Annotated in this window: 301 protein-coding genes, 3 tRNA genes and 23 pseudogenes (2 of these 327 running past the window's edge); 154 read left to right on the forward strand and 173 right to left on the reverse strand. The window is 34.2% G+C overall.

What is annotated here, in order from left to right; genetic code table 11:
* From TERY_RS15160 to TERY_RS15175, 4 genes are all read left to right on the forward strand, one after another.
* Positions 1-757 carry the 3' portion of an NAD(+) kinase gene (locus tag TERY_RS15160; RefSeq protein ID WP_011612638.1) on the forward strand. Its footprint begins 161 nt before the window's first position, so only the last 757 of its 918 coding nucleotides appear in the window; its start codon lies beyond the left edge, outside the window; the stop codon is at positions 755-757.
* A gap of 234 nt (positions 758-991) precedes the next feature.
* A complete protein-coding gene (gene nblR / locus TERY_RS15165; RefSeq protein WP_081432549.1) occupies positions 992-1,687 on the forward strand; it encodes a response regulator transcription factor NblR in 696 nt (231 codons plus the stop codon).
* 277 nt (positions 1,688-1,964) lie between these two features.
* On the forward strand, positions 1,965-2,492 hold the full coding sequence (locus TERY_RS15170) for a DUF192 domain-containing protein (protein WP_011612640.1): 528 nt from the start codon (positions 1,965-1,967) through the stop codon (positions 2,490-2,492).
* Between the two features lie 1,210 nt (positions 2,493-3,702).
* A complete protein-coding gene (locus TERY_RS15175) occupies positions 3,703-3,930 on the forward strand; it encodes a DUF2949 domain-containing protein (RefSeq protein WP_011612641.1) in 228 nt (75 codons plus the stop codon).
* Positions 3,931-4,456: 526 nt separating this feature from the next.
* Here TERY_RS15175 and TERY_RS15180 read toward each other — a convergent pair.
* From TERY_RS15180 to lpdA, 5 genes are all read right to left on the reverse strand, one after another.
* The gene (locus TERY_RS15180; RefSeq protein WP_011612642.1) at positions 4,457-5,614 is read right to left on the reverse strand and encodes an aminotransferase class V-fold PLP-dependent enzyme; all 1,158 of its coding nucleotides are present in this window, start codon (positions 5,612-5,614) and stop codon (positions 4,457-4,459) included.
* A gap of 420 nt (positions 5,615-6,034) precedes the next feature.
* Positions 6,035-6,268, reverse strand: a complete 234-nt coding sequence (locus TERY_RS15185; protein WP_044137601.1) for a DUF5340 domain-containing protein — start codon at positions 6,266-6,268, stop codon at positions 6,035-6,037.
* A gap of 199 nt (positions 6,269-6,467) precedes the next feature.
* Entirely contained in the window at positions 6,468-7,361 is an 894-nt protein-coding gene (gene trpC / locus TERY_RS15190) for an indole-3-glycerol phosphate synthase TrpC (RefSeq protein WP_011612644.1), read from the reverse strand.
* A gap of 270 nt (positions 7,362-7,631) precedes the next feature.
* Entirely contained in the window at positions 7,632-8,669 is a 1,038-nt protein-coding gene (locus TERY_RS15195) for an IS630 family transposase (RefSeq protein ID WP_011610086.1), read from the reverse strand.
* Between the two features lie 426 nt (positions 8,670-9,095).
* Positions 9,096-10,526, reverse strand: coding sequence for a dihydrolipoyl dehydrogenase (gene lpdA, locus TERY_RS15200; protein WP_011612645.1), 1,431 nt, complete (start codon positions 10,524-10,526; stop codon positions 9,096-9,098).
* A gap of 2,025 nt (positions 10,527-12,551) precedes the next feature.
* On the opposite strand from lpdA, the gene TERY_RS15205 reads away from it, so the two are divergent.
* Both TERY_RS15205 and TERY_RS28225 read left to right on the forward strand, forming a co-directional pair.
* On the forward strand, positions 12,552-12,755 hold the full coding sequence (locus TERY_RS15205) for a hypothetical protein (RefSeq protein ID WP_044136852.1): 204 nt from the start codon (positions 12,552-12,554) through the stop codon (positions 12,753-12,755).
* Between the two features lie 871 nt (positions 12,756-13,626).
* On the forward strand, positions 13,627-13,761 hold the full coding sequence (locus TERY_RS28225) for a transposase (protein WP_370497229.1): 135 nt from the start codon (positions 13,627-13,629) through the stop codon (positions 13,759-13,761).
* 1,360 nt (positions 13,762-15,121) lie between these two features.
* Here TERY_RS28225 and TERY_RS15210 read toward each other — a convergent pair.
* The 3 genes from TERY_RS15210 to ald form a co-directional block, all read right to left on the reverse strand.
* Positions 15,122-15,907, reverse strand: a complete 786-nt coding sequence (locus tag TERY_RS15210) for a TrmH family RNA methyltransferase (protein WP_011612646.1) — start codon at positions 15,905-15,907, stop codon at positions 15,122-15,124.
* Between the two features lie 278 nt (positions 15,908-16,185).
* Positions 16,186-16,269 (reverse strand) — tRNA-Leu (locus tag TERY_RS15215).
* An 811-nt stretch (positions 16,270-17,080) separates the two neighbouring features.
* Positions 17,081-18,166, reverse strand: coding sequence for an alanine dehydrogenase (ald, locus tag TERY_RS15220; RefSeq protein WP_011612647.1), 1,086 nt, complete (start codon positions 18,164-18,166; stop codon positions 17,081-17,083).
* 460 nt (positions 18,167-18,626) lie between these two features.
* On the opposite strand from ald, the pseudogene TERY_RS37070 reads away from it, so the two are divergent.
* Both TERY_RS37070 and murA read left to right on the forward strand, forming a co-directional pair.
* Positions 18,627-19,454, forward strand: a pseudogene (locus TERY_RS37070) (IS630 transposase-related protein); the annotation flags it as partial.
* Positions 19,455-19,812: 358 nt separating this feature from the next.
* Positions 19,813-21,204: a UDP-N-acetylglucosamine 1-carboxyvinyltransferase gene (gene murA, locus TERY_RS15230; RefSeq protein WP_011612649.1), complete on the forward strand. Its 1,392-nt coding sequence runs from the start codon at positions 19,813-19,815 to the stop codon at positions 21,202-21,204.
* A 2,432-nt stretch (positions 21,205-23,636) separates the two neighbouring features.
* Here murA and TERY_RS15235 read toward each other — a convergent pair.
* Together TERY_RS15235 and TERY_RS15240 are read right to left on the reverse strand one after the other, a co-directional pair.
* Complete coding sequence (locus TERY_RS15235; protein WP_011612650.1) at positions 23,637-24,974, reverse strand: MFS transporter; 1,338 nt, start codon at positions 24,972-24,974, stop codon at positions 23,637-23,639.
* Positions 24,975-26,426: 1,452 nt separating this feature from the next.
* The gene (locus tag TERY_RS15240; protein WP_011612651.1) at positions 26,427-27,656 is read right to left on the reverse strand and encodes a glycosyltransferase; all 1,230 of its coding nucleotides are present in this window, start codon (positions 27,654-27,656) and stop codon (positions 26,427-26,429) included.
* Positions 27,657-29,632: 1,976 nt separating this feature from the next.
* Between TERY_RS15240 and TERY_RS15250 the strand changes: the two genes are divergently transcribed.
* Together TERY_RS15250 and TERY_RS15255 are read left to right on the forward strand one after the other, a co-directional pair.
* Positions 29,633-31,423: an AMP-binding protein gene (locus TERY_RS15250; RefSeq protein WP_011612652.1), complete on the forward strand. Its 1,791-nt coding sequence runs from the start codon at positions 29,633-29,635 to the stop codon at positions 31,421-31,423.
* Positions 31,424-32,856: 1,433 nt separating this feature from the next.
* Positions 32,857-33,321, forward strand: a complete 465-nt coding sequence (locus TERY_RS15255) for a redoxin domain-containing protein (RefSeq protein WP_011612653.1) — start codon at positions 32,857-32,859, stop codon at positions 33,319-33,321.
* Positions 33,322-33,531: 210 nt separating this feature from the next.
* Here the strand turns inward: TERY_RS15255 and hpf are convergent, their stop codons facing one another.
* Positions 33,532-34,179 carry a ribosome hibernation-promoting factor, HPF/YfiA family gene (gene hpf / locus TERY_RS15260; protein WP_011612654.1) on the reverse strand — a complete coding sequence of 216 codons (648 nt, stop codon included), beginning with the start codon at positions 34,177-34,179 and terminating at the stop codon, positions 33,532-33,534.
* 903 nt (positions 34,180-35,082) lie between these two features.
* Here hpf and lipB point away from each other — a divergent pair.
* On the forward strand, positions 35,083-35,748 hold the full coding sequence (lipB, locus tag TERY_RS15265) for a lipoyl(octanoyl) transferase LipB (RefSeq protein WP_011612655.1): 666 nt from the start codon (positions 35,083-35,085) through the stop codon (positions 35,746-35,748).
* Positions 35,749-35,845: 97 nt separating this feature from the next.
* Here the strand turns inward: lipB and TERY_RS15270 are convergent, their stop codons facing one another.
* Positions 35,846-36,352, reverse strand: a complete 507-nt coding sequence (locus TERY_RS15270) for a single-stranded DNA-binding protein (RefSeq protein ID WP_011612656.1) — start codon at positions 36,350-36,352, stop codon at positions 35,846-35,848.
* A gap of 1,008 nt (positions 36,353-37,360) precedes the next feature.
* Here TERY_RS15270 and TERY_RS15275 point away from each other — a divergent pair.
* Positions 37,361-38,630, forward strand: a pseudogene (locus TERY_RS15275) (IS701 family transposase).
* 241 nt (positions 38,631-38,871) lie between these two features.
* Here the strand turns inward: TERY_RS15275 and TERY_RS15280 are convergent.
* Positions 38,872-41,403, reverse strand: a complete 2,532-nt coding sequence (locus TERY_RS15280; RefSeq protein ID WP_011612657.1) for a sugar phosphate nucleotidyltransferase — start codon at positions 41,401-41,403, stop codon at positions 38,872-38,874.
* 1,034 nt (positions 41,404-42,437) lie between these two features.
* Here TERY_RS15280 and TERY_RS15285 point away from each other — a divergent pair.
* Together TERY_RS15285 and TERY_RS15290 are read left to right on the forward strand one after the other, a co-directional pair.
* Entirely contained in the window at positions 42,438-42,677 is a 240-nt protein-coding gene (locus TERY_RS15285; protein ID WP_011612658.1) for a hypothetical protein, read from the forward strand.
* Positions 42,678-42,685: 8 nt separating this feature from the next.
* Positions 42,686-43,423 (forward strand): methyltransferase domain-containing protein, encoded by a 738-nt coding sequence (locus TERY_RS15290; protein WP_011612659.1) that lies wholly within the window; start codon positions 42,686-42,688, stop codon positions 43,421-43,423.
* A gap of 724 nt (positions 43,424-44,147) precedes the next feature.
* Here TERY_RS15290 and TERY_RS15295 read toward each other — a convergent pair.
* Together TERY_RS15295 and TERY_RS15300 are read right to left on the reverse strand one after the other, a co-directional pair.
* A complete protein-coding gene (locus TERY_RS15295) occupies positions 44,148-45,275 on the reverse strand; it encodes a M50 family metallopeptidase (RefSeq protein ID WP_011612660.1) in 1,128 nt (375 codons plus the stop codon).
* Positions 45,276-46,294: 1,019 nt separating this feature from the next.
* On the reverse strand, positions 46,295-49,582 hold the full coding sequence (locus tag TERY_RS15300) for a glycoside hydrolase family 38 C-terminal domain-containing protein (protein WP_011612661.1): 3,288 nt from the start codon (positions 49,580-49,582) through the stop codon (positions 46,295-46,297).
* Positions 49,583-51,610: 2,028 nt separating this feature from the next.
* Between TERY_RS15300 and TERY_RS15305 the strand changes: the two genes are divergently transcribed.
* From TERY_RS15305 to TERY_RS15310, 3 genes are all read left to right on the forward strand, one after another.
* Positions 51,611-52,945, forward strand: coding sequence for a hypothetical protein (locus TERY_RS15305; RefSeq protein ID WP_011612662.1), 1,335 nt, complete (start codon positions 51,611-51,613; stop codon positions 52,943-52,945).
* 108 nt (positions 52,946-53,053) lie between these two features.
* Entirely contained in the window at positions 53,054-53,170 is a 117-nt protein-coding gene (locus tag TERY_RS28240; RefSeq protein WP_011612663.1) for a photosystem II reaction center protein I, read from the forward strand.
* Positions 53,171-53,960: 790 nt separating this feature from the next.
* Positions 53,961-56,576 carry a DUF3769 domain-containing protein gene (locus tag TERY_RS15310; protein ID WP_011612664.1) on the forward strand — a complete coding sequence of 872 codons (2,616 nt, stop codon included), beginning with the start codon at positions 53,961-53,963 and terminating at the stop codon, positions 56,574-56,576.
* A gap of 702 nt (positions 56,577-57,278) precedes the next feature.
* Here TERY_RS15310 and TERY_RS15315 read toward each other — a convergent pair.
* Positions 57,279-57,461, reverse strand: coding sequence for a hypothetical protein (locus TERY_RS15315; RefSeq protein ID WP_044136854.1), 183 nt, complete (start codon positions 57,459-57,461; stop codon positions 57,279-57,281).
* 276 nt (positions 57,462-57,737) lie between these two features.
* On the opposite strand from TERY_RS15315, the gene TERY_RS25485 reads away from it, so the two are divergent.
* Positions 57,738-58,301, forward strand: a complete 564-nt coding sequence (locus tag TERY_RS25485; protein WP_011612665.1) for a hypothetical protein — start codon at positions 57,738-57,740, stop codon at positions 58,299-58,301.
* Positions 58,302-58,993: 692 nt separating this feature from the next.
* On the opposite strand, the gene TERY_RS28245 is transcribed toward TERY_RS25485, so the two are convergent.
* Positions 58,994-59,254 (reverse strand): transposase, encoded by a 261-nt coding sequence (locus tag TERY_RS28245; RefSeq protein ID WP_081432469.1) that lies wholly within the window; start codon positions 59,252-59,254, stop codon positions 58,994-58,996.
* 675 nt (positions 59,255-59,929) lie between these two features.
* On the opposite strand from TERY_RS28245, the gene TERY_RS15325 reads away from it, so the two are divergent.
* Positions 59,930-60,454: a phycobiliprotein lyase gene (locus tag TERY_RS15325; RefSeq protein WP_011612666.1), complete on the forward strand. Its 525-nt coding sequence runs from the start codon at positions 59,930-59,932 to the stop codon at positions 60,452-60,454.
* Between the two features lie 854 nt (positions 60,455-61,308).
* Entirely contained in the window at positions 61,309-61,443 is a 135-nt protein-coding gene (locus tag TERY_RS28250; RefSeq protein WP_011612667.1) for a transposase family protein, read from the forward strand.
* Between the two features lie 961 nt (positions 61,444-62,404).
* Here the strand turns inward: TERY_RS28250 and TERY_RS28255 are convergent.
* The 5 genes and pseudogenes from TERY_RS28255 to TERY_RS15340 form a co-directional block, all read right to left on the reverse strand.
* Positions 62,405-62,533, reverse strand: a pseudogene (locus TERY_RS28255) (transposase family protein); the annotation flags it as partial.
* Positions 62,534-63,378: 845 nt separating this feature from the next.
* Positions 63,379-64,070: pseudogene (locus tag TERY_RS15330) on the reverse strand (IS1 family transposase).
* Positions 64,071-64,337: 267 nt separating this feature from the next.
* Positions 64,338-64,760, reverse strand: a complete 423-nt coding sequence (locus TERY_RS25490) for a hypothetical protein (RefSeq protein ID WP_052845813.1) — start codon at positions 64,758-64,760, stop codon at positions 64,338-64,340.
* Between the two features lie 349 nt (positions 64,761-65,109).
* A pseudogene (locus TERY_RS37075) lies at positions 65,110-65,283 on the reverse strand (IS630 transposase-related protein); the annotation flags it as partial.
* Positions 65,284-66,256: 973 nt separating this feature from the next.
* Positions 66,257-66,490, reverse strand: coding sequence for a transposase (locus TERY_RS15340; RefSeq protein WP_370497231.1), 234 nt, complete (start codon positions 66,488-66,490; stop codon positions 66,257-66,259).
* Positions 66,491-68,528: 2,038 nt separating this feature from the next.
* Here TERY_RS15340 and TERY_RS15350 point away from each other — a divergent pair.
* Together TERY_RS15350 and TERY_RS15355 are read left to right on the forward strand one after the other, a co-directional pair.
* Positions 68,529-70,349, forward strand: a complete 1,821-nt coding sequence (locus tag TERY_RS15350) for an ATP-binding protein (RefSeq protein WP_011612670.1) — start codon at positions 68,529-68,531, stop codon at positions 70,347-70,349.
* Between the two features lie 261 nt (positions 70,350-70,610).
* Positions 70,611-72,797: a hypothetical protein gene (locus tag TERY_RS15355; RefSeq protein WP_011612671.1), complete on the forward strand. Its 2,187-nt coding sequence runs from the start codon at positions 70,611-70,613 to the stop codon at positions 72,795-72,797.
* A gap of 1,143 nt (positions 72,798-73,940) precedes the next feature.
* Here the strand turns inward: TERY_RS15355 and TERY_RS37080 are convergent.
* Positions 73,941-74,282: pseudogene (locus TERY_RS37080) on the reverse strand (DUF4277 domain-containing protein).
* 489 nt (positions 74,283-74,771) lie between these two features.
* Between TERY_RS37080 and TERY_RS15365 the strand changes: the two are divergent.
* A complete protein-coding gene (locus TERY_RS15365) occupies positions 74,772-75,464 on the forward strand; it encodes a hypothetical protein (protein ID WP_011612672.1) in 693 nt (230 codons plus the stop codon).
* A 211-nt stretch (positions 75,465-75,675) separates the two neighbouring features.
* Here the strand turns inward: TERY_RS15365 and TERY_RS15370 are convergent, their stop codons facing one another.
* Together TERY_RS15370 and TERY_RS15375 are read right to left on the reverse strand one after the other, a co-directional pair.
* Complete coding sequence (locus TERY_RS15370) at positions 75,676-76,170, reverse strand: hypothetical protein (protein ID WP_155994449.1); 495 nt, start codon at positions 76,168-76,170, stop codon at positions 75,676-75,678.
* 420 nt (positions 76,171-76,590) lie between these two features.
* Positions 76,591-78,138 (reverse strand): ATP-binding protein, encoded by a 1,548-nt coding sequence (locus TERY_RS15375; protein WP_011612674.1) that lies wholly within the window; start codon positions 78,136-78,138, stop codon positions 76,591-76,593.
* 180 nt (positions 78,139-78,318) lie between these two features.
* Here TERY_RS15375 and TERY_RS15380 point away from each other — a divergent pair, with 180 nt between their 5' ends.
* The 9 genes and pseudogenes from TERY_RS15380 (at position 78,319) to TERY_RS37095 (ending at position 92,943) form a co-directional block, all read left to right on the forward strand.
* Positions 78,319-79,695 (forward strand): folate/biopterin family MFS transporter, encoded by a 1,377-nt coding sequence (locus TERY_RS15380; RefSeq protein ID WP_011612675.1) that lies wholly within the window; start codon positions 78,319-78,321, stop codon positions 79,693-79,695.
* A gap of 552 nt (positions 79,696-80,247) precedes the next feature.
* The gene (locus TERY_RS15385; protein ID WP_011612676.1) at positions 80,248-81,717 is read left to right on the forward strand and encodes a carotenoid oxygenase family protein; all 1,470 of its coding nucleotides are present in this window, start codon (positions 80,248-80,250) and stop codon (positions 81,715-81,717) included.
* Between the two features lie 1,249 nt (positions 81,718-82,966).
* Positions 82,967-86,881: a WD-40 repeat-containing protein gene (locus TERY_RS25495; RefSeq protein ID WP_011612677.1), complete on the forward strand. Its 3,915-nt coding sequence runs from the start codon at positions 82,967-82,969 to the stop codon at positions 86,879-86,881.
* A gap of 374 nt (positions 86,882-87,255) precedes the next feature.
* Positions 87,256-88,530, forward strand: a complete 1,275-nt coding sequence (locus tag TERY_RS15400; RefSeq protein ID WP_011612678.1) for a phthiocerol/phthiodiolone dimycocerosyl transferase family protein — start codon at positions 87,256-87,258, stop codon at positions 88,528-88,530.
* A 371-nt stretch (positions 88,531-88,901) separates the two neighbouring features.
* Complete coding sequence (locus TERY_RS15405; RefSeq protein WP_011612679.1) at positions 88,902-89,480, forward strand: thylakoid membrane photosystem I accumulation factor; 579 nt, start codon at positions 88,902-88,904, stop codon at positions 89,478-89,480.
* 123 nt (positions 89,481-89,603) lie between these two features.
* Positions 89,604-89,729, forward strand: a pseudogene (locus TERY_RS37085) (IS630 family transposase); the annotation flags it as partial.
* A 445-nt stretch (positions 89,730-90,174) separates the two neighbouring features.
* A complete protein-coding gene (locus TERY_RS15410; protein WP_011612680.1) occupies positions 90,175-91,962 on the forward strand; it encodes a calcium-binding protein in 1,788 nt (595 codons plus the stop codon).
* Between the two features lie 683 nt (positions 91,963-92,645).
* Positions 92,646-92,780: a transposase family protein gene (locus TERY_RS37090; RefSeq protein ID WP_370495584.1), complete on the forward strand. Its 135-nt coding sequence runs from the start codon at positions 92,646-92,648 to the stop codon at positions 92,778-92,780.
* Complete coding sequence (locus TERY_RS37095) at positions 92,758-92,943, forward strand: hypothetical protein (RefSeq protein ID WP_044136856.1); 186 nt, start codon at positions 92,758-92,760, stop codon at positions 92,941-92,943. The genes TERY_RS37090 and TERY_RS37095 overlap by 23 nt, the downstream gene beginning before the upstream one ends.
* A gap of 558 nt (positions 92,944-93,501) precedes the next feature.
* Here TERY_RS37095 and TERY_RS15420 read toward each other — a convergent pair.
* A complete protein-coding gene (locus TERY_RS15420; protein ID WP_011612681.1) occupies positions 93,502-94,617 on the reverse strand; it encodes a metal ABC transporter solute-binding protein, Zn/Mn family in 1,116 nt (371 codons plus the stop codon).
* A gap of 161 nt (positions 94,618-94,778) precedes the next feature.
* Here TERY_RS15420 and TERY_RS15425 point away from each other — a divergent pair, with 161 nt between their 5' ends.
* A complete protein-coding gene (locus TERY_RS15425) occupies positions 94,779-95,528 on the forward strand; it encodes an ATP-binding cassette domain-containing protein (RefSeq protein ID WP_011612682.1) in 750 nt (249 codons plus the stop codon).
* A gap of 190 nt (positions 95,529-95,718) precedes the next feature.
* Here TERY_RS15425 and TERY_RS15430 read toward each other — a convergent pair whose 3' ends face one another.
* The 3 genes from TERY_RS15430 to TERY_RS15440 form a co-directional block, all read right to left on the reverse strand.
* The gene (locus tag TERY_RS15430) at positions 95,719-96,090 is read right to left on the reverse strand and encodes a hypothetical protein (RefSeq protein WP_011612683.1); all 372 of its coding nucleotides are present in this window, start codon (positions 96,088-96,090) and stop codon (positions 95,719-95,721) included.
* A gap of 536 nt (positions 96,091-96,626) precedes the next feature.
* Positions 96,627-96,872 (reverse strand): hypothetical protein, encoded by a 246-nt coding sequence (locus tag TERY_RS15435; protein ID WP_011612684.1) that lies wholly within the window; start codon positions 96,870-96,872, stop codon positions 96,627-96,629.
* 636 nt (positions 96,873-97,508) lie between these two features.
* Positions 97,509-98,645 (reverse strand): ATP-binding cassette domain-containing protein, encoded by a 1,137-nt coding sequence (locus TERY_RS15440; protein ID WP_011612685.1) that lies wholly within the window; start codon positions 98,643-98,645, stop codon positions 97,509-97,511.
* A gap of 612 nt (positions 98,646-99,257) precedes the next feature.
* On the opposite strand from TERY_RS15440, the gene TERY_RS15445 reads away from it, so the two are divergent.
* Positions 99,258-100,925: an ABC transporter permease subunit gene (locus TERY_RS15445; protein ID WP_011612686.1), complete on the forward strand. Its 1,668-nt coding sequence runs from the start codon at positions 99,258-99,260 to the stop codon at positions 100,923-100,925.
* 161 nt (positions 100,926-101,086) lie between these two features.
* On the opposite strand, the gene TERY_RS35190 is transcribed toward TERY_RS15445, so the two are convergent.
* From TERY_RS35190 to TERY_RS15465, 5 genes are all read right to left on the reverse strand, one after another.
* Positions 101,087-101,287, reverse strand: coding sequence for a hypothetical protein (locus TERY_RS35190; RefSeq protein WP_044136857.1), 201 nt, complete (start codon positions 101,285-101,287; stop codon positions 101,087-101,089).
* A 4-nt stretch (positions 101,288-101,291) separates the two neighbouring features.
* Positions 101,292-101,504, reverse strand: coding sequence for a DUF433 domain-containing protein (locus tag TERY_RS28275; RefSeq protein WP_071820761.1), 213 nt, complete (start codon positions 101,502-101,504; stop codon positions 101,292-101,294).
* 107 nt (positions 101,505-101,611) lie between these two features.
* Positions 101,612-105,601, reverse strand: a complete 3,990-nt coding sequence (locus tag TERY_RS15455; protein ID WP_011612687.1) for a magnesium chelatase subunit H — start codon at positions 105,599-105,601, stop codon at positions 101,612-101,614.
* 1,698 nt (positions 105,602-107,299) lie between these two features.
* On the reverse strand, positions 107,300-108,238 hold the full coding sequence (locus TERY_RS15460) for a glycosyltransferase (RefSeq protein ID WP_011612688.1): 939 nt from the start codon (positions 108,236-108,238) through the stop codon (positions 107,300-107,302).
* 1,638 nt (positions 108,239-109,876) lie between these two features.
* Entirely contained in the window at positions 109,877-110,245 is a 369-nt protein-coding gene (locus tag TERY_RS15465) for an ankyrin repeat domain-containing protein (RefSeq protein WP_370497233.1), read from the reverse strand.
* 269 nt (positions 110,246-110,514) lie between these two features.
* Here TERY_RS15465 and TERY_RS15470 point away from each other — a divergent pair, with 269 nt between their 5' ends.
* On the forward strand, positions 110,515-111,963 hold the full coding sequence (locus TERY_RS15470) for a lipid-A-disaccharide synthase (protein WP_011612690.1): 1,449 nt from the start codon (positions 110,515-110,517) through the stop codon (positions 111,961-111,963).
* Positions 111,964-112,000: 37 nt separating this feature from the next.
* On the opposite strand, the gene TERY_RS15475 is transcribed toward TERY_RS15470, so the two are convergent.
* Positions 112,001-112,180 carry a hypothetical protein gene (locus tag TERY_RS15475; protein WP_044136859.1) on the reverse strand — a complete coding sequence of 60 codons (180 nt, stop codon included), beginning with the start codon at positions 112,178-112,180 and terminating at the stop codon, positions 112,001-112,003.
* Positions 112,181-112,721: 541 nt separating this feature from the next.
* Between TERY_RS15475 and TERY_RS15480 the strand changes: the two genes are divergently transcribed.
* Positions 112,722-113,978 (forward strand): SGNH/GDSL hydrolase family protein, encoded by a 1,257-nt coding sequence (locus tag TERY_RS15480; RefSeq protein ID WP_011612691.1) that lies wholly within the window; start codon positions 112,722-112,724, stop codon positions 113,976-113,978.
* A gap of 911 nt (positions 113,979-114,889) precedes the next feature.
* Here TERY_RS15480 and TERY_RS15485 read toward each other — a convergent pair.
* The 3 genes from TERY_RS15485 to TERY_RS30860 form a co-directional block, all read right to left on the reverse strand.
* Positions 114,890-115,870 carry an Rpn family recombination-promoting nuclease/putative transposase gene (locus tag TERY_RS15485; RefSeq protein ID WP_011612692.1) on the reverse strand — a complete coding sequence of 327 codons (981 nt, stop codon included), beginning with the start codon at positions 115,868-115,870 and terminating at the stop codon, positions 114,890-114,892.
* A gap of 143 nt (positions 115,871-116,013) precedes the next feature.
* Complete coding sequence (locus tag TERY_RS30855) at positions 116,014-117,162, reverse strand: Rpn family recombination-promoting nuclease/putative transposase (RefSeq protein WP_011612693.1); 1,149 nt, start codon at positions 117,160-117,162, stop codon at positions 116,014-116,016.
* Between the two features lie 147 nt (positions 117,163-117,309).
* On the reverse strand, positions 117,310-118,458 hold the full coding sequence (locus TERY_RS30860) for an Rpn family recombination-promoting nuclease/putative transposase (protein WP_011612694.1): 1,149 nt from the start codon (positions 118,456-118,458) through the stop codon (positions 117,310-117,312).
* A 1,366-nt stretch (positions 118,459-119,824) separates the two neighbouring features.
* On the opposite strand from TERY_RS30860, the gene TERY_RS37100 reads away from it, so the two are divergent.
* Positions 119,825-120,025 carry a hypothetical protein gene (locus TERY_RS37100; RefSeq protein ID WP_370495591.1) on the forward strand — a complete coding sequence of 67 codons (201 nt, stop codon included), beginning with the start codon at positions 119,825-119,827 and terminating at the stop codon, positions 120,023-120,025.
* 1,009 nt (positions 120,026-121,034) lie between these two features.
* Positions 121,035-123,239, forward strand: coding sequence for a tetratricopeptide repeat protein (locus TERY_RS35195; protein ID WP_011612695.1), 2,205 nt, complete (start codon positions 121,035-121,037; stop codon positions 123,237-123,239).
* Here TERY_RS35195 and TERY_RS15510 read toward each other — a convergent pair whose 3' ends face one another.
* From TERY_RS15510 to TERY_RS15550, 9 genes are all read right to left on the reverse strand, one after another.
* Complete coding sequence (locus tag TERY_RS15510) at positions 123,240-123,959, reverse strand: methyltransferase domain-containing protein (protein WP_011612696.1); 720 nt, start codon at positions 123,957-123,959, stop codon at positions 123,240-123,242. It lies immediately after the preceding gene.
* A gap of 61 nt (positions 123,960-124,020) precedes the next feature.
* Positions 124,021-125,160 carry a polysaccharide pyruvyl transferase family protein gene (locus tag TERY_RS15515; protein ID WP_011612697.1) on the reverse strand — a complete coding sequence of 380 codons (1,140 nt, stop codon included), beginning with the start codon at positions 125,158-125,160 and terminating at the stop codon, positions 124,021-124,023.
* Between the two features lie 15 nt (positions 125,161-125,175).
* Complete coding sequence (locus tag TERY_RS25500) at positions 125,176-127,287, reverse strand: glycosyltransferase (protein WP_011612698.1); 2,112 nt, start codon at positions 127,285-127,287, stop codon at positions 125,176-125,178.
* A gap of 154 nt (positions 127,288-127,441) precedes the next feature.
* Positions 127,442-130,309, reverse strand: a complete 2,868-nt coding sequence (locus TERY_RS26395) for a glycoside hydrolase family 99-like domain-containing protein (protein WP_011612699.1) — start codon at positions 130,307-130,309, stop codon at positions 127,442-127,444.
* 1,817 nt (positions 130,310-132,126) lie between these two features.
* A complete protein-coding gene (locus TERY_RS15530) occupies positions 132,127-132,705 on the reverse strand; it encodes a phycobilisome protein (RefSeq protein WP_011612700.1) in 579 nt (192 codons plus the stop codon).
* A 624-nt stretch (positions 132,706-133,329) separates the two neighbouring features.
* Positions 133,330-135,015, reverse strand: a complete 1,686-nt coding sequence (locus TERY_RS15535; RefSeq protein WP_011612701.1) for an NAD(P)H-quinone oxidoreductase subunit 4 — start codon at positions 135,013-135,015, stop codon at positions 133,330-133,332.
* Positions 135,016-135,690: 675 nt separating this feature from the next.
* The gene (gene rpmA / locus TERY_RS15540) at positions 135,691-135,978 is read right to left on the reverse strand and encodes a 50S ribosomal protein L27 (RefSeq protein WP_011612702.1); all 288 of its coding nucleotides are present in this window, start codon (positions 135,976-135,978) and stop codon (positions 135,691-135,693) included.
* Positions 135,979-136,154: 176 nt separating this feature from the next.
* Positions 136,155-136,565: a 50S ribosomal protein L21 gene (gene rplU, locus TERY_RS15545; RefSeq protein WP_011612703.1), complete on the reverse strand. Its 411-nt coding sequence runs from the start codon at positions 136,563-136,565 to the stop codon at positions 136,155-136,157.
* A 767-nt stretch (positions 136,566-137,332) separates the two neighbouring features.
* Positions 137,333-140,926 carry a response regulator gene (locus TERY_RS15550; protein WP_011612704.1) on the reverse strand — a complete coding sequence of 1,198 codons (3,594 nt, stop codon included), beginning with the start codon at positions 140,924-140,926 and terminating at the stop codon, positions 137,333-137,335.
* A gap of 2,474 nt (positions 140,927-143,400) precedes the next feature.
* Between TERY_RS15550 and TERY_RS37105 the strand changes: the two are divergent.
* The 7 genes and pseudogenes from TERY_RS37105 to TERY_RS28320 all read left to right on the forward strand — a co-directional run.
* Positions 143,401-144,095, forward strand: a pseudogene (locus tag TERY_RS37105) (IS1634 family transposase); the annotation flags it as partial.
* Positions 144,096-144,268: 173 nt separating this feature from the next.
* Positions 144,269-144,412, forward strand: a complete 144-nt coding sequence (locus tag TERY_RS37110) for a hypothetical protein (protein ID WP_370495596.1) — start codon at positions 144,269-144,271, stop codon at positions 144,410-144,412.
* Positions 144,413-144,706: 294 nt separating this feature from the next.
* Positions 144,707-144,949 carry a hypothetical protein gene (locus TERY_RS35200; RefSeq protein ID WP_196797077.1) on the forward strand — a complete coding sequence of 81 codons (243 nt, stop codon included), beginning with the start codon at positions 144,707-144,709 and terminating at the stop codon, positions 144,947-144,949.
* Positions 144,950-145,108: 159 nt separating this feature from the next.
* Positions 145,109-145,219 (forward strand): reverse transcriptase N-terminal domain-containing protein, encoded by a 111-nt coding sequence (locus TERY_RS37115; RefSeq protein ID WP_370495598.1) that lies wholly within the window; start codon positions 145,109-145,111, stop codon positions 145,217-145,219.
* Positions 145,220-145,279: 60 nt separating this feature from the next.
* Positions 145,280-145,573: a group II intron maturase-specific domain-containing protein gene (locus TERY_RS33280; RefSeq protein ID WP_370497235.1), complete on the forward strand. Its 294-nt coding sequence runs from the start codon at positions 145,280-145,282 to the stop codon at positions 145,571-145,573.
* Between the two features lie 95 nt (positions 145,574-145,668).
* Entirely contained in the window at positions 145,669-145,791 is a 123-nt protein-coding gene (locus TERY_RS37120; RefSeq protein ID WP_370497237.1) for an HNH endonuclease, read from the forward strand.
* Between the two features lie 171 nt (positions 145,792-145,962).
* Positions 145,963-146,275 (forward strand): annotated as a pseudogene (locus TERY_RS28320) (DUF3470 domain-containing protein).
* Between the two features lie 531 nt (positions 146,276-146,806).
* On the opposite strand, the gene TERY_RS15565 reads toward TERY_RS28320, so the two are convergent.
* The 4 genes from TERY_RS15565 to TERY_RS15580 all read right to left on the reverse strand — a co-directional run bounded on the left by TERY_RS15565 (position 146,807) and on the right by TERY_RS15580 (position 153,111).
* Positions 146,807-150,124 carry a methyl-accepting chemotaxis protein gene (locus TERY_RS15565; RefSeq protein ID WP_011612705.1) on the reverse strand — a complete coding sequence of 1,106 codons (3,318 nt, stop codon included), beginning with the start codon at positions 150,122-150,124 and terminating at the stop codon, positions 146,807-146,809.
* A 167-nt stretch (positions 150,125-150,291) separates the two neighbouring features.
* Positions 150,292-150,810, reverse strand: coding sequence for a chemotaxis protein CheW (locus TERY_RS15570; RefSeq protein ID WP_011612706.1), 519 nt, complete (start codon positions 150,808-150,810; stop codon positions 150,292-150,294).
* A 12-nt stretch (positions 150,811-150,822) separates the two neighbouring features.
* Positions 150,823-151,188, reverse strand: coding sequence for a response regulator (locus TERY_RS15575; RefSeq protein ID WP_011612707.1), 366 nt, complete (start codon positions 151,186-151,188; stop codon positions 150,823-150,825).
* A gap of 705 nt (positions 151,189-151,893) precedes the next feature.
* Positions 151,894-153,111: a DUF4388 domain-containing protein gene (locus TERY_RS15580; protein WP_011612708.1), complete on the reverse strand. Its 1,218-nt coding sequence runs from the start codon at positions 153,109-153,111 to the stop codon at positions 151,894-151,896.
* A gap of 524 nt (positions 153,112-153,635) precedes the next feature.
* On the opposite strand from TERY_RS15580, the gene hmpF reads away from it, so the two are divergent.
* Positions 153,636-155,375, forward strand: coding sequence for a pilus motility taxis protein HmpF (gene hmpF, locus TERY_RS15585; RefSeq protein ID WP_011612709.1), 1,740 nt, complete (start codon positions 153,636-153,638; stop codon positions 155,373-155,375).
* A 180-nt stretch (positions 155,376-155,555) separates the two neighbouring features.
* Here the strand turns inward: hmpF and tilS are convergent, their stop codons facing one another.
* Complete coding sequence (tilS, locus tag TERY_RS15590; RefSeq protein WP_011612710.1) at positions 155,556-156,590, reverse strand: tRNA lysidine(34) synthetase TilS; 1,035 nt, start codon at positions 156,588-156,590, stop codon at positions 155,556-155,558.
* Between the two features lie 1,009 nt (positions 156,591-157,599).
* Entirely contained in the window at positions 157,600-158,145 is a 546-nt protein-coding gene (locus TERY_RS15595; protein ID WP_044137626.1) for an NADPH-dependent FMN reductase, read from the reverse strand.
* A gap of 728 nt (positions 158,146-158,873) precedes the next feature.
* On the opposite strand from TERY_RS15595, the gene ftsH reads away from it, so the two are divergent.
* Positions 158,874-160,877, forward strand: coding sequence for an ATP-dependent zinc metalloprotease FtsH (gene ftsH, locus TERY_RS15600; protein WP_011612712.1), 2,004 nt, complete (start codon positions 158,874-158,876; stop codon positions 160,875-160,877).
* Positions 160,878-161,167: 290 nt separating this feature from the next.
* On the opposite strand, the gene TERY_RS15605 is transcribed toward ftsH, so the two are convergent.
* A complete protein-coding gene (locus TERY_RS15605) occupies positions 161,168-161,872 on the reverse strand; it encodes a peptidoglycan DD-metalloendopeptidase family protein (protein ID WP_011612713.1) in 705 nt (234 codons plus the stop codon).
* Between the two features lie 1,561 nt (positions 161,873-163,433).
* Between TERY_RS15605 and TERY_RS15610 the strand changes: the two genes are divergently transcribed.
* The 3 genes from TERY_RS15610 (at position 163,434) to TERY_RS37125 (ending at position 167,044) form a co-directional block, all read left to right on the forward strand.
* Positions 163,434-163,817: a hypothetical protein gene (locus tag TERY_RS15610; RefSeq protein ID WP_044137632.1), complete on the forward strand. Its 384-nt coding sequence runs from the start codon at positions 163,434-163,436 to the stop codon at positions 163,815-163,817.
* Between the two features lie 681 nt (positions 163,818-164,498).
* Complete coding sequence (locus TERY_RS15615) at positions 164,499-165,656, forward strand: glycosyltransferase (protein ID WP_011612715.1); 1,158 nt, start codon at positions 164,499-164,501, stop codon at positions 165,654-165,656.
* Positions 165,657-166,957: 1,301 nt separating this feature from the next.
* The gene (locus TERY_RS37125) at positions 166,958-167,044 is read left to right on the forward strand and encodes a hypothetical protein (protein WP_370497240.1); all 87 of its coding nucleotides are present in this window, start codon (positions 166,958-166,960) and stop codon (positions 167,042-167,044) included.
* A 54-nt stretch (positions 167,045-167,098) separates the two neighbouring features.
* On the opposite strand, the gene TERY_RS15620 is transcribed toward TERY_RS37125, so the two are convergent.
* Together TERY_RS15620 and TERY_RS15625 are read right to left on the reverse strand one after the other, a co-directional pair.
* Positions 167,099-168,205 carry a hypothetical protein gene (locus TERY_RS15620; protein WP_011612717.1) on the reverse strand — a complete coding sequence of 369 codons (1,107 nt, stop codon included), beginning with the start codon at positions 168,203-168,205 and terminating at the stop codon, positions 167,099-167,101.
* Positions 168,178-169,482 (reverse strand): tetratricopeptide repeat protein, encoded by a 1,305-nt coding sequence (locus TERY_RS15625; RefSeq protein ID WP_011612718.1) that lies wholly within the window; start codon positions 169,480-169,482, stop codon positions 168,178-168,180. The genes TERY_RS15620 and TERY_RS15625 overlap by 28 nt, the downstream gene beginning before the upstream one ends.
* A gap of 445 nt (positions 169,483-169,927) precedes the next feature.
* Here TERY_RS15625 and TERY_RS37130 point away from each other — a divergent pair, with 445 nt between their 5' ends.
* From TERY_RS37130 to recQ, 6 genes are all read left to right on the forward strand, one after another.
* Positions 169,928-170,056, forward strand: a complete 129-nt coding sequence (locus TERY_RS37130; protein ID WP_370495603.1) for a PD-(D/E)XK nuclease family transposase — start codon at positions 169,928-169,930, stop codon at positions 170,054-170,056.
* Between the two features lie 236 nt (positions 170,057-170,292).
* Complete coding sequence (locus TERY_RS37135) at positions 170,293-170,880, forward strand: DUF4351 domain-containing protein (protein ID WP_370497242.1); 588 nt, start codon at positions 170,293-170,295, stop codon at positions 170,878-170,880.
* A 278-nt stretch (positions 170,881-171,158) separates the two neighbouring features.
* Entirely contained in the window at positions 171,159-173,828 is a 2,670-nt protein-coding gene (locus tag TERY_RS15635) for a CHAT domain-containing tetratricopeptide repeat protein (RefSeq protein ID WP_370495605.1), read from the forward strand.
* A gap of 281 nt (positions 173,829-174,109) precedes the next feature.
* Complete coding sequence (locus tag TERY_RS15640) at positions 174,110-174,772, forward strand: class I SAM-dependent methyltransferase (RefSeq protein ID WP_011612720.1); 663 nt, start codon at positions 174,110-174,112, stop codon at positions 174,770-174,772.
* 314 nt (positions 174,773-175,086) lie between these two features.
* The gene (locus TERY_RS37140; RefSeq protein ID WP_370497244.1) at positions 175,087-175,149 is read left to right on the forward strand and encodes a hypothetical protein; all 63 of its coding nucleotides are present in this window, start codon (positions 175,087-175,089) and stop codon (positions 175,147-175,149) included.
* Positions 175,150-175,467: 318 nt separating this feature from the next.
* Positions 175,468-177,663 (forward strand): DNA helicase RecQ, encoded by a 2,196-nt coding sequence (gene recQ / locus TERY_RS15645; RefSeq protein ID WP_011612721.1) that lies wholly within the window; start codon positions 175,468-175,470, stop codon positions 177,661-177,663.
* A gap of 58 nt (positions 177,664-177,721) precedes the next feature.
* Here recQ and TERY_RS15650 read toward each other — a convergent pair whose 3' ends face one another.
* The 3 genes from TERY_RS15650 to TERY_RS30890 all read right to left on the reverse strand — a co-directional run bounded on the left by TERY_RS15650 (position 177,722) and on the right by TERY_RS30890 (position 185,597).
* Complete coding sequence (locus tag TERY_RS15650; protein ID WP_011612722.1) at positions 177,722-180,259, reverse strand: CHAT domain-containing protein; 2,538 nt, start codon at positions 180,257-180,259, stop codon at positions 177,722-177,724.
* Between the two features lie 137 nt (positions 180,260-180,396).
* Positions 180,397-184,398, reverse strand: coding sequence for a filamentous hemagglutinin N-terminal domain-containing protein (locus tag TERY_RS25515; RefSeq protein WP_052845818.1), 4,002 nt, complete (start codon positions 184,396-184,398; stop codon positions 180,397-180,399).
* Between the two features lie 986 nt (positions 184,399-185,384).
* The gene (locus tag TERY_RS30890) at positions 185,385-185,597 is read right to left on the reverse strand and encodes a hypothetical protein (RefSeq protein WP_044136861.1); all 213 of its coding nucleotides are present in this window, start codon (positions 185,595-185,597) and stop codon (positions 185,385-185,387) included.
* A gap of 290 nt (positions 185,598-185,887) precedes the next feature.
* Between TERY_RS30890 and rseP the strand changes: the two genes are divergently transcribed.
* The 3 genes from rseP to rpsN all read left to right on the forward strand — a co-directional run bounded on the left by rseP (position 185,888) and on the right by rpsN (position 188,457).
* Positions 185,888-186,982 carry an RIP metalloprotease RseP gene (rseP, locus tag TERY_RS15665; protein ID WP_011612725.1) on the forward strand — a complete coding sequence of 365 codons (1,095 nt, stop codon included), beginning with the start codon at positions 185,888-185,890 and terminating at the stop codon, positions 186,980-186,982.
* A gap of 419 nt (positions 186,983-187,401) precedes the next feature.
* Positions 187,402-188,055, forward strand: a complete 654-nt coding sequence (gene nth / locus TERY_RS15670) for an endonuclease III (RefSeq protein WP_011612726.1) — start codon at positions 187,402-187,404, stop codon at positions 188,053-188,055.
* Positions 188,056-188,154: 99 nt separating this feature from the next.
* Positions 188,155-188,457: a 30S ribosomal protein S14 gene (gene rpsN, locus TERY_RS15675; protein ID WP_011612727.1), complete on the forward strand. Its 303-nt coding sequence runs from the start codon at positions 188,155-188,157 to the stop codon at positions 188,455-188,457.
* Between the two features lie 200 nt (positions 188,458-188,657).
* Here the strand turns inward: rpsN and TERY_RS15680 are convergent, their stop codons facing one another.
* Positions 188,658-188,987, reverse strand: coding sequence for a hypothetical protein (locus TERY_RS15680; RefSeq protein WP_011612728.1), 330 nt, complete (start codon positions 188,985-188,987; stop codon positions 188,658-188,660).
* A 40-nt stretch (positions 188,988-189,027) separates the two neighbouring features.
* Here TERY_RS15680 and aat point away from each other — a divergent pair, with 40 nt between their 5' ends.
* Entirely contained in the window at positions 189,028-189,609 is a 582-nt protein-coding gene (gene aat, locus TERY_RS15685; protein ID WP_011612729.1) for a leucyl/phenylalanyl-tRNA--protein transferase, read from the forward strand.
* A gap of 563 nt (positions 189,610-190,172) precedes the next feature.
* Here the strand turns inward: aat and arsJ are convergent.
* The 6 genes from arsJ to TERY_RS15710 form a co-directional block, all read right to left on the reverse strand.
* Positions 190,173-191,429 (reverse strand): organoarsenical effux MFS transporter ArsJ, encoded by a 1,257-nt coding sequence (gene arsJ / locus TERY_RS15690; protein WP_011612730.1) that lies wholly within the window; start codon positions 191,427-191,429, stop codon positions 190,173-190,175.
* A gap of 73 nt (positions 191,430-191,502) precedes the next feature.
* Positions 191,503-192,525 carry an ArsJ-associated glyceraldehyde-3-phosphate dehydrogenase gene (locus TERY_RS15695; RefSeq protein ID WP_011612731.1) on the reverse strand — a complete coding sequence of 341 codons (1,023 nt, stop codon included), beginning with the start codon at positions 192,523-192,525 and terminating at the stop codon, positions 191,503-191,505.
* Positions 192,526-192,695: 170 nt separating this feature from the next.
* Complete coding sequence (locus TERY_RS35210; RefSeq protein ID WP_196797079.1) at positions 192,696-192,857, reverse strand: hypothetical protein; 162 nt, start codon at positions 192,855-192,857, stop codon at positions 192,696-192,698.
* Between the two features lie 479 nt (positions 192,858-193,336).
* A complete protein-coding gene (gene arsB / locus TERY_RS15700) occupies positions 193,337-194,488 on the reverse strand; it encodes an ACR3 family arsenite efflux transporter (RefSeq protein ID WP_011612732.1) in 1,152 nt (383 codons plus the stop codon).
* Between the two features lie 1,805 nt (positions 194,489-196,293).
* A complete protein-coding gene (locus TERY_RS15705) occupies positions 196,294-197,253 on the reverse strand; it encodes a pentapeptide repeat-containing protein (RefSeq protein ID WP_011612733.1) in 960 nt (319 codons plus the stop codon).
* A 1,010-nt stretch (positions 197,254-198,263) separates the two neighbouring features.
* Positions 198,264-199,937, reverse strand: a complete 1,674-nt coding sequence (locus tag TERY_RS15710) for a hypothetical protein (protein ID WP_011612734.1) — start codon at positions 199,935-199,937, stop codon at positions 198,264-198,266.
* Between the two features lie 374 nt (positions 199,938-200,311).
* On the opposite strand from TERY_RS15710, the gene TERY_RS15715 reads away from it, so the two are divergent.
* The 3 genes from TERY_RS15715 to hpnA all read left to right on the forward strand — a co-directional run bounded on the left by TERY_RS15715 (position 200,312) and on the right by hpnA (position 204,871).
* Positions 200,312-201,820 (forward strand): FAD-dependent oxidoreductase, encoded by a 1,509-nt coding sequence (locus TERY_RS15715; protein WP_011612735.1) that lies wholly within the window; start codon positions 200,312-200,314, stop codon positions 201,818-201,820.
* Between the two features lie 670 nt (positions 201,821-202,490).
* A complete protein-coding gene (locus TERY_RS15720; protein ID WP_196797080.1) occupies positions 202,491-203,453 on the forward strand; it encodes a ribonuclease T2 in 963 nt (320 codons plus the stop codon).
* A 449-nt stretch (positions 203,454-203,902) separates the two neighbouring features.
* Positions 203,903-204,871 carry a hopanoid-associated sugar epimerase gene (gene hpnA / locus TERY_RS15725; RefSeq protein ID WP_011612737.1) on the forward strand — a complete coding sequence of 323 codons (969 nt, stop codon included), beginning with the start codon at positions 203,903-203,905 and terminating at the stop codon, positions 204,869-204,871.
* A gap of 976 nt (positions 204,872-205,847) precedes the next feature.
* Here the strand turns inward: hpnA and TERY_RS15730 are convergent.
* On the reverse strand, positions 205,848-206,894 hold the full coding sequence (locus tag TERY_RS15730; protein ID WP_011612738.1) for an adenosine deaminase: 1,047 nt from the start codon (positions 206,892-206,894) through the stop codon (positions 205,848-205,850).
* An 857-nt stretch (positions 206,895-207,751) separates the two neighbouring features.
* Between TERY_RS15730 and TERY_RS15735 the strand changes: the two genes are divergently transcribed.
* On the forward strand, positions 207,752-209,065 hold the full coding sequence (locus TERY_RS15735; RefSeq protein ID WP_011612739.1) for an adenylosuccinate synthase: 1,314 nt from the start codon (positions 207,752-207,754) through the stop codon (positions 209,063-209,065).
* A gap of 430 nt (positions 209,066-209,495) precedes the next feature.
* On the forward strand, positions 209,496-209,804 hold the full coding sequence (gene rplY, locus TERY_RS15740; protein WP_011612740.1) for a 50S ribosomal protein L25: 309 nt from the start codon (positions 209,496-209,498) through the stop codon (positions 209,802-209,804).
* A gap of 942 nt (positions 209,805-210,746) precedes the next feature.
* On the opposite strand, the gene TERY_RS15745 is transcribed toward rplY, so the two are convergent.
* From TERY_RS15745 to TERY_RS35215, 7 genes and pseudogenes are all read right to left on the reverse strand, one after another.
* Complete coding sequence (locus tag TERY_RS15745; RefSeq protein WP_011612741.1) at positions 210,747-211,757, reverse strand: PfkB family carbohydrate kinase; 1,011 nt, start codon at positions 211,755-211,757, stop codon at positions 210,747-210,749.
* A gap of 41 nt (positions 211,758-211,798) precedes the next feature.
* Entirely contained in the window at positions 211,799-211,960 is a 162-nt protein-coding gene (locus TERY_RS37145) for a hypothetical protein (protein ID WP_370495614.1), read from the reverse strand.
* Between the two features lie 54 nt (positions 211,961-212,014).
* Positions 212,015-212,155: pseudogene (locus tag TERY_RS37150) on the reverse strand (zinc ribbon domain-containing protein); the annotation flags it as partial.
* A 10-nt stretch (positions 212,156-212,165) separates the two neighbouring features.
* Positions 212,166-212,630 carry an RNA-guided endonuclease InsQ/TnpB family protein gene (locus TERY_RS37155; protein ID WP_370497246.1) on the reverse strand — a complete coding sequence of 155 codons (465 nt, stop codon included), beginning with the start codon at positions 212,628-212,630 and terminating at the stop codon, positions 212,166-212,168.
* A gap of 48 nt (positions 212,631-212,678) precedes the next feature.
* Complete coding sequence (locus TERY_RS37160) at positions 212,679-213,032, reverse strand: helix-turn-helix domain-containing protein (RefSeq protein WP_011612743.1); 354 nt, start codon at positions 213,030-213,032, stop codon at positions 212,679-212,681.
* Positions 213,033-213,253: 221 nt separating this feature from the next.
* A pseudogene (locus tag TERY_RS28335) lies at positions 213,254-213,918 on the reverse strand (IS1 family transposase).
* A gap of 577 nt (positions 213,919-214,495) precedes the next feature.
* A complete protein-coding gene (locus tag TERY_RS35215; RefSeq protein WP_196797081.1) occupies positions 214,496-214,639 on the reverse strand; it encodes a hypothetical protein in 144 nt (47 codons plus the stop codon).
* 627 nt (positions 214,640-215,266) lie between these two features.
* On the opposite strand from TERY_RS35215, the gene TERY_RS15755 reads away from it, so the two are divergent.
* Positions 215,267-216,241, forward strand: a complete 975-nt coding sequence (locus tag TERY_RS15755) for a hypothetical protein (RefSeq protein ID WP_011612744.1) — start codon at positions 215,267-215,269, stop codon at positions 216,239-216,241.
* Positions 216,242-219,352: 3,111 nt separating this feature from the next.
* Here TERY_RS15755 and TERY_RS15765 read toward each other — a convergent pair.
* From TERY_RS15765 to TERY_RS15785, 5 genes are all read right to left on the reverse strand, one after another.
* The gene (locus TERY_RS15765) at positions 219,353-219,847 is read right to left on the reverse strand and encodes a hypothetical protein (protein ID WP_011612745.1); all 495 of its coding nucleotides are present in this window, start codon (positions 219,845-219,847) and stop codon (positions 219,353-219,355) included.
* Between the two features lie 304 nt (positions 219,848-220,151).
* Positions 220,152-221,387 (reverse strand): LL-diaminopimelate aminotransferase, encoded by a 1,236-nt coding sequence (locus TERY_RS15770; RefSeq protein WP_011612746.1) that lies wholly within the window; start codon positions 221,385-221,387, stop codon positions 220,152-220,154.
* Positions 221,388-221,440: 53 nt separating this feature from the next.
* Positions 221,441-222,574: a metallophosphoesterase gene (locus TERY_RS15775; protein WP_011612747.1), complete on the reverse strand. Its 1,134-nt coding sequence runs from the start codon at positions 222,572-222,574 to the stop codon at positions 221,441-221,443.
* Between the two features lie 585 nt (positions 222,575-223,159).
* A complete protein-coding gene (locus tag TERY_RS15780) occupies positions 223,160-223,519 on the reverse strand; it encodes a hypothetical protein (RefSeq protein WP_011612748.1) in 360 nt (119 codons plus the stop codon).
* An 817-nt stretch (positions 223,520-224,336) separates the two neighbouring features.
* The gene (locus TERY_RS15785; RefSeq protein WP_011612749.1) at positions 224,337-226,391 is read right to left on the reverse strand and encodes an ABC1 kinase family protein; all 2,055 of its coding nucleotides are present in this window, start codon (positions 226,389-226,391) and stop codon (positions 224,337-224,339) included.
* A 780-nt stretch (positions 226,392-227,171) separates the two neighbouring features.
* On the opposite strand from TERY_RS15785, the gene TERY_RS15790 reads away from it, so the two are divergent.
* The 5 genes and pseudogenes from TERY_RS15790 to TERY_RS15800 all read left to right on the forward strand — a co-directional run bounded on the left by TERY_RS15790 (position 227,172) and on the right by TERY_RS15800 (position 231,217).
* The gene (locus TERY_RS15790) at positions 227,172-227,903 is read left to right on the forward strand and encodes a Stp1/IreP family PP2C-type Ser/Thr phosphatase (protein ID WP_011612750.1); all 732 of its coding nucleotides are present in this window, start codon (positions 227,172-227,174) and stop codon (positions 227,901-227,903) included.
* A complete protein-coding gene (locus tag TERY_RS15795) occupies positions 227,900-229,150 on the forward strand; it encodes an anhydro-N-acetylmuramic acid kinase (protein WP_011612751.1) in 1,251 nt (416 codons plus the stop codon). Before TERY_RS15790 ends, TERY_RS15795 begins: the two co-directional genes overlap by 4 nt.
* A gap of 296 nt (positions 229,151-229,446) precedes the next feature.
* A pseudogene (locus TERY_RS37165) lies at positions 229,447-229,725 on the forward strand (IS630 transposase-related protein).
* Positions 229,726-230,045: 320 nt separating this feature from the next.
* A complete protein-coding gene (locus TERY_RS37170) occupies positions 230,046-230,186 on the forward strand; it encodes a transposase (protein ID WP_370495619.1) in 141 nt (46 codons plus the stop codon).
* 341 nt (positions 230,187-230,527) lie between these two features.
* A pseudogene (locus TERY_RS15800) lies at positions 230,528-231,217 on the forward strand (IS1 family transposase).
* 215 nt (positions 231,218-231,432) lie between these two features.
* On the opposite strand, the gene TERY_RS15805 reads toward TERY_RS15800, so the two are convergent.
* The 3 genes from TERY_RS15805 to TERY_RS15815 form a co-directional block, all read right to left on the reverse strand.
* Positions 231,433-234,006, reverse strand: a complete 2,574-nt coding sequence (locus TERY_RS15805) for an endonuclease MutS2 (protein WP_011612752.1) — start codon at positions 234,004-234,006, stop codon at positions 231,433-231,435.
* 295 nt (positions 234,007-234,301) lie between these two features.
* A complete protein-coding gene (rodA, locus tag TERY_RS15810; protein WP_011612753.1) occupies positions 234,302-235,555 on the reverse strand; it encodes a rod shape-determining protein RodA in 1,254 nt (417 codons plus the stop codon).
* Between the two features lie 202 nt (positions 235,556-235,757).
* Positions 235,758-236,108 carry a VOC family protein gene (locus tag TERY_RS15815; protein ID WP_011612754.1) on the reverse strand — a complete coding sequence of 117 codons (351 nt, stop codon included), beginning with the start codon at positions 236,106-236,108 and terminating at the stop codon, positions 235,758-235,760.
* A gap of 569 nt (positions 236,109-236,677) precedes the next feature.
* Between TERY_RS15815 and TERY_RS15820 the strand changes: the two are divergent.
* The 3 genes and pseudogenes from TERY_RS15820 to TERY_RS15830 form a co-directional block, all read left to right on the forward strand.
* Positions 236,678-237,034: pseudogene (locus TERY_RS15820) on the forward strand (IMP dehydrogenase); the annotation flags it as partial.
* A 586-nt stretch (positions 237,035-237,620) separates the two neighbouring features.
* Positions 237,621-239,528, forward strand: a complete 1,908-nt coding sequence (gene ltrA / locus TERY_RS15825) for a group II intron reverse transcriptase/maturase (protein WP_011612756.1) — start codon at positions 237,621-237,623, stop codon at positions 239,526-239,528.
* A gap of 20 nt (positions 239,529-239,548) precedes the next feature.
* Positions 239,549-240,358: pseudogene (locus TERY_RS15830) on the forward strand (GuaB3 family IMP dehydrogenase-related protein); the annotation flags it as partial.
* A gap of 2,461 nt (positions 240,359-242,819) precedes the next feature.
* Here the strand turns inward: TERY_RS15830 and TERY_RS15835 are convergent.
* Complete coding sequence (locus TERY_RS15835; protein WP_011612758.1) at positions 242,820-244,952, reverse strand: calcium-binding protein; 2,133 nt, start codon at positions 244,950-244,952, stop codon at positions 242,820-242,822.
* A gap of 2,345 nt (positions 244,953-247,297) precedes the next feature.
* Here TERY_RS15835 and TERY_RS37175 point away from each other — a divergent pair.
* The 6 genes from TERY_RS37175 (at position 247,298) to TERY_RS15855 (ending at position 252,388) form a co-directional block, all read left to right on the forward strand.
* Entirely contained in the window at positions 247,298-247,420 is a 123-nt protein-coding gene (locus tag TERY_RS37175; protein ID WP_370495623.1) for a hypothetical protein, read from the forward strand.
* 116 nt (positions 247,421-247,536) lie between these two features.
* Positions 247,537-247,668 carry a hypothetical protein gene (locus TERY_RS37180; RefSeq protein ID WP_370495625.1) on the forward strand — a complete coding sequence of 44 codons (132 nt, stop codon included), beginning with the start codon at positions 247,537-247,539 and terminating at the stop codon, positions 247,666-247,668.
* A 28-nt stretch (positions 247,669-247,696) separates the two neighbouring features.
* On the forward strand, positions 247,697-247,843 hold the full coding sequence (locus TERY_RS33295; protein WP_011612759.1) for a transposase: 147 nt from the start codon (positions 247,697-247,699) through the stop codon (positions 247,841-247,843).
* Positions 247,844-249,895: 2,052 nt separating this feature from the next.
* The gene (gene trxA, locus TERY_RS15845) at positions 249,896-250,273 is read left to right on the forward strand and encodes a thioredoxin (protein ID WP_011612760.1); all 378 of its coding nucleotides are present in this window, start codon (positions 249,896-249,898) and stop codon (positions 250,271-250,273) included.
* Between the two features lie 485 nt (positions 250,274-250,758).
* Entirely contained in the window at positions 250,759-251,088 is a 330-nt protein-coding gene (gene trxA / locus TERY_RS15850; protein ID WP_011612761.1) for a thioredoxin, read from the forward strand.
* 454 nt (positions 251,089-251,542) lie between these two features.
* Positions 251,543-252,388: an SDR family NAD(P)-dependent oxidoreductase gene (locus tag TERY_RS15855; protein WP_011612762.1), complete on the forward strand. Its 846-nt coding sequence runs from the start codon at positions 251,543-251,545 to the stop codon at positions 252,386-252,388.
* A 901-nt stretch (positions 252,389-253,289) separates the two neighbouring features.
* Here TERY_RS15855 and TERY_RS15860 read toward each other — a convergent pair.
* From TERY_RS15860 to TERY_RS15870, 3 genes and pseudogenes are all read right to left on the reverse strand, one after another.
* Positions 253,290-257,012, reverse strand: a complete 3,723-nt coding sequence (locus TERY_RS15860) for a tetratricopeptide repeat protein (protein WP_011612763.1) — start codon at positions 257,010-257,012, stop codon at positions 253,290-253,292.
* A 435-nt stretch (positions 257,013-257,447) separates the two neighbouring features.
* Positions 257,448-258,404, reverse strand: coding sequence for a bestrophin family ion channel (locus TERY_RS15865; RefSeq protein ID WP_011612764.1), 957 nt, complete (start codon positions 258,402-258,404; stop codon positions 257,448-257,450).
* 335 nt (positions 258,405-258,739) lie between these two features.
* Positions 258,740-260,182: pseudogene (locus TERY_RS15870) on the reverse strand (UbiD family decarboxylase).
* Between the two features lie 232 nt (positions 260,183-260,414).
* Between TERY_RS15870 and TERY_RS25520 the strand changes: the two are divergent.
* From TERY_RS25520 to TERY_RS15910, 8 genes are all read left to right on the forward strand, one after another.
* Positions 260,415-261,824, forward strand: coding sequence for an IS1/IS1595 family N-terminal zinc-binding domain-containing protein (locus tag TERY_RS25520; RefSeq protein ID WP_011612765.1), 1,410 nt, complete (start codon positions 260,415-260,417; stop codon positions 261,822-261,824).
* 108 nt (positions 261,825-261,932) lie between these two features.
* On the forward strand, positions 261,933-262,838 hold the full coding sequence (lpxC, locus tag TERY_RS15880; protein WP_011612766.1) for a UDP-3-O-acyl-N-acetylglucosamine deacetylase: 906 nt from the start codon (positions 261,933-261,935) through the stop codon (positions 262,836-262,838).
* A 274-nt stretch (positions 262,839-263,112) separates the two neighbouring features.
* Positions 263,113-263,637 (forward strand): 3-hydroxyacyl-ACP dehydratase FabZ, encoded by a 525-nt coding sequence (fabZ, locus tag TERY_RS15885; protein WP_011612767.1) that lies wholly within the window; start codon positions 263,113-263,115, stop codon positions 263,635-263,637.
* Positions 263,638-263,640: 3 nt separating this feature from the next.
* Positions 263,641-264,468 carry an acyl-ACP--UDP-N-acetylglucosamine O-acyltransferase gene (lpxA, locus tag TERY_RS15890; protein ID WP_011612768.1) on the forward strand — a complete coding sequence of 276 codons (828 nt, stop codon included), beginning with the start codon at positions 263,641-263,643 and terminating at the stop codon, positions 264,466-264,468.
* A 486-nt stretch (positions 264,469-264,954) separates the two neighbouring features.
* A complete protein-coding gene (locus TERY_RS15895; RefSeq protein WP_011612769.1) occupies positions 264,955-266,172 on the forward strand; it encodes a hypothetical protein in 1,218 nt (405 codons plus the stop codon).
* A gap of 95 nt (positions 266,173-266,267) precedes the next feature.
* Positions 266,268-267,509: a lipid-A-disaccharide synthase gene (gene lpxB, locus TERY_RS15900; RefSeq protein ID WP_011612770.1), complete on the forward strand. Its 1,242-nt coding sequence runs from the start codon at positions 266,268-266,270 to the stop codon at positions 267,507-267,509.
* Positions 267,510-267,842: 333 nt separating this feature from the next.
* Positions 267,843-268,355 carry a hypothetical protein gene (locus tag TERY_RS15905; protein WP_155994455.1) on the forward strand — a complete coding sequence of 171 codons (513 nt, stop codon included), beginning with the start codon at positions 267,843-267,845 and terminating at the stop codon, positions 268,353-268,355.
* A gap of 370 nt (positions 268,356-268,725) precedes the next feature.
* The gene (locus TERY_RS15910; protein ID WP_011612772.1) at positions 268,726-269,130 is read left to right on the forward strand and encodes a DUF2809 domain-containing protein; all 405 of its coding nucleotides are present in this window, start codon (positions 268,726-268,728) and stop codon (positions 269,128-269,130) included.
* 218 nt (positions 269,131-269,348) lie between these two features.
* Here TERY_RS15910 and cobA read toward each other — a convergent pair whose 3' ends face one another.
* Positions 269,349-270,887, reverse strand: a complete 1,539-nt coding sequence (gene cobA / locus TERY_RS15915; protein WP_011612773.1) for a uroporphyrinogen-III C-methyltransferase — start codon at positions 270,885-270,887, stop codon at positions 269,349-269,351.
* Between the two features lie 1,362 nt (positions 270,888-272,249).
* Here cobA and TERY_RS15920 point away from each other — a divergent pair.
* The 12 genes from TERY_RS15920 (at position 272,250) to TERY_RS15975 (ending at position 289,763) form a co-directional block, all read left to right on the forward strand.
* A complete protein-coding gene (locus TERY_RS15920; protein WP_011612774.1) occupies positions 272,250-273,020 on the forward strand; it encodes a GTPase domain-containing protein in 771 nt (256 codons plus the stop codon).
* Between the two features lie 16 nt (positions 273,021-273,036).
* Positions 273,037-273,858, forward strand: a complete 822-nt coding sequence (locus TERY_RS15925; RefSeq protein ID WP_011612775.1) for a hypothetical protein — start codon at positions 273,037-273,039, stop codon at positions 273,856-273,858.
* Between the two features lie 57 nt (positions 273,859-273,915).
* Positions 273,916-274,821, forward strand: coding sequence for a hypothetical protein (locus TERY_RS15930; protein ID WP_011612776.1), 906 nt, complete (start codon positions 273,916-273,918; stop codon positions 274,819-274,821).
* A gap of 49 nt (positions 274,822-274,870) precedes the next feature.
* The gene (locus TERY_RS25525; protein ID WP_011612777.1) at positions 274,871-278,185 is read left to right on the forward strand and encodes a hypothetical protein; all 3,315 of its coding nucleotides are present in this window, start codon (positions 274,871-274,873) and stop codon (positions 278,183-278,185) included.
* Complete coding sequence (locus tag TERY_RS15940; protein WP_011612778.1) at positions 278,185-279,309, forward strand: hypothetical protein; 1,125 nt, start codon at positions 278,185-278,187, stop codon at positions 279,307-279,309. The genes TERY_RS25525 and TERY_RS15940 overlap by 1 nt, the downstream gene beginning before the upstream one ends.
* Positions 279,239-280,522 carry a vWA domain-containing protein gene (locus tag TERY_RS15945; protein WP_155994456.1) on the forward strand — a complete coding sequence of 428 codons (1,284 nt, stop codon included), beginning with the start codon at positions 279,239-279,241 and terminating at the stop codon, positions 280,520-280,522. The genes TERY_RS15940 and TERY_RS15945 overlap by 71 nt, the downstream gene beginning before the upstream one ends.
* Before the next feature lie 67 nt (positions 280,523-280,589).
* Positions 280,590-282,023 (forward strand): VWA domain-containing protein, encoded by a 1,434-nt coding sequence (locus TERY_RS15950; RefSeq protein WP_011612780.1) that lies wholly within the window; start codon positions 280,590-280,592, stop codon positions 282,021-282,023.
* A gap of 595 nt (positions 282,024-282,618) precedes the next feature.
* Positions 282,619-283,008 (forward strand): hypothetical protein, encoded by a 390-nt coding sequence (locus TERY_RS15955; protein ID WP_011612781.1) that lies wholly within the window; start codon positions 282,619-282,621, stop codon positions 283,006-283,008.
* 177 nt (positions 283,009-283,185) lie between these two features.
* Positions 283,186-284,511, forward strand: a complete 1,326-nt coding sequence (locus TERY_RS15960) for a VWA domain-containing protein (protein WP_011612782.1) — start codon at positions 283,186-283,188, stop codon at positions 284,509-284,511.
* Positions 284,512-284,643: 132 nt separating this feature from the next.
* The gene (locus TERY_RS15965; protein WP_011612783.1) at positions 284,644-285,363 is read left to right on the forward strand and encodes an FHA domain-containing protein; all 720 of its coding nucleotides are present in this window, start codon (positions 284,644-284,646) and stop codon (positions 285,361-285,363) included.
* 68 nt (positions 285,364-285,431) lie between these two features.
* Positions 285,432-287,333 (forward strand): protein phosphatase 2C domain-containing protein, encoded by a 1,902-nt coding sequence (locus TERY_RS15970; RefSeq protein WP_011612784.1) that lies wholly within the window; start codon positions 285,432-285,434, stop codon positions 287,331-287,333.
* Positions 287,334-287,645: 312 nt separating this feature from the next.
* Positions 287,646-289,763 carry a protein kinase domain-containing protein gene (locus TERY_RS15975; protein WP_044136864.1) on the forward strand — a complete coding sequence of 706 codons (2,118 nt, stop codon included), beginning with the start codon at positions 287,646-287,648 and terminating at the stop codon, positions 289,761-289,763.
* Between the two features lie 337 nt (positions 289,764-290,100).
* Here the strand turns inward: TERY_RS15975 and TERY_RS15980 are convergent, their stop codons facing one another.
* The 3 genes from TERY_RS15980 to TERY_RS33300 form a co-directional block, all read right to left on the reverse strand.
* Complete coding sequence (locus TERY_RS15980) at positions 290,101-290,340, reverse strand: PaO family protein (protein ID WP_011612786.1); 240 nt, start codon at positions 290,338-290,340, stop codon at positions 290,101-290,103.
* Between the two features lie 45 nt (positions 290,341-290,385).
* Positions 290,386-290,826, reverse strand: coding sequence for a hypothetical protein (locus TERY_RS15985; protein ID WP_011612787.1), 441 nt, complete (start codon positions 290,824-290,826; stop codon positions 290,386-290,388).
* A 1,146-nt stretch (positions 290,827-291,972) separates the two neighbouring features.
* A complete protein-coding gene (locus TERY_RS33300) occupies positions 291,973-292,152 on the reverse strand; it encodes a hypothetical protein (protein ID WP_155994457.1) in 180 nt (59 codons plus the stop codon).
* Positions 292,153-292,244: 92 nt separating this feature from the next.
* Between TERY_RS33300 and TERY_RS37185 the strand changes: the two genes are divergently transcribed.
* Complete coding sequence (locus TERY_RS37185) at positions 292,245-292,403, forward strand: hypothetical protein (protein WP_370495638.1); 159 nt, start codon at positions 292,245-292,247, stop codon at positions 292,401-292,403.
* Between the two features lie 38 nt (positions 292,404-292,441).
* Here the strand turns inward: TERY_RS37185 and TERY_RS37190 are convergent, their stop codons facing one another.
* The 11 genes from TERY_RS37190 to TERY_RS28375 form a co-directional block, all read right to left on the reverse strand.
* Positions 292,442-292,678 (reverse strand): hypothetical protein, encoded by a 237-nt coding sequence (locus TERY_RS37190; RefSeq protein WP_011612788.1) that lies wholly within the window; start codon positions 292,676-292,678, stop codon positions 292,442-292,444.
* Between the two features lie 231 nt (positions 292,679-292,909).
* Entirely contained in the window at positions 292,910-293,137 is a 228-nt protein-coding gene (locus TERY_RS15995) for a transposase (protein WP_011612789.1), read from the reverse strand.
* A 345-nt stretch (positions 293,138-293,482) separates the two neighbouring features.
* Positions 293,483-295,351, reverse strand: a complete 1,869-nt coding sequence (gene uvrC / locus TERY_RS16000; RefSeq protein WP_011612790.1) for an excinuclease ABC subunit UvrC — start codon at positions 295,349-295,351, stop codon at positions 293,483-293,485.
* Between the two features lie 171 nt (positions 295,352-295,522).
* Positions 295,523-295,711 carry a hypothetical protein gene (locus TERY_RS16005; RefSeq protein WP_044136866.1) on the reverse strand — a complete coding sequence of 63 codons (189 nt, stop codon included), beginning with the start codon at positions 295,709-295,711 and terminating at the stop codon, positions 295,523-295,525.
* A 578-nt stretch (positions 295,712-296,289) separates the two neighbouring features.
* The gene (locus TERY_RS16010) at positions 296,290-296,658 is read right to left on the reverse strand and encodes a translation initiation factor (protein WP_011612791.1); all 369 of its coding nucleotides are present in this window, start codon (positions 296,656-296,658) and stop codon (positions 296,290-296,292) included.
* A gap of 258 nt (positions 296,659-296,916) precedes the next feature.
* The gene (locus TERY_RS16015; protein WP_044136867.1) at positions 296,917-297,102 is read right to left on the reverse strand and encodes a hypothetical protein; all 186 of its coding nucleotides are present in this window, start codon (positions 297,100-297,102) and stop codon (positions 296,917-296,919) included.
* 230 nt (positions 297,103-297,332) lie between these two features.
* Positions 297,333-297,602, reverse strand: a complete 270-nt coding sequence (locus tag TERY_RS16020; protein ID WP_011612792.1) for a hypothetical protein — start codon at positions 297,600-297,602, stop codon at positions 297,333-297,335.
* Between the two features lie 266 nt (positions 297,603-297,868).
* Positions 297,869-299,758, reverse strand: a complete 1,890-nt coding sequence (locus tag TERY_RS16025) for a protein kinase domain-containing protein (RefSeq protein WP_011612793.1) — start codon at positions 299,756-299,758, stop codon at positions 297,869-297,871.
* 1,517 nt (positions 299,759-301,275) lie between these two features.
* A complete protein-coding gene (locus tag TERY_RS25530) occupies positions 301,276-301,614 on the reverse strand; it encodes a serpin family protein (RefSeq protein ID WP_052845821.1) in 339 nt (112 codons plus the stop codon).
* A gap of 244 nt (positions 301,615-301,858) precedes the next feature.
* On the reverse strand, positions 301,859-301,960 hold the full coding sequence (locus TERY_RS33305) for a serpin family protein (RefSeq protein WP_196797084.1): 102 nt from the start codon (positions 301,958-301,960) through the stop codon (positions 301,859-301,861).
* 155 nt (positions 301,961-302,115) lie between these two features.
* Positions 302,116-302,346: a serpin family protein gene (locus tag TERY_RS28375; RefSeq protein WP_081432474.1), complete on the reverse strand. Its 231-nt coding sequence runs from the start codon at positions 302,344-302,346 to the stop codon at positions 302,116-302,118.
* Positions 302,347-302,625: 279 nt separating this feature from the next.
* Between TERY_RS28375 and TERY_RS16035 the strand changes: the two genes are divergently transcribed.
* From TERY_RS16035 to TERY_RS16050, 4 genes are all read left to right on the forward strand, one after another.
* The gene (locus tag TERY_RS16035; RefSeq protein ID WP_011612794.1) at positions 302,626-303,093 is read left to right on the forward strand and encodes an abscisic acid-deficient protein Aba4 family protein; all 468 of its coding nucleotides are present in this window, start codon (positions 302,626-302,628) and stop codon (positions 303,091-303,093) included.
* 886 nt (positions 303,094-303,979) lie between these two features.
* Positions 303,980-305,401, forward strand: a complete 1,422-nt coding sequence (locus TERY_RS16040; RefSeq protein WP_011612795.1) for an FAD-dependent oxidoreductase — start codon at positions 303,980-303,982, stop codon at positions 305,399-305,401.
* 280 nt (positions 305,402-305,681) lie between these two features.
* Positions 305,682-306,017 carry a hypothetical protein gene (locus tag TERY_RS16045; protein WP_011612796.1) on the forward strand — a complete coding sequence of 112 codons (336 nt, stop codon included), beginning with the start codon at positions 305,682-305,684 and terminating at the stop codon, positions 306,015-306,017.
* Positions 306,018-306,019: 2 nt separating this feature from the next.
* A complete protein-coding gene (locus TERY_RS16050) occupies positions 306,020-308,959 on the forward strand; it encodes a GUN4 domain-containing protein (protein WP_011612797.1) in 2,940 nt (979 codons plus the stop codon).
* Between the two features lie 435 nt (positions 308,960-309,394).
* Here the strand turns inward: TERY_RS16050 and TERY_RS37195 are convergent, their stop codons facing one another.
* Positions 309,395-311,458: a peptidoglycan DD-metalloendopeptidase family protein gene (locus TERY_RS37195; protein ID WP_011612798.1), complete on the reverse strand. Its 2,064-nt coding sequence runs from the start codon at positions 311,456-311,458 to the stop codon at positions 309,395-309,397.
* Between the two features lie 418 nt (positions 311,459-311,876).
* Complete coding sequence (locus tag TERY_RS16060) at positions 311,877-312,743, reverse strand: biotin--[acetyl-CoA-carboxylase] ligase (protein ID WP_011612799.1); 867 nt, start codon at positions 312,741-312,743, stop codon at positions 311,877-311,879.
* 243 nt (positions 312,744-312,986) lie between these two features.
* On the opposite strand from TERY_RS16060, the gene pgeF reads away from it, so the two are divergent.
* Together pgeF and TERY_RS16070 are read left to right on the forward strand one after the other, a co-directional pair.
* Positions 312,987-313,823 carry a peptidoglycan editing factor PgeF gene (gene pgeF, locus TERY_RS16065; protein WP_011612800.1) on the forward strand — a complete coding sequence of 279 codons (837 nt, stop codon included), beginning with the start codon at positions 312,987-312,989 and terminating at the stop codon, positions 313,821-313,823.
* 659 nt (positions 313,824-314,482) lie between these two features.
* Positions 314,483-315,094, forward strand: coding sequence for a CPP1-like family protein (locus TERY_RS16070; protein ID WP_011612801.1), 612 nt, complete (start codon positions 314,483-314,485; stop codon positions 315,092-315,094).
* A 231-nt stretch (positions 315,095-315,325) separates the two neighbouring features.
* Here the strand turns inward: TERY_RS16070 and TERY_RS16075 are convergent, their stop codons facing one another.
* The gene (locus TERY_RS16075; protein WP_011612802.1) at positions 315,326-316,981 is read right to left on the reverse strand and encodes an ABC transporter substrate-binding protein; all 1,656 of its coding nucleotides are present in this window, start codon (positions 316,979-316,981) and stop codon (positions 315,326-315,328) included.
* 1,056 nt (positions 316,982-318,037) lie between these two features.
* On the opposite strand from TERY_RS16075, the gene TERY_RS16085 reads away from it, so the two are divergent.
* Both TERY_RS16085 and TERY_RS25535 read left to right on the forward strand, forming a co-directional pair.
* Positions 318,038-318,523, forward strand: coding sequence for a hypothetical protein (locus tag TERY_RS16085; RefSeq protein ID WP_011612803.1), 486 nt, complete (start codon positions 318,038-318,040; stop codon positions 318,521-318,523).
* Positions 318,524-320,222: 1,699 nt separating this feature from the next.
* Positions 320,223-320,840: a hypothetical protein gene (locus TERY_RS25535; RefSeq protein ID WP_011612804.1), complete on the forward strand. Its 618-nt coding sequence runs from the start codon at positions 320,223-320,225 to the stop codon at positions 320,838-320,840.
* A gap of 95 nt (positions 320,841-320,935) precedes the next feature.
* Here TERY_RS25535 and TERY_RS16095 read toward each other — a convergent pair.
* Positions 320,936-321,007 (reverse strand) — tRNA-Gln (locus tag TERY_RS16095).
* Between the two features lie 738 nt (positions 321,008-321,745).
* Positions 321,746-322,639 carry an iron chelate uptake ABC transporter family permease subunit gene (locus tag TERY_RS16100; protein WP_011612805.1) on the reverse strand — a complete coding sequence of 298 codons (894 nt, stop codon included), beginning with the start codon at positions 322,637-322,639 and terminating at the stop codon, positions 321,746-321,748.
* Between the two features lie 1,442 nt (positions 322,640-324,081).
* On the opposite strand from TERY_RS16100, the gene TERY_RS25540 reads away from it, so the two are divergent.
* Positions 324,082-327,546: a S8 family serine peptidase gene (locus TERY_RS25540; RefSeq protein WP_011612806.1), complete on the forward strand. Its 3,465-nt coding sequence runs from the start codon at positions 324,082-324,084 to the stop codon at positions 327,544-327,546.
* Between the two features lie 127 nt (positions 327,547-327,673).
* Here TERY_RS25540 and TERY_RS16110 read toward each other — a convergent pair whose 3' ends face one another.
* From TERY_RS16110 to TERY_RS16150, 9 genes are all read right to left on the reverse strand, one after another.
* Positions 327,674-328,195, reverse strand: coding sequence for a NifU family protein (locus tag TERY_RS16110; protein WP_011612807.1), 522 nt, complete (start codon positions 328,193-328,195; stop codon positions 327,674-327,676).
* 340 nt (positions 328,196-328,535) lie between these two features.
* Positions 328,536-328,760, reverse strand: a complete 225-nt coding sequence (locus TERY_RS16115; protein ID WP_044136869.1) for a hypothetical protein — start codon at positions 328,758-328,760, stop codon at positions 328,536-328,538.
* 36 nt (positions 328,761-328,796) lie between these two features.
* On the reverse strand, positions 328,797-329,087 hold the full coding sequence (locus TERY_RS16120; protein ID WP_011612810.1) for a hypothetical protein: 291 nt from the start codon (positions 329,085-329,087) through the stop codon (positions 328,797-328,799).
* Between the two features lie 420 nt (positions 329,088-329,507).
* Complete coding sequence (locus TERY_RS16125; RefSeq protein WP_011612811.1) at positions 329,508-330,485, reverse strand: hypothetical protein; 978 nt, start codon at positions 330,483-330,485, stop codon at positions 329,508-329,510.
* 281 nt (positions 330,486-330,766) lie between these two features.
* A complete protein-coding gene (locus TERY_RS16130; protein ID WP_011612812.1) occupies positions 330,767-331,096 on the reverse strand; it encodes a hypothetical protein in 330 nt (109 codons plus the stop codon).
* 16 nt (positions 331,097-331,112) lie between these two features.
* Positions 331,113-331,376, reverse strand: a complete 264-nt coding sequence (locus TERY_RS16135) for a hypothetical protein (protein ID WP_011612813.1) — start codon at positions 331,374-331,376, stop codon at positions 331,113-331,115.
* A 73-nt stretch (positions 331,377-331,449) separates the two neighbouring features.
* Positions 331,450-331,917, reverse strand: coding sequence for a hydrogenase maturation protease (locus TERY_RS16140; protein ID WP_044137665.1), 468 nt, complete (start codon positions 331,915-331,917; stop codon positions 331,450-331,452).
* A 620-nt stretch (positions 331,918-332,537) separates the two neighbouring features.
* A complete protein-coding gene (locus tag TERY_RS16145; RefSeq protein WP_011612815.1) occupies positions 332,538-334,142 on the reverse strand; it encodes a nickel-dependent hydrogenase large subunit in 1,605 nt (534 codons plus the stop codon).
* Positions 334,143-334,831: 689 nt separating this feature from the next.
* A complete protein-coding gene (locus TERY_RS16150) occupies positions 334,832-335,794 on the reverse strand; it encodes a hydrogenase small subunit (RefSeq protein WP_011612816.1) in 963 nt (320 codons plus the stop codon).
* Between the two features lie 455 nt (positions 335,795-336,249).
* On the opposite strand from TERY_RS16150, the gene TERY_RS16155 reads away from it, so the two are divergent.
* The gene (locus tag TERY_RS16155) at positions 336,250-337,041 is read left to right on the forward strand and encodes an MBL fold metallo-hydrolase (RefSeq protein WP_011612817.1); all 792 of its coding nucleotides are present in this window, start codon (positions 336,250-336,252) and stop codon (positions 337,039-337,041) included.
* Positions 337,042-338,144: 1,103 nt separating this feature from the next.
* Here the strand turns inward: TERY_RS16155 and TERY_RS16160 are convergent.
* The 5 genes from TERY_RS16160 to TERY_RS16180 all read right to left on the reverse strand — a co-directional run bounded on the left by TERY_RS16160 (position 338,145) and on the right by TERY_RS16180 (position 344,044).
* Positions 338,145-339,335 carry a glycosyltransferase gene (locus tag TERY_RS16160; protein ID WP_011612818.1) on the reverse strand — a complete coding sequence of 397 codons (1,191 nt, stop codon included), beginning with the start codon at positions 339,333-339,335 and terminating at the stop codon, positions 338,145-338,147.
* A 293-nt stretch (positions 339,336-339,628) separates the two neighbouring features.
* Complete coding sequence (locus TERY_RS16165; protein ID WP_011612819.1) at positions 339,629-340,201, reverse strand: fasciclin domain-containing protein; 573 nt, start codon at positions 340,199-340,201, stop codon at positions 339,629-339,631.
* A 730-nt stretch (positions 340,202-340,931) separates the two neighbouring features.
* Complete coding sequence (locus TERY_RS16170; RefSeq protein ID WP_011612820.1) at positions 340,932-341,516, reverse strand: fasciclin domain-containing protein; 585 nt, start codon at positions 341,514-341,516, stop codon at positions 340,932-340,934.
* Positions 341,517-342,500: 984 nt separating this feature from the next.
* Positions 342,501-343,358, reverse strand: a complete 858-nt coding sequence (ylqF, locus tag TERY_RS16175) for a ribosome biogenesis GTPase YlqF (RefSeq protein WP_011612821.1) — start codon at positions 343,356-343,358, stop codon at positions 342,501-342,503.
* A 275-nt stretch (positions 343,359-343,633) separates the two neighbouring features.
* Positions 343,634-344,044, reverse strand: coding sequence for a universal stress protein (locus TERY_RS16180; protein WP_011612822.1), 411 nt, complete (start codon positions 344,042-344,044; stop codon positions 343,634-343,636).
* Between the two features lie 302 nt (positions 344,045-344,346).
* Between TERY_RS16180 and pgk the strand changes: the two genes are divergently transcribed.
* Both pgk and TERY_RS16190 read left to right on the forward strand, forming a co-directional pair.
* Entirely contained in the window at positions 344,347-345,543 is a 1,197-nt protein-coding gene (pgk, locus tag TERY_RS16185) for a phosphoglycerate kinase (RefSeq protein ID WP_011612823.1), read from the forward strand.
* A gap of 636 nt (positions 345,544-346,179) precedes the next feature.
* Positions 346,180-347,229: an extracellular solute-binding protein gene (locus tag TERY_RS16190; protein WP_011612824.1), complete on the forward strand. Its 1,050-nt coding sequence runs from the start codon at positions 346,180-346,182 to the stop codon at positions 347,227-347,229.
* A gap of 543 nt (positions 347,230-347,772) precedes the next feature.
* Here the strand turns inward: TERY_RS16190 and TERY_RS35225 are convergent.
* From TERY_RS35225 to TERY_RS33320, 4 genes are all read right to left on the reverse strand, one after another.
* Positions 347,773-347,967: a hypothetical protein gene (locus TERY_RS35225; RefSeq protein WP_071820696.1), complete on the reverse strand. Its 195-nt coding sequence runs from the start codon at positions 347,965-347,967 to the stop codon at positions 347,773-347,775.
* A gap of 75 nt (positions 347,968-348,042) precedes the next feature.
* A complete protein-coding gene (locus TERY_RS33315; protein WP_155994458.1) occupies positions 348,043-348,204 on the reverse strand; it encodes a hypothetical protein in 162 nt (53 codons plus the stop codon).
* A 21-nt stretch (positions 348,205-348,225) separates the two neighbouring features.
* Positions 348,226-348,360 (reverse strand): IS1/IS1595 family N-terminal zinc-binding domain-containing protein, encoded by a 135-nt coding sequence (locus tag TERY_RS37200; protein WP_370495653.1) that lies wholly within the window; start codon positions 348,358-348,360, stop codon positions 348,226-348,228.
* 160 nt (positions 348,361-348,520) lie between these two features.
* The gene (locus tag TERY_RS33320; RefSeq protein WP_155994459.1) at positions 348,521-348,664 is read right to left on the reverse strand and encodes a hypothetical protein; all 144 of its coding nucleotides are present in this window, start codon (positions 348,662-348,664) and stop codon (positions 348,521-348,523) included.
* Positions 348,665-349,043: 379 nt separating this feature from the next.
* On the opposite strand from TERY_RS33320, the gene TERY_RS16205 reads away from it, so the two are divergent.
* The 3 genes from TERY_RS16205 (at position 349,044) to TERY_RS16220 (ending at position 352,998) form a co-directional block, all read left to right on the forward strand.
* Positions 349,044-349,238 carry a hypothetical protein gene (locus tag TERY_RS16205; RefSeq protein ID WP_044136870.1) on the forward strand — a complete coding sequence of 65 codons (195 nt, stop codon included), beginning with the start codon at positions 349,044-349,046 and terminating at the stop codon, positions 349,236-349,238.
* Between the two features lie 68 nt (positions 349,239-349,306).
* Positions 349,307-349,498, forward strand: a complete 192-nt coding sequence (locus tag TERY_RS16210; protein WP_155994460.1) for a hypothetical protein — start codon at positions 349,307-349,309, stop codon at positions 349,496-349,498.
* A gap of 1,022 nt (positions 349,499-350,520) precedes the next feature.
* A complete protein-coding gene (locus TERY_RS16220) occupies positions 350,521-352,998 on the forward strand; it encodes an AAA family ATPase (RefSeq protein ID WP_011612826.1) in 2,478 nt (825 codons plus the stop codon).
* A gap of 1,009 nt (positions 352,999-354,007) precedes the next feature.
* Here the strand turns inward: TERY_RS16220 and TERY_RS37205 are convergent.
* A complete protein-coding gene (locus TERY_RS37205; protein ID WP_011612827.1) occupies positions 354,008-354,211 on the reverse strand; it encodes a hypothetical protein in 204 nt (67 codons plus the stop codon).
* Between the two features lie 69 nt (positions 354,212-354,280).
* Positions 354,281-354,484, reverse strand: a pseudogene (locus TERY_RS37210) (hypothetical protein); the annotation flags it as partial.
* Positions 354,485-355,613: 1,129 nt separating this feature from the next.
* Here TERY_RS37210 and minC point away from each other — a divergent pair.
* The 5 genes from minC to atpC all read left to right on the forward strand — a co-directional run bounded on the left by minC (position 355,614) and on the right by atpC (position 361,114).
* Complete coding sequence (minC, locus tag TERY_RS16235) at positions 355,614-356,393, forward strand: septum site-determining protein MinC (RefSeq protein WP_011612828.1); 780 nt, start codon at positions 355,614-355,616, stop codon at positions 356,391-356,393.
* 487 nt (positions 356,394-356,880) lie between these two features.
* Positions 356,881-357,687, forward strand: coding sequence for a septum site-determining protein MinD (gene minD / locus TERY_RS16240; protein ID WP_011612829.1), 807 nt, complete (start codon positions 356,881-356,883; stop codon positions 357,685-357,687).
* Positions 357,688-357,743: 56 nt separating this feature from the next.
* Entirely contained in the window at positions 357,744-358,031 is a 288-nt protein-coding gene (gene minE / locus TERY_RS16245; protein ID WP_011612830.1) for a cell division topological specificity factor MinE, read from the forward strand.
* Between the two features lie 1,093 nt (positions 358,032-359,124).
* Positions 359,125-360,579 (forward strand): F0F1 ATP synthase subunit beta, encoded by a 1,455-nt coding sequence (gene atpD / locus TERY_RS16250; protein WP_011612831.1) that lies wholly within the window; start codon positions 359,125-359,127, stop codon positions 360,577-360,579.
* 121 nt (positions 360,580-360,700) lie between these two features.
* The gene (atpC, locus tag TERY_RS16255) at positions 360,701-361,114 is read left to right on the forward strand and encodes an ATP synthase F1 subunit epsilon (protein WP_011612832.1); all 414 of its coding nucleotides are present in this window, start codon (positions 360,701-360,703) and stop codon (positions 361,112-361,114) included.
* Here atpC and TERY_RS16260 read toward each other — a convergent pair.
* From TERY_RS16260 to TERY_RS16270, 3 genes are all read right to left on the reverse strand, one after another.
* Complete coding sequence (locus TERY_RS16260; protein ID WP_011612833.1) at positions 361,111-361,410, reverse strand: hypothetical protein; 300 nt, start codon at positions 361,408-361,410, stop codon at positions 361,111-361,113. The two genes, atpC and TERY_RS16260, sit on opposite strands and share 4 nt — an antisense overlap.
* Before the next feature lie 107 nt (positions 361,411-361,517).
* Positions 361,518-362,138: a DUF3177 family protein gene (locus TERY_RS16265; protein ID WP_011612834.1), complete on the reverse strand. Its 621-nt coding sequence runs from the start codon at positions 362,136-362,138 to the stop codon at positions 361,518-361,520.
* A gap of 426 nt (positions 362,139-362,564) precedes the next feature.
* A complete protein-coding gene (locus TERY_RS16270) occupies positions 362,565-362,792 on the reverse strand; it encodes a CP12 domain-containing protein (RefSeq protein WP_011612835.1) in 228 nt (75 codons plus the stop codon).
* 425 nt (positions 362,793-363,217) lie between these two features.
* Between TERY_RS16270 and TERY_RS16275 the strand changes: the two genes are divergently transcribed.
* Positions 363,218-364,462 (forward strand): FIST N-terminal domain-containing protein, encoded by a 1,245-nt coding sequence (locus TERY_RS16275; protein ID WP_011612836.1) that lies wholly within the window; start codon positions 363,218-363,220, stop codon positions 364,460-364,462.
* 412 nt (positions 364,463-364,874) lie between these two features.
* Here TERY_RS16275 and TERY_RS16280 read toward each other — a convergent pair whose 3' ends face one another.
* Positions 364,875-365,966: a metallophosphoesterase gene (locus TERY_RS16280; RefSeq protein ID WP_011612837.1), complete on the reverse strand. Its 1,092-nt coding sequence runs from the start codon at positions 365,964-365,966 to the stop codon at positions 364,875-364,877.
* A gap of 244 nt (positions 365,967-366,210) precedes the next feature.
* Between TERY_RS16280 and TERY_RS25545 the strand changes: the two genes are divergently transcribed.
* Positions 366,211-367,896, forward strand: coding sequence for a hypothetical protein (locus TERY_RS25545; RefSeq protein ID WP_011612838.1), 1,686 nt, complete (start codon positions 366,211-366,213; stop codon positions 367,894-367,896).
* Positions 367,897-368,194: 298 nt separating this feature from the next.
* Here TERY_RS25545 and TERY_RS25550 read toward each other — a convergent pair whose 3' ends face one another.
* The 4 genes from TERY_RS25550 to TERY_RS16305 form a co-directional block, all read right to left on the reverse strand.
* Positions 368,195-368,803 carry a hypothetical protein gene (locus tag TERY_RS25550; RefSeq protein WP_011612839.1) on the reverse strand — a complete coding sequence of 203 codons (609 nt, stop codon included), beginning with the start codon at positions 368,801-368,803 and terminating at the stop codon, positions 368,195-368,197.
* 188 nt (positions 368,804-368,991) lie between these two features.
* A complete protein-coding gene (locus TERY_RS16295; RefSeq protein ID WP_011612840.1) occupies positions 368,992-370,719 on the reverse strand; it encodes an ATP-binding cassette domain-containing protein in 1,728 nt (575 codons plus the stop codon).
* A gap of 251 nt (positions 370,720-370,970) precedes the next feature.
* Positions 370,971-371,369 carry a response regulator gene (locus TERY_RS16300; RefSeq protein WP_011612841.1) on the reverse strand — a complete coding sequence of 133 codons (399 nt, stop codon included), beginning with the start codon at positions 371,367-371,369 and terminating at the stop codon, positions 370,971-370,973.
* A 369-nt stretch (positions 371,370-371,738) separates the two neighbouring features.
* Positions 371,739-372,377 (reverse strand): microcompartments protein, encoded by a 639-nt coding sequence (locus TERY_RS16305; RefSeq protein WP_011612842.1) that lies wholly within the window; start codon positions 372,375-372,377, stop codon positions 371,739-371,741.
* Between the two features lie 231 nt (positions 372,378-372,608).
* Here TERY_RS16305 and TERY_RS16310 point away from each other — a divergent pair, with 231 nt between their 5' ends.
* On the forward strand, positions 372,609-373,550 hold the full coding sequence (locus TERY_RS16310) for a GNAT family N-acetyltransferase (protein WP_011612843.1): 942 nt from the start codon (positions 372,609-372,611) through the stop codon (positions 373,548-373,550).
* Between the two features lie 82 nt (positions 373,551-373,632).
* Here TERY_RS16310 and TERY_RS16315 read toward each other — a convergent pair whose 3' ends face one another.
* The 3 genes from TERY_RS16315 to TERY_RS25555 form a co-directional block, all read right to left on the reverse strand.
* Positions 373,633-374,730 carry a TauD/TfdA family dioxygenase gene (locus TERY_RS16315; RefSeq protein WP_011612844.1) on the reverse strand — a complete coding sequence of 366 codons (1,098 nt, stop codon included), beginning with the start codon at positions 374,728-374,730 and terminating at the stop codon, positions 373,633-373,635.
* A gap of 139 nt (positions 374,731-374,869) precedes the next feature.
* The gene (locus TERY_RS16320; RefSeq protein WP_011612845.1) at positions 374,870-375,961 is read right to left on the reverse strand and encodes a TauD/TfdA family dioxygenase; all 1,092 of its coding nucleotides are present in this window, start codon (positions 375,959-375,961) and stop codon (positions 374,870-374,872) included.
* Between the two features lie 166 nt (positions 375,962-376,127).
* Positions 376,128-377,831, reverse strand: coding sequence for a pentapeptide repeat-containing protein (locus tag TERY_RS25555; RefSeq protein ID WP_011612846.1), 1,704 nt, complete (start codon positions 377,829-377,831; stop codon positions 376,128-376,130).
* 621 nt (positions 377,832-378,452) lie between these two features.
* On the opposite strand from TERY_RS25555, the gene TERY_RS16330 reads away from it, so the two are divergent.
* From TERY_RS16330 to TERY_RS16340, 3 genes are all read left to right on the forward strand, one after another.
* Positions 378,453-379,100: a DUF3386 family protein gene (locus tag TERY_RS16330; RefSeq protein WP_011612847.1), complete on the forward strand. Its 648-nt coding sequence runs from the start codon at positions 378,453-378,455 to the stop codon at positions 379,098-379,100.
* A gap of 95 nt (positions 379,101-379,195) precedes the next feature.
* A complete protein-coding gene (locus TERY_RS16335; RefSeq protein ID WP_011612848.1) occupies positions 379,196-379,438 on the forward strand; it encodes a NifU family protein in 243 nt (80 codons plus the stop codon).
* 430 nt (positions 379,439-379,868) lie between these two features.
* Positions 379,869-382,490: a hypothetical protein gene (locus TERY_RS16340; RefSeq protein ID WP_011612849.1), complete on the forward strand. Its 2,622-nt coding sequence runs from the start codon at positions 379,869-379,871 to the stop codon at positions 382,488-382,490.
* Here TERY_RS16340 and TERY_RS16345 read toward each other — a convergent pair.
* Positions 382,481-383,005: a transcriptional repressor gene (locus tag TERY_RS16345; protein ID WP_011612850.1), complete on the reverse strand. Its 525-nt coding sequence runs from the start codon at positions 383,003-383,005 to the stop codon at positions 382,481-382,483. The genes TERY_RS16340 and TERY_RS16345 overlap by 10 nt on opposite strands.
* Positions 383,006-383,339: 334 nt before the next feature.
* Here TERY_RS16345 and TERY_RS16350 point away from each other — a divergent pair, with 334 nt between their 5' ends.
* From TERY_RS16350 to TERY_RS25560, 4 genes are all read left to right on the forward strand, one after another.
* On the forward strand, positions 383,340-383,627 hold the full coding sequence (locus TERY_RS16350; protein WP_011612851.1) for a sodium/substrate symporter small subunit: 288 nt from the start codon (positions 383,340-383,342) through the stop codon (positions 383,625-383,627).
* Positions 383,628-385,310, forward strand: a complete 1,683-nt coding sequence (locus TERY_RS16355; protein ID WP_011612852.1) for a VC_2705 family sodium/solute symporter — start codon at positions 383,628-383,630, stop codon at positions 385,308-385,310.
* A gap of 569 nt (positions 385,311-385,879) precedes the next feature.
* The gene (locus TERY_RS16360; protein ID WP_011612853.1) at positions 385,880-386,890 is read left to right on the forward strand and encodes an ATP-binding cassette domain-containing protein; all 1,011 of its coding nucleotides are present in this window, start codon (positions 385,880-385,882) and stop codon (positions 386,888-386,890) included.
* Between the two features lie 443 nt (positions 386,891-387,333).
* The gene (locus tag TERY_RS25560) at positions 387,334-388,977 is read left to right on the forward strand and encodes a Calx-beta domain-containing protein (RefSeq protein WP_011612854.1); all 1,644 of its coding nucleotides are present in this window, start codon (positions 387,334-387,336) and stop codon (positions 388,975-388,977) included.
* Between the two features lie 440 nt (positions 388,978-389,417).
* Here the strand turns inward: TERY_RS25560 and TERY_RS25565 are convergent.
* A pseudogene (locus TERY_RS25565) lies at positions 389,418-389,978 on the reverse strand (hypothetical protein).
* Positions 389,979-390,848: 870 nt separating this feature from the next.
* On the opposite strand from TERY_RS25565, the gene TERY_RS16375 reads away from it, so the two are divergent.
* Both TERY_RS16375 and TERY_RS16380 read left to right on the forward strand, forming a co-directional pair.
* Positions 390,849-392,225 carry an aminopeptidase P N-terminal domain-containing protein gene (locus tag TERY_RS16375; protein ID WP_011612856.1) on the forward strand — a complete coding sequence of 459 codons (1,377 nt, stop codon included), beginning with the start codon at positions 390,849-390,851 and terminating at the stop codon, positions 392,223-392,225.
* Between the two features lie 326 nt (positions 392,226-392,551).
* Positions 392,552-396,136 carry a response regulator gene (locus TERY_RS16380; RefSeq protein ID WP_044136874.1) on the forward strand — a complete coding sequence of 1,195 codons (3,585 nt, stop codon included), beginning with the start codon at positions 392,552-392,554 and terminating at the stop codon, positions 396,134-396,136.
* Positions 396,137-396,606: 470 nt separating this feature from the next.
* On the opposite strand, the pseudogene TERY_RS37215 reads toward TERY_RS16380, so the two are convergent.
* The 10 genes and pseudogenes from TERY_RS37215 to TERY_RS30925 form a co-directional block, all read right to left on the reverse strand.
* Positions 396,607-397,200, reverse strand: a pseudogene (locus TERY_RS37215) (ISAs1 family transposase); the annotation flags it as partial.
* 134 nt (positions 397,201-397,334) lie between these two features.
* Positions 397,335-397,790, reverse strand: a complete 456-nt coding sequence (locus TERY_RS28390) for an IS630 family transposase (RefSeq protein ID WP_081432519.1) — start codon at positions 397,788-397,790, stop codon at positions 397,335-397,337.
* Positions 397,791-397,798: 8 nt separating this feature from the next.
* The gene (locus tag TERY_RS16390; protein ID WP_011609939.1) at positions 397,799-398,302 is read right to left on the reverse strand and encodes a helix-turn-helix domain-containing protein; all 504 of its coding nucleotides are present in this window, start codon (positions 398,300-398,302) and stop codon (positions 397,799-397,801) included.
* Positions 398,303-398,363: 61 nt separating this feature from the next.
* A pseudogene (locus tag TERY_RS37220) lies at positions 398,364-398,908 on the reverse strand (ISAs1 family transposase); the annotation flags it as partial.
* A gap of 234 nt (positions 398,909-399,142) precedes the next feature.
* Positions 399,143-400,489, reverse strand: coding sequence for a pentapeptide repeat-containing protein (locus TERY_RS16400; protein WP_011612858.1), 1,347 nt, complete (start codon positions 400,487-400,489; stop codon positions 399,143-399,145).
* A 1,238-nt stretch (positions 400,490-401,727) separates the two neighbouring features.
* Positions 401,728-402,498: a pentapeptide repeat-containing protein gene (locus TERY_RS16405; protein ID WP_011612859.1), complete on the reverse strand. Its 771-nt coding sequence runs from the start codon at positions 402,496-402,498 to the stop codon at positions 401,728-401,730.
* Between the two features lie 54 nt (positions 402,499-402,552).
* The gene (locus TERY_RS33340; protein ID WP_155994463.1) at positions 402,553-402,690 is read right to left on the reverse strand and encodes a hypothetical protein; all 138 of its coding nucleotides are present in this window, start codon (positions 402,688-402,690) and stop codon (positions 402,553-402,555) included.
* A 97-nt stretch (positions 402,691-402,787) separates the two neighbouring features.
* Positions 402,788-402,865 (reverse strand): annotated as a pseudogene (locus TERY_RS33345) (hypothetical protein); the annotation flags it as partial.
* 970 nt (positions 402,866-403,835) lie between these two features.
* The gene (locus TERY_RS37225; protein WP_370497249.1) at positions 403,836-403,970 is read right to left on the reverse strand and encodes a reverse transcriptase N-terminal domain-containing protein; all 135 of its coding nucleotides are present in this window, start codon (positions 403,968-403,970) and stop codon (positions 403,836-403,838) included.
* Positions 403,921-404,040, reverse strand: a complete 120-nt coding sequence (locus TERY_RS30925) for a pentapeptide repeat-containing protein (protein ID WP_081432557.1) — start codon at positions 404,038-404,040, stop codon at positions 403,921-403,923. The genes TERY_RS37225 and TERY_RS30925 overlap by 50 nt, the downstream gene beginning before the upstream one ends.
* A gap of 680 nt (positions 404,041-404,720) precedes the next feature.
* Here TERY_RS30925 and TERY_RS33350 point away from each other — a divergent pair.
* Positions 404,721-405,758: pseudogene (locus tag TERY_RS33350) on the forward strand (IS630 family transposase).
* A 115-nt stretch (positions 405,759-405,873) separates the two neighbouring features.
* Here the strand turns inward: TERY_RS33350 and TERY_RS16420 are convergent.
* Positions 405,874-406,629, reverse strand: a complete 756-nt coding sequence (locus TERY_RS16420; RefSeq protein WP_011612861.1) for a WecB/TagA/CpsF family glycosyltransferase — start codon at positions 406,627-406,629, stop codon at positions 405,874-405,876.
* Positions 406,630-407,402: 773 nt separating this feature from the next.
* On the opposite strand from TERY_RS16420, the gene TERY_RS25575 reads away from it, so the two are divergent.
* From TERY_RS25575 to TERY_RS16435, 3 genes are all read left to right on the forward strand, one after another.
* A complete protein-coding gene (locus TERY_RS25575) occupies positions 407,403-408,932 on the forward strand; it encodes a protein kinase domain-containing protein (RefSeq protein WP_011612862.1) in 1,530 nt (509 codons plus the stop codon).
* 1,071 nt (positions 408,933-410,003) lie between these two features.
* Positions 410,004-410,324, forward strand: a complete 321-nt coding sequence (locus TERY_RS16430; RefSeq protein ID WP_011612863.1) for a DUF6825 family protein — start codon at positions 410,004-410,006, stop codon at positions 410,322-410,324.
* Positions 410,325-410,449: 125 nt separating this feature from the next.
* Positions 410,450-412,207: an ABC1 kinase family protein gene (locus TERY_RS16435; protein WP_044136875.1), complete on the forward strand. Its 1,758-nt coding sequence runs from the start codon at positions 410,450-410,452 to the stop codon at positions 412,205-412,207.
* A gap of 1,232 nt (positions 412,208-413,439) precedes the next feature.
* On the opposite strand, the gene TERY_RS37230 is transcribed toward TERY_RS16435, so the two are convergent.
* The 5 genes and pseudogenes from TERY_RS37230 to TERY_RS37240 form a co-directional block, all read right to left on the reverse strand.
* On the reverse strand, positions 413,440-413,847 hold the full coding sequence (locus TERY_RS37230; protein ID WP_052845823.1) for a formylglycine-generating enzyme family protein: 408 nt from the start codon (positions 413,845-413,847) through the stop codon (positions 413,440-413,442).
* Positions 413,848-414,009: 162 nt separating this feature from the next.
* Positions 414,010-414,261, reverse strand: a complete 252-nt coding sequence (locus tag TERY_RS37235; protein ID WP_011612865.1) for a hypothetical protein — start codon at positions 414,259-414,261, stop codon at positions 414,010-414,012.
* 77 nt (positions 414,262-414,338) lie between these two features.
* Entirely contained in the window at positions 414,339-414,470 is a 132-nt protein-coding gene (locus tag TERY_RS35240; protein ID WP_370495671.1) for a hypothetical protein, read from the reverse strand.
* A gap of 148 nt (positions 414,471-414,618) precedes the next feature.
* Positions 414,619-414,828, reverse strand: a complete 210-nt coding sequence (locus TERY_RS25590; protein ID WP_052845824.1) for a hypothetical protein — start codon at positions 414,826-414,828, stop codon at positions 414,619-414,621.
* A 230-nt stretch (positions 414,829-415,058) separates the two neighbouring features.
* Positions 415,059-415,357, reverse strand: a pseudogene (locus TERY_RS37240) (hypothetical protein); the annotation flags it as partial.
* Positions 415,358-416,415: 1,058 nt separating this feature from the next.
* On the opposite strand from TERY_RS37240, the gene glgX reads away from it, so the two are divergent.
* On the forward strand, positions 416,416-418,539 hold the full coding sequence (gene glgX, locus TERY_RS16450) for a glycogen debranching protein GlgX (protein WP_011612866.1): 2,124 nt from the start codon (positions 416,416-416,418) through the stop codon (positions 418,537-418,539).
* Positions 418,540-419,367: 828 nt separating this feature from the next.
* Here the strand turns inward: glgX and TERY_RS16455 are convergent.
* Together TERY_RS16455 and cobU are read right to left on the reverse strand one after the other, a co-directional pair.
* Positions 419,368-419,826 (reverse strand): hypothetical protein, encoded by a 459-nt coding sequence (locus tag TERY_RS16455; protein WP_011612867.1) that lies wholly within the window; start codon positions 419,824-419,826, stop codon positions 419,368-419,370.
* Positions 419,827-420,001: 175 nt separating this feature from the next.
* Positions 420,002-420,565, reverse strand: coding sequence for a bifunctional adenosylcobinamide kinase/adenosylcobinamide-phosphate guanylyltransferase (cobU, locus tag TERY_RS16460; RefSeq protein ID WP_011612868.1), 564 nt, complete (start codon positions 420,563-420,565; stop codon positions 420,002-420,004).
* Between the two features lie 87 nt (positions 420,566-420,652).
* Between cobU and TERY_RS16465 the strand changes: the two genes are divergently transcribed.
* The 3 genes from TERY_RS16465 (at position 420,653) to hpsU (ending at position 423,767) form a co-directional block, all read left to right on the forward strand.
* Complete coding sequence (locus TERY_RS16465) at positions 420,653-421,582, forward strand: glycosyltransferase (RefSeq protein ID WP_011612869.1); 930 nt, start codon at positions 420,653-420,655, stop codon at positions 421,580-421,582.
* A 217-nt stretch (positions 421,583-421,799) separates the two neighbouring features.
* On the forward strand, positions 421,800-422,729 hold the full coding sequence (locus TERY_RS16470) for a glycosyltransferase (protein ID WP_011612870.1): 930 nt from the start codon (positions 421,800-421,802) through the stop codon (positions 422,727-422,729).
* A gap of 432 nt (positions 422,730-423,161) precedes the next feature.
* Positions 423,162-423,767 carry a hormogonium polysaccharide biosynthesis acetyltransferase HpsU gene (gene hpsU / locus TERY_RS16475; protein WP_011612871.1) on the forward strand — a complete coding sequence of 202 codons (606 nt, stop codon included), beginning with the start codon at positions 423,162-423,164 and terminating at the stop codon, positions 423,765-423,767.
* Between the two features lie 118 nt (positions 423,768-423,885).
* Here the strand turns inward: hpsU and TERY_RS16480 are convergent, their stop codons facing one another.
* Together TERY_RS16480 and trxA (TERY_RS16485) are read right to left on the reverse strand one after the other, a co-directional pair.
* Entirely contained in the window at positions 423,886-425,319 is a 1,434-nt protein-coding gene (locus TERY_RS16480; RefSeq protein ID WP_011612872.1) for a proton extrusion protein PcxA, read from the reverse strand.
* A gap of 459 nt (positions 425,320-425,778) precedes the next feature.
* Positions 425,779-426,102, reverse strand: coding sequence for a thioredoxin (gene trxA, locus TERY_RS16485; RefSeq protein ID WP_011612873.1), 324 nt, complete (start codon positions 426,100-426,102; stop codon positions 425,779-425,781).
* A 436-nt stretch (positions 426,103-426,538) separates the two neighbouring features.
* Here trxA (TERY_RS16485) and fabG point away from each other — a divergent pair, with 436 nt between their 5' ends.
* The 3 genes from fabG (at position 426,539) to TERY_RS25595 (ending at position 429,868) form a co-directional block, all read left to right on the forward strand.
* Entirely contained in the window at positions 426,539-427,297 is a 759-nt protein-coding gene (gene fabG / locus TERY_RS16490) for a 3-oxoacyl-[acyl-carrier-protein] reductase (protein WP_011612874.1), read from the forward strand.
* A gap of 1,087 nt (positions 427,298-428,384) precedes the next feature.
* Positions 428,385-429,530, forward strand: coding sequence for a M14 family zinc carboxypeptidase (locus tag TERY_RS16495; protein ID WP_011612875.1), 1,146 nt, complete (start codon positions 428,385-428,387; stop codon positions 429,528-429,530).
* A 134-nt stretch (positions 429,531-429,664) separates the two neighbouring features.
* Positions 429,665-429,868 carry a hypothetical protein gene (locus TERY_RS25595; protein WP_052845825.1) on the forward strand — a complete coding sequence of 68 codons (204 nt, stop codon included), beginning with the start codon at positions 429,665-429,667 and terminating at the stop codon, positions 429,866-429,868.
* Between the two features lie 91 nt (positions 429,869-429,959).
* Here TERY_RS25595 and TERY_RS25600 read toward each other — a convergent pair whose 3' ends face one another.
* The 3 genes from TERY_RS25600 to TERY_RS16510 form a co-directional block, all read right to left on the reverse strand.
* Entirely contained in the window at positions 429,960-430,169 is a 210-nt protein-coding gene (locus TERY_RS25600) for a 6-phosphofructokinase (protein ID WP_370497251.1), read from the reverse strand.
* A gap of 107 nt (positions 430,170-430,276) precedes the next feature.
* Positions 430,277-433,012, reverse strand: a complete 2,736-nt coding sequence (locus tag TERY_RS16505) for a valine--tRNA ligase (protein WP_011612877.1) — start codon at positions 433,010-433,012, stop codon at positions 430,277-430,279.
* A gap of 643 nt (positions 433,013-433,655) precedes the next feature.
* Positions 433,656-434,354, reverse strand: coding sequence for a GDSL-type esterase/lipase family protein (locus TERY_RS16510; protein WP_011612878.1), 699 nt, complete (start codon positions 434,352-434,354; stop codon positions 433,656-433,658).
* Positions 434,355-434,815: 461 nt separating this feature from the next.
* On the opposite strand from TERY_RS16510, the gene TERY_RS16515 reads away from it, so the two are divergent.
* From TERY_RS16515 to TERY_RS28415, 6 genes are all read left to right on the forward strand, one after another.
* Positions 434,816-435,064, forward strand: a complete 249-nt coding sequence (locus TERY_RS16515) for a DNA-directed RNA polymerase subunit omega (protein ID WP_011612879.1) — start codon at positions 434,816-434,818, stop codon at positions 435,062-435,064.
* Positions 435,065-435,097: 33 nt separating this feature from the next.
* On the forward strand, positions 435,098-435,754 hold the full coding sequence (locus TERY_RS35245) for a hypothetical protein (RefSeq protein WP_011612880.1): 657 nt from the start codon (positions 435,098-435,100) through the stop codon (positions 435,752-435,754).
* Between the two features lie 411 nt (positions 435,755-436,165).
* Positions 436,166-436,531, forward strand: a complete 366-nt coding sequence (locus tag TERY_RS16525) for a DUF1818 family protein (protein ID WP_011612881.1) — start codon at positions 436,166-436,168, stop codon at positions 436,529-436,531.
* Positions 436,532-437,079: 548 nt separating this feature from the next.
* Positions 437,080-437,153: transfer RNA gene (locus TERY_RS16530), tRNA-Pro, on the forward strand.
* Between the two features lie 1,320 nt (positions 437,154-438,473).
* A complete protein-coding gene (pruA, locus tag TERY_RS16535) occupies positions 438,474-441,455 on the forward strand; it encodes an L-glutamate gamma-semialdehyde dehydrogenase (RefSeq protein WP_011612882.1) in 2,982 nt (993 codons plus the stop codon).
* Between the two features lie 178 nt (positions 441,456-441,633).
* Entirely contained in the window at positions 441,634-441,798 is a 165-nt protein-coding gene (locus TERY_RS28415) for a DUF4351 domain-containing protein (RefSeq protein ID WP_370495679.1), read from the forward strand.
* A 243-nt stretch (positions 441,799-442,041) separates the two neighbouring features.
* Here the strand turns inward: TERY_RS28415 and TERY_RS37245 are convergent, their stop codons facing one another.
* The 5 genes from TERY_RS37245 to TERY_RS16550 all read right to left on the reverse strand — a co-directional run bounded on the left by TERY_RS37245 (position 442,042) and on the right by TERY_RS16550 (position 445,609).
* The gene (locus tag TERY_RS37245) at positions 442,042-442,122 is read right to left on the reverse strand and encodes a hypothetical protein (RefSeq protein WP_370497253.1); all 81 of its coding nucleotides are present in this window, start codon (positions 442,120-442,122) and stop codon (positions 442,042-442,044) included.
* A 74-nt stretch (positions 442,123-442,196) separates the two neighbouring features.
* Positions 442,197-442,334, reverse strand: a complete 138-nt coding sequence (locus TERY_RS37250; RefSeq protein WP_370495681.1) for a hypothetical protein — start codon at positions 442,332-442,334, stop codon at positions 442,197-442,199.
* A gap of 193 nt (positions 442,335-442,527) precedes the next feature.
* Positions 442,528-443,316, reverse strand: a complete 789-nt coding sequence (locus tag TERY_RS16540; RefSeq protein WP_011612884.1) for an ABC-2 family transporter protein — start codon at positions 443,314-443,316, stop codon at positions 442,528-442,530.
* 678 nt (positions 443,317-443,994) lie between these two features.
* The gene (locus tag TERY_RS16545) at positions 443,995-445,065 is read right to left on the reverse strand and encodes a methyltransferase domain-containing protein (RefSeq protein ID WP_011612885.1); all 1,071 of its coding nucleotides are present in this window, start codon (positions 445,063-445,065) and stop codon (positions 443,995-443,997) included.
* Positions 445,066-445,309: 244 nt separating this feature from the next.
* Positions 445,310-445,609 (reverse strand): 30S ribosomal protein PSRP-3, encoded by a 300-nt coding sequence (locus TERY_RS16550; RefSeq protein WP_011612886.1) that lies wholly within the window; start codon positions 445,607-445,609, stop codon positions 445,310-445,312.
* Positions 445,610-445,681: 72 nt separating this feature from the next.
* On the opposite strand from TERY_RS16550, the gene TERY_RS16555 reads away from it, so the two are divergent.
* A complete protein-coding gene (locus tag TERY_RS16555; RefSeq protein WP_011612887.1) occupies positions 445,682-446,497 on the forward strand; it encodes a TIGR01548 family HAD-type hydrolase in 816 nt (271 codons plus the stop codon).
* Positions 446,498-446,511: 14 nt separating this feature from the next.
* Positions 446,512-446,640: a hypothetical protein gene (locus TERY_RS37255; protein WP_370495684.1), complete on the forward strand. Its 129-nt coding sequence runs from the start codon at positions 446,512-446,514 to the stop codon at positions 446,638-446,640.
* 1,204 nt (positions 446,641-447,844) lie between these two features.
* Here the strand turns inward: TERY_RS37255 and TERY_RS16560 are convergent.
* Both TERY_RS16560 and TERY_RS16565 read right to left on the reverse strand, forming a co-directional pair.
* The gene (locus TERY_RS16560; protein ID WP_011612888.1) at positions 447,845-448,648 is read right to left on the reverse strand and encodes an SDR family NAD(P)-dependent oxidoreductase; all 804 of its coding nucleotides are present in this window, start codon (positions 448,646-448,648) and stop codon (positions 447,845-447,847) included.
* A 404-nt stretch (positions 448,649-449,052) separates the two neighbouring features.
* Positions 449,053-450,081 (reverse strand): CNNM domain-containing protein, encoded by a 1,029-nt coding sequence (locus tag TERY_RS16565; protein WP_011612889.1) that lies wholly within the window; start codon positions 450,079-450,081, stop codon positions 449,053-449,055.
* A gap of 49 nt (positions 450,082-450,130) precedes the next feature.
* Between TERY_RS16565 and TERY_RS16570 the strand changes: the two genes are divergently transcribed.
* Entirely contained in the window at positions 450,131-451,033 is a 903-nt protein-coding gene (locus TERY_RS16570) for an EamA family transporter (protein ID WP_011612890.1), read from the forward strand.
* Between the two features lie 95 nt (positions 451,034-451,128).
* Here TERY_RS16570 and TERY_RS16575 read toward each other — a convergent pair whose 3' ends face one another.
* Both TERY_RS16575 and TERY_RS37260 read right to left on the reverse strand, forming a co-directional pair.
* On the reverse strand, positions 451,129-451,524 hold the full coding sequence (locus tag TERY_RS16575; RefSeq protein WP_011612891.1) for a hypothetical protein: 396 nt from the start codon (positions 451,522-451,524) through the stop codon (positions 451,129-451,131).
* Positions 451,525-451,749: 225 nt separating this feature from the next.
* Positions 451,750-451,881 carry a hypothetical protein gene (locus tag TERY_RS37260; protein WP_370495687.1) on the reverse strand — a complete coding sequence of 44 codons (132 nt, stop codon included), beginning with the start codon at positions 451,879-451,881 and terminating at the stop codon, positions 451,750-451,752.
* 426 nt (positions 451,882-452,307) lie between these two features.
* Here TERY_RS37260 and TERY_RS16580 point away from each other — a divergent pair, with 426 nt between their 5' ends.
* Positions 452,308-453,810: a CIA30 family protein gene (locus TERY_RS16580; RefSeq protein ID WP_011612892.1), complete on the forward strand. Its 1,503-nt coding sequence runs from the start codon at positions 452,308-452,310 to the stop codon at positions 453,808-453,810.
* Positions 453,811-454,132: 322 nt separating this feature from the next.
* Here TERY_RS16580 and TERY_RS16585 read toward each other — a convergent pair whose 3' ends face one another.
* Together TERY_RS16585 and TERY_RS16590 are read right to left on the reverse strand one after the other, a co-directional pair.
* Positions 454,133-454,381, reverse strand: coding sequence for a hypothetical protein (locus TERY_RS16585; protein ID WP_011612893.1), 249 nt, complete (start codon positions 454,379-454,381; stop codon positions 454,133-454,135).
* 87 nt (positions 454,382-454,468) lie between these two features.
* Positions 454,469-461,373: the 3' portion of a DUF4347 domain-containing protein gene (locus tag TERY_RS16590; RefSeq protein ID WP_044136876.1), read on the reverse strand. The gene runs 2,752 nt beyond the window's last position; 6,905 of the gene's 9,657 nt are visible here — the last part of the coding sequence; the start codon falls outside the window, past its right edge — the gene reads right to left on this strand; the stop codon is at positions 454,469-454,471.

The raw sequence follows: 461,373 nt of genomic DNA on the forward strand, positions 1-461,373 counted from the left end.
TACTCCTATAGACCAGCTAGTTCCCTCTGGTTTTACAAAAGATATGAAATTTGCCATTGTTTTAGGAGGAGATGGTACTGTTCTATCCGCATTTCGTCAAGCTGCACCCTCCCAGATTCCACTATTAACTGTCAATACAGGCCACATGGGTTTCTTAACTGAAACTTTTGTCAATCATTTGTACCCAGCTATTGAACAGATTCTAGCAGGAAACTATGAAATAGAAGAGCGGACTATGCTAGAAGTACGTCTGTTCCGAAATGATAAGTTATTCTGGGAAGCTCTCTGCTTAAATGAAATGGTTTTGCATCGGGAACCGATGACTTGTATGTGCCATTTTGAAATTAAAATTGGTAAACACGCTCCCATAGATATTGCTGCTGATGGTATTATTATATCTACTCCCACTGGTTCTACTGCTTATTCTTTATCCGCAGGTGGCCCTGTTATCACTCCAGGAGTTCCAGTTTTAGAGCTCTCACCTATTTGTCCCCATTCTCTTGCATCCCGCGCTTTAGTTTTTGCTGATACTGAACCTATAACTGTTTTGCCAGCAGGTCCAAATCGTCTAATGATGGTTGTAGATGGTAATGGAGGATGTTATGTTCTTCCAGAGGATAGTATACAAGTCAAACAATCTCAGTATAAAGCACGTTTTATTCGACTTAAAACACCGGAGTTTTTTCACATTCTTCGGGAGAAATTGGGGTGGGGACTACCACATATTGCCAAGCCAACTTCTGTGGAACTGCCATGATATTCTCCTGCTATTAGAATAACGAAATGCTAACTGGAGTCTGTGGACTTATACCTTAAAGTGAAGCTTTCAACCCGATTTTTTGGTCAATATAGTATTTGAATCTGCTATTTGCTAGTTTTTATTCTTGTTCTCATTTTTTGTAACAATTCTCAGTGCTAGACTAACTCTGATGTTTTAAAAAAATCAGGATTATATTAAGTGATGTAAATCTAATATTCAATGAGTCTTAGTATGAGTACCCTAACTGTTGACCAAAATCTTTCTGTCTTAATAATAGAGACTGATGAAACTTTAGCCCAATATGTGAGTCTAGACCTACAAGAGTCAGGTTACAATCCAATTGTTGCTAATAACTCTAGTAATGGTTTTCATAGAGCTATGGAGCTTCAACCTGCTTTGATCGTGATTGATCGAATGTTGGCTGGTGAATCTGGACTATCATTATGCAGTAATCTGAGGAAAATGGGTAACAAAAAGCCCCTGCTACTTTTGATGGCTAGTGATCAGGTAGAAGATCGAGTGGCTTGTCTAGAGTCTGGAGCTGACGATTATTTTCTAAAACCTTATCGAAGAGATGACTTTTTACAATTAATTAGATTTTATTTGCAACCTAATACATCAGACAAAGAACAGTTGGTCTTTGCAAATTTAATTTTAGATTTTGCTAGTCGGCGAGTTTTTTGTCATGGTCGTAGTATTGAGTTGACTATGAAAGAGTTTGAACTGTTAAAGTTTCTAATGGAGCATCCTCGTGAAGTATTGAGTCGTGAACAGATTTTGGAAAATGTTTGGGGTTATAGTTTTTTAGGTGAGTCTAATGTCATTGAGGTGTATATTAGATACTTACGTCTTAAAATTGAGAGAGAAGGTGAAAAAAGATTAATTCAGACTATCCGTGGTATTGGGTATGTATTAAGAGAAACTTAAAGCTATATATGATGGTGGGTATATTCTAATGGCTTTCTACTTTATGATTTTCTCAAGGGTTATCGTCAGTAGCAGCATTTTTCTACCTACCTTTTAGGGTTGTTTATCTACATTCACAATTATGCTAGCAAGAAATCATTATTTGTAACGATAAGTAAGTTGTTTAGGACTTACACGGATGGCACTAATTGTAGTGTAAATCTTCAAAATAATCCGCAAAAATAAACTATATGAGGTAATGTGTAAGTCCTGTTGTTCTAAAATTTGAGATATTGTTATGGGTAGTGAGTTTGATTTATTTAAGTATGGGATAATTCTGTTTTTGGTTGGCTTTTCGCTACAAATAACATTTGTTAAAATTTCAGAAGCTATTAATATTCAAGCACAAGCTCAACGCACATCAAATTTTCAGGTATTTCAGAAAGGCCAGGTATTGCCAATTACAGCTCAAGCTCAAATATCTGGTCAAATAATTAATTTGGAGGTGGCGAAAACTCCCAAAGAGCAAGCAATGGGTTTGATGTACAGAACTGAATTAGCTGACGATCGAGGAATGCTATTCTCTTTTGACCCACCTCGGAAGGTTAACTTCTGGATGAAAAATTGTAAAATATCTCTTGATATAATATTTGTTAGGTCTAGTGTCGTTAAGGCGATCGCTCTTGATGTTCCTCCTTGTTTGGCCGATCCTTGCCCTATGTATGGATCTAGTGCTCCAGTCGATCAAGTTATTGAAGTGCGCGGAGGTCGTATCACGGAATTAGGTTTGAAGGTAGGAGATCGGATAATAGTTACTAAAAATTAGATACTTTGAGTAATTTATATTCAATAGGGAATAGGTAATAAATAGGTCGTAGGAAATAGGTCATAGGGAATTGTGAAACTTAAACAATTTAATAATTTAAATTAGACTATAATGCCTGTAAATCAAAGGTTTGACCTCGAAGTTCTCCCTAAACATGAAAGAAAGAAATCTTACTAAAATGCCTACTTGCTTAGACAGGTGACACCAAAATTTTAACGATTGTTTGTTGTAAAAACCTATTGTAGAAAAAAGGACTTATGCACTCAAATAAGAAACCAGATTTATTGTCTTAATTATTGCTTTGTCCTCTTACGAAATTTCGTCTCATAACCCAGTTTCTACATATCGGTTATGTTCCCTTGAATATTTACATTTTAGTGAAAGGAAGGCAGAGTTTAGAATGCAAGAGGCATAAGAGTTTATTCCACTTGTGACTTGATATTATACACAAACGATGCTCAAGGAAATGATATAAGTCTGAGGAAACTTTTGTATGACTGTATCAAGTCCATAAGTGTGTTCCCCATAGAAGTACATATTTTGAGCAACTCTAATTTCACTAATATTTATCTGATATCAACTCCAAGTATAAAATCCGGCTTGTCCCATCGCCTAATATCTTATTTAACAATAGCTGTAACTTTAAAAAATATTTTCTTACACTTGGCAGATTTTGTATGAACTACTACCTAAATTTTGCGGAATAGCAAAGGTAAGTTCTGTAGATCAAAATCGATGGAAGCTACAGCTATCTTGTTATTTTGATAGGTAATTTATAACTTTTGTTTAGTTCATCAAAAAGTTTTTGAATTTGATTATAAAAAATTTAGAGCTATAGAACAGAGCAAAAACTGGCTAATAGTAGCTTTAAACAAAAAAATATTTACTTTATCATAGTCAACAATTGCTTAGTCCAAGTCAAAAAGATTAATTTTATTGACTTGCAAATTATCTCAAATATGTAATACCAAATCTCAAAAGCATTGCTATATTTTATTGCTCGTAGATATTAGGAAGAAAAGAAACGAATAATATATCTTTCCTCTTTCTATGTAATGTTTAAAAAACTTACTTTAACTGGGTTATTCTTAATAACTGAAGTTTTTATCAAAAATAGCATTATTTTGGGAAAGTGGTATAAAATATATACTTTATTAAGAATAAGAATAACGAAAATATTGTATGAAAAACAAGGAGGTGAAAATCAATTATGACATCAAATAACTATACCCGCTTTATTAATTTCTTGCAAAATGAATTATCTATATCTTCAGCTTATATCGCAATTGCTGAACGAGCTAGTATTACTTCAGAATTACCATGCCCTCAACCAGATTCTAATGCTTTATCGATGATTTTGTGGCAATATGGTTTAGTTACTTTAGAACAATTAGACAAAATATTTGATTGGCTACAAAACACTTATGAGTTCAACTAAAGCAAGCACTCAGCTGTCAGCTATTAGCCATCGGCTATTGTGAAATAGAATCATGAATAGCTATTAATAAATTGAGATTGATAGAGATTTAAAATTTACTACCCAAATATGCTATTTTAATCGTCATAAGTATTCATTTAAACCTCGCTTTTTTAGGAGAGAATATGATTACTGAAGAACTGGTTATTAGTAAAAGCTGAATGCTTACCAAGTAAATATAAAAACTACAACTACTTAAAAATAGCAAATTTAAGTCTAATTAAAAACTAAAATTAAGCACGATAAAAATAACTAAATTTGGTTTTTAAATATGTATCTAGTAGTAAAAATTTAATATAACGATCAATATCTTCACAATATATTACTATAGCAATCCTATTAAAGCTATAACACTTTGATGCTAGTTAGGAGTCGGGACTCAGGACTCAGACTTTTAAAGGTTTCAGTTAAAATTAACTGTTATAAACATTATCGCAACAAATTTAGGATTGCTATAACTACTAAACTATTAATTTAATCAATTTAATTATGATTCTACTAAAACTCTAGAAGCAGCAGCTAGAGCTTCTCCTGGGGTAAAAGATTCATATCCCAAATCTCTCAAAGTAACTTCTAAGGCAGCGATCGCGCTTGTGACGTCTCTTTCACAGACAAAACCTAAATGTCCAATGCGAAAAATTTTCCCTTTCAAGTGGTCTTGTCCACCAGCTAAAGCAATATCAAAACGTTTTTTCATAATAGCCCGTACTTTTTCTGCCTCTACTTCTGTTGGTGGAGCAACTGCTGTAACAGCAGGACTAGCTACTTTATCTGAAGCCAGTAAGGGCAAGCCTAAAGCTTTGATAGCTGCGCGAGTTGCACTTTTTAAACGATCATGTCGAGCAAAAATATTTTCTAATCCTTCGGCTTGCATTATTCTAAGTGTGGCCTGCAAAGCAAAGAACAAATTTACTGGTGGGGTAAAGGGTGTAGTGTTTTTAGCTGCATCTTTACGATACTTACCTAAGTCAAGGTAGTAGCGTGGTAACTTAGCAGTTTCATAAGCAGTCCAAGCTTTAGGTCCCACTGCCACAAAAGCTAAACCAGGAGGTATCATGTAACCTTTTTGAGAACCAGAAGCAACAACATCAAGACCCAACTCATCTACTGGTATACTGACTGCCCCAAGACTTGTGACAGCATCTACAATAATCAAAGCTTCACCATGAGCTTTAACATAACCATTAATAGTTTCTAGATCATTTAGAACACCTGTAGAAGTTTCGCTATGGGTAAGAATAACTGCTTTAATTTGTTTGTCTTTATCTGCTTCTAGGTGTTGACGAAATTTCTCTGTCTCTAAAGCTTTACCCCACTCTGCTGTAATTTTCTCAACTTGGAGACCATAAGCTGTCGCGACTTCTGCCCAGCGGTCGCCAAATTTACCATTACATCCACATAGTACGCGATCGCCTGGACTGAGGAAATTAATTATACCTGCCTCCATAGCTCCAGTACCACTAGATGCTAAGATCAACATATCATTTTTAGTTTGATGTAACCATTTAAGGTTTTCTGTCACCTCTGCCATAATTTTAGAAAAGTCACCGCTTCTATGGCCTATTGGATGTTTGGCCATTGCGAGTAATGCTGTTTCTGGCACTGGAGTTGGTCCAGGAATCATTAACATCAATTTATCATCCATTTTTTTTTCCTTTATTATGTTTAATTTGAACGGTGTCTATGTTTATTTATACAGAAGCACATCACAGTAAAAGCTTACTTTTTCTTTAAGCTTCATAAGCTTGAAAATTGTAGGATTTTATCTTTTGATTAATTTTCTAAAAGTTAAGTAACATTACAAAACTATTTACCTGTTTTTATTCTCTACCCTCGTAATTAAAGCAAATAATTTAGCTTTTCTAGAAGAGCTGTAATTAATTTTATATTACTACTTACGACTTAGTTAAGTTCTTAATTTTTTGAGTTTTTTACTCAACTATTTATTGTAGTTATAAATAACCTAGCAAAGAGTAATTTTACCAAACAAAAGTTTATAAGCTATTTTTTTTTCATTAAGAAATTCACTACAAATAATTTAATCTAGCCATAGCCCCTAATATTTTTAATATTTTTTAGTTTCATTAATAGACCAGTAATATTCTATTGGTAAATTTGCTTGTTTACAGCATTCTTCTAACTGTTTTTGCAGTGCTAAAGCTTTCCTCACAGCCACAATAAGTTCTTGAACTTTTTGGGACTCTTTTGTGTTATAATCTACTGCCACAATTGTCTTTTTTTCTAATAATTGAAGTAGTAGTTCATAATGAATACGAGAGGGAACTGGTATTTTTTCCATAGTTTTATCTCTCATTGTATTTAGTAATTTCCCACTTCCCGAATTAAAGTATTGGGGGATTTAATCTTCGCTAAAGGCATAAATCTTATATTACCTCGTCACCTCAATTTTTCCTAACGAAAAACATAAATATTCTTTTATAAGAAGTAAGTAAAAATACTTCTATAACATATTTAAATATTACAAATAGACATAGCTTTTAACTTTTATTTTCATTAAATAGTTGTAGCAATGCTGTACCTGGATTTGTTTTTTTGACTAAAGACTCTCCTACTAAAACAGCATTTACACCAGCGTTTATCATAAAATTGATATCTTCATAACTATGTATTCCAGATTCACTTACAACTAAAATTCCGAGTTTTTCTAATTCTTTCTTTCTAGCTTCCATCAGTTGAAAAGTTGTTTGTAAATCCACTGAAAAATCTTCTAAGTTGCGATTATTTATACCAATTAACTTAACCCCTTCTATTCCTAATACCCGATCTAATTCTTTCAAAGTATGAACTTCAACTAATGCTGTCATTCCTAAAGAATTAACTATTTTGATAAAATATTTTAAGTCTTGGTCTGATAAAATTGCTGCTATTAATAGCACAGCATCAGCTCCATATAAGCGAGCAAAGTATATTTGATATGGATAAATTAGGAAGTCTTTACAAAGTAATGGTAAATCAACATTTTCCCTAATATTTGCCAAATTTTCAAAACTACCTTGAAAGAACTTTCTATCTGTTAAAACTGAGATACAAGTTGCAGCATTTTCCTGATATAACTTAGCAATAGCAACTGGTTCAAAATCTTGTCTAATTACTCCTTTACTAGGAGAAGCTTTTTTCACTTCAGCTATTACAGCAAGTTGAGTTTTTCCTGTTGATAATGTAGTCAAAAAATCCAGAGGAGGAGGCATTAAGTTAATCTTTTTTCTTAACTCAACTAAAGGTTCTTTGTCACGCAAATAATCTACCTCTTTTTCCTTATGCCAAACTATTTCCTCTAGAATATTTTTAGGCTTTGACTCTGGCACGGAAACCTCATAGCGTAAAGTGCCCATTTCTACCGCTGGGTTTGGCGGACGGCGACGAATTTGCATTTATTTTAAATAAATTACTTGATTATATTTACTTGATACTTTTCAGCTTTTTCAATATTTAGCAATGTTGAGATTATTCAAGTCACCAATTTCCTAACAATTAATATTAGTATATAGGAACTTAAATACTTCAGTAGGCATTGCCTATTTTTATGCAAGATATACAGTATAATAAATTCAGCTTGAAAAAATGTGTAATTAATTTTGTTTACCTGCTTAATTTAAATTGATTATCAGGTTTTCTTAACCTAGATAATCTATATAGCAATCCTAAGTAGGTTGCGGCAAAATTTCATACTGAAAAAGTTTTGGGAAATTGAATATTTGACCATCCGCAAAAAACTTAAATAGCCACTTAACTACTTTAAAAGAACTGCAAAGATGATAAAAAGTAATACTGAAATTTTTGGTTTGTAACCAAATATCTTCAACAGGATTTTGCTCCGGAGCATTGGGAGCAAATCTTGTACAATTTATCAACAATTCTTCTTCTGATAAGTATTGATTAATTGTCATTAAATATTCTCGAAATTCTTGAGAGTTATGGTAAGTTGCCCCATCCCAAAATATTGCCAATTTGTTGCCCGGTCTTTGCTTCTGCAAATATTTAATAAATTCAATAGTATTTTTAGTATTTCCACTCTCATATTCTTGCACAAGAAATTCCTTGGTTTTATAGTCTAAAGCTCCATAATAAGTCTGTCTTTCTTTTTCATTTTTAATTGCAATTTCTATTCTTTCATCTGTTTTTCCCCAAGCATAACCTAATATGTCTCCCCATAGAAGATGACATTCATCAATCATAAACACTGTAAGCTTTCCAGTTTCTATTTCTGGTTGCCATTTAGCTAAAAATTCCTCTATTTCTTTTCTTTTAACTTCTACTAATTCATCATTTTTAGCAGGATTCTTTTTTTGAGTTTTTTTCCAACTTATGCCCGCTTCTTTAAACAAGTTATAGTAACTTTGATTAGACTCAAAAACCACATCATATTGCTCCTGTAAGTAGTTTTTTAAATCTGATAACCTAAGATAATCTTGTGCTCTCAACCACTCAATTGTTTTCTCTTTTTCGACCGTTTTTAAGTAACCTTGTCTCCCTTGATACTGAAGCCTTAAACTTTCTACACCATGAAATAATGCTTGGTTTTTCCATTCACTAATAAAACTGTGAGAAACATTTAATAATTCTTTGACTTCATGGTAGGATTTTCCTGACAAGGTCATTTTTACGGCCAAGGCCCTTTTAATTTCTTTAGACTCTTTTGTTTGATTAATAAAATCATTTAGTTTATCTATAATATTCATTTTTTGTCTTTTTCTTAGATCTGTTATTCTTACTATTATATCTGTTGCGACCAATATGGGATTGCTATATCTTTTTCTTGATAACAATCTCTTATAAAATATTGTAAGTCTTTGAGTTTTATACATAAACTTTATGTGTTAAATTACCCATCTCTAAAGTTAACAGAGTTTTTCCTTTGGGTACTCTAAAGTAGACTTCTTTATAAATATCTTGATTCTTGGGAATATGTTCCATCTTTATGAAAAACACTATAATTTTGTAGTATAACTATCTTACTTCCCACAGTTGTAGCTAGCTAATTATGAAACAAGGTTAAAACTTATTTTTAGTAATTTATTATTTTATTTTAACCTTATATTTTTAGGGCTTTAATAGTATTAATTTTAGTGAATCTACCATTCCACTAATCTCCTTAATACTAATAGCTAGTGAACAGTGGCTCGTTTAAATGCTTCATCCAAAACTTCTGATAAAGTAGGATGAGTATGTACATTAAAAGATAACTCATTAACAGATTGTTTTTTAGCTATAGCATTTGCTGCTTCTTGAATTAAGTCAGAGGCATGAAGACCAATAATATGTACTCCTAATAATTCTCCTGTATCTTGACGATAAATTACTTTAGCAATACCATCTGTTTCATCTTCAGCTATCGCCTTAGAATTACCCTTAAAATAAGTTCTGACACTTGCCACTTCAAACCCCTGTTTTTGGCCTAAATCTTTTGCTGCTGGTTCTGTCATACCAACATAGCTAATTTCTGGATGAGTAAAAGCTGCCGCCGGAATACTAAGATAATCTGGTTCTCGATCACGACCACATATATTTTCTACCACTGTTATTCCTTGGGCAGATGCTGCATGAGCCAACATCATTTTTCCTGTTGCATCACCAATTGCCCATAAATTAGGTACTGGTTCACCACTTGACAAAACTGCCATTTTGCTATTTACTGGAATAAATCCATATTTATCAGTTTCTACTGCTACAGAATCTAGTCCTAAATCTTTTGTATAGGGAATGCGACCTGTGGCAACTAGACAAGCATCAACCTCTATAATTTCTTCTACTTCTTTAGTCTTGGCATCGGCAAGTTCAATAATTACCGGAGATCCAGGAACTACCTTTATAGCCAACTTCCCTACTTTTACTTCAATATCTCTTGACTGAATTAGAACTCTTTGTGCAATCTTAGCTATATCTGGATCGAAAGTAGGCATTAACTTATCTAATGCCTCAATCATCGTAATTTCAGATCCAAGGGCAGTGTAAATATCAGAAAATTCTAGTCCTATATAACCACTACCAATAATTGCAACCCAAGGTGGTAACCAGTCTAGTTTAAGAGCATCATCACTGGTAAATACTGTTTTACCATCCAATTCTATTCCAGGAGGAACAAAAGGTACTGAACCAGGAGCAAGTATAATATCTTTGGCAGTAAAGTTTTCTTCTCCCTTTTCCGTCTTAACCGTAACTTTTTGTTTTCCTGCTACCTGAGCCCACCCTGTAATAATATCTACACTCAGACGTTTAAGGCTTTTGCTCATGTCACCTCTAATTTTGGTCACAATGTTACTTGCATGAGTGGCCATTACTTGTCTGTCATAAGAAACATTATCCAACTCAATTCCCAAAGTTTTTAAGTGGTGAGCATTTCGTAACTCTCGAACTTTACCTGATGCTGCGAGAAGTGCCTTAGATGGTATACAACCTCGGTTAACACAAGTACCTCCCATTTCTGCTACTTCTACAATAGCTGTTTTTAGGCCACAACTGGTAGCGTGTAATGCTGCACCATGTCCACCGACACCTGCACCAATAATTATTAAGTCGTAATCAAATTCTTGAGTCATTTCTGTTTTCTAAAACTTCTAGGTATGTTTGCAAAAACTATATTTTTTTGGTTTCTTAGGAATGCAGCTAAATATTATTAGAGTTTTATTTGACTCACAGGACTTACATAGAATATTAGAACACGAACTATCTGTAAGTATTAAAGCTATTACCTTCGACTAGATTAGATAAAGTGCTTCTACGTAAGTCCTAACTAATTTTGCCTACATTCCACAAACCAACTTGGTTTTAAATCACAATCAATCAGAATATAGAACCCATTTAGAAACTCCTTGCATAATCATCATCTAAAAAGTTTCTTGGTTTAATCATTATTGCCATAGTTATATTTCATATTCAGCCATTGGCCACAATTGGCCATTAATTGGTACACTAATTACTTCAGCTTAAATAATATACCAAATAGGTCACATATATCATTTTTATAGATACCTTAGCTTTGTAACTACTTCCAATACTGATAACTTATAATACAATAAAGTAAAAATTAATTTAATCTTAAATTTATATCTTAGAATAAGACTGGCAAAATTGTATTCCCTTGATATTTAGTAGTTAAATAATGTTATCACAGTTATGTAGAAAATTAATTTAACATGATAGTGAATATATGGAATAGAAAAAAACTTTTACTGGAAACCGAAAATTTTATCTATACAAGTATTAATTATCAAAACTTTGTAGTGTAGGCATATTGCTTGATATTGATGTACTGTTATGAAAATTATCTGTCTTCTTGTACAAAGAATAGATGAATTTTTATTTTTGCTACTATAAATATAAACTCTTATTAGTAAATTACCTTAATCTGACTAAAGTTATGGCAAAAATTGATAAAATCGACAAGGATAATCTAGATCTATATTTTAGAAATTAAGTTATATAGAATTTTCAAATGATATATGAAAAAGCATCATACTTTTCTAGATTCATAAAAATGAAAAGCTTAAACTTAACTAAAAGCTTATATAAACCGTTAATAATCTTATTCTTTTTACTTTTTGATGACATCTTATCAATATTTTTTTAGTTGTCAAAAAAATCTGCATCAATCAGATTTTATTCCAGAGAATGAAAAGCAAATAGTTCATATATCACTTGCCACTCTTCCTCTATTAAAATTTGATTCACACAGCTAAATAATTCAAGTATTTCTTTTCTTTTAAGATAGGTTAAAAATACCAAATAATTAGTATTTGTTTTTCTTTAATCTTGTGATTTTTCCCTTCTTTGTCATTGATTATGATTAGCTATTTCACAAAAATAACTGTATTTTCTACATTACTTACTGTATATTTTCACTATTCAATCTAGATCTCATAAATTCAATCTACCAAAATAGTAATCTATTGACAATTTGTTAATTATTAATTGGTATTTTTAGTTGATTTTTACTATCTCCCCATCTGATATCAAAATCAACCTCATTATTTGCATAAACTGCAATCTTTCCATCTTGTATTTATTCTATAATTATTTCTAATTTTGACTAGATTTTCTCAAGCTATGTTGAATTTTACAACAAAAATTTTCAAATTTAACTAACTCTATATAAGTAGATTTTTATCTCAACCATATTATTTTTTAGCAACTAATATACATAAATAATTTCCTAACATATATAGGTTTAAATATAACGAATTTCATCTAATATCATCCCCAATGATTTTGGGGAATTTATATGATTTGTAAAATCAAATAAGCGATTAAAACACTATAGATATGAATGGAAATACTATTCTCATTCTTAGTCATTAATATGTCTGATTTTAAGTAAATTTTTAAATTTTTTACCAGTAATTATATCTGTTATCTTTGTACATAAATCTCGGCTATTTCTTTATTGCTTACTTATTCTTCTCTATCGAAAGGTAAATTAGTAGTTAACCTAAATTTTGTTCTCTTTTATAATACTAATTCTCTATGAAGCTGTGCTTAATATAGGTTAATAAGATATAATAACAAAAAAACTAATTAGTGAGCAAACTACGTGACCTTTCGCGATCGCTGTTAGTCAAGTATTTATGGCCCTTCCCTTCAAAGTCAAAATTAATGAAACACTTTCTGAACTTGAAAAGTGTTTAAGTAAATCAATAACAGCTAAAGGAAAAGAACGAATACAAATGATTTATTGGCTCAAAACCAATCTAGTATCAACTCGCCGAGAACAAGCCTTGCTGCTAAGTCGTTATGAATCAATGATTACACGTTGGCTCATAAATTCTTGAATTGAAGAACTACAAAAGCTTTTAAAACTCAAAAATGCACCAGGAAAAGCTTCAAAAATTTTGGGAGAGGTTTTAACAGGCTTACAATAAAAATTGTCAGAGCCAGTTGGATTAAAAAGTTTAGGATAAATTTATTGCTGGTTACCAGAGAAATATCAAATTAAAATAGCTGATAATAACGTTTATAAAATTGTCAAATATAAGGAGTGGAACTAAACTTGAAACACCTTGTATTTATAGTATTAATAAGGGTATTTTAGCTGTATAGAAAAATTTTAAAAAAACTAAAACAAACCTAATTTATACGAAATAAAATACGCTAAAGGTATTGATTTATAAGAGTTTCACTAATTTACAAAAAATAAATAATTTTCAACAAGTAATATTTATTTATAACGAGTGAGATGTCACAATAAAACAAAGTAAATTTTGCTTAAATAATATTAAATATTTTTAAATTATTTAGCATTATTTATGATTATTTTTTTATAAATTTTTCAAAGTATAAATGTTGTTAATTGTAAAAAATATAATTATGCAATTGAGTCAATTTTTTTGGTAATATCAATTATTTTTATGTTTAATTTTTAAGAAAGTATTAACTGTAATTCAATAAAAAGTTGTCAAGTTAAAAATATCAAAAAAAATCGCTTATACTTCAGTAAGATTATGACAATAATAATTGATTTTATTAGTCTAGTCATCGTAATTTTTAAGCTTATATTATTATCAATCAAAAATTATCAAATATCATCAAAAGTATTTTCATTATTTGTTTATTTATAATCGTTTTATCGAATTAATTATATTAAAATTAATGCTTGTTATAAAGTTACCTTAATATACAAAAACGTGACTGCAAATATTTTTTATTAATAGTATAGGAATTAAAATTTGTCATAATAAAGGATCCAAAAGAAATAAAGTATTTAATGGATTAGGAAAATGGGTTAAAAGTACAGTAGATTGGTATCTTGGATTTAAGTTGGACTTAATCATTAATTAACTTGGAAAAATATTAGCTTTTCAAATAACACTAGATAAGGTAGACGAGGGGAAATCAGTTTACTTTTTATCTCAAAATTTATAGGGAAAGTTATTTTGAAATAAAGGTTATATTTATCAAATAATTTTTGATAAATTATACGTCAATAATCTAAAGTTAGTGACTTTGTATTATCAGAAAAATATAAACAATAAATTAGTAAATTTATGAAATAAATTAATGTGTACGAAAACGTTAATTAATTAAAACTTTCAATGACCAATTAAAAAATATTTCACAGCTTGTTCACTCTCAATATTGAAGTGTGTATAATTTTATTGTGAATATAATTATAGGGTTAATTACTTATAGTTTAAAATATCAAAAAACAGCAATTAAATTAGATAAAAATGAATAAAAAAGTCACTATTTTTATACACTCAAGCGGCATTAAATAACATTTAATAAAGAATTAAAAAGTTTAATTGATGACCAAAGGTTAAATATTTTAGATATTTTTTACTTGTCTAGTTATTATCAATAAGCATAAGTAATTTATTATTTTTGATTCTGTTTACTTTTTGTCCTTTTTATTTATATATAACTTAGGTGTAATTAGGATTAAAAGTCTTATATAAACTATTTAGAAAAAGGAAAAAATTTTGCTACTTTTGTCAAGATGAAAGCTACTATAGGACTCAAAAAAACAAGCAAAATGATAACTTTGCACATGAGTTAAACCATTATGATGTAACCAATGACAACGAAAAAAAAATTACCTTTATAGGGCAATAGAAGTCAAAACTGGACACAGCTATTTTTACAAATTTTTTCCAACATGACGGTAAATGTTTTCAGACATTTATCAACCAATTATCTGAAAAATTTAATGAGAGTATCATTTTCAATTTTCTTGGCAATGAGAGTTTTTAGCAAAATATAGAAATTCCTGAAAACTTCCATACCAATATTCCCACGTCCTCACAGTTGCGGAATTTAAACCTATTGAAAGTTTTTTGCAACAATTGAAGCAAGAACTATAATGGAATGATTACCCAAATCTTCAAAAATTACAATACAAAGTTTCCTAGATTCTCTTTCCTGAAAACAGATGGGTTAAAATTGACATCTTTGATTAGACGAGACTATTTAATAGAAGGACTATTATGTGTAACTTCATAGAGAATTAATATTAGCGATCGCTCTTTGGAAGTTCTTTCTATTGCTAATTGACTTTCTTCACTATTACATCTTGTTAGTTTATATTAAGCACAGCTTCATAGATAATTAGTATAAAAACTTTTTTGACATAGATAAATATATTTAGACAGATAAGAAACACCAAACACTACCTATCTGCAAATTAAACCATAAAAACAGACTACTTTAATTCAAGTTGACGTTGACGTTGAATCTCATACAAAATTATAGCTGCACTTACAGCAACATTCAAAGATTCTACTCCATTACTCAAAGGAATTTTCACAGAATAATCAGCTAAATCAATTAAATCTTTAGAAATACCAGAACCCTCATTTCCCAAAACTATTATTGTAGGTTTTCGTAAGTCTATTTCCCAATAGTTAATATTTGAATTTGGAACAGTCGCTAAAACTTGTAGACCTTGACTTTGTAATTTTAATATTTCATTCTTTAGGTTTTCAGATATTGCCTTATGTAAATTAAACCATTCCCCAGCTGACGCCCGAACTACTTTAGGATGAGACAAGTCTACACTATCTCTACTTACGAATAAACCATCTATATTTGTTGCTACAGCTGTCCTAATTATAGTTCCCAAATTACCAGGGTCTTGAATTTTATCTAAAACAATTCCCAAAGTCGTAATCTTCAAAAAATTTGTCTGACTCTGTGGTGCTATAGCCACTACTCCATCAGGACTAACTGTAGTAGCAAGGGATTGAATAATCTTGGTACTTACTAATTCTATCCTTTGAGCTTTTTGAGATACTAATTCATACAAAAATTTATGTTTTTCTTGCCATTCAAATGTATGGCAGACAGTTATAAGAGGATAATTTCTCTTGCAAGCTTCTTCCAGGAGATGAGTTCCTTCAACTAGAAATAATTGCTGTTCCTGCCTCCCTTTTGATTGGTGAAGTTGGCGAATTTGCTTTACCAAAGAATTCTGTAAACTAGTCAACACTGTTGATCTTTTATCCCTTATTTAGCATTTCTATCTTATAAGTGAAAGAAGCTCGGGATACTTCTTATTAATAAAAAGTTCCGGAGATATTATCCAGTTTTTCTGATGCTTTTTTCTATTTCCCTTTTTTCTAGCTATTAGGTTTTTACAACTCATTTTATTTCCCTTTAAAACACCTAGATTAAACTTTGTTTTAACTAAACTTTAGTTTAGGTATTTTTTGTCTTTTTAGGTGGAGACCTCTCTCAAAATAATAATCAAAGATTGATTAAGAGGTATGCGGAACCCGGGACTTGAACCCGGAAGTCCTTGCGAACACTAGAACCTGAATCTAGCGCGTCTACCAATTCCGCCAGTTCCGCTTGCAGCACGAATTTTAATTATCGCTTATCTATTTAAACTTGTCAATTACTTTGAATTAACTTTTTGATCATAAAATAATTAAGATTTTTTATAATGAAAATTTATACTTTTATAGATTATGTTTGTAATTTTAAATATATAAAATTGTTATATAAGTTAATAAAAAACAGATTATTGAGAATATTCTCATTTATTTCTACCTATTTACGTTATTTGAAAGATTTGGTATAATCCTGAACATTAATGTATAATCTCGCAGAGCGTTTTAACTTAATTTAAATTAAACATCTATAAACTCCTTTATACCGTTAACTTCAACTACATAATAGCTATTTCTAACATTTGAAAGAGTTTTTTTAGTTAATAAAGCTTAACAAATTTATCAACAGTATTTGACAAAATAAATATTTTCTGGTATACAACATGACAAATTGTATATTAATTTCAATTTCAGCACTTTTATTCTTAATACATCCATAATTTTTTCAATTTTATTCAACTAAGAATTTTTTCTAACTATGATGGTCTTATTATCAAAACTCTCAGTAGGAAAATTCATAATTGTCTATGCTACGGTAATGTTAAGGGACTCAAAAAGGACAAAAATATACTTGAATCCAAATTTAGGAAGATATAAACTACCCTGAACCAAAGAGAAAATAATGTCTTTGGATAGATAAATCTATGCTTAGATGGAAAAACTCAAACCTTTGTCAACCGACTAAAAGGCAGAGGAAAGTCTCGCAGTGATGTAGGGCTTTCTATCATTTCGCTTTGCAGAAGATGTCAATTATTGGTTAATTAAACTGGCTAGTTTAAATCAGGAAATACTTCTCGGAGAGCAGGGTGAACCAAAACATGGTTTTTAACATTCAATCCCTTAGCCAACCCTGGATTCATATCTAAAGCTTTACTACCATAGTTAGCTAACTGCAATACATAAGGTAAAGTACTATTATTTAAAGCTTGAGTAGCTGTCCAGGGAACTGCTCCAGGCATATTAGGTACTCCATAATGTACGACACCTAATTCCTGATAGATAGGATTTGTATGAGAAGTAGGACGTAGAGTTTCCACACAACCACCTTGATCCACAGCAACATCGATAATTACAGATCCAGAATGCATCTGCTCCACCAAACTTTTGGGAACTAAAACTGGAGAACGACGGCCAGGAACTAAAACTGCCCCTACAAGTAAATCACAATCTGCGACTGCTGCTTCTATAGCAGAGGAACTACTATATAGTAACTCTAACCTTGAGCCAAATACAGTCTCTAAATAAGCCAACCTTTCCAAATTAATATCCAAAATTTTGACTTTTGCACCCAAGCCAACAGCAATTTTAGCTGCTTCTGTACCAACTATTCCTCCTCCCAGAATTACAACTTTGCCAGGGGTAACACCAGGGACCCCACCCAAGAGAACACCTCTACCACCTTGTTGTCTTTCCAAAAATCTTGCCCCAAACTGCACAGACAAACGACCAGCTATTATACTCATAGGAGTTAATAAAGGTAGCCTTTGGTCAGATAACTCTACCGTTTCATAGGCGATGGCCGTGACGCCACTTTCAATTAATTTTTTAGTTAACTTCCGATCCGCAGCTAAATGTAAATAAGTAAATAGCAGTTGTTCTGATTTGAGAAATTCATACTCTGAGGATAGAGGTTCCTTAACCTTAACTATCATGTCACACTTCCAAACGTCCCTGGTATCTGATAAGATATGCCCGCCTGCATTAAGATAGTCACTATCACTAAAACCTGCGCCCCAACCAGCTTCTGTCTCTATAAATACTTCATTACCTGCTTCAGTACAGACCTTAACACTTGCAGGGGTTAATCCTACACGAAACTCCTGATCCTTAATTTCTTTTGGAATACCTATTTTCATTCCCTATCTCCATTTATGTACCAAGGAACTATGTCTTTGACCAAAAAATCATGTCTGAGTAAATATCTGGTCTAATTAGCTTAAATGATAACAATTTGTTAATTGACCTTCAAAGATAACTGATAAATTTCCCTGAAACCCTGACTATGGGTATTAAAATTTCCCAGTTATCTCGGTGCCTTGATATCCCTGTGGTTTTGTTCGCAATTAATTAGGGAAAAGGTTCACGACTAAAATGGGCAAAAGCTACTCTAACTTTTATCTTTTCTTGACTAACTTTAGAGAATGAAATATCCCTGCTCTTTTAAGAAGGCTAAAAAACATTTGCTGTACACCTACCTATTTAAGGTTATAACTTTAGTCAGACAGAAGTACTTATAACTAATATAGTTGTTTTAATTAAGATTGAGACAAAAATTAAGTAGAATAATTTTAAGTCAATTATAAAATATTTCTAACCATGCTTTACAGTTTAGACTTCAGACAAAAAGTAATAAATTTTGTAGAAAATGGTGGTATGCTTACCAAAGTTACTCATGTATTTGGTATAGCAAGAGCTTCGATATATAGATGGTTATCTCGCCCAAAATTGGAAGCAACTAAGGTAAAATGTCGTCTAATAAAATTAGATTGGAAAGAATTATAAAAAGATGTCAAACTAAATTCAGAGTGTAAATTGGCCGACAGAGCTAAAAAAATTGGAGTTAATCCTACAGCTATATTTTATACTTTGAAAAGAATGAATTTTCCTTGAAAAAAAACTTCGTTATAGGTAAAGAAATAGAGAAGAAAGAATAAAATATTATCAGAAACTACGAATTTTTTTTGATGAAATTTGGAAGTAAAAACCTTGTATTTATTTATAAATCATGATTTGAAGATAATCAAGACTGTATTTATACCTGGTCAAAAAAAGGGAAAAAAGTTTATGTTGAGCAAGAGAGAAAACGAGGTAAAAGAGAAAATTGAGTAGCTGGGAGAAGAAAAAAGGAAAAAGATTTAATAGCACCAATTATATTGAAAGGAACCCTAAATGCCGTGGTATTTTAACAATGGCTAGAGCAACATTTATTACCATCGTTAAAAATTCCCAGTATACTGCTGCACGGAGAATTAACCAATTCATAGAAAAAAGGTTATTAGAGAATTAGTAGAAGCAGGGGATTATCAATTACTATTTTTGCCAAAATACTATCCTGATTTAAATGACTAAGAACATGATTTTAGTGCATTAAAAAGACTTAGAATTTATTCACCTATCAATACATCATTTTTTTATATTTATCGCTGCGTTTACATAAATTTATATTACTATACCGCAGTGTGGAAAATTTGGGAGTTCTTTTGGATAATTCTTTGGGGACTTTTTCACCATAATTTGAGAATCAAAAAAATCCAAAATAATATTCTTAATCAATGGAACTCAATGGGACATTGATTGACCGTCGATTTAGCTCACTCAAAGTCAATTAAACTATAGGTTAATAAGGTAAAAGTCTTTAACCTTAAAATCCCTACAATTTTTCTGGAGCTATCTAAATTTTTTTGGTAACTGATAATTTAGATGAAGAAAAAGAATTTGTCGACCCCTAGACATTTGCTGACTTTCCAGTACAATCAAGAGCAAAAATGAAAATCAATAACTTATGCCATTGAGGGAGGATAGAGCCATCAACCAACAATTACATTCAATAGCAGACACCGATAAGCTAAAGTCATCTCCTGTGAATCAGTCAATACTGAAAATTTGGGGTCCTTCTCGTTTAAAAGGAAATATTAGTATTAGTGGTGCTAAAAATTCAGCGCTCCCTGCAATGGCAGCAACACTACTTTCTTCAGGTGTTTGTCGTTTGCGTCAAGTTCCATGTCTAGCAGATATTAACATAATGGGACAAGTTTTATCTGCATTAGGAGCAAGAATAAAACATAATACTAATACTTTTACTTTAGATATAGATGCAAGTATTATTAATCATCATGAAGCTCCTTATGAGTTAGTTAGACAGTTGCGTGCTAGCTTTTTTGCCATAGGTCCTATTTTGGCTAGACTAGGGGTGGCTCGCGTACCACTACCTGGTGGATGTGCTATTGGTGCAAGACCTGTTGACCTTCATGTTAGAGGTTTACAAGCTCTAGGAGCAGAAGTTCATATTGAACATGGTATGGTTAATGCTAATATCAGTGGTAGTAAAAAGAGGTTACAAGGGGCAAAAATTTATCTTGACTATCCCAGTGTTGGAGCCACTGAAACTTTAATGATGGCAGCTACCTTGGCTGAAGGAGAAACTATCATTGAAAATGCAGCTAAGGAACCAGAAGTAGAAGACTTGGCTAATCTATGTATAGCTATGGGGGCTAATATTTTCGGTGCAGGTACAAAAAGGATAGTAATATCTGGAGTACCAAAACTACACTCAGTAGATTATACTATTATTCCTGATAGGATAGAAGCTGGTACATTCTTAATAGCTGGCGCGATAACTAATTCAGATATAAGTATTTCACCAGTAGTGCCTAAACATTTGAGTGCAGTTATTTCTAAACTTCAGTCGGTAGGTGTAAAAGTTATACAGGAAACATCTGATAGTTTACGTCTTTTACCTAGTGAAATATTGAAATCTACTAATATTAAAACTCAACCATATCCTGGTTTTCCTACAGATATGCAGGCTCCATTTATGGCTTTGCTTAGTGTCTGTTCTGGCACTAGTGATGTTACAGAAACAGTATTTGAGAATCGTATGCGCCATGTTTCAGAATTAAATAGAATGGGTGCTAATATTAGGGTTAAAGGAAATCATGCTATTGTTAAAGGTGTACCTAAGTTATCTGCTGCTCCAATTATTGGTACTGACCTTAGAGCTTCTGCTGCCTTGATATTAGCAGCGCTAGCAGCAGAAGGGGAAACAACTTTTCAGGGTCTACAACACCTTGATCGAGGCTACGAACAACTAGAAATTAAATTGCAAAAGTTAGGAGCAAAATTCGAAAGAGTGGACTTAGTTGAAGAAAATGAGATTTTCCAAGCTTCTATCTAATAAAAATCTGATTACACTCTAGTAAAAGTAGAAGCTATCAGAGATTTTGTTTGTTTATTGGAGAACAGATGTATTCAAAACAATAACTAAAAAGTTGTCTTTTTATGAGTGAGGCTCTAAACCAAATTTTTCGGTAAATGGTTTGAATATATACACTTCCTACGGCCCGTGAGGTAAATATCTAGCGGGCAATATGCTTATACTACAAAAATTTTATCTTTAACGCCTTGTAGATCATTTGGATAATCTGATCCTGTCTTTTCAAAGGTCATAAAAGATGTTAATAGACCTCTGAGAAAAGTCTGAATTTGAAGTATCTTATGGTTGACAAATCAGATATTGTCCTACTTTAAAGAGCTATTTGTAGCTAAATAATAATCAGTACTTATAGAATTTCAAAGAGCTAATGGAGTAGGGTTTGTTTCTTTCACGATTACCAACCAACAGTGATTTTATTATTTTTTGCTGATTTAGTTCTGGGCATAGCTTTTGTAAGTACTTTATGCTTCGATTATATCTTTTCTATACGTTTGCAAGGAGGTAAACTTTTATATAATACAGCAGTTTCTGAAGCTATGAGTTGCACTTATAGTTAAGAATTTGATGATATAAATATGAATTCATATCCAAAAGAACTTATCAGAAAAAATAGTTGCGACACATCTGAAACAGAAAATATTAATTCCCATTTGTAGCCATCATATTTTCTGTTATTAAAGGTTTAGTCCAGAAACTAATAAAATAACACAAAACAGATGTAAATTTAGAACTATTAAAATGTGGTTAATCAAGGTTTAGTCATCTGATATGCTACAGATTTAGATTTCCAACAACTTGTGTCAGAAAATCCAGATGCAACTATCGCAGAATTATATGAAGTATTTTAACCTTTTAATAAGAAATTGGTTAAGTTGTACTGGTATATTTCGAGCTTGACAAAAATTATGATTAAGTCGTAAAAAAAATGCAGCGTAGTAGTTCTAGTCGGAACAGAAAGAGTACAAAAATTAAGAGAAGAATATAAAGAAATTAGTGAAAAATATACACCCAGAAAATTTAGTATTTATAGATGGAATAGGTGTAATATTAGGTTCAACCAAAACTCATCCATGCTTACTCGCTTTGGGGATAATGGGTTAATTAAATGAAGTCATTTTATCTCCCTCAGAAAGTTACAGTAATTAGTGCAATAAGTATTAAATAAGTAGTAGGGTTAATGACAATAAATAATTCAATGGCAAGTATTGCATTTAAAGTATTTATTGAACGTTTTTGACTACCATATTTATAGTTAGGAGCGGTATTTTTGATGGATAATTTACCTGCACATAAACTAGCATTAATTGAACATAGAATAAAATCTGTAGGAGGGAAAATTATAAATTTATCCCCATATTTCTCAAACTTTAATTTTTAAGAAGTTATGATGGTCACAATTGAAATATTTTGTACGAATTTTTTCTCCAACAGTACACAAAAATGGTTGATATAGTCACCTGGGGTAGTACTTTAGTTAATATAATTCTCAACATTTAAAAAACTGCTTTACTAAGTGCTGTTATTGTACCTCATCGGCAACGGAAAGTGCTGTAAATTCTTTTCTTTAAGGGTGGGTTTTAGGGGTCTTGTCTGTGGTAAAAATACTAGAATTATAGTCAAAAGTAAAGGAAATTAGGCTATTTTACACAATAATTTAGATAGTAATTAGACAATAATTTTAGCCAAGGATAACTATTTATCATAAGTTTCTACCCTTTATTTCCTCTGTCTATACCGTGACATTTTTAGCACTAGCTAAATATAAATTTTCCTCTTTAGTTATTAATCTTAATTAAGCTTTTTGTTGGTGATACTTATGCTATTTTTATGCTAGTTTTTTGTTGTTTAAGTACCGCCATTCTGTGCTGTAATTATCTATTTCTACTTCTATTACTACACCTCTATATTAAGCCTATTATCTGTTAATAAGTCACTCATTAAAACATGAAAATAAATCATGTCGTCTGTGTGTACGTTAAAGCAGTCCTCTTTAGCTAGCATATCCAGTTCGGTTTTTTTTTAAGGTTATATTCCTAAATATTTTAATCTGGTTTCTTACTTTATTTATCAAGGTTCTTTGTATGTTATTATTATCAATTTGAGTATTATCACTTAAGATAAGTTTTAAGCTCAGAAATGGTATTGAAGCGATTCATTCTAACTCCTGACTATTGTAATTTGCAAATCTGAAAGTCCCCGAAATGTCTCCTAAAAAATCCCCTAGCTATTTGTAGAAAAAATTTGTAGCAAAAATTTATAAAATTAGTTTTATTTATGTAAAATTGATATTTTGGTATTACATTTTGGTATTAGTTATAAGCATAAAAAAGAAAGTAGGAAGATTCCATGGAATCTTCTTACAGAGGTTTGATAAAAGCTTGATTTACTCTTTTTTACATTAATACAGTTTGTTCAGTATTATCAGTCTCAGTTTTATTGACTTGAAATCTATCAGTATCATTTAATTCTATTTCTACCCTTCGCAACTGTGGAGTACGATAAGCAACTAATACCGCTCCAATATTCAATAAACCCATCAATACAAATAATAAAGCTATTCCTCTACCATCTCCAACCCCAATAATTCTTCCTACACTACTTGCCAAAATTCCATTTTCACTCATCAAAGGTTTAAACATAAACTCTACTAAAGGTGCCGCGCTTAGATGAGTAATTACTAACAAAAACTTTTCCATCATATTCTGCAAAGAAAAAACTCGCCCTTGTAAATATTGAGGTACTTTCTGTTGCCAAATAGTATGATTTAAACTAACAACAATTGCTCTAGAACATAAATAGCCAAATCCTCCAATAGCAGCCAAAATTACAGCGGGTTTTAATCCTCCTAAACATAGACATAGTCCTTGGATAAATACAAAAACTAAAATACCTTCTATCCTACGTTTAGAACATCCCCATAAACTTACTATAACACTTCCTAATAACATTCCAATGCCACTAACAGACATTACTATTCCTAGTTCTTTTTCCGAAGCAAAGCTTAATACCATTGGCAAGAATAAAACTTGCAATATTCCCGCACTTAGATAAATAACTCCAAAGAAAATAGTCAATTGGCGTAAACCAGTACGGACGACTACATAATTCCATCCTGAAATAACTTCCTGCCATAACTTTTCAATACTTACTTTTCGTCTAATCTTTTGCTGCTGACTTATGGGGAATTTGACACTTAACAGAGTAAAAAATGCCAGTAGATAGGTACTAAAATCGATTAATAATATGCCGTGAAGATGAATTTTGATGATCAACACACCAGCTATACTTGGGCCAAGAATTCTTGCTGTTGCTATTGCACCTTGTACCATGCCATTTGCCCGACTCAAATGTTTTGGAGGTACAAGTTGGGGGATTACAGATATATAAGCTGGCCATTGAAAAGCGTTACAGACAGAACTAATACCCACTGCTATATAGATATGCCAAACTTGTAGTTGTTGGGAGAATACTAAGAACATTATTGCTAATGCTGTTACTCCAGTGATTGAGTCGCTGACAATCATTGCTTGACGACGACTCCAGCGGTCTACCATTGCACCAGCAAATGGTGAAATAAAGATACTAGGTAGATGAATGAATAAAGACAACAGAGCATAGTGGGTAATTGAACCTGTTGTTTGATATACCCATACTGCTAGAGCAAATTCACTCAGACTAGAACCTAATAGAGAAAAAACTTGACCCAACCATATAAATACGAATGTTTGCATAACTTTAAGTTCTTAGATGAATCATATATAGAGTCGAATGGCATTTGTTGAGTTTGCTCGATAATACTTAATTATAGTTTGATTATGGTGATTTTAAAACACTCAATATTTATTAACCTAGGTATTTAAGCCCTAATATTTTTTTGTCTCTTGAACTTATTGATAAATGCTCAGGCTATTAGCTATTAAATTAATTTCATTTTTGTCAGATAGTTTGTCAGATATAACTAATATTATTATAGTTATTTAATAAATTTACTCTGTTAAATTAGTCACTTAAAAGTTATAAGGCTGAAAAACTAAAAAGTACTTTTATTTACTCTAACTGTATCTTCATAGAAATAAAGCAAAGATTAAATTATCTTAATATTTTTATAATTTATTTTTATCGAAAATTTTCTCTAATACTATTCCTGAAAGGAACCCAAGAAGTATTGTTGCAAATGAGACAAAAAAAATATATAAAATCAAGTAAGGTTTTGAATCTATAATTGATAGAAAAATAATCTGAATGTTGTTATTATTTAGATAGCTATAATTTTTTTTGACATTTTCTTGAGCACTTAAAATAGAAGTAATCGTATATTTTTAGCTAAAATTGTCAAGCACTTTTTTGATATAATTAAGTAAACTTTTTTCCAACTTTCGAGTATCATCAAATTTAATTCATTCATACTTAATAAATTTCCAGTAGTTTCTACTTCATATTTTCCTTCCTATCAGAAAGAAAAAGGAAGATTAAGATGATAAATTTATTTACTAGTATATTAAGAGAGTATCAAAGATAGCTATTCTTCTACTAGTATTGAATCTTCTATACTATATTTTATAGCAATTCCCAAAAATAATCTTATACTTACTTAAAACTTCAAAAGATTAATAAAGAAGTAAGACCAATATTTTTAACACTTTTTTTTTACAACGCGCAAAGATATCTTAATACCTAGGAACTCTAGATGCTATATCCATTATATGGAAACTCCCAAGCATCTCTTAATAAGATTTAGGAATACTTTTAATTTTGGTATTTATTTATTAGTTAGGAATCAAGATTTTTAGCATAATTAAACCTTAAATATTTTTTTGATAAATAGTTTCTTAAATTACAGATAAATCTTTATATTACTAGCAGAACGAATCCAATAAACCAAACCCTAGCTTATTATTTGTCACATCCAGATGGATAACCCTTAGTCTTATTTAGCCGTCAGGTCTTAACTGATAAGTTTATGCAAGTAAATACCAAGTTTACCTGATAATTACATGACAAACACTCCTAATATTCCTAACATTTTAGTACGGTGCGGTTCAAAGGCAATGGGAAGCAAAGTTTGCTGTACAAACATAACTTTTTCATTCTCTTTGGAGACTAATTACTTCTTTCAATAGAATGAGTTAATAACTGATAACTGATAACTGATAACTGATAGTTAATAGCCGAAAGCTGAATGCTTATGATTGGAGTATAATTTGCTCTTGCCAAATTTTAACTAAGTTAGCTACTGCATTATCCCAACTATATTTTGAAATAGTTTCCCTGCCATTAATACCCATTTCTTTCCGTAAATTACTATCTTCAATTAAGAGCTTCAATTTATCACAAAAACTTTCCTGATTTCCTGGTGTAAATAATAAGCCATTTCTACCATTTTGAATATTTTCTGTAACTCCTCCTGCTTCAGGAGCAACTACTGGAATACCTGCTGCAAATGCTTCTAATACAGTTAAACCTCTAGTTTCTTTTTCTGAAGCTGTGACATGAAAATTACTATTTTTTAAAATATTAGGTATATGTTTGGGAGATATTCTACCTAATAAATAAACATGATTTGTTACTTGAGATAACCTGTTTGATATTTCCTCACGCATCGGACCATCCCCAACAATTATTATGGCAACATTTTCTATATTTACTAATTGTTGAAGTTTTACAAAAGCACCTAAGGTAAATTTCCAGCCCTTATCTTCGGTTAATCTACCTAAAAATACTATTTTTACTTTGTTGTTTAAGTTAGGAATTTGATAATTTAGTTCCCAAAAATTGGTTGTTATTGTAGCTGAATTAAATTTTTCTATATCAAAACCATGAAAGTTGATATACATAGCATTTTTGATACCCATGCCAATAATTTTTTGATGGGTTATAGTACTAGAAACTAAAGTCAAATCGTATTTGTTGTAAATTGAAACAAAACTTTTTTCAAAGATTAACTGTAACATTAGGTTAATGCCTTTTGGTAAAGGCAAAAAATCTTCAAAATATTCTAAAAAGTTAGTTCTGAAAGTACAAATACAGGGAATATTGTTTTCTCTAGCAAATTTGATTCCAGCTAAACGAAAAAAAGCAAAAAATAATCTTTCTGGTTCATCTACATGAATAATATCTGGTTGAAACTTTTCTAGCTCTCGAACAACTATTTTATAAGTATTAAATCCCACATTCCTTTCAAAATCTAGAAATGGTGTACTAGGTAAGTTAATGACTTGAATTCCTGGGAAAATATTACCAGTATAATCCTTCCAATTGGGATATAAGTGAGCAAGGGGACTATAGTCTGGGCAAAATAATAAAACTTGATGTCCGAATTGACTAAGTTTTTGAACTCGGTAATAACCACTGACGGTTACTCCATCTAATACAGGTAAAAATCCAGAGGCAATAATAGCAATTTTCATAAACATAAATAAAGGAAAAATAAATAAAAAAGAAGGCAATAAATCTAAGGTTTCAGTTAATTTAAGTCATTATTAATAAGCCTAATTATGAGTGCTAATTTTTCTAAAAATAAAAACTTAACTTATTTTGTAGGATTTTTATTAATATATATAGAAAATAGTATACTACAATTAGAAAGAATAACAAGCTTTTAACTATAAATTTTTACCTTATAATGATTAGTTAAGGAGGTAATAAAAAAGTCTTTTTGCATTCATTTTTTTTTAATTTATAATTGCGCTTCATAAACTTACAAAATAAAGGTTTAAAATTTGGGAATAAAACGATTTATATGATTAATATTCTGTTAAAATAACTCGTAATCAGTAATAATATTTTAATAATATTTTCTGTAGTTTGAGACTGTAATTGTGATTGTGATGAAAAGAGGCGATCGCTTATTTTAGTTCTTGATATATTTATTATAAACTAACTTAAGTTTTTTGAATTTTCACAATTTATAATAATTTTTATATTTGTTGAATGGGAAGTTGATCAACTATTTTTTGAGCTTTTTCTAGTATCGCTATAATATACAATTGAGTTTAACTACTATTCTTTTATATAAATGATAATTTAGTTTCAAAAAAATGTGGCGATCGCTTTATTGCATCTGATTTAATTTAACTTGAAAAATTGCCTCAGTTTCTTTTCTCTCTATAGCAATCTAAATCATTTATGAAAATTACTAGTATTGTGAAAAATAGCTATAAACACTCTTACTTTTGGTTTCTCTCTTCAGGATAAGTACCTTATAGTCACCCATCTTTTTCAGAAATCAGATAGAATTACTATATAAATTTATGATAGTAGAAGATAATTAATATTTTCCGTATTCTGAATCATTAATAGTTCTAATTCGTGAAACTTTTATGAATTCGTAGGGATTTTATGAAATATATTTGTAAAAGTGATTTGTTCATCTTCTCAAATCTTAATTTCCATTGTCCTTGATTATAATTTATAAAACATCATTTATTGCTGGTAAATATAAATTATAGCAATGGAATAAAAGATTAAAAATCTGAATTATTTCGGTTTTTTTAGAGATTAATCTTGATATATTCAGCCATACTTATATGGCTATATTACTAATATTTTTCATAACAAAAGAAATTGATTTGCTGATAAATATTTAATAGTAAATTTAATAGTAAATTATAAATAATAATAGCAGTTTATTTGTATTTATAAATCAGAAAAATTAACTCTATATCAAAACTTGAAAGCAGTTTGTCTGTCTTTATAAATTAGCAAAAATAAACTATTTATCAAGGCTTTAAAATTGACTCAAATTTTGTTGTATTAAATTTTTATATTACTTTTAAATTTTTACTTTTTACTTTTTACTTCCATGAAACAGTTTCTCGCTTTCGAGTCATTCCTATAATTCCTTCAACTGTAAAATATGAAATATTTTCAATAGTAAAAAGTATGTGATTTCCGGCAAATACCAGTGGTAAACTTAGAAATATTATCTTGCTGTAAAAGTACTTTGAGTTCATAGACTGAGAAAAAATTAACTTGGCTTTCCTGACGCTTTACCCTGGGTAACGGCTTACTTACCATATAACTTGGTAGCCACGATGATTTTGAAGTTGAATAATTTTTCATTACATTGGCAATTATTGACCCAGTAAGTGGCTTAGGATAGGGGCCATTTTACCAGAATGACTTTACTATTAAACAACAGAAAGCGCTGTAAATCTTTTGTTTTTAAAGATGGGGTAATATTTTGACTTGGTTGGGAAAATAAAGGTTCAGAAAAAAGGCCCTTTTTTTGACCAATACCAATCTTTGGTTCTTCTCTTGAGGAAATTTGTTGTCCACCCATATTGGCCCTAATTTCATGCCCATACCCTATTATCTGAAACCCTTATAAAAACACAGTGGATTTTCTAATACAATGCTCCAATAACTAACCTGCTGAAAAAATTCTCAAATGGCTAAATACTCAACAATACTAGATATCCTAAACCATCGCTCCCAAAATCTTCCCGACCAAATAGCTTATACTTTCTTGCCCGATGGAGAAACTGAGTCTGGTCACTTAACCTATCAACAACTAAATGTCCAAGTACGAGCGATCGCTGCCCACCTCCAATCATTCATTACCCTACAAGACCGAATATTAGTCATTTATCCCTATACCGCTGGGCTAGAATTTATCGCCAGCTTCTTTGCTTGTATCTGTGCAGGAGCCATCGCCGTCACCAGTAACCCTCCCCTCAACAACGAAGCTATAGCCAAACTCCAAGAAAGAGTCGACTCCTGCCAACCAAAAGCCATCCTCACCACAGAATCTTTTTTACAGCAAATTAAAAAAAAATTAGCGAAAAATCTAGACTTAGCTCCCAAACTCAACCAGTTACCCTGGATCGCTACAGATAAAATATCATCCTCTGAAGCTCCAAAATGGAAAGAACCAAAAATAGAACCAGACACCCTCGCCTTTTTCCAATATACCTCCGGTTCCACAGGCAAACCAAAAGGAGTAATGGTAACTCACAGCAATATCTTACATAATTCAGAAATTATTTATCAGTCCTTTGAACATTCAGCAGAAAGTCAAGGGGTAATTTGGTTACCCATGTTCCACGACATGGGACTAATAGGCGGAGTAATACAACCTCTATATGGAGGTTTTCCAGTCACTCTCATGTCACCCGTAGCTTTAATTCAAAAACCCATACGTTGGTTAAAAGCAATTTGTAAATACAAAGCAACAACTAGTGGGGGACCCAACTTTGCTTATGACTTAGTTTCTCGTCAAGTCACCCCAGAACAACTACAAAATTTAGACTTAAGTAGTTGGAGTGTCGCATTTTCTGGAGCTGAACCTGTACGAGCTGCAACTTTAGAAAGATTTGCCCATACTTTTGCACCTTGTGGGTTTCAGCGGGAAGCTTTTTATCCTTGTTATGGAATGGCAGAAACCACTCTATTTATTAGTGGTGGAACAAAAACAAAAGCTCCAGTTATTCAATATGTAGATGCTGAAGCTTTGGCAGAAAATCGAGTTGTAGTTGGTCGTGAAAACAGCAAGCCAGTGGTTAGTTGTGGTTGGGGTTGGTTGGGTGATGAAATTGCCATAGTTGATCCAAAATCTTTAGCTAGACGTTCACAGGGGGAAGTAGGAGAAATTTGGGTATCAGGTGCTGGTGTAAGTAAGGGTTATTGGCAGCAACCAGAAGAAACAGAACAAACTTTTAATGGTTTTTTGGCAGATAAAGGACCTTTTTTACGGACAGGAGATTTAGGATTTTTACAGGATGGGGAATTATTTATTACTGGTCGAATTAAAGATGTAATGATCTTGTGGGGTAGGTATCGTTATCCTCAAGATATTGAATTAACTGTGGAAAAATGTCATCCAGCTTTGCGGTCTGGTTGTGGAGCAGCTTTTTCTATAGAGGCAGAAGATGATGAGCGGTTAATAATTATTCAGGAGGTAGAGCGTAGTTATTTACGAAATTTGAATTTTGAGGAAGTAGTGGGAGCTATTCGCCAGGCAGTTGCTGAGGAACATACGGTGGAAGTTTATACTATTAGTTTGTTGAAGACTGGTAGTATTGCCAAAACTACCAGTGGTAAGATTCAACGTCGGTTATGTCGCAGTCAATTTTTGGAGGGTACTCTAAATTCGGTTGGTAACTGGCAACTTCAAGCTGAAAAGGGTAGTGTATCTGAATTAGCCAATAATTCTAATTATATAGATAGTGAAAATTCTTAAGGGACAATTTTATTTGAACAGATGGAATTTCTGAGCAACTATTTATTTAATATAGCACTACAAAAAAGTTGGAGTTGTAATACTATTTATCGTAAATAATGCTACTCATTGAAGGTAGTTAACTAGGGCTGGAAAAACCACAGAAGTTAGTTAATAATAAAATTACATCAATAAATAGTATTTAGAAATAGAAAATCCAGGTAAAGTACAGTTTTTGATAATTTCTATAATTCCATGCCAATAAAAACATTTCAATTCACAAATAAAACAATTTTTTTATCACATTAACTACAAACAAAAATAGCTTTCAGATTACTCTATCAATAAAATCTTTGTTTAGCTCATATCATAAGAGTCAAGAAAACTTTTGAAACCCACATTTCCCAGACGTAACTCAGATTATAGATATTTTGAAAAAATTCTAGCCATAAAATTTTTCTTTACCTAATTTTCCTAGTTATTGTTAACTGTTTATGTCAAAAAATCGGGAGTATTTAAGGTTTACTGAAAAAGTCTTGGTGAGGGTTCTTCTACGGCAGTACGGAGACGCCGAAGCACAGATAAATGGACTGTTCACTAGGTCCGGTATAGTCAGAATTTCCCCCTAATTTTTGGGGCTAGATATGCCATAAATCCTATCCATACATTAAACTTAAGCCATCAAAATTATGGTACTTTTTGAAACTTTTTAGTTTAGCTAAAGTATAATTTCTGTCAATGCTTTGAGAATTAATCAGTAAAATCTATTAGTAACTTAATTGAATGAGTTTTCACAGATAAATTTTCTCGGGATATAAAGGTAGCTATTTCAGTTACAATTAACATCAGAACAGGAGCGAAAAATATTTTCATATCCTCCGAAATTTCTATTTAAAAATATTCTTGATTGCTTTTAACTTTTTTTCATTTCAAATAAACCCAATCAAATTATTAGATAATATTAACTACAACTATTTCATTTATATTTGACTATTTTTTAACGTTACTCTGTTAAATTGCAGCCAAGTTGTTGCCAATTTATGTTTACTAATTTTACAGATTGAAACATCAGAAATACCTAACTCATTGTCAGTTTATTTGTGATTTTCTTGACTTGATTTCTCCCAGGTAAGCTAATTCTTTTCTTAACTTTTCTGTGACAAAATTTTGGAGTTAACAACACTTTCGTCACAGTTGCTACTCAATCCTCGAGTATAGAACAATTATTTTGGCTAATTTCAAGAATTATTATATAAACTTTACAAAACAATATAATAATTTTTTTTAATATTAATAATTGATATTTGTCTTATTATAAGTGTATAATTATAAGGGCTACGTTATTTGTATATGCTTGATGTATAGCTCAACCAGTAAAAAAAATAGAGTCTGTCAAGCTAAAATAATATAAGTTAACATAGCATCCAATAATAGTTTGATTTACAACATTAACTATGAAAATTCAAGTAGGAGATCAAGCACCGGAATTTACCTTACCATCCCAAGAAGGAACCGAAGTTTCTCTATCTGACTTCCGCGGTAAGAAAAATGTTGTTCTTTACTTTTATCCCAAAGACGATACACCTGGGTGTAAGATACAAGCTTGTACATTTCGAGATCAATATACCATATTTAAAAATGTTGATGCTGAAATAATTGGCATTAGTGGAGACTCCAAACAATCTCACAAACAATTTTCTACTAAATATAGTTTACCCTTTACTCTTTTATGTGATACAGACAACAAAGTGAGACAATTGTATGATGTACCTCCTACCCTCTGGATCCTTCCAGGTAGAGCTACTTACGTTATAGATAAAGAAGGAATTATCCGTTATATCTGTGACTCTACGTTTGACTTTGAAGTTCACTCCAAAGAAGCGTTAAAAGCGTTAAGAAAGTTAAGAGTCACTGTATAACATAGCCCAGACGGGAAATCAAATATCAAGGCGCGTGACTGGGACTAATCGCACCTCCAAACTCCTTCTATTATGATGTCCGGACAATTTAATATCAAAAAGTTTTTGTTTGTAGTAGAACTTGAGGAGATGAAATATCTATACTGACTCCTCAAAACCTACTACAAACTTTAATTAGAACTATTAACTGGACATGATATTAAGATAATTCTAGATATGAGTAGATTTAAGGCCTGCTGCCTCACCAATACTATCGGATACTTTTCCATTATTACCATTATCATTACCATTAGGTCGTGGTTGAATTAAACCATAACCACCATGATGGTAACGTTTGTAAATAACATTAATTTCACCTGTTACTCCATTGGAAAACATATAGAAATCATGGTCAATAAGTTGTAGCTGCTCCAAGGCTTCCTCTACTGTCATACTGGGCATAGGAAAATATTTAGTCCGTACTACTTCACTGGGTAGCTCTGCTTGGCGATCGCCAATTAAATTCTCCACAACTGGCTGTGATTCAATCAAATCAACAGTTTTAGTTTTATTAACCTTAGATTGACGCTTTTCTTTGTACTTTCTGAGTTGGCGTGCAATTTTATCTGCTACCAAGTCAATGCTAGCATACAAATTTTCGCTACTTTCCTGGGCACGAATGACTGTACCGTTAGCGTAGATAGTTACTTCTGCTGTCTGCTTAGGATTTATGCGCGGATTTCGAGCGACTGACAGATGTACATCTACTTCGGTGGTTAGTTGTTGAAAATGATTAACTGCTTTTTCAATTTTTTGATTAACATATTCGTGAATGGAATCGGTTATTTCTATATTTTTACCCTGGATAACAAGCTTCATAAGCTCCCTCCGCTAATATTCTGGGCTTACTATTATTATATAAGGATAGCACTTTGTATGATCCCCAGCATCCTATCTTTAGAATCCTTTGCATCCCTTGACAATTCTTGATTTTTTTTGTCCTAGTTTTACCAAAAAATTGAGTTTAAAGCTAGACCCACCCATCAGACGACTTTTTGGTTTTTTTAGATATATACGTTATTATTGTATTAATTAATTGTAGGCAGGTAGTTACCAGACAAAAAAGGGACGCATCACGCAATATCTTTGACTAGGGTCAAGCTAGCAGCAGCCTGTTAAACGTCAAGCAACTGAGGAACTATAGCTCAGTTTTTTATCCTTGCTTTTATGTCGGAAAGGATATTAAGAATATAAGTTTTCTCAAGTTACTGAGATTAACTTATTTTTATTATTTTTTATTTTCCGTTTACCGAAAAATTGATTAAATTGAAAACCTCCTCAAGAAGTGAGGGTTCGCCAAGGTGGCAGCAGCCTTAGATACGTCAAGCTTTATCCTATCTAAGGCTCGTTATGAATACTCGTGCCTAACAGCGGGGAAGGATGTTAACAAATTATCGAAAAATTGGGTTAAAAAGCCTAGTCTATAAGCGACTTTTTAGTTTTTTTTGAATACATAAGTTGTGATTTAATTAATTAATCGCGACTGGGCAGTCCGAGACAAAAAACGGACACGTAAGGCTTAAGTAAGCTATCCTAACCCACCCCCCAAAAGGGGGTAAGTTCATTAGTCTGTGAAGTGCACAGCGGGTATGTCGTGAAAAACCTCAACCTGCCCTTGAACAACCCAAGGGAGAGCTACCCGCGCACCTAACAGCCGGGGAGCATTTTAATCTTCTTTAGGGACGTTCCATAAGAGCGCCTCTACCTATTCTCTACTCTAAAATGACTTCTCAAACTTGCCAGTTAATTTGTCCAGGATTAACAAAGTATTCGGTGGCCTGGGAATGGCAGCGATCGCTTGTTCAACAACGTCATAATTGTCCAGAATTGGCTGATGTTCTAATATTATTGGAACATCCACAGGTTTATACTTTAGGACAAGGGGCAAAATTAGATTTTCTTAAATTCGATCCTACTCAAAATAAATACGAACTCCACCGAGTAGAACGAGGAGGAGAAGTAACATACCATTGCCCTGGCCAACTGGTAGGTTATCCAATCCTCAACTTAAAACATTATCAGCAAGACTTACATTGGTATCTACGACAATTAGAAGAAGTATTGATCAAAGTCTTAGATATCTTTGGTCTCAAGGGTGAACGATATCCAGGTTTAACAGGGGTTTGGTTGGAGGGTCGAAAAGTAGGAGCAATTGGGATTAAAGTTAGCCGTTGGATAACCATGCACGGCTTTGCTCTCAATGTCTCTCCTAATTTAGAAGGTTTTCAAAGGATTGTACCTTGTGGTATTTCTGATAAATCTGTAGGTAGTTTGGCTCAGTTTATTCCTAGTATTACTACAGATGAAGTACTTCCTCTAGTAGCTAATGCTTTTGCTAAAGTATTTGGAGTCAAATTAGTCAAAAGTACAAATGCTATATTATTTTGACTAGTTATCAGCTTTTAGCAGCTCTGGGCTCAAGCCCCCTTGTCCCTGGCTTAAAAAATTATCCTACTGATTATTTGACTAAGTGTTGACTACTTCCTTAAAAAGGAATAGGATCAAAATCGTCAGCTGGTAATTCACTCTCTACTAGATCAGTTTTTGATTCTTCATTAACAGTAGAGCTAAGACGAGATTTTAAATCTACAACATTACTATATTGTTCTTCCTGTGATTGCTGTTTAGTGAAATTTCTCTTACTGGATTTATTTGTTGGCATTTGATTTTCATCTTGAGTCATAGCCTCAGAGCTAATAGGATAGATTTTGGAGGCTGTTAATTCAGCTCGTTTTTCTTTAAATCCTTCTGGTCGTTCAATAGTGTTTATACTTAAGCGGCCTTCAACAATAACATAATCTTCTTGGTGATATTTTTCGTTGACTTGTTCAGCTAAGTCTCCCCACGCTACTACTTTTAGTAAAGCAGGTTTATTATTAACTCCTAAATTAGGAAATTCTACTATCATTTCTGCTACTGGCAATTGAGAATCTGCTGTATAGCGCAGTTCTGGATCTTTGGTGATTTGTACCATTAATATACAACTATTCATTTTAATTTTTGACTAAGAATAACTTGCTTTGAACAAAGGAATATGGATGATATTCTTTGATTTTACCAATATTCATCTCAACTTATTTATACAATTATGATATCTGAAATAAAATAATTTGTAATTAATTCTCAAATTAATAAAAATAATCAAATTTATACTAGTTTTTCGATTCTCTTTTCCCTAATCGTAACGATATTTTTATAGATTACTCAAATCTAGTTATAGGTAACTATACAAAATTATTTGCCCAAGAGATGTTTACACAGTTAGAATTTTAGCTTTGCAAGTGTATAATTTATTTTGTTTAAGCACTTAACTCTCCTCAATAATTGGTGATAAATTGATTACTTGCTTATTTTTGTATTTCCTAAAAACTGGACTTATCGCTTTCACAGTATCGGGATCCTTTTCTGTATCAAAACATCCGGTTTTTGATGGTATGTATTGCTTTTCTTGGGAAAGCTTAATACCCTTTAAATCATTAGCTATTTTTGTGTCGTAGCAATGCCGATTAATAGTTGCTTGTTTCTCAAGCTATCGTCCCATCCCTAAGTTTTTAGTATGACTCTCATGAATGTCTGTATTTTTTGCCACTAAGGAGGTATTTATGAGGGTTGATGTTCCCATTTTCTGCTCCACTAAACCTATGAACATAAACTCTCCATAACAATCTTATGTTGGTATTATCCAAATATATTCTAACTTTTTGGAAATAGGCAATAGGTCATTAGCAATAGTTTTAAATTTTATTAGTTTTGTAATTTTTACAACGGTTTTATCGGATTAATATAGATTAAAGCCAGTTTTTTCAATACCTTTAATTATCCTTAAATCTATCAATACTAATTTATACCCTCAAGGGAAATAATTAGGAATAGCTGAATAAATTAGAACCATAATAATATATTATTTTTAGCGGGACTTTAGTGAAAAAATAGTAAAAAAAAGGGTATAATGTATACCTGATATGTATTTTACGTTAATTACTGGCCTGGGAAAAGTTTGATGAAAGAAACAACTTCAGTGGCCATGCCCTCTTGTTTCCATCGATGGTGCGATCGCTTTAACAATGTCTTTAAAACAAAAGCCCAAAAAACAGGGTTTAGGGAATATATAGGAGGATTACTCTTGAGAAAGCGATCGAAAAAACTTGTCTCAAATTGCCAACAACACTGTAGGTCACACGTACCACAAATTACGGCATTTTCTAGTTCGAGCAAATTGGTCTGTAGATGCTGTGAATGAGCGTCGTCTTCAAGTAATGTGGGAACGTCGCCAAACAAAACCTTCTCGATCCTATTGCTTTAATTATAGACGATTCAGGCCACAGAAAAAGTGGTAATTTTACTGCAGGAGTAGGGCGGCAATATATAGGAGAAATAGGAAAAACAGATAATGGTGTAGTCGTGGTGACAACTCATCTTTATGATGGAGTTAAAAGTCTACCTTTAGACATAGCTTTGTATCAGAAAGCTGATTCTTTTCCAAAAGGAAAAAAAGACCCAGAATTTGTCAAGAAACCAGACGAGTGCAATGTCTCTAGTAGATCAATGTTTGTCCAGAGGACACCAACCAGAAATTGTGTTAATTGAAATTTGGCTATGGTAACAATACATCATTCTTAAATCAACTAGAGAAAAGAAGTTTAACTTATATAGGAGGATTAGCTAAAAATCGAAAAGTCATCATTAAAAAACAAGATGACATTAAAGAGGAAATTAGATTAGACAAGCTGGCAGAAAGTATACCTCAGAAAGCTTTCAACTTAGTTCAACTAAGTACAAAAAATGCTAGAGAAGTTTGGGTAGCTACATTAGAAGTAGAAATATCTAGGATGTCAGGTCAAAAAACTATAGCTATCGTTATGAATGCTAAAAGTTTTTCTGAGGCCACTGATATTAACTATTATATCACTAATAGAGAAGACAAATATGTAACTCCTGAGTGGATATATTCTACTTATTCTCAAAGAAATTGGGTGGAAGTTTTCTACAGGGAAGCCAAAGGATGGTTAGGATTAAGAGAATATCAAGTCAGAGATAAAATCAGCCTTAAAAGGCATTTTATTTTAGTATTTTGTGCTTATACATTTATTATCTGGCATCAGTTAACAGGAGGTATAAGAAGGCGTTGGGCTAACAAACCATTAAATACGTTTACTGATACTTTAGAAGCATTTCGTACCGCAATATCTTATCGTTTTGTTGAGTGGTTAGATGAAAACATCGACGTATTTACCGCTCATAAAGAGAGTTTAGGGTTTGTTTGGGCTTGAAATTTGCTAAAGTCCCGTTAGTTGTGGCTTACCTTGATAAAAGTGTAAAAAAATTACGAAGTTAATATTCAAAACTTGAAAGTTACGAAATTAATATTTACTAACAAGTGATTTTTTCCTGACCTGAGTGAGAAAAATCAAGGTAATGTAACTATTAACAATTCCTTATTCCCTACTCCCTAGCCTTACTAAACAGATTAAAAAAAATCTAATTAATAGCTGATAGCTGATTAATGAATACTTATAAGTTATCTAACTGATTTCTGGTCATAAATAGGTTGACAAAATCATGTATCATGTTGCGATAATCTCTTAAGGTTTTATCTACCCAATCTCGATCGTTACTATCTGCATAAATATGTACTAATGGTTTTCCAGCATCAGGTAAAACTAATACCCAATAGTTATCTTGATGATTAATAATCTTTACTCCATCAGTTAATTCTAACTTTTCTGGTGGGTTAGTTTCTACTAAATACCGCATTAATGCTCCCTTTACTTTCCAAGGACAACGTATGGTATAACAGCGATGAGTAATAGGAGGAATATCTGCAGTTATTTGTCCTAGCGATCGCTCTTGAATAGTTAACATTTCTATGACTTTAGCGATGCAAAACATAGCATCAAAACCAGGATGTAACTTTGGGAAAATAAATCCCATATCACCACTTCCTCCTAGCACCACATTATGATTAATTTGGCAAGCTTTCATTAATGCTGTAGGATTAGCTTTTGTCCGAATCACATGACTATCATGACGATGAGCAATTTGTTCTACTGCAGCAGAAGCATTAATTGGTACTACCACTGTACCCCGTGGATGAGCTGTTAACATTAGATTTACCATTAGTGCAGTTAACGTTTCACCACGAATGGCAGAACCAACTTCATCCACTAATATTAATTGTTCTCCATTTGCTGTTACCTGAACTCCAACATTAGCTTGCAAAGCTTCTACAACCCGACCTAATTGATCTAGTAAATTTTCTCTTTCTTCTATCCCTAAAGAAGTTTCTTTTAAACTAGCATTTAGAACTACTGCATCACAACCAAATTTAGTTAATAATTGTGGTAATACTGCTCCCGAAACACCATAACAATAGTCAATTACCACCTTAGATTTACTATACCGAATTGCCTCAGAATTGAGAAGATTTTCAAAGCCTTTACTATAAGCATTTAATACTTCATGACGATCAATCATATTGCCAATTTCTGATATTTGTACTCGGCGGAAATCTTCTTTAAAATATGCTCCTTCAATGTTTTTTTCTTTCACTTTTGAAATATTAATCCCTTGATAATCAAAGATTTCAATTAATATTTGATCTGAGCGATCAGGAGAAAGACGTACATGAAGGCCACCCACTAAATTCATGGTGGGTAAAATTGTTCTGGCAATAGGAATAGCGGTAGATTGTAAATTGATTACATTAATTCCCACCGACATTAAACCAGCAATTAAAGACCGAGAAACCATCCGAGATATATTACGTTGGTCGCGAGAAACTGATACTGTAGAACCATTTTTTAAGGTAGAACCATAAGCAGCTCCTAACTTAACCGCAAAGTCTGGAGTAATATCAATATTTGCTAATCCCTGCACCCCACGTTGTCCAAATAAGTTTCTCTGGGCAGTTGTACCCCAAATTAAGTTAATATTCAGAATGGCTCCTGATTCAACTGTTTTACTAGGCCATACTCTGACATGAGGACTAATTTGGGCTTCTTCTCCCACAGTAGATAAAGAACCAACTACAGCACCTTCCAAGATTTGGGCACGACGATGTATCCTAGAACCTCTACAAATTACACAACCTCGTAAATTGGTATCCTCTCCCACCAGTGTACCATTCCAAACAATAGGACGCTTGACATTAGCATCTGCGCCAATTGTTACATTATCTCCTATGACACTACCTAGTTCAATATGAACTCTCGGACCAATTCTACAGTTATCTCCAATTAAAGTCGGAGTCTCAATTTTAGCTGTTGGGTCAATATAAGTATTTTCTCCTATCCAGAGATTTGGCGATCGCTCTTTATAAGGCAACTCAAGTTTTACTGTGTGTTGAAGTGCATCATATTGAGCTTTCCGATAAGAATCTAAATGTCCAACATCACACCAATAACCCTCAGCAATATAGCCATATATCGGCTCATTTTTATCTAACAATAAAGGAAATAATTCTTTAGAGAAATCACATTCTTGATTACTTGGTAAATAATCTAAAATTTCTGGTTCTAAAATATAAGTTCCTGTATTAACAGTATCCGAAAATACTTCACTTGTAGAAGGTTTTTCTAGAAATCTTTTAATCCTCTGCTCTTCATCTGTAATTACTACTCCAAATTCAATTGGATTATTAACTCGCGTCAATACTAACGTAGCTTTTGACTTATGTTTTTGATGAAATTCTATAGCTGCACTTAAATCAAAGTCTGTAATTGTATCTCCACTAATTACTAAAAATGTTCCATCTAAAAGTTCTGCAATATTTTTTACACAACCAGCAGTTCCTAGAGGTTGTTCTTCTTCCACAGAATATGTCATCTGAACTCCAAATTTACTGCCATCTTGAAAATATTCACGCATTACATCAGGCAGATAATGTAAAGTAGCAATAATCTCCCTAATTTGATGTTTTTTTAATAGATTAATAATATGTTCAGCTATTGGACGATTTAAAATTGGAACCATTGGTTTAGGAAGATCGCAAGTCAGTGGTCTGAGTCGTGTTCCTGAACCTCCAGCCATCAAAACTCCGCGCATAATTTCTCCTTTGTTAATTTTTTTTCTATATTTATAGCAGTCATATTTAGCTTATGAATAAAACACAATTGTATAAGTAATAACGTTTTACGATCCCCTAAGTTAGGAATTCATACATTAATATTTTATAGGCTCAAAACTTTGACGCGCTTCTATATTTCAGGAAATTCTTTCAAATTTCAGGTATATTTAGGTAGTGTATCCTAAGTTAATCAAATTCCTATAATATTCTGTCTTTTTGAATACCTACTGTGGAAAAAATTTAGGCAATAGGGAAAATCAGTTATCAGTTATTAGTACATTCAGCAATAGGAATTTTTCTCATCATAAATTGATTCTTATACTATTAAAATTGGATGATTGAGATATTATTTATTGTTCTTTAAATCCATTATGCACTTTGATATTTAATTTCTTAACCTTAGTTCAATTACTATGCTTTCCCCTAGAAATGCGATAACTGTAAACTTTTAAATATTAGAGCATTTATAATTCATTTATTTTACTTAATTGCCAATCTTTTATATTGTTTTATTTAAACCTTACATCAATATCCAAATCTTAGATTATATTTAACTTTCACAACCTAACAAAAATTCGCAACAACCAAGGCAAAGTCAGAATTTTACAAAACTAAAAATAAATATTTTTTATGATTTTTTTTCAAGTATTATTGGTTATAAATTTAAGCTTGTTTTTTGCTTGAATATATTCAAAAGCTGAATGGTAACTTATTTCCCATAAAAAGCCGAAATTTATCTTTATTCCTTAGAAAAAACTATAACAAAGTGAATATCATTTAATTAATTAGAAGTGCATTACTTATTAAGCAATCCTATATAAATTGTAATATTTTGCTAGCAATTAGGAATCAAGAGTCAAAAGTTAGAATTTAAAAGATTTGCACTAGAAATTAATTATTATAAAAATAATCACAACTAATGATCGGATTACTATAATAAGGTTATAATAATTATAAAAATATTCAACTTGTAGCCCAGTTTAAGATTGATTCAATAATCTATAATAAGGCTATGTCCAAAAAAAAAGAACCTTTTCCGAGTTTTTGTGCCATGGGTACCATTATTAGTTTATTATTGCTTGTTATATATGGAGGTGGAGCCTGGAAGTTCTGGAATGGATTTAAACAAACCAACTTTTCTCAGAGCTTTCAGAGTCGTTTGGTCTTATCTATATTATGGCCTGTTTTGTTAATTGGTAATAAATCTTATCGTAAGAACTTTACAAAGGCTCTTAAGGGTAATAGACGATAAAAAGAAATATGTCTCAAAAAAAGTCTGCCTTGTCTGCAAATAACGAGCAATCTTTCTGGTTTGCTAAAGAAAATTTAGATAATTGGTATGCTCAAATCATGGCAGTACAAGCTCGTTTTGAGCAAGAGTACCGCGGAGAACCTTTAGAGTTACCCCCCGAAGTAAAGGCAATGCCAATATTTCACGATTTTGCCTCTGGTAATCTCACAGCAAAAATAGTTTCTCCTTTTTGGGAAATAGCTAAACCTAAAAAAAATAAAAAATGTTTGGATATTGGCTGTGGAGTGAGTTTTCTGATTTATCCTTGGCGAGATTGGCAGGCTTTTTTTTATGGTCAAGAAATTAGCACTATTGCTAGGGATAATCTGAATAAACGAGGTTCTTTACTAAATTATAAACTATTTAAGAAAGTAGAACTGGGACCTGCTCATCAATTAATGTATCAAGCAAATGAGTTTGACTTGGCGATCGCTACAGGGTTCAGTTGTTATTATCCTGTGGATTATTGGGAACTTGTATTAGAGGAAGTAAAACGGGTTCTAAAATCGGAATGTCACTTGGTTTTTGATGTTATTAATTCAGAACAACCACTGGCAGAAAATTGGGCAATTTTAGAAACTTATTTAGGGGCAGAAGTATTTTTGGAGCCACTAGAAAAATGGGAAAAAATTATTAAGGCTAAGGGTGGAAAAATAGTAAAGCAACAATCAGGAGAATTATTTCACATGTATAAAGTAAGGTTTTGAATGGTAGAGCACGAAATACGAAATTGTCTTGAGTTAGTAGCTAAGGATCGGTTGTTTAAGTGTATCTAACGGCCGGAGAATATTTTAAAAGTATTCATTATCTTTTCTTGTTTCTTTCTTTAAAATTTATGTAGAGAGTTTTATATTTTTGTTCATTTATTTATGATTTATTAATCAGCTAGTACTGTCGAGAATTAAGCAAAATTTAGCCTAACTAGAAGTAAGAATTAAGCTCATATAAGTATCCTACTAAGTAGTCGTGGAAATTATTAAACATCTATACCAGCTAAATTATTTGTCTTCTTGTGAGCTGAAATAATTAGGGTTGGCTGAAAAAACTTAAAGCATTTACAGAATAATACTGTAGTTTTTTTTATTCAAAAAAAGAATGTGCAATAGTTTTGACTTAACAAGACTCAAAATGAAGTACTTTGAGCTACTAATGGCAGAAAAACTAAAAGAAAATACTTCCGACAAATCTTCTGTAATTCCCATTTATCCCTGCCTCTTTGCATCCTACCCTCACCTATAAAACTTATTGAGCCAAATCCTAATGAGAATAAGTAGATAATAATATAACGGTGCTTATATTGTGTTGTTCAAAAAAAAAATACAAATTTACTCATGGTACGAATAATTTTGAAAAAAATTAGTATTATTGATTTATAAAATATAGGACTTCTTGTCGCTGTTGTTCATTATTAGGGTAATTAAAATAATCACCTTAATTAGTTTTAGCTTGCTCCTTTCTTGTTAACAAACGCCTAATTGAAGCTTTTTCAATAGACCCAACTAAGATCCCATTTTCATCAATAACAGTTAGTTCACTGATTTGCTTTTGCTCTAACAAAGAAATTACTTCTAATAAAGAAGTTTTAGCGGTTACAGTCTCTATCTTTGCTAAAGGTTTTGTTAATGTTTTTACCTGAACCAAAGGCCATTGGGATGTATTAACTATTTTTAAATCATCAACGTTAATTACTCCTACAAACTGCCCCATTTCATTTATCACTAAAAACTTCTTTCTAGCTTCTTTCCCAATAACATATTCATTCACAAATTCTCGTAAAGAGAGATTGTTTGATACAATTGGATTATCAGGAATAATAGCATCTACTGCATTTAAATCAGCAAGCATACCTTGAATTTCTCCATATTGGGCAGAGCGACCAGCATTTTGTAGTAGAAACCAACCAATGAGAATATTCCAAAAATTAGGAATTCTACTAAATAAAAATGCGGGAATTAAACCAGAAATTATTGCTAAACAACCAAATACTTGACCTACTCTACTTGCAAAAATAATTCCTTTATAAGGGTTATTAGTGATTTTCCAAACAATAGATTTAAGGATATTACCACCATCAAGTGGTAAACCTGGAATTAGGTTAAATAATGCTAGGAATAAGTTGATATAAGCTAAAAGTTGAACAATGGATTCTGCTGGTCCAGTAATGGATGTAAATATATTAATTGATACAAAGAAACCGCATAATAATATACTCACTAAAGGGCCAGCAATTGCTACCAAAAATGCTTCTATAGGAGTCTTAGATTCTCTATCTAAACTAGCTAAACCTCCGAAGAGAAATAGGGTAATTGATTTTACTTTTATTCCCTGATATAGAGCAACAAAACTATGCCCTAACTCATGGGCTAAGACAGAGGAAAATAATAATAATGCTGTTATTAATCCTAGTATCCAAGGTAAGGTATTACCCAATTCTTGAGAAAATTGAGTTGCTAGGTCGTTACCATAAGTTAAAGTAAGGAGACCTAAGACTATAAACCAGGATGAGTTAATGTAAAATGGTATGCCAAATAGGTTGCCGACACGAAAAGATCCATTCATAAATTTATCCTATAAAGTTAGTCTATTAGTTAAAACTAATTTTTACTTTTTTGAAATTTACATATTTAATGTAACAAAATATCAATAAGTTGTGTTGTTTCTTGAGCTAGTGATATCCCTCCCTTAATGTTCGCTTATAGCAAAATTAACTCGATTATTTTCTCAGTAATATGACTAGATATTTTATCACAATATATATCTGGATTCAATTAATTCAGGTATAGAATTTTATATTTACCTCATTAAATAAAAATGATATGTGAATTATTAATTAATTAGATTATAACAAATATGATAGTAATAACAACATCTTTACGAACAAGGGGAAGAATGAATATTTTAGATTAACTAGATGATTTTATTAAAAATACAAGATGGTCTAAAGAAACAAAAATATTTTTGGTAGTAAAACGGATTTTTTCATGTTCATATTATTATCAAATCAAATAATTATTATAAAATTTGCTCGCAGTTTTATCAGTGGATGGAAGATAAGATAGTTTTTGTTGAGGGTTGAGAAAGTTTAAGGGTTTAATCTAAAAGAATGAAAGATTTATAGCCACAAAAAATATTAGAAAAAATTTACCTATGAAAATAGTAATTTTTGAAAGTTTTGACTCTCAAGCTCAGTATTATAGTTACAGAAAATCTCAGTAAACATTTACTTTTTTCTCAGCTAAAATTTGATAACTTTTACTCTGAAGCTCAAGGTTAGGTTCATGGCTTAATCTCCAACAATTTCAGAAATTTTCCTACCCTTAAAAAAAGGAAAGCAGCCTGAGGTAAAATGCCAAAATTTCCCCTGTAAAAACTTACTATTTTTACAGTTAAAATTTGACAACTTTTACTCTGAAGCTCAAGGTTGGGTTTATGAATTAAGCTGGAAAATTTCAGAAATGTTCTTAATTCTTAAAACCAGGGAAGTAGGCTGAGATAAAATACTATAATTTTCCCAGAAAAAACTTACTATTTTTATAGTTAAAGTTTGACAAATTTTACTCTGAGGCTCAAGGTTATAACTATAGAATATCTAAGGAAAAACTGACTATTTTCCAAGCTAAAATATTATAGTTATTATTCTCAAGATTAACATTAGGTTCACTAACATCTTGCTCCAACAGATTCACAACTTTTTTTATTCTTAAACCAGCGTCACTTTCCAAATTTAATTTTACTTCTTTTCCCAAACATTCATAACATCTAAAAACCCAACTTTGATTATCCTCTGACCGTTTTAACATCATCAAAATTAAGTTCTCGGCTTCCCAACCTAAAAAACGATAAACTTGTGGCAATTTTCCATGAGATTTTTCTTCCCTAATCAAAGGCATTATTTGTACCATCAAAGGCATATTTAACTCATAACCACGTTGTACAGTTCCTGCATTTTCCCAACTTCCAATATGAGGATAAATAGCATAAGTAAATTCGTGAATTCCTACATCAGCTTTCGAGTCAGGCCAAGTCGAACCTCTCAATAAAGTTAAACGTAATTCATCTGGTTTTGCATCATATCCATATTTACAGTCATTCAATAAACTGACTCCATAGTTATCTTTACTAATATCTGCCCAATTTAAAGCTGGAACTTCCCATTTTGCTTTCTCTCTTTCTGTCTGAGGTTTAGTTGTTCTCTTAATTGCTCCACAAGGAATTTCATAAGTAGTAAAATCTGCTTCTATATTTATAGGAAAAGCTGCTTTGACTAAAGTATGTTTTTCCTGCCAGTTTACCCAATTTTTAATTTTTAGTAGTTGGGAACCTATTTCCAAAATGTAATCCTGACAAAACTGAGAATTACCTATTTTTCTAATTATCCGCAGAGAACTTTTTAATTTTCCCTGTTCTATCCAAAAAATATCTATTAGTTTTGCTGAAGATAAAGGATGTTGTTGATAATTTGGATCAATATTCCAAGCATCCCAATATTGACCTTCATCACGAAAAACTTTTAGTTTATTTCCTTCTGGTTTTCTCAGAACTTCCCGTTGATTAATCTTGTCAAAAATACTCTCTAGATTTCCTGTTGTTGCTTCTACCTTTACCCGTAATAAATTGTTCTCTAGAACCCATTTTTCTATTTCTAAACTAACAGTATTGACATTTTCAATTTTTTTTGCTATTGTTCCTGTATGGTGGGCTATATATTTGCCTATGTATGATTTTTTGTTCAAATCTGAAAATCTAGAACATAACCAAAACAAACGATAACCAACTCCAGGTATGTCAGAAGCAAGAAACAATAAGCTATTATCCGATATCTGAGAAGTAAGTATTTGCCCAGCATCGTCATAAACTTGCCAGTCATCTTCTCTGCCCTGCAAAAAGGTTAAATGTTGAGAGTTAGGTGTAAGTTCAAAAACCTCTCCCTTCTCCCTGTTCCCTGCTCCTTCAATATTCTTCTTTCCTGGAACTGAAACTAATTCTGAGCGTTGCCAATTCAAAGAATTAAAGACAATTATCGGATAAATCATCCCATCCGCAAAAGTATCTAAAGGAAAAGGTGGGGAAACATTAACATCAGCAGCAACTTTTCCCATAGCCTCCGCCAAAATTTCCTTACCCAGCCTTTCCGCCTCCGACCAATTCTGATTAACATTTACATAAGCTTCAGGAATAGCCGAACCAGGCAAAATATCGTGAAACTGATTAAACAAAACTAATTTCCAAGCCATCTCCAAATCATTCTTTCGATAAAAAGCACCAGTCATAATTGAGGCAAAAACAGCAAACAATTCTGCCTGGTACAACAAATTTTCACAACGGCGGTTCCGTCTCTTTTGATCTGCATGAGTTGTATAACATCCCCGATGAAATTCTAGATAAAGTTCATCCTGCCAAACAGGAAAAATACCTGAATTTTTCTCTACTAACTCAGCAAAAAAATTCTCAGCAGTTGAAAACTCCAACACAGGAAAAAAACCAGACTTTTGCCATCTTCTACTTATTTCCAACATATCGCGAGTCGGACCTCCACCATGGTCTCCTACACCAGGTAACCAAAAAACATTTTTTTCTCCAGTTTTTAGTTGCCATTCATAAGCATACTTTGCCATTTTTACAGGTTCAATATTTTCTCCTATAGGCGGTAACATAAAACTAAAAATTCGACTTTTATCAGGAGCTTCCCACCAAAAAATTTCAAAAGGAAACTCTGTTAAATCATTCCAACGTAACTTTTGAGTAGCAAAATATTTAATATTTCCGCCTTGAAGAATTTGAGGGAGTTGCCAACAGAAACCAAAAGTATCTGGTAACCAAGCTACAGAAGAAAATTTGCCGAATTTTTCCCAAACATAACGTTGACCGTATAAAACTTGTCTAATTATTGATTCTCCTCCGACTGTATTTAATTCTGGTTCTACCCACAAACCTGCTGTGACTTCCCACTTGCCTAACTCAATTTGTCGTTTAATTTTATTAAATAAATCTGGTCGGTTTTGTTCTATCCATTCATATAATGCTGGAGTCGAATGACAGAAAATAAGTTCAGGAAAATCTTGTTGTAGATTTAGTACAGATGTAAAAGTTCGTTGTGCGGCTTCCCAAGTTTCTTCCACATCCCATAACCAAGCTAAATCTAGATGAGCATGACCTAATAGTTTTAGCTTTAAACTATTAATATAGCTCTCAGAAATTTTGGTTATTTCTGAGTGTAAATTTAGTAGCGATCGCTCGAACTTTTCTTTCTTTCCAACTGCTTGTAAGTCTATCAAACTGATAGATTTTTTTATTCTCTCTAATTTCAAGTCAATTTTAGATTCAAATTTAGTCAAATATTCCAGTAATATTTCTAGTCTATCTGCCATAAAACCAGGATCAAGCTGATAATTATTCAGATTTTCATAGACAAACCAAGACTTTACTAAAGCACCTCGGTCATGTGCCGGACTTACCAATTTAATAGCAATAATAAAAGTCTTTCCAACTACGACCTTTTGACTCAGCAAAATTCTGCTGGAATAGTCAAATAAATCTCCTGTTTGTACTAACTTACCATTCACATAAATTTCTACATATTCAGCCCACCAAACCAAACCTAATCGTAAAGATAAATCAGTTAATAAATAACCGTTTAAATTTGGAGGAATTATCAACTTTTGCCCTAACCATAAAATCTGTTTGCCTTTTTCCCAAGCAATTTGTTTTTTTTCATTTGTTGTAGCTAACTGCCAAGTATCTAAATTTTTAACTGCGGTAATAGGTATATCCTCTTGGCAAGAGCGCCATTTGTTTTGAATATCTAGTTGGGTTAATTTTCTGAGTTGCTCAATTGTTGTGGAAATTTCGGTAATTGAAAATTTCATAAAATTTTGATTTACTGATTTAGTGAGAATGGGTATCCATAGTTTATTTTATTTCAGATATAAAACTGGATTTAGATGATCATTTTTTCTTCTGCTTAATTTTTAGAAAAAAGTCTTGAATCATCGGCTTTTAACTGAGGAAAGTTTGGCTCAAAAAGTAAGATAAATGGTCGTCTTATGTTCTGTTTATGTTCTGTTACTAAAAGTTTAGTTCAAAAACTGGTAAAACAACACAAAAAAGATGGAAACTTATAAATATTAAAATGTGGGAAAGCAAGGTTTAGTTGTCTGATAAATGTAGATGTATATTGAAAACAACTTTTGCTAAGATATTCAGATACTACTATTTCGTAATTATGTGAATTATTTGAGATAAAAATAGGAAACTGGGTAAGTTGTACTGCCGTGTTTCGACCTTGAAAAAAATTGGGGTTAAGCTGTCAAAAAAAAATGCAGGGTAGCAGCTAGGCCGGGAGATAAAGATTGCAAAAATTAAGAGAAAAATACGGTAGTTATAAGGATGTACGAATTTTGGTTAATACATTTCTTGAGTTCTCATAAAGTAAACGAGCACAATAATTTAATTGCTTGTTTACCACTACTAAAAATAAAGTAGATGAGCAAAATTGTTGCTTGTTTACCACTATTAAAAATACAAAGGAATTGGTGAAAAAGATAGACTCATAAAATTTAGTATTTATAAATGAAACAGTTGTAATACTTGGACAAAAATCATTCAGTTTAATTATTAATGTCTACTATTTTTTTGAGATTAACAGTTAACATGAGCTAGTAAAATTAGGGAAATAAAACTTTGATGCCTAGACTTTTTAAAAAAATATCTATAATTTGATTTAGATGTGCAGAATCTCTGGCTAAAAAATAGATATTTTTAGTCAATTATTATTTACATAAATTACAGGATATTTGGTGGATAATGTTCTACTAAGTTATCAATATTACTAAGGTAAAAAATAATTATTTAATTGGGATTAGTTCTAATTTTTGCCATATAAATATAAAAAAAATACGGTTTATAGAAAACTAAAATTGATAAGGTATAGAAGTATGATTATGAGGTTTTCAGATTACATAGATACAAAAAAAATAGCTAAATTTTATTCAATTATCAAATATTTTTACCTTTAATTTAAAGAATAGAATTGTATCTAATTTTTCCAAGCTATAGCAGTTTAAATATAGAAAATATGACTAAAATTATGAGATTAAAGAGTTTAAGGTATACACAAAATTATGTAAAAACGCGATTTTTACATAGTAAGGATTTTATCTTTGCTCAATGTGTAAGTTCATTTTTTCCCACTTATCAAGGTTAAGTTTATAAGTATTAATTGAAATGGCTATAACTCCAAACTCTCTAAATATTAAAGTGCACTGATATTTTTTTTATAAACAGTTTCATGGCTCTTAAAATCTACTTGAGTTAGTTTTCTGAGTTGCTCAGTTTTTTTAGAAAATTACAGAATGGGGAATTAGATTATTTTCTCAGTTTCCTGGTATGATTAAATTAAGTATCTATAACAAATCCATTAGAAATTTAAAACTAGACTTAAGTTGTGTGATTTTTTTTCTCTGGCAAGAGCTGTTTTATTATCTATGTCAATTTCTATTTAACTTGTTCTATTTTCCCAGTAAGTAATTTAAGATTTTCCCTGGCTATGTTCCCTTGTTCCTGTTTTCTTCTTTCTCTTGAAATTTTCCCTGGCTATGGTTATGGCGAGCTGAAGCCAAGGGTGGAATAAATTTTACATTATGCTATAGCTACTCCTATTCTCTTGGGGGAAATGAGCTTGCAAGAAGAATGGGTTACATTGGCCTCATGAGTCTGTTTTTTGCGTTGGACTGACCACCCGGGATTAATTAATATATATTATAACATATGTATTCACAAAAAACAACTAAAAAGTTGTTCTCTTATGGACTAGGCTTTATTTTTCGGTGGTATATTTTTTGTTTTTAAAGTTAACTCTGGAAAATTAATTAGTTTATCTAAATATCTAACTAAAAATGACTTCAAGCCCTTATAAAAGTAAAGTATTAAATTTTGTTGTAGCCAAATATAACCAAATATTAACTCGAAGCGATCGTACTTTATGTCATCTAAAATTTATAGCTACAATCACAGTTCAACTGCTACTTTATCCTATATATGTGTTGCTACAAACCTCTCGCGTCGCACTCAAAAAATTACAACAAACAACCAAAAGCTATTTACCAGAAATTAAAGAAAAAGTCAATAAAAATTACCAAACTAATGACAAATCTATTGAAGAAGTGTCAGTATTTTCAAGGCCAGTTGATTCTAGGTTATTATATCCTTTAAACCCCAACAAAACTCTGGTCAAAAAACAGGGTAAAGTTAGTTCAAGATTAGAAATTCTAAATAATTATAAAGTATCAGATATTTTAACTAGGGCCAAACAAGAAAATCCTCTAATATTAGATATGGGGAAGATAGAAGAAAAACCTTTATTGCAACTTCAAATTCAACCCTGTGCGGAACTTGTGCCAACCTTTGGAGTTCTAGGGGGAGTATGGCAACTTATGGCTTGGGTGCAAACGAGTGAAATTGCTTTGTGGTTCAATTTCTTTGATGAATCTAATATTGTTTTACAGCAAAATGAACTAAAGGACAACAATAGAAGCTTAAATAGTTACCATAATCAGGTATTATTGTCAAATTCAAATATAACTTTTGGTGAGTTTATTAATAATCTAGCAAAACACTATTTGTATCCAATTACTAAAGGTTTAGGGTTAAATGGTTTGCTGCTACCTTTGAGAAGAGAAGGAGAATGTGAAGTCGAATCATTATTAGAAACAGAAATAGATCCAGAAAATCAAAAAAATCTTTTAGCAACTCAAGATGGTACTCCAATAGTTGCTTCATTAATATCGCCATTTGAACAAGGAATATTTCAAATAGCTACCTCTTCAACAACTAAACCTTTAATGAACCCAGAGGATGTAGAAAAACCAGGAAAAAAGAAAAGTTTTCCTTTACATAAACACCTCTGTTATGAGATAATTTCGAGTTCTAATGATTATCTTAAACAAGAGGCGATCGCATCCAAAGAAGCTTTGAGAGAGATAGATGGACATCGAGTAGAAAATGAGGATAATTATAGCATAAATAGTAACAAAATATCTGTCAAAACTTATAACTCAGAAAGTAAGCCCAAGGAAAAACTAAACTGTTTAGAAGTAGAATCAGTTTCAGTAGGGTATATCAAACATCCCCTAGAAGTAATATTAGGGTGGGTAGATGTGATTATGACTTGGGTAGAAAAAATATTTGTACAGGCGTGGCAATTGTGTCAACAAAAGTTGAAAAATTTTTGATAAATTATTATGGTATAATTAGATAATATTTCGATATAATAATAAAATTGTAAATATTTGATCGAAAAAATTCGGTCTAAAACCCCGTCCTTTTAGGAGAAATAATAAATGCTGACTTTGAAAATAGTTGTAAATATCGTTGTCCTATTTTTTGTCTTGTTATTTATTTTTGGATTTTTATCCAATGACCCTGCACGGAACCCTAGTGGTCGGGACATGGAGTAAACATAATTGACTTAAGTTGATAACTTACGTCATGAAGGGTTATTTTGCGATAGTTGTTCAAAGTAATGAAGTGGATATATTTTTTCCATCTTCTAATGCTTTTTCTAGCTGCACTTATGTAATAAATATACCATTAGTTAATAATAACTTTTTATTACCCAAAAACTTGGTATATCTATCAAGCACAGAACGCAGGATATACAATTATAAAGAGTGAAAGATAGGTTTTAGTTTGACCTTGAACACATTTTAAAGTTTTACTGGCAACTATTAACGTAAAAGCAGAAAGTCAATATTGAGGTTTCACTAATTGTGATACTTTGTATCAGTTTGATGAAGCAGTAAATTAAGTATTAATTGGAGCTTTTTGTACCCTGGATTTTCTCAGATTAAAACATGGTTAATTTGAGATGATTTCTTGGGTTAAAGCTAGTTTCATAACGATAGAGAAAAACCGAAAATGCTCTCTGGCTAAAATCGGAAATATTGAATATAAAAACTTGTATCCTCCCAAGAAGGGAAGTAAATACTAATATTCTTGGAGGAACTCTCAGCCTGGAAGTTCACTAATTTTGTTAAGTGTTTTATTCCAGGCTAATTTTTGAGATATGACATAATTGACAGAATATGGTGTAAACCATAAGTTTTAGCTAGTTCAAGCTCAAGCTAAGAATGTTAGTAGTTAACTTTTGACTTTGAAGTTAATTGACATTGTGTGAAATTTCTAGCCCTTAAGTTTATGATGAACTCTAACCTTTAATCCCGTAAACTTAGTATTTCTATCCGAAATATGTCCTATCCTCTGCCACCTCCAGAACTACCTCCAATTGTTGAAACTTTGCCTTCACAATCTGTAAGCCAATATGTTACAGATATAGGACAGGAAGTATCTACTCTAAATCAAAATCAATTGAGTCCGATGTCAAAATTTAGCCAGGTTGGAGAGGAAATCAAAGTATCTGTAAAGAACACTTTCTTAGGAGAAGAGTTCAGAGAAACTGTATTATACAAATTTCCTCAAATTACCTCAAATTTTGACCACACTCAGAAAATCAGTCCAATTCATACAACCTCAGCTAATCTTGGACCACCAATAGAGATAGAGATATCATCAGCACCGAGAATTTCTACTCTGGAAAGCCAAATCAATTCAGGTAGAAAAAGAATATTCTCATCCATCTCGTTCTCAGATTTCTCAGAATATGCGCTCTCTGAAAAAGAGCCAGAAAATAATCAACTAACAAATTCATTTAGTCTCAATAGTAGAAAAATATTAGAACGTTTCAATCACACAAAACAACTAATTCCATCTAAATTTGAGATAGGGCAAACTATCAGAGAAAACAACACGCCAAAACTACCAAACCTTCCCCAAGACGAACAACCCATTAGGGAAACTGAAACCCCAGACTCAGAAGAGAATAAAAAAGAAACTCAATTTCCCACAACAAAACCAGAATCTCAAACTCAAGACTCAGAGAATAAAACGGAAGATAGACAACCTCTTGAAATACCTCTACCAGCAGATGTAGTAGAGGTAACTGCAGACCGCCAAGAATATAACGAGCAACGGCGACTTATTTCTGCAGTTGGTAAGGTAACAGTACGATTTAGTCAAGGAGTAATTAGTGCTGACAAAGTACAAGTTAACCTGACAACTCGTCAACTGCTAGCTATAGGAAATGCTGTTTTTACTAAAGCAGAACAAGTCTTACTTGGGGAACGTATGGAATACAACTTTACCCTTGACAAAGGGTTAATTGAGAAAGCAAGTGGGATTATTTTTGTTGGGGATGCGGAGCAAAGCACTTCCAAGTCTTTACCAACTACAGAAGGAGTAGGAGCATTAGAGGCAATATCCTTGAGCGATCGTATTGCTGCTACTCAACCTCCAACAAAAGTGAAAGCTACTGAAGGTACAAAACTTAGATTTAAAGCTAAACTAAAAGCACCAAAACAGTCAGGGATAGTTAACAGACTACGCTTTGAAGCTGACCGTCTCAACTTATTAGGTGCTGGAACTTGGGAAGCTATAAACCTTCGATTAACTAATGACCCATTTTCACCTCCAGAGGTGGAATTAAGGTCTGATCGAGCTATACTTAAACCTCTATCTCCCTTTCAGGATGAGTTGATAACGAAAAAATCCCGATTAGTATTTGACCAACGTTTTAGTTTACCACTGTTTCGTGAACGAACCGTTATAGATCGCCAGCAACGAGACCCTCTCCCAATTCAAATTGGTTATGACCAAGATGATCGAGGTGGTTTATTTATTGAAAGTACATTTGAACCTCTTCTCCCAGGTCCTTTGCAAATCAAAATAAGTCCTCAATACTACTTGGAAAGAGCATTTTTGGGAGATGAAAATGACTACCCTATAGATGGTAATGTTTTTGGTCTCAAAGCTTCTGTAAATGGTACCATAACACCCACAACTCAGGTAGAGGGACGTGCCACATTTCTGACCTTTGAAGATTTTCCAGATTTGGAAGAAAATGACTTTCGGGGTAGTGCTCGACTTAGGCAGTTTTTCCAAGGTTACAATTTGACTGGTGAGTATAGTTATCGCGATCGCTTATTTAATGGTAGTTTAGGATTTCAAACTGTTCATAGTAGTGCAGGTGTTGTGTTAGCTTCCCCTGTAATAACACTAGGTGAAACTGGTGTAGAATTTAGTTTTCAGAGTGGATATCAAGTTGTAAATGCGAGAACAGATCGTCGAGAGTTGTTAAAGGATATTCAACCATTTGAACCTCTACCTAATGATAAAAATGATGATGATAGTGATTCTAGATCGCGGGCTGATCTTGGTCGTTTCCAGAGTGTAGTTTCTCTGAGATACCCACTAACTATCTGGAGTGGTAAACCATTAACGGCTAATGCAACTGAGGGTTTGAGATATACCAGCAAACCAGTAGTTCCGTTTTTGCAAATGGTGTTAGGACTTACAGGTGCTACTAGCTTTTATAGTAATGATGAAGACCAATCTTTTGTGCGTGGAAGTCTTGGGTTTACTGGACAATTTGGGCATTTTTCTAGAGACTTTTTTGATTATACTGGATTTAACTTAACTTATAGTCAGACTGGTCTGAGTGGTCAGTCACCTTTTTTCTTTGACCGGGTGGAGGATACAAATGTGCTCTTATTTGGTTTAGTCCAACAAATTTATCAAGGTTTTCGGGTTGGTTACCAGAGTGGTATCAACTTAGAAAATGGTGATATTCTTGATGATAGAATTACACTAGAATATAGTCGTCGTACTTATGGGGTGGTATTAGTTTTTAGTCCTAGACGACAAACTGGTACATTTAGTCTCCGGATCAGTGACTTCAACTGGGAAGGTGGTACAACTCCGTTTTCTGGGGAAGATGTTCGACCGGTTGGTGGTGGTGTAGTTCGTTAAATTACCTATACTCAAGCATTGCTTGGATATTGCATGGGAGACGTTGCTTCCGGCAACTAACTAGAGATGATAGCATATTTTGTGTTACAGAAATCTTAGCAAAAGTACCCCTGAAAGGTTTATCCCTGATCAGGAACTCCTATAAACTTTTTATGCCATAGGGAGGCAGTAAGGACAATGATCGAAAAAATTAAGTCTGGCATAAAAAAAATGTTTTTTTAGAGTGGTTTTCAGCAAATTTGGAAAACACTTCTTAATAACAAAAATCCTTGTAGGGATGTTCTATAGAATCTTTCTACAGTTGTCTGTCTAAGTGGTACAGTTGACGAGAGTGCTCCTACTCCTAGCCTCTACTTTAAGTGCCGTATGTGAGAGTTTCCAGCTCATACGGATACTGATCACTAAGGTTCCTTCCAGGTTAGGTTCAAATACAGACCTCTTCGCAACTTGATATCAAGGGTTCTAGAGTAGGAAACTTATACTCGGGTACATTTTAACCTATATTCAATTAAATCTCTAAATAATATTAGAGAAAAACTTACTTTTATTAATTTTAGTTAACCAGAAATAAGACCCTTAAGTAGGTCGGTGTTGAAATTTATTGCTATGTAAAATAATGTAAATTTACCTCCAATAAACTGTGTAGAGGAGATTGAATTCATTACACAAATCTTAATATAGCTAAGTCTTTTTCATGCCTACCTACTTATTAAACAATTTATTAATCGCTTTAATTCCTTTTCGATAATGTCGAAATTTATGAGAATTGAGTATCATTAAAATTTCTACCAATTTCCAAACAAAATCATCATTTACTGCCCAAGGAATACAAGATAATTCGAGCAAAAAAACTACTGTGTTTTCTTTCTTTTCTACCCTGATCATTGATTCTTGATATATATTCTTTGAGACCTTTATTTTTAATTTTCTGTGTCAAGGTTGTCCTCATGTATTGACTCAAAACCGCCATTTATACCCAATAACTTTTGATTGGCCAACGAGTCGCACATTGCTCCAAGTATTAAACTCTGATTTAAAGAGATATAAATAGCGCACGAAATATTATCCTGCTTTACAGAAAACTCCTTTCACGGTGAAAGGTAATGCTATACTATGCTCTAAGTAGTTAATCTAACTGAGAAGAGGTTAAATGTTGCACCAATGACAGAAAAGCCATTAACATCTGCTTTAGCAGAGGCTTTGTTAACAAAGTATGATTTTGACCTGGGTGGTGAAACTTCTAAGCAGCTTATTGCTCGTTGGCAGAAAAACTATCAAGTGGAGTGGCTTTCTTTAGCAGTTATTGAAGCATTATATCTTGGACGTTATAAGGCTATCTCTGTCCAGCAAATATTGACATTATGGGAACGTCGTGGTCAGCCTATTTATCATTTTAACTCTGAATTTCAAAATATTATCACTAGAAATGTGATCACAAATTTTACAACTCAGATAGATACTCCATCTTTGTCAACAAAAACAAACCCTAGCTTTTTAGAAGAAAAACTAATAAACCATTCTAAACTTACTTCCCTACCTTCTAACCCCTTTGAACCAAACTTGAAAAATAAAACTCAAAATTTAATGCAGCAGCAAGTCCCAGTCGAACCATATCAGAACAAGATTAAACACACTGATTTTTATACTAAACTTAAAACAGTTCTAAAAAAGAGTCAAGCTTTACAATCATATCCCAAGGAATTGGAGCCAGAAAATGATAAGTAAAAAATGAAATGGCTTTGTTGCATAAATTTAGCGATATAGCAGCCACCACCATCCTCCGCCAACGCCAACTACTCCCCCAATGGAAGCAACTAGATTTCAATCTTGTAACTTTTAGGTTTATCTATTTGAATCATTCGGTTTAACATTGCACATTGTACAAATAATTCTACTGCTTGAATATCTCTGTTGTCGTCGTTGTAACTTCTCTCCAAATATCATTTTTAGTCCTTACATAGTTGTTTCAGATAAGGAACGCGATGGTAACAAATTTCACGTTTCCATCCATGCTCGTCCCACTTGCCTTATCCTGTCTTAAGTTTTCATCCCGTGGATGAGGAGTTTCTTGAAAATTGCTATGCTCCCAAATAACCACATCTTTTCGTGGAATAATTGTTGCTTTCACTCCCAACTGACTTGCTTTTTCATAACACTTATGTTGATCTTTTACTCCATCGGCTCATACTTGGACAATATCACCTTCATGAACCTCGCTGCGCTCTAGATCACCCTCATGCTTGCTCATTAGCAACATTATTAGTTGTAGCTATTGCTGTGAGAATCTTTCCTGTAGCTTTCCTTCGGAATGCTGCGCCAACATTTACACCTAGATATAACTTACCCCATATTCTATGTTTACCAAAATCCGTGAATCCTAGTTTTCCATTCTTCTTCAGGTGTAAACTTTGACTCCTTTAGGATCTACTACTAAATGAATCCCTTCTGTGGTTAGCATAACTGGTATCATGATATTTGATTTGGGGGACTCTACGGAAGACAGTGCTATGATCTGGCACAGGTAAATCTAATCCCATCAAGTGAAAAATAGATTCTATAAACCCTTGTGTTTTTCGCCCTGGAAGTCTAAATAAACAACTCAAAGTTACTATTAATTCAATTATCAAATTATTTGTATTATTAGATGCTCCTCTAATTCCACTTTTTGTTGTGTTGATTGACCCACTAGTTTATTACCTCATAAGGTGAGCCCATATGTCAAACTATCTCTTTGTTTTAAAGAACTATTATACTCTGACCAGTTGTTAAGAGGGTATTTAGACTTTGATTTAAATTTGGACTTGGACTTGGGCTTACTTATATTTACTTTTATGTCACATATTATCATTTTTACACTATGGGCATCCGCAGTGCAAAAAAGCCTTAGGAAAACCACAATGTGTAGAATCAAGGTGATGTTTTAGGGTAAGTGCGACGAAGAAAATTGGATAATCAGGCAGTGGAATTATTCCTATAATATGCCATACTCAACCGTATGATTCAAAAAATATCGCTCAATATCTACATGGGTTGAAATCTAAGTTAACTCCAACTAACAGGTTTTTAGTGTTTCCCAGGGCGATATGCGCGTGTGGAGCAAATTCAGCAGCTATATTGCAACCTTCATGCAATAAAGCTACTAAGAACTATAAAGGAAACCATTCGAGAATTATTTATGAGGATATGGTCATGTTTTGATGTTTTCTTTGTTAACTATTACGACTATTTATATTACCCCATTTTTCCTTCAATTGATGAATCTTAAAAATGCTACAATTAATTAAAGTTTGACTCAAAATCCTAATCAGTGCAAAATATAGTGTTGATTTAGAATTAATCAGATTAGTAAGTTAATGAACATTATTGATTTTTTTGAACTGAGTGCTGGTGAATGGTTTTCCCAACGCACAATTCACAATTTGGTTTCTGGGGAATTACAAGCAGGTAAATCAGAAGTCAATGTTGAAATATTGGAAAAAACTGACCCGACATTAATCAATTTGTGCGAACAAAATCAGGTTGACTCTAGTGTAACTAAATTAATAGGAGTCAAGATTAGCTGGAATGGTACAAATAATAAAGGACAAGTGAAAGATGTAGGTTCAAGAATGCTGATAATTATTCCTAATTTTGACGACCTTAACCAAGGTCAATTATTACAAAATAGAGGAAATGGTAACAGCCCAAAAATCAGTGGTCGCTATATTATGGGGAGTGATGATGTTCTAATGTTGACTACAGAGTCAGAGGGTTTGTATGTGGAGGAACGTTTCTGGTATTTAATACCTAATTTGCGGTTACGCACCAGTGTGGTCAACAGGCCACAGGGCTTTAGTTTAGCTTCTTTTTGCTCGGAAATTCGCAGAGTCAAAAGTTAAATGAGTGCATGTTTTTTTTTGAATACCTATAAATATAAAGGCTTCAGAAGTTGGAATATACAAAATATTCCAGTTATATCAGAATGAGGTAAAAATATTTAGTACCTTGCTATTAAAGAGTGAGGTTTAAATAAAACTTTTGTGGTATGGGTATCTTACCCGCTACTTGTATGCCTCACTTCTAACTGGGTAACAAGCTAATTGAAAGCCATATATAGGGATTTGCGTTTAGGAACTCAATAATACTTCAATTAAAACAAAACCCTTATTGATATAAATAGGGTGTAGTGTGAGGGCTCTGACCTCACAATACACCCTCAAGGAAAACACATCTAATTTTTTTTACAAATGACTAAGAAGATAACTTCAGAAGAGACTATGCGATCGCGCAACAAATAACTCTCAAAAAATACCAAAATTTTCAAATCACAGGATGACAAGCGCCTCAAAACTATTCTGGGAAAAGGTTGAAATATTGTTCATGAAGATGGAAAATTGGAAAACTTTTTGATAATAATAATTATTATTTTTTTTGTGTAGTTTGAGCTTCTCTCAAATACTTTCCCCCAGGGAAAACGTATCTAATTTTTTTTTACAAATGACCAAGCCAGAATATAATTTAAGAATAGGCTCTGGAATCATATGGGATACTGCCTACAATAATTACGAACTCTATAAACAGTTATAACCATCAAAAAAATCTCAACAATAATTAATATTATTATATACAAATCAGCTTTTAAAATAGACAGTTATGAATGATAGTTATTATCTAAATAATCTCAATCTTTAACAATAAAAATTATGAAAAAAATAGTATTTATGAGTATTTTAGTGAATTATAAAACCCCTGATTGGAGAGAACAAAAAGCCAGAAATTAATTGATATTATTACAATTATTATTTCTGATGTAATTTGTGGTGTGGATACCTGGATAGATATAAAATCTTATGGTAAATCTAAAAGTGAATGGCTAAAAAGTTTTTGAGAACTGCCTAATAGAATTACATCTCACCATACAGCGTGCACGAATTTTTGCACGTCTTAAGCCTATTAATTCAAGCAATTTTTTTTTGTCATAAATTAAGTCAGTAAGTCAAATAACTAAAGGAGAAATAATAGCAATTGATGGTAAAACTCTCAGAGGTTCTTATGACTAAAAAAAATCTCAAAAACCTATTCATATCGTCAGTACCTCGGTCAGAGCCAATTCCCTAGTTTTAGGTTGCCATTGTAGATAATAAATCGAATGAAATCATTGGAATTCCCCAAATTATTAAAGTTTTATCCCTTTATAGTAGTTACAATTGATACTTAGGGAAACCAGAAAGAAATTGTTAAACAAATTACACAACAACAGGGTGATTATGTAATTACTTTGAAAAAAAAATCAAGGTGATTTTTATCAAAAAGTTACTATACCTTCTCTCTATCCTGCCTCTTTTATTCCTTATTAACATATATTTTTGTATACCTTTATTTTTAATTTTTTATTCTTTAAATTAACTAATTTTCTAAGAAATAGCTATCAGTAAAATTCAATTATTTAATCTGGTTTAATTTGCTTTTGCTCCTTCAATATTGTAATCTCCACTCTTACAATCTTTGAACATGGCATCAATTCCTATTCTTTGACTATATACTTTATTGATTTTATATGATGACGATAAATTACTAATAATTTATTTCGATTTATTATTGACAATAGCAGGAGCTAAAACTAGGAAATTGCCTCTAACCAAGGCACTGACGATATGAATAGGTTTTTGAGATTTTTTTTAGTCATAAAAACCTCTGATAGTTTTACTCTCAATTGTTATTATTTCTCCTTCAGTTATTTGACTTACTGACTTAATTTATGACAAAAAACATTGCTTGAATTAATAAGCTGAAGACCTACAAAAACTCGCGATCGCTTTATGCTGACATAGAATTCCATTGGGCAGTTCTCAAAAACTTTTTAGCCATTCACTTTGAGATTTACCATAAGATTCTATATCTATCCAGATATCCGCACCACAAATTACATCACAAATAGTAATTGTAATAATATCAATTAATTTTTGGCGTTTTGTTCTCTTAAATCTGGGATATTATAATTCACTAAAATACTCATAAATACTCTTTTTTTTTCATAATTTTTATTGTTAAATATTGAGATTATTTAGATAATAACTATCATTCATAAATGTCTAATTTTAACGCTTATTTGTATATAATAATATTAATTATTGTTTAGCTTTTTTTGATGGTTATAACTGTTAATAGGGTTCGTATTTATTGCAAGGACTATTCCATCTGATTTTAGAGCCTATTCTTAAATTATATTCTGGCTTGGTCATTTGTCAAAAAAATTAGATGCGTTTTCCCTGGTATTTAATCCCCAATTGAGATTTCAGTTCAGCATCTCCTCTGGTATCCACGGCACGAAACAGGCAGAAATTTTTATTTGTAAATACCCACAGCCATTCCTTGATTCCTCTGGCAGGTCAAGACGCTTCATTTAGATGAATAGAAAGTTGTTCTGTACTTAACAGTTTTCACTTAAGATTATAAGATTTATGACCCAGATACTGACAAAAAAAGTGGAGCGTAGCGTTAACCTTATCCTATAAAGAAGAGCGTAAAGATCGTCTCATTTGTCATAGCCTATATAGTGTCTTTGCGTAAGTCCTTTTAGTCCTGAGATGATATGATATTAAATCTGGTAGCATTGATCTAATTATAAGGAGTCAGGAGTACTAGGGAATGCCCGTACAGAAGACGTGGAAGGAAGATAATTTAGAAATATTTAACAATTACTGAGGATAGAACAATGGAATATTTTTTGATACCAAATTATATCACATCCAGTGCTATCGTTTGTGTAAACCCAAGGGTAAATATCTACAGAAAATTTGGCATTGGTAAATTAAGCAATGAATTAAGCCGGAATGGGCACCTCTCCAAATTTGAGAAGCGTGAATCAACAAACGGATAGAATCTTTGAACATCTCAATACATTTTGAGTAACATAAGGTTTTGCGGCATAAGCGAGTTTTGGGATGACGTAAGCGAGTGTTTTCCCTTTCTACGCGATTCATATAGGTCTTACTTCCGATTTTATCTCCGTCACGGATAAAGCCTGGAAGCGACCGGATTGCCATCAGTAACCTGAAAGTAACACTTCCAAAAGCCTATCGCCTGCCATAGCGGTTGAAAAGTATCACCGCTGTGGTTTCCGACTACCCAACCCAGGATGCCCTGACGGAAATGGTATACCAGAGTCCACAACAACACCTTGTTTTTCTTATCACTAACAAAAGTTTCGAGTTCATGAAGTTCTCCTACTTGAGACAGTTGGTCTAGGTCATAGGCATTAGGTGAGCATTCCCTGGTGTGTTTGATCAAATTGATAATAGTTGGATATGTAACCCCTTTCACCCAGGCAATTCTTCTAATACCCATACCGTTAACGTATATTCTCAAAAACAGCCGCTTGACATTATCGCTGTATTCTTGTGGGTGATAAGGTTTAATGAACTGATGGCTACAAGCGACGCAAATATAGTTCTGCTTGCCTGGTTGATGGCCATTTTTGGGGATATGCTGACAGCTACAGTCAGGACATTGTATCGGTTGATCTCTCACAGTTGTTAATGACATTAACCATTATAAACCAACAAGCTATTTCAAAAAAATAGCTAGACTTTTTACAAAAAGTAAAACATTTTTAGCTTTATTTTATAATTAGAAGTAGTTATACCTGAGTCTACCCCCAGTTCACTCTTAAAGTAGCTTTATCTTGAATAAAAATTTCTTGATTTTCGTCTAGCCAGCAAAAAAAATTTGTAGGAAATACCAGGAATGAAATGCTTCTAATATCTCTATAAAATTTGTCAATTATTTGCAGGAATAACGCTTTATTACACCTACCATTAATTGTTGATATGAGATGAAAGGATATGAAAAAAAAACTAGAATACAATGGCGCATGAAACTCGTTTTATCTCTAATTTGATGTTCTTTTAAACCCAACTTTATCTTAGCTTTTATGTAATTTTTTTCAATATAGTTTCTATTAAGATACTTTGTAAGGATCAATGCTCTAGATACACTTTTATACTGTTTATTTGTAATTAAATAATCAATTTTGCTGGTCTCTTTTATATAAATACTATTAATGATGACTGCTATAGTTCTATAACCAGTTAAACCTTTAGTTTCTAATTTTATGGTAGCTACCCAAACTTTTTTAGGTATATCTTGTTCTAATGTTACTGCTTGAAAAGCATTTTTAGATAAAGATAAGGCTATTTTATCCAACCTTTTTTGTGATTGTTTTTTCTAGTTTTTTGATTGATAACATTGACTCAAATATTTTTAGCTAAACTCCATATATATACTTAAGTTATAATCGTTATAATTATTGTAAAAATGAGTAATTATTTCCATAAAATCTATCTAATAAAACTATGTCTACTCTATATTTAATCGACAAAGTTTTTTTTACTAACTTGACTACTAAATCAGATTTTTTAATAAATTATTTATCATCTTGACCAGAGGTAAAAGATGATAATTTTTGATAAATTATACATCCAAAAGTATACTTATTACTCCATCATATAAATAGCTTCTGACTATCACTAATCCATTGTCTGTTTTACCTACTTTTTTTATCACCTGTTTTTGGTCTTATATCCTCAGTTTCTCTTCTTCTGTGTAAGCAAATATTGATAATATTACAAGCCATCTTAAAGATAGCACTTGCTTAAGTGTTACTCATCCCATTATCAATAGCATTAATAACTTTTTGTCTTAAATCGTAACTATAAAAAGCATGCATAATCTTTTCGATTTTGATTTTTTGAGCATTATGTATTAATCTTTACTTCGATTGCTATACTTAATTAATATCAAGTTTATTTTACTACAATATATTGTTAATTAGACTTAGACAATTTTTAAGCACAAATATAACCATTACCAGCTTAATAAGAGGCAAATACTTTTATATTTTAGTCTATAAAATGCAATACATCGCTGCACGAAAAGTATCTATTTTTTTAGTAAAAGTCTTTAAAGTTTTTTTTGTTTATTGCTTTTATCATACCCCTTTCAACCTCTCCCACTGGATAAAAGTATAAGCACAAAACACCAATATATAATGACTATCTTGTCTCCATTTATCTCTGAGATGATATTCTGTTATTCCTAACCATACTTAGCCTATCTCTCTGTGTGTTTAAAAAACCTCTACCCAATTCTCTGAGAATAGGTGGTCTTTACTATCCCAGGGTAAGCTCATCTAAAATTTTATTTACAAATCAATATTTTTATGACCTGCTTTCAATACAAGCTTTTCAAGGAATTATAAATATCACATAATTTTCATATTATCGATTTTTGCTGCTTCACAATTTGAATATATTTTCGTCACTAAATTCATCTCAAAAACAGTCAGGGTAATATGATTATAAAAGATACTATTTGTCAATGATTTTTAATATGAGCTGACCCTGTTTTATATCGCTATACAATGTTACTTTTAACGACTTAAAATTGATAATAAAATAATCAATGTCTGTTGCTTATTCCATGAACTAGTATTTTTATCCGATGGGGAAAGTTTTTTATCCTTCTAGTAGTAATACTGATCCGCGTGAATATTTTGAAAAAAATAATTTTGGGTTTTCCATTGGCTGGAAACAACTGGTAAAAATCCTTATCATTAAAGGTTTTTGCTAACTATTTTAGGAAGTTTTCTATTTATGTAACAATTCTCATAGCTATGAGGTAAAGTAACAACAATGGTTAAACTAATTGCGAATATCTTTTTGACTAACTTTGAATATAGCTGAGGTCATGGCATCAATTAAACCTTGATAATTTCTTACTTTAACTCTTCTTAGAATAGCTTTTGCTTTTGAAAAAAAGTTTTCAATTGGAGAAAATTCAGGTGAATAAGGAGATAAAAATAACAAACTAGCCCCAACTTCTTCAATAATTTCTATCACTATTTTTCCTAAATTGATTTTCCCATTGTTCATTATAAAACAAGCTTTATTTCACAGTCATAGGATTACTTATTTAACTATAAAAGTCTCAAAATTTACTCCAGCTGCTGCTCTATAAATATTTGTTTTTGCCAAAACTTTTTCTTAGGATATAGCTCCTATAATTGAGATATTTTATCCTCTGGATCTTTTCCCTTTTAAGGCTCTAGCATATAATCGAAGCATTCCCAAATTTACTCCTGATTTATCTATAAAGACTAAATTATTGGTCTTTATTCTTCTGATTATTTCCCAATACTCTAATCTCTTATATTCGAGTTGAGCATTTTCTTTTTCAGGTGCATACAATGTTTTTTTTGAGATTGTAGTTTAACTAGACAGTGAGAGTTTCCGGGAATAACTATTGCTAGCTTTTGCTTACAGCTATCTCAAGGTTAGAAAATTATTCAAAGTAATTATAAATACTGTAAGCAAATTCTTATAATACTTTCAGCTGTTAAAGCAAATATTTTTTTAGGACAACTTTGTACTCTCAAGTAGTTTCACTTTTCAGTTATCCAATAATTGTACTTTTTCCTACTTTTACTCCTGTGGCTACTTCCAGTAATTCCCATAAATTCTCATTAGTTGTATCATTATTTTTCTCCATTATTTCTACTAAGATTACTAATTATTCACTATTAAGCTTAAAAGGAGGACTTCCTCCTTGAGCTAAAGGTTTAATATCTTCAGTTTATTGATATTTTTTGGTTAAGGTTTGAATAAAACTTTGTCTGACTCAAAACCTATGATCCAGATTGTTTATAGACATTTTTTCCGCAGCCACAAATTTATACAATTTTTTTTATAAAGTCTATAGAATAAGATTTCATCAGTTTCGCGATCGCTATAAAAATTATTCACCCTAGTTTACCTTATGACGATGGAAAAGGCTATATTTATTGTGATTAATTAATAATTATCTTTTGATTTTTTTGCTACTATTCCATTATAACTTAGTACTCTGTATTCGAGTTTTTTGATAAATGTTATGTTGTTACCATAATCTAGAACTATTAAAACTATTCCCTAACAATTACATCTGTTTAGGCTACGGTCGATTAACTTTATTCCTATGTCTGATTTTTTCTCAAATAATTTATTCTCTTTTCCTCTTAGTAAACAACTAGAATGTTGATATAATTCAATGTCTAAAGATAGACTTTTTTCCATCATAATAATATGTTGTTACTGTAAGTATTCCATCTGTTTTTTTTCCAATTTATCCTATATATAGTAGTCCAAGACCACCAGTCAACTTACCACTTTTCAAAGCACCGGAATCATCTAAAATCAAACAAAATCCACTTCTAAATTTGCTTTTATAGCGTTTATTGATAATTTCTATACCGTTTATTAATTTGACTAGCTTTCCTTGAAAAATTAGGTATAAAGTGATGTAATCTATTGTAGACTAAACTAATTAAGTCATTGGCCATTTGAGATAGGTGTTTTCTCTTCCTTTCCCCTAATAAGCCTGCTAAATAATCTTTAAAACCTTTTTTTTGAGGTAGATTCAACTTCAATCATCAAACTTTTTATACTATCTTTCAACTGAAGGGGGCATAGGAGTAGGAGTTGTTAGTCTTATCTCAAACGTCCTTGACATAAAATCCTTGTCAAGAAAGCATTATAGTCTAGTTTTGTGAGTTAGGTTGTGTAAGTCCCATTAATTAATGTAGTATGTTGACCTAATTTTAAGCATCATATCCAAATAACCAATACAATAATTGTATAGGAAACTAAACTGCAGAGTAATATAAATTGGACTAAAAAATCAGAATTGTAACCATCGTTCTTTCCAAAGACATTAAATTGTGGTAAATAATAAAGTTAAGTTGTAATAATAAACTTATTAGGATATACACTAACAGAGAATTAAACTGTAGAGTGCTATAAATTGGACTAAAAAGCCACAATTGTAACCATCGATCTTTCCAAAGACATTAAATTGTGGTAAATAATAAGATTAAGTTATGATACTAAACTTATTAGGATATACACTAACTCTGGTATAATTTAAAGGTACTAAACTATGCTCATAGAGATATTAACCCTGTTTGCGGGTGCAGGACTAGAACAAGCAACCAGTGTCACATGGCATTGGGCAAGTAAATGGGCAGCAAAGAAGGCTGATGAAAAGAGTCAGGTAATACAGACAGCATTACTAACTTCATATTGTAAAGCTTTGCAAGTAATTCGTAAAGAGTCTCAACAACTACCTCAATGGAAACAAGAGAAAGCTGAAATTCAAGCTAGATTAACAGAAATGGAGAAAGATGCACTCATGATATTAGATTTAGCACAGACACAGAAGCATAGAATGACTAGTATCCCTCAAGGTGGAGAAGAACAAGCGATCACAAAAACAGTAATGTCTAGACTGCAAAGTAAAGATAAATGGCTCAAACATGCTCCAAAAGAATTATCTTATTTAGTTGAAACTAGATTAGTATCAATTACAGTGCATCAGTTTCGCCACGAACTGAGAACAGAAAGCCGGGTATTTCAAGCCTTAGTCCACGATATGTTAGCTACAGCAGGAGAAGATGTTAGTCGTTTGCTTGATGTCACTAATAGAATAGAGAAAAGAGTAGATCAATTTGTGGGAGACTACCGTCAAGATATTGACAGAATTATTGTAGGTATTGGAGGAGCTAACTCCCACCTAGAACAGTTAATATCACTGTTAAGCAGACAGATGAAGCAATCTCAAGCTATACCTGCTGACTTTGCTGCTCTGATAGCGGATAAAACAGAAGGATTTCTCGGACGAGGTTTTGTCTTTGACACGATAGAGAATTTTATCCAAAATCAATCCAAAGGATATTTGATCATTGAAGCAGATCCAGGAGTAGGTAAAAGTACAATTATAGCCGAATATGTACGTCGCACAGGTTGTATTGTCTATTTTAATTTATTATCAGAAGGCAGAACTAGGGCTGAAGATTTTCTTAAGAGTGTGTGTACCCAATTAATTGAACGTTATAATCTTCCTTATGAATTACCATTACATCCAGATAATACCAGCAATGGGAACTTTCTGTCAAAACTACTGAATGAAATTAGTATCCAATTACTCCCTAAAGAAAAACTTATAATAGCAGTGGATGCTTTGGATGAAGTAGATTTAAGTAGTCAGAGTGGAGCAGCTAATGTCCTATATTTACCAGCAAACTTACCTAATAGAGTATATTTTCTGCTTACTAAGAGATCGGATCCACTACCATTAGTAGTGTCGGCGCCACAGAAAATTTTTGATTTAATGATCTATCCTAATGAAAGTTTGAAAGATGTTAAACTATTTATTTACCTAAGAACAAAGCGAACTACAGTTCAAGCATGGATTAAAACTAGAGGATTAACATTAGAAAAATTTGTCGAATCTATAGCTAGCAAAAGCGAAAATAATTTCATGTATTTAAAATATGTACTGGATGATATTGAGCAAGGCAGCTATAGAGATATCAGCTTAGAAAGTTTACCCCAAGGCTTAGAGAAATATTATGATCAACATTGGCATAGAATGAAAATGAATGTTAAACCATTGCCAATTACTAAACTAAAAATTATATATTTCTTAACAAAAACTCGTAAGCCTGTATCCTGTGGAATGTTAGCTAAATTTAGTGGAGAAATATCTTTGACAGTTCAAGAAATATTGGATGAATGGGCGCAATTTCTGCGGATTCATCAAACAGAAGGCAAGCCGGTGTATAGCATATATCATGCTGCTTTTCAAGATTTTCTCTACCGTAAAGATATTGTTCAGGAAGTAGAATCGTTAGTTGAAATTGAAAGTATGGAAAAACAAATCAAAAATAATTTGTTAGGAATGGTTTATAAAAATGGTTAGTATTGAAAAATAAAAAGTTAGAATCAATAAGTCATAATCCAGATTTTATGGATTAGGAAAAGTGTTAAAAAACCACTATAAACTAATACTAAGTGTCAAAAAAATGCGGCCAGTAGTTTCAAACTTTAGATGTAAAAGAATTTCTGGAAATTACTAATCACGTCAAAGTTTTGATCAGATCTTGTCTAAGCTTTGACTTTTAAGTTTTAACTTCGACGAAACGTTACAGTATCTACTACCGAAAATTTAGAGGAAATTTAAATGGGTGAATTTAGAGAAAATTTAGTTCAACTACCTCTAGAAGATCAACGCTATCTTTTAGAAACTTTACCTGGTTTTCTAGTGAGTGAATGTGATACAGAACAACTGCATCGCTTGCTAACAGATTTTGATTTTCTTGAATCAAGACTATATTTATTTGGAGTAGAATATCTACTAAATGATTATGAGGAAGCGATGCACTCCGATGCGTGGATATCAGGTGAAAAACTAAAAACCCTAAAATTCATTCAAGGAGCAATTGAACTATCATCTCATATCCTAGTTGAAGATAAAACCCAACTAGCAGAACAACTGTGGGGAAGACTGCTATCCTTTGAAATACCAGAAATTCAGCAAATGCTACAACAGGCAAAATCCTGGAAAGTAACTTCCTGGTTAAGACCAATTGCACCTAGTCTGACACCACCCGGAGGAAGACTGTTACGAACTTTTACTGGTCATAGTGGTTGGGTAAATGCAATAGTTGTTACTAGTGGAGGAATGGTAATTTCGGGTTCTTCAGACAATACTCTCAAAGTATGGAATCCTGAAACAGGCAAGGAAATTAGTACCATTACTGGTCATGCAGCGCGAATTAGAGCGATCGCTTTACTAGATGATAAGTGGGTAATTTCTGGGTCTGATGACTTCACTATCAAAGTTTGGGACTTAGAAACAACAGAAGAATTAGTCACCTTGACAGGTCATACTCGAGCAGTTAGAGCAGTGGCAGCGCTTTCTGATGGTAGAGTGATTTCAGGTTCTTCAGACAACACTATTAAAGTCTGGAACCTTGAAACACAAAAGGTGGAAATGACTCTTAGAGGTCATCAAGGTTGGGTAAATGCAGTTTCAGTATTGTCTGATAAAGAAATTATTTCAGGTTCATCTGATAACACTATCAAAATTTGGAGTCTGGAAACAGGAGAGGAGCTATTTACACTCAAAGGTCATACAGATGGTGTGAGAACTATAACTACACTTCTAGAAAGACAAATAATTTCTGGCGCTGCTGATAACACAGTTAAAGTCTGGAATCTTGATAGTAAAAAAGCAGTTTTTACATTCAAAGGTCATAGCAAAGAAATAAATGCAGTAGCAGTAACTCCAGATAATAAACGAATGATTTCGGCAGCTTCCGATAATACTCTCAAAGTATGGAATCTTGAAACAGGAGAAGAATTATTTCCTCTCAAAGGTCATACTGAATCAGTGTATGCAGTTGCAGTTTTGCCAGACGGACGGTTAATTTCTGGTTCCGATGATTTTACCCTCAAAATTTGGAGCCTTGATACCTCTGAAGAATTTTGTCCTATGGTTGGACATACTAATAGAGTGAATGCAGCAATAGTTTTGCCAGAGCAACAAGTAATCTCTGCTGCTTGGGATCATACAATCAAAGTTTGGAACTTGAACACAACAAAATCAATTTATACTCTTAAAGGTCATACTGATCGGGTAAATTCTGTCGCCGCATTACCAAATCAACGGATTATTTCAGCTTCAGATGATAATACTCTCAAAATATGGAGCCTAAAAACAGCAGAGGAATTATTGACTATTGTTAGTGACAATAGATGTATTTTTGCTGTGGCAGTAACACCAGATGGGAAACAAGCGATCGCTTGCTTATCTGACCAAACTCTTAAAGTCTGGAATTTAGAAACATTGGAGGAAATTTTTCTCCTTAGAGGTCATACTGACTGGGTAAGTGCAGTTACAGTAACACCAGATGGTAAGCAAGTAATTTCAGGTTCTTTTGACAAAACTATTAAGGTTTGGTCTTTGGCAACTAGAAAGGAAATTGCTACATTAGTTGGTCATACTGGATGGGTAAAGGCGTTAGCAGTAACACCAGATGGTAAGCGAGTGATTTCAGGTTCTTTTGATAAAACTATTAAAGTATGGTGTTTGGAAACAGGACAAGAACTATTTAGTTTAAGTGGTCATACTGACTGGGTAAATTCCATTGCAGTTACACCAGATGGTAGTTTGGTGATTTCTGCTTCTGATGATAATACTCTAAAGGTTTGGGACTTAGAAACGCGACAGGTAATTGCCAATTTTACTGGGGAGAGTTCTTTGGAATGTTGTGCTGTGGCGGCAGATGGAGTACAATTTATTGTGGGTGAGGCTTCCGGACGAGTACACTTTTTAAAATTAGAGAATTACAAAAATCAGGTATGATAGCTTAAGTAAAAAGTAAGGGGGAATAGCTATTCGCCTATTTTTGCTACGACTAAATTTGAGAGGAGTGAGAAGGTTCTAGCTGCCCAGGCAATTCATATAAATATAACTTACATTCGGTACTTGACAATTTAGTATGAAATAAGGAATAAGGAATCAGGAAAAAATTATAGTAGTCCCATAACATCCATCCTGAATATATCGGCGTTGGTCAATTAACATAAAAAATCTAAATTTGGCCAAACATAAAATTATTTTTAGTTAATAGTTAGGCAATCGCTATTCAAGCAAAATCATAGCCCAAATAACCAACGCCATATATCCATACATAATATGTGTAATTTTTGCTATTGCTTTAATATTCTTAATGCTTGGATTGCCAGTAAGATAAAACCTACAAAACCTAATGCAGTAAGAATTTGGGCTACTAAATTAGGTGTTAATATTTCACTCATAACTATAATACCTTTAACAAAGTCAGAAGTCGGTGTTGTCTAAGTCAAAAGTCAGAAGTTGTTTTTGTTATGGGGATGAGTGAGCAACCCTCTAAAAACATTTCTCCTCGACCAAGACTAAATTTTTATAGGAATTTTGAGATAGAAATTGAATTCATATATTTTAATATAATTAGGGATTTTCAATACTTTTTATGACTAAATTATAGCAGATTTGATTATTTTATTGGCGGGAATTTTTGTGAATAAATAATTGTTTTTTTCCCAAAAATTTGATTTATTTATCATCTTAACAAAGATATAATCAATGGTAATTTTGAGTAGTGACATAATGAACACTGTTGTTTTTACGACTAAGCACTTTACCTCATAAAACTCAACTATGGCAAGGCTTATTTATTGATATATCGCTCTCTTTGTGTCAGCAGCCATCATAAAAAAATGGTACCCCACTATTCCTACTTACTGTTAAACATATTTAAGTTTGGCCGATAGTTGTTCTTAGTTATCCCTTTGTAATTAATATCAGTTTTTCCTGACTGTATTTTGAATATTTTTGATGATTTTTAGTAGTTTCAATAGTATGATATTAGAGCTGAAAATTAAATGATAATAATTTTGAATCTAAGTGAGTATGTTTTTTATCGTTTTTAAACGTTTTAGTAACTAATTCTCAAATTTTTACAAATTAAGTTTTCAACCCTAGTTGATAGATATTATCCATTGATCTACTAATTTTATTATTATTTAAATATTCACTTTTTATGTTTGTTCCTAAGAATTTTTCTAGAGTTTTGTCTTCAAAAAACTAACTCAAAAAGCATAAAGGACGTGGTCCGATTTTTAACAAGTTAAGAATTAAAGCTTTAATTACTTATCCTGATGTAATTTTTTCTGAATTATCTACTCCTAATTTCCGGTTCATTATTTCCACAATTCCTATCTCATCAATTAGTCCTGCGACTATTTCTAAGTGGTCAATATTTTCAACTGTTATACCATTTCTCAAAAAGTTTTCTGAATTTGCCAATAGCAGGAGACTAACTCCTAAGCAAAACAGTGGATGGAAAATAGGGAGTTGGGTTCAAGAGGTTGCATAAAGGCATCCGTGCAGGATAAGAAAAATTCATATAATTTGCCTATAGTAAAAGCAAGGAAATAATTTATACAAGAGTGTGTTAATTACTTTAACTTCTACAGTGTTACCTCAGTATAGTATTAATACATAGAAATTGGTATGTTTTTTTTATTAAAGATATTTTTTGACTAAAGAATAACGTGATTATTAGCTTGATAATCTCACTTAAAGCTACTAAACACCATGAATGATTCTACTTAATAAAATTAAATAGATAGATTTTCTGTAAATTTTTGTAATACGAATTGAATTATAAGATATGGGATGAATATTGTCCCTAAATAGTAGAATCAAATGTACTGATTTGGCTAAAGGAATTTATATTTTAGAATTAATAGTGTTTTTTAATTCATGATTCATTAATCCAATTTTTCAAACTTTATGCTAAAAACAGAGTTTAGCTACAAATTTCCCGAATCTAACCATCCTATAGTTAAGTCACTATTTCATCACAGTGACCAAGAACTATTAACCTTATTTCAAAACTATCCAGACGAGGGCAAATACTTCGTCACTATTTTCTGTCGCTACGGAATGATAGTTCAAACTTTAATTCAACATTCTATGCGATCGCCCGTCCAAGCAGACTATCTATTTGCCCAAACCTGGGAACATATATTTTACGAATTGCGTGGCTTAGACTTACGAGAGGGAGTAGATCCAGAGACCGGAAATACCACTCTTCAGAATTGGTTAATTAATGTTACAGGTACTACTATTAACCAAGTAGAAGTGCCTCCTGTGGAGTCAATACGTTATTCTTTAGAAATGGCCCCACCCCCTTTATGGTGTTATGTAAGACTTGTATTAGCCCAGTTAAAGCCACTACTACGCTTGATTACATTGATGTTTCAAACTTTCCACTGGAGTGAAACAAGAATAGCAGCCTATCTCCAAGCTGAGGGAGAAACCATTTCACCTGAAGAAGTAAAATCTTTACTAGAACAGGGGTATCATGATCTAGATTCTAATTTACCAGAAGATATTAAAACTATCTATTTCAATGATGATATTGAGCAAGTTAGTATAGGTATAAATCAGTTTTTTAAGGTTCCAAAACAACCAGAAAATTAAGATATAGTTTAGATTCTAAGGTTGCAAACTTCATAACTGAACTTAAGAGTTGCGCTGCCACTGTACTGGTGAGTGCTGACAAAAAAATGAAGTTAATAGCTTCTCCTTTTAAGGTTCAGAAAAAAAATCCAATTCATTATTGAAAGCAGGAGGCTTCAGCTCTTGGTACTGTTAACTAATAACTGATAAATGAAATGACCGCTTCTTTAACCTAGTTCAAAGATATCTGACCTTTACCACTAATATTAAGTGAGTTAGTATCTAAATCAAAATCTTCTGTAGGGTGAAATATAACCTCTAATACCGTGGGAGAAATACTCTGATAACGTACCAAAATCAACCCACCATCAGGACGTTGATAGGTTAAGGTTAGTGGAATTGACAGTTTAGATAATTCCACCACTGAAGTTCCCCCTAGAGTCATATATTGGCCACCTATTACCTGATATTCAATTATGGCACCGGTCTGATTAATTAATCTGAGAGTAATTAAACCAAGGTCTGACCTGATCCTATCAGGTGGAGAGTCAGTAGTCTCTGACTGTTGGGTAGGAGACTGACGGTGAGTCGGTTTGGTAGTCTTAGGTTCGACCTTTACAGGTTTTCCTCTATGATTAGATGAATTAGAAGTATCCTCTTGCTGATTAACGATAGGGGGCTTCGTGTCTGGTGGAGGCCCTCCAGCTTGGGAAATTGTGATTATCATTAAATTGCTACCAATAACACTAATAATAGAGATTCTTTTAATAAAATTAGAAAGAAATTGGATCATCATCTTGTCGGATATGGAATTAGGGGTTATGGCGCTACGCGCAAGTCAGATGTCATAACTCAGAAGTAATCTCTGACTAAGTTGGAGCGTTTATAAAGATATTTAACCTATTTGTGCAATGCTATAACTGTAGAATTTAAACAAACTGATGTTAAGCCTAATTTAAGTACAGTAGGAGTTTCTAAATTTATAGGGAATTGCTTTGCTCGCTCCTTAGACTTACGCCCAAGTCGGGATATTATATCTTTGACTAAAAAAAACTAAACGGCTTTTCCATTCATCTTCAGCAATTTTCCTCAAGTATCATTTTAGATAAGACAGTCTAAATACTTAATTTGTTGCTAGGGGGTTGGCCTAACTCTGATGTAAAGGTAAAATAACAGTGGCCATAGTACCTACTTGAGGACAACTTTCAATAGATATTTGGCCACAATGATTTTCGACTATAGCTAGAGCGATCGCTAACCCTAAACCTGACCCCACTATACCGCCATGGGAACGAGCGGAGTCTACTTGATAAAAGCGATCAAATAAACGAGACAAAGCTTCAGTCGGAATACCGATACCATTATCCTTAACCGTTACCTGGAGGCAATCGTTTTTAATATTTTGACAACCTCTAAAAATTACCCCACTATTCTTAGAAGTATTTCCTAGTTCTCCATCCTGAGTTCTCAACATTGGCTTTTTAGCTTTTGGAAGGTACTGCAATTCTACTACTAGATGACCACCAGATTGAGTATACTGCATACCATTACTAATCAAATTTGTAAATAACCTAGCTAATTGTTCCCAATCTCCTATAAGTGTAATATCTTCCTCAAAAATAGGATGTTTAATAATTTTAGAGTTATCTATTTTGCCGTGATGTTTATAGTTTAATGTAGAGTTTTGATTAAAGATTGAATTTTCTCCAATAAAATCAGGTAGAGAAATTTTTAATTCTAGATTTATACCTTGAGCAGTAGCGATCGCCTGTTGTTCTTCTACTACTTCCATCAATAAGGCTTCTATTGGTACTGGTGAAAACTCAGATTGCACCATTCTACTATCCTGACGTGCTAAAAATAGTAAATCATCTACTAAGCGCCCCAAACGACGGGTTAAACGTTCAATAACTTGTAGTTGTTGCTGATGTTCAGATGATACTAACTTGGGGTCTGCCAAAGCTACCTGTACATTAGTTTGAATCATTGCTATCGGGTTTCGGAGTTCGTGGGAAGCATCAGCAGTAAATTTTTTCAAATGTTGATAAGATTCTCGTACTGGTTGTATTGCTAAACCAGAAAGTAGCCAGCCGATACCCCCCACAGAAATTAGCACTAAACAAGTACCAATACTTAAGTCTAGCATAAGAAGGCGAATTGGTTTTGTCACCTCAAACCAAGGATGACTCACTCGCAAATATCCTAAGACTTGACGACCTACTTCTACTCTATCTGTCACTTGTCGTAATAGTAAACTATTATCAATGATTGGTTGTAATGTTTCAATTTTTCCAGAGTGGGGAATTATTCTTACTGTTTCTCCAATACGGTTTGAATGTATGGGAATATTGAGAGGTTCAGAAAAGGTTGACCAAAGTAGTTCTCCTGTAGGACTAAACCATTCAATATCAATGTGGTCATCTTCTACAGTGTTAGCATTATCTCGAAAGCTAACTTCTAGGTTGACACGAAAATTTTCACTGTTTCCAATGGGAAAGTTGGGGATAGGTTCAATAATAGGTTCGATAACTAGGGAGCGCTCTACTATTTCTACCACATGGAGCAATGTATCATCTATACGTTCAATTAGGGTACTACGAAAATATATATAAAACCCAGTGGTAAATATTAATAATAAAATAGCTGTGACTGTAGTGTACCAAATTGCTAAACGGCGACGAGTTGTTTGAAACATAATTTATTTTTCAGTAATTTCAAATGTACGAGAGTGAGGCACTAATATATAGTGCTACACATCAAACTGATTTATGCGATCGCGACAACTGATAACTGATAACTTAATATTGGCCATGCCAAAAAGTAGTATTTAGGATAAGATAGCTCTAGTTGAAAAATCTTAATTAAATATTAAATTATGTTTATATCCTCTGAAGGTATAATCAAGCTTCAAAAATACTTTAAACAAAAGGTATTTTTTGGAAATGAACCAACACCTGAACTTATAGCCATACTGCTTGTTTACTTTGTCCAAGGAATTTTAGGGTTAGGGAGTCTCGCTATCAGCTTTTTTCTCAAAGATGAATTGGCCATGACTCCGGCAGAGGTATCAGCAATGTTGGGTATTGTTATTATACCGTGGATGATTAAACCTCTTTTTGGGTTTATTACTGATGGAGTACCAATATTAGGCTATCGACGAGGACCTTACATAATTTTTTCTGGAATACTGGGGGCGTTTTCTTGGGTAGCATTGGCAACATGGGTAGATACTCCACTAACAGCGACAGTAGCGATCGCTATGAGTTCCTTGTCAGTAGCTATGAGCGATGTAATAATTGATTCCCTTGTTGTAGAAAGAGTGCAAAAAGAATCTGTCAGTAATACAGGTTCTCTCCAATCTTTATGTTGGTCTGCCTCAGCATTAGGAGGACTAATAACTGCTTATTTCAGTGGTTATTTACTAGAACATTTCAGCCCTCAAACTGTATTTTTAATTACAGCCACTTTTCCTTTGATTGTTTCTTTAGTACCCCTATTAATTGAGGAAAAAAAAGTTTCTATTAGGATTAACTTTGATAACGTAAAACAGCAAATTAAACAAGTCAAAAAAGCAGTTATAAAAAAATCAATTTTATTACCAACTGCTTTCCTAGTTATTTGGCAAGCAACCCCAAATTCTGAATCAGCTTTCTTTTTCTTTTCAACCAATGAATTAGGATTTCAAGCAGAATTTTTAGGCAGGATAAGGTTAGTAACAAGTATTGCTGCTTTATTTGGTGTTTGGCTATTTCAACGCTTTTTTAAATCTGTTCCATTTCGGAAAATTTTCGGATGGTCTACAGTTATTTCTGCTCTTTTAGGAATGACTACTTTACTGTTAGTTACTCACACTAATAGAACATTGGGGATAGATGATCATTGGTTTAGCTTAGGAGATAGTTTAGTACTAACTGTAATGGGCAAAATTGCTTTTATGCCAGTATTAGTTTTAGCTGCTAGACTTTGCCCACCAGGAGTAGAAGCAACTGTATTTGCTTTATTAATGTCAATTTATAACTTAGCTGCATTAATTTCCCATGAAGGCGGTGCTTTATTAATGCACTGGCTAAAAGTTACAGAGACAAACTTTGATAATTTGTGGTTGTTGATAGTTATCACTAACTTATCCACTTTATTGCCATTACCTTTACTAAATTGGTTGCCTACAGCTAATGCTCAAACAGATGAAGAAGAAAATCTTAATTCACAACCAATATTAGAACCTGAATCTAGTGAAATTATCTCCCGTTAAATCAGAAATTATCTTATGATATTCAAAATAATTGCACCTTTATTTGCTGAAATTTTTGGATTCATATATAGCAATTCCAATAAATGATTAATTTTGCCTCACTGTTCAATAGTATGCTTAATTTTATAGCAGTAATTTGACCTTTTTCAAGTGCAAAAATGACAGAGAATTACTCTTTTAGGCAAGGAAAATAACCAGCTATTCCTAAAAATAGCTCAAAGCTAGATAAATCAGAATACAAATTAATTAAATATAATAACTATAATATGTAATAGTTTACAGTCTTTTTATCATTTTTTTCCCTATAGATAGCAGTGAGTAATTATAATACTGATATAACCTAGATTCCACAGGACAAAATGTAGTAAAATTAAAAGTATGGAGTGCGAATGCCTATTCGCCTCTACAACAATCAATAAAAAATTATAGTTGTCAATAGAAGTCAACAATAAAGTAAGTATTTATATTTAATATTTTCTTGATCAGTTAACGTGTATAATGTGATATATTATAAATTTATTTATTATCAACATAAGAATATATAAATCACAGATGACAAATTTACAAATTCAACAACCTAAATCTTATACTAGTAAAGATTGGCAACAAGGATATAAATCTCAACCACAAGAATATAACTATTGGATTGATGATATAGAAGGTGAAATACCAGAAGATTTAAACGGTACTTTTTTCCGTAACGGACCAGGTTTATTAGACATTAATGGTCAACTTATTGCTCATCCTTTTGACGGAGATGGAATGGTTTGTGCAATTAGTTTTAAAAACCGTCGCGCCCACTTCCAAAATAGATTTGTTAGAACAGAAGGTTATGTGGCAGAAAAAGCGGCAGGAAAAATTCTCTATAGAGGTGTTTTTGGTACTCAAAAAACAGGTGGTTGGTTAGCTAATCTTTTTGATTTTAAACTTAAAAATATTGCCAATACTGGTATTATTTATTGGGGTGATAAACTTTTGGCATTGTGGGAAGGAGGGCAACCTCATCGTTTAAATCCCCAGAATTTAGAAACCATTGGCCTTAACGATTTAGATGGGCTTTTACAACCAGGTCAAGCTTTTTCTGCTCATCCCAGAATTGATAAAGGAAAGGATGGAAAAGGAGATGTTTTAGTTAATTTTTCTGTCAAACCTGGTTTATCAAGTACCATTACTATTTTTGAATTTAATAGTCAGGGAAAATTACTCAAACGTTACTCTAATTCTATTCCTGGTTTTGCCTTTTTACACGATATGGTAATTACACCAAATTACTGTATTTTTTTTCAAAATCCTGTTGCTTTTAATCCTTTTCCTTTATTACTAGGGTTACGAACTCCAGGTCAATGTTTAGAGTTTTTACCTAATAATTCAACACAAGTTATTTTAATTCCTCGTGATGGTAGTAAAGCTATAAAAATTTTGAAAACGAAACCTTGTTTTGTATTTCATCATGCTAATGCTTGGGAAAAGGACGGGGAAATTTATGTAGATTCTATTTGTTATGAATCTGTCTCACAAACTGACCTAGGTGATAATTTTCTGGAGGTGGATTTTGACTCAATGACAGAAGGTAAGTTATGGCGATTTAAGATTAATTTATCAGAGAATAATGTGGAACATAAATTGCTTGAAAGTCGTTGTTGTGAGTTTCCGACTTTAAATCCGAATAATGTAGGAAAAGCTTATCGATATTTATTTATTGGAGCAGCAGATAAGCCTAGTGGAAATGCTCCTTTACAAGCAATATTAAAAATTGATTTGCATACAGGAAAACGTCAAACTTTTAGTGTCGCACCGCGAGGTTTTGCAGGAGAACCTTTATTTGTTCCTTTTCCAAATGGGGTGAATGAGGATGATGGTTGGTTATTAATGTTGATGTATGATGCAGCAGAACATCGGTCGGATATTGTGATTTTGGATGCTCGTGATTTGAATAAAAAACCTGTGGCAAGATTACATTTAAAGCATCATATTCCTTATGGTTTACATGGTAGTTTTACCCCTAATTATTTTCAAGAGTAAGTCAGATTTTTAGGGAGTAGATAATAGGAAAGTAGTAAACATCAAAATAATTAAAAACCTAAAAATAATTAAAAACCTACTGAATAATAATTATTAAAAAGGTTATTTATTGGAGCTTACCTCACTGGAGTAAATTTTAGTATGTCTGAATTTAAAACAGACTTATATCACTTAATTTTACCTCAGTGAAGGTAATCTTGTTCGTTTCAGAAAAGACCACTTCAGATAAACAGAAACTGAAGTCAAAAGTAGTGAAGTAAAAAATGCAAAGTTTAGCAGTAATAGCTGTTGAATTACTGAATAACGTAAAAATTAATTTGATTGAACGAGAAGCTATTTTTAGAGATTCCTCAGAAGACTATTTTTTTTCAATCTATTAGTTTTTTAAAGAAGCACTCAGCGGTTAACCTTCAGATAATCTTCAGTTGAGTAACTACGATATTCAGTTATTGCCGATAAAAGTTTTATTAATTGAGCCAGAATTATGATTAAAGTTCATAGTAGTGCTTTAGTCTGATCTATCTTAAGGTTAGAGCCTTACTACAAACAAAAAAAATTTTAATCTTTCAATCTAAGGAAATTTTAACTCCGCCAAAATTAGCCTTAAATTTTCATTCATATTGGGTTCTAAAAATACCCATTTTTTTACCTGAATTTGAGTTTTTTTTAAGTAAAATACTCTTCCTTATTCAGATATCTAGACATTTACATTTGTTCCAAACAAGATAGACCTTTATTGGTAGCTTGAATTAAATCTAAAAATGACTTAAAAGACCAATATATAACTTTTAAAGTTTGCTTTGTAATATCAGTTTAAAGTAGCTAGTAGTTTTCGTTATTCTGGGAGTAATGCTAGTTTGATTCAGATTTTAGGCAAAATAGAAATACCTAACAACAATATTATTCCGTGTTTCATACATAGCATATTTCCAAGTATATGAAGTATAAATATTAACAATTAAATGTTTCCAGGGCGGGCATCTTGCCCACTGGGGTGTATCTCACCAAGGTGGAATTCGCTGTATGTTTAAATAATCTAAAAATTACTTTAAGGCTTTAACCTCTTAGATAGACTAAGTTTCTAATTTTTTTCTTTTGGCTCAAGTACATAGTCAATGTTCGCTATACAATAAATACTGTAGCGAAAATATTCAATTATTGTGATATTTTGACTCTGGATAAAAACCCATCGTGTCGTTTCCATCCCAGTATTAAAACGAGCTATTTTTCCACTTACTGAAAATTTACAATGAATATACAAAAAAATCAAGAATATAATTATCAAATAGGTAATTATTTAACAGCAAATCATCCTACTTATGTCATACGAGCGGCAGATAAAGAATTATTTAATACTTTGAAAAACGGTGAATATTGTTATGTATTAAGTTCTCCACAAACTGGTAAGTCAAGTTTAAAAGTTAATACGACCCAACTTTTACAAGCAGAAAACATTATCTGTATTGCTCTAGATATGAGTAGAGTTAACAATAAAACTTTTACTCTAGATGAGTGGTATGATCAAGTAATTTTAGCTTTAGAAAAAAGTTTTACATTTCCACGGTATTTTCCAGAATTATGGTGGGAAGAAATGGCAAATATGCCAGGGGATGAAAAATTATTTGTGTTTATAGAGGAAGTATTATTAGCTAATACTCAAGATGAAAAGATAGTCATTTTTATAGATGAAGTGAATGATGATAGTGTTTTTGACCCTGGTGGTGGGAGCTTAGGAATATTAATTAGTTATTGTCTTCAAGAAAGAGCAAATAACCCAGAATTTAAACGTTTAACATTTGCCTTATTAGGGACAACAATACCTAATAATTTAGTGGATATTTGTAGACCTATTGAACTTAGTAGCTTCAAAATAGAAGAAGTGCCTCATTTTGTAAACAGATTCCAAGGGATGGTAAAACAGCCACTAAAATTTATAGAAGAAATATTATTTTGGTCTGGTGGACAACCATTTTTGACGCAAAAACTATGTCAAATAGTTATTAATTATTTAAGAGAAAGAAATGAGGAAGAAGATGATAATAATGTAACTTTAGTAGAAGATTTAGTGGGAATTTGTGTGTTAGAAAATTGGGATGCACAAGACTATCCAGCTCATTTCAGCAAATTAGAAAATCTTTTGCTGAAAAATATACAGAAATCTACAAATCATTTAGAAATATACCAACAAATATTAAAATATGGCAGATTAAAACTACCTAGTGAAAGTAATCAGAGATTTAAAAATCATGCGATCGCTCATAGCAAATGGGAAATAAAAGAGTTATTGAGGTCAGGTATAGTCAAAATAAATCAGGGATTTTTAGAAGTATATAGTCCTATTTATGCAGAAATTTTTAATCAAGAATGGGTACAAAAACATCTACTACAAAGAACTAAGTCTGTTCCTAAAGTTACTGAGGAAAAAATTGAGTTAAATGATTCAAATGCTGAGGCAAAAACTTGGCAAGTAGAAGCAAATGTATCTAATTTTGAAATCCCAGAAAATCAAAAAAATTATAGTCATAATGAAATTAATTCAGAACAAAAATTACTAGTAAACCCATTTAAATTAAAGAATTTCAACAATCAAGTCACAAATTTTCAACTAGGAGAAAATTTCTCTGGCTTAGAAAGTCAAGATAATCAAAAAAATCAGAGTAATAATATTATTGATCCTGAACAAAAACAATTAGAAAATTTATTAGATTTAAATCAGTTTGATAGTTCAGTGACTAACTTAAATTTAGAAGAAAATATTTCTAATTTGCAACTTTTTGAAAATCACCAAATTCAAAGTAATAATTTAATTCATCCACAACAAAAAGAACTAGAAACACCTGGAGAAAAAATCACTCATCAGAAAAATAATAAGAATCAAGTAAGAGACAAAAAAGCTAAAAAATTAGCAATATCTCAGCATAAACTAAATATAGGAATAGCAGGATTAGTCGTAGTATCCCTAATAGCTATAACTGGAGCAACTTGGGCAACTAAACTTTTTCAAGAGAAACAAACTCAACTTCAAAAAGCAGAATATCAATTAGAACAATTCAAATATGAACTTAAAGAAGCACAAAAAGGTAAAGAATTAGAACATGAAGGAATTAATGCTCTAAGGCAATTTGAAACTGCAGAAATAGAAGCATTAATATCAGCAATGAAAGCAGGAATTAAACTACAAGAATTAGTTAAATATGGTCGCCCACTCCAACATTACCCAGCCACAAGTCCGATATTTGCCTTACAACAAATTATTAACAATATTCACGAAAAAAATCAAATTCCTAACATCAAAAATATTGCTATGAGTCCTAATAATCAACTATTAGCTATAGTCAGTAATGATGGTACAGCTAAAATTCTGGAATTCTCAGGTGAACCTATTTCTCAGTTGAGAGGACATCAGGGCAAAATCTCTCAAATTAAGTTTGCCCCAGAAGGTAACCTTCTTGCTACGGCAGCAGATGACGCTACAGCTAGAATTTGGGATTTTCAGGGTAAGCAACAAGTAGAACTCAAAGGCCATAAAGGTCAAATTTGGGAAATTACCTTTAGTCCTGATGGTAAATTATTAGCTACTGCTGGAGAAGACGGCACTGCTAGAATTTGGGATATCTCAGGTCAAAAAATAGCCATTCTCAAAAAACATCAAGGTCGCATCTTAGACATCACATTTAGCTCTGATGGAAAATATCTAGCTACTGCTGGATGGGATGGTACTGCCAGAATTTGGAGTCCATCAGGCAAACAATTAGCTATACTTAAGGGACATCAAGGTAGTGTAGAAAAAATTATATTTAGCCCTAATGGAAAATATCTAGCTACGACTGGATGGGATGGCACTATTAGAATTTGGAGACGTAGTTCCGGTAAGCTATTATCTAAACTTAAAGGTGGAGTTTGGAATATTAGCTTTAGTTCCGATGGTAAAAGGTTCGTTACAGCGGGAGAAGATGGAACAGCAAATATTTGGAATGTTTCTGGCCAACTATTAGGGAAACTTCCTGGACATCAAGGAACTGTGACGAGTATTAGTTTCAGTCCTGATGGTCAATGTCTAGCTACAGCAGGCAATGATGGTAGTGTAAAAGTCTGGGACAATAATGGAAATTTGTTGACATATCTTAAAGGACATCTTGGCCGGGTTTTGGAAATGAATTTTAGTTCTGATGGACAATTACTATTAACTTTGGGAGAAGATGGTACAGGTAGAGTTTGGGATCTAGAAGCTAATTACGAGGCCAAAATTCAGGGTAATTCTGAGATTTTTGGGGGGGTAAGTTTTAGTTCTAATAGTGAGAAATTAGCAACAGTTGCAGTTGATGGTGTTACCCGTATCTGGGATATTTCTGGAAATCTTTTAACTGAATTTAATGGATCTTTAGGTATGTTTGGCGATATGAGTTTTAGTCCTGATGGTAAATATCTGGCGACTGCTGGAGATAATAGCCAGGCAAGAATTTGGCAGGTTTTAGGAGGAGAGTTAATAGAGTTAGAGGGTGAGGAAGGGATGGCAAAACAGATTAGTTTTAGTTTCGATGGACAACGCTTGGCAACGGTGGGAGAAGATGGTGTGGCTCGCATCTGGAATAATTCTGGTGAGCGGTTGGTTGAGTTAAAGGGTCATAATGGGCGAGTTTTGGATGTAGATTTTAGTCCAGATGGAAAATATATTGGTACTGCTGGAGAGGATGGTGTTGGGAAAATTTGGGATAGTTCTTTTCGACTGGTTTCAGAATTAAAAATTGTTTCTAGTTGGATGGAGAGTATTGGTTTTAGCCCATCAGGAGAGTACATAGCTACGGGAGATAGTAATGGAATGGTCAAAATATGGGATTTTTGGGGCCATCAAATTGCTGATTTAAAAGCTCATATTGGTAGTGTGAAAAATGTTACTTTTAGTGCTGATGAGGAACAGGTGATAAGTATGGGAAAGGATGGAATGGTGAGAATTTGGGATATTACAGGACGACAAATAGGTCAATTTGAAAATGCTAAGGGTTTAAGTTTGGATGGTAAATATATAGCAACTTTGGCAGATAATGATTTGGAGTTATGGCAGGTGAAAGGGTTAAATGATTTATTAAAAAGTTCTTGTAATTGGCTTGAGGATTATTTTATCACTCATCCAGATGTGAGGAAAGATTTAGAAGTTTGTGAGTAATTAAAAATGTCACAAATAGTTGGCAACTAATATTTTTAAATAATCAGCTAAATTTACTTTACCATTTAAATTTTTAGCTATGAAAACATAATTTTTTTCATTTGTTAAATGAATATTTATTTTGGCTATGAAAATATAATTATTTTTACTTTTTAAATGTACAAATAGTTGATAGCTAATATTTTTAAACAATCAGCTAAATTTACTTGATTATTCAATTTTTTAGCTATGAAAATATAACTTTTTATTTCTGACTTCTTGGAAATAGTATAAGGTTATCAACCTGATTTATTAGTTGGGGTATATAGTACTAATTCTTAGGGATTTTTGCTATATATCCCTTAGGATAATTGAATATAATTTAGAAGAAAAATATGACTAATGATAGACCTCTTGTTGACCTAGAAAAAGCCTTGGAAGTTATTCAAAGTCAGGCAAACTCATTGCACGTTGTAGTGGTTGGTAAAATCAAAGGATTTCTTGATCCAGAGGTTTTGATGCGATCGCTCTTATTAGTTCAACTTCGTCATCCTCTATTAAATTCTCATATTGTCGGACCTTTAGATAACCTAATATTTAAAACTGAAGGTACAGAGAAAATACCTTTAGAGGTGATTTTTAATTCTGAACCTGAATATTGGCAAACTATTTTTGTTAATGAGTTAAACACAAAGCTGGAAAACCAAAAAGTATTGCTGAGAGCTACTCTAATTAAACCAACTGAAAAAAGTACAACTAATTATTTGATTACTAGAATTCATCATGCAATCATAGATGGTATTTCTGCTGTTCATTTATATTCAGAAATTTTGAGCTTTTGCCAAAAAATTGTATCAGAAAACCAAATTCCTGAAGTTGAGAAATTAGCACCCCCTCCGTGTTTCGAAAAAATAATTGCTGATTACAATATACAAAATAATACAGAATCATTAATATCAGAATTAGGACAGCCAATAGATACTCTTCCTTTTGAAAAATATGTACCTTATAAACAACGTACTTGTGGGTTAATTCAAAAACAATTAAATGCCAGTTTAACTCAACAACTTATTCAACATTGTAAATCAGAAAAAGTGACTGTTCAAGGAGCTATTTGTTCGGCAATGATGCTGGCATTAGCTAAAAATTTAGAGCCAGAAGATAAAGAGTTTTCTTTTAGTTGCTATCATGCTGTAGATATGAGAAAAAGACTAAATTATCCTATTGGTAATGAACAGATGGCTTTCTTAGTTTCTAGTTTATTGTGTTTTCACAAAGTTAATCAGAAAATGTCATTTTGGGGTTTGGCAAGACAAGCTACAGAGGAAATTAAAGCCAAACTAAAAACACCAGAAATTTACCATCGTGTTTTGTTTTTTTCTGAAGCTATAAACATGATATTAAAGAATCCCGAAAAAACTATTTCTTCTATATTTGTATCTAATATTGGCAAGGTGAAAATTTCATCGAAATATGGTCAATTTCAGTTAGAAGAAATTAGTTTTGGTTCATCAAATAAAATGTTTGGTAGTACTTTTAATGTTAGTGTTTCAACTTTTCAAGACCAAATAACTTTTAACTTTATATACACTCAACCTTTAGTTAGTCAGACTGTTATAGAAAAGCTAGTTAAAGATTCAATAGAATATCTAGTAACATCTTGTAATTAAATACATTAGATTTGGTGACTAATATGGTAGTAAAATCAATAGTCTCACCTTTTAAAGTAAAAAAAAGATTTGTCATAAATATTTCAGGTAGATACTTCAATGGGAGATACTGATAACTGATAACTGATAACTGTTTCGCTACAGGACATGAAAAACCCAGTTCCTACTTTAGGAAGCTAACTATAACTTAAATAACTCAGCAAGCATTCAACAACTAAATGCTTACATGACTCATCCCCAGAGGTTAAAATTATGGTCAGCTAAAAAAATGGAAAGCAAAGGGTTAATGCCCCTTTACCAAGTATCATTTTAGAACCTCTTCGGCCTTAGCCAAGGGAAAAGTTAATGATAAAACCTAATACCTATAAAAAATGCTGAATCTAAGACAACGTTTTTCATGGCCAAAAATTTTCTTGAGTTTGTTGAGTTTTTTACTAGCAATCTTTTTTTTACTGCTAATAGCAATACCTACTGCTTTAGCTAGTCTAAATGATGATAGATTTGATGGTAATATATTTGCTCTTTATGCTGGTAATGGTTCTCTTGTACCTGCTAAGGTGAAATTAAAAGATTCTTTAAAAAATTCTAGACCTGCCCTACTGGTATTTTTTCTTGATGATAGTAAAGACTGTAAGCAATTTTCGGCTGTGGTTTCTCAACTTCAAGAATTCTATGGTCGTGCAGCAGATTTTATTCCTGTTAATGTAGATGCTATGATTAATACTGTGACTGATGATTCTACAAAAGTAGCTTATTACTATCAAGGGTTTGTGCCTCAAACTGTTTTAATTAACCAACAAGGAGAAGTTGTGATCAATGAGAAAGGTCAAGTTTCTTTTGAAAAAATAGACGATGTTTTTCGAGAAGTTTTTGATTTATTACCGCGTTCTGAGTCTGCTGAACTTAAACGTCGAATTGTTAATGAAATTAATGTTGAGTTGAGAGAGTAATATCAATGGGGCGATATAGCAGAAGTAGGAACAAATAGCCATTCGCCCTCAGGGGGTGAAAAGCCCCTCAAAACTATTGTTGGATGAGGGTTGAGACTGAAATTTATATGTTAAAAACCATAATTGATAAATTGTACAAAGTGTGATCCGAATGCCCCCGAACAAAACCCCGTAGAAGATATTTGGTTACCAGCCCAAAACTTCAGCATACCACTTGATAATTTTTGCAGTTATTGTCAAGTATTTAAGTAGCTATTTAAGTTTTTTGCCATGATCAAATATTCAATTTTCTCCAACTTTTTTAGTATAAAATTTGGCAACAATTAATATACAGATTACTATAGCTATGTTTATAATACAATAAAATTAATTTATTTATAATCATTAAATAAGTATTATTGATAAGGGCTAGATTCATCTTTTTTGGCAAATTTTTGGTCATCAGACTTCTTAGTCAACTTTTTTTACCCCCCAGTTATGTTCACTTAACTTTTCTAAAAAAATTTTGAATATTTATTTTTATTTTGGGTCTTTTCTTAGTAATAATTACTGAGTTAGGCTTGTATATATTATTTAACTTAGTTGAGCTGAAACTAAGCAGTTTCTCTAATTGTTTTTTTTTTACTTATTTCCTACTATATATAAATAGATAAATAACATTAAAACTTTTGAACTGCAACTAAGGAGTTAGAAAATGTCTAATAGCTATATTTATGGTACTGGAGAAGACGATCTGCTATATGGTACCGGAGGAAACGATAAGGCGTATGGAAGCTCCGGAAATGATATTATCGAAGGTAAAGGAGGTGATGATGAACTTTATGGTAATGGTGGGAATGACACAATTAAAGGAGAAGAAGGCGATGATACAGTTTTAGGTCATCCTGGAGATGACTCAATAGAAGGAAACGCAGGTGATGATAAGCTTTATGGTGGTGATGGGGATGACCTAGTCTCAGGGGGAGAAGGAAACGATATGCAGACTGGAGGAGGAGGAAACGATACCATAGAAGGAGGAGAAGGTGATGACAAACTTTATGGAGGGCCTGATGATGACTTGATCAAGGGAGAAGACGGTCAAGATAAGCTTTATGGTAATGATGGGAATGACGCAATGGAAGGAGGTGCGGATGATGACACAGTTTTAGGTCATGCTGGAGATGACTCAATAGAAGGAAATGCAGGTGATGATAAGCTTTATGGTGGTGATGGGGATGACCTAGTCTCAGGGGGAGAAGGAAACGATATGCAGACTGGAGGAGGAGGAAACGATACCATAGAAGGAGGAGAAGGTGATGACAAACTTTATGGAGGCCCTGATGATGACTTGATCAAGGGAGAAGACGGTCAAGATAAGCTTTATGGTAATGATGGGAATGACGCAATGGAAGGAGGTGCGGATGATGACACAGTTTTAGGTCATGCTGGAGATGACTCAATAGAAGGAAATGCAGGTGATGATAAGCTTTATGGTGGTGATGGGGATGACCTAGTCTCAGGGGGAGAAGGAAACGATATGCAGACTGGAGGAGGAGGAAACGATACCATAGAAGGAGGAGAAGGTGATGACAAACTTTATGGAGGGCCTGATGATGACTTGATCAAGGGAGAAGACGGTCAAGATGAGCTTTATGGTAATGATGGGAATGACGCAATGGAAGGAGGTGCGGATGATGACACAGTTTTAGGTCATGCTGGAGATGACTCAATAGAAGGAAATGCAGGTGATGATTTACTTTCTGGTGATTCTGGGGATGACGTAGTCTCAGGCGGAGAAGGAGAGGATATACTGTACGGAGGAGCAGGAAACGATGAACTTTATGGTGGTGATGATAATGATACCATTGATGATGGTGGTGGGGATGACATACTAGAAGGAAATACGGGTAATGATATACTTCGTGGTCGTGGAGGTCAAGACGAGCTCATAGGAGGTGATGGTGATGACCTCATCATTAGTTATAGTGATGCAGGAGAACCTGAAATTGCCCAACAGACAAATGAATCTAAGGTTTATCCAGATCAACCCTTTTTTGAAGCTAATGATACTTTAACTGGAGGATCAGGGGCTGATACTTTCCTATTTAGACCGTTGATGAATGCCAAGCCTGAGATTATTGAGAAACACAATATGCACAATATGCACCAAGATATGCATAATATGAACTTGCATAAACAAATCGCTGGCGAAAATGGTTCAGTCCATGATCACTGGGTTGATAGTATTGGTGATGATATCATCCTTGACTTTAATAGAAGTGAAGGGGATAAAATTGAGATTAAGGGTCATACAGTAAAAGTAGAAAAAATTGAAGAGCTTGATGATGGAAGTGGATCTATTGTTCATTTAATTAGTGATCAAGGGGCTAATGGTGGAGCCCACCACCTAGATAAACTAGGAACAATTACTGTTTATGGTGATCTGGTTACAGAATCAGATTTAATAGCAGATATCTTTGGGGATGGTGCTGGTATGGGTTGAGAATTATGTCTATCATCAACAATTGATATAAAAATCAACTGAAAGAGGAGGTGTTGTTTAGGGTATCTAACCAACACCTTCACTAATAATCACAAATTATCTCAAATTTCAATATTCCCATTAAGCCATTAAACCTTTATCCTACAATCGTTTTGAGTTACTTGTTTCTCCGTGAATTTGGACCCATATCGGCAACCATCATTACTTTTAGGAATAGTTAAGTACCTTTGCGATCGCCTGAAGATGAGACTCTTTCTGCAGATTTTTTTGATATTTTTGTAATTTTTCTAAATATTTTTTTCTGATAAATTGAATTAGAAAAAATTCAGTTTTTGATTACCATGTTAAGTATAAGCTAGGGAAATTTCTCTGAGTAAATATTTAGCTAATTAATTTTCCTTGACTAACTTATCTAATAGACCTCTCCAAAATAAAAATTAGGGTAAAATTGTAGTGGCTAATTATATATATCCTGTTTCCAAATGAATAATGTATTGGAATATATTTATAACCATCCAAAAGAAACAAAAATAATTATTGGTATTAGAGATTAATAGCTAATAAAATCAATATAAAAACCTCAAAAGTTGAAAAAATAAAGATAGGCGATCGCCAGCCAATAAAAAAGGTTAATCAAAGCAGGAGGAGGAAGAAAAAAGTCTTTAAGCAAGACATAAGAGATAATGTTGAGCTTATATTATTTGTATCATATACCAAAATTTCGGCGACTAGGAGTAATATTTGGAGTTAGCTCATCAACAGCAAATAATATTTTTCAGGCTTTAGATAGATATTTTGAGGGAATTATTACCATCTAGTTTACTAGAGGAATTCTCGGGAAAAGAAAACAAATATTTATGGATAAAAGAGGCTTTGACAGAAATAGAATATGATGATAAACAGAAAAAGTATTATTCAGGAAAGCCAAAAATTCATAGGTTTACAAATCAAATAGTAATCACAGAAAAGGCAGAAAAATAGTATATATAATAGTAGGAGAAAGAGGTCGAAAAGGTGATATAAAGTTATTCAAAAAAACACAAAAAAGTTGGATAGAGAACAAATTTTTCAAGGAGATAAGGGCTATCAAAGTGGTCAAAAAATCAACAAGCAAAACGAAAAAAAATAAGCTATAAAATGTCAGAATAAGCAAATAAAGAGAATCAAAAAAAACACAAAAAAGAATATTTTTATAAAATATAATAAGACTGATAAAAATATTTATATCGGTACTAAAAAGATTGAGATTTAAAGATAGTAATCATGAAAAAGTAGTTTAAAATATGTGGTTTAGTCAGATTAATAAGAGGAGAATTAATATTCTTATAAATTAGAAATTTTGCAAAAAAAAATAATAAAAAACTAGATAAAAATGGTAAATAACTAATAGTAACTATCTGTAATACTATAAAGCCCGTAAAAAATGACTATCTAATGGAGCTGGCGATCGCTCCCCAAAAGATAGTTACAATAAATGCTTGATAATTTTTGGAGATGTCTATTAAAGCCACAAGATATAGTAATTTTAACCTAGTTTAGTTAATTTTTTTCTAAAGTTCCAGTTATTTGTAACTCAAAAGCTGTATATTCCCCACCCAAAGCTTCAACTATTGCCTGAGTATTAGACACCAACATTTTCGTATAACTATCTCCCTCACTCCCTGGAGCCCCAATAGAATCAGAATATAACTCCCTAGGAGCTAACCGTACCCCAGCTTCCTGAGCTACCGTAGTAATCAACTTAGGATTAATAGTAGTCTCCGCAAAAATAGCAGGTACTCCACTTTTCTTAATTTCCTTCACCAAATTTTTTACAGTCTGCGCACTAGGTTGCTCCTCCGTACTCATCCCAATCAAAGTTCCAGTCATCTCTAAACCATAAGCTTTCGCATAATACTCAAAAGCATCATGGGTAGTCACCAGTCGGCGCTGACCTTCCGGAATAGTTCCTATTTGTTCCATGATCCAAATATCAACCTGCCCTAACTCCTCAACTAATTTGGCAGCATTTTCCATAAACACCTCTTTATCTTCCGGTGACAACTCAATTAAAGCATCCCGAATACCTTTCACCATTACAATTCCATTTTCCGCATCACCCCAAACATGAGGATCTGGCACTAACTCCCCCTTACCCAAATTTTGTAAAGGCTTCACCTTTTCCCCCACCGCCAACTTTTGAGCCTTTATACCCGCAGCATTCATAAGTTTAATTAAAGTAGGTTCCAAATTATAGCCATTATAAATAATTAAATCTGCTTTCTCAAAAGCCACACTATCAGTAGGAACAGGTTCATAAATATGAGGGTCAGCCCCTGGTTTAATAATTCCCTGATGCTCAATTTCATCTCCACCTATTTTTTCTGTCATATCAGCAATGATCGTACTTGTAGAGACTACTAAGAGTTTATTCTCACTCTCAGGGGAAATATTTGAAGATGGGGCAGCACAACCACTTATCCATAATCCTAATAAAATTCCTAACATTGACCAAATTGTATTTTTCAAATCTTGAGTAGAAATATTAAGCAGGTAGGCCAAATTATTTGTGTATTTACCACTCAGATATATTTCCTGTTTCCTGTTCCGAGTGAAGCCTTTTCTCACTGCATTATTAGTTAAATTAATTTGGAACAGATATCTACTAATTTTCATGTTTAATTTTGATTTAGTTGACAATTTTTCATATTCTTTTCATAATTTATATCATATTACTTTCATATTTCTCATATTCCAGGGTCAAAATTTGAGAGGTATCTCTATGAGTGAGAAGATTTCAAAGAATCATACTTGATAATTGATAGGAGTTATAATTAATGAATGAGGACAAAATTACAATTAGTCATTTAGGAGTCCATTATCGTACCCTTGAGGCGTTGCGAAACATTACCCTAAAGATACAAGCAGGAAGGTTAACAGGTATTATTGGCCCTAATGGAGCAGGAAAAAGTACTTTATTAAAAGGAATGCTGGGATTAATTCCGGTGAGTGGAGGTTCTGTAATCTACAATAACAAATCACTTCAGAAACAGTTAGGCAGAGTTGCCTATGTTCCTCAGCGATCGCAAATTGATTGGACTTATCCTGCGACTGTCTGGGATGTGGTAATGATGGGTCGAGTCCATCAGACTGGTTGGTTTTGTCGCTTTTCTAGGATGAGTCGCCAGATAGCATTGGAGGCATTGACAAGGGTGGGGATGGATAGTTATCGCGATCGCCCCATCGGTCAACTTTCTGGTGGTCAGCAACAACGGGTTTTTTTAGCGCGGTCTTTAGCTCAGAAAGCAGATATTTTCTGTTTTGATGAGCCATTTGTTGGGGTTGATCAGAAGACTGAAAATATTATTTTTGAGATTTTTCACGAGTTAGCTAAAGCTGGAAAAGTTGTGATAGTTGTTAATCATGATTTGGGAAAATCTATTACTAATTTTGATGATTTGATTCTGTTAAATAAAGAGTTAATTGCTGTTGGCAATCGACAAATTGTATTACAAGAAGAAAATTTGTATCGTGCTTATGGGGGTAAAGTAGGTTTCTTTTCGGAGTCCTTAAAGCAAGTTGCTTGAACGTTCTAGATTTTGTTTAGTAGGAAGAGCTTCTCACTAATTTTTTTGATTATGATCATATTTTTACTTGTTATATTATTTTTTATATTTAGTTTTTAACAAGTAATTATTGAAGCAATAACATCATTAACTTGATAAATTTATCTTTAAAATATTTATTTCAATTCAACTAAAATGTAAGGGATACTTATTAAATGCTTTTCTTTATATCAGATTTAGTTCTATCAATCTTTCCTTCTAAATCTGATTCTCCAATATGATTTTTACCTGTGTTATCAAAAACTTCCAAATGAGCAGATTTTCCATAATGTAGATTATCCACATACCAAAGATATCCTGTTTCTTTCTCTTCATAAATTGTCCTACCATCATATTGATTTTTAGTTCGTTTAAATCTATGAGTATCTTTTAGTATTGTTTGAGTATCTGTAGGTGGAGAGCTGGAAGATTCATCATAGTTTAACTGACTTAATTGACAACTTTTTTCCAACCAGTTTTGTAATCCAACTTTCTGATCAATACTATCTAATTGACTTAGATTTTCTGTATCATTATTTTTCACAATAGAGATAGAATTGCATTCTCTAATCTCCTGACTTAGACATTGAAAACAAGAATCTCTAAAATTAATTAATAAGTACTTTGAGTCTAAATTAATTAATTGTCTTTGTGCCGCTTCTGCTAAAGATGTATTTGTTGCATCTTTGTAATCTTCACCATCAATATAATCAAAATTATCTTGTTCAGAATGAATTCTTTCTTTTTGCCAATCCTTGGAATTGGCTTTATTACAGATAATACTGATAATTGACGTTTTTAAGCCTTTGTCTTTAATCTGATTTAAACTAGATTTAAAATTATTGCCTTTGATTGCTTCATAATTTTTAATAGCTTCAGTCGAGTAAGTTTTTATGCTTATATTTTTTGTGCTTATATGTTGTTTTTTTAATTTATTAATATCTTCAAAAATACTTTTGATAACTTTGGCCGTCTCTTCAAACTATTTTTAGGTATAGTATTGCTCTTGTAAAGACACTTCATTAATAAACATTTCAATTTTAATCATTATTTTAAATCCCAAAAAGACGTTCAAAATCTTTATCCATTTGAAAGATCTATAACTTCTTTTGTTATGTGAAAATAATATTTATTTGTAGAAACATCAATTATTTTATCTGATATCAAAATACTAATGAAATATTGAAATAATGAAATACTCCGTGGAATTAGACTTGTTTTTGTTGATTGAATTTTCTGAATTACCTTTTTAGCTTTTTCTTTAATCTTTTTTTCTTCAACTACATTAATTAACAGACGATATAAGTTATCGCAAAAACGGCTCATATCTTTTGGATAAAGCTCATCTGGTATTTTTTTATCTTCAAATAATTTATTTATTTCTTGAGCAAAATATTTTTTATGTTTAATTTCTTGATAACCATTATCTTCAATAACCTCAGAAGTTTTTTCAAAAGCAAGTATTAATATATCTAATTATTCAGCCGTTGCTTTAATTTGCGCAGCTAAAGATTATCTTTTTTAGGAATACTCATTGCTGAATAATCATCAAGTTTATCTATGCCCAATCGAATTGTATACTAGTCACATCCAAATAGTAGGATAATATAATTTATACCTCCTCACCCCAGTTTGAGTGCTGCTATCGCAGTATAGCGACGACGCTCTTTTTCCGATCATGATTTATACAGTTTTTTCATTTATAGCTTTACTTTTTTAGGATAGGGACTTATAGAATTAATATAATTAGAATTTCAAATAATATAACAATTAGTCTATAATTACTGTGTTGATTTTTGGCTCTTATTTAATTTTCATTCCTTCATCGGGTCAATTCTAGACTTATAAAAATAGTACAAGCCCACACCATACTTAAGTTATTGTTGGGTCATTAACTATCCATTATCCATGATCAATTAATATTGTAGGGGGTTTGGAGACCAAACTCCCCACCTATATCCATCAAAAATTCCTACTACCGACTAGATCAGAAGATTTTTCAGGCTTTTCTTCAGCTGTTGTAGGAAAAACTCGCAAGTTATCTTCAGCAATAGATACTTTTACTTTAACTCCAATTTTTAATGCCACCTGTGGAGTAGTACGAGCAATTAACTCTTTTCCAGACTCAGTTTGTAAACAATAACGAAATTCACGACCCAAAAACTGGCGATCGCGAATCACTATACACCCCTCATTATCAGCTTTCAAAATCAAGTCTTCCTGACGGATCATCAACTCAAGACGATCAAACTCATCTAAACTATCAATTTCCCCACCAAACACATTATTATTTGTCAACTCAAAAGCACCCACTTCCGTTTCCCAAACCTGGTCGTGACGATGTGCAGGCAAAAAATTAGCCTGAGTCACAAACTCCGCCACAAACTTAGAAGCAGGTTCAGTATAAATATCCTTTGGTGTACCAAATTGTTCTACAGATCCAGCTCTCATAACTGCCACTCTGTCAGAAATAGCCATAGCCTCCTCCTGGTCATGAGTAACAATAATTCCCGAAGCACCTGCATTTTTAAGAATATCCCGTAATTCCTGGCGTAATCTAATCCTCACCTGTACATCCAAGTTACTCAAAGGTTCATCCAATAACACCAAAGCTGGATTTGGCGCCAAAGCACGCGCCAAAGCTACTCGTTGCTGCTGACCTCCAGACAACTCGTGGGGATAACGATTTTCTAGATCAGACAAACCTACCAACTCCAGAACATCTCTTACCTGATGATTAATTTGTGTGCTTGACTTTTTCCCAGAATTATGTAATCCGAAAGCAATATTTTTGGCTACAGTCAGATGGGGAAACAAAGCATAATCTTGAAAGACCATACCAACATTACGTTTTTCCGGTACTATCCAATCATGTTTACCAGCAACTAACCGGCCATTAATTGTCACAATACCTGACTGTGGTTCCTCAAATCCAGCAATTATTCTCAATAAAGTTGTTTTACCACAGCCTGAAGGTCCCAATAAGCCTAGTATATCTCCCTGGTATAGTGTTAAATTTACATTTTGGACAGCAGTGGTAGTACTCCGAGAAAATTTCTTGCTCACACTCTCAAGATAGAGAATTACTGATTTGGTCATTTATTTCTTAACCTCCGTCATTTCAGTTATTAGTTATCAGTACCTTTAGCTGAAGCTAAAAACTTGAAATACTGAATTGAATATTTTTTTCATTTCCTTAAAAGTAAAAACTACTGACTTAATTTTATCGTCAAAAGTCACAAGTGATCAAGTCAAAAATTAATATAAAAACTGGGTTTATAAAAAAACATTGTGGAATTACCAACTGTTATGGAATAAACCAAATTTTAAAGAAAATTTGAGAATATATATAATAGTTCTCAAAGTCATCTACAAAGCTATTTATTGTTAAATTATTATAGCCATTATTTCAAGAAAAATTCTCATTTATTTTTTTCATTTTCAGAAAAGAAAAAGCTATTGACTTGATTTTATGGTCAAAAGTCATAAATAATCAAGTCAAAACTCAATGTAAAAACTAGGTTTATGAACAAACATTGGGGGGGTTACCAACAGTTATGGGAGAAACTCAATCTTAAAGAAAATTTGAGAATATATATAATAGTTCTCAAAGTCGTCTAGAAAGTGATTTTTTGTAAAATTATTATCACCTAATTGTTCTGAAAAATTCTTATTAAGTTTATGTAAACCTTTTTAATATATACAATTAAAATGTTAGGTCAAATGAAAAAATTTAACCGTCTCAACTGGAATGCTTCGACAATATTTGTTGTAGCGATCGCCTGCCTCATTTCAGCCCCTGTAGTATTTGTCCTGAGCAGTATTTTCTCTGATACAGGAGAAATTTGGAGTCACTTAGCCTCTACAGTTTTACCCCGTTATCTCCTGAACTCCTTTATATTAATGCTAGGAGTAGGTTGTGGAGTTTCAATCATCGGAGTAGGAGCAGCATGGTTAATCACAATGTGTCGTTTTCCAGGGAGCCGTATATTTGAATGGGCAATGTTATTACCTTTAGCAACTCCCGCCTATATTCTCGCCTACACCTATACAGAATTGCTAGAATTTTATGGCCCTGTACAAATGTGGTTGCGAGAAATATTTGGTTGGACTAGTATCAGTGATTATTGGTTCCCACAAATTCGTTCTCTGGGCGGAGCGATCGCCCTGTTAACCCTAACTTTATATCCCTACGTTTATCTACTAACGCGAGTCGCCTTTTTAGAACAGTCAACCTGTACTTTAGAAGCTAGTCGTTCTCTAGGAGCAAACCCATGGCGTAGTTTCTTCACAATAGCTTTACCTCTGGCTCGACCAGCAATAATGGCAGGTTTAGCCCTAGCACTAATGGAAACCCTCAATGATTTCGGTACGGTGCAGTATTTTGGAGTTGATACATTTACGACTGGCATATATCGTACTTGGTTTGGCATGGGTGAAAGAGTAGCAGCAGCACAATTAGCAGCAATGTTACTATTATTTATTTTATGGCTAATTTTGCTCGAACTGTGGTCGCGTCGGCAAGCAAAATATTATCAAACTAGCAGTCAACAACAAAACTTACAACAATTTCCCTTAGATAGAATACGAGGAATAGCAACATCTTTTGCTTGTTTATTGCCAGTTTTTTTGGGTTTTCTCTTGCCAGCAGGATTATTATTAGAAATGACTATAACTGAAAGTGGAGCCAGCTTTCGGGGTCGGTTTTGGGACTATGCTTCCCATAGCTTGACCTTAGCAGGAATTACCGCTATTTTAGGAGTGGCGATCGCTGTGATCATGGCTTATGGAGTACGTCTAAATCAAAATTTGGGAATGCGTATATCAACTCGTATTGCAGCCATAGGTTATGCTGTACCTGGTTCTGTTATTGCCGTAGGAATTTTGATTCCTATTGGTACAGTTGATAATGCTATTGATAGTTTTATGCGTTCCATGTTTGGCATCTCGACTGGTTTATTATTGAGTGGCACCATTACAGCATTAGTTTTTGCTTATTTAGTCAGATTTATGGCAGTAGCATTTGGTGCTGTTGAATCAAGTTTAGTGAAAATTAAACCAAGTTTAGATGATGCTTCCCGGAGTTTAGGTTATGGTTCTACAAAGACTTTAATTAAAGTTCATGTACCCATGATGTGGGGTGGGTTATTAACAGGAGCAATGTTAACATTTGTAGATGTCATGAAAGAGTTACCGGCAACAATGGTAATTCGTCCGTTTAATTTTGATACCTTAGCAGTAAGAGTTTATAACTTGGCTGCTGATGAAAGACTTACTGAAGCAGCCGGTCCGGCTTTAGCAATTGTATTGGTCGGAATAATACCGGTAATTATATTAAGCTTAAAAATTGCCAAGTCTCGTCAATATCAAGATTATTAGAGAAGCTCTCAGCCCTAATTAATTAGAAAGAATTAACATGTTAACTGATCATTAGCATTCATTTATCTGTTAAGTTTTAGCAGGTTTCGGATAATATTTTCAGCATTGAAAGCAAATCATTTTTTAGAAGAACTTTGTGCTCTCAAATTAGCTACAATTCTTTATAAGAGTATTATAAAATTATCAGTTTCATCAGCTTTGTTGCACAAAGCCTCTATTGTTATAAAAGCATCAAAACTTGATGATACTAATTTTAATAATTCCCCATTTTTTATTCCTGCCCAACCTTGTTCGGGAACTGTTATTACTTGATGATTTATGATTTCTTTTTTGAGTTTTTTAGGTAAGCACTCATCCAGCAATATTTTAATAAGTTTGTTTCAATAATGTTTCTTGAGCTAACTTTAATAGAGAAATTGCTTGTTCTTGAGTAACCGTAGGAAAATCATCAATAAAGTCTGCTATGGTTTCCCCTGCACTTAAATAATCAATAAGAGTTTTGAAGATAGCGCGAGTATTTTTAAAGACTGGTGTTCCTGATAATATTTCTGGAGATATTTCGATTAAATTATTGCTGATAGTTTTTGCTCTTTTATATTTTGATTTTTGTAATCTTTAATTTAAAGGATAATTGATAATTAGAGATACTTTTCATTATCAATTATCCATTATCCATTATCAACTAATTATTCTATTCCTTCTATCCGATCCTCCACTTGCTGATACAACTCCCGCAACCGATCCAAATTACTCTCACCTGTCTCCCAATAACCGCGACCATTCACCTCCAACAATGTAGCTACGATCTTCCGGAACGAATGGGGATTCAAATTCAACAACCGCTGCTGCATCTGCTTATCCTGAATAAACGTCTCATTGACATCCTCATAAACCCAATTATCAACCGCGCCTGCAGTCGCACTCCATCCCATAGTATTCACCAGACGCTTAGACAACTCCCGCACACCTTCATAACCATGAGACAACATCCCCTCATACCATTTTGGATTCAACATTTTTGTTCGCGCATCCAAACGCACCGTCTCAGACAAAGACCGTACCTGAGCATTCGCAGTCGTCGTATCCGCAATATAAGAAGCTGGTTGTTTACCATCACCCCTGAGAGTTGCCACAACTTTTGTCGGATCCGAATCAAAATAATGACTCACATCGGTCAAACTTATCTCAGACGAATCTAAATTCTGAAAAGTCGCATCAGCAGTTTTCAATGCCGACTCAAAAACTTTCCGGTTATCCTCCATCATTCCTGGGTTATCAGAATTAAAAGCAAAAGACTTGCGCTTCAAATACATTTCCTGTAATTCCGACTCATCTTCCCAAGTACTATTCTCCACCGCCAAATTTACATTTGCAGCATAAGAACCGGAAGCATTAGAAAATACCCGTGTTGCAGCTTGACGTAAATTCACTCCCAAATCTTCAGCTTGCTTGAGAGCATGCTTGCGAACAAAATTCATCTCTTCCGGTTCATGTGCTTCTGCTGCCATTTTCACAGCCTTATCCAAAAGATTCATTTGATTAATAAATAAATCTCGGAATACACCAGAACAATTAATCACCACGTCAACCCGGGGCCGACCCAACTCTTCAAGGGGAATTAACTCCAGCTTATTCACCCTACCCAAAGCATCAGGTACAGGTTTAACCCCTACCATCCACATCACCTGAGCAAGAGATTCACCATAAGTCTTGATATTATCAGTTCCCCACAAAACAACAGCGATAGTTTCTGGATACTGCCCACCATTCTCCTGCATCTGTCGTGCCAATAAACGATCAACTACAGTTTTTGCCGACTTAACCGCAGCAGCAGTAGGAATAGACTGGGGGTCGAGAGCGTGCATATTCTTACCAGTAGGCAAAACATCAGGGTTCCGAATGGGGTCGCCACCGGGTCCTGGTAAAATATATTCCCCTTCAAACGCTCGTAACAGAGAACCCAACTCATTATCAGCACAAACCTGTTCTAGGCAAAACTCTAAATATTCAAACAGAGGCTTGATAGCTTCTTCATCAACATCAGGAAAACCTGCTGCTTCCAGAGCTTCTATCCAAGGTGCTTTTTTCCTCATATTAAAGAAATTGAGTTTACCCACCATCGAAACTCGACCCTCAGCATCAGTTTGTTGGTGCACTAATGCCGCTACAGCAGCACGAGTCCCTTCCGTAATATTCTGAAGTAACTCCACATCTGCCAAAATACCTTTATTATTATTTTGGTAAAGTTCCTCAATATCCCGGTTGAGGCTATTAGCAATTATTCGAGGTAAACCAGTTATCCCTTCCTCTTCCCGGTCTAAACTAGCAATATTTACCAAAGTAGCGATCGCTTCCTCAGCAGTAGGAGGTTTACCAATAACGTGCAAACCACAAGGCAACAACCGGGACTCAATTTCCATCAACCTGCGATAAACATCCCCAACAACTTGATCCCGTTCCTCAGCGGTCAACTCCTGAGCATCTTTTTCCGGCAGAGTTACATCCTGGTCTAAATTCACTATCCGGCATTTATCCATAATAGTGTTAACAATAGGAACACCTCGCCCGCTATCCTTCAAAGTTTGATAGGAAGCTATTAACTCATTCAACTCCTGCAAACCTTTATATAAACCAGCATTTTCTGCAGGGGGAGTTAAGTAAGAAATAGTCTCAGCATAACTCCGGCGTTTAGCAATAGTTGCCTCACTAGGATTATTTGCAGCATAATAATAGATGTTGGGAATATTGCCTATGAGATTATCCGGGTAACAATGTCCAGACATACCAATTTGCTTGCCAGGCATAAATTCTAAAGAACCGTGAGTACCGAAATGTAGGACTGCATCTGCTTTCCAAATTTGTTCTAAATAGGTATAGTAAGCAGCAAAACCATGATGGGGACTTGCAGAATGGGAGAATAACAACCGCATGGGGTCCCCTTCATAACCAAATGTTGGTTGGACGCCGATGAAAACATTTCCGAAACTCTTACCGTAAATAAGTAAATTTTCGCCATCGCTATTCAGGTTTCCTGGAGGTAGTCCCCAATTTTCATGCAACCTTTCCGAGTATGGTGTCAGACGTTCATATTCTAGAACTGACATTCGGTAAGCAATATTGAGCTCCGGACTTTGATATTGGGCAGTAGCATCTTGGATGACTTGCTTCATTAATTCTTCTGCAGAGTCTGGCAAGTCTTGAATATCGTAACCATTGCCTTTGAGTGCTTTCACAACTTCATAGATAGAGCCAAATACATCTAAATATGCAGCACTACCCACATTCCCTTTATCTGGAGGGAAACTGAAAATAGTAATAGCAATTTTTTTATTCAGTTTGGGTTTACGTCTAAGACTTGCCCATTTAAGAGCGCGTTGAGCTACAGCTTCGATACGGTCTTGGAGAGCGATCGCTTTTCCCGTTGCTCCGTCTCGCCCAGACATAATGATAGGTTCGATCGCCCCATCAAGTTCAGGAATAGCTATTTGCAAAGCAACTTGTATGGGGTGGAGACCAAGGTCACTTTCTTGCCATTCTTCAGTAGTTTGGAAAACCAGAGGTAATGCTACCATGTAGGGTCGGTTCAACCTTTTTAAAGATTCTACCGCTTTTGGATGGTCTTGTCTAGCAGGTCCACCTACCAATGCAAAACCAGTTAAAGAAATAACCGTATCTACTAATGGTGTAGGTTCAACTCCTTTAGTTACCACTTCCCAAAAGTAGGCATCGACCGGTTTAGAAAAATCTAATCCTCCGGCAAATACAGGCAGAACTCGCGCTCCCATTGCTTCCAACTCTTGCAACATGGCAACATAATGAGCATCATCTCCTGTCACTAGGTGGGTTCGCTGCAAGACAAGACCAACACAGGGGGCCAGGGGATCTTTCAAATTTTCGGAAATGTCTTTACGGTTGTTGTACCAGTTGAGATATTCTTTGACATCCTCAAACATTTTGGGCGCCAGGGGATGCCAGATACCCATGTCTGGATAAACAACAGGATCGACATATTGTAGAGAACTTTTTTTCTGGTCTTTGAAAACGTATTTGTCTGCCAACATGAGCAGGAAATTTTCCAGGTTTTCCGAGGAACCTCCTAACCAATACTGGAAACTCAGCATAAAGTTTCTAGCATCTTGGGCTTTGTCAAGAGGCATATACTTCAAAACTTTTGGCAGAGTTTGTAGTAATTTCAACATTCCGTCTTGAAAAGAAGAACCAGATTTTTCTTTCCGCTTCCGCATAAATTGAGCAATGGCGCTTTTGCTCTGGCCTAGTTGGGCCATTGAGAATGTTCCCATTTTATTCAGGCGCATCACTTGTGGCATGGAAGGGAAAACCACAGCAGCGTCAAGTTTGTCGCGATGGGGTGTGACGGCTTCTACGACTTTTTCTGCTAGGTCTTCAATGAAAATTAGGGAAGCTATAAAGATGTTAGCTTCGGAAACTTCTCGCCTAAAGTTTTCATAGTTTTTTGGGTCCCGGAGTTCTTCAATTAGATAGCCACTTATTTCTATGGCCAGATTAGGATTTTTTTCATTTATAGAACGCACTGCTGCTGAGAGGGAGCTTTGATATTGAGCTTCTAAAACTATATATACGACTTTTAAGAGCGATCGCCCTTTTAAGTCTGCTGGGACAATGTGGCGAACAGTAGGCTTTACGGATGTGAACATTAAGTGTTGCTCCTTGAGGGTAATAATAAATAAGTATTACTATCAAATATCAAAAAATTTTAAACAAAGGTAGGGTAAAGTCTTAGTTTGACACAATTCGATAAGAACTTTTAAATTTTTCGTTACATCTATTGACTAAAAGCAATTTATATAAGATTATGTATATCTTTTAAACTTAATATTTTGTGATGAATTAAGTAGATGATAAATTTTTCTGATAAATGGAAAAGTTAATATTGTTTTATGGAAGTCAAGCCTCTTCTTATTGCCCCCCGGAGAAAGTCAACTCTCTACTTACCCTTTTGTTATAAATATCTTTAGTTCATCGGAGACAAAAAGTGTATTGAATAATAATTTTTTTGAGGACTTAAAATAGTTTTGCCTAGCTACTATAGTTTTTCTCTCTACTCCCCTTTTAACTCGCGGTTAGATTTCCGGTAAGGTTTTCAGAAGTTCCTGAGCAGAAATAGCCTGTATAGACCAGGCTAATTTCCAGACTATAACTGGAGAATATTTGTAATACTAAGGGTAAAAAAAAGAATGCTTTTCTCGGGTAAAGCTTCAATTATTAACAGACTATTTCTAAACAAAACCTTAAGCTTTTGTAGGAAGGCTTAGGTAGACTATAGATAGGAAAAGTCGTATATTTTAAAGAGAAAGTACTTTTAACTCCTAGACTTACTCTACCAATCAAAGTTATTAAAGTACTCAAGGTATAGTAGATACTAATCATTATCTAACCTATCATTATCTTGAACATAAAGTTGTCTTGAATATGTTTAATTAGATCTAGGTATAACAATACAAATATTCCTATTTATAACCCTCTGATAAATGTCTAATAAATCAAAGAAGATATTTAAGAACTAGAACCTAAGGAGTGACTAAGAAAGGCTAAAAAAAAATTGTAAAGTTTCTTCTAGATTCTGAAAATATGGTATTATAATAGGACTAACTTATGGTTTACAATAATCATAAAAATAAATAATTATATTTGTAATAAAAACTCTTACCTAACTTAAGAACAAGCATTTTATTTTCAGTAAATTTGACCTTGATTTTGCTGAGACTAATACTAGTAAAGGTAAAATAATTGTCGAAGCTACCACGGTATTAGAATCAGAAAAAGTGCTGATGATACAAAGCATCATACAAAACATCATAAAAATTAAGAATTTATCTTTAATATTAAGGGGAAAGTAAACAACTGAAATTACATTAGTAATACAAGTAATAGATTTTATATCTATTAATTAATTTCCCGAAAATCTGTGATCCTATTAAATCACATAAAATATCAGAATATTGGCTCAAAAAGTTATGAGTAAAGTAGGAAAAATATTAAATTTTACTGTTAATCTATTGAGGCTAAATATTAACAGAGACTAGATAAGCTAACAGAAATATTGCTAACATTTCATATATCACATCCCAGTTAGCTAAATATACTAGTCCGAAAAAAAATCAGGGGTAGAAATAGTTTTATGCTTTCATTATGGTGAGAGTTAGGTATTGCTATGACATTTTGGGAAGTTTTTATAAATAATTTAGGTATAAAATTCCATTATTTCCAATAAATAATATTCATACTATAAGTCAGAATTAATATTCTAATTATAACTGCTGGCTGTTGACTAAACCTATGACTATCTAATGTAAAATTTTAAAATTATGATTGAGTATTTTTTTCTGTCTTAATCATTGTTTCTCAAAGCCAATTTTTTCCTGAATAATATAGTAAGGTCTTTGCCGAACTTCATCATAAATTCTACCTATATATTCTCCAATAATTCCTAAAGAAAGTAGTTGAATTCCTCCCATAAAAAATGTAGTAGTTAAACCATAAGCCCAGGAGAGAAATTCTTTTCCTAAAATAAATTTAACGTAAAGACCAATTAAGCCAATAATAAAAGATAAAATTGCTGAGACTAAACCTAAAATAGTTGCCATTTTTAGAGGAATTGTAGAAAAAGAAAATATGCCATCAAAAGCAAGTTTAAATAATTTAGAAACTGACATTTTTGGCTCACCCCTATATCGTGGTCCTCTTTCTACATAAACTCCTATTTGTTTAAATCCAGCATAAGCTCTTAAACCACTTAAATATTTATTGCGTTCTGGCATTTGCCGTAAGGTTAGAATCACTTTTCTATCCATTAATGAAAAGATTCCTGCATCCATGGGAGTTACAATTCCTGACAACTTTCTTTGGATGTAATAAAAGCTTTTAAATGCTAATCGTTTTAACCATTTTTCTTTGCGATTTTTTCTAATGGCATATACTACATCATATCCCTGTTGCCAAAGCCTCAAAAAACTGATAATTGCTTCTGGAGAATCTTGTAAATCTCCATCCATAAGAATAACTGCTTTACCATTAGCATGATCTATTCCAGCAGATAAAGCACATTGATGACCGAAGTTTCTGGAAAAGCTAATAATTTTGACTTTTTGATTTTTATGGTTTATTTCTTTTAGTAATTCTAAAGAATTATCTACACTTCCATCATTGATGAAAATTACTTCACTGCTGCTATCAAGTTTGTCTAAAATATCTGATAATCTGCGCCACAGCTCAGGGATAATTTCTGATTCATTAAAAATGGGAATAACTACAGAATAATCAATATATTTCATCGTATTTACTAACTATTTTAACAATAATACAAATTTTTTTTATGATTGTCAACCTAAGCATAATTAATATAATTTATAATCAAGGAATAAAGATTATATAGAGTAAAATTACTTTTCATATTAATTATTAATAATCAGTCTATTTATTCTGATAAAAACCTATTTTTTGTATTTGGTATTTCTTCCTTGAAAGCAAGCATCATAATTTTAGGTACAATATTATAAATGTCATTATTTCTAGTTTCCTGTATTTTATAATTTTCAGAATAAATAAATTACGTTCCAGGCAGTTTATCAGAAAAAAATTTAGTTATTTTGAAAAGTTTATTAACTGTTAATACGACTTTCAATACCCCTATAAATTACAGAATAGAGTGGTTAATAAAATGCCTTAACTTAGAAGTAAAAGTTATAAAATTGCGGTTTTTAAATTACTGAATTTAGTTGATAAATGAAGTATCTAAGGTTACCTTGCTTGATTTATAAATAATCTATTGTTAAAAATGATGCTTGATTAGGTTATGAACCAGATGTAATTGTTGTCAGCCGAAATTACTTTTAAAATTAACTAGGATGGGAAAAAAATATACTTTTTTTTAAATTACTGAATGTGGTTAATAAAATGCCTTAACTTATTAGTTAATCAATCAACAATCTAAGATTATTTTGCTTTATCTACTAAATAATCTATTATTAAAAATGATAGTTGATTAGGCTATAAAGCAGATGTAATTGTTGTCAGTCGAAATTACTTTGAAAATGAACCAGGTGGGGAAAAATAATATACTTTAATAAATGGTTAGTCAATTAAGTTAGTAATTGAAATTATAAGTAGTAATTGGAGGAATAATTATGCCTTTAAATTAGATGCTTATCAAACTATAGGTATTGAATAATATTGGATTTGTAGATAATTTTGGATTAGATATAAGAGAATTTATCGGTTATGCCAAAACCCTAATTTTTAAAGTTAATATCTTGAAAATAGAAATTATAAATCTAATCAATTTCAGGAAAACTACTTATTTAATCTTTTAATTTTCCTAAATCATAATTGATTACAGCACAATTTTTATATAATAAAAACACTAATTTATAATAAAAATTGTCTTTAAATTTTCATGCTTTTATGGCAGTTATAATTCAGTATTCAGGAGACTATAGTTAGACAAAAATTAGCCTATAAAAAAAATTACAATTTCATGGAATTGAGAAAATCAAGTTACTAAAAAAAAAGATTTTTAGCCGAGATTGTCTCAAACATAACTGTTAGAAGCTATTGGTCATAAAAAATAAAATTTACACTAGACTTAAGGAGACAAATACCAATTAATAAAACTGACCAAAAAATTAAATATAAAATTTGTATTTCTTGGCGCTTTAGCTACTCTATAAAGTAGAGATTATTTGGTGAAAAAAATAAAGTACAGCAGGAATTGACAATACCATTTATCAACAACTTTCTATCCTGAGATATGAAGTAGGGGAAGGACATACAAAGGTAAGTTATTAATAATTGATACTATAAGGCCTGAGTATGGGAGGTCTGGGAGAAAAATCTATTTTTATTAATGCCGCTTGTGTATCTTCGAGCTCCTGTACTCCCCAGGCTCCCTTTACTTTTCCTTACTCCTATAACTAATTATCACGATCGCGCATCTGCTTCAACAACTCCACTACATCTTTATGACCTTCTGAACCTACCCAGAGGAAAGGTGTCCATTTGTTGTGATTTTTTGCCCTAATATTTGCTTCCCTTTCTAGTAAAGTTTGCACTATACCAACATGACCACTACTAGCAGCAGTCATCAAAGCAGTCATACCAAAATTAGTAGCAGCATTAATATCAGCACCGACATCTAACAATAGTTGCAAAATTTCCTGGTTGTCACCAGCAGCAGCACCCATAAAAGGAACCCAACCATCAATGTCATTGCCATTGACATCTGAACCAGTAACTAATAATTTTTTCACGATCTCTACATGGCCAGTTTCAGCAGCAACAATTCAAGCAGTTGAACCCTCTGAGTCTTGAGCGTTGACATCCACACCCCCACTTAGCAAAGTTTCAACTTGAGCAACATCTCCAACTTTAATGGCATCTATTAATTCTGTCACTTAATTTTCTCCTATAATTTAGTTAGTATATTAGTTCATAATACCGTTTTACTAAAAGTTAGCTCCTCCTTATTCCTTTAAGGGGAAAGTCAAAAGTTGCAATAACATTTTAGGTGGTGGTGCAAAGTGAATTAGTATAAATTAAAAAAGTTTACCTCATGCCTTCCATCATGGAAAAAGTTGATATTGTCATCCTCTCAAATGGTCCGGGAGAATTAGTTACCTGGGTAAGACCTGTTGTACAAGAGTTGCGACAACAGGCGAATATTGATATGAGAATTTCTCTTGTTCTCTCCCCTTGTCCTCATGCTACGGGAAAAGAAGTAGCGATCGCTCGTTCTTATCCAGAAGTAGACCGGGTACAACCACCTGAATTTTTTTGGCGGTTTTTGCTCTGGGGTAAGACGGCAGAAAATTGGCATTGGTATCCTCAAGGAGTAGTTTTATTTCTGGGAGGTGACCAGTTTTTTACTGTTGTGGTGGGAAAACGTTTGGGTTATCGCACTGTTATCTATGCTGAGTGGGATGCTAGATGGTGGCGTTGGGTAGATAAATTTGGCGGGATGAAACCAGAAGTTTTTGCTCAGGTTCCTCCCAAATATGCTGATAAATTTACTGTTGTGGGAGATTTGATGAATGAGGTCAGAAGTAGCAATAAACTCAGAGCTCAGGACTCAGAATTCAGGACTCAGAATTCAGAATTAGTAATAAATTCAGAACTCAGAACCCAGAACTCAGAATTCAGAATTAGTAATGAACTTGCATCTGAAAACTTAGAAGTGAGAAGTAATTTTTCTAACCCTTCAAAAGGGGAGAGTAGTGTGGAGTTAATTGGGTTATTGCCTGGGTCGAAACCTACTAAGTTGTCTTTAGGTGTACCTTTAACTTTAGCGATCGCTCAACATCTCCATAAAATTCGTCCGCAAACTAAATTTATAATTCCGGTAGCTCCCACCCTTGACTTAAATACTTTAGCTAATTTTGCTGACCCGGAAAAAAATCCAGCAATTGAAAAAATGGGGGGTGTGGGAGCAAAATTATTAACGCCTTCTTTGAATAGGAAGAAAACAGATAGTAGAAAACAGGGAGCATATTTTGAAATTCAAAATTCTCATCTGGTGACAACTGGAGGTTTAAAAATAGAATTAATCACCCGGAACCCTGCTTATGACCTACTTTCTAAATGTCGTCTTTGTCTGACTACTGTCGGTGCGAATACTGCTGAGTTAGGTTCCCTGGCAATACCGATGATAGTTTTGTTACCCACTCAAGAATTAGATGTTATGAGAGCGTGGGATGGTTTACCTGGGTTACTTGCAAATTTGCCAGTGGTTGGCGCTGCTTTTGCTACCGGAATTAATTGGTTAGTGCTCCGTAAGGGACAACTGTTTGCTTGGCCAAATATTTGGGCAAAACAGGAAATTGTGCCTGAGTTAGTAGGGAAATTAAAACCCGAAGTTGTGGCAGAGTTGGTTTTAGAGTTTCTGACTCATCCAGAGAAGTTGGCAGAAATGCGCGATCGCCTCTGTAATGTGAGGGGTAAACCAGGGGCAGCACAAAAGTTAGCAGAAATTGTATTATCGTTGAGCTATGGTAGTCAAATATAATAAGATGCGACATTGGTGATCACAAATTACTATTTGCCTACCCTAATACAGTTGCCTGAAAGTCTTGATCCCAGTAGTCATTCAAAACACCAGACTCAAAAATTCCGAAATTTTCTAATTCGTTAGCACTGCCAAATATGACTATGAAAGCGCGGTTGCGTACTATTGATGCCACCACTGCCGGATAGTCAACCTCACGATATTCGTCATTATTCAAGTACTCCGCTATGATAGTGACTGCGCCAGAGAGCTTGGTATCTGGGCTTGTGGAGAAACCACGAAGGCTACCCCGAATACCGTGCTTTCGGGTGAAGTAACGACTTCATGGATTAGCTAGCCTGATCAACTAGCTGAATGTGTAGCCTGGTTGAAGCCCTAAGCCTGCCCTGCTCAAAGGTAACAAACCTTCTAATTTCGCTGGATGACTGTAAATTTAATTAAATATACAACATATTCATAAAACTGATATAAAACATTATCAGGACTTACGGACGGGCATTTCCTGAGGGTGAGGGCGAATACCAGAAGGCCCCTATATAGGTGGGAACTAGATAAATTTGCGTAAGTTCTGGTCATGAACTATAACATTTTTCAAATTTATTCGATAAGGCTCGACGGGAAATTTTTTTCCTAATTATTCAGAAGGAAAATGTAACCAGAATTGACTTAATAAGTATATTAACTTTTTGGAATTAGACACTAGCATATAGTATAATGATATATATAAATCTATATGTAAAGATAAAAATAAGTGATCAATGGCATTAACAATAGACAAATTATTCGACGAACAATTCTATCTCGAAACTCACCCAGGAGTAGCTGAAGCAGTTGCCAATAATATTATCAGTGATGGTTTTTTCCACTTTACTAGATTCGGTCAATTTGAAGATCGTGACCCCAGTAGGATTTTTAATACTAACTTTTATCTCACTACTAATCCCGGAGTTGCAACTGCTGTAGAACAAAATATTCTCACCCCTACAGAACACTTTATCAACTTTGGTCAGTTTGAACAACGAGATCCTAGTGCTTTGCTGAACACCAGTTTTTATCTGGAGCGTTATCCAGATTTAGCTGAAGTAGTTGTAAATACCCCACTCACAGCCACAGAACACTTTCTCAATTTTGGTCAATTTGAAGGTCGGTTGCCACGCCTGTTATTTAGCGATATTTATGTATTTGGTGATAGTTTATCTGATACAGGGAATCTTTTGGCTGCTGCTGAGAATTTTTTGGGTGCTACCGATGAGTTTGTGTTGGAATTTTTTGCTCCCTATTTTGAGGGGCGTTTAAGTAACGGTCCCGTATGGGTAGAAACTCTCGCACCTCAGTTAGAATTAACATCTGATCCTAACCTCAATTTTGCAGTCAGTGGAGCTACCACAGGAATTAGCAATAATGGCAACAACAGGTTACCAGAGGGTACACCTCCTATTTTTATAGGTTTACAAACGCAAATTGATGACTTTATTGCAGACACTCCTACCACTGATCCAGATGCTTTATATGTAGTATGGGCAGGAGCTAATGATTATTTAGGCGCTGGAAATTTGGATGCCCAGTCAACTGTAGATAATTTGTTAGATGCAGTAAATAGCCTTGCCGATACTGGAGCCAAAAATTTTGTTTTACCAAATCTACCAAACCTAGGAGTGATTCCAGTTGGACAGGCTCTTCCTCCTGAACGACAACAGGGATTAACTTTATTAACTGAAAGTCATAATAATACCCTAGCAACAGCTTCCCAAATATTAGAACAAAACCCAAATATTAATATTGTTAATCTTGATATTAAAACTTTATTTGATAATATAATTGCTAATCCTGATGATTTTACTTTGACAAATGTTACAGATAATTTCTTGACTTCTGGTTTGGATGACCCTAGTGGCTTTTTATTCTTTGATGATATACATCCTACTACTAATGTTCATAGTTTTATAGCAGAGAATACGATGAAATCAATTACACAAATTCCAGAACTGCTCAGTATTGTAGAAACTTCTCTGTGAGGAAAACAGAAATTACGCGGAAAAACCCGAAAACCAGGTTTTTTTAGATGTCTATTAGGCATCTAAATAAGTTTCTTATAAAGTGAAAAAATTACCGGGATTATAGGGATTAATAATAGTTAAAAATTAAGTTCTTTTTTCTCTATCAAAAATAATAGTATTTAGACAACTAATTAAGATATTTTGACTATCTTTGTAACTAATTTATTTTGAATACAAAATCAATTTTATAGCTAATAAACTTGATTTATTCTGATAAAAAAAATTCTAAAATTTAAGTTTTTTATAACACAAATAGTAGAGCATATAGTTGAGTCTCAAATATTTAGAGATGAAACATACTTGTTACCTATTTAGTAGTCTACTTATTTAGAGCGATCGCTCTATTCTAGATAAATTTACTCTAGTTATTGCATAGTAGTTTACCACTGCCCATCACTCTATAAAATTACTCATATTTGACTAGAGAAAAGCTCCTATATATTCTGGAGCGATCGCTTCCAATATTTCCCTGAGAACTAGAGCAGCTATAGTTGATGTCAAAGCCTTAAAATACTGAATTTTATTTTTTTCATCCCCCTTAAAAGGGAAGCTTAAAAACTTTTTTTTGTTTTTGGCATATACTTGCTTGGTGAGAATAATAAAGTTAATTCTAGGTAGTATAACTTTAACTTTAGATAGAAATTTTGAGATTTATCGAAAAAATATAAATAAAACTCTAGATTTGATTATTCCTGTTAATTTATAATGGAATTATTTCCATATCATAGACATACTAAAATGAAAAAAATCTCCATTATTCATCAATCAAAGCATTTCCTAATACTTATTTTATAGACACTTTTTCCGAGAATTATATAGAAAAATAGAGAAAAAAAAAGACTCTTTAACTATCAATTATTCATTATCAATCATCCATTATTAGCTAGCCAGTTTTCTAAGTCTGCTATTATTGCTAAATCAAAAATTTCATCACCTAAAATATCTAACTTTTCCAAAGATAATTGCTCTATCTGAGTCTGAACTTCTGGAGGCACTTCCCCAAACTTCCGGCGAATTTGACGTTTAACTAATATTCTCATTCCTTCCTCTCTTCCAATTCCAATGCCTTCCTCCCGTCCAATTCCAATACCTTCCTCTCTTCCAATTCCAATACCTTCCTCCCGCCCAATTTCTATTCCTTCCTTTCTGGCTAAACTAATTTGTCCTTTCTTATCTCTAATCAACTTTTCTTGTTGCTCTAATTCCTCTAATTCTTCATTACTTAAGTTAGCCATATTTGCTATATTTAATGCTGACTCTATTTCTGATACCTCTTCTAAAGAGGAAGGTATTACTTCTAAATTTGGAGCCGAGCTAATAAAATATATCCACTTATCACTGAGGGTTTCTAATACTGACAATTCTTTCTTGAATTTGGGTAATTCTACAAACATTAAAGTTAATTCATCTTGGTAATTAAACAACTCTGTCTCTTCTTTAAATCGGAATTTAGTAATCATTTTATCTGTGTTTTCAAATAAAACAAAATCGGCGATTGTTAAAGCTACAAAAGGTGTCAACATCATATAACCTTGCCCTACCTCTAATTGATTTCCATAAGCTTTAGCTAGATTATAAATTACTCGTTTTTCAAAATCTTCTACGTTTAATACTTGCATTTCAATAATCACAGTAGAACCATTATCTAAAACTGCTTTTACATCTAAATAAGTCTCTTTAATAGTGTTCGTAACTCCAGGATTATAAGGATTAATTATTTCTAGAGATTGAATAATATTCTGATTATTATAAACTATAGCATTAAGAAAGCTAATGAGAATATTTTGACTGTGAATAGAACCAAATATTTTTTTAAAAGCAAAGTCGGTTTTAGGGCTAATAAATTTCATAGTTATATATTATTTTGCTGAACTAGTATAATTTATTTTATACTATTTCATCATAATTAAAAAGCGATCGACACTTTTTCCGAGAATTATATAGAAAAATAGAGAAAAAAAAGACTCTTTAACTATCAATTATTCATTATCAATCATCCATTATTAGCTAGCCAGTTTTCTAAGTCTGCTATTATTGCTAAATCAAAAATTTCATCACCTAAAATATCTAACTTTTCCAAAGATAATTGCTCTATCTGAGTCTGAACTTCTGGAGGCACTTCCCCAAACTTCCGGCGAATTTGACGTTTAACTAATATTCTCATTCCTTCCTCTCTTCCAATTCCAATGCCTTCCTCCCGTCCAATTCCAATACCTTCTTCTCTTCCAATTCCAATACCTTCTTCTCTTCCAATTCCAATACCTTCTTCTTTTCCAATTCCAATACCTTCTTCTCTTCCAATTCCAATACCTTCTTCTCTTCCAATTCCAATACCTTCTTCTTTTCCAATTCCAATACCTTCTTCTCTTCCAATTCCAATACCTTCTTCTCTTCCAATTCCAATACCTTCCTCCCGCCCAATTTCTATTCCTTCCTTTCTGGCTAAACTAATTTGTCCTTTCTTATCTCTAATCAACTTTTCTTGTTGCTCTAATTCCTCTAATTCTTCATTACTTAAGTTAGCCATATTTGCTATATTTAATGCTGACTCTATTTCTGATACCTCTTCTAAAGAGGAAGGTATTACTTCTAAATTTGGAGCCGAGCTAATAAAATATATCCACTTATCACTGAGGGTTTCTAATACTGACAATTCTTTCTTAAATTTGGGTAATTCTACAAACATTAAAGTTAATTCATCTTGGTAATTAAACAACTCCGTCTCTTCTTTAAATCGGAATTTAGTAATCATTTTATCTGTGTTTTCAAATAAAACAAAATCAGCGATTTTTAAAGCTACAAAAGGTGTCAACATCATATAACCTTGCCCTACCTCTAATTGATTTCCATAAGCTTTAGCTAGATTATAAATTACTCGTTTTTCAAAATCTTCTACGTTTAATACTTGCATTTCAATAATCACAGTAGAACCATTATCTAAAACTGCTTTTACATCTAAATAAGTCTCTTTGATAGTGTTCGTAACTCCAGGATTATAAGGATTAATTATTTCTAGAGATTGAATAATATTCTGATTATTATAAACTATAGCATTAAGAAAGCTAATGAGAATATTTTGACTGTGAATAGAACCAAATATTTTTTTAAAAGCAAAGTCGGTTTTAGGGCTAATAAATTTCATAGTTATATATTTATTATTTTGCTGAACTAGTATAATTTATTTTATACTATTTCATCATAATTAAAAAGCGATCGACACTTTTTCCGAGAATTATATAGAAAAATAGAGAAAAAAAAGACTCTTTAATTATCAATTATTCATTATCAATCATCCATTATTAGCTAGCCAGTTTTCTAAGTCTGCTATTATTGCTAAATCAAAAATTTCATCACCTAAAATATCTAACTTTTCCAAAGATAATTGCTCTATCTGAGTCTGAACTTCTGGAGGCACTTCCCCAAACTTCCGGCGAATTTGACGTTTAACTAATATTCTCATTCCTTCCTCTCTTCCAATTCCAATGCCTTCCTCCCGTCCAATTCCAATACCTTCTTCTCTTCCAATTCCAATACCTTCTTCTCTTCCAATTCCAATGCCTTCCTCCCGTCCAATTCCAATACCTTCTTCTCTTCCAATTCCAATACCTTCTTCTCTTCCAATTCCAATGCCTTCCTCCCGTCCAATTCCAATACCTTCTTCTCTTCCAATTCCAATACCTTCTTCTCTTCCAATTCCAATACCTTCCTCACGCCCAATTTCTATACCTTCCTTTCTGGCTAAACTAATTTGTCCTTTCTTATCTCTAATCAACTTTTCTTGTTGCTCTAATTCCTCTAATTCTTCATTACTTAAGTTAGCCATATTTGCTATATTTAATGCTGACTCTATTTCTGATACCTCTTCTAAAGAGGAAGGTATTACTTCTAAATTTGGAGCCGAGCTAATAAAATATATCCACTTATCACTGAGGGTTTCTAATACTGACAATTCTTTCTTAAATTTGGGTAATTCTACAAACATTAAAGTTAATTCATCTTGGTAATTAAACAACTCCGTCTCTTCTTTAAATCGGAATTTAGTAATCATTTTATCTGTGTTTTCAAATAAAACAAAATCGGCGATTGTTAAAGCTACAAAAGGTGTCAACATCATATAACCTTGCCCTACCTCTAATTGATTTCCATAAGCTTTAGCTAGATTATAAATTACTCGTTTTTCAAAATCTTCTACGTTTAATACTTGCATTTCAATAATCACAGTAGAACCATTATCTAAAACTGCTTTTACATCTAAATAAGTCTCTTTAATAGTGTTCGTAACTCCAGGATTATAAGGATTAATTATTTCTAGAGATTGAATAATATTCTGATTATTATAAACTATAGCATTAAGAAAGCTAATGAGAATATTTTGACTGTGAATAGAACCAAATATTTTTTTAAAAGCAAAGTCGGTTTTAGGGCTAATAAATTTCATAGTTATCTATTATTTTGCTGAACTAGTATAATTTATTTTACACTATTTCATTATAATTAAAAAGCGATCGCTTAGGATTTAATTGGGATTTGGAATTGGTAAAAGAGATATTAACAGAATTAGAATTAATTTTAGATATTACAGAACAAGGTAGAGAAAGACCAAGTGAATATAAAAACCAAGAAAAATATCAAATATGAAAAAAGAAAAATCATACTTTTAAAAATCAAATAATAACGACACCAAAAAGAACAGAAATAGTGGATATAATAGTAGGGAAAAAAGATCCAGGAAGTGATGTAAAAATATTCAGAAAACAACCGGATAAACTTGATAAAAAACAAAAATTTTAAGGAGATAAAGCTGATGAAAGAGTAGAAATAACTACTACACCAAAAAAGAAACCAAGAAAAAAATAAATGCTACCAGAAATCAAAGAATAAAATCAAGAAAAAGCCAAAAAAAGAATATTTGTAGAATATGTAATAAGATTAATTAAAATATTTTTACTTCCTAGAGAAAGATTCAGATTAAAATATAATAATTATCCAAAAGTAATTTTAAAAATATGTGGTTTAGTGCGACTAATAATTAGCTAATGTATATTAGTAAAAATCATCAAAAACTGAGATAAAAACAATAAATCAAAATCTAATAAATATTTGAATTAGTAAAACGAAGTATCTCTGATAACCATAAAACTGTACAAATTAACTATCTTCAAGGTGAGCGATCGCTCCACTAAAAATAGTTAGTATAAGCTTGAGTATTTTTGGAGACGTCTATTAGAGAAAACCAAACTATTGTAGTTGAGAATTTAGCCGCAGGTAACATGGTCAAAAACCATAAATTAGCTAGAGCAATAAGTGATGCTAATTTGGGAGAATGAGTCAGACAATTAAAATACAAAGCTGAATGGTATCGTCGTACATTAATAAAAATTGACAGATATTTTCTTAGTTCCGTCGCGTTGCTCTAACTGTAGTTATGTAGTAGAAAAATTACCTTTAAATATTAGAGAATGAGATTATTCTGAATGCGCTAGTCACCATGACAGGCAGATAAACTGCCATTTTCAACATTTTGGCTACCCGGCAGGCAGTGTTAGTCTGGGCCGCCGTCTTTATCCCTGAAGACAGTAAATTTCGGAGGGCAAGCGCTATGAAGCAGAAAGTCCCTAACAACAATGCTAGGACATCCCGCCCTGCCTTGAGTATAGAAGTGTCTGGAGGATGTCAACAGAAGAAGTAACTATTAATTATTGTAGACTTTCCATGACCAGGCTAGCCCTTGATAAGAGTTCTAAGGGGGAAATGACAGGATGGAAATAACAATAATATAGGGCTATTGATTTTTTCGAGGTATTGTGACCTCCAGGATATTCTTCAACTCTGCTAATTATCGAGTCTCTTTCTCTAATGAGGGTGGAGCTTCCTGGGAATTTGGGATCGATGAATTATTCTACTTGCAAAAATTGTCTGAGGTGTTAGCGGAGGATGGTGGCGGTAGCAACATTGCCTATTTTAGGTTTTGCTCTTTTACTGGTATAGCCCTACTGTTCCTCTAAAATGTTTGTTAGGCAGCTCATTGGTAGTTTACGATTTTTCCATCCAGGTTGCTCTGGTTCAGCCATAAAAATTATCTATGTTTCCCCCATGTTTAATTTTTCTCCATGAAAGTTGTTTATTGGTCTTCAAAAATACAATTGACTTTGAGTATTTTGTTTTTTGTTGCTTCTATTCTAATTAGTTTCCACTGGTTCAAGAAAGCATTTTTTTGAAATTGTTATTTATTAGTAACAGAGTGACTATTTTCTGCTTTTTTAGTGATGTAGAAAAATAATTTTTGACGGTAAATTTGCCGTAAGTTTATATTATAAATAATTTTCAGTTTGTAGTCAATTATATTTAGTATTTCTTAGGTTGATGACCATTGCTTGTTCCCTATTCCTGAAATAAGAAAGTTTTTTTTAGCTAAGATGAAAGGGATTTTTTTCGGCATAGTTAATTTTTTGAGTAGATTTATATTTAAGTTTTTATGGGTAATAAGGGTATGATTGCTGGGGAATTAGTTTATTTGTTATTAGAGACCTCTCATTTTTTTTGAAGTATGTGTAATTTATGAGGGAAGTATTTTTAATGACATTTCTGAATAAATAGAAGATGAAATATAGCAATATTTGGCTAGTTTAAATGGTTTTATTAAGTAATGAAAGTTTTTTATAAGGTGGGTTTAATCATTAGTTTAGAAAAAATAGATAAACTTAGTTTACTTAAGAAAATAGGTGGCGCGATCGCTCTTGATGAATTGTATAAATAAACTGGTTTTTCTTAATTTTAATATCTGGCTTTATTGTTTTTTAATGTGGTAAAATTAATGGTAAAAAAAATGTTTAAAAAAAAGTGTTTGCTAATAGTATTACTGATGTGGAGGGCATTGTTATTAGTACCGAAGTTATTAATGAAGTTGGTTCCATTCTGAAGCGAAATGTGTTTCAATAGACTTGAAGATTAGTTGGTTATATAGTATTAAGGGTAAGTTTAAGATGTTTAAGGTGGATTTCTGGTGGGGTTGCTATGGGTAATGAGGTTATGAGTGCTGGACAATTGTTGAAGCAGGCTAATCAGTTGAAGAGGGCTGGGAGGTTGGATGAGGCGATCGCTCTTTATTATCAGGTGATTGAAATTAATCCTAATTTTGCTTGGGCATATAATAATTTAGGAGATGCTTTAGTTAAACAGGGTAATTTAGACGAGGCTGTTGCTTACTACTTTGAAAGCTTAAAACTGAATCCAAATTCAGCTTGGTTACTTTATGGCTTAGGGGAAGCTTTAGCCAAACAGGGAAATTTAGAAGCTGCTATTGAATACCTGCAAAAAGCTATTAAAACTAAACCTGATTTTTATAAATTTTACAGTTGTTTGGGATTTATTTTAGCTGCTAACAATAATTTGAACGAGGCTGTTGTTAATATTTATAAGTCACTTAGATTAAATAAAAATTGTTGGTGGAGTCATTACTTTTTATCACAATTATTAATAGAAAAAGGAGATTTGCATGAAGCATTTTACAACTATGCTAAAGCCATTGAACTTAATCCTATAGCTGAAAAAAAATCATTGATTCATAAAAATAAAAGTAGTTTTATTTCATTATTAGAAAAAACAGATGTTAAGATAAGCTTATTAGAAGAAATCAAAAACTTAAAAATCCACAAAATACTACTGACCACCCATAATTTCAAAATCTACTCCGGCTCTGAGTTGGTGACGTTGTATTTAGCTCAAGTCTTTGCTGATATAGGTTTAGATGTAACAATTGTCTCTTTCGTGACAGGAGAACCTATGATTTCTACAGCTGCTTCAAACAATATAGAAATCATTAATGTTATCCAGAATCCCATGAAAATAAAGCAAAGAAAGTTTGATTTAGCATGGTGTCACCACTTTCCTGTTATTGACTATTGTGTAAATGATTTGGAAGTAAATGCTAAATTTATGGTTTATAGCAGTCTCTCAGCTTACGAACCTCTCGAAAAAATGACTTACTTAGAAACATCAGATGTAGTTCTTTTCAATTCTAAAGAAAATCAACACATTCAAGCTTATAGTCTTGATGAAAAGTATCAGCAAAAGATATTCGTTTTCAATAATTCACTACCAGAAAACTGGTTTTTAAGCCTAAAACAGTCTGTACCTGGCAATAAAGGAAAGCATTTGCTACCTAAAAACATAGCAGTGATATCTAATCATATTCCACCCGAAATTAAAAAGCTACCTGACTTACTTAATGATTGTAACATAAAAGTTAAGTTCATAGGATTAGAAACTAAACAGGAGCTAGTTACACCAAAGTTAATAGATACTTATGATGCAGTGATTACAATAGGTCATACAGTTCAAAAAGCTATGAGTAGAAAAATACCCGTTTACTGCTATGATAGATTTGGCGGACCTGGCTGGATTACGAAGGGTAACTTAATTGATGCTGAATACTTTAACTTTTCTGGTAGATGCTGCAATAGAAAGCTAAATACTGAAAGTATAAAGGATGAAATTATTCAAGGGTATAAAACAGCTATTGAAAGCTTAAACTATCTTTTCTATTACTCTGAATTTCTGTATTCAACAGAAGCAAATGTATTAGCTGTACTTCAAAAACTCAAATTATCAGATACTACTTTTGTAGAAAAACTAAACTATCACTCCTTAGAAAGCTACCAAATTAGAAAAACAAGTCAGTTGTACATAAATACTAAATTTCATGTTGGAAGTAAAATATCAATAGTTTACCTTAAGGATGGGTTGAAGAAATTCGATAGTTCAGGCTCTCAAATAAACCTGAAAACGAATGATAATGCCAATGTAGAAACGACTAACTACAAACCAAAAGTAGAAGTATTAAGTGTAGCCAAGTTTTTTGAATACGATCCGTCTCTACTATGGGGGTTTAACATTGAATATCCAGTAGAGTCAGACATAAAGTATGAATACAAGATTCCTTTATCTGGATGGGTTCTGGGAAAAGCATCTACTATTATTGCTATTGATGTCATAATTGACGATACTTTAGTTAAGCAGATTCCCCTCGATCAGCATCGTCCAGATGTTGCTGAAGCATACCCTGACAACCCTTCTGCTACAAATTGTGGATTTATGACAGAAGTTAATGTCGATGGAATGCCTGTAGAAGCAGAATTATCGATAGAAGCTGTATTTTCAGATGATAACCGCTTGCCCCTGGGAATTGTCAAATACAAGAAAATACTACCATCATCTTAGTCATACTAACTTCCTACTTACTAAAACCTCTATATACTCAGCTCTAATACCCAGGAAAGTATTGTCTATGTCAACAATTGTGGTATATAAACCGCTATTTTTAAGAATAAAATCGCAAATGTCATAGCCCCAATCCCTGGTTAGTAGAGAACCTTCTGCACTGACTGGATTGCCGTGATATTGTGCTTCGCATAAATAATTTATTTTACCATTAGCTTCTAACATAGCACGAATGCTGGAAGGATTTTCCTTGTTTACTATTGGTACAGTAAATATGTGTGCTCCCCCGGGTTTCAAAGTTCGAGCAATTTCCGAAAAAGCTTTTTCAGGATTAAAAATATGCTCCATCACATCTTGAGAAATAACAAGATCGAAACTTTCATCGGCAAATGTTTGATTTTCCAAATCTTCATTTCTCCACCCGTTACTATTAGTTTCACCGAAAGGAAGTCCAGGCAAGTATTGACTTGCGAAATATTTGGCGCAGTATTTTTTCAGTTTGACGCTCGCCCCTCTATTTCCCGGTGAAGACTCATGTATAGAAAGTTTTTTCCATTTTGGGTAAAACTTTTCTATAACATACATCAATGCTCTTTCTCTAGGAATCGATCCGCAATTGCTACATTTATACCAATCTCTTAACCAAGCTTGTTCAGAAGAAAATACTACTTCTCGATCGCAGGTATAGCAATATCCTTGATTTTTGATGACTTCTTTCACGTTAGTTTTCTCTAATAATTTTTAACTTAAGATTTTATGCCTAGCTAATTTTTGCGTTGCCTTATTTTTGACTGAAAGAAAGGACGTGTTTTAAATTATTAGCTTTTAGGAAAGACAAGTATCTTTTGTACAAATAGCTATAGGATTTATGAAGTCGTGAAAAATCAGCTAAATCATATAACTTTTCAATACTAATATCCTCCATTTTTTGAACGTCTTGGACTAAAACATGAGGCATTCCTAGTAGTTCCGACAATTCTCTTGTTCTAGAATCATGGGCAATAACTGTAGCTGGTATTCCGTTTTGTAGAGCTATTAAATTTCCGTGAAATCTGGTTCCACAAACAAAGTCATATTTTCTTATCTGAGCTTCCCAACTTGGAACATCAAAAAAAACTTTGCTTCTTTGTGCAAAAAAACTCTTTACCTTTTCACCGTTTAAATCTTTGTAATGTGCAAGTATAGGATAAAAAATAGATTTTTCATCTGTATCCATATCTGCAGGCGATTTTCTAGCGAGAATCGCTTCTTCCCGTTCATCTTGTGCAATAAAATCAGAATCATGGTTCATAGCATCCTTTAACAATCCGATTTCTGCTAGTCTCATTTTCTCCGGAGCTGCAGAATGAGCCGTAACTCTACGAGAGCTATTGATTGCAATTTTTTTGATGTCTGAAAAGGGTTTTTTCTTGATTATTAACTCTGGAGAGCAACTCAAATAAAATGACGGACATCCTATAACTTCAACATTATAAATTCCTAGATAAGCAAGAACTTGAGCTGTATAATAACCTCTAACACCAAGAGAAGTAGACCTTTCTGCTATTATTTTGACGAAACGAATAGTTCCCTCTTGAAGTTTTATCTTAGTAATGTCATAATTATTTGACTGAGCACCAAGCCCTATCACGACGCATGGCAATTGAATTTTTTCCAAAAAATCAGCCATAAAGCCCAGATCAAAACCTGTATGTAAGAAATTGGCTGCTGCTATTACTACACAATAACATTCATCTTCTATTTTTTTGGGATCGGAGATTTGCTTCATGGTAACACATTCCCCATCCAAGTGTTGGGTAACAGAATAACCTATGAGCAGATTTCCTGTATTTCTGCCACTTCTCTCAATCAAAAACTTGGTAGAATCCTCTGGAGTTTGAGGAACTACTGGGGGGGCTCCGTAAAGAAATATTTTTTTCATTGGTTTAAAGTAGAACTAATTATAAGTCTTTTCAATAAATTCTCTTTGCCACTGCCAACATCTGCGGATAAAAGACAGAAGAATTTTGTCTTTTTGTTCTTCAGGCAAATTTAACAAACCACAAATATAACTCAAAACTTGCTCTCCCTCGGTCCATTCTAAAGTACCCGCGCTCTTAACTCTAGCATTAGAGGTATTTTGCCGCCAATAATTTAAACATTCTGACACAAATCCAACATCAGAGCAAGACAAAATTTTCATCCATTGTAGCCAATCTCCACACAATCTAAAAGATTTCTCAATAACACCGCCACATTTTTTCAATGCACTTCTACGAATTAAAACCGCACTAGCATTAGGAATCGTATTTTTGTAAATCAGAAATCTAACTATCTCATCCCTCCCATCATTAATAAAACTTTGAGACCAGCGCTGACTATCTAAATCATTAGTCCAACAACTAGCATCTCCAGAAACAACATCTTGACTATCAACTAACCAAGATTGGGAATATGCTAATCCAACTTCTGGATGCTCGTCCATAACAGTTACTAACTGCTTCAGAAAATCAGGAGAGGCAAAATCATCAGATTCAGCAATCCAAATATACTCACCACGAGCCAAAGATACCCCTTTTTCCCACTGACGGAAAACTGAGCCACTATTAGATTCGTTAGGAACAAAAATAGTATTAGGTTTTTCTTCCTTATAAGAAGCCAAAATGTCTCTACTATTATCGCTAGAGCAGTCATCTAGTAAAATTACTTCAAAATCAGTATAAGTCTGACTATAAACTGAATCTAAACGTTTACGGAGATAGGGAGCATGATTATAGTTAGGAACTATGACTGAAACTCTAGGTACAAAATCCTTAAAAGTTACAGTCGTTTCACTCGACTTATGAACTAAAGATTGAATTAATTGTAATATTTTCGGTGCAGAAACAGTTTCGTTATAAAGTTCATTAACCTTTCGATAAGCATTTTCTCCCATTTCTTTCCTAAGACTGGTATTATTGTAAAGTATAGCTATTTTTTCCGCCATTACTTCCAAATTTAAGTAAGGAGCAAGTAACCCTGCCTCTGACTCAACAAACTCAGTTGCTCCACCAGAACCATCAAACCCTACCACTGGAAGTTTACAAACCCCTGCTTCCATCATTACCAAAGGAAAAGGATCTTCCCGAGAAAGAAGTAAGAAAACATCGGCACAACTCATATAATTCAGAGGAGATTTCTGATACCCTGTAAAAATAATATTGTTTTCCAACTCAGCCTTTTCGACTGTATATTCAATTTCTAGCTGAGAAAGTTGGCTGTCCCAGTTACCAACCCAGATACAAACAAACTTTTTTTCTGGGGATAATTTTTTTTTCAAAATAACTAGCAAAGGAACTATTAAATCCCCTCCTTTTCGCCAATCTAAAGTTCCACAACAAGCAATAACAAAAGTATCTTCTGAAATACTTAACTCTTTCCTCATTTGTTGGGGAGTTTTTACTTGAGAAATAAGTAGTTTCTCAGAAGGAATAAACCCATGAATAACATCAACTTTTTTAGGAGAAACAAGACAGTAATTAACTAAACTTTCTTGAACGGCATTAGAACAAGCAATCCAACGAGGATCATACTTCAATAAACGATTAAAGTTATCCATACCTAGCCTATTACTAATCCAAAATTTTAATTCGTGAACATGAACAATAATAGGACTAGGAATTTTTCTGATAGAATCTAGCAACGCTCCTAAAACACAGGTATTAACATAAATTAAAGAGTAAAAACCAGAGCGAATAGCAGCAATATTTTCAGGAAGTCCACTATTTGAATCAATAAAATGGACTTCGCCACATTTTTTTACCCGCTCTAAAACAAAGTTTCCTTGCTCTCCATAATTACCAATATCCGAGCGTGAAATATCGATCAGCACTTCTTTAGACATAGTAGGTTCATGTTGACCTATCCATTCTAAAAGCCTAACTAAAAATAGCTGTGCCCCCGCTGAAGTAATATCATGGAGAATGAATAAAACTGGCTTGACACTTCCCTGTAAGCTTGGTGTATTTTTTGGTTTTTGGGCTAGTTTTTCATTTACCCATAGTTCCCAATCTTTTAATTCTAAGTTCATTAAAATTACCTCACACCCAGAAAATTATACGATTGTCAATAATTAATTTTAGAGCAACTAATTTATTTATAACTTCACTCAAGAAGTCAGATAAAAATGTTAGTATAAAGCTGTTTCTTTTCATGGCTACAACTATTACTTTTTAGTACATAAGTTAGTTATTGGTTAAATTTTCCAAATCTTCCAAAATTTTAGCAGAAGTTTTATTCATAGTAGGAAAGCTATTTCTCAAGTAATCAAAAAAACTTTTTTTGACGATGGTTAATCTTCCCAGTAATTCCTTAGCTTCTTCACCTAGTTCAATTCTCAGTATTAAAGTTAATTCATCCTCAAAAAACGGCAACGATTTGAAAGGAATTACACTTTGAAAAGCGTTGTATTGGCGCTGAAATTTTGGATAACATTTGTTAATATCTAAGCGGTTTGTATTTACATATATTTCTTCAATTAATCTATCTTCACAAGTTACTTTTATTATTAAATTATCTTTGTAATTTTTAGCTACTATCCAACCTTGAAAAGCAATTGAATCCATCAACTCACTAAACTGCTTAGGCCATTCTAGATTCCAAATAATAGTTTCAGGATGAAAAATTTCTAACGAATCAAGCCAAACTTTTTCCCGATCTCCTATTAAAGCTGTTAGTTCATTTAGAGCGGGATTTTCAGAAGCAATTTTCTTAGCTAAATCTAACAGACAGCCATCGAGTTCCTCAAAATTGTCAATAGGAGAGTAACTTAACAAATCAAGGGCTGTTTGTATACTGTGCTGACCTAGTAAAACTCTTTGGGTTGCCTCAAGATATGCGCACCCATATTTTTTATCTGGCTCTAGGTATGCACCTTCTGCCCACTCATTCCAGGCGTTAATAAAAACAATATTTTCACTGTCGCCATAATTTTTTAAAGCTTTTTCAGTAGTTCCCCTCAACCAAAATTCATAATCCTCTGGTTCTGAATTTAACCAAACAGTAGCATTTTGTTGACGTCGTGCAGTATTGTCCCAGGAAGTCATCACAGAAAGAAAAACTTGATAGTCTGGGAGCTTTTCTTGTATTGTATTGATTGCTGTCTGCTTATAGTCATAAACAAAACCAGAAAAGCTGTTATTACCTACCAACTGGGATGCAGAGAGAGGAACAGCAGAAACACTATTTGGAGGAAACTGTACTCCTGAATCACAACCTAATGCAACAGGATTTTCTAAACCAAAGCCTAGTACCCCTGCAATATGTACCTCTCCAATACCACATTCTCGAAAAACTTGCCTCCAGATTGAAACAGCTTTTTTTGGTTTTGGTAAATGACCAATTCTGTAAATTAAAACTAGGGGGCGGCCTTGAACGCAAATATATCGACGATCGCTTAAGTATGGAATCAAACTCTCAGCAAAATGCTTGTAACTCTCATCAGAGTAATCTTGAGCTATTAAAATTTCTCGATCTAAACCATCCCATCTTCGAGTCCAGTTTTCATTAGCCCAACAGATGCAAAAGGGAAAATCGGGCTTTTTGTTATTAAGCATATCGTCTAAAGGACGCTCTAACAAACGCTTGCCATTAAACCAATAGTAGTAGTAGCAAAAGCCATATATCCCGTATTTCCTAGCTAGCTTTGCCTGAGCTTCTCTCACCTCCCCTAAACGTAAATCATAGAAACCTAAATCTGCTGGTAAACGAGGTTGATAGTGTCCTTCAAACAAAGGTTGAGCTTTAGTCACATTAGTCCATTCTGTAAAACCTTTACCCCACCACTTATCATTTTCTCGTATTGGGTGGTACTGCGGAAGATAAAAGGCAATCAGACGAACTTCTGGATTTTGATTATTTGCTGTCAAATCCGATCCAGCTTTGGAAATGTTTTTGGCTTGCATCTCATCTTTCTGAATCTCCTTTTGCTGCCAGTGTATTGCTTTTCGTTGGGATGTTTGAGCACATAACAGTTGTTCAAGTCTAAACTTAGTCTCAGACAAACCAGGTTCAATCTCTAACGCTCTCCGATAAACCTCAACCGCCTCATCCCTCTCTCCCAACTCCCCCAAAACATCCCCCAAATGCTGCCGAACCACAGCAGACCCGGGATGCAACTCCGCCGCCTTCCGCAACTCAATCTCCGCCTCACCCCATCTACCCAACCGCATCAAAGCATACCCCAACTGATGCCTAACAACAGCCGACTTCTGATTAACCTCCAACACCAACCGATACTGAACAACAGCCTCCTCCCACCGGCCCAACTGCCCCAAAGCAAAACCCAAATGATGCCTCACCTCAGCCCCCGCAAAACCCAAGCCAACTGCTCGCTCATACTCAACAACAGCCTCCTCCCACCGTTCCAACTGCCCCAACGCTTTACCCAAACCAAGCCATAGCTCACCATGCTCCTCAAACAGAACTGCCCCCTGACGATATAACTCCACCGCCTCCGACCATCGTCCCAACTTACCCAAAGCCCCTGCCCAACCCAGATAACACTCAACCCTACCCGGATTAACCTTCCCACTCCGGCCATAAAAATCCACCGCCTCTGACCATTGTCCAAGGCCCGACTTAGCCTCTGCCAAATAAAAATCAGCCTCTGCCTGTAGGAACCTCTGATTTAATATCCCTTCCTTTCCTTCCCACATCCCCACAGCCTGATGAATACAGTCTACCGCCTCTGACCATTGTCCTAACTTCACTAACCCACTTCCTAAACCCAGATGAAACTCAGGCACATCCTTTTTCAACTCGACCGCTTGACGTAAATAACCTACCCCTTCCTGAAACTTACCTTGCTGCCCCAATACTACCCCCAACTTGTAGAGGTACCATGCAGATTCCGGACTCTTGGCCACAGCCTGACGAAAAGCAGCGATCGCCTCATCTATCCGCCCCAATTTCTCGAAAGCATGGCCCATATTTTGATAGGACCAGGCAAACTGGGGATTTAACTCAATGGCCTTTTCATAAGAAGCGATCGCCTCCTCTAATTTTCCCTCCCGTAAAAGTTTATTTCCTATAGCAAAAGCAGTAAGAGTCATATGATTTTTCGGTTTTGATTTATCAATATAGTATTTAAAGACTTAGCCCTTATAAGTCCATCAGGAAAGTATTGGTTTGAGATTACTATCTTGACAGACATAAGAATTAAAATTCAAAATTAAGTCAAAAGTCAAAGGTAAGAAGTAATAATCTAAAAGATAAGAATTTAAAAGTTAAAAGTCAACCCTCCCCTTTATCTCCCTAACGGTAAAAGTCACCCATTAATAATAAAGTTATAGTGGTCAATAGAAATCAACGATTTAGTTAAGTATTTATACTTATTTTTAGATATTTTTCTTAACATCGGCGATGTTTAGCTACTTAGGATATTATACTCATTCCAAGTACTTATCTCTATGTATTTTACTTAGACTTACTAACAACCTATTTGTTCCCTTTGAGGACAAACTAGCAGAACCAGAAATTAAAATTAAGTCAAAAATCAAAAATTAAAACTAATAAATTAAAACTAATAAGTAAGAAATTAAAAGTTAAAAATTAATAGATTTATAGCTAATTTTTTGGGTGAGCATAAATATCTTGACTCAACAAAAAAAAGGAATTAATTTTTCCGAAAAAAACCGAATATTAATTTGATTATTTTAGAAAAATTTTCGTACTAGCATCCTGATATTTATAGTTATTTTTAATTACATAATAGAGATAGTTTTTAAACTACAATCTAGGGGAAATCATAAAAAAGTAGCTTTTTTTTTGCTTTAGAACTAGCTCTAGAAATTAAACCTTTGAAGTTGCCTTTTTTTATCCATATATAGGAACTAATTAAAGCTATATATTCCAATAAATCTGCTTATACTCCTGAAGTAATAGTATTAGATGATAATGCTATACAAAATTAGCACAAGAAAAAGCTATCCACTATTACTAAAGTACAAGCATTAAATTAGTAGTATAAATAGTAAGTAACAATTGGCAAGATGATTATTTCAAGAAGCTGGGAGAATCTGAAAAATTAGGTATAAACTAATATTTAGATAGTTGATTTTTTAGGTTTCGGAGGAAAGCGTTATATTAGAGAACCTAAACAAATAACTACCTCCGTTTTCCATTTAGTTGAAGGTGAATATACACTAAATTTATTGAGAGATAAAACTGTAGTCAGTTTGCCTACTTTTCCCCAACTCCATTAGAGAAGACTTTACAGTTAAATAAAAATTAATTTTACTGATTTAAACTTATACAATTATCTAAGAATTGCATAGCTTTAGGACAATAACTTAACTATTTAAATAGAATAAACTTGATAACTATAAAGCAAAATACCAATCAAAAAAAAGTTATTGCTAATTCAAGCACTTGAAAGCAGTTTTCATTTACCTAGATTGAATTAGAGACTTTCCATAGAACATTACCTAAAAAAAATTAATCTTCAGCTTAACAATCTTAATTTTGTACCGAGATAACTAACTACATGATATATAAAAAAACTGCTAAAAACTACAATCATAATTGACCTTATTAAATAAAAGGCTGAGTCTAAAATCCCTACCTTCAGGACAGCTTTTCTTAAACTCATGTCTACTCTAACTGAGAAAATAGTGTCAAATTAACATCATAGCAATTATTTATGTCGGAAAATGCTAGTTTACGAGTTTTAGCCTTTAGCTTAAACACAAAAATATCGAGCAATTTATGAAGCAGTTTGTATCGGATAGTTTCTCATAAATAAATTATTGAGATATTTAGCTTGACTCTAAAAAAGACGAAAATATTAATCGTTTTACCTTGAATAAAGATACAAAAGCATAATCAAATAACAAAGAAGAATTTTCTTTTCTATCCAAGCTCAATTCCATTAAGAAAACTTTTTCAAATTTGTTACTAAATGGTCAAAATAAGGAACTAATTCTGCTTGTTGTTCAGAAGAAAAATTTTTCAAGCTAGCAGTTTTAATAGCTTCTAAACCACACACCATTGCTGATAGTGGCACAAGCAATTCTTGATAAAGTAAATTCATATAATGTAGCCCTTCTTGACTAGTAAACTCTTTATTATTACCAGCAATTCCATAAGTAATACAACGTAAAAAATGCCAAAAATCTCGCCAACATGCTTCAGCTCGAGCCTGTGGATATAAATCCCCTCCTTCTGCCGTAATATTAGGATATGTTGCTAATACTTTTTCCCTCGCTTTATCAACAATTTTTGATGCTGAATCTTTGAGCAAACTAGCAGCTTCAATCGAAAAAATTGGTAATTTTGAACTATTTTTGAGTGAGTTTAAATCATTATCTGTGAGATAACGAGCTTCACCATCAGCTATTTGAAAAAGTTGAATTATTTCTGTTGGTAGAACTTTCTCCCAACTTTTAAAGCTAACTATTTTAGCTTTAGGAATTAATTGTTTTGCTCTTTCAGTTAATTCAATAGTCATTTCAGTAATCAGTTTTCAGTTTTTTGGTTACTCCACTGGGTAGTTTATATTTTTGATGTTACTGATACTATGAGTCCTAGAAATTGTTAATAATACACAGGAATATAAACTGGCTTGGGAGGTATCTCTCAATATCTACAAAAAAAACCTGTATACACTTTTAAACAATAGACTAAAAATAGACTTGCCTTGGTTATTCCCGTTCACAGAAGTTTCAATTACTTGACCATGCTCGAATGATAACTGATCAGGAATTCCATGAGGCAGTGATCTGTTTTTTACTGTTTTGACACCACAAACTACTCTGTTTGTCGGATTTTACCATAATCTATATCAATTGATAATTATAATTATATGAATGTATACAAACTTACATGAATAAATATTAGTAAATAAACAATAGTTAACTAACCTTTACAGCAGTTTTAATATCTGTAAACCACAGTAGAGAAGTGGTATGTAATGTCCCTATATGCAAAGTCCCTAGAAGGTTGTGGTTATGGGGATATAATTCATCAATTTGACATGCGCTGTAATACTCAGAAATTTTGCATAAAAAATAGTAGAGGTATAATATTAAATACCCCTACTGCATATCACTATATTAAAGCTCAAAGTTAATTCCTATCTTAATAGACCAGAAACAGATAATACTTCAGACTCAGGAATTCTGGGAAATAAAAATCCTTTAGCAAACAGTTGAGGATCAGCTTTAGCAAAAGTGTATGATTGACGTACTTGAGTGTTTACTGCAACTATCTTTGCATCATACATTCTAGTTGCTATTTTAGGATATAAACCAATTCCGATAATTAAAACTAAGAAACAAGCAGCGATCGCTACTTCCCTTGGTTTGGCATCAGTATAAACAGCTTTTGCAGGTAAAACACAGTTAGTACCAAAACAAATTGCTTCATCCAACACTTCATTTTCATAAGGAGTATTCTTGAGCAAACAAACTGGCGCTTTACCAGTGCTGTAGAACATTTGACGCAACATAGAAAGCAAATATATAGGAGTCAATATCAGACCAACTGCTGCTAAGAATACTGTCACAGTACAAAAAGTAGAGCTGTAAATATCGCTGCTAGTTACTCCCACAAATACCATTAACTCACTCGCAAAACCACTCATTCCAGGGAGAGCTAAAGATGCCATTGCACTTATTGTAAATAGAGCAAATATTTTTGGCATCACTTGACCAAGACCACCCATTTCATCTAATGCCAAAGTGTGGAGGCGGTCATAAGTTACACCTGCCAGGAAGAACAAGACTGCAGCAATTAAACCATGAGAAATCATCTGTAGCAAAGCTCCACTTATTCCCAAGTCAGTGAATGAGGCAATACCCAACAACACAAAACCCATGTGAGCAACGGAAGAGTAGGCCAAACGGCGTTTCATGTTAGATTGACCAAAAGAATTTAAGCCACCATAAACAATATTAACCACGCCCAAAATTGCTAGAACAGGAGCAAAATAAACATGGGCATCAGAAAGCATTTCTAAGTTCAGACGAATTAATCCATATCCGCCCATTTTTAATAATACACCAGCAAGTATCATTGATACAGGTGCAGAAGCTTCTCCATGAGCATCAGGTAGCCATGTATGTAGAGGGAAAACCGCTAACTTGACACCAAAAGTTATAAGTAATCCTAAATATAGCAGAAGTTCAAAAGCTAGTGGATAATCTTTTAGGCCTAATTCCACCATATCAAAGGTAGTATTGCCTTCACCGTAGAGGGCCATTCCCAAGGCTGCCACTAGAATAAATATAGAAGCCGCTGCTGTGTAGAGCAAGAATTTTGTTGCTGCGTAGCGACGTTTTTTACCTCCCCATATTGAGATGAGTAGGTATACAGGAACTAATTCTAGTTCCCACATAATGAAGAGTAGCATTAGGTCTTGAGCAACAAATACTCCTATCTGGGCAGAGTACAGAACCAGCATCAAGAAATAGAAAAGACGTGGTTTGTAGTCTACTTGCCACGCTGCGAATATTGAGAGTGTTGTCACTAAACCAGCTAAAAGTACTAGTGGCATAGATAGACCATCTACTGATACTGCCCAACTTAAACCTATTTGAGGAAGCCAAAGATATTTTTCTACCAGTTGAAAGCCAGAGTCACTAGCATTGTAGTACTTCCAGAAAACGTAGCACATTAAGGCAAAGTCTATAGCACCTACACCAAGACCATACCATCTCATAGTTTTTCCGTTTTGATCAGGTATGAATGGAATGAGTAGAGCTGCCAGAAGTGGCAGTAGGACTATAGTGGTCAGCCAGGGAAATTGAGTCTCCATCATAACAGTGAGCACAAATACTTACTTATATTTTTTTTTATACTACTGCATATTACTAAATTTTGTAAATCTTTGTAAATAGATATTTGCATAAATATATATACTTGTTTTTATTTAAAACATAGTCTTAACTTATTAATAGTTATTGAGAATATTAAAATAATAATAATTTGAAAACTAAAAATCAAAACACAAACCCTTTGAAAGTTACTGACTGACTATTGGTACTTCCAAATATTTTAAGTTTTAGGAGGTTTGGTGCTAAAAAGCAAAGATAGAAAATGATTGAAGTCAAAAGTTAAACGGGAAAAAACCGAGCTGAAATCAATGAATTTGGTAGTAAGATGTAATCAATTTGTCAAAACATATTTCAGGTTTATGAGGTAAGCCTACCCGGGTAAGATCCTTGCACTACATGATTTTTTTCTACAGCCTTACATCAATTTGCCCGAAATTAGCTGTAATTTTTCAACCCTTAACCTAAAACCTAACACCTAAAACCTAACACCTGACAAACTTTTTGAAGTGCAGAAGAATGTACAAGCCAGTATAGAAACCGGGTTTCTATTAGATGTTCTACCATATTGACATCTATATCTTATCAGCCCGGTTTCTTTGGGTAAGTCCTAATTATGGTTAATCAATGCCAACTGGCATAAGCACAATTTCGGAAGTATGTCAAGCTTGATCCACAGCAACATTAGCTTCTTGAGCCAGAGGATAAACGCTAACTTTTTTCCGACTCTTACCTTTTCTTTCAAAAGTTACCATACCTTCAACTAAAGCGAATAAAGTATAGTCTTTACCGACACCAACATTATTACCAGCATGGAACTTACTACCACGTTGTCTGACAAGAATATTACCTGCTTTGACAACTTGACCGCCATAGCGTTTAACACCTAATCTTTGGGAATTAGAGTCGCGACCATTACGAGTACTACCAGTACCTTTTTTATGAGCCATAATTTCCTCTGAATTTTATTATCTATAATTGAGTACTATACTTATTCTGTCTAATTTTCAAGTTTTTCTTCTGCTGTAGTCTCTGGAATTTGAGGTTCAACAGTTTCTACCTCTGCTGTAGTCTGCGAAACTTGAGTCTTGATAGTTTATTCAACTTCCGTGGGTTGAGTTGTACTTTAAGTAACTGTTTCAGTTGTTTCTGAAGTTACTTCCATAACAGAACTTTCAGGTTTTTCTACTAGAGATTTTTCTAAAGATGCTAATACTTTGCCATTCAGACTTATAGAATCAATCATTAGACGGGTAAGTTCTTGACGATGTCCCCTTTTTTTTCGGGTCTTCTTTTTCGGTCTCATTTTGTAGACAATAATTTTTTTGCCCCGCAAATGTTTCATAATAGTCCCTTCTATAAGAGCGCCTTCTACAAGGGGTTGACCAATATGAACATCACCATCATTTTGAACTAGAAGTACATTATTGATAGAAATCCTATCTCCCTCTGATCCAGATAGAAGGTCGATATCATAAAAGCGACCTGCTTCTACCCTTAGTTGTTTTCCACCTGTTTCAATAATTGCGTAAGTCATTTCTTTGTGTTGTAAGGTTTGCCGTACAGGTAGCTGTTTCTGAGACTAATACCTTAAGTAGGGTTTAATTACTGAGGTGAATGCCTTTTTTTTCCAGCTTTTAATATGCCTGAACCTGGTCCGAGCAGGATTTAGACACACAAATAATAATTATTTCGGATTGTGGTAGCTTTTGTCAAGTTAAACTTCTCAGAATAACTGGGGAATAGTCACTGATAGTAGATTTTTTATTTTTTGTCTCAGACTGCCCCACTTGTAATTAATTAACTAATATTTACATAATATGTGAACGTTTACCTAACATATTTATTCAAAAAAAACAACTAAAAAGTCCCCTAAGTAGGTGACTTTGTGCTATACTTGAAACATAGCTCTTACCTGAAACCACTCTAAAAACAAGCGACTAAGTAATTGTAGCACTTGCACCTAAGATAGCTCAAGGAAAAGAGCAAACCCTTGGGAAAAAAGTGATTCGCGATTGTTAGATACTGCACGCAATAGCAATTTAATTTAAGTGGACTCGTTCAAGATTGAATCCTGGTTTATCGATCTGCCTTACATATTTAAACTCGGAAGTATTTCTATTGTTTATAACTAAATTAAACTAAATCCTGTGTAATGCAATATTTTAGTCGTGTCATTCCATTAGTAACATTTCATGAAATGTCCCTAATAGGTTTGGCCCCGGTGGTGGACAAAACAAGCAGCTTAAAATAGCAATTGAGATCTGAATACTTTATAACTTTCAACTTTTGACTTTAAATTTATTAAGCATTCACGACATACCCAACGGTTTCACCCTCAAGTATACTAACTGCCCCATCTAACAACTTTTCTTCTACATATGGTTTATGGAAATAACCTTTAGCTCCTAACTCAAAGGCCATTTCCATGTGTTTTTTAGCGCCGCGAGAAGTTAACATGGCCACAGGCAAGAGCTGCAAATTAGAATCTTTCTGCATCCGAGATAATAACTCAAAACCATCCATCCGAGGCATTTCAATATCACAGAACACTAAATCACAAGGTAAACCAGCACGCAGTTTTTCCCAAGCATCCTTACCATCTCTTGCTTGTTCAACTCGATAACCAGCTTTACTAAATGTCATTGATAACAACTCACGTACTGTAATTGAGTCATCCACAATTAATACTGTTGATTCACTCTTGTGATCTACAGGAAAAGAACTACTATATCCACTACTAGGAGACCAAACTTTACCTTCATCTCGGCGTTGTTTTCCTGTTGCCAGGTTAATTAACTCAATGACATCTGCGATCGCGACAACTTTACCATCTCCTAAAATAGTTACACCTGCAATACCTAGAGGCTTAGGTACCGGACCTTGTAACTGTTTAATAACAATTTCTTTCTGTTGTTCTAAAACCTGATCAACTTGCACCGCCACAAATACCCCAGGATAAGCAGAACGCAACACTACAATTGAAGTCATATCATCCTCAGCATTGATGCCATAAACATTACTGCGACGGAGATGACGATTATAAACCAGTAACTCTCGCAAGTGACAGAAAGGCAACTTTGTACCTCGCCATTCTATACAGCTCTTTCCCTGTGAGTCTATTGTCAGCTCATCCTTAGAAACTTTCACCATATCTTCTACCCCATCCATAGGAAAAGCAATCCAGGAGCGATCGCTAATACAACACAATGCTTTCGATATACTTAAATTCAGCGGTAAACGAATTGTAAATATTGTCCCTTTATCAATAATTGAATCAATAGTAATAGTACCTCGAATATCAGTCAAATTAGTCTTAACAACATCTAAGCCTACTCCACGACCAGCAAAATTATCGGCTTGAGCTTTGGTAGTAAAACCAGGATGAAACAATAATTCATAAACATCCAGCTCAGATATTTCTTGAGCTTGTTTCTTAGTAATTACACCTTTTTTGATTGCTTGATGTTTCACTTTTTCAGGATCTATTCCTGCCCCATCATCTGCTACCGAAATCACCGTTTGATTACCTTGGTGAAAAGCACGAATTGTAATCCGACCTTGACTAGACTTACTTAGACTGAGACGCTCTTGAGGTGTTTCAATTCCATGAGTGATAGCATTATTCATTAGGTGTTTCATCGGGTCAGAAAGCTTATCCTGAATCATTTTATCAATTAAGGTTTCTTTCCCTTCTACTATAAGTTGTACCTGTTTACCACACTCCATTGAAATGTCTCGCACAGCACGGGGCAATAGTTGTACCGTTTCCGAAAAAGGGACCATCCTCGATCTAGTGAAACCTTCTTGCAGTTGAGTTGTTATCTGTCGTAGTTGACGAGTTACTTGTTCTGCATCATCAACCAAAAATTCAACATCAGAAGCAGACTCTCGTACTCGGACAATATATTCAATAGTTTCCTGAGCTAATAAATGGAAAGGAGTAAAGTTTTCTACCCGATCTAGCTCAAGAGAGTCATCAAAATTTCTTTTTCCTGCATTACTTTCATCCGTTGTATCTGCTCTATCAGGAGTATTAGTAAAATGATTGTGGTGACGACTATCCCAAATTGCCCTTTCTAGAAGTGTTTTTTCATATAAGTCGTGCATTCTTTGCCCAGCATCACTTAATAGTAATACCTGATTGAGTAGGTTATCTAAGACCTGACGCATTCGTTCCTGGCCTTGTTCTAAACTATTACGATTAACTACCAGTTCTCCTACCAAGTTACTGAGATTATCTAGTTGTTTTGCAGGTATTTTAACTGTTTGTTCTGGAGAACGTTTACCTCTGCGAAGAGGATTAGGAGTAGAAACTATACTAGATTTATTAGAAGTATCTAGATCAGAATTTTCTAACAATTTCTCTAAGTCACTAAATGGATCTTCTACTGATTGGGATTGATTTTCTATGCTGGCTAATACTTCCTCTGTAGTAGTTTGGTGTACAACTACTTTGTTTACTTGAGGTTTGGAGTTTATATCTATACAATTTAATAATTGTTCTAATTGTAAAAAAACATTGTAATTTTCTGAGTTCTCTCCATTCAATATTGCTTCTAATTCAGTAAATTCATCATCTACTTTTTTCTGGTTATTAGCTATTAATTTTTGATTTTTTTCTATTTCTTCAGAAGTTTTTTCACTTTTAACATCTAGCAACTTATTTAAATCTACAGCTTTATTAGCTTTGTTACTATCTTTTGGCTCTTTTATTTTAGTCAATAAGTCTTCTAAATCTGCCGAAAGTTGCTGATTTTTTTGAGTTGTATCATTACTCTCAAATGTATTTTCTAGTAACTCATTAGAGTCGAGGTTATAAAAATCTAGAGCGTTATCATCTAATAAACTATTCAAATCATTATCATCATCTTGTATGAAATCCTGAGAGTATAACCCATCTAAATTAATTAAATCTTGTGAGTCAGAGAAGTCTAAATCTTCTTGATTGAATAGTTCAACAAAACTAGATGTCAAGTTTTCTGATTCTACTGGAATTTCTTCTAAATCTGTTTCTCCATAAACTGTTTCTAAATCTTCAAACAATGCTTCTAAATTTGCTGCTTTGGAGGATAAATCATTTTTTATATTTGTATTTAGTTGATCTATTTTTGAGATTTCATCATTTTCTACCTCTTCTTCTAAATTGTCAATTACAAATAATTCACTAAAAGATACTTCATCTGAATTAAAATTTTCTGGTTTATTCTGTGGGGATAATTCGCTTTTAGATTGGTCACTATTTTCTTGTAAATGTATTTCTAAATCTCCCTCAATTTCTGATTCATTTACATTTTCTAATTCTACTAAATCTCCATTATTTAAGTCATCAAAGAACTGAGACAAATCATCTCTTGATTTTTTATTACTACTTTTTTCTTTTGGAAAATTAGTATTTTTTATTTGAGAATCACTGTCTTTATATAGATCATTTTCTTCTGTATTATCCAGCAAATTTGATAATTCATCATCCACTATATTCACAAAATCTAATTCACTTTTATTTTCATTTTCTAGTGTTTTTTTTGTTTCATTAACATCAAGCAATAAATCAGATAAATCACCAGAATCATCAATATCAATTACAGATATTTTTAGATTATCCATTTCTAATTGGCCTTTATCTAGTATTTCTTCTTCTTCCCAACTAGACTCTAGCTCTGGTGTTTCACCTTCAAACAAATCCGCTAAACTATTTAGTTCTGAGAGTCCTACTTGTGGGCCACTCCTGACTTTTTCTCCTATTAAATTGTAATTAGCATTATCTACATCTGAAGTTTCTAAACTATTAAACCATTCATCTATCGACTCTCCATGATTCATTATCGTGTTACTTTTGCTGCCTATTTTCTGTTCAATATGACCATGGTCGAGTTGATTATTTTTTTGATTTAACATATGCATTTTACCTATTATTTTATGGTTTTATTGTTTTTATATCCTTAAATTAAGGATTGTAATTTTTTAATAAGCAGCACTTTCCGTTGCCAATGAATTACATTCACCCAAGTTAAGATGCTCCCATTACGCACTACAAAATTTTTACCATTCACCCTGTACATCATTTGCTTTAAATCTGCTATATTACTATTCTTTAAGTTCAATTATCAATTATTGAGCTTGTTTACAAATTTTAATTATACCAAATCCGCAAAATGTGAGAGGGTATTTTTTGACGTTATAGCTATTGTTAAATCACGGATTTAGTAATGGGAAAAGGCTACTTTTATAACCAGATATTGCTTTACATTATAAGCTAAGATATAGTACAATCAACCTCAGTTAATATTTTTTTGAACAGTTCTATAATATGAAAAGCTTATCTAAAGGTTCCATACTATAATAGTTTTTATCTTATCTGAACTGTCTTGAGATATAGTATGTATTTTCTGTCTTGCCTATTGGTCTGTAAATCAAAAAATGGGGGCTTGATAAAATTTTAAAACCCAGCAGTACAATGCTTTAAGAATTTATTTGCCTATCAAAGTAATCTTGAGAGACCACTATCCCTTACTTGGTTAAATCTACATAATTTCCTCTCCTATTTAATGATACATTAGATTAATAAAAGGTGCTGCTGAATTAAGCTATAAAACTATTCGGAGGCCAGGTGTCCAATTTATTTTATAATGAAGTATTGTTGACTGTCACCGAAATTAAGCCCTACGGGACATGAAATGCAGTAGTAGGGGGCGAAGCATTATCGCTATTAAAGAAAAACTATAGTGGCGTTTCTCAATCCAACTATGATGCTTACGCTTATGGGGAAATAAGTGCCTCAAAATCCTTCTTAAATAAGGATTAAAATTATTAGATGTTTCTTTAAAATCACACTTTTTTTTGATAATCATAATTATTCTTGTCCAGGAAGTTGGTGAGCAAAATTCACCAACTTCCCTTAATTATATTAATATATTGTTCAATAAAATGCCAAATGAAACATTTATGTAAGTAAATTAATTTTTTTTTTACCATCATATAAATAGCAATATGTTGAGTGTAAACAATTAAAGATTATCTTAAATTTATAGAAATTTAAATTTTATTTTATAATTAAATATTTTTTGAAAATTAAAGTTTATTACCTGTTGAAAAATATCAACTAAACTATCCCTAGCTATGACCCAAAATTCACTATATATATTTACCAAATATTTACTATTTATTCTGAATTTTATTAATCTTTATGTTGATTATTAATGGATAAATATATTTTTGATTTCCTAAATTTTTGAGATAATTAGCATGGTAATATGAAACAATTTAAGTAATAGCTATTAGTAGAATTAAATTACTCAGAATGTGTGTGTTATTCCTGACTTTATCCTACATTATATTCTATTGTATTACCATCAGATAACATACCTTCAATACCTATTTCTGACCGATAAATTTTAATGACTTTATCTAAACTTTTAATTTTTATCAACAAGTAACAATACTTATTTTTTATCTTCAATAAGCAACGATTATGAAAGCGTCAAAATCAAATATTTATGGGCAGAAATTTTGAATTTAGTGACAAAAATTTATATGTTGAGCTAGGAGAGTTTGATTAAGGGTCAAATATCAACATTTTATAATATATTCAATCAACATAAATATAGCTTACTTGTTGCAAAATACAACCTTAAAGATAGGGAAATTTATCTAAAAATTTTTAACCTTATTTTTGGAAATACATACAAGTTTTCAAATAATATAAAATCTGGTAGCATTGGTATAATTAGAGCTAATTACGAGTTAATATTTAGGAGTTATAAGTTAGGAGGAAAAAGAATTTATGAAGGTTTGTACCCTTGCTGAATATGAAACTTTTTTTCACCGAATTAAGTGGACTTGATATAATATTAAATTAGCATTGATTTGAGATTTTGATATTCCCCAGATAGATCGACTTCATCTGCAATATTACTTACCATATAATAGTATTTACTTTCGGTAAAAAAATGAACTGATTATATTTAAAAATAATCACTTTGTAAACTTTTTTTTGGTTCATTTATAGATGATTTATTAAATAGTTTTCCACCCTTTTACCAAAATAATAAAGATTATTTTAGAAGGTAATTAAAATATAAAATTTTTGTTCTGTAAGGTATATTTTTTTATTTTTAAACTATATAAAAAAGCGAATAATTTTATAGGTTAATTAACTAATTAATAGGTGTATAATTCTGTCAATTGTGTCTCAGAATAAATTAGATAAATTATACAGTTTTTACTATGTTATAACCCACATTCAGCACTTCAGATTGTATGACAGGAGGTAAAAAAAATATCTATTTAATTAAGTATAATTATTTATAGTATTGAGTAACTTTAACTGAAATAATAAAGCTGATTATTGCATTCTTATTGAGTATAAAAAAATGTATTTAATAGAATCAATAACAGTTAAAAATATTGACCATTTAGGAATAGTTGCAGGCTTAATTTATGAGATAGGAATAGTAGAATTAATTAGCCAAAAATTAAGAGTAAATAATTCAGAAAAAATTACTGCTGGAAAAGTAATAAAAGCTTGAATTTTCAATGGATTAGGGATTGTCTTACGTCCATTATATTTATTTAGTCAATTTTTTTGAAGACAAAGCTATAGAAAAATTATTAGGAACAGGTATAAATAATGAATACTTAAACGATGATAAAATAGGTAGAGTAATGGATAATATCTATCAATTAGGACTAACAAATTTATTTATAGAGCTCGGGTTATTAGTTATTAAAAAGTTTAAAATAGAGACTTTATATGCTCACTTAGATTCAACTTCATTTTATTTATATGGGGAATATAATAATATTTAAACTGCTGAAAACCATCAAAAAAACAATATTAATTACAATTACAAAGGGATATTCGCGTGACCATCGGTCATATTTAAAACAATGTGTATTAGATTTAATAGTAAGTAGTGATAATGGAATACCCTTGTTTATGAGGACTGGTGATGGGAATGAATCAGATAAAGCAGTATTTGGTCAAATTTTAAGTTATGTGAAAAAACAAATAAAATCATATAGTATTATAGTCTGTGATAGTGCCTTATATAGAGAATAAAATATCTAATTAATCTCACATTTAAAATGGATAACTAGAGTCCCAATGACTATAAAAAGGCTAAATAAATAATTTAATTAGACCTGAAAAAAGTGAAATTTTGCCCGGAAATAGACCCTAAAATTAAATAAATAACTAGGGTATTTTAAACAAAAGAATATAAATAGTTAGAGCCAAAAGTGACTTATGCTAGAATATGGTTAATTGTTGAAAGTGCAGAGCGCCAAAAAAGTGACATCCAGAAATTAAACTTGAAAATTGAACAAGAAAAAAAAGATGGTATTAAAGTTAGCAAAAAAATTATAACTAACTGGATTGGATAAAGTTACTCAAGCTCAAAATTACTTAAGATCAATCAACAAAAAACTGAAATTATGGGATTTAGCATCTTTAGAAATCAAGGAAAAAAATTTAATAAACAGTCTATAGTCTATCATCATTAAATATAAATTAAACCAAGGGTCTCAGACAAATACTCTGACATTAAGATGGATATTTTAATGCTTTCAAGGAATATATTTGTTGATAATTAATTAATGGCCAAAAGTAATTAATCTCACAGAAGAAAGGAGCTTTATTTTAGAGTTTTTACCCTCAAGTTGTCAAAAATATTATCTGTGATTTTCATAAAAAGCGATCGCACGCCAAAGCATATGTTCGCAACACTTGAAGAGTTAAGAAAATTAATTGATGCTATCAACTGGAGTCTAGTTCCTCCTGTATCTTCTTCTGCCAAAAGGAATCCCTGGTTTGCCAACAATACTCATGCTACTGATTTTTTCGTGTTCTATAGAATTAATTTGTTTAATTTGTTGGCTCAAATTCTGATAATAATTTATATATCTTTTTGTACTATATAATGAAGTGCGGAATGTGGTTAAAAAGAAAATTAGGAAGTCCTAAACCATTTTTAAGTGTGGCATGGGACTCAAACGATATACCATCCCAGGTATCTGTGAATCTTAATATCAAATGGAAAAACATAAACTGGAATACAGGTTGAAGTCAGAGTATTTAAGTTGCAAAAGTTCATTTACAGAGCATCCAGTTGTGGCGAAATTAGTAAGATGCGTAAATACCAAAAACTTCTGACCAAAAGTTATTTCCCAAGGTTGCTAGCTGTTAGATAAGTATAAATCAGTAAGCGCCAGAGGCAAGTAGAGGCATTAATAGCCAAGCTGAACCTGGTAATCAGAGGATGGGCCAACTATGACTCATCCGTAGTCAGCAAAGAGATATTCGACACACTGGATAATCTACTTTGGAGAAGTCTTTGGAGATGGGCAAAAAGAAGGTATCCAAACAAGTCTAGTGCCTGGGTAAAAACAAAGTACTTTTCACTTTATAAAACCAGAAATTGGATTCTAAACAAAGGTAAATATATACTAAACCTCCATTCGGATGTACCTATTACACTGTACAATAAGATTATTATGGAGACTGGATTTATTGGAGTAGTAGAGTCAGTAAATATCCCGGCGTAAGAACTAGAATAGCAAAACTATTAAAAAGTCAGAAGAATAAATGCGCATCTTGCAGATTAAATTTCAGACCAACGGTAGAAATAGAAGTCGACCACATCGTCCCTAGGTCTGTAGGTGGTAAGAATACATATGAAAATATACAACTCCTAAACCCCCATTGCCACGACGTTAAGACTGCTGAGGATTTGAAAGCAGTAAACTTTCTCAAGACTCATTAGGTCTAAAATGGAATTTTTTGGATGAAATACCTATAAAAAAGGACATTTCTTATAAAACAGCAATCTGTGGATTGAATCTAATACCACTCAGATAGAAATTAAATTATGTTGAGTAACAGTCCTACTCATTTTAAACCATTATGACTTTGACTCGTTGTAACAGAACCTTGTATCCAATATAAATACACCGACTGTGTACTTGTTTGTCCAGTAGATGCATTTCGGGAAGGACCAAATTTTCTAGTCATTGATCCCAATGAATGTATCCATTGTGGTGCGTGTAAACCATAGTGTCCAGTTGAGGCAATTTATCCATCTGATGAAGTGCCAAAAGAATGGGAAGACTTCATCAGCTTGAATGAAGATCTTGCCGGAAAATGGAAAGTAATTACAGAAAAAAAAAGACCCATTACTAGAAGCTGAGAAGTGGGCTGGCAGCGAACGCACTACACCCCAACATGTCTCAATAATAGTTTTCTTTTAATTGAATTGAATTATTCCTCAGCCCCCGAAGGCAAATCCATCTCTATATATAGCTTTCAACTAGCTTGTCACCCCGTGAGGTGAATACTATAGACCTTCTGTGTCAGAAACAACTATGTAATGGTTGAAAGTAATACTTGGGAATAAGTTGCCACGACAGAAATTCAACAATCAGGCAGTGGAGTTTTTCATACAATGTGCCATACTTAATCGTATAATACAGGATTGTAAGTCAGAAAGCTACACAGTGGAATTCTAATCAACTTCTCTTGTGGGGAGAAGTTGCGATCCAAACATTCATGCAACAAAGCCGATTAATTATCTTTATTAGTAAAGATATTCCTTTTTTCTATCGTTCATAGCTCAACTCACCAATACCCATGAATTACTCTCAAATTATCTTATCCAAGAACTGAATCAGTTTTTACTCTTATTTTAACTATGACATCTATCTTCAAGCGATCGCTATAAAATTTAAAGCAATCGCTTAAATTAGTAGGCGCTACATATACTGTCTTTACCTAAGTCCTGTTTATTTAGCTGTTGTATCTACGCGGAAACGCTCTACTGAATTTAATAAATCGCGAGCAACACCTACTAAATTTTGGAGAGAACTATAAACTCGCTGAGATTCTTGAGAAGTTTCTTGAGCTGTCATTTCTACTGCTTGCATTACTTTTGATACTGATTGTGCCACTTCATTTTGTTCTACTGTATCTGCAGCAATAGAACGAACTAAGACATCAATTCTTGTTGTAACTTGAACAATATCTTCCAGAGATTGCTTTGCCTCTTCTGCTAAAGCTGTTCCTTTGATCACATGCTGAGTTGCTTCTTCCATTCCAGTCATTACTCCTCCTGTCTCAGTTTGAATTTGCATCACTGTATGTTCTATATTCTTAGACTCCTTAGCTGATTTATCAGCTAACTGTCGAACTTCATCTGCCACCACCGCAAATCCTTTACCCGCTTCTCCTGCCCTAGCTGCTTCAATACTAGCATTTAATGCTAACAAGTTTGTGCGAGAGGCAATACTGGAAATTGAACTTACAATTTTAGAAATTTCCTGAGTAAATTCTGATAAACGCTTTACTCTTCGAGTTGCATCTGCCACACCTTCCCTGATTTGGAGAATACCAGCAACAGTACGGTCTACTGTTTCCCCTCCTTTCAATGCCAAAGCTGCAGCAGAACGAGCTACATCTTCAGTTTCCCGAGCATTTTCAGCTACCCGTTGAATAGCATCAGTCATCACTTGCACAGATTGTAGAGTTGCTGCCAACTCTTCTGCTTGTCGCAAAGCATCCGTAGATAAACCTTGAGCAAAAGCAGCACTATCAAGCGATCCCCGATTTACTTTTTGAGCAGCTTCCTTAACCTGATTAACAATTTCTCGCAAATTTTGAATTGTCAAGTTAAAGGAATCTGCCACTGCACCCAAAACATCTGCTGTTACTTCTGCACTAACAGTTAAATCTCCACGAGCAGCTCCTTCCACATCATCTAGTAAACGAATTACTTGTCTTTGTAAGTCTTCTTTTGCCTGCTCATTTTCTTCTGCCTTTCTTTGAGCATCAGTGTAAGTTGCTTGGATAACTTTAGCCATGTAGTTAAACTTGGCAGCAAGTTTACCAAACTCATCCTCTGAATAAATTGTTGCTCTAGCTTTTAAGTTTCCATCAGAAATAATATCGAATTGAGTATCTAAATCTTTATTTGCTCTTTTTATTTGCCTTGTTGTTATATTGCTCAGACCTAAAGCAGTTATAAAGCTACTTGCTCCTGCTCCCAATGTCATTATCCAACCGGTGCTACGCAAATTAGAAATTAGTTCTGTGTTTCTCTCTTGTAGAGCTTTGTAGGAAACTATATTACTAACAAAAGCTACTGCTATTAATGATGCTAATCCTGTTCCTGCAGCTATGTATAATTGTTTATGAAATAGGGAAGCATTTTCCAAAAAGGCTAACCAACCCTGTTCAATCATTACATTTGTATCTACTGCTTCTCCTTTAATTTTTTTGCTAAATTTTGGCAGTTGATGATCTAAATTATCTAGGTCTTCTATTGGTATAGCTTCTTCATTATCAATATCAATTGTACTAATATCAGTTTTACTATCAAACAATGCTCCTGTTGTCAATTCTATAGGTATTCCTCTGTCTGTTGTTTCTAAGTTTGGTGCAACTACCCCCATCTCAGGAATCTTTATCTCACTGAACATTTTTCTTCCATCACTCAAGGAATCATAGTCCTCAAAATTACTAAATTCATCATCTTCTAAAAAACCATCTGCTTTTTTATCTTTCGTATTTTCATCTTCATCTAGATGGAAAGCTTGGCTGAATGCTGCTTCATCAAATTCATTGTTCTCAAAATCATCTGGTTCTTCAACTCTTCCCTGACCTTGGTCTTCTCTTTTCTCCCATTGATTATATTCATTTCCTAATTTACCTACTTCATTGTCTGTTTTTTCCGAATTAGAGTTGTTGTTATTTCCCATCAACAAAGTGGCTTCATCTATCTCTGAAAAATCATGTTTAATATGTTGATTTTCCATTTCTGGATATTTTGCTATGTCAGGTCTACTGTTTTCCATGTTATCCAGTTCCCCAACAACTATTTCCTCAGAGCCGTCTAGGATTTTATCCATTACATTCTCAAAATCTTCATTTAATGCCTCTAAGTCCAACTCTTCTATTGGATAATCTTGGCCAAAATTTATATTACTTTTTATCTCTTTATCTTCTACTGTTTGATTTTCCGATATTTCTTGTTCTTGAAAGAATTCTTTTTGTTGCTTTTTCCAGATTTCATCTAGGTCTACAGTTAAACTCAAATCAGATATCTCTTCTATAGCTTCACTATGTTTCCCATTCACAACTGTATCATCTTGTAATTTTTCAGATGTTTGATTTGGGTAAACTTTACTATTTTCTATTGCTAATTGATCTATTAATTCTTCATTATCTCCATCATCTCTAGACAAATTATCTTCAAATTGGACCAGCTCCTGTAAATTTTCTACATATTTTGAATCTTCATCCTTTGTATCCTTATTCAAACTACCATTCGTGACAAAAGGATTATTATCTTGATATGTAAATTCTAAATCATCTATATTTTCTTGATCAAAATCAAACTTTTCTTGCGGGTTTTCTGCTTTTAATTCTAAAGTCTTTTCATCTAAAATTAGTTCTGAGTTTATAACATCTTCTAAGTCTTTAGGATCTAGCTCTAGACCATTCTCATCTAAAATTAGCTCTGAGTTTATAACATCTTCTAAGTCTTTAGGATCTAGTTCTAGACCATTTTCATCTAGAAGTAGTTCTAAATCTATAGCATTTTCTAAGTTTTTAGGGTTTAGCTCTACACTATTTTTATCTAGAATAAGTTCTGAATCTGTAACATTTTCTAAGTTTTTTAAATCTAGCTCTAAAGCATTTTGATTTGCGAACGCTTCCAAATAACTAGAAACTTCTCCTTCTTTTGAATCTTCATTTTGATCATTATTAATGTTAATATCTTCCAGCATTTCTTCAACATTACTGTAGAGCCCTGGATCCTCTCTGATAAATTGCTCACTATCACTAATACCTTGTTGAGCATACTTAATCAGGTCAATATCGTCACTTAAATCTAAGACTAACTGGTATTGTTCTTTTGCCACATCATACTGATGGAGCCCATAGCAATATATATGACCACAAAGCAGACGAGAAGTAGGATCTTCTGGATAATCTTGAATTAAGTCATAAACTAAAGCTGCTGCTTGTTCATATTTACCTTCACTGTAAGCATCTTCTACCCTTTGATAATTTTGTAAAAAGTCTGTACTTGATGATGTCATTTGCTGCCCTTCTCTCAAGTTAATAATATTATTTCTATTATTTATTTTTAGTTTTTTAATTTTATCATTGACGCAATTAAGAATTGGGAATCAGCCTCATTCAGAAATCTTAACATATAAATAACTGAATCAAACAATTATTTTGACTTATCAACTATGACTTTTATTTAGGCTGCCCATCGAGCCGAGCGAATAATTGCTTCTTGATCCAATAGCCTAAGAATATGCTCTCCCTTCTCACCAAAGACCCACTCTCCTCGTAAGAAGGGAGCCATGCCATCTGCAACATCAGTGGACATTTTCAGCTTTTTTTCATCAAGCCACTCCATTCCTACAATCTTGTCAACCGCTAGTCCTAATATAGTGTCTTGGTCTTCTACTGCTATTATTTTAATCTCAGTTTGATCAGGATTAATTGGAATTTGTTCTCCAAGAAATTGAGCTAAATCAGCAACCCAAATCACTCGCCCTCTTACATTTATTGTACCTAAAAGTAAGGGCGAGACATTGGGAATAGCTGTAATACCTTCTGGAGATTGATAAATCACTTCTCGAATATCTGTTGCTAATAAAGCAAACTCATTACCCGAAGGTAAATAAAATCGCAAATGTTGTTCACCTTCAGGATTTTCTAATTCTTGGATCCCTATACCTTGGCTTGGTAAAAAATCTTCATTGCCTATCATAGATTCTTAAGTTTAGCGTCTTAATAATTGCTTAACTGTTCCCACTAGTTCTGTGGGCTGGAATGGTTTAGCAATATAGGCATCTGCCCCTTGTTTTAAGCCCCAGTAACGATCAAACTCTTCTCCCTTTGAAGAACACATAACTACTGGAATATGCTTAGTTTGAGGATCGGATTTTATTCTCCTACAGACTTCATAACCATTCATTTTTGGCATCACAATATCTAATACTACTATATCGGGTTTAGTATTTTTTAGTCGCCCCAAAGCTTCTACTCCGTCATTAGCAACGGTAACTGCTAATCCACTATTTTTGAGAAGCTGTGATATCATTTCTCTTTGGGTAACGCTATCTTCTACCACTAGAACTTTGCTCATTTTTTTTTCCTGATAGCTTTGGCTGGGATTGATTAATAGTTTAAAGTATAAGTATTTCTTAAGATTTTCCGATTTTTTGATTTTTGGGCTTACCTAAATTAACTTATATCCACCGATGGATATTTTTATGTTCTTTGTTTGAATGGCCCAGTCAATTTTTATACTTAGTTAGTTTTCTTTCTTTGTCAGGAAAAGAATAAACCTTGAAAGTTATTCTAAGAATCTTCGTACCTTCCTGCCACAGTAATGGTCCAAATCATACTTACTCATGAAATCAAACATAATTTTCTCGTCAACTTTAAATTTAGTATGCCCATAAACTTCGTCTATCTTTCTTGATCTTAAAATTATCTATAAGGGTGAGGAGCTGGCCTATTAATCATTATTAAAATAGTAGTTGATAATCTTTATAAATAAAATAATATTTTTTCTCAACAATTTTCCCTAGATTATTGTCACAGATATGAATAAAACATTTTCAATACTCCTTACTTAGGGTTGGCTGAATAAATATAGAATCCTGATTATACATAATTTTGAATAGTAGCTTACCTTGAGGGTATTGTTCAAAAAATACAAAATTAATATTCCCTCACTTGAGATTTTCCCTAACCAGAGTGAGAAAAATGCCGAAAAATTAATATACTGTAACTATTGGCCATTTCCCATTCCCTGCACTTACTAATAGGTTTTATTAATCCAACCCTATTTATTTTTTGAGTAAATTCTGTTATTATCAGGACCTTCTACTAATCCTGGTCCAATATACTTTTCTACTAACATTAGTAATTCATTTTCTCCGAAAGGTTTAGTCAAATAGTGTGTAGCTCCAACTATTCTGGCCTTAACCCGATCAATAAATCCTTCTATACCAGTTAGCATAATGATAGGTGTTTGGTGAAATGCTGTAGAGTTACGCAACATTGCGCAAATCTCATAACCACTTAGTTCGGGCATAGCAATATCACATAAAATTAAGTCTGGCTTAATATAAAATACTTCTCCCAACGCCTTGAGGGGATCGCTCAGACTACTAGCTTCATAACCATGTTGATTTAAGATTGATTTAACTGTTTCCCGAATCACTAAATCATCATCAATACATACTACTTTACAAATTTTGGTTTCTCGTTCTAATGGCTTTGATTTCTTAATCATGCTTGTTTCTGAAGATTGATCTAGCAGTTGCACTATACCTTTTTGTACGAAAGGATAAATGGCCTTGGCTACTGTTAATACATCTCTGTTTAGATATCTAGCTATTTGTTGTATAGATGTCTGGCCATCTGACCAATGACTTAAAATATTATATATTCTCGGTTTTAATGCTTTCTTTAACTGGGCTGGAACTGAAATTACTGGACACTGTTCAACAGATTGAATATAAGGAGAAAACTGATTCCATTCCTGTATTTGTTTCATAATTTTTGCCAACAATGACCTAACTTCTAAAGTGGTTAGCTGAGGTGTGAGTGCTGGCCCAAGCTCAAAAATAAATGCTCCTCGGCGAAGACTTAGTAAGTCAAATAGAGTTTCATACACCATATTATTAATGATACTACGTCCCTGGGCTGGCGTGAGCAGACCCTTTTCTAGCAAAGCCCATAAGTATCCATACTCGGGAGCATTGACAGATGCAACAGAAGGAACCTTAATTGTATCAAGATATCTATCTGCTTTGTAGCGATGTAAATAGTCTTTCAAACGAAATAAACTACCTGCACTTGGGGTAGCGTAGATAATCTGACCACTGAGAAAAAATACAAACCAAGATGCTTCTTTGGGAAAGTGCTTTTCGGGTTCAGCAATATTACTACTAACTGGTGAGCTATAAGCCTTAACAAAAAGTTCACCAGTTCGCTGACCTAAGTCTATAAGTTGCAGGATGCTGCGGATATCAATTTCATTTAAATTTCCCTGCATGCAGCTTGTAAAATATAAAAAATATAATCTTTATGAGAAAAAATTTGCAATTTGAGACATGGCAATTATAGCTAATGTCTGATGTACAGTTAAAAGTGAGTCATAAGTACTTAATACAAGATATTTACTATTCATACCTTGTATATCATTTCCCCAAAATCTCCTTTCACATTCATATCCCTTTTAGTTTTTTGAAAAATAACTAAGTTTTTTCAAAAATGGTAGGATTCCTTAATATATTCAATTTCATTTCAGGAAAAATAATTTTAAATTATATTCTAAGCTTACCATCTGAATTCAAAAAAAGGTAGCTTAGTAATTTTTTAATTAGAATATTAGTTAAAGGTAGGTATACCAATGTTTAATTAATTTGGTAGCTAGTAATTTTTTTCTTTTAAGTAAATTTAAATAATTATTTAGTCTCTAATATTCACAGTAGTATAGTAATTTTCTGGCTTTCGGTGATAACATAATAAATTATGGAAATTAAGCTTTTAGGATAGAAACCTCAAGAGGATAACGGTGTGCTGTATTTAGCAGAAGTACAAAGAAGACCAACTAGTTTTGGTCTTGGTGGTGGTAAAACTGATTTGAAACTGCTGGCCTGTCAGCGTGGTGAACATAATTGGCTGGCTGTACCTGGGGAAGAAGTTATCCCGGCTGATGAAGCTAAGGAATTTTCCGCTGGTGTATTAGTTATAGTAGATTTGAATAACAATAAGCAGGTGCTGCAGGTTCAAGATGCTGGGCGTCAGTTAGTGAAAATTCTGCAAAACTTCTCTCGCTCCCAAGAGAGGTCTAAGACACAATGGGAAGAAATTGAGCAATGGAAAGTTTCTCTAACTTATCAAGCCCAGGAGCTAAACCGTCGCGAAAATGAATTACAGGCTAAGGAGGAGGAACTTGAAGAGCTACAGGCTGAAATCAATAAGCTCGAGGAGCAGCGTCACAAATTTAGTCAAGCTCAACAAGAATCTCAGGAACTTCAGAAACAGATCGAACTCAGCCGAAAAGAATTGGAAGTTACACGTTTAGAATTACAAAAGCAAAAACATAACCTTGAGCAACATCAAGAAGAATTAGCTGAAAGTGCAATTTATAATCCCGAGCAATCTCAATATATTCAAGATTTATTGAGTTGGTTGACTGAGGCGGTAACTTGGACAAATTCTTTGAAAGAAAAGTTAAGTCAATCTTTGGAAATAGTTAAGAATCAAAAGAAAACTCTACAACAAAGTAGACAACAGTTGGAAAATACAGCAAATACAGACTATAATCCACAACACGAAGAAATAGATAATCTGGCTAATCATGTCCAAAGCAAATGGCTAGAATGGCAACAAGTTCAGGAATCTTTGGCTGATCAGACTACGGAATTGAGAGTTCAACAAACTTTATTGGTCAGTAAGCAAAAGTATAGTCAAATATTAAATGGCCAAATTCAGAGGCAGGCACAACTCTATGATCAACTGAGTTATCTAGTTACAGCATTAGAGAATGATAGTATTAATCAGAAAGTAGATGTTGAAGCTCTGGAAAAAGTTCCTCTTAATGAGTTAGAGGAATTGGTACAAAGTTTGCGACGAGATTTACAAATAGATATGAGTTTTGTTAGAGACCAGGAAGAGGAGTTGGCATTACAAAAGCAAGAGATGGATGCTTTGAAAAGAAGAATTGATCAAGCTAATGAATATGACAGAATTAACTTGAACTCAGAACTTTTAGAAGAGATAGACCGCTATAGAATTTTAAATGAGTCTTTGGTAGGTTCTCAAAGAAATCTTAAGGAAAGAGAAAAAATATTAACTCAGCATCAAGCAGTTCTTTTGGGTAGGTTGGGTAATTCTTCTGATCAAGAAGACTTGAGTCATATCAATATAAAACATATACTATTACAACTTGAGGCTTACAGGCAGCAATTGATTGAAGAGTTACAAAGGTTAGAGGCTGAAATTCAACAAATACAAACCGAAATTAGCCAAAAAGAAGAAATGATTAATTGCCAAACTCAACAACAAGTAATTAAAAGAAATCAAATTGATTCGTTAGAGTTGAGTTTAAGGGAAAACAAAAAGGTAAATATAGAGGGTCGAACTGGGGTATATCAAAAAATTATGCTACCTCTAGAAGGTAATTTAGAACAATTGAGACGCCAACTTGAAGAGGCGGTAGGTGGAGTCAATAAAGTAGAAGGTATAGGTGAACAAGTGGCTCAGTTACAACAACTGATGCAAAGTGTGGCAAAGTGGGATTTTTCATCATAAATTATAACCCCATACATAACATTAGCTAAAATACATCGAAAATGAGGTATCTATTTATAGGCAATATACTAATAAGTAGAGCAACTGAAATACTGCACCAGAAAATTTTTAACTGCTTTTCAATAATAATGGTAATTTTAAAAAAGAATTTTGTCGAATTAAATAAGGAGTAGTAGTTATTTATACTAGAATAATCCAGGGGTGTTTAACTTTGGCGATCGCTCCTCCAGGAAAAGGGTCTGTTTGAGAATGGTTAGGAGCATTAACTAGGGTTGTTAGCTTTTCAATATGACTGAAGTTAGGATTTACAGGTAAAACTTTCTGTAAGATATGTCTCATGACTCTACGTTGTAATGCTAGAGGTACTTGAAGTAATACTAAACGATTGATAAAATATTTGACTGGTTGCGATTCAAATTGAGAAAGATTGAAATTATTTGTATCTATTTTTGTCACCCTTTCTAATAACTGTTCTGTCTCATTTTCAAAATATTTAACTTCAGCACTAAGTATTTCTGCTGTTTTTGCTAATGCTAGTTCAACTTGAGGATTAAACTGACGTAAAATAGGAAATAATTCCAGACGAATACGATTTCTAGCATAATGCAAATCCTGATTTGTAGAATCTTCCCAAATTCTGATTTTTTGCTCTTGACAAAAGTTACTTGTTTGGGTGCGAGTAATTTCTAATAGAGGACGTACAAGTAAGGGTAAGAAATTCTCAATTAGGGGACGTTGCCAAGTTAGAGCTTGTAGGCCTTCAGTTCCACTACCACGAATGAGATTATATAAGAGAGTTTCTGCGCGATCGCTAGCTGTATGGCCAGTTACAATGTATTGAAAATTAAATTCTAAAGCAATTTTACTCAAAACTTGATAACGCCATTTTCTAGCTTCTGCTTCACTTTTATAAATTTTATCTGCTGTTTCTACATAAGATGGAAGTTGCCAATTTATGGCTATTTTTTTGACATAGTTAGCATTAGCTTCTGAGTCAGATCGCCATTTATGGTCACAATGAGCAACTGCTAAATACCAACCCCATTTTGATTGTAAATCTAATAATAATTTAGTTAGACATAGAGAATCCTGGCCACCGGATACTGCGATTAATATTCTTTGATTTTTTGGTAATAATTTTCTTTGACGTAATGTTTGATGTAGTTGGGCATGGAGTGGTGTCCAATTTTGGTGGGAAGATTTATGATATGGCATAATTTTAAGGTACTGTTAGCATTTTTTCCCCTCTATCCGAATTGAATTCCTGGTATTAAAATGTTGTCAAATTCCTTAGACCATATTTGTAACCTAAGCTAAAAGTTTTATTTTACCTAGCTTTTAGTAATTAGATCCTTAGACAGTCTTATCTTACCTAGCTTTTAGTAATTAGATTCTAAATGAACTATAATATCTGAGCAACTTTGAGTATAGTAGGGATTATAGCCTATTAATATTTATTTCCATCAACCAATTCTTAAATAAGTTAAGATTAAGATATTTTTTTATGATATAAATTTTTATAATGCCTGAAATTACTTAATGTTCATTACCACTACTATATTATCGTCTTAAAAGTAGATTTTTTTTTGCAGTGTTTTTTATTGATAACTCTATTATCAAAAATAAAATATCCTCCCTGAAATTGAATGATGTCTTGTTTTACATGATATTTTATAATATTAATGTGTTGTTAAAGCTCTGTGTTAGAAGCTCCAATGAACACATTTGTAAATTCAGGAAATTATATTATAGCTGACATTTTCTAGGTCATTAGATAAATTTAGTTAAAGTACAGTTGTAAAATTTATCAAAAAAAATTTCTACATTTTATTTAGTATAGAGGTAGGGAAGTATTTTAAGTATGGTTAAAAGTCAATATAACAATAATTAATATCAACTTAGATTAAATCATCAAAAAATTGATTTGGCTTGTATTAATTGCTTAATAAATTAAGTTTTACCTAAGTATAACATTACTTGTCATTAACTTTTATTAGTACTGGAGTTTAGACTCTATTTAGAATTTAAAATCCAGTTATTATAAAAATTGAGTAAATCTTAGTAAATATGTATCAATTAAAGCTTATGTTTTTCATATAAATTATATAGAGGAACTTAATTATCTATTAAATTGGGATTTTTTGAGGAATTAATTTAATACTTCGTGAGCAATATTTTTGAATTATTAGGGTATATATATACTTACTTCCTAAGTCATATAAAGTTAACTATAACCTCTTATTTTTCGAGTATTTTCTACTAAGCTTTGAGCGAATTTATCAAAACGTTCTGATAATTTTTCATCTAATATTTTACCGTCATTAGAAAAAGCATTCCTAGCTTGACCAATAGCTATTTGTTCTGGAATTACCCAAGCATGGACCCATCGCAGAATTAGCCGTAAATGATTGAGGGCATTGGCATTTGATTGACCTCCTAAAACACTAATAAAACCTGCTACCTTTCCATCTAAATGTTCAAAACTCATTAAGTCAAGGGCATTTTTCATCAAACCACTGACACTGCCATGATATTCTGGAGTGACTAAAATCAGACCATCAGCTTGCTTGACTATTTGCTGCATTTTGTCAACATCTGGATATTCTGGATACTCATTCCCACCATTACAAAAGGGAAGTTTAAGAGTCCCCAAATCCAATATTTCTACCTCAGCACCGATGGCTTCTACTCTTTCGGCTACTATTTTTAAAGCTTGCAGGCTTAAGGAACTAGATCTTAGACTACCACCAATTCCTACAATTTTTACCATTGCATTTAAACTAAAAGATGTTTTCTTAACCACAAATAGATTGTCCTGATTTGAGGTAATTACACTATAAGTATTATAATATTAACAATACTCCAACACTGGAGAATCGACAAATTTTAGTGACCGTAAATTGCCCCATCATTCTTGACTCTTGATTTACCTTAACCCGTCTATCATTAACTTACGATACTTTGAAAAAGGGCTGCCCTGAAGGTGGGTGCTAGGATGGAATAGAATTTATGTGTTTAAAGCAATTGTGATCGGGACATACAATTGATTTTTTCTAGCCTGAGACAAAACCCTCACTTGCTTGAGTATAAATCTATTAGATAGAGGGGAGGGAACTTAACCTAATTTTGGAGAAAGGTGAATAAGGTCAATGATGACATGTCCTATTCTCGATACAGAAATAATTTTAATTGACAATTTTTTTGAATCAAGGAAACCTTAACCCTGGAAAAATAAAATTACCATTAGCATCAGACAAAGGTCTCAAAGTTGTCTGGTAGATTTATTTTCTCCAGAACAGGGAAGGGATTGAAAAATATAGTTGGAGTGGATGTATCTTAACGGCGAGTGGTAAGTACAAGATTCTAGTGCGGAATTTATTGCTTCGTGAAACCTACTCTCAAGCTAAAATAAGAAAACAAGTAAACAAACGTTAATTCTGAAATACGTTATTTATATATAATATACCCAAAACCCAAGATAAAAGGCCACAATTAATTATGAAAAATTTTGGGCAACAAATTAAAACTGATGAGCTAAAGGGAATTAATCACCATAACTGGTCATTATGCCAAGCTCAATCCAATACTCAAAAGGCTAAAATTCTTTTTGGTAGAATTCCTGGTGGAAAATTAACCAGAAAATTAGGGTGGAAAATTTTGGCTACTGGGATAATTGCTCAAGCAGTATTATTAGTAAGTCCAGCTTTTGCTAACAGTACGCAAAAAAATCTTAGCTATAGTCAGCTATTAGACAAAATTCAAGCTGGAGAAGTAACAGAAATAGATTACTATCCCTCTCGTGGAATTGCTAAGGTTAGCTTGAAAGGGCAAAGGAGCAGGGAGGGAATGTATATAGTTCAGATGTTTGAGCATGTCCCAGAACTACTTGATCAGGTTCGTGCTCAAAAAATTGACTTTGAATTAAAGCGCTCTCCTGACAATAGCGTTGCTATGGGGATCATATTTAATATTCTTATCGTTTTTGTGGTCATTGTTGTACTATTGGCAATTTTGCGTCGTTCTAGTCAGTCTCAGGGAAATGCGTTGAACTTTGGTAAGTCTAGGGCACGTTTTCAGATGGAGGCTAAAACAGGGGTATTATTTGAAGATGTAGCAGGTATTGAGGAAGCAAAGGAGGAACTTCAGGAAGTTGTCAGTTTCTTGAAAAAGCCAGAGAAGTTTACAGCTATTGGGGCTAAAATTCCTAAAGGTGTATTGTTGGTAGGGCCACCAGGGACTGGTAAGACTCTATTGGCAAAGGCGATCGCAGGTGAAGCAGGGGTTCCTTTTTTTAGTATTTCTGGTTCAGAATTTGTGGAAATGTTTGTGGGTGTGGGAGCTTCTCGTGTACGAGATTTGTTTAAAAAAGCTAAGGAAAATGCTCCTTGCATTATATTTATAGATGAAATAGATGCGGTAGGTAGACAAAGAGGTGCTGGTATTGGTGGGGGTAATGATGAACGAGAGCAAACTCTTAACCAACTACTAACTGAAATGGATGGTTTTGAGGGTAATAGTGGAATTATCATTATTGCTGCGACTAACCGACCTGATGTTTTGGATGTTGCTTTATTACGTCCAGGTAGGTTTGATAGACAGGTGACTGTAGATTTGCCTGCTTATAAAGGGCGTTTGGGCATTTTGGAAGTTCATGCTCGCAATAAGAAGTTAACTCCAGAGATATCCCTAGAGGCGATCGCTAGAAAGACACCTGGTTTTTCGGGAGCAGACTTAGCTAATATGTTGAATGAGGCTGCTATTCTAACTGCTAGACGACGTAAAGAAGGAATTACACCTAATGAAATTGATGATGCTATTGACCGAGTGACTATTGGTTTGAGTCTCACCCCATTATTGGATGGTAAGAAAAAACGGTTAATTGCTTATCATGAATTAGGTCACGCTTTGTTGATGACTCTACTGAAAAATTCTGACCTTCTTAATAAGGTGACTATTATTCCTCGTTCTGGTGGAGTTGGTGGTTTTGCTCAACCAATTATGGATGAAGGAATGATTGATAGTGGAATGTATACCCGTGGTTGGTTAATAGACAGGATTACAATTTCTCTAGGAGGACGTGCTGCTGAGGAGGAGATTTTTGGTTTAGCGGAAGTTACGGTGGGAGCGGCCAATGATATTCGGAGTGTGGCCAGTTTAGCTCGTGAGATGGTAACTCGCTATGGAATGTCTGACTTAGGGCCTTTGGCTTTGGAAAATCCAAATGGGGAAGTTTTTTTGGGCCGAGGTTGGCAGTCCCAGCAGCCAGAATATTCTGAGGAAGTTGCTATTAAAATTGACCATCAAATACGAACAATGGTTTTTCATTGTTATGAAAAAGCTCGAAAAATTATCAGAGAAAATCGTGTTTTGATGGATAGGTTAGTAGATTTATTAATAGAAAAAGAGACTATTGAGGGTGATGAATTTCGCAGAATAGTTTCAGAATATACGGAGTTACCGAAAAAACAAAAGTCTCTTATTAATTTGGAAAAGAAAATTTGAGGTTTAAGTTAGTTTTTTTGTCTGAACTTCAATATAATTTTTAATTATAAATTTTATTCTCGTTTTTATTAAGGGCAAGGGAGAAGAAGATTTATAACTTGTAATCTAATCATACCTAAAATCAATTTAACTCGACCTAGGGTAAGTCCCGCGCTTTCGGAAAGAGAGCGTCGGGATAAAAATTAGACTTTATTTGTATGGTTCGTCCTGCCGCATCTATCATAGCTATTGACAATATTCTATTTAGGTTTCTATATCATCGTGTAGGTAAGCATTTAGGCACCAAAAACTTAGTTATAGCTTGCGTGTGAGTTGTACTTAGCACTATATCTATGTTCTAAGCTTGATAACTGTTTAGTTTGTTGAGTATACATTTCTCGCAAAATCAAAGCAGGGTCTACCCAACGTCCTCCATATTTCAAACCCCAATGAAGATGGGGGCCACTGGTTCTACCAGTCATTCCGACTCTAGCTATTCGACTCCCAGCAGGCAAAACTTGACCTTGAGGTAGCATAATTCCACCACCACGATCTATTAGATAGCGATGTCCATTGTGAGTTTCTACTTTTCCTTGAACGTGACAGTAAACGTGTTCCCAAGAACCTGACTTAATTATAATACCAGTACCGCAACGACGATCTTCCCAAACTTCCATCACTGTGCCGGTCCACCAACTTCGGATATAGCTTCCTTGGGGAGCTGCTAAGTCTAACCCATAATGAAAACCTCTACCACGAGGACCAAAAGCTGATGTGTATCCTTGAAAGTTTTCTACGGGGAAAGAGGCATTTTGCCAGTTTTTAATGTATGATATTTGTTGATTGGTAGTTTTGACTCCTTGTGCTTTGACTAATTCTTGTTTAATTCCTAAGGTGGCTATACCAAGTGCCATAAATCCTAATAGTAATATTTTTTTTTGTTTTTGGGGGTGACGTAAACCCTGTTTTAAGGCTATAGGGAATTTATATAAGAGTTTTTTTCCAGGAACTAACATATTTCCTTACTTTTAAATAATTGATGGGAATAGATGATTTGATCTAAGCATTCAGTTTATACTTATAAGCTATAAGGTATTAACTGACTATTAGCACTCATTTATCTCTTAAGTTTTAGTTGGTTTGGTGGTTTGGTGTGGTTAAGTTTGATGGTAGACAGCAAAGAGCGAAAATTATTGAAGCAAAAAGTTATAATCGAAAAAAATATGGTAAAAATTAATGGATTTGGTAGTAATATTTTATTAATTTGTTAATTTTTAAACCTGACACCTGAAACCTGATAAATGAACCATTAATCAATAACTAATTCTAGTTTTGCGAGGGCATTGGTTATTAAATCATTATTTGGAAACAAGTAATTAGTTATCCATAGGATAATTATGAAAAAAGTTATGAATTAAATTAGTTATCAGCTAATTTAGCTAACTTGAGTTGTTACTTGAAGGTTGTTTAAAAACGATTAGCATAGTGTTAAGCCTAGGAAAAGCTGAATAGGATATAGCTCAATATTTAATCTTTGATAATTTATCAAAGATTATAGCATTATTTTTGGTATTTGATATTATACTAAGTTGTTTGTCAAAAAAAATTTACTTCTGGATAGTTCATCTGGATCAGAGGAGTTGAATAAGAATGCCTCTAATTTATTTAAGAGAGTTATCTCTGAGATTATTCCCCCCTTTTTTTAAGGTTTACTCTAACTTTGGTTCCCCTTTTTTACTAGATGACTTTGGATTAAGTTTCTGTACCATTTATTAAGTATTTCATGAAAGTTAATCTCCCATTATGGGCAAGGCTAAACTCCTCAATAACCTTTGCCTTATTAATATTTTAATTAACATAAAATTTGACAAAAATAGTTAAGTATTATGTATTAAGATTTTATAGGTTCAAAATTCTCACAATCTCAGTAATTTCAGGAAATTATTTCACATTTAAGCTATATTTGAGTAGTAAAACTTGATTCTATAAGATAGGTATGCTTAAGTATAATATTTTTTTGTGTGATAATTACTAATCTTAGATAACGAAAAAAAAGTCGCATTGGTGTTTGAATTGTAAATTCATTTTTTTTTCTGGAAAGGAAATACACTTGATTTTTATTTTGTGCTGTTTAACAATAATTTGATAATTAATTTACCATCCTAAATATGTATACTTTTCAAATGTTTTAGTAGTAAAAAAAGTCAGATGTTTAACAACACTTTTTCTTTTAAATACTTATAAATACTTATATTTTTATTATAAATATAAATTTTCATCTAATGGTTTTCTAGTTATTATGTTATGATAAAATTTTTTGGTTGTTGTTCTATATATTTATAAATAAATTATATAATGATATTTATTGAGAATATTTAACGAAGAATATACTTATAATAATTGATATAATTTACGATGATTATAGAGAATATTTATGTGCATAATTTTTGGATTTCCTGATTCTAAATACCTTTCTTTATGTAGAATTTACTAAAAGTTCTATACTTTTCTAAAATTTGCTATAATCCAAGGATTTAATATTCTGTTAAATAAAATAATTTGAGATTCTAAAAAATGATACTAGAAGAAATTTTGCCTTTTAGATTGGCCATAGATGCTACAGCGATCGCAGGTTCATCTTTATGGTCTTTGGCCTTATATTGGGGTTTTTCCCCTGTTAGTGACTGGGTGACGTTACAACTTAACCGCTGGTTTAATTTTGCGGAAAGATCGTTGTATATGTCTGATGAAGAATTTGAAAGAACCCGCAAAGCTAGAGAATCTCAAAATGCTTTTTATGCTTCTATTTTTAGTATTGTGCCTTTTTTAATTGTAGGAAGTTTATGTAATTGGGGGGTAGAATTTGGTTTGGGTAAAAGCTGGTCAATTAGTATTGGGATAATTACTTGCTTAACTTGTGGTATTTATGAATTAGGAAGACGAGATAGTCAATCTTCTTAAACAGCATTTCTAATTAAATTATGAGAGAATAAAGGATAAGAAGCAGGAAAGATGGGTCAGGGGATAGGTAACAAGTTAAATATATTTAATTTTTTAATTTTGTAGTTTTACCTAATAACTTGGGCAATTGCTGTCGTTGAATTATTAAGCTTTATATATTTATGAAGATAGACTAAAAGTTTTCTTTTCTGAATGAGATAAAAACGGCGATCGCTATGCCAGAAAAACTACGTCACCAAGTAATAGCTGAAGAAAACATTTGGGGCTATTAAATATTTGGCTGGTGTTGATGTTGGTGACAGTGATAATTATAGGATTTATTAAGGGGTAGTAGCAATTTTAAGTTTCGTGGAACTGGAGCTAAAATAACAGGCGATCGCTCAACTTCTTACTTCTTTTCTTTATATCCCTAGATTTATTATTTTTTAGATAAACATATACTATTTTAGATACTTGAAAAAAATATAATCTTATTCATTATAATGTTCTACATTTGCTGCTTTATGACGGTAAATTTTGATTGATTTTTGTCGATTTGGTGTGGATTTTTATTTAGAATTTTTAGTTAATATTCTTAATGTTAGTGTGACTAAATCTCAAGATAATATCTATTATTTAACCAGTCTTAAAAATACTATCAAATCAAAAGTTGTTCAATCCTTGAATATTTAAAAGTCTATTGTGGAAGTCAAATATGCTCTTGTTCATGAATGGTTAACTCCTAAAGCAACTGGAGGTTCGGAATTAGTTGTTAAGGAAATTCTCAAGCATATTAATGCAGATGTATATGCTTTAATTGATTTTGAGTCGAGGAACCCAGAAAGTTATTTTTATCAACGTCAAATAGGTAAAACATTTTTACAATATTTGCCTTTGGCTCGTAACGGAGTACAAAAATATTTACCTTTATTGCCAATAGCAATTGAACAATTTGACTTAGGAGAATATGATGTAATTCTCTCTTCTTCCCATGCAGTTGCTAAAGGTGTTTTAACTACACCTTATCAACTACATATTTGTTATTGTCATACTCCTATGCGTTATGCTTGGGATTTAACTTTTGATTATCTCAATAGTAGTAAGCTTGGTAAGGGTATTCCTGGAATTTTTACTCGATATCTTTTACATAGACTGCGAGAATGGGATATCATTTCTGCTAACCGAGTAGATTATTTTATTGCTAATTCTCAACATACTGCTCGTAGAATTTGGCGTTGTTATCGACGTAAAGCTGAGGTTATTTATCCGCCAGTAGATGTGGAAAAGTTTCCTTTTAAATCTGATAAACAAGATTTTTATCTTACAGTTTGTAGGTTAGTAAGTTATAAAAAAATATCTTTAATTGTTAGAGCTTTTAATCAGTTAGGACGAGAATTAATAGTTATTGGTAGTGGTGGGGAATTAAATAAATTACGTGATCTTGCTAAGTCTAATGTTAAAATTATGGGTTGGCAACCTGAAGAAGTTGTTGCTAAATATATGTCAGAAGCTAAGGGTTTTATTTATGCTGCTTGTGAAGATTTTGGTATGGCTTTAGTGGAGGCACAAGCTTGTGGAACTCCTGTTATTGCTTATGGTGTTGGTGGAGCGAATGAAACGGTTTTAGATATGAGAAAATATCCTAGTTCGGCAACTGGTTTATTATTTTCTGAACAAACAGAAAAAGCATTAATAGAAGCGGTGGAATTTTTTGAAAGTTCTCGGGAGTATTTTCAGCCAGAAATTATTAGAAAGCAGGCTGATAATTTTTCTCAAACAGTGTTTAAAAAGCATTATTTAAGTTTTGTGGAAAAGTGTTATGTGGAGGAAGGTAGTGGTAAACGCGTAACGGTTAAATAGATGGGAAGCTGACAATTTCTGATTTCTCCTGTTTTGATGGTCGGAGAATAAGAACAGGAGTCAAAGCTATTTTTTAATAATTCTAATTATTTGAAATAAGCAATAAAATGATTGGGGTTACTAGAGAATAAATTTGATAATAATTGACTGTAAGAACTGTTTCTGAGGGAAACCCAACAAAGCTTTGTTTTTGCTGGGTAATCTTACTATGTCCATTAGACCCAACCTATAAGTTATAAATCTATTAGTTTACTACAAGAACTGAAGTTTTTGTCTATAGAAGTAGATGATCTGTTGATCAGTTATGAAGAGATTTTTGAACAACCTGTCAGGCAGATCAGGACTTACCCAGAAATACCATGTTAGGGACTAATGTTATTTGCCCTTGAACTTTGTGCTTGAATGCTCCCTGATGTTATTTGCCCTCTAATGCTCCCTAATGTTATTTGCCCTTGAACTTTGTGCTTGAATGCTCCCTGATGTTATTTGCCTTTGAATACCCTGAATGGTCTTTGCCCTTGAACTTTGTGCTTGAATGCTACCTGATGTTATTTGCCTTTGAATACCCTGAATGGTCTTTGTCCTTGAACTTTGTGCTTGAATGCTACCTAATGTTATTTGGCCTTGAATACCCTGAATGGTATTTGCCCTTGAATGCCCCTGAATGGTCTTTGCCTTTGAACTTTGCCCCTGAATATTATTTGCTCCCTAGTAGCATTTGCCTTTGAATGCCCCTGAATGGTCTTTGCCTTTGAACTTTGCCCCTGAATATTATTTGCTCCCTAGTAGCATTTGCCTTTGAATGCCCCTGAATGGTCTTTGCCCTAAATGGCCTTTACACCTGAATAGTCTTTGCCCTGAATGGCTTTTACACCCTAGTAGCTTTTGCTCCCTAATGGCCTTTACCCCCTAGTGGTGTTTACCCTCCTAAACATACCGTATTTTGTTCTAATTTGTGTAAGTTCTGTAAAATTTTATTCAAATGAGGGAAATCTTAATAAATTTGTTAATTTTTGATGAAATAGATGACACAGATAAAGCTATTTGATATTACTATAGGTTTGATAATTTTTGATTATCAATTTATTTACTGAGCTTTCAAAAAGCATACAGAGCTTACTGATCGCTATGGAAAAGTTCAAGGTGATTTCGCTGTGAATGAGGATAAGTTACATTATTTATTTGTGACTTTTGGTTCGGAAAATAGGTGGAGGTTCTATGGTTGTATCGTACATTGAAAAATTGTTGGCGATCAAATCTGGATTCACGCAGATGGATGAGAATATGGTGTTGCTGATAATTTGGTCAATGTAGGGATTCCCAAAAGTCAATTTTTTCTGGGTTTTTATCTGCAAGAAGTTGCTATGCACACAGAATTTGCAGTGTAGTGAATTAATTTGATCATCTATTCCCTATTCCCCTACTTCTCCACTCCTCTACTCTCATATTCCTAAAATACGGCTTACTTCTGCTTCTAGTTTACGAACTGTTTTTTCCTGCTCTTTCTTCCGCTCAAGCTTCTTATAGCTAGCTTTGGCATATTCCAAATACTTCAGTGCATCATCCTTATATCTTATAATTGCATTGGTGATAGCTAATCCCCCCTGGATATTTGCTAAACCTTCCAAATCTGCTTCAGGTTTGGTTAGCTTCAGAGCTTTTAGGTAGTATAGGCGTGCTAATCTATTTAATCCAATTTTTTGATGAATTTCTCCTAAGAGTTGATAGATGGCTGTAGATTTAATACCATCTTGAATTGCAGTTTCCAGCGGTTTGATGGCTTCGTTATACAGTTCTTTACTTTGATACAAGCGGGCGATAGCGAGTGCTTGAGCTTCCCGACTCAGTTGCTTCTGCTTGATTTCTTCAACTGCACCCAATGTCTCTTTGACTTCTTTCTCTGAAAGAATAGTAAATCCAGGAGTTCCCTCAAATGTTGAAGTTTTATTTTTATCCGTTACCACATTGAACCAGTAACGAACTCCCCGTTTCAAGGGTGGCTTCGCTGTATAAACTAGCTGGTTTTCCCTTGTTTCCTGATTCAAATTCACACCTGGACCTACCAGCTCCACGCGATAATTTTTAGCTCCCTCAACCTGGTTCCATCGCAAAGTTAAGGACTGAGTAGGCAACAATTTTGTATTCCTGGGACTGAGAATATAGGGAATTTTGGGATCGTTGATAGCCCGGCTATCTGCAGTAACCTTACCTAGCTCCCTCAGTTTGGGGTTACTCACAGGGGGACACCCTTCACTAACAATAGATTCTCTGCCATCGGGAACTTTCCATTCCGTCAAATTCTGACACAGTACTTCAGCTTGGGCTCCCTTGGGGAGGAGTAAGCGGTCTTCATTTCTCAGGGGAGTTCCTATTATTATTGGCTGATATTTTTGCCAATGGGGACGTTTGAGTTTGACCTGCCCTGGTGGACTCAGAATCATCAGAAAGTTAACACCGGGGATAACAGGACTTACGGGTCTGGCTAAGATACCTACTAAAGTTACCCCGCTTAATAATGGAATTAGAGATTTAAATTGTCCTCGTCGCATGATTTTCCTGCCTCCTTTAATTTTTTATGGGCTGAACTGAGCCATTTACTTTCATCTGGGTTGAATACGGAACCTAACTGACAGCATTTCTGCCATTGTTCCACTGCTTCTGCCTGCTTTTCTGGCTGTCCTTGAAATAATTGTGCCAGCAAACAATGGGCTGAACCTCGAGCTTTAATTTTTTCAATACCCTCTGAAGAATTTCCGATCTGAATTGCAGTTTTGAGAAATTTCTCAGCTAGTTGGGTTTGTTCCTGCTTTGAGAAAGCCCATCCTAAATTTTTGTACAAGGTGTATGTGATTGCAATTGAGGGATTATCTTGATTAGCAAAATTATTGAACCCTTTTAATAGCAGGGGAATAGCTAGGTCAGGTTTATTATCTATTATATGAAGACGAGCCTGATTATTTTGGGCTTTGATGAATTTTCCTTTGACAGCAAATTGATACTGAGTTTTGGCTTTGTCGAATTCCTGTAAGTCTTCGTACAGTACTGCTAAATTATAATGGGCTTCAAAATTATCAGGATCAAGTGCTAATGCCTGTTGATAGATTGATTCGGCTCCGGCAAATTGACCTTGTTGATACTTTTCAAATCCTTTTTTGTTGTACATATCAGAAAAAGCCGGGAAATTCGCTCGCAAGGCAACTAGAAGCACAAAGAGCATTGCTGTTGAGCCAAATCTCGCTTCTTCATGAAAGTGTTGAGGAATTCCCAGTCGTTTTAGTAAGCGATTAAATCCTTCTTGCCCTGTCTTAGTCAGTTCACTTCTGGCTTGCAATAGGGTAATTAGGCTAGGGAAGGCAACTGCAATTGTTCCTGGGAGTCCTGTTCCAGCTCCAATAAACCGAGGCACAATATCTATGAGTAATCCTAAGTTAGCTGTCCAACCGGCAACGGTGAAGCCGCGCCACAACCAATCCCAACGATCCCAAAAATGGGGTGGAGCTTCTGTTTCTAATCTCCACCACCAAGCTTTTTCGGGGGGAGAAAAGCTACTACGATATTGGGAGAGGTTGACTCCTTTGGTTTGAGTAATTCGATGGGCTTGTGCTCTCAACAAATTGTCTAATTTAAGTAGTTTCTGTTGAGTGTTGGTGGAAATAGGGGTGGACTGATTCCAAACTGCTTGGACAACATCTCTAGCATTTAATACTGCTAATATTTGTTCTGGTTTGGGGGGTTCAGCAGCCTCAAGTTCTCGGAGAACTTTTTCATAGCTACTGAGGGTGGTTTCCAAACCAGAACCAATAATTTTGAGTTGTGATGAATCCATAGAAACATTGGCTTCTGTTTAAGTTATTTTATTATATCAGGATTTAGGCAAAACCGCCATATCTAGTAGGGGTAAACGGGATTTTCCCTTACTGGATGTAATGCCGGTGGGTAAGTCCTGTTTAGTGTTTTTTTTACCACAAGTTATTATTGCTGTCAAGTATCAAAACAATACCTAACCTAGAGTGATACAGATACATCAAGCCCGGCAGTTCCGGGTAAAAGTTGGGAAAACAGTTCATGGCAATGTGACGGCACCTAAAAATCTAGGTTGGGTAGAAGGGCAGTGAAACCCAACAAAGCCTTGTTATGGTGGTTGGGCTACTCTTAGGAGGTTTTGCTACGTTTACCAGACCTAACCTACAGTTATTGCACTATTTTAAAGGATACCAAGTTGGTTCTATCATATTTTTAATAAGTGAAATGCTCTTAAGGGAAAAAATACTATGGATTTTGTTAGTCCCAAGGTTGATTATGCTTTTAAAAAAATCTTTGGTTCTGAGGAAAGCAAGGAAATTTTAATCGGTTTCCTAAATGGGATAATTTATGATGGAAAAAAACTATTAAGTTTTTAAGGATTATTAATCTATTTAAGCCTGGTCAAGTAATTAGTTTAAAGGATACTTATTTAGATATAAAGGCTGTTTTATTTGATGGTTCGGTTGTGGTTATTCAAATGCTGGTAGCATTGATGATTGCTTTTAGTAAGGGAGTAATGTACGACTTAATCAAGGGTTATGGCAACCAGTGAAAAATAGAGGATGATTATCCCCTACTACGTCCGGTAATAGGGGTAACAATCACGGATTTTATCTTCTTTAAAGATAAAGATAAGGTAGATTTTATTAATCCATTTGTGTTTAAACATCAAAAGGAAAATTGGGAATATTCCGATACGGAATTGCGGCTAATTTTTGTGGAGTTACTGAAGTTTAAGAAAGGTTTGGCAGAGTTAAAAACTTTGGCAGATAAGTGGATTTTCTTTATCAAAGAAGCTCCTCGACTGGATGATATTCCAGAAAGTTTGGGAGTTGTTAAGGAGATAGAACTGGCTTTAAATATTGCTAATAAAATTAATATGGCACCAGAAGAGTTAGAAATAGTTGAGCGCAGAGCTATAGCATTGCAAGATGAAAGAGGACAAATAGCTTATGCGGAGCAAGAAGCAGAGGCTAGAGGAGAGGCTAGAGGAGAAATTCAAGGAGGTCTATCTGAAGCGATCGCTTTTGTTATGGGTTTGCTAAGAAAAAGATTTAAAGATCTTCCCACTGCAATAAATAACCAAATTGAATATTTGCCTGTTGAAGACCTAGAAAATTTAGGGGAATATTTGTTAGACTTTAACAGTTTAGAAGATTTGGAAACTTGGTTAAGTGCTCGAATTCCAAACCAGAATTAATTGTTTTGAGTTGTGATGAATTGATAGGAGCATCGGCTTGTTGTTAAAATAACTTTATTTATTAGGACTTATCCAAAATGTCTATATTGTGTATATTAGGAATAATCAAATTACTTTTTTTGACTTCCCTTCTTGGGGGAGAGAAAGAGGACCTTAAACTTTTGACTTTTGCTTTTTGACTTTTGGCTATGATGTTTACCAAAATTTTCACCAAAAATTACTTTGTCCAAACTTGGCTGACAGTTATTCTTGTTATTAACGGGCTAGGAGTATTGGTTATGCGGGCAGGAAGGGCAGATGATTTTGTTCCATCACAACAACTGTCAACATTAGAAGCAACTGGGGAACTGATAATTAATGGGTCTCTCAATGAAAAAGGTCAACAGGGAAATTATAAGCTAAATTGGCGACAGGCTTCAACTAAAGAAGATTCTCTAACTTTGGCCACAGAACTTAATGACAAAGCTATTGAACTATATAAACAAGGTAAATATGATGAAGCAGTTCCTTTATTAGAGCAGTCTTTGAAAATTAGGCTGCAGATCTTGGGTGCTGAACATCCTGATGTTGCCACCAGCCTCAACAATTTGGCAGAACTTTACAGAGTTCAAGGAAGGTATACAGAAGCGGAACCATTGTATATACAAGCATTAGAGATGAGAAAGAAGCTCCTGGGTGCTGAACATCCTGATGTTGCCACCAGCCTCAACAATTTGGCAGGACTTTACAGAGTTCAAGGAAGGTATACAGAAGCGGAACCTTTGTATATACAAGCATTAAATATGAGAAATAAGCTCCTGGGTGCTGAACATCCTGATGTTGCCACCAGCCTCAACAATTTGGCAGAAATTTACCGACGTCAAGGAAGGTATATAGAAGCGGAACCTTTGTATATACAAGCATTAGAGATGAGAAAGAAGCTCCTGGGTGCTGAACATCCTGATGTTGCCACCAGCCTCAACAATTTGGCAGGACTTTACGAGGATCAAAGAAGGTATACAGAAGCGGAAGCATTGTTGAGACAAGCAGTTTATATACAAGCATTAGAGGTGATCAAGAAGCTCCCGGGAGCTGAACATCCTGATGTGACCAACAGCCGCAACAATTTGGCAAGACTTTACGAAGCTCAAGGAAAGTATACAGAAGCGGAACCATTGTATATACAAGCATTAGAGATGAGAAAGAAACTCCTGGGTGCTGAACATCCATTAGTTGCCACCAGCCTTGACAATTTGGCTGTACTTTACTCAGCTCAAGGTGACGTTGCTTCAGCAGTGCAATACCTTAAACGCGTCTTAGAAGTTCAAGAAAAAAACCTAACTTACAACTTAGCCGCCGGGGCTGAACCTCAAAAAGACAAATATCTCCAAACCATCTCAGGAGCGAAGGCTAGAGCAATCTCTCTCCATCTGCAAACAGCACCAAATAATCCAGCCGCCGCCGCTTTAGCATTCACCACCATCCTACGCCGCAAAGGTCGCCTCCTCGAATTCTTCACCACCAGCAGACGAATACTCCGACAACAACTTGACCCTCAAGGACTACAATGGCTAGACGAACTTAATAATATTCATAGTGAACTTTCCACTCTGCTCTATAACCGACCCAAAAATCTTCCTCTAGAAACCTACAAGGCAAATTTTGCCCTCTTAGAAAAACAGGCAAAAGAACTAGAAGACAAAATTGGTCGTCGCAGTAGCCAGTTTCGGGCAGCCACCCAACCTGTAACCTTAGAAGCTATTCAGGAGTTGATACCCGCCAACGCTGCCTTAGTAGAATTTGTCCAGTATTATCCTTATGACCCCAAGACAGACAAATTCGGTAAACCACGCTATGGGGTTTACGTTCTAAGTAGAGAGGGAGAACCCCAAGGCGTCGACCTGGGAGCAGTTGAAGAATTTAAAAACATCATAAAAGTATTTAGAATTTCTCTACGAGACAAAAGCCAAACTCCCCTAAAACAGCTTAAAGATGCAGCCAGAGAACTTGACCAAAAGCTGATGCAGCCTGTACGTCAACTACTGGGGTCACAGAAACAAATTCTGATTTCTCCTGATAGCAGTCTCAATTTAATTCCTTTTGAAGCATTAGTTGATGAGAATAACCGCTTTCTCGTAGAAAACTATAGCTTCACCTACCTAAGCTCAGGACGGGACTTACTCACATTTACCTCCACACCAAGAAACACGTCACCAGCGGTATTGCTAGGATACCCTACATACTCGGAAAAAGATCAGGTAACTATTAAGTCTAAGGATAGGTTCGGTGTCTCCGACTTAGGTCTTCCTGGACTACCAGGAACCGAAGAGGAGGTCAAAGCCATTGGTGAGTTGCTTGGAGTTGAGCCTTTACTACGAGGGGCAGCGACTGAAGAAGCCGTCAAACAAGTTCAAAGTCCTTTCATATTGCATATTGCTACTCATGGTTTATTTGAAACAATTGAAGATCCTGAGAAATATCCCACGGTAAATAAAGATTCCCTACTACGGTCAAGTTTAGCTCTGGCTGGGGTTAAAGAGGAACAAATAGATGGAGATAATGGTTTATTGACGGCTTTGGAAGCCGCCGGACTGAATTTGCTAGGCACAGAGCTAGTGGTATTATCGGCCTGTGACACAGGGCTGGGGGGAATAAGTCCCGGAGAGGGGGTTTATGGACTTAGACGAGCATTCGCGATCGCAGGTTCCCAGAGTCAGGTAATTAGTTTATGGAAAGTTGATGACCAAGGGACGAAAGACTTAATGGTGAAGTATTATCAACGGTTGTTGGGAGGAGACATGGGACGAACAGAAGCTTTAAGGCAGACTCAACTGGAGATGCTGGGGGGGGAAGCCGGGGAAAAGTACAGTCATCCTTATTTTTGGGCGAGTTTTATTCCCTCTGGAAATTGGCTGGCGATCCCTCCCAGGGTAGAAAGTAAAAAATCAAAAGTCAACAGTCAAAGGTAAGAATAGTCAAAAGTTAAAGGTTAAAAATCAAAAGTAAGAGTAGTTAGGATCAGTCAAAAGTTAATAGTTAAAAATCAAAAATAAGAGAATTCAAAAATCAAATTTCAAAAGTCAAAAATCAAAAGTAAGAGAAGTTAAGAAAAGTCAAAAATTAATAGTTAAAAGTCAAAAGTTAAGAAGATTTGTTAAATAAGCGATCGCCGCAGTAAATATAGAATATTCTATTGATAAAAACAGAAAAAAAATTAGTTTCAGTAAAAATTAATCAAAGAAAAATTATCATGTCTTCATCAGTTCTAAACTACAATTCAGATCTAAGAAACTATCTCTGGTCAGTAGGGATCAGAGAACCAGAAATACTGAAAAAACTCAGGATAGAAACATTAAAAGACAAAAGTGCCATAATGCAAATATGCCCAGAGCAAGGTGCTTTTATGGCTAATTTAGTTCGTATAATGGGAGCAAATAAAGCAATTGAAGTAGGCATATATACTGGTTACAGTTCCTTAGCCGTTGCCTTAGCTCTTCCCGAACAAGGAACCTTAGTAGCTTGCGATGTATCTGAAGAATGGACTGCAGTAGCAAAGAGGTTCTGGGAAGAGGCGGGAGTCGCACATAAGATTCAGTTGTACTTAGCCCCCGCCAAAGAAACCTTACAAGCAAAAATAGATTCGGGAGAGTCGGGAACTTTTGATTTGATGTTTATTGATGCTGATAAAACTAACTATGAAATTTATTATGAGAAAGGACTTCAGCTATTAAGAAAAGGAGGTTTAATTATAATAGACAATGTCTTATGGTCTGGAGCAGTTATTAATGATCAAATCAATGATCAAAGCACTGTAGCTTTGAGAAATATCAACAATTTAATTTGTAAAGACGAAAGAGTAGATATCTCCATGCTTCCTATAGGTGATGGAATAACATTGGCTGTCAAGAGATAAATTATTAAATTCTAGAGTAAATTTAACCTGTTATTAGTTCATTGTCATTTGATATTATCACTTCAATTTTTGGTAAACTCGCCATTGGTAAAGTGTATGGAATAACTGCATTTATATAAAAATGTTCCAGTTGATCAGGTTAAATTTTTCGACTTGATGTTAAATGAAATAATAGCATTTCAGGTTTTCAAGGAAATGATATTATCAATGTATTAGAAAGTGACGATAATGTCTTTGGAGGTAAAAGCGATGATTTTATAGTTGATGATCGAGGTGGAAATGATAATCTCTATAGGGGTAATGGCAATGATTTCATCTATGGTAGCATTGGTGATGACTATCTATTGGGTAAAGCAGATAATATTAGGTCCGGATAAGAATTAAAAGTTAAAATTAAAAAATTAAAAAGTTAAAAAGTTAAAATTAAAAAGTTAAAATTAAAAAGTTAAAAGTTAATAAAATAGATGTTTGTCTTGGGATGTGCCGCGGCTTAACCCAACCTACAATAGAAGAAATTATTAAATATTAAATATTAAATTAATTATTACTTTTAATTAACCTCAAAGCTTTGAAATACCTGGATAAAAACTTAGTTGATGCAGATATTTAATAGATAGGTGTTTGTATTGGGTTGCGCTGCCACTTAACCCAATCTACAATATAGGAAATTATTAAATATTAAACTAATTATAACTATGTCAGTGTCAAACCAATCAGAATTTAATCAACCTTCACTAGAACAACATCTAAAAAATTACTTTGGTTATGACTCATTCCGTCCTGGGCAAAAACAAATTATTCAAACAGCACTACAACAAAAAGACCTATTAATTATCATGCCTACTGGTGGAGGAAAATCTTTATGTTTCCAAATGCCAGCATTGCTCAAACCAGGCTTAACAATAGTAGTCTCTCCCCTCATTTCTTTAATGCAAGACCAAGTAGAATCTTTAAAAGATAATGGTATTGCTGCTACATTTTTAAATAGCACTTTAGATTTAACTGAAACTCGTAGACGATCAACAGATATTATTCTGGGAAAAATCAAACTTTTATATGTAGCTCCAGAGAGATTATTATCAGAAAAATTTTTAGAATTTTTAGAATTAATTAGTTCTCAACAAGGTATATCAACTTTTGCCATAGATGAAGCTCATTGTGTTTCAGAATGGGGTCACGATTTTCGCCCAGAATATCGACAGTTAAAACTCCTAAGAGAAACTTATCCAGATGTACCAATAATGGCTCTAACTGCCACAGCAACAAAACGAGTTAGAGAAGATATTACTACTCAATTAAACTTACAAAAACCCTATATTCATATCGCTAGTTTTTTCCGTTCCAACTTATATTATGAAGTGCGTCAAAAAACCAGTGCTAAAAATACTTTTGCTGAAATATTGCAAATAATTAGAACAATTGGTGGCTCAGGAATAGTTTATTGTAATAGTCGTAAACGGGTTGATGAAATTGCTTATAAACTACGACAAAATAATGTATCTGCTTTGGCTTATCATGCTGGTATGACTGACGAGGAAAGAACTACTAATCAAACTAAATTTATCAGAGATGATGTTGATGTTATTGTCGCAACTGTGGCATTTGGCATGGGAATTGATAAACCAGATGTCAGGTTTGTAATTCACTATGACTTGTCTAAAAACATAGAAGGTTATTATCAAGAAACTGGTAGGTCTGGTCGAGATGGAGAGCCTGCTCAATGTATTCTATTTTTTAGTTATGGCGATAAGAGAAGTATTGAATATTTAATCGGTCAAAAAGTTGATGAGCAAGAACAAAGAATTGCTGAACAACAGTTAAGAAGAATAATTAATTATGCTGAGGCTACCGAATGTCGTCATCGAGTTTTGTTAAGTTATTTTGGGGAAGATTTTCCAGGAAATTGTGGGAACTGTGATAATTGTAAATATCCTAAGCCAATAGAAGATTGGACTATTGAAGCCATGAAGTTTTTGTCTTGTGTGGCGAGGACTAAAGAAAGGTTTGGCATGACTTATATTATTGATGTTTTAAGAGGTTCTAAAAGTCAGAAAATTTTGGATAGGAGACATGATCAACTTTCTACTTATGGTATTGGCAAAGATAGAGCTACCGAGGAATGGAAAAATTTAGCAAAATCTCTTTTACATCAAGGTTTAATGGATGAAACAGCCGATGGTTATTCGGTGTTGAAACTTAATCAACATAGTTGGGAGGTAATGGGTAGAAAAACTAAGGTAAAAATTGCTATAGAAAAGAAGCGTCAAATTGAAAAAACTACCACTTCTTTGGCTGTAGATGAAAAAAGATTATTTGAAGAGTTACGGGCATTACGCAAAAGAATGGCTGATGAACAAAGTATTCCTCCTACTACGATTTTTCAAGATCACACACTGCAGGAAATGGCTAAGAAACGCCCCCAAACTTTGGATGAATTTATTCGTATTTCTGGAGTAGGTAATTGGAAGCGAGATAAGTATGGTAAAAAGTTTATTGAGAAGATTAAAAATTATTGTCTCAAGTATGGTTTACCTATTAAGTCGGAACCTATTCGAGACTTAGCAAAAGTTGTGGATAATGTTCCTTCTCTGACCCAAATAAAAACCTTGGAGTTGTATAAAAAAGGATTAAGTATTCATGCTATTGCTAATGAAAGGGGAGTCAAAGCTAGCGGAATTGTTAATCATTTAGCTGAGTTGATAGAGAAGGAACAACCGATAGATATTGATAGGTTGGTAAAGCCAGCAATTCAGAAAGAAATTATTGCTGCAATAGAAAAAGTAGGGGATGAAAAATTAAAGCCTATTTATGAGTATTTACAAGAGCGTTACACTTATGATGATATTAAATTAGTCAGGGCATTTTGGCGGAGCGATAAGTTGTATTTTTAGTACCAAAGTTGTTTGGTGGAATACTGAGGCACAAAAGTCTCGCCTTTTCCCTGTATTATTATAACCAATTACCAACAAGAATAAATGGTGACCAATAATAAGGTTGCTGGTATTCTGGTTGAATTTCTCCTTTGATAAACTTAATTTGAACTTGACGTAGTGCTTCTGCCTTTCTCAGTTCTGAACTATTAGACTGCTGTGAAGTATCAGACTGCAACTGCAATAATTCTTCATAAAATTGTTTCATTAACTCTGCTGTCGAGGCATCATCTACCCTCCATAAACTCCCTAAAACACTACGAACTCCTGCCCGAACTGCAAATCCAGCTAAACCCAATGCTGCTCGTTGATCTCCAATAGCTGTCTGACAAGCACTTAAAATTAATAACTCTATAGCTCGATCCGATCGCTGCAAATTCTCACTCTGGAGCAGTTGTTCAAAATCTTTAACATTAATAGGTTTATCCCATGCAAAAATAGCAGTCTCCTCAATATTAGAGCTAAATTGTCCGTGAGTTGCAATGTGGACAATGTTAAAGGGTACAGAATTAATTTGGTCTTGAATATTAATTGCCGTGAATTTTTCATCTGCTAATGTCTCAGACTTTGGTATAATTTTCTTAATACTCTCTAGTTCCTGTTTGACATTTTTTAAAGGATTATATTTCTCACCATAACTTGGTGCTTTTTTATCTGTTCCAGCAATTAACACTTGTAACTTACCTTCTAATAATACTTTTGGAGGAAGCAATTGCAAACTGGGAGCTACAGCGATCGCGTATCGTTCCACTAGATATCGTTCCCGTTCACTATCATATAAAGCGGACATAGGAATATTTCTAAGTGCTCCTTCCAAGACAAAAACTAGGGTTTTTATTTGACTCGTATCATATTCATCGTCTATTTCCAAATATGCTTCAAAAGGTTTGATTAACCACTGATAAAGTTTATTTAACTCCCGCTTTCCCCCTTTGACTATACGACGATCCATTGGAGTTTGTTCTTTGATATATTGATTAATTTTGCCATTTATGGCTCTATCGATGGCTTTAAAATTACTCTCACTGAAGCTAGCATAACGAAAATTATCAGTACCAGGCAATTTGAGAATCACACTTAATCGATCCTCGAATAAGATTGGATAAATAACAGCTGCATTCTGATCAATTTCATCAAAATTAATATCCTGAGCCCTCACACAAGCATCTTGGAAAAAATTATCCAATTCTGCTAATTGTAGAGATTCAATTACTTCAACAGCAACTTTAATATTTGCCACATTGGGTTGATTTAAGCCAAGTTCAGGTTGCAGTAATAAGCCTAGCAATTTTCTATACAAAGGTTCAATACTATCACGAAAGTTAAACTGAATATCTCTATTTAATACTACTAAATCCTGTCGTAAAACTTGGAGAGTATTAAAAGCAGATTTGTCAGCCAAGAGTGCCTCTGAATAATTTCCTTGCTTAATCAAAATATCTCCTAATTGTTCTTGGAGTTGATAAACAATATCATAAGCAGATACTTTTTGAGCAGTCAATAATGCTTTATTTGTCAATTTAAGTGCTTTTTCTAGGTTTCCTTTTTTGATATTAAATTTTGCCTGGGTACCAATTCCATAAGCTTCTAAACGGAAATTATTAATATCTTTTGCTTCTTCAATTGCCTGATTTAATAATTCGCTAGGTGGAGTTAACTTAGTAATATTAGTTTGAAATTCAACAAAAGCTGATTGATCTTTAATTTCCTCAATATTTGTAAAAATTTCTGCTAATTTAATTCTGGCTCTAATTGATTTAGGAGTAGGATTAATTTGATTTAAAAAATCAATAATTTCGGGTAAAGTTTCAATCTGAAATTGTACATAAGTATCTAAATCACCAATTTCTTTAGTAAATTTGACTAGCAAACTAAGATTATTAATAGTTCCTTGAATTTGAACTGATTTGTCAGTAGAAATACTGGCAGCTTCTTGATAATTAGATAAACTTTGATCAACTAGGGTTCGAAGCGCTCGTTCATCTTTTCCACTTCTACGATCGACAGCAATATTTTGAGCTTGAGAAAGCCTATTGTTACCTAAACTTATCAACAATTGAGCTTTAGTATTGTTAGAATTTACCCACTTATAACTTGCTTCTAATACCTTTTCAGATAACTCCAATTTACCGAACGCCAGCAGTCCATTTCCTAAGATTTGTAACCCCTGAAAATTTAGGCTAGTATTTGATGTTTGAAACTTTTCCAGAACATTTTCTAAGTCATTTTCAGTTAAGCGAGCGCATTCTAAATCATTGCCAAATGCTTTTAAGACAGTATTACACGAACGTTCATGAAAACCCAAACTGGTTAAAGCTTGAGCTTGATTAATTTTGGTACCGATAATACCAGTTTGATTTTGATTTTGGCGATAAAGTTCCTCTGCTTTTTGCCAAATTTCTAATGCTGCTTCTGCCTTTCCTTGTTGTAATAATTGAGTTCCTTCTTGAACTAGATGAGTGGCAGAAGATTCAGCTAAAGTGGGAGGTAAAACATTAATTCCCACAGTGATACAGAAACTTAATAGAGTAATGGCGAGCAATTTTATGATCTTCATAATAAATAGATATAAATATCTAAACAATAAAGGGTGTGTTGGGTTTCACTTCGTTCTACTTTCGGAACTACTTTCAACTACTTTCAACTGGTGTGTCATACTTACCTAAGCTTCATCCCGTCAGTTTACCTCCCTGCTCAAAAAGAAAAAGGAGTAGTAGAAAAAGAAAAATAAAACCCTTCCTCCTGAGCCGTTTTATCTCGCGAGTCCACATCCACTAAAGGAATTCCATAATCTAAGCGCATATTTATCTTCTCCCATAAATTTACCTGCAACCCCACCCCGGCCGCCGCCAAAGCCTTACTTCCTTCCTCCTCTTTACTATCACTATTCCATGCTACCCCCCCATCAATAAACGGCACTACCTGAAATAATCTATTTTTTCCAGATATCCAGGGCACGGGCAACCGCAACTCCACTGTTCCTAACGCTCCATTATCTGTCAAGCGAGTATCCTGACGATAAGCTCTCACGTTTCGATAACCCCCTAAACCAAACCTTTCCTGAGGCACCAAATCAGATGGAGATAACTGTAGATCTGCTCCCATCAACAACAAAGTATTTTTGCCTAACTCACGCACCCATTGTCCTTGACCCCGCCAATAAAAAAATCGACCATCTGGTTCATTACTATTCTTTGTAGCATCCAATATTCCCAACCCTACATTCAACTGAGAATGAAACGCCAAAACTTGATTTTTTCCCCGTAGTTCATAATCTTGGAAAAGCTGCAAAATTGATAACTTCGTTTCCCCATTTTTATCAGCACCCTCAGATAATGGATAATTCTCTCCTAATATAGAAGTTTGACTATCTCGCTTTATTGCAGATAAACCCAAACTTAAAGTTTGCCAGGGTGTTTGCATTATTGGTTGACTAAATGATAACTTGTAAGTATTTGAATTTGACTCAATATCAAGTCTTTCAAAAGGTGATTCTACCACCTTATTATCTCTGTGGCGATAAAATAGTTCGATACGACCATTACTGGAGTTCACAGGAATAGCATAAGATACTTCTACCATATCGCTGCCATCAGTATTAGTATAGAGAGCACTTAAACTGTCTCCAATACCTGTAACATTTCTATGGTCTACCTCTACCCCTCGCCTGAATGTTCCCACACTTGGTGCCCTGCCATTATTACTGATAGTTTCTATTTGCCAGGGGTTAGCTGTTTCTATTCTTATGTCTAACCTACTTGTATCTGGGCGGACTCCGGATGAAAGTTCCGCAGATAGAGTTTTGACTAAAGGGTCTATTTGTAATATTTGTAGGGCAGACAACAACTTTTCTTGATTCAGAGGAGCCGTGGTGGCTTTTTCTAACCGACTTTTGATATAATTTTCATTTAATCTACCTTGGATATTGACATTGATTTCACCAACTTTTCCTTCCACTACTCGGAGGGTGACTGTGCCATTTTCAGCCATAGTTTGGGGAGGAATAAATGCTCCCGATGTGATGTAGTTGTTTTTGGTATAATATTTTGTAATGGCAGTGCGTGCTGCTATGAGTTGAGCAAAGGTAATGGGTTTATTTAGATAAGGTGTGAGTTGTTGTTGTAGCTCTTGGTTGCTAAATTTTGTGTTACCCTCAAAGTTGAATTGTTTGATAGTAACTTTTAGAGGTTCAGAAGTTGAGGTGGGAATATTTCCCTTACTGCTTGCGAGTAGATAGGGTGGGGGTTCAAAGGTGTCTAATTGTTCGCAGTTGGGAGGTATTAACCAAGGGGAGGTGGGAGTAGCAGTTTCGGGGTCAGTGATCAGTTCAATACCTTGAGAATTAGAGCTCCAACCTTGTGCTTCAATGAACTCTTGCTCTGATGGAGTGATAGCTGGTGGAGGAGTAACTGAGGTTTCTGAGTCTTGCCAGACGTAGGTGGGAGCCAAGGGTTCTTCGAGAGTTGGTGGTAAGCCGCCTCTTCCTGTAATGATGAATTTGCTTTTTTGTCCTTGTCGGCAAGGGTTTTGGTCGAGGAGGTTGGAGATATCTGGGACGGTATCCTCAAATTCTATCAGTCCGTCACTAGGATCTACATCGGGGGTGTTGATATTGACTTCTCCACTGAATGAAGCTCCTAATTCTGAGGTGGCGGTGATGTCGCTTTTGTCTGTTGCTTCAGTACGGAATTCTGTGCCGAATATGCCGGCTGCGGTGATGTTGACTCGGCCTCCAAATGCCTCGACAGCATTAGCAGAGATGTCGCTGTTGTCTGGGGCAACTAGGTTTTCCGTATTAATGGTAATATTACCTCCAGTAGCCGTGCCTTCAGAATTAGTGGTGATGTTGCTGTTGTTACGCAGGATGAGGTCTTTATTATTATTGATGGTAATGCTGCCTTCACCTGCTTTGGTTTCAGCTTTGAGGCTAGCTTGGTTTTCGAGGCGGATGTTGTTGCTGTTTATTATTAAGTCACCTGCAGCTTGTTGGGTAGCAGAGGTGACTATAATTTCGGCTTCGTTCCGGAGGTTGAGGGTTTCGGTGTTGATGGTTATGGTTCCTGCTGCTCCTGTTGATTCTTTTTTTGCTTCTGCGGTTAAGCTACTGAAGGATTTACCATCAGGAGATTTGCCTATTATTTCTATATCTCTAGCAGAGACTATTAAATTCCCTGCATTTCCCTGACCAGAAGTCTTGGTAGAAATAAAAGCTCCATCTTGCAGCGTTAAACTTTCTGCAGCTTTCACCGTTAAATTCCCTCCGTTACCTTGACCCAAAGTTTCTGCAGACAACATAGTAGAATAACCAATGAGTATATCTCTAGCAGACACTGTTAAATTCCCTGCATTTCCCTGACTCAAAGTAGTCGTAGAAATAATGGCTCCATCTTGCAGCGTTAAACTTTCTGCAGCTTTCACCGTTAAATTCCCTCCGTTACCTTGATCAACACTAACACTAACCAAACCACCGAAAAAGTCCCCACCATTCATTTCTATGTCTTTAGCAAACACTGTTAAATTCCCTCCATTTCCCTGACCCAAAGTAGTCGTAGAAATAAACGCTCCAGGATCCAGCGTTAAACTTTCTGTTTCTACCGTCAACTCCCCGACATTTCCCTTACCGTAAGTGATAAGAATAATAGCACTGTTAGTCTTATTAATGTTTAAAGCTTCTCCTGCTTCGAGCTTATCAGAAAATAAAGACACGTTGAATGATGATGTAATATTATTCTCAAAAGGTATTCTACCTTCTATTATAATAGACTTAGATGCTTTAAGAATTGAAGCCCCCCCACCTTCATCGCCTTTAATCTCTCCTACTATTATTGAAGCATCTCGCACTTTTATCTCTTCTCCTTGAATTTGAAACTCAACTCTTCCACTTCCACTTACATCTATAGAACTCTCTTCAGATATTAGAATTTGGCCAAATTTCAGGTTTGGATCATAGCTAAGGGTTTGGTCTTTCGTGATTCCTACTACCCCATTGTGAACACTTCCTAATTCAACACGTCCTCCAATTGATGTGAGGTTTCCTCCCCTCAAAAATATATCACCACCAACTAACCCTAAGGTTTGGCCTTGGGAAACTTCCAACCCTAGATTCCTGTCCTCTTTTTCTAATCTTGCTATTCCGTCTTTTGGGTTTAGATAAAAATTTATGTTATGACCTTGACCCTCAACCAAAATACTACCAGGGTTTTCGGGCAACCTCAACCCAATGGGAACATTAACTGTCAGTAGTGGGGGCGCTTGAGGGTCTGAACTAGCAAATTCAAATCCATTTTTAAATAAGATACTATCGGCAGTAGCTCCATAGAATGAACCTTGGACATCTAATTTAGCTTCTGGCCCAAAGATTATGCCATTGGGGTTAATGAAAAATAAATCAGCTTTTCCATCTACACCCAAGGTTCCTAATATGTTAGAGCCATTGTTTCCTGTGACCCGAGTCAGGATATTTTGAACTCCATCAGGGTTGCTAAAGTAAACCCCTCGTCCCTGTTGAATGTTGAATTCTTGAAAACTGTGGAATAGGTTGGCCCCTCTTTGGGCCCCGCCATCTATGCGATCGCTTTCTATCCCTTTAATATTGATATTCGGTGTGACGACAGAATTTTCTTCTCCCAATGTATTATCTGGTTGAAGTTGAGCGATCGCCGATGAAATATCAACCCCAAAATATCCCAGAGTCAAAGATAGCGGAACAATTCTGAGGAATAGATTTTTGTAAAAAAAAAGCATCTTAAGAGTAAAAGTAAATCAACAGTAAGTAAGAACCATAAGTTCTTAACTTCAACATTTACTTAGGATAACTATTAAAGCCGGATAACTATTAAAGCCAGTTCCATAAACTCCATGAAAGATGTCCCAAATTATTTTAATTTTCTAAACATTATATGCAAAAACTTAAAATAAGAAAACTTCAGACTAACTAAAATAACATAATCCTAACCATCAAGATTTCCAGATGGCCTTTTCTTCGTAAAGTAATAAAGTAATTACGAACCAACAAATATATAAAAGGTCTAGATACTCTATAAAAGTAGTAACTATGATCAGGACTAAGATCATATTAGAGTCACCTCAAGCAATTCATCCCTCCCAGTTTTAGGATAGATAAAATCCAACTTACCTAAATAATTTTCTGTAGCCAGGCCTTGACTTTTATTAAAAAACGTAGTATAATTATATCTTACACTTATAAATAAACAAAGTATTTATACCAACATAACAAACTAAATAAATTTCCATCAATAACCATTAGCAAAATCAATACAAAAAACCGAAGGTATTAACCTGTTTTTTAATCTCAAGTCACTCGCACCTAGTTAGAATTGGCAGAACATTTTTTATTGCCTTCGACCAACGAAACCATAGGAGAGACCTTTGGAAGAGCGATCGCCAACCATTAACCAGAAAACTCAGATGAATTATAAGATATGCTCGTTTATCGTGATAGCTGAAATTTATGGAACAGAGGGAATTCCTAGCAGGAGTTAAGCTGCTTTCACTCTTTGCCTCAAACTAGAAATTTTGATAGTGCTAAACAAGTAATAATTGATCATACTGATGAATGAAATACCAAATTGTACCAATATTATTTTCCACAAACGACACAAAAGGCAAAGTTTTTTTGTACTAGCCTGCATACCCTTTATCTTAAAGTATTATTGAATCTTTCAATGCCAAGAAATCTTTCCTTTTTCTTTTCCTACTGCTTGATATCTTTTACTAGGTAAAACAGCACTTAACGCCACAAAAAAATTAGTGTATGCAAGCCTACCTCCTGCAAAGCTACCCCCAATGCACAAAAGTAGCTTAGTCAATAAGTTTCTGAGTAGGGTTTTGCAAAATTTTTCCGGCACTGCTGCCCTTAAACCGCTGCTTAACATTATAAATATGACTATTTTTGACAGTTTTTGAAGATTCACACTTTGAACAGGTCAGCATAGATCAACAACAGTAACTTTTACTCCTCTATTCATAAATCTTGAGCACTACCACCTTTTTATATTAAAGCCCGTAGAAGGGGTTGAGCTATAAGATAGATAGACCTTATATTTTATGATAAACCATATACCTTATTTATTACTTAATTTATTAGAATTAACTCAACTTGAGATGAATTAATGTATAATAAAATTTTAACCGTTTATAGTAGGAAGTTTAATAGGAATAACTCATGTCCGTATTGCTAGCGATCGCAGTTTTAGGTATTCTAATTGTAGTTCACGAGTTAGGCCATTTTATGGCAGCTCGACTTCAAAACATCCATGTTAACCGTTTTTCCATCGGGTTTGGCCCGGTCATCTGGAAATACCAAGGCCCACAAACTGAATATGCACTTCGAGGTTTTCCCTTAGGAGGTTTTGTCGGTTTTCCCGATGATGACCCAGACAGCAAAATACCCAAAGACGATCCAGACCTATTACGCAACCGCCCAATTTTAGATCGAGCGATCGTTCTCAGTGCAGGAGTAATTGCTAACCTAATATTTGCTTATTTTCTCTTAGTTACTCAAGTAGGTATTATTGGTGTAGCAGATTTTAACTATGCACCTGGAGTCAAAGTGCCAGAAGTTGCTACAAGTGTTAGTTCTGCTGCCGCTCGCGCAGGCATTAAGGCAAATGATATTATTTTGTCAGTTGATAACCAACAATTAGGTGCCAACAAAAAAGCTATTAGCACCTTGGTAGCAACTATTCAAAATAATCCCAATAGAACTTTGAAGATGGAAATTCAGCGTCAAGAAGAAAAAATATTTCTTGAAGTTACACCAGAATTAGGAGATGATAGCAAAGGTCGTATCGGTGTACAACTAATTTCCAATGGAGAAATAGTTAGATATCCTACGAAAAATGTTTTTAAAGCTTTGAGCATTGGTGCTGAAGAATTTCAAAAAATAGTTATATTGACAGTTCGTGGTTTTTGGCAGCTTATTAGTAATTTCAGTCAGACTGCAGGGAAACTAGCAGGACCTGTTGCCATTGTAGACATGGGAGCAAAAATTGCTCAGGATAACGTGGGTGAACTGTTTAAATTTGGCGCATTAATTAGTATTAATTTGGCAGTGATTAATATTTTGCCTTTGCCTGCTTTAGATGGTGGTCAATTAGCATTTCTAGTGATCGAGGGAGTTAGAGGTAAACCTTTACCACTTCGTATCCAAGAAAATGTCATGCAAACTGGTTTGGTATTGTTATTAGGTCTAGGAGTATTCCTGATAATTCGGGATACTGCTAATTTAGATGGTGTGCGTTCAATTTTTCAGAGATAAGCGTAGAAATAATAGCACTACACAGAAGTCATAAATCAGAAGTTATAAGTCATGATAAGTAAATTTGAGCATTTATAAACTTCTGGGCTTTATTTGTGTAGTGCTATAAAATTCAAAGATTAAAAATATTAATAGCTAAGGTTTTGATGATTTTGTTGACTACTACACAAATATACAGCAATTTTGAGATATAATTATCTCAGCTCAAAACCAAAACCCAGCAGGAATGTTCCATGGAAAATCCCTACCGTGGTATGCTAATTATGAAAACCACTTTAATGGTTGAAATATTAATAATATAAGCGTTTTATCTACACCATAGGCATAATATTTACCTACGGGAGCAAGATACTGTCACTGACAAACCATTAAATATTGACATACCGTACTTTCTTCCTGTTCCTTCTCCATTCCTGACAATGGTAACAACTCGTAAACATTCACTGAAGCGACAGCGATCGTTAGAATTACTCATTCGTCTCAAGGATCTCTATCCAGATGCGACTTGTACTCTCACTTATAAAACCCCCGTCCAGTTACTTGTAGCTACTATTCTTTCCGCTCAATGTACTGATGAACGAGTTAATAAGGTTACACCCGCTCTATTTAAAAAGTTCCCGGATGCTCTAGCACTGGCAAATGCAGATCTTGAAGAACTAGAAAATTTAGTCCGTTCCACAGGATTTTATCGCAATAAAGCTAAAAATATTCAAAGTGCTTGCCAAATGATTATTGATAAGTTCAATTCTCACGTTCCCAAGCAAATGGAACAACTTTTGCAATTACCAGGAGTAGCGAGGAAAACAGCTAATGTTGTTTTAGCTCATGGCTACGGAATTATTGTCGGGGTAACAGTAGATACTCATGTTAAACGCTTAAGTCAAAGGTTGGGTTTAACCGAGCATTCCAACCCAGTTAAAATTGAGCGAGACTTAATGGAGTTGATACCTCAGCCTGATTGGGAAAACTGGTCAATACGATTAATTTATCATGGTCGGGCAATTTGTAAAGCCAAAAATCCTGCCTGCAATCAATGTTTATTGGCTGATTTATGTCCAACGGTTGTAGAGTAAAAAATTGAGTAATCAAAAAAATTATGGTATTATAATATATTGGGTAAATAAGCTAAAATTAAAAATACTAATTATTTTGGAGGAATAAGGTAATTAATCATGGCTAAAAAAAGTATGATCGAGCGTGAGAAAAAACGCAAAAAATTAGTAGAAAAATATGCCGAGAAACGTCGAGAACTCAAAGAGCAATTTATGAAGGCAGAAGATTTAGAGCAGAAAATAGAACTTCATCGTCAAATTCAGAGACTACCTCGTAACAGTGCTCCTAGTCGTGTTAGGAATCGTTGTTGGTTAACTGGACGTCCAAGAGGATTTTATCGGGATTTTGGACTCTCTCGTAATGTCATCCGAGAAATGGCCCATGAAGGTTTATTGCCAGGAGTTGTGAAGTCTAGCTGGTAGTTTCTACCTTTCTGGCCACCCATAGGGGTTTGAGATAAAACCCCTAATTAAAGGCAAAAACTTCCCTGAAGCAATAGACTTAGGGCTTACCCAACAGGGCTGAAAGACAAAGTTTCGAAAGAATGAAAAACAATAATTAGGTGAATAAACCTGGTTTCTTGTTTTGATGGGCAAGTCCGGAAATTGAAACTTTGAATTTTCTATTGCCCACAACAACGTTCTATTCCTAGACTATCTAATAGTAAATCACTAACAGCATTAGCGATCGCAAACTCCCCATAAAAACTTTGGGAAAAGTCAAAAGCTTGCATTTCTGTAACAATAGCAATTACTAATGATCCTAAATCATTCTCCCCTTCCATACGGTGGCGAACAAATATTTGAGCTGCTCTGTTGGCAATATCTTCATTCACTTTTTCGGGAATAAATTCTTGATTGAGCCATTTATGTAAGGAAGTTTTCAACCATTGGCCCTCTTCTTGGGGGTTTTGTGCCGTTGGTAAGGTAACTGCTTTGATTGGTTCTAGCATAATTTGAAAGTTTATATAGTAAATTGTTGATAGTATTTCTATGATAGAAGATAGTATTAATTCAATTATACAAGGATATGCTCAGGGCTACTTCCTCATGGCAAATGATGAAGAAGATAGCTTGGGGTGGTATAGTAGTTATCAGCGAACTTTAATTCCTTTGGATGAAAGATTTCGCTATCCACGGTCACTACGTCGTGCAATTAATCAAAATCGTTTTACTGTTGCTGTTAATCGAGATTTTGAAGCTGTAGTCAAGGGTTGTGCAGCTAGAGAAACAACTTGGATCTCTGAAGAACTAAAGCAGATTTACAAAAATTTAAATAAAGTGGGATATGCTTATAGTTTTGAGACTTGGCAAGGAGATGAACTTGCCGGTGGAATTTTAGGAATTGTCATTGGGAGTGCTTTTATTGGAGAGTCAATGTTTTACAATATTCCAGAAGGGTCAAAGGTGGCGATGGTAAAGTTGGTGGAGCGACTGCGAAAGCGAAAGTTTGTTCTTTTTGATGCTCAGATGAATAACCCTCACTTGGAAAGATTTGGAGCTTATAGTATCAGTGATAAAAAATATAAAGCACTTTTAAAATATGCGTTAAGTCATGGACGTAGTTTAATATAGCAGGGAGTAGGTAGAGCTTTTCATGCAACTTTCTCAGGGGAGTAGTAGGAAAAACATTATTCATTTCAATATTTCATTCATAAGTCTATATTCTAATATAATTTTTTCATTCTGATAATTGCATTTTTTTATATAATCCTATCATACTTTACTTTTTTTATCTCAAAACAAAATTTATACTTAGTAATTGCCAAGGTGTGAGTTTGAATTCAACTCAAACCCATTAGAGTCGTTGAGAATTAACGGAAAAAAATGGCTTAAGCCCAAAATAGGTTCAGGTTTAAGCCTGCTTTTGAATCCTGAAATACTAAAAACCATTAAGAGTAGACCTTTGAATATTTTAAAATTTCCCACACCAAACAACTCTATTATTAGCTTTTCAGATTGATCACCTGATATCAGAACTAAAATCCTGTAGGGTTTTTTTTGCCAGAAAGCCCCTACAGTGATTTACCAAAATGAAAACTACTATAAAGTTATTCTAGATAGTAACAAATCTAAACTGGTCACTTTCTTTACCTTCTCGTAGATATTCAGCCTCCAAATATTCAACCATAGATAAATTAATCTCCAGACCCAGCTTGCCAAGCTATAGCTTTACTAGGTTTAGCCTCCGGTAACTTTAGAGAAACTAAAGCTGCTCCTAATACAAATAACATGGATACCCACAGACAACCAACCAAACCAAATATTTGATAAACTAACCCCGATAAAACTGTACCTGCAAGACGACCACCGGAATTAGCCATATAGTAGAAACCAACATTTAGAGCTACTTTGTCATCATCAGTAAATGCCAATACCAGGTAGGAATGAACAGCAGAATTAAAAGCAAATACTATACCAAACAACATTAAACCACCAACAACTACCAAATTAGCAGGTAAACCTAATTGTAATGCCAGAGCGATCACGCAAGGAACAGCAGTCAATGTAAACGTCCAAAATTGGATAGTTTTTGATTGTGGAGGCTTACCAGAACCAAATTTCTGTATAAGAGTCGGTGCTAAAGATTGAATAATACCATAACCTATGACCCAACAAGCCATAAAACCACCAACTTCATAAAAAGACCAACCCAAAGTACCTTGCAGAAAAACAGGTAACCCTACTACAAACCAGACATCTCGCGAACCAAATAAAAAGAAGCGAGCACCAGAAAGAATATTAATTTCCTGACTTTTAGAAAAAAGTTCTTTAAACTTGACCTTCCTCTTAATTTTGCCCATGTTTTTTGGTAGAATTAAGCCAGTTAACATAATCAAAAATAGTCCTCCCGCCATTATCCACAGAGCATTGACAAATCCAAATAATGACAGTAGCGCACTACCTACAAAAAAACCAGCCCCTTTAAGAGCATTCTTGGAACCAGTTAACACAGCTACCCACTTAAATAGAGAGGACTGAGCATCTTGGGGTACAACTAACCTAATAGCACTTTTAGAGCTCATTTTAGTTAAATCTTTAGCAATTCCAGAAAATGCCTGTGCTACCATTACATAAAACACAGCTAACCACTGTACCCAACCTAGGTTTACCCATGAAAGCATAATTAGGGCAAAAATCTGTAACCCAATACCACTGTACAGAGTCACTCTTAATCCAAGTTGTGAACCTATCCAACCACCGAAAAAATTAGTAAAGATGCCAAAAACTTCATAGAATAAGAATAAAAAGGCTATTTCTAGAGGAGTATAACCAATTTTGTAGAAGTAAAGTAGCACCAACATTCGCAAAGCACCATCAGTAATGGTGAAACCCCAGTAGGCAAGAGTTACTAGGGCATAATTTCTTAAACTAGCACTTGTAGTAGAAACCATAATTTTAATGAATTTAAACTATTGCAACCAATTTCCTAAAATTAAACCTTCAATTCTGAAGAGATCTAAATCATTAGAAACTCAAACCAGATTTCCAACTTACAACAACTTTTCGAGCTAGCTCTACCATACGGTTAGCATAACCCCACTCATTATCATACCAAGCCAAAATTTTCACTTGAGTTTCATCTACTACCATTGTTGAAAGAGCATCAATAATAGAAGACCGGGGGTCATCTTTATAGTCAATAGAAACTAAAGGACGTTCTTCATAACCCAAAATTCCTTTAAGTGGTGGTGTTTCAGATGCAGTTTTGAGCAAGCTATTAATTTCAACTACTGTGGTAGGACGAACTACTTCAAAGACACAGTCTGTCAAAGAAGCATTCAATAGAGGAACTCGTACTGCTAAACCATTCAACTTACCGTTAAGTTCCGGATAAATTAGTCCGATCGCTGTTGCCGATCCAGTTGTAGTAGGAATTAGTGATAGACTTGTAGCTCTGGCACGACGCAAATCTTTATGAGGTGCATCAACAATAATCTGAGTGTTAGTATTGTCATGAATAGTAGTAATAACTCCATGTTTAATTCCTAATCCTTCATGAATGACTTTAACCACTGGAGCCAAACAATTTGTGGTACAAGAAGCTGCTGTAAGTAAATGATGTTTTTCGGGGTCATACAAATTATCATTGACGCCCATAACTACATTTAAAGCTTCTTCTTTAACTGGCGCGGCAACAATAACCTTTTTTACACCATTTTGAAAGTAAGGTTCTAGAGTACTTTTAGTTCTAAACTTGCCAGAACATTCTAATACAATATCCACACCAAGTTTTTCCCAAGGTACTTCACCTGGTTCGGAATATTCACTGAAACTGAGAGGTTTACCATCAATTATTACTTGCTCCCCTGCTGCTTCTACGTCCAGGGACCATTTGCCATGTACAGAATCAAACTTGAGTAAATGTGCCGCTGCTGCCGTACCTCCTTTAATTTCATTAATGTGAACAAACTCTAGTTCTGGCCATTCCCAAGCTGCACGGAGTGCCAGCCTTCCTATACGACCAAATCCATTTATTCCAATACGCATTGCTATATTTTTTCCTTCTTTAAGTTTCCCTTTTAAGGGTGTTGTAATAACTAAAATTTATGAAGATAACCTACTACTATAGCGATCGCTTAAGAGTATGGTTCATCAAAGCACTTTCTAGATTTGCTGTTAATATAGTCTTGATAGCATCATCATAGGAACAGCCAGAATTAATCTAATGTGTTATTTTGATAAATCCTGTACAATTCCAAATTAGAAGGGTCATCCATCACTAAGACTATTGCCCCAATACCTAATTTTTGTAGTGCTGGCAACTCTTCGACTATTGTTTTCCCGAATCTTGCTAGTTTACCTTGAATTGCCCAGCACAAATTTTATACTAATATATAGTTTCCAAAAAATCAGTTATCAAAAACTTTCTTCCGTAATTGCCAATTCTATCCTTTTGTCTCCATTTAAATGTCAAAAGCTCCAAAAGTATAAATATTCAACCGGACATAATATTACATCATGTCCGGATAATTAGTTATCAAAAAAATTTCTCCCGTAATTGCCAATTCTATCCTTCTGTCTCCTGCTGAGAGCCTCAGCCTCCGATCCTCGAAAGTCTAAGTATTCAACCGAAACTGATTTGGAAATGGTACTATAGGGGTTCGAGAACCTTTTGGAAAAGATTTTTATTGTTTGAGTTATTTCTTGTTCCATTGTTCAATTTTCCTTTTCTTGATATTCACTATTAAGATCTCTCAAATAGTCAATGAGTATCTGGAAAATTCAAAAAAATGGCCAAGCAAGATGTTCACTCTACTATAATGGCTTGTAGGAAAGACTGGCAGAGAAAATATTTGCACTACTCCAATTTACAACAACGGGGGTCTAACAAAGTTGCTTTTTCTGGTTGGCGAGGAAACCAAAAAGCTGTACGTTGGCATACTGCCACCAACATTAACATTACTGGCACTTCTATTAAGACTCCCACTACCGTAGCTAATGCAGCTCCAGAATTTAAGCCAAATAGAGTAACTGCAGTTGCGATCGCCACTTCAAAATGATTACTCGCTCCAATTAAAGCAGCAGGTGCAGCATCTTCGTAATCTAACTTCATTTTCAAAGCTGCTACATAACTAATCAAGAAAATAAAATTAGTCTGGACAAAAAGTGGTACTGCTATTAATAATATGTGAAATGGATTTTCTACAATTAATTCTCCCTTAAAAGCAAACAATAAAACTAAAGTTATCAATAACGCACCAGTAGAAACAGGGCTTAAATAATTAATAAACCGACCTTCAAACCAAGCTTTTCCTTTATATTTCAAAATCCAGTAACGACTATAAATTCCTGAAGCCAAAGGTAAACCAACATAAATTAGCACTGATAAAACAATAGTTTCCCAAGGTACTGTTAAATTATTTGCTGACAATAACCATCGCCCAAGAGGAGCATATAAAAACAACATTGTCAAGGAATTAATTGCCACCATTACTAATGTGTGCCCCTGGTTACTATAGGAAAGATAACCCCACATTAACACCATAGCCGTACAAGGTGCGATACCAAGTAATATTGCACCGGCAATATAAGAGTCTGCCAGAGCTACTTCTGTACCCCTTAATATTTCTGTACCTGTTAGGAATGAGCGGAATAACCAACCAAGAAAAATTTGGGCAAATGCTACCATTGTAAAAGGTTTGACTACCCAATTTACTACTAAAGTTAAAATTACAGGCTTAGGAGCACGGGCAGCATTTTTAGCTTGGGTAAAGTCTATTTTGACCATGATAGGATACATCATAAAAAATAGACAAATAGCAATAGGGATAGATACCTGATAAATGCTCATAGCATCTAACATTCTGGCAACACCAGGAAATGTTTTTCCTAAGAATATACCTGCTACAATGCACAATGCTACCCAGAAAGTCAAATATTTTTCAAAGAAACTAAGTTGGCCACCTGCTTGTACTGCAGATTTATTGACTTGGGGTAAATTTGTTGTCATAGTTTGTACAATTAATATTCTGTTCGTTTAATGAGAACTGCAAAAATAGTTAACTTGAGCTGTGCTTTGCAACCAAACACAGTTCCTGCTTTTGTTTTGTAATAATTACAGTTAACCCCTACAGACAGCCTATTATCTAGAAGTTTGCGTAAGTATTGTATAACAAAAAATTTTATCTCCCAATAATTTTATTATTGTCAAAAGTCAAAAGTCAAAAGTTTAACTCAAAGTAAGAGGTAACAGAATAATCTCTAACACATTATTGATATAACGCTATAGTTTGAATAACTCACAAAATATTTTGGGTAGGGAAACCATAAGTTATGGCAAAGCAAGGGAGAGTTAAGACAATATCTAGCTTCTTTGAGACTAAAGTAAGGAGCGAGAATTTTATTATCTGCATACATTTAATTTCCTAAACTCCATATCATCTGAGTTCTTTGACAACCCTAAAGGTGCTTGTTTGAGTCATCATATTAGTTTATATAAAGTAAAAACATAACCTTTATAAGGACTTTTCCTACCGTAGTTTAGCCATAAAAAAAACGCTGTAAAATTCAGTTTGAGTAGATTAAAAATATTTTTCTATAAAAGCTTATGAGTCTTTAAAATACCTAATTTATCCCACGAAGGAGAATAAACGGATCAAATTAAATATTTCGTGAATTCTGTTCCATTAAGCTGAGTATACAGAGCAAGATAGTTTTATTTAAAGCATAGTAATAGATGTTTTTCATAATTTTTTTCTTCAAGATAAGATTTAAAAAAATTATTTAAGGAACAATACTTTTAGGCTAATGATTTATTGGCTTCTTTTATACCTAAATTTAGTTTCGATGTTTCTTTTTCAAAAAAATTAATAGATTCAATTAATGTTTTTTTTTCTCAAGAGCTGGCTTACAAGAATTAAAATATTCTTGATTTTTTTTTATTTTTGCTTCTAATGCTTTTTGACATTTTTTATGAGCTTACTCAGCTTTTTTACCATATTTTAACAAGACTTAAATAGCTTTTTCATAGCATTTTTCCCCAGAGCAAAATAAATTTTAAGCAATACTGATGGCTAGAACTAGGAAAACTATTAACCCCGCAATTTCCGCTTCAATAGGCTCAATATCAAGATATTGTAGATAATAGGTATAGCGATCGCTATTAAACTTAGAACAACAAAACCCATAATTAACCAGACGTTTTTAAGTATCTATTGCCGTAAGACTTGAGGAATAAGGTTAAATCATTTGTTTTAATATTTGTTTTAATGTTTGTTTTAATATTTGTTTTAATATTTGTTTTAATATTTGCTTTAACTATTCCTGCTTCTAAAATAATGACACCAATATAACGAAGTTGTAATAATCAGGTTCTGTCTCTGGTAAAGTAGAGTCGATGGCTGCTAATATTTGCAAGAAACCCCTCTTATACTTAATTTTTTGAGCAGTAATCTTTTTTAACACTATTTAGAACTCTGCATCTAATAAATTAAAAGCGATCGCTGCTAATGCTTTGAATAGTATTTCTCAAACTCAATGTTTTAAAGAGTATCCAAAGCCTATTGTCAAAATTGAGGTTCTGTCTGTAGTAAATTGAAGCGATCGCTGCTAATACTTGCCAGCCTTTATATTAAGACGTTAAATATTATTCAACACTATTTTTAAATGTGGGTAAACAACCTAACCCCCCAACTCCCTACACATCATTTTAGCTATGTCGGTCTAGTAGAAGGAATGCATCAATTGTCTCTATCAGTATGTGCCTAAGTCCTGATCATCTTATTTATGAAGATTTCTATTAAGCATAAAAGCACCTTACATTTGAGTACCACTTAAATTAGCTGTACTTAATTCAACCCTAGTTAAAATAGACCCATGAAGGTTAGAATTAGATAAATTTGCTTTTGCTAGATAAGCATCAGTTAAGTCCGCTTTAGTAAGATTTGCTTCACTTAAGTTAGCTCGACTCAGATCAGCTCTGACTAAATTCACTTTAGTTAGGTTAGTCCCTACTAACTGAGCTTTACCCAATTTTGCATCTACCATACTTGCACCAGTTAAGTTAGCCTCATTCAAGCATGTATCCATTAATTCAGCTCTTTCAAATTTAGCACTAATTAAACTAGCCCCAGATAAATTAACTTCTACCAAATTAGCTTCTGTTAATGATGCATTATCTAGAACTACTTCACGCATATTTGCTTTAGTTAACTTAGCGCCTCTAAGTACAACCTCACTTAAATTTGCCCCTCTCAAATCAGCTTTAGTTAAATCAGCTCCAGTCAAATCAACACCACGCATATCAGCTCCCTGCATATTTACCCCGCGAAGATTAGCTATTTCATAAACCCGTTTTTGATAGCGGAAACTTGCCCCACGCATATAAGCACCCCGCAAGTCAGCACCTTGTAGATTAATTGCTCGCATATCTGCCCCACTCAAATTAGCATCCATCAAGTTTGCTAACTCTAGATTAGCCTTTCGCAAGTCTGCATTCTGTAAGTTTGCCCCATGAAGATCAACATCAGCCATCTTAACACCCTGTAAATTTGCTTGAGTCAGATATGCACCACTAAGTTTAGCTGTAATTAAATTAGCGCATTGTAAATTAACTCGATTTAGAAATGCTAGCACTAGTTCTGCTCCCTGAAGATCGGCCTGGGAAAAATTTATACCTATTAAGTCCGCTTTATTTAATTGGATACCTTTGAGATTAATTCCTTGAAAATCGGTTTTTCCTGCTGCATATTTCCTGAGAATTTCACTACTATTCATTATAATAATTTTCCTTTATTTAAAAAAGTATAGGGCTATAAGCTAGACAAAAGTGCAAAATGCAAAAGTCAAAAATAATTTATGACTGAGTTTAATCATGTAGAAATGTCGATTATCTTTCCTTTCATTGCTAATAGTTATCAGATTTTCAATTATTAATTATAGAGTTTCTCAAGTTACTACAGCATATTTATTTTTCTGATTTTCTCTTCTAACCTAAACCCAACTATAAGTTTATGTATTAATGCTCTGCTTAGGTCAGACTTCAGTTATTAAGCAATTAAGTGCATATGCAAAATTATTTACCTATTCTCATTAAACCAATTCCTATTTATTAATACTTAGCTTAGGTCAAACTTTAGTTATTAAATAATTTTTATAAAGAGAATAGAATAACTTTTTTGTTCTCTTCAGCTAAATTAATATTAATGATTATTACAGAGCTTTCTATCATTATAAAGTACAGCTACGCGAATAAGATTCCCACACTACATAATTTTCATTATTTACTCTGTACATCATTTACCCGGAATATCCCTAAATCCACTGCCCTACTCCTCTGCTTTCTTACTCAAAAAAACATAGAAAAGTTTTGTGAGAAATATCATATAAGACTTGCTGAATATATTTTATGAGTGAGGATAGGAAGCAAAAGAGGTATAAAATATTGAAACAAACAGCCAAGGATCGATGGTAATTACAGAAGATGTGGTCTGTAGTAATTTAAATTTTTATGCCCTTAATAGCTAAAAATTGAGGCTTTTGAGCTATGTAAAGCCAAGAAATTATATATTCTTTCCACACAAAAAGCCCTTAGTAATATTTAAGTAAATATTTTCAGTTTTTTCAGCTTATCCTAATTATTTGACCTCAAAAGAAGGCTAATAATTTAGCTTATATACACATCTAATTAATTGGTATAACAAGTTAATATAAAGGAAATACAATTTTTGCAGGATTAACCTTCTCGAGTTATCTTAATCCATACCTATTTCCTAAAACAGAAAAATTTACAATGAAATTGTTTTTGTCCATATAACTGATTTATTTCCTAATTGTCTCCCATGAATTTTGACATTTTTGAGATATTTTGATTGTAAACTAGCAATTTTTTGCTCTACTAGTGGAGTGACAATTTCTGGATTAGGAACCTGTTCTGATTCTAAAACAATATGTATATAATCATTTTTCCTACCAGCTATGGCTGTGATACCTTTTTGCTCAAGTAATTGATTAATTATCATAGCCATTGCCTTAGGATTTCCTTGAGTTGCTAATTCAATAATTTTTTGTTGATTTTCATCATAAATTTTTGTTTGTTTATATGATTTTTGACTAATAGTATTAGCTGAATTATTGAGATTAAGTTTTTTCCTTTCTTCTTTTTCCAATTCCTTGAGAATTTCTTGATATTTTGTATATTTTTCCTGTATATTACTAATCAAATTCCCTAAGGCTGTATATTTTAATAATAAACGTTTTTTTTCTGTTTCACCTTGTAAAAAATGATTTAAAGTTTTTTCTAAGGAAATAAATTCCGCTTCTATAGCATCCATTACAACATCTACTTTTTTATTGACAATAGTAGATATTTTATCTTCTATCCTGAGTTTTTGTTTGATAGAATCTAAGATATTGTTTCCTCCTATAGCAGGTTTTTGTTCTTGGGAAATAGGAACTATTTTTTGATTATAAATTAAAGAGTTTTCAAGAGTTTTTTCCTCTGCTTTATTTGTGGTTTCATCAATAATTTTATCTTTGTAGGCATTAGTTTTTTCAGAGTAAATTATAGAATATTCTTCTGGGGTAAAGCTAATTTTATCTGTAGAGTTTATAGCTGGCAAATTTGTTAGATTTAGCAGAGTCATATCGTCTTTATCAAAATAACTATTATCCTCCATATTAATTTTTTTTGTATCTAATATTGATGTTTCAAATTTTTCAGCTTCTGCTTGACTTTGAGGAACTATAATTTCATCTGAATAGCAAAGGTTTAAAGCCTTAATAACTATATCGGCTACTTGGGTATATTCATCTGGGTCTTCAAAATTATTAGCAGTAGCATATAAAGAAGACTCTAAATCTGTTATAGATAAGCATAAATTAAATATTTGTCTAAGTAAACTATCTAAGTTTTTTGTTCTCAACAATAACCAATCCTTATTACCAAAATCAAATTGATGTTGTACAGCCGAAAAAATCAGAATTTTTGCCTTTAATGGATTAGTACCCTGCATAATTTTTTCTCGCACATCAAATAATTCTCCAGGATCTCTTGGGTATGATTCTTCTACTACTAATTTATTTGTTAAAACGATTTGGTCATCTAAAACAGTAAGACTCCTGTTAGGAATATATTCCATAACAGTCGTCTCTTCTTCTTGAGGATATAATTTACCTATACTGTTAATAATTTTTTGTGCTAACAAACTATATTCTGTTTTTTTATTAACTTTAGAAACTATCTCACACAATCGAGCATTTAATGAATCTATATTTTCTATTTGATTGTATAACTTTTCTATTAACTTCTTCATATTAACTCTTTCTAACTTGGTTTCATTATCCTCCCATACGTTGTCACAAGCCCAATAAATTACTTTCTTTATCCTCATTAAATCTACATCTTTTTCTAATTCTTTAACTATTGTATCTATGAGTGAAAATGATTCCATAGTTGCCATAATTTTTTATTCCTGAAGAATCGTTCAAATATTTTACTAATTTTTATAATTCTTGAAATCTTCAATAAATTTGCTGATAATTATCAGTTTTATCCAAAAATATTACTGTAATTGCTATCTTTGATTTGCTTCTGATTATAAAACAGAATAAGGCTATTATATAATGATATAATTATTTAGATAGCATTCAGCTATTAACCATCCCGCTGCCCTTAAGGACAGAGGTTTAAATGAATACATATTTTAAGATCAAAAGCAATAGCTGATCTGTGACTACTCAATGCTTAGTAAGTCGCTTTGCCAAAGTCAAAATTCATTAACTTCACAATAATAACTGTAATAACTGTAAATAATCTTGTCAAAAACGCTTTGATATGGTAAGAACAAAAGATGTGATTGTAATTGGTAGTGGTATTGGAGGCCTCGTTGCTGGAGCAATGCTCGCCTACTATGACAAAAAGGTAGTAATTTGTGAAAGCCATAGTATTCCTGGGGGAGCCGCTCACTCTTTCTCTCGTCAAGGTTTTCATTTTGATTCGGGCCCATCTTTTTATTGTGGGTTAGCTGACCCTAATAGTCTTAATCCTTTACAAAAAGTTTTCAACATTTTGGGCGAATCAATTGAAACATGTGTCTATGATCCTCTTGGACATTACCATTTTCCAGAAGGCAGTTTGCCTGTCTATGCTGGTGGGACATCTTATTTAGAAGCAGTTGCTAAGTTCACCACTCAAGGTGCTAAAGAATTAAAACTTTTTCAAGATAATCTTTTACAACTGTATGCTGGTCTTAAAGGAATTCCCCCTATAGTTTTAAGGGCTGATTTTTGGTTAATACCGATTTTATTAGGAAAATATGGATTATCCCTACTAAAAATGTTGCCTTCCCTGGGAGAGGTAGGAGGTTCTGTTGGACAAATCATGGATAAGTGGGTAAAAGACCCTTGGGTGCGTCGTTTAATAGACTTGGAATGTTTTCTATTGTCTGGGTTGAAGGCTAATGGTACTGTTGCCCCAGAAGTAGCATTTATGTTCGGAGAACGTTCTAACTCCGTGATTGAATATCCTATTGGTGGTAGTAGTGCAATAGTTAATGCCTTAGTTAGAGGTTTGGAGCGTTGGGGTGGTCAATTACGTTTGAATGCTCATGTAGAACAAATCTTAATAGAGTCTGGTCAAGTTGTGGGGGTTCGCTTGAGAGGAGATGAGGTTATCAAAGCTCCTATTGTTATTTCTAATGCTACTATTTGGGACACCTATACTCAGTTATTAAGACCTGAAGATTTACCCACTTCTTTACATAAAGAAGCTTTGGGGACTCCTGCGGTAGAAAGTTTTATGCACTTACACTTAGGTATTCGTTCTGATGGTTTAGAAGGTTTGACTGGACATCATGTGGTTGTTCTCAATGGAGATATTGATATTTCTGTTCCTGGCAATACTTGCATGATTTCTATTCCTTCGGTTTGGGATCCTACTTTAGCTCCTTCTGGTCATCATGTTATCCATGCTTATACTTTGGAATCTTTTTCTGGTTGGCAAAAAGATGAATCTTATTCCCAACGGAAACGGGAAAAAGCAGAATCTTTGTTTTTAGCTTTGGAAAGAATAATTCCTGATATTCGCCAACGTATAACTCTGGAGTTAATTGGTACTCCCCTGACTCATGCTCGCTTTTTGCGTCGTTATCAGGGTACTTATGGACCTGCTATTGTTGCTGGCAAGGGTAGTTTCCCTGGACCTCAAACTCCTATCCCTGGTTTGTATCGGGTGGGAGATAGTACAATGCCTGGTATTGGTGTACCGGCAGTTGCTGCTTCTGGAGTTATTTGTGCGAATACTTTGGCTTCTCTTAACTATTTGAAACTTCTGAGGCAACTCTAATATAGAATCCAGTTTTATATAATAGAGTTGTTTAGTCTAGGAAAAAATTAAAATTCCCAAAAGCTTTCTATAAGCTTTTGATGATTTTACTATATCTAAAAAAAACACACTTAAACCTAAACCGACAAGGATTTTAGCTATTTTTTTTCCTTAATTCCCAACAACTCTAATAAGAGACCTCTTCAGAAACTAAGATTTAACAAACTTTTTACAGTGGTTTTAGTTGAATTATCTTAGAAATTTAATATATATTTATATTCTATATATTATATTATGTGCAATTAACCGGATTTGATATTACTTCCCAAAAACTCCATTTAAAAAACTAGCTTACTAATTGCTGTTACTAAACCTCACCAACTACGGAAAACACTATATGTAGTAGGAGTAAAAGCTTTAAAATCCACCAATACTGTATAACTTCATTTTTTGTTTAAGTACTCAATTTATTAAACTTTTTTGTAGCTTGATGACCTCAAGTCACAGCAAGAAAGTATATACTTAAGCGCCTACTTATGACTTCTCACTTATACTATAACTCTCCAAGTAGTTGTACAATAGCAATAAAAAAGGAAATATCGTGAGATTAATCATCATATTTTTATTATATTTTTTCCTAGTTGGACAAAATTCAGCTTTCGCCGTCTACAAAGTTGATGGAGAATTTATAGTGAATAGTTGTCAAGCTTACACAAGTATCAAAAAGAAAAGCGAACCTGTCACTCTTGAGCCAGGAAAAGTGTACCAAGTATTAGGACAAAATAAAAAATCTGGAGATTATTTTTCTATAAAAGTAGGTAAACAAAATAAATGGATCAACAAAAACTGTGGTGAATTTAATCCTAGTGGGCAAAGAGCCTATTATGAAAGTAGAAAGTTTGGTGAATTTAATCCTAGTGGGCAAAGAGCCTATGAAAGTAAAAGTAGCTATAAAAGTGAAAGTAGCTATGAAAAAAGAAGCCTAACAGAAAAAAACAAGACTATAGCAAATTGCCCTGCTCAAGGTTGTGCAAGGAAGTATGTACTTGCTATTAGCTGGCAACCCAGTTTTTGTCAGACAAGGCAATACATCCCTGAATGTATTTCCCAAACGACAGATCGTTACGATGCAAATAACTTTACTTTACATGGTTTGTGGCCTGACAAACTTACCTATTGTGGAGTGTCTAATCAAGATATAAACAATGATAAGCAGAGAGAGTGGGATGATTTACCACGTCTAAATTTGGATCAAGAGACTACCTCTGAATTAGCAATAGTGATGCCTGGTGTGCAGTCTTATTTACATCGCCACGAATGGACTAAACATGGTACTTGCGATGGTCGAGATGAGGATACTTACTACGATGTTTCTATAGATTTATTGAATGAAGTTAATGCTTCGGAAGTACAAGACTTGTTCACAGAAAATATTGGTAAAAGAATTACTCAGTCTCAAATTGAAACAGCTTTTGACAATTCTTTTGGAAAAGGGGCAGGTCAAAGTGTCAAGATTAAATGTAACGGTGGGTTAATAAGTGAACTGCAAATTAAAATGCGAAGACCTCTAGTAGGGGAAAAATTAAGGGATGTTTTGATACCGACAAGTGGAAGTTCTTGCAGTAGTGGCATTGTTGATCCTGTAGGTTTTTGATTGACACACACCAAACCTAGAGACCCAGACTGATTTCTAGTTGCAACAGTCAATATATTTATAAATACTCCTAATAGTTATATTTTCCTTTAATTATTAGTAGTGGTTTCCCCTACTCACCTATTTTTCCTCCAAGGTCGGGGTTAGGGATAGATTATCCTGAGAGGGTGAGAGATGGGTCTCCTGCTAGAGTCGGAAATGTATAGCAACGGACATATCAGTTAGGACATCGTATTTTGATTTAAAGGTAACAGGAAAAAGGCAACTGGCAACAAGAAAGTGTTCTAATAGTTGTGGCGACTGCTATATAAATTTTTTTGATAAATAATATAACTTTTGTGTATCTTGCTATAGAGCATAAGTGTCTTAACCTTTTAATCAGCCTCCTATATAAACCTGATTAGGTATTATCAGAAATCAGGTTTCTGTCCTCCTTTTTGTATTTTATAATGAAAGCTTTTGTTACTGGTGCCAGTGGTTTTATTGGGGCGAATTTAGTGCGGTTGTTATTACAGCAGGGTTATGCTGTGCGATCGCTAGTTCGCCCTACAAGTCGTCTTGATAATCTTCAGGGTTTAGATATAGAAGTTGTAGTGGGAGACTTAAATGACTCCTACTTGTTTGAGTTGATAGAGGGATGTCAGGTTTTATTCCATGTAGCTGCTCATTATTCTTTGTGGCAAAAAGATAAAGAGTTACTTTATAAAAATAATGTTTTGGGTACACGCAATGTTTTGGCCGCAGCACGACGGGCAAAAATTGAGCGGACAGTTTATACAAGTTCTGTTGCTGCTATTGGTGTGGGAGTTTCTAGTACAGTCGTTGATGAAACTTATCAGTCTCCACTAAAGAAGTTGGTGGGAGATTATAAAAAGTCTAAGTTTTTGGCAGAACAAGAGGCGATGAGAGCAGTTACTCTTGGTCAAGATGTGGTAATTGTTAATCCTACAGCTCCTGTTGGTGCTTGGGATATTAAACCAACTCCGACGGGTGATATTATTGTTCGCTTTTTACGTCGGCAAATGCCTGTTTATGTGGATACTGGTTTAAATATTATAGATGTTCGAGACGTGGCATGGGGACATTTATTAGCTTTGGAAAGAGGGAAAAGTGGCGATCGCTATATTTTAGGTAATCAGAATTTGACTCTGAAGGAATTACTTGATTTATTGCAGGAAGTTACAGGTTTACCTGCTCCAAGACAAACTATTCCTATATGGTTACCTTTAACTATCGCGTGGGTTGATGAAAAAATTCTTGCACCTTTGGGAAAACAACCTTCTATTCCCTTAGATGGCGTGCGGATGTCTCAAAAAAAGATGTATTATGATGCTTCTAAGGCAATAAAAAAATTGGGTTTGCCCCAGTCTTCAATTAGAGTTGCTCTTGAGAATGCTATTAATTGGTTTGACATTTAATCATGCTTGGATCATTAATTTAATTACCCAAAAAATTATCCTACACCATGTAGCGTTTCTCATCTCAAATTTCATGAATTAGCCATAATAAACAAACTACCTTCAGCCATCTAAAGATGAATTCTGCTCTCAGCCTACAAAATTTATTTCTTGACCAACGAAAAAAAAAATCGCCAAGGATGAAATTCTGGTCTAATAGCTTATATCATGTCCGGTTGAATACTTAGGATGTGTTGAAAAAAATTAAAAACTTACACCGTAAGAATTTAAGGCAGCTTCAACCAGAAATAATATCCTAAAGTTAGCTAAAATACACCAAAAATCAAAGATATATTTGCAGCAACAATGTACAAAAAAATGGGCCAATCTAGAGCGATACCTGAAAATTTTGAATAGCCATCAAATTGTCAACTATTCCCAAACAATTGCTGGATAACAATGGCAAGTTGAATTCCTTGGTCGGAATGTGAAGAGGAATATGGAAATTTATTCTCAGCAGAAAGAGGGGCGCCAGCCTGATATTTTAGGATGGCATTGGGGGCATCAATTATCAAAGAAAAATTAAGTACAACAGTGAAACTGAGAGAGGATAAAGCTTTGCCCCTGCAAAACATCAACCTACATCGGAGGTTTTGCTCTATAGAATTAACCCCCCCGATGCCTAACAGTCCAGAAGGATATCAATCTATTATTTTATTTTTGTAATCTTTATTATATCGTAGTTAATCAAGGAAATTTGGGATCAAAAATTATTGGAGGTAGAATCACTTATGTAGAAAGTGAACTCCAGGAGCTTCCTAAACCGGAGATACTGAATTGGAGTTACTGTGTGCTCCCTAAGATTGTCAGAAGGCTAATATATTTCGCGTCAGGCTCCATCTCTCCTGCCTCCTGCCTGACTTGAGTATAGCCTTTCTTTGCTCAACTTCCCCCCTTGGATAAATAAGGGGAGATGGTTGACTTTTAAATTTAAATACTAATTCGCACTTATAACGCCTGCAACTAAAGGCTCTGGCTGTAATAAGCCTGTTAATATTTCTTCTGGTCGTTGACCATAAGGCCAAGCAAAAGCATGACGAAAAGCTGCTTTTTGACAAGCTTGCAATTGTTCAAAATTAATTACATCAAATGTTAATAAATTCTCATATTCAAATGGCAAACGTACATTATGTAAACCAGCATTATCTGTACAAATAGCAATATCTACCCCAGCATCAAAACATTTGTCAAATACTGTTTTCAATTGACTAATATTATCCATAGTACCTGTTTTGAAATATGTAGTTGGACAAACTTCTAAACATTGCCCTCTGTTTGCTATTTCCTTTAATAAATTTGGATATTTTAAAGGGATTTGAACTCCATGACCAATTCGCATTAAATAAGGTAGTAATTCTGGATGACAACCATTAGAAGTTTCATAAAGATGTCCGGTAGTTTTTACTCCCTGTTCACGAGCATATCTATACAGTTTAATAAATTCATCTATATTTTCTTTGTAGTTATTATCTCCTCCTGCTACATCTATAGCACAAACATATTCTGGATTTTTCACTGCTAAATCAACAATTGCTTGATTTACTTCATTAGGCAAACGAGTATGCATACATAAAATTTGACTAGTAATAATTGGATACTCATTTTGTTGAGTTGCTTTCCCTACAACTGTAACTATTTCTGACATTAAATCTATACGTTGAGACTGTGGTAAATTATTTGGAGTTCTTAAATAAGGTGTATAACGTAGCTCTAAATAAGCTAGATTTTCAAATGTATAAGCACCGCGAATTAAGCGATAAATAAAGTATGGTAATGTCTCAAGAGTTTGAACATTTTCTACTAAAGTATGTAGCTCTAAATATTCATCTAATGTTTTCCGTGGTTGAGTATAAAATTCTTCAAATTGTTCATATTCAGGAAAACGATTTGCTAGTTCTTGATTTTGACGTTGGAAATATCTCCATAAAACTCTAGGAACTACAGAGCCTCCTAAATGTCTATGTAATTCTGCGTGTAAAGCCATAGAAATTTATTAATTTATCCTTAGTATTTATTTATCTAACAAAAAGATTATAGACATATCATATAGTAAGCATTCCGCTATCAGCAGCCAGGTCTCAGGTTTTGAGTTTATAAACTACTTATAAATTACTTATAAACTACTTATAAACTACTTATAAACTACTTCTGAACTACTTATAAACTACTAAGGTTACCTGATAATCAATTCATTTCTTAACATTCCTAATATACGGAATGTAGATCAAAGGTCATGCTGTGCAAAGATAACTGTATTAATTCTGCTTTGAGAATAATTCCTCCTTCCAATATAATGAGTTAATAATTCATAGCTGAATGCTGATCTCTGAATGCTTAAGACATATAAGCTTAGTGATTCTATATATTCATACACTAAAGGTTCAAATTAAGCGAAGAGGATAATATTTTTTGGGGACAGAAGATAGAAGAAAGAAGACAGGAGATAATTTTTGCTACTAGAAAAAAAAATTTTTTTTTGAATAAAAAACTCTGCTTTTCTGCTCTGTCTATTTATTAGCTTTACCTTGATCAAGTCTTTTAATTAAATTTTCAAGTACCGAGTCATCCATGGGCAGAAGCAATACAGGAAAAAAGATTGAAAAATCCTCCAAAATATCCAATATCTCCATTCTTACTCTTAATTTTGAAATATATTCCTTCACTTAACCCAAACTTGTCATGTTTTTCTACCTAGCTATAAAGCACCATAGAGTTTAAAAAAAACAGTTTGACTTTTCTAAATCTAGGATTATTTTAACAAAAATTAATAAAAATTTATTGACATAATTTTTAGTTAATGCAAAGATTATAAATAGTGTTAACTATCCGTAGAGGAGACCCTTGGCAAACGTAATTGTAATAGGCGCCCAGTGGGGCGATGAAGGAAAAGGAAAAATTACTGATTTACTAAGCAAATCAGCAGATGTAGTTGTGCGCTACCAGGGGGGCGTAAATGCTGGCCATACAGTGGTTGTAGAAGGCAAAATATTTAAACTACACTTAATTCCTTCGGGTATCCTTTATCCTGATACTGACTGTATCATAGGCTCGGGAACAGTAATAGACCCCAAGGTTATAATTGAGGAACTAGATCAAGTAGAGGCTTTAGGTATCTCTACAGCTAATTTGATGATTTCTGGGGCTGCTCATGTAACAATGCCTTATCATCGAATGATAGACAAGGCATCGGAAAAACGTCGGGGAAGTAAAAAAATTGGGACTACAGGTAGGGGTATTGGTCCAACTTATGCTGATAAGTCGGAGCGGACAGGAATTCGGATGATTGATTTGGTGAATCCAGATAGATTGAAAGAGCAGATAAATTGGACGGTTAATTATAAAAATGTAATTTTAGAAAAGCTTTATGATCTATCACCCTTAAATCCAGAAGAGGTGGTAAATGAATATTTGAATTTTGCTGACCGCTTAAGACCTCACGTTATAGATGCGTCTTTAAAGATCTACAATGCGATTCAACTTAAACGCAATATTCTCTTTGAGGGGGCCCAAGGGACCCTATTGGATTTAGACCACGGTACTTATCCATATGTGACTTCGTCAAATCCAGTGGCAGGAGGTGCTTGTGTGGGTACTGGTGTGGGACCGACAATGATTGACCGAGTAATTGGGGTAGCAAAGGCTTATACTACTAGAGTGGGGGAAGGGCCGTTTCCTACAGAGGCTAAAGATGAGATTGGAGACTTACTTTGCGATCGCGGAGCAGAATTTGGGACAACTACTGGTCGTAAACGTCGTTGTGGATGGTTTGATGCAGTGATTGGACGTTATGCAGTTAGAATTAATGGTATGGATTGTATGGCGATTACTAAATTGGATGTGCTGGATGGTTTAGAAGAGATTAAGGTTTGTGTAGCTTATGATATGGAAGGTAAGCGTTGTGAAGATTTTCCAGGTAGTGCTATACAATTATCTAAATGCAAGCCTATTTATAAAACATTGCCTGGTTGGAAGGAATCAACTGTTGATTGTAGAAATTTGGAAGATTTACCAAAGCAAGCTTTAGATTATTTGCGTTTTTTGGCAGAGCTGATGAATGTACCTATTGCTATAGTATCTCTTGGAGCTAGTCGTCACCAAACTATTGTGGTGGAAGACCCAATTCATGGACCAAAGCGAGGCCTGTTATATTCTTAATGGTATTTACAGCCTTTCTTAAATGCTCAACCTTGATTTTTAGCTGGTGGTGTATTGCAGTTATTTTGGTTAGGAAAACAGTGGGAGTATCTTGTTCTTCTGTTAGGTATTTTGTTCCTATCCACCATTAGGGGAGGAAGACTACCTATTTTTTTCATAGTAGATCACATATAATGTCCCTTAAAAATTTTGGTTGTAACAGTTATGTCTAAGGAATTTATAGTGGTTTTTACTTTCATTGATACAAGGAAAAATCTATATCTAACAAGGATTTTCAGTAACTGATTTGTAATATTCATTTTTTATATATGGTATCATCAATCTGAAAAGTACTCTTTTTGAATGAAAACATGACTTCCTTTTGCTAAACAATATCTATATCTAAAATTTTGGTATAATAAGTAAGCAAATTAAGAGAAAAAAAGTCAAGATGGAAGTTACAGTAGAATGTCAAAAAAGACCATTAGGAAGCAAAACTAAAGCTTTACGAAGGGAAGGATTAATTCCTGCAGTATTGTATGGTCATCAGCTTACAGAATCAGTTTCATTAACAATTGATATTAAGGAAGCGCAGCAGTTGTTAAAAAATGCTTCTACGAATAAGACTGTTATTGATCTTAAAGTTCCTGAGATTTCTTGGAATGGTAAAACTCTTCTTAGGGAAGTTCAATATCATCCCTATAAATCTGAGATTTACCACCTGAGCTTTTTCTCCATAAGCGATCGCGGAGATACTTAATAAATAATATTAAATCTGTTTGGGAGTAGAGTATTATTAAGAAACCAGGTTGATAGGAGACATACGTTAGTATGCTAAGAAACCTATAGCTAAAGTCAGAAATTTAGTTCACAGCACAGACTAAATGTGAGATAGGTAAGAATGTCTGTGCTAGTAACGGCAACTGCTATAATACAAGACAGGCTTCTATATTTTATTGATACCAATACTACTGGATTTAATATAATTGCGCGTCTATGGGGCTTGGTTATCAAGTCCCTATCGGCTATTATTTCAGGTATCAGTTATTACTTACACCAAATTTCCCAAGTGTAATATAGAATCCAGTTATATAATATATATTTATAATTCTATAATTACTTATTACTTCAATATTCTATCTCCCCACTTTCCCGGGAACCCCATCTCCCCGAATTATACAATAAGTATTCAACCGTATTTGATCTCAGAGGGTATTTTTATCAAGTAATAGCGTTGCTAAATAGGGGGTTAGCTTTTTTATACCTAGACTTGTTGGTCTGAGCTTCCGAGTGAGAGAAACTGTGAAATTCCTTACCTCCCCTTGAAGTTGGAGACCTGAAATACATAATTTTCTTGACTATTTCTTTAAAAGGGGAAGCTAAAACCTTATTTATTATTTACTTTGATATCCTAGCGACATCAAATCAGAGATTATAATGTAAGATTTCCATCTATTAATTAAACAACCTAAGCTGTTCAAAAAACTGAAGGCAGATTAACAAATTATTGCTATTTGCTTGCTTTTTACAGAGAGACTGATATAGTCATTCCGAATAAGAATAAGATACTTTTTCAGCTAAAACCCTTTAAAGCTAGAAAAAACTTGTCTCAATTAATCACCAGAATGACTATAACTGCTCCGTGTCTGTTTAATTGTCGACCGTCGACCGTCGGTGACTATATCAAAAAGTGAATGAGAAATTAGGCATTAATTATTTGTTGAACTTTATCGGCCCAAGACCCTTCTAAACGTGGACCTTGAATTTGTACAACGTTAGAAGCTAGATAATTTCCCCAACGTGCAGCTTGAGTAGGTTCATAACCATGAGTAAGACCATATAACACACCTCCAGCAAAAGCATCTCCTGCACCAACAGTATCGATCGCCGTTGCATTAAACCCAGGTACGGAAGTAATTTGTTTATCCTTAACAACTAAACAACCTTCCTTGCCATTGGTAATAAAAGCTGTTTCTACCAACTCTCCTATACTTTTTGCAGAGTCATCTAAAGAGTCTTTTTTGCAAAAACTACGGGCTTCATCAGCATTACAGAATAATACATCACAATAATCTAAAAGTAATGAACGGAACTCATCAGCGAACATATCTACTAGGAACTGATCTGAGAAGGTAAAACAAACTTTTACTTTTTCATCCTTAGAATATTGCATAGCTTGCTTACAAGCTTCTTTTGTACTGTCTCCAGTCCACAAATAACCTTCTACATAACTATATTTGCAACGCTTAATTTGTTCTACATCAATATCACTAACACTAAGATTTACAGATACTCCCAAATTTGTACACATGGTACGTTCAGCATCGGGGGTTGTCAGTACAACACAAGTACCAGTGGGGTTATCTGCTGTAGGTGCAGGAGGTACATTAAAATCCATTTTAAAGTTGAGCATATCTTGGCGGTATAGTTCTCCGTTAGGATCACTGGCAACTTTTGCCACAAAAATACCTGTTCCTCCACTCTGAGCGAGGGCTATCATGGAATTTGCTGCTGAACCTCCGGAACGCTTTTTTAAAGATATATCTTTTAGTCCTGCCAAAATTCCTCCTTGTTTTTGAGCATCCATAAGAGTCATGCCACTTTTTTGGAGGGAAAATTTGGTGATAAAGTCTTCTTCTACAAGTGCGAGGATGTCAACTAGGGCGTTACCGACACCATATACATCTAATTTTTGGGTGTTTACTGCTGTCATTTATTTTTCTATTATTTAGCCGTCTAGGATAATATCATGTCCTATTCTTGACATCCTCCCGACGCTGCTATACTTGAGACAGCGCGGGATTCCCTAGCATTACTGTTAGGGAGTTTCTGCTTCATAGCACCTGCCTTCCGAGATTTATTCTCTTCCGGTTTTACGGTCGCTCCACAGACTGACACTGCTAGTCCCGCAGCCAAAATGTTTATGCTTGCGTTTATGTCCCGATCATGGTGGCTACCACATTCAGGGAAATCCCAATCTCTAATATTTAGAGGTAATTTCTCTACTACATAACTACAATTAGAACAACCCTTAGAACTGGGAAAATATCTATCAATTTTAATTAATTCCAGTCCATACCACTCAGCTTTGTACTGTAATTGCTTGGCTATTTCTCCCCAGTTAGCATGAACTGATAGCTATTGCTAACAAGTGATTCTTGACCATGTTACTTGTAGCTAAATCCTCAATTACTATTGTTTGGTTTTCTCTTATTAGTTGAGTAGTTAGCTTATGGGTGTAGTCTAGTCTTGAATCTTTAATCAAGGCATGTATCCTAGCTACTTTAAGTCGAGTTTTCTGACAATTATTAGACCCTTTGGCTTTTCTGCTCAGAGACTTCTGAGCGAACCTCAGTCTTTTGTGCAACTTTTGAAGATTATTTTGATTGGGCACTTCTTCTCTATCGCTGGTAGTCAGTAAGCTGATCATGCCCAAGTAAATGCCTACTTGTTTCTTAGTCGGATTGAGTCTCAAATCTCTGGTGTCATTAATTCTCAAAGATATAGACCATCTACCACTAGGATCAAGTTTGACAGTGATTTTACTAGGCATACAACCTGGTGGTAATTGCCTGATCGATCTAATAGATAAGGGTTCTAAACACTTAGCTAAATAGACTTGGCCATCTTTCCACTAGAAGGCTGCCTTAGTAAACTCAGCACTACCACCGTTGCGCTTTTTTTTGAAGTTAGGATATTTAGTCCGCCCGCTAAAAAAGTTGGTGAAAGCAGTTTGTAAATGTTTTAAGCCTTGCTGGAGTGGTACACTACTTTGACTCAGAAAATCTAAATCTTCCTGTTTTTTCCAGTTCGTCAGCATAGCTGAGGTTTGTTTGTAACCTACTCGTTCCTGGTGTTTATACCAGGCTTGAGTCCTGACGGCTAAGGCAAAGTTGTAGACTAAACGTACGCAACCCAATGTTCTCCTCAGCGGACTTTCCTGTTGAGGAGTTGGGTAAAATCTAAATTTGTATGCTTTTTCAACCATTTACTGCCTACTTTTCAACATTCATACTTTAACAGATTATTTGTAAAACTGCAAGATTTATTAGCATTCATCCCGACGCTCCCCTATGGAAGAGCGCGGGTCTTCTGCCAACATTTAGATAAAATTAAAAGTCAAAAGTAAGAATATTTCATAATTTTTTCTCTAGGAATAATATGCTTGGAGTTGGTAGATGTAGGTATGATGATGAAAGAATGTGATCGCTAAGTAGTTAGAAGTTTTTGAGTTAATGGTATGGGAATATCTCTGAATTTAAGAAGGGTGAATTAATAATTTCACTGAATATCCCAGCATAATTTCCAACTTAGAGTAACAAAGGGTTTTTCGTTTGAGGCAAGCAAGATAATGATGGAGCTTGGTATTTTCTCCCTCAACTCTGGTCATGTAGGTTTTGCTGACAATTGGTTGCTGTCAAGAATAAATTTGGGATAAACTTTCGAGCCATTAGTGATGTAAAGGTAGTATTTCCAGAAGGCTACAATTTCACACAATGGTTGAAAGGTTTCGGCATTATGTTGTCTGAGCCTGAGTACCCATCCTAAAATGCTTGGTCGATAAAGTATCTAGCGCTGTCGAGAGGTAAATTTTGTTTTTTTTGACCCAAGGTTTCCAGTTCATCTAATTCTCTGTCTTTGGGAATTGTTTCCAGTTCATAAGCGCTAGGCAATAATTCTCTTACTTACTTGTTTAATCAAATGATAGTTGTCATATGACTTATGCTTTTAACTTTTCCAATTGCTTTCAAAGCCATACTTTAATGTACATAGTTAGGTATTTATTTTTTAGCTCATCGTATGGAAATTTTTTGTATTTGATAACATTTTAAAAACTGTCTTTGATAATTAACACAGATATAATTGTGTTTTATTTTCTTTTATCTCTTTTTGTTAACTTTAGTTGATTGACATTCAGGAAATTGCATTAAAGTGCACTTATAAGAGTTTTTTGGAAATATAATACTAGAATTTACCAACGCAAATTTTTCCTTCAACTATCCATTGAATAAGAGCTTGTAGACTTGCTTTTTTTCTATATAAATCATCTAAAACAATAAAATTATGCACTATGATTTTTTTCATTAAAACATTGTTTAACATTTTAGTTTCGAGAACTAAACAATTATTTTACATGCATATTTTTTTCCACAAAGCTTATATTTTTTTATTAACAATATCTATTACTTATTTTCTCTAAAACTAGGGTTTTTATAACCAAACATAGTGACTATAATTATCCTTTTTTTTCTAAAATAAAATGACAAAGATTAAATTTATTTAATCATTTCCACAAAAACTTATACAATCTTTCTATAATCTTTAGTATCATAATTTTTTATATCAATAAATACTAAATTATTTTCCAATAAAAAATCCAGCCTAGAGCAGTGGTAGCCGCGCCATAAAGAAAAGGAATATTTTTATTATCTTGTTGATTATATATATTTTTTAGCAGCCACCATTTCTACAAAAACATTCTCTTAAAACACCAAATATCTTTTCATTTTTAGTTTTTACAATAACAACTACAGGAGTATCTAAATAAAGTTGTTCAGGAGATTTACTAATAATAAAATTACAAACTCTATTCAATTCTTTCTCCTTATCAACTGCAAAATCTATACCCTAGAAAAAAATTATTTGAAGTTGTTTCTTAATCTCCAGTAAGATATTAATAATTATTAGCTTCAAATTTACTTTTTCTATAGCGATCGCTATAGCAATAGATACATTGTTTTTAATATCTTAACTCAGAAACTACTAATCTCTACAGGTTTAACTTGAGAAAATAAGTATTCTGTGTATACAATTTTAAACTTAAACTCAGACTTGACTTTTTTTTAATTTAAAGTCACTATATGAGATTTTCCTATTAACTACTACAAATCATTTTATAGTAATTCTAAATCTTGCATATAAAACCACTAGCTTTCTCAAAATATAGCTCCTGTTCCTTTCGCTTCCTACCTCATACTTTATATTCGCCCATTTATTTCACTGTTTAAATCGAATTGCTATATATCCTGAATTATACTCTTAATTAACAATCAAATATTATCAAAAAATATTGATTTATAACATAATTACAAGCAGTATAAAAACCTGAAATTATTAGAAAATATTCATGGTATTATATCCAGGTAATTAGTAATAACAAGCTTTTTCCCTTCTGCTTTCTGCCAGGAGCTTTCAAAGTATAAATATTCAACCGGACAAGATATGACACGAACTCCTCACGACCAATTTGCCAAACAATATTTAGAAGAGTTGCTAACTTTATTAGGTAAAGTTGAAACCAGTCGGGATGTTGCCAGCGAAGTCCGGGAAATAGATGTATATTTTATCCCTGTCATTCCACCGCCAAACGACCCTAAAATTTTAGGGTTATTAGGCCAAATGGCAGCAACTGCTTCTATATATGAACCATTTCGCAATCAACCACAACGACTAGAAATACTAGACTGCCAAGCAAAACTCAACTTTGTTATTAATCAGCAAAAACGTAAATCTAGAAGAGAAAATACTTCCTATTCTGAAACAGAGTGGCCATTACTGTGGATTTTATGTCCCTCCTGTTCTGCCAAATTAATAGACGGCTTTGGTGCCCAACCAGACCTAGAGGGTAAATGGCCTCAAGGTGTTTATTTTTTGCCAGAATTTCAAAACACGGCCATTATTGCAATTAATCAACTACCTATCAATCAGGATACTCTTTGGTTGAGGGTTTTGGGAAAAAGCCAAACACAAGAGCAAGCTATTTCAGAGTTAGAAGCTCTACCAAGAGGCAACCCACTCCGAGAAAATCTAACTGAACTTCTAGCAAGTTGGCACGTCACAATTCAATTCAGAGAAAATATAGATAAAGATGACCAGGAGTTACTAATGAAACTTTCACCTGTATATTTACGTTGGCGCGAAGATACCTTGGAGCAAGGCCGCCAAGAAGGTCGCCAAGAAGGTCGCCAAGAAGGCCGCCAAGAAGGTCGCCAAGAAGGTCGCCAAGAAGGCCGTCAAGAAGGCCAACAGACGATAAAACGACAAATGATTGAAAATTTCTTCAATGTCCGGTTTGGTTCCTTTGAACCAGAACTTTTGGCCATTATTGAACCAATGTTGCAATTATCTCCAGAGGAGTTAACTCCTTTATTATTAACTGCTTCTCGTGAGGAATTGTTTGAGAGATTTGGCAAGTAATTATTTCTAAATACTAGGCAAATATTAATTCTTTTCGCAATCAACCACAAGGACTAGAAATACTAAACTGCCAAGCAAAACTCAACTTTGTTATTAATCAGCAAAAACGTAAAACTAGAAGAGAAAATACTTCCTATTCTGAAACAGAATGACTGTTACTGTGGATTTTATGTCTTTCCTGTTCTGCCAAATTAATAAACGACTTTGGCGCCGAACCAGATCCAGAGGGTAAATGACCCACAGGTATTTAGGGTTTGCTTCTTAAACCAAAAAGTATTGAGACATGAAGGTTTTAGAATTTTTAAACTCGAAAAAAGTGTCTAGTTTTCGGTTGTAGGGAGGTTCGCATTTTTGTTATGCAACTTCTCTACTTCTCATCCTGGGAGATATTAGTGGTAGGTTCTCTACTCCTAAAAAAGACTTTTTCAGCAAGCCTTATTTATTTTTTGCCAGAATTTCAAAACACGGCCCCTATTCCAATTAATTAATTACCCATCACACACTCCGAGAAAATTTAACCTAGCTTCTAGGAAGTTGGCACATCACAATTCAATTCAGAGAAAATATAGATCAAGATGGTTAGGAGTTACTAATAAAACTTTCACCTGTATATTTACCTTGGCGGGAAGGTACCTTGGAGAAAGGTAGCCAAGAAGGCCAAGAGACGATAAAACGACAAATGATTGAAAATTTCTCCAATGTCCAGTTTAGTTCCCTGCACTCATAACTATTGGCCATTATTGAACCAATGTTCTAGTTGTCTTTAGAAGAGTTGACTTTTTTGTTATTGAATGCTTTGAGGGAATAGTTGTTGGAGAGATTTGGCGAATAGTTATTTCTTGGTTCCTCAAATTAATTATAAAATTATCAATGATAGTAGACAAATATTGATCCTATTTGTCTACTTTAATTAGACTATTTTGCTATTTTTATTAAATATTAACAACGATTTGTCATGTGTTTTATATAATCCATAAATATAGGTTTAACAATAAATAAAATCTGGCTTTTTTCTATGATTTTCTCTATCAAATTTCGTCTTTCTAAGGATAGTAATGTTTGAAATAATTCTGATGATGATAATTGAGATTTTTCTAATAATTGGGAAAGTGAAACAGATTCTGCTGCTTGGCTAAGTTGGGATAGTAATTATTTTTCTAATTCAGACAACCTTTGAAAATGCTGCTGTAAAATATTAGTTAATTCATTATATAAAAAGAGCGGTTGATAACTTAAATATTGAGCTACGCTTCTACAAAATAAATTTTTGATTGTCTTTCCTAGTAATTTTAACCATTGGGGATTACTTTGATAGAAATTTATCAACTATTGCCATTTTTATTATCTAATAATACTTGATTTTTTTAGCATTTAATGATCTACCTTTTCTGTTAAAACAGTTAAATGAAATAAATGTACTGGTAAGTCTTTATCTGTAAAGTTGAAATTTTATAAATGTGTTTTTTAACTATTAAGAATTAAACAACTATTTTGAGTAAGTTAGTCGATAATTTCAAGTAGGTTTATATAGTTTTCAATTCTTGGTTTATAGTTACCGAAAAGTTGCTTACTTTTTAGTATTTTTTGTAGGTCATTGAGAATAATTAGACAACGCATCTCCCGTAATTTTTATATCAGCATTAACGTTTAGTAATAGTTTTCAATTCTTGGTTTATAGTTACCGAAAAGTTGCTTACTTTTTAGTATTTTTTGTAGGTCATCGAGCATAATTAGACAACGCATCTCCCGTAATTTTTCATCAGCATTAACGTTTAGTATCGGTGTTATTTGGGAGGTTTATTTCTGTTACGTTGGAGATAGTTTCAATTAAGTTTTTGAGGGTTATGTTTAGGGGTGGAGATGTGCGGAGGGTATGCCAGATGATGTTGTCGAAATTAGATTCTATGTCAGGGATGAGATGACGAATAATGGTGCTTTTACTGACACCGCTTATTCCTGAAATGGCGATAAGACGACAATGATGTTTGAGTATCCAGGTTTTGAGGGTAGTAAGTTCGCTGGAGCGATCGTAGAATGTTTTTTTGATATCTGGTGCGTCTCTGAGGTCTAGTTTTGGCAGTGGGATTTTATTTTTGTTTATTGTTTGTTTAGTGGGTAATTTTTGTTGGGTTTCTTCTAGAGATGTGGTGTTATCTATGCAGAAATTAATATTACCTTTTGCATAATTACTTTATCCAAAATTAAATACACTTGAAACATGAGAAACTTGATATCTTTTCATCGCAGTGAGTAAATTTGACTTACGGATTTTTTCATTTAATTCCTGGGAAATAAGTTTTCATAAATTTGAAGTGAAATTATCAATATGAAATTTAGTGCAATGGTATTCTTGAGCAATATTTAAGTATTTTTCCCCTTCCATTGAAATAAATAACAAACTCGAAGTCTGCAACGAGTATAAAAATATGATCTATTTAGTTAGGGCAAAGTCTGAATTTTATCTAATAGCTGGAGATAGAAAGTATTGCTCTCCATACGGCTGAAGAATAACAGCATTAAAAGTTAGAGGATGGATTTCGATTTTCTTCTAAAAAATGTAAATTTTTTCTACTTTGTCATTAGGTCTTAAACGTCCAAAATATTCACAGTATTTAGGTATAGAAAGCTCTCTAGATATAAGGAATTATGACAATAAAACTTTTCCTCTACAATACATAACAAGTTATAAAAATTATAAATGAGCTAACACTAAAAAAACATCATTTTGTGTGAATAATCTAGGTTTTAATTTATATTCTAAAGGTCATCAAATAGCAGGTCATAGCTGTCTTCGTAATAAACCTGAAGGTACATATCTTGTTATATTTAAGCCAGTTTTTTCTATTAAAAATTTGTGTCACTAATAAGGTTGTTAATTTATCTTCTAGAAATTATCAAAAAACAGAAACCATAATTTGTCCTGGTGATAATGTAAATAAAAAATCTGCCTTATATGAAGTGACGGACTTTGTTCAATTTGAGCAAGTTTATCCTTAGAAGGATAAAATAGTTTTTCACTAGATTTAGTTATGGTAGACAAATTTTTACGAACCTATATCAACAGCAAAATTTCTGATATTTGCCTACCCTAATTATTACTTTAATATCTAATTACAAACACTTAATTGAACTAACCATTTCCACAAAAATTCTAATAATCTTTCTCGAATTTTTAATATAGTAATTCTCTGCATCAATAAACACTACATTCTTTTCCAATTTCAAAAATTTCCAAACATAACCAGTAGTCACTACACCATAAATAAAAGAAACATCTTTACCATCTTGTTTATTATATATTTCTACAGCAACCATTTCTGCAATACATTTTCCTAAAACACTAACAATATTTTCACTTTTAGCTTCTACAAGAACAACTACAGGAGTATCTAAATATAATTGTTTCGGAGATTGACTAATAATAAAATCACAAAATTCATTCAACCCTTTATCCTTATCAACTGAGAAATCTATACCAGAGAAAAAACTGATTTGAAGTTGTCTTTTAATCTCCAACAAAATATTAATAATTATTAATTCGGAACTAGCTTTTTCCGTAGCGATCGCTAAAGCAATAGGTACATTTTTCTTTAACGTCTCATCCAAAAGATACTAATTTATACAGGTTCAACCTGAGAAAATAAATCTTCTGTTTCTATAATCTTTAAATTCAACTCAGTTTTGACTTTTATATGACATTTTACCTATTCCTGATTTCCTAAATCAGAATTTTTTTATTAATTATCAATAATTTTATCTCGTAAATTCTACTCTTAATTACCCATAAAATTTCCTGTAAAAAAAATGCTGATTTATAACATTATAAGAAACCGGGTTTATGACTATAATTACTCTTAGAAAATTTCTTCGTTCAACCCGGTTTCTCTGTAAGTTAAGAGCGATAGCTTGTCTAAACTTTAAATTTCTCAGTTATCCGTTTCATCGCTTCATTAACATTTTCCCGACTATTAAAACTAGAAATGCGGAAGTAACCTTCACCTGCAGCACCAAAGCCGGAACCGGGAGTTCCCACAACATTACAATTTTGCAACAGCTTATCGAAAAAATCCCAACTCGACAAACCTGTAGGAGTCTGCACCCAAACATAAGGCGCATTTACCCCACCATAAACAGTTAAACCTGCTGCTTGTAACTGAGAGCAGATAATTTTCGCATTCTCTAAATAAAATTGGATCAACCCCTTAACCTGTGCTTTCCCTTCTTCGGAGTAAACTGCCTCTGCACCTCGCTGCACAATATAAGAAACTCCATTAAATTTAGTAGACTGGCGACGGTTCCACAATTTCCATAATTCTACATCGCTACCATCAGCAGCTTTCCCTTTCAGAGTTTTGGGTACGACAGTCAACGCACAACGAGTACCTGTAAAACCAGCATTCTTGGAAAAGGAGCGAAATTCAATGGCACATTCTTTTGCTCCTTCTATCTCATAAATAGAATGAGGAAGACTGGCATCGGTAATAAATGCTTCGTAAGCAGCATCGAATAAAATAATGGCATCATTCGCTCTAGCATAATTTACCCATGTTTGCAAATATTCTTTAGTGGCAGTCGCACCAGTAGGGTTATTGGGAAAACACAAATAAATCAAATCTACCTTTTGAGTAGGAATTTCCGCAGTAAAATTATTTTCCGCTCTTATTGGTAAATAAACTAAACCCTCATACTCCCCTTTCTCATTTACAGCACCAGTGTTACCCGCCATTACATTCGTATCTACATACACTGGGTATACTGGATCAGTCACCGCAATAGTATTATTATTACCAATAATATCTAGAATATTACCACTATCACACTTAGATCCATCAGAAATGAAAATTTCCGAGGCATCAATATCACATCCTCGCCCCTGAAAATCTTGAGCAGCAATTTTTTCGCGCAACCAAGCATAACCTTGCTCTGGGCCATAACCCTTAAAAGTTGAGCGATCGCCCATTTCTGCTACAGCTTTAGTCATAGCCTGAATACAAGCTTTTGGCAATGGCTCAGTTACATCCCCAATACCCAATTTAATGATCTGGGCTTCCGGGTGTGCTTCAGCAAATGTATTAACTCGTCTAGCTATTTCTGGAAATAAGTATCCGGCTTTAAGTTTGAGGTAGTTATCGTTAATTGTTGCCATGGTAGATTAATAAAAGTCACCTGTAACAGTATCTCAAATTATCCTAACCTTTGTTAATTAGGCAACATTACTTTTGGTTCTCGTAAAACCCAACCATTCAAACCAGTAATTTTTTCTGGTAATTCTTGCAGATGAACAACTCTCATCGTTTTCAGATCATAAGTAGTATAAAAACTCTGATTTAGTTCTAGGTTAATATCCAAAACAGTCAAAGTATTTCTAGGGGGTAAATTACTATTAAGTAAAACACGAGGTCCGCTACCTAAAGCACCAGTATGTAGCAATTTTAAATTACCCTTATAACCAGGAAAATAAGCATGATGATGACCGCTAATATATAGATGTACATTATATTTTTCTAACAGGTTTTGTAACTTCTCAGTTTCAGTCAAAACATCACCAAACTTATTTTTACCAACTGCCACAGCATAGAGAGGTAAATGTCCCATGACAATTCTCATCTTTGCTGTTTGTGCTTGACTACTTGCCAGACTTTTTTTTACCCATTCTAATTGTTTAGTAGGAATATCAAATGTAGAAGCATCCCAAATTAAATAGAAAATTTCTTGATGAATAAAACTGTAATAAAAAGGAAATCCATCTGCTTCTAAAAAATTTATGTTTAAATCATTTTTATGTTTTATCCAATAAATTTGTGCTTGTATACGTTCTTTTTCATACATATATCCATCCCCAGATTTTTTAAAATAACCAGAAGCATCATGGTTACCCATAGTCATACAAAAAGGTTGTTTAGCTTGACGTAATGGTTTCGCAATATAGCGATCAAAAGCTGACCACATATCTTCAATATTTTCTTCAGTAAGTGATAGTTTTTGTCCGGCAATCATATCACCTGCGCAAAGTAATAAATCTGGCTGCAATTCAGGAATTAGAGTCATAGTTTTTTCAACTTGTATTTGGTAAGTTGTAGAGCCATAACTACTGTTTAAATCGCTAATAACTACTAGTCGAACTTCTCCTCGCTTAGGGGCAAATATTCCTTTAGTAGCTGGTGCTGAAGGAGTAGGAATTTCTGAGGAATAAACAGGGGCATTTGCAGTAGTTTTAGAATTAACCTTTTTAAGCTTTGTAGTTGGAGTTTGCTGTAAATTATTGTAGGAATAAAAAGCTAATCCTAATCCGCTACTGAGAGAAATTAGGAAGTAACGACGGTTGAATTTCATTTTTTTTTATTCAAAATTAATTGGCTTAATTGTTACCTATCAATTCATAGTCTCAAAACTTTTACCGTACAGGAATTTCAAGAAAATATATCAAATCCTATAATCTCAGTCTCAAAAATGACAAACTCAGAAATGGGATTAGCCAACTTAATAAAAAACATAGAAAAACAAATCAATGGTTACTATAAATAATAGAATAGCCATAGTGCTAGGTAGAAAATTCACAAAAGAGTCAGATTAGCTAAAGTTCCTATAATTATTTATGCCAATATTTACCTATAAAAAGAAGTATTTTTTATGTTAAAATAATCTAACAAAACAACCATTTAAAAATCATCTTTCATTAATCAAATAAAATCAAGTAATACTTATTTATAGGAGAGTTGGTAATTACTTTTAAAAAATTTATATAGTTAAGCAATTTCTTTGGCTACTTTAATAGTTAATTTAATGGTTAATTTAGTTGCACCAAAGTTAGTTTTCATCATCATTAACTTGTTTTTTAGTTCAGTATTAACGGTTTTAGGAACTAGAGAATTAGGATAGGAAACACAAAAATTATACCTATACTTCAGCAACTCCAATTTAATGACTTTTTTTTCTGTTTATTTCAAACAATACTCCGATAAATGAGCCAAATATACCTCCAAATATAGCTCCCCAAAGAGGAATAAATAACGGACTTAAACAAATATAAACTTCCTCTAAGCCATCATCACAATTGAGAGGTTGAATTTTTTCACGAGCTACAATAAAAAAAATAACTGTCATTAAAAGTGAAGTGAAAGTAGCTACATTAAATACTCTCATTGTACACCTAGATTTGGTAATTAAGCCAGTAATTGCACCAACTACTCCTCCAGTAGTACCTCCAATAATAACACCTAAACAAGCACAAAAAACTGAAATAAACCATACAAAAATTACGGGAAGGATACTACTCATAAAATTATCCTGATCTTTTTTACTAGATATTAATGGGGAGATTGGGGAATAGAGAAATTCATTAAGGGTGAGGTAAAATGAGCTGCGAGCAAGATGCTTGAACTACAAAGGTTTTGCATTTTTATTTTATATACTAAATATACTAAAAACTGACTATTACCATGGAACCGAACTACAGGTAAAGATATAAAGTTTCCTGAAAAACTAATAATCAGAGCAATAAATTTTGTTTCTTAGTTTGGGTATATAAATCCTGAGGGTATCGTATTAAAAATATTTATTATTTTAACATAATAACCCTCTATACCTTAATAGAATTTAAATATGATTCCAATTCCCAAAAATAACCCAAAAACTTGCTCAAAACTTGATTTATTAATCAGTAAGTAAGTAAGGGCAATTTTTTTAGGTATTTGACGCCAATAGCTAAAATATCTTATGTCAATTCCTATACATTAATCCTATACTTTAGGTACCACTTGAGTTATTAAATGATTAACATAAGCAGAATAACTTTATTGTACGGTAAACTCTCTCAAATTATATTAATTTTTAAATATTCTACGGACATTTCATGAAGCTTTCATAATCTGGAGAGATCTAGTTTAAGAATAGGTAATCTCCTAAAGATATAGGTTGAAAAGTCTTTGCTCAATAATATTATTTTTTAACTATACTGTCTATTTCTTACTCCTGACTATCAATAAAATATAATAATACTTTTGATGTTTGTGATATTTCCATAAAAAAATTAGTTGCTAGTGGAAAAATTTGTTACTAACAACCAACTATTAACTATTAACAAATCAATATCAACCTAGGGTAAAAAAGCAGGTAAAGAAAGTTGAGGTTTAGTTTTTGATTGATGACTATTACCATCAGTATCAGGATGCTCCGGAGATAATAATAATTGACGAATCAAACGAGCAAGCGCCCGTTGAGTTAAACCACCTGCTACTTGTTGCCCCATCCTTTGCATCTCTGGTTTACCTAATATATTTGGTATCAACTGTACTAACTCCATAGCATCAAAACCAGGAGTATCTTGAATAATTTTCCAGATATTTTTAATATGTTCTGTTCTCTTTTCTTCTTGGGGATTTCTAGATGTAGCAATTGAAGTTTTTTCTACTTTTATACCTAACCACTTACTTACCTTAGTTCTGGCGTTAATCAATGTATTTATTGATGCCAAATCCAGACCATTTATGAGCTCGTTAACTAAATGAACTCGAATAAAATCTCCCCGTTCAGATAATAAGAAATCTAGAGCTTGATCTAACACTTTGCTAATCTCATAATCATCACTATTACTAGCATTTTTTAAAAGATTTTCTAACCTATTCCAACGAAAATTGCCATCTTTAAAAAGTAAATCTTTTAGAGAATTTCTCAACTCAGGAGAAGTGTCAGTTAATAAACGTTTAGCTACATAAGGATAAGCTTTACTCAATACTTTAAAATTAGGATCGACATTAATAGCAATACCTTCTAAAGTTACCAAAGAGCGAATAATCAAAGCATAATAAGCAGGCACACGGAATGGATACTCATACATTAAAGCCGATAATTGGTCTGTAATACTCTTAAAATTAAGTTCTGCCACACTTGCACCAAGAGCATTGTTGAAAACACCAGTTAATGCTGGAATAATAGGAGTTAAATCTGTTTCTGGAGTTAAAAACTCGAGCTTTACATAATCCTGAGCTAAACCTTCAAAATCACGATTTACCAAGTGTACAATTGCCTCTAATAAACCATATCGCTGATAAGGTTTAACCTCACTCATCATGCCAAAATCTAGGTAAACTAATTTACCATCTGGACTTGCTAATAAATTACCAGGATGAGGATCAGCATGAAAAAAACCATGTTCTAATAGCTGTCTTAAAGAACATTGTACACCAATTTCTATGAGATATTTCGCATCAATATTTTTTTCCTTTATAGCTTCCAAATTAGTTAGCTTAGTACCCGTTATCCACTCCATCGTCAACACACGACGACCTGTATATAGCCAATAAATTTTAGGAATATAAATATCTTTCAGATGACCGTAGAGCTCTTTAAATTTTTCAGCATTTCGACCCTCTTGAGTATAATCCATTTCCTCAAATATTCGAGTCCCAAATTCATCCATTATAGCTACTAAGTCACTACGGAGTCGCTGAATATTTTTATTTGCCCAAATAGCTAATGTTCTTAATATATAAATGTCTAAAGCAATGCTTTCTGCTAAACCAGGACGCTGTACTTTTACTGCTACTATTTCACCTGTTTTTAATTTGCCTTTATATACTTGTCCAAGGGAAGCAGCAGCTATAGGATCTGGTGTTAATTCTGCGTAAACTTCTTTTGGAGGAAAACCTAATTCTTCTTCTATAAAATGATAGGCTACTTCATTGGGAAAAGCAGGTAATTGGTCTTGTAATTTGGTCAACTCATCCAAATATACTGGAGAAGCTAGATCTGGTCGAGTAGATAGAGCTTGTCCTACTTTAATAAAAGCAGGACCCAGATTTGTTAAAATTCCTCTTAACCAGATTGCCCTTTTTCTTTCATTTTTAGCGGCGTTACCAGTAACTTTGTCCAACCACCAGTTAAAAGCAAATAAGACAAAGGTCCATAATATATCTATTCGTCGTTTCCAGACTTGCAAAGGACGTTTACTGTAAAAGGCTGTAATTACTTCTGGATCATAACGTGGGGTATTTGTATTACTTTCTGCTGTCTGAGTCGAACTTTGAGACTTAAGGGTATCTCTATCTATATTTTTTAGTTGCATTGCCTCAACTTCTAATATGTCTAATTTTTGGCTACTTGAATTGAAGTCTTCTTGGTGAGCTCCAGATGATATTGTTTCTAAATTCATAAAATTTTAGAAAAATTTAACAATGTCATTAAATATTGTAACAACATCCCTACCTTTTCATGGAAGTTAAAAGTTAAAAGTAATACTTTATACCACAAGTCACAAAAAAGAATGTACATCCAATCAATAAGAAAAGCTGATTGATCAAGTAAATATTAAAAAGCTGAATTCCTTTTATACTTATTATTTTACGAGTTATCGTCCAGTTAGACCAAAATTACTCAAAGCGAAGATAGTTATATCTATCCCGATCTCCCTTTTTTTCAACAAGATTTATTCCAACTTCAGTATGACCTGAGTTTGTTATAAATCAATTTCCTACCATTTGTAACAAACATTTAGAACTACTTGGCATGACAGGCTTGAAATTCTGTAAAACAGTATTTCAAATTTAAAAGTAACAGGTAAAATCAAGTTTTTTTTGCCTCAAATTCAATAAGAAATACCAATGATTTTAGATTTTGATTTATTATAAAAAAAACTATTAATGAACTTGATTATCGACTGGCTTATTCTCCTTGTGGGGATATAAATTTCTCGTGTGGGAAATTCGTGGTGTTGCTCCATGATTGAATTATGCTTGCTTGAATACTCATTGAGCATTTCCATAAGGAGACACCATAACTTTTTACTTAGATATACTGGCAGCAGTTAATTAGTTGTTGATTTCATTCTAATGCTATAATTAAAATAAACCATATTAAATAAACATAATATTAATTATAAATGGTGGATAATAAATCTAAAAATTGTACAAAAGTAACTGAATTAAGTTATACTATGAAACGGAAATTCGCAGGTATTACTCATACAGGTAATGTTCGCTCAATTAATCAAGATTCTTACTATATAGATCCTGAAGGAAAATTTTTTATTGTTGCTGATGGTATGGGAGGACACACAGGTGGTCTAGAGGCAAGTACAATTGCTACAGAAGTAATTAAAACTTATCTCGTTAATTCTTGGCAGGATACTATCGAATCAACCTATTTGCTAAAATCTGCCTTTATTAAAGCAAATAAAGCTATTATAGATGACCAGCAAAAATCCCCTGAACTTTCTGATATGGGTACAACAGTAGCAGTAGTTATCTTCCGAGAGGAAAAATATTGGTGCGCAAATATCGGAGACTCTCGTATCTATAGACTTCGAGACAAAACACTAACACAAATTACAGAAGACCAAACCTGGGTAGCTCAGGCAGTGAGGAATAATTTGATAACTCCAGAGCAAGCTAGAACTCATCCTTGGCGTCATGTACTTTCCCAATGTTTGGGTAGGAAAGATATGGGTCAGATAGAACTCTTACCTTTAGATGTTCAGCCGGGCGATCGCCTCTTACTCTGCAGTGACGGACTAACAGAGGAGTTGCCTGATTCTATTATTACTCAATTATTAAGTTCTAATAAAGATAGTCAAACTATCGCTGAAGAATTATTAGATACCGCTAAGGATAAAGGAGGTCGTGATAATATTACAGTGCTAATTGTAATTGTGGAAGTTGAAAAATGACCAAGGTTATTGGTTTGATAAGTGGTACTTCCGTAGATGGTATAGATGCAGCTTTGGTTGATATTACTGGAAGTCAAACAAATTTAACAGTTGAATTACTCACAGCACTTACTTATCCCTACCCAGATAATTTGCGATCGCAAATTCTTGATATTTGTTCCGGTGCATCTATCTCAATAGCTGAGTTAGCTGAACTTAATGATACTATTGCTCAAGAATTTGCGACGGCAGCATTAATAATTAACCAGAAATATGCTGTGAATGCAGAACTAATTGGCTCTCACGGTCAAACTGTGTATCATCGTCCACCATCTCAACAATTAGGCTATAGTCTACAGTTAGGTCGTGGTGAGGTTATTGCTAATTTAACTGGAATTACTACCATTAGTAATTTTCGGGCTGCTGATATTGCAGCCGGAGGTCACGGTGCCCCCTTAGTTCCTTGTGTTGATGTTCATTTACTGGGTCACCCAAAATATACTCGATGTGTACAAAATTTAGGTGGAATTGGTAATGTGACTTATCTAAAAAATCAACCCTTTTGGGGAAGTCAAAATTCAATCCCCCCTTTACCTGTTTATATGGGGAAAGTCAAAAGTAAAAAAAAAGAGGAATTAGTAACAACCTTAGCTGATACTCAAGGAGTTTTAGGTTGGGATACAGGACCGAGTAATACATTATTAGATTTAGCAGTACAACAGCTTTCTCAAGGAAGTAAAACCTACGACAAAAATGGAGAATGGGCAGCTACTGGCAGACCATGCCAAGAGTTAGTAGAAATATGGTTAAAACAAGACTTTTTTCAACAGAAACCCCCAAAGTCTACGGGACGAGAATTATTTGGTAAGGACTATTTATTAAAATGTTTTAGTGATGGGGAAAAATATCATTTAAGTGCTTCTGATATATTAGCAACTCTCACAGAATTAACAGCAGCTTCAATTAATCATAGCTATAGAAATTTCTTACCAAATTTGCCAGACCAAATATTATTATGTGGCGGTGGTAGTCATAATTTATATTTAAAAAAACGGATAGAGAATTTATTAGCACCAATACCGGTAATGACCACTGCTGAAGTAGGTATAGATGTAGATTTTAAAGAAGCGATCGCTTTTGCAATTTTAGCTTATTGGCGTTCCTTAGAAATTCCCTGTAATTTGCCAGAAGTTACAGGAGCAAAATCTCAAGTTATGTTAGGGGAAATTCATCAACCAATTACAAGGAATAAGGGAATAGCAGAATAGGGAAGTAGGGGAAATAGAGAATAGGATTAATCTCTAAGGTTGTCTAATTTAATTAGGGCTAGCTGATTAATTATCAAAGTATTGACAGATAAAAGCTTGACCCTTTGAGACCTGAAAAAAGTTTCAGCTTTTGAGTTACTCAAGTTCAGATCAGTTAGCACTGACCTTAGGCACTCATCATTGTCAACTATAGTCGTTTTAATTAAGATTGAAACAAAAATTGAGTATAATAAAATTAAGTCAACTAGAAACTATTTTGAACTATGCCTTACAGTTTATAATTAAGATAAAAAGTAATAAATTTTGTAGAAAATGGCGGTAAGATTACCGAAGCAGCTCATATATTTGGGATAAGAATAGCTTCGATATATAGATGTTTATCTCGCCCAAAATTGTCAGCAACTAAGGTAAAAAGTCGTCAAAAAAATTAGATGGGAAAGAATTATAAAAAGATGTAAAACAAAATCAATAGTCGATTATTGTCAGACAGAGCTAAAAAAATTGGAGTTAATCAACCAGCTATATTTTATGCTTTTAAAAGAATGGAAATTACTAGAAAAAAAACTTCGTTATAGATAAATAAATAGAGAATAAAGAATAAAATATTATCAGAAACTACGAAATTTTATCAAAAAATTTGGAAGTAAAAGCCTTGTATTTATTGATGAGTAAGGATTTGAAGATAATCAAGACTGTATTTATGCCTGGTCAAAAAAAGGGAAACAAGTTTATGGTGAGCAAGAGAGAAAACGAGGAAAAAGAGAAAATTTAGTAGCCGAGAGAATAAAAAAGGAAAAAGATTTAATGGCACCAATTATATTTAAATGAACCCTAAATGCCGTGGGATTTGAACAATGGTTAGATAAACATTTATTACCATTATTAAAAATTCCCAGTGTACTGCTGCACGGATAATTCACCAATTCATATAAAAAACGTTATTAGAGAATTAGTAGAAGCAGGAGGTCATCAATTACTATTTTTGCCAAAATACTCTCCTCATTTAAATGACATAGAATATGATTTTAGTGCATAAAAAAAAGAATGGAATGTGTTCACCTATCAATACATCTCTCGATAAAATTATTTGTAATTATTGTGCCAGATAGTGTCTTATTCTTATTTAAAAGAACTATAAGACAGGACTTACCCAGGTACGATAGCACTCAGATTGAACTTTTCGTTAAATAATCATAAATTTACCCCATACTTACTTATTAACAAGGTATTAAAACTCAAGTTTAAGTTATTTAACTCAAAGTATAGATGCCATAGTAAATTTATAGCACTACATCCTCACTGGTTAGGACAATAAATTTGGGTGTTGCACAATAGAGAATGATATTCTAGAATTTTATTGAGAGATAAATTGTCCTTATTGTCAAACCCTGTCAAAGCCATAAAGTAGTGAAAAATGGTCATCGTCAGGGAAAACAGAGTTATCTTTGCCGTGAGTGTGGCCCTCAATTTCGAGATAGCCCCTGTCCTGCGGGTTATAGTTCTGATGTTAAAGAGCTTTGTGTAAAAATGTCCCTTAATGGCATGAGATTCGGAGCTATTGAGAGAGTGACTGGTATTTCCCATGATATGATATGGTCCTTAATTAGGTACGACTTGCACACAGCACACAGAGAGTGATGATAACTTAGAAAATCCTGAGACGGCTCAAATTGATGAACTGCAAACTTTTATCGGCTCAAAACAAAAAAAAACAAAAGCCATGGACAGTTGTTAATAGCAAAATGCCAGTAATTTTAAAGTTTGTGATAGGCGATCGCTGGGCCGCTACCTTTACAGTATTATGGCAGATGATTCACGGTTGAGCTTGTTTTCTCGGTTGTTACAGATGGTTACAAAGTGTATCCTTGCTTAATTGATGATTGGGAGCACCTAGTAAGCAAAACAGCAATGACCATTGTAGTTGGAGAAAACTGCCGTCTGAGAGACTATCTAGCTAGGTTACATCGCAAAACTTTGTGCTACTCAAAGTCCATTGATATGTTGTACAGATCAATTCACTTGTTGATCTATTATTTGAAACATCAACAAATTCCTCAATTCTCCTAATCATTCGTCATTGTGCAACGCGACTTTTCTTGTGGGAGAAGTCGCGATCGCAACATTCATGCCACAAAGCAGCAAGAAATACTTGTCTCAATATAAATTAAAACAACTATAATAGCTATTGACATCCTCCTCAGCTGTGCCGGCGCACTTAAACAAGTGAGCCGTAGCACCGATGCAAGTTGACCTTTCACAGGCTGCTGCTACTTTAGTATTACCTACTTCAAATGAGCAATAGTCACCCCACTACCTCCATCATTTCTAGCAGCTAATTCATAACGTTCCACCAACGGATGTTCCTGCAAAAATTCATGGATACCCTGCCTCAACTTACCAGTACCCTTACCATGAATAATCCACAACAAACCATATTCGATCGCTTTCGATAACGCCCTATCAACTTCAAATTGAGCATCCGCAACCCGACTGCCACGAATATCAATACTATTTTGAGAAGTACGAACAGCCAAACCATTAGAACTTACTTTCGGCGGAGTTTCCTTAGACTTACTTTCTACCTTCTTGCTCCTTTGAGACTCCAAATTTTTATTCTTCTTAAAAGACTCAACCCTCTCACCATCAAGAGACTCAACCTCCCTCAAATTAACCGTCATTTTCATCACCCCAAACTTAACAGTCAACTCATCATTTTCATTAGGAGCGCTCAAAACCTCAGCAATTTGACCAATTTTCGGAATTCTAATGCGATCGCCCTCCTTTGGCATAAAACCTGGTTTCTTTGGTGGGGGAGTAGCAGAAGGCAAATATTTCTCAGAAATTTCATTAATAGCATTAGTGGCTTTCTGAGCATTTCTAGCAGTCAGGGGACCCTGTTGCAAATTCCGAATTACCCTTGCTATTTCTGCTTTTGCCTCAGCAATTTTTTCTTGTACTGCCACCTCCTGCGCCAACTTTAATTCCCGTTCCCGTTCCTTGAGAGCAGAAGCTTTTCGGGCAACTTCCTGATGTAAAGACTCAGTTTCCTGTAATAATGCAGACGCTTCCTTAGCCTTAGTTTCCTGCTTTTGTCTTTGCTCCTCCAAACCTGCAATTACTTGATTCACATCCTCAGAACTGTCCCCAACATAATCTTGCGCCCTATCAATAATATCCTGTTTTAAACCCAACCTACCAGCAATAGTCATAGCATTAGACCGCCCAGGAATTCCCCATAGTAAACGATAAGTTGGTTGTAAGGAATTACTATCAAATTCGACTGAAGCATTTTCAAACCGTTCATCTTCATATTTAAGAGCCTTCAACTCTCCAAAGTGAGTAGTTGCCACTGTTAATAGTGCATTATCTGCCAAATATTGCAATAAAGAAATTGCTAAAGCACTACCTTCAGTAGGGTCAGTACCAGCACCAACTTCATCCAACAAAACCAGAGTAGACGATAAATTAGAACTTTCCAGATTTTCATTCCCAGACAAATTATCAATTTCCGAATTATTTTCATTCTCAGAAAAATCATCCGAGTCTATTACCTTTGAGTTTTGAGTTTTAACTTTTAACTTTTGACTTATTATATTTGCCTTACTAACATCTATAGCTTCTAAAATTCTAATAATTCGCCGAATATGACCAGAAAAAGTAGATAAACTTTGCTCCAAAGACTGCTCATCACCAATATCAGCCAATATTTGCTCAAACCAAGGTAACTTTACAGGATCATTAGCAGGAATAAATAATCCCACTTTTGCCATAAGTGCAGCTAATCCCAGAGTTTTCAGAGTCACAGTCTTACCACCAGTATTAGGACCCGTAATTGCTACCACTCTCACTGGAGGTCTAACCTTCACATCAATAGGTACTACCGAATTTTTTTGTTCATACTGCTGTTGCCATACCAGTAAAGGATGTCGTAATTGACCCATAGTCATAGGTTGCTCAGAGTCTAGGTCAGTAAATTGAGGTGGTGTAGCTTCCAACCATAAACTATAACGAGCCCGAGCTGTAGCTAGGTCAATAATAGTAGTAATTGCCAACAGCTGATCTAAATCCTCCTTAACTTCTGCCACCTTCTGAGTTAAAGCTTGCCGAATAGCTTCTTCTTCTCTTTGAGCTTGACGTTGCAGTTGTCGCATTTGATTATTCAGGTTGACAACTGCATTAGGTTCAATGTATAGTGTAGAACCAGTCGTAGACGTATCATGAACAATACCAGGTACAGCATCTTTTTGAGGAGCTTTAACAGGAATTACAAAGCGATCGTCGCGTTGAGTAATAATTGGTTGTTGAATAGCATTAGCTTTCCGTTGTAAAATTCCTCGGAGAATATTGTCAATACGATCGCGTAGGCGGTGTATTTTTTCACGAATTCCTGCCAATTTAGGGCTAGCTCTATCCGTAACATCTCCCCGGTCATCTATACAACGATGAATTTCTTGTTCTAACTCTGGATAAGTCCGCATATCCGCCACCAATTCCGGCAAAACTGACAGCTCATATTCTGACTCATAACTATCAATTGCCCGACGCAACTTACGAACACCTGCCAGAGTTGTAGCAATAGCTAAAAGTTCATATCCAGAAAGTATACCACCTAATTCTGATCTTTTGAGGGAACCACTGATATCTTCAATTCCATCAAAAGACAAGCCCTGCACCAGAAGAGTTTCTAGTTTGTATACTTCCTGAGTTTGAGCTAATAAATGTATTGTCTCCGTCCTTGTTAACGGAATTGATAAATGACTAGCTGTAACTGCACCCAATTTGGTACCTGTAAAAGTGGCCAAATGTTGACACAAGCGAGGCCATTCTAGTAATTCTAACGTCTCAGATTGAATCAAAGCTTATCTATAAAGGATTAATGACTATGAAATATATGATACTACAATTACCAAAATTATGTGTTCAATGATCATTAACTCAATAATCTAATTACACCACTTTTAAGGACATCTAAATACACTTTAATACTAGCTTATATTGCCCTCATTTCCCAAACCTAATTAACTCCAAAACTGCTCTAAGAATCAAACATGTAGCGCCCGTATATTCCCCAGAATAATTGTATCTCAACATTGATCTAAATTTGCTATATTATTCTTTGACCTTGCTGTTAGGAGATTGTCAATTTTAGCCTCAAAAATTTTGTTTAGGTTTATTATTAGCCACTGACTCTACTAGTCCTAAAGCAATAAAGTTACTCAACAAAGCCGAACGCCCATAACTAAGTAAAGGTAGTGGGATCCCAGTCACAGGAGCCAAACCAATATTCATACCAATATTTACAAAAACTTGGAAGATTAACATTGATAATACTCCAATGGCTATAAGAGAACCAAAATTATCTTTAGCAGTGTAAGCAATAATCACCAAGCGTAGACAAATAAACCAAAAAGCAAACAGTACAAAAATACAACCAATGAAACCAAACTCTTCCCCAATAGCTGAGAAGATAAAATCCGTATGTTGCTCTGGAATAAAATTCAGTTGAGTTTGAGTGCCTTGATATAATCCTCTACCAAAAAGTTGTCCAGATCCTATAGCAATGCGAGATTGAATCAAATGATATCCTGTACCCAAAGGGTCTTGTTCCGGATTAAGAAATCCCGTTAATCTATCTTTTTGATAGTCTTTGAGAAGATGCCATAAAGTTTGCGCAACATTTGAAGAACAAATATTAATACCAGCAACTATAGGCGTCCATAACCATCCCCAAGGTAGACTACGCCAAGCTATTAAGGCCATCAGAGTTATCCATGCAAACCAAGCAGGGGTATATAGATTATGAAGAATAATTGAGAAAATGGGAGAGACAAGTAATATTAACCACCCAGGATTAATATTACCCCAGTAAAGCATTCCTATAGTAATAACACCAAATATTAATGAAGTACCCAGATTTGGTTCTAAAAAAACTAATAGCCAGGGAATGGCTGTAACAATTAGAACTTGAAACAAATCGAATAGCTTTACCTTAGGCTTAGAAGAAAGTATTGCTGCCAAAGTAATAATTATTCCCACCTTAGCGAATTCCGAAGGTTGAACATGAAAGCCAGCAACATTAATCCACCGTTGTGCTCCCAGAGCTGAAGTACCTAGAGCCTGTACCGCAACTAGGGAAATATTGGTCAAAATGTAAATTGCCCATTTCCAGCGAACTAACACTTCGTAGCGACAACGAGCAATAATTAGGGCCAAAATCAAACCTACTCCTCCTGTAAGCCAATGCTGCCACCAGTCTGTCAGCCCCTGATTTTTTTCCACACTTTGGATTATAATTCCACCAAAGATCGTCATTCCTATATAAACCAGTAGTAATTTACAATCTATATATTTCCAGCTTGAAAGGAGTGATTTTCGGCCATTTCTTAAGACTAATTTATTCGTCATATTTTTAAAGTTTAGATACTTTATAATTTATAGTATTCTCTATACCTAATACATTTACTAGGGTGGAATGTCTGCATAAATTCAAATTTTCTTTGACTCAAAAAATAGAATTGAAGTAAAACCCCTTTCAAGCAGAGTTAATTCTTCAAGTCCTCTATAGTATTAAGGCGTAAAATTTTATTTTAATTATCAACTAAAGTTCCTAGTTCACTGGTTCATAGAGGTATTCAAACCAGTTACCATCTAAATCTCTTCCATAGAAAGAAGCTGTGCCATCTCGGTGTTCATGGATTGGAGATACTTCAACTTCCTTGGCTTGGAGCTGCTTGTATGCCATTTCCATTTCTGAGCGATCGCTAAACACAAACCCAAAATGTGGCCCTGCTTGCTCATATGTAGGACTCAAAAGCGCCAGTCCATCATCTCCTGCTTTGAGATATGCCCAGTCAGAATCTTTCCAGGTTATTTCCATGCCTAGATTTTTATAGAACTCTACTGATTGGTCAACGTCCTGGACACAGATAGCTATATGGCCTAATCTTTTTAATTTCATGGTAAAGAGTTATTAAAATTTATCTATTCCTAATTGTATTGTGTATAAATACACTAGGTCGTATGTAGTAATCTTATTTTATTCTCTGTATATAAATCATCAGAATATTTATTTTATCTAAAAGCTATTTAACTTGAGATTACCAAGTTCCCCTCAAAAACTATTGCCTTTAAAAGCTAAAAGTATTATAGGAATTGGCTTATAGCATTTATAGTTGTTTTGAGAAAGTTTCTAACCTTGAGATAGCTGTCAGCCAAAGCTCCCAATAGTTATGCCCAGAACTTCTCACTGTCTAGTATTTAATATTGATCCATTATTTTATTTGTCAGATTCAGGTAAATCAGAAAATTTAATGGCAAAAGCTAAGTCAACTAATTCTCAGTAGTAAGTAATGGGTCAATTCCAAAACCTTTACAAAATTAGATAGATCAGGAAATTTCTGATTTTCGTTCCTAGGCTCCCTATTAATAGAGGTAGTAATAGATAACTGATAATTAATAACTGAAATGATAAATCCTCCTATTAATTTGATACCCTAACTAAAATGGTATTGAAAATAAGTAAAAATAGTGGATATATCGATTGGACGCGGAAAAACAGCTCGTAGAGCTTACGGAATTGATGAAATCGCCCTAGTTCCTGGGCAAAGGACACTTGATATAAATTTAGTAGATACTAGATGGAGTATTGGTGGCATTGAAAGAGAAATACCAATAATTGCTAGTGCAATGGATGGAGTAGTTGATGTAAAAATGGCCGTTCTTTTATCAGAACTAGGAGCAATGGGAGTTCTCAATTTGGAGGGTATTCAAACTCGCTATCCTGATCCAGTGCCGATATTAGAAAAAATTAGCTCTGTTGGGAAAGAGGAATTTGTGAGTCTAATGCAGGAACTGTATGCTGCTCCTATTCAATCAGAATTAGTGCGACTCGCTGGCCACTAAACCAGGAAACTGGGTATAAATGGCCGTTCTAAATCAATACATGGGACACCCCGATTTGGAATAACTCTTATTACCTTGATAGTGTAATTCTATCCACCTTGTTGTTGGGTTGACAGCATAGGCCACAGGGTAGCGACTGAACATCAATCCCTGAAGCTGGTCTAAAAGCGGGAAAATACCAGTTACCGAGGAACGATACCGCAAGCAAAGGTTGACAAGTGGACGAACAGGAAGGTAATTAAACTCTCGTAAATTGAAACTGTTCCCAAGGTAGCTATGGGATGTAGGACGAAAGTCAGAGGGTCAATGGACATAATTATTAGTTCGATTATGTCAACAACCATATTAATCCCTCCGGGAGATTTTACCCCACTAAATCAATCGTAATAAAGGAATAAGGGAACGAGGAAACCTCTTTAAGACACCTAAGTAAATAGGTCGAAAGCTTAGGAAGCCATTCAAGGTTAATCTACACAAAGTTGTAGGTCTTAAGGAGAGTAGGATTGAGTAAGAAGCATATTATGCAGACGTACTCACTGTTAGACGTAATATAGAGTAATGATTAGTCATGAATAAAGCTGAAATACTAAAAAGAAAATTGGACAATCCAAGGCCCTTTTCAAGTGTGGCATGGGACACGTACGATATACCTAACCAGGTTTGTGTTAATCCCAATCTCAAATGGAAAGACATCAACTGGAAAAAGGTAGAAAAGTATGTGTTTAAGTTACAAAAGTTAATCTATAGAGCATCCAGCCGTGGCGAAATCCGCAAAATGCGTAAATACCAAAAACTTCTGACCAAAAGTTATTATGCAAGGTTGCTAGCTGTTAGGCGTGTGACTCAGGACAACCAGGGAAAGAAAACTGCTGGTATAGATGGTATAAAAAGCCTTCCCCCAATGCAGAGGTTGAACCTGGTAGAAATGTTAGGGTCACGATTTCTTAAAGCAAGCCCAACCCGTAGAGTCTGGATACCAAAACCAGGTAGAGAAGAAAAACGTCCACTAGGCATACCCACTATGTATGATAGGGCACTTCAAGCACTGGTAAAGTTAGGCATGGAACCAGAATGGGAAGCACTTTTTGAACCTAATAGTTATGGTTTTAGACCAGGACGGTCAACATACGATGCTATTGCAGCAATCTATGTCAGTATTAACCACAAACCAAAATATGTTTTAGATGCTGACATATCCAAATGTTTTGACCGAATTAACCATGATGCACTGTTGGGAAAAATAGGAAAATCCCCATATAGAAAATTAGTTAAACAATGGCTAAAATCCGGGGTATTTGACAATAAACAATTCTCAAACACTGTGGAAGGTACACCACAGGGAGGGGTAATATCACCCTTGCTAGCAAACATCGCCCTACACGGTATGGAAAAATGCCTAGAAGATTATGCAGAAACCCTCCCAGGGACAAAGCGTGATAATCAAAGAGCATTATCCTTAATACGATATGCCGATGACTTTGTAATCCTACATAAAGACATCAAAGTATTGTTACAAGCAAAAACTGTAATACAGGAATGGTTAAACCAAGTAGGGTTAGAACTAAAACCAGAAAAAACCAAAATTGCCCACACTCTGGAAGAATATGAAGGAAATAAACCCGGATTTGACTTTCTAGGATTTACAATAAGGCAATGGAAAGGTAAGACAACCAAACAAGGATTCAAAACACTGATTAAGCCATCATCTAAGAGTATTAAAACTCATTATCGGAAGCTGGCGGATATAGGTGACACCTACAAAACCGTCCCTACAAAAGCTCTAATAGCTAAACTTAATCCGGTAATTAGAGGATGGGCCAACTACTTTTCCACCGTAGTCAGTAAAGAGGTATATAATAAATTAGACTACCTTCTATGGGAAAGATTATGGAGATGGGCAAGTAGACGGCATCCAAACAAGTCAGCCAAATGGGTCAAGAATAAGTATTTTCCTCGCTGCAAAGTCACCAGAAACTGGTTACTTAACGACGGCGAATATATACTTAACCAACACTCAGACGTTGCCATAAAAAGGCACGTCAAGGTAAAAGGCAATAAATCCCCTTATGACGGTGATTGGACTTATTGGAGTAGTAGAATCGGCAAACACCCAGGTGTAAGGAAAGAAGTCACAACGCTGTTAAAACGGCAAAAGAATAAATGCGCATTTTGTGGACTAACCTTTAGATCAAATGACCTCATGGAAATAGACCATATAAAACCAAAGTCTGAAGGCGGTGATAACTCAATTAAAAACAAGCAACTGTTACACCGACATTGCCACGATACTAAAACTGCTTTAGATAATAAAACATACACAAAACCTAAGTTACAGGATTTACCTGATGAATATCTATGGGTAAATGATATGTTAATTCTAAAACAGGGATGTACCTATGAAAAAGGACGTTTAGGAGAGAAGCCGGATGAGGTGAAAGTCTCACGTCCGGTTTTGAAGACGAGTCGGGTAAGGTAACTTACCTGGCTTAGTTTAACATTTCTCAAAGAATTAAAGAAATCAAAAAACAAGGTGGTATCGTAGCAGTAAGTTTCACACCTGCGGGAGCACTAAAATATTGGAAAGTAATTGCCGAAGCTGCTGTAGACTTACTTTTTGTTCAAGCAACCGTTGTTTCAACTGCGTTTGTGTCAGATGAATCAGTAGAAAAGCTTGATTTAGTTAAGCTTTGTCAAGAAATGCCTATGCCTGTTGTTTTAGGCAACTGTGTTACTTATGAAGTGGCATTAAGTTTAATGAAAGCAGGAGCAGCAGGAGTATTAGTAGGTATTGGCCCTGGTGCAGCTTGTACATCTCGCGGTGTTTTAGGGGTTGGTGTTCCCCAAGTGACTGCAATAGCAGACTGTGCAGCAGCACGAAATGATTACTATCAAGTAACTGGAAATTATGTCCCAGTTATTGCCGATGGGGGTTTAATTACTGGGGGTGATATTTGTAAATCTATTGCTTGTGGTGCTGATGGAGTTATGATCGGTTCACCTATAGCTAGGGCGGCCGAGGCTCCAGGAGCTGGATATCATTGGGGTATGGCTACTCCTAGTCCAGTATTACCAAGGGGTACTAGGATTAAAGTAGGTACAACTGGAACTATAAAGCAAATTCTCTCTGGGCCAGCACAATTGGATGATGGCACTCATAATTTGTTGGGTGCTCTCAAAACTAGCATGGGAACTTTGGGAGCTAAGGACTTGAAGGAAATGCAACAGGTAGAAGTGGTCATTGCTCCTTCTTTATTAACTGAGGGTAAAGTTTATCAAAAAGCCCAACATTTGGGCATGGGTAAGTAGATTTCTTTACTTAATAAAACTCAAGATATCTTGACAAAATTTGTGAAGTAGCTTTTAAATTTATCAATTACTCTGGAATTATCTGAAAGGAAGTGTCAGAATAGGGATAGGGAGACTCTTAAGAGTTTCCCTTCACTCCTCACACCACACTCCGCCCGGACCTTTTTAGTTTGGGCGGTTCCTTCATGAAAACAATTTTGTTAACAGGATTGAAAACCACAACATAGGAATGGTTTATTAACCATCAAAGCATTTATCTATAAACATTTTAGCTTTTTTGATTTGAAAAAAAGTATCTTTTTTAAAGTCTAAAAAATTCACCTATATTAACATTTTTTGCATAATAATTGTAGAAAAATTCGGGAAAAATATATCCGAATATCTCTTATATGATTCCCATTTATCCTGACTCTCTACTCCCCAAAAATACTTTTTCAGCAAACCTCAATTAGTTAATATTTAGTTTTCCAAACCTTTAATAATTAGATTTATCAGAAGAATTTTTGGATAGTAATATAGTAGATTAGTTCTGCTTTTATCAGCTAAAAATCTGGTTTTTTTTCCCAGCTACGTACAACATATTACAAGTATTATTAAGTATAAATATCAAATAATACCTAGCCTAAACCTATGGGGTTAAACCCACATTTACCACGATAATATTTTATATTTAACAACGAGAATATTTGAGTAATTACTTAGATTAATTTGAAAAATATTTAACTGTAATTTGTCATATTTTTCTCAAGAAAAAAGTGATAAAAAATTATCAAAAATGTCAGTATAAATAAGCAATTTATACCAATACAAATCAGTGTAAATCACACAACTTAATGAGTAAAATTAGGCTATAATACTTGTTTAATAAGCATTTAACCTTAAAGCTTTAATTTAGATTATACAAACAACCCCTAACACCATACCTCCTTACTTTTAAATCTGGTGCCAATAGTTTGAGAATTATTGGAAAAATCTACCTCAAAAAAGATGATTCTGCTATTCTCTAATTTGATTACTAGGGGATAATTAAAGAAAAAACATATCGCAAATAGCCAATAACTTTATTGGAGTAGCTTATAATCAGCTAAATCATTTCATCCCAGATTATGCTTGGGAGTAAACTCAAATCAATCAACCTCACTTACAAATAATTAATAAACCTTCTCCAACTAAATTCAAGAAAGGATTTAGTTTAACTTTAGACGATTAGGGACACCAAAAAAGTGGTAACTTTACATCTGGAGTAAGGCAACAATAGACTGGAGAAATCGGTAAAATAGATATTAGGATAATAACAGTAACAACCCATAATGGCTGATGGCAAAAAAAAGTTTCCCTAACCACATGAAACTATATCAAAATTCAAGCTTTTTACCAGAGGTTAAAGATGACAAATTATTTCAGAAAAACCGGATTAAGGAATAGTATAAGTAAACTATACTCTGCCTAGAGCTCATCCTTTACGAAGAGTCTTAATTAATTCTAGCTTAAGCAGTAATACAAGATTTAATAAAAAACTAAAATACCGGGAATTAAAATATACGCAGAGGCATCGCTAAAAATTGAAAAATAGTAGTTCAACAAAAATCATATCAAGAAATAGAAACTAGAATAGATGAAGCTGAAGCTCGCTAAAACTATACCAAAAGAGGAATTTAAGTTAGTTATTTTAAGTGTATAAAAACTAAAAACAGTTTGGGTGAGCACATTTAAAGCTTTAATTTTACCCCATTCAAGGAGAAAAAAAAATTCCATATCCCTATGAATGCTAATTCTATAGAAAAGACAACATAAATTGATTATTTTATTACCAATTTTGAGAGGTTAAAAATAACATTTCAATGGATAGTAAATACCTACTCAAACAGAAACTGGATATAGTTGTTTTTACCGAGAAACACTCATGATGATTTAGATTAAAAGAATAAATATCAAGTAAGGGATAAATAGACACAAAATAGCTATTTTATCTTAGTATAAAAATGATTATAATTTTATCACTTGGGATAAGCTAACTAGAGGATGAAAAAGGCAATGGGGGAATCAACTTTTGAAGATATTTACTGATTCTGATAAAGCTTTTAGTACAGCTATGTTTTTCCGTTTTTTTGATTGGTTAACTAATAATACTATTGGTTTTTGCTTCTTACAAAAAAAGCTTAGGCTATGTTTGGGGTTAAAAGTTGTGTAAGTCCCACTATGAGAAAGCTTCTATACCTCGGAATTTGGATAAGTCTTGATAGAATTTGACAAAACAGAAAAGTTATGAATTTGTACTTTTTATGGATATTTGCCAACAGTAAATATATTTAAAATATGCTTTTTCATCCCAGACATGAGAATTAGGAATCTCTATTCTCCCCATTCCCCTCCCAGGAGGGCTTAGGACTGGGTACCCATATGACTATTCTTGGGCTTTTAGACCGGGGAGAATGTCAAATGATTATTATCTTAACTAAAACTATAAGTTTTGCTGATGCCCAAAAAAGACAAAATTGCTTTCAGTAATAGTGGTATTGAATAACTGAGCAATTTCCTGTCCAAAAGCGGAAATAATTATATCATTTCCTAATTGTTGGTAGTCCCAAAGCTCTCCTTTATTGTCTAAACTCAAAATAGTATTAGCAAAGCCAATGACATCATCTTCTGGATTAAAATCATTAATTTGGTTAAGATTTTCAGGTAAATCATTATTATTAGTACTAACCCAAAGTTGATCCTTTCCTTCCCCTAAACTGATATAATTTCCACCTTGCCCAGTACCCGCAAAGATAATATCATTATCATTACCTAAAATAATACGATTACTAGTACCCGTAAAAACTATATCATTACCACTACCAGTATCAATCCAATTATTTATTCCTATTTGAGAAACGTCAACCTTATCATTACCATTACCAGTAAATAATATTTGTTTTGCTCCTTCAAATTGAGTATCTTCAGGAAACGCACTATCGAATATATCATCACCAGCAGTACCGAAAACAACTTGAAGTAATTCAGTATCTTCAATCTGATCTACAGTTTGAACTACTTGACTAGCACGGGGAATAGAAAAATCAGATGAACCTGATTGTACTTGAATATCGACTGTTAAAGAATCTAAGATTTCATCAAGATTATATTCTACACCGTAAGGAGTGGGAATTGGCTGGGTTAACAAAGTCCTGATCAGATTTTTATTGAGAATTTCCCAGAAATCAGTTTCATTAGGATAGGTGACCAGAAAATTATCAATAAACTGAGCAATAGGGATAAAATCAGGATATTCAAAGGGATTTTCTTGGCCAATACCTTCTTTATAATCCATATCAACAGCAATGTCGATAACTGCTTGCCCTTGATGTTCTATCTCATAATCTAATAATTCAAAACTGAAATTTTCCCCTAAATTAACTTCTACCTCTGTTTCAGGTATACCTACTACTTGACTAGCACGGGGAATAGAAAAATCAGATGAACCTGATTGTACTTGAATATCGACTGTTAAAGAATCTAAGATTTCATCAAGATTATATTCTACACCGTAAGGAGTGGGAATTGGCTGGGTTAACAAAGTCCTGATCAGATTTTTATTGAGAATTTCCCAGAAATCAGTTTCATTAGGATAGGTGACCAGAAAATTATCAATAAACTCAGCAATAGGGACAAAATCAGGATATTCAAAGGGATTTTCTTGGCCAATACCTTCTTTATAATCCATATCAACAGCAATGTCGATAACTGCTTGCCCTTGATGTTCTATCTCATAATCTAATAATTCAAAACTGAAATTTTCCCCTAAATTAACTTCTACCTCTGTTTCAGGTATACCTACTACTTGACTAGCACGGGGAATAGAAAAATCAGATGAACCTGATTGTACTTGAATATCGACTGTTAAAGAATCTAAGATTTCATCAAGATTATATTCTACACCGTAAGGAGTGGGAATTGGCTGGGTTAACAAAGTCCTGATCAGATTTTTATTGAGAATTTCCCAGAAATCAGTTTCATTAGGATAGGTGACCAGAAAATTATCAATAAACTCAGCAATAGGGACAAAATCAGGATATTCAAAGGGATTTTCTTGGCCAATACCTTCTTTATAATCCATATCAACAGCAATGTCGATAACTGCTTGCCCTTGATGTTCTATCTCGTAATCTAATAATTCAAAACTGAAATTTTCCCCTAAATTAACTTCTACCTCTGTTTCAGGTATACCTACTACTTGACTAGCACGGGGAATAGAAAAATCAGATGAACCTGATTGTACTTGAATATCGACTGTTAAAGAATCTAAGATTTCATCAAGATTATATTCTACACCGTAAGGAGTGGGAATTGGCTGGGTTAACAAAGTCCTGATCAGATTTTTATTGAGAATTTCCCAGAAATCAGTTTCATTGGGATAAGTAACCAGAAAATTATCAATAAACTCAGCAATAGGGATAAAATCAGGATATTCAAAGGGATTTTCTTGGCCAATACCTTCTTTATAATCCATATCAACAGCAATATCGATAACTGCTTGCCCTTGATGTTCTATCTCATAATCTAATAATTCAAAACTGAAATTTTCCTTTAGTGAATTAATTTTGGTGCTCATTTTTTTGAGATTAGGTTTCTTCAATTAATAGATTTCTGGGAGCTGACAGCTAATAGCTGAATTCTGATATTAAATCAGATGTTTCGGCTGAACTCCAGAACTTACTTTAGCAGTTGCAAGACATTTTTTATTGGTAGTGATGGTAATATTTTATAAGTTTTTACTACTGGGACTTACGCAACTTTTCACCCCAAATATAGCCTAAACTTTTTTTGTGAGAAGTAAAAACCAATAGGATTATTAATCAACGAATCAAAAAAACGGAAAAACATGGCTGTAGGAAAAGCTTGATCAGCATCAGTAAATAATCTTCCAAGGTTTATTCCCCCATTTCCTTTATCATCCTCCAGTTAGCCTATGCTATGTGATATAATTATAACTATTTTATACTAAGATAAAATGGCTATGTTGTCTCCATTTATCCCCTACTTGATATTCTTTTAATCCCAACCATCATGAGCATCTATCGCTAAAAAACTTCTATCTAGTTTCTGTTTTAGTAGGTATTTAATATCCATTTAAATGTCATTTTTAACCTCTCAAAATTGGCAATAAAATAATCAATTTATGTTGTCTTTTATATGGAATTAGCATTCATAGGGATAGGGAAAGTTTTTTATCCTTAAAGGAGTAAAATTGAAGCTTTAAATGTGCTAAACCAAACTATTTTTATTTGTTCTATACTTAAGATAACTAGCTCTAATTCCTCTTTTATTATAGTTTTAGCGAGCTTCATATCTTCTAGTTTTTATTTATTGATATTATTTTTGTTGAACTACTATTTTTCGGTTTTTGGCGATGCCTCCGCGCATATTTTAATTTCCGGTCTTCAAGTTTTTTCAAAAATATTGTATTATTGCTTTAGTGAGAATTAATTAATACTTTTCCTAAAGGATGAGCTATGGTCAGAGTAGAGTTTATTTATACTATTCCTTAATCCGATTTTTCTGAAATAATTTGTCATATTTTATCTCTGGTAAAAGCTTGAGTTTTGATATAATTTGATGTGATTAGGGAAACTTTTTTTGCAATCAGCAATCATGGGTTATTACTGTTATTATCCTAATATCTATTTTACCGATTTCTCCAATTGATTGTTGCCTTACTCCAGATATAAAACTACCACTTTTTTTGTGTCCATAATCGTCTAAAATCAAACTAAATTCAAGACAGAATTTAGTTGTAGAAGGTTTATTAATTATTTGTAAGCGAGGTTGATTTATTTGAGTAGACTCCCAAGGATAATCTAGGATGAAATGATGTAGACGATTCTAAACTACTCCAATAGAGTTATTGGCTATTTACAATATTTTTTTCCTTTAATTCTCCCCTAGTAATCTACCTAGATAATGGCAGAATCATATTTTTTGAGGTTGATTTTTTCAAGAATTGTCAAACTTTTCACACTAGCTTTAAAAGTAAAGAGGCATGGTGTTACGGGTTGTTTATCTCATCTAATGAAAGCTTTAAGGTCAAATGCTTAATGAACAAGCATTATAGCTTAATTTTAATAATTAAGTTGTGTAAGTCACACTAAGTAACTTTTAACAAAGTATTTTTATAATCAACTTTACCAGAATTAATATTCAAAAATTAGAAGATAATAAGAGTGGATGTTTATTTACTTAAATACAAAGTAAAATAACTATTATTATTAATTTTTTAAACACACAAAAAAGATTATGTAAATTTATATTAGTGACAAATGTTCTATATACTATGGTTTCAACTACAAAATAAATTATTTCTAAATATAAATTTCAGGATTCATTATAAAGTTTTTTTATAATTTTTTACCCTCTCTTTTTGTCTGATAGAATCTTGAAAAATATCCCCATATAATTAAAGATAATTGGTTATTTATGGGCTTGTATTTGTTGATAATTACTTGAGGCAAACATCAATTATATTAAATTTAAAACTACATAAATCTACTGTAAAAAACTAATTGTGTAATTCCACAAACTGACCAATATACGTTGGATATTTCAATGTTTTCCGTGAATACAGATGTTGATTAATTTTGGGGTAAAAGAAATATCCAATTTAACTGAGGAACCTCTCCAATTATTAAAGTTTTTCCTCTAAGAGACTATTTGTAAAAAAAAAAGCTAAAAATGGCCATAAAGAGGTATTGAAGGTAGGAAAATAAAAAAAACAATGAGCACTATCAAATAAATGTCAGTGAAAATCTTTAGCCAGGGTTCTAGGCCCTCGCAAATGGGAACTACTCAAACCTCTGCTACCGAAACCTCTCTCAACGAAGGCCAAAACTAAATGCTAACCTCACAGAAGTAGTAAATTGTAGATTCTATATCTTTTAGTCTGGTTCTAATTGAGGTTCTTTGCCCCACGAGCTACCATCTTGGCAAACTGTGTCAAAAAAATTGCGTAAATTCCACGGATATTGTGTTTGGGAACAAATGAATCATACTCTATGGCCAGAGGCAAGAGTCCAAGAAGCATGACACCAAGAACCTACTGCAGCAGCTGTTAATTCTCATAGGGTAACAACAACAGCAAAAAGGGGGAGGTATACGGCTATGGTGATAGTAAAAAAGTAAAAACTCTTAAGGGTCATATCTTGGTTGATACTCAAGGAATACTACTAGGAGCATTTTCTAGTGAGGCAGATATGGGAAAACTCTTAGGGGCTACAGTCCTGGTTATGGAACAGGGTGAAAATTTTCCAGAAGGACCAATTAGTTTGGGTTGAGTCTGGTTATAGATAAGCGAAATTTGCTATGGCGATCGCAGACCTGATCCCAGTAGGAGTGGAAATAGTCAAGGGTAATACTCAAGAATTTGAAGTCTTACCTAGAGGATGGGTTGTAGAAAGAACTTTTGGATGGCTAGTTCAGAAGCGAAATTTAGCTGTGGACTATGTATGAACAACTATCTGAGATAGGTGAAGCTCTAATTTGGACTGTAATAATTAGATTTATGTTACGGAGACTTGGTAGTAAAAACTCAGGCCATTGTTAAGATTTGTTTTACAAACAGTCTCTAAGTTTTCAAAGATACTATCTTCTTAAGTTGGAGTTGAGATAGGATAACCATAAAAAATATCTCAAATCAAGTTATCAAGGTCACCTAAGTATTTAGTCCCCATTTCTACAATTGATATTCTTATGGCTCTATCACTCCCAGAGTAATATGGATGGAAATGTTGACCCAGATTATATGAGAACCTAATATTTAAGTACATTGATAGTTAAATTTATACTTAGCTACAGCGAAATAGTCTTTTTGAACAGTATAAATGCTGGCTCAAGTGTTTTCACTGTTAAATACTACATTTTTTTCTGCGGAATATGGGGTTGAAATCAAACTCTTGTATTGCAGACATCTTGACAGCTATAGCAATACTTTAACTAATCTGTAACAATTATGCAGTGCCACTATGTATGTTATATTTTTGGTAATTTATTCAGGTTTTTACACTACAATTAGATACTTGGCATAAGCCCTGATCTCGAAAGCATTTAGCTAGTAGAGAAAGACCAATCAATATTGCGTTCCTGCCAACAATTTGCTAATATAATACAAAAGGTAATGTTAGTAGTTTTTATAGCTGGTATTAAACTAGTTAGGAGCAATAGTTAGTAAAAAAAATAACACACAAACCTTTTCAAGATTACTGATATGTAGTAATCTAGTTTGGAAAAGGTCTCCCAAAAAAATTGGTTAATTCCTTGACAAAAGTTAAAAAGTAAAGTAAAAATTTATATGTTTATAAACTTGTTTAACAAGGGAACGCTTTTGTCAAACGGAGAACTAAAAACTGTCAAAACAGATGGATGTTACTAGGTTAGGCGAAATAAAATAATGAGCATCGGTGTTGTTGCAGTGTAGGGAGTGAGAAAGTTTGCTAATTACTAACTGTTAAAACTATGGGTTTTTAAATACAAAGACTCTGATAGTAACACCTATAACTTTAAATTGTGATGCTATTAAATATTTAAGATTTAGACTTTTAGTAGGTTAAGTATTACACTTACTGTAGAATAATCTTAAGTTATATGGGTGTTATTCACTATCCTTTACTAATTAAATCAGAGGTTAGCCTTGATTTAATTATCAATTAGATACCAAATGGTTTTAAAAAAGATATAAGTCTAAATTATAATCATAAGGTTTGGTAATTATTGGTTATACCTTAAAAATAACTTTTGTAGGATAGAGATAAATGACCATATTGTAAAATAGACTTTTAACATAACTTTTTAAAATCTATAAAAGTGTGAAAAAGTCTAGCCGATTAAATTTTCAATAAATGCCTAAGATATAAGTAGGTAAGCATGAAAAAAACTTAGCTATATTAAGATTTGTATACTGACTTCAAGACCCTCTACAGAGTTAACTTGAAGTTAATTTATATTTTGTTACATAGTAAATAATTTCAAGACTGACTTACTTGTTTCAGACAATGGCATAATTGAACTAACTAAAATCAAAATAAAAAGATTACTTAAATAATGTCAAGTACTTAATTTGAATCAGAATGCTAACCGGAATTCCTAACAGTATAAATGTTTCTATAAAAAAAATACTGGATGAGAGCTCTATTCTAGTTTTGATTGATTTTTGGGTACCGTAGTGCAGGATATGTCAGATCGTAAGTCCTGTATTTGATAAGTTGATAAAAGAACATGAAAAAAAACTAAAGTATTTAAATTAAACACTGAAGAAAATTCTAGTACAGCAAGAATTTATATGACTCGTAGTATTCCTAACTTGATAATTTTCAAGGGATGACTAATAGTTGATATGCTCATGGATGCTGTTCTGTTGACTAAATTAGCTAATACTTAAAGAAAAGTACATTCAATCATGATTTAACAACAATATTTAAATGAATATAATAAATGCATAGAAAAATTTTGAATCATTCTTTGTATTTACATACAATTAAAATTAATGTCATAAAGGATTAATTAGGAATGGAAAAATCAACAGAAAAAGAAACAAAACAAGATGTGCCACAAGTAACTGATAGTAGTTTCGATAAAGATGTGCTTCATAGTGACATTCCAGTGTTAGTAGATTTCTGGGCACCTTGGTGTGGGCCATGCAAGATGGTTGCTCCTGTAGTTAGTGAGATAGCACAGCAATTTAAAGACAAAGTCAAAGTAGTGAAATTAAATACTGACGAGAATCCTAATACAGCAAGCAAGTATGGGATTCGTAGTATTCCTACCTTGATGATATTTAAGGGAGGCCAAAGAGTTGATATGGTTGTGGGTGCCGTTCCTAAGACTACATTAGCTAGCACTTTAGAAAAGCACCTTTCAAACGAAGAAAAGCAGACTTCAAAATAATTTAATAATAATATTTAAGTGAATATAATAAATACATAGAAAAACTTTTAATCCTTCTTTGTATTTACACAAAATAAAAACTTTGGTGATGTTGTAAAGATTTAATGTGTAAGCTGTTAATAGGTTAAGTATTGCATTTTCTTTATAATAGTCTTAAATCACATAGCCATTATTAAATCTTCTTTTCTCATTAAATTCCCAATCATCTTTGGTTTAATTATCAAAAGATACCGAGTTAATTCAGAAGAAATATAATTCTAAGTTATAATCACAAGGTTTGGCTATCCTGTGTTGTTCCTCAAAAACAACCGTGGTTGGATAGAGATAATGAGTATATTGCAACATAGACTTTTAAAACAATTGTTTCAGAATCTATAAACATGTGAAAAAGTCTTGGTTAATCAAATTTTTAATATACACTTATTCCAGACGATAGCATAGTTTAACTAACTTAACTAAAATCAATATAAGAGGATTACTTAGGAATGTCAAATACAAATCCAGTAACTGATGCTAGTTTCAAGGAAGAGGTGCTTGAGAGTAATATTCCAGTGTTAGTAGATTTCTGGGCACCTTGGTGCGGGCCATGCAGGATGGTTGCTCCTGTAGTTGAAGATATATCAAAGCAATATGAAGGACAAGTCAAAGTAGTGAAATTAAATACTGACGAGAATCCTAATGTAGCAAGCCAGTATGGGATTCGTAGTATTCCTACCTTGATGATATTTAAGGGAGGGGAAAGAGTTGATATGGTTGTGGGTGCCGTTCCTAAGACTACATTAGCTAATACTTTAGACAAATACATTGAAAAATGATTTAGTAACAATATTGAAGTGAATATAATAAATACATAGAATAATTTTTATCATTCTTTGTATTTACAAACAATCAAAGACTAAAACCATCAGGTAGCAAGCGACTACGGGAGTCGTCGTATTTCTACCTTGATTACTTTTAAGGGAGAGCCAACAGTTGATATTTGTGGGTGCTCTTCTGTTGATTATATTGGTGCTTTAGAATAGTATTTTTAATTAACTCGTTGTCTAAGCCTGAAAATATCCGGGAGGAAGTTAAACAGCTAGTATTTACCCCTAGACTGAAATATTACTCACGGATTTTAATTTATACTCAAAAAGTTAGTATGATTGTAATAGGTTAAGAATAAAGTTTGTTGTAATGACAAGATAGGTAGTGAAATTATATTCTGGCTATTAGTATATGGGGTCTAATTCATACAACAATGGAACAGCCAAGCAACATTGAAAATTTATGTGGAAACATGTAATCATTACAGGTGGCTCTAGTGGTATAGGTAAAGAAATAGCTAAACTTTTAGCAGGTGTTGGAAGCAATATAGCAATTATCGCTCGTAATGCTCAAAAATTAGAAGCAGCAAGAGTAGAAATAGCTGCTAATGTTATTAACCCAAAACAGAAGATTATTACTACACCTATAAATGTTGCTAATAGATTAGAGGTAGAAAATGGGATTCACCAAGCTATTAAGGAAATAGGTGTTCCAGATTTATTAATTACTGCTGCAGGTATCTCTTATCCTGGTTATTTTCAGAAGTTACCAATAGAAATATTTGAAGAAACAATGGCAATTAATTATTTTGGTTCCCTCTATTGTGTACGAGCAGTTTTGCCCATGATGGAACAACAAAAAAAAGGACAAATAGTGATGATTTCTTCTGGTGCTGGTTTGATCGGAATTTATGGTTATACTCCCTATTGTCCTAGTAAGTTTGCTATTCGAGGTTTAGCAGAATCTTTGCGGGGAGAATTGAAGTTGTCTGGAATTTCTGTTTCTGTTGTTTACCCACCAGATACGGATACCCCACAGTTAGAAGAAGAGAATAAAACTAAGCCTTTAGAAACTAAAAATATTACTGCTACTTCTGGGGTATGGAATGCCAGAGATATTGCTGTTAAAATATTGCGGGGAGTTAGGAAAAAAAGTTTTGTAATTACTCCGGGTTTAGAAATGACTTTGTTAGATAAATTTCATAGTCTATTAGCTCCAATAATTCAGTGGTATATGGATTTAATTGTGCTTAAAACTATCAAAAAAGGCTTAAGCGCTACGAGGAAGTCAGAAGTTAGTAATCACTAGATTTCAACATTTAGTAATATTTGGGCGCTATGGTTAGACTGTTATAAATAGGGCTTGCTTAAAAGGTATGTATCGGTTCAGGTAGAACTCATAACTTAGGAGAAATGGGAATTAATTAGGAGGTAGTTGGATAGATTTTCCCTTGTCACTGTCTACTAATGAGATCGCAAACAAGACCTTCCTTATATGAGTTTTCTAGAGTTAAAAGCTTGTACTTTTTTCGTGACTGCCTAGTTATTAGTAATGGAGGTAGACAAAAAAAATACATCATCAAGTAGCGCTATAGTAATAAACTAACGACAGATTATAATTATGCTTAGAAGCAGTGGAAAGAAAAGAATGGATGTTGACAAATGAAACTGCTTTTCTCAAAGGAATGAAAGCAACCTGAAATTTTCTGCTTCCACTTCATCATGTGTAAATTAAGTTCTACTTGATTATTGTATTGATCCAGGAAATATCTAGTTCCATCAAAAAAGGCAAAACATCACTCTGGAAATTGTGCAGACGCAACAATAAGTTATGACCCACACGTCGTTTTTTTACTCGCTCTACTTGGGCAGTTACCTTTTTTAAACACGAAAGTGCACTAGCCTTTAGAAGTCAATTCTTTGGGAGTTCATCAGCCAACCTCAAATAAATTTCTACTATGACTCGATCCTCGCTCCTCCTAATTAACTATCTAATTATGCTAATGCTACTGGATTTTATATAACAGCAGGTTTCATCAAGCTTGAGGTACAGCTATCCTAGAAAAATATGCCTACAATACTTTAATCATGAATATTTGGTACTTCCTAGACTTGGAACCTGCTGTAAAATCTAAATTTATAATTCTTGATAATTCATTTTTTTAGTGATTAGCGATCGCCAACAAAAATTTAGTTTTTTGAACTACTGATTATTTTTTTAATTTTCTCATCATTTTTATTACTTCTTGATAATCATCATTTTGACCTTGTTTTTGATATATATCAGCAGCTTTTTGAAGGTCATCTAGTCCCCCCTGATTATCTTCAGTGTCATAACGAAGCATAGCGCGATTACGATAATATCTTGCATCTGTAGGTTCAAGTTTAATTGCTTCTGTACAATCATCTATTGCCTGTTGATTATCCCCTATTTTATAATTAGAAATAGCTCGATGATAATAAGTATTTGCATCTTTAGGATTAATTTTAATGGCTTCAGTAAAATCAGCTATTGCTCCATAAAACTCTTGAATTTCATAAAGACAAATACCTCGATAATTATAAGCATCTACATCTTTAGGATTAGCTTGTATGACTGTAGTAAAATCTTCAATAGCAAGTTTGTAATCTTTGATGACACTATAGTAAAGATATCCTCTGTTGCTACAAGCATCAAGGTTAGTGGGATTAATTGTAATCGCAGCAGTAAAATCATCAAGTCCCCCCTGATAATCTTCTAAACAGGAACGAGCAATGCCCCTTTTATTGAAATAGATGGCTTCATCAGGATTAAGTTGGAGAGCTTCAGTAAAGTCAGCTTTCGCCTCCTGATAATTTTTATGTTGAAAGAATATTTCCCCTCGCTGGTAGTATATATGAGCCTGATTTGGATGTAGTTGAAGTTCTTCAGTTAAGCTTTGGATAGTCTCTTGTGTATCTTTTTGAGACAAAGTTTTTTCTTGTTGGTAGTCAGCATTACTATGCTTAAAATCAGTAATTTTGCCTTGAGTATTTATTGCTAAATTTTCATCTACTGGTACCTCTGAAGATGTCTGTGAATCAACATCAGCCTGAATTTCTGGAGATTTTTCAGATTCAACATCAGTCTGAGTTTGAGTTTCTAAATTTTCATCTACTGATACTTCTGAAGATGTCTGTGAATCAACATCAGCCTGAATTTCTGGAGATTTTTCAGATTCAACATCAGTCTGGGTTTGAGTTTTTAAATTTTCATCTACTGGTACCTCTGAAGATGTCTGTGAATCAACATCAGCCTGAATTTCTGGAGATTTTTCAGATTCAACATCAGTCTGGGTTGGAGTTTTTAAATTTTCATCTACTGGTACCTCTGAAGATGTCTGTGAATCAACATCAGCCTGAATTTCTGGAGATTTTTCAGATTCAACATCAGTCTGGGTTGGAGTTTTTAAATTTTCATCTACTGGTACCTCTGAAGATGTCTGTGAATCAACATCAGCCTGAATTTCTGGAGATTTTTCAGCTTCAACATCAGTCTGGGTTTGAGTTTCTAAATTTTCATCTACTGGTACCTCTGAAGATGTCTGTGAATCAACATCAGCCTGAATTTCTGGAGATTTTTCAGCTTCAACATCAGTCTGGGTTTGAGTTTCTAAATTTTCATCTACTGATACTTCTGAAGATGTCTGTGAATCAACATCAGCCTGAATTTCTGGAGATTTTTCAGCTTCAACATCAGTCTGGGTTTGAGTTTCTAAATTTTCATCTACTGATACTTCTGAAGATGTCTGTGAATCAACATCAGCCTGAATTTCTGGAGATTTTTCAGCTTCAACATCAGTCTGGGTTTGAGTTTCTAAATTTTCATCTACTGATACTTCTGAAGATGTCTGTGAATCAACATCAGCCTGAATTTCTGGAGATTTTTCAGCTTCAACATCAGTCTGGGTTTGAGTTTTTAAATTTTCATCTACTGGTACCTCTGAAGATGTCTGTGAATCAACATCAGCCTGAATTTCTGGAGATTTTTCAGATTCAACATCAGTCTGAGTTTGAGTTTCTAAATTTTCATCTACTGATACTTCTGAAGATGTCTGTGAATCAACATCAGCCTGAATTTCTGGAGATTTTTCAGATTCAACATCAGTCTGGGTTTGAGCTTCTAAATTTTCATCTACTGGTACCTCTGAAGATGTCTGTGAATCAACATCAGCCTGAATTTCTGGAGATTTTTCAGATTCAACATCAGTCTGGGTTTGAGTTTTTAAATTTTCATCTACTGGTACCTCTGAAGATGTCTGTGAATCAACATCAGCCTGAATTTCTGGAGATTTTTCAGCTTCAACATCAGTCTGGGTTTGAGTTTTTAAATTTTCATCTACTGATACTTCTGAAGATGTCTGTGAATCAACATCAGCCTGAATTTCTGGAGATTTTTCAGCTTCAACATCAGTCTGAGTTGTCGTTGCTAAAGTTTCATCTACTGATACCTCTTGAGATTTTTTGGTTTCAACATCAGTCTGAGTTGTCGTTGCCAAAGTTTCATCTACTGGTATACCTCTCCGTAAATAACGATTTAAAAGCCTTTTCAGAAGGGGCTGGGTTTCTGAAGATCTTTCAGTTTCAACATTAGTCTGAGTTGTCGTTGCCAAAGTTTCATCTACTGATACCTCTGAAGATTTTTCGGTTTCAACATCAGTCTGAGTTGTCGTTGCTAAAGTTTCATCTACTGATACCTCTGAAGATTTTTCGGTTTCAACATCAGTCTGAGTTGTCGTTGCCAAAGTTTCATCTACTGATACCTCTGAAGATTTTTCGGTTTCAACATCAGTCTGAGTTGTCGTTGCTAAAGTTTCATCTACTGACAGCTCTGAAGATTTTTCGGTTTCAACATCAGTCTGAGTTTCTGAAGATTTTTCGGTTTCAACATCAGTCTGAGTTGTCGTTGCTAAAGTTTCATCTACTGACAGCTCTGAAGATTTTTCGGTTTCAACATCAGTCTGAATTTCTGAAGATTTTTCAGTTTCAACATCAGTCTGAATTTCTGAAGATTTTTCAGTTTCAACATCAGTCTGAGTTGTAGTTGGCAAAGTTTCATCTACTGATGTACCCTTACGTAAATAAGGATTTAACCACCTTTTCAGAAAGTTAGGAGCTGAATTTTCCGAAGTTTTTAATGCTTCTGGAGACTGTTGTTGCTTTTCCACATCAGACTCAATTTCTTGAGATTTTTCCATCTCAATATTAGTCTGAGATGTTTGTATTAAAGTCTCTTCTAAGGCTACTTTTGAAGGTTTTTCCTCCTCTACATCAGACTCAATTCCTGAAGATTTTTGCATCTCAATGTTAGTCTGAGATGTTTGTGTTAAATTCTCCTCTAAAGCTACTTTTGGAGGTTTTTCTTCTTCCACATTAGTTTGAGGTGTTTGTGTCAAAGTCTCATTGGCAGATGATTCAGACTGAGGTTTAATCAATGTAGTAATATACTCTCGCCTTTTATTGGCTAAGTTATAACTAGGATTAATTGTTAGAGCTTGTGTGTAATCTGCAATAGCTTTTTCATAATCTGAAGTTGCCTCATATACAAAACCTCTATTGTAATAGCTATCAGCATCATTAGGGTTCAGTCGAAGTGCTTCAGTTACATCAGTGAGTGCGTCCTGATAACGACCTATTTGAGAAAGAGCTATACCACGATTATTGTAGACACTGCTGTTATTAGGGTCAATTTTAATTGCTTCAGTGTAGTCAGAAATTGCACCCTGATAATCTTCCATTTGATGCTTGGCCACCCCTCGACTGTAGTAGAGTTCAGCATTACTGGATTTTATTTCTATTACTCTACTATAATCAGCAATTGCATCCTGATAATTTGCTAATTGATAATTCGCGATAGCCCGCTCATAAATAGCTATAATATCATTATCTTCTATGTTAGTTTTAGTATTTTCCATTGTCTTTAGTATATTATATTATCTCTAAAATCTTCAATCTTTAAGCATTTTCAAATGAGATGTAAAACAAGATTTGGTTATTTAACTAATAGTAAAAATCCAAACCAATTGTATTACCTGTTGCTTATTGTCTGAATGCTTTTTAGCTGAAAGCACCAGGTCTTTTACGTAACTCAAATAAAATTGCTACACTATTATAATATATTCTTTTCCTATAGATTAATCCCATAGCAGAATTTGATATAAGAAAAATTCATGTGTTAGTCAATAATGTACCTAAAGTTAGACTTATTTGATTATTTTGCGTATATAAAATTTAATATGAGTTTTTATACAGACAATAGTTATACTATCTTTAATACTAAAATACGGGAATTTAAATTATAGATAATTTCATACAAATTTAAATCTGAGATTACTGACATAGAAGTTAAATTAAAAAGGATGCTTTTCATAGTTAACCGGTTTACTCTTCCAATATCTAACGCAAGGTGTTAAGGTAATTAAGTCTTCAATATTATGGTGCATTGTAGTGCAAATAGAATCCAAGGGTAAATCATTAGGATCATAGCCAAAAGGATTTTCTATTTCTAAGGCAATTTCTTCAATTCCCAATACAGTAAAACTGATTATAGCAACTACCAAGCCAGTCCAAAAATAAAATTGATTGACTATTTGAAACGGTAATAATAGACAGTAAATTAACAATAATTGTCTCAAATGAATTGAGTAAGCTAAAGGAATAGGTGTCTTTAAAATTCCCTCACAACTTGTTAAGGCTTCAACCATTTTATCTAATAGCTGAAACAGTGCAGTAAGTTGATATGGATTAACACAACCACGTTTATATTGATTCTGAAGATAATCACCTATTAAAAAAGCAATATGAATGGGAGGATGATTCATTTTTTTTATTTTTTCATACCACTTTTTAGGCATATATCCCTGTAATTCTAAATTGATTTTTTGACAGCGCAAATGTAATTTACTAGCTATAGCAAAAGCTACTAATAATCGAATTATTTCCTCTTTTTCCTCTCTATCTGCCTGATTGTTTTCTTCAACTGTTACCCAAATTTGCCGTGCAAAATTACGAACTATGTTAACAATATTTCCCCATAACTGTCGTCCTTGCCAGAATCTTTCATAAGCTGTATTTGTTCGAAAAACTAATAGTAAACCTAATACTAAACTAGGAACAATACTATTTTTAATTGGCAAGGTAACAGGAAAATTGAGGTAGTAAAGTATAGAAATAATAAAACCAAATAATCCGCAGAATATCACTCTGAAAATAATTGAGGGAATAACAGAATATTGCATTTGAAAAATAACTGTTAACCATTCTCGCTTTTCTCTATATAAATTAGATTGAACCTTGTTTGTAGACATATTAGTTTAGCCAAATTAGACAAAATCAGATTAGTCTATACATTCATAGAAACCTATAGCTAAAATCAAAATTCAGAAGTTAAATTCGCAGCATGGGCTAGACTTGAGGAATGGGAAAATTTCTTAATAGTAATAGCCTCTTCTCTAAATTAATTAGACTATCCTTTTTATAAAAGATAAAGGTGAATATAAAAAAGGATAATTTTTGAGAAAAATTTAAAGGATAGTGAAGTAAAGTTTAATACTAATCTCTATTGCGTTAACTCCAAAACTGATCAAACTTTTTACCTCATCAACTTCCAAACCAGTGTCATACCACTGTGTTTTAAATAAAATTACCGAAAATCATACCCAAACAAATTGGGGTCAACCTGCCCTAACTGCAAATTCTCAAACCCATATTCTTCCCAACGTTTATCCACCATTGCCGATATATTTGGGTCAGACTCCAAAGCGGCACCCCACTCATGGTAAGTCTCGGGGGGAATTTTTGTGGTCGCATCTATTCCCATCCGACAACCCAAGCCAATTTTCTCACTGGCAACATCTAAACTATGGAAAGGTGTATTCGGCAAAATAAACACATCTCTAGAAGGATCAACCTTAGAGCTAGTTGCCCAGACTACTTGACGCGGGTCGCGAATATTGATCTTTTCATCTACTACAATAACAAATTGTGTATAAGTAAACTGTGGCAAAGCACTCCAAAAAGCTAAAGCAGCTCGCCTTGCCTGAGCTGGATATGCTTTCTTGGTAGAGAGGACTGTAGCTTTGTAACTGAGGGCTTCCATTGATAGGAAAAAATCTACAATTTCTGAAACTTGCTGCCTCAGGATAGGAGTATAGATCCGGAGCGATCGCTATAATTGCCTCTTATGAAGGAGGTCTGCCACTAAAAGTCGTTAGATAAACTGGGTCTTTCCGATGAGTTATACAGTGAAATCTAATCATTGGAGAATCTTCCATCCGACAATAATAACCCATATGCTCGCCCAAGGGGCCATCCGGCAATACTTCCCCAGGAGTAATAGTACCTTCTAGAACAAATTCTGAATCTACAGGTACTTCCAAGTCTAGAGTTTTACATTTGTTTAACTGCACACCTGAACCACCATAAAGTCCGGCAAATAACCATTCAGATAAATCTACCGGAATTGGAGTAGCACCAGCCATAATAATTAATGGGTCTACTTCCAGGGCCATGGCAATTTCCAACTCTTTCCCATTTTCTGCTGCCTCCCTCAAATGTCGCGCTCTACCACGGACTGATAACCAATGCATACTCATAGTATTACGAGACTGTAACTGCAGCCGATAAACTCCCACATTAGGAGTACCTGTTTCACAGTCTTTTGAATTACCAAACCAAGAGTAATAATTTTACCTGCATCTCCTGGATAGGGGCGAATTATGGGAATTTTGTTTAAGTCAAGGGCATCTCCTTGAATAACTACTTGTTGACAAGGAGGGAAAAAGTCGCGCCCTGGTTTTGCTTTGACTACATCAAATAGAACTTTACCAAATTCTACTGCTTGAGAAATCTTTTTTGGTGGTTTAGGTTGTTGCAGCATTCCCAGTTTTTTACCCAAGGTTTCCAACTCCTGGGGTTTTTCGATATTCATTGCCCAGCAGACTCGTTCTTCGGTCCCTAAAAGATTTATTGCTATGGAGTGCTCAGACCCTTTAACATTTTCAAATAGAAGAGCAGGGCCACCATTTTGTAGCATCTGGTTACAAATTTCTGCTATTTCTAGGTCAGGGTCAACTAAGGCTTTAATTCAGCATAGTTGTCCTCGGTCTTCTAAAATTTTTAGGAATCCTCTTAAATCACGGGCCATAATTATTTTGGTTAAATATTATCTTACACTATGAATTTATAGAATTTTGGGTGAGAGGGTTTAGATTAAATATAATGACCAAAATATTTTGGTTATGGAGAGAAAAATTGTTTCCAGACCTAGTACATACCGCAAATCTAGTTTTTCTTTTTTTGCTTTTTCCTTCTTTTTTATGAAATGTCCCACTTGTGGTTCTACATCTTTACGCAAAAATGGTCGTCCCAATAATCGTCAACGTTATCGCTGCAAAGATTGTGGTCGGCAGTTTATGGTACAGTCACCTACGTCAAATATAGAGCAGAAAATTTCTGTTAATCCATCTGAGTCTAAAGCCTTAGCTGAAGCTCCAAAATCGGGAATGGCAATTTTATTATTAGATGTTGAAAATTTAAAAATTGATGTTAATACGGAGCAATTTTTAGCGAATATTTCTGAATATTCTTTACAAGTTAAGATTGCTTTTGGTAATTGGAAAAGTTCTGCTTTGAGCAAATGTGATGGAGAACTTTTTAACCGTGGATATCAACTTATTCATGTTCCTGAAGGTAAGAATAGTGCTGATGCTCAAATGATGTCTATGGGGGCAGCTATTGGTAGGCAATATTCTGATGCTAAAGCTGTTTTTGTTTGTTCTTCGGATTGGTTATTGACTCACCTTTGTAATAGTTTACAAAATCAAGGTTTGGTTGTTTATCGGGTGAAAAGAAAGCCAGATAATATTCTAAGTATAGAAAATCGGAATACTTTGGAGGTGAGGCATTATTCCTTAAAAATGACAACAGAAATTCCACAATTTGAAGATTTTGTGGATAAAATTCAGGGGTTGTTGCAATTGGCAAATGAGTCGATTAGTCAGCGCAAATCTGAATTATCTATTATTGCTAGTTTATTAGAAAAGCGATGTGAAATTTCTCTAGATAGACAATCTAAACAAAGTTTATCCGAGGTTTTTTATGAAGAACTGGAGATTGGAGAAACTAAAAGTTTAACGACAGAATTGGTTGAAAAAAAGTCAACTATTCAGTCAAATACAGTTGATTTACCTGAGATTAATTCTCGAGCAGAGTTTGAGGAAGAATTGATCAAAATTATCTCTAATATTCCAGTAAATAAAAATCAAGTTTTTGTAGATATGAAGTTGGTCAATGAAAAATTTATGGCAATATTTGGCGAGGATATAAAACAGATATTAGAGAACTTAAAAATTAATAGTGATCTGGATAATTTTTTCAAATTTTCTCCAAGATTTAGAGTGAAAAAAAAAACCAAATCTAAAGAATATCAAGTGGCGATCGCTGCTCAAAACATAAATACTGTAAATTCACAGATAATTAGATCTCCAGAACAATTGGAAAAAGCCCTGGTGAATATTATTAAAGTTTTAACTGTTCATGAGCCTTATGGCTATATTCTCATTTCTAATGTTGGTACAGAATTTCAAAAACAATATAATTCTTCTATCACTACAATCCTAAAACAGTTAAAATTAAGTGGTAGATTTATAGAATTTTTAAAATCTTCTAATTGCTTTAATATCAAAAAAGTTTCTAACATGTATCAAGTGGCAATTGCGAATAATTAATAACTAAAAATTTACAAAAAATCGAAGAATATCACATCAGTTTGGGATAATTTAGATTTATAAATAATTTAGGATACTTACCTATAGAGCATAAAAAAAATATTACAGATGAATATGAATTATCAATATACTTTAGGAGGGGAATTTTCGCGGTCGGGAGTGGGTTTACATAGTGGTATAAAATCTCATGTTAAAATTATGTCTGCTCCTCAAAATACAGGCAGATATTTTGTTAGAATTGACTTACCTAATTATCCAGTAATTCCAGCTATAGTTTCTTCTGTTATTTCTACTACTCTCTCTACAGAACTAGGTACTAGAGATATTCGTATCCGTACTGTAGAACATCTATTAGCTGCTTTGGCAGGAATGGGTATAGATAATGCTCGAATAGAAATTGATAGCCCTGAAATTCCCTTGTTAGATGGTTCAGCTAAAGTCTGGACAGAGGCGATCGCTTCTATAGGATTAGTAAAAGCAAAGGGGGTAGATGAGGAGGTTGGGAAATGGAGAGATGAAACTATAGAAATTAATAATACTCACCTCCAACAACTCAAAGCCCATAAACTACCTGTGATTTCTCAACCAGTCTGGATATATCAGGGGGATAGTTTTGTTGCTGCTTTACCGAGTCTTGAAACTCGCTTTACTTATGGGATAGATTTTGATTTACCAGCGATCGGTAATCAATGGTATAGTTGGTCTCCACAAACAGAAAGTTTCACTGATTCTATTGCCCCGGCTCGGACATTTGGTTTATCATATCAGATTGACCAATTGCGAGAAGCTGGTTTGATCAAAGGTGGTAGTTTAGATAATGCTCTAGTTTGTAGTGAAACTGGATGGTTAAATCCACCCTTAAGATTTACAAATGAACCAGTGCGTCATAAAATTTTAGATTTAATTGGAGATTTGAGTTTACTGGGAAGTTTTCCTCAGGCTCATTATTTTGCTTACAAAGCTAGTCATAAGTTGCATATCCAGTTAGCTCAAAAAATTTTAGAGTTAAACTAATTGCACAAAATTACTTTAATCTTAGAAGAGTATCAAGATTGATATGTAGCAATCAAAAAATAATTTGTGAAAAAAACCATGGGGGTTTGCAAACCAAACCTAAGTATAATAATATATTACAAAATCAATGAGGATAGCTATAATTAATCAAAACTATAACGTCTTAGTTTGGATAGTTTTTAAAACTTTTATGTTCGTAAGTCTTCTAAAAATTAATGTTATGATTACTTTTTACTCATGGTAAGATAAAAGCCTCCAATCAATAACTATACAAATGTCAACTTCTAAAGAAACTACAAGTAATTCGATAGATACTAAAGAAAATTCTCAGACTCAAAAAAATCAAGAGGCTCCAACTACTGGAGCAAATATTCTGACTATTGAAGAGATTCACAAAATATTACCACACCGATACCCCTTTGCTTTAGTAGACCGGATCATAGAATATGTACCAGGAGAAAAAGCAGTTGGTATTAAAAATGTGACCTTTAATGAACCCCATTTTCAAGGACATTTTCCCGGAAGACCAATTATGCCAGGGGTATTAATCATAGAAGCATTGGCTCAAGTCGGAGGTATAATATCTGCTCAAATGCCCAATATTAAAGAAGGATTATTTGTATTTGCAGCTATGGATAAGGTAAAATTCCGCCGTCCAGTATTACCAGGAGACCAGCTAATATTAACAACAGAATTACTCTCCTTTAAAAGTAATAAGTTTGCCAAAATGCGAGGTGTTGCAGAAGTGGATGGTCAAAAAGCTGCAGAAGGGGACTTGATGTTTTCAATGATGGATTAAAATATGCCTACTCTAATTCACTCAACAGCCGTTATAGCTGAAAGTGCCGAACTACATCCCACTGTACAGGTGGGTCCTTATGCTGTAATAGGAGAAAAGGTTAAGGTAGGGGCAGGGACTACTATTGGCGCTAATGTTGTGATTGAAGGGCCAACAGAAATTGGCTCTGGTAATCGAATTTTTCCTGGGGCAGCTATTGGTCTAGAACCACAAGATTTAAAATATGCGGGCGCTCCTAGTAGAGTTAAAATTGGGGACAATAACCAAATTAGGGAATTCGTTACTGTTAACCGTGCTACTTATGCTGGTGAGAGTACTATAATTGGTAATGGCAATTTGCTGATGGCTTATGTTCATGTGGCGCACAATTGTATTGTTGAAGATTCTGTGGTGATAGCTAATGCTGTATCTTTAGCAGGTCATGTCAAAATTGAGTCTAAGGCTGTAATTGGTGGGGTTTTGGGTATCCATCAGTTTGTTCATGTTGGCAAAATGGCAATGGTGGGTGGCATGGGCAAGGTAGTTAGAGATGTCCCACCTTTTATGTTGGTGGAAGGGAATCCTTGTTTGGTGCGATCGCTTAATTTAGTTGGATTAAAGCGTGCTGGTGTGACCAGTGCAGATTTAGCAATTTTGAAAAAGGCTTTTCGGATTTTCTATCGTGAAGATAAACTTTTTAGTGAAGCTTTAAATGAATTACAATTACTCTCAGAAAATAAGTATGCTCAAGAATTACATCAGTTTTTAAGTATGTCTCTGGGGTCTGAACGTCGTGGACCGATGCCGGGAAAAAGGTCGAAGGGATCAAGGTTAGAAGGGTTTAATAATTAATATATAGCAATCCTATTTGATTTGTGGTTCAAATCTTAGGGCTTCTTGGGAATAGGTTTGGACACAATGGGCAAAGGTTAAGTAAATATTTGAGGACTATTTTGTCATAAAATGAATTATGTGACGAAATAGTCAGGTCATAGAATTTGTCATAAATTATTGGGGTGAATTTAGTCAGAATATGTCAAAAAAAACGGTGGTAATTATGGACTAATCTCCAATGAGGAAAAACCGGATGAGTTATTGAATGAATGGATAGTGTTTTTAGGTAAATCCTGTTTAAGCAGAAAGCTTAAGTATAAATTCACAGACAGAGAAGTTTATTTCTATCTTTATGATTGAAAATCAAAGCATTCTGCAATTTTTTTAGGCTTACCCGAAAGTTTTAGTTTTCTCTGCTTTTGTAATATTCTCTGTACAGGTCTTTATCTTTCGGGCTATGAGTCTAGAAAATTTAAAGTTACTGAGTTTCTTGTATCAAATAAAGTGAAGCTTAAATTTTGGGTTCCGATATGTCTATTAGCCACAATTTTGGTTAGTATACGTTTTCCACTTCTACAATATTTCTTTAAGGATGAGAAAGACGATAAGAGTCGTTATTGCAAGTACTCTTATCAATCAGCATACAATAACATTGACCAATTTAAAGAGGTTTTACTTTCGGAAGCCAAGAAAGATATAGCTAAAAAGTTATTCAAAAATCAATTTATAGATAGTATGGGTAGGTCTAATTACAGTCTTAAACAAGAAGATATGATGCTTAATGTTCTCAAAGAATATATAGTTCTAGAAAAAAAAGAATATGAGAACAACAGCAATTTTGGTGAGTCTTGCATATCTTTCAAGGTCAGTCAAAAGCCTGAAGATAAGATGTTTAAACCTATAGAATTTCAAAAGCAATACTGTGCTTCAGATATGAATGCTTCTTTGGAAAAAATACAACAAGAAAAAGAGAACATAATTATTGCTAGACTTCAAGAGCATGAACCTAAACTTCGACAACGTGGAAGGAAGGAAATTTTAAGTCTAGTGTCAAAAAAGCTGTTTTTTGAGGAAGATTTAAAGGACAAGAAACATTGTGGAGTAATCAAGTTTAGCATATTGCCAATTGAGCTTCAGATAATTGTAAGAGAAGATTTCAATATTGGTGAATTTCAAATTATTCGTAGAGTTACAGGAGTGGATACAAAGCAAAAACAAGCTAAGTTTCAAGTCGCTATTTTGTCTGACAAGTATAATTGGAAGTATGAAAGTGACGATCAAATTGAGTTGAAAGGAGAAGTTGCTGATATTTCTCCGTTGCTCTCTAGTGAAGAAATGATTTCTAATTTTAGAGAAACTTCTGAAGTAATTAGTGTTGGTACTGCTTCATGTGAGGGAGAAGAAATCACAGAAAACGAGAGAGCCTACAGCAGAGCTGTTAATTTGGATAAATGGTTGAAACAGATTTTACAGGAGCATGACGCTCTCAAAGTCAAAAAAAGATATACTTTGACATTAGGAAAATACAGAGAAGAGTGTTCCCTCACGACTGAACAACAGACAGCTATTCAACGTAGAATCATTATAATTAGTACTATATATAGAGATAAAGATGTGAATTTATCTGAGGCACTTTATAATGCTATGAAAAACTGGGCAAATTTCTCGTTTGATGTTGAGAAGTATGGTGAATTTAGACTTGAAAAATCTTCAAATGCCTGAAACTCTGATCTCGGAGAGTACTTTTCCCTTTTTTGAGTAATATTTTCTACACAACTTAAATAAATAACTGCTATTATATTTTGAGCTTATTGCCAATGCTTAACCCCCCATCTCCCATCAAAATTTTTATTAGTACAGGTGAAGTTTCTGGAGATTTACAAGGTGCTCTGTTAGTTGAGGCACTCTACCGCCAAGCTCAACTTCAGGGTTTAAATGTGGATATTGTGGCTTTGGGGGGAGATCGCATGGCTACTGCTGGTACTACTTTGTTGGGCAATACAACTAAAATTGGTTCTGTAGGAATTGTTGAGTCTTTACCTTTTGTTTTCCCTACTCTGAAAATTCAAGAAAAAGCTAAGGAATATCTACATCAGCAGTCTCCTAATATAGTTGTTTTAATTGACTACATGGGGCCTAATCTCAGTATTGGTAGTTATATTCGCAAAACCTGGCCAAATTTGCCGATTATTTGGTACATTGCTCCTCAAGAATGGGTTTGGTCTCTGGGAAAGGATAAAACAGCTAAAATAGTGAGTTTTGCGGATAAACTTTTAGCTATTTTTCCAGAGGAGGCAAGTTATTTTCGCCAACAGGGAGCTGATGTTACTTGGGTAGGTCATCCAATTATTGACAGGATTAAAATGGCTCCTACTAGGGAAAAAGCTCGTAGTACTTTGGGTATAGCTCCTGATACATTGGCGATCGCTTTATTGCCTGCATCTCGGCAACAAGAAGTGAAATATTTAATGCCTGTAATTTTTCAGGCAGCTCAAATAATTCAGAAAAAATTACCCCAGGCTCATTTTCTGATTCCTCTATCTTTAGAGATTTATCGTGATGCTATCACGGAGGGAATTAATAAGTATCAACTGCAGGCAACAGTTTATCCATCTTTTCCACAAAATAGTGACGAAATACAAGAAAGGAACAATTTAGAAATTCTGGCTGCAGCTGACTTGGCGATCGCTAAATCTGGTACTGTAAATTTAGAAATAGCTTTGCTAAATATACCTCAAGTAGTAATATATAAAGTTAATCCTATAACTGCTTGGATTGCTAGAAATATTCTGAGGTTTTCTATTCCATTTATTTCTCCACCTAATCTAGTACAAATGAAGTCTATTGTACCGGAATTATTTCAAGAAAATGCTAATCCTGAAAATATTGTTTCTGAAGCTTTGGAACTTTTATTAAATTCTCAACGCCGTGCTCAGACATTAAATGATTATCAAGAAATGCGTCAATCTTTGGGAGAAGAAGGAGTTTGTAATCGCGCAGCTCAAGCAATTTTGGATTTAGTTTTAACCAGAAAATCAAAATCTTTTTCAGATATTTAAATAAGTAATTTTTAGTAGGGGTACAAAAGTAGGTATTCGGGGTGTAGGAATCAAACCCCTAGAGGGGGTAGACCTCCCTAGAACATATACGATAGGGTTTTTGTTATGATAATTAAAAGAACTTGATGTAATGTTAATATTGGTAGCTTTGAAATTATCATTTTATCAATATTATAAATGATGGCAACAAGTTTTAAACATAAAAATTAGTTTTATGATTAAAACTAAGAAAAATATTTCTCGGCTTATATGAATAGTATTTATCTGCTGCTTTTACTTTATTCAAAAAGGATTTTAAGATTCTGTAACATAGGAAAAAAAAGAAAAAAAAGTTTGACTATTCTTTTCATTTTTTTCGGAAAAATCTTTCTGTATATAAGTTTTATAATAGCTATTGAAAAGCCTCTTTTTTCTGGGGAACTTAGGAATAATATTATCTCTAAAGAAATCATAAATAAACTTGAAATTCAAGGTTTTTTGGATGGTTATCAAAGGTCTAAATCTGGTTTAGATGAATTCATAGAAGGAGGAATTCAGAAACGAAATATAATGGAAATAATAGAGCATAAAATTTATGCTGATGCTTATCTACGTGGTTATTTACAGTTTGAAACTGACCTAAGTAAGTATATTACTATGAATAAAAGTGAAATGTATTTACAAGCTATAGGGTTTAAAGATGGTTGTTTGAGAGCAAAAGCTAGATTAAATAAATTTCCAGGAGTGGGAATGGATAACTTAGGTTTAACAAAATTAAGACAACAGTTAATTTATATTGATGCCTATCAGCGAGGTTATTATAGATGGTTATTTACTAATTCTTGTCTACCTACACCATATAATTAGGGTTTACTGAAAAGTTTACTCAGTGAGTTTTAAGAGTCAGAAATAAGGAGTTAGGAGTTAGTATTGCAGGAGTTCCAGAAATTATAATTACAGCAGTTTTAGAGTTAAGTAAAATCGTTTCATACACCTCAAAATTCATACATTAATACATTATAGGAGTTGCCACAACTGTTAGGAATATTTATTATTGCCAGTTGCTTTTTTCCTGTTGCCTTTTAATCAAGATACGATATCCTAACTGATATCTTGGTTACTATAAGTTTGGAAAAATTCAAAACTTTGATGCTATTAGTAATTTCAGGAAATTATTTGATATTTTTTTACTTCCCTAATCTCATCTTGCTTTCAAGACTAGCTTTCTTAAGTTAATATGAAAAAATACAGAAAGATTATTTTAATATGTTTAGTTTTTACTGTAATTTTAGGTTTGTTAACTAAGTTCTATGAAGGAACCTTTTCGGAATGGCTGAACAATTCTTTTAGTTCGATTTTTTATGAGGCATTCTGGATTTTATTAGTAATTTTTATTCGGCCTCAAATTTCTACTGTTAGGGTTATTTTTTTTGTTTTTATTAGTACCTCATTTCTAGAATTTATCCAATTATGGAAACCACCTTTTTTACAAGCTATTAGAGCTACTTTAATTGGTAGGTTGTTATTAGGAAATACCTTTGTATGGTGGGATTTTTTATACTATGCATTGGGATGTACATTGACTTGGATACTTTTAGGTTACTTAAAATCCTATACAGACATAAAAAACAAACAAGATTAGGGAATATAAATTATAGCTACAGTGTTTTTAAAGTTAATAATATCAAGTTATTTTTATTCTTTTTATTCCCTATTTTTAGAATTAATACTGAGTAGTAATTTTATAATAATTTTCTAACTATTAACTATTCGGGCGCCACCAAATAATTTTGTAGCTCAATAGTATGGGAATTACTATATTTATCTTACTTTGAAATTTTGAACTTTGACTTTTAATCTTTAAGCTACTCTTACCCACTCAATAATAGCTTTAGTCAATCCATCCAAAGTATATTCTTGAGCTTCCACATCTACTCTACCTAATAGACTATGACAACTTTGAGAAGTTTGAGGTCCGATAGAAGCAATACAAATATTTTCTAATAAATCTTCGGGTAATTTATCCTTATTTTCCCCAATTAAATAACAAAAGTTTTTGACAGTTTTAGAACTAGCAAAAGTAATAACATCTATGTGATAATTCTGTAGGGCTAACAAAGCTTCGGGTAAAATATTTTCTGGGCAACTAGACTCATAAGCAGCTACTTCTATTACCTCTGCACCTTGACTATTTAATTCCTTAACTAATACTTCTCGACCACCAGTTTCTACTCTGGGAAATAAAATCTTTTTCCCACTCAATTTTTCGGGAAAATTCGCTACTAAAGAATCAGCAACAAAGTTAGGTGGAATAAAATCTGGTACTAAACCACAAGTCTTCAAACTTTCTGCAGTTTTTTTACCAACTACTGCTATTTTTACTCCAGCTAAAGCACGACTATCTTTACCTTTCTCTGCTAATCTTTCAAAGAAATAGTCTACTCCATTTGTAGAAGTAAGAATTAACCAATCAAAACTATTTATATTAGTAATACCTAGGTCTAAATCATGCCAACTTGAAGGGGGAGTAATAACTAAAGCTGGCATTTCAATTACTTTTGCTCCTTGTTTTTTGAGAAGTTCGCTAAACTTACTTGACTGACCTGCTGAACGAGTTACTAAAATAGTTTTATTTGCTAAAGGTGCTATCTCTGTTTTGGCTTCTGACTTTTCTCTAACCATGTTATTTGGATATTGTAAATAATCTCTTAATCTGACTACTTCTCCTACTATTATCACACAAGGGGATAAATATTCAGCATAAGTTTGTTTAGCAATATTGCTCAAATTACTAATCCAAATTTGTTGTTTAGGAGTTGCACAATTTTTGATAATAGCTACAGGAGTTTGAGGTTTTCTTTGGTGTTTTAATAACTGATGTACAATTTCACCTAAATTTTTTGCCCCCATTAAAATTACTAAAGTTTCAATTTTAGATATTGTTTCCCAGTCTAATACTTTTATGTCATGAGCAGTTAAGATGACAAAAGCTCTACTCATTACTGTATCTGTTAAAGGAATATTTGCTAGTAAAGGTGCAGCTAATGTAGAGGAAATTCCTGGTACTATTTCAAATTCACAACCTGCTTTAATTAATGCTTGAATTTCTGGAGTAGCACGACCAAAAATAAAGGGGTCTCCTCCTTTTAGTCTAATTACTTGTTTGCCTAAATTATATTTTTCTATTAATAAGCTATTAATTTCTGACTGAGATATACTGGGTTTACCGCCACGTTTACCCATCTCTATTTTTAAACAATTTTCTGGTGCTAGTTCTAAAATAGAGTCATCAATTAAGGCATCATAAATTAATACTTCCCCTTGAGTAATTAGGGCATGTGCTTTGAGGGTTAAATATTCTTTATTTCCGGGTCCGGCTCCAATGATATATACTTTCATTTCAGTTATTAGTTATTAGTTATCGGTAAAAAGTAGGTTGGATATAACGCAGTAAAGCTAAACATTGGTTTTATAACTATGGGTTTAGGTTAGGAGGCTGTTAAACGGTTTTTGCGCGGCATTTCTGTACTAAAAATTTATCAGAGATTACTTTTGACTTTTGACTTGTGGGTAGGGCTGTATTTTTGTTGGGTTTCGGTTACTAAACCCAACTTACTGTGTACTTTCTTTTTTCAAGTTTGTTTCATTAAATGCTTTTTCTAATTCTGAAGTTAATTGTAAGCGATCGCTCCACAATTTCAAATAGTCAAAATCTAATATTTTTGATCTAGCTTTTAAAATTCCTAATAGATAACGTCATTGTTTTTGATAAGTTATCTGATATTTTGTATCATCTTAATTTCTGTAAAATAATATTTTCTGGAAAAATAATATAAATAAGTTTATTTCCGACAAATAATTGTATGATTTTCCGGCAATACATTGCTAATAATTCAAAATAATTCGATTATTTAATAGGATATATTTCAGCTTTAATTACTGATTTTTATGAATAAGAAAAAATATTATTATGACTCTTAACAGCATCTTCTATAGAATCTTAAGTTACATATTTTTTTGTTAATAAAACTGCTATTAATTGTTGTATTTTTATAGCCATAAAATTACTGCAATATCAGCATATTCTGTTTTTATCCTGTCTCCCTAGAAAGAGCTAGCAAGACTACTAATGAAATAGTAAAAAATGTGCAATTTATCTAATTTTTACCAAGGTTTACGGCTAAGTTTATTTCATAAATAACCATAAAATCTGTATGGATTAATTTACTAATTGAATAATATTCTCTCATGATTTTAATTTTATATACTCTATTTTTAGTTTTTTATTGGTTAAATTATTATGTTGCTTTTTAAATAAAATTCACAAATTTTATTGTAACTGAATAGATGCTCTATGATGTTGGATACTTCTGGTTTATATGGGCATTTCACCTATTATTTCAAAACAATTTTTTTCAGTTTCTATTGTTATGTCTGTTGCTTGGTTTTTATACATTATTGGCTATTTATAGTTTTTTTTCATAAAGAAGAGGTACATTTACGAGCCTCTATTATCTCTCTGAAAAAGGGGGACTTTCTGTTTGATTTTCTAGGATACCCCATTATCTCCTTGAAAAAGAGGGACTTTTTGTGAGCTCTTCCTCTTTTTAAGTTATGCTTGCTCAATTATCTTTATTAACATAAAACTTGACAAATAAAGAGAAGTAAAGATTATTAGGATAGCTTTTGATGTGATTTTTAAGCTATTTTTTCCTAAAAGTCTCCCTATATTTTTACGTCCCTATTTTCCTATTTGTAACTATGGGTATTATATATATTGGCGATCGCGAAACAGGTAAAACTTCTCTTGCTCTTGAACTAGCTAACCCTAGTAGTAATAATTTTGTCAAAGTTATTTCCCCCCCCTACAACGAACTAAAGGCTTTACTGTGGGACGATGTAGAGGGGAGAACCCGTGCTACGGATGGCAGGGAAGCTACCTATGACCGGACCCTAGAAATAGAAGTTTTCCTTTCCACTAGGCGCAAAACAATATATACCGACTGGGTCGATACTCCTGGAGAAATATGGCGAGGAAGTTGGCAAAAAAATAACCCGGACAAATGGGCCAGTTTTGTAGAAACTGCTCATAGTAGCCAAGGAGTTATTCTAGTTGTCCCTCCCTATCGGGAAATTATCCGTCAAGATGGGGGAACCAACCCTGATGAATTTATTACTCAACAGCAGTGGGTACGACGGTTTGATAGCTGGGTAGATTTTTTCCGTTATGAGTGTCCAAATGTCAAACATATTGCTTTATGTCTGAATAAAGTGGACTTACTCCAAGGTATTGACCTGAAACAGGAAGCAGAAAAATTGGCCTTTCATCCCCACAGCTCCCGTATGAACTGGAATGAACGCAATGACTATATCTTCAAGCGCTTTTTCCGTCCTATTCGCTCCCATATTGCTCAACTTAATAAATACACTTCTGGTTTAAGTGTGAGGTGTTTTATTACTAGCATTTATAACCGTGAGCTTCTTGAGCTACCCTGGATTTATCTAGGAATTTATCTTAAAAGTGACATTTAATTTTAAGTAAAAATTTATGGGAAATATTTGTATCATCGGACCCAAGAACTCAGGAAAAACTACCTATCTCGCTGGACTGAGCTATTATTCTGATTATGGAGGTTCTTGTAGTAAATATATAGTTTCACCTCTAAACGATGAGTCTCGCGAGCTAAAGCAGCAAGCGGAAGATACTATTTTGACGGGATTATCCTTTGATGCGACTGGTACCTATGTTCAGAGCGTAAATGACCTTAACTACTACTCTTTTAAAATTGAAGTAAAAAGGGGACTTTTTAAACCTAAAAATATCATTATACTAAATGTTCGGGACTATCCTGGTGAAATATTTGAGAATATCCTCTATGCCAGTCAAACAGATAGTATTCACGAAGAGTTTATCAACGAATGTTTAATGCCTGATGTTGATGGTTGTCTGTTGCTGTTTACTGAATGGGAAAATAGCAAAGACGATTTTTATAGTAAACTTATGAGTCGCTTTGTGGAAATAATGGATGAACACGGTCGTCTTTACAACTATCGTCTAGCTGTGGTGATGAGTAAATGTGAGCGGGGAGAAATTTGGCCAGGACGTATTGACCCTGAAACCGACCTATTCCGTGTTTATTTGAAAAAAACTTTTAAAACCCTCAAAAAAGACATTCCTAAACGGAACTTAAGATTTTTTGCCCTATCAACCTTCGGTGTTTTAGGACGTTATGACCCACGGCCAAACCGTGTTGATGCTGTGGGTAGTGGGGGACGAGCTTCGACTTTACGGAAATCGGAGGGGAAATCTTGGAAACCCTATAATCTCATAGAACCCCTTTGTTGGTTAAATAAGGAGGGGCCAAAATAGTTTGGATCTTAACTCCTAGGGTTGTCTTACAGTCTATAACAATACTTAAAGAAAGAAATGGTATTATTTGGCAAACAAAAAAAACTAAACTCGGATTCTTTATCAAAAGCTTTCGGGGATGATTCGCTTTTACGTATTATTGGCGGTCGCAACTCTGGCAAAACTGCTTATCTGGCCTCTTTGGCCTACTGGCCTAATGCTAATCCAGAAAGTCCAGTCAAAAGCATTACGCCTATTGGTGAGGAAGCAGAAGAACTTATAGACAAAGCACGAGATATCTTGGAACAGGGATTAGAACTTGAGCCAACTGACCTAAAGGCTGATATTAATGAAGTGAAAGATTATAGTTTTAGTATCAATTTAAAAGACCGCTTTTCTTGGTTGGAGGGTTCAAAGAAGTCAGTTCAACTCAATATCAGTTGCAAGGACTATTCAGGAGAACTTTTCTCCGACCTCATTTATAAAAAAGGAGACCCAAAGTTAGAAGGTTATCTGGAAGATTGCTGCTTGGCCAGAGGATTACTAATGCTGGTTGATGGCACAAGTCATCGTAAGGATAAGGAGTTTGCTATGGGAATGGAGAAGTTGTTGATGGAAATAGATCGCTCAGAAATGGAGATGCAGCATCGGCGCATCGCGTTGGTATTGAGTAAATGTGAACAGTTAGAACTGTGGGTTAATCGACATCGACCAAGAAAAGTGGCAGCAAGATTTCCCAAATTGTCTGCTCAACTAGAAGCTTGGTCTTATTCTGGTGGGGGTACGGTAGAATATTTTACTACTTCGGCCTTTGGAATTTTAGGACGACAGTACCCAGAACCCAACTCAATGCGGTTGAGAAGATCGCGAGATGGAACTGGTTCGGTGATTAAAAAGCCGAAACTTTGGCGCCCTTTTGGTTTGGTGTCACCCATTTATTGGCTTTGTACTGGAAAACGCCACTCGGAACTTGATCGAGACTAGGTTGAGCTTGCTTCTTTTGTTATTTACTTAGGCTAATTTTTTTATAGTTATGAGTATGGAGAATAAAATATATATTCACGAATTTAGTACTGGCATTGAGGTAAAAGGTACGGCAACAGCATGGGAATCAGGGGGTTTTACCGGAGAGTATATGAACCGGACTCTTGACAAAATTCCGCAGGCAGTATTAGATTCAATCGCTAACAGAGAGTTTGCTTTAGCGGAAGGGGTGGTGAGAGCAGAGCCGGCGATCGTGGGGCGGGTAGTAAGACGTGGTAAGGAAAGCTGGTCGGTAGTAGCAGTCGTAACAAGGGGTCGAGACGATTTCGGACGGGGAGTATCCCTATACCGTTATTTTCTGTGTCAGGGAGATACAGGCATTGAAACTATTTTGCGCTGGATGAATAAACCGCTTTCGTGGGTGTTTAATCCGTTTGATAAGAGGGCGATCGGGGAACCTCATCAAGCAGATCATAGTTATATGGAGGTTAACTTAATTAAATTTAAGGAGATGTTAGACCAGTCACCACCAATTATTTTTCTTGCTGCAGAGAGTTGTACACCGTTGCTATTAAATGAAATAACGCGAAAACTACGGAGACCCAATGGCGATCGCTCATGGGCTTATAAAGTGGCTATGTTGGAACGACCAGAGTATTTTCAGGTCATTTATCCCGCTGATGCTAAAGCAGAGATGGTCATCAGGGAAGTTTTAGACCGCCGTCAAAGTTCCTCAGTGCTGATATCGGGAGAATCTGGAATTAAAACAGCAATTAAAGCGGTGATGAATGGTCGGGTGAAGCGGGGACATATTGAGAGTTTAGAAAATGCTCTGGGAAACCAAGGGCTTGATAAGAATTATTGGAAATCTGTTTTAGATAAAGAGGGCGCTTCTCAAGCTGTTACAGAAAATATTTATGGCGATCGCTATGTGCGACTGTTGACGTTAAAAGCAATGTTAGTTCCACAATTTTTGCCTGAATTTCTAGCTTGGCTTGCTCATTCACAGGAAGGGGAAATACATTATGGTACTTCGTTAAAGTTACAGCAATCAATGTTACAAGAAGCCCCGAAATTTACTGAACATTTTCCCCGACTTTCTGAATATCTCAAATGGGGAATTTGCTATACAATTGATGACTTGGTTGATGAGCCGAAAATTATTAAACAATCTCAATTCTTATTAACTAAGCCAGGGTTTTGGGGTCAGCTTTACAAAGAATCTCTTTCTAAGGAGTTGGAGAATGTTCTCGATCTTATGGGTGAAAAGAGACATAATTTGGAGTCTCTGAATTCTCTATATCCCCAATGGAGTAGTTTATTGGGTAAAATTAATAAGTTTTGGTATCCGCAAGAACGACCCGATAATAAATATAAGAGTTTGGCAGAGTTGTTTGAGAAATTAGAAACCGCAAAATTGGCTGCTATTTTCTATCAAATAGCAGAGGGTAGCGTTCCGAAAAATTTGTTTGACAGTATTTTACCCTCAGATAAAAAATCAGAATCAACAAGACTTTTTAACAAGAAGATTGATCGCAAGAAAAGTGTAGGCGATCATATTAGTTCTGTTTTCAATGACGTTCAAACAACTTTTCTTTTAAGTCGGCGGACAGCAATTCAGAAATTGATGAACAATTCCGTAAAGTGGGAATACCTCACAACTTTGGATAATGCTTTGGACAACTCTACAGAAAACCAACTAAACGATAATGAATCATGGGAGTCATTTTTCGACAAGCAAGGAGCGAAAGGAGCATTGGATAAGAATTCTTACTCTAAGCGCATCATAAAACTGTTGACATTAAAGGCCATCTTGATTCCACATTTTTTACCTCTTTTTCTGGAATGGCTTAGGAAATCAGAAGAATCGGAAAAACACTATAGTGTCTCTCAAAATCTACAGGAAGAGATATTAGGGAAAGTCCCAGAATTGACTCAAAATTGTCCAAAACTTTCTGAACAACTCAAATGGGGTATTTGTATCGTTATTCATAGCTTGGTTAATTACCCACACATTCTTAAAGAGTCCAAGTTGTTGTTAACTAAACCAGGGTTGTGGTCGGAGGTTTACCAAGAATCTCTTTCTGGGGAGTTAGAGAATGACATAAATCTGATAAGTGCTTATATTTCTGGGAGAAGAGATTTGCCGTTTCAGGCAGTTCAATACCCTGAATGGGAGGAGCTGTTGAGGGATATTATGAAGTTTTCGCCACGGGGACAACAAGCAGATTCTCGATATTGGACATTGGGGAATTTGTTTGAAGCAGTGGAAACACCAAAACTGGCTCAAGTTTTCTATGGAATAGGGGGGAATGAGGCTCCGACATCAATAATGCCTTCAAAAAAGGCTCAGAAATCAAAGGGTATTGTAAAAATTTGCTGGGATTTTTTGTTTGAAAAGATAGACATGGGAGATAGAATGCGTAGAATTTTTATTTTGTTGGTTTTCTTCGCCTCAGTATCCTTCGCTGGATATAGTGGATGGTTTCTGCGAGGTATTCTACAGCCTAACGGTTCAGCGTCAAAAAGGAATGAAAATTATCAAGCAATTAATGCTTTAATAGATGATTTGACTAAAGAAACAAAAAATATATTTGATCAGAGCAAGAAGAATAATCAAGATGATAAGTTACCTAAAAAAATTATTGCTAGCATTAAGCAGAAGAAATTAAATAAGCCAGAAGAAATTTTACCGTTTTGTATTGGAGACATACTAGAAATTAAAGATTTTCAGTACAGTGATATAAAGGCAGATAATCAAAAATCACTAAAATTTAGTGAAGCTATTTCTAAATATCAGGATCAAAAAGGAATAAAAAATGCTGCTCCTGGGATAATTAAAAGAGATAAAAATACATATAAACAGTTAAAAATAGATATTGAAAATGAATGCTTGTCTCCTAGGCTTTCTGAGATAAATCAAGATAAATACGATAAAACTAATGCAGCAATTGAGGCAATAGCAAAAGGATTGGAAATAAAGATAAAAGATTTAGTTTCAAATAAAAGTTTACCTACTGATATCCCAGCAATATTTTATAAAGATTACTATCAAGAGCAAAACCCAAACCCACAAAACATCAACTCACAAGGAATTGTACAGCACTGTGTAAAAAAAGAACTGGGACTGGGGTCTGACTTCCAGTACAGCTATATTAGGCAATATAATAAAGAATGGGAGAAATTTAGTGAAACAATCAAGAAATATCAGAGAGAAAAAGGTACAATGACAGCTCCTGATGGAGTAATTAATCAGGAGAAAGATACACAAAAAACATTAAAAGAAAATATTCAGAAAAAATGCTTAAAATCTACAACAGTTGAATCCCTTAACCTGAAAAACCCAAAACCACCTAGTACATAATGAAACTTTACTTCTATATTCTTTCCGGCATAACTTCCGCCCTTCTTGGATGGAACATAGGACAACTGTTCCTCAGTGACTTTGGCTTGTTTAACCTTTTGGCTGAAGTTGGCATTTTTCCGGAAATAATCTTGTTTCCCTGCATTGCTATCTCCCTGGCGATGGGCAGTATTGCTAACGAAATCTTCCTTAGTAACCCCACTCGTCCCAAAATCAGCTTGCGGACGCTACCCGCTCCCTTGTTCATCGCTTTCATTATAGGAATTATCTTTGGTTTAGTAGCGGGTGGCATTTACCAAATTTTCTTAGCTCCCGAAATAGCTGTTCCCCCTTTTATTGTTCGCATCTGTGGTTGGTTAATAGTGGGAGCTTCCGTAGGCTCTGCCGAAGGGTTGAGTTGGCGGTGGCGTAGTATTCAAGCTGGCAACCCTAAATACTTCCGAAAACGACTTTTTCTCAGTATGATCACAGCTAGTATTGCCAGTCTCATAGCTGCTATCGCCTTTGAATTATTGCGCCAAATTCAGGGATCTATGCCAGCATCTTTCAAATCTTATGAAGATCCTTTCGGTTTTGCTATTTTGGGATTATGTTTGGGCATTGCTTTTAGTATTACCAACTTTACCCCCAGTTATCTGCCAGCATTGAGAGCAGGAAGTGGATTCGAGTATTCAGGAGAAGAATATGATGACATCGATCCCCGTCGGACAGTCCTCAGTCGAGACTATCCCAGGATAAATAGCTCCCTCCTGAAGTTTATCAGTTACCGTTCTCAATACAAATACGATAATGACTACAAAATTGAGGAAGGTTTATCTATGGAACTTCCCGACCAGGGAATTATTCGCATTGGTTCAGCCAACAAAGCTCAGATTTGCCTTCCCCACCTCCCTCTGCACGCTGCAGATATTAGACTAAAAAGAAAAAACGCGATTTTATTTCCCAACCCAAGGTTTTTTGATACCGTTGCCATTAACGGGACGCGACTCAGTTCTAGTCGTAATATTGATCTCAAACATAACTATGTCCTTACTTTCTACACTAATGCTCAAGATGATAATATTGAAGTTCCCGAATGCTACCGTATGGTCTTCTATAACCGCTTTTTCGATCCGATGGCTTAGTAGTTTAGCTATAGCTATACTAGGTTTCAACAGTTCAGCTTTCGGACAGACTGCCGAAATTGTTGGTCGTCCCATGGTCAAGGATGATGAAATTACTCTCCGCATTAAAGTTACTGAAGATGGAGAGCGCCCGGCAATGTTTCTTGAAGAACAAGATTTTCAGGCAATTGTCGATAACGACCTGGTAGATATTATATCATGGAAAAATCCTGAAGAAAGCGTTCCTCCTCCAGCATGGATTATAGTTTTGCTCGACTTTAGCGGGAGTATGAAGGAAAAAGATAGTAGTGGAACTACAAAACTTGAGGGAGCGATCAAGGCTACCCGAGAATTTCTGGAAACAACGAGTGCGCGTGGTAGCAATACCAGGGTAGCAATTTTTCCTTTTGGGGAAGGTGGAGGAAGATGTAATAGTTATAAGGTGAGGAGGGAGAATATCAAATCTAGATTTTTTCCTGCGGACGATTTCAAACACAAAAACTTACTAGATAATCTGGCCAAGAAAACTCCTTGCGCATCCACTAATATTTATGACCCTCTCAAAGAAGCTATCCGCTTGCTCAGCGACCAAGAAGATACGGACTTTTATGTTCCTGAAGATTCCATAGAACCAGAACCACGACTATCAGTGATTTTGCTGTCTGATGGGTACCATAACAAAAAATACGAAAACCGGGATTTTAGGAGATTAATTGCTTTACTTGAGCGTCATGATCATATTGTGGTTCACACTTTGGGATACGGTTTAACACAAGAACAGCTTGGAAAAAAGTATAATCTGGGACGACCAGCAACCCGCGCTGATGTAAATCAAAAATATGTTCCAGCAGAGGAATTTGTTGACCAGATGCGTTTGCAGGAAATAGCAGAAGTAACAGGAGGAATCTCAGAATTCTCTGGTGATGCTGATGATATTGCCGAGGCGTTGCAGTTATTTCTCAATTCTCTGTTAGGAGAATACGAGATTATTTATCGGGAACCCAACCCGGTACGCGCCTCTAAACATGAGGTTTTTGTGACAGCTACAGTTAATGGACAGGATGTAGATACTACACAGAAATCTTATACTATTAATGCTTTTGGGCGATCGCTACCAGCAAAAACCAGATTAAAAATGACGGGTTTAGTGTTGTTGCTATTGGGGTTAGGAGGAGTTATACCTTTCTGGAATTGGAGTCAGAGACTCAAGCAAGAAACTGAAGAAGATTTTTAATGACAAAATGAGCAACTTTTTGAATTTGCTATAATTACATAGCTATCTCTCAGGAGAAAAAACTACAATGAACTGGCAAAACTTGACTCAAAAACTCCCTAAACCAATTATCTTCGGAATATTCGGCGGTGCTGGATGTCTTATAGCTGCGGCAATATTTGGTGAAATGTGGCTGTCTCTGACCAGGCGACCTCCCCAACCTCAAACTGTCGTTCTCCTCATCGACACTTCTTCTAGCATGTGGGGTGGTAAACTTCCAGAAGTCCAAGCAGCAGCTACCGGATTCGTTGAACGACAAAATTTAACTGTTAATAACTTAGCCATTGTAGAATTTTCCAGCAACTCGCAAGTTCTGACCAATTTTGATGCTGATAAAACTGAACTCAAACAAGCGATCGCTAATCTCACCCCATCTGGAGGTACAAACCTTTCTCAAGGCCTCAAAACAGTCGCTTCTCTTCTGCGAAACAGCAACACTCCCAATATTCTCCTATTTACAGATGGTCAACCCAACGACCCTAGGGCCTCAAAATCAATAGCTAGAGAAATCCGAGAGGCAGGAATTAATTTAGTCACAGTGGGAACCGGAGATGCAAACAGTAACTATCTCACTTCCTTGACAGAAAATCCAGACCTAGTCTTTTTTGCTAACTCTGGAGAAATAGACCAAGCTTTCCGAGCTGCTGAAAAAGCCATCTCACAACTATCTGACACAAGTGGTAATTACGGCTTAGTCTTCGGTATTTTCCGCATAGGGGCATGGACCGGTTTTCTGGCTCTCGGAATTGGACTGGCCTTAATCCTTGGACAAAACTATAACCTCCGCCGTCGGTTGTTGTCGAAGCAAGAAGTTGCTCTTGGAGGTGGGGGTGGTTTTCTCGCTGGAGTAGTAGGTGGAGCGATCGGTCAATTGGCGCTTCTGTCAAGTACTAATCTCCCGACTTTAGCGATCGTAGCTCGAATGACCGGCTGGACTTTTCTCGGAACCCTTGTTGGTGGTGGAACGTCTTTATTTGTTCCTAACCTACCTCGTGAAAAAGCCTTGATCGCCGGAGGGTTAGGAGGTGTGTTAGGAGCGACTTGCTTTCTCTTGCTCAATGCATTGGTAGGTGTGCTTCCAGCTCGTTTGGTAGGAGCAGGAATTTTAGGATTTTGCATTGGGTTGGCTATCGCTTTTAGTGAACAACTAGACCGGGAGGTAGTATTGTTGGTTCGCTGGAACAACTCAGAATTTACAACTATTTCCTTGGGAAAGGAACCCATTGAACTTGGTAGCTCCCGGAATGCTCATATTTATCTATCAAGAGATGCTGGTTTTCCCGCTAAGTTTGCTAAGATATTTATTGAAGAAGAAAAAATTATTTTAGAATTTGACCCGTCAATTAGAGAGCGCCCGAAGTTTCAAAATATGAAAGTTTTGAAACAGGAACTTTCATATGGCTCAAGTCGTAAATTCGGAGATGTTTTATTAGAAATTCCACAAAAAAACATACTAAAATAATTCTTAAGTCTGGAGTCAGCAGGAGAACTAATATTATCGTTTATACTAGTAATTTGATTTTTATCTATGGAATTAATTGGATTAAATCATCATGTCAATAATTATATCAAGCCTGGTTAAATAGTTATTATTCAAGCTTGTAAAACAAAAACTTTTTTTTACTTATTATCTGGACATCATGTCATACCATTTTAATAAAGTTATGCCATCAGCATAAATTATTGAGTAACCTTTTCTCAGTCATGGTTAGGCGGATTAAACTCTTCCATATTTTTAAAGAAATTGGTCAGGACTTACCCATAACTTAACTATACATAGCAAGGGTTAACGACCGTTAACCTCTACAAATAGTGTATAATTTGTGTGCGTAAGTCCTCTTAGTCTTAGTTAAGAAGCCAAGAGATAAGAGGCACTTATGTAGAAGGTGACTATCAGGAGTCTCCTGAATGGGAGCCACTGAACTATTTTCAGGGCAGGGAATTGAAGCCCAAATGCCCTAAGTTCACCAAAAGACTTGTCTTCGGCGTCGGGATAGATCTATCCTACCTCCTGCCTTTCTTTGTTCAAAAGAATTTAGTATGGGAAACAAAAATTTATGGTAAAATACACCCTAACAATTGCGAACAATAGTCAACCTAACTTAAATCCTGTATCCTACAGTTTAGAATTGGGTTATGAGTCTGAAAATAATCCAGAACAGTTGTTTGATAGAGAATTTCGCGAACAACTCCGCTCAACTCTCCAACAAAAAACATCCTGTTCGATCAATGATTACCATTTAGAAACTATTGTGACAATTTGGATGGAGGATATCTGTAGGGGTTATCGCTCAACCAGTCTCAGTTTCAATCTCCTCCCAATAGAATTTGATAATATTCATCGACTTCAAGATCCAGGAGATTTCTCAATTCCTGATCTATTTCCTCCCGACCTAAGCACAATTTGCCCCCAAAACGGAGTTTTTCCTCCATTAATCTTTAATTAAATCTATGATAGATAGCAGTTCTTGAATTTATAAGGTACAGTTTTAGAACCATCCCCGCTATCCTTAAAAATGGAATATCTTTCAAAGTTTCCCTGAAAAAGGGAGATTCAGGAGGATCGTCAGTGTACTTGAGAACTGTGGGAATTGCTAGAATAAAAACCTATTACTTAAAAATTTATGCTTGACGTAACCATTACCCCCCATCGAGAATTTCTAGCGGCTGATACCCCTGGACAAAAGCTGTTTGTCATGTTAAAATTACGTCCAAACGCAATTGTTTCAGCAAGTCGTCCTTCAACAACCTTCACCTTTGTTATTGATACCAGTGGTTCAATGTATGATGATAGTGAAGTGGGGAGGCCGAAAATTGATATTGTTGTTGAAGCTCTCGAACGCTTAGTTACTGATATACAAGCAGATCCTCGCGATCGAATTGCCCTAGTACAATTTGATGATTCAGCATCAGTTTTGTTGCCCTTGACTGCTGCCACAGATACTGTTACTCTCCAAAATGCCATCTCCAAATTACGAAGTTTTAGTGGTGGAACAAGGATGGCTTTGGGAATAGAAAAATCCCTGAATTTATTGAAAGACTCTGTTCTCAGTAGTCGTCGCACTCTCATTTTTACTGATGGACAGACAATAGATGAAATTGACTGTCGAGAACTAGCGGTACAATTTGCCCAAGCTGGAATTCCTATTACTGCTCTCGGTGTTGGTGACTACAATGAAGACTTGTTAGTCTATTTGAGTGATCACACTGGGGGTCGCGTTTTTAATGTTGTGGAACAAGCCAGTAATACTGGAACCACAGATATAGCAATTTCTGAGCTGCCACAGACAATTTTTCAAGAAGTACAACAGGCTCAAGCTGAGGTCATTAATAACCTCAAGCTTAGTGTTCGTACTGTCAAAGGGGTTAATTTACAAAGACTTAGCCGTGTTTATCCAGACCGCGCTGATATTCCTGTTACTCAAGAACCTTATCTCATCGGCAGCGCTCTCGCTAATGACGATACTATTTTTATTCTTGATTTTGATATTGATAGCAGAGCTCAATCACGGGTTCGTATTGCTCAATTAGGTTTAACTTACGACATTCCCGGTCAGCAGCGACGAGGAGAACTACCCCCTCAAAATCTTGTTATTCAGTTGGTTGCCGGAAAAGGTGGAATTGCCCAAACAAATCCGGAAGTCATGGGATATGTACAACAGTGTAACATTGGTCAATTAGTCGATCATGCAGCAGCAGTAGCTGATAGCAACCCTGATGAAGCAGCAAAACTTTTGGAAACAGCAAAACGAGTAACTGTCAAAATTGGAAATGAAGCCATGTTAAAAACTCTCAATCTTGGTATTGAAGAAGTACGCAAAACCCGTAAACTGTCTTCAGGAACCCGCAAGACTGTAAAAATGGGTGCTAAGGGTAAAACTGTAAAAATGAGCGATAGTCCTAATGATCAACTTTCAGAAGAACAAATCCGTAATATGACAGGAACCTAGTCTGAAACCTAACTTTACGCCAGATACCTGACACTTATAATGGAAAAACTCAGTTAAAAGAAAAAAGAGTGAATGTTGTTAATTTTTCAACCTAAAACCTAAAACCTAACACCTAACACCTAAAAAATAGCTATGTATATTACCTGTGAAACTTGTGGCTACGATAATAATCCCACGGATGCCGAATACTGCGAGGCATGTGGTGCAGAGTTGAAAAGTACTAGTCCCGCTATCATTGAACAAAATCAACCAATTACAACTCCTAAAGTTATTCCTATGACACCTTCAGGACCAGAGTTAGCTGTTACTACTTGTCAAGCTTGTGGCTATGATAATAATCCTATTGATGCTGAATATTGTGGCGCATGTGGTGCAGAGCTAAAAAGCATCGCTGCCACTACCATTCAAACAAATCCAACAATTACGACTCCTAAATTCATTCCCATCACACCTTCAGGGCCAGGATTAGAATCTACTTCTGCCATTCCCACACCTTCTTTATCGACAACAATATCCCCTGCACGTTTAGTTGCTAAACAACCCAATGTCCCTCAATCTGAATTTCCTCTAAACAATGTTGCAGTGGTAGGGGTGTTCGATCCTGATAGTGGTCCAGTGGATATCGATCTTGAAAGTTTTCTGGGTGGGGAAACAGTGTCACGTCAGCACGCCGAAATTTACCCAGAATATGGGCATTGGATGGTAAAAGACCTAGGATCACTTAACGGTATTTTTATCAAACCTAGTGGTCAAACTCGCTTTGGGGCAAGAATTACCACTCCTATGAATTTGAATCCTGGGGACGAAATTGCCTTTGGAAAAGTTCAATTTGTATTTCGACTAGGAAGTTAGCAAAAACTATAGCTAATTTGAGGACTTCACCACTTTGTTAACATCTTACATCATCATTAAGTAAGCTCGTGATTTCAGAAAATACTTCGTTACAAATTGAACAGTTATCAATAACTGTACTCGAAAATATAGGTCAACGTAATAATCAAATTCGCTATTTTAAAGTACGCTTTGACAGTGAAGATAGCGAAATGAATCAAATAGGAATGTTGCGTGTAGGTTCGGCAACAGGTTTACTTCAGCAGGAGTTACAACTGCGGGAAATTTTAGGTGAGTATGCCTTAGTCGCTCCCCTCATCGCCAAAACTACTGTTTCCGACATTGCACAAATTATAACAGTATCGTCACCTGCAAAAGATACTGTTGTCCAAACCCCTATAGACGAAACTTTGACATCAAGTTGTGATAATGGAACAAGTCAGAAAACTTTACTTCAGACCAATGAAGAACAAATTGAGACGCCATCAGAGGTCGAAACCGAAATAGAAGCGGAAACTATGGAAACTGTTGTAGAAAAAACAATAGATTCTGAAGTTCTAGCCGATGAAAAATCCTTTGATGAAGATACCCTTGATGCGGTAGACTTAGACTCTTTAAAATCTTCTGATGAGCCTAATAATGGTGACTATCTTGAAGATGAGTATTATCCAGAAATACCTCTTCCCGGTAATGAAGGGGAACAGTTGTTGCTGTTAACAGAGTTTCCTGATAGCCAACTCACCCTCAGTAACTGGTTAAAAAATTCTCCTAGTCCACTAGAAGCCTTAAAATTGAGCACACAAATTTGTCAGTTTTTCTGGTATCTCCATCAAAAAAAATGGTGCCTAATTGACCTTGACCCAGATTTGATAGCAGTCGGTAAACCTATTTGCTGTTTTGACCTCACTTGTGCTTATCCTGAAGCTAGGCCGCTCACCAGTGGATTAATAGGAACTTATTGCGCTCCTGAATTAGCCTTTGTTCCAACACCTGAGGAGAAAAGTAGCACTTACACTATTGGTGCTTTACTTTATCATATGTTGCATGGAGACCCACCTACCAAGGAACTGAAGTATAAAGAATGTTCAGTACCCCTCTTTGCTCAACTACTAGCGTTATCTTTGTCTCCCCTTATTGATGAACGTTTTTCTCTGGTACAGTTACGGAGTTTGCTCATTGAGGCTTATAATACTCTAGATACTGTTCGTGTGAGTTGGGAAATAGCTAGTAAATCAACGGTGGGACTATCTCCACAACGACTGCACAATGAAGACAGTTACGGAATCACTCAAAGTGATTCTGATGGTTCTGAAATCGTTGTTTTAGCAGCTTTAGCAGACGGAATGGGAGGAATGGCCCAAGGAGAAGTGGCTAGTCGTTTAGCAGTGAAGACTATTCTTAATGGATTAAGTGGAGAAGTTGAAAATACCCGAAATAATAGAGAGCGTTGGCTGATTTATCTTATAGAACAGGCTAATGCTGAAGTTTCAAAGGTAGCTCCAAATGGGGGAACAACATTAAGTTTAGTGTTATTAGAGTCGACAAAAATGTCCCTCGCACATGTAGGTGATAGTCGTATTTATTTGATTCGCGATCGAGAAATTCGTCAGTTGAGCGAAGATCATTCTTTAGTTGCTCTCCTTGTCGCTAGCGGCCAAATTTCTGCAGCAGAAAGTCGGCAGCATCCAGAGCGCAATGTTCTAACTAAGTCTTTGGGGGCGAAAAAGCGCCTTTCCCAGGGTTATGTACAAACTGTTACTGATATAGAGTTGCAAGATGGTGATGTTATTTTGTTATGCTCTGATGGTGTTTGGGATCTGGTAAGTGACCAAGAACTGACAGAACTTTTCATGCCAATGAGCTCAACAACAGTGTTGCAGACTGCTGTCAACCAAGGGATAAAGCTGGTTTTAAAACGTGGCGCACCAGATAATGCCACTCTATTAGCGTTACGCTGTCAGATAACTCCTACTCAAGTTTATTTCCCTTAATTCCCGACTTCTCATACTAATTTAGGGTTTGCTAAATAACTCTTATGAGTGAGAATAGGTAGGGGGTTCCGTCGGATATGTATAAGAATTAGGAGGCACGCAGCCACGGAGCAGTGGGAATTTACAGGGGATGTAGTCAGAAATATTGTCCCTCAATTTTTCTACTCTTGTCTGGTTGAAAAAAAGAATGTTATATCAAATCTGTATTGTTAGCAGAGATGATATCAAATTTTACTTTTAACTTCCTAAGATGATATAAAATCTTACTTTTGACTTTTGACTTTTTACTTTTTACTTCCTAAGTGATGATCGATGAACAATATTTGTCCGTCCTGCTTACATGAAAATGCCCCTGGTGTTAACTACTGCATCGTCTGTGGAACAGATTTGACCTCCACAGCAACAACTTCCCCATCTTCTGTATCGGGGCTTCATCTCCCTATGGGAACATTACTCAAACAAGGATGGTATAAAATAGAGAAAGTTCTCGGTCAAGGAGGATTTGGAATTACTTACAAAGCTATTTACTGCCTTAATTCTACTTTAGTTGCTATCAAAGAGTTGTGGCCAGAAAGTGGATACAGACATGATAAGTCCGTTGTCTGGCCGCCCTCAATTGCTCCCATAGACCAGAAAGAACAAGTTGAAAAGTTTAAATTAGAAGCAGCTTATCTACAACGTTGTAACTCTCCTAATATTGCCAAAGTTTACGATTGTTTTGAGGAAAATTCCAGTATTTATATGGTAATGGAATTTATTGATGGAGTTTCTCTCTCAAGCCTTATGGTCAACCAAAAATGTTTACATGAGAACAAAGTTATTGAATATGCAAAACAGATCGCTAATGCTTTAGTAGTCGTTCATGAAAACAATTTATTGCATCGGGATATCAAACCTGAGAATATAATGATCGATAGTAGCGATCGCGCAGTTTTAATCGACTTTGGCACAGCCCGGGAGTTCATCGCTGGAAAAACTGGAGACCTGACACAACTACTCACCCCTGGATACGCTCCTTTTGAGCAATATTCAAAAAATAGCAAACGTTATGCAGCTTCGGACATTTACGCTCTGTGCGCTTCCATGTATGAATTATTGACTGGAGAGTTACCTAGTGGAGCAGTTGAAAGGGCTACTGCCTTTTCTGGAGGTGCACCAGACCCTCTGCTCCCACCGCGACAAATTAACTCTCTCATTAGTCCTCATCTGGAAAAAGTGATTTTAATGGGAATGCGCTTTCGTGTTGAAGAACGCATCCAAACTGCTGAGGAATTAATTAATGCTTTTGATGGAAAACTTGTTTCTCCTCTGCATCAAAAGGCTAAAGATTATGTCAGCAAAGGTGATTTGAATAATGCTGTCAGTACCTACGAAACTTGTCTAGAGCGAGAACCGGATAATGGAGAAGCTACCGTCGAATTGGCTTTAGTTTTAGTATATATGGATGAAGACCGCGCTGTAACTGTAGCCCAAAAAGGTATGCAGCTTAAACCCCAGGATGGGCGTAGTTATGGTGTGTGTGGTTTAGTTGGTTGTCATCGTCGCCAATGGAATCATGCTGCGCAACAGTTAGAACAAGGTATTCGCCTCAGTCCGAAGGAAGCCTGGATACATGCTAATCTGGCTTGGGCTTTGGGACAACAGGGAAATTGGGAATCCGCAGAGAGGACGATTCAACAAGGGTTACAGTTGGACCCAAATTCGACCTTCGCTTTAGGTTTAAAAGCTTGGATATCGTTCCACAAAAAACAATGGAGATTTGTGATTCAAGCTGGAACCCAAGCGATTTTTAAGTCTCAGCAGGAAGGGTCTCGGATAGCAATGGCGTTGCAAGCCTGGGTGTATCCATTCACGATCGCTGCATTAGATAAAGTGACTACTAAAAAAGGCGGTGATGTTAAGCGACGGCTCAGAAATTTTGTGGTTCAAGTGCCGAATAATTCTATTGCTTTGGGATTTCAAGCTTGGTATGAGTATCGCGATCGTAACCTCAATGCCTGTCGCCAAAGTTTGGAGTTGGCCTGTAAGTGTGGGGATATACCTAATTGGGTAGCACGGGATCGGGGTTTGATAGACGAACACCTCAATGATTTGCCTAGTGCTTTGGAGTGGTACAAGCACCGCCACCAGGAAATACCTCAAGATGCTTGGATTTGTTATCGTTTGGGGACAGTGTTAGCAAGACTCAACCAGTGGCAGGATGCAAAAGGGTATCTAGAACAGGCAGTTAAACAAGACCCAAATTTGGCGCCAGCTTATCGTAACTTAGGTTGGGTGTTATCGAATTTGCTGACTGTAGATGGTAAGATTCAATCAGTACAGGATTTAATGGCTGCTTATCGTCAGGCGTTAGCATTGTATGAAGTGCAAGATATGAATGAAGCGCAACAGATTAGAGCAATGTTTCAGGCGATCGATATTTTGTTATAGCTTTTAGAGTAACAAGTCTGCAAAGAGGGGTAACTACTGAAGTCAGATAATTATACACAGTCAAATAAATATTAATAATCCTTGAAAATACTGATTATCTCCTATTTTCAAATTATGATAAATTATCAAATAATTGTTATCATAAAATCAAGTCTCAAGGGCTATAATTTAGGGGTCGGTACTGATAACTAGAGCTTAGAGTAAATAATTGATAACTTAGTAACAAGTATGAAAAGAGGGCTAACGACTGAAGCTAGATCAGGATTTTTTTGTAATTCTGTAGTCTGACAAGCCTGTCTAATGGTTCCAGATCATATCATAGGAGTTTTCGTCTTACCTAATTACCTGAACCGTATCGAATTATAAAAGCGATTTTCCAACTTTTACTTGATTGTTTTTGTTTTAGTAAATGCCCCTGCTGATTTAGTAATACCATATCTCTATCAAGAAACAAATTGGGAATTTTAATGTAGTCCCACCAACGGGGTTTCAACCGATGAATTGTTTTAGCAAAGTTCCTAGGAAATTGAGAAACAATTCTAGATTTTCCAGGAGATACTAGCAAACAAGCAAACAATAAGTCACCAGTCCTAATTTTTTTACCTTCGTTAATTATTAATAATTAAAAATCGACTCTTTTATATTTATGATATCCTTCAGGACAGTCAACTGAGCTACCATTAACAACTGGAAAGTCTTTCGACAAAGCTACACTGTGATAAATGCTGGCTCGACAAATTAAACAATAAAATTTCTCTTGGCTTGACATAACTGCAAGTCCTACAAAAGTAGATAAAGTGGGTTCTTTTGGTTCTGCATATATAGGAGCAATTCTATCATTTTTACCATATTTAATTAAACCAAAATGATAGTATTTACCCTCGCCTTTGGGGTCATTAGATTTGTTGTACATTCTGCCGTTTTTTAAGTAATGGCTTTCTTGAGCAATACACTGTCTTGTCAATCCATCAATAACTTCCTGGCGACTGATTTCATTGTCTTTTGGCTCGAATATATAATCGAGAACATAAGGAATTAGCAAAGGTAGAAAGCATGTAAACAAAAAAAATAAGAATCATCTTCCTACTTTAGTTCTCAATAAAAAGTTAATGACAAACCTCTCAAATATAACTTTCCCTAACAAATTCCAAATAAATTCCCAGAAATTAAACCTATTACTCATATTCTTTTATCTCCTTGCATTTTATTATTTTTATAATCAGGACTTACGTAGCACAGCTATATATGGTGTATTTGGATGAATTTTTCAGATATTTGCAGTACAATTAGTACCTTTGCGTAAATCATGATAATACAAAAAATTACAGTTTAGTAAAAAAATCCATATAACAATCCCAAATAGGTTGTGACAATTCAAAAAGTAGAGATAAACTCCGAAACTTTTGCCCATTGGCTATTGCCTCTTGTCTATTCCCAAAAAGCGGTTAGACTTTGGACACAAACAAAATAGAATTATTATAACTACATTTAATCTTATCAACTTTTTTAACAGAAACTAACCATTTACAGCAGATTCCAAGTATGTAAAGTACAAAGATTAACAATTAAATGTTTGTAGTGCAGACATCTTAGCAGCTTGGGTGTACCTCACTAAGGTGGAATTCGCTGTAATTACTTTTAAAACACCTAATTGCCTCTAACAAACCTCTGACTTTATTAATTTTGTAGTAGAGGTGAAGGATAGCGATATCCCCATCGACTACCTCAGTGAAACCAAAGACATGTTTGATAGTGCTTTGGTTTCGTCCCTCAACCTAACCTACAGCAAATCATCTTGTAGGGTGCTTTACAGTACTTTTCAGATTGATGAACCACATTGTCATAACCAAAATCCTATAGGGTCAATGGCCATTCGCCCCTACTGTAGTCTACTAAAATAAAAAGCACTGTAATGAAATGTGACACACTAATACGCCTAAAATATAGCTTGGGTAGAATGAGTACGATTCGTTTGGCTTAACGGGCTCATAAGTAAGTTGGCCAGTCCCAAAGTAGGGACATTGCATGCAACGTCCCTACAAGGTTTTGGTTATGGCGATGTAATTTATCAATTTCAAAAGCGCTGCAATATAGTTTCATAACTAATTTCTACATCGTAAGCGCTGCTATCTACAGCGCGAACAATGACAGCATATTTCGGGCAAATGATGAAAATTATATAGTGCGGGTATCTTGCCCGTATGGGCGCTCATGATAGCAAAGGAAAACACTGTATATTTAGCTCCTGTGCATTGTCTAAGTAGCGTAGGAATATACCATCAATGACTTGGGTTATGTTGCTGGCTATTTGCAACAAGATTTCTCTAGAGACTCTGGTTTCGGTATCCGCTAATTGGTGGGGACGATCGCTCTTGGTTCCAACATTCAAGATCTGAGATTTCCCATTCTGTGCTAGCAAGTTTGGAACCGAGGAATTGGATAATATCAGGGAGATAGACTGCTAACTACAGGAAAAAAAGCTTGACTTATAGAACCCCTGAGTGGATCTTTTTTTGCCGTTCAGGCGATATAGCTACCGCCACCATCCTCTGCCAACGCCAATCTCTTAAGCATAAGTCTAACAAAACAAAGATTAATCTTGGTGGTGGCATTCTCAAGAGTTCCCATCAATTTTTTTGACTAAACTCTTACATCTTTCCATCCAAGAATTAGTTCTTTCAATGACCCATCTGATTAAACCCCTTTGTCCCTGCTTCTTCTTCAAGGGCTTTCGAGGGCTTAGGTGAGAGCTTAAACCGAATCTTGGTCATAATCGCTGGATAAATTTTTTTCAACTCAATCGTTAATTTTTCCGGGTGATATCCGTATGTCTGAAGAATAGTGATTTTAGGAATATTGACAGGTTTAGATTTGAAGTAATCAATATTGTCAGACAACATTTCAATTAATCCCACATCATCAGAGACTGATATTGCTTAAATGAGTAAAAAAAGGAAAACCGAGGCTATCTACTGCTAGATGCCGCTTGATTCCATTAGTACTCTGTAATAAAAATCCTTTCGACTCTGTACTTGCATTACAAGTATTTTTGATGATTAGTGAGTCAATGATGATTAAAGTTGTCCCGGAGCGCTTTTTTTTACCTTTTGACGCAGAAATCCCAATGTAAAACATCTCTAATCTTCTCAATTACCCCTTCCAATACGCCATTGTTTGTAGTGCCAAAACACCGTCGAATAAGGAGGTAAATCCTTGGGTAAACCACACCAGTTACAACCATTCTTAAGTTGGTAGAGAACACCATCCAATATTTCTCTTTTAGTCCATTTGGGGGGAAAAGTTCTTTTCTTTTTGGGTAACAGGGGTTCAATTATAACCCACTCCTCATCTGTCAAGCTACTAGAATATGGCATTTTCTATCCATTATAGTCTTTCAGAAAGATCCAAAATGGCTTCTATAGTATAAAAGTTTTTGTCACTCATTGAGTTTACTCCTAAAACTAATTTTTACTATATTAAGAAATTTATTTTGATTAAGGTTGACATATTTTAACGGCTCCAAAGCTTAAGTTCTTAAACCAGCTATTGTCAGTCCCTATTGTTAATTTCTTCATAGTTATTCACAATAATCACCTAAACAAAATCAGGACTTACGCAGTGCTCCTATATATAGTGTTTAAGGTAATTATTTGAGACTTTTACACTACATTTGACGCCTTTCTGTAAACCCTGAAAATTTGAGTTTCCTACTCCCTATTTTAATGAAAATAATCATAAATCTGTTGTGCCAACTTAGGTCCGACTCCCGACACTTCTGCCAACTGTTCCACCGTTGCCATCCTAATATAATCAACAGAATGAAAATGCCCCAATAACAACTTTTGTCGATGTTGCCCTAAACCAGGAATCTCATCTAAACGCGATCGCTTCATCCTCTGACTTCTTCTATCCCGATGAAAACTCACAGCAAATCTATGAGCCTCATCCCGCAGCCTCCGCAACAACTGCACCCCCGGTTGTTCCGCATCAGTTCTTAAAGGTTCAGACTCCCCAGGCAAAAAAATCTCCTCCCGTTGTTTTGCCAAACTCACCACCCGCACTTCTTCTAATATATTCATCTCTTCCATCACTGCCACTACTGCTGACAGTTGCCCTTTCCCACCATCTATCATAATTAAATCTGGTTTGTCTGTAGTAGTTTGTTTTTCATAGTCACGAAACCGTCGCCCAATAACCTCAGCCATACTGGCAAAATCATCAGAATGACCGGAACGCACTTCTGGGTTTTTAATTTTATAATGTCGATAATGTTGTTTTGCTGGCAAACCGTCAATAAACACTACCCGTGATGCCACCGCATCCGAACCTTGAATGTGGGAAATATCATAACCCTCTATCCGGTGAGGTAACTCTGGTAAATCTAAGATTTCTGCTAAATCTGTCATCGCTTCATTATTGCGATCGCTCATTTTTGCCAACCGCAATAACTCATACTCAGCATTCTTTTTTACCATCTCAATTAATTCAGCTTTCCCCTGGCGTTGAGGTACAAAAATTTCTACTTTTTTACCCTTCTTTTCTGTTAACCAATTTTGCAAAAAATTACTCTCCGGCAACTCATTTTGCACAATAATTTCCGTAGGAATTTCTACAGATTCTACTATTTGATAATGGGATTCTAAAACCCGCTGCAAAATTACTCCCAACTCCTGATTTTCTGCAGTTCCTAAATCAGGAATTTCAGCAATAAATCCCAACCTACCTACTAATTTTCCTGCCCGAATTTGGAATAGTTGAACACAAGCAATTTGATGATTTCCCGCCAAAGCAATTGCATCTCTAGAAACTCTATCATCTGGTAAAGAAACTTTTTGATCAGCATTTAAAGAATTTAAACCTCTAATTTGGTCACGAATAAATGCTGCTTTTTCAAAATTTAGCGCTTCCGCTTCTTTTTCCATTTGAGTATTTAAAATATCAATTAATTCTCCAGTTCGACCTTGAAAAATCATTGCCACTCTTTGCACAATTTTATGATATTCCTCTGGAGTAATTAACTCCTGACAAACTCCAGGGCAACGACCAATATCATAATTCAGACAAGAGCGGTCCTTAAATAAAGGTTTTGGTCTTTGACGTAGGGGAAAAATTCGTTTAACTAAATGTAGAGTATTTCGGAGTAATCTAGTATCCACATAAGGACCATAATAACGGTCTTTAGCTTTACCTAATCTGCGTTTTCTAGTAATAAAAATTCTCGGATAATCTTCCGACCAAGTTATACAAAGATAGGGATATTTTTTATCATCCTTGAGTAAGACATTAAAATATGGTTGATGTTGCTTAACAAGATTAGCTTCTAATGCTAAAGCTTCAGCTTCTGTATCTGTGACAATAAATTCAATTTCAACGATTTGTTGTATCATTAAACTGATACGATGAGTGTGATTTTTTCCATCTCGAAAATAGGAACGAACTCGGTTTCTAAGTTTTTTAGATTTACCAATATAAAGGATGCGATCGCTACGATCACGCATGAGATAAACTCCCGGAGTTTGGGGAATCTCTTTGAGTCTATTTTCTAAACGTTCAGAGTCTTTTATTATAGGTAAAATTTGAGTTATCATACTCAGTTATCAGATTTTTAAGTTATTACTATTGCAGTTATGAGCTTTTTCAGTTAATAGTAACTCCTACTAAAGTAGGAAGTTAGAAATAGTAAATTTTATTTTTTAATAGTGGTGCATTCTATCAGTTATTAATTAATTGTAATTAATCCACTGTAGTTGAAATAAAATTTAATTCCTTGGTTCTAAAAATTCTCTATTATAAGAATTGTTAGAGATATCTTCAGATAACCAATGACATTCTAATTTTCCCGCTTCTATAGATGGGACTTTAATCGCAAACCCATTACCATCACTTACCAAAGAAAATCCGAAACCGAGAGAGGTTCCTAGTAAAACTAAAGCAACTGTTTTAAACATTTATATATCTCCAATAATATAGTAATTTCCACAGTTTATTGTCTATTTATAAAGCCCTTAAATATTCCTAAAAAAGCCATCCTTTATAAACATATTTCTTCATATCAAACTTGACAAAAGAGAGAAGTTATAAACTTGCACTTTTTCTACATATTTCCCAATAGTAAATGTATTAAAAATACGTTTTTTTATGCCAGATATGAAAAGAGATAGCTCTTCCCCATTCTTCTTTCGGGAGGAGTTAGACATAAGCCCCATCTTCCTACAAAAAAAACGGTTCTAGGAGTTCCTTATAAAGGATAGCTGAAAAAAGGGGGTTTTTGATATCCCCCTAAAAAAGGAGGTAGCTAGAAAACTCAAAATGTACCTCATAGAATAAAGACTGCTATATAAATTTAATGACTTCTTATTTAAACTTACATAGCAAAAATCCAAATTCCGCTTATTTCCACCAATATTATTGGTAACTTGCTATTGAATAATTCATACTTTACTAATAGATATCTACAGAAACTCTCTTCAACTTTCCTGATTTTTCATTCTTAAAGTATCTTGAAGTTTATAATCTCTAAAGTACCTTAACCTCCACTAATTTTAGCTTTATAACCCAATTTAATTAAAATCTCGAGTAACTTTTGTTTATGTTCCCCCTGAATTTCAATTTCATTATCTTTAATAGTTCCACCTGCGCCACATTGATTTTTAAGTTGTTTGAGTAAAGCTGTTAAAGTTTCCTGGTTTGACTGGAAACCACTAATAACTGTGACTGTTTTTCCTTTACGACCTTTGCGAGATACTTGTACTCTTAAGTTTTGTTGATTTGGTGGTAAATTTGGTAGTGCTCTTTCTGTCGCTGGAGAATTAGCATTATTACCAAACTCTGAATAAACCAGGCGATCGCCTTTAGAATTTTTATGATCAGATAAATTACGTTTAGAATTAGCCATAATTTTCAAGTAATAAAATAATTTTTCAAGGGAGCCAGAAATAGAAAGTAATATCAAGAAAAAGCAAAAAACATTTACCTTTTTAAGAGATTAAAATTAGTCTTCAATGAAGGGATATTATTATTTATGCTACTAAAGTTATGAAGCTTGGGAAAATATTAAATATCCGACCATACTAACATCATACCTCAGAATTTAATTTAATAAATCACTATGTCTTCTCCTATTTCCTGCTTTCTATTTCCTAATTAGCTGATTTTAATCTAGCCAAATTTCCCACCAAGAACCTGATTTAGATTCTGATGTGACTGGTTTAATACTATTAATTTTTTCCCCTTTATTAATCTCACCTTCCACTTGTTCAGCTGCCTCTTCTTTACTGTTTGCTTCAACTATTATATCTCTGATTATATCCCGATATTTGAGCATAACACGATATTTCATGTTTTTACCTCTTTAATTATCACTAATAGCACTACAAAAAAAACTGTTAAGAAATTAATACAGATTAAATCCTTAACAACCAATATTTTTGACTTCAAATAATAGCTTAAAGCTATATAATACGAACTTTAGCATATTCTCTGAAATATGAATAAACCGGATTTTAATTATTTAAACCCGGTTTGATCAGTTTTTTTCTAAATCTTTACCTTAACTATCATCAGAAAATATTAAACAGGCTTAGTTAAATTAGAACAATATTCATCATTTACTACTTGAGAATGAATATTTATAGGTTTCATCTTTGATAATTCTGGTAGCCTACGATTTGTAGGATGAAATATCAACTTTTTACAAACAACCTGATAATTACTCAAAGAGGCATAATCCCAAATAAAAAATTCTGATTCTCTCATTGTGCCATGAGCTGGGGATTTAAAAAATCCAGTTAGTAAGATTAATTCTAGAGTTATTAGAGCAATAACTATATACTTTAGCATAAACCTCCTAGTTGAATTATAAAAATATTTAAATACCTTAAAGCTTATTTATATTGCAATAAGCTTGGTAGTCAGACTAAAACTATTATGGCATGGAATCATGATTATTAGCTTTTCAGATCAAAGAACTGCAAAAAAATATTAACTGAACTGTATTGACCTATATTTCCTCATAGTTTTTCTTTGAGTGTCAAGATAGTTATAACTAAAATATCATTTTTTTCTTAGTAAGTATTAAGGTCCACAGTTTCAAATATTCAGAGAATTTAATACCTATCTTTGACTTTATTTTTAGCAAATAATTCTAAAGAATATTCAATAGGTTTATCTAAATTTGAAATCACTACAAATTGATAATAACCAGAGCCGTTTGTTTCGCCTATCCATTTATTTTTTGGAGAATCTTCTATTAATTCTCTAGACTTACCGCGAGAATTTATGGGAGAATAAATTGATAATAAAACTTGTGGATCATTAGGTTCTAATCTGACTTCCAAAATTTGTTCATCTTGTAACCAAGCCAGATAAATTTTGCCTTCCCCTGGAGAGAGAGTAGCCTTGACAACTTTCTGAAATGAACCTTTTGCAAAACGAACTTCTTCTAAAGATTTTCTCCCTTGCAAGTCTTTCATTGTATCAGTAGCGATCGCTTGCCAAACTTGACCTATGGGTAAACCAATAAGATTTCGACGACGGGTTTGCTCTGGAAATAAATTAATAAACCGAGCATCAGTCAAATCATTAAAAGCAGTACTACTAATACTTAGCCTCCTCAACTGAGCTCGCCATCGATAAATATCATCTTTGCTATAATTACCTAATCTGCGGCGAGCATCTGGAGCTATAGTTTCTAGTTTATCTGCCAACTTATCAGCTATTGAATACCAGCGCCACTGCCATAACTGATCTTCTTGAGTTTGATCACCTAAGATCTTCCCTTTTTTTTGAGGATACTGACTGTAGAAAAATTTATCTACTAAGGAGAAAAAGAAAGATTGATCAATACCTAATTGTTGGAGGCGATCGCTCAACCTTTCTGGTTTTTCATCCACAATTATATTTTGATTAGAAGTATATTCTAACCAAAATTTACCAGCCATCCAACCTATTCCCCCCATACTAAATATTGTCACTAATACTAATAAAATTGTTGACCAAATAGAAGACTTTTGAACAACATCACTAGTTACAGGAACCTGAGAAACTGACATAGTAGTTACACTTGAAAGTTGACCGGGAGAAACAGGTGGAGTAGAAACAACGCTTGGTGGCACTTGAGTAGTAGCTAAGTTAGTACTATATGAGACATTTTTCAGTGCTGTAATAACTTGACGAGCAGTAGAAAAGCGATCGCTCGGCTTAGAAGCTAACATTTTATCCAGTACATTTCCCAGGTTTTCACTAATACTAATTTCAATACGCCAATTAAAAGTTAAGTTGTGAACATCCGTCAACAAAGAGGGTTCCTTTCCAGTTAGTAAAACTAAAGCTGTTACTGCCAAAGCATATAGATCGCTATCATTATTGATAACTCCTAGTCGCATTTGTTCATCTGGAGCATATCCCAATTTACCTAACCTTGTAATACCACTTTCAAGTTGAGCATACTCAGAAGCGACCTTTGTTGCTATTTCCTTCACTCCACCAAAATCAATTAATACTGGCAACTTGTCAGAAGTTTGTAGAATTATATTATCTGGAGAAATATCACGATGAATAACTCCCAAATTATGAATATATTCCAACACTGGTAAAAGTTGCAGCAAAAACTTTATTACTTCTGCTTCCTGAAAAAGTTTGCCTTGAAGTTTCCGGTTTTCTAACAAAGCACGATAAGTTTTACCTTTTATATAATCTTGTACTAAAAATAGATATCCTTCTGCATTTAACTTATAGCGAAACATTTCTCGGAAACCAGGAATTTGGGGATGTCGTAACTTGTATAGTACACCTGCCTCCCGTTCAAATAGTTCCTGGGATTTTTGCAAGGCGTAGCTACCGTGAACTTGGGGGGCAAATTCTTTAAGTACACAGAGTTCCTGGAAACGGTGGTTATCTTCTGCGAGGTAAGTACGTCCAAAACCACCATGTCCTAATTGTTTGATAATTTTATAGCGGTCAGTGAGTATTAGACCAGGATATATAGGGTTATTCATAAAAACAATTGGTAATTTCAGCCTAAATTAAGTTCTATTTATAGGACTTGCGCAAAAAAAAACATAGTAGTTTCTGTTATTACTAGGGGCAGCCTTTGCGGAGCAGTCCATCAGGATAGTAATTTCAAGCTAATATTTTCGTGGTGGATGGGTAAGTCCTGATTTATTAGATTCGGCCATTTTAGTTATCCGTTATCAATTATCAGTACCTCCAGAATTGAAAATGTAAACTTCAAGAAGAAAAAACCGGAAAAATTTAGCAAAAAGCAACATTTGAATTATTTTAATAACTATAGATTTTACTTAATTTATTCTATATCTAGAATAATTAATGATGTTACTGTGATAGTGATTTTAGCTAATTACCTTAACTTCATTTTTGAGGAAGTAGGTAGAGACTTTGTATATAATATCCCTACAGATTAGTAATTTGGGAAATAGGAAGTAAAAAAAAAGAAAAAAACTATACTTTAGTCATAATAGATTAGACAAAATTAATTACACAAAATTAATTTTTAACCCCCATCCAGCCTAGATATTATAATTTATAATTAAGCAAATAACTTTGTCTAATTACTGAGAAAAGCTAGCCCAGATAATTTTTCACTATAGTCGTACTTAAGTTGATACTTTTGTGTTAGTTTAGAGACCTCCTTTAATATGATTGTAAATGGATATTATCTAATTACTGCTGCTTTACCTTGAGTTAGTAATAATCTTAATTTAACAGATAAATTTTGTCATATTAAATGAAATTTTTCACAATAATTATTGTTAGTATCTATAAAAAAATAAGCTTATTTTAATGTTTTAAAAAAAACTTATTTCTAGGATAATAGTCACATTTATAATATTAAAAATATTGTCAATATAGGCACAATTTCAATCTCAAAATAGAATATTTAATAGCTAAAGATAGAGCTACAAAGTCATAAAGAAGTTGTAAGCATATTGATTTTTAACGTAGCCATTAAAAAGCTCAGGCTGGTTCTAAACTTGCAAATAGTAGCTTTAAAACCCCACCCTATACCCTTATATCAGCTTGGACTTTGACAGTATTTTCATCTCCTTTTTGGGCTAATTTATTCTGAATTTTACTTGTATACTTAGTCAGTATCAAGTTTCCGATTTCTGAAAATTACTATAGGCACTAGTAAATTAGGGGATTTAAATAATCCAAGAATTACAATGAAAATAATTACTCCTATAGACATTTTGCTAGAAATACCAGAAAACTTATTGATAATTTATTTGAACATTTTTTTCTTCAGTAGACTTATTTTAGTTATCAATTGTCAGTACGCCCTATTAAAGTTTATTCTTTTCATTTTCTGAAAATGGGATAATTGAGACCTAACTAATTTCAGAAAAATCTACTTTGCCTTTAAAAGCCATTTCCATTCCTCATAATTTCAGTTTCTCATTGAGAGTTATTTTATATTCAGTTTTCAATTTTGGCAAATCTAAATTAACTTCATATCCCTACCTTGATTTTCTATTCCCTTTTCCCTTTTTGATTAAATTTTGGGATTTGTAATTTCTCCCATAAACAAAATAGTTCCAGAATCATTATCTCTCATCGCAAAAAAGAAGGGGCGACTAATTAACATATCGACAGCTTGTACTGTAGGGCCAGAAGTTAACATTGGTTCAACACCGGTAACTGCTGCTGCTTCTGTTCCTGTTTCATTCACTTCAACAAATGTTTTATCTTTAACTTTACTGATATATAAATTTGGTGGAATGGGGCGCATACCAGAAAAATCTGCTGCAATTTCATCAAAAGCTATTTTCATTCCCAAAGATTTCAATGCATTATTGAAAGTAACTTTATATTCATTTTTCAATTTTGGCAAACCTAAATTAATTTAGTCATACTTAAACTTTAGCATCCAATTTTTCTAGTTTTCTTCATTCAGAAATTGATAAAATTACTCTAAACCTACTTGTTCCCTGGGAAGAAATATATACATACTAACCAGACCTTTTTTATAGGACACACTCACTTCCTAAAAACCTTCATTTTCGTAATATAAATGTCTTGATAATTGGAACATAATTGGATTTTTTTTGACTTCCATTTTGCAGATAAAACGGTAATTATTTAGTATAATTTTCTGCAAAACTTTTATTACAATTACCCTTAAAATAAATCACATTTAACAAAATCATGACCGCATTAGTATCTATTTTTTCAAACAATTTATCAATTTTTTATTTGGTATAATCCTTAACCCAATCATTAATAATTTTTAGTGTTTGAAGATAATTAAAATGAATAAAATTGACTTGACTCTTATAAAAAAAATTGATTATTGTCTAAAAAACTTGAAGAGAAATATATTCCTTTTTTTTTCTCATATTGAGTTAGCAATATCTAATTCAATATCTGTATTTAAACTTTTTAATAAAATGCCTAAGTCTTTGTTTGCCTGATTAATTTCCTCTAAACTCATTCTCTCAAAATTTAGAGTTTTAGCCATCACTTCTTGAGTTTTACCACTAGCGCCATTGTAAGTCATTGATAGAGCGATCGCTATACTACTCAGCGATATCAAGATATTTTCATTTAAGCCTGATTTCTGAATTTTTCAAAATAGCTGAAAAGCAAATTTATTATTAACAGAAACTAATTTCTTAATCATGTCCATAGATCCCCTTTGAACTAACTTATTCTGCATATAACTAGTTTGATTATCGGTATAATTATTTTATTTTTTAACTTAATAACAGCTCCTGGTAAATAATAGACCCCAATAATTACAATTAAAGCAATTATCCCTAAAGACATTTTGACAAAAATAGAATAACATTTATTTATAAGTTCTCTTAACATTTTATTACCTTAGTGGAGTCAATAAATAACAATGACAATTGATTTAATTTTCAACAGTGCTAATTTCTTTGTATTACCATTCTGGGCATTAATTATATTTTTGCCTAACTGGAAAGTAACTCGTAAAATCATGGAATCTTTTATTCCTTTTATATTATTAGTAGTCGTTTATCTTTATCTACTTATTAGTAGCCTTACCCCTGAATCTGCAGCAGCTTTATCCAATCCTACTTTGTCAGATATTGCTAAATTCTTTGGAGAAGAATCAGCCGCAGCAACAGGATGGGTTCATTTTTTAGTTATGGATTTATTTGTTGGTCGTTGGATTTATTGGGAAGGACAACGTACAGGTGTTTGGACTTTCCACTCAATAATTCTTTGTTTGTTTGCCGGACCTTTCGGCTTATTATCTCATATTTTAACATCTTGGATAAGTACAAAATTTTTCAAAAATTCTCAGGAAAATACAACTTCAAAACCCACTGTAGAAGGTGTATAAATTAAGATAGTTAAATTATTAATCTCATGTTTTCATGTTTTTATTAATACTTAGTATTTTATCATATAATACTAAGTAAGTAAGTTTAATTATGTATCTAATAACAATGGAGATAAAAAATGGTGATAACTTATTGATAAATTGCTTATAGGTTATTTTTCACCCTTGCTTTTAATCTTTATTTATACCTACCTAGTTAATATTGTAATCATTCAATATTGTGGTAGGTAAAATTTATTAATTAGGTAAAAGGCTATATAAAAAAAATTACAAATTACTATAATTAAGTAGTTTATTGGTAAATTTTTCTGTCAGTAAAAAAAAACTTATTATTAACTTGAGTTTCTTTGTTTTTCTCTCCTACTTATTGTTCCTATCTGAACATTCAGCTATCTCCCATTCAGCACCCAACTTGTCGTAAAATTTTAGGCAAACAACTTTTGAATAAATTCAAGCAAGTACTAAAGTTAGATGATGACTAATTTATTTCCTCTCGAATACTAAAAAAAAGAAATTTTAATTCTTCTTGAAGACTAATTCATTCTTCAGTTTAATCAGTGAGTAGACATGAAAAATGTTAAATATATCAAGATTTATATACTAATTCTAAGTTTCTCCCAAAAATTGAGTAAATAATTTATTTAATTTTGTTATATAGGGAAAAGTTGTCATACTAACTTACTTAATGAGCTAATAACTAACAGTCAAATCTTTATCCTGGTAATTAGTATTTTTTTTCACTAGAAAATTAGATCTTAAACATCCCTTGTAAAGGGCATAAAAAATAACTCTTAATATTGTTATACTCAAATTTCAAAAATTACTAAAAATTGATATATAATAACTAATAAATAATAACTAGTAACTGATAGATAGAGGTAAAATTATGGCAGTTAAATATGATATTGTCATTATTGGTGGTGGTTCTGCTGGCTTAGTAGTAGCTTCTGCTGCAGCTCAATTAAAAGCTAAAGTAGCATTAGTAGAAAGGGATAAATTAGGAGGTGATTGTTTATGGTTTGGTTGTGTTCCTAGTAAGTCTTTAATTCATGCTTCTCGTGTTGCTTATCAAGTAAAAAATGCTGCTAGATTTGGCATTTATACCCAGCCTCCAGAAATTGAATTTGCTAAAGTAACTAGTCATGTTCAACAAGTAATAGCTAATATTCAACCCCATGATTCACCAGAAAGATTTCGAGGTTTGGGTGTTGAAGTTATTTTTGGGGAAGGTGAATTTATAGATCAAAAAACTTTTGAAGTTAATGGTCAAAAATTAACAGCAAGAGCTTTTGTTATTTCCACAGGTTCTCGACCTGCAATTCCATCTTTTGAAGGATTAAATTCTGCTGATTTTTTAACAAATGAAAAAGTATTTGATCTAAAACAACGACCAAATAATTTAGCAATAATTGGTGCCGGCCCAATAGGTTGTGAGTTGGGTCAAGCTTTTTCTCGTCTTGGTAGTAATGTGACTATTATCTCTAGTAAAAGTCATATTTTACCGAAGGAAGAACCCGAAGCGGCTCTAGTTGTACAGAAACAATTTGAGTCGGAAGGGATTAATATTTTAAAGGAAGTTAGAGCAGAAAAAGTGGAAGTTGTGGATGGGAAAAAGCAAGTAACTGCGGGTGGAAAAAATATTATAGTTGATGAAATTTTATTTGCTGGTGGTAGGTTGCCTAATGTAGAATCTTTGAATTTAGAAGTTGCTGGTGTAGAAGTAGGAAAGCAAGGAATTATTGTTAATGAAAAGTTGCAAACTACTAATTCTAAAATTTATGCTTGTGGAGATGTAATTGGCGGTTATCAGTTTACTCATGTGGCTGGTTATGAAGCGGTTGTTGCTTTAACAAATGCGTTATTTTTTCCTATTAGTAAAGTTAATTATCGGGTTATTCCTTGGGCAACTTTTACTGACCCAGAGTTGGCAAGGGTAGGGTTAACAGAACAGCAGGCAAAAGAACGTTATGGAGATGATGTTTGTGTATTGAAGCAACCTTTTTCTGGTGTAGACCGCGCCCAAGCTGAGGCAGCTACAAATGGATTTTGTAAGATTATTACTAAAGGTAATGGGGAAATTTTAGGAGCACATTTAGTTGGTATTTCTGCTGGTGAGTTAATCCATGAAATTGTTTTAGCAATGTCGAATAATTTGCCGGTTTCTGCTTTGACTGGGATTCATGTTTATCCGACTTTATCTGAGGTGAATAGTAAGGCAGGTTTATTGTTGAAAAAGCAGAAATATGCCAAGAATTTATCCCAGCAAAATTTGTTAGAGCAGTTCTTTAATTGGAGGCGTTCTTTTTAAAGTTTATAATTTTTAGGGCGGCAAATAATATTTTTTTATCTTGATATTCTATCCTAGAAAATTTGCCTAATTATTCTCTTGTTAAGATTTTTTTTTGTTAATAAAATATAGTGCTACTAGCACTGTACTTGAGTGAAATTCTGAAGTATCATCAATTTCTATGGCAAATATATAACTTCTCTCTTTTCTCAAATTTTATGAAAAGAAAGATGTTGATAAAGCCTAACCTTAAAGGGTGAGGTATAATTATAGTCAAACACAAAAATAAGGTAGTTGAACAATGCTCAAAATAGCTATTGATGGGTTAGATGCTGTCCAAGCTACTAAAGAAATTCTAGCCATTGAAGGTATAGAAGGTAGCTATAAAATAGATGGAGATGGCTATGAAAAAGGTGATACTTTAGCAACGATTCTGACAATAGTTGGAATTGGTTCAGGAACTTCTATCATTATTAATAATACTCTAAGCATTGCAGAGAAGATTTTTCAGTGTTACAAAAAACATGAGAAAAAACTAGAGAAGGTCGAAATTGTGTCTGGAGAAAAGCGAGTTGTACTTCAAGGTGCAACTGTAGAACAAATTAAAGATATTTTGGAAAGTTTCGAAGGAAAATAATTATGCAAATTCTTCACTTAGATTTAAAATTAATAGGGGATAATTATGCTGAAGTCCGATACTTTTGGAATAATCCCAATGATTACCAATCTTATCAATTATCTTTGACAGAAACTTCTGATGTCATCAAAAAAATAGATAGTATTTATAATACAAGACTACCAGAAGACTACGCCAAAACTGGTCAAACACTTTATAACTGGTTGGATGGAAATAATCGTATTTTTCGACAAGAACTTGATAAATATCAACGGGAAGGAATTGTTTTAGCTATTTCTACTTCAGAAAGATTAGCTCATTTACCTTGGGAGTTGCTCCATGATGGTCAAGAATTTTTAGTTCAGCGTAAACCTGCTATTATTCCTGTTCGTTGGGTGACCGATAGTCAACAACTTTCTTTTCAAAATCAACCTAATAACCGAGCATTAAATGTGGTGTTTATGGCAAGTTCCCCCCGCAACACGGGAGACTATTTTCGTGAACTTGATTTTGAAGCGGAGGAGGGAAGTATTTTGGAAGCAACCAAAAGATCGCCTTTGTTTTTAGAAGTAGAAGAAAGTGGTTGTTTGACTGAGTTAGGTTATCTGGTGGAAAGCCAGGAAGAGAATTTTTTCGATGTTGTTCATCTCACAGGTCATGCAACTTTTGAGCATGGCAAACCTTGCTTTATTACTGAGACAGAATATGGGGAAGCAAAATATAGCAGTGCGGAAGATATTGCTAAAGAATTACAATTTCAGCACCCGAAACTAATTTTTTTATCGGGTTGTCGGAGTGGATATTCACATCACGAAAATGTTCCATCAATGGCAGAATCTTTATTAAGTCAAGGTGCAACAGCAGTTTTAGGATGGGGCGGTTGGGTTTTAGATACAGAAGCAACAAAAGCAGCAGCAAAGCTATATCAGGGGTTGTCCTTTGGTAAAGGGGTAACGGAAGCATTAGGGGAAACTTACCAGGAATTAATTGAGGTTGAAGCTAGAGATTGGCATAAATTACGACTTTATGTAGCGGGTAGTTTACCGGGAGCGTTGGTAACCCCTTTGAGAAAACGAGGTCGGAAACCAGCACCCCGTTACCAGAAAACCATTGAATTTAGAGACCCAGAAGGTAAACTTAGGGTGGCCACTCGTGAAAATTTTGTTGGTCGTCGTCGTCAGTTACAAAATTGTCTCCGTACTTTTAAGTTAGATTCTGATAAGTTGGGAGTGTTAATTCATGGTATGGGAGGTTTGGGAAAAAGTACCATTGCTTCTCGACTTTGGGAGCGTTTATCGGAATATGAAAGGGTTTCATGGTGGCGACAAATTGATAATTCTAATTTAGTGGAAAAATTGGCAGATAAATTGAAAGATGCTGACCTGCGTTTTGCCTTAAAAGATAATCAAAATGAACTCAAATATAGGTTGCGAGATTTATTTGAAAATTTAAGTGAAGCTGGAGCAAAACCTTTTCTTTTCCTGTTTGATGACTTTGAATGGAATCTTGAACCTCGTCAAGGTGGATATGTTTTGAAGCCTAAAGCAGCAGAAGTTTTAAATGCTTTAATTTGGGCAATTCAGGAAGTAGGTGCGAGGGAAAAAATTATTATTACTTCTCGTTATAAGTTTCAATTTGAGTTATTAAGTGAGTTTTGGGTACAAGGTTTAGAAGCATTTCGCAAAGCTGATTTAGAGAAAAATTTGAAACGTCTGGAGAATTTTAATTCGGGAAAAATTGATAAACAATTAATTGAAAGAGCGTTAAAACTTGCCAACGGAAATCCTCGTTTATTGGAATGGTTGGATAAAGATGTACTTGCTTGTGGGGATATTGACGGGAAGTTAAGTAAACTTGAATCTAGTTCTGAAGATTGGCAGGGGAAAATTATTTGGCCTGAACTTTATGAACAAATTGATGAAAAAATGATTCAGGTATTGAGTCATTGTTTGGTGTTTGAAATTCCTGTACCGATGTCAGCTTTAGAGGTAGTTTGTGAGTCTATTTCTGGTTGTAAAGAACAACTTAAAAGAGGGATTGATTTAAGTTTGATAGAAGTTAGTTCAGAAGTAGAAGAACCTGAGCGTGTTTATCAGGTTTCACGAGTGTTGCCTCCTATTATTTCGAGTATTAAATTACCTAAAGCTCCTGAAGCTTATTCTTTCTATGAAAAAGGTTCAGAAAAATTGTTTAAGTTGTGGGGTACAATACCCAATCAAAACTGGAAAAGATGGCGTGAGATTTTCCGGTTAAAGTTTGCCCATAAAGAAAATCCTGAGCGATTTCGACAGGGGTTGTCTTCAACGTTATCCTTCTATTATGATAATCAGGGTGTGCACTATTATAATTTAGCCCATGCTGCTTATTGGTCTGAACTTAAGGAAATCAAAACTGAACTAGAAGAACTGCTACAGGATAATAATTTGGAAGAATATTTGCGTCATAATAATTTGGAAGAATATTTGCGTCAAAGTGAATGGAGAAAAGCTGATGAGGAGACACTAGTAATTTTTTATCAAACAACAGTAATTTTTCCTGAATTAATAAAATTTCAAGGTTCTGATGGTGTAACATCTTTTATTTATGATGATAGGGAGATTCCACGGTTAACACTTGAGTACATAGACCAACTTTGGGTAAAATATAGCCATGGTAAGTTTGGTTTTTCCGTCCAAAAAAAAATTTATCAGAGTTTGGGTGGAAAAGGAGAGTATGACAGGGAAGTATACGAAGCATTTGGTAATGAAGTCGGATGGCGTTCAGGAGAAAAACAGTTGTCTTACTCTGAACTAACTTTTAGCTTAGATACGCATTATACGGGGCATCTCCCATTTCAGGCATGGAATCATTGGGAAGAGGCTAGTAAATTCGCTGCGGCTATGACAGGGAAGTATCCAGTGAAGTTTACAGTTTACTACTATACGAAGCATTTGATTAGGTATCCGAGAAATATGGAGATTTGATGGGGAAAACTTATTTATTTATTGTTTACAATATGGAAATTATCAGGAACAAGAAAAGTCAAATGTTTTGCCAATTTTATCGAGGTCAGTTATTTTAAATTTTCTTATTAGGCGAGGAGAAAAAGGCGAAAATGCTTTGCTCCGAGAGTTTCGTGAATGGTTACAGAACCCAGAGAATAGGTAGAAGTAAATGATTTTTTTTCTGAGTCATAGCGATCGCTCTTTTCTACAAAAGTTTGATTATAAATATTTCTACTTTATATACTTTAAACCCTCTGTCTCTATAAATTTATCGCTAAAACCCGACTACGCACTTTCATCATAATTATTCAATCAGACATAATATAACTTATTAAACTTATCCTGACAAAAACTCCTGTAATATTTTTCTCAAATATCCAGGAGTTTAGTAAAATTTTCCCTACTCAACTAACCTTATTCCACCACTTTTTTTTCCTGCTCATTCAAACTAACTTTGACATCCTCATCAGACTCTTCCGAAGCTTTTGTCAACTCAAAAATTGGCGGTTCTAAATCAGGAATAGGTACTTCAAACCCTGGGGGTAAAGGAGGCAGTTGTGGCAGACCAGAACCATTATCTTTAGTCTGCTTCAGCAACTCATTAATACTAACCTCTGGTACAGGCGGTACTTCCGTAACCTTCAATGCTGCCATCAAATTCCCCAAAGCAAACTCAATATGACTATCTGGATCTTTCGTCACCCATCCATCCTGTGTTAACTGTCGCATTTCAAAATGTAAATGGGGACCCGTAGACATTCCCGTACTACCAACCCTGCCAATAACCTCACCCTGTTGTACAAACTCCCCTGGCTGCACAAAAATTTCTGATAAGTGACCATAGAGAGTTTCCAATGATTTTCTCTGGTGGTCTAACACAACAGCTACACCATAACCACCTAACCAGTCAGCGATCGCTACCTTTCCTGCATAAGTTGCCACTACTGGAGTACCAGTTGGTGCCCCTAAGTCTGTTCCAGTATGAAACTTTCTATAACCTAAAACTGGATGTTCTCTCCACCCAAATAATGAAGTAATAGGTGCTGGAACAGATAGAGGAAATATTAACCGAGTATTACCATTTCCAGGTACTGCCGGAGGTCGCATGGTGCGTTTGTAATAAGCTAAACCTGACTGAGATATGGGGTTATGAAAAAGTCCCTGCACCTGAGCCGGTAATACTGCTGCCACCTCCACTCCTCTTGAAGAGTCTGAGTAGTTTGGAGCATAAGAGGTGCTGGAGTAATAACCATTTTGACCGGAGGATGAGTTTGAATAGTAACTTGTTTGACTATAACTAGAAGTATCTGAATAATAACTATTATCCTTGGAAGAGTAATAGCTATTATCATTGGAAGAATAATAACTATTATCGTTGGAGGAGTAATTTTGCCGACCTTCCCCATACAATGAATTATAAGATGAAGTTTGAGCAGGAGCACTCCAATTATTTGTTGCAGTAGTTCCACTCCAATTATTGTTCTGAGTAGGGGCGCTCCAATTATTATTATTTTCAGCTACAGCACTCCAATTTTTATTATTATTTTCGGCTACAGCACTCCAATTTTTATTATTTGTTGGATATTGAGCAACTTCACCTGTAGAACGCTCTGAGAAAACTACTGTACTTGGTGCCTCATAACTATCAGTTGCACCCACTTTATAATCTGTCTCATCTATATAAGCATTAGTCGAACCATTATAATAATAAAGCTTCTCAGGTTTTGGTAGTGTTAGAGGTGGTAAGTTATTTTTAGATTTTTTTGATAGGTTGATATTAGTATTAGTCGGAGGTGCTACATATAAATTTTTGGGTAGATAGATAGTACTGTCTGGTTCCGGTTCTGGTTCCGGTTCATAAATTGGTGCTGGCTGGGAATAGTAATAAGGTTCCGGTTCATAAGTTGGTGCTGGTTGAGAATAATATGGTTCCGGTGAATAATATGGCTCTGGTTCGTAGTAGGGTTGAGAATAATATGGTTCTGGTTCGTAATAACTTGGTGCTGGTGAAGAATAATATGGTTCTGGTGAATAAGATGGTGCTGGTGAATAATATGGTGCTGGTTCGTAGTAGGGTTGAGAATAATATGGTGCTGGTGAATAGGATGGTGCTGGTGAATAATATGGCTCTGGTGAATAAGATGGTGCTGGCGAATAATATGGCTCTGGTGAATAAGATGGTGCTGGCGAATAATATGGCTCTGGTGAATAAGATGGTGCTGAATAAGATGTTTGGGGTACTGGGGCGGGTTGATATGATGGGTCATAGTCATATACTTCTATTTCCAAAACCACCTCCCCTAAAACCATACCTCTACTCAGCATCCCTAAACTAGCTAGACAACAACCTAGCTGCATAAGTGATTTGCGAGGGAAGAGTTTGGTGATTTTCAAATTTTGCTTTTGGTTCGGCCCTTGAGTTATTTCCTGTATTTCAGCTTTAGACTCAATTGATTGATTTTGATTTTCTGGTGACATTATTATTTAAGTTGCTTTTTATAAACAATTTAACAGTTTAATAAACTTTGACTTCGATATAACCATGTTTTTTCACCCTATGGGTTTGGAAAGCAAGTAATATCCTGTTTCAAGAAAATATTAAATTTTTCCCACTTAAAAATAAATGACCAGATGTATTCCAATTTGTGCCCCACTCCCCTGTTCCTCACTACTCTTAGATTTTTTTTACAGGAATAATACTGTAAAACAAATCAGACTCCAGGGAAACAAGACTTGATAGACATTAGAGGAAGTAGACAACGAAGCACAGCCACCTCTAAATTAAAACTTATAAAAATTTAGCTCTCTATCAAGCCAGCACAAAATTTAAGCAATGACAATTATTTTTTTCTCCCTTACCACTTTCTCCTCTTTGCACTTTAAGTCTATTCACCCATTAACCATAACCCAGACTGATTGTACCTGGTTTTAGATATATTTCTGAAGGTAATATTTGAGACTGAGTTTTTGCAGTAGCTGAACCAGAATTAATTTTTACTTTTAACTCCCCACTCTTTGTCACTCCTACAACCTCCCCAAGACGATCTTCCACCAATACCTGCTTCCCCATATTTATTAATAGTTGATTATAGGCAGGTAAAATATTTTCTATTCCTGAGTCTAAAAGTTGTCTAATGGCAGACTCTAATGCATGAAAAACTATTGCCGCTAACATTTCTAGAGAAGATATTCCTGGTTGAGACTCGTTTCTATAATAACTTTGCAGGTTAATCCCTGTATCTCCTATCTCAGAATTTGCCCAGTTAATCCCAATACCAATTACTGCCCAAGGAACTTTTTCTTTCTTGACCCTCGTTTCTGTAAGGATACCACCTAATTTTCGATTTTCTAGAATTAAGTCGTTAGGCCACTTAATTTTAACTGGTACACCATAATTCTGCAAACTTGAGGCTATACCCCAAGCTGTACATAAGGTTAGTTGTGGGATATGAGATATCAATATTTTGGGCATACTCGTCCATCCGCAACCCTTACAGAAAGCTACTGACATATATAGTCCGCCAATACTTGATATCCAGTTTCTACCCCATTGTCCTCGCCCTGCTGTTTGTTGGGCAGCTATGACCATAGTTCCTGATGATGCTCCTGAGTCAATTAGTTGCCAGAGGGTTTGATTTGTTGAGGGAAGGCTAGAAAAAATGTGCAAATGATTGGGGGTTAAAGGACTCGAGCTGTGGGATAATTTCGTTCCCTGAATATTTGATAGGGAGTTGATAAATTTTTGTTGATTAAATTCTAACAATTTTTTTTCTTTAGATAATTCTATATTTATGTATTATGGTTTTGATTGATTTGGCTAAACTAAACTTTTCTTCTCATAGCTAATTCATTTTTATAAGCACCAAACCAATATAAATTTTTTCCCTATTGTCTATAGAGTAATAACAAAATCAACCTTTTAAACTATAGGGAACCTGAATATAGTTAGGAACAGTGCCAAAATAAAAATCTAAACTGCAAACTGCGAATTTTGATTTTGATTCTGATGACTATAGCTAACTCTGATTCACAAAAACTAAGTAAATACTACCAAGTTTTGAGTAAAAATAATGTAACTTGGTATTGGCAAAAATGGGAAGGACTACCCTTCCTAACCTGTAGCCTTTTACAAAATTGGCCTCATGGTTTTTTTACTAACCATTTTTTCCCCAACACACCAACAGAATTAGTAGATATATTACATCCTTCAGCAGAAGTATATCGTGTCAAGCAAGTACATGGTAGTACTGTAATTACACCAGCGAAGTTTACTGTTGAAACTGAAGGAAATTATCCCGAAGCTGATGGTTTACTCACAGAAAAAGCCAAACAAGCAGTTTGGGTTTGTACTGCTGACTGTGTTCCTGTTCTAATTGCTGACCAAAAAACCGGACAAGTAGCTGCTGTTCATGCCGGGTGGCGTGGTACTGCTGCCAAAATTGTTCCCGTGGCATTGGCCGGTTTTGAGGCCCAGGGAAGTCAATTATCTGATTTATTAGTTGTACTTGGCCCTGCTATTGCTGGAGAGGTTTATCAAGTCTCTCAAGAGGTAGCAGCCCAAGTGGGAGCAACGATTTTTCCAGAAACAGGAAAAGCAACCATTGAAGATATTATGCATTTCCTTGAGCTTTTACCCCATTCACCAATATTGTCCGATCCAGAACCGGGAAAAGTTCGCCTAGATGTTCGTTTAGTCAATATCTTACAATTAAAACAATTAGGTATTGATAATCAACAGGTGGCGATCGCTCCCTATTGTACTTATCAACAACCAGAATACTTTTTCTCTTATCGGCGTGAAAAACAAAAAAAGGTGCAGTGGTCAGGAATAGTTAGTAACTGAGATTAAATCATATTAATTATCTATCAAAAGTCAAAGATTAAAACTTAAAAGTAATACAAATTAACGATAGATATTTATAAAAAGAGCCTGTACTTCTAAGATCACTTTTATTTCATTTTATTTGACCTTCTCCCGAGCTATGAAGCCGCAGTATTTCTACTGTTGGGTTGCTAAAATTCGAGTTTTGTAATTAGCCCGGGCTTCGAGCTCCACAAGCTAAGTCCAACTTCTCATTCCTAGGGCTATAAAAAGACCCTAGCCTAAGAATTGCTTGATGCGCCCATTTTTTGTCTCCCATTGCTCGGGAGTAACTGAAAAAAGAAGAATAACAGATGTATTTAAAAAAACAATTAAAAAGTCTTCCGATGGCAGAGCAAGGCTTTAAACCCAAATTTTTTGTAAGTCAAATTAAATACCTATCTAGCCAACTTTTATCCATCATATCTCAACATTCTTTTTTTATCTACCTTGTCTTAACCTCAGGCCTCAGAACTTAATTCTTATATAGTAAATAAATCATATTCAGTATTAAAGTTATTTGTTAATTTATAGAGAGATATTTGTCAAGTTAACTAGGCATATTTCTGTAAAACTAAATAAGATTAAAGTACTATAATTGAATATTGTATCATAGTTTAAAAGATTATTAATAAATTCATATGAGTAATCAGAGTCATTATCAACAACTTGGTCTTACTGAAGACGCTTCTTTTGAGGAAATTCAAGCAGCAAAACAACATTTAAAGCAACAGTATGGTCATGATCAGAAAACAATGGAAAATATTGAAGCTGCTTATGATGCTATTTTAATGGACCGTCTACGACTACGCCAGGAAGGCAAAATTAAAGTGCCTGAGCGTATTAGATTTCCAGAGAGGCAAGCAAAAAAAGCAACTGAAACTTTTACTTCACAGGAAACCAATCAAGGGCCAGCTTGGCTACAAAGGTTGATTGACACTCCTAGTCAAGCTGATATCCTATGGCCGACTGGTATATATCTGCTCTTAGGCGGAATTAGTATTTATTTGGGGGATACTGATCCTTCTAGATTACAACTAACTTGGGTTTTGGGAGTTGGTAGTTGTCTTTATTTCCTTAAGCGGAAAGAAAATAATTTTGGTCGAGCTGTTTTATTAGCATTTAGTAGTTTAATTTTTGGATTGATTTTAGGGGGAATACTGAGTTCTTTGGCAATCGGTTTACCAGCGGAAACATTTATTACTTTGGTAACTTTTTTGTTGTTATGGATGGTTAGTTGTTTTTTGCGTTAGTTACTAAGTATTCAGCTATTAGTTATTAGATATTAGCCATAAAAATTAAGTCAGTTATCGAGCAATTCAGTCTAGAAAAAAACTAGATTAAAGCTTCGTATACATTCAGCTAATAGCTGATAGCTGAAAGCTGAATGCTTATTTCTAGAGTTTAGACTAAATTATGGGGAATTCAAATAATGGAGAAATTTCCGGCAATATTTAATAAGTCTAACTTCCGTGAATTGCTAGTTATGATTTATTAATTTTCAAGAAAGAAAATTGCTGAGTAGGTTCTAAACTAACCCCACTGATGTTTTTCTGAGCAAATACATAATCTTTATCTAACCATAATGGGATAAAAGGAACATCTTCTGCTAATAATTCTTGAATTTCTACAAAAATAGCTAGCCGCTTTTCTGGGTTTTGCTCTTGACGTTGTTGTTGGATTAATTTATTTATCCGATCACTATAATAAAATGAACCTTGAAATTGACTAGCCCCTTCTTCACAACCTTTTTCTTTTGAACCTTTGATACATTCTAAAAATGGTTGGATATAATTATCCGCATCAAGAAAGTCTCCATACCAGTCTAAAATAAATGTTTGATATACTCCTTTATCTAAATTATTAAAAGCAGTAGCTGCTTCTACGCTATTCAATTCTAACTCCATTAAACCTTCTAAATTTTGATCTACATATGCTTTTAATGTACTAGCTGTTAATTGCCTCTTAGTAGAATTTGCAGCATACCAAATTTCAATTTTGGCTGGGCTATTTCGAGAATATCCTGCCTCTTTTAATAACTCCTTAGCTTGAGCAAAATTTCCATCTCCATAGTTTTCTTTAAACACTGGTTTATAGCTATTAATTTGTTTAGGAATTAGACTATAAACTGGTTCAGCTTTTCCTTGTAAAACTCGTTCATTTAGTAATTTTCTATCAATAATAGATGCTAAAGCTTGTCTAACAGCTTTGTTATTTAATGGTTCTAAATTGAGATTTAAAACCATATAATTAACTGTCTTACCATCTGTAGAAATTACTTGCCATCCTTGACGGATAGCTTCAGCTTCTAAATTAGTAATTTGGTCAGTGTCTAGAGAAAAATAAGCTACATCAATAGACCCTGTTTTAAAAGCATTAAATAGGTTAGCTGAACTAGAAAATATTTGAATGTCAATTCCTTGATTTTTTGGTTTTTCTCCCCAATAATTTTCAAATACATCTAAGCGTAAAGTATCAGTACCATACTCAGCTAATTTATAGGGACCAGTACCAATAAATGTATCAGGTTTAAATTGACTTTCACCTATTTCATAAGCTTGTGGGGAAACAGCACACAGACCAGAAAATGTTAATAAAGAAGTAAAAGCTGCAAAGGGTTTTTTCAACTTAATTGTTAATTGGTATTCTCCCGTAGCTTCTACTGATTTAATAGTATTAGTTAACAAAGAAGAAGGTGGGCCACTATTTTTAATAAAACGTTTGAAAGAAAAGGCCATTGCTTCAGCGTTGAAAGGAGTACCGTCATGGAATGTCACCCCTTGACGAATGGGAATAGTATATGTTGTGCCATCTTCACTAATTTTTGGCATTTCTGTTGCTAGTGATGGTACAAGTTCCATTGTTCCTAGCTTATAACCGTAGAGGCGATCGCCTAAGTTATGGAGTAAGTTACCAGATATTACTTCGTAGGCATCTGCCGGGTCGATAGTCCGAGGTTTTAAAGTTGTGCCTATAGTAATGCGATTTGTATTTGTTTCTATAGTTAGAGTATTGTCGGGGTTATTTTGAGGTTGGCTACAACTAATGACCAGGAAACAGCAAAGACAAAATAAGCCAAAAAATTGAATTATTGACTGCCAGGAATGGTTGATTGAATTAAATGATTTATGTTTTTCCATAAAGGCTATTTACCTCTTATTGCTCCTCTATAAAACTAATACAAAAAAATTTAATACCAAAAAATTGCATGAAGTAAAAATCTAATGTTTACTTCCTTTTTCTACTTAGAATGTCGGGAGTTAGTCATCTACAGTTATTGTCCACCTGTATTCAGTAAGGTTAATACTTGCATTTTATACTTGTTGTATAGAAACATTATAGGTATCTTTTCTAAACTAAATAAGTTAGTATTTTGACTAATTAATTGCCATCTTATTATCAAAATAATAACTATTTATACGAATAATAATTATTGTAATAAACAGGATTTTTTTAGGATAATTTATTAGGTAAAATCTATAAATTTAGTTCTATATAATAAGCTTAAATATCTAAAATATTGTCATTCTTGGATTAAGTTAATCTTTGGGGTAATATCTGAAATAATATAGTTTGAATATCATGCGCAGTTAAATATTTAAACTCTGGAGGATGTTGTCGCTTATTCTGAAGGGAATAAAATATAAGAAAGGGGAAAGTTTTTTGGTTTTATTTTCCCTTATGGATATCAAATACAACATATCACCCGTAAGGGGAATATTACCCGGAAATAACATTACATCAAGGATAAAAGATAAGAAAGGAGAAAGTCTTTTTTACTTTGCTTTCCCTGAAGGATATAAAATACGAAATTTGACCTGTAAGCCGAATATTACTCGGGCATAATATTACATATTAAAAGTTACAAAATTCAGGTGAGTAAGGAAGTATAGAATAGATTAAAAGTATCGAATAAGCTTTAAAAATTTATTGTCAGCTCATGAAAAAAAATTATCTAATCAAGAAAAAAAAGTCATCAAAAAAATTAACTAATTATCATTTGTTAATTTCTGACTAACTTTTATTAGCTTTTCTACACTGAATTTTGTCTCACTCATATCAAACACCCTATGTTTAATCTATGGCTAATAGCTGAATGCTTACAAGTTAAGAATTATCACAGACCCTAGATGATTGTAAAGATTACTGTTTAGAATTCCACCTAATATAGTTTTTTTTCTTGACTCTCAAAATCTATGTCTAGTTATAAAAATATCAACAAAAATTTGAGCATGGAAGAAGTTTATACTTGTCCTGTTTGCTATCATGGTCAAATTTCAGCAATGACTTTGATGGATGCTTTCTCTTGTAACTTTTGTAACCATATTTTTACTGCCGATCTGGTAAAACAATCATTAAAAATAGCAGATGCTTCTTCTCCTTTAAGCTGGAAATGGAATGGTAAAAAATGGAAGGCTGACCATCCTCAAGTAGAATGGAGTTGGGTAATTCAGTTATTAGCAGTTGGATTTATATTATTACCAACTACATTAATAGGATTAAGCGTTTACTTTTTTCCTCCAACACCAGGCACTCCTTTATGTTGGCTACCCATTTTTTGGATAGGTTTAACTTTTCTATCTCATTTAGCTATTATTGTTAATATTCTAATTGATTATTACCAGTTTCCAGTCAAGTTATACTTCAAAGCACTGGGGCGAAATTTATATTTTCGGGCTTAATACCAAATTCTTAAATATAAGAACCTTATATTAATGAGGTACAGTATTTTTTCTTCTTCCGTATTTCCTTTCCCCAGATCCGGTGCTCTCCAAAATCAAAAACTTGTTGTTCTCAACATTAGTTATTCGCGATAATTGCCATATAAATTTTAAGGTTTGATTTCAGATTTTCTATTGCTCATTAATCATAGTTAATGTAGCAGTAGAAAACATCCAATTTTTTTGATTTTAAATAATGCATATTAACTAGTAATTCAATTTCATTGAGAGAAAATAAATTCCCTTTTATCTATATAATTAGCTAATTTTTATAAATTATATTCTAGTACTCAAAAAAAGAATGTACTTAACACAGAAGTCAGTAATTTAAGAAAAGGAAAAGTCGTAATTGATCCGGTGTTTAAACCACCTAATAGATACAAACAATCCTGATAGCATATAGAGAACCTCACAGTATTTTTATCTGAATATTGATTGAAAAAAATATCATAAAAATTATGTCTGCTTTGCATAAAGGCAAAGAAAAAATACTATAATGAAAGGGGGAGTCAATATTTTTCAATATCATGGATAAAAGTAAATTTTGGTAAACATAAACTATTGTTAAATCAAAATATTCCTTAAATAAACTAGGTATAATAAATGTATACTTTAGTTTTCTATGAAAAATAGATAAATAATCAGAATTGTTTTGAAGAAGAATGATATTTTTCACTAAATTATCATCTCCTCAAAAAGTTTCAAAAGTATATAGGCAGAGGATGGCAATTAAAGCAATGTTTCAAGACTAGAAAACTTGTAATTCTCCTCTATAAGCAGCAAAAGCAAAGAAAAAAAATTGAATAATTTGATGCAAATTTATAGCTATCTTATACAGAATTAATGTATTGATAGTATAAAAAAACAAAAATTACCGAATTAAATAATATATATCAATAACGGATACAAAAGAGGCTGCTACTAGTATTGAATTACATAAATTAATATACTTATTTATCTAGTAAAAAAAAGCTTGAAGCGAAGAAAATCTAGGCAAAGTATTTAGGAATAGAAAATTTAAATATAGCAAAGTTTTTCATAATTAGTATGAGAGAGCAAACCCTAGACTAATTTCTATAATCATCAAAAAAACTAAGTTTTAAGTTGTATCTAAATCCTCTAAATATTAATTAGGGCTAGCTGAATAAATATAGAACCCTAATAATGTGTCAGTTTAAGTAGTCTTAAACCTTGAGAAAAGTGCTAAAAAATTATGAAATTATATTCTCTAATTTAGAATTTTCCCTGATCTGGTGGGAAAAGCGTAGAAACATTAACATGCTCCAAAATTTATAACTGCTCAAGCTCAGTTAGGGATGACTTTTGAAGCCATTAGTTTTTCCCTGGCGGGGTAAGCAGGGGGTTTACTTTTAATTAGCCCATAGTACTCTACCCTGTTAAACCTGACCTACTTTATCATTCCCTAGCTTATGACAAAGGAATTTAACCTCATTATAAGTTTTGAGTTATTAGCCCTGATGACTATTTAATCTTGTGAGAATGAGAGATGTCAGACATGTTACTTAATGACTTCTTTGGCTTTAAGAACTACCCTCAAGAAACTCTAATTACAATTCGATAACTCTTGAAGAAAAACTAATCTAACTATATCTAACTAATAGTAATAGGTAAAAATGTAAATAATCAAAGGATATGAACTATGAAATATAATTATAAAAACTATCGGCTAGATGCAGACAGGAAGCTTTATCAGAAATCACCTCATCCTTTTTTATTAGCATTAATATTAACTGGAATTTTAGCTGCTGAAGCATATCCTAATCTTACTGAAACAGCAATTGCTGCTGTTAAGGTTTTTCAGTATCCTCAACTAGAAACAAAAGGGAAAATTATTTCCAAAGCTAATAATTCTTCTAATCTTTTTAACTCTGTAACACAAACTAAATCTGATGCTAATACAGAAATATTTCAACCTTTTTCCTTGACTAGTATTAATGATGCGAAAAAGTTCAATGAACCTCGAAGTGAAGAACTAGAAAAAATAGCTAATCAAAGTAAAAAAATACCTAATGATATAGTTGAAGTTGTTCGTCAAGATTTAGCTAGTAAAATAGGTATTGCACCTGAAAAAATCAAAGTTATTGGGGTTACTCAAGAGACTTGGCCAAATACTTGTTTGGGTTTACCAAAAAATGATGAACTTTGTGGCCAAATGTTAGTAGAAGGTTGGCGTCTTATTTTGTCTCATGACAAAGGTAAATGGATTTACCGTACAGACAATTTAGGTAGACTAATGAGAGTAGAATTGAAGAAATAAAAATAGTTATCTAAAATTCGTTACTTGATGGTCGAATTAGTTTAAATATAATTAAGTCTGAATATACTCGGTTTAGTTAGTCGAATCTAATTTAACTGGGGCGGAAGGATTCGAACCTCCGAATGGCTGGACCAAAACCAGCTGCCTTACCACTTGGCGACGCCCCATCTCGTCAACATTTAATATATTAACACTGATACCTAGGAGTTTGTCAAGGGTTTTTTTCAATAATTTTGAAGTTTTGATTGTGAAAGAGTTATATGTTAGTTGACAATTTCGGAATCTAAGTTTGTCAAATGCCCTAGTTATTCAGATGAGGACTCATAATAGTAGATTTTCGTTTATGATCACCTTGCTCAACTTCCTTGGGGTGAGAATTAGGACTACATTACCCTGACTCTGCTTTATACCTATACACACTGGAGACAGGTTTGCTAGTTGATCAATACTGGGAGACTGGAGTACCCGCGCAGTATTCCCGTGGAAAGGAATTTAATCTCCATTATTATTAAGGTTATCCCACTTCAAGGGACTGGTGTTGGTAGTTTACACAACTAATTAGGTGAAACGGCTCGTACTCTGCTCATCTCCTCTAACTGTATTATTATTTAAGTAGGGCTGACTGATTAATTCTCAAGGCATTGATACAAATTATGCTCATAGCCAAATTTAGATAGCAAAAAGTACCAGAAGTCAGAAGTTTGGTTGCTTAAGCTTATGGGTGGATAGGGTTTTTGGCATATCGCTAGCATAAAAATTAGAGGACAATTCTTACTACACCGGACTTGGTGACTAAGGCGTTTATCCATGCTGACTTACTGACCTGCTGACCTGCAATAATTCTCACCTTATTAGACAATAGATGTGCTAAACCTAAGTGTTGAAGAGAATTTGATCTGATCTGCTTAATTTGACTTAATTAAACTTTTTAACTCCCGCCAGATAGAGGGCTGACTAGAAATTGATGGGGGATGAGTGAAAATTCCCTGAGTGGGGCTGAACAAAAAAGCTAGTATAAATAACCCAAATGATACTAATACAATTGCTGGACCAGATGGCAAGTTATAGAAATAGCTAATATACATCCCACTAATACTAGATAAAGTTCCTATTCCTACTCCTAATATGATTACTTGGTGAAGTCTTTTGACTAATAGATAAGCTGTAGATGCTGGTGTGATTAATAAGGATAAAACTAATACTACTCCTACTGCTTTAAGACTTGCTACAATTGTTAAACCAATTAACATCATTAGCCCTAGGTTTAATAAGTTTACAGGTAAACCTACTGCTTGAGCGCCGAGGGGATCAAATGTATAAAATAATAGTTCTTTATAAAGTAAGATTACAACTAATAAAACAATTATACCAATAATTAGTGTATCGCGGACGTCTCCAACGGTTACGCCTAGAATATTACCGAATAAAAAATGATTGAGGTCGATTTTATTGTCTTTCTGAATAATTGTCATTAGTGTTATTCCTAAAGCAAAGAAGGCTGAAAAAACTATGCCCATTGCTGCGTCTTCTTTGATTGACGATCGCGTTCTAATTAGATTGATTAAAATTGTGCTAATTATGCCGGCTATAAATGCCCCGATAAATATATTTGCTCCAACCCAAAAAGCAATGGCTAATCCTGGTAGTACTGAGTGACTAATTGCATCTCCTAGTAGAGCTAATCTTTGTACCATTAAATAACTGCCTACTACTGCACAAATAATTCCAACTATTATTGCTACTAGGAGCGATCGCTGCATAAAACTATATTGTAATGGTTCAACTAATTTTTCTAACATTGGTGCTTGTTTCCTCTTTTTTGTGTTTTTGATTATTTTGATTTTATCGCAAAAAAAAATAATTTTTAATTTCAGAATATTTTAGATGATTAATTCAATATTGATAGGTATTTTTCTATATTTTTAAATTAAATATATATAGAATAATCTGCTTATTTAATTAAGTTTAATTAACTGTAAAATTTGTTGTTTATTTATTTCCTCTGAAACTAAAATTATTAGAGTTTTGGTGATGTTTACTTATCAAAGTATTTCGGCAGCAAGTTAATAATAAATATGATTATAATCCCAGTTTTATTATTGTTAATAATATTAATATACACTAGAAAAATATAAACTGAATCTACATTATCTTAAGTTAGATTAATTACTTCATAATAATCATTATATTGTTCAGGATATATTACGATTGTGACATCCATTTGAACATTAGTTAATCTATTGGATTATTAGCAGGTTTATGAGTTCTATATTTCTATACTATTTTCTGAATAATCTCAAGATGGTTGTGTAACTTAAAAATTTAACTATTCTCTAATTTTTTACATCAAAACTGATTATATTTAGTTGTATTTTATTAATAATTAATGAGCTTAATCTATTTGAAAAAGATATTTTTATAAGTTTGCTCACTAATGGCAGGGTTAAGTAAATATTTTGGTTATGGTTCTGATAATACACTTGGATATTTTTCATGTTGCCTCACTGCAATTTGTAAGTTGTTGATGGGAGAAATACTAATAAAAATTTTGATGTAGATGACAATTTTTGTGTTTTTTGGCAGCGATCGCTATATTTAGCACAGGATATATAGTGTATTTCCGTAAGGCCTGTCCATTAAGTTATGGGCCTATTTTTTTGTGGCTTTTATTGTGGCTCTATGCTGTCAGAAAATAAAAAAGACATAACTAAAACAGTTATGTCTCCAAAAAATTGTTTGTTTAGATTGAATTAGCTTGGTTTTAGCTAATTTTTACTTAAAAATGGACTAAGATGGGCCATCTTTTCCTAAAATTCGAGACATAATTGTATCAATTAAGTACACTTTAATTTTGTTCAACCCCTTGCGTTTATAAGAAAGTTCAGGCAATAATACGTTTATAGAAAAGTTGAGGCAATAACAAAACTTACGCAAAGACTCTAATTGTCATGTAAATATTTAAATAAATTACCAAAAATAGACTATATATTGTGCTCTTGTGTAGGTCTTGAAAAAAAGACTACAAAAAACTAAGTGATCACAAAAAGTTTCAATAGCCTCAGTGCGGATATACTGCGCACCAGGATGGGAATGGCACTCGTAATATGAGTTTACGGGCTTTACAGCTCATATGCGATCGCCTTAACTGGTGATGCTGTACTGATTCAAGGTGTATAGCTTTGAGTCGGTTAAATGTTGCACAACAAAAACCAAAAACAACAAGTTTTCTAAATAAAGAACTATGATGACAACACCGAGCTCGAGGAGAGTTCAGAACTCTAGGAATAATCCTCCAGTAGCTGATAAGAACAAAATCACAGTATACGAAAATAGCACAGACACACCTTTAGGAATCACAGCTCCCACGGACCCTGATGGAGATCCCCTAACTATTCGAGTCATCGGATTACCAAGATTAGGAACAGTAACTAAAGCTGACGGTACAGAAGTTAAAAGACGTGACAAATTAACATCAGAGGAATTAGTGGGGTTAGAGTATGATGCCCCTAACAATTACAACGGTAAAGGTAACGCTGGAGGTTTTTTCTACTTTGTTAATGACGGTACATCCAACAGGTTAGGTAGCACACGTATAACTATTAATCCTTTACCTGAAGATTTCAAACCAGGGGAAGTCATTGTTAAACTTAAAGATGTCGATAATAAAACATCTTCTAAGAAGATTGAATCTTTCCGTGATAATCTAGATATTGAAGTAATTTCGACAATTGAAGGGATCGGCGTTGAGTTGTGGAAGTTACCAAATTCTACTAATGTACAAGAGTTTGTTGAAGAATATAGTAGCCGTCCGGAGTTTGATATTCAGCCGAATTTTACAAATACTAAGTTGTTTACTCCTAATCATCCTGATGATCCAGATTATAATGTTCTAGAGGGTTCTTCTCCTCCTGGGCTAGGACGTCTTTGGGGACTCAACAATAAAGGACAAACTGGGGGAACAGATGATGCAGATATTAATGCACCAGAAGCTTGGGGTTTTACAACAACTCCAGTAGTATCTCCTACAGTTAATTCTACTGTTCGTGTAGCTGTTATTGACACAGGTGTTGACGTAAATCACCCAGATTTAACAGGTAACTTAAATTTAGATTTGGCGGCTAATACAATATTTGGCGATGATCCTGAGGATGTGACAGACAACCACGGTCACGGTACTCATGTTGCTGGAATCATTGGTGCTGTAGGAAATAATCAGACAGGAGTAGTCGGAGTCAATTGGGATGTTGAAATCGTGCCGATAAAAGCCTTTGATGATATTGATGGCGATGGTGTTCCAGAGGCAACTGATATGGCTATTTTAGAGGCAATTAACTATGCGATTAACGTTGCCAAAGTAGATATAATCAATGCTAGTTGGGGCAAGCTACCTGATAATGATAATGATGATAATGATGATATAGCGGAACTTTGGAAGAATGTCATAGATAATGATACTGATGACGAAAGCCAACCACCACCGTCACCGCCACCACTATTCGTCGCAGCAGCTGGTAATCAAGGGGTTGATATTGATGATCCGGAAAATGCTGTTTACCCTGCGAGCATTGACTCACAAAACATTATTTCTGTAGCTGCAACAGACCATGACGATAACCTTTCCTCATTTTCCAACTTTGGAGCATCCGTTGATTTAGCTGCTCCCGGCGGTAGCGATATACCAGGTAATGGTCCTGGAAGTTCTACTGATCCTCGTAATATTTATAGTACGTTGCCAAATAATGATTATGGATACAGTGCAGGTACTTCCGCCGCCGCAGCTTATGTGAGTGGAGCAGCAGCTTTAATGCTGGGGACAAGAAGAGCCAGGAATGAGAAAACCGGTCAGCCTGATTTGAGTACTCTTCAATTGGAAGAGAAACTTCGAAATGCAATCACTCCTATTAATGGTTTGCCAACAGCCACAGGTGGTCGCCTTAATTTGTATAATGGAATTGATCAGGAAGGTATTGGTTGGGGTGACGTACACTTTACCACTTTTGACGGTCGTAAATATGACCTTCAATCCTTTGGCGACTTTATTATGGCCGAAACAGCGCGGAATGATGATGACTGGGTAGTTCAAACTCGTCAACAACCTTGGGCAAAGAATAGTTCAGTTGCTGTTAATACAGCTTTTGCTACCCGAGTTGATGGTAAAACGGTAGTTTTTAACCAGAAGTTTCCTAACAACAGACTCCAAGTTGGTGGAGTTGATTTTCCCTTGGCTAGCGGTGAGACTAAAAACATTGGGGACAGCAAAATCGAACGTGATGGCAACAAATACACAATTACCTATGCAGGAAATGATGGTATTATTGATGTTGATGATGCTAAGTTAACAGCTTTTGATAACGGCGATCATATCAATATTCATATATCTGACTTTGCTACAATGCAAGGGCTGTTAGGAAATAATGATGGTAACCCTAACAATGATTTTGCTTTAAGTGATGATACTCAAAAGTCTAACAATGTAACCGCAAAAACAATACACCAAGAGCATGGTGAGTATTGGCGGGTACCGAGTGAAGACAAAGAACAAAAGGGGGATAGAAAATCTTTGTTTGAAGACTCAGCCGAGGTTATAGGCATTCCTAAAAGATTTTTAACGCTGGATGGTTTCCCTAAAAATGACGTGGCAGCAGTCAATGCAAAGGTAAAAAAAGCAGGAATTACTGACAAAGACAGAGCAGATGCAGTTGCTTTCGACCTTCTTGCAACTGAAGATGAAACTTTTCTGACTAGTGCTGTAGAGTTTTTTAAGTCTGTAGACGAAGCAAATAATCCTGACGTTCAAGCACCTGTCCAGTTTGACTTCAATGCTGATGGAGTAGCAGACATTCTCTGGCGTGAGGAAAAAGGGCGTCGTGCGCGTAGTGATATTTGGTTTATGAATGATGATGGTACACTTAATAAAAGTACTCCACTCGTAAATTATTATTCAAGGTGGGATGTAGCAGGAGTAGGAGACTTCAATGCTGATGGAGTAGCAGACATTCTCTGGCGCCACAAAAAATACGGCTTTAACTATATTTGGTTGATGAATGATGAAGGCACATTTAATAGCCGTCTTCACATCAAGCGTCTTAGTTCAAGCTGGAATGTAGAAGGAGTAGCAGACTTCAATGGTGATGGAGTAGAAGACATTTTCTGGCGTAATAAATCTCAAAACCAGATTTGGTTTATGAATGATGAGGGCAAAGTTAATAACCGTGCTAGCCTTGACAGTCTTGGTACAAGTTGGGATGTAGCAGGAGTAGGAGATTTCAATGGTGATGGAGTAGAAGACATTCTCTTGCGTGATACAAAAGGAAGTAACGAGATTTGGTTTATGAATGATCAGGGCGAAGTTGATAACCGTGATCGCCTTAGCCGTCTTAGTTCAAGGTGGGATGTAGCAGGAGTAGGAGATTTCAATAGTGATGGAGTAGAAGACATTCTCTGGCGTGATACAAAAGGAAGTAATCAGATTTGGTTAATGAATGATCAGGGGAAAGTTCAGAGTTCTGTTGACCCAGGAAGTTATGATTCAGCTTGGGATGTAGCAGGAGTAGCAGAGTTCAACGGTGATGGAGTTGCAGATATTCTCTGGCGCGATGAAAATAATGGATCTAACCGTATTTGGTTGATGAATAATGACGGCACACGTAATCAGATCGTTGACCCTGGATCTCTTGGTTCAACTTGGGACGTAGTTGGGATGTAAAACATTAACATCCTCCCGACGCTGCTTTCTGAAACAGCGCGGGTTCCCCTCACCTTGGGGTTTTAGTAGCAACTATGGATAAAACCAGAGCTGTATCTACTCCCTAAACACAAAAATCATAGCCAAATTAACTAATGCCAGAAATATGTACAGAAACTACATTTTTAATTTCTGGGCAATGGGTTTTAATAGCTTGTTCCACACCGTCTTTCATGGTTAATGTGGAAGCAGGACAGTTACTACAATTTCCCACTAACTTGACCTCTACGGTATCGGGCAATTTTATCCCAACTAACTCCACATCACCATTATGGCTTTGCAAACCTGGGCGAACTTCATCCAATGCTTGTTGAATCCTAATTTCTAAAGGTGGTGTGGGTGGTTTAACTAATTCGTGGTAACGCAATAAACCATAAACTACCTCATCTTGCACCGCTTCACGCAGTGCTGGCATAGATTCTTTTTTCACACTACGAATTAATCTAGTCAAAGCTTCTTTGTGTAATGCTTCAATAGCATTTTTCAATCCCTCAACTACTAACTTTTGATTTTCATCCCAATGAGCGATCGTCTGTTCAAAGTGGGTAATATCAGAGACCAGAGCTTCTAGACTCACAGACTCTGGCAAAGGAATTTTAGCTTGAGTCATATCAGTTATTAGTTATTAGTTATCGGTTATCAATTATCAGTTATTAATTATTAGTTATCAATTATATTATGTCCGGAGCATCGCTTCTCAAAAAACTTTCTCCCATAATTGCCAATTCTATCTTTGTGCTGAGAGCAACAGAATATCCTGCCAAAATTTTCCAAGGTGTAAGCATTCAACCGGACATAATATTCTTCTCCTGGGTAGGAAATTCCTTTTTCGTGTTCTGTAGAGAAACAGTGCCTCCAACTGAAGCCGGAGGCAACAAAATCAGAAGTTTCTTTTTTTATCCTCTTGAAATAAGAAGCTATTAATCTTATTTATTAATCATTTGAGCTTTTTATTTCAACTTCATATCTTTGAGTAAAAATGGCATAAGAATTCCAGTTCCTAGACTAGAAATGATAATTGGCAAGAACAATGTTGTCTCCATTTGTGCCATTACTATTAACAGTAAAGCACCAACTGTAGTTGCCAAAACTACTTGTTTAATAAAGTCAAGTGGATCTCGTAGCAGTTTACCCTTGAGTAACAACTTGACACTATACAAACCTATTTCTAACATAAAAATCAACTCCTATTCAAAATCATTTTTTTGAAACTAAACAAATTTCAAAATTGTCAAACCCACAATAACTGCAGGAATGACACCAGCAGGACCAAACAAACCACCAATAGTAGCAGCTAGACCATAACCTAAGTCTTTTCCTGCTAACCATATTCCACCAATAGCACCAGCAAGAATTGAAATTAAGCTAGCAACTGCCAGCCAAAATATAGCAGTCAGTATTGTAATTTCTCCTGTAGCCAAGTTACTCAAAAAAACATGAAAGCTTGGCATTACCTCCAAGTTTGCCATCAGAGTATTAGTAGTCGTAAGTAAATAAGTCATTTTTCTTCTCCTAATTATCTTGAAACATACTATTTTCTACAAGTTATACCAATTGACTTTTAAGGTGTTAGGTTTTAGGCTTTAGATTTAAAAGTTAACAAGTTGATCACATCAGGGTTTAGGCAAATTCACTTTTACGCCATTTTTAGAGGCTTTCTGGTATTCGCCCTCACGCTCATGTAGTGGCCTTTGCGTAAGTTCCGAATATCTTATTACTAAATAAATTTATTTTGCTGCTTCATACATTTATTTTGCTTCGTTAAATCTCAATAACTGTTGACTTCAATCATTTTCTATCTTTAGTGTTAACCACCAAGCCTAAAACCACTAAACTAACTAACTATCTTTGCTCTTTACGACTAAACCAGCAAACATACTAAAACTTAAAATATTTGGGAGCGCTAATAGTCAGCTAGTAAATTAAACTTTACACAACAACAATTCAGCTTCCACTTCTGCCAATGCTTCCAAAACTACTGATGCTTTTTCCATCTCCCTATACCGAGAAAAAATTTCTTGAGCTTCCCCATAGAGATTTTTGGCCTCAAGTAAATTATGATAATTTCCGGCTTCTGGCTTTTCTGGGTTATCAGGTAAATTATATAGCAGATTTGCTTTATTAGAGATAGTTGTCGCATACTCTAATGGTGTATCTTTAGCAGTACGAACTTTTAGAGCTTCATTGTAAGCACTCAAAGCCCGCAAATTATTATCTATCGGATGGAGACTAGGGAGATATTGTAAAGCATTAGCCAAGTTATTTTGCAACATCGCGTATTCTTTAGGATGTTCGATCAGGTTAATTGCTCTTAATGCCCCCTCAAATGACTGTACAGCCATTGCTTGTCCCATACCTTCTTTTTCTGGATCTAAAGTCATAGAAAGGTAAGCGATCGCTATATTATTCTGCAATATGGCATATTCTTGGGGATATTTGTCCACTGTAAATACTGACAATGCTTGTTGAGATACCTGTATTGCTTGTTGCATTGTTGCCAAATTATCAGGAACTAACCCTTGCAACACCAGCCCCAAATTCATTTCCGCTTCGGCAATTTCTTCAGGTTTTGCCTGTTCCCTTAGTGTTGTTAAAGCAGTTTCATAAGCTTCTTTTGCCTCTAATAGTAAATTAACCCCTCCTCCGGGCATTGTTCTCAAAGCTGTCGCCATTCCTACTAAGGCCCTTGCTTGCAGTAGAGTATAATTTTCTCCAGATAATTCTATAGCTTGCTGATATAAATAAATAGCATCATATAATTGTTTATAGTTCTGGGGTTTTTGTTGTAACCCATTTGCCATTTCAATCAACATTTGAATTTTTTCTAGAACATTTACAGACTCTGATTCTATAGCATTCAAAGCCGCTTTTACCGTCGTATCACTAATAGTTTGCAGCACAATTTTACAGAAATTAGTATTTTCAACAAAAAAAATTGACAAGAAAAATATTCTTTTGAACTATCTAATATATTTTGCTTAAATTTTACTTAATTTAATTAATTCAATTTAATTAATATTTTCATAGTTCATGTTTTCTTTAATACTTAAATACTGAGTTTTAGCTATTAATAAATCAATCACAAATCGGGTGAGCAATGGAAAAATTTCCAGAATAAATAGTAATCTTTATTAACCCACCCTCAAAGGATAATTTAAATTTTTTACAACTTTAATATTGTTCAAATTTTGGCTGGGAATGCCATTTCTTTAGAACTACGTTCAAGACTAATCATATTAGTAATAGATTCTGGTAATTCCTGCAAATTATCTGTATCTTCAGAACTACTTAAAGGAGATACAAAAGTATAACAAGGGTCACATTCACCAGTATCATAAACCTGAAGAATCCAATAGTCAGGACATCCTTTTATCCCAACTTCAACAATATACCAACTAGATTCTTGTTTAGCATACCTAATAGTAAACCAATCTTTTTCAGTCTGGGGAATTTCCCAATCATTAATCAAAAAATCAATTGCTAAATTTTCTGCTTCTTTTTGAGAAAACATAACATTAACTATCTATTTACTGAGCAGGAGCTTGAGAAGCATTTGGGTCAGGATAAAACCCTAATTGTTTTGCTAATTCACGAGCAAGATGGAATAAAAATTTAGCTCCATCTTGATTTCCATGATGAATTTGGGCTTGACCTACTTCCATTAAAACGGAAATAAAATCTGCATCAACTAATTCAATATTTTCATCTAAAATATCAGGTTCTTTCCCATTTGGGCACTTCGCTAATTTATCAATTAATTCAAAATATTGCTCTTGTCTTTGTTGATCCATGATAATTTCCGTCCTTAGTATTAATTTTTTTTTGAGATTATCAAATACTTTGTATATTTTGGCGTAGTTTCTCCTACCTTTTACTCTCAAAACTGTTGACAATTTCTTGAAAAACCTTTTCAGAAGAACACTGAACAACAGGGGAAAGTTCTAGACCAAAATCTAAATTTTCAGCTTCTATTAAATAGACAGTTACATCCTCAGGAAAATCTTCCCGAAAAATTTTTCTACCTACCGCCAGAGCATTATCCCAACGAAAATCATGCAAACTATAACTAGGTTCTGGCAATGCTTCCAACTCCGAACTAGGAACTTTAAAGACTGCACCTGGTTCCGAACCTGTCGCACTAGCATCCACAATAATTAGTCGCTGAGTTCCCCGTGCTTGAAACATCACTTCCATTCCAGCAGTACCGCAGTCATAAACTTGGACATTAGGAAGGGGATGTGTACTCAAATATTGTTGCAAGCGTTGAGCAATAATTACTCCTACCCCATCATCACTACGGTTAAAATTACCGCAACCGATAATTGTCAACATCAACATTATCTATTTGTTAAATAGGGGTTTAGATTTTCTGAAAGCTAGATAAAATCTAGTTTATTGACTTCACATCCTTAACAATAACCCATTTTTTCAACCAGTTTTGTAACCTAGTAACATATAGTTTTAATTTAAGTCAAAAGTTACAAGTCAAAAGTCAAAAGTTATAATTTACAAGTTAGAAGTTATAAGTTACAAGTTACAAGTTACAAACTATATCATGTCCGAATAATTAGTGATCAAAAAACTAACGGCCGTAAGTGCAAATTCTATCCTTTTGTTGAAAATATCATTTGTAAAAGCTTTCTGGTATTAGCCCTCACCCTCATGTAGTACTCGTGGCTAACTCCTGATAATATTACAAGCTACAAATTACAAGTTAAAAATTAAAAGGTTCTGGTTCTACTAATTCTCTAGCATATATAGCGCTTATACATAAGTCCTAACTAAAATACTAATTCACATCATTAATATTCTCAATAGTTTTTGGATATCTAATATTAACAGAACTTACCCATAACAACCATATATAATGAGTAGCCCTTAACTTCTACAAACATTGTATAATCTTACCTTATGGCGTAAGTCCTGATTAAAAAACCATACTGAAGTAATATCTAAGAAGTCCGGAACCGCGCTAGCTCTTCTCCTGTCTTAGCATCATGAGCATGAACTGTACACACCAAACAAGAATCAAAAGAGCGAGCAACATGACCGACTTCCACCGGATCATTCACGTCAGCAATAGGAATACCAACTAACGCTTCCTCAATAGGTCCACGCACCCCTTGACCATCACGAGGTCCTACATTCCAAGTAGTCGGTGCAATAATTTGATAATTATTAATCTTACCCCCTTCTATTTCCACCCAATGACAGAGAGAACCACGACTAGCATTAGTAGCACCCCAACCACGACCATCTTTTTCTTGAGGCTTAATATACCAAGGATCGCGCAAATTAAACTCCCGCAAACAATGTTCTGTTTGACGATACAACTTAGTTAATTCGTGCATTCGGGCAAACACACGTAAATGTACGCTCGGTCCGCCCATTTTCTTGAACATATCCAAAACTAAACCATCTTTATGCTGCCAACTTTCCCCATGGTCGCCACCTGCTATTAGTTCCCGTGCCAAAGCCCCAACTTCCATCCGACCTAAGTCTTTGTGAGATACAGCAGTTGACCAAGAATAAGCACCATCAAAGTCAAGGTCATTATTACGAATAGGTGCAGTATTCCGGTCAAAAGGATGTATATTCTCATCACCCTCATTATACCATGCGTGGCTAGTATTCTCCCGGGTAAAAGTATGCTCCATCAATTGATGAATATCTGTAGTGCTATCATAGACACCACTTTTCATAATCATAGCAGCATTCCGACCTTCAATAGTCGGGTGTTGATATTTGTCTTCGTGAGGCAAATACCCCCAACTCATATATTTACCAACACCAGCTCCAATTTTATCCAAACCAATATTCAGACCCATGCGCCAGTAGAAACCAAGGTCTGAACTGGCATGATGAGGATTTTCATCTAACCATTCCAGAAAATCTTCATAAGTTTGGATTTTTTCAAACCTCTCAATGGAACAACCTAACCATAACGGTTCTAACCAGTTAGTGCGGAAATATTCCAACATTCCCCAGGCGCGGGTCACATCGGTGAGAGTGGGAGCACACATAACACCACCAGGAACCATGAAACTAGAGTGAGGCCATTGACCACCAAATAGAGCATATATTTCTACGGGTTTTGCTGCTACAGTAATACCTGGTTCATAGGATGTACCTGTGAATGCTGTAAAACGCTTGCAAGCTTCTTCGTAGAAAGGACTATTTTGGTATTTTTTGTTTGTTAAGTCGATGGCGTATAACCCATAAAAGTAGCGTGGATGACTTTGAAGTGTTTCCACTAGTTGACCAAGGTTACGAGCCAAGATCGCGTTACGGGGTACTTCCGTTTGCCAAGCCGTATCTAATGCCCAGGAAGCACAGGTGAGGTGAGAAGCACCACAAATTCCACAAATTCTGGGAGTGACGATGAGGCCAGCTTTAGGGTCTTTGCCTTTGAGGATGACTTCAAAACCTCGAAACATTTGAGCTTGAGTCCAAGCGTTGCTTACATATCCGTCTTGAATATCAACTCTTACATCTAGGTCGCCTTCAACCCTACCCACGGGGGAAATGTCTAATGTTTGTACTTTAGTTTGAACCATTTTTTGTTAAACCTCCAGAATAATACAGTTATTAGTCATCACTCATAATTTATCAGTAGCTACAGTCTGTTTTGGTTAGGTTTTGCTACGCAACATGAAAAGCGCCAGCACAACCCAACAACTTGCTGATACCTGAATATGATTTGTATTTGTTGGCAATTCTCAGATCAAGTTGGCTTTTACCATGACTTGATATTCTCTCAACCCTAGTCTATGAGACAGCGCAAGTTTCCCATCCATCAAATAAAAAAAATGGAATACATAATTAAGTCATCCCAAAGATGACTTCAGCTAAAAGCAAAAAAATTCAATCTTTGGCAAACCATCAGCTCTAAAGTTATTTGTGTGGTAATGTCTACCGCCAAGAAATTTATTTCTTGAGGAGCAGCAGAACTCATAAAGTATTAAGACCTTACGCAAAAACCAGGTTATGAGACAAAATTTAGTGAGAATTAACAACAATAATGAGAGTAATAAACCCGGTTCCTTATTTAGGTGCCTAATATCACTTCCAGTTGAATTGTTAGAATTAAAGCTTATAGTAAGGTTTTAGCCCTAAACTAGATATTTCAAGGGCTAAAGTTTGACGACAAACTACATACTTTTTGATCACTTTGATCACTAGTTATCTGGATATGATATAACTCCTAATTATGTTGGGTTTTGTTTCTTTAACCAAACTACAAATTTTAAACTGTAAAGAAATCTTCCTCTGCCCATGCTGGCGTTGAATTTTTAGCAACCATAGTCAATACAGCATAATCTTTACGGTTAACTCCTGTTGGTAATTCTTTAGGCACTCCCATAACTGTTTGAGTTGTAAATACTGTTCCAGGCATAAGATCCTGGAATGGAAATTCTGGTTCCGTGCAACCTAAACATGGCATCCCCGCTCGAGTTTTAGAAGAAACTCGGTTCCACAAAATGCGGTTACAGGAAGAACGAGTCATCGGTCCGCGACAACCTAAATCATAAAATAGACATCCTTGACGTTGCCCAAAATCTGAGGTTGAAGCTTTGTAAGCAAAGTGAACGTTGCGAGTACAACCTGTTTGAGTGAAGCTTTTGAAAAATGTTTCAGGGCGGTGAAATTCGTCTAAGGTAATGTCATTAAGTCTGCCAGTGGCTACTGCTACCAATATTTGCGAAATCCAATCTGGGTGTGCAGGGCAACCAGGAATGTTGATCACAGGATATCCAGCTTGGCTTTTGAAGTCTTCTCCTAAAAATCCACCTTTTTTCCGTCTCAGAAATTGTAAACCTTCAGACTCACTGGGGTTTGGTGCCATTGCCGGAATACCGCCATAAGTAGCGCAGTCTCCTACCGCAACAACGAAACTGGCAATTTCTGCTAATTCTTTTACCCAGTTTTTCATTGGCCGATCGGCAAAACGGTTCCAATCTCCCATACCATTTGGTGCGTTAATTACTGTTCCTTCGTATACTAAAATATCTAATTGTATTTTTCCGGAAATACAATCTTTTAATAATTGTTGAACATTTGTACCAAGTTCTATTCCTAGGGAAGGATGCCAAAGTACATTAATGCCGAAGTCTGTAATTAAATCACAAATATTTGGTTCTTCAGCATTGAGAAATGATATGGTATTGCCAGAACAAGCTCCACCTTGAAGCCACAGTAGATTTATCATTCTCTCTAATTCTCCTCTCTGTTATCTGAGGTTGAGATGGGATTCACGAGAGAATTTGTTGCACCCTAATTCAACCTATATACATATAATTATAGAGGATTGATAATAATAATTTTGTATTTATTTACGATTTTTTTTATTTTTAATTAATTGTTATTTTTGTCTAAAAATTTGTTATTTTTGATACTTTAGTTTAAATATTTATTGGTAAGAAAGTCTTCAATAAAATCTCAAATAAAAAAAAATATAGCACTTACCGCTGTTATGATATAATATGTATATTATCAAAGTAGTAATTTTCGTAACTCTTTGAGAATCCCTACAGCTTCTAGATAATTTAGAAGAATTCCTCTGAGGCAAGCTATTAATAATAGTTCAAATTGGTAGAAAGATTTAACAGATGTATAGTATTAAAAAGTCAAACTATTATCAAACTAAGAGTTAAACAAATTAAGATGAAACGGCGAAAATTTATAGGTTATCTACAGGCAAGTTTATTGGCTGTAATGGGTATTGGTTTAACATCTAAATTTCAAAGTTCTCAAGCTCAAACAGGAGAATCTTTAACTATTAAATGGTTAGGACATACTTGCTTTTTGTTTGAAGGCGAAGGTACTAAAGTATTAGTAAATCCTTTTCGTCAAATAGGTTGTACCACAGGATATCGAGACCCAAAAGTAGATACAGATTTAATTTTAATTAGCAGTAGATTATTAGATGAAGGAGTGGTAGAAGGTTTTACAAGTAATCCTCCACCAATGTTGTTATTCGAATCTGGAGTTTATCAGGTTAATGGTCAACAAATTCAAGGAATTCGCACTGTTAAAGACAGAGAGGGTGGACGCAGGTTCGGCACTAATGTTGCTTGGTTATGGAAACAGGCAGGAATTAAGATTTTGCATTTGGGGGGATTAGCTAGTCCTATTGGTATAGAAGAACGAATTTTGATTGGTCGCCCAGATTTACTACTAATTCCTGTGGGTGGTGGCCCAAAAGCTTACACCCCTTTGGAAGCAAAGCAGGTATTGGAAGTGCTAAAACCTAGAATTGTGATTCCTACCCACTATAAAACTGAAGCTGCTGATGAAACTAGCTGCGATATTGCTCCTTTGGAAGATTTTCTCACTTTGATGGAGGGAACTTCTCTTAGAGTTCTAAATCAGGATACTATTTCTATTGCAAAAGCTGATTTACCTCAGGAAGGTTTATTAATAGAAGTTTTAAGTTACAAATTTGATCAATTATAGCAGTTGAAGCGTAGCCCGCGGATATTGCTAAATCTGGAAGCTCACCCAAAGATTACTTTTTTCTCTTCCCAATTTTTAAGACTCCCCTATCTAAATACCATTTCTCAAAAACTTTTCAACCTGGGCTTTTGAGTAGCTTTAGGGACCTTTCATTCAATGTCATTAGTCGAGGGGAGTCCGACAGAAGTAGGGCTTGCTGAAATTTGTCTTATGGGTGAGGTTAGGAGGTATGGAATTAGTAAATCATGATAAATGCACTACTTTTATCTCCATCATAATTACTTTTTTTTTTAGATAGGAATCAGTGGAAAAATATCAAGATATTAATGATAAGTTTAGTGTGGAAAAAAGAGCATTACCTATTGGTTAAAGAATTATCATCAAAAACATTTATACTTTCCATTTCGACAAAGAAAGATAACCTAAATCATTTGAGGACAGGAAATAGGTATTGGTTCTAGAATATTTTCTTTTTGATAACGTGAAATCACTCTTATAATCAAGTTTAAACTAACTCGAAAACCCTGAGCAATAACTCTATAGTAACTTTCACCTTTAGTATATGTTTCTAAAATTTTTTCCCTCAAGTCCATAAAATAGGGTTTCGTCTAACTACTTGTTAGTTTTTTCTATTTGATAAAAATTTATTCTACCTTTGTGAAAACCGCCATAATTTATTTTAAAAGTAATATTTATCTAAAAAAAACTAATTATAGTATTAATAATTCAATATAATAGTACGCTATACATAGCATATCTGCGTAATTTCTGAATTAATTATATGCTCCTAATTTCCGGCAAAATATTTAACTCTGTTGCTGGCTTTGTTTTTTCCAGTTAATTTTTAGTACTTGACCTACTTTCAACAATAGAAATCCCAAACTTTGATCAGTTTCTGCATAGTTAGCATTAAGTTAAATTGATTTTTTAGCAGAGGCGATCGCTTCATTTAACCCGCCAATTTTTTTTCATAAAAATACCTCATTTGTAATGACAAACTGTAAAATAGTGGTCTATCTACAAAGAAACTTCATAGTTAATTATCTGCTCCTAACTTTTATCTTTTTCCAGTTAATTTTTAGAAGTAATTTCTCCTTACACTTCTAAAACATAAAACCCATTGATTCTAAACCTTGCCTAATTCTTTTAGCTTCAATAGGGTTATATTTTTCATGCAAACTAATAGCTTTCCCAAATGCTTCTAAACTTTCTGGTACTTGACCTACTTTCAACAATACAACTCCTAAATTTTGATAAGCTTCTGCATAGTTAGCATCAAGTTGAATTGCTTTTTGATAAGAGGCGATCGCTTCAGTAAACCAACCCATTTCTTTCAAAACCATACCCCTGTTGTAATGACCAACTGTAAAATTAGAGTCTATCTGCAAAGCAATTTCATAGTTAGTTTTTGCCTGCTCTAAATTTCCTTCTTCTTTCAACAAACTACCTAAATTATTGTATGCTCCTAGTTTCAACTTAGGCAAAATATTTAACTCTGTTGCTATTTGATAATGACGCTTTGCCATTTCTTTTTCTTGCTTTTGTCTATAGGCAATTCCTAAGTGGTAATGTAGCTCATACAAAACTGTTTTATCTACCTCCGAATCTTGCAAACCTCGAAACAATAATTCCATCGCTTTTTCTCTTTCATCAACTTCCAAATATAAAGCTCCCAATTTACTACAAACATAAGCATCATTAGGATAGTCTATAATAAAACTTTCCATCGCTGCCTTGGCTCTTTCGAGTTTATTTTTAGAAGTAATTTCTCCCTTTTGATAACCCTCATGTAAAATTGCTATTTCTGACAAAGAACCTATTTGCCAGTTAGATTCTTTTGCTAAAATCTCAGAAATACTATCATCAACTATGGCATGATAAGGTCGAGAAAATTTTATCCCAGGATGATTTCTAAAGAGACGAGAAACTAAAGAATATGGAGATTGTTGTGCTCCTATTTCTTCTCTAATTAAATTAATTAAAATATAGCGATCGCTCTGAATAGCTTGTCTAATATGTGGAGCTATTTTTGGTGAGAGATATTCATCAGCATCTAATACTAAAACCCAGTCACCTGTAACGTATTTCAAAGATTCATTTCTAGCTGCTGCAAAATCATTACACCATTCAAAATAATGTACTTTTGCACCAAATTCTTGAGCTATTTCTGGGGTTCGGTCCGTTGAACCCGTGTCCAAAACAACTATTTCATCTACTACATTTTTCACGCTTGCCAAACATCGTGGCAAATTTTTTTCCTCATTTTTAACAATTATGCAAAAAGTTAAATTCATATTCTAGCAATTAGCAATTAGCATTAAAATTATATCATTTTCCTTAGTATAAGTAATGAATAAAGGAATGCTTAAAGCTAGAGATAAAAACCCTATCTTAAGAGTAAGTAAAATGAGCTGTGTTATTACTTGAATTAGGGGAAACTTAAATCAGTATTAGCTTATAGCTATGGCTATATAATTTAACTTATAAAAATTGCTAAAAATAGCCCCATTCTTAGCTTTTGAATGGAGTCTATTCAAAATATTTTCATCTGTTAATAAGTATCACTCATCATAGAATCTCATACTAATTATTTGGATGGTATAATCACAGAATCGATAACATGAATTACACCATTACTGGCAAGTATATCTGGAATGATTACATTAGCGTCATCCACTTTAACACCTGCATTGGAAACTTTAACGTCTATATCATCACCTTCAACAGTTTTTACCTTTCCACTTTCTAAGTCGCCAGATGTTACCTTACCAGGAACTACATGATAAGTTAGAATTTGGATTAGTTTGTCTTTATTTTCTGGACGTAATAAATCTTCTACTAATCCTGGTGGTAAAGCTGCAAATGCTTCATCAATAGGTGCAAAGACTGTAAATGGACCTTCTCCTTGAAGCACACCTACTAAATCAGCAGCTTTTAGTGCTGCAGCTAAAGTATTGAATTTACCTGCTTCTACTGCAGTTGATACAATATCTGATTCCGCGTAAGCAATAAGTGTAGGTTGATTAACTAATTGCTGATTAGCTAATGCGGGTAAACTATAAAAAGCGCTAGTAAAGATTAACCCTAAAGTAGCACAGATTAATCCTAATATCTTGACAGGCTTTTTGAAGAAGAGATTCAGAAGATTTTGGCCGTTCATACTTTTATTATTTTGTTAGATGTTCTATTAATAAATAATAGTACAAAAATATGATTTAAACAATATTTAGATAACGGTAATCATTAGTATTAATAATATCTAAAAAAAACAAAACTTATATACCATATATAGTTGTTGAAAAACTATAACAGTATCTTTTTTTTGTTAAGACAAACATAAGTATTTAGAGGCAATAGAAAAATTTCCTAACCTTACTGAGTAGAGCTATAAACTGATATTAAAAAATTTTAAAATAGTCAATAATTATAGCACTATTTATTTTGATTAGGACAATAAACTTGGGGTTTTAAGTTGACACAAAATTCTAGAAAATTGACAGAAGAATTTTCTAATATATTTGGGTATTATTTCTATCCCTAATAAAACAATTTTTTAGGATTAATGATAGCTAATTAGAAGTAAAATAAAGTACAAATAAATCTCTAGTTAATGAGAATGAAAACTGTAATTATATTACTCCAAATATTCTGAATTACTTCGGGTTATCAATTACCCAAAGTAAAGCTAGCAAGTAAGAAAAAAAGAATTAATTCTCCTAAAACTTGCTACCTAAACATTTATTCCATAAGTAGATAGGCGTTAAAATTTGTCCATATATAACAAAATATAAATTTGCCTCTAATCAAATGTCAGTCCTAGCTTAGAGTTAGTTTACAAAACTTAACTATATTAAGTCTTTTTATGGACACTTATTTATAAACCTTAAAACTTAATTATTAGGTGGTATTATAACTGTATCAATTACGTGAATTACACCATTACTTGCAGGTACGTCTGCTTTGATCACTTTAGCATCATCAACCTTCACCCCTGTACCAGAAATTTTCACGTTTACTTTACTACCTTCAACAGTTTTTACCATTCCAGGCTCTAAGTTACTAGACATTAACTTACCTCCAACTACATGATAAGTTAGAATTTTGATTAGTTGGTCTTTGTTTTCTGGCATTAGTAACTTTTCTACTGTTCCTTTTGGTAGAGCTGCAAATGCTTCATCAGTAGGTGCAAATACTGTAAATGGACCTTTTCCTTGAAGTACTTCTACTAAACCAGCAGCTTTTAGTGCTGCAGCTAAAGTATTGAATTGTCCTGCTTCTACTGCAGTTGTCACAATATCCTTAGATTTAGAATGAGAGTGAGAGCCGGCAACTTGTAACGGTTGGTTAACTACTCCCTGTTTAGAAGATTTTTGAAGGCAGTTTGCTACTGCAGGTAGACTGAAGCTAGCACTAACTCCTATTAGTCCTAAGATAGCCGCCTTTTTAATGACAGTTAAACCGTTTTGACTCTTCATTATTAAGTTTCCTGTTTTTTTATTAACTATTGTAAAGTTACTAACAGTATTTTAACAAAGTTTTGATAACTGTCAATATAGTTAAAAATCAAAAAAAATTTTTTGATTTTTAATTACTTCAAGGAATATGAACATTTGGAGATATAGGACTAAGAGTAAACGATGAATTCTATAGTATTTCCATTTGAGATGTAAATCTACATTCAGGTTGTTTAGGAGAAAAAAAGTGCTGAAGGCAAAAACTCTATGTCTTTGTGTTTACAACTATTTAATCCTGTTTCCCCTTCTTTAAGGTTGTCCGTTACCTCAAAGCTTTTCCCTTTTTAATAACACTCCGTTTTCAGATCTAACCTTCTTGCTAGCTCTAGCTAAGTTAATATTAGTTATTCTTCTGTTCACTCGGGTAAGGGGAAAAAAATCTGAAAGTATTTATAAATAAACACTTTAGCCTTTTGTAAATGTTTAAACCTAACACCTAAAACCTAAAATCTCTCACGGGGTGACAAGCCAGTTGGAAGATAGAATAGATATATCAAAAAATTTACAGGTTAAGCTGAATAATAATTTAAGTCAAACTGCTGTAAGTAAATTAATATTATAAATTAATATCACTTTTTAGCCCTATTTGCACCACATTGATATCTACTATTTTTGTTCCTGAATAGTAGTTATTATTTGATTTTTAAATGTATAGTTTTTATTTTTTTCCAGAATAATATTTTTTTTGCTTGTTATCGTTATCTAGCCTATTTCTATTTTTTTTGTGCTATCTAAAATTAATTCTTATTTTGTTAAAAATTCTTGTATCCATAAATATTGATCTTCTTTTTCTTTTTCTCATAATTACTCTAATCAACTTAGTGGCAATAATTATCTCAGTATATCTACAAAAAAATGAAAGACATTGTTAGCAGTATATTCACTTACTTCAAAGTTAATTTCTATTCTTTGACTTGATTTTAAACCTAAAATAAAATAGTACTGCTATTTGAAAGGTGGTAACTCTAAAGATATTTTCCCCAAAAAACCCTTACGAAAATCATCCAAAATTCGTCTTGAAGTCCGTTCAACATCTCCTTGATAAATTTGATTTGCTAACTCATGCAAATAACTCTCACCCGTATAATTATGAGCTTCTAATTGATAACGATATTTCAAACAAGAAGTAGATACAAAACCATTACTATCAGTTTCCAAAAAAGTTAAAAAATCAATCATACTAGCAGCAACTTGCTGATTATCATAAGCCGCATCCCCGATATCCTCACAAATTGCCAACTTAATTGCATCCTCCCTATTTTTAATTTGACTAGGAATTACACCAGGAGCATCTAACAATTCAATCTCATCAGAAATGCGTACCCATCTTAATTGCTTAGTAACACCAGGACGCCTAGCACTTTCAACAACCTTTCTCTTTAACAGTCTATTAATTAGAGCCGACTTTCCCACATTAGGAAAACCAATTACCACAGCACGTACAGGCCGAGGTAACATTCCGCGATCGCGCCGTCTAAGATTAACAGCACGACCAGCCTCCCGTACTGCCTTGGCCAAATTCTTCACTCCATCGCCCAACTGAGCATTAGTAAAATAAGGCATTTCCCCATTAGCTTCAAACCATTCAGTCCAAATTTTCATAACTTCTGAGGAAATCATATCTATACGGTTAATGACTAAAACTTGTGCCTTACTCCCTACCCATTCAGAAACCTGGGGGTGGCGAGTAGCAAGTGGAATACGGGCATCTCGAACTTCTAAAACCACATCAACCCGTTTCAGTTGTTCTTTAAGATTTCGTTCAGCCTTAGCAATATGGCCTGGATACCATTGAATAGTCATGAGGGAAAATTAAAATTGGTGAAAATCAAAATTTAAGAGAGCTAATAAAGTAAGTGGTGGGGGCAAAATGCTCCCCATAGTGAGGAAGACCTAATGGTTATTAATATAGCAGTTGCCAGGACAGTTAAGAAATTATCATCACTCCCAAATATAGTTTCTGCTGGGAACTTAATATCTAATTCTGACTTTTGACTATTGTGCTATAGCATCTTCCTCGGTTTTATGAAGAAAACCGTCAGTTGATCAACACTTCATTAATTAATTAGTACAAATAACTAAGGCACAACTAAAATAGGACAAGGAGAAAGATTAATAATTCGGTTACTAATACTATCATTATTCCCTCCATCACTTAAACCAGTACCTCGACAACCAATAACAATTAAATCAGCTTCAATTTCATCAGCTACATCACAGATAGTAAAAGCCGGATGACCTTCTTTTTGGAGAGTTTCGGGCTCAATACCTTGCTGGGTAAATATAGATTTGGTCTCCTCTAATAGTTGATTAACTGTTTCTGAGGAAGTCATTTCTGGGTGAAATGGCTTTTGGCCTTCCGAAACAACTTCTACCACTGATACTAACACCAAGCGAGACTGATATGTTTTGACTATATTTATCACTTTATCCCCAGCCTCACGAGCCTCTCGACTAAGGTCCACAGGAAAAAGAACTGTTTTAAACATAAGCAATGTATTTGGGTTTTTAACTATTATCTATAAATCTAGTATTGTCCATAATAATCTTCAATTATCTATTATTCTGGCAGCTTGTGGACTGGATAACACCCACCTTAATAGAGATGAAACAGTGACAGAAATTGGCCAAAAATCAAATAATAATTTTTTTAGATTTCTAAGAATGACACGGACTCCGATAAAATGTTTACCGTGAACGAATACTTTCATCTAATTTTATCTGTTTATGGACTAATAATCTGGCCATAGATGGACATATATTTTAAGATAAATACTAGGAGATTAATTCTGTGACAAAAAAAACTGTAGCAAGTTTATCAAAATCTGACTTATCTGGCAAAAAGGTACTTATGCGGGCTGATTTTAATGTACCTGTTGATAATGGTAGTATTACAGACGATACTAGAATTCGGGCAGCTCTTCCCACAATTCAAGATTTAACTGAGAAAGGTGCAAAAGTTATCTTGACTAGTCATTTTGGACGGCCAAAGGGAAAGGTTAATGAAAAGATGCGTCTGACTCTTGTGGGGGAGAGACTCTCTGAAGTATTGGGTAAAGAAGTTAAAAAGTGTGACGACTGCATTGGTGATGAAGTAACTTCTACTGTGGCGGAAATGAAAGATGGTGATGTAGTTTTGCTAGAAAATGTTCGCTTCTACTCTGGAGAGGAGGGGAATGATCCAGAGTTTGCCAAACAACTTGCTTCTGTGGCAGATTTATATGTGAATGATGCTTTTGGAACTGCTCATCGTGCTCATGCTTCGACTGAGGGCGTGACTAAATATTTGAGTCCTTCTGTTGCTGGTTATTTAATTGAACAGGAACTAAAATTCCTCCAAGGTGCAATTGATAGTCCTCAAAAACCTTTAGCTGCAATTATTGGTGGTTCTAAGGTTTCTAGTAAAATTGGTGTAATAGAAGCTTTGTTGGATAAGTGTGATAAGTTGCTCTTGGGTGGTGGTATGATTTTCACTTTCTACAAAGCTCGTGGTTTAAGTGTGGGTAAGTCTCTGGTTGAGGAAGATAAGATAGAATTGGCAAAGTCTTTGGAAGCTAAGGCAAAAGAGAAAGGTGTAACAATGTTGTTACCTACTGATGTGGTTGTAGCTGATAAGTTTGACCCAGAGGCGAATACTCAAACTGTTAGTATTGAAGCTATTCCGGATGGTTGGATGGGTTTGGATATCGGACCTGAGTCTGCAAAGGTTTTTCAAGATGCTTTAGCAGACTGTAAAACTGTAATTTGGAATGGTCCGATGGGGGTATTTGAGATGGAGAAATTTGCTAAAGGTACTGAAGCGATCGCTCAGACTCTTGCTGATAAGCAGGATGCTATTACTATTATTGGTGGTGGTGACTCTGTTGCTGCGGTGGAGCAGTTAGGTTTGGGTGAAAAAATGAGTCACATTTCTACTGGTGGTGGTGCTAGTTTGGAATTGTTGGAAGGTAAGAAGTTACCTGGTATTGTTGCTTTAGATGATCAATAAAATATAAGTTAACTTAGGTAAGTGCTAGTTGCTTCTCTATTTTGGCTATCGAATAGGGAAGCACTCATAATAGTTTTTACTTCACGGGTCAAGATTTTTTCTCTCTCCCTTTTCTCTTTCTTTACTTATTCAGCCAGCATTTTTGGAATGCTCTCTGGTGTTTTGGGTGCAATTGAGTTTTAAAATCTAGTGACATAACAGAAATAATGGGAAATTATAGAAACTATACTAAACTATAAACAATAGTTATAAATTTTTGTACTAACCTCAGTGACTGGACATAAGTCAAGTGCCAATACAGCAATTTTCTTTCTATGTACTTTCGGAAATTAGAAGATAAAATTTCTCAATAAAAACTTGAAAAATATATTGAATTGTGATATAATAAAAATTTAGGGTTAAATTCAGTTAGTAGCATTTACATAATTTATCACTTGTGAAAGTCACTATTTTCTAGAGAGAATTAGTTAAAATCATCATAGGCTTTCAATAGTAGAACTGAATTTTCTATAAATTAATTCTAAAAAAGGATTAAATTTATTAAGAATAAATTGCAATATAATTAAAATTGCCCAAGTAGTATGAGGTAATTACTTATACCTACTTACCAAAAATAGCTTAAGGGGAAAATGGAAAATGACAATTACTAGACGAGTATTTCTAGGAACAGGGACAGCAATAGCAACAGTGGCGATCGCTGAACTGGGAAAAAGCAATCGAGGATTAGCTCAAAGCGGTGCAATTAATCTCTATTCTTCTCGCCACTACGATACTGACCAAGCTCTTTACGACAGTTTTACTAAAAAAACTGGTTTGAAAGTTAATTTAATTGAAGGTAAAGGAGATAAGTTAATCGAACGAATTAAAAGTGAGGGAGCTAATAGTCCAGCAGATGTGTTTATGACAGTTGATGCAGGTCGTCTGTGGCGTGCTCAAGAAGCTGGAATTTTGCAACCTATTTCTTCCTCTACTCTTAATAATAAAATTCCAGCTAACCTCCGCAGCCCGGAAAAATTATGGTTTGGTTTCTCCAAACGGGCGAGGGTAATTATGTATAATAAAAATAAGGTTCAACCTTCTGAGCTATCAACTTATGAAGATTTAGCTCAAAACAAATGGAAAGGGAAAATTGTAATCCGCTCTTCTAGCAATATTTACAACCAATCTCTAATAGCATCTTTAATCGAAATTCACGGAATGTCAGATGCCGAAGGTTGGGCAAAAGGTTTTGTTCGTAACTTTGCCAGACCTCCAGAAGGAAATGATACTGCTCAAATAAAGGCTGTTGCGGCTGGCATTGGTGATATTGGTCTTGCCAATAGCTACTACTTAGCGCGTTTGAAAAGATCTTCTAAACCAGAAGATCAAGCAGTTGCAGACAAAGTTGGTATGTTTTTCCCAAACCAAAATGGGCGTGGTACCCATGTTAATATTAGTGGTGGTGGTGTAGTTAAAAATGCTCCAAATAAAGAAGGTGCTATTAAGTTTCTTGAATATTTAGTCAGTCCAGAAGCTCAAAAAATCTTCTCTGAGGGTAATAACGAATATCCTGTAGTTGCAGGTGTACCTATTGCTAGCGTTTTGAAACCCTTTGGTAGTTTCAAAAATGATTCTACCAATGTTTCTGTTTATGGTAAGTTGAATGCTGACGCGATTAAATTAATGGATCGTGTAGGCTGGAAGTAAATAAACTTTGTGGGTTTGGAGGCTAAACTCCCACCCATATAAAAAATCCTAATTTCGACTAGCTAAAACTATAGCTATGGGTGTTGTTATGGATGGATTAGATTTATACTTCATGATTCTTTCCTATTGATAACAGTAAGAAAATGGCGGGCAGCATGAAGTATTCATACTACTTCAATACAGTTATCTTGGGTGAGATAAAAATTAAGTGTTTGTTAAACCCCTTGACTGCCCGCTTCCAGAAAATAGCTAAACTAGCATTTTGGGCATTGGTGAGTTGAGCTATGAACGATAAGGAACAGGAATATCTTTCCAATAAAGATAATGAATAAGTAAACGAACAGAATACTTCAACATTTCCACCGACTTGTGACTTACACAAAGTGGCGTTGGTGAATTAAGGTATGATTCGAGTTTATAGCGATCGCTGTGAATATCTATAAGGAACTAGAACATCCTAAAATTGATACTTAATGAATCAGTAAGTGAATTAAATGCTTTAACTTCTCGGAATTATTTTGATTAGCAAAGAGTCCTTCAATGTCATCTGGCAAAATAGTGCTGAAGTCTAGTATTTTCTCCAACTACAATGGTCATATAGGTTTTACTGATAATTTTATCCCCATCATTAATAGGCCTTGGCACATACTTTCCATCCATCTGTAAAATAAAAATAACATTCCCATTTTTTAACTTGTTCCCATCAAGGATAAAATATTTTTCCAATACGATTTCCAATAACCCATTCTAAAATTCCTTTTTTAAAATGATTTACTGCGGTTCATATCCAAATTTGGGTTTTTTTGAGCCTAATTATATCTGTAATTCGTCTAGATCTCCTACTTGAGGAGTTTTTTGAGGAGAGTAAGAATGTGATAATAGTTTTTCTACTTGTTTAATTGAGTTGATAATTGTAGTATGGTGTAGCTTTTTGACTCTTGATATTTCTCTTAAGCTCATACCATTAACATACATTTTTAAGCATTCATCTGTGAATTAATCACTATAACCTGTATAAGTTTCATAGCAATCAATAAATTGACGACCAGATTCTACACAGATGTAGTTTTGCCTTCCTTTATTTTGGCCATTTTTATTGATATGAGTTGATTGACATTCTGAACATTCCATAATTTTTCTGCCTAAGATCGCGATCGCTATGAACTCAAATCATACCTTCATTTATCAACCCTGCATAAGTCAAGCTATCCTCATTATCGGAGTCGGTAGTCGAAAATTTGCCAACTGTAGCACCTGGCGTTACATTCTCGTCAACAGTATTGTTCTCAAGCTAGAGATCTGTGGGAGCAGAGTTGTCGTCTAAAAAATTAAAAGTTTCTACAGAACTACTTAGAAAACTTTCATCCTCAGTTGCAAGAAGATCGAAAGCAACTGCATTTACTCTATTTTCATCAGTACTAATTCCATCATCCATCAATAATTATGAAAACTGTTCTTTCCCACCCGACTGAGTCCAACTAGCATTGACTATATCTACCTTGGCATCGTTAATTGCATAATCTATAACCTCAATAATATCAGAATCATCCCCAACTGGAATCTCATCTAGAGCAACATCAGACTAAGTAAAGTTAAAGGCTTTCACAGGAACCATTTCGACATTCCAATTTACCCCAAGGGACTTGCGTAAAAATAGGATCCCTGCTAAAATAAAAGAGGCAGCAACTAGCAGATTTATAGAAGCAACTACTTGCAGGTTGGAAGCAAAGGAATCTCTAGAATTCTACTACTAAACAATTGAATTAAATCAACCTTTGAAGATGCAGCGAAGAAACTGAGGGAACATCATAAGCGTGACTTTATGGCAAGAATTGCTGAGAAAAAACCAGGAAGATGCACGAGCATACATTGAGCATTACATGAAAATTTCTGAAGTGGCAGCAAATATTCAATCCTGGCTTTTTCAAAACAATATGAGCGAAACACAATTATGTCAAGGTTTGGTAACTGAAGGCGGGAATAATTTTATGTACTTGAGTCGGGTATGAGTTGGGTTTATCCCCTCTAACCACCGGGAAGTGTTGGAAAACACAGGGTAGCACTGGGAATGGGGGAAATGAAAAAGCATAATATGCGTCACAATTTAGAGGAATATTACCACAGTTTGTGGGCAAAAATGGCAGGTAACGGTTTGTCAGAAATTGAGTTAGGAATTCTAAGAGTAAAAGTCTGGGGAAGAAGAAGCAGTTTCTGTGGAAAGAATAGCTCAATTCATAGATTAGATATTGATGAATCTTATATTATCTAGAGGAAGTGTTAGAAATTTGGCTCGAATTTTTATCTTGGCAAGAAATAGGAGGAAAAGTTTTCTACAGTTTATATCGTTCGAGTTTCTGTAACTTTTTGCGGCTATAGAACCTCTACAGGTATCTCTAAAAAATTATAAGAGGATATAGCTGCCACCACCTTCCTTTGATAACTCCAACCTCTTAAGCGTCAGTCAAATAAAACAAAAATTAATCTTGGCATCGGCATTTTCGGTGAGTTCTTTCAAAGGTTTTTGGTCAAGCTCTTACATCTCCCCATCCAAGAGTTAGTTCTCTCAATAAAACACCTTGTTTTGACGGGAACAAATCCTGTTTTTCTTTCCTGTTTTTTCTCTCCTAATGATTGTTTTGGTGAGAGTTTCAGTCAAATTTTATCAGAACCCCAGGATAGATTTTTTGAACTCCTGTATGTTTTTTTTGGGTGGTATCCATTACCAAGTCAAATGGTAATCTTAGGGATATTTACAGTTTTAGATTTAAAATAGTCAATATTTGATAACATTTCTATCAAACTAATATCATCTGCTAGATTAAGATATTTTCAACTTACTCCTTCTGCAAAAAGGCTTAAAGGCAAAGGCATCTACAAAACCAGGTATTACTTTGAGTAACTATCAAGAATCTCCCATCCGTCATTTTCATTTTTATTTGGACAAATATTTGAGTTAACATCAAGTCAAGTTGAAAAGTTATAATTTAAAGTATGGTGTTGTTTTTTTACTTCTTTGTCCATTTGATACCCTTGTCCACTTTATCTGATCCTATTGTTAAAACTTTTTATAATTATTTATTATATAACAATAACTTATATTACGAGTTATTGCTCCCATTACTAGGCACTCTTAGTTTTAGAAAAGTACATTTAAGTTAGAATTAATAAATAAAAGTTTACATTTTTTTTGTATTTATGGCCACTTAATATGGTGAGTAATTAGTAAACAGCATAATTATAAGGGATATATCTCCCATATGACTATCAACATCTGAATAAGAGGAAGCAAAAATGTTTGAACGTTTTACAGAACAATCAATCAAAGTAATTATGTTAGCTCAGGAAGAGGCCCGTCGCTTAGGGCATAACTTTGTGGGAACAGAGCAAATTCTTCTGGGGTTAATTGGTGAAGGTACAGGTATTGCCTCTAAAGTACTGAAGGAAAATGGTGTAAATCTCAAAGATGCTCGGAACGAAGTAGAAAAAATTATTGGCCGTGGTTCTGGGTTTACTCCAGCAGAAATTCCTTTTACTCCCAGAGTAAAAAGGATGTTAGAAATTTCTCTAGAAGAAGCGAGGAAATTAGACCATAATTATATTGGCACAGAACATTTGCTACTGGGATTACTACAAGATTCTGAAGGAGTAGCTGCTAAAGTATTGGACAACTTGGGAGTTGATAAAGGTAAAATTCGGACTCAAGTAATTCGCTCCCTGGGAGAAGTTGCTGCTGTTGCTCCTGGGGGTTCTACCCCTAGTGGTAAGAAAGCTGTTACTCTAGAAGAGTTTGGTACAGACTTAACAAAATTAGCAGCAGAGGGTAAGATAGATCCAATAGTAGGCCGAAAAACTGAAATTGAACGAGTGATACAAGTCTTAGGCCGTAGGACAAAAAATAATCCTGTTCTTATTGGTGAACCTGGAGTAGGAAAAACAGCTCTTGCTGAGGGATTAGCTCAACGGATCATTAATCAAGATGTTCCCGATATCCTAGAAAATAAACAGGTGGTTAGTCTCAATATTGGTTCTCTGATAGCTGGTACTAGGTTTAGAGGAGAATTTGAGGAAAGATTGAAAAAAATAATGGATGAAATTCGTGCTAATGGTAACATTATTTTGGTAATTGATGAAATTCACACTGTTGTAGGTGCTGGTGCTATTGAGGGTAGCATGGATGCTGCTAATATTCTCAAACCTGCTTTGGCAAGGGGTGAGTTACAATGTATTGGAGCGACTACCCTAGATGAATATCGCAAGCATATTGAAAGAGATGCTGCTCTCGAACGTCGTTTCCAACCAGTGAAAGTCGGTGAACCCAGTGTAGAACAGACTATTGAAATTCTTTATGGGGTACGCTCTGCTTATGAACAACACCACAGGTTAACTATTTCTGATGAGGCTCTTAGAGCTGCAGCTCAGTTATCTGATCGCTATATTAGTGACCGCTTCTTACCAGATAAAGCTATTGACCTTATTGACGAAGCTGGTTCCCGTGTTAGAGTGAAAAATTCTATGGTTTCACCACAGTTAAGGGAACTAAGACGAGAGCTTTCTAGAGTGATAAAAGACAAAGAAGAAACTGTTCGTCAACAAGATTTTGAAAAAGCTAGTCAACTGCGCGATCGTGAACTAGGCATTCAAGCAGAGATTGAAGAAACTACCTCTAACAAACAAGACAAAAAAAACAGTAAGTCTCCTGTAGTGACTGAAGACGATATTGCTGATATTGTCGCATCTTGGACTGGAGTCCCTGTGAGTAAGTTGACAGAATCAGAGTCTGAGAAACTATTACATATAGAAGATACTTTGCATCAACGCCTTATTGGTCAAGAAGATGCAGTGAAAGCTGTTTCCCGTGCTTTACGTCGGGCTCGTGTTGGTTTGAAGAACCCTAAGCGACCTATTGCTAGTTTTATTTTCTCTGGTCCGACTGGTGTTGGGAAAACAGAACTGACAAAAGCATTAGCTGCTTATTTCTTTGGTTCTGAAGAGGCGATGATTAGGTTAGATATGTCAGAATATATGGAACGTCATACCGTTTCTAAACTTGTTGGTTCTCCTCCAGGATTTGTAGGTTATGATGAAGGTGGGCAATTAACGGAAGCTGTACGTCGTCGTCCGTACACTGTAGTTTTGTTTGATGAGATTGAAAAGGCTCATCCAGATGTATTTAATATTATGCTGCAAGTTCTCGAGGATGGTCGTTTAACTGACTCTAAGGGTCGAGTAGTAGATTTTAAGAATACCTTAATCATTATGACTTCTAATATCGGTTCTCAAGTGATTGAGAAAGGTGGCGGTGGTTTAGGGTTTGAGTTTGCTGAGGATAAAGAAGAAGCTCAATATAATCGTATTCGTAATTTGGTTAATGAGGAACTGAAACAATATTTTCGCCCAGAATTTCTAAACCGTTTGGATGAAATTATTGTTTTCCGTCAGTTGACTAAGGATGAGGTTAAAGAGATTGCAGAAATTATGCTACGGGAGGTATTTAGTCGTTTAGGGGATCGTGAAATTACTCTGACAGTCAGCGATAAGTTTAAAGATCGTTTGATAGAAGATGGATTCGATCCTAGTTACGGAGCTAGACCTCTACGTCGAGCTATTATGCGTTTGTTAGAAGATGTTTTGGCAGAAGCGTTATTAGCTGGTAAGATTCAGGATGGGGAAAATGTTTATGTAGATTTAGATGAAAACCGTGAGGTAAAAGTTACACCTATTGGCAATTCTGAAAAACAACTCCCGGAGTTTGCTTACAGCAATAATTAAAAAAATCTCTGGAAATTATCTCAACTTTTTTCAAGCTATTTTAGAGACGTTTTATACAACGTCTCTAATGTTGACTATAAATGGTATCAAAGCATTATATTTAGGACTTACCCATAACGCTATTAGTAGGATGTGTTTCGTTCACGATATGAAAAGCGCACTGCGTAATGCACCAAGATTCTATATATAGTGCCTTTGCGTAAGTCCTGACCACTATATTGCAACCAACCAAAGTTGAGGTGACTCTTCGTCCTGAAGATATAAAAATGGTAGAATATGTGAGCAAAATTTAAGCTCGGCTTTTTTTTTATTCTTTTTAGTTCCTAAATTTCTATTTGTAGTCAACATTAGATATATATCAATAATATCCAATCCGTTAGTATCGCTAGAATTGAAGACTGTAGGGGTTTGGTCTCTAAACCCTCTAAAAACTACAGTTTTCCACAATACTGATCCTAGAGCTTTGTTTTCTCAAGTAAGCGTATTTGATATACTATCATGTGCGATACCATTAGTATAGTATTATATAGAAAAGATCAGGGCAAACGCACACAAAACTTAACATAAGCAGGACTTACGGATATAAACTCAATATAGTGGTTCAACTTCAAATTATTACCTATTTATACGCGCTTATATAGCAGTATGTCCGTAAGTCCCGAGCAGAAAAATTCAACAGGAATGCTCATCTGCTTTGGGGGTTTCCAAAAGTTGAATATCGTTGTTCAAGATATCCAACCCTTTTTTACCCAAAGCTTCTGTCAAAACCATTTGAATTTCAGTAGCACTTTGCTCCTTAGCGCTCTCGAGTTCTTCCTCAATTTTTTGGATAATTTTTTGTTCAATTTTAGCTAGAAATTGAGAGGCATCAATACTTGAATAACGACGTTTAATACCTGAATCAAATTCATCTCCAACTACAGGTGTATTTTTATAAATTAGCTCATTAACACTCTTATTTAATTCGCCAAAAAAGTCACTGATACCGTTAGTAATGAATGCTATCTAATCAACCGTCTCCTTCATAAGAATTATCTGGTTTTTCTTCCTTACCCGGTTTTCCATCATCAACTTCTTCTTTGGTGGGAATAGTCTTGATTATAGATGATCGAGATAGTTGGCGATCGCTAAACTTCAAATTTTCAACATTAATTAATTTATCTTTCCCATCAGATTTAGTTCCCTTAGTATGTTGAAGATTTAGAAATTCCAACCCATTTTCTTTTACTTTGGAGATTTTGTAATTGGCATATTTGTCAGAAAAAACCGCCGTATCTTTACCTTCACCACCATCAACTAAATCATTGACACCGTTTCCTTTTAGGGTATCGTTTTCTTCATCACCATGTAAAAAATCATTACCTTTTTTGCCTGTAATGTTGTCTTTACCACCTTCACCGAATATTAAATGAGCATCGTTACTTTTGGCGCTGAGATAATCATCACCTTTTTTCTTGATAAATTTATCAACAATGATATTTTCAATTTTTTTCTTTTCTTTTTAATAAACCGCTTGATTTCGCAAGTTAACTTCTGTAGTTGGTTGTACTCCAACAGGTGTCCATACTCGTCATCAAATTTGCTTCAGGCCCAAACGATGTTCACACATTGCCCGGAGCTCCAAAGTAGCTTCTGGATATTCAGCTTTTAAAAGTTCAAATCAGTGATAGAGTTTTTTTCCATTCCTCTTATTCGACTGGAGTTGCTGACTTTTTATGCAAAGGATCGGGAGATTCGTAATAATTATTCTATTGAGAGTATTCTCATACTCTGCGACGAGCAACTCAATAGTCCAAAAATTTCTGTTAACCAATCGCCCATCTTACGTCCATTCCATAATTCTCTATCTGGCGCTTTCTCCTAAAGAGCTATTTCTAGTTAAGCTTGTCCTTCATCTCAAAAAAATCCTTTTGATCCTGGATATTTATAGCCACGGTTTACAGCTCCTTTTTTACCCTGCTAATTGTAGAGACCTACAATTTACGAATACTCTTCAAACAACAGCCTGTAAGTGAAGAAACGATTAGAGTGTTGTTTTTTCTTTTGCACTTAAGCCAAATGATTTGGTATCTTATTCTTCGTATTGGGTCATGGTCACGGGTAATTCAGTAATTCCTTTCTAATTCATCAACACTCAGGTATTCTTAAATACTTAGGCATTTTAGCATAATAGTAATCAGTCATGGGAAGGAAATTATTTTAGTCTTCTTCTATTATATACAAACAATATTATTAGACATAATATCAATACTTTGAGAATTAATCAACAAACCCTATGTTATAAAGACAACATAAATTCTATCTTTTTGTCAAGTTTGATGTGAATAAATGATGTTTATAAAGCATAGCCATGAAAGGGGATGAACAAAATCAAAATCAACTTCAGTATTTCATTCCAGACGAATATCTTAGTCAAAAGTACCGATAACTAATACCATACCTGATACCTAATAACTGATAACTGAAATGACCCATACTCCCAATAATAGTTTTGTATTAGTCTAGTAGATTTAGATTAGATTTAGATCAAAAAGTAGCATCGCTCTTGATTAATGACTGATATGATAAGATAATTTGCTTATAAGAAAAAATAAAACATATCCCATATTTTATGTATGTCTGATACTTCCGTCTCAACTACTTCTACCTCAACAAAAGAAGTAAGTACCAACTTACAGGTCAGGTTCAAAACAGAGAAAGGAAAGTTGCTATTACTATTCCCACCAGAATCCAATCATGGTGACATAGAAAGTCCAATACCTATGACCTGGACAGAAATTTGGCAACAGTTAAAGCAACGCCTCAAGGCAGGAGAGAAATTTTGGCAACCACAAACAGAAGTAGAACTCATTGCATTTGATCGCCTATTAGATACTCGTCAACTTCAAGAAATAGCCGAGGCTCTTTTAGAAGTCAAACTAAATCTCAAAAGAGTTAGCACATCACGTCGTCAAACTGCTGTAGCAGCAGCTACAGTAGGCTATTCTGTGGAACAAAAATCTACCTTGAATACCCTAAATAAAACTTCTACAAAGAAAGTTCAACCTTTAGCCGAACCACTTTATCTAGAAATGACTGTACGTTCTGGGGTAGAAATTCGGCATCCAGGTACCATAATAATTATAGGAGACCTAAATCCAGGTGGATATGTAATTGCAGATGGGGATATTCTTATATGGGGTCGTTTACGAGGAGTAGTCCATGCAGGTGCTCAAGGAAATTCTAAGAGTGTAATTATGACTTTGCAAATGGAACCAACTCTGTTGAGGATTGCCGATAAAGTTGCTAGAGGGCCAGAAAAAGTACCAGTCCAATTTTATCCTGAAGTAGCTTATGTTCTAAACCAAGGAATTCGTATCAGCAGAGCTAAAGATTTTGCTAAGATATATCGTTAACGCAGTGATAACTCACAAGGCGGGAAGTAAAAAGTAATTTTTGTAATGGAGATTTTGAGCAACTCTCTAAAAGTATTTCGCCTAAAAAAGCTGGTTTTTAGACCCAATTATTTTGATAAATTGATTTAATAAAACAGCAATCCACCTATTGGTTATAATAATTTTTACAGGATTTAACTCTAACTGAAAATCCTGAAAATTACGATTCCTGAGTTTTAACTCCTAGCTTCTAACTGCCACCAAAATATTACAACTTAAATCTCCAAAATTATCTTTTTATGTTTTTCACCTATAGTAATTAATGGCCTCAATATAAAGAGTAAAAATTTAATCTGGGAAATACTCATAGAAGGGTTGAGGATATATCAGTTTTAAAGTATTTGCTAATTAACTGAATTATTTGGCAAAAAAAAATTTTATTGATAGAATTGCGCTTTGTATTTTTACAAAAATTGATTATATACAATTACTTAATGTCTAATAGCTTATGAGCAGAATTATTGTGATTACTTCTGGTAAAGGTGGAGTAGGAAAAACTACTTGCACAGCAAACTTGGGGATGGCTTTAGCTCAACAAGGTCACCAAGTCGCAGTAATTGATGCAGATTTTGGCTTGAGAAACTTGGACTTACTTCTGGGTTTAGAAAATAGAATTGTCTACACAGCAGTGGAAGTATTAGCAGGAGAATGTCGCTTGGAACAAGCAATAGTTAGAGATAAGCGACAACCTCGTTTATCTCTTCTACCCGCTGCCCAAAATCGTTTGAAAGAAGCAGTGACTCCTCAACAAATGCAAGAATTAGTAGATATGTTGAGCCCAAAATATGAATATATTTTGATTGACTCTCCTGCTGGAATTGAACAGGGTTTTCAGAACGCGATCGCCCCAGCCCAAGAAGCCTTAATTCTTACAACTCCAGAAATATCTGCAGTCCGTGATGCAGACAGAGTAATTGGACTGCTAGAAGCACATAACGTGAAAAATATCCATCTAATAGTAAATAGGATTAAACCCCAGATGGTGCAAGCTGATGAAATGATGTCTGTACAAGATGTAGAGGAAATACTCGCTATCCCACTCATGGGAATTATTCCAGATGACGAAAGAGTAATTGTATCTACTAACCGAGGAGAACCTTTAGTATTAACAGAAAATCTTTCTCAGGCAGGCTTAGAATTTAATAACATTGCTCGTCGTTTAGATGGAGAAAAAGTAGAATTTATAGACCTGAACCCTCCACCAGAAAACTTTTTTACTTGGTTGCGCAAAATATTGTCATCTAAAGTTATTTGACCCTGAAAAATCCTACCTCAACTTACCTCATATATTAACTATCTTAGTTTAAGCTAATGCTAAACGAAATTATAGAAAAACTTTTTTATAGAAATAATCCGAAGAGTCGTGAAGAAGTTAAGCGTCGTCTGAAATTGGTTATTGCACATGACCGCGCCGATCTTAATCCAGAAATTATTCAAGCAATGAGAAAAGATATTATAGATGTAGTATCTCGCTATGTTGAAATAGATGATACTGATTCAGAATTTTTGTTAGAAAATAATCAAAGAGCCACAAGTTTAGTGGCCAATTTACCCATTAGACGTATTAAGGCCAAACCAACCCAAGATCAGGAAGATTGAATTCAGGAAGTCTAGGGAGACTCCTGACAGCTTTGTCCCCCTTGTCCCCAACGAAATGCGAGTAATCAAAAAGGCAAGTAGCTACTACATCATTATTTCTATTGAGTCTAATTTAGATCTCCTTGACCCGATGTAATACCTCATGTCTCTGGTATTGGTATAGACTTGGGACTCTCCAAATTTTTAGTAACCAGGGAAAGTAAATTGGAATTGATAGAGATAAACAAATTATACCAAAAGTTATAAGGCCAACTCAAATTGCTACAAGGAAAACTGAAGAATAAGAAGAAAAATTCCCGACCCTGTCTGAAAATCAAAAAAACTAATTTGGTGGCCACATAAAAAAAATTGCAACTGTTTATAAAGGACTTTTTATTAAAGACAGCACATTATTATTTATGTATGAACAAAAAAAATAAATTCAATAGCCCCTCTGGGATAGGGGATAAAAAAATCACCTTATGTTTTTCCAGCTTATGATTTAATAATAATTCCCGTGCATTAATGCTATGCTCAGGAAAAACTTCAGCTATTAAGTAATTGACACAAAGAGAATAATCTTTTTGCTCCATTAATACTAAGTTAATGAATGTTAATTTTAAACTTTGTTGTAGGAAGCCTACCTACTATACCCATCCCCCTCTCCCCCGATCGGTTTAGGTTTAGGGGTAAACCTCCTGCTCAAAGTGCCAAGTTGAAAAGTTTTTGAGAAATAATATTAGAAGTAGTTACTGATAACTAATAACTGATAACTCAAATGACCAACCAGGAATAATATTTGCACAGGATAGGTTTCTGAAAATATTAGGGAGGTCTTCATTTTGTGAGAATCCCTGACCCATTAATAGTCGCGAGTATGTCAATCTAATATTAGACTAAAAATTCCTGAGTAAAATAATTAATATCATCCTGGATGAACGCTTCAGTGATACTCTAAAAAATAACCGGAAAATTTGGTTTCAACCCTAACCCATAAGCGGACAACTAAGGTTTTTCGTAAATTTTTTGAATGTCCCGTATTGATCCGAGAAAAGTGAAAAGTCAATGGGAAACTCACCAATTTCGGATCAGTCAATAATTACAGATAGTTAGAATGGTAAGCACCTTAGAAAAAACAAACGTAGGATCTATTACTCAAATTATTGGTCCAGTAGTAGATGTTAAGTTTCCTAGTGGAAATCTTCCAGAAATCTACAACGCCTTAACAATTACAGCTAAAAATGAAGCTGGACAAGATGTATCCGTGACCTGTGAAGTACAACAACTTCTAGGGGATAACCAAGTCCGAGCTGTGGCCATGAGTGCTACAGATGGCCTAGTGCGTGGCATGGAAGTAGTAGATACCCGTGCAGCAATTAGTGTACCAGTAGGAAATGCCACCCTTGGTAGAATATTTAATGTTGTCGGTGAACCAGTAGATGAATTAGGTCCAGTTGGTACTGAAGACAAATCTCCTATTCACCGTGAAGCTCCTAAACTAGTAGATCTAGAAACTCAGCCTTCGGTATTTGAAACAGGTATTAAAGTTGTAGACCTACTTGCCCCTTATCGTCGTGGTGGAAAAATTGGGCTATTTGGTGGTGCTGGTGTAGGTAAAACCGTTATCATCATGGAATTAATTAACAACATCGCTAAAGCTCACGGTGGAGTATCCGTTTTTGGTGGTGTGGGAGAGCGGACTCGTGAAGGTAATGACCTTTACAATGAGATGATTGAGTCCAAAGTAATTAACCCAGAAAACCTTAGTGAATCTAAAGTGGCTCTGGTTTATGGTCAGATGAATGAACCACCAGGAGCTAGGATGCGTGTTGGTCTTTCAGCTTTGACAATGGCAGAATATTTCCGGGATGTTAGTAAGCAAGACGTACTACTATTTATTGATAATATCTTCAGATTTGTACAAGCCGGTTCTGAAGTATCTGCTCTTTTAGGAAGAATGCCTTCTGCGGTGGGATATCAACCTACCCTTGGTACAGAGATGGGTGAATTGCAAGAACGAATTACTTCTACAAAAGAAGGTTCTATTACTTCTATTCAAGCTGTGTATGTACCTGCGGATGACTTGACAGATCCCGCACCTGCTACTACTTTTGCTCATCTAGATGCTACAACAGTATTATCAAGGGGTCTTGCTTCTAAGGGAATCTATCCAGCAGTTGACCCCTTAGATTCTACATCTACTATGTTACAACCAAGTGTAGTTGGTAAAGAACACTATGATGTTGCTCGTGCAGTACAATCTACTCTACAAAGATACAAAGAACTTCAAGATATTATCGCTATTCTTGGTTTAGATGAATTATCAGAAGATGACCGTCTGGTTGTAGCTCGTGCTCGTAAAATTGAGCGCTTTTTATCACAACCATTCTTTGTAGCTGAAGTATTTACCGGTTCTCCTGGTCAATATGTGAAGTTAGAAGATACTATGAAAGGTTTCAAAATGATTTTATCTGGTGAACTTGACGATTTACCAGAGCAAGCTTTCTACATGGTAGGTGGTATTGACCAGGTAATTGCCAAAGCTGAAAAACTTAAAGCAGAAGCATAGTTATATTTGCTTTGTTAGTAGTCAGCTAGTAAATAAATGTTGACAGTTGACTGGTTGATGCTCAACCTTGAGAGCGACAGTCAACTGACAAATAAAAAAAATAATAACAAATAATTGACAAATGACGTTAACTGTGCGTGTAATAGCTCCCGACAAAACAATTTGGGACAAAGAAGCTCAAGAAGTAATTCTACCTAGTACAACAGGTCAATTAGGAATTTTAGGTGGGCACGCTCCACTTTTAACTGCTTTAGATACAGGTGTAATGCGAGTTCGTGCTGAAAATGACTGGATAGCGATCGCTCTGATGGGTGGTTTTGCTGAAATAGAAGCAGATGAAGTAAGTATACTTGTTAATGGCGCTGAAAGAGGAGATAATATTGACACTGAAAAAGCCCGTTTAGCTTATGAGGAAGCAGAAAAACGGCTGCAAACTTCTGAAAGTAGTGATAATCTTCAAGAAAAGATTAAGGCTAAACAAACCTTAAAGCGAGCCAGAGCACGCCTGCAGGCGGCTGGTGGAATGGTTAACTAAAGTCCTACTTCTATTAACAGGGACTGCATTTGCTCCCAGGTCAGTCCCTGTTTAATATAAACAGGTGCTTCTGGGTTGTAGGGAGATTCAAGTATATCAAGACTGATTATCTTAGCTGTTTCTGGCAAAACAGGTACATCTGGATTAAAAGCAGTAGGCTGCATCAAAGAACTAGAAAAACCTTTAAATATAGCTATTTCATCTGGCTGTTGATCAATTACTATATTAACTATTAATACTTGATTTGCTTGCTTAATTGTGTACTGTTCCAAACGATGAGCAATATTATTATTCATTGTTTGTAGGTAAAATACTCTGTTAATAATGTAGTAGTATCAAATTTATATTTATTTTGCCTCTTGCCTACTTCATCTAAAATCTTAAATTAATTTAATTCTATATATTAATTTCCTGTAGCAGATCGTCCTTGTCTCTGTAATTTAACCAAAATGAAATAGGAAAGAAAAATTGTATAAATTACTAATCCAGAAAATCCTAAAAAGCCTATAAATTCTGGAGGCCAATCTGGGTGAAAAATTTGTTTAAATAACCAGGGCGGATCTAACCAAACACGACAAGAAGGATCACTTAGTAATTGATTATGGGATTTGAAACCACAAACCACAAAAGGAATTTGAAGTATTATGCCCAGTAAATTATAAGTGGTACAAGCCCAACGCCAAGAAGTCAAACTAGCTTTGAGAGGAGAATTTCGTAAATCTCTAATTTCCTCATTCAAATCTACCCAAAACCACAAAGATATAGGAATTAAAAATCGAGCTATTAATGATGTTAAAAAACTAATAGGTACTGCTGCAATCATTAAGTAAAGTGAGATAGCTAATAAACTAGCAACTCGCCAATAAATAATCAACAAGTTTTGAATAGCTTCAGATTTTTTAACAAAAGCCCAAATTAATAGAAATAAAGGTATTACTACAGTAAATAAAACCGCTAACCTATAATCCATCCAGATCAAAGTTTTTAATCCAGATGTAATAGCTAAGGGTAAAAAATTCAACATAAATAATTAGTAACTTATAAATCGTTTTTAGGGCTGACTGGAAAAGTTCAAAGTTAAGAGCCAGGGCCATGGTTGGTGTGCAAATGGGCGATGGGCAAGAGGTAAAATATATTAATATTTATTAATACATTTTTTGTGGACTTTGTGAGAAAAAATAGCAAGTGAGCAAATATTAGTGTTCAAATTTTTTGGCATTTTTATCCAACTTAGAAATACTTAAACTGATTATATACCATGATTCTATATTGATTGAGTAAGCTCAATTTAAATGTCATTATTAACAATAAGAAAGTTATTTAGGATTTGATATTAATTTAATTTAATAGTAAGCAACTGAATCAAAAACTTAAGGATTTCAGTTGCTTACTTACTTAAAATATATTGAATAAACTACATTGTAATAAGTGCCTATTCAACTAGTTAATTCTAGTTATCATCTATTCGACATTCGGCAGCCTCGGGATTATTCTCACAATAAATTTCAAAGGAACTCTTAGGCTTTTGTTCCTTTTGATGAGAAGCTTCAGCTTGAAGTTCTTCTACTGCATCCCAAGCTGCTGCACATTCTTTAGAGTTAGCACCAGAAATATCACAAGCTTGGCGAGCTATCTGGCGCTCTTGTTCAATTTTTTCCTCAATGTCATTATTGGTCATAGTTTTTTAATTTTGATTGACTACCTACAAATTTAAATTTTAGGGCCTAATTCCTAACTCAACTAAAACACTAGAATTAAGAGATAGGGATAAAAAAACAGGCAAAAAAATCCAGCGAGGATAGTCCCTTTTTCCTATTTATATTAGGTTTTTAGAGATTCTTCACCAAATGATCTTGATTTTTTAAGATTTACCTATAAGATATTAAACTTAAAAATGTTTAGCATATTAAAGGATACTTAGTTAATATAATAACATAACTAATATAATGATTTATTTTATAAGTAAAAACTATGAAATTAAATTAAAGTTTAATATTATAGTAAATATCAGTATACTTCTTGATATGATTCCCTATTCGCAATTATTTAAATGAAAGATTAAGATGAGAAATATAATTATAATTTATAAGGAGCGTCAAACAGATGCGGTGGTCAAACTCTCTATCAACCCGTCCTTCATTAGAAGCAGCAGTTAAGGAAGTAGTAGAAAAAAGTTCAGAATCATTAGGAACTAAAGCAGATTTAGGACTGGTATTTATCTCATCAGCTTTTACCAGTGAATATCCACGGCTAATGCCTCTACTGAAAAAACATCTACCAGAAACTATTACGATAGGCTGCGGTGGAGGTGGTATTGTTGGTATGAATGAGCAAGGAAAACCGCAAGAACTAGAGCAAAAAACTGCAATTAGCCTCAGTTTAGCACATTTACCAGAAGTTGCAGTAAAAGCTTTTCATATATCAGCAGGACAGCTACCAGATTTAGATAGTTCCCCAGATCGTTGGTGTAATCTTATTGGAGTACCAACTGTAGACAAACCTCAATTTATTATACTTGCCGATCCATTTTCTGCTAAAATAAATGACTTACTTCAAGGACTAGATTATGCTTATCCTCATTCTCCTAAGGTGGGAGGATTAGCTAGTAACGGAATAAATGGCCAAAATGCAGGACTCTTTTGTGAAAATAATCTCTACCAAGAAGGAGCTGTAGGTGTTTCTTTATCTGGTAATATAATATTAGAAACAATAGTAGCTCAGGGCTGTCGCCCTGTTGGTCAACCTTATAGAGTTACACAAGGAGAACGTAATATAGTTTTAGAACTTGAAGAGTTAGTTAGTTCTAATCAAATAGTTAGTGATGGTGTTAAACAGTCTCCATTAGAAGCATTACAAAATTTAGTACAAAATCTTGATGAAAAAGACCGCAAGCTAGCCGAAAACTCCCTATTTGTTGGTATAGTTAGGGACGAATTTAAACAAAACTTGGAACAAGGAGACTTTTTAATTCGTAATTTAATTGGGGTAGACCCTAAAGCGGGAGCGATCGCTATCGGAGATCAAGTTAGGACAGGCCAAAGAATTCAATTTCATTTACGGGATGCTCATACTTCAGCAGAAGATTTAGAAATGTTACTACAACGTTATCAAAGAAAGGTTGGTTTTCAAAGTACAGCTACAAACAATGCTACTGCTTTAATGTTCTCTTGTTTGGGACGTGGAGAAGTACTATATGGTAAACCTAACTTTGATTCTAGCTTATTTAGTAGTTATTTAAATATCCCTATCAGTGGTTTTTTTTGTAATGGTGAAATTGGACCTGTAGGTAGTAGTACATTTTTACATGGTTATACCTCTGTATTTGGTATTTGCCGTCAACTTTCTTGAAGAAGTCATAACTGAATAATGAATTAAAAGTCAAAAGCTATAAGTATTTATTTTTGAAAGGACGTTCCATGCAGCGTCCCTACTTAGTTCCGACTCCCGCGCCAGAAAGGGACACAGGTAACTCATTACTTATGGGCATTGTTCTCTGGAAAAAATAGAGCCCAAAATCAATATACTTGTTGAAAAAGTTAAAAATAGAGAATCAATAAATATTATAAAAAGTCAAAAAAAAGTTGATTTTGATCATATAGTACTAAAAAAAAATATTAGGAAATTGATCAATTTGAAATATTTGATAGCTAATAGTTTTAACTATATCCCTCTAGAAGCAAGTTTCTCTGGAAATACGGAGCTGAATGCTGATTCTTAAAGCTAGAAGATAGAATAATTTACTTAGGGAAATATACTAATTTTATTGTAAAAGCAATATTGCATTATTATCAATGCTATTAGTGGTATTAAAACTTTGAAAATATCGCCGGACCTCAGGTGGAAAATGAGGAAAGTCCAACACAGCATCTCCATATGCAATATCAGCCCAGAAATAACGCAAACTAGGAGCAAGTTTGGCAGCAAGTTCTGGGGATAAATTTAAAGGAGGACTAGTCAAAAGTTTAGACATAAAATAAACAGAGCGATCGCCGATCCAGCTCCGAGAAACATCACTTAGATTAGGTAAATTAGGCAAAGAATTAATCCGATAACTTTCAATCTTTAAAGACTTTTGACCACTGGCATTAGTAATAAAATCTATGATGCGATAAGGATGAGGATAAGAAACTAAAGAACCAGTTGTAATTTCATAAATTCCTTGATCTTTAGCAACATCCTGAACATGAAGATGACCAGTAAATATAAGCTGAACACCTGCAGATTGGAGAATATCTAACAATACTGACCTATTTTCTAACATGTAACGACGACCAAGAGAGTTATGAGATTGGTCAGGCAAATGTTCAATTACATTATGATGTAGCATGACTATCACTAATTCCTCTTCAGCAATGCTTAAAACCTGTTGTAACCAATCTAATTGTTCTGACTCTAAACCACCAGTATATTTTTGTTTTCCTGAAGTATCAAATTGATTAGAATTTAACCCAATTATCCGAACTCCAGGCAATACTTGTTCACTATAATATAATCTTTGCTGGTAATCATATCCACAGTGATGATAATAACTAGGAAAATTGGCTAAACCAATAGAATAATCATTAGCAAATTTTACAGGTACATCGTGATTACCAGGAACTACATATACAGGATAGGGAAGTGCAGATAATCTTTGACTGAGCCAGGTATGATTTTCTGGTTCACCATCTTGAGTTAGGTCTCCAGGTAGTAGTAAAAAATCAATATCTAACTTACTTAAATGTTCTAGTACTAACTCCAAAGCAGGAATGCTAACTTCTACTAAATGAAAACTATGTGTTTTTTCAGAAATAGTATGAGGAACAGCAATATGTAAGTCACTAGCAACAGCAAATCTAAAGTTTAAGGCCATAGAAAAAGTCCTTTGGAGATTAGGCTAAATCAATTGTTAATTATTTTTCTAGATTTCTATTTTATTTCAAAATTAGTAATCAAGAATAGATTAAGCCATACTATAGTTATAGTCTGTGGTGGGAATTAACTTCTGACTTTTGATTTTGCCCCTTCTGACTTCTACTATGGTTGACGCTCCGAGATGATAACATCTATATTAGTATAGAAACAATAAGGCAATCTGTAGACTCTAGGTGAAAGCAATGCCAGAAGCCGAACTTCCTGGAAACAATTACTTACCAAAAATAAATGATCCAGTAAATCAGCAAAAACTGGACCAAGAAAATGAGGTTGAAAAAACTAGACAACATTTAGCTCCAGAAGCACACACATCTATTCCAGAAAATGATGATTGGGAAACTGTTAATTTTCCTGATACTATTAATTTAGGTTCAATACCAGTTATAGAAACAACTGGAGTAGAACCAGAAGATTTGAAATTAACTGCTCAAGATCGAACTAAAAGAAGGTCCCAGGCAGTGCCAGATTTTGAAGTAATTTTAACAAAAGACTCTACTGAGGAACTAGAATCTGCAAATCTCATGGAGGCCTTACATCATTGTAACCGGGAACTTGTAAATCGAGTTACAGAACTAGAAACTGCCTTAGAAGAATGTCAGAAAACTCTAGAAAATCAGGAAAAGTTGCTAGAAGAAAGAACTAAAGAATTAGCAGCAACTCAACAACAGGTAACTCGTCTATTCTACAAATTAGAATTATGTAGTCAAATTATTCAACGCCAGGAAGTTTTGGTAGAGTCCCTAACCGATAGATGGGAAAAGAGTGAACAATATCAGGCACAAATGGAAAGAGAATGTACTTTAACTAAACAATCTTACAATCAACAAAGTTATTATCTTAAGGAATTAGAAAGTACTTCTCAAGAGTTGCACTCAAGACTATACCGTCAACAACAACAAACTCTTCAGTTTAAAGCAGCTTTGGACAGATCCTTAGAAATGCCAGAAAGAATGGATACACTAAATCAACCAATAGAAAGACTTACAAACCCATCTCTAGTTAGGGCGTCTCAACCCAGTTCTAAACCTGAAGCTATAAAACGAGATAATACTTTCATTCAAACTAACACGAAAATATTACCTCTGATAAATTCGGAACCAGTTAAACCATGGTCTCCACAGACAAAAAATCGACAACAGGAAACACCTATTATTAAGAAGGAAGAAAGAACTCTTACACAAATTAATTTGGGTAATAAATTAGATTTACCACAAGAAACTACCACAACTCAAAAAGTTTCTTCATGGGAAGAAAATAGTCTTGAGAAGAATTTTTCTGGTAAGTTTAGTGAAGGTACATTAAATCCTAGTCTACCGTCATTGAGTAGAATAGGTGAAGTTTTAGATTATGAGTTGCTTGAGGTTGTATCGCAAAAAGATATTTTAGAAGATACAGAAGCAGGAGAGTATGTAGTTATAGAAGAAGATTATTTAACTGAAGAGCAAAGTGAATCTCAGGAAACAGAAAAATTGGTAGAAAATAAGCTTATAGCAGAACTGAAGCAAGTGGAAAACTTTGAAGAGGAGGAAAATACAGGAGTTAAACACGAACGCATATCATGGAATATATCTACAGGAAAATGGAATGTTTATGAGTATCAACCAGAACCAGAAATAGAAGTAAATTCTGAAATAAATACAAGTGACTTTTCTGAAGTTTCAGAGGAAATGCTGCAAGATGTTGAACAAACAATACCAGTAAGTGGTAAGCTACATTTACCAACTTGGATCCCTTCTTTATTTGAGTCTGAACCTGAAGATGTGGCACCTGAAGTTATAGAAAAACAGAACCTATCATTGGAGGCAATAGATTTGCCTAAGCTTCCCAGAATTCCTATTGATGATCAACCATCTACAGTAAATAGTTAAAATTTAGTCGAGAAAGATTTTATCTTTTTGGTTTGGATTTTATATTGTATAGTTTTTCTTCAAGAGGATTGCTTTTCTGTATTGAATGATGGGTAAATATAGAACTTATTTTTAATTTTTAATAAGGAAAAAACTAACAGGAAATAGAGAATTTAATATATGAAATTAAAGTTTGTATTAGCTAAATTTCAGCTATGAATATATGATTTTTTTGTATTAATTAAATCCTTAAATACTTTTTCCCTCAAACTAATTTATTTGTTCTATAGCTAATTATCTCATCATTATTCAAGTATCATTAATCTGATCTTGCCCCTACTTCAATGGCAGAATTAGCCATTTTTACTAAAGTTTCTCCTTCAATTTCGGGACTTTGACCAACACCTTTAAAAGCCATGCGATAAAATACTCCTTGATATTCCCAGCCGATAATTGGAGGCGCACAAGATGCTCCACAGGTTAAAGGTCTAAAATATCCTTTAATGTTTTGCACTAAAGGATATTCCCTACTAAATTCATCTTCTAAAGGTTTACCTCCTTTTTCAGCACTAAGATAACCAATGGAACAAGCAGTACTATGGTTACAATTAGGTGTAAAGGCTAAGGTAATTTCATAACTATTACTTGTACCTTTACCCTCGACATAAATTTTTCTATCTGTACCTGTAATTAATAATTGAGTAGGTAGCAAAATTGGTACTTGAGTTTGTTCTTTTATTTTTGGCAAAATTTGCTGTAATTCTGCAGCGACTGCTGTAGATTTTTGAGCTATTAATACTTTATTATTGTGGGTATTATAAGCATTAATTGGATAATTAAATGCTTTAAGTGTTGGCTGTAAATAACCCCATAGTATGATTATACTGCTTAGTAAGAATGTGTTTTTCAAAAAGAAGAGGATAGACATAATTAAAATCCTACTGAAAGACTAAACTGAATATTGAATGAAGTTTAAAGCCATAAGTTTTATCTATAAATACAGGTATACAGTTATTAGATTTCCTAGTTACAATCAATACAGATTTAACTAAGTATACTTTGAAATAATTTCTTTGGTTAAACCTTTCTTTATTGTATTACTTTTTGATTTTCTTGTTAGGATTTTTCAGGGGGTGTTTGATTTTTTACTTTCTTTTTTTTCTGTTTTTTCTTAGCAGCTTTTTGAGCTTTTTTAGCAGCTTTTTCTGCAGTTATTTTTGCTAACCTTTCTAATTCTTTTTCTGACTCAAGTTTATCTATATAATAATGATAGTCTCCTAAGTAAGTATAAAATTCACCATCTCTGATTTCTACAATTTTGTTAGCTACTTGAGAGATAAAGTAACGGTCGTGGGAAACAATAATTACAGTTCCATCATAATTTTTTAGTGCTGATTCCAACATTTCCTTTGCTGGAATATCTAGATGATTTGTCGGCTCATCTAATAACATAAAATTTCCTGGTTTAAGAAGCATTTTTGCTAAAGCTAAACGTGCTTTTTCTCCACCACTCAAAGCAGCTACTTTTTTAAATACTGTATCACCACTAAACAAGAAATTACCAAGTAAAGTTCTTACTTCTTCATTTTTCCAATCTGGCACTTCATCATGGATAATGTTTATCACAGTTTTTGTTAAGTCTAAAGCTTCTGCTTGGTTTTGCTCAAAGTAACTAGGTATAACATTATATTTACCTAATTCTACTATACCTTCTGTGGGTTTTTCTAATCCCATAATCATCCGAAGTAAAGTAGATTTACCACAGCCATTCAACCCTAAAAAAGCAATTCTATCTCCCCTTTCTATTTCTAAGTTTGCTCCTAAAAAGAGAATTTTATCACCATAAGTATGAACTAAATCTTTAATGACTGCAACTTCTCTACCACTACGAGGTGCTGGTGGAAAATGGAAAGTTAAAGTTTTTAATCCTACTGTAGGAGCTTCTATAAGTTCTATTTTTTCTAATTGTTTTTCTCTGCTTTTTGCTTGAGTACTACGAGTAGCACTAGCACGAAAGTGTTCTATAAAAGTTTGTTGTTTTTCTATTTCTTTTTGTTGTCGTTCATAAGTGCTAAGTTGTGCAGCTTTATTTTCTGATTTTTGTTCTAAATAAGTTGAATAATTACCTAAATAAGTGGTAGAAACTCCTCTTTCAGTTTCCACAATTTGAGTACAAAGGCGGTCAAGAAATTCTCTGTCATGGGAAACTATCACCATAGGAGTTGCTAAATTTTTTAAATAATTTTCTAGCCACTCAATTGTTTCTAAATCTAGATGGTTAGTCGGTTCATCTAAGAGTAATACATCTGGCTTTTGCAAAAGAATTTTTCCTAAACTCATCCGCATTTGCCAACCACCACTAAAAGCACTAACTAAGCGATCGCCATCATCAGATTCAAACCCCATTTCGGGCAATATTTTTTCAATTTCTGCATCTAATCCATAACCATTTAAAGCTTCAAATTGTCGTTGTAAACGGTCTAATTTATGAATAAGTTCATCTAATTTTTCTGGAGTAGCAATTTCCATTTCTCTCTGTACTTGTAGAAGAGATTCGTGTATTTTATTAGCCTCTATAAATACGGTCCAAAATTCCTCTCTAACTGTACGATTAGGATTTACTTCAAATTCTTGAGTTAGATAAGCAATGTGTAAATTTGCAGGGCGAATAACTTCTCCAGAAGTAGGTTCTATTTCTCCAGTAATAATTTTTAATTGAGTTGATTTTCCAGCTCCATTAACACCCACTAAGCCAATGCGGTCTCCTGGTTTTACTTCCCAGTTAACATCTTTAAGAATGACACCTGTAGGATATATCTTACTTATATTTTCCAGTCTCAGCATTTATAATTTATCTCCTAGTTAGGTTAATAGCAAGGCACGTTTTTTTTAGTTTCAGTTATTTTATACTTAGAGTAAAAAAGTGAAATAAGTATTAAGATATTTATGTGGTAATTAAATCTTCAAGCTGGAATCAAATTAGAAATATAAATTAGTTAATAGAAGCGGTTGTATCGGTATTTATACTTCTCAAGTTATGGTTAAGGATAATTTGAAAATTGTGTCTTTTCCTATTCCTTATTCCCTATCTTTTTCTATAAACTTTTCTTGGTTTTATATATTTCCAAACATTCTTGAAGCACATCCTTGAGTTCTTGAGGAGAAAAAGGTTTAGTTACACATTTAAAAATATCAGCTTGTTGTATATCATTTTCAACAGAATTTATTTCTTCTTGCTCATAACCACTTAATAAAATTCTAATGGTATCAGGAAAGCTCTCTCTTGTTTTTATGAGAAATTGAATACCTGTCATATCTGGCATACTTTGGTCAGAAATAATAACAGCCATTTCCCCCTGGGTTTCCAAAATTTCCATAGCTATCCTAGCATTTTCTGCCCTGAAAACTTTAAATTGACGTCGAAAAGTCCGGTACAATAAATCCAAGTTATTAGGTTCATCATCAACTACCATTAAATTAAGTTTTTCGGACATTGTTAATTTTTTAGCAATTTGTATCTAAGGAACAATTTTCAACAAAATTAGCATTCTCAAAATTTTAATATCTATATCTAATAATTAGTATACTACTTAGCATGGTTAATATTTTATTACAAAATATCATCATTTATATTGTACATTAGATTATAATTTTTGTCTAAATAAATCTGTAGATTTAACTAATCAAGTCAGAAAAATAAGGCATCTAAGAAGAATTAGGGAAGATGAAGAGATAGGAAATAGGATCACACTTTGTCTGTAGAATTCTGAGGGTTAATCAAAAGGTTCTAGCTGGCGTGTTAAGCTTGATTCATCAACTACAACCTACCTGAAAGATTAATCTAGAATCTTCTATTAGTTAATTTATTCTTGGCGTTGGTCAAAATGTTCTCGACCCGAAACATTTTTCATGGCCTCCAAAGCTGCTTGAGAACCTGCCAAAATATCCCGTTCTTCTCCTCCCAAATAAAGTCGTCCAAAACTACCTACGGCTTGAATTTGTAAAATATTAATTAAAGCAGCTTTTTCTGCTTCATTGGCTGCTAAAGCAGCATAGGCGGCAGGTTGGACTTCTAAAACATAGAGAGTTTGGCCACCTAAAATCATTTGGCCACGACGATTACGATTAATTAACTGTGCTTGGTGAGAGTCAATATTACGGATCACCTGACTAGAGATAATACGAGGTTTCAGGCGATCGCTTTCAATAACCTCTAAAGATTGCAAAATTGCTTGACCAGCAGCTTTTGTATCTCCCTGACGACTGGAATGAATTTCCAACAAACCATAAAGTCGCTCCACAAATTGTACCCCTGGTCGCACAGAGTTAGATTTGAGAGCTACATCTGTAATACGATTAATTTCAATACCAGGAGAAATTTCTATCCATAGAGAGGTATCACCTGGTAGTGGTAAAAAGCCAAGGGCTACTGTACCAATATAGGCGGCGTGCTGAGGTTGCAAGTTGTCTATAAATACATAACTGCGCAGTTCTATACCCAAGGCCTAAATCTCCATGTACTGGGGTAAAATTAAATCTATAATCGTCGTTATTATATGTCAAAGATTTCTCTTAAGTCAAAATTTTTCAATCATAATTCTATTTTGGGCAATAAGTCTAGTTTGTTGATATTTGATATATTTTTACTTAAAGGCTACATTTGATCATCATTAAGTTTCGAGTTTTACTAAAAATTGACATTATTTTGGCGACCAAATAATCAAAAAAAAATCATGAATAAAATTAATATTCGCTTACTTCAAGAACAAGAATTGTCTGAAGCTGACAAAATATTTCGATTAGCTTTTGGTACATTTATAGGTTTACCAGACCCGATAAAATTCTTTGGTGATAGATACTATATGCAGCGTTGGTATACAGAGCCAAAAGCAGCTTTAGCCGCAGAAATAGACGGTCAATTAGTAGGTTCTAACTTTATCTCTAAATGGGGGAGTTTTGGTTTTTTTGGACCTTTATCAGTACATCCAAATTTTTGGAATCAAGGAGTAGGTAAAAAATTGATGTCAGCAACAATGGAATGCTTGAGAAATTGGCAAACTCAACATATTTGCTTCTTTACATTTTCTCAAAGTCCCAAACATTTACATTTTTATCAAAAATTTGGTTTTATGCCACATTTTTTAACTAGCATTTGCACTAAATCTGTTTCTCAAAAACAGCAGCAATTAAAAAGCATTAGGTATTCACAAATTTCCCCAGAACAACAAAAAAACTATTTACAAGCTAGCCAAGAATTAACTAATAATATTTATTCCGGATTAGATTTACAATCAGAAATTTTAGCGGTGGAAAATAAAAGATTAGGAGATACTTTATTTATTTGGGAAAATAGTAATTTAGAAGGATTTGCTGTTTGTCATTATGGTGCAGGTACCGAAGCAGGAAGTGATACTTGCTATATTAAATTTGGTGCAGTTAATTCAGGAAAAAAAGGGAGCGATCGCTTTGCAAAATTATTGAATGAATGTGAAACATTTAGCAATATTATTGGCATGTCTAAACTTGTAGCTGGAGTCAATACAGCTCGTCAACAAGCATACATTCAAATATTAAATATGGGGTTTAAAATTGATATTTTAGGAGTAGCAATGCAGTATCCTAAGGAATTAGGATATAACAATCCTGATACTTATGTTATTGATGATTTGAGGTAAAGAAAAACTAATCTTTCCCAAGGATGGCTTTGGCAGTAAATAGCTCGTGGGAAATAAAATTTTCCTTAACTATTAAAAATTACTAGAGTGAAGAGAAGGCTATATAAACTTTTCTTTTTCCGGTAAAAGGTAGCCTACCATGCCCCATACGATAGTTATCTAAAATTACAATATCTCCCTCCTGCCAGGAAAATAATTCTGCATTTTTCCAGTAACTCTTAACAATATGATAAACATCCCAAAAAGATAAATCGGAACCATCTTCAAACACTACATCCAAATATCGATATTTGCGCTGTTGTGGAATAATTTTTTCGACACAAATTTGCAAAAACGTGATCAAAAATAAGAGGAAAAATACCAACCAACTCCTGAATGATCCTTGGGACTTAGCAACAAACCACGCTTCAATAGAAGTACCCCATATATGAAACCGAGGGAACCATCCATTCCAGAGAGTTTCTGAGGTCATAGGATGAGAGGTAACTATCTCCATTGGACAACAAGAAATTAAATCATCATTAATAAGCCACTCAGTCTGTCGTCCTGTCTCAAAGCATTTCGCCTCAACTAAACTTTTATCCTCAGTGTTAAATACAGCCTTCCAAGATTTAGGAAAACGAAACCAAGGCCATTTCCATAATCGTACGTCAAATAATCTTTTCTGTGTATTTACCCAATAAAACTTTGTTACCAAACGGGTATGGGAACACTTCTGCTGTAACTGTTCAGGTAAATCTGATAAAACCGATTTCATATCAATAACTGGAGTTTCACCGCCACTTTTAGCAACTTGAGGGCAAAAAAACAATATATAATGAGGTTGGTTTGATGGGGAGTTAGACAATTCTGTATGACCAGAAATTGTTAGATAACTTGGTAATTCAGAAGCAGTCCAGACATATTCAGTAATTTGATGACGAGGTGCCCCACCAGGATATTGATTTTGCAGCTCAGGAAAAATCCTCAATCCTACCTGTTGAAACTGCTCAGGAGTTTTTACTTCATATCCCCTAATAGCTACAGCACCATAATTTTTTAGAGCAGACTCGACTTCGTCTTGATGATTATTCAGATAATCAATTAAGAAATCAAAATCAGCGCAGTTTTGTTTAGCAGTTATTAGAAAAAGGCTTTCATTTAATTCTTTATCTGGTTTATGATTTTGATTCAGTTTCACTGTGGTTACCTCCAAAATATTACCATCAAGAAAATTGATGATTTCAGCTTAATAAAAACTAGCCTTTGCCGAGGGTGACCTTGGCAGTAAGTAGTTGGGGGCTTAAAAATTTCCCTAAACTATTCTAGCTTTAGTAGAACTAGGAGAAGGCTATATAAACTTGTCTTTCTCCAGTAAAAGGTAGCCTACCATGCCCCATACGATAGTTATCTAAAATTACAATATCTCCCTCCTGCCAGGAAAATAATTCTGTATTTTTCCAATAACTTTTGACAATATGATAAACATCCCAAAAAGACAAATCAGAACCATCCTCAAAAACTACATCCAAAGCTCGATATTTGCACCTTTCTGGAATCAATTTTTCAAGACAAATTTGCCCAAGCGTGATTAAAAATAAGATCAAAAATACTAACCAACTCCTGAATTTTCTTTGATACTTAGCAGCAAACCATGCATCAATACAAACACCCCAGATATGAAACCAAGGGAAAAATCCTGTCCAGGCAATTTCCTTTGTGATCGGATGAGAACCAATTATTGGCATTGGATAATGAGCAATTAAGCCATCATTAGCAAGCCACTTAATCTGTCGCCCTGCATCAAAGCATTTTTTTTCAACTAAACTTTTATCCTCAGTATTAAAGACAGCCTTCCAAGATTTAGGAAAACCAAACCAAGGCCATTTCCATAATCGTACGTCAAATAATCTTTTCTGTGTATTTACCCAATAAAACTTTGTTACCAAACGGGTATGGGAACACTTCTGCTGCAACTGTTCAGGTAAGTCTGATAAAACCGATTTCATATTAATAATAGGAGTTTCACCCCCACTTTTAGCAACTTGAGGTGAAAAAAATAATATGTAAGGAGGTTGTTCTGATGGCGAGTAAGATAACTCTGTATGACCACAAATTGACTGATAACTTGGCACTGAAGAAGCACTCCAGACATATTCAGCAACTTTATAACGAGGTGCCCCACCAGGATATTGATTTCGCAGCTCAGGAAAAATGCTCAATCCCACTTTTTGAAACTGCTCAGGAGTTTTCACTTTATATCCCCTAATAGCCACAGAACCATAATTTCTCAGAGCAGACTCAACTTCATCTTGATGATTATTCAGATAATCAATTAAGAAATCAAAATCAGTGCAGTTTTGTTTAGCAGTTATCAGAAAAAGGCTTTCATTTAATTCTTGATCTGGTTTATGATTTTGATTCAGTTTCACTATTGTTACCTCCAAAATATTGTGATTAAAGAAATTATGACTGAGTAGAGCCGGAGTTTAGTGACTCAAAAGTTAAGTTCCCAAGCTTCCCCTTTTAGAGGGATGAAAAATCGCCATATGGTTCAATAGGAATTACCGATAAGTGATAACTGAAATAGTCAAATATCTACTCAATAAAACTACCATCAGGCATAATTGCACCTTGCAAATTAGCACCTTGCAAATTTACATTTTCTAAGTTTGCACCCAGTAAATTAGCATTTTTTAGATTAGCTCCTTTCAAGTTAGCTCCTTGAAGGTCGGCATCCAGGAATGTAACCCCTGCTAAATTTGCTCCCACTAAATCTACCCTCTTGAGATTAGCATCTTTTAAAGTTGCCCTCCTCAAATCTGCACCTCGGAGACTAGCATGACTCATATTTGCACCACTTAAATTAGCTTTCTTTAAATTAGCTCCTTCTAAATTCGCCCTACTCAATTTAGCCTCACGGAGATAAGCACCAGAAAAATTAGCAGCACGCAAATTTGTAGAGTTCAAATTTGCGCCAGATAAATTCACTCGTCGTAGGTTAGCACTGACTAAAACTGCCTTAGTTAAATTTGCACCTTCTAAGCTAGCACGATACAAATTTGCTTTCTGGAGTTTAGCCTTGATTAAAATTGAGCCTTGCAATTGCGCCTTCTTAAGGTTAGCATTTTGTAATCTTGCACCTCTGAGTTCAACACCTCTTAAATTAGCTTGAAATAAATCTGCGTTTCGCAAATAAGCATCTTCAAGTTTGAGAGCTGCAAAATTAGCACGACGGAAGTTACAACCGTAACATTCTGAAGTTGCTCGCAATTTAGCAACTGAGTTGTCACCAGACAATATTGTTGTTGTTCTTTCCAACTGAAGTTTTTGTTTATTCAGGGAATTCCTTAAGTTTGGTTGTTGACGAAAAACTGTTAAAGTTGTCGCCAATAAAGAAAGAGCAGCAATACTGGCGAATCCCAATATGACAGATGCTTTTACAGGTAACATTGCCATTGCCACATTCTTAAAATTAGCAGCATCGCCAAAAACAGGTATTGGTTTTAGTGCTGCTAAAGCCGCTCCTGCATTTTCAAAGCGATCTTTACCATTGGGAGATACCATTTTCTCTAGCCACATTGTAAATAATACACTCAGTTGTGGCGCTAATTTTTTCAGGTTAAAGCGATGATTGCGATCAATTAATTTAATTACATCTCTACTAGAAGTACCTGTCAGCAAGCAAATCATAGTTACCCCTAAACTATATAAGTCAGAATTGATAGTGACAGTACCATTCAATTCTTGTTCTGGAGGCATAAATCCTGATGTCCCACTGACACCATCAGTAAAATTCTCTTCTATTCCCTTCCGTGCGCAACCAAAATTCATTAAATATGCAGTAGGAAATCTTTCACCGTTGATATGAGTCGTCACTAATATATTTTCAGGTTTAATATTGCCGTGAATAATTGGCGGTTTACACTTTTGTAAATATACTAAAATCTCTAAAATTGAAATAGCAATTTGTTTAATTTGTTCTGGGGTAAAACTTCTTCTTTCTGCCAAAGATTTTCCCTCTTGATATTTTGTAATTAAACAAAATCCTTCGGAAGTTTCTAGGGCATCAATATAGTTAGGAATGCGGGGATGTTGTAGTTGTTTGAGAATTTCTACTTCTCGCTCATAAGCTTCAAATATTGTCCAATTAGCATTATCATCTGCAAAACGGAACTCTTTGATAACAACTTCTTGGTTTTGCTTGAGAGCTATTCCCTGATATGTCACTTCTCCCTCTTGTTGGTGACGTTCCACTTGTCTAATAATTTCATAGCCGTGACTGGAAAGGTCTTGTGTCATATTAAGAGTACCACCGTATTTTTTTTGCTTATCAATGGGGGCTAATAAAAAAATTATATTTTTATTAAAATACTATCATATTTTTGATTTACTAGCAATTACAAATTTTCAGGTTCTTAATTTTTAACAATTAAATTTTGAAGAATTAAATAATGACTAAAATTAAGTGAAAAATCTGGAAATTATAGTTAGGTGAATCCGATATGCAATGACTCAATTTTGTACCTATTGAAAAAAAATGTTATACTTATTATTTAAACAAGTCTTAAATCCAAAAACTAACCTTTAGTGTTAAGCTTTTAGCAGTTATAAATTATATCCTCTGTAATTGTTAAGAGATGTTTAAATAAAAAAATATTTATTGTGGTTAAGGGAGTCTACTTTTGCAGTAATTCTGTCTCAATTTATTCATAGCTTTTGCTTCCTACATTGAGCAATAGCTTATAATATAAATTTAACCTTAAAGTTACGATTTTATAATAAAATAATATTATTAAAAATTCAGGAGTAGGGCTGTATATCATTTATAATTTAGTTAATATTTGATAAATTCTCATCGTATTTCTTACCTTTGCGTAAATCCTGAGAATAAAATTTCGCCCTATTAATTAGGAGGTTTCTATGACTGAGCAAAATGCTCGTGATTTATTTAAAGCTGCCTACGAACATCGCTACACTTGGGATTCAAATTTTCCTGGTTTTAGTGCTAGTATAGAACTTAAACAGGGGTCAGAAATTTATAATGGCCAAATTTTGATTAAGCCAGATTTTACTGTAGAAGTCACAGGTATTCCAGACGAAGAAGTAAAACAAAGTGTTTATACCCAACTACGGGATGTAGTTACCCACCGCAAACGTTCATCATTTGAAAAATCCCATGGTAAAAATAGTTTCAGCTTTGGTAATAGTGATGAGACAGGAGCAGTTGAAATTCTTGTTAAAGGGGATGCCATGGGGTCAAATTACAAAGTTAGAGGCCAAGAAATTTGTCTAGTTAGTCGAGTCATGGGGCGCATGGCCTTTGTAATTAACACCCATAAAACTTTGGAGACATCAGAGGGTTGTATTGCTACTCACTATAACGCTATCTTCCGCAATCCTAAAACTAATGAAGTAATTAGGGAACTAGAATTTGAGGACTCTTATGAAAAATTTGTTCACTACTACATAATGACTAGCCAAGTTGTTAATTCTACAGAAAAGGGTCAAAAAATAACAACTGAGTTTAATTATTCTAATATAAAACTATTAGAACCAGCAGTTGTATAAAGATTAGAAATTTTGGTTTATTTCCCGGTTCAGTAAGTTAGGATTAACTATAATTTTAGTATCCATAATAAATTAAAACAAACAAGGAGAAAAAAATGGGTGAAGCGAAAGCGCTTACGAATGAAAATGTTGAAATTGTATTAGATGAATTACGACCCTATCTGGCAGCAGATGGCGGTAATGTGGAATTAGTAGACATTGAAGGTCCAATAGTTAAGCTTAGATTACAGGGAGCTTGCAGTTCTTGTCCCAGTTCTACCATGACTCTCAAAATGGGTATTGAGCGCAAACTTCGGGAAGAAATTCCTGAAATTGCTGAAGTTGAGTCTGTGATGTAAGTAGATTTTTCCCACTCACATTAGCGAAAGCTTGAAAGCAGGTTAAGATTTTACAGACCGCTGGAATTTCTCGTCACGAGTACGAAGCTTGACCTTAGTCAAACCTCTTACCTGGTGTGTCTGTTTTTTTGTCTCGGACTGCCCACCGGTGACTAATTAGTTAATAATTGCCCAACATTATTATCTAAACTATAAATTGCTTCAGGTCTGGAGGTACTGATGACTTATAACTTAAATGGCCTGAGTGCACTATAGAAAATTTATATTGACAAAAAAAACTATTTGTGGTTATTGAAAATAAGCTAAAAAATTTTAAATAAATATTAAGATTAAAAAAAAGTTGACTTGAAGACCTAAAATTATGGAAATAATTAAGAATCTGAGATAATATTGAGTATATATATTTTGTAAAGTAAAACTGTAGCCGTAGATGTCACACTGGGAATTTTTGCTACAGAAAGAGGGTGACCAAACCTGGCTACCTTTAGAATCAGCCGATGTGGAAATTCTAGAAGGTCGCTATCGTATAGTCGCTAATACTCATATAGCCAATACAGAAGTCCAGATTCGGATTATTCACGATTCTACTGAAGAAACTCCACCTGTAAGGCGAGTTCATAGACGTTCTAGTCATACTCGCTCTCAAGGTCTTATGTCTATTATCCCATTTACCCACCTCAAGCCTGGTAAATGGGAATTGTGTTGTTTTGCTAAACTAAGCACATCATCACAAGAAGTAAAGCAACATATTGTCCATTTACAAGTATTACCGACTGAGTATGATAGTTCAGATTTTTCACAACAACTAGAATCAGATAATCAGGAAATATCTATAGTAAAAGATTCTCAAGCAGATCTAAAGGATGTGATTTTTAATGAAAATATATCGTTTTTTTCAGGTGAAATAGACATAAATGAAGTCACAATTAATCAAGGGGAAAATGTAGTAAAAAATAATCCTGAATTGTCCAAACGAGAGATCATCAAATCAGAGGAAATAGGATTATTAGATGCTCAAACTCAAGAGCCATCAAAACTATTATCTGAAGAGTCAGAAAGGATGGAAAATATCACTGATTTTCTAGATAGTGGTGAGCAGAAAAAGGTAAATACTCAAAGTAAAAACGAAGAATCCAAGAATATAGAGAATCAATTCAAAGAACTAACTAAAACTCCAATTAATAACTTGTCAACATTGGGGGAAATTCAGCAAAAAGTAGAGCTAGATCTAAATAAAGAAACAGATGCAGATACTAATACAATTACTACTTCTACTGTAAATTTTCCTTTAGAGTTAACCTTAGATCAAGAATCTTACATTGCTAAACCAGGAGAAGGATTAATAATATCTGGTGAGATAACTATTGATAGTCAAAATCAAAATATTCAATCTAATGAAGGCTTGAATAATCAGCCTTTACAAAATCAAAATAATCTCATAAATGAAGATTCTGCAATTACAGAGAATAATGCCCTAATAATTAATGGAAGTTTAAAAATTTGTTTGCGTAATCCTCAAAATTCAGAAATTTTAATTGAAGTACAGCAAACTCTACCAGAGCAAGTGGCACCTATTATTTTTGCTGGTAGAATTAATATACCGGAAAATATTAAAACTCATCTAATATTAGGGCAAATTACGGTCACAGATCATAAGGATATTCTGGCTAATAAGTCTTTCACAATTACAGCCCCACTGGAAAGCTGGTTGGCAGCGGTTGATGATGATTTTGTTAAAGATGAGCATCAAGAAATGGTTCCTCCTCAGACAAGTTTGACTGCAAGAAAGCCAGAGCCAGAAGTTAATTCTTTTCAAAAGTTAGTAGAAACAATTAATCAGAGTCAACTAGAGCAAAAAATAGATAAGGAGCAACCTTTACCACTACAAGTATGTGGATCTATTACAGGTGAGTCAGATTCTCACAATTTAACATTACCAACGTTTGGAAATCCATTACCGGAGAATATGGCCAAAAATGCGGATCAGATTAATGATCTGTTGTCTAAGTCAAATGCTCCTAGAGATTCTGAATTATTAAAATTACCAACATTTGGAAGTCCAGTATCGGAGAAAGTGGCCAAAAATGCAAATGAAATTAATGATTTGTCGGCTAAGTCCAATACTCCTAATGATCTAGATGAGGTAGATGATGTTTGGGGAGAATCTGAATTTTCTGAAGGTGAGGCGAGTTTACCACAAGAACAAGAGTCAGACTTGGAAAGTCTTAAGGATAATGAAGCACCTCAGACTAGACCAAATCTTGTGTCTTTTCCTACAAAGTTTGATCTGAAAAATAAAGAGCTTCAGGCTTTGAAATTGGAGGATAGATTCTTTTCAAAGGCTTATTCCTTGATTAATGATTCTGAGTTGTTGCAATGGATGAGGGCTTCTTCTTTGGAACCAAGTGAGGAAACGGAGAAGGATGAAGAGTTAGAGAGTATATTGAAGTCTAAGGAGAATAAGGTAGAGGAATTGGAGGATAATGATTCTATAAGTGTAATAGTTGATGATGAGGAATTTGCTAGTGACAATGATGATCAAGTTAATTGGGAAGAACAAGAGTTTGTTGTGGAAGATGAACAACTAGAGGAGGTTTTGCCAGACCAAGAGGAGGAATGGAATTTTGGTTTAGCCCATATTGATCAAGAGCAGGATGAATCAATTTCGATACAAAGTTATATTTTGCCTGAAGAACAATTATTACCAGTTCCTTATTTAGAGGTTTTGGCTAAGGATATTATTGCGGGGCGCTCGGTGAAAGTTAGGGTGAAATTACCGGAAGGTTTACCTAGGATTTATGTTAAGATATGGGTTTATGACCGCCAAGCTCAGGCAATAGTAGCGGGGCCACGTTGGTTAACTGATTTTATTCCGAATGGAATGGGGGAAATTGAGGCAATTACAGAGTTGGAGATTGTTTATGGTTGTTTGGAGGTTAGGTTTGAGGCGATCGCTGCAGAAGTTCAAACTAACCGCGAGAGTCATAAAGCAGTTCTTGAATATTTGGTAGCTCCCCCTCCTCCTCCAGAGTTGCCTTTTGATTATTTGTGATTATTTGATTTAGATGTTATTTCTAAGTTAGTTCTTGGACAAGACCAATTAGTAGCTACTAAAGCAGGCCAACCTTTGCGTAAAGCCTCAATACAAATAGCATGAATTGTTAGTTGACAGTCTAACATTTCAACACCTTCTTTTTCAGCCTGCTTCTGACTAATTTTCATTATGGAATCATCATTAAATTCAAAGGTTTTATGACATTGAAGACAAACTAAATGGTGATGTTTATTAAGGTTGGGGGCACTCATCTCATAATGTTTATGTCCTTCGGCTAGTTCTAGTTCCCTGAGAATACCTACTTTTGTCAATAAATGTAGTGTTCGATAAACAGTAGACAGACTAATTTGTTCCTTTTGATTTAACAACAGATTATATATTTCTTCTGCACTTAAGTGTTTGCCTTGAGGTAGACGTTGAAGCACTTGCAGGATAGTTTCCCTTTGAGCAGTTAAACGCCAACCTCTTTGATTTAGTTCAGACTTAAGTGAATCATGATTATAAAATGCCATTTTTAAAATTATCCAGATTTATTTCTTAAGCAACTTATATAGGAAGACAAGAGTCTAAAATACAAAAGTCAAAAATATCTATGGCTGAGTTTGATAACTTAGAAATTTCTGTGCCCTTGACTTGAATTGCTATAACTACATATATAAAAAATATATACTTATTGAAAGATTTTTGCAAGAGTTATGGCAGAAGTTATGAACTATAAGTCATAAATATATGACTGCAAAAGTCATGACTAATTAGTCATATGACTTAGATAATATTATTTAATTAATTACATTTTGGGTAGAAAATCTGATAAAAAGATGTATTATCACTCAAAAATTTAAAATAATGAATGAAAAACAACGTCGAGCATACTGGCGTGCTAATACATCATTAATTAGAAACTTGCTAATCATTTGGGCAATAGTATCAATTGTTTTTAGCATTTTATTAGTTCAACCCTTAAATACTATTCAATTCTTTGGTGTACCCTTGGGTTTTTGGATAGCACAACAAGGTTCAATTTATGTGTTTGTAATCTTAATTTTTACATACGCTATTCAAATGGATAAACTTGATAAAAAATATAACATAGACGAACTCAATGAAAAACCTAATACTGATGGGAGAGACTAGATGAGTGCAGAAGTATGGACATTGATTTTTGTGGCTGTTTCCTTTACAGGTTATCTCTATATTGGATGGCGATCGCGAGTCAAAGATAGTAAAGGTTTTTTTGTAGCGGACCAAAGTGTACCTGCTATTGCTAATGGTGCTGCTACTGGAGCGGACTGGATGTCTGCGGCCTCATTTATTTCAATGGCAGGGTTAATTTCTTTTTTAGGTTATGATGGTTCGATCTATCTTATGGGATGGACTGGTGGTTATGTACTATTAGCATTACTACTCGCTCCATACCTGCGGAAGTTTGGCAAATATACAGTACCTGACTTTGTAGGCGATCGCTACTACTCAAATGTTGCCCGTATAGTTGCAGTTATCGCTGCTATCTTCGTATCAATGACTTACGTTGCGGGGCAAATGCGGGGTGTTGGTATTGTCTTCAGTCGGTTTTTACAAGTTGACATTGGTACCGGCGTTTTCATTGGGATGATTATAGTTGCTTTTTTTGCCATCTTAGGTGGGATGAAAGGTATCACTTGGACTCAGGTTGCCCAATATACTGTACTTATTATTGCTTATCTGATTCCAGCTATTGCTATTGCTACAGTTATTACTGGTATTCCTATACCTCAATTTGCTTTTACTTTCAGCGATATTGTGGAAAAACTCAATCAAGTTCAGGTAGATTTGGGTTTTGCAGAATATACCGCAGCTTTTAGCAACAAAACTATGCTTGATGTTTTGTTTATCACTATTGCGTTGATGGTGGGAACTGCTGGTTTACCTCATGTTATTGTTCGCTTTTACACCGTGCCTGATGTAAGAGCTGCCAGATATTCTGCCGGTTGGGCATTATTATTTATTGCTATTTTGTATACAACTGCTCCTGCCTTAGCTACTTTTGCGCGATACAACTTAATTGATAGTTTACACGATAAAACTGTGGAGGAAGTTCAACAGTTAAACTGGGCGACAAAGTGGGAAAATACGGGTTTGTTAGAATTTACTGATAAAAATAATGATGGTCGCTTTCAACTCACCCCAGATAAAGAAACTAATGAAATTAAAATAGACCGGGATATTATTGTTTTGTCTACCCCAGAAGTAGCTAAACTTGCTCCTTGGGTAATTGCTTTAGTAGCAGCGGGAGGCTTGGCTGCTGCTTTGTCTACAGCATCAGGTTTGTTGTTGGTAATTTCTAGTTCCATTGCCCATGATGTTTACTATCGAATGATCGATCCAGGAGCACCGGAGTCACGACGGTTAATTGTAGGACGGATGATGGTAGGATTTTCTATTGCTATTGCTGGTTACTTTGGGGTTAACCCACCAGGGTTTGTTGCTCAGGTGGTAGCTTTTGCTTTTGGTTTGGCTGCAGCTAGTTTTTTCCCGGTGATTATTTTAGGTGTTTTTGATAAACGCACTAACCGGGAAGGAGCGATCGCTGGTATGGTAGTAGGTTTATTGTTTACTACTATTTATATTGTAGGTGTCAAGTTTGCGGGAATGCCGACATGGTTTTTCGGGGTTTCTGCTGAAGGTATTGGCACTGTGGGGATGGCGTTAAATTTTATTGTGACTTTTATAGTATCTCGGATGACACCTCCTCCACCTTTGGAAATACAAGAGATGGTAGAGAATTTACGATCGCCTCTAGCTGTGGCTGTTCCCATTAGGGATATTGGTGAGGAATAGTGAGCAAGGGTTTGGCTCTCTGGCTCTGGTGACGACTGTCTCTAACCGCTGCTAGTCCTCTTTTATGAAACCGTTGGGTTATTGCTTCTTACCATTGCATGCCTAACCCATTCACTGTTGCTACTTCTTCACTCTTTAAACCTTTGGCCAATAGCCAGATAATATACTACTGAGAGCTTTATACCACATTTCTAGCGCCTGGATAGAGCTCCTCTATTTCTTGTACTGCAAATTTGTTCTTTAATGCTCAAACGCTTTCCCATTACTTTGAGGCCTAAATATTCCTAGTGACATAGATATAAATATGCTATATAACCGGATTCTATATGAAACGGTATTACCCACTATCATTGATCAGGACTTACGCAGAACTATCATATATAGTAGGAGCTTTGCGACGGGAAAGCCCCATCTGATGGTGTATGATTTACATTGGATTTTGGGTATAAGATGTACTGGGTATACAGTAAAAATTATGTCTTGCAAGCATCTTGGCCTTGTTGGTGTACTTCACTGACAACGGAAAGCGCTGTAATATTTTGCATAAGTCCTAATTAATATTGAAACTCATGTCTATTATACTCACTAAAAATTTAAGCAAAGTCTTTCCAGTAGGTATCAAAGAACCTGGAATTAAAGGAACATTACGTCATTTTCTTCGTCGCCAATATCAATATGTTAAGGCAGTTGAAAATATTTCGTTTGAAATAGACCCGGGAGAAATAGTAGGGTTTCTTGGACCTAATGGTGCTGGGAAAACTACTACTCTAAAAATGTTGACAGGTTTAATTCATCCATCTAATGGGGTAGTTAAAGTTGCAGACTATATACCCTTTGAGCGCAAGAGAGAATTTTTACAGCAAATTACTCTAGTCATGGGGCAAAAACAACAGCTAATATGGGATTTACCTGTGTTAGACTCCCTAAAAATTAATGCGGCAGTTTATGGTGTTTCCGACAAAGAATATCGTAGACGGTTGATGGAATTCACAGAGATGTTGTCCTTAGAGGGAAAGTTGAAACAACCAGTTAGGAAGTTATCTTTGGGGGAACGGATGAAGGCAGAGTTAATGGCGGCGTTGTTACATCAGCCACAAGTTTTGTTTTTGGATGAACCAACTTTAGGTTTAGATGTTAATGCTCAGGTGGCAGTGCGGGAATTTTTGCGGGAATATAATCAACGTTATCAAGCAACGGTGTTATTGACGAGTCATTATATGGCAGATATTACGGCTTTGTGTAAGCGGGTGTTGCTAATATATCAAGGTGAATTAATTTATGATGGTAGTTTAGATGGTTTACTTGATCGCTTTGCTCCTTATAGAGAGGTGCAAATAGAATTAATTAATCCTGTGCCTGTAGAAGATGTGAATTTTCATCAATTTTTATCTAATTATGGGGAGGTAGAATCATTAACAGGTCAGGCAGTACGTTTGTTGGTCCGTCGGGAAAATTTAACTACAACTGTAGCCAAAATTTTGGCAGAATTAGAAGTACAAGATTTGACAGTAACTGATCCACCTATTGAGAAGATTATTGGTAGAGTTTTTCGCTCAGGGCTGACTACTGAAGTCAAATAATTAAATAAGACTTACAATTATACTATCATAAGAGATATATCAAATTCATTTCTTTATCAGATCAATATTACACACAAGACTGACCTATGTAGATGAGATTACACAACATTTGTATGGGTTAACAATTTTTATAATGTCAAATAATTTCCTGAAATTACTGAGCGGGTTAAAGTTTTGAGCTCATAAAATCTTGATGGGTAACTTTTGACTTAGTCTAAAGGTATACTAAGTAGTTGGACATAAATAAACAGCATTATGTTAAGAAATGTAAAATAATGATTTTTTCTATCTGAAAGCTTTATTATATTATTTACAAAACTTTAGACAGCAGGGAAAACTTATGTCCCACTACTTATATGTGTTAGTTATGGGTAGAGGTCTGATTAAACTATAATAGAGGTGTATCAGTACAACTATTAAACTTAATATCAAGGTTGATTATTATGAAACCAATAATTGGTACTACAGAGTCCGAAAAACTAATTGGTAGTCGAGATAGGGAAAAAATATTTGGCTTGGATGGTGATGACACCTTAGAAGGTCGTCAGGGTTTTGACCATCTCTTTGGCGGAGATGGTAATGATGTCTTAATAGGTGGTCAAGGTCGCGATCGCTTCAATGGGGGTAGAGGAAATGATACCCTCACTGGTAATGCCAGTAAAGACTTTTTTATCTTTGATGCTAAAGAAGATATTGATTTTCAGGCCCTTGGTGTCGATACAATTACAGATTTTGTTCCCGATCAAGATACAATTATCCTTGCTAAAAGAAAATTTACAAAAATTTCCAGTGATGCTGGAAGTGGGTTTAGTATTGACAATGAATTTGACACTGTGACCGATAATGCTGCAACTTCTGACGCTATAATTGTCTACGATAGCACGACTGGTCAGCTATTCTATAATGCTAATGGTAGTGAAGAAGGTTTTGGAGATGGCGGTCAATTTGCAATTCTTGAAAATCTACCAGACCTAAAAGCTGAAGACTTCAAATTAAGAGCTCATCCTACAGCAGAACCAGAACCAGAACCAGAACCAGAATTTGAAGTTTCTATCGACAAAGTTAGTGTAGTTGAAGGGGATGCCGGGACTACAGACGCAACTTTTACCGTTAATCTCAATGATCCTAGTGAACAGACTATTGAAGTTGCTTATGATACAGACCCTAGTGGTATCTTTAAACTAGCAGTTGTTATACCTGATGAAGCTATAGCAGGGCAAGATTATGAAGTTACCAGAGGTGTGTTAACATTTAATCCTGGTGAAACAACAAAAACTTTTACAGTACCTATTATTGGTGATACACAGCAAGAGTTAGATGAATTTTTCACTGTTTATCTACTGGACCCTACTACTATCAACACCGATAGTCCTAACATATTAACAACAACAAAAGGGATAATTGAAAATGATGATGCTGAGATTACAAATAATGTAATTAAATTTACTCCCTCAAGTACAGAAGAAGAGATAAAAGCTCAAAATGGACCTAGTATTGAGCTCGTCGACGGCCAAACTATTTATATTGGTACTTGGCAAAGAACGGTTAACAACCAAGATCCCATTATTGCTAGCTTCGATCCAATAAACCCCACTAATAACTGGGTGCGAACAGATTATGAAACCACTGGAGCAGACGGTAGAGGTCGTGGTTTATTCTGGGATGGAGAGGACTTATATGCAGTTTTTAGCGTTGACGGTACTCAGGGAACTCCAGAACAGGACTTTCGCCGTGCTGCTACTGATGCTGTACAGCCTTGGCTACGCAGTTATGGTCAAGGTGGTGGTGCAAGTGTAAGTGTTGTTGCCAGGATAGATATAGATGATTTAACTAACCCAGGAGAAATGACAGATGCAGCATATTTTACAGCACTTTTGAGCAATGGTAATAGTAATACATTGAAAGTTACTGATCTATCTATTAATTCTGATAATAATCTAATTGTAGAAGCTGACTCTTTCTTTTCACCGCGCAACCCTGATGGTAGTCGGATTGAAATACCATCTGGTTTGTCTTCACCATTTGATTATAGATTAGTAATTACACCTGACTTAAATGAAGTTCTTGACAGTGAAGTTATTTTTTAGGAGCTAAAAAAAATTAGATTTAGCACTACAAATTTATGACAGAGATATTGGCAAATTATGTTTGCGAATTGTACAGGAAAAAGCTCGGTTATAGATAAATTTTACCTTTTTATTTTCCCCTAGTGCTATATCTCTGAACCAAGAATATGGGAAAGTTCGACGTAACTTTCCTGCAAAATATTTAATAACTTTTTCTATCTAAAAAAACAAATTATCAATTAATAGTAAATATAGAAATATTGCCTAATGTCAACACCATCACCCCATCAAGGTTGGAATATTACCGAAGTACTGAAGAAGTTTATTTTCTCCACGATAATTTTGTACTGTTATTTATATCAAAAAAATTAATTATTTAACAAACCATATTTTGTGAAAAAAGACTCAATATTTTTACTATAACCAAATTCTCCATGACTACCTCTTAAAATAGTTAATAATTAATTCAGTGCATTAGCTTGATTAAGTAATTTGTAAAATCTTACTGCATAGTTATATGGCACAATTAAATTAGTATCGCCATGAACAGTAAAAATAGGTAGTAGTTGAGAATGTACATAATGAATTGGAGAAACACGCTCTGCCATTTCTAAGCGATCGCTCTAGTTTCCCATCCACTTCAGACCATAATTTTAAACATTTGTTCCTTGCAGCAAATTTTTGATATCAGTAATACCAAAGCAATTAACAATTCCAGCTACTTTGAATTTATCATCACCAGAGCAATAATAGTCAAAACCAGCAGCAGCAGAAAATATACCTGTTGTCGTCCCCAAATGAATGCCAGTAGAAAACCTACTGACAACAATTTTTTCCACATTGAAATTATATTGTTGAGCATTCCTTATTGCCCAACCTAAAGCACACTGAGAGCCTGCCACTGCTCCAGGTGCTAGGGACTGTGCTACCAAACAATATCCCACAAAAATACAACCGAAAAACCCATTTTCAAATATGGCAATAAAAAAAATAGCTCCACTTCTTTGGGACGGTATAACCAACCCCCACCATGAATAAAAATTACTATTGGTTCTGGTTTAGTTACAAGAGTCTGATAAATGTCTAATTTCAGACTGTATTAAAAGTCAAAGATTTAATATTTTTGTGAATCTTATAGTTATTCAAAAATACCAGTATTTAAGAAACAGATTTTTACAGTAAATTTCAAATATTAATCAGGAAAAATTTAACCTAACAAATACTTTTTTATATCATGTTATAAAGAGTTTTTTTATATTTTACTTACTCTCAATTGATGGTTTTTATATATGTTTATGTTAATATCTTTATGTCAATATTTTCCCTAAATATTCTATCTATTCTGAATGATAATAACAGTCTAATTAACTAGAAAAATTGAAATTTTTAACAGCTTGCTTCAGCTATTTATACTAATTAGCTACAGAGAAATTACTCCTGCACATTCCCCAGAAAGGAATCTTATATTTGTATAGCTTAAATCTATTAATATGAATTGAAATATAGTGAATCCTTTATAGAGTTTTAATCAACAAATTTATAGTATTTTTCAGCAAATTTAGAACACACTGCTAAAAAACAAAAATCCTTGTAAAGACTTTTTTAGAATCTTCCATACCATGATCTACTAATTATAGAAATCGCTACAATTTTCCGTACATCTTGAGAAAAATATTTGTATTTTTTCACCTCAGGGTTTGGAAACTAAACCCTACTACCTCCGTAATCCTTAAACTCATTAAATATTATATATTGACGGGACTGAACCATAACTACCATATATAATAATAAATCCTACAAATGGTATATAGTTTCATATATGTACCTAAGTCCTGATTCAGTTTATTAACAATCTCTAGTAACCATAAATAACAATTCAATAAATAACTACCATGCAAATTCCAACAAATCATACTTATCTATCTAAAACACTCCGCAACCGACGAGAAAAATTAGCAAAATTAATTGATTTTCCAACAATACTTTGGTCAGGTAGTTCTAGTTCCCGCAACTTTCCAGCTAATACTTTTCCCTTCCGTCCTAGCAGTCATTTTCTTTATTTTGCTGGGCTACCTATTGAAGATGCTGCTATCCGTTTAGAAGGAGGAAAATTAGAACTATTTATGGATAATCTATCCCCAAGTAATTTACTTTGGCATGGAGAAATACCAACACGCGATCGCCTCGCCGAAATTATAGGTGCTGATGCTGCTTTTCCGATTAAAGAATTAAAAGATTATGCCGCAAATGCAGCAACTATTTATGTACAAAATCCCACTACTAAAATCACACAATGTCAGATTTTAAATCGCGATATTTTTCCTTCTAAGAAACACCAAAAAATTGACTTAGAATTAACAAAAGCAATTATCTCTTTAAGACTTAGCCATGATGATATGGCTTTAACAGAAATTAAACAAGCAGCAGCAGTAACAGTAAAAGCTCATAAAGCAGGAATGGCAGCAACAAAAAATGCTAAATTTGAAGCTAATATCCGTGCTGCAATGGAAAGTATTATTATTTCTCATAATATGACCTGTGCTTATAACAGTATTGTAACTGTACATGGGGAAGTTTTACACAATGGAGAATATTATCATCCTCTACAAACAGGAGATTTACTATTAGCAGATGTGGGAGCAGAAACAACTTTAGGTTGGGCAAGTGATGTGACTCGTACTTGGCCTATTTCTGGTAAGTTTTCTCCTACACAAAGAGATATTTATGATGTAGTTTTAGCTGCCCATGATAATTGTATTGCTCAACTTAAACCAGGTGTAGAATATTTAGATATTCATTTATTAGCAGCTAAAACTATCGCCGAAGGATTAGTTAATTTAGGAATCTTAAAAGGTCAACCAGAACAGTTAGTAGAAATGGATGCTCATGCATTATTTTTTCCCCACGGAGTTGGTCATTTATTAGGTTTAGATGTACACGATATGGAAGATTTAGGAGATTTAGCAGGATATGAAATAGGTCGGGAACGTAGTAGTCGTTTTGGTTTAAGTTTTTTGCGATTAAATCGTCCGTTAGCTTCTGGAATGTTAGTCACAATTGAGCCTGGTTTTTATCAAGTTCCAGCGATTTTAAATAACACAGAAACACGTCAAAAATATCAGCATATTGTCAATTGGGAAAAGCTCAAACATTTTTCTGATGTTCGAGGTATTAGGATTGAAGATGATGTTTTAGTTACCACAAAAGGTGCTGAAATTTTGACTAAAGAATTACCAAGCAATACAGATGTAATTGAAAGTTTACTGTAACCATTTAACGGTTATTTTAAGTATGATTACACATTTTTTATACCAAAATTTTTATAAGATATACCACAAATAAAATTAGGGTAGATAAATAATTTTGTTTAGGTACTCAAGTAAAAATAAATATTAGACATTTCCAAAAATACCGATGTTAAAAGATTAGGGTAAGGCAAAGGTTTGGAAAACCTTTCTGGAGATGTCTATGATCCAAACTATTTCTTATTATTATAAATAATAGAAACTGTAATCCACCTTATTCCATAAAAAAAGTAGTATTTATACTATATAATATGTGGAATATAATTAGCTATTATATAGAGTTATTTTCCATGAAAAAAAAATCTCTCAGGCAATTAGATAGAAAGACAAGTTTTTTGAAAGAAATTCCTTTAACGTACATCTTAGTTATTCCTTTCCTTTTACAGCTCTTAATTGTAGTCGGATTAATAGGATGGTTATCTTTTCGCAATGGGCAGAAAGCTATCAATGACTTAGTTAGTAAATTGCAGGAAGAAGTTGGTGCCCGTATCGATCAGAAAGTAGATAACTATTTACAAATTCCTCATCAGATTAATCAATTAACTGCTCATGCCGTCAAGGAAGATAATCTGAGTATATTCCCAGTTCGAGGTGAAAGTCTTTTTGTGCTACAAATGAATTTGTTTAAGTCAGTTCAATGGATTTATTGTGGTAGTCCTGAAAAAGGTGAATATATGGGAGTAACAAGACTAGGAAAAAGTCAAACTTTACGGTTGGCTTTTAGTAATCAATCAACTGATTTTTTAAGTTATGAATCTGCTTTAGACAGCCAAGTCAATATTACAAATTCAATACAAGGTTCTAGAACATATGATTCTCGAAATCGCCCCTGGTATCAAGCAAGTGTTAAGGCAGGTAAAGCTACATGGAGTGAAATTTACAAAGACTTTAACAGCGGAGAACCTGTAATTACTGCTACTTTGCCAGTATACGATCAGCAAAATCAGCTCAAAGCAGTATGTGGTGTTGATCTTTACTTCTATCAAGAACTAAGTCAATTCCTCAAAAACCTAGAAATTGGTAATACTGGACAAGCTTTTATTTTAAATAAAAAAGGTATTATAATAGCAAGTTCCATTGCAAAAGCAGAATTGGAAGATAAAGATAGATTAGGATTTCAAAAAGCTGTAGATAGTAATAATCTACTAATAAAGTCAACGGCACAATATTTAATAGATCAATACAAAGACTTCAGTCACATTGACACTATAAAACAACTTAAATTTGAGATAGATGGTGAACAAATATTTATGCAAGTTTCACCTTACAAGGATGAATATGGTCTTCATTGGTTGACAGTAGTAGTCATCCCCAAAAGCGAGTTTATGACACAAATAAATAAGAATACTAAATCAACTATTGAACTATGTATTCTGGCTTTGGCAATAACTTTAGGTTTAGGGCTATTAATAGTGAATTGGATCACTAAATCAATCAAACAATTATCAAGAGCAACCTGCGCAATTTCTCAAGGAAAACTCAATCAAAATGTATCAATTCAAGGATTCAAAGAGTTGGTGATTTTAGCTGAATCTTTTAATAAAATGACAAAAGAGTTAGCAGAATCATTTAATCATCTAGAAAGAAAAAATCAAGAGTTGCAACACTTAGACCAACTTAAAGATGAATTTTTAGCAAATACATCCCATGAACTACGTACACCTCTAAATGGAATAATTGGCATAGCAGATTCCATAAGAGATGGTGCTACCGGTCCGATCTCAGAATTGCAGAAAAAGAATCTATCAATGATTGTTGGTAGTGGACATCGTTTAGCCAACTTAGTCAATGATATTCTTGATTTTTCCAAACTACGACACTGCAGCATCAAACTACAAATATCTTCAGTAGGTATGCGAGAAGTTACTGAAATAGTTCTCGCCTTTTCTCGGATGATTTTAGAAGGCAAAGATTTACAGCTTATTAATGCTATTTCATCAGATTTACCACCTGTGGAAGCAGATGAAAATCGCATTCAGCAAATTATGCATAACTTGGTAGGAAATGCTATCAAATTTACAGACTCCGGTGTAGTCAAAGTGTCAGCAGAATTAATTGATGTTAATAAAAAAATGGCAATTACCGTTTCCGATACTGGTATTGGTATCCCTGAAGATAAATATGAGGCAATTTTTAAGTCTTTTGAACAAGGAGATGGATCTACAGAGCGTCAATATGGTGGTACAGGTTTAGGTTTACCAATTACAAAAAAATTAGTTGAATTACACGGTGGGACTATTTCAGTAAAATCAACTGTTGGTATTGGTTCAGAGTTTACTTTTACTCTGAATGTATCTGAAAAACCTGCACAAAATAAAATTATTGAATCTTCTTCCCTAAATCAAATGTCTTTGTTGGATACCGACTATTTAGCCCCATCAGTTCCCGAGCCTACCTATTTAGAATCAGAAATTAATCAAGTTCAGACATCTAGCCTCCCTTCATCATCTAAAAAAGAAAGTGAATTCCAAATTCTTATTGTTGATGATGAGCCTGTGAATCTAACCTTATTATCTAATCAACTTTCTTTGCATAATTATCAAGTTATTCAAGCTAATAATGGGCAGAAAGCTTTAGATATTCTGGCTCAAGATTTTCTACCAGATTTAATTTTATTAGATGTCATGATGCCTGGTATGACTGGTTATGAAGTCACACAAAAAGTTCGCGAAACCTGGCTATTACATCAACTACCAATTATCATGTTAACTGCTAAAAATAGAGTTTCCGATTTAGTCATGGGATTAGAAGTAGGGGCTAATGATTATCTATCTAAACCATTCCACAAAAAAGAATTATTAGCTAGAATTAAGACACATATTAATATCAAAAAACTTCGCACAGAAAAAGCACATATTCGTCAAACTTTTGGTCGTTATGTTACAGACGAAGTTGTTGATAATGTCCTAGAAACACCAGAAGGTTTAAAACTAGGCGGTGAACGAAAAAAAGTTACCATTCTCACTTCTGACCTTCGAGGTTTTACCAGCCTTTCTGAAAGATTAGCACCAGAAGAAGTTGTGATGGTGCTAAATTTTTATCTCTCTTCTATGGCAGATGTTATTATCTCTTTTCAAGGAACTATAGATGAATTTATGGGAGATGGAATTTTAGTTTTATTTGGGGCACTAAATCCTAGAAAAGATGATGCCAAAAGAGCTATTGCTTGTGCTGTAGCTATGCAGCAAAAAATAAAACTTGTAAACAAACAAATGGAAGCTTGGGGTTATAATCCTTTAGAAATGGGAATTGGTATTAATACTGGGGAAGTTGTTGTTGGAAATATTGGTTCTGAGAAACGGACAAAATATGGTGTGGTAGGAAACCAAGTTAATTTAACTTATCGGATTGAATCTTATTCAACCAGTGATGAAATACTTATTTCTGAAACTACACTAACAGAGGTAGGAGAGTCACTTTTAAGAATTGATGGGCAAAAATTAGTACAGCCAAAAGGAGTTAAACAACCTATTAATATTTATAATATTGGTGGAATTGCTGGAGAATATAATATATTTTTACAAAAAGAAGAAGAAATCTTTTTAGACTTGGCTGAAAAAATCCTTATTCAATATATAATTTTGGAAGGTAAACACGTTGGGGAAAACCTATTTTTTGGCAGTTTAGTTAAACTATCTGCTAGAGGAGCATTAGTCAAATCTGATTCCAAAGAAACTAACTCTATACCTTCTGTATTTACTAATATTAAAATTAACTTATTACTTTCTCTTCACTTGGGAGCAGTAGGAGAAGATATTTATGCTAAAGTTTTGGATAAACCTGTGGAGCCTGGGTATTTTTATATTTTATTTACTTCTAAAACACCAGAATTCAAAGCTTTTATTGATATACAATATAGTAAATTAATACCTTAGTAAAAAGCTCAAGTAAAAAGCTAACAGTAAAAAGTTAAAAATTACACCAAATTCCTAAAAAGAATACAAGCCTTACTCAAGTAATCCCAATTCCGATGCATTATTGCTATACTTAGGTAACACTTCAGTTATTAAGTAATTAACAAAAAGGGAATAACTTTCTGACACCATCAACCTTCTCGAATTATCTCAATAGATATACTCTGAAACAATTTTCTGGCTGATACTATTTTTCACAAAAATAGAACACTATTCTTACCAATAAAAAACTCTTGTAATAACTAATTATGAAACATCCCCACTGCTGTATACCTAAGTGAAAAATTTTATAAATCTTTCCTTTTTTCTGACTTTTAACTTTTGAATTTCTAAACTTTAACCTTCTTTATTTAACAAAAGTTAATATTAATAGGCTCATAAAATCTACAGCTTTTCTATTTTGATTATGAAACTTCATACATCATTTATACTTAACCATTACTATGTAAGAATACCACTGTAATTAACCAGTTAAGATCATCTTGGCGAAGACTGCCTTTAAATGTTTTCTCTTGACGAAGAACATTAACTACCAGTGGTCTAAGAAAAGCAAAGTTGTGTGGACTATATTCTCACCGAATACGACATTGATCTTCGGACAAAGTGGCATCAAGTGTGAAATTAAGATTATTTTCGATGCTCCAATGAGTGGGAATAGCATAGCAGAGAAATTGAGCATTAGGAGCTAAAGAGCTCAAATAAAAATGAATATCATGGGTAGTTTTATTCTATAAGTCGCGAATGTACTCGACAACAACAATAGTTTGTAGTTCATTCCATTGTTTTTGTTGATGAAGCCCTCCAAACTTTTCTAGAGGAATAGCCCAAACATATCGTTTTTCAGTGTGATGATCTGCTTTCTCCACTGAACTATAGTAGTCGTGATCAAATTCCTGGAAATTACTTGTTCTATTGTGATTAAACCACTGTTTGACTTGGGATAGTAAAGTGGGATAATTAGCTTTAAGAGTTACGATACACTCAGCTTTATTTTGACGAATTTGTCGAATAATATTGGTTTGAGTTTCTATGCATCTAAAGTAATACCAATTTCCTAAAGTCCGACTACACATAATGCTTCAAGAATAAAATCATATCCTGTACAAGAAGCAATATCTTTTTGACTAAATTCAGTTAATATATTTCTCAGGATTCTGCGTCAGAAATCTAAGGAATCGAAAACTCGATTTTTCAAGAATTTTTTCACCTCTTTCCACAGTCTTTCAATGGGATTAACTTCGGGACAATAAGGAGGTTGAAATAATAAAATGATGTGATCAGGGATAGATAAATCATTCCCTAGATGCCCTCGCCCGTTATCTAGTTGAATAATATGAATCTCTTCAGGATATGTTTGAGAAAAAAGCTCTAAAAATCTTTCAAAGCAAGGAGTATCTAGATGACTAAATTCATAAAAAAAGGAATCTCCTGTTTTTGGTTCTACTAAACCATAAAGCCATAGATATTTAAATAGCCATTGATATAAACCAATGGGCTTAACACCGCAAGCAGTAATGACTTTACCTGTTATAGTTTTTAATCCAATTCTAGTCTCGTCTTGACACCAATAGCGAATTGGCAGTTGATTTTCCGAATATTTATTAATTAACTTAATTTTCTCTTCTAGTTGAGATGAGAGTTTTTTTTAAAGTTTTCTTGAGCTTCTTTATTTTGTTTTATGTGATTTGGACGTGGAACTTTTAATTTACTTTTTAATTTATATCTGACTAATTGATGAACTGTTCGATAAGACAGCTCGATGTCAAAACAAGTCGTTAACCACTGTTGAATTTCACCATAGCTTTGGAAACCTTCCGGGTTTTGCAATTCTGCTTCTAATTTCTCGATTACATTTGGTGGAATTGAACTTGGCCTCCCTCCTAGATTTTTCTTTGGTTCTAGTAAAAGATTCAGTCCACCTGTACGATATTTCCCTAACCATTTTTGTACTGTGACTCGATTGCGTCCTAACATTATCGCAATTTCTTTTACTGTTTCTACTGTTTGAGTTTTCAACCAGTAAATAGTTTGAAGTCTTTCCTTTTCTTGAGCTGTACTCGCACTTTTTAAAAGTTTTTTGAGAGTTTCTACCGATTCATTTATCTCAATTTTTACTACTCCTGACATGGGGACATTTTCTATAATAGGTTACTTATAAAAGTGTAGCTTAAGTTTATGAAATTGGTATAATAATTGCACCTCCTACGTCTAATAATTCTAATAAAGTTGGAATTGCCGTAATTTCATTTGAATAGTCTTTTACCCTTACTTGTTCCAAAACTAAATCCTGTTCACTTACCCATGTAGTGACGAAATGCAACGAGGTAGCCCAAGCTCAAAGTTATAAGAACCTCCAAGATTTTTCCCATCAATGGGGATATTTTTTCCTTTAAGTGACCCCATTATGGTTAAAAGCCATTTCGGTAGGGATTTTTCCAGTGCAACAGAATTAATTCTTTTAAAGACTCCTCTAAAAGTATCATCACTAGGAATTTCCTTCGGGAATTCTAGAAATTCTCTTAACTATTGTTCTTTAGCTATGCCATAATTTTCCATATCTTCCCATCCTTCTCCTCCTACAGTGACACCAAAAATAGCGATCGCTAATATATTAGTTAATTTATGCCTTAATATATCAGTTAACTTATGCCTTTAGCTCCTTTAGACTGTGGGATATTCTATTTCGTCAAAATAACCTAATAAGCTGTCTTGTATTTCATCAATAGATACCAAAGACTTGGGAGTCGTTTTTTTATCCTTTTGTTTCCCTTGATTAAACTGTTGAGAGCCAAAACCTTTTGTCATTCTCTCTATTTTCCCTCTAGTTAATTTAGATAAGAACTTAATTATAATTGGGTTTGATGTACAATTTCCTACGAATATTTTATTTTTTTGTCAAGTATATTTGATATAATTTTAGATTAAGCTTACCCTACTTTAATTAGTTAATTTATTTACAAATTATACCTAAAACTTATCTTTAAAAACAGCCCCACGTTTAATTAAATCCTGCTTCATCTTCTCAGAAACTCCCATATTATTACCAAATATAGCACCATCTAATTCTGCACCTTCTAGATTTATCTTCCTTAAATCAGCCCCTAATAACCTAGCATTTTTCAAGTTAGCGTTCATTAAATTTGCCATAATTAACTTTGCATTTGATAATTCCGCATCACACAATTGTGCTTTTAGCAGCTTAGCTTGATTTAATAAAGCACCCGTCATAATAGAATTAAATAATAAAGTATTGCTCAGGTTAGCTCCTTGCATATTTGCACTATATAAATTTGCCTTAATCAAATTAATATCTGCTAGATTAGCATTAGTTAATTTAATATGAGCGAGATTAGCATTACTAAGGTTAGCATATCTGAGGTTAGCATATTCCAGATTAGCATTAGTTAAATTAGCAGTGCCGATATTAGCACCCTTAAGATCAGCATTTTCCAGATGAACACCACTTAAATTTCTCCCATAAGCACCATGATTAATAATATCCCAAACCAGATACCACTTATTATCTAATTCTGTTCCATGATTAATTTTCACCCCTCTTAAATTAACATGATTTAAATTAGTATTCCTCAACTTTGTGTAATTAAGATTAGCATCACTAAAATTAGTACCTATAAGATTAGCACCTTCAAGATTAGCACCTTCAAGATTAGCTCCATTTAATTGAGTTCCAACAAGATTAACATTAGATAAATTAGAATCTTTGAGATTAGCATCTTTAAGAGTAGCATTACTCAAATTAGCATAACTAAAATTAGTACCTATAAGATTAGCTTCGTTGAGGTTTGCATCATTAAGTTCCGCATAACTCAAGTTAACATTTGTCAGATTACTATTTCTAAGATTAGCACGAATTAAATTAGCGTATAATAAATTAGCTTGAATTAAGTATGCATCTGTAATCTCACTACGCCAGAGGTTAGCACCTTCTAGGTCAGCACCTTTGAGGTTAGCACTTTTGAAACTAGCACCTCTGATATCTGCCCCTTTAAAATTTACTTTACTAAAGTTAGCAAACCACATTATTGCCCCACTTAGATTAGCACCACTCAGATCACTATTACTAAAGTTAGTTCTTTTCAAATTAGCACAAAGTAGATAAGCACCCCGGAGAATAGTTTCACTCAAATTAACATCATCTAGATCACTCATACTCAGGTCAACGGACTCAAGGTTGACACCAGCAAAATTGTTAGTCAATTTTTGATGGCTAGCTTGATCCCCATTATTTATTGCTTGATTAATAGTATCTTTAATTAGTTTCTGTAATTTATCAAGTGATTTTTGGTTAGCCATATATAGCTATCTGCTCCTTAAGGCTTTCAATTAAGATGTTACATCATTTAGATAAATATTTGCTATAATCTATTTTTGCCTGTTGTCTATTAGATGTTAACTATGAAACAGAGTTTTGTAATATTATTTACTCAAATTTATATTCTTTGAGGGTGATCATTAAAATACTTAAAAAGTAAATCTAAAAAACGGAATATAAAGTTAGAAGTCGCAGAGAGCAACAATATACAACATTAACCAACAGAAAATATTCTAACAATATGTAAGAATTAAGGTTCTATAGAAAACTCTATCAGTTTTTACTTATAAGAATTTTCAGTCATTACTTCCCAAATTATATTCTCAAAACCGAAATGGCTATAAGCCTTTATTTTCCTTGTCAGTCATTTTTATAATTCACTTTATGACTAAGTTTGAAATACCTTAATCCTGACAACAAAACCGAAATGGCTATAAGCCTTTATTTTCCTTGTCAGTCATTTTTATAATTCACTTTATGACTAAGTTTGAAATACCTTAATCCTGAAACAATATTGACTAAAATATAGCTAGTCCTAGCAAAGTGAGGACTTTTACTATAGTAACAATTCACCCATAAGTTGTGGGAGATTTACATACTCATAAAGTTTGAAAAAATCAAAGTTTAACTATTAGCAAACAATTTGAAAGGCTATTTAAAATTTTTAAATTAATGGCATAAGTAATAAAAATTTAGTTTAGTCACTATTTTACATTTTAACCGGTACCTTTATTTTTTTATCTGTTATTCCCCAGACATAAATTAAAATATTTCCCCAGAGAATATGACATTTCTATATCATAAAAACAGCTAGCTCTTGAGACTTAAAAAGTAGATACCAATTTTTTCATCTTTTATAGAAAAATCATCCTTTTTATTCCACTAAATATTCATCCTTTTTTTTGAGTTTTTTTGAGCTTTTTTTGATTTAACCTAGTCTTAAGTCAGAAAATTGCAAATTATAATAACTTTAGTCAGACTGATAAATTATATTATATTAAGTTTTTAAATAAGTTTTTAACCTACCAATACTTTAACTTAAATATATAATGAAAAAAGGTATAAAGCAAAAGTTATAGTTTCAGTTTAAATGGCAAACACTATAACAAAAAACATTGATTGATAACACCATATAATCTAACTTGAGTTATCCATAACAAACCTACCCTCATGATTCATTATTTTATGATAATTTATTAATTCCTAAGTTTTTTTTTGACTAATCATTCTCAAATACTACTCCACGACTAATTAAGTTTTGCTTCATTCCCTCAGATAAACTAGCATCATGCCATAACCTAGCTTTCTCTACTTTTGTATGTTGAAAATTTGTTCCTTTTAAATTTGTTAATACTAATCCAGCATTACTTAAATTAGCATTACTTAAATTGGCATTACTTAAATTAGCATTACTTAAATTGGCATTACTTAAATTGGCATTACTTAAATTAGCACCACTTAAATTAGCACCACTTAAATTAGCCAAAGCTAGACTAACACGGTACAAGTTTGCATCAGTTAAATTGGCATTACTTAACAACGCACCACTCAAATCTGCACCACCCAAATTTACTTGACTAAGATTAGCTTCACTCAAATCTGCATCACTTAAATCTGCACCTCTTAAATAAGCAGCATATAGATTTACCCCACTTAAATCAACACCACATAAATTAACACCATTAAATTTAGCACCAGCAAAATCTTTAGTAGGATTTAGACCTGCAATATTTGCTAAGTCCAATAAATCTTCTGTATTTGCCTCAACCACATTTTTGCTCATAATTCTAAACTCTAAAAAATCACATCCAGCAAAAGTTGCAGATAACATCAAACTTTGCAACTCCTCTGAAGACTTATTTTGTAACGAATGAGAAGTTAACTCAGAGTTAAAATTCTGCGATCGCAACCAAAGCACCAATTTTCTTTCTAACACTGCGAGTTGATTGGGGCTAATATTATGAGGCCATAATCCTTCAATACCACTCATAGAAACAAAAATTTTATCAGCTATATTTTTAATTGTTATAACAGTTTTTTCTACCTAAGAATAAGTTTTAACTGATTTAATAGTCCTCAAATCATCTCGTCGTTTCACCAACTCTTGCTGTAGGTTTTCCGAAACACCCAAATTTCGAGCAAATATAGTCTTCTCTACAATTGCCTCTTTATAAATCTGCACCTTTCAAATGACTACCTCGTAAATTGGTCTTAGTTCAATTAACTCCACTGAGGTCAGCATTTTCCAGAATAGTGTTACTTTTAGTAACACTAACTAATTATGTGTTGTCACCACCTTCAGACTTAGGTATTATATGGTCTACTTTTATCAACTCTAATGGTTTGAATATACTTCCACAGAATGCGCATTTGTTTTTCTAAGGTACAGAATTAGTTGGCCAATCCTCTTCTTACCGGATTTAATTTAGCCATTAAAGACTTTGTTGGAGAAGTTTTTTTGTATCAAAGATTTTTACAAGTTTCCGGTAATGAATTTTTATGCTCTTACTCAATGGCTTGATCAACCTCTTAAATCTTTGTTTAGTTGACTTAATTTTCCATTGCCTTATAGTGAATACTAAGAAGTCAAATCCAGGTTTATTTCCTTCATGCTTCAATTCGAGTGTGGGAAATTTTTGTTTTTTCTGGCTTTAGTTCTAATCCTACCTGGGTTAACCATTCCTATATTACGGCTTTTGCTTGTAACACTACTTTAAGATCTTTGTGTAGCATAACAAAGTAATCAGTATAGCCTATAAAGAATAATACCTTTCTCTTGTCTCGTTTTTATCCAGGTAAGAATTCAGCCAGTTTATTTACACATTATTCCATGCCGTGTAGGGCAATTTTTGCACTTTAGGGTACTGATAACCCCTCCCGGTGGTATACATTCCAAAGTATTTGAGAAATTTTTGTTGTCAAGTACCCCAGATTTTAACCATTATTTGATTAATTTTCTATAGGGTGTTTGACCTATTTTCCTCAACAGTGCATCATGCTTAATTTGGTCAAAACACTTAGATATATAAGCATCAAGCACATATTTTTGTTTATGATTGACGCTTATATATATTGCCTAAATAGCATCATGTGTTCACCTCCGGAAAAGACCATAGCTATTAGGTTCAACAAGTGCCTCCCACTTTGGTGACCTAACTATCTTAACCAGTGCTTGGAGTGCTCTGTCATACATTTTTGGTATGCCTAATAGCCATTGTTCTTATCATTCTGGTTTTAGTATCAGTGACTCTGCGGGTAGGGCTCCCTTTGAGAAGGGGTAGATCTACTGAGTGAAATCTCTGTATGGGGGATAATTTATTAATGGCGTCAATACCAGCAGTGAAGTTTTTGGTAATTACGCATTCTGCAGATATCGGCACCGCTGGATGCTTTGTAAATTAACTTTTGCCACTTAAATACATATTTTTCTACCCTTTTCCAATTGATGTCTTTCCACTTGATTAGCTCCACTCAAGTCAGCTAGGATCAAATTAGCATTACAGAAATTAGTATTTTGTAGGTCTGTACTAATAAAATTAGCATCTTAAAGCCTTACTCCACTCTACTTAAATCCTGAGGGACAAAATCTATTGTCAAATTTAGAGACACTATTTGGACAATTTCTCTAAAATTATTACCCAACTGTTTTGATAATAATTTTTTAGTTTTCCCTGTTTGCTGCTATTTATATTCTTCTAGTTTGCCATTTGTTCCCATTGATTTACTAATCTTAGATTAGATAAAGCATCTCCTTAACTAAGGTAATCTTCTCTTCTTTTAGAAATACTAAATTTCTCAAAAAATTTTCTACATTTTATTGAGTAAATTAGATACTTTTTTCTTCCTCTGACAAAAAGTTTTTAATTAGCATATATCGCTTTTAAAATTTATCTTTTTCGGCTGAAATCATACCGCAAATCAATAGAATAGCTCTTAGCTTTACTCAAAAATATCAACTTTAAACCAACTGGAGCCAAAAGATTGTACATTTTTTCCACAAAAAAAGCGCGCAATAATATTTAAGTAAATACTTTCATTTTTTTTTCAGCTCACCCTAATTATTTGAGCTCACAAGAAGGGGAAAAACTTAGCTTGTATAGATGTATAATTAATCCTGTATGACTATTTATAAGTATCATCATATATAGCAATCCCATATTGGTCGCAACAGATATAATAGTAAGAATAACAGATCTAAGAAAAAGACAAAAAATGAATATTATAGATAAACTAAATGATTTTATTAATCAAACAAAAGAGTCTAAAGAAATTAAAAGGGCCTTGGCCGTAAAAATGACCTTGTCAGGAAAATCCTACCATGAAGTCAAAGAATTATTAAATGTTTCTCACAGTTTTATTAGTGAATGGAAAAACCAAGCATTATTTCATGGTGTAGAAAGTTTAAGGCTTCAGTATCAAGGGAGACAAGGTTACTTAAAAACGGTCGAAAAAGAGAAAACAATTGAGTGGTTGAGAGCACAAGATTATCTTAGGTTATCAGATTTAAAAAACTACTTACAGGAGCAATATGATGTGGTTTTTGAGTCTAATCAAAGTTACTATAACTTGTTTAAAGAAGCGGGCATAAGTTGGAAAAAAACTCAAAAAAAGAATCCTGCTAAAAATGATTAATTAGTAGAAGTTAAAAGAAAAGAAATAGAGGAATTTTTAGCTAAATGGCAACCAGAAATAGAAACTGGAAAGCTTACAGTGTTTATGATTGATGAATGTCATCTTCTATGGGGAGACATATTAGGTTATGCTTGGGGAAAAACAGATGAAAGAATAGAAATTGCAATTAAAAATGAAAAAGAAAGACAGACTTATTATGGAGCTTTAGACTATAAAACCAAGGAATTTCTTGTGCAAGAATATGAGAGTGGAAATACTAAAAATACTATTGAATTTATTAAATATTTGCAGAAGCAAAGACCGGGCAACAAATTGGCAATATTTTGGGATGGGGCAACTTACCATAACTCTCAAGAATTTCGAGAATATTTAATGACAATTAATCAATACTTATCAGAAGAAGAATTGTTGATAAATTGTACAAGATTTGCTCCCAATGCTCCGGAGCAAAATCCTGTTGAAGATATTTGGTTACAAACCAAAAATTTCAGTATTACTTTTTATCATCTTTGCAGTTCTTTTAAAGTAGTTAAGTGGCTATTTAAGTTTTTTGCGGATGGTCAAATATTCAATTTCCCAAAACTTTTTCAGTATAAAATTTTGCCGCAACCTACTTAGGATTGCTATAGATAATTTCAGTTATCAGCAACAACTGCTGAAGTCATATCCTTAAAATACTTATGCCGAAAATTTTTTCATCCCCTTAAAAAAACAGGTTGGAGATATTATTGCTTTAAAAATTAACATCCATCAAAGTTTTCCAAACAAATTGTGGTAGAGCCAACATTCGTCGCCAACGCCAAGGTTCCTGGTACAGTCGATACAACCACTCCAAAGAATTGTCCGAAAACCAAGCAGGCGCCCTTTTCTTTAAACCAGCCCATATATCCAAACTACCACCAATACCAATCCAAATTGCCTTGGGACAAATATGTTTATTTTCTGCTATCCACAACTCTTGACGAGGCGCCCCTAAACCCACAAATATCAATCTTGGTTGTAGTTCTGCTAAAGTCTGTAAAAGTTCCCTCTCTTCTGCTGGAGATAGATAACCATGCTGGCAAGCGATGGATAACTCTGGGAGTTTCTCTTGCCAAATATGTGCAGCTTTCATGGCTACCCCCGGTTTTCCTCCATAGAAAAATACTAAATTATCTAAATTTTGTTTCGGTGCTTGCCACAAAATACTTTCTGCTAATTCAATACCAGGACAACGCTGTACACATATACCCTTAAGTCTCAAAGATAAAACTACCCCAGCTCCATCAGGAACGACCAGATCAGCTTGACGAATTATCTGAGCTAATACATAATTTTTCTCACTTTGCATGACCATTTCTGCATTTAGTGTCACGACATGAGTTCCTACTCCTGCTTCATATCGAGAAAGTAAGCAACTAGAATAATCATCTAGACAATGTACTGGTAGACCTAGCACTAGATTGCGGGAAAGTGGACTAAGTCCAGACCCAAAATTTTTTTTGGTCATAGATATTCTATTTTATATTTATGGATTTTTGTTTTTGACAATTGATAATCTTTAAAATACTTACTGAGTTACATTAACTGATTCGGGTATTTCCAGCTAGTACTTAACCATTTTCTTTAACCAAAAAATAAGGTTAATAGCTTCCCCTTTAAAGGTAGGGTCTATTTTCACTCTATGTAAAATCTGATAGTAACTAATTACAACAATCCTGTTTTGTTCAAAGTTACTCAACATAAAGTATGGGTTCACAAATATTCTCTGACCATTTCAGAGTGAGCAATACCTCTCAAATAGGGGATAAAAAAGGAAAATTTGAATTTTGTGGCTTTCTGTTAAATCATAGTTATTAATTAATAATGGAGTTTAATGCCCAATTTACTTATAAATATTCTTTTTTGTCAAAAGTTCAAAAATTAATAATAATATCATATAAAACTCTCGCAAAAATATAAAAAATCAAGCTGTATAGTATTTTATTATACTAAATTCAGATGAGCCAGAACCAATATTTACGAAGGTAAGGCAGAAGAAAGAAGGGCTAGAGAGGAATTTGAAAAACGAAATGAATTGATAAGCAGAATTAGTATTATTTAGAGCTTCGTGGAGTTGGACAGAATAATGGGACTAGGAGGCAAAAAAGCCCACGTCATATTGTAAAGTTACCGTGGGAGTATTCACGAAATTCATCTATAATCAATCGAGCAGAATTAACTACAAAAATCTTGTTGTATTCTGACCAGTAATGCTTTTATAAAAATTAAAAATTAGTATTTATGAACCTCAAAGCAGGAATGGTCCTTCAAAAAGGAAAATATATTATTCATAGTATTTTAGGTCAAGGAGGATTTGGTACAACTTACCGAGCTATTTATGATCAATTGAACAAAATTGTTGTACTGAAAACTCTGAATGAAAGTCTACACCAGCATCAAGATTTTGCTAAATTTCAACGTCAATTTATGGCTGAGGCTCATCTCCTGGCTAACCTTCGACACCCCAATATTGTCAATGTACGGGACTTTTTTGAAGAAGAACAGCTTTTCTTTATGGTCATGGACTATATACCAGGTCAAAATTTGGCTGATTTAATACAATCTGGCCATAATCTCCATCCCGGCCAAGCTGTTAATTATATATACCAAATTGCCTCAGCTCTTTCAGTAGTTCATAAAAATGGGTTTTTACATCGGGATATACAACCAAAAAATATCATTAAGCGAGCTAAAAGTAACACAGTTGTACTAACTGATTTTGGTATTACCTGTGACTTAACTGATGGAATTAAGCAAACTCATGCTAATTTATTTTCCGTGGGATATTCACCACCAGAACAGTATAATCCACAAGAAAAGTTAAGTCCTTCAACAGACATTTATGCTTTAACCGCTACATTATACTATCTACTTACTGGTAATATTCCTACTCCCGCTGCTTTAAGATTAAGTCAAACTGTTCCTCAAACACTTAAATTTTCTGAAAAAGAACTGAAAGATATTTTACCTAATCTTTCTTCTAATATTGAAGAGACTATTGTTAGAGGATTAGCAATAGACCCTCAAAAGCGACCTCAAACTGTAGAAGGTTGGTTGGTACTTCTTTTAAATAAATCAAATATTTTAGAGGTCAAAAAACCAAATAGTTGTTTAACAGAAAAAGTATCTAGATTTAACAATAATGATCAATTAATTATGATGAAATCAGAATCAAGTGTTGATCTAAAAAGAGGTAATTATTGTTCCAATGAAGTCAAAAGTAAAACGGTTAAGATAAAAAGTCTAGGATCAAATAAGTTTGATTTTTTTAGCCCTAGTGATAGAGACTATAAATTGAGTGGGATTAATCAATTATATTTGCAACTGATAATTTTTTGGTTATTTTTATTTACTGCTGGAACTTTTGGATGGATAGGTTTTGATATTACTCTGCGTTATAGTTATAGAAAAGCAAATAACAACAACATTGCATCTTTGACAAAGGATAATTTATTAGAGAATCTCAAGCAATATCAAAATTACACTTTCCGAAATCACGACCCTTCTACTTCTCTTTTTGATTCTCCTTCAGTCAAAAATTATTCTCTCACTCCACCAAAATTGAATAAATTGCCGAAGCAATCTTTTCAACAGGATGATTTGCTACAAAATGATTTTTCTGTCTCTAATGATGATGAATATTGGTCAGAAAAAGCAGATTATTCTGCTGATATGAAAACTAAATTTTCTCCGGAAAATAATTTTTATGATGAAGAAGTTAATTTAGTAGACAAATCATATATTCCTTCTGATTATAAATTTAAATATTAACAGCAAAATTAGAACCTAAATGACTACTATTAATTTAATTTTTTAGTATTCATAAAATATTTAAAGTAAAGGATATTATAATTATTCCATTCTCCTAGATTTTGCCACTGTTAATATTTTTAAGATAAGTTAATATTTTAAGTAAATATTTTCACCAATTCTTTATACTATAACTTAGTAAAACTTATTAGCACTAAACCGATCGGCTATACTAAAATACTAATAATCATAAGTTATAAGTTGACTTGAATCTTGACTATTGAGTGCTAACGATACTCCTAGAATAATATAGATATAACTACTTAGTTTATTGATTAAATGAAATATATAATCATTTCAGTGTAGATTCAAATGAGGGTTTTACACTTGTTAAAATCTCCCATATTGTGAAATGACTAATCTTTATTACCTCGCCCTAAATATAGTATATAGAAACCATTTTATATTTGCTTGCCTAACTATCAGCCTTACAGTTTCTTGGTTTATATTGGCATAAATAGTTACTACTCAGCTATTACAAGTACCCGAAATAGCTCTATTAATTAGCATCTTTAACTAAAAAAGATACCAGATGCTTTCTATACACACAAACAGGATTTGATCAATGGTCAGGTCAAGCTTGATAAGGCTTGATACCCGCGCTACAAAAGCCTGATTGTAAACATTTGTAAAACAAAATACTCGGAATCTATATGTATGAAAATTAAATCAATAATTTTTCTCAAAGTCCATATCTAAAAAAATTACATCAGATGAGGGAGCAAATGATGTACAGAATAAATTGTGAAAACATTGTAGTAAAGACATCTTGTCAGTTATGGGCATACCTTACTGGGAGAAAAACCGCTGCAGTGAAAGATAAACATCTTTTAATAAAATAGGTAAGACACTTATTAAATAATGTGATACAATACTTTACAATATGACTCTGTTGAAATTTAAGAAATGGCTGACTAATTGACCAAACTTAAAGTTCAATAGACAGTTTATGAAGCAGATAAAAAAATAACTTCAAATCACTAAAAAAACATCTAAATTGATTTGTAAATTATCAAAACAAACTATTTTATTATGAGTAAGCCACCAATTCATGCTTTCTTTTTGGGGAGAGCCATTGCAGAGGGAATCTATGAGCAACTAGAAAATGGTATCACAAATACCCTAAGTGGGTTAGGTAAATTTGATGCAGAGCAAAGAGAAAACTTGCGCAACTTTATTGACCAAGTTTCAGAAAAAGCAGATAGAGAAGCTCAGGTAGGAAATAACACTAGTAACAATAGTCATCCTAGCGACTTTGACTTTCAAAGCAAAGATCTACAAGCCATAATTGATGATTTAAGGTATGAAGTTGCTCAAGTTAGGGAGGAATTGAAAAAATATCGTAATCGTTAAAAGGCTAAAAGCTTCCCCTTTCAAGAGGGGATAAAAAAAGAAAATTTTTGATTTTCTTGCCTCTTGCTGAAGCTGGGGGTACTAATAACTAATAAATGAATAATAGATTATAACATACTGCTACTGTGTCTGTTCTCCTGGATGACATTATTAACCATAATAAACAAGCTAACTATACAACTGGAGGCTCAATGACTAAAGGCTCCAGTAAACCCTATAGTCAGAAAGCTTATCGCTGGAATAGAGAAAGTTATTCTCGCCAGCGCCGTTACATTGATATTTGGAGTTTCGTTCTCCTTTGGCTAACTTGGCTTTGGGTAGATAAAAAAGATTGGAGTTACCGGGGGGGAGTAACAGAAGAAAAGAAAAATCTCAGACGACGCAAACAAGCTATTTGGGTCCGAGAGACTATGCTAGAGTTAGGCCCTACCTTTATCAAATTAGGACAGCTATTCTCTACCCGTGCTGATTTATTTCCTTCAGAGTATGTAGAAGAGCTTTCAAAACTTCAAGATAAAGTCCCTGCTTTTAATTATGAACAAATTGAGACAATTATTGAAGAAGATCTCGGCAAAAAGGTAGAAGAACTATACTCAAGTTTTGATCCAGTTCCTTTAGCTGCGGCCAGTTTGGGTCAAGTTCATAGGGCACAACTCCACTCTGGTGAAGATGTAGTCGTCAAAGTACAAAGACCAGGGCTGAAAAAACTATTCCAAATTGATTTGGCTATTCTCAAAGGAATAGCTCGTTATTTTCAAAGTCACCCCCAATGGGGTAGGGGTCGGGACTGGTTAGGTATTTATGAAGAATGTTGCCGAATTCTCTGGCTAGAAATAGATTATCTCAATGAAGGTCGCAATGCTGATACTTTTCGTCGGAATTTTCGTAGCTGTAATTGGGTAAGAGTTCCTAGAGTTTATTGGCGGTATTCAGCGCCACGGGTACTCACATTAGAATATATCCCAGGCATTAAAATTAGTAATTATGAAGCTCTCGAAGCATCAGGGCAAGATAGAAAGGCTTTGGCTAGGATGGGTGCTGAAGCTTACTTACAGCAACTTTTGAATGATGGTTTTTTCCATGCTGACCCTCATCCGGGTAATATTGCTGTTAGTCCAGAAGGAGGATTAATTTTCTATGATTTTGGGATGATGGGACAAATTAAGTCTAATATCCGTGAAAAACTTATGGAAACTCTTTATGGCATTGCTTCTAAAGATGCTGAAAGGGTAATTATATCTCTAACTGATCTAGGAGCATTGAAACCTACTGGAGATATGGGGCCAGTAAGGCGTTCTATCCAATATATGTTGGATAATTTTATGGATAAGCCATTTGAAGCTCAGTCAATTACTGCTATTAGTGATGATTTGTATGAGGTTGCTTATGACCAACCTTTCCGTTTTCCGGCAACTTTTACTTTTGTTATGCGGGCTTTCTCTACTTTGGAGGGGGTTGGTAAGGGTTTAGACCCAGATTTTAGTTTTATGGAGGTGGCACAGCCTTTTGCCATGCAGCTTATGTCTGATGAAGATTCTCAAAAGACTATTTTTAATGAACTTGGTCGTCAAGCAGCTCAGGTTAGCTCTACTGCTTTGGGTTTGCCTGGTCGTATTGAGGATGCAATTGATAAGTTAGAGCAGGGGGATATTAAGGTTCGGGTTCGGGCGGTAGAAACGGATAGGTTGGTTCGCCGAGTTAGTAATGTACAAATGGGTACTAATTATGCTTTGTTGATTAGTGGTTTTACTTTGTCGGCGACTATTTTATATGTTAATAATCAAGGTGGCTTGGCTTTGGTTTTAGTTTTGTTGGTTGTGGTGATGGGGTTTGCTTTTATACGACTTTTGAAGCGTATTGATAGACTCGACAAGATGATGTAGGACGACTTCCTTGTTGGTTGGTTTTAAAGCCTTGCCCACCCATCGGGGGACTTCCATGTTTGGACTTTCTATGTTTAAATGAGATTGCTTGAAAAATCCGCCTTGTCTCATAAATACTTTAGAAAAGAAGAGGTTTGTTGAAACTCATAAAGTTGAGTGCAAAACTTGAGAAGCTTTTAGGCTTCGGAGTATTTTGTACCTTGAAGGCACAAATAAACACTCATAAGAATTTTTTCTAAGTCGCGGTGAAGTATTCCGAGACTTTTAACGGGGGTGAAGGTAAGTCTAAGATACTGCCAAAGTAGCAGCCTCCTATAAAACATAAACCCGGCTAGAGGTTAAGGCTCAGAAATCTCTGCGCCTTTAGGCCGGGGAGGATGTGAAATTATAGTTAAACTCAAAAGTCAGTTTTATTATAAAAAATACTTTTATTATGTTGAATAAATAGTCATAAATATAATCAAGGATAACTTTATAAATTAACGATATATGAATTTGACGGAAAAGGTCAGGGAAAATCCTGAGCGTTGCTGATTTTTTGGAGCTTCACAGAATGATTACAGAAAGGAGTTGTGAATGGAAACGAGTGGCGATCGCCTCCCCTAGGCAAATTCCTAAATTAGTGGGGGTTATTTTTTTGCGTTGAATAAATAATCATACACAAAGGCGAGATTACTCTTATATCTATATAGTATCAAAATTTGAGGGAAAATGAAAGGGAAAAATCCTGAGAGCCGCCGTTTTTTTGGAGCTCCACAGAATAATTAAGAAAAGGAGTTGTGAATGGAAACGAGTGGCGATCGCCTCCCCTAGGCAAATTCCTAAATTAGTGAGGGCTATTTTTTTGCGTTGAATAAATAATCATACACAAAGGCAAGATTACCCTTATAGTTATATAGTATCAAAATTTGAGGGAAAATGAAAGGGAAAAATCCTGAGAGCCGCCGTTTTTTTGGAGCTCCACAGAATGATTAAGAAAAGGAGTTGTGAATGGAAACGAGTGGCGATCGCCTCCCCTAGGCAAATTCCTAAATTAGTGGGGGCTATTTTTTTGTATTGAATAAATAATCATACACAAAGGCAAGGTTACCCTTATATTTATATAGTATCAAAATTTGAGGGAAAATGAAAGGGAAAAATCCTGAGAGCCGCCGTTTTTTTGGAGCTTCACAGAATGATTGAGAAAAGGAGTTGTTGGTTTGGGTGGAGAACAGTGGAATTATTTTCCTGGCTTAACTAAGCTCCAGGACAAAGGAAAAAAAGGGAAAAGAAAAGAGGGTAAGAGTCCTAGGAACGAAAGCCAGAAACCACCGGGGAAGACGAGATGACTCGAAAACCCCCATTGTAGAAGAGGCCGCCGGCATAGTCATAGACACGCCTGGCACTCCGGCAATAAATAGAATTGACGAGCCAGTTACCGTCGCAGAGCACTCGGCCTCCACCAAAAATAGATTTGAAAAATCCCTTTTCTGGGGTTTCCCAAGGACTACCATTACTAAGAGCACTAAGTTATCGTGCCAAATATCCTTAAACCATTCCCAGACATTGCCGTGCATATCGTATAAACCAAAAGCATTGGGAGGAAAACTTCCCACATTACAAGTAGATTTACTGTTGTAGTTAACTAAACTAGGGATCATACTCGGAGTAAAATAGAAAGAAGTAGTTGTACCAGCACGACAAGCATATTCTCACTGACTCTCTCTGGTTAGCATATAAGCTTTTCCAATTTTTATAGATAGTTTTTGGTAAAATTCAATTGCATCATGCCATGCCACACATTCGACTGGACGCTTTCCTCCTTAAGAGTTTTTTCCAAATAGTTTTCTTTCTTTAAAGTGAGAGGAGTTTTTGCCCATAATGACTTGATCTTGTTCCGGAGTAATGCAGTATTTACTCATATAAAAAGGTTGGAGGACAACCTTGTGTCGCGGACCTTCAATTTTTGTTATTCCCTCTTCATTTTCTGGCGAATCCATGAGAAAACTTTCCCCAGGAATATAAAGCATTTCTAATTTAAGTAATATAATTAAATCTTCTATTTTTTGCCTCACACTTCTCTAGATATAGTTAGTAAAATATTTAGAGTTGTCGAAAATAAAAACTTCAAAAGTAAATAGCTCTTCTTTTTCTAATTATGCTGTTGATACTTGAGATATTTTGGTGTATAAATAGACCGTTGTTTTATTTTATAAGTAGACTGAATTAGCAACAAAATTTCTCCTACATTTTTCAACCTTTTCTTAGTAGCTCCAACAATCATTTTATCCAAGATTTTTTCAACTTTATCCTTCACCTTTGACTTTCAATAATCTCCCCATACCCACTCACCTTGAGTCACATCAAATAAATTCAAAGGCTCTACTCAGGCTAATAAATAAATGCAAGTCACACCAAGACTATAAATATCACTAGCAAAAGTTGCTTTTATTACTAATTTTTCTGCGCCACATAGGATGCTGAACAATAATAGTTCCTGTTTGTCCTAAAGCATTCATAGTGGCAAATTTAGCTGCACCAAAATCCACTAATACTAATTGATTATCTTTACTTTTCCTAATAATATTCTCGGATTTAATATATCGATAAATTACCTGCTTATAATGAATAAATTTGAACACAAGTAATAAACATTTTAACAACTATAAAATTTGACTTACATTAAAATTCCGGAGTATTTTAATTCCTTCTGTAAATTTTTACCATTGACAAACTATTGTAATAAATACTGTCGATTATTATGATAAAAAAAATTGACTTATATTAAAATATCCGGAGTATTATAATTCCTTCTGAATTTGTAAATTTTACCGTTGATAAACCATTGTAATAAATACTGTCAATTATTATGAGTAAAATATGCGAAAATTTCTGAAATTTGTGGATGTATACTTAAACTATCTAAACATTCAGCTTCTTGAGCAAATAATTCCGCAGCTTTTGATAACGTTTGATTTCCTTGTACTTGAGTAAAGAATTGCTTAATTACACAAAAGGCTTTGAAAGTTTATATTCATCTACTACTTGAAAAGTTCTGCCAAAACCTCCTTGCCCGATAATTTTTAGAGAGCGATAACCTTCGACTAAAACTAACTTTTCACCACAACTTTGAGATTTTTTTTCCTTGGTTAACTCTTCAACAGTTAAGATTTAAACATTGAGTCATTTCGGTTATCGGCTATCAACTTTTTCAGTTTTCAGGATTTTTAGTGAACTACAATCTAGCACTATAATAATTTTAATTATTCTCAAAAAATGGGAATAAATATGTAAATAAATTATGGCTTTTAATACTGCAAATAATACTTATAATTTAGCAATCTTATGATTCTTGGAAAAAAACTTCAAAATATAAATTATTTCGAATAATTACAAGGAAAAAAAATCATATTTTTGTTGGTTAAAATCAGAATTAATTGAAAATAAATACTTTGATTTAGTAAGCATTCAGCTATCAGCTATCGAATGAATAATTAGCCTACAATAAGAATTAAAAGTTTGAGAGAAAAAAGATGATAAGCTTTATGTAAGTATCTTATTACCTTCATGTATATTTTTGTGCAGCATGACCTAGGAAAAGCTGATAAATGACTGCTAATAGCTTAATACTTATGGTGTTTATAGGTTTAATTTAAATCTTTTCTAAGTAACAAATATGTTTAAATAAGCAGATTGTATAAATTTATAGCAGGATATTTGTTCATGATTTTAATGGCATTTTTTTTGCATTGATAAGAATCATATTTATCTTGTAATTAATCAGATAAACATGGGATTATTTTAAATAAAATACTTAGAATTTTTCTAGGAATCAAGACTTAAAAACAATATTGAAAAACTTGTTAGTACTACTGTACTGAATAAACTACATAATTAGCCGTATACTTTTTTTTGTTTCTCTTTAATAAAAAAAACTAAAATGAAGATAAAAAAACCTCAATTTATCTATATTAATGCTAAATAATTTATGTTCAAAAATGTAATATTTTAGTTTTAAAACCGAAGTTTAAATCCTATTTAAACACCAAAAAACTCTAGGTTTAAAAATATTATAAGCTATTTGAAGTTGCTACATAGCTTTTTGCGATAAGTCCTGATGGAATAAGTTCCAAAAAAAAACTATAAAATGAATACTTTGCTAAACTAACTTTAAGATATAACTATAAAAATAGTTATCTAATTCTGAAGAGTTCTCAGTTTATTTACTTATGTATGTACCTCTTTGGCCTGGAAAACCATATCCCTTAGGATCATCCTGGAATGGTAAAGGCACTAACTTTGCTATATTCTCTGAAAATGCTACTAGCGTAGAGCTTTGCCTATTTGACAAGCAAAACAAAGAAACACGGCTCACTTTAACAGAAGTTAGTAACTTTATCTGGCACGGCTATCTACCAGGCATAAGTCCCGGCCAAAAATATGGATTTCGAGTACATGGTCCCTACGAACCATCCCAAGGCCATCGGTTTAACCCGAATAAATTACTAATTGACCCTTACGCAAAAGCAATAGATGGGAATATACTCTACGGTCAAGAAATATTTGCCTATTCTTGGGATAATCCAGAAAAAGACTTAGTCTGTATATTAGACGATGATGCTCATCTAATGCCAAAATCTGTGGTAATAGATGAAAGTTTTGATTGGGGAGATGACAAATTATTAAATATTCCTAACCACGAAAGTGTAATTTACGAAATTAATCTTAAAGGGTTTACAAAACTACATCCTGAAATTCCAGAAAATTTGAGAGGTACTTATGCTGGGTTGGCGCATCCTACGGCGATCGCTTATCTTCAGTCTCTAGGTATTACAGCAGTAGAGCTAATGCCAATACATCATTTTCTCCGATACCCAGGGCATTTAGTTGATAAGGAACTATCTAATTATTGGGGTTATGACTCAATTAATTATTTTGCTCCCTATAGTGGCTATAGTTCTAGCAGTAAAGCAGGGGGGCAAGTTAGAGAATTTAAACAAATGGTGAAGGCATTGCACAATGGTGGTATTGAAGTAATATTAGATGTAGTTTATAACCATACTGGAGAAGGCAATCATCTGGGTCCAACTTTATCCTTTAAAGGTATTGATAATGCCGCTTATTATCGCCTAGTAGAAGATGACCCCCGCTACTATATGGACTTCACTGGTTGTGGTAATTCTCTCAACGTTCGTCACCCCCAAATATTAAAATTAATTATGGATAGTCTGCGCTATTGGGTGACGGAAATGCATGTTGATGGTTTTCGATTTGATTTAGCTTCAGCTTTAGCGCGAGAATTATATGAAGTAGATAGTTTGGCAGCTTTTTTTGATATTGTTCATCAGGACCCGGTTATTTCAAACGTGAAATTAATTGCTGAACCTTGGGATGTGGGAGAAGGTGGTTATCAAGTTGGTAATTTTCCTCTATTGTGGTCAGAATGGAATGGTAAATATAGAGATACAGTTAGAGATTTTTGGCGAGGGGAAAAGGAAACATTAGCTGAATTTGCTTATCGTTTTACGGGTAGTTCTGACTTATATGCTTCTAATGGTAGGTTGCCTCATGCGAGTATTAATTTTGTAACTGCTCATGATGGTTTTACTTTAAATGATTTAGTTAGTTATAACGAGAAACATAATGAGGCAAATGGGGAGGATAATAATGATGGAGAAAAACATAATCGTTCTTGGAATTCTGGAGAAGAAGGAGAAACTAATGACCCGGAAATACTAAGTTTAAGAAACCGTCAAAGACGTAATTTTTTAGTAACTTTAATGTTGTCTCAAGGTGTACCTATGTTGTTAGGTGGGGATGAATTTGGTCGAACACAAAAAGGTAATAATAATGCTTATTGTCAGGATAATGAAATTTCTTGGGTAAATTGGAATTTACAAGTAGAAAATTTAGATTTATTAGATTTTACTAGGGAATTAATTTATTTTCGTTTTCAACATCCAGTATTTTATAGACGTAAGTGGTTTCAAGGTCGTGCTATTCATGGTTCGGATGTGAGTGATATAGGTTGGTATAATCCTGATGGTGGAGAAATGACTGAAGAACAATGGAATATTGATTTTGCTAAAGCTGTTGGCATCTTTTTAAATGGAGAGGAAATTCCTGCTAGTGGTAGGCGTGGGGAAAGAATTATTGATGATAGTTTTATGATTTTTTTTAATGCTCATTATGAATTAATAGAATTTACGATTCCTCCTAGGTTTCAAGATAGAAATTGGGTAATTATTATTGACACGAGTAAGTCTGCTTTTGTAGAAAATGGTAAGTATTATAAAGGTAAAATTCTTGTTCCTGTTATGGAACATTCAATTGTTGTTTTACAGCTTTTATAAATTGCCAAAAACTATCTAAAAGCTTTTTTGTAGTAGTTACTTTTCAGGGGGTAAATATTATTAACCTCAGATAAATTAATTTTCAACAAACACAAACTTGAAAATTTTCCGAATTATTCTACTTGGAGAGCTGAAAACCTGAAAAAATTTTCTAGGAGTGAAGAAAAAAGTACTACTATTTTATTTTTATCGATTATATAGTTGAGACAAAATGAGGTTTAATTGTGGCTTGCTAGTTAAATATTAAAACCTCAAAATAATAATTCAATAGGTATAGATTTAGGAACAGGAATTAAAACTTTTGCTGCTTTGAGAATAGTAAAAAAAACTGATTATCCTGAACCCCAGCCCCTCAAAAAACTGATTAATTAAGTAGCCTGTTTCAAAGAAGCTGTAAAAGACGCAAAATAAGCAAATCATTCTCGCGGAAAAACTAGAGGTTTTAAAGGATATCAAAAATAGGGATTAAGGGCTACTAAATTTCATGACTAACTGAAAACATAAGGATAAATTTTTGGCATAAATTATCTACTCAAACAAAATACGAAAACTAAGTAATAGTTTGAGAAGATTGAAACATTGATAGAATGATTAAAAAAACTGTATTTGGGGATCAATTTCAACTAGGGGTATAATGAAGTTGATTGATGACTATGTCAAAAACAAATATGGTGGGCCCGATTATGGATGATCTGTTATCTGATTTTGGACGTTATTAATAATCATTTTGGTCTGGAAGGCCATTATTGATTTGATTATTGTCTCTATTTGAGGGATAAGTATCATACTCTCTAGAGAAACGCTATTGATTAATATAATTTCAACTTTTCATCTTGGAGAATTGTGATGATAAGTATCAACGTTTTCTTTCTTCTTGCCACTTAACAGTCGCTCACAAATACTTAGCAGATATAATTTACTACTGATAGGTGCTCGTGGCAATGGTGTTTCAGTGTCAGGCCAGTTAGGAAGATCGAAACATGGACAGTACTCAGGAGGCATTCCTTTAACATGAAATGGAATTGGCATCGAACAACGAGCGCAAGAACAAATATCCCATTGTGGAGATAATAATTCTTCAGTTGTCTGATTAGTTCCTTCTAAATAACAATCTCCTGATTCAGATGATAAAATTTTCTGCCAGCATTCTTCAAATTCTTGAGTGTAGCGATCGCCTGATAGTATAACTTGAGGGACGAAAGATTCTTGGCCATTTCTAGTTAACATTTTCTTACCTAATTGAAACCAATAGGCAATGTATTTTCTAACTTGATCGTGAGATGCCATAACTTAAATGTCCGATAATTTTTTACTTATAGTCAATAGAAATATTTAATATTTAAAACAATTTAATTTTCTAAGATCTAATTTTATTAGAATTAATACATTGTGCATAATTTAAGTGTAGTATAAAGTTGAAGCATTTAGTTATTGAGAATTTATTAAGAATTACAAGATGAAATTAAAGTTTTAAAGGTATTCCTAAATCACTTAGAGGCAAAATGTAACCTGCAGTAACTAGATAAACAGAGTCAGAAATAACTCCTAACCGACGAATAAGACTACCAAGGCGATCGCGAAACAAACGTCCAGAAGGAAAAGAAGGAACAACTCCCCAACCTGTTTCTTCAGCGACTAAAATGACATTACCCTTAACTTTTAATAAACATTCAATTACTGTTTCTAAAGTTTCATTCCAAGTCTGTTCATCCTGTGCCAAAATATTAGCTAACCAAGTACCTAAAGAATCTACCAAAATACAAGAATCTTCATCGCTATAATTAATCAAAGCTTCTGATAATTTTACAGGTATTTCTAAAATTATCCAGTCAGAAGGACGACGATTTTTATGTTGTTTAATTCGAGCTTGCCATTCTAAATCACTAGCATTAATTTGAGAAGTAGCTATATATATTACTTTTTTTCCAGAATTAGTGGCTAAACTTTCTGCCCACTCACTTTTACCAGAACGAGCAGGGCCAGTAACTAAAATTAACTTATCAGAATTAGCTGTAGAAAAATTCATGGAGAATAAAACTAAATGTTCAACTAGGAAGGATAATAAATTTAGGAAAAGCAATTATGTCGATATTCAAAAAATCATAACTAAACTATGGTCTTAATCTCTGCTATTATATGTACTCATAATCGGGACAATTATTTAGGAGCTGCAATAGATAGCTTGTTAGCACAGGATTTTCCTGGTAACTTTGAAGTATTAGTAGTAGATAATGCTTCAAAAGATAACACTCGCAAAGTAGTAGAAGCAAGACTTACGAACCCCAAACTGGAATATATCTATGAACCAGTCACAGGGTTATCTGTGGCCAGAAATACGGGGGCAAAAACAGCCAGTGCTGAAATTTTAGCTTATCTTGATGATGATGCTGTTGCTAGTTCCCAATGGTTAAGAGTACTATACGAAGCCTATCAAAGTAACAATAAACTAGCTATTGCTGGGGGCAAAGTCACTTTAATTTGGCCCAAAGAAATTTATCCTCCCAAATGGCTGTCTGTAGAATTATCAGGCAACTTAGGTTACTATGATCTTGGTAATTCTGTTGTATATATTGACCAACCAAGCTTAACTCCTAGAGGTCTAAACTATTCAATTCGTCGAACATTTCTGGAACAAATTGGTGGTTTTAATACTAATTTGGGTCGAGTCGGCAAAAAATTATTATCAAATGAAGAGTTACACAGCACAGAATTAGCCATAAAGCAAGGTTGGCAAGTAGCCTATCTACCAGAAGCATTAGTTGCTCATAACGTAGCACCAGAGAGGGTAAAACCTTCTTGGTTTATTGAAAGAGGTTGGTGGCAAGGTATCAGTGAATGTTACCGAGAACAGCTAGCTGGTCAAGCAGGTTTCGGCCAATTATCCCGGGGAGGGGAGAGAATGATTAGAGGTCTGTATAAGTCTCTAAAAAATATTACAGACCCGGCAAAGCGTTTTGATAATTTTGTGTACGCTTATGGCCAAATTGGCTATTTAGGAGCAGCTATTCAGGGTATGATACTCAACATCCTCCCCGGCTGTTAGGGATGGAGCGTTCTTGCCGACCGAAGCCTAAAGCCTAAGGGTGCGCGCAGGTTGACTTTGTCTTAGTATTGTTACGACTAGAAAGTCAAAGACCTTTTTTATAAGGATGGGGTCTAGGATGAGGAAAAAAACCTTATTACCTAATACCTAAGGCCTAAAACTTTTAAAGGGTAGGGACAACAATAATAGTAATTCCCAATATTAAAAATTATTTACTATGATATCACCTAAGATACCAGTATCAGTTCTAATTCCTGCTAAGAATGAAGAGAAAAATTTACCTGCTTGTCTAGAAAGTGTAGCAATAGCAGATGAAATATTTGTGGTAGATTCTCAAAGTAGTGATCAGTCTACTGAAATAGTTGAAAGTTATGGAGCAAATTTAGTACAGTTTCATTTTAATGGAACTTGGCCGAAAAAGAAAAATTGGTCTTTGGAGAATTTACAATTTCGGAACGAGTGGGTATTAATAGTTGATTGTGATGAACGTATTACTTCAAAACTTTGGGATGAAATTGATAGAGCAATTCAGGATCCAAATTATAATGGTTATTATATCAACCGGAAAGTATTTTTTCTAGGCAAATGGATTCGTCATGGAGGGAAATATCCTGATTGGAACCTCAGATTATTTAAACACAAAGAAGGTCGCTACGAAAACCTAAAAACTGAGAGTGTGCAGAATATTGGGGATAATGAGGTACATGAACACGTTATTTTAACTGGCAATGCAGGCTATTTAAAAAATGATATGCTTCACGAAGATTTTCGTGATTTATTTTGCTGGATCGAAAGACATAACCGTTATTCTAATTGGGAAGCGCAGGTATATTACAATGTACTAACTGGTCAAGGTGATAATGAAACTATTGGCGGTAGTTTATTTGGAGATGCAGTAAAGCGCAAGCGTTTTCTCAAAAAAATATGGGTGAGACTACCATTTAAACCTTTCTTGAGATTTATTTTATTCTATTTTATTCAACTAGGATTTTTGGATGGTAAAGCAGGATATATTTATGGTAGGTTATTGAGTCAATATGAGTATCAAATTGGTGTTAAGCTTTATGAGCTTAAAGACTGTAATGGTCAGTTGAATGTTGCTCAAAAGAAACGACAAAATACTAATTCTGAACGAGTTAGTTGTTGAAATAGATTCAGATAGTAATAGCTAGTAGTAATAGAAGTTAGGCTCATTAAAAATATCTGGTTGAATTTTGTCATTCTTGAATTGATAAAGAATCATTGGCAACAGTAACATCGTAAAAGTTCAAACATGGTAAATTTGTCGTCCTTAAGAATGTTTGAGCATCTCTATGGGGGAAAATATGAAGCAGAATATAGAAAATAGAAGTGTCTAAAATCTGTTTTCTGTATCTCTCATTTTTATCTAAATACTGGCAGAAGAACCGCACCATAAGTTTTAATTTAGTATCGGGATGAATGCCTTGCAAGAAATGTGTCTTTATCATAAAACTTTAGTACTAGTATAGCAGTCGAAAACAATATTTATTGAGAAAACGTAAAAAGCAGCGATGTCAAAACTTATTGTTCTGCTTAAAAACACATAGTAGTGGACATTATGACAAATAAACAACAAACAGAATCTTGGGTCGATCTTCGCAAATACAACCAATCTTGGTATGACCGAGGTAAACCAGGTTGGTTTGTATTGCTGTGGTGGTTAGTACAAGCAATTATTTTTCCCTTAACTCCTCAGCCTTTATATGGTGTGAGACGACTAATATTAAATCTTTTTGGAGCTAGAATAGGTCAAGGAGTTTTAATTCGCCCTACTGCCAGATTTACTTATCCTTGGAAAATAGTGATCGGTGATTATAGTTGGATCGGAGACGATGTAGTTTTATATAGTCTTGAGCGTATCGAAATAGGTAAGCATTGTATTATATCTCAAAAAAGTTACCTTTGTACTGGTAGTCATAATATAGAAGACCCTACATTTGGTTTACAAACAGCAGGTATTACTATTGGCAATGGTACTTGGGTAGCAGCAGATTGTTTTGTTGGCCTTGGTGTTAAAATTGGTGCTAATGCAGTTATTGGTGCTAGGAGTAGTGTTTTTAAAGATATGCCTCCAGGCCAAGTTTGTTTAGGAACACCTTGTGAACCTCGTTACCAAAGAAAAATTAAAGATATAGGAAGGAAGGAGTTAGAAGTTAGAAGTTAGAAGTTAGTAGTTAAGAGTTAGTAGTTAGCTTCATATTTAATATGACTAATAAATAAACCAGATATATATTTTCTTTTTTTTATATTTCCCAATTTCCAATTCCTTAATTTCAAATCTTTTACTCATTCATATTCTTATAAGTTGCTACAGCAGAAGGTGAACTACGGTTCAAGTAGCGGAATATCCAATACTTAAAAACAGCATCCAAAATTACTGGAAAAGTTGCAATAAATAAGAAGTTAAAATCTCTACTTTCTGGTAATCCAAAATGTCTAGTAATATTTTCTAAAATTACTTCCCAACCGTGAGGAGAGTGAAATCCCACAAACATATCTGTTAACAAAATAATGATAAACGCTTTAGCACTATCACTAAGACCATATACAACATCATCCATGAAAGATTTTAAAACCTCAAGTTCTCTTTTACGAGTAGAAATAATAATAACAAAAGTTATCAAAGATATGAAATCACAAAAAATATTTTTAATCCCATTATTACCCTTGGCTTTGTATTCCAAAGCTATTTCTTGAGCCTTTTTTTCGACTTTATGTTCAATCAATTCTTCCCGTTCTGATTTAGGTATTTCGGTAATTTCTTTCCCAGATTCATATAACTCTGGAAATAGCTCTGGAGCTTGACCTAAATACATTTTAAAATGAAGTTTTTCCTCATATTGATGTAGTTTTACTAAAGCTTCCTCTTCCATGTTAGAATTAAGAAATAATTCTGCTTGTTGATGAGGTAGTGACATAAAATTATCAACCAAATAACCCACAAAAGTTATTTTTGATAACTGGTGTATAAGTAAAGGGACTAAAATCACCAGCAAAATAAATCTAACTGAAGTAAGAGTCTTAATCTGGGATTTCCTGAACTTTCTAATGACTTCTGTTTCAGCTTCAGGATCTAATTCTTGTTTGATTTTTTTGAAAGTCTTTAACAAGGAACGGGGCAAAAAGTTAGTGTTAGGAATATTACTTTTCAGTTCAGCTAAATTATTTTGATTCTGTGAAGAACCGGCTCGAACATTATTAGGATAATTATTAACATTAACGTTACTAGAGACTATAGCTATAGATGATGAAGAATGAGGAATTTCTAGATCTGTATTTAATTCTTGTGCTTCATGGTTTGAGGATTTATAATATCGACTAGATACTTGATCGATAAACTCTAGTTTGTCTAAAATGATTGATGATCGCCCTGGAAATTCTTGCTGGTAATTTTGATCAAATTTATCTTTTTGTTTGTCAACTTTATTTTGATCAAGAGTTCCTACTACTGAAATACTTGTATTAAATTCAGCTAATCTAACTTGAATAATTTTTAAGTATCGATTAAGTTGAGAATTAAAATAAGATTTAGTACTATTACTATAACTAATTGATACATTAGAAATTTTTCGGCCTTCAAAATGTTCCTCTTCAATAGACCTAATCTTGTTAGCAGCATCATAAGCCATGTTCAAAGCTCTTTCAGGAGTTTTTCGGAACCACTGGTTAGCATTCAGTACAGACAGTTTAAATTGCTTCCAGGGAGAAATAGCCATATTTATTAGATTCTGATAAATTGAAATAGATTACCATACATAAATAGTAAGCATTCAACCCTCACCTATCAGCTAGCCTTCTGGGTGAAAACTTCAACCATTCAACTATGAGTGATTAACTTATTGTCATGTTTGTGACAAATTAATCTCAAACAATAATTAAGAGTTATGAATGAAATTAGTCTGAAATATAAACTTACTAATTCCTTGACTTTTTCAAAAGCTGTTTGCTGAATTGGGATAGCTGAATGCTTACTATAAATGATATTAGCAATCTAATCTAATTTTTATATCTTTGATCACAAGTTGCACTTATTTAAGAATGAATAAGATTTTTATTTTTTCGCTATAATTATATCATTTATAATCTAATTTTAGCATATTTTTACTTCTATTGTCAGGAGCAGTTATCTTAAATACTTAGTGAAAATTATCTCTATATTCTGCAAGAAAATTTAATTAAATTGAGGTCATCTTATTTAAGCGTTCCACTAATTGTGGTGATTGTATTACTCCTTCTATTCTGTCTACTGGCTGACCATTTTTAAACAGGACTAAAGTGGGTAGGGATTCAATATGATAACGAGATGCTAACTGAGGATATTTATCTGTATCAATTTTAACTATTCGCAGTTTATCTTTGATTTGTTGATTTACCTGTTCTAGAATAGGGGTCATCATCTTGCAAGGGCCACACCAGGTGGCATAAAAATCGACTAAAACGGGTAGATCTGAACCAGCAAGTAATTCATCAAAATTATTAAACTTCTTTTTAATTGCCATAATAAAAAAATTTATTAGAACTGATATTATGATTGCTAATAATTATTAACAATGCACAGTAAGATTAACTCACTGAGGGGGTATTTCCCAATGCCTACTTTGAAAACCTGTCGACGCTTTTAAGTACTTACATTGCCTTGGTGGCTAGGTGTTCACAGAAGTTGAATTACAAGGCCCGGCAGTAACGTTAACTTATTAGTATAGTGGTTACTTAGTGGGCTAGTTCCATAGCACAAACTAGTCTTATTGTCTAATTATAACACAATTAGTTAACCTTGATAAGTATAGCTATATCAGTATATATAAACTTAGATTTATAGATGTCAGCAAATCAGTAATAGTTAAATAACCAAAATTCCTGGAATATTTAAATTTTTGCTCTTTAGCATTTAGTATAAGCTAGTTTAAGCTTGATATAAAACAAAAGGATTTGATTATGGAAGCATTGCCAGAAACATTACAACGTTTAAAAGGAAAAGTAGCAATAGTTACAGGTGCATCCAGAGGAATTGGCCGAGCAACAGCTTTAGCATTAGCAATGGAAGGGGCAAATGTAGTTGTTAACTATGCTAAATCTAGTGATACTGCTGAGGAAGTAGTAGCAGAAATAGTTGCGGCGGGTGGTAACGGTCTGGCACTACAAGCAGATGTTTCTCAAGTTGAGGAAGTGGATAACTTAATTAAAGAAGTGATGGAAAAGTGGAGTCGTGTTGATATCTTAGTTAATAATGCTGGTATTACTCGCGATACATTACTGCTGCGGATGAAACTAGAAGACTGGCAGTCAGTAATAGACTTAAATTTGACAGGAGTATTTCTTTGTACTCGTGCTGTGAGTAAAATTATGCTCAAACAAAAAAGTGGGCGCATTATTAATGTTGCTTCAGTGTCCGGGCAAATGGGTAATCCTGGTCAAGCTAATTATAGCGCAGCAAAAGCAGGAGTAATTGGCTTTACTAAAACTGTGGCCAAAGAACTTGCTAATAGAGGAATTACAGCAAATGTGGTTGCTCCTGGGTTTATTGAGACTGATATGACTAAAGACCTGAAAAATTCTGAGGAAATTATTAAGTTTATTCCTCTAGGTCGTTATGGTAAACCAGAAGAGGTAGCAGGTATGATTAGGTTTTTAGCTGCTGATGATGCGGCGAGTTATATTACGGCTCAAGTATTTAATGTAGATGGGGGTTTTTAACTGTTATCTATAATTTTACATTATCTGTAAATATAATCATTTCAATAGGATGTAAAACTGATTTACACCGAAATAACTAGTAAAAAACCAAAAAGCCAAACACTAGTTCTGTAGCTTTTCATGGGAATAAATTGGGATTTGTAGTTAACAAAAAATATTCTTAATTATAATTTCAATTATCTTGAAGTGTAAGATTAAGTCTTCCATTGTCATTAACTTACATAAGTTTTTGGTAGCTATGGCTAAACTAAAAAACTTCTGGCTCTACTAAGATAAATTTATTTCTAGCTAGGAAAAACATTTCCGGCTAACAACAAAACTTACAAATTAAGTTGAGAGAAAACTATGATGAAATAAATTAAACCTTTTATAGAATCTTCTTTGTTAGCACTTTCTTCTAGTATTTTGCTAGTAACTTTACCTTAGTTGATGGTAGTGTTAACTGTTACCTTGTTAGCTTAACCAGCACAAGCTAGAACAGTAACAGTACCTTTTATTTTGGGAAAGAGTTTTGGTTTTGGTTATGGTTCGTGTGACGTTATGGTGGTGTCGCAGGATACAGGTAATATTTACAAGATAAAGTATTATAGTTAGGTTGAATGAAGCCTCAGTTGTGTCTGAGGTTCTGATTGAGGTAAATTATATAATATAACTAACTATTTGCTGAGGAGAATTCATCCGGTCGGCAAATCATCTAATATTAGCTCGGTTGAAAAGTTATATTTAGAATACACTAATGTTATTTAGGAAGCTTTTTGAGGTAGAAAATTGCCCCCTGTCTATTATGGGTATATCAGAAGTCCTAAAGCAACATTTAAGGTAAAACAATTGATTAGGATGTGTTAGCTGAAGAAGGTGGACTCTAACGTGCAGTTTTTTTAGTTTAGGGTCATTAACAAATTTGACTTTTAACTCCTGATTTTTAGGTTTGTTTGTCAAATAGCATCTTACTAACTCTTCTTTGAGTTAATTAAAAAATCGCACTTCAGCAACCTATCACTAACTTTTTAATAACATAATTCCATCTTTCAAAATATTGTAAGCATTCAGGTATTAGCTATCAGTTATTAGCTACTTTAAAAAATTGATGAAACCAAAGATTTATACTATACCTTTAAGACAATTTGCTTCTGGGGATTTTCTGTATTTACAAGTTTATAAATTCATTGGAAATCAAGCAGGAAAAAAAGCTTATATTCAAGCAAATTTACATGGAGCTGAGATTAGTGGTAATGCTGTTATTTATCACTTGATAGAGTTTTTAATGAATCTGGATAATAATCAATTAATAGGAGAAATATGGTTAGTCCCTGTTTGTAATCCTGAAGGAGTTAATGTGCGATCGCATCAATTTTCATCAGGTAGATATAATAGCTATGATGGTAAAGATTGGAACCGGATATTTTGGGATTATGAAAAGGAAAATGTAGATATCGAAGCTTTTGCTAAAGCTCAAATCAACTTGTCAGAAACAGAAATAAAAAATAATTATCGCCAGGAAATTTTACGTAGTTTTAATCAACAGTTAGAAAAAATTAATTCCCCTAGTAGTACACCTTTCTATAAACAATATAGATATCAACTACAATCGTTATGTTTAGATGCAGATTATGTGATAGATTTACATAGTTCAAGTAATCAAAGTTTAGATTATTTTTATTGCTTTCATGGTAGGGAAGAAAGTGCTAAGTCATTTCTTTTTGATTATGGAATTTTAGTGCTTGAGGGTGAATATGAAGGAAATACTTTTGATGAGGGTTTTTTGAAACCTTGGTTAGCTTTAGAAAGGCATTTGAAAAAGTTAGGAAAACCAATTCAATTTGATATAGAATCATGGACATTAGAATTAGGTTCAGGAATGAAAATGAACCCCGAATCAGTGACAAAAGGTATTCGGGGATTGAAAAATTATTTAGCTAATAAAAAGTTATTAAAAATTCCTGAATTTCCCTTGAAGGAATTAGCAGATCATCAAATAGTTTTTACTACTAGACAAGAGATGAAGCCTTATTATGCTCCTGTAGGTGGTATGATTCAAAATCGAATGGAGCCTGGTACAATTGTTAAAAAAAATCAGCGTCTTTATCAAATACTAAATTTTAACAAAAATCAAGATTTGCCAAAAGTTGTAGATGTTTTTGCACAAACAGATGGTTTAATTTTAGATAATTCAACAAACCATTGTGTTAATCAAGGAGATTTTGTATTAGAAATTATACGGGAAAAACTGTAGAAGTTTTACATACCAAACTTCTACAAAGTTTCTTGCTAACTCTGGGGCTAAAAGTCTGAAAAACTGTAGTGTTATAGTTGAGGAAAAATAATTTGACTTAATCTCTGAAACAAAGACATAAGCTTCGAGCAGTTTTGACTAAAGTATCATTAGGCTCTACTGCTCTGTACTTAGCGATCGCCTCTACAATAGGCACACTGAAACTTGTAGATTTGGCCAAGTTATTATCTGGTCATATTTTCCTTCAGCAATTATATCGACTGCTACTACTCCAAAAGCTGAAGCAAGTAAAGGGTCGGTGGGGGGGAAGAAAAACCGCCTGGTTAAATATTATCTAACAATGTAAAACGAGTTTCCGCACCAGGACAAACATAGACTTTATCTGCTAGATAATGTTCAGTACTGCCAAAATGAGACTTAACAAATAAATCATCTTGTATCACTTTCCGTCCTCACGGCCTCTGCTAAAACTATCAAAGAGTAGTTTTTGTCTAAATTAGAACGTTTGCTAATATAGTTACAAATATTATCTATTTTATCAGGAATTTCGGGTATCAAAATCATATCTGTACTACTAGCAAAACCAGCATTTAGAGGAATATGAATCGCATCTCCGCACATTACTTCTAAAATTAGAATGAAACATTTTTTTCACCGAATTAATTGGATTTCATATTAGATTATCAAATGTCGTCATTTGAAATGACAAAAACCTACTTTCTGCACAAATTTAGTTAATTTTTGACTTAATTTGACTGGAACTTATCCAAGCGATCGCGCAAAAATTCTGCCTGCTTTTCTGCCTCTGCCAAATTATTTCTAGTTTCCTCCACAAATTTAGGGTCTGCCTTCTTCACAAAATCTGGTTTACTCAACCGTTTTTTAGTAGATCCTATCTCTTTTTCCAACTTCTCTAACTTTTTGTTCAGTCTAGCAGATAAAGCTTCAATATCTACTACTCCTGATAATGGAATTAAAACTTGTACAGTACCAATAACACCAGCAATAGTTTGACCAACCTTTAAATCAACACTAGAAGTAATATTCAACTTTTCAATTTTAATTAAATCCTGAATATAATTCTCTCCTTTCCTCAAAATTTCACGTTCCTGTTCATTCTGACTCTGCAAAATTGCCGTAATTTTTACCTTTGGCTTAATATCAACCTCCGCCCGTAAATTTCTGAGACTCCGAATTACCCCAATTAATAACTCAAACTCATGCTCCAAATCAGAATTAATTAAAGATTTATCTAACTTTGGATAAGACTGTAAAGCCAAACAATTTTCTTCTCCAACTTGATTCAAAGTATGCCAAATTTCTTCAGTAATATGAGGCATAAAAGGATGTAATAACCTTAAAATTCCATCCAAAACATAAGCTAAAGTTTGCTGTGCCACCAACCGAGAATTTTCATCTTCACCCTGTAAACGAGACTTAACTAATTCAAGATACCAATCACAAAAATATCCCCAAATAAATTCATAAAGACCTTTAGCAGCTTCTCCCAAACCATAATTATCTAAATAATCGCAAGTTTGTTGCACAGTCTGATAGAAGTGAGACAAAATCCAACGGTCAACTAATTCTAATTTATCTACCTCTGGTTTCCCTAATTCTTCAGGAGTTTTACCCTCTAATTTCATCATGACAAACCTAGCAGCATTCCAAATTTTATTAGTAAAATTTCGAGAAGCTTCTACTGATGCAGACTCATCAGTTTCTCTATTATAATCCATCCTCACATCTTGTCCTGCTCCAGCAGTTTCTCGCATCAAAGTGTAACGTAAAGCATCGGTACCATACTTTTCAATTAATAATAATGGGTTAATACCATTTCCAGCAGATTTAGATTGTTTTTTACCGTTTTCATCTAACATTAAACCGTGAATATAAACAGTTTCAAATGGCATTTTTCCAGTCAAATGTACTCCCATCATTGTCATTCTAGCTACCCAAAAAAAGATGATATCAAAACCAGTAGAAAGAGTGCTAGTAGGATAATATTTTTCTAAGTCTGGAGTATTTTCCGGCCAGCCCAATGTGGAAAACGGCCATAAACTAGATGAAAACCAAGTATCAAGAACATCTGGGTCTTGTTGAATTTTGACATGGTCGCCAAATTTTTTCTTTGCTACTTCTAACGCTTCCGCTTCAAAGCGAGCCACAACAAAAGGAGTATTATCGGCAATTTCTCCATTAGTTTCACTAATAACATACCAAGCCGGAATTTGATGACCCCACCAGAGTTGTCGGGAAATACACCAGTCTTGAATTTTTACCAACCAGTCGCGATAAACTTTCGTCCAACGTTCAGGAACAAATTTGGGTTGGTTGTGCCTATCCAATAATTCCAGTGTTTTCTCCGCCAAGGGTTTAATTTTAACAAACCACTGAGTTGAGAGCAGTGGTTCTACAGGTACTTTGCCACGATCACTATAGGGAACACTATGACTATAATCTTCTACTTTTACTAAAACCCCTTCTTCCTTTAACCGTTGGACAACATTTTTCCGCGCCTCAAAACGGTCTTGCTCAACAAACACTCCCGCATTTTCATTCAAGCTACCATCTTTATTCATAATATTGATTAACGGCAAGTTATGACGTTTACCCATTTCAAAATCATTAGGGTCGTGAGCGGGAGTAACTTTAACACAACCAGTACCAAACTCAGGATCAACCAACTCATCAGCAATAATAGGTATTTCCCGTTTCATTATTGGTAGCATAACAGTTTTGCCGATAATATCTTTGTAGCGATCGTCATTAGGGTTAACAGCAACACCAGTATCTCCCAACATTGTTTCTGGGCGAGTAGTAGCGACTTCCACATAACCACTGCCATCAGTGAGAGGATAACGGAAATGCCAGAGGTTCCCATTAACTTCTTTATTTTCTACCTCTAAGTCAGAAACAGCAGACTGACTAGCCGGACACCAGTTGACCAAATAATTACCACGATAGATGAGACCTTGTTCGTAGAGACGCATGAATGCCTCAATGACAGCTTTTGATAAGCCTTCATCCAGGGTAAAACGTTCCCGTGTCCAGTCTGTAGAAACTCCTAAGCGACGCAGTTGATTAACAATAGTGCCACCAGACTCTGCTTTCCATTCCCAGGCAAGTTTGAGAAATTTTTCCCGCCCGACATCGTAGCGAGTTTGGCCATCCGCTTTGAGTTTGCGTTCCAGAATAGTTTGAACTGCGATACTAGCGTGATCTGTGCCTGGGAGGTAGAGGGTATTGTCACCACGCATCCGATGGTAACGGATAAGGGCATCAATAAGAGAATTATTGAAAGCATGGCCTGCATGGAGACTACCTGTAACATTTGGTGGAGGAATGACTATGCAGTAGGGGTCGCCTGCTTGCTTAGGGTCTGCTTTGAAAGTATTGTTTTCTTCCCAATATCTCTGCCATTTAGCTTCAGTGACAAAGGGGTCGTATTTTGTTGGTAGTTCTGGTATGCTTCTTGTCATTTAACTTATGAGTTATCAGTTATCAGTTATTAGTACTTCTAAATGAAGCCAGAGCTTTGAAATACTAAAGTTTATTTTTTTCATCCCCAAATAAATAGTTTTCAGCTGGGGAAAATAAAAAAAATGATTATCCTTTAGGGACTTTGCATGCCACCCACGTTCCATAAATCCAAATTGTAACATTAAAAGTAATATACTAATCAGTAGTTTAGTAAGTACTTATACTATATAAATCATCTTTATTAACCTTTCTCAGAAGTCAAATTATCAGGAAAATATTAAGCATAAATACTTGATTGTGTACTCAATTATAACCACTATAATTTTCTCCTGATTCTTGTGCGGGGGAGTGGTGAATGGCCACTACGACTCCTAACTCCTGATTTCTCATACTATATTTTGTCGTGGGGAATTTAGAATGGAACGTCCCTACTTTCTTTGTGGTTTACTAATCATCAAAAAAACCTGTAAAAGAGCAGGAGCTTTAAGACCTTATTTTTTAGTCATAGATAGGAAAGAAAAATTTTTGGACGTTGTTTAATTTCTTTTAAGATTGTGCAATTCTCTAAAGAACATGATATGTTCATATTTTTTTATCTCAATGGTTTTGATTACTTAGAAATATTTGGTCATCCTTTTTTATCTAAGTAGTTAATAAATAAAGAGATTCCCAGTTTAGTACATCTTCTAAAAGGGATTGATAACCTCTAACATTAGGATGAATCCCATCATTACAGAGACGTGATCGCCACCAACTTTCCCCCCGAATTAACCATTTTTCAAAGACATCTAAATAAGGTATTTGTCGCTTTAAACAAGCTAAACGAGTTGCCTCCTTATATATGTATTGGTCATCGTGACTATAATATAAACAATTCTGGAAAGGCATTTTAGCTTGGTCAACAGGAACCATTCCTACAAATATTACAGGGCAAAGTTGCTTTGATGTATCTAATAACTTATCTAAAATTTTTTGAAATCTGGAAAAATCTGTATAATAACGTCCATCTGGTCTTTGGACTCTAGCAGAATCATTTACCCCAACAGAAAGAAGAATAATATCTGGCTGACGATTTTTTAATTCTCCCCGATGACGAAACTCATCCTCCAAGCGTTGTTCCACTTGTAAAACTCGGTTTCCCCGGACTCCCAAATTATATAGTACATGACCAGGACTATCTGGTAACATCCAATGTCGTCGTAGTCTTTCTACCCATCCACCACCTTCATAATCACCAAAACCATAAACTAAGCTATCTCCTAATGCAACTATTTTTAGAGGATGATGATAGGACCCAGAAAAGTGGTTTTGCTTTGAAGTATCAAGGACTGATGTTAACATAAATAACAAATATAATTTTAAAAAATTTAGATCAGTTTTATTATAATTTATTATAATTAATTAATATTTATGAAGTTTTAACTACAAAAATTTAGTATTCGTGTAAATAGTTGTACTAATTAATTATTACTAGTTGATTTAAGGGTAAAAGTATTGACAGATAAAGGCTTTAGCCTTTTTGGGAAAAAAATATCAGCTTTTCACAAGTTTCAGGGCTCAAATAATTTAGGGTTTTGGGCGCTCATTCCAGAAGGCATCCAGGGACAATTTTTACCTATATCCACCTATATCCTTATATAAAATTCCTGTTTATCCTTCCAACCTACTCCCTCAAAAGACTTTTTCAGTAAATTCTAATTACAAGCAGATTTGGTGATTAATATGGTATAGTTATTTTAGTAACGTCTTTAATTAGGGTAAATATTTTTTTTATTTATTCCCTATCCTATTCCCTATTCTATATGCAAAAGCAATCTAATATTAATTCGGTAGAACTAAGCCGTAAGTCTGAGGAGCTAATCAAAGCTTCTTCTAATCGCTATCGGGCTGTGGTACAAGTAGCTAATCGTGCCAAGCGTCGTCGTTATGAAGATTTTGATAATTTTGATGAGCAAGCAGTCAAGCCAGTCATTCGTGCTGTATTGGAAATGTCTGATGAGTTGATGCAACCAGAAATAATTAGTGAAGTTGGCAATAATATAGATAGATAAATTATTAATAATAATATTTGGTAGTTAATAGCCATGAGCAATAAGCAATGGCTCAAATATTTCAATATTACTTTTATAACAGCAATGGTTTGGGTTAGTATAGGGTTATTGTGGACTTCTTTAATTAGTGCAGCACACCCTTCTACTTATTTATTTAAATACCAGTTTAAAAAAATTACAAGCCAAGACAATTCTCAGTACCCCATAAAAATTGTCCAACAGCTGGTTCAACCTAAAGAAGTCTGGCCATTTGTCTATGAAAAAATACCAGATTTGCCATTGGAAAATTATTACATATCTAAGGAAACGGGGAAAGTAAATACTGAGGATACTTTGGTATCGCGTCTAATTAGGTATCATTTCTATGTCAAAGGTCGTGCGCCTAATTATAGATTTGATTGGAAATTAACATTAGCAGATTATTTGGGGGCTAATGATTATCTACGGTCATCTGTATATCCTGGTAATGATTCTTTGACAGAAAATCCAATGAAGGGCGATCGCCAAGCAATTCAAAATTTAACTCGTTCTCAAAGAAATGCTTTAGTTAATAGGTTAGTAGATATTTTTGGAGGCGACTCTAACCCTCCATCTATTCCAAAAATGGAATACAGAGGTGACTCTGAGCAGGTAGCTCCTAGGGTACCAGTTATTCTTAAACAAGAAGGTGCAGATTTACTTAAACCTTAACTAGCTATCAGCTTTTCTCTGAAAATTGTCTATAAATGGCCATTCTGCTATCACATAAAAATTCAGGGGTAACAGTCCCACGTTTTGAAGGCATTGCTGAATCAAGCTATGAAACTATTATTTGGCCAAATCTTCAATGCTTTTGTTAGGTGTTTTGGGCTGTTGCCGAAATAAAACACTAAAGGACATAAAATTTGGTAATGATGAAGAGTATTATCGCTATTTAAAGAAAAATCATAGCAACCCATCGGCAAAGGTCATTTTACAAAGCTGCTGATGTCTATGAAAGGGACTTAAGCTCCCTATTATGAACTTTGAGAAACTGATTATTGATTACTAATTACTGAGTATTTTTTTAACTATAAACTTTGAGAAGCTGATTACTGTAATTGCTGAGTAATAGTTTAAGTTATGGAACGAATAGTCAAAAGTGGAGTTGGTTGGCGCTTAGGTTGGAACCCTGAAGCACCAGAGTTTCAAGGTTTAGTGGGTGGGGATAATTGGTCAATAGAACTGAGTGCAGGAGAATTAGATGATTTTTGTCGATTATTACACCAGTTAAGCAAAACTATTAGCCAAATGGCGGACGAGTTGATGGATGAGGAAAGAATAGTATGTGAAGCTGAAAGTGATTTGCTATGGATGCAGGTGGAAGGTTTTCCTGAAAGTTATACCGTTCAGTTTATTTTAAATCAAGGGCGCAGGGGCGAGGGAAAATGGCCTGTAGATGCTGTACCTAGTTTAGTCGAAGCAGCAGAAATGTTGAAGATTTTTTGATTAATATCATGTCTTTTGGAATGCTCAAAACAAAAATTTTAGGAAATAGGTAATAGGGTTTAAAAAATAGGGAGCAATTGGAAAAAGAAAAACATTTTTGATTATGGCTAATTTAGGGTTTGCTAAAAAACATTTTTGAAAATTTTTTTTTGAGAAGGGACTGGTTAGGAAAAATGGGAATTATATAAAGGAAGTAGGATTTAAGAATTCTTCGTTACTACCCTCTGCCCTTGTCTAGCTAAAATCCTAACTTATGTGAGCAAGAGCTATGGAAAAGCTGGACTAAAAAAAAAGACTAAATCCTTTGAGAGTTAATCAGCAAGCTATACTGAATCAGACTTGGTATATATCTGTGGTAATATGTTATGATTTAAAAATATGCTTTAAAATGTTTTTAGTAAAATAACTTGTCAAAATGTGATTTAAGATGTACTATTGATATAAGCTAAGGGCATGGATGTTACTAAATACTGAAACTCAGTTTTGTTAAATACTACTTTTAACTTTGTTCTTTCTGGCTTATTATTTGTTTGTTTATATTGCTATAACGGGGCGTAGCGCAGCTTGGTAGCGCACCACTTTGGGGTAGTGGGGGTCGTGGGTTCAAATCCCGCCGCTCCGATTAAAAAGAAATTTTAATATTACGGTTATAGAAAAATTTCTATTAATAAAGGGTTATTATAAAGGGCTACATTAGTAATATTAACCCAATGATCATACAGAAGTTTTCGCGATTGAAAGCAAAAAGTAGTATATATCGACCCATGATAAGAAAGGTGGGAAAAAATAATACTCGGATCAAGAGTGTGTTTTCTTCACTTAAGTTCTCCCTTTCATGAATGGGAATAGGATGAAAAACTTTCTATCTGTTTGTACATAAGTAATTTTGAGTTGCCACAATAGTTCTATAAAATCTTTAAACAAATCTACTAGTTCATTGGTATTAGAGTTAATTTTGCGGTTCTAAAGTAATTTAGTTCAAATTCCCGCCCATAGTGTTTGTAAATGTTTGTAGTTTGATTCATTTTTGTTGTTACCAATGGATCCTATTACTATTTATGCGAGATTCACTGTTTTGCCTCTAAATATGGCCATAAAATAGCTAAAAAACTTAGTCTAGCTCCATGGCATTTGAGCTCAGGTTTAAATGTTTGTTTGAGTAAGTTATACCTGGCTCATAGGGTTTCATTCATGCTTATTCTAATTTTTATGAAACCCTTTTCCTCTCAACTTTTGCAAGTTTTGTTCTGTACTTAGATTTTTCATACTCCGGCCTGGCTATAGAATTCCAAAATCTCTACCTATTGCTTTTTGGGACAACCCTGTCGTCTTAGGTAGTAAGTGGGGGGTTGACTTTTAACTTATGTGAAAGGTTATGGGGATATCTTTATAAAAATTTCAACTTTTCCCAGACAAATATGCCGGGTTAAAAAATTACAGAAAGTGAAAGTTTGAGTGATGTATTAATAGTAAATTTATATCAGTTAAAATGTTTAATTTTAATTATTTCTCTAGCTTTAATTTTGACAATTTATGCTTCTAATGATCTTCCTTAAATCAATATATTTATCAAAAATTTTTTTTTGAATATAACTAGATAATAATCTGTATTGGAATATCTATATGTGGTGTAAAAGTAAAGCAGGAAAAGAACTAGCAAAATTGTAGAATAAGGTAACTAAATATAATCAATTAATCATAGCTGTAGAGATTATGGGTAAATTAGCTTAAGATATAGTACGATTGATTAATTTTTATAAATTAAAATAAAAGTATCGTCACAGAAAACTTTTTAAAGTAGAATTAAAATACAAAAACATATTGTACGGAAAGTACCCGAATAGGATATCGGAAAAACACTAAATTTTAAATCAATTTTAGTGATAAATACTTAAATCATCCAATATAAACCCAATTACTTTTAATTAACTTTAGAAAAAAAATGGTTGAACAAATATCCCATACTAACTACGAAACTAAAACTCAAGAAATAGCTAAACAACTCTTGAAAGCAACTCAGGAAAAAAATCGTTCTTTCTTGGCTCAATTGCAAAATCAAATGCGGTGGGATGATAAGCTCCTTGACTGGGCAATGGCAAGTCCTGGTTTGCGAGTCCAACTATTTCGTTTTATTGACTGTTTACCAGCATTACGGAGTAAACCAGAAATAGCTGCTCACCTCCAAGAATATCTGACTACTCAAGAAGTCGAACTTCCAGAAACTCTCAAAAAACTACTCAATTTTGCTAACCCAGACTCTGTTCCTGGTCAACTTGCAGCGACTACTGTTGCACCTGCAGTGGAAACTCTCGCTCATAAATATATTGCTGGGGAAAATGTTAAGCAAATCATCAAAACCCTAGAAAAACTACGGAAAGATAAAATGTGCTTTACTGTCGACCTCCTTGGAGAAGCAGTCATCACTGAAACTGAAGCACAGTTATATTTAGACCGTTATCTTGAACTGATGACTCAACTTTCCCAAGCTGCTAATAGCTGGTCATCAATTCCCCAAATAGATGAAGCAGAAGGGGAAAAACTACCACGAGTACAAGTATCGGTAAAACTTACAGCATTTTATTCTCAGTTTGATCCTCTTGATGTTAAAGGTAGTCAGGAAAGAGTGAGTGATCATGTACGCACTCTACTCAGACATGCTCAAAAACTGGGTGTAGCAGTTCACTTTGACATGGAACAATATACTTATAAAGACCTGACTATTGATATTCTTAAAGAATTGTTGATGGAAGAAGAATTTCGCAACCGTAATGATATCGGTGTGACAATTCAAGCATATTTGCGGGATAGTGAAAAAGATCTGCAAGGCATTATTGAATGGGCAAAAATTAGAGGTCGTCCCGTTACTGTTCGACTTGTAAAAGGAGCCTATTGGGATCAGGAAACTATCAAGGCTTTACAACATGACTGGCCCCAACCAGTATTTAATGATAAACCTGAAACTGATGCCAACTTTGAAAAGCTGACTTATATGATGCTAGAAAATCATGAATATATTTACTCAGCTATTGGTAGTCATAATGTTCGTTCTCAAGCGAGAGCGATCGCTATTGCTGAAACTCTAAAAGTTCCTCGGCGGTGCTTTGAGATGCAGGTACTCTATGGTATGGGTGACAAAATAGCTACAATATTAGCAGAAAAGGGTTATCGCGTCCGAGTTTATTGCCCCTACGGTGATCTTTTACCAGGAATGGCATATTTAATTCGTCGCCTCCTAGAAAATACTGCTAACAGTTCATTTCTCAAACAAAGTTTAGAAAACCGGCCTTTAGAAGAATTATTGGCAGCACCAAGTATTAATGGTAAAACTACAATTCACGATGTGGTCAAACCAGTTTTCCCTAATGCTGCCGATAGCGACTACGCTAATTTCCAACAACGGCAACAAGCTTTGAATACTATTGGTCAAATACGACTAGAGTTAGGAAAAACCTATCTGCCAATTATTAATGGTGAATACACAAACACAGCACAAATAGTTGATTCACTGAACCCATCAAATTCTAAGGAGGTTGTTGGCAAAATTGGTTTAATATCGGTAGAACAAGCAGAGCAGGCAATTCAAGCAGCCAAAGCAGCGTTTCCAAGTTGGAAGAAAACACCAGTTCGAGAACGGACAAGGATATTGCGCAAAGCTGCTGACTTAATGGAAAAACGTCGTCATGAGTTGGCAGCATGGATGGTTTTAGAGGTTGGTAAACCTCTTAACCAAGGTAATGCAGAAGTTTCTGAGGCGATAGATTTTTGTCGTTATTATGCTGATGAGATGGAACGGTTAGAGCAGGGCTATAATTATGATGTCGCTGGAGAAACTGACCGTTATTATTATCAACCTCGTGGTATTTCTTTAGTAATTTCTCCTTGGAATTTTCCTCTGGCTATTCCTACTGGAATGACTGTTTCGTCTCTGGTGACAGGTAATTGTACTTTGTTGAAGCCAGCAGCAGTATCATCGGTTATTGCTTCTAAAATTTCTGAGATTTTGCTAGAAGCTGGTTTTCCTAAGGGGGTATTTCAATTTGTTCCGGGAAATGGTTCCACTGTGGGTGATTTTATGGTGAAGCACCCAAGTGTTAATAGTATTACTTTTACTGGTTCGATGGAAGTGGGTTGTCACATTTATGCTCAAGCTGCAGTTTTGCAACCAAGGCAAAAACATTTGAAGCGAGTTATTGCTGAAATGGGTGGTAAAAATGCGATTATTGTAGATGAAAGTGCAGATCTTGACCAAGCAGTTGCTGGTGTTGTTTATTCTGCTTTTGGATATAGTGGACAGAAATGTTCGGCTTGTTCGCGGGTTGTAGTATTGGCAACAATTTATGATAGTTTTGTGAATCGTTTGGTGGAGGCTACGCGATCGCTCAATATAGGGGATGCGGAGAAGCCAAGTACACAAGTTGGTCCGGTAATTGATGAGAAAGCGCAAAAGCGGATTCAGGAATATATTGTGAAAGGTAAGCAGGAAGCAGAAGTTGCTATTGAGATGAGTGCGCCGAAGGATGGTTATTTTGTTGGTCCTGTGATATTTAAGGATGTGTCGCCAAGTGCAACTATTGCTCAGGAAGAAATATTTGGTCCTGTGTTGGCAGTAATGAAGGCGGATAATTTTACTCAAGCTTTGGAAATTGCTAATGGGACTAATTTTGCTTTAACTGGGGGGTTATATTCCCGTACTCCTTCTCATATTGAACAAGCAAAAGCAGAGTTTGAAGTGGGGAATTTATATATTAATCGTGGAATTACTGGAGCGATCGTTTCTCGACAACCATTTGGTGGGTTTAAGTTGTCTGGGGTGGGTTCAAAGGCGGGAGGACCGGATTATTTACTGCAGTTTTTGGAACCGCGCACGATAACTGAGAATATACAAAGGCAAGGTTTTGCACCTATAGAGGGTGTGGATAATTGAAGTTAGATTGAGTTGTGGGGAGGTTAAATACAACTTCCCTACTCAGCAATGCCAAAGACTGGAGTCGGAACAAAAATAATTGCAGTACATCAACATCAGCGATAACATCAGCGATCTGGAACCTAATTAAATCTAAGAGGAAGGAATAAAAATTGGAATATAAATTGGACGGGAGCAAGTGGTGAAAGAGTTCTTAGGTCAAGTTCACAGAAAGTTTGGAGAGATAGCTCCAGAAGTTAAAACTCAGATAGAGCAGTTATCTTTGGAAAATTTAGATTTTTTAGGAGAAGAAATTTTTGATTTGGCAGTGATGATAGATTTGGAAAACTGGTTAGCTAATTAACAAGTAGTTAGTTAACTCGCACTATAACGGTTTTCACATATAAAGCTTCTCTTTTCTGCCCTCTCATAAAAATGAGGTGAAATTTTTGGTGTAATCAGGTTTTGTCGAATGTTTCTTTGATTATTCTTGTAGTTTGGTTCAAGCCAGATATACTATTTGGGGTAGGGCTAAAACTACAAACAAAAATTCCTGTTTTCATTTAGGTACATACCAAGACCGCACTTTATCTAAAGTTACAGGTATTCAGTCTGACACATCAATAGTAAAACGATAAACTTTCTTGGCTCTCCTGGTATTATCTGGGTTACAAAATTTCAATTTCACATCCCAACAGTTGCTATTATAAGGACAGAAAGAACTTTTCTGTCACTCAAGACTGTGCAACTTTATGCCAATAGCTACTGCTTCAGAAATAGTCGCCGTTGCTTGAAAAGTATTTGTTGCTGCAAGGTTGAGGGCGCGTCGCGGTCTGCCTGACCCCAGTTGCGCTGCTCAAAATTAGGAGAAAATAGACTTAAAGAACTATGCTTAGACAAAAACTTTCAGTTTGCATTCTGTGGAGCTCATGTAAGATCTAAAAAATTCTGATTTTCCTTAAACATTAAGACAAAAATTATAGTCTGTCAAAATTTATTTTATGGGAAATTGATCAAAATTTTCCTCAAATTAATTTTCTTGTCTTGTCTTCTAAATTTAGTTTTAATTCATCCTTTAAAAATTGACAAAAGACTAAGCACCCATCCCTGAATATTGCTTTAACCCTAGTCGCCACAACCAACGGTTTAACCCAAAAAAAATACCACTCCAAAGCAAAAGAACTAATAACCCTCTACCAATATCGACGGGTAACCCTACTAAGACAGAGGCAGGAAAATAAACCAGATAAGGAAATGGAGTCCATAAGACTATTTTAAGCGCTAATTCTGGAAATACTTCTAGTGGAGCAGTTGTTCCCGATAAAAAGATATAAGGTAATAACCAAAGTTGCTCCATCGCGCTGGCTCTTTCAGTCCAAAATGCACACATAGCTAATGTATATTGAATTAAAAATCGCAATATAAACCCCATGAAAACTGTGATTAAAAATAACAAAAAACTACTCAAATTAGGCAACCAAAATGACTGTGGATAGAGAACAAAAAATAACAAGACTAAACCTAAAACAAAAAATCCTTTAGCAAATCTTTCTGAAATATGATCTGCTATATGATGGAATACTGGATCTATTGGTTGTAATAATTTTAGAGATAACTTTCCCTTAAGAACTTCCACTTCAAAATTAAAAATTACCCAAACAGGAGTTATAGACTCAACAATAAATACTGCCAAGAAATAACGAGAAAACTGTAATTTATCTAATGGAAATTCACCTTTAACTGCAGCTTCTATCCAGAGACCCATCATAATAAAAGGTAAAGAAGACGATAATACCCATAATAATAATTCGGCTCTATATTCTACATTAAAAGCGTAGTAAGTAGAGATGAAAACTTTTGCAGTTTTGATAAATTCTTTCATTTTTTTTAATTTTGTAAGACTTTAATGCCAAATTCTAGTAAAAAAAGTGTGCACTCAATATAATTTAGACAAGAGGGAGGTAGGTATAAAGTTTTTATAAAAGGTCGGTGCAGCATAATAATAATTAATATTAAATCAACTAAAATTAGCAGTAAAGTGATTTAAAAGTTATTAATTTTGTGTGAATTACTGAATAACTAAAATCTTTGCAAAGATGATATAATTGTTCTTAATTAGTGTTAGGTTTATTAAACATATGACTAAAAATAATTGTAATTATTTATCAAATTATTATTAAATGTAAAATAAATTTAGGTAAAATATTGATTCCTATACTTACTGTGAATTACTATAATTTATACTTATTCACTACCAATTGGATAAATTTCAACCTGCTGACCTGCTACCAATTAATTCAACAGCCTAATTTATCACCATTTTCTATTTACTCTTAGATTTTTTCTATAATTTTTTAATGGTTAATCAATTGATGATATTAATGCAATTACAAAATCAAGATATATATTAGCAATAAAGTTCTTGATTTTGTGTAAATTACTTAATAACTGAAATATTCTTCAAGGTAGCATGAATTTTAGGAATTAGTATTAGGTTTATTAACCATAGACTGAAAAAAAGAATATACTCATAAGTGGAAAGCATCCACTTCATAGTTGACTACAAACGCCGACATAGTATCCACCGTAACTCTAAAGGGGGTTTACCATTCGCCAAAGGAAAAACATCTCTACCAGTCGCCCAACTTTCAAACCAACTTGTGGGAGGCCATTCTGTTTTTGGTAAATGCTGACGTTCATATTCAATAACTAATTCATTAGAAACACTGACTAAGGGTAAACCTTCCATCGCTTTTGTTAATTCTTCAGATGTAAACAAAGTCGACCAACATAACTGCGCTGTGTCTTGTACTAATTTATCTGGAACATATTCATTTACTGTCAAAAATATATTGAACAAAAGCAAACCACCAGAACAAATAAAATCAGACATTTTTGCTAGAAATAACCGCAAGTCTTCTACATCGCGAAAATGAGATACTACCTCTGTAGCGATCGCTAACTGATAAAAGGCTGGTCGTAACCTGATCAGTGGATCAAGAATATCTCCCTTGATCACATTAATTGATAAATTTTCTGTAGCTATTGCTGTTTGTAACTGTTCAACAAAAACAGGGGTTAACTCTAAAACATCTACATAATGACCCATACGGGCCAAGGGTAAAGCATTTCTACCTGTAGCTCCCCCGACGTCTAAGATTTTAGTAGAGTTTTCCCCAAATTCTGCGACAGTTGCTAAGACCTTAGCATCAGGGTAGGAACCAAATAAAGGAGGTTTTCTATGATCTACCCAAGATTTATAATGTTCTCCCAGGGTTGGAGTGCGAAGAATTACTTGACAAGCCATACCTTTTTCTGGAGATTTTAGCAATTCATATTGAATAACCAACATTGCAGTTGCAGAAATATTATATCCTTCTGCTAGCTTCTTTTGGAGCATTTGACTGAACTGTTGCTGTCTTTCTCTGGGCATTGGTCTACCCAGATGAGAAAATAATTTTTCTACAACATTCATGTAATAGTCCAGCATACCAGGCAGACATGGAAGCACCAACTCACCACAACCTGAAATATAGCTATCAAGCTTGTATAAAATAGCTTTTTTGAGAATAGCTGGAGAAGTTACATAAGTTAGTTGGTCACTTATGGGAAATGTCTGTTCCTGGTTCATCAACAGATTTTACTTTGATATATCAAATTAATTGTTAAGATAGTCAACTTGCTCTTTGCAGAAATATACAAAAATCTATAATATCTATAATTATCTAGTTCTTTGCTTATTTATTTCTGTTTTTGCTTTAAACTAGTAATGTTGGTCTTATCGATCTTGATTCTTAGTTAACTTTTAACTTTTAACTTTTAATTTTTGACTTTTAATTTTTGACTTTTATTTTTTAATTTTTGACTTACTATTACTAATTAGTACCTGTAAAAACTATTTCTGGAAACTTTGCCTGAGCTTCTAAGAAGGGCCTTCTTCTTCCCTCTTCTTGCCAATAGCTAATTATTTCAGTGGCCTTATTCAAAAGAGCCACCCGATCTGCTTCTGAAATCCAATGTTTACCTTCTAATTCTTTTTTGAGTTGCTCCCAAGCATCATTCCGAGGCCAGAAAAAGTAACAAGTTAGAGGACTCGTACCATTTCCTACCACTTGATCTACAGCAAGTGCTACATTATCGTCTAACCAAACTACTTTTAATATGAATTTGGACAATTTACCTCCTGGCCAATTTTAGGCTAAATTTAAAACTTTACACATAAAATTTTATTTTACCATAGAAATTTGATGATGAATAAAGCAATTTTAGTTTTCGATGTTGATGGTGTAATTCGAGATGTGGGTAGGTCTTATCGACGGGCGATCGCGGATACGGTAAAGCATTTTACATGGGGGGCGTTTTGCCCCACTTTGGTAGATATTGATGAGCTTAAGTCTGAGGGAGTTTGGAATAATGACTGGGAAGCTTCCCAAGAATTAGTCTATAGGTATTTTGAGGGTCAAGGTAAAAAACGGGAGGATATAGATTTAGATTATCAAAAGTTAGTAGCTTTTTTTCAGGCTCGTTATCGGGGGGTGGATGAGAATAACTGGAATGGTTATATTTGTTCGGAACCTTTGTTAATAAGTTCTAGTTATTTTGAGGGTTTGACGGAAGCTGGTTTGTTTTGGGGGTTTTTTAGTGGAGCAATGAGACCGGAAATAGCTTATGTTTTGGAGAGAAAGTTAGGGTTGAGTTCTCCAGTGGTGGTAGGGATGGAAGATGCGCCAGGAAAACCTGACCCGACAGGGTTGCTGGCTGTAGTAGAGGAGTTGGAAAAACGACATGGTTTGCCTGAAAATCTACCTGTCATTTATGCTGGTGATACAGTTGGAGATCTATATACGGTACAGAATGCTCGTCAGCAGAGGCCATTGAGAACTTGGGTCGGAGTGGGTGTGTTGCCACCTCATGTGCAGGAAAATGACGAAAGACAGTATGTTTATCTTGGTAAGTTATTGGAGGCAGGGGCAAAAGTTGTTTTGAATAGTATTGAAGAGTTGTCTATAGGGGCGACGGATAATGAGAAGCTTTTTGATGTTCTATTGCACCAAAAGGGTTAGTAACTGTTATATCTATGTGTTGGTCATATTTTGGAGCTACATTACTTGCCCAAAAAATTATCTGGGCATCTGTAGTGTGCTCTCTTTTTGACTATTGCTTTAAGAGCGATCGCCAAACTGACCCCAAAAAATCTATTGTATAGCTGGGTAGATAGGAATATGGGGAGATGGGGAAGTTTAATATTGAAGGAATTATAGAATTATAAGGATATACTATTTATATAACTGAATTTTGAGTCATCCCTATTTGAGAAAAAATTTAGGTCAATAGTCTATCCTTTCAAAGAGAAAAAATTCTATTTAGTATTTCCAGTTTCTGGCTTCAGCGGTCGGTACTGATAACTGATAACTGAAATAACTCTAAAGACAAATATATACAGGACTTACCCCAAGAAACTATATGTGATACATGATAATTTCACAGCCACTAAGTAGGTAGGTTAGGTTGAAAAATAAAATCTAACAACTCTCATATTAAAACTCTCATATTAATAGCTATAGAAAATTGTATATAACAGCCACTAATTTGTAGGTTAGGTTGAAAAATAAAAAATTTTACAATTCTCTTATTAGCATTTCATCAATATTCTCTATTCCTAAAGTCTTCAGAAACAAATCATCAGGAATGTAAATTATTATGGAAAAGCTTGCCCAAATTTAGAAAAATTTTTCTCCCCTTTTTATAACTCAAATATTGACGCCAGAAATTATTTTTATACGGCCAAAATTACAATTAAAATTTAGCTTTTCAAGGTCGTGCAAATAACTGGTGAATGAGTAAATTAAAGCAAACAATATACTTAGATGTAATTGAAATAGAAAACTTAAAAATAGTAGGTAATCTCCTACTATTTAGACTATACTCAACCTAGCCTGTAGGACGAAATATAAAACCTAAATTATCAGCAGAAAAACTAGATATTTTTCAACCTAAAATAAAACACAAAAAAGAAAAGAATTAATTGGTAATGTTTTATCAAAAAAAAAAATTGAGGGATACCTAGATGCGGTAGTTATGTCTAAGTTCTGCAAGTTATAGTTATTGAAAATTTTTGCCTAACTTTTTTGAAAATTATTGGTTTATTACAGATAGATCAACAAACCAATTTTGTTGTTTAAGATTTTCCCATGTTTTCTTTAGATAACTGGATTTAAAGAGCCGAGTTTTTTTCATTCTATTAAATGGATAATAGCTTCAAAGTAGTCTTTAACTAAATTTAGGTTTTTATCAATTTTCTCAACTATTTGTATAGTCCTATAATATTAGGAATAGGTAACAATAAAAAATAATTTTATTGATACTTACCTGAAAAATATTTTCATAAGTAGCTCTTTATTAGCTATAAATTACTCCACACTTTTCCCCATCAAAAACTGAGTTAAACCAGGAAATAGTCGATAAGTTTCTGTAGCTAAAACAGCCGGACCTACTACTATTTCAGACTGGTTATTTTTGTAAACATTCCAGATGGCTTCAGCAATATCTTTTGGCTGACTGACGAAATTAGATTCTAAAACATAATTCATTTGTTGACGACGATTTTCTACTTCAGAATTATCTCCACCACGAAACTTTGCCCTTTCCATAAAATTACTATTAATAACCCCTGGTTGTACAGAACTAATATTAATTCCTTTTGATTGTAATTCCAAACGCAAAGTATCAGTTAATCCAGTAACTGCATATTTACTAGCACAATAAGCAGTCATTTGTGGTAAGGGCATTTTACCACCAAAGGAACCAACATTAATAATTGTACCAGATTTTCTTGATAAAAAATGGGGTAATAAAGCTTTAATTGTATTCACATAACCAAAAAAATTGATATTCATTAACTGCTGAAAATCTTCTAAAGTTGTATATTCTATTCCACCGGTCAGACAGATACCAGCATTATTAACTAATACATCAATTTTTTCATATAATTCTATAGCTTTTTTTACTAAATATTCTACTTGTTTAGCATCAGTAACATCAGTAGGAATAGCCAAGGCAGATTTACCAGTTTCTCTGACTTCATTTGCTGTTGTGGCTAATCTATCTAATTTCCTAGCAGCTAAGACAATATTATATCCTTTTCTGGCAAATAAAAGTGCTGTTTCTCTACCACAACCTTGAGAAGCACCAGTAATTAAAACAGTAGGCAGCATAATTTTTTTTAGGTCAATTATAATTATAGATTTATAGGAATTATTGTAATGTAATTCTCTGGGAAAATAAAAGTTTACCGAAAAAATTATTCATAGTAATTATATTTATATAGTTAATGAATATTCTTTATGATAAATTTGCCGAAAATCAAGAACCATTTTCTATCACCTATGTAGGAATATTTCTACGTTTTTTTTAGGGCTCTGACTGAACCGGGAGATAGTGATAAATTGAGAACTAATAATAGTAATTATATTTATATAGTTAATGAATATTCTTGATGATAAATTTGCCGAAAATCAAGAACCATTTTCTATCACTTATGTAGGAATATTTCTACGTTTTTTTTTAGGGCTCTGACTAAACTGGTAGATAGTGATAAATTGATAACTAATAACTGAAATTACTTATCCTTTAATTTGATCTTTCTTCTCATTCTTGCCACAATTTGTAAGTCAACACTTTGATCTGTTTCATCCACAATTTCACCAGTTAATTCTTCTAATACATCTTCTAGGCTCACCACTCCTGAAACTCCTCCATATTCATCTAAAACAACCATCAACTGTTGACTATATTTCTGAAATTCTTTTAATAAGAAATCTACTCTCAGTGTATCTGGAATAAATCTAATATCTCGCATAAAGTCAGCAACTTTTTGATTCTCCTTTCCTTCAATTATGCCTTTAAGTAATTCATTTTTTAAAACCATGCCAACTACATCATCAATAGAATCTCTTATGACAATAATTCGACTATGTTGAGAACTAATAATATCTGATTTTACCTCAGCTATAATTGAGTCACTGTATAAATAAGTAGTCGCTATTCGAGGTGTCATAATATCCCATGCACTTTTATCATTTAGCCGAAATACTCTTCCAATCATTTCAGCTTCATCACCTTCAATAACTCCCTCTTTATATCCTATTCTGGTCAAAAACATTATTTCTGCTTCATTAGTAGTAGGTAATTTTTTTCCTTGAGTAAAAGGTGATGTAATTTTTTCCATGAACCAAACTATGGGAGTAAAAATAAAAGTTAAACCTTTTACAGGTAAAGCGATTATTAATGAAAATTTCATGGCATAGCGTTCTCCTAAAGTTTTAGGAATAATTTCGCCAAAAACTATTACTAAAAATGTCAAAATAGCTGAAAAAAATCCTAACCAAGTACTTCCAAAAACTGAGGCTGCAATATTACCAATTAAGATACTACCAACAATATTAAAAATGTTATTAATAATCACAACAGTGGCAATAGGGCGGTTAATTTTTTTCTTAATTACCCACAGTGCTAATGCTGCTGTTTTTTTAGATTGGGCTAACTGCTGTACTTTAATAGGAGAAACAGAAAGTAAAGCTGTTTCAGTAGCAGAACAAAGGGCAGAACCTATAAGAATAATTAAAACTATAATAATTAGCTTGAGCATACTCAACTAATAATTGGGTAATCTTAATAATACCATTTTTTATTTAGTTATGAAACCTTCTAACTGGTTGATTATATTAGTTCTCACTATTGGTGTTTTAGCAATATCTACTGGTGCAATATTAATTAGGTTGGCGAGTCTATCTGCGCGAATGAGTGGGATAGAGTTTAGTTTGGTAATAGCTGCCTCACGGCTGGCGATCGCCTCTTTATTATTAGTACCAACATGGTCAAAAATTAAGTGGCAAACTATCGAACTAAGGGCAATACTCTATGCAGGTGCAGCGGGGGTTTGCCTTGCGGCTCATTTTGTTCTTTGGGTTACTTCTTTATCTTACACTTCGATCGCAGCTTCGACTGCCTTGGTCACAACTAACCCCATCTGGGTAGCTTTGTTGTCGTGGTGGTGGTTAAAGGAAAGGCTTTCTCGTCGCACAGTTATTGGCATTTTAGTAGCTATAACAGGAGGACTAATAATTGGTTTAGCAGATATTGGTGGGGCAACTACAGTTAGTAACCCTGTTCTGGGAAATTTTTTAGCTCTTCTGGGGGCTTGGGCAGGTAGTTTATATATATTTCTGGGATATCAAGCTCGAACTAAGGGGTTTGGTATTGGAGGCTATATTGTGGTAGTATATGGCATAGCTGCAGTTGTATTATTGCCTATTCCTTTTGTTTCGGGTGTTGGCTACTTTGGTTATTCTGGTTCGGTCTATTTTTATTTATTGTTAATGGGGTTATTGCCTCAATTAATAGGGCATACAAGTTTTAATTGGGCAATGGGTTGGGTTTCTCCTACTTTGGTTACTTTGGCGGTTTTATTTGAACCTGTTGGAGCCAGTTTTTTGGGTTATTTATTGTTCGGTGAGGTGCCTTCTCTAATTACTTTATTGGGAGCAGTTATTTTATTAATTGGAGTGGCAGTTGCTGCCTTGAGTTCTCAAAAAAAATAGATGAAGAGTTTAGTGTAGGGATTTTAATTATTTGTGTTTTGCTAAAAAAATTTAGGCTAATCTCTACACTATTCTCCTCTCTCTTGACGACAATTCTATTTTGTTTCTGGGAGCATATCTTGACTATGGATAGTTATACGTTTAATAAGTTTAACTATCAATTTTTGTAAAAATTTAATGGTTTCTCTCATGCTAGAATTATGAGTTACTGCCCAAATATTTGTTATTAAACAACAGGTAGCAAACCCCAAAAGAATAAATGTTTGGATTCTAACTACTCCAACAATAAACCAGCTTCCGACATGGAGGATAATTATTAAGGCATAAAAACTGGCTACTAATGCCATTAAGTTAATTTCTTTTTTGGGTCGATGGAGGACTGTAAAAATTATTGGTTGTAAACTTGCTAGTACATTTGTAGGTACTATAAATCCACAAATTTCTACACAATATAGGTGTGAAAATTCGATGATGTTATTAAAGTCAAACATATTATAATTCTGTTGATAAATTTCTGTTTATGGTTGATTAATTCTGGGGTTTTATTTGAGGGTAATATCACATTGGTTTTTCAGTTGAATGTTATCAAAATTTATTGAGATTAGAAGGATTTTACTCTGGTTGAATATCTTATACAATCTCTGTGTTTCTATATTTTATTTTTACTGATATTACCGAATTTAATTTAATAAGATTAAATTTCATAAAATAGCTGTTTATTTTTTCCTTTTTTGCTTTTTATAAACTCCATCAGTCCAGAAATTTGTAAACATCATTAGCATTCCTCCAATAAAAATTGTAATTGCCATTCCAGCAGGAATTACAGTTTGCCAGTCAGTTGTTTCCATGTACTCCCTAATTAATTTAGTCAGGATATCTTGCCAATTATACCTTGTTATTAATTACTATGTGATTATATTAAGATTTATCAAAAAATATTAAATTAAGCAAAAAAATTGTTCTTTTTGTGACGTGTTGAAGGAGCAGTTATAATTTGTGGAGACTATTTTGTAAAAGCTCGCGATCGCCACTTTTTTCAACTACAAAAAAACCATAAAAATTGTCTGTTTTTTCTATATTTACTCCTTTTCTTAAAGGTTACTAATTTTTTTTTCTTTCTGGCCTAGGCCTTTTACATACAATGTCCCTAGGGATAAAGGTGGGGGTTGAATTTTGACTTTTGATTTTTGAGTTCCCTAAATTAAAGTGGTGTAAGGTTATTTTGCAATTTTTCTTAATATATCTTAATATATGTAAAAGAAGAGTTGAAGGATATGGCCGTGACTGATAAGCAAACATCCAAATGGAAGCCAAGTAAATTATTTCAAACCCTAGGCTATTTTGGGGTTATTCCATTTATCGGTAGTGTGAAATGGTTAGAAAAGTTATTTGGTAAAAAGACATTATTACCGCCAGACACATCAGAAGTTGTATTAGTAGTAGGTGCTAATGGTGGAGTTGGTAAGCGAGTTGTACCTAGACTACTGAAGCAGGGTTATCAGGTGCGATCGCTGGTTCGAGATGCGAAAAAAGCTCAAGAAGTTCTCGGTAATGATGTGGAAATAGTAACTGCCGACATTACCCAACCAGAAACTCTCACTCCTGAGATCTTCAAAGATGTGAGCAAAATTATCTGTTGTACAGGTACAAGAGTCGAAACTGTAGAGAAAGATAACCCAAACCGGGAGAAATATTATCAAGGCATCAAATTTTTCATGCCAGAAGTTGTTGAAGACCCCCAACTTGTGGAATACGAAGGGATGAAAAATCTAGTAGCAGCAGCAAAACCACAACTACAACCAAAAAATAACAAAATTTTGTTTGACTTCAAAAACCCTACCCAAGACCTCAAAGAAACCTGGGGTGCATTAGATGATGTTGTGATGGGGGGAGTTAGCGAAAGTTCTATTTGTCTTACAGATAGTGGTGCTCTTTTCTCTGGTAATGTCTCTACAGAAAACTCTGGTGGTTTCGTATCTGTCCGTACCCGCAATTTTGATCCCCCAACGAATTTATTTGGTTCTGCTGGTATAGAGCTGCGGGTGAAAGGAGATGGCAAGCGTTATAAGTTTTTCCTGCGCTGCGAAGATAAATGGGATGGGGTTGGTTATAGCTATTCTTTTGATACTGTTTATAATATCTGGACAACTATTCGCATTCCATTTAAAGATTTAATTCCAGTATTTCGTGCTAAAGTTGTAGAAAATGCTCAACCTTTTAATCCTAGTCAAGTTTATTCTTACCAATTAATGTTGAGTAAATTTGAATATAATAAAGAACTTAATTCTAGATTTGCACCAGGATTTTTTCAGTTAGAAATTGAGTATATTAAAACTTATGGTAGTGACGAATTACCTAGGTTTGTTTTGGTTAGTTCGGCGGGTGTAACTCGTCCAGGACGACCAGGATTAAATTTAGATGAACAAATTAAAATAGTGCAGCTTAATGACCAATTAAAAGGTTTATTAAATTGGAAATTCAAAGGTGAGGAGGTTGTTCGTTCTAGTGGTATTCCTTATACTATAATTCGACCTTGTGGAATGACTGAACAACCTGGTGGTCAAGCTTTAATATTTGACCAAGGGGATAATATTAAGGGTATTGTTAGTCGGGATGATATTGCTGAACTTTGTGTCAAGGTTTTGGAAGAAAATCAGGCTTGCAATACAACTTTTGAGGCGAAAGGGGATAAGGAAAATCAAGCAACTGTTGAAAATTGGGAGAGGTTATTTAATGGTTTAAAGCCTGATGTTAAAAAGTTACCTCTGACAGTTTAAATAAAGTATTTTTTTTTATCTACGAGGTACAGTTTTATATCCCCTTCCACTCCCCTTAAAAATTAGGGGGTTTTCAGATAAAATACATTGCTTTTCGAGTAATATCCAGTCTGCTTGCAATGGAAGTTTTACAAGAAACCGGGTTTATGGGAGACAGATATCAGAATGGGTATTTCATATCAACCCGGTTTCTCTGCTTTATTTATAACGACACTAACGGATTTAATATTATCTCTTTTTTTCTATGAAAATATCTAAATATTAGAATAAAAAAGGTGATTAAGTCTTGATTTTTGCAGATATTTAATAAGATTTGTCAGAGTCAGGCAATTATACTATCTCCATTCAGGTCAATATCAAACTCCTCTTCCCATTGCAACAGAGCATCTCCTGATTTCCAACCAGAACCGCGAGTAATGACACCCTGAGAATTGGTAGTCCAGATATAACCTTGCTCACTCAGGTTATTCTGACCTTGGAGTAGGAAGCGAGAACCTCCTGAGTTATTAGCTTCAACGACAACACCTTCCCAACTGGGGGTAGTGTTGTCGCTGTAATTCCTGGTCTCCATTGATTATCTAGTAGGTATGCTCTGCATCTTTGGCAAAAGTTGCTGTACCTTCGGATTCAATGTTTCCAGAGATGTCTATTCAATAAATTACATTCCCGCTACGTCCCAAGCTGAGCCAAAACCTCCGGGGTTAACTGTTTGATTAGGTGTGCCGTCATCATTCATCAACCAAATCCTGTTAGCTCCACTTTGATCACGCCAGTGAATGTCTGCCACTCCATCAGTATTGAAATCTGCTACTCCGGCTACATCCCAAGCTAAACCAAGGATTCCGGGGTGAACTGTTTGATTACGTGTACCGTCATCATTCATCAACCAAATCCTGTTTTGTCCATTGTTATGACTTTGATGACGCCAGAGAATGTCATCCACTCCATCGGCATTGAAATCTGCTACTCCGGCTACATCCCAAGCTAAACCAAGGATTCCGGGGTGAACTGTTTGATTACGTGTACCGTCATCATTCATCAACCAAATCCTGTTTTGTCCATTGTTATGACTTTGATGACGCCAGAGAATGTCATCCACTCCATCGGCATTGAAATCTGCTACTCCGGCTACATCCCAAGCTGAACGAAAACTTCCGGGGTTAACTGTTTGATTACGTGTACCGTCATCATTCATCAACCAAATCCTGTTTGGTCCATTTTTATGACTTTGATGACGCCAGAGAATGTCATCTACTCCATCAGTATTGAAATCTGCTACTCCGGCTACATCCCAAGCTGAATGGAAATTTCCGGGGTTAACTGTTTGATTACGTGTGCCGTCATCATTCATCAGCCAAATCCTGTTTGGTCCATTTTTATGACTTTGATGACGCCAGAGAATGTCTGCCACTCCATCAGTATTGAAATCTGCTACTCCGGCTACATCCCAAGCTGAACCAAAACTTCCGGGGTTAACTGTTTGATTACGTGTACCGTCATCATTCATCAGCCAAATCCTGTTTGGTCCATTTTTATGACTTTTATGACGCCAGAGAATGTCTGCCACTCCATCAGCATTGAAATCAAACTGGACTGGTTCACTTTCGTCGATATCGTTAACATTAATGGTCAACTGTTCTTGATAGCTGGCTACGTTTCTATCAGTAGTTTGAACTCGGATATTATAACTAGACTGACTTTCATAGTCTGGGGAATCATTGATTCTTAGTTGGTCAGCCTCAATAGTGAAGGCTTGGTTATCTTTATCTCCCTCACCTGTTACTAATTCATAAGTAAAGCTATCTCCTGAGTCGGGGTCGACGGTGTAAAATTCACCAACTACGCTGTTAGGTGCTACGTTTTCGTCAATATTTTTGTTGCCAAGGTCGAGGTCAGTGGGAGCTTCATTAATATCGTTAACATTAATGGTCAACTGTTCTTGATAGCTGGCTACGTTTCTATCAGTAGTCTGAACTCGGATATTATAAGTAGGCTTAGTTTCAAAATCTGGAGAACTATTGATTTTCAGTTGGTTACCTTCAATGGTGAAGGTTTGGTTATCTGTATCTCCCTCTCCTGCTACTAATGCATAAGTAAAGGTGTCTCCAGGGTCGGGGTCGGTTGTGGAAAATGTTCCAACTACACTATTGGCTGCTACGTTTTCGTCAATGGTTTCTTTGTCAAGCTCCAGAGCTGTGGGAGCTTTGTTGCTCTCTTTAACTTTTGTCGTTGCTTGAGCTTGAGCTGTTGTTGTTTCTACTTGACCGACCTTGTCTGTGGCTACGCTGTAGAAGGCGTAGGTTTTGTCAATTTCTCCCGTGTAAGTGGCTGAGGTTTCTGTGGTGTCGTCTAACCATAATTCAAAGTCACCTCCGTTTTCCGAGACGTATATATCATAGGTTGCTACACCACTGCCTTGGTCTTCTCCTGTCCAGGTAACTTCGATTTCTGCACCGGATGTCGTTTCTGGGAGTTCCTCTACTTTGCTGGTGGGTGCTGTAATATCAATGGTGTTGAATACGGGGGGGGTTGCTATGGGGTCGTTGGTGTCGAATACTATGCTGGCTTCCGCGTCGATGACATCCCCCGTCTGAACATCCTGCCCGGGACTGATGGTGTAGGATATAAAACCATCTCCTTCGGGTGGGTTGACGTTGGGTGGTAGGAACCCGGCGTCGAAGTCTGTGGGATATTCTCCGGTTTCCGGGTCGATGGTTTCTAGGGTGTATTTGACTGCTCCGGTTTCGGCGTTCATTTCCGCGTTGAAGTCTACGAAATAGCCGATGGTTTCTGTCAGGTCTATTCTTTCGGTGTAGTTTTGATAGCCAGGGGGGATTTCGATGTTGATGTCCCCGAAGCCAAAGTTGCCTAGTTCAAAGCTGTTCCAGTCTAGGTCGCTGTCTAGTTGTTGGGTGACGGTGACGAAGACTGCGGGGGCGTCTGCTTTTTCGGCGTCGTTTTCAAAGCGGATGGTGTAGGGGAGGGTTTGTGGGGATGTGAGCCAGTTTTCCTCCCCTACTCCTGCAGGGCCTATTATGTCGTTGGGATCCACCGCTCCTCCTATTGGTAGTTCTTGTCGCTCGACTGTATTGCAAGCACCAGTTATACATAGTCCAATTATGTAGCCAGGGGTACCTATTGGTGTTGTAGGAGCAAAAATACCTGTAGCATCAGACAAAAATTCTGCTCCTGTTCCTGCCCTTTTGTCTGCAGAGTCAAAATCTAAATCTTTTGCTCTCTTTCCCCTTTCGCTGTCTTTCAAGTTCTTGTCATTAACCATATCAATAGCAGCACCCCTAGTAAGTAACCCAGATTTTCCACCATTTCCCAAATACTTTTTTTCTCTTTCTCTTAGCTTTTTTGCACGCTCTATCATCCGTTTTATGGAATCATTTTTATCTTTACTTTTCAATCCCTCCGGATCAATATAATCTACCGGACCATTTCCAACATACCGATACAAATTCTCATCCCCCCCATTCAACCCAATAGGGTCCATAGAAACAAACCGCCCAGTCTCCCCATCATAAAACCTTGCCCGCATAAAATCAAGACCATTAGCCTCCTCCATCACCCCAAACTGCCCCACAAACTCAAACTGATTCGCCACCTGCTCCTGCTCAAACACATCCTTACCAAAAGGCGCATAATGATAACGATTCACATAATCTCCCTGACCATCACTCAAACCCACCGTCGAACCAATAGCATTAAAATCATAAAAATTCCCCTCACCATCACTATCAACCCGACTCACCAAACCCAAACCATGGACATAACGAGCCACCAAATCTCCATCTTGAAACTCACCGACCACATTCCCAAAACCAAAAGGGTCTACCAAATATTCCGTGCGGTTGCCATCATAAACCGTTGCAATGCGATTACCCAAAACATCATATTCATACTCAGTCTCAATACCATCAGGTTCAACCACCTTCACCAAACGATTTTCCACATTATATTCATATTGCCAAACATTACCCCCCTCAGTCTTCTCAATTAAATTCCCATCGGCATCATATTCATACTCAATATCACCCACCTGACCATACTGGTTGAGATTATTAGTCTCGTAATCAGTATTCTGACCATTAACCTTAGTCGAAATACGATTACCCACAGCATCGTAAGTGTAACTTAAATTCTGGTCAGGAATTTCCGAATTACTAGAATCAAACTTAGCAGAAATCAACTGCCCCACAGCATCATAACCATATTCCCAATCACCATCCAAAGTTTTCGCTGTACTGCGCCGCCCCAAATCATCATAGCTGTATTCAAACTGAGAATTAACCTGATTATCCGCATCAAAATTAGTTAACTTAACCAACTGCCCCACATCATCATATTCATAAACAGTAGCAGTACCATTACCATTTTCCTCCTTTGCCAAACGCCCGATATTATCATAACTGTATTGAACAATTAACTCATTCTCCCCATCAGTCAACTTCCGTAAACGACCCACACCATCATAACCATACTTAACTATCCCCCCAGAATCATCAACCATACTGCTGCGACGATTATTTTCATAAGTAAATTCCAACCACCGCTCCGTAGGATAAGTAATCTTAGTCAGACGGTCTGCATCATCATAAACCATCACAGTTTCCCCAGACTCATCAGTAACCTTAATCAAATTACCACGGTCATCATACTCATAATTTAATGAATCACCATTACCAAACTGCTTGTGAATCAGACGGTCTACATCATCATAACTATAACCAACCTGTCCTTCTCGACGGTTAGTAGTCAAAATCAGATTTCCTTCACTGTCATACTTAAAGCGATCGCGACTCCCATCAGCATAAATAATATCCGTGGCATTCCCCCGGTCATCATAACTATACTTAAGCTGATTATCCTTAGCATCCGTCACCACGGACAACTGATTAAAATTCGGTTCATATTCAAAATTAGTAGTATTCCCATCAGCTCCCGTCTGAGCGAGAAGACTACCACAGCCACAATAAATAAAACCAGTCACACTACCATCAGGAGCAACAACCTGACTCAAATTGCCATTCTGGTCATAACGCATCTGTGTTTGTCGCCCCAGAGCATCAGTCATTTGCCCAACTTGACCCCGGTCATTCAACAGCATATTAGTAGTGGCACCATTAGCATCCCTCACCTGTACACTACCATCATCCCGATAAGTATACTCAACCTTCTCGCTGCCATCACCCCAACTTTCTTCTATCAACCGCCCCTGTCCGTCATACTTAAACAGACTTTTCGTACCATCAATATCAGTCACAGAAGTAATAGCAAAACTATCATTGTAAGTATAGCTAACCGTTCCATCCGGTGTGGTCACACTCAACAACTTCTCACCAGTACCATCATAACCATAATTTGTCACCCATCCACTACTGTCAGTTGTCCGAATAATTCGACCTTGACTATTGTAAACAAAATCCGTTTTCTCCCCATTACTATTCTCCCAACTGGTGAGGTGGCCATTAGTGTAAGTTGTTTGGAGGCGATCGCCATTAGTATTCTCCAGATAGTCCAGACGACCATTAGACCGGAATCTAATAATAGTACCATCACTCTGTCGGAGCTGATAAACATCTTCCACCTTAGTCAGAACCATAGTTATATTAGGGGGACTAGCAAAACTACCATCATCCTGGGACTCAAAAACCAGACGACTAGGGCCATTTTCAATAGCAACATTGCCATCCTCATCAAGCACCGCTCGAATATCCCCAAAGAAAGTCTGACCACGACCAAGGGAACCCAAACGATAGCGAACGACAATATCCTGATTATTACTCGCCTGCTGCAACTCAAAACCCAGTAAGCGACCAGCATCATTAGTATATTCCCCCAACTTGCTCAGAGTCGTCGCATTTTCTGCCAAAACTCTTTCATAGTCTGCGGCAGTGTTCCCAATAGAAGCCACAAAATTATTCCAAACCTCATCCCACGCAGAGTCAGGCACATTATCAGGACGTAACCTTTCCTTAAAACTATTCCAGTCAACCTCCTCATCAGGAGTCACCGCATTAACAGTAAAATTAATTTGTTCTCCAACACCCACAGTTGGTTTCACCAGGATATTAAAACTATCCTTCGCCCCAGGAGGCAAAACCCCTGCCACCCCCTGACTATTAATAGCCAAAAATTGTACAGGTTCATCAGTCCATTCCCCTGTAAATGGGTCTTGTAATTCAGCCCCCTCTGCCACCAAATTAAGTAAAGGAGCAGGAAAATTACTATCAGTATCATTAGTGTAGTGAATAACCACATCTCCTTGCCACCAAGGACGCACACGTTCTGGTACATTTAAATTAATAGTTAATTCTCCTTGGGGTACCTCATTTACACTAAAAGTTTCTTGAGCAGTCGCAGTTTCCCCCTCATCTGTAACTTTAACCTGATATTTACCAGGTGGGAGACCTCCCAAATCAAAAGTCGCCTGTAAGTTACGTTCATTCTGCCAGACTATCTCATCAGCATTTGTAGACGAGCCATTACCAACCAAACTAACTTGACTTGCCAAGGAAAAAGACGAACCCTGTAAACTAATAGTAGTTTCACCACTATTACTGCCAGTTTCAGGAGTAATGTCAGAAATTTTTAAAGGCAACTCTTCTTCATTAGGAGTTGCCTCCAGGTTGAGAGTGTAGAAATTATCGTCCCCAAAGTTGGCCACCCGCACGAAATAATCACCCGCTTCTAACCCCTGATTAAAAGACGCACCATTCCAAGAAGTGGCAGTTACAGATTTAATAACTTGACCATGATTATCATATAAAATTACTCCAGCATTTCTGTCTAAATTTTCTATTTCTAACTCAAAACTGCTGTCTTTATTAAGTTCAAAACGATAGTAATCAAAAGTATCAATATCGCTGAGGAAGTCATTAAAACTGTGGTTGCCAACAAGAATATTTAAGTCCCGGGCAGTGTTGAAAGAGTTCCCAGCTTTATCTACTATTTCCACAGCAGACATTTCTAGATTGTAGGGAGTATTAGTTTGACTATACCAACCGGAAGAATTTGAAATTCTGGCATAATAGGTCCCTGAGTCCAGGTTAAAATTCATAGGTTCATCTGTATCTTGACCAGAAAAATATTCGCTTCTTAATGATTCATTATTCTGGTTATAAAGATGAATGTAAGCTGCATCATCTAAACCAGAAAGATGGAAATTAATTCTGCTATCTTCCTTCAACTCAAATTGATAATAATCGTACCTATCAATATCTCCTACCCAATCTTGAAAAGTTTTATTGCCTTTAAGAATACCAACATCTTTTGCTTCTCCTATCGTATTACCTGAATTATCTGCAATAGATACTGCAGACATTTCTAATTCATAAGGAGTATTAGTCTGACTATACCAACCGGAAGAATTTGAGATTCTGGCATAATAAGTCCCTGAGTTGAGATTAAAATTCAGAGGTTCATCTGTATCTTCACCAGAAAAATATTCACTTTTTAATGATTGATTATTCTGGTCATAAATATGAATGTAAGCTGCCTCATCTAACCCAGAAAGATTAAAGTTAACGATACTATTTTCTTGAAGACTAAATTGAT

Origin of the sequence: Trichodesmium erythraeum IMS101 (genome assembly GCF_000014265.1) — a bacterium.
In the GTDB taxonomy this organism is placed as follows: domain Bacteria; phylum Cyanobacteriota; class Cyanobacteriia; order Cyanobacteriales; family Microcoleaceae; genus Trichodesmium; species Trichodesmium erythraeum.

Excerpts from the sequence above, each read along its gene's own strand:
- TERY_RS15185 (WP_044137601.1), bottom strand. The coding sequence starts at position 6,268 with ATGGAAAAAATACCAGTTCCCTCTCGTATTCATTATGAACTACTACTT.
- TERY_RS26395 (WP_011612699.1), bottom strand. The coding sequence starts at position 130,309 with ATGACTCTTACTGCTTTTGCTATAGGAAATAAACTTTTACGGGAGGGA.
- TERY_RS16515 (WP_011612879.1), top strand. The coding sequence starts at position 434,816 with ATGCAAAAGCAATCTAATATTAATTCGGTAGAACTAAGCCGTAAGTCT.
- TERY_RS15635 (WP_370495605.1), top strand. The coding sequence starts at position 171,159 with ATGCGGGCAGGAAGGGCAGATGATTTTGTTCCATCACAACAACTGTCA.
- TERY_RS15255 (WP_011612653.1), top strand. The coding sequence starts at position 32,857 with ATGAAAATTCAAGTAGGAGATCAAGCACCGGAATTTACCTTACCATCC.
- TERY_RS16010 (WP_011612791.1), bottom strand. The coding sequence starts at position 296,658 with ATGGCTAATTCTAAACGTAATTTATCTGATCATAAAAATTCTAAAGGC.
- TERY_RS15955 (WP_011612781.1), top strand. The coding sequence starts at position 282,619 with ATGGTAAAATACACCCTAACAATTGCGAACAATAGTCAACCTAACTTA.
- TERY_RS25500 (WP_011612698.1), bottom strand. The coding sequence starts at position 127,287 with ATGAACTTAGAATTAAAAGATTGGGAACTATGGGTAAATGAAAAACTA.
- TERY_RS16260 (WP_011612833.1), bottom strand. The coding sequence starts at position 361,410 with ATGAATAATAATATTGCTCATCGTTTGGAACAGTACACAATTAAGCAA.
- TERY_RS16280 (WP_011612837.1), bottom strand. The coding sequence starts at position 365,966 with ATGGCCTTAAACTTTAGATTTGCTGTTGCTAGTGACTTACATATTGCT.
- TERY_RS25485 (WP_011612665.1), top strand. The coding sequence starts at position 57,738 with ATGACAGAAAAGCCATTAACATCTGCTTTAGCAGAGGCTTTGTTAACA.
- cobA (WP_011612773.1), bottom strand. The coding sequence starts at position 270,887 with ATGAAAGTATATATCATTGGAGCCGGACCCGGAAATAAAGAATATTTA.
- TERY_RS15550 (WP_011612704.1), bottom strand. The coding sequence starts at position 140,926 with ATGTTAAATCAAAAAAATAATCAACTCGACCATGGTCATATTGAACAG.
- TERY_RS15680 (WP_011612728.1), bottom strand. The coding sequence starts at position 188,987 with ATGCTAGAACCAATCAAAGCAGTTACCTTACCAACGGCACAAAACCCC.
- TERY_RS15310 (WP_011612664.1), top strand. The coding sequence starts at position 53,961 with ATGTCCTATCCTCTGCCACCTCCAGAACTACCTCCAATTGTTGAAACT.
- TERY_RS15205 (WP_044136852.1), top strand. The coding sequence starts at position 12,552 with ATGGCCCTTCCCTTCAAAGTCAAAATTAATGAAACACTTTCTGAACTT.
- nblR (WP_081432549.1), top strand. The coding sequence starts at position 992 with ATGAGTACCCTAACTGTTGACCAAAATCTTTCTGTCTTAATAATAGAG.
- TERY_RS15350 (WP_011612670.1), top strand. The coding sequence starts at position 68,529 with ATGCTCATAGAGATATTAACCCTGTTTGCGGGTGCAGGACTAGAACAA.
- TERY_RS15860 (WP_011612763.1), bottom strand. The coding sequence starts at position 257,012 with ATGGAAAATACTAAAACTAACATAGAAGATAATGATATTATAGCTATT.
- TERY_RS16190 (WP_011612824.1), top strand. The coding sequence starts at position 346,180 with ATGACAATTACTAGACGAGTATTTCTAGGAACAGGGACAGCAATAGCA.
- rpsN (WP_011612727.1), top strand. The coding sequence starts at position 188,155 with ATGGCTAAAAAAAGTATGATCGAGCGTGAGAAAAAACGCAAAAAATTA.
- TERY_RS37255 (WP_370495684.1), top strand. The coding sequence starts at position 446,512 with ATGTGTTGGTCATATTTTGGAGCTACATTACTTGCCCAAAAAATTATC.
- TERY_RS15715 (WP_011612735.1), top strand. The coding sequence starts at position 200,312 with ATGGTAAGAACAAAAGATGTGATTGTAATTGGTAGTGGTATTGGAGGC.
- tilS (WP_011612710.1), bottom strand. The coding sequence starts at position 156,590 with ATGCCATATCATAAATCTTCCCACCAAAATTGGACACCACTCCATGCC.
- TERY_RS15290 (WP_011612659.1), top strand. The coding sequence starts at position 42,686 with ATGTCTCAAAAAAAGTCTGCCTTGTCTGCAAATAACGAGCAATCTTTC.
- TERY_RS25525 (WP_011612777.1), top strand. The coding sequence starts at position 274,871 with ATGAGTATGGAGAATAAAATATATATTCACGAATTTAGTACTGGCATT.
- TERY_RS15455 (WP_011612687.1), bottom strand. The coding sequence starts at position 105,601 with ATGTTCACATCCGTAAAGCCTACTGTTCGCCACATTGTCCCAGCAGAC.
- TERY_RS15995 (WP_011612789.1), bottom strand. The coding sequence starts at position 293,137 with ATGCCATATTCTAGTAGCTTGACAGATGAGGAGTGGGTTATAATTGAA.
- aat (WP_011612729.1), top strand. The coding sequence starts at position 189,028 with ATGATAGAAGATAGTATTAATTCAATTATACAAGGATATGCTCAGGGC.
- TERY_RS16575 (WP_011612891.1), bottom strand. The coding sequence starts at position 451,524 with ATGTTTGACTTTAATAACATCATCGAATTTTCACACCTATATTGTGTA.
- TERY_RS15865 (WP_011612764.1), bottom strand. The coding sequence starts at position 258,404 with ATGTCTACAAACAAGGTTCAATCTAATTTATATAGAGAAAAGCGAGAA.
- TERY_RS16050 (WP_011612797.1), top strand. The coding sequence starts at position 306,020 with ATGCAAATTCTTCACTTAGATTTAAAATTAATAGGGGATAATTATGCT.
- TERY_RS15300 (WP_011612661.1), bottom strand. The coding sequence starts at position 49,582 with ATGAAATTTTCAATTACCGAAATTTCCACAACAATTGAGCAACTCAGA.
- TERY_RS30890 (WP_044136861.1), bottom strand. The coding sequence starts at position 185,597 with ATGTTAAGCAGCGGTTTAAGGGCAGCAGTGCCGGAAAAATTTTGCAAA.
- TERY_RS16310 (WP_011612843.1), top strand. The coding sequence starts at position 372,609 with ATGAATAAAATTAATATTCGCTTACTTCAAGAACAAGAATTGTCTGAA.
- TERY_RS16165 (WP_011612819.1), bottom strand. The coding sequence starts at position 340,201 with ATGAACGGCCAAAATCTTCTGAATCTCTTCTTCAAAAAGCCTGTCAAG.
- ylqF (WP_011612821.1), bottom strand. The coding sequence starts at position 343,358 with ATGACTATTCAATGGTATCCAGGCCATATTGCTAAGGCTGAACGAAAT.
- TERY_RS16160 (WP_011612818.1), bottom strand. The coding sequence starts at position 339,335 with ATGAATTTAACTTTTTGCATAATTGTTAAAAATGAGGAAAAAAATTTG.
- TERY_RS15170 (WP_011612640.1), top strand. The coding sequence starts at position 1,965 with ATGGGTAGTGAGTTTGATTTATTTAAGTATGGGATAATTCTGTTTTTG.
- ftsH (WP_011612712.1), top strand. The coding sequence starts at position 158,874 with ATGAAAAATTTTGGGCAACAAATTAAAACTGATGAGCTAAAGGGAATT.
- TERY_RS16480 (WP_011612872.1), bottom strand. The coding sequence starts at position 425,319 with ATGGCTATTTCTCCCTGGAAGCAATTTAAACTGTCTGTACTGAATGCT.
- TERY_RS15250 (WP_011612652.1), top strand. The coding sequence starts at position 29,633 with ATGGCTAAATACTCAACAATACTAGATATCCTAAACCATCGCTCCCAA.
- recQ (WP_011612721.1), top strand. The coding sequence starts at position 175,468 with ATGTCAGTGTCAAACCAATCAGAATTTAATCAACCTTCACTAGAACAA.
- ltrA (WP_011612756.1), top strand. The coding sequence starts at position 237,621 with ATGAATAAAGCTGAAATACTAAAAAGAAAATTGGACAATCCAAGGCCC.
- TERY_RS16070 (WP_011612801.1), top strand. The coding sequence starts at position 314,483 with ATGAGTAATCAGAGTCATTATCAACAACTTGGTCTTACTGAAGACGCT.
- TERY_RS16405 (WP_011612859.1), bottom strand. The coding sequence starts at position 402,498 with ATGAGTGGTATTGAAGGATTATGGCCTCATAATATTAGCCCCAATCAA.
- TERY_RS16110 (WP_011612807.1), bottom strand. The coding sequence starts at position 328,195 with ATGACTCAAGCTAAAATTCCTTTGCCAGAGTCTGTGAGTCTAGAAGCT.
- lpxC (WP_011612766.1), top strand. The coding sequence starts at position 261,933 with ATGAATATGAATTATCAATATACTTTAGGAGGGGAATTTTCGCGGTCG.
- TERY_RS15460 (WP_011612688.1), bottom strand. The coding sequence starts at position 108,238 with ATGAAATATATTGATTATTCTGTAGTTATTCCCATTTTTAATGAATCA.
- TERY_RS15295 (WP_011612660.1), bottom strand. The coding sequence starts at position 45,275 with ATGAATGGATCTTTTCGTGTCGGCAACCTATTTGGCATACCATTTTAC.
- TERY_RS15625 (WP_011612718.1), bottom strand. The coding sequence starts at position 169,482 with ATGGATTCATCACAACTCAAAATTATTGGTTCTGGTTTGGAAACCACC.
- pruA (WP_011612882.1), top strand. The coding sequence starts at position 438,474 with ATGGTTGAACAAATATCCCATACTAACTACGAAACTAAAACTCAAGAA.
- TERY_RS37090 (WP_370495584.1), top strand. The coding sequence starts at position 92,646 with ATGTTGAGCTTATATTATTTGTATCATATACCAAAATTTCGGCGACTA.
- minC (WP_011612828.1), top strand. The coding sequence starts at position 355,614 with ATGTCTGATACTTCCGTCTCAACTACTTCTACCTCAACAAAAGAAGTA.
- TERY_RS16465 (WP_011612869.1), top strand. The coding sequence starts at position 420,653 with ATGGTCTTAATCTCTGCTATTATATGTACTCATAATCGGGACAATTAT.
- TERY_RS35240 (WP_370495671.1), bottom strand. The coding sequence starts at position 414,470 with ATGATTGTTGGAGCTACTAAGAAAAGGTTGAAAAATGTAGGAGAAATT.
- TERY_RS15405 (WP_011612679.1), top strand. The coding sequence starts at position 88,902 with ATGCTGAATCTAAGACAACGTTTTTCATGGCCAAAAATTTTCTTGAGT.
- TERY_RS15425 (WP_011612682.1), top strand. The coding sequence starts at position 94,779 with ATGAATGAGGACAAAATTACAATTAGTCATTTAGGAGTCCATTATCGT.
- TERY_RS16565 (WP_011612889.1), bottom strand. The coding sequence starts at position 450,081 with ATGCTCAAGCTAATTATTATAGTTTTAATTATTCTTATAGGTTCTGCC.
- TERY_RS15595 (WP_044137626.1), bottom strand. The coding sequence starts at position 158,145 with ATGGTAAAAATTGTAGGAATTGGTGGTAGTCTAAGATCTAGTTCCTTA.
- TERY_RS15755 (WP_011612744.1), top strand. The coding sequence starts at position 215,267 with ATGACACGAACTCCTCACGACCAATTTGCCAAACAATATTTAGAAGAG.
- TERY_RS15780 (WP_011612748.1), bottom strand. The coding sequence starts at position 223,519 with ATGAGTAGTATCCTTCCCGTAATTTTTGTATGGTTTATTTCAGTTTTT.
- lpxB (WP_011612770.1), top strand. The coding sequence starts at position 266,268 with ATGCTTAACCCCCCATCTCCCATCAAAATTTTTATTAGTACAGGTGAA.
- TERY_RS15535 (WP_011612701.1), bottom strand. The coding sequence starts at position 135,015 with ATGATGGAGACTCAATTTCCCTGGCTGACCACTATAGTCCTACTGCCA.
- TERY_RS15965 (WP_011612783.1), top strand. The coding sequence starts at position 284,644 with ATGTATATTACCTGTGAAACTTGTGGCTACGATAATAATCCCACGGAT.
- TERY_RS33320 (WP_155994459.1), bottom strand. The coding sequence starts at position 348,664 with ATGGATGATGGAATTAGTACTGATGAAAATAGAGTAAATGCAGTTGCT.
- nth (WP_011612726.1), top strand. The coding sequence starts at position 187,402 with ATGGTAACAACTCGTAAACATTCACTGAAGCGACAGCGATCGTTAGAA.
- TERY_RS30855 (WP_011612693.1), bottom strand. The coding sequence starts at position 117,162 with ATGAAATTTATTAGCCCTAAAACCGACTTTGCTTTTAAAAAAATATTT.
- TERY_RS15745 (WP_011612741.1), bottom strand. The coding sequence starts at position 211,757 with ATGACAGCAGTAAACACCCAAAAATTAGATGTATATGGTGTCGGTAAC.
- TERY_RS25495 (WP_011612677.1), top strand. The coding sequence starts at position 82,967 with ATGAATATACAAAAAAATCAAGAATATAATTATCAAATAGGTAATTAT.
- rplU (WP_011612703.1), bottom strand. The coding sequence starts at position 136,565 with ATGACTTACGCAATTATTGAAACAGGTGGAAAACAACTAAGGGTAGAA.
- TERY_RS16470 (WP_011612870.1), top strand. The coding sequence starts at position 421,800 with ATGATATCACCTAAGATACCAGTATCAGTTCTAATTCCTGCTAAGAAT.
- uvrC (WP_011612790.1), bottom strand. The coding sequence starts at position 295,351 with ATGATAACTCAAATTTTACCTATAATAAAAGACTCTGAACGTTTAGAA.
- TERY_RS15325 (WP_011612666.1), top strand. The coding sequence starts at position 59,930 with ATGAACATTATTGATTTTTTTGAACTGAGTGCTGGTGAATGGTTTTCC.
- TERY_RS16045 (WP_011612796.1), top strand. The coding sequence starts at position 305,682 with ATGCTCAAAATAGCTATTGATGGGTTAGATGCTGTCCAAGCTACTAAA.
- TERY_RS15650 (WP_011612722.1), bottom strand. The coding sequence starts at position 180,259 with ATGAAGATCATAAAATTGCTCGCCATTACTCTATTAAGTTTCTGTATC.
- hpf (WP_011612654.1), bottom strand. The coding sequence starts at position 34,179 with ATGAAGCTTGTTATCCAGGGTAAAAATATAGAAATAACCGATTCCATT.
- lpxA (WP_011612768.1), top strand. The coding sequence starts at position 263,641 with ATGCCTACTCTAATTCACTCAACAGCCGTTATAGCTGAAAGTGCCGAA.
- rpmA (WP_011612702.1), bottom strand. The coding sequence starts at position 135,978 with ATGGCTCATAAAAAAGGTACTGGTAGTACTCGTAATGGTCGCGACTCT.
- cobU (WP_011612868.1), bottom strand. The coding sequence starts at position 420,565 with ATGAATTTTTCTACAGCTAATTCTGATAAGTTAATTTTAGTTACTGGC.
- TERY_RS16150 (WP_011612816.1), bottom strand. The coding sequence starts at position 335,794 with ATGATAAATCTACTGTGGCTTCAAGGTGGAGCTTGTTCTGGCAATACC.
- TERY_RS35245 (WP_011612880.1), top strand. The coding sequence starts at position 435,098 with ATGAGCAATAAGCAATGGCTCAAATATTTCAATATTACTTTTATAACA.
- TERY_RS16140 (WP_044137665.1), bottom strand. The coding sequence starts at position 331,917 with ATGTTGACAATTATCGGTTGCGGTAATTTTAACCGTAGTGATGATGGG.
- TERY_RS16570 (WP_011612890.1), top strand. The coding sequence starts at position 450,131 with ATGAAACCTTCTAACTGGTTGATTATATTAGTTCTCACTATTGGTGTT.
- TERY_RS15945 (WP_155994456.1), top strand. The coding sequence starts at position 279,239 with ATGATAATATTGAAGTTCCCGAATGCTACCGTATGGTCTTCTATAACC.
- TERY_RS37230 (WP_052845823.1), bottom strand. The coding sequence starts at position 413,847 with ATGATCCCTAGTTTAGTTAACTACAACAGTAAATCTACTTGTAATGTG.
- TERY_RS15795 (WP_011612751.1), top strand. The coding sequence starts at position 227,900 with ATGACCAAGGTTATTGGTTTGATAAGTGGTACTTCCGTAGATGGTATA.
- TERY_RS15620 (WP_011612717.1), bottom strand. The coding sequence starts at position 168,205 with ATGCGACGAGGACAATTTAAATCTCTAATTCCATTATTAAGCGGGGTA.
- TERY_RS15470 (WP_011612690.1), top strand. The coding sequence starts at position 110,515 with ATGCCTTCCATCATGGAAAAAGTTGATATTGTCATCCTCTCAAATGGT.
- TERY_RS16170 (WP_011612820.1), bottom strand. The coding sequence starts at position 341,516 with ATGAAGAGTCAAAACGGTTTAACTGTCATTAAAAAGGCGGCTATCTTA.
- TERY_RS16085 (WP_011612803.1), top strand. The coding sequence starts at position 318,038 with ATGTCTAGTTATAAAAATATCAACAAAAATTTGAGCATGGAAGAAGTT.
- TERY_RS15730 (WP_011612738.1), bottom strand. The coding sequence starts at position 206,894 with ATGGCTTTACACGCAGAATTACATAGACATTTAGGAGGCTCTGTAGTT.
- TERY_RS16375 (WP_011612856.1), top strand. The coding sequence starts at position 390,849 with ATGCAAATTCCAACAAATCATACTTATCTATCTAAAACACTCCGCAAC.
- TERY_RS15235 (WP_011612650.1), bottom strand. The coding sequence starts at position 24,974 with ATGCAAACATTCGTATTTATATGGTTGGGTCAAGTTTTTTCTCTATTA.
- TERY_RS16100 (WP_011612805.1), bottom strand. The coding sequence starts at position 322,639 with ATGTTAGAAAAATTAGTTGAACCATTACAATATAGTTTTATGCAGCGA.
- TERY_RS16495 (WP_011612875.1), top strand. The coding sequence starts at position 428,385 with ATGAAACCAAAGATTTATACTATACCTTTAAGACAATTTGCTTCTGGG.
- TERY_RS15370 (WP_155994449.1), bottom strand. The coding sequence starts at position 76,170 with ATGATAATCACAATTTCCCAAGCTGGAGGGCCTCCACCAGACACGAAG.
- TERY_RS37200 (WP_370495653.1), bottom strand. The coding sequence starts at position 348,360 with ATGGAATGTTCAGAATGTCAATCAACTCATATCAATAAAAATGGCCAA.
- TERY_RS15435 (WP_011612684.1), bottom strand. The coding sequence starts at position 96,872 with ATGAGCCGTTTTTGCGATAACTTATATCGTCTGTTAATTAATGTAGTT.
- TERY_RS15315 (WP_044136854.1), bottom strand. The coding sequence starts at position 57,461 with ATGATCAGGGTAGAAAAGAAAGAAAACACAGTAGTTTTTTTGCTCGAA.
- TERY_RS15930 (WP_011612776.1), top strand. The coding sequence starts at position 273,916 with ATGGTATTATTTGGCAAACAAAAAAAACTAAACTCGGATTCTTTATCA.
- TERY_RS15565 (WP_011612705.1), bottom strand. The coding sequence starts at position 150,124 with ATGACATCATCAAGTACAGACTTTTTACAAAATTATCAAAGGGTAGAA.
- TERY_RS25520 (WP_011612765.1), top strand. The coding sequence starts at position 260,415 with ATGAAATGTCCCACTTGTGGTTCTACATCTTTACGCAAAAATGGTCGT.
- TERY_RS15420 (WP_011612681.1), bottom strand. The coding sequence starts at position 94,617 with ATGAAAATTAGTAGATATCTGTTCCAAATTAATTTAACTAATAATGCA.
- TERY_RS15400 (WP_011612678.1), top strand. The coding sequence starts at position 87,256 with ATGACTAATGATAGACCTCTTGTTGACCTAGAAAAAGCCTTGGAAGTT.
- minD (WP_011612829.1), top strand. The coding sequence starts at position 356,881 with ATGAGCAGAATTATTGTGATTACTTCTGGTAAAGGTGGAGTAGGAAAA.
- TERY_RS15950 (WP_011612780.1), top strand. The coding sequence starts at position 280,590 with ATGAACTGGCAAAACTTGACTCAAAAACTCCCTAAACCAATTATCTTC.
- TERY_RS16580 (WP_011612892.1), top strand. The coding sequence starts at position 452,308 with ATGGCCGTGACTGATAAGCAAACATCCAAATGGAAGCCAAGTAAATTA.
- TERY_RS15445 (WP_011612686.1), top strand. The coding sequence starts at position 99,258 with ATGTTAGGTCAAATGAAAAAATTTAACCGTCTCAACTGGAATGCTTCG.
- TERY_RS16330 (WP_011612847.1), top strand. The coding sequence starts at position 378,453 with ATGACTGAGCAAAATGCTCGTGATTTATTTAAAGCTGCCTACGAACAT.
- TERY_RS15440 (WP_011612685.1), bottom strand. The coding sequence starts at position 98,645 with ATGACCAAATCAGTAATTCTCTATCTTGAGAGTGTGAGCAAGAAATTT.
- lpdA (WP_011612645.1), bottom strand. The coding sequence starts at position 10,526 with ATGACTCAAGAATTTGATTACGACTTAATAATTATTGGTGCAGGTGTC.
- TERY_RS15580 (WP_011612708.1), bottom strand. The coding sequence starts at position 153,111 with ATGCAGGGAAATTTAAATGAAATTGATATCCGCAGCATCCTGCAACTT.
- TERY_RS15270 (WP_011612656.1), bottom strand. The coding sequence starts at position 36,352 with ATGAATAGTTGTATATTAATGGTACAAATCACCAAAGATCCAGAACTG.
- arsB (WP_011612732.1), bottom strand. The coding sequence starts at position 194,488 with ATGACAACAAATTTACCCCAAGTCAATAAATCTGCAGTACAAGCAGGT.
- rodA (WP_011612753.1), bottom strand. The coding sequence starts at position 235,555 with ATGACGAATAAATTAGTCTTAAGAAATGGCCGAAAATCACTCCTTTCA.
- TERY_RS25555 (WP_011612846.1), bottom strand. The coding sequence starts at position 377,831 with ATGACACAAGACCTTTCCAGTCACGGCTATGAAATTATTAGACAAGTG.
- TERY_RS25575 (WP_011612862.1), top strand. The coding sequence starts at position 407,403 with ATGAACCTCAAAGCAGGAATGGTCCTTCAAAAAGGAAAATATATTATT.
- TERY_RS15240 (WP_011612651.1), bottom strand. The coding sequence starts at position 27,656 with ATGTTTATGAAAATTGCTATTATTGCCTCTGGATTTTTACCTGTATTA.
- TERY_RS16545 (WP_011612885.1), bottom strand. The coding sequence starts at position 445,065 with ATGAACCAGGAACAGACATTTCCCATAAGTGACCAACTAACTTATGTA.
- pgeF (WP_011612800.1), top strand. The coding sequence starts at position 312,987 with ATGACTATAGCTAACTCTGATTCACAAAAACTAAGTAAATACTACCAA.
- TERY_RS16380 (WP_044136874.1), top strand. The coding sequence starts at position 392,552 with ATGAAAAAAAAATCTCTCAGGCAATTAGATAGAAAGACAAGTTTTTTG.
- TERY_RS35195 (WP_011612695.1), top strand. The coding sequence starts at position 121,035 with ATGGGTAATGAGGTTATGAGTGCTGGACAATTGTTGAAGCAGGCTAAT.
- TERY_RS15835 (WP_011612758.1), bottom strand. The coding sequence starts at position 244,952 with ATGAGCACCAAAATTAATTCACTAAAGGAAAATTTCAGTTTTGAATTA.
- TERY_RS15175 (WP_011612641.1), top strand. The coding sequence starts at position 3,703 with ATGACATCAAATAACTATACCCGCTTTATTAATTTCTTGCAAAATGAA.
- TERY_RS15570 (WP_011612706.1), bottom strand. The coding sequence starts at position 150,810 with ATGATAGGCAATGAAGATTTTTTACCAAGCCAAGGTATAGGGATCCAA.
- TERY_RS15180 (WP_011612642.1), bottom strand. The coding sequence starts at position 5,614 with ATGGATGATAAATTGATGTTAATGATTCCTGGACCAACTCCAGTGCCA.
- trxA (WP_011612873.1), bottom strand. The coding sequence starts at position 426,102 with ATGGCAATTAAAAAGAAGTTTAATAATTTTGATGAATTACTTGCTGGT.
- TERY_RS16265 (WP_011612834.1), bottom strand. The coding sequence starts at position 362,138 with ATGTTGAATTTTTTACCCTTAGCTATTACATCTGGATTAAAAACTTTG.
- TERY_RS16155 (WP_011612817.1), top strand. The coding sequence starts at position 336,250 with ATGAAACGGCGAAAATTTATAGGTTATCTACAGGCAAGTTTATTGGCT.
- TERY_RS16505 (WP_011612877.1), bottom strand. The coding sequence starts at position 433,012 with ATGACAAGAAGCATACCAGAACTACCAACAAAATACGACCCCTTTGTC.
- TERY_RS16510 (WP_011612878.1), bottom strand. The coding sequence starts at position 434,354 with ATGTTAACATCAGTCCTTGATACTTCAAAGCAAAACCACTTTTCTGGG.
- TERY_RS16120 (WP_011612810.1), bottom strand. The coding sequence starts at position 329,087 with ATGACTTATTTACTTACGACTACTAATACTCTGATGGCAAACTTGGAG.
- TERY_RS37260 (WP_370495687.1), bottom strand. The coding sequence starts at position 451,881 with ATGGAAACAACTGACTGGCAAACTGTAATTCCTGCTGGAATGGCAATT.
- TERY_RS15285 (WP_011612658.1), top strand. The coding sequence starts at position 42,438 with ATGTCCAAAAAAAAAGAACCTTTTCCGAGTTTTTGTGCCATGGGTACC.
- rseP (WP_011612725.1), top strand. The coding sequence starts at position 185,888 with ATGTCCGTATTGCTAGCGATCGCAGTTTTAGGTATTCTAATTGTAGTT.
- TERY_RS16540 (WP_011612884.1), bottom strand. The coding sequence starts at position 443,316 with ATGAAAGAATTTATCAAAACTGCAAAAGTTTTCATCTCTACTTACTAC.
- rplY (WP_011612740.1), top strand. The coding sequence starts at position 209,496 with ATGGAAGTTACAGTAGAATGTCAAAAAAGACCATTAGGAAGCAAAACT.
- TERY_RS33295 (WP_011612759.1), top strand. The coding sequence starts at position 247,697 with ATGGCGATCGCAGACCTGATCCCAGTAGGAGTGGAAATAGTCAAGGGT.
- lipB (WP_011612655.1), top strand. The coding sequence starts at position 35,083 with ATGACTTCTCAAACTTGCCAGTTAATTTGTCCAGGATTAACAAAGTAT.
- TERY_RS15485 (WP_011612692.1), bottom strand. The coding sequence starts at position 115,870 with ATGAAATTTATTAGCCCTAAAACCGACTTTGCTTTTAAAAAAATATTT.
- fabG (WP_011612874.1), top strand. The coding sequence starts at position 426,539 with ATGGAAGCATTGCCAGAAACATTACAACGTTTAAAAGGAAAAGTAGCA.
- TERY_RS16020 (WP_011612792.1), bottom strand. The coding sequence starts at position 297,602 with ATGCTAAAGTATATAGTTATTGCTCTAATAACTCTAGAATTAATCTTA.
- TERY_RS15480 (WP_011612691.1), top strand. The coding sequence starts at position 112,722 with ATGGCATTAACAATAGACAAATTATTCGACGAACAATTCTATCTCGAA.
- TERY_RS15910 (WP_011612772.1), top strand. The coding sequence starts at position 268,726 with ATGAAAAAATACAGAAAGATTATTTTAATATGTTTAGTTTTTACTGTA.
- TERY_RS16220 (WP_011612826.1), top strand. The coding sequence starts at position 350,521 with ATGTTTGAACGTTTTACAGAACAATCAATCAAAGTAATTATGTTAGCT.
- TERY_RS15920 (WP_011612774.1), top strand. The coding sequence starts at position 272,250 with ATGGGTATTATATATATTGGCGATCGCGAAACAGGTAAAACTTCTCTT.
- TERY_RS16115 (WP_044136869.1), bottom strand. The coding sequence starts at position 328,760 with ATGTTAGAAATAGGTTTGTATAGTGTCAAGTTGTTACTCAAGGGTAAA.
- TERY_RS16430 (WP_011612863.1), top strand. The coding sequence starts at position 410,004 with ATGAGTAAGCCACCAATTCATGCTTTCTTTTTGGGGAGAGCCATTGCA.
- TERY_RS15355 (WP_011612671.1), top strand. The coding sequence starts at position 70,611 with ATGGGTGAATTTAGAGAAAATTTAGTTCAACTACCTCTAGAAGATCAA.
- TERY_RS15925 (WP_011612775.1), top strand. The coding sequence starts at position 273,037 with ATGGGAAATATTTGTATCATCGGACCCAAGAACTCAGGAAAAACTACC.
- TERY_RS15975 (WP_044136864.1), top strand. The coding sequence starts at position 287,646 with ATGAACAATATTTGTCCGTCCTGCTTACATGAAAATGCCCCTGGTGTT.
- TERY_RS16455 (WP_011612867.1), bottom strand. The coding sequence starts at position 419,826 with ATGGCATCTCACGATCAAGTTAGAAAATACATTGCCTATTGGTTTCAA.
- TERY_RS16340 (WP_011612849.1), top strand. The coding sequence starts at position 379,869 with ATGTCACACTGGGAATTTTTGCTACAGAAAGAGGGTGACCAAACCTGG.
- TERY_RS25550 (WP_011612839.1), bottom strand. The coding sequence starts at position 368,803 with ATGTCTATCCTCTTCTTTTTGAAAAACACATTCTTACTAAGCAGTATA.
- TERY_RS16350 (WP_011612851.1), top strand. The coding sequence starts at position 383,340 with ATGAATGAAAAACAACGTCGAGCATACTGGCGTGCTAATACATCATTA.
- TERY_RS15770 (WP_011612746.1), bottom strand. The coding sequence starts at position 221,387 with ATGGCAACAATTAACGATAACTACCTCAAACTTAAAGCCGGATACTTA.
- TERY_RS15695 (WP_011612731.1), bottom strand. The coding sequence starts at position 192,525 with ATGCGTATTGGAATAAATGGATTTGGTCGTATAGGAAGGCTGGCACTC.
- TERY_RS16135 (WP_011612813.1), bottom strand. The coding sequence starts at position 331,376 with ATGGATCAACAAAGACAAGAGCAATATTTTGAATTAATTGATAAATTA.
- atpD (WP_011612831.1), top strand. The coding sequence starts at position 359,125 with ATGGTAAGCACCTTAGAAAAAACAAACGTAGGATCTATTACTCAAATT.
- hpsU (WP_011612871.1), top strand. The coding sequence starts at position 423,162 with ATGACAAATAAACAACAAACAGAATCTTGGGTCGATCTTCGCAAATAC.
- TERY_RS16180 (WP_011612822.1), bottom strand. The coding sequence starts at position 344,044 with ATGTTTAAAACAGTTCTTTTTCCTGTGGACCTTAGTCGAGAGGCTCGT.
- TERY_RS37160 (WP_011612743.1), bottom strand. The coding sequence starts at position 213,032 with ATGGTTGAAAAAGCATACAAATTTAGATTTTACCCAACTCCTCAACAG.
- TERY_RS15365 (WP_011612672.1), top strand. The coding sequence starts at position 74,772 with ATGCTAAAAACAGAGTTTAGCTACAAATTTCCCGAATCTAACCATCCT.
- TERY_RS37195 (WP_011612798.1), bottom strand. The coding sequence starts at position 311,458 with ATGTCACCAGAAAATCAAAATCAATCAATTGAGTCTAAAGCTGAAATA.
- TERY_RS16400 (WP_011612858.1), bottom strand. The coding sequence starts at position 400,489 with ATGGCTAACCAAAAATCACTTGATAAATTACAGAAACTAATTAAAGAT.
- TERY_RS15195 (WP_011610086.1), bottom strand. The coding sequence starts at position 8,669 with ATGAATATTATAGATAAACTAAATGATTTTATTAATCAAACAAAAGAG.
- TERY_RS16015 (WP_044136867.1), bottom strand. The coding sequence starts at position 297,102 with ATGAAATATCGTGTTATGCTCAAATATCGGGATATAATCAGAGATATA.
- TERY_RS16555 (WP_011612887.1), top strand. The coding sequence starts at position 445,682 with ATGATGAATAAAGCAATTTTAGTTTTCGATGTTGATGGTGTAATTCGA.
- TERY_RS16040 (WP_011612795.1), top strand. The coding sequence starts at position 303,980 with ATGGCAGTTAAATATGATATTGTCATTATTGGTGGTGGTTCTGCTGGC.
- TERY_RS16420 (WP_011612861.1), bottom strand. The coding sequence starts at position 406,629 with ATGACCAAAAAAAATTTTGGGTCTGGACTTAGTCCACTTTCCCGCAAT.
- minE (WP_011612830.1), top strand. The coding sequence starts at position 357,744 with ATGCTAAACGAAATTATAGAAAAACTTTTTTATAGAAATAATCCGAAG.
- TERY_RS15855 (WP_011612762.1), top strand. The coding sequence starts at position 251,543 with ATGTGGAAACATGTAATCATTACAGGTGGCTCTAGTGGTATAGGTAAA.
- TERY_RS37130 (WP_370495603.1), top strand. The coding sequence starts at position 169,928 with ATGGATTTTGTTAGTCCCAAGGTTGATTATGCTTTTAAAAAAATCTTT.
- TERY_RS15640 (WP_011612720.1), top strand. The coding sequence starts at position 174,110 with ATGTCTTCATCAGTTCTAAACTACAATTCAGATCTAAGAAACTATCTC.
- TERY_RS16560 (WP_011612888.1), bottom strand. The coding sequence starts at position 448,648 with ATGCTGCCTACTGTTTTAATTACTGGTGCTTCTCAAGGTTGTGGTAGA.
- TERY_RS16025 (WP_011612793.1), bottom strand. The coding sequence starts at position 299,758 with ATGAATAACCCTATATATCCTGGTCTAATACTCACTGACCGCTATAAA.
- TERY_RS25545 (WP_011612838.1), top strand. The coding sequence starts at position 366,211 with ATGCCAGAAGCCGAACTTCCTGGAAACAATTACTTACCAAAAATAAAT.
- TERY_RS16005 (WP_044136866.1), bottom strand. The coding sequence starts at position 295,711 with ATGTTTAAAACAGTTGCTTTAGTTTTACTAGGAACCTCTCTCGGTTTC.
- TERY_RS16145 (WP_011612815.1), bottom strand. The coding sequence starts at position 334,142 with ATGGTTCAAACTAAAGTACAAACATTAGACATTTCCCCCGTGGGTAGG.
- TERY_RS15940 (WP_011612778.1), top strand. The coding sequence starts at position 278,185 with ATGAAACTTTACTTCTATATTCTTTCCGGCATAACTTCCGCCCTTCTT.
- TERY_RS16525 (WP_011612881.1), top strand. The coding sequence starts at position 436,166 with ATGGAACGAATAGTCAAAAGTGGAGTTGGTTGGCGCTTAGGTTGGAAC.
- TERY_RS15775 (WP_011612747.1), bottom strand. The coding sequence starts at position 222,574 with ATGAAATTCAACCGTCGTTACTTCCTAATTTCTCTCAGTAGCGGATTA.
- TERY_RS15305 (WP_011612662.1), top strand. The coding sequence starts at position 51,611 with ATGACTTCAAGCCCTTATAAAAGTAAAGTATTAAATTTTGTTGTAGCC.
- TERY_RS15375 (WP_011612674.1), bottom strand. The coding sequence starts at position 78,138 with ATGTTTCAAACAACTCGTCGCCGTTTAGCAATTTGGTACACTACAGTC.
- TERY_RS16360 (WP_011612853.1), top strand. The coding sequence starts at position 385,880 with ATGTCTATTATACTCACTAAAAATTTAAGCAAAGTCTTTCCAGTAGGT.
- glgX (WP_011612866.1), top strand. The coding sequence starts at position 416,416 with ATGTATGTACCTCTTTGGCCTGGAAAACCATATCCCTTAGGATCATCC.
- TERY_RS15380 (WP_011612675.1), top strand. The coding sequence starts at position 78,319 with ATGTTTATATCCTCTGAAGGTATAATCAAGCTTCAAAAATACTTTAAA.
- TERY_RS16300 (WP_011612841.1), bottom strand. The coding sequence starts at position 371,369 with ATGTCCGAAAAACTTAATTTAATGGTAGTTGATGATGAACCTAATAAC.
- trxA (WP_011612761.1), top strand. The coding sequence starts at position 250,759 with ATGTCAAATACAAATCCAGTAACTGATGCTAGTTTCAAGGAAGAGGTG.
- TERY_RS15710 (WP_011612734.1), bottom strand. The coding sequence starts at position 199,937 with ATGGCAACTATGGAATCATTTTCACTCATAGATACAATAGTTAAAGAA.
- TERY_RS16585 (WP_011612893.1), bottom strand. The coding sequence starts at position 454,381 with ATGGAGACCAGGAATTACAGCGACAACACTACCCCCAGTTGGGAAGGT.
- TERY_RS33315 (WP_155994458.1), bottom strand. The coding sequence starts at position 348,204 with ATGTATGTTAATGGTATGAGCTTAAGAGAAATATCAAGAGTCAAAAAG.
- TERY_RS15705 (WP_011612733.1), bottom strand. The coding sequence starts at position 197,253 with ATGAATAGTAGTGAAATTCTCAGGAAATATGCAGCAGGAAAAACCGAT.
- TERY_RS16355 (WP_011612852.1), top strand. The coding sequence starts at position 383,628 with ATGAGTGCAGAAGTATGGACATTGATTTTTGTGGCTGTTTCCTTTACA.
- atpC (WP_011612832.1), top strand. The coding sequence starts at position 360,701 with ATGACGTTAACTGTGCGTGTAATAGCTCCCGACAAAACAATTTGGGAC.
- TERY_RS16295 (WP_011612840.1), bottom strand. The coding sequence starts at position 370,719 with ATGCTGAGACTGGAAAATATAAGTAAGATATATCCTACAGGTGTCATT.
- TERY_RS25540 (WP_011612806.1), top strand. The coding sequence starts at position 324,082 with ATGATGACAACACCGAGCTCGAGGAGAGTTCAGAACTCTAGGAATAAT.
- TERY_RS16345 (WP_011612850.1), bottom strand. The coding sequence starts at position 383,005 with ATGGCATTTTATAATCATGATTCACTTAAGTCTGAACTAAATCAAAGA.
- TERY_RS15575 (WP_011612707.1), bottom strand. The coding sequence starts at position 151,188 with ATGAGCAAAGTTCTAGTGGTAGAAGATAGCGTTACCCAAAGAGAAATG.
- TERY_RS16035 (WP_011612794.1), top strand. The coding sequence starts at position 302,626 with ATGACAATTGATTTAATTTTCAACAGTGCTAATTTCTTTGTATTACCA.
- TERY_RS16390 (WP_011609939.1), bottom strand. The coding sequence starts at position 398,302 with ATGTCAGGAGTAGTAAAAATTGAGATAAATGAATCGGTAGAAACTCTC.
- TERY_RS16270 (WP_011612835.1), bottom strand. The coding sequence starts at position 362,792 with ATGACCAATAATGACATTGAGGAAAAAATTGAACAAGAGCGCCAGATA.
- ald (WP_011612647.1), bottom strand. The coding sequence starts at position 18,166 with ATGAAAATAGGTATTCCAAAAGAAATTAAGGATCAGGAGTTTCGTGTA.
- murA (WP_011612649.1), top strand. The coding sequence starts at position 19,813 with ATGCCATTGAGGGAGGATAGAGCCATCAACCAACAATTACATTCAATA.
- TERY_RS16275 (WP_011612836.1), top strand. The coding sequence starts at position 363,218 with ATGCGGTGGTCAAACTCTCTATCAACCCGTCCTTCATTAGAAGCAGCA.
- TERY_RS15530 (WP_011612700.1), bottom strand. The coding sequence starts at position 132,705 with ATGACTATTGAATTAACTGAAAGAGCAAAACAATTAATTCCTAAAGCT.
- TERY_RS16335 (WP_011612848.1), top strand. The coding sequence starts at position 379,196 with ATGGGTGAAGCGAAAGCGCTTACGAATGAAAATGTTGAAATTGTATTA.
- TERY_RS15385 (WP_011612676.1), top strand. The coding sequence starts at position 80,248 with ATGACAAATTTACAAATTCAACAACCTAAATCTTATACTAGTAAAGAT.
- TERY_RS30860 (WP_011612694.1), bottom strand. The coding sequence starts at position 118,458 with ATGAAATTTATTAGCCCTAAAACCGACTTTGCTTTTAAAAAAATATTT.
- TERY_RS15785 (WP_011612749.1), bottom strand. The coding sequence starts at position 226,391 with ATGAATTTAGAAACAATATCATCTGGAGCTCACCAAGAAGACTTCAAT.
- TERY_RS28240 (WP_011612663.1), top strand. The coding sequence starts at position 53,054 with ATGCTGACTTTGAAAATAGTTGTAAATATCGTTGTCCTATTTTTTGTC.
- fabZ (WP_011612767.1), top strand. The coding sequence starts at position 263,113 with ATGTCAACTTCTAAAGAAACTACAAGTAATTCGATAGATACTAAAGAA.
- TERY_RS25535 (WP_011612804.1), top strand. The coding sequence starts at position 320,223 with ATGAAATATAATTATAAAAACTATCGGCTAGATGCAGACAGGAAGCTT.
- TERY_RS15960 (WP_011612782.1), top strand. The coding sequence starts at position 283,186 with ATGCTTGACGTAACCATTACCCCCCATCGAGAATTTCTAGCGGCTGAT.
- TERY_RS15815 (WP_011612754.1), bottom strand. The coding sequence starts at position 236,108 with ATGAAATTAAAAAGATTAGGCCATATAGCTATCTGTGTCCAGGACGTT.
- hpnA (WP_011612737.1), top strand. The coding sequence starts at position 203,903 with ATGAAAGCTTTTGTTACTGGTGCCAGTGGTTTTATTGGGGCGAATTTA.
- trpC (WP_011612644.1), bottom strand. The coding sequence starts at position 7,361 with ATGCAAATTCGTCGCCGTCCGCCAAACCCAGCGGTAGAAATGGGCACT.
- TERY_RS15410 (WP_011612680.1), top strand. The coding sequence starts at position 90,175 with ATGTCTAATAGCTATATTTATGGTACTGGAGAAGACGATCTGCTATAT.
- TERY_RS15280 (WP_011612657.1), bottom strand. The coding sequence starts at position 41,403 with ATGCGCGGAGTTTTGATGGCTGGAGGTTCAGGAACACGACTCAGACCA.
- TERY_RS15605 (WP_011612713.1), bottom strand. The coding sequence starts at position 161,872 with ATGTTAGTTCCTGGAAAAAAACTCTTATATAAATTCCCTATAGCCTTA.
- TERY_RS15790 (WP_011612750.1), top strand. The coding sequence starts at position 227,172 with ATGAAACGGAAATTCGCAGGTATTACTCATACAGGTAATGTTCGCTCA.
- arsJ (WP_011612730.1), bottom strand. The coding sequence starts at position 191,429 with ATGGTTTCTACTACAAGTGCTAGTTTAAGAAATTATGCCCTAGTAACT.
- trxA (WP_011612760.1), top strand. The coding sequence starts at position 249,896 with ATGGAAAAATCAACAGAAAAAGAAACAAAACAAGATGTGCCACAAGTA.
- TERY_RS16075 (WP_011612802.1), bottom strand. The coding sequence starts at position 316,981 with ATGGAAAAACATAAATCATTTAATTCAATCAACCATTCCTGGCAGTCA.
- TERY_RS16210 (WP_155994460.1), top strand. The coding sequence starts at position 349,307 with ATGAAAAAGCATAATATGCGTCACAATTTAGAGGAATATTACCACAGT.
- TERY_RS25560 (WP_011612854.1), top strand. The coding sequence starts at position 387,334 with ATGAAACCAATAATTGGTACTACAGAGTCCGAAAAACTAATTGGTAGT.
- TERY_RS15515 (WP_011612697.1), bottom strand. The coding sequence starts at position 125,160 with ATGAAAAAAATATTTCTTTACGGAGCCCCCCCAGTAGTTCCTCAAACT.
- TERY_RS16130 (WP_011612812.1), bottom strand. The coding sequence starts at position 331,096 with ATGTTTTCTCAAAAAGAAGCAGAAAATTTAGCAATTGATTTTTTGATT.